Raw genomic sequence first — 461373 nt, forward strand, 5'->3', positions numbered from 1 at the left:
TGTGCCTACGGCGCTTTATTTCACTAGTGAAATAGTTGTAAACTAACCCACCATGAGCACCCCCACCATGGCCGACCGGGTCCGCGATCGCCAGAGCGCGCTGAGCATGGTGCTTCGGCCGACCGTGTGGCGATCGTCGCTGGTGCTGGACATGAACCGCGCCTCCGTCGCGGCGCCGATCCGGGTCGGCATCGCGGTGGGCCTCGTGTTGGTGGTCGGCGGGCTGACCGGTACCCGCGACATCGCCGGATTCGCCGCTCTCGGCGCGCTGATCTCCGCGTTCTGTCGCCCCGACCCATACCGGGTCCGGCTGGGACGGCTCGTCGTACTGGGCGTCGGCATCATCTCGTCGGTGGCTGTCGGCGCGATCCTCGGCATCTCCGGTGCCGCACCGGGCGTCGAGATCGTGACCATCGCCGTCCTCGGCTCGCTCGCGGCGCTGGTGATCGGCATGCTGCACATCGCGGGTCCGGGCGCGGTCGTCTTCGTGTTCGCCGCAACCGCCGCGATGGGATTCGCCCATGATCCCGGCGATCTCACCCGCGCCCTCGTCGCGACCGTCCTCGGCACCCTGTGCGGCGCCGTGGCGTCACTGGCTCCCTGGCTGTTCGGTGGCCTGGTCGGCGGCCTGCGCTCGCTCATCCGTCGTGTCTCCACACCCCCGGCGGCCGTGAACACATCGGTCGACCATGTGTCCCTGCGGACGGCCCTCCACCGCCGCCCGCGACCGGATCTGGTGGCCAACAGCTGCCGAATCCTCGTGGCGATGGTGGCCAGCGCCGCCCTCGCCGAGGCGATCGGTCTGTCGCATCCGATGTGGGCGGCGATGGGCGCGATGGCCGCCATGCAGGGCGTGGCCTACCACGTCACGGTGCAACGCGGGCTGCAACGCATGCTCGGCAACGTCGTGGGCGCGGTGATCGCCGCGGGACTGCTCGGGCTCGGGCTCGGGTATTGGGGTGCCGTGGTCGCGATCGTCATCTGCCAGGTCGTCGCGGAGATCTCGGCGCCGGTGAACTACGCGATCGCGTCGTCGGCGGTGACACCCATGGCGCTGATGATGACCGCGCTGGGTGCCGGCCTCACCCCGGCGGCGGCGATCGACCGGGTGGCCGACACACTCATCGGAGTCGTGGCCGGGATCGTGATCGCCGCCGTGACGATCACCGGCGGCGAGCTACGGGCACAGCGCACCGCGGCGGTCACCGTGACTGCGAATGGCGGGGCAGCGCGCGGCTGAGACCCCTACGCTCGGGACATGGTGCGCTCGATCCGAGCACAGGGACTGGTCCGTTTCGCGGCGGCCGCGATCTGCGGCCTCCTCGTCGTCTCCGCATGCGGGTCGTCCGACGACGCCGACCGCGGGTCCGGTACGTGCACGGAGATCGCCACAGGTCGCCAGATCGAGCCGGGCGCGACGGCCACCGGCACCGCCGACCTCGCCACCCGCCCTGAGGTCGCGACCGGATATCGCACCGGGATGCGACCGGTGCACACGGCGTCCTTTGCCGCCGCCACCGCCAACCCACTCGCCACCCGCGCCGCCTGCGAGGTCCTGCGCGACGGCGGCACCGCCGCCGACGCCCTCGTCGCCGCACAGATGGTGCTGGGCCTGGTGGAGCCTCAATCATCCGGCATCGGGGGCGGCGCGTTCGCGCTCTACTACGACGCGGCGTCCCACACGGTGCGGGCCTTCGACGGACGGGAGACCGCGCCGTCCGCGGCCACCGAGGACTACCTCCGCTTCATCAGCGCCGCCGACCGCCGGGCGCCGATTCCCGACGCCCGGGCATCCGGACGCTCGATCGGGGTTCCGGGGGCTCTACGGATGCTCGAGATGGTTCAGCAGGAGTACGGGAACCAACCGTGGCGATCGCTCTTCGACCCTGCGATAGAGCTGTCCGACAACGGTTTCGACATCTCTCCCCGCCTGGCCGCAGCGATCGCCGACGCGGCCGGACCGCTCTCCGTCGACGACGATGCCCGTGGCTACTTCCTCAACCCGGACCGCTCCCCGAAGGGCGCCGGCACACGCCTGACCAACCCTGCCTACGCCAAGACGTTGGGCGCCATCGCCACCGACGGGGCACAGGCCTTCTACACCGGCCCGCTGGCCGACGCCATCGTCGCGACGGCCGGTGCGAGCACCGGCGGCATGACTCCCAGCCTCATGACGGCGGAGGACCTGGCCGCCTACCGCGCGATCGAACGCGATCCGGTGTCGACGACGTACCGCGGCACTCGGATACTCGCGATGCCCGGACCATCGTCGGGCGGCATCACCGTCGCTGCGACGATGGGCATCCTCTCGAACTTCGATCTGCCCTCGATGGGCCCGACCGCACTCGACCTCGACGGCGGACGCCCGAATCCGGCTGCGGTCCACCTCGTCAACGAGGCCGAACGACTCGCCTACGCCGACCGCGACAAGTACATCGCCGACCCGGACTACGTGCCGCTGCCCGGCAAGGGTGTCGCGACTCTCCTGGACCCGGCGTATCTCGCCCAACGGGCAGCGCTCATCACACCGGACAGGTCGCTCGGCGAGGCGCAGGCGGGCAATCTGGGCGACGTCCCGCTCGGGAGCGACCCCGGGCGCGAGCACGGCACCAGCCACATCACCGTCGCCGACGAGTACGGCAATGTCGCCTCGATGACGACCACCGTGGAGTCCGCCTTCGGCAGTTACCACATGGTCGACGGGTTCATCCTCAACAACCAGCTGACCGATTTCTCCGCCGAACCGCGCGACGAATCGGGTGCCCTGCTCGCCAACCGCGTGTCCCCGGGCAAACGTCCCCGCTCGTCGATGGCGCCCACCCTCGTCATGCAGCCCGGAACCGCAGGACGGCCCGACACCGTGATCGGCGCGCTCGGCTCGCCCGGCGGCTCGGTGATCATCCAGTTCGTCGTCAAGACGCTGGTCGGCCTCCTCGACTGGGAACTCGACCCCCAGCAGGCGGTGTCGATGATCGACTTCGGATCGGCCAACACCCCGGTGTCCAACGTCGGCGGTGAACACCCTCTCGTGGACACCGCCGACGACGGCGCGCGCGATCCCCTGGTCACGGGCCTGCGATCACGCGGAGAGCAGGTCTCGGTGGATGACCAGTCGAGTGGCCTGAGCGCGCTCTGGCGCGACACCAGTGGGTGGATCGGCGGCGCCGACCCGCGCCGCGAAGGGGCTGTCATGGGAGACGACGCGACATTGCGTTGACCGACGTCCCGTCCGGCGCGGTGACCCCGGACACCCCCTCCGCATAGTGTTCACACCGGTGACACCTGTTTTCACGCCCGTCACACAGGGGAAACGGCCAGGGTACGTCGCGCTCATAGCGTCGTATCGCTCGCAACACCACGAACCGCCCTCGATGCACTCCCTGACGCCGAGGACGAGGTGACGATCCCAGGAGTGACAATGAGTGGCAGCATGTCCCGTCGGCAAGCCATCGAGGCCGTGACCAACTACGAGGTGAATACCGACGGTTTCCCGGAACCGCTGGCAGACACCTTCGGCCGTAACGTCTTCACTCTGTCGGCCATGAAGAACCGCCTGCCCAAGCATGTGTTCAAGGCGGTCTCGGCGACGATCGACAAGGGCGCCCCGCTCGACCCCACGCTCGCCGACTACGTCGCATCGGCGATGAAGGACTGGGCGATCGAGAAGGGCGCGTCGCATTACGCCCACGTCTTCTACCCGCTCACCGGCTTCACCGCGGAGAAGCACGACTCGTTCCTCGAGCCGGATTCCTCCGGCGCATCGCTGGCCGAGTTCCAGGGCAAGACCCTGCTGCAGGGCGAACCGGACGCGTCCAGCTTCCCCAACGGCGGCCTGCGCGGCACGTTCGAGGCCCGTGGCTACACCGGCTGGGATGTGACCAGCCCGGCGTACATCCTGGAGAACCCGAACGGCAACACCCTCTGCATCCCGACGATCTTCATCTCCTGGACCGGTGAGGCCCTGGACAAGAAGACCCCGCTCCTGCGCAGTCAGCAGGCGATGAGCAAGCAGGCCATGCGGGTGCTGAAACTCTTCGGCCACAGCGACGTCGACACGGTGGTCTCCTACGCCGGCGCCGAACAGGAGTACTTCCTGATCGACCGCCACTTCTACTTCGCGCGTCCCGACCTCATGACGACCAACCGGACCCTGTTCGGCGACAAGCCGTCCAAGGGTCAGGAGTTCGACGACCACTACTTCGGTGCCATCCCGGATCGCGTGCTCGCCTACATGATCGAGCTCGACCGCGAGCTCTTCAAACTGGGTATCCCCTCGAAGACCCGCCACAACGAGGTCGCCCCGGGACAGTTCGAACTCGCGCCCGTGTTCGAGAAGTCCAACCTGGCCCACGACCACCAGCAGCTGATGATGACCACCATGAAGAAGGTCGCCGAGAAGTACGGCATGGTGTGTCTCCTGCACGAGAAGCCCTTCGCAGGCGTCAACGGCTCGGGCAAGCACGTGAACTTCTCGCTGGGCAACAGCAATCAGGGCAACCTGCTCAATCCGGGCGACACCCCGCACGAGAACGAACAGTTCCTGGTGTTCTGCGCGGCCATCATCCGCGGTGTGCACAAGTTCGGCGGCCTGCTCCGTGCGTCGATCGCGTCGGCATCCAACGATCATCGCCTGGGCGCCAACGAAGCACCGCCGGCGATCATCTCGATCTTCCTCGGCGAGCAGCTGATGGACGTGTTCGATCAGATCGCCAAGGGCGGCGCGAAGGCCAGCAAGGAGAGCGGTCTCCTCGAACTGGGCGTCGACACCCTTCCGCCGCTCAAGGCCGACGCCGGTGATCGCAACCGGACCAGTCCGTTCGCCTTCACCGGCAACCGGTTCGAGTTCCGCGCGCCGGGCTCGAACCAGTCGATCTCCGACCCGATGGTGGCGATCAACGCGATGCTCGCCGATTCGCTGGATTACGTCGCCGACTTCCTCGAGAAGGAGATCGCCGACGGTGTCGCCTTCGACGCCGCCGTGCAGAAGGTACTCGAGGACATCATCGTCGAGCACGGCAAGGTCGTGTTCAACGGCAACGGTTACTCCGACGAGTGGCAGGAGGAGGCGGCCTCCCGAGGTCTGCTCAACCTGCGCACCACCGTCGACGCGATGTCGCAGTACGACGAGCCCGGCATCATGGACGTGCTCAGCAAGTACGGCATCCTCAGCAACCGTGAGCTCAAGGCCCGCAAGGAGGTCGTGCTCGAGCAGTACGCCCTCGCCCTGCTGGTCGAGGCCAAGGAGACGCTGGAGATCGCGAAGACGATGCTCCTGCCCGCCGCCAACCGGTACCAGGGCGAGCTGGCGGGAACCGCGGCGAGCCTCAAGGCCGCCGGCATCGAGACCGATCATCCGGTTCTGTTGTCGGTGACCAAGTGCACCAAGGATCTCTATTCGGCCATGCTGATCCTCGAGGAGGCGATCGACGGATTCCACGGCGACACCGTGGAATCGGAGGCCGAGTACGCACTGAAGTCGCTCATCCCCGCGATGACCGACGTCCGGACCGTGGCCGACAAGCTGGAGAGCAACGTCGCCGACGATCTCTGGCCGCTGCCGACCTACCACGAGATGCTGACCATTCTCTGACAGTTCGACCTCACGACCGACCGTGCCCGCCGGAATCCCACCGGCGGGCACGGTCGTCTCACCACCGTCGAGCGGGATGGCGTGCAGCGCAACCGACGCAGAGCCGGGCGGCCGGCAGCGCGTCCAGGCGCTCGGGTGCGATGGCGCCGCCGCAGATCTCGCACACTCCGTAGGTGCCGTGACGGAGTCTGTCGAATGCGGCGTCGAGTTCGTCGAGCCGCACCCGGGAGCGCTCGAGTTGCGCCACCAGGTGGCCGCGCTCGACGGCGAGTGTCGTTCCCTCCGGATCGTGTTCGTCGTCGGAACTGGAGTCGGCGGTGGCCTCGATGACCGATTCGAGCCGCGCCGACAATGATTCGACGAGGGACAGGGTCGATGCGCGTTCGGCGGTCAGTGCCGCTTCCGCATCGGTGCGATCATTGCTCATGTCAGTACCTCATCGTGCGGTCGGGTCGGCACGCAGGCTGAGCGCGACGACGAGTCGGGTCGCCGGGTCGTCGAGGTTCATCCCGGTCAGTGTCTGCAGTCGGCGTATCCGATAGCGGAGGGTGTTCGGATGCACGTGCAGTTCGCCTGCGGCCGAACGGACGTCGCCGAAGTGGTCGAGGTAGGCGCGCAACGACGCGACGAACTCGCTACCGCTCTGCCGGTCCATCTCCACGAGTCCGACGACCCGGCTGTCCACGAGTTCCGGATTCGCGGCCAGGTGAGCGACGATCTCCCCCAACAGAACTCCGGTCTGCGACTGGTCGACGGTGGTGACGTCGGCGATCAGTTCCCCCTCGCGCTCAGCGGCGTCGAGTACGCGGTCGACCTGTGACCGCAACGCGGGTACCGCGGCGAGGCCTGCCTCGGGACCGGCGACCACAGCGCGCAACCGCACGCCGAACTGGCGTTCCGCGGCGGCCAGCACCGTCCGGCCCCAGGCCACGGTGGCGTCAGAGACCACCTGCGGCAGAACCACATACGCCCGCGCCGCGATCGTCGTGGTGACCGACAGCGGACTGAACGCGCTCGCGTGCAAGGTCAGCGCCGAGACCTCACCTGCCCGACCGAGCGCATCCGTCGATGGGCTGTCGTCGGCGGGCGCGAAACCGACGAGCACCACCGGACCATCGGCGTCGATGCCGAGTTGCGCGCCGAGATAGTCGGCATCGATCACCTCGCCACGCCCGCCCAGCAGCCGCCGCACCACGTCGTCGTGTGCGGTCCCGGTTGCCCGGCGTCGCGAGATCATGCGAGCCGCCACGGCGGCAGCGCCGATCAGCACATCGTCGGCGTCCTCGGCGAGTGCGGACCCGCCTTGCTGCAGCCAGATCACGCCGAGGAACTCGCCCCGGCCGTCGGTTTGTGGCCGGCGGATGCCGATCGCCCGACGCGGACGTAGCGCGAGGTCGGCGCGCTCGTCGACGACGACGATCCCGGTGGTGGTGCGGACGGCATCGAGGACGCCCCACTGGCGCAACCAGGCGAGCATCTCCGGCGGACCCTCCCGGCCCAGGATCGACAATCGCCGGAGTTCGTCGGCCTCGTCGCCCGCGCTGCTGTACGCGAGCACATGGGATCGCTCGTCTTCGATGCTGACCAATCCCCCGGTCCGGCGGGCGACCTCGCCGGCCAATTCGAAGAGGTCCCCGATCGGACCGGACCGCATCGAGTCGCCGGCGAAACCGGCCTCGGGTCTCGGCGATGCGCCGTCGAGGACGCGGATGACCAGGTGATAGATCCGCTCCCACCGGGCGTGCGCATCGACCGCGATCACGGCGATGCCCGCGGACTCTGCCCGCTCGACGACACGTACGGACGGCGCCTTGGCCAGAATCCCGACAGGCTGGTGCGTGCCCAGACCGGACAACCAGGTGAGCATCGCGTCGTCCGGTACGCCGACGAAGAGGAAGAGCCCGGCACCTCGGGCGGCCCGACCCAGTCCCAGGTGGATGTCGTCGACGTCGAGTAGAGCCGCCGACGACACCCTCTGGTCCAAGCCGTTCGGAGCGGTCACCAGCGTCGCGACGGTGCGGTCGAGGGCCAACAGAAGGTGCCCAAGCGTCACACCGTTGTCCATACGAACGAACATTACGCCGTCAGCTTGTCCGATCGGCTATGGATTCGCCGGTCGAGCACGGGTGGACTGTGCTCATGGACGCCATCACCACACCCCCTCGCCCGTCGAATGAACCCGTCCACACCTATGCGCCCGGCGCTCCAGAGCGGGACCTAATCCGCGTCGAGTTGGAACGCCAGACCTCGGCGGGTTCGATCGATCTCCCCCACGTCATCGGCGGCAGCGAGCGACGGGGCTCCGGGGAGCGCGTCGACGTCGTCCAGCCGCACGCGCACCGCGAGGTGCTGGGCACCATCGCCAACGCGACCCACGACGATGCGCGCGCCGCCGTCGACGCGGCGCTGGCCGCCGCGCCCGGCTGGGCCGCCACCTCGTTCGATGAGCGTGCTGCCGTACTCCTGCGCGCCGCCGACCTGCTGAGCGGACCGTGGCGCGAGCGCATCGCCGCCGCGACCATGCTGGGTCAGTCGAAGTCGGTGCAGCAGGCGGAGATCGACGCACCCTGCGAGCTCGTCGACTTCTGGCGTTTCAACGTCGGCTTCGCCCGGGAGATCCTGGCCGAGCAGCCGGTGTCGTCGCCGGGCGTCTGGAACCGCCTCGACCACCGCCCACTGGACGGCTTCGTGTACGCGATCACCCCGTTCAACTTCACCGCGATCGCCGCGAATCTGCCCACGGCACCGATGCTGATGGGCAACACGGTGATCTGGAAACCGTCGCCCACCCAGGCCTACGCGGCACAGGTGACCATGCAGGTCCTGCGCGCGGCGGGCCTCCCCGACGGCGTGATCAACCTCGTCCACGGGGACGGCGCGGACCTGTCCGAGGTCGTCCTCGCCGACGAGCATCTCGCCGGCATCCACTTCACCGGATCGACGACGACCTTCCGGCATCTCTGGCGTGAGGTCGGTGCCGGCATCGACCGGTACCGGAACTATCCGCGGATCGTCGGCGAGACGGGCGGCAAGGATTTCGTCGTCGCGCATTCGTCGGCGGACCCCGACGTGCTGCGCACCGCGCTGATCCGTGGCGCCTTCGAGTACCAGGGCCAGAAGTGTTCGGCCGCCTCGCGGGCGTATGTGGCACGGTCGGTCTGGGAGCGGATGGGCGACGACTTCCTCACCGAGGCAAGTGCGTTGACCTACGGTGACATCCGCGACCTCGGCAACTTCGGTGGTGCACTGATCGACCGCCGAGCCTTCGACAAGAGCGTTGCGGCAATCGATCGCGCCAAGACGGTGCCGCACATGACCGTGGCGGTGGGCGGTGACTGTGATGACAGCGAGGGCTACTTCGTCCGGCCGACGGTGCTGCTGTCGGACGACCCGACCGACGAGGCGTTCTCCACCGAGTACTTCGGACCGATCCTGTCACTGCATGTGTACGAGGACAACGACTTCGAGCAGACCCTGCGACTCGTCGATTCGACCGCGAGATATGCGCTGACCGGCGCGGTGATCGCCACCGACCTCGGTGCGGTCACGACGGCCGCCGACCTCCTACGTCAGGCCGCCGGCAACTTCTACATCAATGACAAGCCGACCGGTGCCGTCGTCGGCCAGCAGCCGTTCGGCGGCGCACGGGCGTCGGGCACCAACGACAAGGCCGGGTCGAAGGCCAATCTGATGCGCTGGACGTCGACCCGCACCATCAAGGAGACCTTCGTTCCGCCCACCACCTCCGGCTACCCACACATGGCACAGGACTGAGGCGACGCCGATGAGCAGATTCTTCGACACCGCACTGCGACCGATGATCACCGCGGCGGCCGCGAGTGAGCGCATCAAGGAGACCTCGCAGCGCCTCGGTGTCACCAAACGGGTCGTCGAACGGTTCGTGCCCGGCGAGACTCAGGACGACGCGTTGACCGCGATCCGCGAATCACTGGACCGGGGGCTGTCGGTCACCATCGATCACCTCGGCGAGGACACCACCGACGAGAGCCAGGCCACGGCGACGGTGTCCGCATATCTCACACTCCTGCAACAGATGTCGCACATAGCGCAGCCTGATCCGGGCGCGCTGGAGGTGTCGCTGAAGCTGACCGCGCTCGGTCAGACGCTCCCCCGCCACGGCCGCAAGATCGCCGAGGAGAACGCGCACATCATCTGCGCCGCGGCGCGGTCGGCCGGAGTCCTGGTGACCGTCGACGCCGAGGATCATCGCACGGTCGACGAGAGACTCGACATCGTGCGTTCGCTGCGTCGGGAGTTCGACGACCTCGGGACAGTTCTGCAGGCATACCTGCGCCGCACCGAAGACGACTGTCGCGACGCGGCGGCATCCGGTGCCCGAATCCGATTGTGCAAGGGTGCGTATGCCGAGCCCGCCACCGTCGCGTTCACCGACCGGACCCAGGTCGACGAGGCCTATCTGCGTTGCCTGCGCATCCTCATGAAGGGGAACGGGTACCCGATGGTCGCGAGCCACGATCCGATGATGATCGGTGCCGCACAGGAATTGGCGATCGAATGCGATCGGCCGTCGGGTTCGTGGGAGCACCAGATGCTGTACGGCATCCGGACCGACGAACAGCTGCGGCTCGCCGCCGGGGGAAGCCATGTGCGCGTCTACATCCCGTACGGAACCGAGTGGTATGGCTACTTCGTCCGGCGGCTCGCCGAGAAGCCGGCGAACCTCACGTTCTTCCTTCGCGCGCTGGCGAGCCGTCGGCAGTCGGTCACAACGGCTGCGCCCGCCTGACCTGATCGGCCGCGCGGGCGGCGTCGAGGTCCGTCTCCGCCCGGATCACCGCAGGCCCCACCCTGAGCACGCCCGACGTCAACGGCTGCGCGCGCAATCCACCACGCCCAATGAGTGCCTTGCGGACACCGTCGCCGGCCATCGTGTCCATCCACGAGCACGGATGCGCGGGTCGGCCGCCGCGGAAGACGATGCCACCGTCGCCGGTGTCGATCTCGAACTCGCGCCCACGCAGAGGGTCGAGTTCGAGGCCGCGGACGACGACGTTGCGGCGCGCGACGGCAGGATCGACATCCCCGGCCGCGGCCTGCCAGGCCTCCAGCGCCAAGAAGGTCACCGCGGCCTCGGTGTGCGCCCGCACCCCGAAGAACCGGTCGCCGCGAATCCCCTTGTCCGCGACGATCTCGACGTGGTCCGGCGACGCCGTCTCCACCTCGTCGGCCGGTCCGTCCTTCGGCCGACCGAAGTACGCGTGCCGTGGTGAGACGAGCAGCGACACGACCTGAAAACCGAACTCCATACCGCCCACCGTAGGCGGAGGCCGTCGATGTCCGCATTGATAAAGGGTCCGCATGGATAAAGGGTCCGCATTGATAAAGGGGATGTCTCAGTCGGTGCACTTCGAGTATTGGTGCAAGTCAAATGCGCTCGATAGCCTGGGGTACTGGACGCCTATCCCGTTGGCAGCGTCGCTCGACGAAGGAACACCATGCTTGTCGCACCCACCGACCTGGTCGCGGCCACATCATCGGAAGATCTGGCTGCCGCCCGATCCCAGGCGCAGTCCTGGCGGTCGCCCGAGATCGGGATCGCCGACCGTGACCTCACCGACGCGGCGATCGCCGACCTGATCGCGACCGCCGAGGCGACCGAAGACACATCGTTCGCCCGAGCCGTATCCGCCATCCGATCCGCGCGTTCCGGGCGCTTCCCCGCGATCCCGCACATCGATGCGGGCGCCGAGATATTCCGGAGCTTCCTGCGCCACGATCTCATCGACGGTTGGCTCTACGTCCGCGAGTCGGACGGCTATCTGCACCCGTATCTCGTCATCGACATCACGCTGGAGCACGGCGACCGCACGCACGGACCGCGGATCAAGGTCACGATGGAGGCCGACAACGCCACAGTGAAGCGGCCGTCGCGGAAGCCACGGGTGCTCTACTTCGAGGAGACGGAGATCGTCGGCAAACCTCCCGCCGACGTGTTGACCGCCGGCGGGGCGTACAAGGAGACCCCCGAACTGAAGGCGGAGTACCAGGCCCGTCGGGACCGGTACCAGACGATCATCGACGACGGATTCGGTCAGCAGTTCACCTTCACCGGTCGCGTCATCCGGACCGACGACTACCGGTCACCGAACAAGCGGGAGAACCGGAAGGTCGTCCACGACGTCGCGCCCGGCGAGATCGCGGCCCTCCGGATGGTCGCGGCCTCGGTTCTCTTCGACGGTGGCGACTACGGCGCGGTACCCGTGATCACCGCCGTCCGGGTCTTCGATCTCGGCGCCCAGGACTTCCTCGATGTCAACACCGCTGACCTCGGCGAGTACGTCTACGACACACACCTCCAGGACAAACTGGTCCTCCCTGACGATCAACGTGAACTGCTGAACATTCTCACCACCGACATCTCCGTGTTCACCGGCGACATCATCGACGGGAAGTCGGCCGGCAACGTGATCCTGGCGATGGGCCGGCCGGGGGTCGGCAAGACCCTCACCGCCGAGGTCTACGCCGAGGTGACGAGGCGGCCGTTGTACTCGATCCACTCCGGATCCCTCGGCGTGACCGCCGAGTTGGTGCGCAAGAACCTCGAGGTGATCTTCGACCGTGCGAAACGGTGGGATGCCGTGCTCCTGCTCGACGAGGCCGACGTCTTCGTGATGGAACGTGGACTCGACCTCGCCCAGAATGCGATCGTGGCCGAGTTCCTGCGCACCCTCGAGTATTTCGACGGACTGCTGTTCCTGACCACCAATCGGATCGACGGCGTCGACGAGGCCATTCACGCGCGCTGTGCGGCGGTCATCGAGTACCGACCGCCCGGACCGAAGGACGCCCGCCAGGTCTGGCAGATCCTCGCGGCAGGCAACAACGTCACCCTGGACGAGGGCCTGCTCGACGATCTCGTCGGAGGCTTCCCCGACATCACCCCACGCGACATCAAGATGCTGCTGCGCCTTGCCCTGCGCATGGCCGCCCATCGCGGAGTGGAACTCGATGCATCCGTGTTCGCGAGCAGCGCGACATTCCGCGGGCTGCACTACGTCCCGCCTGCCGAGCGGTAGGGCACCACGGGTCCACACCTCGACCGGTGGGCTCGGCGGGAGTACGTTTCGGGAATGGAGTATGGCGCACATCTCCCACTGATCGATCTCGACGGTCGCAGCTGGGATGTGCATCGGCTCGCGTCATACGCGCGGACCGCGCAGCGGCTCGAATTCACCACACTCGCCGCAAATGATCACCTCGCGTTTCGCCGACCCTGGCTCGACGGGATCGTCGCGCTGGCATCGGTGATCGACGCGAGCGGCGACCTCGATCTCGCGACAACCGTTGCATTGCCGGTCATTCGCGGGCCGGCAGCACTCGCCAAGTCGGCGGCGGCGCTCGATGTCCTCTCCGGCGGGCGATTCGTGCTCGGCGTGGGGGCGGGTTCATCGGTCACCGACTATGCCCTCGCCGGCGTCGACATCGACGAGCGGTGGCCGCGATTCGACGAGGCGGTGCGGGTTCTCCGAAGCCAACTCGGCCGCGACGACGGTCCCGCGCCGCATGGCCGCTTCTACCCGGAGCCCACGCCGTTGGCACCGGCGCCCAGTCGTCCAGGGCGTCCGCCGCTGTGGATCGCGAGTTGGGGGTCGCCCGCCGGCCTTCGCCGCGTCGCCCGGCTGGGCGACGGCTGGCTCGCCTCGGCGTACAACACCACTCCGGACCGGTTCACTCGCAGCCGGGAGATGTTGCGCGCAGACAGATCCGGTGACCGTGATCTCACCTGCGTGATCGCCACGATGTGGACCCAGGTGACCGACGAGGCGCGCGACCGATCGCAGTGGCTCGCCCGGCTCGCGACTCTGCTCGGCCGGGACGAGCGGGACCTCGCGCGCGCCGTGCTCGTCGGCTCGCCGGAGCATTGCGCCGAACTGCTACGGGAATACGCCGAGGCCGGCGCGGACAAGGTGCTGATCTGGCCGCTCGCCGATCACGAGCGGCAGCTCGAACACTTTGTGCGGGAGGTGGTCCCGCTCGTGGCGGGCTAACGCTGATCCCTCCTGGCACGCGACCTCCTCAGGAACGGTGATCGTCCCTGAGGAGCCTCACATCATGGACTCAGTGTTCCGGATCGAGCACGAAATCGTAGTGGGTGACGAATCCGTTGCCGTCGGCACTGTCCTGCGGATCGAGGAGCAGCTCCGGCTTGACCGCCGAGGCGATGTCGTCCTCGTTGTGCGGATCACCCGGGAAGTAGAGCTGGGTGGTGATCAACTCGTGGCCCGGTGCGCTCACCTTGAAGTGCAGGTGGGCCGGACGCCACGCGTGCCAACCGGCCGCCTCGATGAGCTGACCGCACGCACCGTCGGTCGGGATCATGTACGGCGCCGGACGCAGGGTGTGGATCTCGAACCGCCCGTCCTCGTTGGCGGTCCAGGTTCCGCGCAGGTTCCACTCCGGCAGTCCCGGTGCGAACTGCGAGTAGAAACCGAGGTCGTCGGCGTGCCACAGTTCGAGCTTGGCGCCCGACAGCGGGGTGCCGTCCACCGCTCGCACCTGTCCCTCGAAGAGCAGCGGGGTGCCGGGCTCGTTGTCCCGCATCGGGATGGTGCCGTTCCACGACAGCTCCGGCGCACCCTCGATGTAGTAGGGCCCCTCGATCGTGCCCTTGCTGCCTTCGCGATGTTCGTTGGCGACCTCCTCGACCGAGTGCTCCAGCCACACATCCAGGAACAGGGGCCATTCGCCGGTCTCGCCGACCTTGATCAGCCACGCCTTGAGTGCGTTGTACTCCTCGTAGCTGACCTTGTCGTCGAGGATGATGTCGTTGAGCCCCTTGATCACCTTGGAGGCGAGGTAGTTGACGCGTTCGGTGTCGACCACGCCCGCACGGGTGCCGGAGGACGCGATGCGCTCCCGGAACCGTGCCGAGGCGTTGGCCCCGGACTCGGCGGCTTTTGCGGTGACCTCGGTGTCAAAGCTGGTGTCGGTCATGGGTAGAACTCCTTCTTGTGCAGGCCTGTGGCTGACGCTTCGGGTGAGGGCCTTCTCAGCCCGCAGCGATATCCGATGGATGGGTGGCCAAGGGGGTCACCTTGATGGTCATGTAGGCGAAGAGCGGCAACCCGGACAGGATGCCGTGCAGTTCGTCGTTGTCCTCGACGTCGAAGACCGAGAAGTTCGAGTACTCCCCGACGATCCGCCAGATGTGCGGCCACTTGCCGGATCGTTGGAGATCCTGCGAGTAGGCCTTCTCCCGGGCCACGATCTCGGCCCTGGTGTCCGGATCGAGATCGGTGGGGATGTCGACGTCCATGCGTACGTGGAACAGCATCTGGGTCAGCTCCGATCGAGTCGGTAGTGGGCGAGTTTGTCCGGGTCGATCTCGAAACCGATTCCGGCGGCCGACGACCGGTGCAGGTACCCGCCGCGGATCTGCAGCGGCTCGGCGAGCAGGTCGTCGGTCATGTCCAGGAAGTTGGAGAGCTCACCGGCGTTGCGCGATGTCGATTCGTAAGCCGCACCGAAGGCCAGGGCGCACGCGGTGCCGACCTGACCGTCGATCTGATTGCCGATCACCACTTCCAGGCCGAGCCCCTCCGCCAGGTGATGGACCCGCCGCGACGCGGTGAAGCCGGTACGCGCGGTCTTGATGCTGATCGCCGTCGCCGATCCGCCCAGCACCTCGCGGGTGACGTCCGCCGCCGTCGGGACGGATTCGTCGGCGATGAAGGGCACGTCGACCTGCCCGACCAGCCAGCGCCGGCTCATCACGTCATCGGCGGGGCACAGTTCCTCGGCGAACAGCAGTCCGAGATCCGCCATCTCCTTCATCGCGCGAGCCGACTCCGAGGCGGTCCACCCACGATTGCCGTCGACATACAGGTCGATCTCGTCACCGAAACGTTCACGCAGGGCACGGACGACGGCCGTGTCGAGGGTGACCGGGCGGCGGCCGACCTTCACCTTGAAGGTGGTGATGCCGTAGGTGTCACGCATCCTCTCGGCCTCGGCGACCATCGTCGCCGGATCGGCGAAGCCCAGCATGTGGCTGACGCGCATCCGGTCGGTGTACCCGCCCAACAGATCGGACACCGGGAGTTCCAGCGTTTTGCCGAGTGCATCCCAGATAGCCATGTCCAGAGCCGATTTCGCGGTCGGATTACCGATCGTCCGTGCCAGCCGGGAGACGACGATCTCGCGTTCGAGCACCGTCAGACCGATGACCTGCGGCGCGAACACCTTGGTCACGACGGCGATGATGCCGTCCTGCGTCTCGCCGTACGTGAACGGCCGCGGCGGAGCCTCGGCGACGCCGACGACTCCGTCATCGGTGTGCACACGGACCAGGACGTGCTCGGCCGCGTGTACCTCGCCGGACGCGAACTTGAGTGGTTTGCTGTACGGGATGGCGAACGGGATCGCCTCCACGGCAGTGATCTTCATGGATTCTCTCTCAGGTGTGCAGCAATGATCGGGCTGTGCAGATCGGGGACCGACGCGCGGCCGGCACTGGACTCGAGCGCGAATGCGTCCGCGATCACGTCGGCCACGGCCTCGACGACCGGGTTGTCCTGTCCTGCTCGCCAGGCGAGTGCGAGTTCGACGGTGCCCCCGTCGACAAGGTCGCGGATGATCAAGCCCTCCAACGGAAGTGAACGAACCGAAGCCGGTAGGACGGCGACGCCGAGGCCGGCCGCCACCAGGGCGAGCAGCACTGCGGTGCCGGGCGCCTCATGCGCTCGCTGCGGCACGAATCCGGCACGGTGGCAGCTGCGGATCGCGGCATCGTTGACTGCGGAATCGCGGCTGTCGTACATCACGAACGATTCGTTGCGCAGGTCCTCGATCGACACCACCGGTTCGACGGCGAGTCGGTGATCGACCGACACCGCCAGCACCATCTGCTCGATGTCGATCGTGCGCATCGAGATCGCCTCGCCGACCACCGGCGGACGCAGCACACCGAGGTCGAGGGCCATCGTCCGCAGGCTCTCGCACTGGACAGGCGTCAGCATGTCCGACTGGATGGCCAGATCGACGTCAGGGAGTTCACGCTTGATCACCCGGGCGATCCGCGGCAGGTGGGAGAACGCAGCGATACCGGTCAGTCCCAGCCGGACCAACCCACTGCGGCCCGCGGCGATCCGCCGCACGCCGTCGACCGCATCGTCGACCCCGGCGAGGATCCGTTCGGCCTCGATCTTCAGGTAGTCACCGGCGGGCGTGAGCGCGACCTGCCGGGTTGTGCGGGTGAACAACGTGACGTCGAGTTCCGATTCGAGCTGACGAATCGCGTACGAAAGAGCCGGCTGCGCCACGTGCAGCAGCGCCGCAGCCTGCCCGAAATGGCAGGTCTGCGCCACCGCCGAGAAGTAGCGAAGGTGCCGTAGCTCCATGTCAGCTGGTACTCCCTGTCGTGTCTCACCATGGGTGACCGCTGTGATCGGCACCACGTCTTCATCCACGGTAGGTGTCCTATACATACGAGACAAGGACATGAATTCCGTCGATTCATAAACAGTGACGATTAATAGGATGCTGGGTCAGGACTGGTCATTACCCTGGTGTGATCGGTGACACGTGGTGCGACAGTGCAAGGGACAGCCCACATCCCTGGAGGTAGAACTCATGACCGCGTCGATCACCGACAACATGCAGCACGTGCACTCTGTCCTGGCCGATGCGGTCGTCGACGACCGCGACGCCGGAATCTATCGGGCCAATCGCCGCATCTTCACCGACGAGGACATCTTCGAACTGGAGATGAAGCACATCTTCGAGGGCAACTGGATCTATCTCGCGCACGAGAGTCAGGTGCCCAACCCGGGCGACTACTTCACCACCTACATCGGCCGCCAGCCGGTGATGATCACCCGCGACAAGAATGGCGAGCTGCACTGCCTGATCAATGCGTGCGCCCATCGCGGCGCGATGATCTGCCGCCGCAAGACCGATAACAGGATGACCCTGACGTGCCCGTTCCACGGCTGGACGTTCCGCAACGACGGCACCCTGCTCAAGGTGAAGGATCCCGACGGCGCGGGCTACCCGGATACCTTCGACGTCGACGGATCGCACAATCTCACCAAGGTGGCGCGCTTCGACAACTACCGCGGCTTCCTGTTCGGCAGCCTGAACGCCGACGTGCAATCGCTCGACGCCCACCTCGGCGACACCCGCACCATCATCGACATGCTCGTCGACCAGTCCCCCGAGGGACTGGAGGTAGTGCGTGGTGCATCCACCTACACCTACGACGGCAACTGGAAGGTGCAGGCGGAGAACGGCGCGGACGGGTACCACGTGACCGCGACGCACTGGAACTACGCCGCCACGACGTCACGACGCAGCACCGGCGAGTCGAAGAACGACACCAAGGCACTCGACGCCGGCGGCTGGGGCAAGTCCGGTGGCGGATACTGGTCCTACCCGAACGGCCACCTCTGCCTGTGGACCTGGGCCGCGAATCCGCAGGATCGGCCGCTCTGGGACAAGATGGACGAACTCAAGGAGGCCTTCGGCGACGCCAAGGGCGAGTTCATGGTCAAGGGTTCCCGCAATCTCTGCCTGTACCCGAATGTCTATCTGATGGACCAGTTCTCGACGCAGATCCGCCACTTCCGTCCGATCGCACCGGACAAGACCGAGGTGACCATCTACTGCATCGCGCCGAAGGGCGAGAGCGACGCGGCACGATCGCACCGCATCCGGCAGTACGAGGACTTCTTCAATGCGTCGGGCATGGCCACCCCCGACGACCTCGAGGAGTTCCGGTCCTGCCAGCTCACCTTCCGGGCGCAGGCGGCGCCGTGGAACGACATGAGCCGCGGTGCCGAGCACTGGCTCACCGGCCCCGACCCGGTCGCCGAGACCCTGGGCATGACCGGCGTCATCTCCGCGGGCGTCAAGAACGAGGACGAGGGTCTCTACCCGGTCCAGCACGGCTACTGGCTGGAGACGATGCGCAAGGCCGCAGGCCTCTGACCGCCGCTCGAGCAGACACCGAGCCGCCCCACCGCCGCTCGAGTAGACACCGAGCCGCCCCACCGCCGCTCGAGCAGACACCGAGCCGCCCCACCGCTGGTCGAGTAGACACCGAGCCGCCCCACCGCTGGTCGAGTAGACACCGAGCCGCCAGGCGAGGCGTCGTATCGAGACCACCGAACCACTCAGACAGGACCACTCATGACCACCACGCCCACCGAGGCCACCCCCGCGACGTCCCCCGCGACGTCCCCCGACAAACTCATCACCCAGAACATGATCGAGCAGTTCCTCTATCGGGAGGCCCGCTACCTCGACGATCGCGAATTCGAGCGGTGGTTGGAGTGCTACGCCGACGACGTCGTCTACTGGATGCCGTCGTGGGACGACCGCGATCGCCTCGTCGAGAATCCGCAACGCGAGATCTCGTTGATCTACTACGGGAACAAGGGCGGCCTGGAGGACCGGGTGTTCCGCATCCGCACCGAGCGATCGTCGGCGACGTCGCTGCCCGAGCCGCGGACAAGTCACAACATCAGCAACGTCGAGGTGATCGAGCGCCGCGGCGATCTGGTCGACATCCGATTCAACTGGCACACCATGTATTTCCGGTACAACACCGTCGACCCGTATTACGGCACTTCCTTTTACACGATCGATTTCTCCGGTGAGCAGCCATTGATCCGGCGCAAGACGATCGTGCTCAAGAACGACTACATCCACCACGTGGTGGACATCTACCACTTCTAGGAACCCAGGGACATGACTGTCACGACCGATCGAGACCCGGCCGCCTCCACCGGAGCCGACGCGCGGACACATCAGGTTGCGTTGGCTTTCGAGGATGGTGTCACACGGTTCATCACCTGCCGTGAGGACCAGACCGTCGCCGACGCCTCCTACCGCCAACGCATCAACATCCCGCTCGACTGTCGCGACGGTGCCTGCGGAACCTGCAAGGCGCTGTGCGAGACGGGAGACTACGACGGCGGCAGCTACATCGAGGATGCGCTCACCGACGACGAATCCGACGCCGGCTACGCGCTACCCTGTTGCATGAAGCCGAAATCTGATCTGGTACTGCAGATCTCGGCAACATCCGACATCGCGAAAACGCAGGCGTCCTCGTTCTCCGGCACCGTCGTCGACCTGGATCGACTCTCCGAGTCGACCATCCGGGTCGGCATCGAGATCCCGAACAGGGGCGACCTCGCCTTCCTGCCCGGTCAATACGTGAACTTCGCGGTACCGGGCACGGACGACGGCGACGGCGGACTGCTCTCACGCTCGTACTCGTTCGCCAACGGACCGCACGAGGAGCGGCTGGTCTTCCTGGTCAAGCTGACGCCGGGCGGCGCGATGTCGACCTACCTCACGGAGCGGGCGACGCGAGGAGACACCATCACGTTCACCGGACCACATGGCTCCTTCTTCCTGCGGGAAGCGACCCGGCCGGTGCTCTTGCTCGCAGGCGGCACCGGCCTGGCCCCGATCCTGGCGATGCTGCGCAAGTTGCATGACGACAGCAGCCGCCGGAAGGTGCACCTGATCTACGGGGTATCGACCGACACCGACCTCGTCGCACTGGACGAGATCGAGTACTTCGCACAGGAACTGCCCGGATTCACCTGGGATCACTGCGTTTCCGACCCGGCGAGCGTCGCGGTCAACAAAGGCTACGTGATGAGCCTGATCGAGCCGGGCCACCTCTACGACGGCGACGTCGCGATCTATCTCTGCGGCCCGCCACCGATGGTCGAGTCGGTGCGCAAGCACGTTGCCGAGGCCGGCATCGAGCCGACCGGCTTCTACTACGAGAAGTTCGCGCTCGCGGTGCCCGCGGCGACAGGGGCGGTCACCACCGACGCACCACCCGCCGCAAACGAGCCCGCGATCAGCGTCTCCGACGAAGAGGTGATCCCGTCTGCCGACGCCCGTGCGATCGCCGGCCAGATCACGCTGCCGCGCATCGAAATCGACCCGTGGCCGGAGTCGCCTGCGACCACGCCCGACGACGACACGCGCTTGCGCATCGGAGGCCAGCAGATGTGGACCGGCAGTGGCGCCGGAGCGGACCTCGATCCCGACGAGGGCGTGTTGGCGCCGGTGCCGGCGCGCGGCATCGCGGGGCAGGAGGTGTTCGCCCCGGCCGACATCGTGGCGCTGCATGCGCCGGAGCCCACTGCCGCCGTCGTCGCGGGATCCACCACATCGACCGCTTCGCCGGCAGAACCATATTCTGCTGTGGCGCAACCTGTTACCGAGCCACCGACAGTGACACCGGAGGGCTATCAGATCGGCGAGGAGCATCCGGAGATCCATGAGTCGGACGCGCTGTTCGAGGCCCGCGCGGCCTTGGAACTCGGCGCCCTCGAACTCACCTTCGGACGATTGACCAGCCGACAGCTGGCCGGGTACCGATTGCTGGCCGAGACCACACTGCCGTTCGTCGAGGACGACCGGTTCGTCGATGCCGCCGAGTACACCGAGACCAACGCGAACTTCCACGACTATCTGTTCACGCTGACCCGGAACGATCATCTGCTCTCGGCCTATCAAGCGCTCGGCGTCAAGGGGCGTATGGGCGAGGTGTTGCGCAACGCGACGTGGTGTCACCCGCTGTGTGCGCGGGACCACGTCGACATCGTCGCCGCGTTCGAGTCAGGCGATCGCGATGGCGCACGAGCCCTGATCACCGCCCATGCGGACCGGTCCAAGCAGACGATGCGTCGGGCGATGGCGGACGAAATCGCCACGCAGCGGCCACGATTCATCACTCCCGGCCGATTCGCCGGCAAGGTGGTGGTGGTCACCGGCGCGGCACAGGGCATCGGTGCGCAGACCGCGCGGCGAATCGGAGCGGAAGGCGGCAAGCTCGTACTCGCCGACCGCTCGGAGCTCGTCGGCGAGTTGGCCGACGAGCTCGACGGCACCGGGGCGGGCGCGATCGCGGCGATCGCCGACCTGGAACGCTACGAGGGGGCCGCATCGGTGGTGCAGGCGGCGGTGGAGCGCTACGGGCGGATCGATGTGCTGATCAACAACGTTGGCGGCGCCATCAACTTCAAACCCTTCACCGAGTTCAGCGATCAGGAGATCCGCGCCGAGATCGACCGATCGTTGATGACCACCCTGTACGCGTGCCGAGCGGCCCTCCCGTCGATGACCGAACGCGGCGCAGGCGTCATCGTGAACGTCTCGTCGGCGGCCACCCGCGGCATCCACCGCATCCCCTATTCGGCGGCCAAGGGCGGCATCAACGCCATCACGGCATCGCTGGCGATGGAGTATGCCGACGCCGGCATCCGGGTGGTCGCGACCGCACCGGGCGGCACCGAGGCCCCCGCGCGGCGCATCTCCCGGGGTACGCCGGAGGCGACCACGGCACTCGAACAGGGCTGGTTCCAGGCACACATCGATCAGACCGTCTCGTCGGCGCTGCTGAAGCGCTACGGGACCCTCGACGAACAGGCCGCAGCGATCTGCTTCCTCGCATCGGACGAGGCGACCTACATCACCGGGACCGTACTCCCGGTGGCGGGCGGCGACCCGGGCTGAGACCGAACCCAGGGGGACGCGGTTCGGCAGCGGCACCGACACTTTCAGCGCCCAAAGCCTCCCGCCCGCGCGCGATGATACGGGCAACCGAGCCGCGAAAACCGAAATTCGCCGGTGCGCCAGTGAATTTCCGAGGCCTGCATTTGCTTCTGAGGGGCTTTTCTGCGATGCTTTTCCGGCGGCATTCGTACGGATGCTGCTCGTAAAAAAGAGAGAAGTACCAGCATTATGGCGCAAGGAACCGTGAAATGGTTCAACAGCGAAAAGGGCTTCGGCTTCATCGCTCCCGACGACAGCACCGATGGTGACGTTTTCGTCCACTACTCGGCCATTCAGGGTGGCGGATACCGCAGCCTGGAAGAGCAGCAGCGGGTCACCTTCGAGGTCGAGCAGGGTCCCAAGGGCCCGCAGGCGACGACGGTGACGGTGCTCTAAGCACTGCCGATCTGACTTCGAACGCCGCGCGAGATTCGTCTCGCGCGGCGTTTTGTCGTTTCTGAACCCGGACGGTGATCGACCTCGGGCCACCTAGGATGAGGTGGTGTTGATCGTGGCCGAATGTGTGGGACGAGATCGGGAGATCGACGAACTCCTCACCCGCGCCGACACCACCACCGGCCCCGAGTTCGTCGTGGTCCGGGGTGAAACCGGAATCGGCAAGACCGCGGTGCTCCGCCGACTCACCGAGCGTCATCGGGAACGGCAGGGGGCGCAACGTACCCTCTGGGCGCAGGCCGCAGCCTGGGAACAGCACACGGCCGGCGGGATTCTGCACCAGCTGTTGCAGTCGGCGGGCCCGACGGACCCGACCGTGGACGCCGCCACGCTGATCGATCGGCTCGATGACGACGATCCCTCGATCATCGTCATCGACGACGCCGAACATGCCGACCCCGAATCACTGCAATCGCTGTTGTCGGTCACGCGTACACACCGATCACGACGGGTGCTGGTCGTCGCCGCGATGACGGCCCCCGGGCCACCGATCTCGGGACTGATCACCGACGAGGTACGACTCGATGGGTTGTCCACGGCTGCGGTCGCCGATCTCGCCGCGAAGCGCGGCCTCGTCCTGCACCCCGGCATGGTGGACGCCCTCTGCCGACATACCGACGGCAACCCGCGCGACATCCTCGCCCTCCTCGACGAGGTGCCCACACGGGTCTGGTCGAGCAGCGGGCAAGCACTGCCCGCGCCCGCGCACATCGTCGATCACGTCCGCGGCCGGCTACAGGACTGTACGCCCGATGCTCGTGCCCTCATCGAGGCGCTCGCCGTGCTCGACGCGATCGAACCTCTCGACACCGCAGTGGGACTCGCCGGCCTCGACGACCCGCTGACCGCGATCGACGCCGCGGTCGACAGCGGTCTGGTCGCGGACCCGGCCGGGCTCGGTCCGGCGGAATCCCAACCCCGCCTTGCCTCGTCGCTGACGCGATCCGCGGTCCTCGAGGTGATGGGCATGCGCAGCGTCGGCGACGTGCACCGCCGCGCCGCCGAGATCGTCACCGACCCGGCGCGTCGGTTGCACCACCGGGTTGCGGCGACCCCGACCTCCGATCCCGCACTGGCCGACGACCTCGACGGATTGGCTCGTAGGCGCGGCGCCGACGGCGCATGGGCGGAGGCGGCCGGGCTGTTCCGCCAGTCCGGCCGACTGACCGCCGAGCCCCTCCTGCGGGACACCCGCGTCACCCTCGCCGTCGACGCGTTGCTCGCCGCAGGTGACTGTATCGGCGCCGGCGCCCTGGTTCCGCTGGTGGAAAGCCTGCGTGAAACACCATTGCGCAACGCCACTCTCGCGTATCTGGCCATCCTGCGGGGCCGCTCCGCGGAAGCCGCGGTCCGACTCGACCGGGCGTGGTCGATCGTCAACTTCGACCGTGATCCGGACATCGCGGCACTCATCGCGCAGCGCTTCGTCCTGCACAATCTGGTGCGTTGCCAGGGCACCGAACTGGTCGAGTGGGCCGATCGGGCGATCGCGATGGCGGGCAGTCACTCCCCTGCCGGCGTCGAGGCGGCGGTCATTCGCGGTCTGGGGCTCGCCTGGTCGGGCCGACCGACCGAGGCGACCGCGGAGTACGCCGCGCTTGCCGAGCGGATACGCTTCGGCGCGCAGGCACAGCGCGCGACGATGGGTCGCGGATGGCTGCAGCTCGGTCTCGACGACGTCGGGGCTGCGCGCAGCAACCTGGAGACGGCGGTCTCCATGGCGAATCTCGGTGGTTCGACCCGGATCACGTTGTGGGCGTTGGGCTGGTTGGCCCGGACGCAGTTCCTCACCGGCGACTGGGAACCCGCCCTACGTACAGTCGAGCAGGGGCGTGCGCTGGCGCGGGCAAGCGGCATCGAACTGGCCAGTCCGCTGCTGAACTGGACTGCGGCAGCGGTCCACTCGCTCCGCGGCGACTGGGATCAGGCCGAACTCGTCGTCCAGCAGGCCGCCACCACTGCCGGCGACTACGAGATCATGCGAATCCCCGAGATGCTGGCGCGCGCACAGATCGCCGAGGCCGCTGCCGACTACGGCAAGGTGCGGCGCACCCTGGAACCGTTGGTTCTCATGGCCGATGAGGTGCCCGCGCTGGCCGAGCCCGGCTGGTGGCCGTGGGTGGACGTACTGGCGAACGCACTGGTGATCGACGGTCAGCTCGATGCCGCCGACCAGCTGCTGCGACCATACGAGGAACGAGCCGCCGAACGCGGTCACCGATCCGCCTCCGCACGACTGAAATACTCCCGTGGCCGCTACCTCGGAGCGATCGGCGACATACACCAGGCCCGAAGGACTTTCGACGAGGCACTCGAGCTTCTCGATGGGCTGCCACTTCGCTACGACCTGGCCCGCGTGAACTTCGCCTATGGGCAGACGTTGCGCCGGGCCGGCAAACGCCGGGCCGCCGATGCGATTATCGGGACCGCGCGCGAGATCTATCTGTCCCTCGGTGCGACAACGTATGTCGAACGGTGCGAACGCGAACTCAAGGCCGGCGGTCTGAATGCCACCCGCGGCGACCGTGACACGGTCGGGTTGACGCCACAAGAGGAATCGGTGACGGCGCTCGTCGCCCGCGGTCTCTCGAACCGCGAGGTCGCCGCCGAACTGTTCATCTCACCGAAGACCGTGCAGTATCACCTGACCCGCATCTATGCGAAGCTGGGCATCCGGTCCCGCTCGGAGCTCGCCGCCGCCCGACGGTGAGCTGGGGGTCTCGATACGTCTCCTCGCTGCGCTCGTCGACTACTCGACCAGCGAACATGGCGACCCTCCGCTGGCGGACCACTCGACCAGCGGTCTCGGCGCACCTTCCGCTGGTCGAGTAGTCGCGAACGAAGTGAGTGACGAATCGAGACCACACCCGTGAAACGATCGCCGGCCACCATCGACAGCATCGCGCACCCACCGCTGGTCGAGTAGTCGCGAACGAAGTGAGTAACGAATCGAGACCACACCTGTGGATCGATTGTCAGCGGTCGTCGGCATGTGCGGGACAGTGGCCCGATGGCGGCATACCTTTACATTCTCGAGTGCGCCGACGGCAGCTTCTACGTCGGAAGCACCCGTGACATCGACAATCGACTCGAACAGCACAACCTGGGCCGCGGTGCTCGGTACACCAGCGGACGCCTACCGGTGCGGCTCGTCTACTGCCTCGAATGCGAATCCGTCGCAGAGGCATACGCACTCGAGAAGCGCGTTCAGGGGTGGTCGCGAGCCAAGCGCATCGCGCTCATCAGCGGACGGCTGGAGGCGTTGCCCGCGCTCTCGCGCAAGAGGTGGCCGAGTTGACGTCGCGTGAGTGGTCTCGATACGTCTCCTCGCTGCGCTCGTCGACTACTCGACCAGCGGTCTTGGCGGCGTCGACTACTCGACCAGCGGTCTTGGCGGCGTCGACTACTCGACCAGCGGTCTTGGCGGCGTATCGAGACCGCGGTCAGCGAGCGGGTGTCGGCGCAGACGTCCGATCCACCACCGGCGCACCGGTTTTCGCCTCGACGATGGAGAGATCAACGTCGGTGGCGAGTTCGAGCACATCGAAACCCGACCCGTTGACGTCGAAGACGCCGAGATCGGTGATGACGCGGCTGACGACGGACAGGCCGGTGAGTGGGAGCGAGCACTCGGCGACCAGTTTCGGATCACCCTTCTTGGTGGTGTGCTCCATGAGCACGATCACCTGCCCTGCTCCGTTGACCAGATCCATTGCGCCGCCGATGCCTTTGACCATCGCGCCGGGCACCATCCAATTGGCCAGATCGCCGTTGCCGGCCACCTGCATGCCGCCGAGCACCGCGACGTCGACGTGCCCGCCGCGGATCATGGCGAAGCTGGTCGCCGAATCGAAGTAGGACGCACCGGGTAGAACCGACACGGTCTGCTTTCCGGCGTTGATCAGATCGGGATCCACCTCGTCGTTGTACGGGAACGGACCCACACCGAGGATGCCGTTCTCCGCATGGAGCGTGATGCCCGAGTCGTCGGGCAGGTGATCGGGAATCAGGGTCGGCAGCCCGATACCGAGGTTGACGTAGTCGCCCCGTCGGAGTTCGAGTGATGCACGTGCGGCCATCTCAGTGCGTGTCCAGGTCATGTGATCTCTCCTAGGAATGGGCCGGCTCGGCGTCGAGCTGTCCGGGTCGCGGTCGGGTGGTGCGCTGTTCGATCTCCTTGCGCGCAGCCTGTTCCGGGGTCAGCTCGACGATCCGCTTGACGAAGATGCCGGGGAGATGAATGGCGTCCGGAGCGAGCTCGCCGACCTCGACGACACGCTCGGCCTCGACGATCGTGGTCCGTCCGGACATCGCGGCGGGCGGATTGAAGTTGCGCGCCGCGGCATGGAACATGCAGTTGCCGGCCTTGTCGACCACGGCGGCGCGGATGAGTGCGTAATCGGTGACGATTGCCTCCTCGAGCACCATCGGCGTGTCGTTGAAGGTGCGCACCTCCTTGGGCGGCGAGGCGAGAGCGACGCTGCCATCGGGGTGATACCGCCACGGCAGTCCACCGTCGGCGACGAGGGTGCCGACCCCGGTGGGCGTGAAGAACGCCCCGATGCCGCTGCCGCCGGCGCGCATCCGCTCGGCCAGCGTGCCCTGCGGAGTCAGTTCCACGGTGACCTCACCCGCGAGGAACTGGCGGCCGAACTCTTTGTTCTCGCCGATATAGGAGGCGATGACCTTGTCGATCTTGCGGGCCTCCAGCAACAGTCCGAGCCCGGCACCGTCGACGCCGCAGTTGTTCGACACGATGGTGAGGTTGCCGGCCCCCTGATCGAGGAGCGCTTCGATCAGGAACCAGGGGATGCCGGCGAGACCGAATCCGCCGACGGCCAGGCTCGCCCCGTCGGGAATGTCGGCGACGGCCTCGGCGGCCGATCCGGCCAGTTTGTCGATGCTCATGACTGCTCCAGGTGTTCGATCAGTGCGGGGGTGATGATCTCGGGCTGTTCGGCATTGGCCAGATGCGCGGAATGCGGAACAACCAGCAGGCGTGCGTCTTTGACGGCTTCGGCGATCTCCGCCAGCTTCGCGGGTGGCGTTGCGGGGTCGTCCGCCCCGGCGATCACCAGCGTCGGCGCGGTGATGGACGAGAGGTCGTCACGCTGATCCATGACAGCGATCGCCTCGCAGCACCCGGCGTAACCCTCCGCGGGTGTCGAGGCGACCATCTGCTCGTGATAGATACGCGAATCCTTCTCGGCGGCAAGGTGTTCTGCGGTGAACCAGCGTTGGACGACGGCCTCGGCGACCGCGGCGCTCCCGTCGGCCCGGACGGTTGCCGCACGGTCGGTCCACGCCGACGCCGGCGTCAGTTGCGCCCCTGTGCAGAGCAAGGCGAGTTTGTCGACCCGGCCGGGATCGCGGATGCCGAGGCGCATCGCGGTCATTCCGCCCAGGGAAAGGCCCACGATGTGCGCGCGCTCGACGCCGAGCCGGTCGAGCAGGGCGATCACGTCGTCGGCGAGGTCATCGATCGTGTACGGCCCCTGCGGGACCGGCGAGTCGCCGTGACCACGGGTGTTGTAGCGGATGACGCGAAAGCGGTCTTCCAGGGCCGGCAGCTGTGCATCCCACATCCGGTAGGTCGAGCCGAGCGAGTTCGACAGGACCACGGCGGCACCATCGGGCCGGCCCGTGACAACGGCTTCCACCTCGACGGCGCTCATCGGACGACCTCGAAGATCGCTGCGAGTCCCTGCCCGCCGCCGATACACATCGTCTCCAGGACGTGGCGCGCGTCGCGTCGTCGCGCCTCGTAAGCGGCAGTGGCCAGGATGCGGGCCCCGGTGGCGCCGATGGGGTGCCCGAGTGAGATGCCGGAACCGTTGGGGTTCAGGCGATCATCATCGGCGTCGACCTTCCATTCGGCCAGCACGGCGAGCGCCTGGGCGGCGAACGCCTCGTTGAGTTCGATGAGGTCGATCTCGTCGAGGGTGAGGCCCGCCCGGTCGAGGGCGGCCGCGGTCGCGCCGACCGGTCCGATCCCCATGACTTCGGGCTCGCAACCGGTGACGGCCCAGGACTTCAGCGCCAGCATCGGATCGAGTCCGCGGCGCACCGCCTCGTCGCGCGTGGTGACCACACACATCGCCGCGCCGTCGTTCTGGCCGGATGCGTTGCCCGCGGTGACCGTGGATTCGGGATCGACCTTCAGCCGGATCGGACGCAGCCCGGCCATCGACTCGAGCGTGGCGTCGGCGCGAGGATGCTCATCACGGTCGACGACCACGTCCGGCTTGCCCCGGCGACCCGGCACCGTGACCGACACCAACTCGTCGGCGAAGCGTCCGGCCTCGTGCGCGGCGATCGCGCGCTGATGTGAGCGCACTGCCAGTTCGTCCTGCTGGGCGCGACTGATCCCGTAGCGGGCGCGCAGGTTCTCCGCTGTCTCGATCATTCCGCCGGGCACCGGGTGACTGTCGCCGCCCGCGGTGAGACGACCGCGGTCGAGGCGGTCCATCAACTCGACGCCGCCCTGGCGCACACCGGTGCGCAACCCGAGGGCGTAGTGCTCGACATTCGACATCGACTCCGCGCCGCCCGCCACCACCAGGCGCGCACCGCCGGTGGCCACCTGCGATGCGCCGTTGAGGATGGCCTGCAGGCCGGATCCGCAGCGCCGGTCGACCTGCATCCCGGGGACGCCGACGCCCAGCCCGGAGTCCAGTGCCGCGATACGCCCGATGGCCGGCGACTCCCCGTTGGCGTAGCCCTGTCCGAGGATCACGTCATCGACGTCGCCGTCGCCGAGACCGGTGCGGGAGGCGAGCTCACGCAACAGACCGGTGGCGAGATCGGTGACGGTCAGCGACGCGAGGGCCCCTCCCATACGCCCGACCGGGGTGCGCAGCGGCGAACAGATGACGACGTCGGATCCGGAACTCATACATCCACGATAGGAACCCCTTCCGATATTGAGAAGTATCCATTTCACGTTCAGTGATATGCGTAGAGTCTCAATGATGGAATTGCGTCACCTCCGCTACTTCCGCGCCGTCGCCGAGGAACTGCACTTCGGACGGGCCGCAGAGCGCCTGCACATCGCACAGCCACCGCTCTCGCAGCAGATCCGCCACCTCGAGGAAGAACTCGGCGTCACGCTGTTCGTGCGGTCCACCCGGCGCGTCGAACTGACCCCTGCCGGTCAGGCCTATCTCGAACGGGTGGAGGCCATTCTCGACGCGGTCGACGTCGCGGGGCTACAGGCGCAACGTGTCGCGGAAGGCCGGCAGGGCACGCTCGCCATCGGCTGCGTCGGGTCGGCGACCTACTCGCTGTTGCCGAGACTCGTCCGCGCTCTCCGGCAGGACCTGCCCGAACTGGACGTGAGCGTCCGCGGCGAGATGCTCGCCCCGGCGCAGCTCTCCGCCCTGATCTCCGGGCAGATCGACCTGGCTCTGCTCCGGCCACCGGTCGGGGGCGCCGAGGTCGTCGTCGAGACGATTCGCCGCGACCGGCTGTTCGTGGCCCTCCCCGAGGGCGACCAGCGGTGCGCCGGGGAGTCCGTCGACATCGACGAGCTCCGTGACGCGGAGTTCGTCACCCATGCCGGCCAGGGCAGATCGGTGATGAACGGGATTCTGGCATCCATCTGCGCGGCCGCCGGCTTCGTCCCGCAGATCCGGCATGAGGTCGCCGAGACCTCGACGCTGGTCACGCTGGTGGCCGCCGGACTCGGCGTGGCGATCGTCCCGGAACCGACCGCGGCGCTCGGCGTCGCCGGGGTGCGGTACCTCCCGCTGATACCCGGCGCACCCACCGTCGAACTCGCGGTGGCGCGCCCGGCCGGCGTGCCGTCCCCGATGATCGAGCAGGTCCTCACTGTGTTGCGGCGGGTCGCCGCGGACGATCACTGACCGGGCCCGGCGCGGTCAATATCCCAGGAATGCGTCCGCGTGCACACGCCAGAAGGCACGGCGCGTACGCGGGTCAAACCGGCGGATGGCGTGCGCCGTCGTCTGGACGAAGCGCGGATTGCCCGAACAGTAGTAGTGTGCCGCCCCGCCCAGGACCACGGTGGAGTCCAGCGCGAGTCCGAGCGATCGAGGATCGAAACCGTCAGCGAGCGAAGATGATTCGATGACCTGCACGTCGGCACCGGCCGCTTCGGCGGCGTCGAGCACGTCCTGATAGACCATGCGGTCGGCGCTCCGCACGACATGGATGAGGGCGAACCGATCGAGCGTCCGCCCCTCGGCGAGCGCGGATCGCAGCATCGACCGGAACGGCGTGATGCCGATGCCGGACGCGAGTAGGACGATCGGTCGATCCGACCGGTGGCGCGGCAACACGAAGTCTCCCCCGGAGGAATCCAGGAACACCCGGCCGGTCGAGCCGGAGATGAGGCCCGCCTTGACCGGCGAGACCTCACCGGACACGGTGAACGCGAAGCGGCCGGGAACCACCCCGGGGGCCTCGGCAAAGGAGAACACCCGCCGCGAGCTCCGCCACAGGGGTCGCGACCACTCGGGAGCACTCAGCATCGCCCACTGTCCGGGCACGAAGTCGAGCGGCACGCGACCGTCGACCACCAGCTCGTAGGTGTTCGCGGCGATGGATTTCGCCCCTTCTGCTTTCACCCCCTCTGCTTTCACCCCCTCTGCTTTCACCCCCTCTGCTTTCACCCCCTCTGCGGGACTCGTGTCGCTCTCCGTGCCGGCGGGCGCGGGGCCGACGAGGTCGAGCCGGGGCCGACGATCCGCTGAGGTGCGGGTGAACAGCCGGACTGCGAAGGCGTATACCGACCCGACGAGTAGCGCGATCTCCGGGACGAACTCGAGGGTGAACGCGTCGGAGATCGGGATCGAGACCTGCCAGTACATGAGCACACCGACCAGCGCGCCGTAGATCGTCCGATGTACGCGGACCGTCGGCGACGTCAGCGGCTCGGGCAGCATCACCGCGGCCACGAAGAACGTCGGGCTCGAGGTGTACCAGAACTGCAGCGACTGCCCACCCTCGGTCAGTTCCAGCACGCCGACGGTCACCAGCGACGCCGCGAGGAACACCGCGACGAGTCGCCACTCGCGCAGGGCGGTCACCAGCAGGGCGCCGATCACGACCATCGGGTAGAGCAGCGGCTCGGCGGCGACCCACCACACCGGATAGGCGATCGAGCCGACCTCCGCGTAGGCCAACGCGTACACGACGACCGCGCCGGCGACCGCCGGGTTGATCACCAGGCGCCGCCGCCAGGCGAGCACATACTTGGAGCAGGCGGCGGCCGCGGCACCGACTGCGACGGTGACGGCCGCCGCCGAATCCGAGGCTCCGGGCAGGACGAAGAACAGGATCAATGCCGTGATGAGCCAGGAGTCCGAACCCGGCGGCACGCGCACCACCGCGGCGCACAGATAGGTCACCGCACCGGAGACCACCACCGAGATCAGCAGCGACAGCGCCAGCTCGTCAGGGCGATAGGCGAATTCGCTGTCACTGGCCGACACCACGAACGCAGCGATCGCCAGTGCGCCGAGCGCGAGGAGGACGGCGCGGTGGGCGGTCAGCCAGGGTGGGATCAGCCGGATCATGCGAACAGCTCCAGTCCGGGGACATCGGTGTGCTCGACCGTTCCGTTGCGGCGGATGGTCACGTGATGAAATCCCGCGTCGGCAAAGTCGAACGCGGGTCGCAGGATCGAGGCAGGAGTGAAGAACAGGGCGGTGGCGAGCCCGTCCGCGGTCATCGCATCGGGCGCGATCACCCAGGTGGCCAGCACTTCTCGCGCCGGTGACGCGGTGTGCGGGTTGACGATGTGGTGCCAGTCCGCCCACGCCCGACGATTGGCCGCCGACGCGCAGATCGCTCCCCCGTCGATGGTGATCACGCCGATCGCCCTGGTGGGATCGATCGGATGCTCCAGCGCGATCCGCAGCGGCCCGCCCGACGTCGCCATCCGCATGTCCCCGCTGCCGTCCACCACATAGCTGTCGGCGGCCTCGGCGACGATCGCAGCGATTCGATCGACTGCGAAACCCTTTCCGGCGGCGCCGACATCGAGCAGGGTGGGTGTCCGCACATCGAGCTCACCGTGATGACAACCGAGAACGTCGTCCCAGCGCGGGCTCGGCGCGACGACGTCCTGCGGCCTCAGCGTGTAGTGGGCGTCGTAACCCGCGTCGGACAACATCTGTCCGACCATCGGGGTCACCGCTCCCCCGGTCAGGTCATAGAGCCGCCGGTACCAGTCGACGAGTGGCTGATCGGAATGGGCGATCGGGTATCGACCTGCGCGACGGGCGATCTCGGCGACCGTCGAGTCGCTGCGAAATCTCGACCACACCCGATCGATCCGATCGAGTTCGGTGCGCACCGCACGGGTGACGGTGTGCGGCAACGGCTCCGGCGTGGAGATCTCCCATTCGGTGCCCAGCGCGTCGAAACGCCAGTCGTGGGCGAGTCGGCTCACCGCCGGGTCAGGCCTGCGCCTCGGTCTTGATCTGGTCGATGGCATCGTTGAAACCCGTTGACGTCAACGATGATCCGGAGACCTTGTGCACGTCGAGATCGTCGATGTTCTTGCCGACCACCAGGGCGTCGATACCACTGGCGAACTTGCCCTGGAACTCCTTGGACGTGCCCTTGGTCTGGCTGGTGTCGAGGGTCAGCGCGGTGATCACGTTGTTCGACAAGGTGACGGTGACGCCCACCTGCTGCGGTCCGCCGGGCGACACATAATCACCCGTCGCCGTGTACTCACCGTTTCTGTAGGATGCGCCGGTCGCCGCCTCGGAGACGTCGGCGGCCGCCGATTCGACGGCGGTCGAGGCATTGTCGACCGCGGTGTCCGCACTGTCACCCGAGCCGCACGCGCCTGCGACGAGCCCGATGGTGGCCAGGGCCGCGGCCGTTCCGGCCGCGCGGGGCAGTGGATCTTTCCGGCTCATGTGTCCGATTCTGCACCACGGTCCACGCGACGACCACCGGGAACAGTGAATCGAGAGGTAATCCTCAGGTAAACGACGGCGCTACTGTCGGTTCACCGGCCCGCGGCGGCCACCCGGGCCTGGATCGCGTCGACGAACACGGTCTTGATGTCGGCAGGGTTCTCGGCGACATACGTGGTGCCGCCGGTCGCGTCGGCGATCGCCGCCAGCGCATCGGTGTCGGCATCCTCGGAGATTCCGATCGTCAGCACCAGCACGGGTCGCGCCGGGTCCTCGAGACGCTTCAGCTGTGCGAGCAACTCGTCGAGGCTGATGCTGTTCGGGTCCTCGTTCTGACCGTCGGTCATGATGATGACCGAGTTCGAGTAGTTCGGGTCGTAGCTGTTCTGCACCTCTTTGAACGCCGCGAGCGTGGTGTCGTAGAGGCCCGTGCCGCCGCCGAGTTGTGATTTCGACAGACCCTGCCGGACAGCTCGGCCCAATTCCTCACGATGGGTACCGCCGTCCGCGGACGGCGCATCGAGTCGCCGAATCGGCGACATCCACTTCCAGTCCTGGCCGTCGCCGCCCTTGTCGATGCCGAACGACCAACCGCCGATCTGGGTGTTGTTCGGGAACAGCTTCAGACCGGTCATCGACGCGTCGGTCAGCAGGCCGGCTCGGGTGGTGTTGCCGGCCGCCGCATCCATCGACCCGGACGTGTCCTCGACGACCAGGGTGCGAATCGGCACGCCGAGCACCTGCCATTGCCGGATCGCCCGGTCGACCTGAGTGGGATCCTTCAGCTCGAGTTCCTTCACCGACCCGACGCCGACGCCATCGGGCAGCGGGGCCCCGGCCGGATTGCGGTAGCCGGCCTCGTTCAGCGCTGCCAGCCCCTCTGGCGACGCCATCTCGTCGGCGAGCGCTTTGCCTGCCTCCGCGGCGGTGTCGCTGCGTGCCGCACCCGCGGTGTTGACCAGCGGGTAGTCGAGCATGACCGTGCCGTCGGCCGGGACCGATGCCTTGAGCTCCGACCCCTTGTGTGTCCTGGTGAAGAGCAGATACTGCTGCTCGGTGGTGATCACCGGGACATCGGAGGTGTTGGCGAGGTTCAGTCGGGTGCCCTCGTTGTCGTTGGCCAGACGGGCGTTGTTCTGCTGCACCGCGAGCACCGTCATCGCTCCGGTCAGCTCTTTCTCGGTGAGATTGCCGTTGTCGACCTCGGCGAGCGCGCCGACGATCGGCGCGTCGCCGGTGCTGGTGTCGATCGGGCTGCCGGTACGCAGGTCGGTCAGCTTCATCACGTCGACCCAGCTGTTCAGCTGGGGAACGGACTTGCCGACGATAACCGTCGGCGACGTCGCGATGGACGGCGACACGAGGTTGAGTTCGCGCCGCACCTGGGTGGTGACACGACGGGCCTGGATCTGCGAATCGGCGACCCACAGGTCGGGCGCCTTGTCTCCGCTGGTGAGCTGTCCGGGCACATCCGCGCCCGCGACACCGCTGACCTGGAAGTCGAAGCAGGAGTTGTCCGAGGCCTGCTGGGCGACCGAACGCAGGGCTCCGGTCATGGCCTGGTCCGAGGCGACCGCGACCGATGTGCGGTCGGCGCAACCGACGGCACCGGTGCGCCACAGCACGAACCCGGTGACCAGCGCGACCACCACGATCAGTGCCGCCAACCCCCAGATCAGACCACCCCGACGGCCCGTCGTCGCCTTCCGGTGTTCGAACCCGAAGTCGTCGTCGGTGCCACGTCGCGCCGATCGTGTGTCGATCGGCCCGCTCGCGGGCATGTCGATCGGACCCGTTCGTGGCGTTCGCTGGGTCCCGCGGCCCTGCTGTGGCCCGCGAGCCGCCCCTTGTGCTCCCTGATCCGAGCGATCAGCGCCCGAATTACTGTGACGCCCCATCGCCGTCCGTCCCCCTGTTGTGTGTCAGCCGAAGACGGTGCGGAATGTCGACAACGACTTCCGCAGGTCCCCGGATACCGCCATGGCCGCCGCCTTGCCCGCCGGCCCGATCAACGGCAATCCGCCGAGATCAACTGTGAAGGTTACTGTCGAACCTGCGTCGTTGGGAACTATGCCCAACTCGAGCTTGGCCTTGACGCCGCCCTTGCCGCTGCCCTTCAGACGCACCTGCTCGAACGGGCGATACTTCTCGATCGTCCAGTCGAACCGGATACGGGTCCCCTTGACCTTGACGACCGAGGCCAGGGCCACGCCTTCGCCCAGTTCGTCGGACGTCGGCACCGCCGAGCGCCACCCGTCGTGCAGCACGAGCCACTCGGAGTAGCGCGACAGATCCGACGCGGCCGCCCAGGTATCTTCGACAGACAGGTCCACATCGATGGAGTCGCTTGTCTTGGCCATGGTCAGTCACAGTAGCGTCAGCGAATTCGCCCGTGCGCTGCTGGGCACCGTTCTGGTCGGTCACGGGGTCAGCGCCCGTATCACCGAGGTCGAGGCCTACGGCGGCCGCGACGACCCGGCGTCTCACGCATATACGCGAACACCGCGGTCGGAGATCATGTACGGCCCGGCCGGGCGACTCTACGTCTACCGCATCCATGGGCATTTCTGTGCGAACGTCGTGACCGGGCCGACCGAGCAGGGTTCGGCCGTGCTGGTGCGTGCCGGCGAGATCGTCGACGGCCTCGACCTCGCTCGCGCTCGTCGTCCGACCGCCAAGGACGACGATGCCCTGGCGCGGGGACCGGGCAACCTCACGCGTGCGCTCGGGATCACCATGGCGGATCTGGCCACGCGTCTCGACGACGGCCTCCCGGTCTGTCTGCTCGAGGCGGACACTGCCGCGACCGAGATCACCGCCGGTCCACGCGTCGGCGTCCGCCGGGCCGCGGACGTGGCATGGCGGTACTGGGTGACCGGCGATCCGACCGTGTCGTCCTACCGCCGGCACCCACGCGCCGGGGAGATGTGATTACTGCTGCGGGGGATTCGGCTGCGGGGGATTCGGCTGCGGCGGATTCGCCTGGGGCGGATCCTGCCGGGGCTGCTCGGGGGTCCGGGGAGCCTGGGGCGAATCCTGCGCGCCGACGGCCTTCTTGACCGCGTCCTGCGCCTTGTTGACGTGACCGGCGTACTTGCCTCCGGTCACCTTGTCGATCGTGTCGCCACCCTTGTCGATCAGACTCGGGTTGCCCTTCAGTGCGGCTTTGGCCTTGTCGACGAGTCCTTTGAGATCCATGAGCCGAGTCTAGACGGCCCGCACGCCCGCGGTCCCGTCCAACGAAGTCGACCCGTCGTGACGTGCCCCGCGGGCGGCAACGATCCGCGGCACGATCCGCGAAACCGCCTCGACGGCGGCGATGCCCACTGCCGCGGATATCGCCGCCACCGTCATCATCTGCGCGTTCGACGAATCGAGCTTGAACAGGTGCTGGGTCCACGGCCAACTGAAGATGATGACGTAGGCCCCGACCGAGATCGCCAGCAGCAGGACCTTCCACCACGTGTACGGCCGCGCCACGACGGCGAGCACATACAGTGCCACCGCGATCAGGGTGACCAGCGTCGCGGTCGCCGCCTGCGTCTGCGCCGGGGTGAGATCGACCGAGTCCTTCGAGCCGATCTCGATGCCCGCGCCACCCGGATTGACCATCACGTAGGTGACGAAGGTGCACAGGCCGACGATGATCCCGTTGGGCACCGCCTGACTGAGGACGCGGCGGACGAATCCGGATCGGGCGCGCTCGTTGTTCGGCGCCAACGACAATACGAACGCCGGTATACCGATGGTGAACCAGGCGGAGATGGTCACGTGGATCGGCTGGAACGGGTAGCTCAGCGACCCCGACCCGAACAGGTGGCCGACGACTCCGCCGATCCCGACGAAGAGTGCCAGCAGGACCGCGTACACGGTCTTGGTCAGGAAGAGGTTGGAGACGCGTTCGATGTTGCCGATCACCCGCCTGCCTTCGCCGACGACATACGGCAAGGTGGCGAATCGGTTGTCCAGCAACACGATCTGCGCGACCGCGCGAGCCGCCGAACTCCCCGATCCCATCGCCACGCCGATGTCGGCGTCCTTGAGCGCGAGCACGTCGTTGACGCCGTCGCCGGTCATCGCGACGGTGTCGCCGACCGATTGCAGCGCCTTCACCATCGCCCGCTTCTGGTCGGGACGCACCCGTCCGAAGGTGGTGCCGTTTGCGACGACCTGCGCCAGCTCACCCGTGCCGGTCGGCAGTGACCGGGCGTCGACCGAGGTCTCCACGGACCCGAGCCCGAGCGACGCAGCGACCGCACCCACCGAACGGGCGTTGTCCCCGGAGATGACCTTCACATCGACGTGCTGATCGGCGAAGTATTCCAGGGTGTCCCGCGCATCGGGTCGGACCCGCTGTTCGAGCACGACGAGGGCGACCGCGGTGACCACACCCGGGGTGACAGACCCGGCGGGCGGCTCGGTGTCGACCGCGACGTCGGTGTGGGCGAGCAGCAGGATCCGCAGCCCTGTCGATCCCAGTTCGTTTGCGAGGGCGGCAGTTTCGCTGTCCGGATCGAGCAGGACATCGGGCGCACCGATCAACCAGTTGCCCATGTCGGCACCGGATGCGACGTCCCGGAACGACATGCCGCTCCACTTCTTGGCCGACGTGAAGGGCTCGACTGCGTCCACCGACCAGTCGGGTGCTTCCGGGTAGGCTTCAGCGAGTGCCTGCATGCTGGCGTTCGGTCGTGGATCGTGGGCTGCCAGCGACGACAGCACCTGACCGAGGTCGGCGGTCTGCCTTCCGGTCACCGGACGCACCTCGGCCAGGCGCATCCCGTTCTCGGTGAGTGTGCCGGTCTTGTCGGCGCACACCACGTTGACGCGGGCCAGGCCCTCAATCGCCGGGAGTTCGTTGACCAGGCACTTGCGTTGGCCCAGCCGCACGACGCCGACCGCGAACGCGATCGATGTCATCAGGACCAGACCTTCGGGGACCATCGGAACCAGCGCCGCTACCATGCCCAGCAGGGATGCCTTGATCCCACTGCCACTGATGAACAACTGGTTGACGATGGTGAGGATGCCGGCGGGCACGAGCAGCCAGGTGATCACCTTGAGGATCTGGTCGATCCCCGAGCGCAACTCGGACGACACCAGGGTGAATTTGGACGCCTCGGCGGCCAATTGCGCCGCATATGCCTCGGCGCCCACCTTGGTGGCCCGATAGGCCCCGGATCCGGACACCACGAAACTGCCGGACAGGATCTTGTCGCCGGGCGTCTTGTCGACCGGATCGGCCTCTCCAGTCAGCAACGATTCGTCGACGTCGAGGACGAGGGCCTCGACCATCTCCCCGTCGACGACGACCTGGTCGCCCGCGCCGATCTCGATGATGTCGTCGAGGACCACCTGGTCGGGTGGCAGTGCGACGACCTGCCCGTCGCGACGCACCATCGGAGTCGTCTGCCCGACGATGGCCAGCTTGTCGAGCGTCTGTTTGGCCCGGATCTCCTGGATGATGCCGATGCCGCTGTTGGCGATGATCAGCAGTCCGAACAAGCCGTTGATGAGCGACCCGGTGGACGCGACGATGATGAACAGGACGCCCAGGATGGCATTGATCCGGGTGAACACGTTGGCGCGGACGATGTCGGCGACACTTCGTCCCGAGCGGTCCGGCAGGTCGTTGACGCGACCGTCGGCGACCCGCTGGGCGACCTCGGTCGCGTTCAGACCCCGGTTGCCGGTCGTGTCCGCCGACACCTGGGTCACGCGGAGGCCTCCCACCAGGACGGGTCGTCGAGCCCGCTCCCGGTCCGATGCACCAGATCGATCGCACCGCCGGGTGGCGGCACCATCACCGTGGCGGAGTTCGCGGCGGCCGCGGGCAGCAGGCGGGCGATCGGATCGCCCCAGGTATGACGCGCCAGGTTGAAGGTGCCCCAATGGATCGGGATCATCACCGCGTCCCGGTTGTGGTCCCGGGTGAGCATCCGATGGATGGCGACCGCCTCTTCCGGGTCGACGTGCACGTCCGGCCAGGCGACGTCGTAGGCCCCGACGGCGACGAGGGTGAGGTCCACCGAACCGAGTCGGCCGCCGACATCGTCGAACCGTTCGGAGAAGCCGGTGTCGCCGGAGAAGAACATCCGGCGCGACGGCCCCGCCACCACCCAGCTCGCCCACAGTGCCAGGTTGCGGGTCAGCGAGCGTCCGGAGAAATGCCGCGCGGGGCAGCAGGTGAACGTGAAGTCGGAGTCCCCGATGGTGACCGTGCACTCCCCCCACCAGTCGGCCTGCGCAATGCGATCCGGTGCGATCCCCCATGCCTCCAGATGCGCACCGACGCCGATCGGCGCGACGAAACGCACCTGCGGCTGCCGGATGGAGAGGGCGACGACGGTCTCCATGTCCAGATGGTCGTAGTGATCGTGGCTGATCAGCACCACGTCGATCGGGGGCAGGTCATCGACCGTGACCGGCGCGCGGTGCATGCGGGCCGGACCGACGAGCGTCGACGGCGAACACCGATTGCTGAAGACCGGATCGGTGAGGATGCGGGCGCCGTCGAGTTCGACGAGGACGGTCGCATGTCCGAGCCAGGTGACTCCCAGCTCACCGGCCTCCTCGCCGAACTCGGGCGTCAGAACGGGGATCGGACGCCGCGGCCGGCCGGGACGTCGGGCCATGTCGACGACCATCCGGAAGTCGGCGTCGACCGCGGTCGCGGCCGGCTCGACATTGCGGAACACACCGCCCGCGAGATTCGGGGAACCGGCTGTGTGCTGCCGGATCTCATCGCTGGAGGCACCCAGGGCGCGCGCCGCCGGGAATCCGCGGCGGGCCAGCCCGGCCGTCACCGAGTCGGCGGCCGAGAGTCCGGCCACCGAGAGCGTCGACGCGGCCCGCTGAGCCAGCTGTACACCCGTCCTGCCGATCGTCGAGGTCACGGATCACAGAGTAGTGCGGTCCGGCGACAGAGCGTGGGGCTTGGGGCCGTGTCGCCGCCCGCACCGGCCGCGCCGATCGGTTGCGGCGATCTCGCATACCGCGCCCGACATGCACTGATAGGCTTCGGCGAACATGTTTCACCGCACATGTGCAGGTCACGTGTGGGCACGGGGGTTTCTCGTTGGCAAGAATGTCTGTCGATCAGCGCCGTACGGCGCTGATCGAAGCTGCGTACCGCGTGATCGCCGATCACGGGGTCGAAGGCGCGACGACGCGGCGGATCTGCGCGCATGCGAACATGCCGCTCGCCAGTTTCCATTACGCGTTCGACAGCCGCACCGCACTGTTGTGCGCGGTGATGGAGACGGCGGTGCCGTCGGACATCAACCGCATGCTCGAGTCGATCCTGCCGATGATCGTCGACGAGGGTACGGGCCGCGAGGCGATGCAGAAGAACATGCGGTCGCAGATCGAGGCGTTCTACACACTGCTCAAGGCCGATCCGGGCCGTATGCAGGCGACCATTTCGCTGGGTATCTACGCGCACAACCACGCCGAGCTGCAGAAGGTCGGCAAGAAGATGTACGAACGCCTCTACGAGGTCGCGTCACTCGGCCTCTCCGTCGCCGCGGAGAAAACCGAGGTCGAGTGGCGGACACCTGTCGCCGAACTCGGCCCGGTCATCATCGCCGCGACGAACGCCATCACGTTGACGTATCTGAGCACGTCCGACGACATCGCGGTCGGCAAGATCATCGAAGCGTCGACGGCCGCCCTGATGTCCTATGTCATCGAGGACTGACCGGGGTCTCTGGGAGTACGATCCGGCGGCGTATTGGCAGGGCATCGACGACGCGGTGACCGCAGCGGGTCTCGACGCCCCGGTGCTGGCATTGGATCGCACTGCCCTGCGCCACAACATCGACGACCTGCGCACACGTGCCGCCGGTGTCCCGGTCCGGGTCGCCAGCAAATCATTGCGGGTGCGATCGGTGATCGAGGAGATCCTCTCCGAGGAGGGGTTCGCCGGGATCCTCGCCTACGATGTCGACGAGGCTCGTTGGCTGGCAACAGAATCCGGGTGTCGCGACGTCTTGCTCGGCTACCCCGGCGCACGGCGCAACGCGCTGGCCGGTCTCGTGGCCGACGCGGTGGCCGTCGAGCGCGTCACCCTGCTCGTGGACGACGACACGCAACTCGACGTCGTGGACGCGGTGGCCGGTCCGGCTCGCAGACCGACCGTGCGCGTCGCGATCGACCTGGACGCATCGACCCGCATGGCCGGTGGGCGAATCCATCTCGGCGTCCGACGGTCGCCGATCCACGATGTCGCCGACGCCGTCCGCCTCGCCCGACACATCGTGGAACGTCCCGGATTCCGGCTCGTCGGAGTCATGTCGTATGAGGCGCAGATCGCCGGCCTCGCCGACCATGTCGCCGGTAAACCATTGACGAACATGGCGATCCGCGCCATGCAGCGCCGGTCGATGGCGGAGGTGCGTGGGCGGCGCGCCGCGGCGATCACCGCGATCCGCGCGATCGCCGACCTGGAGTTCGTCAACGGCGGCGGCACCGGTTCCGTCGAGGAGACCGCACGCGACACATCGGTGACCGACATCGCGGCGGGCAGCGGCTTCTTCGGTGGTCACCTGTTCGACGGATACGCGCGGTTCCGACCGGCACCGGCGTTGGCGTTCGGGCTCGATGTGGTCCGGCGACCCGCCGCCGGGATCGTCACGTGCGCCGGCGGCGGCTGGATCGCATCCGGTCCGCCCCGCGACGATCGTCTGCCGAAACCGGTGTGGCCCTCCGGCTTGCGCTATGTCGGGTCGGAGGCGGCCGGCGAGGTACAGACCCCGTTACGCGGCGCCGTCGCCGACGACATGGACATCGGCGACCGGGTGTGGTTCCGCCACACCAAGTCCGGTGAGGTCTGCGAACGGGCGACGTCGGTCGCGGTGATCGAGCGGGACGAGTCCGGTGCGCGGGTGACCGACGTGGTGCCGACCTATCGGGGCGAGGGCCGGTGCTTCCTGTGACATGGCAGAACTGGGGCGGCACGGCGTCGTGTCTTCCGTCCGAGGTCGCGGTGCCGACGACCGTCGACGAGGTCGCCGCGCTGGTCGCTCGGGTACGGGCGCAGGGCACCACGGTGAAACCGGTGGGTGCCGGACACAGCTTCTCCGAGATCGCGGTGACCTCCGGCGTACAGATCGATCTGCGCGCGATGCGCGGGCTGGTGTCCGTGGACGACGGACGTGCCCGGGTGACCGTCGCCGCGGGCACGCATCTGCACGAGATCCCGTCGCTGCTCGCACCGCATCGGCTCGCGATGGCCAACCTGGGCGACATCGACCGCCAGACCATCGCCGGCGCCACGTCCACCGGGACCCATGGCACCGGCGCCGCCTTCGGTGGCATCAGCACGCAGATCGTCGCCGCGACGATCGTCACCGGGACCGGCGAGATCCTGCAACTCGGCGAGAACGATGCCGATCTCGCCGCCGTCGCACTGGGTCTGGGAGCGCTCGGCATCGTCACCGACCTCACCCTGCAGTGCGTTCCGGCCTTCAGCATCCGCGCCGAGGAACGTCCGAGCTCCGCCGATGACGCGATCGACGGATTCCTCGAGCGCACGGCCACCCACGATCATCACGAGTTCTACTGGTTCCCGCACACCGATCGCGCGCTGCAGAAGACCAATACGCGCCTCGGCGCCGACGTCCCACCATCCGGACCGGGCCGCGTCCGCCGCTACCTCGACGACGAGGTCCTGAGCAATCAGGTCTTCCGGTTGCTGTGCGCGGTCGGGGCACGCGCGCCGCGCACGGTGCCCGTCGTCGCCCAGATCGCCGGCCGGGCACTGTCGGGACGCACGATCACCGACACAGCGGCCCGGGTGTTCGTGTCGTCACGGACCGTGCGGTTCCGCGAGATGGAGTACGCCGTCCCGCTCGCCACCGTGCCCGACGCAGTCCGCGAGATCCGCGCGATGATCGATCGGAAGCGCTATCGCGTGAGCTTCCCGGTCGAGGTCCGCGCCGCGGCGGCCGACGATCTGATGCTGTCGACGGCCGGCGGGCGGGCCGGCGGCTACATCGCCGTGCACCGGTATCACGGTGACGACCCCGCCGACACCGACGCCTATTTCGGTGACGTCGAGACCATCATGACCGAACTCGGTGGCCGCCCACATTGGGGCAAGATGCACACCCGTGACGCCGGATACCTACGGTCGGTCTACCCGCGGTTCGACGAGTTCCGTTCCGTCCGGGACCGATTCGATCCGGACCGGTTGTTCGCCAACAGGTACCTCGACCGCGTTCTCGGCTGACCTGACGGTGGGTGGGTCGCCACCCCACTCAGCTGCCGGGAACCCGTCGGTGGATCGGACCTTCGACGTCTCGCAGCGGCTGGCCGGTACCGCCATTTCGCTCGGATATCAGTTGCGCCACAATCGATATCGCCACCTCGGCCGGAGTGTGCCCGCCGAGGTCGAGACCGAGCGGCGATCGCAGACGGTCGTCGATGCGGTCTCGGGGCACCCCGGCGACGGTCAGCCGCGCGATGCGGTCGTCGTGGGTCGCACGCGAGCCCAGCGCCCCGATGATGCCCACGCGGTCAGAGGCCAGGGCAGAGACCAGGGTCGGCACATCGACCTTCGCGTCATGGGTCATCACGCACACCGCCGTGGCGGAATCCGTTCGTCCCGAGTCCATCTCGTCCTCGAGATATCGTCCCGGCCAGGCCACGACGACCTCGTCGGCATCGGGGAACCGGGCCGGCGTCGTGAAGACGGGACGCGGGTCGACGACGGTGACGTGGTAGCCGACGTTCTTCGCCACCGTGCAGAGTGCGCGGACGAACTCGTTGGCACCGACCGCGATCAGACGGCGAGGGGGTGCGAACGTGTGCACGAATGTCCGCGGCCGGTCGGCCGCGCAAACCCGTGGCGCCTCCGTGTCGTCGACGCCGACGATCCCGCAGCGCCCGGCGTCGCGGAGGTCGGCGATGTCCTTGTCGAGGCCTCGCCATGATCCGGTGGCACCGGGATGATCCAACCGCCAGAGAGGGCGGGTGGTCAGTGTCGTCGCCAGTGCGACCGGCCGGCCGATGCCGACCGACGCGCGGAGGTCGGCGAGGTCGGCAACGCGTTCCGGGCCGATCCGCTCGACGAAGATCTCGATCTCTCCCCCACAGGTGAGACCGATCGCGATGTCGTCGAGGTCCGCGGGCCCGAACCGCTCGCCGACCGCACAACCCGTGTCCAGCACGTCCGTCGCGGCGTGCACGATCGCCGAGTCCACACACCCCGCGGACAGCGATCCGATCACCTCACCGGCCGCGGTCACGGCCATCGCGGCGCCGAGCTGTCGTGGCGCGGGGCCACTCGTCGCGACCACCCGCGCCAGCGCGACGGGACCGGCGGTGAGACGGTCCAGCAACACGGGTAGCAGTTCTCGCATGTCCTCAGTCTCCCAGAACCGCGTCGGCCGGGTTCGGGGGACGAACTCCCGAACCCGGCCGACGACGGATGATGCGTGGTGGCTACTCCTGCGCGGGTAGCACGTGCTCACCGGACTTGTCGCAGGACAGGGCCAGCGAGCTGATGTACTGCTTCTCCCCGTTCGGGCCCGGCACCGCGGAGGCGATCATGTCCGGACGCTCGAACTCGATGCCCGTGACGCAGCACATCAACTTGACGTCGGTCGGGTTACCGTGCTCGTCGTACATCGGGAGGTCGATGCCGTCGTCGGTGCGTCGAAGGTAGTACTTGCCCTTGGTGGCCAGTGCGATGATCGGCGGCAGCACCAACGCGAGGATCAGCGCGACGAGCGGCGAGTACGGCTGGATGGCATCACCGAAGACGTGGAAGTACACCATGATCGACGCTGCTCCGGCGACGATCACCGACACGAATCCGACCGGGTTGAAGTTGTAGAGCATGCCGCGTCGGAACTCGGGTTCCTTGGGCGAGATCTTCAGCAGGTACTTGTTGATGGCGATGTCCGACGCAACGGTCACGATCCACGCGATCGCGAGGTTGGCGTAGAAGTTCAGCAGCTCGTTGAGGAAGCTGAACATGTTGGCCTCCATCAGCACGATGGCGATGGCGACGTTGAAGACCAGGAACACCAGACGACCGGGGTAGGTCTTGGTGACGCGGGTGAAGCTGTTGGTCCAGGCCAACGATCCCGAGTAGGCGTTGGTGACGTTGATCTTCACCTGGCTGATGACGACGAGGATCACGGCGAGGGTGAGCGCCAGCCAGTGCGGCATGAACTCCTCGTAGATCGCCAGGAACTGGTGGACCGGCTCGTTCGCGACGCCGGCCTGTTCGGCGAAGTTCATGATCAGGTACACGGCGAGGAAGAGACCCACGATCTGCTTGATGGCACCGAAGATCACCCAGCCCGGGCCCGCGGTGAGGACCGCGGTCCACCACTTGCGGCTGTTCTCCGGTGTCTTCGGCGGCATGAACCGGAGGTAGTCGATCTGCTCGGCGATCTGCGCGATCAAGGACAGACAGACACCTGCCGCGAGCATCGTGCCGGCGAACGAGACACCGTGTCCCGCTTGGCCGTCGGTGCCACCACTGAACGACAGGAAGTCACCGATGGCATCGGGATGCTTGATGACGAGGTACAGGAACGGTGCGACCATCATGATCAGCCAGAGGGGCGTGGTCCACACCTGCAGCTTGGCGAGCGTGTTCATCCCGTAGATCACCAGCGGGATGATCAGCACCGACGACAGCAGATAGCCCAGCCACAGGGGGATGTTCAGGCCCAGCTTGAGGCCCTGGGCCATGATCGAGCCCTCGAGTGCGAAGAAGATGAAGGTGAACGACGCGAAGATGACGTTGGTCAGCACCGAGCCGTAGTAGCCGAATCCGCTTCCGCGGGTGATGAGGTCGAGGTCGATGTTGAACCTGGCGGCGTAGTACGAGAGCGGGTAGCCGGTCAGCATGATGACGACCGCGAAGAAGAGGATGCCCCACAACGCGTTACCGGTGCCGTTGGCGATGCCGATGTTGGCACCGATCGCGAAGTCGGCGAGGTAGGCGATACCACCGAGTGCCGAGATCGCCACGACCCCCGGGCCCCACTTGCGGTAGCTCCTGGGCGCGAACCGGAGGGTGTAGTCCTCCAACGACTCGCGGGCGGCCGCCGCCTGCGGTCCGGTGGCGATGATGCCGGCTTCGGCGCTCTCTATCTCACCTATATCCCTGTTCACGTGCTCGACTTCGTCGCGCATCGACTCTTTCGACATTCGTCTCCCTTGCCCGGGGCTTCTGACGGATTCTCCGGGTGGAGAACGCCTTCGCTGACGCTAGAAAGGGGTCGTTTCGGTCACTTGACCGGAATGTTTCGCCGATGAAAACTACGACGCCGCAAGGAATCGATGACGGTTATGTCCGATTTGGGATAGGTGTACCGAGCCCGGGGAGCGAGCTGACCGTTTGGGGACCGGTGAACTAGCGCCCGATGAACTCGGGGCGCCGCTTCTCCGCACGCGCGGCCCGGCCCTCCGCCAGGTCGTCGCTCTCCCACGCGCGCATCATCGCGTCGAGCCGTTCCGGTGCCGGTTCGTCGCGGGCGCCGTCGTTGTTCAGCACCATCTTGTAGTGCTGCAGCGTGAGCGGCGCCAGATCGGCGATGTTCGCGGCCCAGTGCTGGGCGTCGGCCAGGTCGCCGATGCGATTGGCGAAGCCGAGCGTGTGTGCCCGATCGGCGGAGAGGGGGTCGCAGCCGATCAGCATGCTGCGGGCGGGGCCCGAACCGACCAGCGACACGAGTCGCCGGATCGTCCACTCATCCACGGCCACACCGATTTTCGCGGCGGGTATGCCGATCAGGGCGTCCGGTGCCATCACCCGCAGGTCCGCGGCCATCGCCAGTTGCAGGCCCGCACCGAGCGCAGAACCGTTGAGCGCCGCGATGACCGGGATCGGCACCGCCTCGATCTGCTGCAGCGTCGCCACGAGTTTGTCGAGGAACGACGGATCGTAGACGGGACCGGACAGGTCGGCGCCGGCACAGAACACCGGACCCCGGCCGGTGACCACGACGGCACGTGCACCGCCGTCCACCGCGGACATGAACGCATCCGACAGTCCCGCGACCATCTCCTCGTCGAGCGCGTTCCGTTTGTCGACACGGTCGAGCTCGACGGTGACCACTGCACCTTCTGCAGACGAGTGAATCATGTGCCGAAGCCTACCGACTGTCGTGACAGACTGGCCCATTGTGGGTGACCTCGAGTCCGACCGTGTTGCGCCGAGCTGCGACGTCCTGGTGATCGGGGGCGGACAGGCGGGACTGTCCGCCGCGTATTTCCTCCAGCGGTTCTCTCTGCAGGATCGCTATCAACTGCTCGACCACGCACCCGGCCCGGGCGGCGCCTGGCAGTTCCGCTGGCCGACGCTCACCCTCGCCGCGGCCAACCGCGTCCACGACCTGCCCGGATACGGCCTGGTGGAAGCGCTCGGCCGCGACTGCGAGACATTTCCGGCGGCGTCGGCGGTGCCCGAGTACTTCGCGAAGTACGAGGAGAAGTTCGGTCTGCGCGTATTCCGTCCCGTCGACGTCCGAAGCGTCGAGCATGCCGGCGACGGTTTCGTCGCGACACTCGGTGACGGCACGACCATCGCCACCAGGACGATCATCAACTCCACCGGGACGTGGGAACGACCGTTCATCCCGCACGTCCCGGGGATCGGGGATTTCCGTGGGAGACAACTGCACACCCACGACTACATCGGGCCCGAGGCGTTCGCCGGGAAACGCGTCCTCGTCGTGGGAGCGGGGATCTCGGCCGTTCAGTTGTTGATCGAGATCGCGCGTTCCGCGCCCGGCGCCCAGACGTTCTGGTGTTCGCGGACCGAACCGGTCTTCGACGACACACCGTTCGATCCGGAGAAGGGTCGTCGCGCCGTGGCACGTGTGGAGGAGCGGGTCCGCGCGGGTCTGCCGCCGACGTCGGTCGTCTCGGTGACCGGTCTCGCGCTCACCCCGGCGATCAAGGCCGCCCGCGACGACGGCATCCTCGCCTGGCGCCCGATGTTCACCAGGATCACCGAGACCGGCGTCTGCTGGGACTGCGGCGGGTCCGGCCGCGACGGAACCGACAGCCTGGACGTCGACGTGATCTTCTGGAACACCGGGTTCCGCAGCGCACTCGATCATCTGGCACCGCTGCGCCTGCGGGGGCCGGGCGGCGGCATCACCATGACGGGCCGACTGGCCACCACGGTCGCTGCCGACCCGAGAGTGCAGCTTCTCGGCTATGGCCCGTCGGCGTCGACGATCGGCGCCAACCGCGCGGGCCGCGCGGCGGCGCGAAATGTCGCCGACCTGCTCGGCGCGTAGCCCAGCCTTGACAAGTTGTTGTGTTTTCCTAACACTTGATTAGGTGAGTCCTGTCCGGAGGGGCGAGAAGCTCCCGATCTTCAATCGCATCGGTGTGCTGCGCGCCGAGCGGAAGATGACCCGGGCACACCTCGCCGAGCTGGTCGGGATCAACGTGCAGTCGGTCGGCGCGTTGGAGCGCGGCGACAACTATCCGAGCCTCGACCTCGCCTTCCGAATCTGCGCGGTGTTCGACCTCCCGGTCGAGGCCGTGTTCAGTCGCACCGAGTTCCGCGCGATGTCCGCCGAGCTCTACGCCCGGACCAGCGGTGAGCGGCAATCCGACCTCGGAGGTGCACGATGAGGGATCCCCATTCGGCCATCCCGGAGGAGGCGACGCCCGCTCTCTGGCGGCGTTACGACAACTGGCGTGCCGAGCGTCATCTCCGTTTCAACGCCAGGCACGCCGGCAGACTTCGGTCCTGGCGGACGAGGCGCGGAGCGAGGCGGTTGGTGCTCCTACAGATCGTCTCGCTGCTCGTGGCCCTCGCGGGCGCCGTGATGGCATTCTCCACCTATTGGTTCGCGGTCCCGTTCGCAGTCGGACTGATCGGCTCGGTGGCCACCCAGTACGCGCTCCGCATCGTCACCGGGTCCGTCGCCGACACCCCGGTCCCGGCGCTCGACGAGATCCAACTGGCGCAACGCAATTCCGCGCGATCGATCGGCTTCGTCGCCGTCTACGTCCTCATGTTCATCCCGTACGCGATCCTCATCGTGCTGGGCTCGCGCGACGACGTGCCCGGACAGCTGGTCTACGGCACCGCCGTCCTGCTGATCACCCTCCTGGTCTGCGGGATCGTCCTGCCGACCATGCTCACCGCCTGGTGGATGAACGACCCCGATCCCGAGGATCTGATCGTCCCCGAGTCCGCAAGCAGCACACCGACCGACACCACCGACACGGAACGGAGCCAGCGATGAACCCCCCGCTGATCATCGACGGACTACACAAACGCTATGGCGACCTGGTCGCCTTGCAGGACATGACCTTTCACGTCGATCCCGGGGAGCTCTTCGGCTTCGTGGGCAGCAACGGTGCAGGAAAGTCGACCACCATGCGGATAATCCTCGGCGTCCTCGCCGCGGATGCCGGCCGCGTGACCCTCGGGGATCGCCCGATCGATCTGCAGACCCGACGGCAGATCGGCTACATGCCCGAGGAACGCGGCCTCTATCCGAAGATGAAGGTCGGCGAGCAGCTCGTTTTCCTCGCCCGTCTGCACGGCATGTCGGCCTCCGCCGCGCACGACAGCATGCAGCGGTGGACCACCCGGCTCGGCGTCGAGCAACGCGTGGACGACGACGTCGCCGACCTCAGCCTGGGCAACCAGCAGCGGGTGCAACTGGCGGCGGCGCTGATCCATGACCCACGTGTCCTCGTCCTGGACGAGCCGTTCTCCGGTCTCGACCCGGTCGCCGTCGACGTGATGAGCGACGTCCTCAAGGAGAAGGCCGCCGAGGGCATCCCGGTGATCTTCTCCTCGCACCAGCTCGATCTGGTCCAGCGTCTGTGCGACCGCGTCGGCATCGTCGTGCGCGGCCAGATGCGCGCGCTCGGCCGGGTCGAGGAACTGCGGGCCCGCGACGGCGTCACCCTCGACGTCGCCGGCCCGTCCACCGCCACGCGCTGGGCCGACGGTCTACCCGGCGTCGTCCGCGCCGACTATGACTCGAACACCGACGTGACGTCGCTGCGCATCGACCCGGACACCACCGACGATCAGGCGATCCTGGCCGCAGCACTGCGCGCCGGCCCGGTCCACCGGTTCGCGGCGTCGACACCGTCACTGACCGAACTCTTCCGAGAGGTGGTTTCCGCATGAGCTCCCCCACACCCCAACAACTCCCCGGCGGCCCGGCCGGCGCAGGTGCCGCGCAAGCGATCCGGCTGGTCGCCGAACGCGAGATCGTCACCCGCGCGAAGACGAAGTCGTTCCTGATCAGTACGGGCCTGTTGATGGTCGTGATCGTGGTGGGCGCGATTGTCCTCGCCGCACTCACCGGCGGCGACGACACCAAGAAGATCGGCCTCGTCGGATCGGATCAGACGCTGTCACAGACGATCGAAGAGGTCGGCACCGCAACCGGGACGTCGATCGACGTGGTCGACGTGGACTCCGCCGCGGACGCCCGCACACAGGTCGCCGACGGCGACCTCGAGGCGGCGTTGGTACCCGGTGCATCGAATGCGTTCGTGGTGTTGTCCAAGAGCGGAGTGGACGCCACCCTCGACGGCGTCATGCGCACGTCGGTCGAACAGGTCGGTCTGTCGCGGGCGCTCGCCGAGCGTGGCGTGGACGCGTCATCGGTGCCCCGCGCTTCGATCACCGTCGAGCAGACCACACCCGACAAGCCCGACGAGGGACAGCGCATCGTCATCGCCCTGGTCGGCACGATCCTGTTGATCACCGCCATCATGATGGGCGGATCCATGGTCGCGGTCGGCGTCGTCGAGGAGAAGACGTCGCGGGTGGTAGAGCTCCTCCTGGCCACCATCAAACCCCTGCATCTGTTGTGGGGCAAGATCATCGGCATCGGGGCGATAGCGCTGGCGCAGGTCCTGCTACTCGGTGCCACCGCGCTGATCGCCGGTCAGGTGACGGGCCTGCTGACCGTGCCGGGCGCGGCGATCGGCATGTTCGCCGCGGTCATCGCCTGGTTCATCCTGGGCTTCCTGTTCTTCGCCACCCTCTACGCCGCGACCGGCGCGCTGGTCTCCCGGCAGGAGGAGCTCAGCGCGAGCTCGGCCCCGCTGACGATCCTGGCGATGGCGGTCATGTACTCCGGCGTGTTCGGCATCCAGGCGCTCGACTCCACGTTCATCCAGATACTCAGCTGGATTCCGCCGTTCAGCGCCGCGCTGATGCCGATCCGGATCGCCACCGGTGACGCGACGATCATGCAGGTCATCGTCACGTTCGCGTTGATGGTGCTCGCCTGCGCTGCGGCCACCTGGTTCGCGGCACGCATCTACCAGCGGTCGATCCTGCGCACCGGTACGCGGGTCAAGTGGACCGAGGTGCTGTCGACGGTGCGATGAGTCCCGGAACGGTTCACGCCGGTGCGACGTCGGCGACCTCGTCGGCCAACCCCCAGGCCAGCGCCGTCTGTGCACCGATCGACGTCCCGCTCGTCGCCAGATGAAAGGTCCGCCAGCGGCCGATGCGGCGGGGAATGCCCACGGTGCCACCGGCTCCGGGGATGAGCCCCATGCCGACCTCGGGCAATCGGATCGCCACCCGGGGATCGACGACGATGCGACCCGCGAGGCCGGGCAGTTCGATACCCGCGCCCACGCACGCGCCGTGCAGGAAAGCCGTTGTCCGGTCGGCGATCTCCGCGAGTCGCACCCCGGCCCCGCCGGCCGTTCGGACGAAGTGCGCGATCACCGGGTCGGGAGTGGTGCCGAACTCGTCGAGGTCTCCGCCCGCGCAGAAGGCCGGACCGGCACCGCGCAGGTGGACCTCGGTGAGCGAATCGTCGAGGACCGCGACGTCGAGGGCCGCCACCATTGCGTCGCGGAGCGCAGCGCCGAACGCGTTGCGCCGTTCGGGCCGATTGAGGGTGATCGTCAGTCGTGTGCCGTCGCGGTCGACGAGCACCGGCGCGGCGGCGGACGTCGGCGGGAGCGGGCGCGGTCCGCGCCGGGCCAGCCACGCGGCGAACTCGGTGCCGCCGAGCAACGTCGAGTAGGCCCACGACTCGACGTCGAGGGCCTGCCGGACGGATACCTCTGTCCCGGTGCGGAGTACGCCGGCGAGGATCGTCGCGGACTGTGGGTTGCGCGCGACGTGATCGGCCAGTTCGTGGGCGGCGGATTCGGGGTCGTCGGCGCCGACGATGGCCGGGTGTGTGTTCTCGATCTCGGCCGGACCGTAGACGACGTCGCATCGATCGCCGACAGCAGGCCAGCCCGTCGCCGGTGCCGCACCGGTCGTGAATCCGATCCGGACGTGGCCGGAATGCTTGTCCGGCGACCAGGCGAGCCGGTCCCACAGCGCGTCGTCGCAGACGTCGGCGACGAACGGTGCGGCGATGAACGGTGCTGGGACGATCACGTGGTCAGCCTATCCGCGCACCTCGGCGTGCTGCGTGACGGGATCAGATCTCTCGAAACCGTCGCAGCGCCTCTTCGCGCTCGGCCTTGTGATCGACGATGGGTTCGGGATAGTCGTCGTCGATCTCCGGTATCCATCGGCGGACGTACTCGCCGTCCGGGTCGAACTTGTCGCCCTGGGTGGTGGGATTGAACACCCGAAAGTACGGTGCCGCATCGGTTCCGGTGCCTGCCGCCCACTGCCAGCCGTGCTGGTTGGAAGCCATGTCACCGTCGACGAGTTGGTCGAGGAACCAGCGGGCACCCCACCACCACGGCAGGTGCAGATCCTTCACCAGAAACGACGCCGTGATCATGCGCACGCGGTTGTGCATCCAGCCGGTCTCGCGCAGTTGTCGCATCCCGGCGTCGACGATCGGAAAGCCGGTCCGACCCTCTTTCCACGCGTCGAAGCGTCGATACGCGCTCTCATCGGTGTCCAGGGCGATGTCGTCGAACTGACTGTTCCAGTTCCGCCAGGCGCTGTGCGGCCAGTGGTACAGGACATCGGCGTAGAAGTCGCGGAACGCCAGCTCGCGGAGATATGCCTTCGCGCCGTTCGACCGGCCCAGGTCGGCAGCCATGGTGCGCGGATGGATGTTGCCGTACTTCAGATACGCCGACATGCGGCTGGTGACGTCGCGGTCGGGACGGTCACGGCCCTCGTCGTAGCCGTCGAGATCGTCGTCGACGAACTCGTTCCACCGCTCCCGGGCGGCCTTCTCCCCTGCCGGAAAGCTCAGCGCGGTGGGGGCCGCGGGCACCCGGATGCGTCCGGACCGACGTATGTCGGCGGGGTCGAGGAGTTGTCGCGTCGCGATCGAGGTGTCCGCCGGGGCACGCCACCCGTGCTCGGTCCAACGCCGGAAGTAGGGTGTGAAGACCTTGTACGGCTCGCCATCCGACTTGGTGATGCGGCCCGGCGCAACGAGATACGGCGACCCGACGGCCTCGAGCGGGATCTCGCCGAGCGCCTCGGCGACCGCATCGTCACGCCGGCGGCCGAAGGGCGAGTAGTCGGCGCTGATGTGCACCGACGTCGCGTCGACGGCTGCTGCCAGTCGCGGGATCTCTTCGTCGGGACGTCCACGCACCACCAGCAGGCGGCCGGACAGTTGGTCGTCCAGGTCGCGGAGCGAATCGAAGAGAAAGCTCAGCCGCCGCTCACCCGAGGATTTCTCCAGCCTCGGATCGACGACAAAGCAGACGAGCACGCGCGAACCCGCATCGATCGCCGCCGCGAGCGGCGGCAGGTCGTCGAGCCGAAGGTCGCGGCGCAGCCAGAGCAGGCTCGGCCGGGTCATCCCGGCCTGCCTGTGTCATCCCGGTCCGGGATGGTCTATCCCACGCCCAGCAGGTCGATGACGAAGACGAGCGTCTTGCCCGAGAGGCGATGGCCTGCCCCGGCCGGGCCGTAGGCGAGCTGCGGGGGGACGGTCAGCTGGCGGCGACCGCCGACCTGCATGCCCGGGATACCCTCCTGCCAACCGGGAATCAACCGGTCCAGCGGGAAGTTGGCGGACTGGCCACGGTCCCACGAGGAATCGAATTCCTCGCCGGACTCGTACTCGACGCCGACATAGTGCACGTCGACGACGCCGCCGCGCTGCGCCTCGGCACCGTCTCCGACGATGAGGTCTTTGATCTGGAGCTCGGCGGGGGCCGGGCCTTCGGGGAATTCGACTTCGGGCTTCTCAGCGCTGGTCAACGGGACTCTCCTTTGAGTCGTCGGATCAGTTATCTGGTCAGACCGGCTCATCGGCCGATCGGGTCTCCCGACGCGTCAGCGCTGGCCCATACCGATGTAGTCACGTTCGGTGTAGCCGGTGTAGAGCTGGCGCGGACGGCCGATCTTGCCGCTCGGGTCCTCGTGCATCTCGCGCCAGTGCGCGATCCAGCCGGGCAGCCGGCCGAGGGCGAACAGCACGGTGAACATCCGCGTCGGGAAGCCCATAGCACGGTAGATGACCCCGGTGTAGAAGTCGACGTTCGGGTACAGCTTGCGCTCGATGAAGTAGTCGTCGGACAGCGCGACCTCTTCGAGACCCTTCGCAATGTCGAGCAGATCATCTTGTACGCCAAGCGATTCCAGGATCTGGTCGGCGGTCTTCTTGACGATGGCCGCGCGCGGATCGTAGTTCTTGTACACGCGGTGACCGAAGCCCATCAGCTTCACGCCGTCTTCTTTGTTCTTGACCTTGTTCATGAAGGCCTGGGTGTCGCCGCCGGATGCACGGATCTCGTCGAGCATCTCGAGCACCGCCTGGTTGGCGCCGCCGTGCAGCGGACCCCAGAGTGCGTTGATGCCGCCGGAGATGGAGGTGAACAGGTTGGCCTGCGAGGAACCCACCAGGCGCACGGTCGAGGTGGAGCAGTTCTGCTCGTGATCGGCATGCAGGATGAACAGCATGTCGAGGGCCTTGGCGACCTCGGGATTGACCTCGTAGGGCTCGGCAGGGAAGCCGAACGTCATCCGCAGGAAGTTCTCGACGAGGCTCAGCGAGTTGTCCGGATAGAGGAACGGCTGGCCGACCGACTTCTTGTATGCGTAGGCCGCGATGGTCGGCAGCTTCGCGAGCAGGCGGATGGTGGAGAGTTCGACCTGCTCCGGGTCCTTCGGATCGAGCGAATCCTGGTAGTAGGCGCTCAGCGCGTTCACCGCACTGGACAGCACCGGCATCGGGTGCGCGTTACGCGGGAACCCGTCGAAGAAGCGCTTCAGATCCTCGTGGAGCAGCGTGTGCCGTTGGATCTTGTTGGTGAAGTCCTCGAGTTCCGACGGGGTCGGCAGCTCACCGTAGATCAGCAGGTAGCTGACCTCGATGAACGTCGACTTCTCCGCCAGCTGGTCGATCGGGATGCCCCGGTAGCGCAGGATGCCCGCGTCCCCGTCGATGTAGGTGATGGCGGATTTCGTCGAGGCCGTGTTGACGAATCCACCGTCGAATGTGGTCAGCCCGGTCTCGGCGAGGAACTTGCCCAGCGCGACGGAATCCGAGCCCTCGGTGGCCTTCAGGATCGGGAGCTCCAGCTGACCACCGGGGTAGGTGAACTTCGCTGAGGCCGTATCGGACGCCTGGTCAGCTGGGACTGTTTCAGCGGACACACGAACCCCTTTACTCAGGTGAGAGTCTTGTACTTCTGCAGATCCGGGTAAGGATCCTGTTGGGTATCAACCTAGTCGCTTCGCAGCTCGCTCGCCCACGGAGGGTCCGCGCCCGGACGCGAAACGGTGATGGCAGCCACCTGACCAGCATATTCGGCGGTCGCGAGCCACTGCTCGGCGGACAGTTCCGCGACCGCGCGGGAGGACAGCGCCCCGATCCGGTCGAGGTGACGGAGGATGCCGCCGACGACGCTGTCACCTGCACCTATCGTGTCCACGACCTGGACCTCGGGTGCCGCCGACGTGACGGTGAGGTCCGTGGTCGTCACGGTGATCCCGTCGGCGCCGGCGGTGGTGATGACAGCGGTCACACCGGCCGCGAGCCAATCGTCGGGGCCTGTCCCGACCGGACCGTCGCCCAGCCACCGGGCGTCCTCGTCGGAGAGCTTCACGATGTCCACAGCGTCCAGCCAGGATGCGAAGCGTCGCCGATAAGCGTCGGCGTCCTCGATGACGGCGGGCCGGATATTGGGGTCCACGACTATCAGACGTCCCTCGTCGTGGCATCGCCGTAACAGCGATTCATACACCGACGCACCGGGTTCCAGGACCATCGAGAGCGTGCCGAAGCACACGGCCGCCACCGTCGAGGCGAAGGTTCCCGGCGGATCGATCGAGCGGTCCGCGGTGCCCTCGACGTAGAACGAATACTGCGCCGCACCGTCGTGCCCGATCGTGGCCAGCGCGAGCGAGGTCGGTTCCGTCCGGCGCTGGATCAGCGCGGTGCCGACTCCGCCGGCCTGCAAGGCGGCGATGATCGCGTCGCCGTAGGTGTCGGTGGACACCGCCGAACACAGGGACACCGCGCTGCCGAGCCTGCCCAGCGTCACCGCGACGTTGAACGGGCCGCCGCCGAGCGCAGGCTGCAGGGGCGGCAGGCCGCCGGAGTTGACCGCTGCGGATGGCGACAGCGGCGAGCGAAGCGACGGGGAATGCGATGGGGAATGCACTTGCACGACGTCGACCAGGGCCTCACCACACACGACGATCTCGCGCATAGTCACCTCCGTTCCGTCGACCATCCTGCCACCGACGGCGCTGCGGTCCATCGGTTTCGACGTCTCCACCGGTAAGTTGGGCTCATGCGTGATCTGCCCGCCGGACCGGACGCGGTGCTGCTCGACTTCGCCGGCGAGCCGGAGCCACTCGACGCCGTCGGCACGGCGGTGGCGGCGCTGAGGGCCGCGATGGTGACCGGCGCGTTGCGCGTGACCGAAGTCGTGCCCAGCGCCCAGAGCGTGCTCGTCCAGGCCCGACGCGGCAGCGGCATCGACGTGCTGGGCATCCATCGGGCGCTGCGGGCGGCCCAGTCCGATTCCGGCGAGCACGATCTCGCGACCGGTGATGCCGTGCGCATCCCGGTCACCTACGACGGTCCCGACCTCGACGAGGTCGCCACGCTGCTCGGCATCACCGCCGACGAGGTGGCCGACATCCACCTGACCACCGAGTGGCAGGTCCAGTTCATGGGATTCGCGCCCGGGTTCGGTTATCTTGTCCCACAAGACGATCGGGATCACCCATTCCGGGATCTGGGGCGTCGCAGCGAATCACGGCCGCGGGTCCCGGCCGGCGCGGTCGCGATCGCGGCGGGTTACAGTGCCGTGTATCCCCGGGTCAGCCCGGGTGGGTGGCATCTGATCGGACACACCACCACCACGATGTGGGACGAGCAGGCCACTCCCCCAGCCCTTCTCGCACCTGGATCATCGGTGCGGTTCGACGCTGCCGGACCCGCATGACCACCGTCCTCGGAGCCGGACGATGAAGGCGATCACCGTCGTGGATCCCGGTCCGCTCGCCACACTGCAGGATCTCGGCCGCCCCGGCTTCGCCCATCTCGGTGTGCCGGGCTCCGGCGGTGCGGACCTGTCGTCGTTGACCCTCGCCAATCGACTGGTCGGCAACGACGAATCTGCCGCTGTCATCGAGGCCACGCTGGGCCGCTTGCACATTCGCGCACGGGGCGATCTGCTCGTCGCGGTGACCGGGGCCCGCGCGGTGGTCCGCATCGACGGTTCCCCGGTCGGCGGCGATGCCGCGAACCGCCTTCGGGATGGATCGGAACTGACCGTCGACACCCCCACCTGGGGCTGCCGCAACTACCTCGCCGTTCGGGGCGGCATCGACGTCGACCCGGTGCTGGGCTCCCGCTCCACCGACACACTGTCCGGTCTCGGCCCGGACCCGCTGATCGCCGACGTCGAGCTGCCGGTGGGGCACGCCGCCGACGCGTGGCCACCGGTCTTCTCCGCACCCGTCGCCGACGGCGAGCCCGGCGTGGTCACCCTGGAGGTCGCCGACGGGCCACGGCGCGGCCACGTGCGGGAGCCACGGGATCTGATGCGGGGCGTCTGGGAGGTCGACGTCGACAGCAACCGGGTCGGGGTGCGTCTCGACCGACCCGTGGACGCCGACGACCCGCTGGTGCTCCACCGATCCGATGTCGGCGACCTCGCGTCGGAGGGCATGCCGCACGGCGCTGTGCAGATCCCGCCGTCGGGGCGGCCGGTGATCTTCCTCGCCGACCATCCGGTGACCGGCGGCTACCCGGTGGTTGCCGTCCTCACCTCGGACGCCATCGACCGGGCGGCTCAGCTCGTGGCGGGGCGACAGGTTCGGTTCCGCACCCGATGACGGCCGGCCTCGTTGACAGCGGATTGAGACGATCCTAGACTTTCGTCTCATGACCGAGGTGCTGACGACTTCTTCGAGCGACGTGACGGTCGAACCTCAGGATCCCGCGGGACCGCGCCCCGACGACTATGCGCCGCTCGGCCCGGACTCGCTGACCTGGCAGATCTGGGGTACCTGGACGGGCATGTTCCAGGGACTCTGGGCCGGCTCGATGCAGAACATGCACCCCAAACTGGGCGCCGCGGTGTGGGAGCACTCCGATTTCTTCGGTGAACGATGGCAACGTCTGATGCGCTCGCTGTACCCGATCAGCGGTGTGGTGTTCGACGGTGGCACCGCGACCGGGCGCGAGGTGCGCGACTACCACCGCGACATCAAGGGGCAGATGGAGGACGGTTCCCGATATCACGCGCTGGACCCCGACGTCTTCTACTGGGCGCACGCGACGTTCTGGTACGGGAATGTCCGGTTGTGCGAACGTTTCGGGCCGTGGCTGAGCGAGGACCAGAAGCGACAACTCTTCGAGGAGTCCAAGGCGTGGTACGCGATGTACGGCGTCTCGATGCGACCGGTCCCGGACACCTACGAAGACTTTCTCGAGTACTGGGACTACATGTGCCGCAACGTTCTTCGGGACCATCCCGCAGTGCGCACCGTGCTCGACATCGGGCAGCTGCCGCCGCCCCCGTTCCTGAGGTTCATTCCGGAGGGCATCTGGTTCCGTTACATGGCCGAGCGCAACCAGCGCTTCTTCACCTGGCTCACCACCGGGTTCTACGACGAGCCGATCCGCGAGATGATGGGCCTGCCGTGGACCGAACGCGACGAGAAGCGATTCCGACTCCTGGGCCGCGGCATCAACCTGGTGATGCACCGACTGCTGCCGAAACGATTTCTGCGCCACCCGCGTCCGCGGGATGCCTGGGACCGCGTCAGCGGGCGGGTGTCCCCGGACGCCCCGCTCGTCGAGACGCCGACCCGCAACCTTCCGCCGGAAGCCGAGCGGGACAACCCGATGCACTACTGCCCCGTCCACGCGGCACGGCGCGCGACCTATCCCGGGCGGGTCTCGGAGAGCTGACCCGGATCGCTACTGCTGACCCAGCCCCCTGCGCATCGCCTGGCGAACCCGCTGCGCCTCGCGTCGTGCGTACGGATTCGACTGTCCGGCACGCGAACCCGCGAGCTTCGCACCGATGTGCTCGCCCACGGTGATCGGCGAATAGCGACTGCCGGCACCCACGCACGAGGGCAGCGTGGAGATGGTGGCGTCGATGTTCCCGTCGTGGAAGAACGCCGCCGACCGGCGCCGCTCGATGGTGCCGTCGACGATCGGCGGCTTCACCCGATGCAGCGTCGACATCCACCGCTCGTTGGTCCACCGTGCCATCAGGTCACCGAGGTTGATCAGCAGGGCACCGTCGGCGGGAGCCACGTCGTGCCAGGTGCCCTCGCGATCGAGCACCTGCAGTCCCCGGACCTGATCTGCCCACAGCACCGTCACGATGCCGTAGTCGGTGTGCTCGCCCATGCCGGTCAACTCGCCGTCGAGTTCGATCTCGCCGGGCGGCAGCGCATAGTTGTTCATCCGCAGCACGTCGAGGGAGTGATCGGTGTAGCCGTCGAAGAAGTCCGGCGGCAGGTCCAGCGCCTCGGCGAAGATCCGCGTCAGGGTGTGCGCCACCCGCGAGGCCTCGGCGAAATAGGCGGACACCGCGGCCTCGAAGTGGTCGACGGCCGGCCAGGTGTTGCTCGCGTACTGGTCCTCGGGTAGTTCGAGTTCGGGGTAGGCCGTGGCCTCGACACCGACGTTGTAGGCCTCGAAGAAATCGTTCATCCGGTCGGCAGGCTCGACGCCCAGACTCAGCGAGAGCGACTCCGACTTCGGTGGCGCGTAGCCACGATTGATCTCCGGCGGCGTGCGGTAGGCCTTCTTGGCCTCGAGCGGGAGTTCGAAGAAGTCGTCCATCACCGCGGTGAACTCGTCGATCACCGCGATCGGGATCTCGTGGCCGACGATCTGGATGAAGCCCACGCTCGAGGCGGCATCGTCGATCTGCGCGGCCACGACCGCCCGATCCGACGCACTGCCGCCACCGGTGTACGGGCTGATGTCGATGATCGGCACGGAGAAGGTCCCCGCGGGGTTGTCGATGACCGCGCTCATGCCACCCATAGTGGCACCGAATCCTCGATCGTGCTGATCAGCGGTCGCGGGACGTCGCCGTCCCGATCACGCGAGGTGCCCGGCCCGGTAACGGACGAAGGCCGGAATGGCCAGCGCCGCAACGATGGTCCCGATGATGACGCCGATCCCGCCGCCCGCGGTGGCCACGGCGGTGCCGACGACCGCCGCCGTCGCGCCGTGCGTGACGTCGGCGATTCGCGGCCCACCCGCCACGACCACGATGAAGACACCCTGCAGTCGACCACGCACGTCATCGGTCGCGGCCGCCTGCAGCATCGTCTGCCGGAAGGCCGCCGACGCCATGTCGGCCGCGCCGCCGATCATCAACGCGACGACGACGATCGGCAGGATCGGCAGCGCGGTGCCGTGCGCGAAGAACAACGCACACCCCGCGACCACGATCGCGGCACCCCAGATCAGGATGCAGACGATAACCGCGAAGCCCTGCCGCTGGACGCGTCCGACCCACCCGGAGAACACGCCGCCGATCACCGAACCGAGCGGGATGGCAGCGAACAGCAGCGCGAAGGCGACACCACCGCTCTCCGGTCCACCGAAACTCTCGTGCGCCATCTGTGGAAAGAGCGCACGGGGCATGCCGAAGATCATCGCGATGAGGTCGACGAGGAAGCTCGCCAACAGCACCCGATGGTGACGCAGGTAGACGAAACCGTCGAGGACCGAACGCAACCCGGCGACCGGACGCGACTCGCCAGGGGCGCGATCGGGTGCCAGCGACGGCAACCGGATCACCGCCCACAGTGTGGCGAACAGACTCAGGGTGTCCACCAGATAGAGCATCGAGTAGCCCAGGACCGGGATGAGGGCTCCGCCGGCCAGTGGCCCCGCGATCGCGCCCGCCTGCATCACCGTCATGTTGAGCGAGTTGGCCGCCGGCAGTTCGGCGAGTGGGAGCAGCCGAGGCAGCACCGCCGTGCGAGTCGGCTGATTGACCGCGAAGAAAGCTTGCTGAACGGCGAACGCGCACAGTAGAAGCCAGACATTTCCGACATCCATGGCGGCCTGCGCCCAGAACACCGCACTGCAGGCGATGAGGCCGAAAGTGGTGATGATCAGGATGAGTCGACGGTCGAAGGCATCGGCCAGGGCTCCACCCCAGAGGCCGAACACCACCAGCGGCACGAGGCCGAAGATCCCGGTGAGACCGACATAGGCCGAGCTGCCGGTGATCTGATAGATCTGCGCGGGCACGGCGACGACGGTGAGCTGTGCACCGATGACGGTGATGATGTTCGCCGTCCACAGCCGACGGAAGTACACGTTCCGCAATGGCGTGGTGTCGGCGAGCAGGCGTTGCACCAGAGAAGCTTAGTGGAGGTAACGATCGACGCGATCCGCGGTCAGGGTTGCAGGCGTTCCGCGTGCCACCCGGCGTCGTCTTTGGTGAGGCGCACACGGTTGTGCAGTCGATTCGCGCGTCCCTGCCAGAACTCGACGACCGACGGCACGAGCCGGAACCCGCCCCACGCCGAAGGCACGGGGACCTCGGCTCCGTCGTCGAAACCGCCGAACCCGTCGGCGACCCCGGCGGCCTTGGCCTCGAGGTCGATCCGACTGCCGATGGGTCGCGACTGTTCGGAGGCGAACGCGGACAGCTGCGACCCGCGCGGCCGCGAGTACCAATAGGCCTCGGTCTCCTCCATGCTCACGTGCGTCACCGCGCCACGGAAATGGACCTGCCGTTCCAACGCGATCCACGGGAAGGTCACCGACGCGTACGGGTTGGCGGCGAGCTCGCGACCCTTGTCCGAGTCGTAGCCGGTGAAGAACACGATGCCGGCGGCGTCGGCGCCCTTGCACAGAACGGTGCGGGTGGCGGGCCGACCGTCGGCGTCCGCGGTGCCGAGCACCATTGCGTTCGGCTCCGGAATCCGCGATTCGATCGCCTCCCGGAGCCAGACGGTGAACAGGTCGACCCAGGGCGGGTCGCCACGCAACCAGCTCGGATCCAGGTTCTCGCGAATCCCGTCGGCGCCCGCGGCACGATCGCCCTCACCGATGTTCGGCGGGATGCCCCCGCCGTAGCCGACCCGCATGTTCGGCAGGTCAATTGGTTCGTCCGCCACGTGCTGAGGCTACTCCCGGACACCGGAGTTACTCCCCGGTATGCCCCGGGATGTCGGCTGACCTAGAGTCCAAGTGGGTGCCCGGTCCGGTGCCCGCCCGGATGTCACCGACCAGCGATGTCCACAGTGCCGTGTCGAGATAGGTGGTCACCATGGCGAACAGCGTCCCCGACGATTTCGTGCCCGGGTTGGAAGGCGTCGTCGCCTTCACCACGGACATCGCCGAGCCGGACAAGGACGGCGGCAACCTGCGCTATCGCGGCGTCGACATCGAGGACCTGGTGGAGAATCACGTCACCTTCGCCGACGTGTGGGCGCTGCTGGTCGACGGCCGGTTCGGTGACGGTCTCCCGCCCGCCGAACCCTTCCCGTTGCCGATCCACACCGGTGACGTACGCGTCGACGTGCAGGCGGCGCTGGCGATGCTCGCACCGATCTGGGGCTACCAGCCGCTGCTCGACATCGACGACGAAACCGCCCGCGCCAACCTCGCACGCGCATCGGTGATGGCATTGTCCTACGTGGCACAGTCGGCCCGTGGTATCCACCAGCCCGCGGTGCCCCAGCGCGTCATCGACGAATGTGACACCGTCACCGCACGGTTCATGACCCGGTGGAAGGGCGACCCCGACCCCGACCACATCCGCGCCATCGACGCCTACTGGGTGAGCGCCGCCGAGCACGGATTGAACGCGTCGACGTTCACTGCGCGTGTCATCGCCTCGACCGGCGCAGACGTCGCGGCCGCCCTGTCGGGAGCGATCGGTGCGATGTCGGGGCCACTCCACGGCGGCGCACCCGCCCGCGTCCTGCCGATGATCGAAGAGGTCGAACGCACCGGCGACGCCCGGGCACTCGTCAAAGGTGTCCTCGACCGCAAAGAGAAGCTGATGGGCTTCGGCCACCGCGTCTACCGGGCCGAGGACCCCCGGGCCCGGGTCCTGCGCCGGACCGCGCAGGAACTGCGCGTGCCGCGTTACGAGATCGCCGCGGCGCTCGAGCAGGCGGCGCTGACCGAACTGCGCGAGCGACGTCCCGACCGGGCGATCGAGACCAACGTCGAGTTCTGGGCCGCGGTGATCCTCGACTTCGCCGAGGTGCCACCGCACATGATGCCGGCGATGTTCACCTGCGGACGTACCGCGGGCTGGTGTGCGCACATCCTGGAACAGAAGCGACTCGGCAAGCTGGTCCGTCCGGCGGCGATCTACACCGGACCCGCGCCCCGCCGTCCCGAGGACGTCGCCGGCTGGGGCGAGCTGACCAAGCCCGGCCTCTGATCCATCGGGGGAGGTTCTGGCCGCACCTCCGGCGTCCTGCCGCACCTGCAGCCTGAAGCCGGAACACCGAACTGCGGCCAGAGCGGCGCCGGGGCATGCCTAGCCGATGTCGCGACGCCGGAAGACCATCCACCCCGCGACGGTGAACACCACTGCGAGACAGAGCATCACCAGTACCGGCGGCCAACTCATCGGCTGCACCGGCACCAACGGCGTGTGCGTGAACGGCGAGAGGTCGCGCGCCCACCGCGGGAGATCGAACATCCCCGACAGCGGGCCCAGGAACAGGGCGGCGATCACGAGCAGCCAGCCGACCGGTACCAGTGCCGGCCGAATCGCGTAGAGCATCACCGCGATTCCCGACATCACCAGCGCTGCCGGTATCTGCACGACCGCCGACGACAACGTATCGCCCGCGGCGGAGGCCCAGTCGCCACCGGCGATCCCGTTGCCGAGCGTCAGCGCCGCCGCGGCCGCCAGCATGATCGCCACCACGCCTGCTGCCGCGAGCACGGCGTGGTCGAGTAGGTATCTCGTCCGCGATGTCGGTGTGGTGAGCAGGAGTTCGGTACGCGATCCGTTCTCCTCGCCGCGCATCCGCGTCGCCAAGTTGACGGCCCACGCGCTCGCCGCAACGGCGAAGAAGCCCATCATCGTCAGCCCGAAGAGGGTGCCCAGGTCGGCGTCGACCCCGGACTGCCGGACCACATCGCCGAATTGGGAGTTGCCCTTGGCCAGTTCGTCGACCGACGGCTGCATGAAACCGACGATGAGACCGTAGGCGACCAGGACGCCGACCCACGAGCCGAGCAACGGCAGGGTGAGCCGGGTGACCACCAACCCGACCGACGACAGACGGGCGCTCGACGCGGGACCCGGCCGCGGTGCGATCAGCCCGGCGTCCATGTCGCGGCGGGTGGCCAGCACACCGGCCAGCCCCACACCGGCGGCGAACACGGCCAGCGACGCCAGTGCGAACAGAAAGTTGTTGTCGCCGAACGGGTCGATCATCTCGGCCCAGCCCATGGGGGTCAGCCAGCGTAGCCATCCCCAGCCGCCGACGGCGTCGGCGGAACCGCGCAACAGGTAACCGGCGAGCACCACCGAAGCCGCGGTCAGATTGGCGATGTGCGAGGTCTTCGCGACCTGAGCGGTCACCAGCGCCACGCCCGCCGCGGCCATACCGGTGGTGGCGTACTGCGCGAACACCGCCAACACGTCCGGCCAACCCGCGCCCAGCGGGAACAGCATCACCGACATCCCCGCTGCGATGAGCACGCTGAACAGCGTCGCGACGATCGCGGCCGCGGCCGGCGGCGCCAGCGGGCCGGTGACCCCGGCACGGACGAGCTCCGCCCGACCGAGCTCCTCCTCTTTGCGGGTCTGACGGACGACCAGGAGGACCACACAGACCGCCAGTGCGGCGACCATGAACAGACCGGCCCGCCAGACCGTGAGAGCAGCAGCGGAATCGGTGTTGTCCAGCGGCCCCAGCAGGAAGCGGAACGCGGCGTTGCCGCCGAGCCCGGCCGCCGCGCCCGCCCGTTGCTGCGCCGTGGGATACATGCTGCTGATGGACGCCGCGGTGGACACGTTGAGCAGGACGAAGACGACGACGGAGATCGCCGCGACCAATCGTTCACGACGGACCATGAGCCGCAACAACAATCCGGTGCGGACGAAGCGTTCCGACGGAGTCCGCACCGTGGACGTCGGCCCACCCCGGTCGACGAGCGCCGCGGTCATCGCGATCCCCCCGCCCCATCGGCGTATGCGTGCAGGAAGAGCTCCTCGAGGCTGGGCGGCTGCACGGCGAGGGCCCGCACGTCGTGGCCGGCGAGCGCCTGCGTCACGGCGGAGAGTCCCGCATCGTCGACGGTGAACGTGACCGCATCCCCGTCGACGGCGAAATCATGCACGCCGTCCACGTGCGCGAGAGCACCGACGTCACCGGACACCGTTGCGGTGACCCTGGATCGACGAAGGTGGCGCAGTTCGGCGAGCGGGCCCGACTGGACCGTCCTGCCGGCGCGGATGATCGTCACCGTCTCACACAGTTCCTCCACCTCGGCGAGGATGTGACTGGACATCAGCACCGCGGATCCCGTTGCCGCACGGTCTCGTACACAGTCGGCGAACTCCCGCGTCATGAGCGGGTCGAGGCCGGAGGTCGGCTCGTCGAGGATCAGGAGTTCGCTGTCCGCGCAGAGCGCGGCGATCAGGGCGACCTTCTGCCGATTGCCCTTGGAATAGGTCGACGCCTTCTTGGTGGGGTCCAGCTCGAATCGGTCGATGAGTTCCGCCTTGCGCGAGGCGGACTCGATCCGGACCTCGCGCAGCGACAGCAGCAGATCGATGCACTCGCCGCCGGTCAGCTGAGGCCACAGATTGACGTCACCCGGGACGTAGGCGAGGCGACGATGAATCCGCACGGCATCGGCGAGCGGGTCCGCGCCGAACACGCGGACGTGCCCGTCGTCGTAGCGATACATCCCCAGCAGGACGCGGATGGTGGTCGATTTTCCGGCGCCGTTCGGTCCGAGGAAACCGGCCACCTCGCCGGCGCGCACCCGCAGGTCCAGGCCATCGAGCGCATGGAACGAGCCGAAGGACTTACGCAGGCCGGATACGTCGATCACAGCATCAGTTCCCAGAGTCATGATGGTCCTCTCGATCTCGGTTCCCCGTCGCTTCGCTCGCCCCGGTCCGATTCCCCGTCGCTTCGCTCGCCCCGTTCCGATTCCCCGTCGCTTCGCTCGCCCCGTTCCGATTCCCCGTCGCTTCGCTCGCCCGTGTAAGCGATCACCGTGTCCAGCAACGATTCATCGGCCATCACGCCGTGCACCGCCAACTCGGTCGCGGGCACCATGACGCGCTCGACATAGGACCGCAGGATGGCCCCTGCATCGGACCAGTCCGGCGGAGGATGCATGACGACGTCGACCAGCAGGGCACCCATCGACTGGGCGACCATGTAGCGCGCACGTGCCGCCTCGTCGCGCGACGGTCGGATGGTTCCGGCCATCACACCGCCACGGAACGTCGCCTCGGCATCCTCGGCGAGATGCTCGAGCAGTTCCCGCGCCATCTCACCGCCTGCCTGGAGGCTGCGGATGAGGTAGACGATGCGTGGCCCGTCGTCGTCGATCGACTCCAGCTTCGCCAGGAATCCGCCGAAAGCGTGTGCGCCTGCGGTTGTTTCGAGGCCGGCCTCGTTGGCCTCGCGGGTACGGCGCAACACCTGTGCATCGCATTCCGCCCGCAGCTTCTCCTTGCTGCCGAAATGGTGGATCACCAACCCGGGGCTCACGCCGGCCGCATCGGCGATCGTCCGGACGGTCGCGGCGAACCCGTCGCGCGCGAACACCTCGATCGCGGTGTCGCGCACACGCGCCCGGGTGGTGCGATCATCTGCGATTGAACGCATGTTTGAGATGCTAAACGTGTGTTCAGCCGAGGTCAAGAGACTGTCGACTCACGCGACAACGGCGAGCTTCTGATGCGATGGAGCCGTGAAGGTCCACTGGATCCCTCTCGGTGCCGGGAGCCGGGTCGTCCCGTGCTGCGGCCGCGCCTATGAGGCGATCTGCGCCCGCCGCGACCACCGACCCTCCGCGCCGCTCGTGCACGCCGCCCTCACGGTCGAGCACGCCGGGCAACTCTGGAGCATCGAGCAGGCGCCGGCCTGGGGCACAGGCTCCGCCGGCCCGGGCGTCGTCGTCCGCGGAGCGGTCGGTCTCGCATGGCTGGGACGCAGCCCCCTGTTCGGCTATGAGGTCCGTTGCCGACCCGGTGGCACCATCCCGGATCTCGCGCAGGCCGTCGCCCATCGAGTGATCCCGACCGATCCCACTCGCACCGCTCGTCTCATCGCGCTCGCGCCCGAGGTGCCCGCCCACACCTGGGGCCGCGACGAGATGGGCGCCGGCGACATGTGGAACTCCAACTCCGTGATCGCCTGGCTGCTGGCCCGCAGCGGCCACGATGTGGACGCGGCCGGGGCGCCGCCGGGCAGTCGGGCACCGGGCTGGCAGGCCGGGCTCGTCGCGGCCGGGCGGCCCGACGAGGGGCCACGACCAAGGTGGCAGAGGCCACAACCTTAGAATTGCCCACATGAGTGACACCGCCACCGCACCGATCACGATTCCCGCCGACCTCCTGCCGTCGGACGGCCGCTTCGGTTGCGGTCCGTCCAAGGTGCGACCCGAGCAGTTGCAGTCGCTGGTCGACACCGGGGCGTCGGTGTTCGGCACCAGCCACCGTCAGGCGCCGGTCAAGAATGTCGTGGGTTCCATCCGCGCCGGCCTGTCCGAACTGTTCGCGCTGCCCGAGGGCTACGAGGTGGTCATCTCCAACGGCGGCACCACCGCGTTCTGGGACGCTGCCGCGTTCGGCCTGATCAAGCAGCGTTCACTGCACCTGACCTATGGCGAGTTCTCGTCGAAGTTCGCGACCGTGGCCAAGAAGGCACCCTTCCTCGACTCGCCCGCCGTGATCTCCACCGATCCGGGCACCGCACCCGATCCGGCCGCGCTGACCTCCGACGACTTCGGTGGCATCGACCTCATCGGCTGGGCGCACAACGAGACCTCGACCGGTGTCGCCGTGCCGGTGACCCGTCCGGCCGGTTCGGATGACGCACTCGTCGCCATCGATGCGACGTCGGGTGCCGGCGGCCTCGCCGTGAACGTCGCCGATTCCGACGTCTATTACTTCGCCCCGCAGAAATGCTTCGCCTCCGACGGAGGGCTCTGGATCGCGCTGATGAGCCCGCGCGCCCTGGAGCGCGTCTCCCAGATCGCCGAGACCGACCGCTGGTGCCCCGAGTTCCTGTCGCTGCCCACCGCCGTGGACAACAGCAGCAAGAACCAGACCTACAACACCCCGGCCGTCGCGTCGCTGCTGCTGCTCGACAACCAGATCCAGTGGATGCTCGGCCAGGGCGGCCTGGACTGGTGTGTCTCGCGGACCGCGGACAGCAGCTCCCGGCTGTACCAGTGGGCCGACGCCAGCGAGTTCGCGACCCCGTTCGTCGCCGATCCCTCACAGCGCAGCCAGGTCGTCGGCACCATCGACTTCGACGACGATGTGGACGCCGCCGCGGTTGCCAAGACCCTGCGCGCCAACGGTGTCGTCGACACCGAGCCATACCGCAAGCTGGGCCGTAATCAGCTGCGCGTCGGCATGTTCCCGGCGATCGACCCGGATGATGTCACCAAGCTGACCCAGTGCATCGACTTCGTCGTCGAGAAGCTCTGAGGCGGAGAACCCACCCCGGCGCCCGACGAAGAGGGCGCGGGTAGCCTGGTCCCAGGGGCCACATCCGACCCTGTGGTCGCTCGGGCAACAACCTTGCTGATCTGCGGTTTTGCCGCGTGTCCCGCGGCTTTGCGGCATGCGCTTGGTCTAACCTGACCCCAATGCCCGCACTCGTGGTCACTGGAGGAGGAGCAGATGCGTGAACTTCGCGTCGTCGGCGTCGAGGCCGACGGCTCTCATGTCATCTGTCGTGATCCCGAGTCGGGTGAGAAGTACCGGATTGCGGCCGACGAGCGCCTGCGCGCGGCGGCCCGGGGTGACATCTCACGATTGGGGCAGATCGAGATCGAAATGGAAAGCTCACTACGACCACGAGAGATCCAGGCCCGCATCCGGGCCGGCGCGAGCGTGGCAGAAGTCGCGGCAGCGGCCGGGGTCCCGGTCGACAAGATCGAACGATTCGCACACCCGGTCCTGCTCGAGCGCACCCGTGCCACCGAGCTGGCGTCGCTGGCCCACCCGATCCGTGAGGACGGCCCCTCCGTGTCGACCCTCGGTGAGGTGGTGTCCGAGGCTCTCACCGCCATGGGACACAACCAGCAGGACGTCGAGTGGGACGCGTGGAAGGGCGACGACGGCCACTGGGTGGTCCAGATCGGGTGGCAGGTCGGTCGGACCGACAACCACGCACACTGGCGATTCCAGCCCGGCTCCCACGGCGGCACCGCAACTCCGCTCGACGACCTCGCCGACGAGTTGACCCACCCGGAGACCATCGCGCCCCGGCGACGGCTGACGCCGGTGGCCACGCCTGATCTCGCGCCGCAGACCGAACCCGCCCCGGTCACCGGGCGGGCCGTCGACGGCCACGAAGAGGTCACCGTCGACGCCGATCGGCTCATCACCGCGCAACGCACACGAAGTGGTGCATTGCCGCCGAGCCACGACGAACACGGCACCGTCGCGATCGATTTCGGATCGGCGGACGAGTCCGCGTGGACCGAGCCGAGCGACGATCCGACGCCCGAGGCGGGCGAGGAAGCGACACCGTCGACCACCACCGCTTCGGGTGAGGATGCCGACGAGCGGTCCGCCGCACCGTCTCCCAAGCCCCGACGTCGGTCCCGGAAGCCGGCCGTCCCCGCATGGGAAGACGTCCTGCTCGGCGTCCGTAGCAACGGCAACAGCTAGTCTGTCGACGTGTCGGCACGCGCAGTCAGCCTCTGGTTCATCGACAGCGACGATCCCGTCGCACTGCTGGGGTCCACTCCGGCCAACGACGTTGTCGCAGCACAGAAGTTGGCCGAGGCGATCTACGGCGACCGGGTGCTGGTGCCCATCGTCGACACCGACCTCGCGACCGCTGCGGCCGCACAGGATCCGCACGTGTACGCCGGGTGGTACGGGCGCCTGGCCGTGATCACGTGTTCGCTGTTCGCGGCGAACCAGCCGTCGACGCTGACCCGCACCATCGCGTCGATCCGGCAGAGCGCCGCGGCAACCCTGCTCTACACCGACCCCGAGACCTCCGTCGGCGCGTTCGCCCGCTGGGAGAACGGGGAACTACGACGGTCGTTCGCGGCCGATCCGGTGACCATCCTCGAGGACAACGGTCTGCCGTTTCCGCTGGAGCGACCGTTCTGGGGCGGCGAACATCCGCTGCGCTACGCGCCCGGCATCCCCGCCGAACCTCTCGCGCTGCCGTTCCATCCTCAGGAACTGGCCGAAGAGTCGAACCGGGCGTGGCTCGGATTCCGCTTCACCCGGCCGTTCGGCGAGAACGACCTCGATCCGGCTCGGATACCCGTCACCGCTTTCGCCATCCATCCCGCCGATTACATACCGGCGGAAGCGGATTGGGCACGATACCAGCACAGCAAGAACGTCGGCACGCCGGGCGCCGGGAGCGCCGCGCCGAATCCGGTCGACGCCGAGCCCTCCCCGGTGCGCCGACGCGGACGGATCGCCCGCTACTTCGGCTTCGGCTGACGTCACCGACCGAGCGCCAGCAGCGCGATCGACGATCCCAGGCCGGCGAGGAGCCCGATGATGCTGCCCCACACGATCCATCGCCAGACAGGGCGGTCGCGGAGATCCCACAGCGTCCAGCCGAGCCCGACGGCGACGACGAGCACCGCCGCCACACCGAGCCAGCGCACCACTCCCCCGATGAGTTCGTAGACCCCCACCAGCAGGCAGGTCGTGAACACGGCGAAACACACTGTCACCAGGAGCCCGAGGACCCACGGCGTCGGCTCGGCGACCGCCCGGTCGTCGTCGGTGGCGCGCGGGAACAGTTGTCGCCCTGCGCCTCGGCCCCCGGTGATCATGCGTCCATCGTGCCCGATCGGACCCGCTCATAGAACGCGATCGCCGCGGCAGTCGCGACGTTGAGCGAATCGGTACCCCGGCTCATCGGGATCCGGGCACGCACATCACTGGCGCGCATCGCCGTCTCCGACAGGCCCGGCCCCTCCGCACCGACCAGAAAGGCGACCTTCGCCGCGTCGACGGCCTGCGCCAGCGGCACCGAACCAGGCCCGGGGGTGAGAGATACGAGGCGGAAGTCGTTGTCGCGCAGCAAGGCCAGATCCCATGGCCAGTTGTCGAACCGGGCGGACGGGACCAACAGCGCGTGCCCCATCGACACCCGCACACATCGCCGGTACAGCGGGTCGGCGCATCCCGCGCCGAACAGCACCGCATCCACCCCGAGGCCGGCCGCGTTGCGGAAGATGCTGCCGATGTTCTCGTGGTCGTTGACCCCCTCGAGGATCGCGATGGTCCGCGCGTGGTCGATGACCTCCGCGACCGACAGCACCGACGGCCGTCGGGCCGCGCCCAGGACACCACGATTGAGGTGGAATCCGACGATCTCGGCCATGACCTCGGCGGATGCCCGGAAGAACGGCGCCCCCTGGATCGACGGGTCCATCAGGTCATCGGCCAGTTCGCGGAGACGTTTGTCGACACCCAGGAATGCATGCGGGGTGAAGCGGGAGGCGATCATGCGCTGCACGACCAGCACACCTTCGGCGATCACCAGGCCTTTGCCGACGCGCCCGCCGGGCAGCGCGGGAACGTCGGGGCGCCGGTCGACGGAATTCAGGTCACGGAAGTCGTCGACCCGGGGATCGCCGGGATCGTCGATGTCGATCACGTCGACGCGCATGCTGGCCACCTCGACAGTCTGCCAACCCGTAATCCGGGGCTGGTCACCGGCGGTGCTGGCGGATGTGAAACCGTGGACGGGTGAGTGATTCGCAGGCCACCCCGTCAGACCTCACCGTGGCCAGGGCCACCGATGCCGACTGGGACGAGATCTTCGCGACCGACGCTCGCGCATTCCTGATGACCAACCCGCTGTCGGCGGCCGAACAGGCCGACCTGCGAGGCAAGGTCGACGACGCCGACGTCGTCCTGGTGCGCGACCCGGACGGTCTCGTCGGAGAACCACTCGTCGGGGTCTCCATGTTCTACCGGATGACGATGACCGTCCCGGGTGGCTCGCCGCAGCCCGCGGCCGGCCTGTCCTGGGTCTCCGTGGCCGCCACCCATCGGCGGCGCGGCATCCTCCGGACGATGATCACCGAACTCTTCGACCAGTGGGAGGCCGAGGACCAGGTCTTCGCCATCCTCACGGCGAGCGAGGCGACGATCTACGAGCGATTCGGGTTCGGACCCACCTGCTTCGCGCAGGAGGTGTCCGTCGACCTGTCGGCGGCCAAGATGCGACATCGGGCAGATCGCACGTCATCGCCGGTCAACTACGCCGGCGCCGACGACGTAGCGCAGCGGATCCCCGAGCTTCACCAGCGGTGGACGGCCACCCGCCCCGGCGCCCTGGCCCGGCCGGCGTCGTGGTGGGATCCGATCCTGGCCGACCGCCCGTCGCAGCGGCCGAGTCACAGCAGCGGCCTGCACTATCTCGTGCACGAGGACGGGTATGCCGCGTATCGGATCGACCAGTCCGGCGAGCCGGCCCGTGGCGACATCACCGAGGTCGTCGCGATCACCGATGACGCCCACACCGATCTGTGGCGGGTACTCGTCGGGCTCGACCTGTTGCCGACGGTGACCGCGGCGATCCCGGTCGACGACCCGCTGCCGGCCAAGCTCACCAACCACCGGGCCGTGTCGGTCACCGGTGTGAGCGACAAGATGTGGCTACGGATTCTCGACGTCCCGCGGGCACTGGGCGCCCGCCACTATGGCGCGGATCTCGACATGGTGCTCGAGGTCGGCGATGACTTCCGTGGACGTGGCGGGGTCTTCGACGTGTCGATCCGCAACGGCGGCGCGATCGTCGCGCCGAGTGCCGCAACCCCGACCGTCCGCCTGGACATCTCCGTGCTGAGCGCGTTGTTCCTCGGGGGTACACCCGCCCGCACGTTCGCGGCCGCCGATCGGCTGTGGACCGATTCCGCGGAGACGCTCGCGGCCCTCGACCGCGCCTTCACCACCGATCGGGCACCCTTCGCGGGCACCTTCTTCTAATGGCTGTTCACTCCGCGATCGTCGTCTCCGGTGATGATCTTCTTGATGATCGGCACGACCGCTGACAGCGTGGCCCGCTCCTCGGGTGTCAGTTCCTCGATGCGCGCGCTGAGCCATTCCTCCCGCGCATCGAGCTCCGCGGTGATCACCTCGCTGCCGCGCTCGGCGAGCGTGACGATCGCCTGCCGCCCGTCGGTCGGATGCGGCTCACGCCGGACCATGCCGAGATCCGACAGGGATGCGATGACGCGGGTCATCGACGGCGGTTGGACACGTTCGGCCAGCGCAAGGGCACCCGGGGTCATCGGTCCTTCATGATGCAGGGTGGACATGGCGGACAATTGCGTCAGGGAGACCACCTTGCTCACCCGCCGACCGCGCAATCGCCTCGCCAGACGGACCACGGCCAGTGCGAGTTCCCCCGACAGCGTGGTATCCGTGCGCGGCATGTCCGCGAGTGCGACGTCCGTGAGTGCGATGTGCGAGATTGTCATGTCGCGATGTCCTGTCCGAGCGAGCCAAATCTGAGACCACAGAGTTCCCGTTGCTAAGGGTAATTCACTTCTGCGATCCTGCAATGCAATAGCATTATTTGCGTCGGCAACTTCTATTGCAATCGATCACGTTCGGCTTCACTGGTGTGGACTTTGGATCACCCGATGAGGTCGGAGATCGGCGCGCGCGCAAAGTAGGCGACGAACACCGCGGCGACGATCCAGAGCAGCGGATGGACCGTCCGGGCCTTGCCCGCGGCGGTCGCCATCACCACCCAACTGATGAACCCGACGCCGATACCGTTGGCGATCGAATAGGTGAACGGCATCGTGACGATGGTCAGGAATGCCGGCAGTGCGTACGAGAATTTGGTGAAGTCGATCGACGACACCTGCCCGATCATCAGGGCCCCCACCACCACGAGCGCCGGTGCTACTGCCTCCAGCGGGATCACCTCGTAGAGCGGTGTCAAAAACATCGCCACCAGGAAGAACACGCCCGTCACGATGTTAGCCAGACCGGTCCGCGCCCCCTCGGCGATACCCGAGGCGGACTCGACGAAGACGGTGTTGGACGACGACGACGCGACACCACCGGCGATGGCGCCGGAGCCCTCGACGACCAGCGCCCGGCCGATCCCCGGGAGGTTCCCCTGGGCGTCACTCAGGCCACCTTCCTTGCCGAGACCGGTCATCGTGCCCATGGCGTCGAAGAAGTTCGACAGCACGAGAGTGAACACGAGAACCGAGGCCGCGAGCACCCCGATCCGGGTGAAGGCGCCGAACAGGTCGACGTCGCCGACCAGACTCAGATCGGGCAGCCCACCCAACCCGTCCGGCAGTTCGGGGACCGACAAATTCCACCCGTTCGGATTACTGACGCTTGACCCCAGGTCGAGAGTCGCCTCCAGAATGATCGACACGATCGAGGTGATCACGATGCCGATCAAAAGACCGCCGGGCACCTTGCGGACCACCAGGACGCCCATCAGCAGGACGCCGAGCGCAAAGATCAGAGTGGGGACGGTGGTGATCGAGTTGTCGAAGCCGAGCTGCACCGGGACCGTCGTGCCGGCGGCGTCGGGGATGCGTCGTACGAAGCCGGCGTCGACGAAACCGATGAAGGCGATGAACGCACCGATACCGGCTGCGATGGCCGCCTTCAGCTCGGCCGGGACCGCGTTGAAGACGGCGGTGCGGAATCCGGTCACCGCAAGCAACACGATGATGATGCCGTCGATCACGACAAGACCCATGGCCTCCGGCCAGGTCATCTGCGGTGCGATCGTCACTGCGAGCAGACTGTTGATGCCGAGGCCCGCGGCGATCGCGAACGGGTAGTTGGCGACCAGTCCGAAGATGATCGACATGACACCCGCGACGAGCGCCGTGACCGCGGCGACCTGGGCGAGGGGCAGCACGTTGCCGAGCACGTCGGCGTTCTTCTCCCCGCCGGGGATACCGCCGATGATGATCGGGTTCAGCACCACGATGTAGGCCATCGTGAAGAAGGTGACGAGACCGCCGCGGATCTCCCTGCTCAGCGTCGAGCCGCGCTGACTGATCTTGAAGAAGCGGTCGAGTGCGCCGGTGGGCTCGGCCGTTGCAGGTCCGGTTGTCGTCGGCGTGTTTCCGCTTGCGGTCGGGGGGTCTGACGGTGGCGGCGTCTCGCTCGATGACGGGGTGGGCGCCGTCGACGACTCCGTGGACTCGATCGACGATTTCGTGGGCTCGCTCGACGGATCGGTGGGCACAGTCGAAAGTTACTCTGATGCCATGCCCGATGCATCCGACATCCCCGAACTCCCGCGTGCTCTGCGGGCCCCCGAGCCCGTCATCATCACCGGGATGGTCGCGTGGCTCGTCGCGACCGTGGTGGTGTGGGTGACGGGATGGGGTGGCGACCGTGCGGTCCAGGTCTGCCTCGTGGGACTGGCCGTCGGGGTACTCGGTACGACGATCTTCCTCGTGCAGCGGGCCGCGTCGCGGCGCGGCGATCGGACGGCGCAGGAGGGACTCGACTGAGCCCGGTCACTTCGACGGGAAGTCCACCACGTCGAGGTCCATCGGCATGGCGTCGGTGACCTGCTTGCCGACCGGTTCCGATGCATACTCCGGTGGCCCGCCGGTGGTGAGCAACGGCTCGAGCTGAGCCTCCGACTGCAACCGATGCGCGACCGTGAACTGCTTGTACTCGTACGGAATCCCGGACGCCCGCAACGGGTCCGGGCCGTTCATCGCATGGAAATGGAGATGTGGGGCGTCGGAGTTGCCGCTGTTGCCAAGTCTGCCGATGACCTGCCCGGGCGTCAGCGTGTCCCCTACCTCGACCTTCACGCTGCCCGGCTCGAGGTGGGCGTAGAACACGTAGACGCCGTCGGCGACCTTCGCCACCACATGGTTGCCGCCGTACTGATCGAGCGGCAGGCCGGTCGGACTCTTGCCGGGAATCTGGTCGGGAAGTCCGTCGACGACCCCGACGACGGTGCTGTCGGCGACCGAGTGGATGTCGGCGCCGTAGTACGGATAGGACGAGAGCTTCGTCGGGTCGCCGACGTACAACTTGCCCGCCTCATCGAGTTGCACCCAGTCGATCGCGAATCGTTCTGCGAGCCAGAATCTTCCGTTGATCGGGTTGGCGGCCATACGGTGCGCGCTGGTGCCACAGCAGCCGTCCCCGTTCAGCCAGCCGTCGCCGTACAGCGGCGTGTCGACGACCACCGCCTCCTGCTGGTCGACGGTCACCGTGATGGGCTCGGCGATCACCGCCGGGATCAGCGGCGGTTGCGGCTTCGACGGCGCGACGGTCAGCGTGTTCGACAGCGACGCCGGCGTCGGTGCCCCGTCGGGTAGCACCACGTCCAGGGTGAGCCGGGCATACTCGCCGCCGGCGAGGTCGAGTCCGGGCGCTCCGCTGCCCCGTCGCGTGAGCGCGGTCAGGGCGGCACCCTCCAGAGTGAGTAGCGACTGCCCCGACGCGCTGACCTCCAGTGAACGGACGCCGACCGGATCCGGGGTCACGTTGATCAGCAACAGTTCATAGGCGAGGTGGGTCTTGCCGTCGGACCCGACGACGGCCATCGGGTCGTCGATGGCGGTGGCGGTCACCGGCGTGATGACGTCGGCGACCGCCGGCGTCGGCCCGGCGACACTCGACGAGGCGGCGGTGGAAGACCCGCTCGACGAGGTGTCCGACGAACAGCCGGCGACGGTCAGTACCGCGACACAGCCGAGGGTGGCGGCCACGATGCCGCGGCGACGATTCCGATGGCGACGATTCCGATGGCGACGGATTCCGGTGGCGACGGATGCGATCATGCGGTCTCCTGATCCAGGCCCCGAACCGGTGGTGATTCTTCCATCGGGGGGTCGGGTCGGAGGGCGAAATGCGGAGACCGGGGATTCCGGCCTGCCGCTGATCGCCGTCACATGACCGCTGCCGATCTCACTTTCCGCTGAACACCGGGAATGCGCCGGCCTCGCCGTAGTCCTCGATCCGCATGCCGCGCAGCGTGTCCATGTCGCCGTCGCAGATCGTGAACTCGACGTCGGCGTTGTTGCGCATGTGGTCGGGGTTGACGGTCTTCGGTAGCGACACCGTGCCCAGCTGCAGCGTGTAGCGGATGCAGAGTTGCGGAACGCTCACGCCGTAGCGTTCGGCCATCGCCGCGATCTCCGGATTCTTGAGCACCTCTCCGTGCCCGATCGGCGAGTAGGCCTCGACGAGGATATTACGGCCGGCGCAGTAGTCGATGAGATCGGTCGGGGTGTTGCCGGCGTGTACGAGGATCTGATTCACATGCGGCGCAACAGTGCTCGTCGCGAGGATGTTGTCGAGGTCGTTCTGCTCGAAGTTGGAAACACCGATCGAGCGGAGCTTTCCTGCCTGGTATGCGTCCTCCAGCGCGCGCCACGCCTCGCGGTTGCCATCGGCGTAGTCGCCGCCGCGCCAGTCGGCCCACGGCTGCGGGCTGAGGATCAACATGAGATCGAGGTGGTCCATGCCCATCGTGCGCAGCGACTCGTCGATGGCCGCGGTCGCCTCCTGGTAGTTCTTGATCTCGGCGGCCAGTTTGGTCGACACGAACAACTTGTCTCGGGCCACACCGCTCGTGCGCACGCCCTCGCCGACACCTCGCTCGTTGCCGTAAGCCTGCGCGGTGTCGATGTTGCGGTATCCGACGTCGATCGCCTCAGCGACGGCACGCGCGGCCTTGTCGTCGTCGATGAACCAGGTGCCCAGGCCCAGCTTCGGGATCCAGACGTCGTTGGACAGTGTGTGGGTCTCATCGAGAATCATGGTGCTCTGCCTTCCACTCAAGCCTGGTACTCAGCGTCGGTGACGTGGTGGAGCCAGGTGACGACGTCACCACTCTCATCGGCCTCCTGCATGGCGACATGGGCCATGAAGCGGTCGGCGGTGGCACCGTGCCAGTGCTCCTCGCCGGGTTCGATGTAGACAACGTCGCCGGGTCGGATCTCCTGGACGCCACCCCCGCGCGTGGCGACGAGTCCGATGCCGTCGGTGACGTACAGGGTCTGCCCCTTCGGATGGTGATGCCACGCGGTGCGCGCCCCCGGCGAGAAGCGCACATGGGCGCAACCGATGGCCGACTGGTCGTCCGGGTTTCGGATGCCGTCGATCTGCACGGTGCCGGTGAACCACTCGCCCGGTCCGGGCGCGGTCCGTCCTCCACTCTGGGTGAACTTCATGCCAACCTCCTCAAGCTGAACGGATATCCCGTATCCGCTTACCCAGCGTAATCACATAAGCGGATATCGTCAATCCGCTTAGCCGGTAGAGTGAGAACATGGCCAAGGCACAACCAGCACGTCCGTTACGCAAGGACGCGTCAGTCAACCGCGAAAGGCTGCTGGACGCGGCTCGAGAATTGTTCGCCGAGAAGGGACTCGGCGTCACACTCAACGACATCGCGCACCATGCCGGAGTCGGCGTGGGCACCGCGTACCGACGTTTCGCCAACAAGGAAGAGATCATCGACACCCTCTTCGAAGAACGACTGCAGGCGGTCGAGGCGGTGGCACGTGAAGCACTGGCCGAACCCGACCCGTGGAAGGCACTGACCGACTACCTCCGTCGCGCACTGCAGATGCAGTTCGGCGATCGCGGCCTCCATCAGATCCTCGACGACCCGACTCTCGGCGATGACCGCATCGCCGATGTCCGCGTCCGGATCGCCCCCCTGATCGTCGAGCTCGTGCATCGGGCCAAGGATGCGGGGGTCGTCCGTGGCGATTTCGAACCGACCGATGTCACGTTCATGCAGTCGGCGATGGCGCCGATCATGGACAGCACCCGCGATGTCGCCCCCGAAGTCTACGAGCGATACCTCACCTTTTTTCTCGACGGAATTCGAAGTGACGACCGGGGATTCACGCCGCTACCGGCGGCTGCGCTCAGCTCGGTGTCGACGCATCGTGCAATGACGGTCCGGCGCCGTTCCACATCGCGCCGCGGCGTGTGAGTCTGCTTGCGCGGCGCGATCACCGGGCGAGCGAACAGATACCCAACATCGACTCCTCTACCGACAGCTCGATGACCGAGTTGGCGCCGGCCTCGATTCTCGGGCCGTCCCCGGCTACCCGGTGCGTCAAGGCGTGCCGGCGAGGACGAGCAGCGCCAGGCGTGCTTCGACTACCGAGATGGGTGGTGGGATCGTCTCGGTGAGCTGCAGCGTATTGCGGCCGGGTGGCGGTTCGGCCTTCGTTCCGGGTGGATGGATGCGTGCGCGTGTCTGGTCGAGGTGCCGGCCATAGAGCTGTGCGATGTCGGGGCGGCGATTGATCTGTTCGGGGTTCGGCGGTGCGTCGGGTTGGCTGTTGCGCCGCCACCAGGTGCGGCCGGCGTGGAGACCGTCACGGTAGACGCCTGTCGTGAACTGCCCGACCCGATGCCCGACCATCCGGTTATGTTTCGGGCAGGCAGGGGCCAGATCGACGATGTCGGTGAGCCCGCCCTCGGCGAAGTCCAGTGCGGCGTGATGCATCTCCACCTGAGTGGCGGGCTGATCGCAGCCGGGCGCTGAGCACACCTCCCCGTCCGGGCGGGCAAATGATGCCAACCGTTGTCCTTGCGACGCCAGCCGTTTGGCCTTGCCCAGATACAGCGGCACCGCGGTGTGGTCGGCGAAGACAGCCAAATACTGTTGGGCGTCGGCGGCCAGGCGGATGACATCGGCAATCGGCAGCAGCGAACCTGTTGCGGTGGTGGCCAACCCGGCCTCACGCTTGAGGTCGTTGAGGTCGGCCTTGACGATCAACTGCACCGGCAGGCCGCGGTGGGACTTACCGAGCAACCCGTCGGTGAACACCGCACGCAGCAGTGCGGCCAATGCATCATGATTGCGTTGAGCCGGTGTCCGGCGGTCACGTTCGACCGCCGCGGACAGCTGGTCGGGGTCGGCGTCCTCGATCGACCCACGTGGTGACTGCGGATCCGCGGGATTGTTCATGCCGGGTTGGGCCCACACAGCCTGCAGCATCTCCACCAGGGCGCGGGTTTCCGGGTCCAGATGTCCGGTCAGTTTCGACATCTGTTGCGCATTCTGCCGATTCAGCCACAGGTTGCGGTGCCGTTGACGATCGGCGTCGTCGGTCAACTCGCCGTCCGGATCCAGATGGGCCAGCAGACGTTGGCCGAGTTCGCCGATCTCGGCGGGCGTGTGTGTGGCGGCCAGCTCCCCCATGGTGACCTCGGCAGCGACCTTCCGGTCGTGCGGCAGGCGATGAGGCAAGGCGTCGAGAATCTCGATCGTCTTGTGCACGTGCGCCGCACCCACCGCACCGGCGGCGAACGCCACTGCCAAGGTCGAATACTGCGGGTCGCCGGTCTGCCCGTTGAGCTGCCGGAACCGGCCGGTGGCGGCGAGTTGCGCTCTGCGGCGTCCGGGATCAGAGATCCGCAGGTGGGCGTTCATGAAATTGGCCAGGGACCGAAATCCCATCGCCCGGGGCACATCCCGATCAGAGAGATCCAGGACCTGACGGTTGCCCTGAAACGTCATCCGATTGATCGCCCGCTCCGTCGCTTGCGCCACGTCAATCAGTTCGGCATCGCTGCAACGAGCCAGATCCGCCTCGCCGAGCCGATCCAGCAGCGAGTGCAGTTCGGTGAGCAGCGCAGGAACCTCCGACAAGGACTCACCCACGCCATCGGCACCTGTGGTCGGCTCGGCCATACTCACCCCCAATGAGTTTGCTTCGAATGTATGTTCGACTATAGGGCATTCAGGCGGCACTCGCAACTGTTATCTCTCAGGACATCGGTGACAGTTATGTATCAAGACATCGGTGACAGTGTGGGTAGTCTTGGTGGTGACACTTCTGCATCGATGCTCGGCCGGGGGCTGTTAACCCTGTAGTTCGGCTGGCGATCTCTCAGTGGCCTGACGACGCGCCGCGCGGAGCGGTCTCGACGTTCTGCGTCGAGCATGGCATCTCCCGAAAATCGTTCTACACGTTGCGTAAACACGCGAGGAACGACGCGCCCGCCGCGGTGCTCGAGCCGCGGTGCTCGAGCCGCGGACCCGCCGCCCGAGGTCGAGCACGCATCTTCCGCGAGGCCGGCTTGGCGGGCCGCGACGCGGTCGCCACTCGCGGCGGCGGTGTGTGAAAGCAATTCTCGCGCCGTTGGATCCAGTCGGATCTGTCGCAGCCTCCTGCTTTCGACGGAGTCAATCCGCCGCAATGTGTCGCCGAGAATCCGCAGTTAGAATCCGCAAGGACGACAGAATGTTTGCTTCTTGAGTCACATCCTCATCAACGATCCAGCGCGAGCCTCACCCGTGGTAGGCCACCTCGGAAGACCATGACGCCTCGTCCTGGTGTGCGGCATCCCAGATCGCCTCGGCCACCCGATCGGGAGTGAAGGGACCGTCTTCGCCGAGTGAGCCCTGCACCGTCACTGACACGGCGCGGATGCCCTCCGGCGCGAGAGTCGTGTCGATACTACGGACAAGATTCCGGATCCCGGCCTTCTGCACGCCCAGCGACGCTGCACGATTCCACGGCTTGTCCGCCGCCATGCTCCCGGTAACGGTGACGCGGCCACCCGCCGACATGAACTGCCGCGCGGCCTGCACCGCAGTGAGTAGGCCACCCACACCGAGCGCGACATCCTCGAGCAGTTCCTCGACGGTGAGTTCGAGCGGATCCTTTTCTCGGAAAGCACTGGGGTTGAAGTGAAGGACGTCAATTCGGTTCCACCACTGCCCCATTGATCGAATTTCTGACGTGGCCGCCGCCACGTCCGTGACGTCCAAGACCTCGGCGAGAGTCTGCGCGCCGTGGTCGGCAACCTGGCGATCCAACTCCGCCAACCGGTCCGCATCGGTGCCGAGCAGCCCGACGTCGTATCCCTTCGCCGCGAATCGCCGAGCGACCGAACCGCTGACGCCCGGACCTGCTCCCACCACGACGATGACCGGTTTGCTCATGGGTTTCGAGCATAGTCGGACCAAAGATATTCAGCAAAATCAGTTTACTTATTGACATGTATTGACTGATTCGTCTACCTTTCGTCCATCACCCTTCGGAGTGGTCTGCATCACAACGCAGCGAAAATGTGCCGAGGCTCGCGACGAGCCTCGCCGATCAAAGGAAGTCAGTATGCGTTTCGCGTCATCCCGCTCGCGTCGCCGCTATGCGACAGCGTGCCTCGGCGCCGTGGTCGTCATCGCCGGCGCCACGGCATGTACCGAGGATTCTTCCAGTGAGGGCGGCTCATCGTCGGCAGCCGCCGAGAGCGCGGTCGCGGCTGCACCCAGCGGTACATTTGCCGGCAATCAGGCCAGCGGGACACCGGTCAAGGTGGGGCTGATCAACCCCGAAGGCGGCCCGGCGATCTCGTTGCCCGAGGATCGAGAAACGGCCGAGGCCGTGGTCAAGTACGCCAACGAGAATCTCGCAGGCATCGGCGGTCGACCGATCGAACTTGTGGAATGCAAATCCAAGGAAGACCCGGCGTCTGCAACTGCGTGCGCAAACCAGATGGTCGAGGCGGGTGTGGTGGGCGTCGTGGTGACCAACACCGCCCAAGGCGACGTGATGGTACCCATCCTCACCGGCGCCAAGATCCCCTACACCTCGTACCAGGGCGCAGGACAGACCGAGCTGACGGCTCCGGATTACTCCTACTCATGGACAGGCGGCTTTCCCGCGGTTCTGAGCGGGATGGCCAAGTACACGGCGGGTAGCGGCATGAAGGACGTGACGCTCTACGTAACCGACTCCGCAGCCGCCATCAACGGCGCGAAGGCCATGGGTGTTCCGGCATTCCAGGCGGCCGGCATCAACTTGAACGTCGTTGCCATCCCCCTCGGGAATCCTGATGCCTCACCGCAGGTGTCCGCCGGCCTCAAGAACAACCCGCAGGCCGTGGGCATCGTCGGCGATCCGACGATGTGCACCTCCGTGCTCAAGGCTCTCGGCACCGTCGGCACGGACGCGGAGAAGATGGTGATCGGACCATGCCTCGATCCGAGCGTCATGGAGGCCGCCAGCGCAGAGCTGAACGGCTCCAAGGTGTTCAACACCGCCTTCGGCTCCGGAACCGATCCGGAATCGTTGACTTATCAGGCGATCATGGCCAAGTACGCACCCTCGGTCTCACCCGACGGAACCGCGGTGACCGCTTACCAGTCGATGCTCGGCTTCGTCCGCACCGCCGGAACTGTCAAGGGTGACGTCACTGCAGCGTCGGTGAACAGTGCCATCCGTGCCGCCGCGAATGTTCCACTGCCGGTCGGCGATGGGCTGGCGATGAGCTGCAACGGCAAGGCCGTCCCCGGCCTGCCCATGGCATGTAGCGCAGGCGCCCTGGTGGGCACCGTCGACAACGGCCAGATCACCGACGTCAAGCAGCTGAACTGACGTCGGGGCCCGGTTCCGTTGGATAACGCCTGAGCCAACGGAATCGGGCCAACCGCCCCGGCCCCATTCGTCTAGCAGAGAGCAACCTTCGCGTGTCTGACCATCTCGCCTTCCTGATCCTCGGCCTCGGTGCCGGTGCGGTGTTCGCTGCGCTGGGTATGTCCCTGGTGGTGACCTTCCGAAGTTCTGGGGTCGTCAATTTCGCCACGGGTGCGCTCGCTCTCTATATCGCCTACACATTCGCCTTCTTACGCAAGGGGGAACTCCTTGTCCCCATTCCCGGTTTCCCGCAGACCATCACGCTCTCGTCCCAGCCGCTGACGTTTGTCTCCGCCGCGGCCATTTCCCTGGTGATCGCAGCTGCCGTCGGTCTCATCCTCTATCTACTGGTCTTTCGTTGGTTGCGCACGTCGTCACCAGTGGCCAAGGCTGTCGCGAGCATCGGAGTGATGCTCGTCGTGCAGCTCGTACTCGCCATGCGGGTCGGTACCAGTCCGGTCTCGGTCGAACCCATTCTGTCGCAGGAGATCTACACGGTCTCCGGTGTCCGCATCCCGGCCGACCGGGTCTGGTTCGCGCTCATCATCATCGTGCTCGCGCTCGCCCTGGGCGCGCTGATCAAATACACGCGGTTCGGGCTGGCCACCCGGGCGGTCGCCGAAACCGAACGTGGAGCGATTGTCTCGGGCCTCTCGCCGAATCGTGTCGCGGCCATCAACTGGGCTCTGAGCGTCGTCGTCGCCGGCGTCAGTGGCATCCTGATCGCGCCGATCGTTCCGTTGGTGCCGCTGTCATACACACTGTTCATCGTCCCAGCGCTCGCCGCTGCAATGGTCGGCGGCTTCACGAAGGTTGGGCCGACCGTCGCGGCGGGACTGATCATCGGCATGGTCCAGGGTGAGCTGATCTACCTGCAGAACACCATCGACTGGTTCCCGGCAGGCGGCGTCGCGGAGCTGACCACGCTCGTGCTGATCCTGGTGTTGCTCGTCGTCCGACGCAATCAACTCCCTCAGCGCGGGACCCTCTCCTCCTTGTCGCTGGGACGTGCACCACGGCCGCGGAACCTTGTGACGCCAACGATAATTGCAGTCACGATCGGGCTCGTCGCGTTGTTCGCCACGAGTGGAGGCACTCGCGGCGCGGTCATCACCACCATCGTGCTGGCGATCATCGGACTCTCCCAGGTGGTGGTGACCGGATTCGCCGGCCAGGTGTCTCTCGCACAGTTGACCCTCGCGGGCACCTCGGCCTTCGTCGTGAGTCGCCTGACCACGGTCCTCGGCGTGCCGTTTCCGTTCGCTCCGATACTCGCGGCGCTCGTCGCCACCGTCATCGGAGTCGTGATCGGCCTACCCGCACTCCGACTCCGCGGGCTGCCCGTTGCGGTGCTCACCCTGGCCATGGCGGTCACGTTGGAGGCCTTCTGGTTCCGAAACACCGACTTCAACGGTGGTGCCGCGGGTGCCCCGGTGGAGAACCCCACCATGTTCGGTCTGGACTTCGGCATCGGCAGCGGCGACTCGTATCCCCGCATCACCTTCGGAATCCTCTGCCTCGTGGTGGCCGTATTCGTCGGCCTTGGCGTCGCGTTCCTGCGCCGTAGCAGGCTCGGCGCGTCGATGCTCGCCGTGCGCGCCAACGAGCGGTCTGCCGCGGCATCCGGCATCGCGGTGAACCGGGTCAAGATCATCGCATTCGCGATCGGTTCGTTCATCGCCGGCCTCGGCGGCGCCCTGATGGCCTATCAACAGAATGTCGCGTCGGCGGCCAGCTATTCTGCGCTGGCCGGAATCGCCCTGTTCGCAACCGCGTACCTGGCCGGCATCAGTTCAATCGGTGGCGGGGTTCTCTCCGGCGTCATCGGGGTGGGTGGCATCTTGTACTTTGCGCTCGACAAGTGGGTCAACCTCGGCGACTACTTCGCGGTCATCACCGGTGTGCTCCTGATCGTGTCCGTCATCGTGAACCCGGACGGCATCGTCGGCCCCGTCCACGCGCTGATCACCCGAATTCGCCACCGCCCCAACGGATCGGTCGATCTGGACCTCTCTGTCGACCCGACCTCGATATCCGAAGCTCCCGCTCTCGGCACCGAGGTGCTGTCCGCCGAGGCCGTCGGGATGCGTTATGGCGGCGTGATCGCCCTCGAAGACGTGAGCTTCTCAGTCCGCTCAGGCGAGATCCTGGGTCTGATCGGACCGAACGGGGCGGGCAAGACAACCCTCATCGACGCGCTCAGCGGGTTTGCCAACTCGACTGGATCGGTGGTTCTCGACGGCGAGCGTCTCGACGGACTGGCACCACACGAACGCAGCCGGCGCGGACTCGGACGCACCTTCCAGGGCATCGAACTCTACGACGACCTGACCGTGCGGGAGAACGTGCTCGTCGGCACCGAAGCCGCCAAGCATCGCGGCGAGGACGACCCGGATCTCGAGCGGCTGTTCGAAATCCTGCATTTGACCCCGGTCGCCGACCGGATGGTCGCCGAACTGTCCCAGGGACAACGACAGTTGGTGTCGATCGCTCGCGCGCTGGCCGGACGACCCAAGGCATTGATGCTCGACGAGCCCGCCGCCGGCCTCGACAGTTCGGAGAGCATGTGGCTCGGGCAGCGCCTGCGCGCAGTCCGAGGCGCCGGGACGACAGTGGTCATGGTCGATCACGACATGGGATTGGTGCTCGACCTGTGTGACCGCATCGTCGTCCTCGACCTCGGGCGTGTGATCGCCATCGGCACTCCCGACGAGATCAAGCAGAACCCCGAGGTCATCCGCGCATACCTCGGCAGCAGCGCACCCCCGGAGGAGGCCGCGTTGGAAGAACCCGCCCTCGCCCAGGCCCAGGAGGTCACCGCGTGAACACCACATCAAAGACCCCAGTGCTGTCATGTTCAGGACTGTCCGCGGGCTATGCGGGCGCACCGGTCATCCGAGACGTCGACCTGAGTGTTCACCGCGGCGAGATCCTCGCCTTGCTCGGCCCCAACGGTGCAGGCAAGACCACTACCCTGCTGGCGCTGGCCGGCTTGATCAACCGGGCGGACGGGTCGATCACCCTGGACGGCAACACATTACGGTCGGAGCACTCTCGCCAGGCCGCCGGTCACGGGCTCGTCCTGGTGCCCGACGATCGTGCGCTGTTCACCACCCTCACCACTTACGAGAACCTGAAACTCGCCGGCCGCAAGAAGGCAAAGATCGACGGGGTGTTCGATCTGTTCCCTCGTCTGCGCGAACGGACCTCGGTAGCCGCCGGCTCGCTGTCGGGCGGCGAACAGCAGATGCTCGCCATCGGGCGCGCGCTGGTCCAGGACCCCACGGTGCTGCTCATCGACGAACTCAGCATGGGTCTGGCGCCGGTCATCGTCGAACAACTCCTGCCGGTGATCCGTCAGGTCGCCGACGACACCGGAACAGCGGTGATTCTCGTGGAGCAGCATGTCCGACTCGCCCTGCAGGCCGCCGACCGCGCCGTTGTGCTCGCCCACGGCGCCGAGGTCCTCTCCGGCGATGCCAAGGAGCTGCTGACGCATCCGGAGCGGATCGAGGCGGCCTATCTCGGCGGCGACAGGGTTGCCGCCGAGTAGGACCCGGCTACGTCTGATCCGGCTTCTGCGTTCGCGTGGAGAACCGACGACGGATCTCCGCGCCGTTCGGCCGCCAGGTCGCCGCTGCCTCGGCCTCGAGACCGAGGGCGTGCGCAGTCGAGCTTCCGGCGCCGTCGTTGAGTAACCGGAGCAGTCGACGTGTCGCCTCGGGGTGAGCGGCCGCGATGGATTCTGCGATCTCAAGGGTTCGCGCCATGAGCCGATCGGCCGGCACGACTTCATTGGCGAGCCCGATACGCAACGCCGTCTGCGCGTCGATGGGGTTCCCGGTGAGCATGATCTGGGTGGCCATCGGCAGTCCGACAATTCGCGGCAGCATCGCACTGCCGCCCCATCCATCGATCAGACCGATCGACGTGTGCGTGTCGGCGAACACGGCCTCCTCGGAGGCGATGATGAACGAACAGCTGACCGCGAGCTCGAGCCCACCGGTGAAGCATGGACCGTTGACAGCTGCGATCACCGGCTTCGACAGCGATCGCATCACCTGTGTAGGTGTCGCACCTTCCGGGGCCGTCGCAGGCCCGGTCAACGCCTCCGACAGATCCACGCCTGAAGAGAATGCACTTCCCGCGCCCGTGACGACAATGACCCGCACATCGTCGTCGGCTTCAGCGGTGGCGAACTCCTTCCTGAGTGCACGGCGCAAGGCCCTGTCGAGTGCGTTGCGTCGGGCAGGGCGGTTCAACGTCAGGACGGTGACGCCGCCGCGACGATCCACGAACAACGACTGCCCGCCGTCGGTCTCTGCTTCGGTAGTCATGCTTGCCTTCCGCCATTACACCTCCGGACGCACCGGCTTTCAGCTCACCGGCAGCTTACGGCGGAGGATCTTTCCACTGGGCAGCCGCGGAAACTCGTCGAGGAAAGTCCACCCGCGGGGAACCTTGAAGCCCGCGAGGTGCTCGCGTGCGTATGTGGCGAGCGTTTCCTCGAGATCCGGTCCGGGAAGTGTCTCGTCGCTGGGCAATACGAACGCGTGCACGCGCTGGCCGAACTCGTCGTCGGCCAGGCCGATGACGGCGACGTCGGCAACTGCCGGGTGCAGGATGAGTACGTCCTCGATCTCGCGTGGATAGACGTTGACGCCACCGGACAGGATCAGATCGGTTCGCCGGTCGGACAGGTACAGATAGCCGTCGGCGTCGACATGACCGAGATCTCCGAGGGTGTTCCAGCCACGGTCATTCCACGCACCAGCGGTCTTGTCGGGATCACCGTGGTATTCGAACCGGCGGACGTCACCGAACCAGACCTGCCCGACCTCGCCGACCGGCAGTTCGTTTCCGTCGTCGTCGCAGATGTGCACAACTCCGAGCAGAGCCTTTCCGACCGTACCGGGCCGTTCGAGCCAGGCCTTCGAGTCGACCATGAAGAATCCGGTTCCCTCACTGCCTGCGTAGAACTCGACGAGAATCGGCCCGAGCCAATCGATCATCTGCCGTTTGATCTCGACGGGACATGGCGCACCGGCGTGGATCATGATGCGCAGCGAGCCGACGTCGTGGGATCGGCGCACCTCGTCGGGGAGCTTGAGCAGCCGAACGAACATGGTGGGTACGAATTGTGCTGCGGTCACACCATACTGCTCGATCAGGGCGAGCGAGCGTTCCGCATCGTACCGCTCCATCACGACTGCTGTACCGCCGTTGCGGATGGCCCCCATGGACCACCCCAACGGCGCCGCATGATAGAGCGGACCCGGGCTGAGGTATATGGTGTCGCGGCCGAGACCGAATGCGGTACCCATCATGTGGTCGATCGCGTATCCGGTTCCGAACGCATCACCGGTCAACTCGGGGAGTATCCCCTTGGGACGGCCCGTGGTGCCGGAGCTGTAGAACATGTAGCAGCCCTCCAGCTCATGCGCGATCGGGATGTCCGGAGCCACGGATGCCAGTTCCTCGAGATCCTCACCGACGGTCAGCCTGGTCACCTCGCGCGAAGCCGATCGCGCGCATTCATCGGCGAGCGCTGCGAGTTCGGACGATGAGATGAGCACCGTCGCCTCGCAGTTGTCGACGATGTATGCCGCCTCGGCGACGGTGAGATGCCAGTTGACCGGGGTGTAGAAGAGCCCTGAGCGTTGCGCAGCCCACGCCACCGGAAAAACGTCCAGACGATTCTCCATCAGGATCGCGATGTGGTCCCCCGGCCGCAATCCGAGGTCGGTCAACACGTGCGCGATCCGGTTCGACGCGCGCTCGAGTTCCGCATAGCTGATCGACTGGCCCGATTCACCCATGATCACAGCAGGTTTGCTTCCGAGCTCGGCAGCGAGCGCGGTGAGGTGCATCAGTGTTCCTCCGTGATTGTCAACGTCACCCGATTGTGCGATATCGGTGAGCGGATTCCACCATCGATCATCTGGCGAACTCAGGTCGGCGTTTCGCCAGAAACGCCCCGACCCCTTCTCTCGCGTCGGGATCACCGGCAGTGGTGCGAATGGCAAGCGCCTCCCGACGCAACGCGCTCTCGGGAGCCGCGTCCGCGGTCGCCCGCAAGAGCTGCTTGGTGGCGGCCTGTCCCCCGGCCGGGCCGGCGAGGACCTGATCGACGATCTTCTCGGCTACCCGATCGAGATCACCATCCGGAGCCACCCGGGCGACCAGGCCCGTCGCCAGTGCCTCGTTGGCGCTGATCGCATCGTTGAGAAGGGCCAGCCGCAGCGAGCGATGCAGACCCAGCGAGTGCACGAGCAGGCTGGTCCCACCATCGACGTTGAGCCCGACCTTCGTATAGCCCAGACTGAATGTCGCCGTCTGGGCCGCGATGATGATGTCCGCCGCGGCGGCGAGCGGAAAGCCCGCCCCGGCAGCAGGACCCTGCACCACCGAGACCACCACGGCGTCGGCGCGGACGAGTTCGCTCACCACACGATGCAAGGAGTCGGCGAGGTCGTCGATGTAGTTGGACATGTCCGCAGCCGAGGCGAATGCCGCCAGATCCCCGCCGACGGAGAAGAAGCGTCCCTGCGCGCTGAGCACGATCACTCGCGCCGAGTCAGCCGATGCCCGCCGCACCGCGGCAAACAGTTCCTCGACCATATCGGAGTGGACCGGGTTCCCCCGGTCACCATCGGTCAATGTGATGCGCGCACAACCTGACTCGAAGCGGTAGCTGACGAAGCTCACGTATCAGCCTTCCAGTAACGCCAGGCTGTTGTGAGCGTAGACCGCTCGTCGCCGATCGCTCACCAGGAACGCCGGCTGCCCCAGATATGTCAGATCCCGGGCCAGCGACCCCTCGGCCCTGCGCTCCGCCAGACGCGAACGCGCATCGGCCGTTGTGCCGCACACGGCAATCGTGTGGAGCATGTCGTCTGTGACGGCATTGGTGAAGGTGTCCATGTCCCCGGCCTTGAAGGCGGCGCGCAGCGCCACCACGGCGTCCGTCCAGCCATGCTGCTCGATGAACGCGTCGTAGGTCTTCACGGTGAGGTAGAAGGCGATCATGCGGCGGGCGTCGAGGATGGCCCGATCCGGGTTGTCGTCATCAACCGCAGTGATCAGCCAACCGTGTTCGATCGTGCTGCTCTTGCCGGCGTCGGCCAGTCCTTTGGCGGTCGCCGGCCGGACGACGTCGTTCCACCATTGCGCCGTGAACAAGCCGTGGCCGATGACCCCGTCGGCATGTCGGGCCGCAGCAGCGGCCATGCCTTTGTTGAAGCCGGCGAACAAAATCGGGACATCGAGTCGGCCCAGTACCGGCGCCTGGACCCGCGCGTCGACCCGATAGAACTCACCGTCGTAACGGACACGTTCGCCGTTCTCCGCATGCAGCCAGGCTCGTACCGCTCCGGCGAGATCGCTCATTCGCGCGACCGGGCGGTCGGCCTCTGCCCCGACCCAGTCCCGATTGATCGCGTAGGCACCCGAACCGAGCCCGAGGAACAATCGGCCCGCAGCGTGCTTGTGTAGCGTCCGAATCGCGGACGCGTGCGCGTACGGACTGCGGGAGAACGCATACGCGATACTGGTGCCGACCTGGGCTTTTGTCGTGTTTGCCGCCATGTCCGCCAGTACCGAATATGCGTCGTTGTCGACAAAATCACCGGTGCAGAACGCCGCGATGCCGGCCTTCTCCGCCTCCTGTGCGACCTCGGCTCCGGGCCAGGGTAATCCGAACTCCATCTCGACTCCTTTAATCATTTAGCTGATTGTACTATATGATGGACTGCAATAGCCGATAGATGAGGAGTCGCCGTGAGTGATGTGACCAACCCGCAATCCGCCGAGTACGGCATTCTGACCGACGAGTCATTCGAGCGTTCACGCCGGCGTATCGGCATTCCGGAACGCCCTCTGACCCCGCACAATCACGAGGTGACCGCCGACGGCACACGCCATTTCGCGTTCGGATATGGCGATGCCAATCCCCTCTGGTGCGATCCCGACTACGGCAAGAACACCCGCTGGGGAACCCTGATCGCGCCGCCCAATTTCATGTACACCATGGGCGAGAACGCCGCGCCGCCGGTGAGCCCCGAGCAGAAGGCCCTGTTGAAGGGTGACCCGTTCGCCGGACTCGGCTCGTACCAGGCTGTGATGGAGTTCGAGTGGTTTCGCCCGCTGACGCTCGGCGACCGGTGTCAGGTCGTCCGTGCGCAGGTCGGGGTCGAGGAGAAGCCCTCGAAGTTCGGTGGTCGCACTGCTCACGTCACCAACGACTTCTTGTTCGCCAACGGTGCCGGTGAGATCCACGCCATCCAACGCGGCACCTGGATCAACGCCGAGCGCCACACCTCGCGGGCCAATGCCAAGAAGGCCGATCCCATCGACTTCACCACCCCGTACACCGACGAGCAACTCGCCGAGATCGACGCGGCCTATGACGCCGAGACCAGGCGCGGCGCCGAGACCCGCTACTGGGAGGACGTCGAGATCGGCGACCAGATCGACAAGCGCGTCAAAGGCCCACTCACCGTCACCGATGTGATCGTGTGGCATGTCGGTTGGGGCATGCAGCTCACCCCGCCCGGGACATTCGGCATCTCACGGACGATCCGTCGCAAGGTCCCCGGCCTGTACCCGGCGAACTCACGGAACATCCCCGATACCGTGCAACGCCTGCACTGGGAATCCGAACGCGCCGCGGAACTCGGCATCCCGATGAACTACGACTATGGTGCGATGCGCGAGACCTGGTTGACCCATGCCCTCACCGATTGGATCGGCGACGACGGCTGGCTGTGGAAACTGTCGTGTCAGCACCGCAAGTTCAACTACATCGGCGACACCACCTGGATCACCGGCAAGGTCGTCGACAAGCGGCAGGTGACCGACGAGCAAGGCACCCGCAATGAGGTCCACCTGGAACTGGCATGCACCAACCAGCGTGGCGAGACCAACACCCCGGGAACCGCGGTCGTACTGCTGCCGACTCGCGAGGCGGCCGTCGAAATGCCGAAGCCACCCGCCGACGATCTCCAGTCGCTGTTGGCCCATGAGATCGAGCGCTTCGCCTGAGACGGGACCACACACATGACCGCACTCGCCGACTCCCTGACCTTCCGCCACGGTCCCGACTGGCAGAATCGAATCGCCCTCGCTCCGTTGACAAACATGCAGAGCAACGACGACGGGACACTCCACGACGACGAGTACCGATGGTTGACCCGACGAGCCGAAGGCGGGTTCGGGATGGTGATGACCTGTGCGGCACATGTGAGCCAGGCCGGCATGGCATTTCCCGGGCAGTTGGGTATCTGCGACGATGCCCAACTGCCGGGCCTCACGAGACTCGCCGACGGCCTGCGAGCGGCCGGGGCGGTGTCGTCGGTACAGCTGCAACACGGTGGGCGGCGGGCGAATGCCCAGATCTCGGGGCGTCCCGTTGTCGCCCCTTGGGACGACCCGAGTAAGGGAGCGACCGCACTGACCACAGGCGAGGTCGAACAGGTCGTGCACGACTTCGTCGACGCGGCGGTCCGGGCTGAGCGAGCGGGCTTCGACGGAGTCGAAGTCCACGGAGCCCACGGCTATCTGATCGCGCAGTTCCTTGATACCCGTAGCAATCACCGCACCGACCGTTACGGCGGATCGACCCGGAACCGGTTCCGCATCGTCCACGAGATCGTCGACGGCATCCGTGCGGCAGTGTCGCCGAATTTCCAACTCGGCCTACGACTCTCACCGGAGCGATACGGAATCGTCCTCGACGAGGCCCGCGCTCTCGCCTTCGAGGTCCTCGACCGCGGCAACCTCGACTATCTGGATCTGTCCCTGTGGGACGCGTTCAAGGAACCCTACGACGAGGCTCACCATGGTCGTCGGCTGATCGACTTCTTCACCGATCTGCCCCGCGGCAACACCCGTGTGGGCGTGGCCGGCAAGATCACCGACGCCCCCGGTGCTCGCGAATGTCTGGAGCGGGGCGCCGATTTCGTCCTCATCGGCACGGCAGCCATCCTCCATCACGATTTCGCGCGGAGCATCGTCGCCGACCCGACGTATCGCGCACTGCAACAGCCGGTTCCGGCCGATCACCTGGTCGGCGAATCCGTCGGCCCCGCGTTCCTCGACTACCTCTCCACGAATTGGGATGATTTCGTTGCCTGAGACCACCACTGCGAGTGTCGCCGCCCCCAAGGTGGTGCTGCCGATCGGCCCGCCGGGTCAGCAACTCGCCGACACTGCTGCGCTGGCCCGTCTCGCCGAAGACGCAGGCCTCGACGGGATCTCGTACGCCGAACTGTCGTCGGACCCACTGCTGCATCTGACTGTGGCTGCGGGTAGCACGTCGAGGGTGGACCTGATGACCAATATCCTGGTTGCGTTCGCCCGGTCACCCATGACGCTCGCCACCCAGGCCCGCGCGCTCCAGGACTACTCGGGCGGCAGGCTCATCCTCGGACTGGGCAGCCAGATCAAACCCCATGTCGAGCGTCGCTTCTCCATGCCGTGGAGTGCACCGGCCGCCCGCATGGCCGAGTTCGTCGCCGCGCTCCGTGCGATCTGGTTCGCATGGGCGACCGGGGAGAAGCTCGATTTCCGTGGCGATTTCTACACCCACACCCTGATGACCCCCATGTTCACTCCGCCGTCGCAGACACCGGCACCCAAGGTGTTCATCGCCGCGGTGGGACCCAAGATGTGCGAGACGGCGGGGGCCGTTGCCGACGGGCTGCTGGTGCACGGCTTCTCCACCGAGCGCTACCTGCGGGAGATGACCGTCCCCGCCCTCGAACGCGGAGCCGGTGGCCGACTGCGCGACGACTTCGAGATCGTCGATCTCAGCTTTGTGGTCACCGGCCGGTCCGACGAAGAGTTCGCGGCCTCGGCAAAGGCAGTCAAACAGCAACTGGCGTTCTACGCCTCCACCCCCGCATACCTACCCGTCCTGGAACTCCACGGCTGGCAGGATCTCGGTGCCGAGATGCACGCACTGTCGAAATCCGACGACCCGGATCGGTGGACAAAGATGGGTGAACGCCTCCCCGACGAGGTCCTCGAGGCCTTCGCCGTGGTGGGCACGCCCGCAGACATCCCGGGCAAACTCGCCGCACGGGGTCAAGGCGTGGTCAGTCGTTACTCGGTGAATACGCTCGGTATCGACGACCCCGATCTGGTCATGCAACTGGCCCGCGAGATCCAGAACGCGGTCCGATGACTCCGGTGGTGCTCACCGAGATCGATGGTGGGGTCGCGCTCGTGACACTCAACCGCCCAGAGGCTCGGAACTCCCTGAGCCCCGAGCTGATCAGTGAGCTCAGCGCGACACTACGCTCCCTGGACGCGGATACCGAGGTCGGCGCAATCGTCCTCACCGGCGCGGATCCGGCATTCTGCGCGGGACTCGACCTCCGTGCGCTGGCCGACGACGGTCCCGAATATTTGAAGCTGTTCGAGGACGATGACTGCATCAGGCTGGTCGGTGAACTCAGCACACCCGTGATCGGTGCCGTGAACGGTGCCGCCGTCACCGGGGGTCTCGAGATCGCTTTGGGATGCGACTTCTTGATCGCCGGGGATCGGGCGGTGTTCGCCGACACCCACGCGCGCGTTGGCGTGCTACCCGGCGGCGGCCTGACCGCCCGCCTCCCCGATCGGGTCGGCACGGCGTGGGCGCGTCGGATGTCGTTCACCAGTGAGCTCGTCGACGCCGAGTTGGCACTCCGGATCGGCTTGGTGACCGAGGTGGTGCCGCACGATCGGCTGATCCCGCACGCACTCGAGGTGGCCGGCCGGATCTGCGACGTAGGCGGCGACGTGATGGTCGCACTCAAGCACATGTACACCGCGGGCTGGCAGGCTGGTTCCGGGCAGGTCCTCGAAATCGAGTCCCGCCTGTCCGCGGCCCACCCGACCGCCTGGGACGCGCTCGAGGAGAACCGGCGAAACATCATGGAACGTAACCGATCACAGCTGACCTGAGTGGGTGGAGCACGTGATCTCGATACGGCTCCTCGCTACGCTCGTCACCTACTCGATCAACGGGGAGGGTCTCGATCAACGGGCGGGGTCTCGCTCAACGGGCCGGGGTCTCGATCAGCGCAGCGTCCATTTCGGTTTGACGAACCCGTCGCGCGAGACCTCCGCCGTACCGATCGGGTTGCCGATTCCCGGGTAGTTCCATGCCACGGCATAAGCGGCGTTGCGATCCATGTCCAGCGTTTCCCAGACGGCCTTCACCGTGCCCTGCACCGCAACGGCGGGTTTGGCCGCGATCCGCCGCGCCAGACCATCGACGTGCTCCCAGAGTTCTTCGCGCGGTTTGAGTTCGGACACGAGTCCGATGGTGAACGCCCGCTCCGCCGACATCCGTTCGTCCAGGCCGACCAACGCCCAGCGCATCGCTTCGCCCAGCGGAATCCGCCGAGCCAGACCGATCGGCTCCAGCGCGGACGTCAGCCCATAGGACACATGGGGATCGAAGAAGGTCGCGTCATCGGCCGAGACAATGAAATCGCAGTCGTTGAGCCAGTAGAAGGCACCGCCGGCGACCATACCGTGGACCGCGGCGATCACCGGCTTCCAGACCTTGTTGGCGCGCGGGGACAGCCCCTGACCGGGATCGTCCTGACTCCAGAAGTTCTCGTGGAGGTCGAGTCCCTCACGGACATCCACCCCGGTGCAGAACGCCTTGTCCCCGGCGGCACGAAGGACCACGACGTGCACATCGTCGTCCTCGCGGATATCTTTCCACAGCCGCCGGAACTCGTCGACCATCGTCGCGTTGAAAGAGTTGTGCGCCTCGGGGCGGTTGATCGTGATGGTGGCGACGTGGTCGGTGACGTCGTAGAGGATGGTGTCGAAACCCATGATCCAGGCTCGCTTTCAGATCAGACGTGTGTCAGGACGGGTCGCGTGGCAGGCCGAGGCCACGTTCGGCGATCACGTTCTTCAGTACTTCGTTCGCGCCGCCGGCGATGGTCCAGGCCCGGGCGTACAGGAACGCGTCCTGCCACCACCCGTCGGCGACCGCACCCTCGTCGCCCTCGACCGCGACGGCATCCGAACCCTGCAATGCCATCCCGAGCTCGGTCATCGCCAGATTGGTCTCGCTGAAGAAGATCTTCACCGACGGGGCGTCGGCGACGTCGGTGCGACCGGCCAGCATCCCCGATTGCACGCTCTTGCTCATCAGGTCGATCACTCGGGCATGCGTGGCGATACGTCCGACGTCGCGTCGCAGGCCGGCATCATCGCTTCGATCCTTGGCGAGCGTCACCAGCCGGTCGACGTTCTGCAGCAACTCGGTTGCCATCGACGCCACCCCGGTCCGCTCGTGCGCCAGGCTCGAATTGGCCACTCGCCAGCCATCATCGACCTTGCCGATCACCGCATCGACGGGCACCCGCACCCCATCGAGGAAGACCTCGTTGAAATCCTCGGTGCCGGTGATCTCGCGGAGCGGACGAACCTGTACTCCCGGCAACGTCATGTCGAGCGCGAAGGCGGTGATACCTCGGTGCTTCGGGGCGTCCGGATTGGTGCGCGCCAAGAGGTAGCCGACGTCGGCGTGCTGCCCGTTGGTGGTCCACACCTTCTGCCCGTCGATCACGTAATGGTCGCCGTCGAGCTGTGCGCGGGTACGCAGCGAGGCGAGGTCGCTGCCGGCCCCGGGCTCGCTGAACAACTGGCACCAGATGTCCTGCCCGCCCCGGATCCGCGGAAGGTAGTACTGCTCCTGGGCATCGGTGCCGAAGTCGATGAGCGCGGCCGATGCCAGCTGATAGGCCCCGATCGGTGCCCACACCCGCGCGCGAGCGATCTCTTCGGCGACGACGAACGCACGCTGCGGGTCGACACCCGGGGTACCGCCGAACCGCTCCGGCCACTCCGCGCCCAGGTAACCCGCCTCGAACAGCATGGCCGTCCACCGTCGGATCTCCGGGACCAGATCGGGGCCCGGGGCGCGCACACCCGTGTGATGCTTGATTCCGGGATTGTGCTCGGCGATGAATGCGCGCACCTCGGCCCGGAACTGTTCGAGATGAGCGTCGGTCTCGATCCGCATCTTCGGACCTCCTGTGTCGCATGTTGCCTAATTAGTTATATGATCTTACCGTATCTAATCATACGTAGCCGTCGAGAGACAGCCCCGCAACGGGAGGAATGCGCCATGGACTTCGAGCTCAGCGACGAGCAGGAGATGCTACGCGACGTATCGCGCAGCATGTTGTCGGCACATTGCACACCTGAGTTGGTCCGTGAGGTCTCGACCACCGGTCGGGACCTCGACGACAAGCTCTGGCAACGCGGCACAGAGATCGGCTGGACCGGCCTCGCCGTCCCGGAAAGTCACGGCGGTGCCGACGCGGGCCTCGTGGAACTCTGTCTCATCGCCGAGGAGATCGGCCGGGCGGCGGCGCCGGGCCCGTGGGTCGATACCGCTCTCGCGGCGTACGTCGCTCATCGCGGCGGCGCACCGGACGATGTGGTCGACGGACTGGCGTCGGGGGGACGACGCGCCGCAGTGGTCATCGATCATGCGCTCGTCCAGGCCGCCGCAGCCGTGGACTGGTTCCTGATCGTGGACGACGCGCAGGTGCGGCTCGTCGAGGCCGATTCGTCCACAACTCGGCGTCGCCGCACCCTCGACGAGAGCCGAGGCTTCTACGCGATCGGCGATATCGCGGACGGTGGTCACCTGCTCGACGTCGATGCCCAGTCGGTCCGCGATGCCGCTGCAGTGCTGGTTGCCGCGGATGCCCTCGGCGTCGGCGAACGACTCCTGCAGATGACCGTCGACTACGCCAAGGTGCGCGAGCAGTTCGGGCGGCCGATCGGCTCGTTCCAGGTCATCAAGCACAAGGCCGCAGACATGCTGATCGCGCTGCGCGGAGTCCGGGCAGCGACGTATTACGCGGCGATGACATTCGACGCCGGGCTGACCGAAGCATCGAGCGCAGCGAGTGTGGCCAAGGCATTTGCCGCGGAGAAGGTACCCGCGATCGCCGGTGAGGCCCTACAGACCCATGGTGGGATCGGCTTCACCTGGGAGCACGATCTGCACCTCTACCTCCGGCGCGCCAAGGTCGACGAGGTGCTCTGTGGGGATGCCGCGTTCCACCACGACCGGATGGCGCAGTTGCCCGGCTGACCGCCGACGGCAGCGGCCATCCTCGAGAACACACGGGCCCGAAGCCCGGGGTGGTCGATACGGGCGGGGTCGGGCCTGCGGGGCGAGACTGCCGGTCCCGGTCGGCTACACCGGCGTCTGGTTTCCGCGGATCGAACCGGTGACGCCCAGGCGTCGCGCGAGCACTGCCGATCCCCCACCGATGACCACCACCGCCGCGATTGCTGCGACAAAGGGCCAGGACAGCGGAGAGGTTCCATAGGCGCCGACCGCGCTGTAGGCGATCGCCCCCGGGACGATGCCGATCGCGGTACCGACCAGATAGTCGCGTTGCCGGACCGAACTCAGCCCGGCCGCATAGTTGACCAGGCCGAACGGGAACACCGGGATCAGTCGCACCACCATCATCGAACTCATACCGCGACGCTCGAGCACCGCGTTGAGCGCGACGATTCTCGACCAACTGATCTGGGCGAAGGATGCACGCCCGAGTGATCGGGCCAGCCAGTAGCCGGCCCAGGCGCCGAACGTCGCCGCGACGATCACGATCAGCGCACCGGGGACCAAACCGAACATCAGTCCGCCGGCCACGGTCAGCACACTCATGGGGAACGGGGTCAACGTCAGCGCGGCCAGAATGAGCATGAATGCCAGCACCCCCGACACGCCCGCGGCGGACACCGAGTCGCGGATCGACGTCGAATCGGGGATGTCGACGGTGGCGGCCACCACGACGCCCGCGACCATGACCGCCGCCAGAATCGCCAACTTCAAACGATGGCCCACCGTCATTCGCCGCCCATCGGCTGTGTCACAGTCCGTGTCATCCCCGACCTGGTCCCCGCCGGCACCCTCGCCGGCTCCTCGGTCCAGTCAATCAGGTCGCATCGGGAGATTCTCGACCGGGATGTTGGCGACAACCGGCCTGAGGTGAGCACGCGACGCCTGAAACGGCCGGGGTTCAGCGCGCCGGCATGGCCGGATCGCGGGGCAGACCGAGGACCTGCTCGGCGATCGTGTTTCGCTGGATCTCCGACGTTCCGGCACCGATCGTCGATGCCCGCGACCCGAGGAAACCGGTGAGCCACCGACCTCGCTGGATGGCGCGCTCGGAGTCGCGGGTGACGATTCCGTCGGCGCCGAGCATCTCGACGGCGAACTCGTGGAGTTCCTGTTCGAACATCGTGATGAACAGCCGGGACACCGATGACGCCGGACCGGGTTCGCCGTGCGCGATGATGTCGTTGATGATCCGGCTGGCGTTGTACTTCATCAGTCGCACCCGGATCTCGAAGTCGGCCAGGCGGTCCCGGGTCAGCGGGTCGGTCGTCAGCCCACGCTCGCGGGCGAGTGCGATCAGCTCGTCGAGAATTCGCCGATAGTTGGTCGCCTGATTCATCGCTCCCGCGGCACGTTCGTGCCCGAGCGAGGTCCGGACGAGCGGCCAGCCCTGGTTCTCCTCGCCGATACGATCGGCGATGGGTACCCGCACGTCATCGAAGAAGACCTCGGCGAAGTGCTCGCCGCCGGTGATGTCCTTCAGCGGGCGTACGGTCACCCCGGGAGCATGCGCATCGATGATCAGGTAAGTGATGCCCTTTTGCCGGGACTCCTGGGTCCCGGTGCGCACCAACGTGAAGAAGACGTCCGCGTCGGTGGCGTGTGTGGTCCACACCTTCTGGCCGTTGACCACATAGAAGTCGTCCTCACGGCGGGCGGTGGTGCGTAGAGCCGGGAGATCCGAACCCGCACCCGGCTCCGAATAACCCTGACACCAAATGAGGTCCTGGCGCAGCATCGGCCCGAGCCAGCGCTGCTTCTGCTCATCGGTGCCGTAGGTGATGATCGTCGGCGCGACGATCCCGAGACCGGTCCCGAGCGGCGAGGGCACACGCGCCTTGGCCAGTTCTTCCTGGTAGATCACCTGTTGCGCAAAGGACAGGCCCATGCCGCCGTATTCCAACGGCCAGGACGGCCCGGTCATCCGGGCGTCGTACATCCGGGCGTGGTAGGCCCGCACCCACGATTTGCGCTCAGCCGGATCCCTGGGGCGCTTAGCGGGGCGATTGTCGGCGAACCACTGGCGAATCCGTGCGCGGAACTCGTCGTCGCTCTCGATCGTCATCACTGTGCCTGTCTCGATCTGCTGTGTCATCTCACATCTCCACCAGCTCGGCGATCCGGGCGCGATGCGCCCGCGGAGCGCCGAGGACAATGTCGGAAACGGTGGCCCGGCGCAGGTAGAGGTGCGCGTCGCACTCCCACGTATAGCCGATTCCACCATGGAACTGGATGTTCTCCTTGCTCGCCTTGGTGTAGGCCGCTGAACACCACGCCTGAGCTGTCGACGCGGCGATCGCCGCCTCGGGATCACCGTCATCGAGCAGCGCGGCCGCGAAAAATGCTGCGGACCGACCGGATTCGATCTGCACCTTGAGGTCTGCACATCGATGCTTGATCGCCTGGAAGGAGCCGATCGGACGCTCGAACTGGACACGCATCTTCGCGTAGTCAACCGCCATGTCCAGTGCCGCAGCGGCACCACCGATCTGTTCGGCGGCCAGGGCGGCAGCGGCAAGGTCACCGGCGCGCGCGAGCGTCTGTGTGGCATCGTCACCGACCCGAACCGCCGGTACGGCATCCAACTCGACTCGCGCGAGCGCCCGGGTCTCGTCGACGGTGGGCACCGCTTCGCGATGCAATCCGGCGGCGTCACCCGCGAGGGCGAACAGGCCTAGATCGCCATCGGTACGAGCGGCCACCAGAATGAGGTCCGCGGTCATCCCGTCGATGACGAACGCCTTGGCGCCAGACACACTCCAGCCGTCACGCGATGCCGTGGCCGTGGCCGTGACCGCGGTGAGGTCGAACGACGGCGCGTCGTCGGCGATTGCCACGGTGGCGGTGAGTTCTCCCGCCGCGATGCGCGGTAGCCATCGGGCCTGTGCCGCCCGGTCACCCACCGCCGTCAAGGTCTGCACCGCCAGCGCGACCGTCGAGAAATACGGTCCCACATACAGTGCGCGGCCCATCTCCTCGAGGACCACGCCCAGTTCGACCGCACCCATCCCGGCGCCGCCGAACTCCTCAGGGATCACCAGGCCCTGCAGGTCCATCTGCTCGGCCATCTGCCGCCACACGGCCTGGTCGCCCACTGCGCCCGCGATGGCGAGCTCGCGAGCCTTCTCCGTCGACGACTTCTCGCTCAGGAAGCGTCGCACCACGGCTCGGAGCTCTTCGTGGTCGTCGGTCCATCCGGTGATCATGGTCATCCTCCGCTGCATGGTCGGCAGGAGCGTCACCGACGCTCGAACCCTTTCAGTAAAATAAGTTACCTGATTACGGTGCCGTTATGGAAGTGGTGACAGGCCCGAGTGAGGCACACGATTGTTCGGGGCCGACCAGGTGTCCCCGACGTCAGCGTCGGCGATAGCGGGGGGATCGCTTGCCGAGGAATGCCGCGACCGCCTCGGGCTGGTCTTCGGTGAATGAGGTGAAGACCTGCTGACGGTTCTCGAACTCGACCGCGGCATCGAATCCGGGCGTCTCCAGTGCCAGCCACATGCCTTGCTTCGTGAGTTCCACCGAGATCGGTGGGTTGAGCATTATCTCCGCTGCGAGTGCCATAGCGCGATCGAGAAGCTCTCCGGCGGGCACGACATCGGTCACCAGACCGATCTCGCGGGCGTACTCGGCGGAGAACCGACGGCCCGTCAGCATCAACTCATGGGCCCGGCCCGCGCCGATCAGGCGCGGGAGGAGCCAGGACACGCCGATGTCGCATGCCGAGAACCCTGCGCGGATGAACGAGACGGCGAACACGGCCTCCGGTGCGGCGATCCGGATGTCGCTGGCGGCGACCAGGGCGAGTCCGCCACCGGCCGCCGGGCCGTTCACCGCGGCGATCACCGGTTGACGCAGCGAGTGCAACCGCTGGGCCAGTCCGGCGATCTCGCGCTGGATGACCAGCTGAGCCTGTGCGCGCCCGAGTCGATCGAGCTCATCGGCCCACCCATCGGGCGGGAGGTAACCGTTCAGATCGAGTCCGGCGCAGAACGCCCGCCCCGCCCCGGTCACGATCACCACGCGGCAGTCGGTGTCCGCCTCGACCTCGTCGAGGGCTGTGATCAGATCGCCGGTCAGTCGACGGTCAAGTGTGTTCAGCGCCTCGGGCCGACTCAGCGTGATCTGCGTGATGCCCTCGGCGGGTCGGGTGACCGATACGGTCACGCGGTGACCCCTTCTGCCGAAAGTACCTTCTTGAGCACGTTGCGCCGCACCAGTTTTCCGGTCTCGGTCCGCGGTAGCTCGGGCCAGAACCAGAACCGGTCCGGGGTCTTGCTGGATCGCAGTGACGTCTGGGCGAATTCTCTGAGGTCCGCGTCGAGAAGTTCGGCGCCGACGCGCAGCACGACGGCGGCCTCGATCCGCTGGCCCCATTCCTCGTCGGGGACACCGACGACGGCGACATCGAGCACGTCGGGATGCCGCAGCAACACCTCTTCGATCTCGGCCGGAGCGATGTTCTCGGCGCCGCGGATGATCGTGTCATCGATGCGCCCACCGATGAACAGGTAACCGTCGTCGTCGAGGTAGCCGTTGTCGCGGGTGTCGAAGAACCCGTCGTCATCGACCGCGCGCCCGATGCCCGCATATTCGGCGGACACCTGGTCACCACGGACGCAGATACGACCAGGAGCCCCGGGCGGGAGCGCAGCACCGTTCTCGTCACGAATCTGGATCTCGACGGTGGGCAGTACCTTGCCGACCGATGCCAGGCGGGCCCGGATGTGCGGCTCATCCGAGGCATACGCGTCCCGGTGATCCTCGGGCCCGAGGACCGCGACGGTCGAGCTGGTCTCGGTCAGGCCGTAGGCGTTGACGAAACCCACCTCCGGCCAGGCGAGCAGCGCCTTCTCGATCACGGCCGCCGGCATCGGAGCGCCGCCGTAGGCAAGCGACCGCAGCGTGGGCACCGAACCGTCGACACCGTCGCCGATGGCCTCGATCACCCGCGACAACATGGTGGGCACGACCAGGGCGTTGGTGACACCCTCGGTCCGGACCGTGTCGAGCCACTGCGTCGGATCGAACTGCTCCAGGACTATCGTGCGGCGTCCGCCGTAGAGGTTGGAGATGACGTTGGCGACCGCGGCGATGTGGTAAGGCGGCACGCTCACCAGAGCGGCATCGTCCTCGTCAGCATTCATGAACTCCACCGACCCGAGCACATAGGACACCAGGTTCGAATGCCGGAGCAGAACACCCTTGGGCTCCGACGTCGTCCCGCTCGTGTAGATCACCACGGCCGGCCCGTCATCGAGGATGACGTCGGGCTCGGCAGGATCGCCGTCGGCAGCGGTGGACTGCAGCCACTCCCCCATGGTCTGCGCCGACAGTCCGGCCGCACGCAGATGGGCCACACCGGTCTCGTCGCCGATGCCGATGGCGCGTGGATGTTTGGCGAGCAACCCCGTCAGCTGGTCGTCGCCGAGGCGATAGTTCAGCGGAACCAGCGGCACCCCGGCAAAGGCGGCGGCAAACATCGCCACCGGGAACGCCGGCCCGTTCGGACCCAGGTAGACCACCGAATCCACGCCGGCGGCACGGATGGCCGCAGCCCCGGTCAGCGCCCGGGCGCGCAGATCGGACGCAGTGAATCCGGACGCTCGGCGGCCGACAACAACACGATCGCCGAATCCGTCGGCGGCCATGTCCAGCAGCATCGAAAGGCGCACGATTCCGATTCCCCTCAGTCCGACGCCGGGAGCGGTTTGGCCTGGGCGGTGACGAGGAGTTCCCCGTTGAGCGCCAACGAGCCCTCACCCGGTTTGGTGCATAGCACCTCGATCACATCGGCGGAATCGACATATCGCTTGCCGATCAGCGTTCCGTTCATCTGTGCCGGATCGGCCTTCGCCTCCGGTGCGGCTTGGCCCTTCTCGACCATCGGGGCGCCGCCACAGGTCAACTCGACGTCGCCGTCGGGCACTCGTGTGATGATCACGTTCGTTGTGTCGACGGCACTTGCCAGTGCCAGTCCCACTCGCAGCTTCACTTCGTCAACTCCTAGCCGTCGAAAGTCTGTCGGATGTCCTCCAGAGTGACGACGATAACACATTAATCCGTTAGATGAATAGACTGATTCGTCCCAGCGCGGAGCTGCTGCCGGAGTGGCGCCTTCTGCACCTTGCCGACCGCCGTCCGCGGCAGCGTGGACACCGTGCGGATCACCTCGGGTGTCTTCTGGCGCGCCACTCCCGCAAGCCGGAAGTGGTCGCCCACTTCGTCGATGGTCAGGCGCTCCGCGCCTTCGCGTAGCACTACGAAGACCGCGACCCGCTCCCCGTACACCGGGTCCGGCGCTCCCACCGCGGCGACCTCGCCGACCTTGGGATGCGTGGACACCACGTCCTCGACCTCACGCGATGAGATGTTCTCGCCGCCGCGGACGATGATGTCCTTCTTCCGGTCCGTCACCGTCAGATAACCGTCGCGGTCGACGTTGCCGACGTCCCCGGTGCGAAACCAGCCGTCATCGGTGAAAGCCTCGGCCGTCAGTTCCGATCTCAGGTAGCCGGCGAAGAGCTCGGTCCCCCGGCTCAGGATCTCGCCGTCGATTCCCGGTGCGACGTCGCGACCGAGGTCGTCGACGATCCTGACCTCGTTGCCCGGCTGGATACGGCCGTCGGTCTGGGTGCGTTTGCCGATCGGATCGTCGGGCGACCCGCCCGCGATGGTCGGATGCTCGCTCAAACCGTAGGCACGGAAAGCCGCGATGCCGGCTGCGTCGGCGCGCTCGACGAGTGCTGCCGGCACCGACGCGCCGCCCACGAGGTAGCCACGCAGGGTCGCAAGCACGACCTCGCCGCGCTCTTGCGCGTCCAGGAGCCCGGACAGATGGATCGGGGCCCCGGCCGTCGACGTCACCGCGTACTCGTCGATCAGCTCCGCCGCTTGAACGGGGTTCCAGACGTCCATCAGTACGGTGGGTGTCGCATGGATCAGTATCCGGAGCAGCCCATTGGCGGCCGCAACGTGTCCGGAGGGGAACACACTGAGGTGCGAGGAGTCCGGACCGGCCCCGTCGGCCACCACCGGCGACAGTGTGTCGGCGATGAGTGAGCGATGGGTGTGCTTGACCCCCTTGGGATCCGAGGTGGTTCCCGAGGTGTAGACGAGCAGGGCGATGTCGTCGGGCTCAGCGGGGTCCTCGCCCTCCCGCCAGTCGGCGGCGGTGTCCTCCCAGCCGATCGCACCGGATGGGATGTCGTCGCCGACGACCACTACTGTGCCGACCGACTTCACCGCACCGGCGTCGATGAGCGCGGATGCCACCAGACGGCCTTTGACCCGCGCCGCCAGGACCACCACCGTCGCTCCCGAGTCACGCAGGATGAACTCGACCTCACGGGGTCCGTAGATGGGCACGATCGGCAGGACAGTTGCGCCCACCAGGAACGTCGCGGCCTGGATGACGAGTCCTTCGTACCAGTTCGGCAGCTGCAGGGCCACGACGTCGCCGCGCCCGATCCCGATGGACTGCAGCCAGGCCGCCCGGGACACCGCGTCGCATCCCAGCATCCCGATGGTGCTGCGATACGGTCGTTCGTCGCTGACCACCACCACGTGTCCGCCAGGATGCCGAGCAGCAGCGTTCCGCGCCGCAGAGCCGATCGTGAGGACCGATGGCGATGGACCTGCGGTCGTCATGCCGAGATCGACGTAGCCATGTCGGCTGCGATGACGTCGAGCAGATCCATCCGGCTGACCTTGGACGAAGGAGTTCGGGGCAAGGCATCGACAACGGCGATGTGCACCGGCACCTCGTAGGGCAGCAGATGCTGGCGGCACAGCCCGTCGAGCTCTTTGGCCAGGGCTGCCCGATCGGTGCCGGCCTCGGCGGGCTCGAGCTCGACGCCCGCCACCGGCACCTGGCCGAGGCGGTCATCGGGCCTGGGCGCCACCGCCGCCTCATGCACTGAAGGGTGCTGCTCGAGCACCTTACGGACCGTGTCGGGATGGACCTTGAAACCACCGCGCACGATCGCGTCGTCGGCCCGGCCGCGTATCCACAGGAATCCGTCGGCATCCACCACCGCGAGGTCACTGGTCCGCAGCCAACTGTCGGCCCCGACCGGCGACTGAGCGGTTCGGATCTCGAGCCGTCCCTGCTCACCAGCCGGGATCTCGGCCCCGTTCTCATCGGTGACCCGCAGCGTCACCCCGGGCAGGGGGCGGCCCGCGCTGCCCGCCTTCGACTCCCACCACTTCTCGTGGAGTGCTTTTGTCCAGTACGCGACCGCACCGGCGAATTCCGTGGCGCCGTAGGTCGGGAGCACTCGAATCCCGTAGGTCTCCAGGAAGTCGTCGATCAGTTCAGGCGGACAGAAGGTCGTACCGGTGGTGACCACCTCGATTCCGTCGAGCTGGTCGGCCGTCACGCCTGCATTGAGAATGGAACGCAGCGCCGCCGGAACCAGACCGGTCGCCTTTGGCCGATGCCGCGTGATGACCCGCAGCCAGGGCTCCAGCGCGAATTTGGTCATGAGAACGATGCGCCTGCCGGCAAACAGCGGACCCAGCGCTCCCCAGAAGCCACCGATGTGCACCAGTGGGGTCGAGACGATGCTGACTCCGCGACGGAACAACGAATCCGTCGGCGGCGCCGGCACACTTGTGGAGATGGCGGTGTCGAACTGCTTCTCACGCAGCAACACCCGCTTGGGCGGGCCCGTGGTTCCAGAGGTCAGCATCTCGACGATCACGCCGGGCGAGATGTCGGATTGCCGCGCCGCGCGAACCTCGCGGTCGTCGAACACCTGCACCGCATCGGTGCCCAACGCCAGTACCAGCGCATCGCCGGCGGACTCCCGCACCCCGTCACCCGCGAGTGCGGTTGCCGTTCCGACCACGACCGGCACGTCAGCCCTGGCGATGTCGGCACTCAGCCGTTCCGGCGGCTGCAGGGAACTGAACGTCACGATGCATCGTCGTCGTGCGATGAGCGACAACAGGACCGCCACGCACTCGGGCCGGTTCTCCAGGATCAACCCGACCCGGGTGCCCTCACCGTGGCCGTACTCGCCCAGCACAGAGTCCAGTGAGCGGTCGATACCCTGCAGAGTTCCCCAGGTGGTCCATGACTCCTCGAACTCGATCGCCTCCGCGTCGGCCGGGGCGTTGTCGAGGAGCTCCGCGAATCGCGATCGGCTGTCCATGTCAGCGGCCCTTCCACACTGGCGCACGCTTCTCGGCGAACGCGGTGGCGCCCTCGCGGGCATCCTCGGAGGTCATCACCGGCCCGATGAGCTCCATCTGTTTGGCCCATCCCTCATCGATGGTCCAGTCCGAAGACGATCGGGCGATCTGCTTGGTCACCGCAACTGCAAGCGGGCCATTCGCGGCGATGGCCGACGCCAGCTCGACAGCACCGTCGAGCGCGCCGCCGGGAGGCGTGAGTCGGTTCACCAGGCCGAGGGCGGCAGCGCGCTCGGCACTGATCGGATCGCCCGTGAGCAGCAACTCGAGGGCGACGGCCTGTGGAATGCGCTGCGGGAGCAACATGGCGGCGCCTGCGCCGGCGACCAGAGCTCGTTTCACCTCGGGCACGCCGAGTTTCGCGTTCTCGGCAGCGACGACCATGTCGCAGGCGAGCAGCAGTTCGAAGCCACCGGCCACGGCCCAGCCCTCGACAGCTCCGATCAAAGGTTTACGCGGCGGCGCCTGAGTGATCCCGCCGAGCCCGCGACCTTCCACGACCGGGCTCTCCCCCCTCAGGAATGCCTTGAGATCCATCCCCGAACAGAAGGTGCCGCCCGCACCGGTGAGGACACCGACGCGGAGTTCGTCACTCTCCTCCAGTTCGTCGATCGCGGCGGCGATTCCCTCGGCGACCGCACCGTTGAGTGCGTTCTTGGCCTCGGGCCGGTTGATGGTGATCACCTGTACGCCGTCGCGGCGTTCGACAACAACCTCGTCTGACATCTCGTCCTCGTCTTCGGTCGGATCGGCCGGTCTTGCCGGCGCGGCGTCCCGGCGATGGGTCGCCATGGGGTCTCTTCGCATCAGCACACTAGCACATAATCAGTTTAATGATTAAGCTGTCTTGGTACCTGATCTTCGGAGAGGAAAACAAGCATGGCTGCACCCCGTTCGGTGTTCACACCCGAACATGAAGAGTTCCGCGGAGTGGTCCGCGACTTCCTGGCCCGCGATGTCGCGCCCTACCACGAACAATGGGAGCAGGCCGGTCAAGTCGACAAGACCGTTTACAAGGCCGCGGCACAGGCCGGCGTTCTGGGCTTCTCGGTTCCCGAGGAGTACGGGGGACTCGGCGTCGACGACTTTCGCTACAACGCGATCGTTGCCGAAGAGCTCGGTGCCTCTCACCTGAGCGGACCCGCCCTCACGTTGCACAACGACATCATCGCGCCCTACCTGCTGCGCCTGACCACCGAAGCGCAACGTCAGCGCTGGCTCACCGGATTGGCAAGCGGCGAACTGACATTCGCCATCGGGATGAGTGAGCCGACTGCCGGCTCCGATCTCGCCGGCATCAAGACGTCGGCGCGCCGCGACGGTGACGAGTGGGTGATCAACGGCCAGAAGACGTTCATCTCCAACGGAATTCTCTCCGACGTCGTGATCGTGGTGTGCCGCACCGACCCGGATGCGGGCCACAAGGGATTCAGCCTGATTCTCGTCGAGAAGGGCACTCCCGGCTTCGAACTCGGGCGCAAGCTCGCCAAGATCGGACACCATGCCCAGGACACGTCGGAACTCTTCTTCTCCGACTGCCGGGTTCCGGCGAGCAACCTGCTCGGCACCGAGGGCCGCGGCTTCTATCACCTCATGGAGAACCTGCCGTCCGAACGCCTGTCCATCGGCATCAGTGCCGTGGCCGGCGCGCGCAGCATCTTCACCCAGACAGTGCAGTACGCGCACGACCGCGAGGCGTTCGGCCAGTCGATCGGCTCATTCCAGGCCAACCGCTTCACCATCGCCGAGATGGCGACCGAGCTCGACATCGCGCAGATCTACATCGACAACTACATCCACCAGGTCCTCGACGGCACCCTCACCGCGGTCGATGCGGCCAAGGCCAAGTGGTGGTGCACGGAGTTGAACAAAAAGGTGGTCGACCAGTGCCTCCAGCTCCACGGCGGCTACGGATACATGCTCGAGTACCCGGTCGCCAAGGCGTACCAGGACGTGCGGATCAGCACCATCCTGGGCGGCACCACCGAGATCATGAAAGACATCATCGGGCGTGACCTGGGCTTCTGACCGTTTCGCACACAACACTATCCACTGAAAAGGAGACACATCACATGGAGATCAAAGGCAAACTCGCCGTCGTCGTCGGAGGCGCCTCGGGCATGGGCCGGGCCAGCGCCGAACTGCTCGCCGAACGTGGGGCCCAGGTGGCGATCATCGACCGCCCGGGCGGCGCCGGTGAGGAAGTCGCCACCGCGATCGGCGGAGCATTCATCGAAGGCGACATCACCGATCACGAGGGCATCGAGGCGCAGCTCGCGCAAGCCGTCACATCGTTGGGCGGCTTACACATTGCGGTCAACACCGCCGGCGGCGGCATCGTCGGTAAGACACTCGGCAAGGACGGGCCACATGCGCTCGACGCCTTCACCAGCGTCATCAATCTGAACCTCATCTCCACGTTCAACCTCAATCGACTGCAGGCCGCGCACATGGCCCAGTCCGATCCGAACGAAGACGGCGAGCGTGGCGTCATCATCAACACATCGTCCATCGCCGCGTTCGAAGGACAGATCGGGCAGGTCGCCTACAGTGCGGCCAAGGCCGGCATCGCGGGTATGGCGCTGACGATGGCTCGCGACCTCGGGTCGTACGGCATCCGGGTTCTGGCGATCGCGCCGAGCCTGTTCAACACCGGTGCGGTCGCCGGACTGCCTGAGGACATGGTCGGTCCACTCGTCGCCGGCAACGCCTTCCCCAAGCGGATGGGACAGCCAGAGGAGTACGCCAAGCTCGCCGCCGCGATCGCCGAGAACGCCATGCTCAACGGCCAGTGCCTGCGACTCGACGCCGGCATGCGCTTCGCCCCGCGCTGACTCGTAGCGCGAGAACACAGCAAAGCGCCTCGCCCTAATCGTTCCGGGCGAGGCGCTTTGCATCGGCGCCGATCCCCGCTGTCAGGCGATGACACCTCGTTTTCGAAAATCGCCGAGTTGCTCTGCGGAGTAACCGAATTCGCCGAGCACGGAATCGGTGTGCTGTCCGATGGTGCAGCCGGCATCGGCCTTGGTGGCCGACCGCGAGAAATGCAGCACCGGCGCGATCCGACGGTGTTCGTCGAAGATCGGGCTCACGGCGTCGACGCTGTAGCCCGCCTCATAGTACTCGTCACTCTGCAGCAGGCCCTCGGAGTTGCGCTCGGTGACCTCGACGCAGCCCACGTCCTGGGACTGCAACTCGTTCTCCCACTCGAGCTTTGCCCGTTTCCCGAAGATCCCGGCAAGTACCTCTGTCAGTTCGGCATCATGCTCGCGGCGCGCCTCGAAAGTGGCGAAGCGGGCATCGCCGCCGAGATCGACGTAGGGTTCGAGCGCCGTGACGAGCGGGGCCCACTCCGACTCCTTCGGAGCTGCCAGGAACACGAAGCCATCCTCGGCGGGATAGATGCGGTAGAGCGCATGAATCCCCCAGAAGCCCTCGTCCACGACCGGCAGACTGGTGGCGCCGTCGTACTCGTTGTTGAGGTGCATCAGCGCGCCCAGAGCCGAACCCAGCATGGTCGTCGTGATGCCGTCCATCGACGTGCCGCGATCGCGGGCGTAGAGGCCGAGCATGATCGTTGACGCCACCCCGAGCGCTGCGACGCCATCGGCCTGAGCTACCGGAACAGCGTTGGCCGCGTGCAAGGTGCGCGCTCCGTTGCGGATCTCCTCGTCGGAATGCGGCGTGTCGTTGCGCCCCCGGCCGTCGACCGACGCCAATCCCATTGCCGCACCGACCGAGGGTGCGTATGCCGGTCGTGCGCCGTACGGGCCGTCGACGCCATAACCCACTGCGCTGATGTAGACGAGGTCGGGTTTGATGGACTTCAGCGTCTCTTCATCGACACGGGTCCGCTTGGCGGCGCCGGCACGGAAACACTGGAGCACGACGTCGACGCCCTTGACGAGCTCGTGGACAATCGCCTGCCCCTCCTCCGAGCGGAGGTCCACCACGACGCTCTCCTTGCCCTGCAACACCTTCGCGCCACCTGCCTCGGGGAACGGCACCAGCACACGGATGTTGTCGCCACCGGCCTCCTCGATCTTGATCACCCGCGCACCGAGGTCGGTCAGCAGGGTCGCACCGTACGGCCCGGCGAACATCACGCCGAACTCGAGGATGGTGATTCCGTCCAGAGGAAGCCCGGATGAAGCGTCCGTAGAGCTACCGAGCGGGGTCGCCGCGGCAGCGAGCGCACGGAGCTCGGCGCTGTGGTCGCCGGGCATTGGCGCCGCGGTCGGCTCGGTGAGCGGGCGCCCGTTCACCTGTATCTGGGTGGACGGCTGCTTGACCGGCCCCAGTACCGGATGCTCGACGGTGATCGCCCGACCTTCGTGCACCACCTGCGGATGCTCGAACGCGCCTGTCGGCGTGCGGAAGACCTCGGCACTGACATCGGGGTTGCGCTCGAAGGCCTCCTGCCACTCGGCAAGGCTCCGCTGCCCCACACGCGAGATCATCTCCCACCAGAACTCCTGGCGCAGGTCCGGATCCTCGAGGACCGGGAAGCCCTTCCATTTCGGATCGGCCAGCCATTCGATGAGACCGAGTTCGGTGAGCCACGCCTGCATCAATCGTGGTGCGGTCTGGGCGAATTGGAGCCACGTGCCGTCGCTGCTCGGTGCGATGAGCAGGGCGAACAGCAGCGGAGCAGCGGGCCTGCCCTGATCGTCGTAGGCCACATCCTGAGGCGTGTATGCCCCTGGGTAGCGTTCCAAGACCATCTCGTAGAACCAGTTGTACGGGTCCATCGCGCCGATCCCGAGTACGAGATTGGACTCGACCACCTGCCCGTGGCCGCTGCGTTCGCGTTCATGCAGCGCGGCGAGCACTCCGTGCACAGCACACTGTGCCGCACCCCACGACGCATACGGCACGGACACATACGCGGGACCCGGCCGCGAGGTGAGTTGACGTTTGTTGTGCAACACGCCCGCTTTCGCCATGACCAGACCCTCGTAGCCCTTGTAGTGACTCCACGGACTGTTGGAGCCCCAGCCGGTGATGCTGGCGACCACGAGGCGCGGATAGTCGGCGGAGAGCCGCTCTGCGGTCATTCCGAGACGCTCGGCGGTCGAGGGCCGCATGGTGCTCACCATGACGTCGGCTTCCGCCAGCAAGCCACGAAGCACGTCACGGTCGGAGTCGTCGTGGACGTCGAGGGTGATGCTGCGGCGGCTGCGCAGCAGCCCCGGCCAACCCGGATAGTCACGCACGGGGCTGCCACCTGGAGGTTCCACCATGATCACGTCGGCTCCGGCATCGGCGAAGAACTGACTGAACTGAGCGCCGGGCAGCGTGCTCGACAGGTCGACGACGCGAAGTCCGGCAAGCGGTGCGACAGCAGGATCGGGGGTCACATTCATCGTGGAGCTCTCACTTCGGTCGTCGGACTGTGATCGGTGCCACTCATCCTGCCCAATCGGGCACGGATGGCGCAAGGATTTTCGACTAATTCATTAAACTATTTCGTGACCGGAGACGGCTACCGAGAGTCGTCCCATATACATTTAACTGATTATACTGGTTCCGTGGCAGTCGAGACTACGCACGACGCATTGAGCCGACCGATCCCGGAGCGGATCGCGCTCGTGGAGGTCGGACCTCTGCGATTCCGGGGTGGCGTCAGCCCGGGTCCGCCGACGCGCACCTACGGCGGTGAGGTCGCCGCCCAATCCGTGCTCGCCGCCTACCGAACGGTTTCGGCCGATCGCGACATCCATGCGGCACATATGCATTTCCTGCTCCCCGGCGACACCACCGTCCCGGTGGAGTTCGAGGTCGAGGAGAGCCGAGATGGCCGGTCGTTCAGCTCCCGACACGTCCGGGCGTCCCAGGCCGGTCGGGTCATCTTCACCATGACCGCGTCATTCCAGCGGCCGGAGAAAGGGTTGGAACACCAGGTACCACGGCTGGACGCACCTCGGCCCGAGACCCTTCCCACCCCCGAGGAGATGTTCGCCGACGATACCGAGAACCTGGAGTGGGTCCGCTGGCTGACCGACAGCATCGATGTGGACGCCCGGTTCCCGATGTTGCCGGCACGATCCTCGGCCGCGCGTGGCCATCGCGTGGACCCCCGACAGAGCGTCTGGCTGCGATCGCGGCGCCGTGTGGGCACGACGTCGGCCGACCGCAATGCCGCACTCGCCTACATCTCCGACCTCCTGCTGCTCTCCGCAGCACTCGGGCCGCACCAGCTGACGCTGCAGGGCGGCGAACTCCAGTTCGCGACCGTCAGTCACTCGATCTGGTTTCACGCGCCGCTGTCGGTTGAGGACTGGTTCCTGTACGAACAGGACTCGCGATGGGCGGGTTCGAGCCGCGCGCTGTGTCGCGGGGAGATGTTCGACGGGACCGGCCGACTGTGTGCGACGACGATGCAGGAGGGACTCATCCGGGTCCGGTCCTGACAATCATGCAGATCCCGTGACCGATGCCGGGCCGAGAATCCGCACCCGGACTCGTGGTGTGTGCGACATGGGAGACCGACCAAGGTGCGACGATTCACGACACCGGGCGGAGACCCGAATGTGTGACACCTATAAACGGTACATTTATCTACATGTCTGTCACAGCTACAGGATCGTCCGCCGAGGCCCCGCGGGTCGGCACGGTGATGCGCGCCCCCAAGACCGCCGAACTCATCGCCGGACATCTGCGTCGCCAGATCGTGAGAGGTGAGCTGACCCCCGGCGAGACTCTACCCCCGGAGATGCAGCTCATGGAGCAGTTCGGGGTGTCGCGGCCAACGCTGCGAGAAGCATTCCGGATTCTGGAAGCGGAGAGCCTCATCGGAGTACGCCGCGGTGCCCGCGGCGGAGCACAGGTTCTCGCGCCCGACCCGATGGTCGCCGCGCGACACGTCGCGTTGCTCCTACAACTTCAGGGCACCACGATCCAGGACGTCTATGAGGCGCGCATGGTGTCCGAGCCGGTCTGTGCCGGCATGCTGGCCAGGATCCGAACCGACGAGGATCTCGCTGACCTGCAAGAAGTGGTCGCCAAGCTCTCCTCATTGATCAAGTCCGCTCCGGAGCAGACACCGGACATGTCTCAGTGGAGCGCGACCACATACCGATTTCACGAATTACTCCTGCAGCGATGCGGCAACAAGACCCTCGCGGTGCAGGGCGCCGTGCTCGCCGACATCGTGGAAACCCACCTGGCCCGCACCATCTCTCAGGGGATGAGCCGGGAGCAACAGGCGCAACCGCCGAGCATCGACAAGACTCTGCGCTCCTACCGGAAAATGGTTCGCCTGATCGAAGCACGGGACGGCGACGGCGCCGAAAAGCATTGGCGGTCCCACATGCAGATCGCCGCCAAATACCTGTTCATGTTCGATCCGCAGAACATGCCGCTCGTCGATCTCTTCAGTTGAACCGGGCTCGCGGTCCGATCACGGCGATGTCGAGAGAAGGTCGACCGGCACCTCGACGAGCCGGGCCTGTACGTATTCGAAGACCGATTTGCCGATGCTGTCGACCAGGAGGTTGCTCGATCCACCGCGGCCCAACAGTTGCGGGAGTACGAGGTGTAGACATACCGGCTATGGCGCGATGTCGCGCTCGAGGCGCAGGGCTGTTCGCGCTTGTGGCGACCACCAATCCCCGATTCTCCCCGAGATGTGCTGCACGCGCTGCAGATCACGCTGTCAACGGCCGCCCCGTGGCGGAACCATGCAGACCGCACATCGCATCTCACGCAAGCGCAAGAGTGGTCAGTATGTCCGGTCCGAATGCCTCCTCGCCGATACTCCACGGTCCTGCGTGTATCGCGGTCAGCGCCTGGCCCAGTTCGGGCCGGCGCGCGAGCAGTTTGAGCACCCGTGCCCGGCGGGTATCCCGATCCGACATTCCGAATCCGCTGACGAGATCAGCCAGTGCGGTGCTGAAACGCAGTCGTCTCGTCCGCTCGGTCCGTTCCACTGCATAGGCCGCAAGCACCTCCGGACCCCACCGCTGATTGTCCAGCAGCACCTCCGACAACACACGCGCATCACGCAGACCGATACTCAGCCCCTGCGCGGTCACCGGGTTGCTCCACCCGGCAGCGTCGCCGACGAGGGCGGCGCCGGGCATCGCCGGTGTGCTGGTCCACGAATCGCACATCGGGAAAGTTGCACAAGGTCCGACAGGTGTCGACTCGGCGAGACGGTCCGAATCCGGGAAGATCGGGGTGCGGTACGCCTCCAGGAAGGCGGTGATCGCCTCACGTCCGGTCAGCGGTTCCGGATCGTCAACGTGCCGACCCACGTACAGACGCAAACGGTTGTCGGCTCGTGGAATCACGATGAACTGGTTGCGTCCGTCCACGGCGATCGTCGTCACACGCCGATCCCAGACTCCGGCGTCGTCGACGAGCATCCCGGTGAGTTTCACGCGCGCCTGAGTCGACGCCATCTCGACACCAAGCGCAGCGCGCGTCGTCGAGAACTTTCCGTCGGCCGCGATGATCAACCGGCATGAGATCTCTTCGGTGCGCCCATCGAGTTCGCACGTGACGACCGGACTGTCCCCGGCCCGAACCGTCGATCTGCGAACACCGCGGTAGAGGGTGGCACCTTCTTTCACCGCGGCATCGGCAAGGGCCTCGCGTAGTTCCGGATGACCGATCCCGATCACTCCCGGTGCGCCCGGTACCGCATCCGACAGGTCCGTAGCCAACTCCTGTGCGCCCGAAACGGTCAGCGCGGCGTCGTACGGGACCATGCGTGTGATGACGGAGACGCCGTCGGCGTCCATGATTGCGCCATCCACACCCAGTGCGGCCGCCTCGAGGAACCCCCACGGAACGATCGCTTCTCCCCGCACCATGTCGCGGTAGGACGACTCCCGCTCGAGGACCACGACACCCACGTCCGCGGCAGCAAGTCTGGCCGCGAGCGCGCTGCCGGCGACTCCTCCGCCGACGATGACGACATCAGTCTTCATGCTGACCCAATCCGTTGATTTACTGTCACTAAATGGATAGCATTTACCCATAATTAATGGAAGTCCCCCTTGAGATCAGGACATACGGGAGGTGCGATGCCAAGGCAGCGCGGCGGAGTCCAATCGGCACCGTTGGCAACCGCCGACATTCTCGATGCAGCGCTACGCGTGGTCGAGCGCTCGTCCCTGGACGCACTGACGGTGCGCGCCGTCGCCGACGAATGCGGAGTCACACCGCCGGCAATTCACTACCACCTCCGTGGCGAGCGCGATCTGGCAACACTCGTCGTCGAGGCGGTGGCACGCGAGATCACGGTACGGTTGGACCCGTCGACCTCGTGGCAGGATCAATACATCGAACTCGTCCTGGCCATGGACAGAACCTTCCTCCGTTACCCCGGAACCGGCGCCCGAGCGCTGACGGCGACTGGAAAGTCTCCGGCGGCAAGTAAACTCACCGAGACCGCACTCGACATCCTGCGAGGCGCCGGGTTCGGCGAGCAGGAATGCGTCGAGATCTTCGCCGCGACCTATTTTCTGTACGTGGGTTGGCTCTCAACGCGGCAGATGGCCCAGAGCGACGCCATCCACCCATCTCTGGCCGCGGCCGGGATCTCGGCGCCGGAGCGGGTGCAGACCGAGCCATTGATCGCATCATTGGACTGCATTTTCACTGGACATGTACCACGACAAGGGAGTTGACCGACGTGACCGACAAAACCACAAACTGGGTGACCGACTACTACGCCGCATGGGATTCGGCAGACGTCGATCAAATCGTGAACTGGTTCGCCGACGACATCGTGTTGGAGGATGTGCCGATGGCCCACGTCGCATCGGGACCGGAGCAGGCACGCGAATTCGTCGAACACGCAATCGCACTCACCCCGGGAACCACCTACGAAGTGGTGAACAGCGTGGTCACCGACGACGCCTTCGCCACGGAGTGGATCATGCGGCCCGCGGGCCTGCGTGGATCATCGGTCGGCGCGACTCGCGACGGCAAGATCGTGAACAATCGGGACTACTGGAATGCGGGCGGTCGCAGCCAGATGTGACGTGCGCTGATCGATACGCCAGTCGACAACCGGTGCGCTTGCCACGGCAACACTTACGATACGGGAGCCGTCCGTGATGGATGTCTCGGGTGCCGAGGTCTGACTGGGAGGATGGACGCATGACTGCGGTTGACAACACGCAAGGGCGGCCGCGCGACCCGGAGGTCACGCGACGAATCACCGAGGCGGCCCTGCTCGAGTACAGCCGCACCGGCTGGGCGGCGTTCACCATGGACGGCGTCGCGCGCCGTGCGGGAGTCGGGAAGGCGGCCCTTTACCGGCGCTGGAAGTCAAAGGAAGGTCTCTTGGTCGATGCGCTGGAGGCTCGGTCACAACCAGTGACGGAGACGGTCGATCAGGGCGACTTTCGGTCCGACACGATCGCGCTGGCAGCCGAATTGATGTGCCACTTTCTGGACCCGGCGGGATGGGCCACCTTGCGTATTGCCGTGGACGCCGCCGACAACACCGCGCCGCTCGCGCAGTTCTACGAGCGAATAGTGCTGGCGCACCGAGAAGCAGTGGCCCGCTTCTTCGAGCGCAATGTCGCACGCGGCGCGCTGTCACCCGGCGCCTCAGCCGCCGCACTCGCCGAATGCCTGTTCGGAGCCGTCTTCATGCACGTCCTCGCAATGGCCCCGGCCGACCGCACCGCGGCCCGTGACTCGGCCATCGAGCACGTGACGCCTCTGGTCGACCTGCTCCTCAACGGAGTATCCACAGAACACGCTCGAGACTGAGCGGCACCGCCGCGCGACACATCCACCTTCCATCACCGAACTCACGAAACGCGTTTCCGACGCGGGACACTGTCTACACAAAACACTTGCGGACGATTCCCGTTCCGTATATTGTGACTGTGATCCACACCATACAGATGACCTATTAATCTGTTTTTCGATCGACCGGAGGTCGAGAATGAGACTGTCGATCGAGCCGAGCGCGTGCCAGGGCCACGCGGTGTGCAGCGTGACGGCACCAGCACTCGTTGATTTCGACGACGAGGGCCACGCCGTACCCCACCACGAGACGCTCCCCGACCACCTCATCGACGCCGCGCGACGGATGCGGCTGTCCTGCCCGGAAAGAGCAGTCTCCCTTGTTGATTGATTCCTGATCACTCCAGAGAAGGTGTCCATGACGACCGACATCCCCGCCATCCCCAGCATCGACTTCGACCATCACTCCGAGCATTACGCGCGCCATTGGCGCGAGATCAATGAGCAGAACCGTGCTGCGTGCCCGGTTGCCCATACCGACGCGCACGGCGGATTCTGGGTTCTCTCCTCCTACGAGGACATCGCGACAGTCGCCAAGGACGACGCAGCATTCTCCTCGTACCAAGAACTCGACGACGGCACCCACACCGGCGCAACGATTCCAGCCGGCCCGATCCGGCAGGTACCCATCGAGATGGACCCCCCGGAGTTCACGGCATACCGCAGGCTGTTGAACCGGTCTTTCGCCCCCGCGGTGATCGCCGAATGGGAAGACTACATCCGCAGTGCGACCACCTACTGTATCGATCAGGTCATCGATAGCGGCACTTGCGATTTGGTTGCTGATGTCCTCAATCCCGTGCCGGCCATCACCACCCTGTCCGTGCTCGGTCTGCCGACCGAGGACTGGCGCAGCTTCTCCGACACGATTCACGAGATGGTCCACACCCCACCTGATCCCGATGGCAACTTCGCTGCCGACGACGCCGCGCAGAGGCTCATGGAGCTCTTCGTCACGGTCACCGAAACCATCTCGGCGCGCCGCCAGAATCCGACCGATGACCTCATCTCCACGTTGGTCCACGCAGAGATCGACGGCGAGCCGATGTCTGATCAGCGCCTGCTCGAGATCATCAGCCTGGTCATCTTCGGCGGCGTCGACACCACCGGCAGCCTGTTGAGCAGTGTGCTGCGATGGCTGGAGGCGAATCCACATGAGCGCGAACGGCTCGCCGCGGATCCTGGCTTGATTCCACAGGCCACCGAGGAGTTCTTGCGCTTCTTCTCTCCGGTGCAGGGACTCGCGCGCACGGCCACGCACGACTGCGTGATCGGCGACCAGCAGATCCGCAAGGGCGAACGGCTCTTCCTGTCCTGGGCGTCGGCGAACTTCGACCCGGCACTGTTCCCTGATGCCGACCAGGTCGAACTGGACCGATTCCCCAACCGGCATCAGTCCTTCGGCATCGGCGTGCACCGATGCCTCGGATCGAACTTGGCGCGACTGGAGTTCCGCGTGGTTCTCGAGGAGATCCTGCGTCGGATGCCCGATTTTCACATCTCCGATGATGCCGAACCATTCCGCTCCATCGGTGTGGTCAACGGCTGGGTCAACTTGCCCACCACCTTCACCGCCGGCGTCCGCGAGGGCTCCGACGTCGGTGGAAACCCCGCGCTCACCCTCTGATCGAACTCTGATCCACCGCAGAACAGGAGAACCACATGACCGATCGCACACCACCACCGGTACACCTACGCCTCAATGGCGAGAAGCTCCCCGAAGGCTCTGGCGGATTCTTCGACCACGTCGACCCCGTCACCGGAACGGTCAATGCCCGAATCCCCCTGGCCGACAAGGATGACGTCGATCGTGCCGTCGGGGCCGCCCACACCGCATACGACTCGTGGCGACGGACACCACCGGCCATCCGGCGCGGCATGCTCATGAAGCTGGCCGACCTGATCGATGCCAACGCCGACGAGTTCGCACGCCGCGGGGCGCTGGACAACGGGATGCCGATGTCCCTGGCGGCCGGCGGCATCGGGATCTCGGCGGAGTGGACCCGCTACTACGCCGGTTGGGCAGACAAGATCGCCGGTGAGGTGACCGGCCAACCGCTACAGGACTCCGAGCTGGGCTACACACTACGACAGCCGTACGGCGTGATCGGCATCGTGATCACCTGGAACGGACCGCTCATCTCGTTGGCGATGAAGGTGCCGGCCGCGCTCGCCGCCGGCAACACCGTGGTGGTCAAACCGTCCGAGATGACGCCCTTCGCACCCGAATTGTTCATGGACCTGGTGGAGGAGGCGGGGATCCCACCCGGCGTGGTCAACATCCTGCCGGGCACCGCCGAAGCCGGGCATCAGCTCGTCACCCATGACCTGGTGAAGAAGGTGTCCTTTACCGGTGGTCCCGTCACCGCCACCCGGATTCTCGAGGCCTGCGCACCGTCGATGAAGCCGGTCGTCCTCGAACTCGGTGGCAAGTCCGCGAATATCGTGCTCGAGGATGCCGATCTGGCAACGGCCTGCCAACACGCCGCATTCATGTCGGTCGGGCTGATGACCGGTCAGGGATGCGCGTTCCCCACCCGACTACTCGTCCAGGAGTCCGTCTACGACCAGGTGCTCGACGGCGTCCTCGCCACGGCGGCGTCCATCGCCCCCGGTGACCCTTTCGACCCCGCCACGCTGACCGGACCGGTCGTGAACGAGGCGGCCGTCGAGCGGATCATGGGCATGATCGAGCGAGCCCAGGCCGACGGTGCACGCCTGCTCCACGGCGGAAGGCGCATGGAGCGCGAGGGCTTCTTCATCGAGCCGACCGTGTTCGCCGACGTCGACCCGGCATCCGAACTGGCCCAGACCGAGGTCTTCGGTCCGGTGCTCGCCATCACGAAGTTCCGCACCGATGACGAGGCGATCGAGATCGCCAACTCCACCAAATACGGTCTGTCGGGTTACATCCAGACGCGGGACCTCACGCGCGCAACCAGGATCGCCGCCGAGCTGGAAACCGGCGAGGTACTCATCAACGGCGCGATGAATCTCGCGGTCCATCGTCCGTTCGGTGGGATCGGGATCAGCGGTGTCGGCAAGGAAGGCGGCCGCGCCGGAATCGAAGAGTTTCTCCGTGTCAAGAGTGTGGGAATGGGATTGGTCTGATGTTGAATCTCGAAGGACAGAAGCTACCGGTCGGCTCGCTGGAAGGCCGCGTCGCGTTCATCACCGGCGCCGGGCGCGGCCAGGGACGCGCGCATGCAGTTCGTCTCGCGCAGCTCGGCGTCGACATCATCGGCGTCGACATCTGTGCGGACATGGCGACTTTCGACTATCCGTGTGCGACGCTCGATGAGCTCGAGGAAACCAAGAAACTCGTGGAGAACGAGGGACGACGGATGCACGCCGGGGTGGCCGATGTGCGCGACTTCCGCGCACTCAAGGCCGCCTTCGACGCGGGATTCGCCGAGTTCGGCCGGGTCGACATCGTGATCGCCAACGCAGGCATGATCCGCTATGCCGACGAGGAGAACCCGCAGCAGGAGTGGCGGGACACCCTCGATGTCATCCTGACCGGCGCCTTCAACGCCGTCCGAGCCTCAATCGACGAGTTGCGTGCGGGTGGCCGGGGCGGCTCGATCGTGCTGACATCGTCATCGGCAGGATTGAAGGGCACCGCGTCACCGGATGCGAGCCCGCAGGCGTATACCGCCGCCAAGCGCGGCCTGGTCGGATACATGCAGGTGTTGGCGAATCAGTATGCACCAGAGATGATCCGCGTGAACACCGTCCATCCCACCGGGGTGATCTCGGGAATGACGATGAACGAGGCGATGGCCAAGAAGGCCGCCGAGATCGGCAGCAACATCTCGGCGATGCAGAACGCACTACCGATCTCGATCCTCGACGCCGAGGACATCGCCAACGCGGTCGCCTTCCTGGTCTCCGACGAGGCACAGTTCATCACCGGCACCGAATGGGCGCTCGACGCCGGATTCACCGTGCGCTGACGCATCGTCCCGCCTGGCTCCGTGGGCACTCGGCGGCCCACGAAGCCAGGCATTCGTCTTTCTAAGGACAACGATCACCAATGCCACGTCCCTCATCTGCCCGATCAACACGTCTGCGGACCAACACCCGGACCGATCGGTGGGACCACCGGCACCACCGATCGCGTCCGACTCGCGGTGGCGTGGAACGACACAGGGAAATCGGCGGGTCTGCCGGAGAACGTCTTCATCAAGAGCACGCCGTTATCGGCCAAGAACCGGGTCATGGTCGGCACCCTCGACATGGCCGTCAACGAGGTCCGCTTCTACGACGAGCTCGCACCAGCGCTCGGCGATGTGGCTCCGCGCGCCTGGTATGCGCGAGCCGGTTGCGGGGCCCGATTCCTGATGGTCCTGGAGCATCTGGTCGCCGAAGGCGGGCGGCCGTACGCCCTGGCCGACCCGTGTCCCATCGACCACGCGCGCGGACTGATCGACGCATTCGCCAGGCCGCATTCGACATTCTGGGACAGCTCGCGCTTCGCCACGGACCTCGACTGGGTACGCCCGTGGAGCACGCGGCCGGGCAGCCAGTTCCTGAATCGTTTCTACTCGCGCGGTCGCCACGCCGCCCTGAAGCTCGACCGCCCCGAAGCCGGACCCGCTGCGAAGGCCCTGGTCTCGGCTCTCGACGGCAATGCCGACGCCTTCTACCGCGCCTTCGAAACCGGGCCGCTTACGTTGTTGCACGGCGATTCTCACCTGGGCAACACCTTCTCCCGCGCCGACGGTCGCTCGGGACTGCTTGACTGGCAGGTCATCTGGCGTGGCCCTGGCATGCGTGAGGTCACCTACTGGATGGTGACCGGACTCGAGCCGGGGACACGCCGGGCCCACGAACGCGAACTGATCGACCGTTACCTGGACGGTCTTCGATCAGCCGGGACACCTGGTGTGCCAGATGCGGCGACTGCGTTCGATCAGTATCGCGTCTACGCCGCGGAGGCGTGGGATGCGACGGCGATGACGATTGCCTGGCCAGGACTGCAAGCACCCGACAACGCCGAAGCCGACTGGCGGCGTGCATGCATTGCGATCGAGGATCTCCACACCGCCGACGCGGTTTCCGGACTCCGCTGAGCTGGGTCCGTACCCGTCGTATCTGCCGTCGGCCGGAGGCGATGATGTGACGGACGCTCATGCGGGTCCCTCACAGTGGCAGGTAACATACTCGACTCCGCCCGAAGTTCAGCGAACGCAATCACAGCGCGCTCACACAACTGGACCCAACTCGTATCCACGTCGATCAGTGACTGCGTATTCCGAAGTCGATATCGTTGTAGGCCAATGGCTTCCAGTCAGGGCGGTCGTACCAGGACGGGCGCGCCACGTGACCGGGCTCCGGGCGCGCCCAGTCAACCCATGGCCCCCAGTCCTTCCGGCTGAGGCGCTCGTCAAGCGACTGGGGATGACGAAGCGCGGCCTCGGAGTATGTGCGTGCGAATGTCTTCATCTCACCCATCACCCAGATGTCCTCCTCGGACTTCCAGCGTCCGTCGCCGGCATACTGGATGACCTGCCACGAGGGGAAGTCGATCGGGGGTGCACCCGGCTCGGGATTGTCTGCCCGATTGACGATTTGGTAGACGACACGATCTCCGTCGACGTTGTACCAGACAAGCACGCTGTACACGTGCGGCGCCGCACCCATCGTGCCCTCGATGTAGCGCAGAATCTCGTCGTGCCCCGTGAACGTGCCGTAGAAGTGGTCGAAATAGGTGGCGTCCTCGGTGAACAGCTTCGTCCATGCTTCCCAGTCCTCACCGACCAGCCCGACCCTGACGTACTCCTTGAATGCTTCCTCGACTTCAGCTCGATCCGCCATCTGCGTTCCTACTTTCGATGTCAAGGTCCTGAACTCAGTGGTCGTCCGCTTCACCAACGGCACCGAACAGGCCAGGACCGGCTGCGTGCCGGCTTGTCACGAAAGTGACAAGCCGGCACGGCTCGTTCACGTGTTGCGTCGAGCCGTTCCGGGGTATCCGAAGAACGACTCGAAGTTCTCGTCGTTGATGGGCTGCCTACGGTTGCGCTCCTGCGCGTCTTCCAGCGCAGACAGACGCTGCCGGGCCCGCACTATCGCAGCCTCATCAGCGCCGGCGGCGATCATCTCGGCAAGCAGATCCTTCTGCTTGCCCACCTCTGCGAACACTCGCACACCGGCTTCGCCGTAGGTCAGCAGATCGTGGTCTTCGGCCTCCTCGCGTTGCGGTGCATCGGGACCGGAATCACTGTCACTCATGCCCATTCCCCTACGGTGCGTATCTCAGAGGACGATTGCCGGGTCGCGGACGTCGACGCGGGGGAAGTTCAGCATCCGCCGCGCGTTCTCCTCGACAATCAGCGAACACTCGTCGTCCGGGACATCTCGAAGCACCTCGGCAGCCCGCTTACGCGAGTTGGGCCAGTTCGAGTCGGAATGCGGGAAGTCGATCTCCAATGTGAGGCGATCGATGCCGATCTCGTGGCGGTTCTTGAGACCGTGCTCGTCGTCGATGAAGCAGCCCCAGAAGTGTTTGCGGAACAGATCCGAGGGGCGCGCGTCGAAGTCGATGTTCTGGTAGTAGCGGTGCCGATCCCAGACGAAGTCAGCGCGCTCGAGGATATACGGAATCCAGCCGACGCCGCCTTCGGCGAGCGAGATCTGCAGATCCGGAAACTGTTGCAGCTTTCCGGAGAAGAGCCAGTCAACAGTGGTCCACATCAGATTGGATGAGAACAACGTGATGGCAACCGCGAACGGAGCATCCGGCATCGCCATCTGCCCGGCCACGGGAGCCATCGACGAGAAGGAGAATCCGGGGACGAACGACCCGGAGCCGAAATGTTGCGACACCACGACACCGGATTCGCTGAGTACCGCCCACAGCGGATCCCAATGATCAGAGTGCAACGACGGCAGGCCCATCGGGATGGGATTGTCCGGGAAAGAGACCGTGCGTGAGCCCTTGGCGATCGTCCGCTTGGCTTCGGCAACCGTCGCCTCGATATCCCACACCGGCAGGATCGACATCGGCACATAGCGATCGGGCGCGGTCGCGCACCATTCATCGATGTAGAAGTCGTTCCACGCCTTCACACACAGCAACGCCAGCTCTTTGTCCTGCGCGCGCACAAACGTCCCACCACCGAATCCCGGGAACGATGGGAAACACAGGGCGGCCTGCACACCGTCGAGGTCCATGTCCTTGACCCTGGCGTTGGGCTCGTAGCACCCGGGAATCATGTCCTCGTAGCGAACCGGATCCATGCCCCATTCCTCTTTGGGTTTCCCGGCAACGGCGTTGAGACCGATGGTGGGGAACACGGCACCGTCATAGGACCAGAGATGCTTGTCGTCGACTTCGATGATCCGCGGCCCCTGCTCCCGATACTTGGCCGGCAGACGGTCCTGCCACACCTTCGGGTGTTCGACCAGATGGTCGTCGACCGAGACGATCTGGTGGTGATCTTGGAGTGGCATAGGGCCTCCTGCTCGTGAAAGTTCGTAAACGTCCGACGCACGGCTCACGCTGGTCCGCAAATCTCGGCGCGCAAGCGCCCGAGGTGGGAACCACCTACTGAGGCCGGTCCGGTTTCTGACACTGCGTCCAGATTAGGATAGACGTGATCTAGGCAACAATCCAGCACTACCGGGAAACAAGTCACCCCTTCCGGAGTCAACTTGGCCAGCAACGAGGAGCGACACGCATTGATCTGCATCATGGATTACTGCACGGTCGCGACGAACGAGGTCCATTCGACCAGAACTCAAGTGACTATTCTCCGTCACTTCTGACAGCAGTGAACGCTCCGCGCGCGTCCGTGATCAGAGACGGACGTCGACCCACCCCTCGCCCGTCGCCGAGCGATGCGCGGCGTCGATCACCGCCAGCGACAGGAGGCCGTCTGCGAATGTCGGCGCCGCACTTGGCGCGCCGTCGAACGCGGGCAACCAATCGTGCAGCATCAGCGCCAGTGCACGAGCAGCATGGCCGGCCAGGCCGCTCGGCAACACATCGGGGTTGGCCGGCTCGCGTTCGTCAACCGAGAGTGGCGCCAATCCGTCGTCGCCGGCGAGGCCGGCGCGATATCGGGCCGACCGTAGGCCTCCGTCTCCGATGATCGTCCCGTCAGAGCCGAACAACTCGAGTCGATAGTGGTCTGTGTGGGCACCCATCACCGAGACGCTGAGGATGGCGATCACACCGCACTCCATCCGCATCAGCAACGCGGCGGTGTCGTCGGCAGTGACCGCGAGGCGCCCACCGTCGGGCAGGTCGCGGACAGGCTCACTGGTGCGCACTTCGGCGCACACAGACTGCGGGCGGCCGAACGCGCTGCACAGAAAGTCGATGTCGTGCACCAGCATCCCGGCCAAGTAGCCACCGCCCTGATCCCGGTCGTACATCCACGCCGCCTGCGGCGGATGGTCCGGATGCCAGTAACTGGCGCTACGGCTGACACGCGCAAGGTAGGGCTTCCCCAGAAAGCCTGAGTGCACCTTGGCGGCGACCGCCAACCAGTCTGCATTCCAACGATTTTCGAAACCGCACGCGGTGGGCAACCCAGTCTGGGCGGCGGCGCGGACAAGATCCCGAGCCGAGTCGAGATCACCGGCCAGAGGCTTTTCACACAACACCGGCTTGCCCGCGTCCAGCGCGGCGAGCGCCATATCGTGGTGCAACGCCGTGGGGGTGGCGACCGAGATGACGTCGAGATCGTCACGGGCGACGAATGCCCGCCAGTCGGTGGAGGTGCTATCGATGTCGAGGCGCGCCGCGACACGTTCCAGTCGCTGAGGTGTGCGTGCACACAGCGCAACGGGCTCGAACCCCTGCGCCGCCCGGAACCCGGGTACCTGTACGTGGGCACCCCATCCCACACCGATGATGCCGACCCTCAACGCCATGCGCTCTCCTCAGTCCAGTGATGCATACGTCTTGTGACACTGATGTTAGATTTTGCGTGGTCCGCTGTCGATGACGCAGCTCATTCGCCTTTCTCGTGATACACCTTGTCAAATGAGCAAGGCAGAACAGCGGGTCGACGACCACGATCTGGAGACACCCGACAACATTCAGGTCCGATTCGGGATCTCGTACGACGAGGACGACCCGAACGCGGCCAGTGCCGTGATGTCCATGCCGATGGAGCGGTACCGCAATCCGATCACCGGCGCGCCGACCGTGGGCCCGCTGGCCATACTCGTCGACGCTGCCGCGGGAATCGTGAACCATCATCGCCGTGGACCACATCAGTGGACGGTCTCCAGTGAACTGTCGCTCGAACTCAACCTCTCCGCAGTCGAGGATCTCGACGGCCTGGTGTCTGCGAGCGCGCACGTCCTGGGTTCGACGGGCTCCACCTCGCTGGGCATCTGCACTTTGACCCATCGCGGAACCGTGATCGGCGGGGGTACGGTGCGCTCTTTCTTCATCGACGCAGGTGACACCCTGTCTCCGCGGCCACAGGAAACCCTGGAGCGGACCGCCGCGACGACGATCGCCGACCTCATGGCGGTAAGCCCGCGATCAGCGGATGGCGGTCAAGTCCTGGTACAGAAGTCCGACCCCTGCCTGAACAATGACATCGGCATCGTGCACGGCGGTGTGGCGTCAGCCGGCCTCGAACTCGCTGCGTCTGCAGCGATCAACCACGGCCATATGGGTGAGCTGCAGACCGCCTCGCTGCGGGTGAACTTCCTCCGCCCCTTCATGGCAGGAGAGAATTCCCGATACGAGGGCACGGCGATCCGGGTGGGACGCAGCACCGCTGTGGGCGACGCGCGCGCAATCGGCGACGACGGAAAGGTCGCACTCGTCGCTCGAGTCACCGCATATCGCTGACGCCCCGGGCGCCAGTTGACATGGAGTACAGATCACCGCCTAGCAGCTTCGATGATGTGGCGAGACGGGACGTTTCCACCGGTCACAGATGATCTGACACCAGTCTTCCCAGGAGCAATGAATCTGGCCAAAGCTGCAGTTGAGCATCAAAATCGGCCCTGCGGGCGCACCGGCGCGAAAGCGCATGGGCTTGCCATCGGACCTCGGCTGTAGTTATCTGACATAATCGTCAACTAATTATCACCGAACATGATTCTGGAGGACCACGATGGTCGCGGCATTCGAGGAAGCATCGGCAATAGTCAGCGGCGGCGCGGGAGGACTCGGCGAAGCCGCGGTGCGCCGACTCCACGCTGAGGGGATGGCCGTGGTCATCGCCGACCTCGCCGAGGAGAAGGGCGAGCAGCTCGCGAAGGAACTCGGGGAGCGAGCAGCGTTCGTCAAGACCGACGTCACCAGCGAAGCGAGCGTTCTCAGCGCCGTCGAGAAGGCGAACGAACTCGGGCAGCTGCGCTACGGCGTCGTCGCACACGGCGGTTTCGGGGTGGCCCAACGAATGGTGCAGCGCGACGGCTCACCCGCTGACCTCAGTGGGTTCACCAAGACGATCGATCTTTACCTCACCGGCACATACAATGTGGCCCGATTGGTGGCCGCGTCTGTCGCCACAGCACCCGAGCTTGCTTCCGGCGGGCGCGGAGCCCTGGTACTCACGGCGTCGATCGCAGGGTACGAAGGGCAGATCGGTCAGACGTCCTATGCGGCCGCGAAGGCGGGCGTGATCGGCCTGACCCTCGCCGCCGCGCGAGATCTGAGTTCGGTCGGGATCCGGGTCAACACCATTGCGCCCGGCACGATGAAGACTCCCATCATGGAGTCCGTCGGAGAAGAGGCCATTGCGAAGTTCTCCGCCAATGTGCCTTACCCGAAGCGGCTCGGCACACCCGAGGAGTTCGCCGATGCCGCGACGTTCCTCTTGACCAACGGGTACGTCAATGGCGAGGTACTGCGGCTCGACGGCGCTCAGAGGTTCCAACCCAAGTAGCGCGCGACATGACAAATGGCGATGATTCATCGGCCGCGACGGCCGTACTGTGTGTGGAGTGCCAGAACGGCGTGCTCGGACCCGACGCCGTGTTACCGGCACTCGGCGCCGACTCGACGATCTTGGTCGACACGCTCGCGCGTCTGCTCTGCACTGCGCGATCCAGTGGCATCCAGGTGATCCACGCGACGCACGAAGGCAACGTCGGCGCTCGAATACCCGGGACCGCACGCCTGTGGCGATCCCTGGGTCCCGCCACTGCCCACTGGGAGCATGGGACCCCCGAAACGCAGGTGGTGTCGGCGTTGTTCGACACGGTCGATCTCGTGGTCCCGCGCCATCACGGACTCTTTCCGACACTGGACACCGAACTGATCCCGGTGCTGCGTGGACACGGGATCGCGACGGTGGTTCTCGTCGGCGTATCCCTCAACGTCGCACTACCTTTCACTGCTGGGCACCTGTCGCAGTCAGGGTTCCGGGTGGTGGTGCCACGCGACGCGGTCGCCGGCACGCCACCTGAATACGCCGAGATGGCGCTGCGGCATTCGATCGCGATGGTTGCCGATCTGACCACAACCGACAAGCTGATCACCCGCTGGTCGTCTCGCTGATTGCCCCCCCCGGACCACCAGCGATCACCTGGCACCAGGAGCACCGAAATGACTCTCGACGTCTGTCTGGCAGACCTCGTCTCGGACAACGCCAGACGGTTCGGCGACCAACCCGCGTACCTGGCCGACGGTCAGGTAAGGACGCACCGAGAACTCTATGAACGCGCCAACCGATTGACTGCGGCACTCGAGGCGCGGGGCCTCTGCCGCCAGGACCGGGTCGCCGTGTTCGGCCGCAATTCGATCCAGTTCGGCGAGGTCCTGGCCATGGGGCAGCTCAGCGGCATAGTGGTGGCCACGGTCAACTTCCGGCTTGCACCCGCCGAGGTCGTCGCTATCCTCGCGGACGCAGCGCCACGCGTGTTGTTCGTCGACGCGGACTGCTATGCATCGGTGGCGGAGTTGCTGCCAACCCTCGGCTGCATCGAGGTCATCGTCGCGCTCGATCCGCTGGCGGGTACGACACCTGACGACTGCGAGGACTACGAGGACTTCCTGGCGTCCGCCGACGGCCGTTCGCGAACCCTTTGTGCGCGACCCGACGACATCGCCTGCCTGATCTACACGAGCGGCACGACAGGAAAACCCAAGGGCTGCATGCTTGGACAGCGCGGGTTGCATCGTGTTGCGTTCACGACGAACAACGAGATGAGGACGGGCTCGTCCGATCGCGTGCTGTTGGTGATGCCGATGTTCCACATCGGCGCCATGGCGATCGGGCTCGCCCTCCACGCGCGCGGCGGCTGCTGTGTGCTGCGCAGACAGTTCGAACCCGCTGACGCACTCCACGTCATCGCATCCGATGACATCACCGCCCTGCATCTCGCGCCGACGATGCTCCAGGCACTTCTGGAGGAAGCCGACAGCAGGACCGATCACCGCCTGACCGGGGTGCGCGTCGTGGTCTACTCCGCCGCGCCGATCACGAGTTCGACACTCGCCGCGGCCATGACGGCGATGCCTGACGCCGGTTTCACCAACATGTACGGCCAGACAGAGGTCATCACATCGGGACTACCGTTCGAGTTCCACACCAGGGACAACGGCGAACGGTCGGTCCGCCGACTGTCGTCGGTCGGCATACCCTTCCCGGGCAACAGGGTACGCATCGTCGACGACGACGGAGAAGACTTGCCGACCGGGACCGCCGGCGAGATCATCGTCCGCAGCGAGACCATGTTCCTCGGATACTGGAACAACTCGATCACCACCGCGGAGACGATCCGAGACGGCTGGTGTCATACGGGCGACATCGGGATCGTCGACCACGACGGTCTGCTGCACCTCGTCGACCGAAAGAAGGACGTCATCATCTCCGGCGGAGAAAACATCTACTCACTCGAGGTCGAGGATGCGATCAGCGCACATCCGGATGTGGCCGAGTGCGCCGTCGTCGGAGTTCAGGACAAGCGGTGGGGCGAAGCGGTTACGGCCGTGGTGGTCCTGCGATCGAACGCTCGGCTCACCCTCGAAGGACTGAGAGAATACCTTGCGCCGACCCTGGCCCGCTACAAATTGCCCAGGTCTCTCCGCTCCGTCGGTGAACTGCCCAAGCTTCCCACCGGAAAGCTGGACAAGAAGGCGCTGCGCGCGACTCTGACGTGAGCAGCGCGCATTCTGACGCAGCGCCCGAGTCCGCTGATCCGTATCCTCTCGACAAGTGCGAAATGATCTCCTGCGCCGGTAACCATCTCGGCGCACCGGCGCCATGCTCAGCGGGCAGCGAGCAACTCGGCCAGACGTTCCCGATGGTCCGCAGCGTCACCGAAGGTCACGGCCAGGGTGCGCGCCCGCCGGAGGAGCAGATGTGCGGGATGCTCCCACGTGTAGCCGGTGCCTCCGAGGATCTGGATCAGCAGTTCGGTTGCCAGAGGGCACTGTTCAGACGTCCATGCCTTGGCGATCGCGGCGGTGACGGCGAGCTCGTCCGGCCTGTCGTCGGCGGACGCTGCTGCGGCTGCGGTCGCGGCCCGTGAGCTCTCGACAATGGTGAGCATGTCCGCGCACAGGTGCTTGACGGCCTGGAAAGAACCGATCGGCCTCCCGAACTGCACTCGGGTTTGCGCGTACTCGACTGCCATGGTCATGGCTCGATCAGCCAACCCGGTCAGTTCAGCCGAAGCGGCCACCGCCCCGAGGTGTCCCAGACGCGCCACCAACTCGGTCTGGTCTCCACCAAGCCGGATCGCCGGGGCGGCGTCGAACCGCACGCGAGCGATGGTGCGGGTCAGGTCGATTCCCTCATACGGCTCGATCGTGACCTGGTCGGCGTCCACCAGGAGAAGTGCGGTCTCCCCGTCCAGCGCGACGCTCACCACAAACGACCCCGCCAGCGTCGCATCGAGCACAAGCTCCTTGGCGCCGTTGAGCTGCCAACAGGTATCGACGCGCGTGGCCGTCACCGGCATGTCCGGGTCATCGTCGAGACACAGCGTCGCGATCAGCGAACCCGACGCCAGCCGGGACAAGAACGCTGCGCCCTCACCTGATTCCTTGATCGCGATGGTCGCCAGCACGGAGCTACTCAGGAACGGCTGGGCGAACAAGACCCGTGCGGTCTCCTCGAGAACGACGGCGGCCTCGGTCACGCCGAGGTCTTGTCCGCCCTCCGACGCGGGTACGACCAGCCCGGGTAGACCGATCTCGCCCGACACCCGCGCCCACGTCGCGTCGTCGAGCTTGTCGCCGGCACCCACACGAGTCTCGGACGAGAGCGGCGGGTACACGGATTCGAGGAAATCGCGTACTGCCGAGCGCAGCTCGCGCCGTTCGGCCTGCGTTGTCACGGGCATCGACTCACTCCTTCGGCAAACCGAGCACGCGCTCGGCCATGATGTTCTTGAGGACCTGCGTGGTGCCACCGGCAATGGTCAACGCGCGCCCGGTCAGATACTGCTTCACGGGATCAGGGTCGCGACCGAGAACCCCGTTGACCCCCGCCAGCGCCAGACGGGTCTCGTCCACCCGTTGACCGGTCTCACTCCACAGCAGCTTGATCACTGTTTGTTCGGCTCCCGGTTGTTCCCCCTCAGCCACCCGGGCCAGCATCTGTTCGCCCATGTTGGCCGCGACGAAAGTCTCGATGTAGCGCCGCACGAGTTCGTCGCGCAACGACGGAGCAGTTGTCGTTGCCAGGCGATCGTGCACAAGCGCGACAACGTCGCCGTGTTGTCGACGGGCGAGAGCGGCGATCGCCGAGCGCTCGTGGCCCAGCGTGGTCATGGTGACACGCCACCCTTGATTCTCCGGGCCGAGCAGGTTCTCCACCGGCACAAGAACATCGGTGAAGAACACCTCGGCGAACCCCTCCTCGCCGTTGATCTGTCTGATCGGGCGGATGTCTATCCCGGGTGTCGACAGGTCAACCGTCAACGCCGAGATGCCCTTGTGCTTGGCCGCCTGCGGATCGGTCCGCACGAGCAACTCCATATGCGTGGCATGGGTGCCGTTCGAGGTCCAGATCTTCTGACCGTTCACCACGAAATGAGCGCCGTCGCGCACAGCCTTGGTGCGCAGCGATGCGAGATCCGAACCGGCGTTCGGCTCGCTGAACCCCTGACACCACATCTCATCTCCGCTGAGGATCGCCGGCAGGTGGCTCTGTTGCTCCTCGTTGCCCCATGCGATGAGCGTCGGGCCGACATTGTTGATGCCGAGGACACCGGCGATGATCGGGAACCCCTCCGCGGCGAGCATCTCCTCGACCACCACCACCTCATGCGGCTCGAGTCCCCGGCCACCGTGTTCCTCAGGCCAGGCGGGCGCCGCCCATCGACCGGTGTTCAGCGTGCGCTGCCAGTCGACACGGGCAGCCCATTCCGAGATGTCGTCCCATCGCTCCCGGAAACCTGGCACCTCCGACGCGAGGAATGCGCCGAACTCTTCTGCAACCGACATCATTGTTCCTCTCAGCTCGAGATCATTGATATCACCAAATTGGTGACAACACCGTTAGAACCTCGCTACGATGCTTCATGTAGAGCAGTTCCGGTGACAGAAGTCCGACGCTCGCAGAGTATGTGAACACTCCACCAAGCCGAGTGCGAGTGGCTCGAAGACCATGCGACACCGGCGTCAGATCTTCTGTCGGCATTCCACACCGCCAACCCCGTGAACAGATTGCTCGTCGAGACAGTAACCGAAAGGACATGTGGTGACCGGAGTAATGGACGGCGTCAAGGTCGTCGAATTGGCGGGCTGGACATTTGTGCCGACAGCGGGCGCGGTGCTCGCCGATTGGGGCGCCGACGTCATCAAGGTGGAAGATCCGGTGACCGGCGATCCGCAACGCGGACTGTCGGTCGGTGCGGTGGGCGCGAAGGGCGCCAATGGTGTCAGTTTCATCATCGAGCAGCCCAACCGCGGAAAGCGCAGTCTCGGACTGGATGTGACGACCGAACGGGGGCGCGAGTTGTTACTCGAGCTCGTCGCGAAATCGGATGTCTTCCTGACCAGCATGTTGGCGGAACGATTGGAGAAGCTGCGCCTCACCGTCGAGGACCTCCGCGCCGCGAATCCGCAGATCATCATCGCGCGCGGCACCGGTTTCGGCGTGAAGGGTGCCGAGGCCAACAAGCCGGGCTTCGATGGCACGGCATACCTGTCACGAGGCGGAGTCGCCCACATGATCAAGGAACCCGACGCACCGTGGCCCCCCATGCAACGCCCCGCCTTCGGCGACATCATGGGCGGGTTCATGATCGCCTCTGGTATTGCAGGCGCCTTGTTCAAACGTGAACGGACCGGCGAGACGTCGATCGTCGACGTCTCACTTCTCGGTGCGGCGGCCTGGCACATCTCCCCGGATCTGGTGGCCACCGGCCTCCTGGGCGAGGAGAACCTGCCACGCTTCACCACCGACGACATGCCGAACCCGATCGTCAACTACTACAAGACTTCCGACGGACGCTTCGTCCAGCTGATGATGCTGCAGGCCGACCGGTTCTGGCCGGAGGTGTGCGAGCTCATCGAACGCCCCGAACTGATTGCCGACGAGCGCTTTGCCGATGCGGGTGCCCGATTCCAGAACCGCGTCGAGTGTGTGAACGAACTGCGCAAGGCCTTCGAGGCCCGACCGCTGGCGGAGTGGCGCGAGCGGATGGACAAGCTCAAGGGCGCATGGGCCGTCGTACAGACGCCCGGTGAGGTCCTCGAGGATCCACAGGTGATCGCCAACGGCTACATCCGCCCGGTCACCACTGCCGATGGCTCGGCCACCTATGGTCTGGTCGCGAACCCCGTCCAGTACGACGAGACGCCTCCCGATCTCACCCGTGCGCCGTCGGCCGGCGAACACACCGACGCCATTCTGCAGGAGGAACTGGGCCTCGACTGGGACGCTGTCATCGCGTTGAAGGTCGATTCGATAGTCACCTGAGTCCGCGCACGATCCCGTCGCGTTTGTCACCGCCCAGGAGGTCTTGATGCCACACGCCTCACACACGACCAACGCTCCCCCGCTGTCAGGTGTGCGCGTACTCGAGGATTCGCACACCCCGCAGGCGCGTCTCGCAGGCCTCCTGCTCGCGGACCTGGGGGCCGATGTCGTACGGGTGGTGATTCACGACGATTCGGCGAGCCCGTGCACCTGTTGCGGTGGGAATCCGGTCCACCACCGCGGAAAGCGCCGGGTGAACGTATCCGCCACTGAGATACCGGGTCTGGCGGAGAGCGCGGACATTTATCTCACTGATCGGCCGCCTGGCGATCTGCACGACCATGGGTGCTCTGCGGCCGCGATCGCCGATCGGGCCCCGGGATGCACCCACGTGTGGATGCCCACCTACGGTACGACGGGCCGTTGGGTCGATCAGTTGCCGCCCGACAACTTCTTGCTGGCCGCGCTCGGCGGTGTGGCGACGCATGGACCGTCGGCCGACGGCAGTCCGGTGGCCACCACAATTGATCTGATCGCTCCCGTGCACGCCGCACTCGGTGCCACCGCCGCAGTCAGCGCGCTGGTCGGGCGGGCTCGCGGACGACACGGGGGCGCGGCTGTGGTGACCGGTCTGCACGCCGTATCCGTCTTGATGCTCACCATGATGGTCGATGGACTCGACAGCGAGGTGTTCAATCCCGGCAGTGCGCGCGGCCCGGTACCGAGTTGGCGCGGATACCAATGCGCCGACGGAGAATGGCTCTTCCTCGCCGCACTGACGTCACCCTTGTTCATCCGCGCCCTCGACGCGTTGGATCGCCTCGACATCCTCACTCTGCCGGGAGTGGATGGAGATCCGGATTCGATCCGGATCTCGCCCGCCGCCGCCACCGCTGCCGGCTCCGCCCTCGAACACCATTTCGCCACCGCCAGCCGCGATCAGTGGCTGCAGACTCTGCACGAGGCCGGCGTCCCGTGCGCACCGACGGGCACCCGACAGGAGTGGCGAGAGAGTGAGTTGGTCACCGAACTCGGATCGTTCACCACCGCCGAGCATCCGGTTGTCGGCCGGATCGAGATGCCTACCATCCCACTCACCATGGACGGGAATACCTGGATTGCAGGCGGTTTCGACGACGAGGCCGCCCTGGCAACGCTCGGCTGGGACAAGCGGGGGGCTCGCAGCGCTGAACACCGGGACGACCTGCCTCTCGACGGTCTGCGAGTCGTGGACCTGGCGTCGTACCTGGCCGGCCCGACGGCTACGGCCGTTCTCGCCGAGATGGGCGCCGACGTGGTCAAAGTGGAGCAGGAAACCGGAGATCCCTATCGCGCCTTTTCGATCGCTTACCTCGCCTTGAATCAGCGCAAGAGGTGCATGTCACTCGACCTGCACCAGTCCGACGACCACGACCACTTCATCGAGCTGCTCCGAAAGTCCGACGTCCTCCTCGACAACCTACGCCCCGCTTCGGGTGCCGCACTGGGACTCGAGCCACAGGACGTCGCGCGGGCCAACGCGACCATCACACATTGTTCGGTGACCGCATTCGGCACGACCCAGGCCGGCGCGCGTCTACCGGGGTTCGATCCGATAATCCAGTCGATGAGCGGGCTGGCGCTGGCGCAGGGTGGCGACGGGCCACCGGTCGTCAGCAACATCTCGGTGCACGACACCGCAACAGGCGTATTGAGCGCATTGGCGATCACCGCGGCCCTATACGCCCGGTTCAGCCGTACCGGACGCGGGTCGCGGATCGAGTCGTCACTCGCGCAGACAACAGGTTTCGCGCAGTTCGACGAGTTCACCAGTTATGCCGGCAGCCCCAACGCCGTGGTGGGCGGCGCGAACTTCGTCGGACCGTTCTTCGCTCGCAGTCTGCAGCGCTGCGCCGACGGCTGGGTGGCGTTCGCAGCGGCGGATCGCCGCAGCGATGCGCCCCTTGCCCATGCCCTCGGCATCGCCACGCCTTCCGACGCAGTGACTGCAGACATCTCCGACCGCACGGTGGACGACGCGATCCGCTGCGCCACCGACGCCGGCGTCGCCGCCTGCCCGGTGCTCGATCGCGAACGCGAGATGTTCGATGAGTTCCTGAGTGCCAACGATTTCACCCAGATCATCGACCACCACATCCACGGCCGGATGGCGGTGGTAGCCGGGTTCGTCAGGTGGGACTCCGGTACCCCGCGGCTCGCTGCATCGACCGAGCCCGGTACGCACACCGCGGAGGTTCTCGCGGAATTGGGGATCGTCGAACGCCTGCAGACATGAGCACGTCTGAATATCTCTGGCCTCGGCGAAGCCGGGGTGACGTCGGGTCCGGTCAGGCGAGGAACCGGCACACAAGTTCCACAATGGCCTCGACAACGCGCTCACGATCCGGTGACGGCAGACGCTGGTGATCGACGACGGACCAGGAGCGCTCCAGCATCGCCATCACCGCGGTGCCCACCGCCTGTGGGTCCGCCTCCGATGCAGTCGCCGACGCATCGAGAACCGCTTGTCCCAATGCGGTCACGACGCGGCGTTGCGAACGTGCAACCGATTGTCTGAACCCGGCGTCCGGCGGTAGATCCCCTTCCGCGCGTAGGACAAAAGCGCCGCTTCGATCGAGGTACGCGAAGTAGCGAAGCACCCAGGACCGGACTGCCTCGCGTGATGGCTGACCACCCTCGTCGCGAAATGCACTCACCACAGCCATCGCCTCGTGGCGGGTGGACGTGCCGAGTTCGATGAACAGCGCGGTCTTGTTCGCGAAATAGTAATAGAAATTCGCTCGCGTGACGTGCGCCTGCTCGGTGATGTCACCGATAGTTGTCCCGGAGAAGCCTTTTCGCGTGAAAACTGTTCGCGCCGCATCGAGGATGGCAAGTCTTGTTCGATCAGCTTTGGGGGTCTTCTCGGCCACGCCACCCTTCCTCGGTTCACCGCTGTCCCTCCCGACCACAGCGTCGGTACCCTCAGCCTACCGAGACGGCTCGGACCGGGATCTCGAGATCGCGTGGAACACACCCGCGGCCACGGAACGGCCGCTGACTTTCTCCGCAGGCTACAGGTCGAGAACGAGGCGTGAGGAACGCGAACGCGAAACGCACGGCATCATGGTGTCATTGAGGACTCGTTCCTCATCAGTGAGCAGGGAGTCGCGGTGTTCGGGCAGACCCCTGAGCACCGCGGTCTCGCACGTACCGCAGATGCCCTCCTCGCACGACGTGGGAACCGTAACGCCGGCCGCTTCCAATGCTGCGACGATGGTGCGATCCGCGGGCACGTTGATGGTACGGCCCGACCGCGCGAGTTCGAGCTCGAATGCCTCATCCTCCGAACCCTTCGGCGCGGCGCTCGGCATGAACCTCTCGACGTGGACGCCGATCCCCCGGGCGCCGCAGGCGACCGTCACGGCTTCCAGCAGCGGCGCCGGTCCGCAACAGTAGACGACCGATGCCTGCGGGTCATCGAGTTCGGCGAGAACCTCCCCGATGTCGATCGGGCCGAACTCGTCCTGGGGCCGAAGACGCACCCGGTCGCCGTGAACCGACACGAGTTCCTCACGGAATGCCATCGACGACCTGCTGCGGCCGCCATAGGTCAAACTCCACCGCGCACTCCCGAACCCGACGGAGCGGATCATCGCACGGATCGGGGTGATCCCGATGCCGCCGGCGATGAACACATACGATGGCGCCGCCACGAGTGCGAAGTGATTTCGCGGTCCCTTCACGCGCAGCCGTTCACCCACCTCCAGTCGGTCGTGAACGTAGGCGGAGCCACCGCGACCCTGGTGTTCCTTCAGCACCGCGATCTCATATGTCGTCCGATCGCCGGGATCGCCGCAGAGCGAGTATTGCCGGATCACATCGGTCCCCACGGTGACGTCGATGTGCGATCCCGGGGTCCACGACGGCAGATCGTGGCCGTCACACGCGCGAAGTTCCAGACGAACGATACCGTCCGCGATCGTCTCCTTGTCGGCCACGACCATCGGCAGATCGTGTTCGCTGGGCGAATGAGCATGCATGGCAATCCTTCTCACCGAGCCAATTTTTTTTGACAGTACCGTCAAAATATTGTTACGGTCAACTGCAACCGGACCGACGGGCGTTCGCCACCGAATGATGGCCACCAGCCCGCGGACTCGCCCGAAGGCACCACGCAGTGCTCGGTCGAATCGGCCGAGGCAAAGGAGGATTCCATGGAGTTACACGGACTGAGCCTGGACATCACCGGATGGTTTCAGGTTGCGTGGTCGGGGGATATCGGGCCCGAGCACGTGGTGCCGCTGAGATACTTCGGCCGAGACCTGGTCGCCTACCGTGGCCGTGATGGCGTTGTGCGCGTACATGACCGGCACTGCCGACACCTGGGAGGCAGCCTTGCCCATGGCGGCAAGGTGGTCGACGACGGGATACAGTGCCCATTTCACGGATGGGTGTGGAACGTCGACGGCGAGAATGCCTCGATCCCCTATCAGGATCGACCGAGTAGGGCTCGCCGGCTGGGCACCTGGCCGGTGATCGAACGAAACGAATCCATCTACGTCTGGAACGATCACGCGGGCCGTGAACCGTTTTTCGACGTTCCCGACGTCTTCTCCCTGGCAGATCACACCAAAGGCATGGACTTCCACCCCGCGTGGCCCGCCGGCCGCGCACACTATCCGAATCTGCGCGCACATCCACAGATGGTCACCGAGAACGCGGTGGACCCCCAGCACTTTCGTTTCGTACACAGCACCCCCGTCGCCCCGGTCGTCCTCGAGGAACGTGTCCAGGGACCCACCTGGTGGGCCCGGGTCGGTTTCGGCAACGGCTGGATAAAGCACCCCAACGATGCAGACGGCAATCTGCGCGACGACAGCCACAACACCCTGGTCCTGTATTGGGCCGGGATGGGCAGCAGCACCAACATCGAACAAACCGCGGCAGGCGTACGCATCATCACCATCAACCCCACTCCCGTCGAGGACGGGAAGACCGAACTGTTTGCCACGTACTGGATCGAGCGCAAAGACAACGACATCGAGGACGGCTCCTACCGACGCCGACTCGACGAGGCACAACGCGCATTACCCGATGACATCAACATCTGGGACAACCAGATCTTTCTGGACCCGCCCACCCTGGCCGGCGTAGAAGGGCGCGGTTTCCGGCGCATGCGCCGCTGGGCCAAGCAGTTCTACCCACCGTCGCAGGTCAGCAATCACCCAACGGGTACCGCTGACACACGCGCGCCGGGCGCGGAGATGACCGCGGCCGGCAGCGAGGCATGACGGCAGGCTCAGCCGATGCCGATGCCGATGCCGATGCCGATGCCGATGTGAAACATACCGGGAACACAGACACGACAGGTGGGCTGAACCCACAGACCCGGCCAGATGCAGCGTCCCGGGAAGCTCATCGCCCTGACGGCGATCCGCTTCCCGGGACGCTGCATCGGTCCCACACAGTGCCGGGATCACGCGTGGCGACTCACACGGCGGCAAATTCAGCTGGGTTACGAACCGGCAGGCCTAGGAAGCGACGCGCGTTGTCGCCCATGAAATCATACGTGCGCTTCTCGTCCATTCCCTCGGCGTACCGCCAGTAACCGGTGGGCTCTTGGAGCCCCTCGGGATGCGGGAAGTCCGAACCGAACATCACCCGATCCCAGCCGACGGTCTCGACCACGTCGGCGACAGAGCCCTCCCAGAACGGGCTCACCCAGATGTTGCGCCGGAACACATCGATTGGGTGCTCCGGGAACGCCTGCGGCATCTTCTTGTAGAAGTCCTCGTAATCGTGGAACAACGGGTGCAGCCAAGCAGATCCGTTCTCGATGCTGGCAACGCGCAACTTGGGAAATCGCGTGAATGTCCCGTGCGTGATCAGCGCGGTGATCATGTCGGTGATCTCGCGGTGACCGAGCGCAATCCACCGAAACGCACTCATCTCCGTGAACACCTGCGAGTTGGGCGGCTCCCACTTGTTGATGTAGTCGTCGAGCGGAGGCTGGCTCGCGTGCAGAACGACCGGCAGCCCGGCGGCCTCGACCTCACGCCAGAACGGGTCGAACTCGGGGAGCGAGGGACTGCGCCACTCCTTCCAGTTCCGGACGGGAGCCGGCTTGATCAAGATGGCCTTGGCGCCGTTCTCCAACACGTACTCGAGCTCACGCATGCCTTCGTCGAGGAGGCCGAGGTTGATGACCGGAGTCATGAAAAGGCGGTTCTCGTGGGTGAACCCCCATGTTTCGAGCATCCACCGATTGAGTGCGTGGATCATCGCGGAGCACAGCTCGGGATCCTCTGACGCCGAGTGCTCGACGAGGTTGGCCAACGTCGGGTAGATGAGCGCTTCTTGCACAGACTGGTTGTCCAGCGCCGCAATACGCGGCTCCGGTGCCCGGAACGCCGGGATCGACTCCATGACACGCTCCCTGGCCATCTGCGTCAGGGTCTTGCCTTCGTGATTCTCGGCCGCGAAGAAGGCTTCCCAGGCGCCCGGCGCCGCCACCTTGTCGAATGTCGGGTTCGGGATGTAATCACGGATCTTCCCGAGGATGGAGATCCGTGTCTGATGGCCGACCTGCACAAAACTCACTGCCGACTTGTACTTGTCAGGCAGGTACTTCGTGAGTGCGTCCGGCGTCTCGTACATGTGCTGATCCGCATCGAAGATCGGTGCGTCGGTGAACTGGGTCATGGGGTTCCCCTTTCAGAAGCGAGCGCAGAGTTGATGAGCTGCTGGACAGAACATAACGCTAGTTTGACGAAAGTGTCAACTATTGCGTGCTAGGGTCTCGGACTTGAGGGGAAAGTACCCGTTCAGGTACACATAACACGGGCATGAGATGGCCGGAACGAGATGTCAAGTAGCTGGCTACCATGGACTCGCGGCGCGACACTTGCGCGGACGGCGACGATCCCAAGACACAAGGAGGACCACCGATGACCTTGGAAACAAGCGCGAGCAACGAGTCGTCGACGCCCACTGCGGACGAGGAACTGGCCGACCTCGGCCCTCGCGCGTTGAAGGCGCGCGAGGCCATTCTCGATGCCGCCCGCAAACTGTTCCTCGAGCGGGGCTACGCCGGCACACGGATCAACAACATCACCGACGAGTGCGGTGCATCGCGGGCAGGGTTCTACACCTACTTCAAGAGCAAGATGGACGTGGTTGAGGTCCTCGGCCGCACCACCTATCGGGACTGTCTGGCAGTTGTCAGTGCACTGGATGAACTTCCCCGTCCCACCCGCTACGACGATGTCCGCGGATGGGTGCAGTCCTACTTCGATTTCATGGATCAACACGGCGCGTTCATGAACGCGCTCAGCGAGTCCGGCCCGACCGACGAAGAGTTCCGCGCCACTGCCAACAGATTGCAGATGCGCACAGCGTTCCTGGTGGGTATCGCGTTACGAAGCCGTCAGATGACACCGACCGACGCACCGGAGGCGCTCGGACTGAGCATCGTGTCGATGGTGGAGCGGACATGGAATCAGATCCATGTCCGCCACCTGCCCATCGACAGTCAGGAGGTCGTCGCGGCGATCGCCCACATGATCATGGGCACGATCACCGAACCTCAGAGCGCTTCGGTTGGTGTGTAGCGCAGCTTGAGCTCGGCCTTGGCGACCTTGGCGAGCCCGGTGCGAGGCAGTTGCGCCACGATCTCGACGCGCTCCGGGATCTTCTGCGGCATCAGGCCCCAGCCGAGTAGGTGGTCCCGCAATTGGGCGCGGGATGGAGCCTCGGCCCCCGCAGCGATGCTGATGACCGCACAGACGATTTCGCCACGTTCCGGGTCGGGCAAGCCGATGACCGCCACCTCTGCAACCGCCGGGTGCGTCATGAGCGCCGTCTCGACCTCGACCGGCGCAATGTTCTCGCCCTTGCGGATGATCATGTCCTTGAGCCGGCCGACGACCTCGATGTGGCCTGTCGGGTGCATCACGCCGATGTCGCCGGTGCGGAACCAACCATCGGCGGTGAATGCCTTCGCGGTCTCGTCGGCATCGGTGTAACCGTGGCAGACCCCCCGTCCCGACACCTGAACCTCACCCTGCGTGAGCGACGCGCACAGATTGCCCTCCAGGTCGACGATTCTGACCTCGTTGCCCGGGATCGGCCGTCCGTCGGTCCGGGCACGGATCTGCGGCAGATCCTGTGGGTCGGCGACGGCGAGCATGGGCACCTCGGTCATCCCGTAGTCGTGGGCCAGGGCCACACCGAGGATGTCGGTAACCTCGTCGAAGAGCTCGACCGAACAGGGCGCGCCTCCGCCCTTCAGGCTCCGTAGCGCCGGCAGCAGTTTCTCCGGCGCCGCGGCGCGGGCCTGTGCGACCAGCGCTTGGTAGAAGGGCGGCGCGCCGCCGGTGGTCGTCACGGAGTACTTTCCGAACAACTCGACCGCACGGTCGGGCACAAACGTCTCGAGCAGTAGCAAGGGGTATCCCCCGGCCAGCGAGGCGATGATGTATTCGATGCCACCGACATGCGCTATCGGGAAGCCCATCGCGGCGACCTCGCCGGGGCGCTCCCCGAGCCGACCCTGCCCGCCGAAGGCCAATCCGGTTGCCAACAGGGTCGCATCACTGTGCCGTGCCCCCTTCGGTGCGCCTGTCGATCCCGAGGTGAAGTAGACCCAGACGACATCGTCGGCGTCGCGGGAAGGCGCGACGTCGACCGGTTCCGCCTCCATCGGCACATGTCCGACTTCGATCAGCTCCGGAGCCGTGACGAGGTCCAGGCGACGGACCATCGCGCTGTAGTCATGGCCACCCCACGTGCCCGGCACCAGCACAACGTCCGCGCCGAACGTGCGCAGAGCCGCGGTGACCTCCTTGTCGCGATACTGAGTGATGATCGGCGCCTGAACGGCACCCAGGCGCCGCAGCGCGAGCATCGTGACCGCGGTCGAGATCCGGGTGGGCAGCTGCCACGCGACTCGTGTCCCGGAACCGATGCCCCGCGCGCTCAGGGCCGCCGCAGCCCTCCCGACGGCAACGTCGAGTTCGCCGAAGGTCAGCGACGCGCCGTGCTCATCGAGGAACGCCGCCGCCGCGGGAGTCGCCGCCGACCGTTGTGCGACCAACTCGTCGATCGAGTCGGTGTCGAGCATCCAAGGCCAACTGTGGTTCATTCGGCGTCCTCCCCGTGATACCGCGCGACCAGATCGGCCACACACACCGGCTTGGGCGCCCCCTCGGCCTCGACGACCGTCCGCGTGACGACCTGTACGATCCCCGGCCCCACCTCGTCGACCGTGATCGTCTCCGTCGTTGCCCGGATACGGCTCCCCGCGCGCAGGGGCGACGGGAACCGAACGCGATCGAGGCCGTAGTTGACACCCATCGCCACGCCCTCGACTCGTCGGAGCTGATTGATGAAATGGGGCACCAACGAAAGTGTCAAGAACCCGTGGGCGATGGTGCCCCCGAAAGGTCCGTCTGCTGCGCGGTCCGGGTCGACGTGGATCCACTGATGATCCTCGGTGTCATCGGCGAACGAGTCGATCCGCGACTGGTCGACGAGCAACCAGTCGGTCGGTCCCAGCTTCTGCCCCACTGACGCCTTGAGCGCGGATACGCCGCGGTAGACGACCGCATGCGCCGGTTCGTTCCCGGGATCGAGCAGATTGGACATGCGTTCTCCTTCACTCGGCGTGCGGGGGCACTCAGATCAGACGGTCCGAACCAGCCCACCATCGACTGCAGGAACGATAGGCATTTCTTGACAAGTTCGTCAACTAGCTGTCGAATGGAGCGACCACCGCCGTCTCACGCCGGCACCGACGTCCCAACGCAATGGGCAACCGAGGAGAGAACGATGCAGAATCCTGCTTGCTCCGAACTTCTGATCGAGTCACGGGGCGCCCTGCGCATCGTGACCCTGAACCGTCCGGAAGCGATGAACGCCACCAGCGAGACCCTGCACGACGCACTTGTCGCCGTATGGCAGTACCTGGCAGAAGATCCGGACGCTCGCGCAGTGGTGCTGACGGGTGCCGGAAAGGCGTTCAGCGCCGGCGGCGACTTCGATCACTTCGTCGAACTGTGGGACGACAAATCCATGCGGCGCAAAGAGATCGACAGTGCGGGCAAGCTGGTTCGGGAGATGTTGGAATGCCCCCTGCCGATCGTGGCGGCGATCAACGGCCCGGCGGTGGGTCTCGGCGCCAGTCTGGCGGCCTGCAGCGACATCGTCCTCATCGCCGAGTCGGCATACCTGTCCGACCCGCACGTCGGGGTGGGTCTCACGGCAGCCGACGGCGGTGCCCCGACATGGCCGTTGCTGATGAGTATGCTGCGCGCAAAAGAATACCTGTTGACCAGCGCACGAATCCCGGCACAGCAGGCAGTTGAGATCGGCCTCGCGAACCGGGTCGTGGCCGACGGCGACGTGCTGACCGAGGCCATCGCCCTCGCGGAGAGGATCGCGGCACAGCCGGCACATGCCGTCCAGAGCACAAAGCGCGCGCTGAACATCCACATGAAGCGGGCCGTCGCCGGGGTCATCGAATATGCACTCGCCGAGGAGTACGCCTCGTTCGATACACCCGAACATCACGAGATCGTCAACAAGTTCCTCGCGCGCAGCCGGTCGCGTGCGGCCGCATCCTCATGAACCCGTCGAACGTCGCGGGACAGGCTGCGGATCATCGCGAGTTCGCGAAGCAGTTGCACGCCGAGCTCGCAGTGCCCACATCACCCGACGAGTCCGACCGATATGCGCGATGGCGCAACACCCGCTACGCGACCGAAGAAGAACAGATCGCCGCCGACGCCCAGCTGATGGCAGAGCTCAACGGATCGGGCTGGAATCGTTTCGGCTGGCCCGCGGAGGTCGGCGGCCTCGGCGGCGACGTGCGTCATCGCGCGGTGCTCTACGAGGAGCTGGCAGCGGCCGGCCTCGCGATCCCGCAACCCACGCTGCTGCTCGAAACCCTCGGACCACCGTTGGTGAAGTTCGCACCGGCGCTCGCTGCCGATCTGCTCCCTCGCGCGCTCGCGGGTGCCGAATGGTGGGGCCAAGGGTTCTCCGAGCCCGAAGCGGGTAGCGACCTCGCGTCACTGCGCACCCGTGCCGTCCGCGACGGCGACCACTATGTCGTCTCGGGGCAGAAGCTCTGGACAAGTCACGGCGACACCGCCTCCCGATACGTCTGCCTGGTGCGGACCGGCACCCCCGAGTCTCGCCACCGCGGGTTGTCGATGATCGTGATCGACCGTGACCTCCCCGGCGTCACGGTCCGCCCGATCGCCATCGCGAGTGGTCGCAACAAACTGGCCGAGGTGTACTTCGACGAGGTACGCGTCGGCGTTGATCGCCTGGTGGGCACGGAGAACGGTGGTTGGGCTGTGGCAACCTACCTGCTGCAGTTCGAGAGGTCGGTCTACGCATGGCAGTCGGCCGCGACCGCTTTCGGACGGTTCCGCGCACTTGTCGACGCTGCCAAGCAGAACTCGCAGGCCGACGGCCTCGTCTCGCGGATCGGAGCCCTGTACGCCGACCTGGTCACGTTGCGTGCCCGCAGCGCAGCGACTCTGCGCAGGCTCGCCGACGGAGCTCCCGTCGGCCCGGAGGCGAGCATCGACAAGATCGCACTCGCGCGCGTGGAGATCGGACTGTACGACCTCGCCGCCGAGCTCCACGGCACCGACTTCCTGTTCGGCGATTCGGCCGAGATGAACGAATGGCGCGACGAATGGTGGTACAGCCGATCGGCCACGATTCTCGGTGGGTCGGCGGAGGTGCAGCGCACCATCCTCGCTGACCACGTGCTCGGACTACCGAAAGAGACTGTCAGATGAGTGTTCTCGACGCCGAGACCACGGCGACCATTCGCGCATCGTTGGAACAGGTCTTTGTCGGCGAACCCTCCGCCATCACCGACGCACTCGGCGAGCTGGGCTGGTCGGAGGTGGTCGAGGCCGACCCGGTAACCGCGCAGACACTGCTCTTCGGCGCACAGGGCCGGGCCCTGGCGGCCAGCAGGTTGCTCGATGAGGTCGCCCTCGCAGCCCTCGATGAGGGGTTCACCGTTGACAGAACCGCCGTGGCCTACGGTGACATCCTCCTCGGTGCCGTGGAAGACGTCGACACCATCGTGCTCCTCGACGTCGACCGCGCCGCTGTGGCGACCGCGGCCGACGCCGGCACGCACGTGCGGAGCTCGTCGGGATTCGACCCTGGTGGGAGCTGGCAGGTTCTCGATCGCGCCGAAGTCCCATCTGTACCCCTCGAACTCGACCCGGACGCTGTCGCAGCGGCTGTGGCCGCGGTGCGACTGGCGCTCACCGCAGAGATCATCGGCGCGTGTGAGACCGCGCTCGAGATGTGCGTCCGGCACACGACTGCGCGCGAACAGTACGGAAGGCCGCTCGCCACCTTCCAGGTCGTGCGACATGCACTCGCCGAATCGCATGCGGCAGTGGAACTCACCCGGGCCACTCTGACCGGGGCTCAAGACGCCGACCCCGCGCTCGCACCGCTGGCAGCGCGCGTCGCCAAACACCGGGCCGGCGCGACCCACGCACTCGTGATGCGGCACGCCATCCAAGTGCACGGCGCGATGGGTCTCACCCTCGAGAGCGACGTGCACCGCGCTGTCACACGTGCCGCCGCGCTCGACTCGCTGATGGGTTCCCATCACCATCTCGCCCGACAACTCGGCCACGACCTCGTGTCCGGTGCGCAGCCTCCGCTGCCGATCGTCGAAATCTGACCAGTGAACCGGGAGGACACATGACCACCATGAGCGCGCCTGCGGACGTGACACCCGAATCTCTCACCCAGTTCGTTGATGAGGCACGCACCTTCCTGGACCGTCACGCCGAACGACGCTCCCCCACCGCGCTGTCCTGGGGTGAGGGCGACGACCACACCGGCTACTTCTCCGACGATCCCCCGGAAGTAGAACGCATGAACGTCGACGCGGCCCGCCGGTGGCAACGAACGCGCTACGAGAACGGCTTCGGATGGATCACGGGGCCACTCACATACGGCGGCCGCGAGCTCACTCCCGTCCACGAACTCATCTATGACCAGATCGAAGCCGGATACGCGGTGGCCGACACCGGCGTGCTTTCGCTCATCGGCCTCGGCATGATCGGTCCGACCATCCTGACCCACGCCCGCGATGACATCAAGGAGCGCTACCTCCCGGCGATGTATCGCGGCGATGCGATCGCGTGCCAACTGTTCAGTGAGCCCGGCGCCGGTTCCGATCTGGCCGGCGTGCGCACCAGAGCCGAGCGCATCGACGACGGCTGGGTACTGCGGGGACAGAAAGTCTGGACGTCGGTCGCCCACCACGCCCAACTCGGGATGGCTCTGTGCCGCACCGATTCTGATGCTCCCAAACACAAAGGAATCACGGCGTTTCTGGTCGACATGTCGTCGCCGGGCGTCGAGGTGCGTCCGCTGCGCCAGATGAGTGGCGGCGCCGAGTTCAACGAGGTCTTCCTGACCGATGTCCGCGTCCCCGACAGTCATCGTCTCGGAGAGGTCAACGGCGGATGGCGGGTCGCGTTGACCACCCTGATGAACGAACGTGCCAGCGTCGGTGGCGAGAGTTCGTCGACCGGTGTGGCCAGGGTTCTGTCCGACGGCTTCCTGGCTTCCCTGCTCCGCGCGACCGGACACCGCACCGACGGCGCCGCACGCCGTCGGCTTGCGGAGATCACCGCCGATCTCACCGCTGCGGAGTATCTCAACCGCCAGACGCTTCGCAAGCTACGGGCAGGTGCCGAGCCAGGCCCGGAGGCATCCGTCTCCAAAATGCTGTGGGCCCAGAACCTCACGCGCGTAGCACATTTTGCTGCCGAACTCGTCGGACCGAAGCTGACCGCCGATACCGGTGAGTGGGGAACGTTCTCATGGAACGAACTCCTGCTCTCCACCCCGGCATTCCGCATCCTCGGCGGCACCGAGGAGATCATGAAGAACATCCTGGGCGAGCGGGTCCTGGGGCTACCGAAGGAACCGTCATGAGCGAGCACAGCATCAGTGCCGAGGAACTCCAGGATCTGCGTTCAACGGTGCGCGACATCCTCGCCGAACGCTGTGACGACTCCGCGGTCCGGGCTGCGGTGCAGACCGAGCGGGGCTTCGATGATTCGCTCTGGCGGCTGTTGGCGAGCGACATCGGAGTACACGCGTTGGCGATGCCGAAAGAGTTCGGCGGAGACGGTTTCGGGCTGACCGAACTCGGCGTGGTCCTGGCGGAGATGGGCGCCGCACTGATGCCCGGTCCCTTCCTGTCATCTGTCGTCGTCGCCGGTAGCGCTCTACTGGCATCGGGTGACAGCGCGGCCCAGGCCACGCACCTACCGCGCATCGCGGACGGATCCACCATCGCCACTCTGGCCGTGGTCGAGTGCGACGGCTTATGGCGCACAGAGGGTTTCGCTGTAGCCGGTGAGGCGGACGGTTCGGGTTGGGTCATCACCGGCCAGAAGGCCTTGGTGCCCGATGGCGACGCCGACCTCATCCTGGTCGCCGCGACGACGCCGGCCGGGCCGTCGCTGTTCGCCGTCGAGGCAGGGGCAGCCGGATTCTCGCAGACACCGCTTCGAACTCTCGACATCACCCGGCCGATCTCGCGATTGTCCTTCGACCGAACACCCGCGGTCCTCGTCGGTGCACAGGGCGATGCATCGCGAATCCTGGCCGCAGTACTCGACCGGTCCACTGCTGCCCTCGCCGCTGAGCAGGTCGGCGCCGCCAGGACGTGTCTGACGATGAGTGTGGCCTACGCCAAGGAGCGTGAGCAGTTCGGCCGCAAGATCGGTTCGTTCCAAGCGGTGAAACACAAACTCGCGGACATGTTCGCGCGGGTCGCTCTTGCCGACGCCGCCGCGACCGAGGCGCTACGTGCGGCCGATGGTCACGACGACGCGCCGCTACCGGCCGAGGCAGCTGCCGTGGCGCATTCGGTGTGTTCGGACGCGTTCATGTTCGTGGCCGCGGAGACCATTCAAGTGCACGGCGGGATCGGATTCACCTGGGAGCACCCGGCACACCTCTACTTCCGGCGAGCCAAGGCTGACCAGTTGATGTTCGGGGGCCCGTCGGTTTATCACGAGCGACTACTCGATCAGATCGGTGTGTAACATTCTTCGAAGGATCTCGCGGCCGTGACATTCTCACCGAACAATTATCGAACAGCGCGGTTGAATGCGATCACACATATCAATCGCGGACGCAGATCCATTTCCCGGTGAGAGTATTCACGTCCCATAAATAGCCAACAGTGTGCGGTTATTGATTTTCCCAAATCGACTCGACCCATTCTTTATCGAGAGGATCCGATCGGGTTGATTCGACGTGGCAATGTCGATTTCGCAATGAAGCTCGCTCGGTCACAGCGTTCTCATGGTGAGTCAGGGTGCCCGGGTCTCCCGATCGCGGATTCGCCGTGTCGCTGACCGCCGGTCGCCGCCAGCGAGAAACGACCACCGCACCAACTCCCACGCGTTGTGGAGATGATGCGGTGGTCGCCACGGCGTCCATGTGGGCCGGCCGGATTCGGTGTCAGGAAGCCGCACCGAGGATCGGCTCGAGCGGGTCGCGGCCCTCGTCGAAGACGAGGTCGGCCAGCCGCGCGACCTCGGCATCCATCCCGCCCGCCAGCAGCTGCGTGGCTTTCGCCCTCTTGAGGAAGAGCTGCGGCAACGCCTCCGCGGTGAACGCGACGCCGCCGTGGATCTGCATGGTCGAGGCCGCCGCGTCGAAGCCCGCTTGCAGACAGTAGGCCGTCGCCGCCTCGGCGATCAGCCCGCGTTGCTCGGGCTGCTCGTCCCACGCTGCGAAAGCCGCTGCCACCGAGGCGGAGGCGGCCTGAGCTGCCACGAACATGTCGGCGCAACGATGCTTGATCGCCTGGAAGCCGCCGATGGCACGGCCGAATTGCCTGCGGCTCTTGGCGTACTCCACCGAAAGGTCGAGGCAGGCGGCGATCTGCCCCGAAGCCTCCGCAGCCAGCGAGAGTCGGAGCAGCGCTCGGGCGTCGTCGAGCACCCGATCCACCTCGGCGATCTTCAGTGGTTCCCCCGACACGTGGTCGAACCGCATCTGCACCACCGGTCGCGTCTCATCGAGGCAAGGAAGTTCCTCGATCACCAGCCCCGGCGAATGAGCATCAACCAGGACGACGACCGACTCACCGCCTCGGGTGGCGGTGACGAGAAGATCTGTCGCGAGGTCCCCGTCGATGACGGCAGCCTTGCTTCCGGTCACGGTGGGACCCCCCGGACCGTTCTCGAGCTCGGTGCGTGCCGCGCCGCGCACGTCGACGTCGGCAAAGGCCACCCGACCGACTCCCGCGGCCACGCCGGCGAGGACATCGGCAGCCCGCCCGGAGTCGTCGTGCCCCAACAGAAACGGAGCGACTGTCGCCGACGACAGGTACGCAGCGGGCAACAGTACTCGCCCAGCCTCCTCCAGGAGGATTCCCAACGCCGTCGCACCGGCACCGGCCCCTCCGCGTTCCTCGGCGACCACGAGCCCCGGCAATCCCAATTCGACAAGCCGGTCGCGCAACTGCTCATCGCCACGACGACCTTCGGTCACCAGGTGTCGGGTGGTCTCGACCGGGGCGACGCGCGCGAGCCCATCGCGAATCATCGTGCGGAACTCCACCTGCTCTTGGTCCGACATCAGTTCCATTTATGGTCACCTCTTCTTATTTCTACAATAGACTTATATCATTGATTTCATCTGACTGACAGCGTGAAAAGATCAGCTCGAACCGCTAGGAGATAATCGATGACGACTACCCGTCCCGGGGAGACACCAGGCTTCCGTGATGAGGTGATCGAGTTCCTGCGTGACGAACTCCCCACCGATTGGCAGGGCGTCGGCGCTCTTCCGGCCGGCGAACGTGAAGGCTTTGTCGCTTCGTGGCGCAAACTCGCCGGGTCCCGCGGATACCTGGCAGTCACCTGGCCAGAGGAATACGGCGGTCGCGGGCTCGGCAAGGTCGACCATCTTGTCGTGGTCGAGGAGTTCTCCCGCGCGAAGGTTCCGGTCGGCACACCCGGCGACACGGTCTCGATCAAGATGCTGGGCAACACCATCAACAAGTGGGGCACCGACACGCAGAAGGCACAGATCCTCCCACGGATCATCTCCGGCGACGATGTCTGGTGCCAGGGATACTCCGAGCCGGAGTCCGGATCGGACCTCTCGAGTCTGCGCACCCGCGCGGCGCTGCGCGGCGACGAGTGGCATATCGACGGCCAGAAGATCTGGACGTCCAACGCCGCCAACGCCAACTGGATGTTCTTGCTCGCGCGTACGGATCCCGCTGCCGCGCGGACCAAGGGCATCACCATGCTCATCATGCCCATGACACAGCCGGGTGTAGAGGTGCGTCCGATCACCATGCTGTCCGGCGCCAGCGACTTCTGCGAGGTGTTCTTCACCGACGCGGTGACCCCTGCGGCGAACGTGGTCGGATCTGTCAACGATGGCTGGGCCGTGGCCAATTCCCTTCTGACACATGAGCGGGGCGAAGAGGCCGCGGTGAATCCGGTCCTGTTTGCGCACGAGTTCGCGCGTGTCCTGGCGCTGGTCCGCGAGCGCGGCGCCGATCGCGACCCGGCCATTCGCGCGCGGATCACCCGCTCGTACACCGAACTGAGCGCGATGAAGGCGATGGGTGACCGGATACTCGATGCCTACATCCGGGACGGATCCCTGGGGCCCGCGGCATCGGTCTCCAAGCTGTACTGGAGTGAATACCATCAACGGCTGTCCTCGATCGCGGTCGACGTTCTCGGACAGGACGCCCTGTACTGGGTTGGCGACCCGCCCATGCGCTGGTTCCGCGCCGACGATCCGGGAGCGCCGAACACCTCTGCGTCCTGGTTGTCGATTCACCTGCAGAATTCGTTGGCGGGCACCGTGTATGCGGGCACGTCGGAGATCCAACGCAACATCATCGCCGAACGTGCTCTCGGCCTCCCTCGCGAGTCGCGACAGTCCTGAGGCGGTTCGGCGGGCCGGCCTCCCCTCAGGGGTGGCCGGCCGGAGTCACTTGACCAGAGCCGCCCAGGCACCATCGCCTTCACCCGGGACGAGTTGGCAGACCCGTAGGTCCCAATCACGCGTTGTGCCGTAGTCGTTGCGCCACGACAGCACCGGTTGGGTCAATCCACGGAGCGGATGCTCGAGTGTCGTACCGATCGCACCATGTACCTGATGCGCATTACGAACAACGACGCCCGACGCTGTGCCGAGAACAGAGCGGGCGATCGCAACCGCACGCTCCAGTTCGTCCAGGCTCTCGCCCGATCGGCCGAGTGAGGCAAGTGAGGTGAGGGCGGCATCCGTGGCGATGTGGGCGAGGGCCGACTCTGCCGCAGCGTCGGCGACCAGATGTTGGACCGCCTGGAAACGCGCGAGCGGCCGGCCGAACTGGCGTCGCTCGGTGACGTGCCGGACGCACAGGTCGATGATCCGGTCCAACGCTCCGGTGGCCTGTACCGCGCGCATCAGCGCAGCACGAAGAAAGAACTCCCTGGCCAGATCGGCACCGATGAGCGTCCCCACGCCTGCCGATGCTGTCATCGTCAACCGATCCCGCGGCCGGCCGGCCAGATCGGCGGCGGCCTCGAGCCGACATGAGGACACCGGGATGTCGGCGATCTGCCAGGCATCGAAGGCCGTGTCACCCGAAGGCCTCAGCACCAGTATCCGATCCACCTGGCTCGCCCACGGTACGGCACGGTCGGTGCCGTAAACATCAAGGCGCGCTATGGTTCTTATCCCGGATCCGCAGCTGATTCCCGCCCTTGTGGCGAGCAGCCCAGCCAACGCGTCATGCTCTGCGATCGGCAGCGGCACCGCGTATCGAGCAGCCGCTCGCAGCAGTTCCGCGACTGTCCACACGTCTGCGTCGTCCGCCGAGGCGAGGTCGGTCAAGCCGAGCTCATCCAACCTCGCCCACAGGTCGCGGTCGAGTTCGAGAACCACGCCCGGCGCGGGACGCCTCGAGTGCCAGTCGGCGAACACGTTGTCGAAGAGGTCGGCCACATCCGGGTCGACCCGGCCGGTATGTCTCGACGTCGGATGAAGCGAGGTCATCAGCGCATCCCCCAACCGCGGGCAACCACGCCCCGCAGGATCTCGTTTGTGCCGCCCCGCAGAGTGAATCCCGGACGCTGGGCAAGGGCGTCGGCGGTCAGCTCACGCACCGGCTCGCCGAGTGGAGACGAACCAGCGTCAAGTCCGTACGACCCGGCCAGTTCAGCGATATCACCCTCGTGCGTGGTGCCAAGGATCTTCGTGATGGCCGCGGCGAGGTCCACCGACTCGCCGCGTGTGAGACCATCGGCGATGGCAGCGGAGAACTCGTGTAGAGCTGCCGTTCGTGCCAGTGAACGCCCCAGTTGCGCAGTCGTTTCCAACGTCCCGTCGGCGACGGCTCGCGCCATGGCGGCCAGCAACGGGAACGTACTCAGAAAGCGCTCCGGTCCACTGCGCTCGTAGCCCAGTTCCGATGTCACCTGCTCCCAACCGGCGCCGATGGTGCCGAACACCCACTCGTCGGGAACGTGAACCTCGTCGAGATAGACCTCGTTGAAGTGGTGCCTGCCGTCGAGGGAGAGAATCGGTCGGATCCGCACCCCCGGCGCGCGGAGATCAACGATGAATTGGCTGAGCCCGCCGTGTCGGTCCCCCGGGTCCACCGCAGCCGTGCGCGCGAGGACGATGAAGTAGTGCGCCCGGTGCGCGCCGGACGTCCAGACCTTCGCTCCTTGGAGCAGCCAACCATCATCGCAACGGGTGGCACGGGTCCGGACCGAGGCCAGGTCGGAACCGGAGTCGGGCTCACTCATTCCGATCGCGAAATAGGTTTCACCGGAAGCAATTCCGGGGAGCAACGCGTGTTTCTGGAACTCGGTGCCGTACTTGAGCAGCGACGGCGCGATCTGCCGGTCCGCGATCCAGTGGGCGGCGAGGGGGGCTCCGGCGGCGAGCAGTTCCTCGGTCACCACGAACCGCTCGAGGAAGCTCTGACCTCGGCCACCGTAGTGTACCGGGATGGTCATTCCCAACCAGCCACGCTCGGCGAGCGAACGACTGAAGTCCTCGTCCCAACCGGTGAGCCAACTGTCGACCTGGCCGACGAACCGCCCGGCCGCGGTCTCCTGCGAGATGAACTCGCGTACCTCTCGTCGGAGATCGCCCATCGCCTGGTCCTCGTCGACCGCCGACGGCATCGCGGGACGATTCATCCGACGACCCCCGCGGCCGCTACCGCCCAGGCTTCGCCGCCTCGGGTGTGCCAGGGGTCGGCCGACAGCTGCTGTCGCGCCGCCCTGACGCTGCACGCACCCATGTCAGGTCGACAGAATCGTCACGGCCGCGGTACCCGGGGCTCCGTACAGCTGGGCGTAAGCGACAGTCGCGCCGTCGACCTGCCGGTCCCCGCACCGTCCGCGCAGCTGGTTCGTGAGCTCCCAGATCTGGCGCAGACCCGAAGCCCCCACCGGTTCGCCGTTGGCGAGCAGGCCCCCGTCGGTGTTGATCGGCAGCGGACCGCCGATCTCGGTGGCGCCTTCCGCGATCAGCTTCTCCTGATCTCCGTCGACGCAGAAGCCGTTCTCCGCCATGTGAATGATCTCGGAAGCCGCATCGGTGTCCTGCAGCTGAATCACATCGACATCCCCCGGCTCTATCCCCGCTTGCTCGTAGGCGGCACGGGACGCGTACACCGTCGGAGAATCCTCGGATTCGAGCGGCAGCGATGGCATCAGCAGTTCGAACGCCCCGTCACGGCGCGAGAACAACGTGCTCGCACGCAAATACACCGGCGTATCGGTGTATTTGTGCGCATCCTCCGCGCGGCAGAGCACCGCTGCCGCCGCACCCTCGTCGGGCCCGCAGTACATGTATTGGCGCAGTGGATAGTTCAGTACCGGGCTGGCCAGTATTTCCTCGACGCCGAGCTTCTTGTTACGCCACGCGACCGGGTTGACCGAACCATTGGCGAACGCTTTCGCTGCCACCTTGGCCAGGGTTGTCTCCGAGATGTCGTGGTCGTGCATGTAGCGCGTGGCTTTCATACCGAAGAAGTGGGTGGTGAGGAACAGACCGAGTTCGCCGTACCATTCCGGAAGCCCGGATACCGAGGGGTGGTCGGAGAACGCGCCGCGCGGATGTTTGTCGAGCCCGACGGCCACAGCGAGGTTGGCATCGCCGAGACGGAGCGCATTCGCCGCCTGCGCGAGAGTGTTGCCGCCCGATGCACATCCGGTGAAGGTGGAACGTGCCGGTATTCCGGTCATTCCCAGCAGGCCGGTGATGGCCTCCGGGTTCTTGACCTCCATGCTCGATGCCCAGAGTACGTCGACGTCTTCCCATTTCGCACCCGCGTCGCCGAGCGCGTCGATGACGGCGTCCTCGCCCATCTCGAGTGCGGACTTCGACGGGTAACGGCCGAACGGATGGAGTCCGACGCCGATGATCGCGATATCTGATGGAGTGCTCATACGGAGGTTTCCTCACTTGTCACAGGGGCGAAGGCGTACATCATGGTCGGCGTGCCCTGGGCATTCCTGGCGAACGGGAGAATCACCAATTCCATCTCCTGCCCGATCATGAGTTTCTCCGGGTCCGGCTCGGTCAGCCGGGCTTGGACGCGCAGGGCGCCGGGCAGTTCGATGTAGCCAACGGTGAAGGGCTGGAAGGTCTTTGCGTCGTCATCGCCGGCGTACGGGGGTGAGGTGGGCCGGAATGCCTGAGTGGTGAACGTCCAGAGCGTTCCTCGACGCGGCAACTCCACACGCTCCTGCTCCTCGCGGACCCCGTTCACCAGTCGGTGACTCCGGTAGGGGAACGTCAGCTTTCCGTCCGATCCTTTCGCGGCGATGAGTGCGGGCCGCTCGGCCGGCCAGGTGAACAGATCGGGCGCCACCGGCACGGTCGCCTCGGCACTGGTCTGGGTCATCGGGGTCTCCTCTGGTCAAACGTGGAACAACAAGGGGGTCAGCATGGTTGGGTGGGTCTACGCACCTCGCTACGCGGACGGGAAACGAGCTCGACGACCGCGCCGTCGGGATCAGCCAGGAACAGCACGGTGAAGCCACCGGTCGGCGTATCGACCATCGGGATGAACACCGGTTCCGGGATGTCCGCGCCCAGATCCAGAAGGGCGTGGTGGGCCCGCACGACATCCTCGACCGCGAGCGCGATGCGATAGAGGCCGGCGGTGTTCGCATGCCAATCGGGCCTCACCGCGCCGGGATCATGACGGAATTCGATCGAGAATGTGGGATCCTCGGCCGCGACGAGACTCAGCGCCCCCGCCGGTGCATTCGGGACGGGTTCGAAACCGAGCTGCTGCCACCATGCGGCAGTGCGCTCGAGATCGCTGCTGACCAGCCGGACGTGAGAGAACTTGGCACCCTCGGGCTCATCGACGACCGCACTGGGATCGACCTGGATCAGCTCGACGGGGCCTCCGGCGGGATCCGACGCCATCCATGCGGTTACTCGTCGGCCCCGGACCACGACCTCGGTCATGTCGGTGACGCCCGGCGACAACGCTGCGGGCTGGGGCGTACGCAGACCGATGGCCTCGAACCCGAGTGTGTGGGACTTCGTTGCGACCTCCCGCGCGACCACGGGGGGCTCCCTCCAGCCGACGAGCTCGATTGCCGGCGCGGAGCGCGGCCCGCGACCGTCGTAGTGAAATGCGGTGGTGCTCGACGTGTGCTCGCCGAGTCCGAGGGGTCTGCCGTCCGTGTCGTCGGAGACCGACCGCATGCGCTCGACCAGGCCGAGGCGGGTCAGAAAGTCGGCGGATTCGGCCAGTACCGGAGTATTGACGTTGCAGTGCAGAACTGCATGCACACGTCGGTCGAGGGCAGTCGTCTCGAGTTCGTGGTCACTGACGGTCATCGCGGTCATCTCCTACTCGCGTCCAAACCTCGACGTCCTCGACGCCGCTGGTTCAGCAGCCTAGAATAACTTGACACTTGTGACAACTGTGTGCGACGCCATGCCGCTGCAGCGAGCCAGCCCCTTGACATAGCCCAGATTCGTCGAGAACGGTGCAGCACCCTCCCGGCGAAGCGGGTCGCTGATAGCTCCAATATGATGGCATTTGACACTTTAGTCAAGTACACTACAGCCAGGATTCGCCGCGCCCACGGAAGAGACTCATGCCCCTTGTACTCGTCGCCGACGACGGACCAGTCCGCACCATCACACTGAACGCACCCGAGCGACTCAACGCGCTCGACCTCGACGTCCTGGCCGAATTGCGAGAGGCGATCGACGACACGGCCAACACGTCGACGGTCGGCGCTGTCGTCGTGACCGGCGCCGGCCGCAGTTTCTGCTCCGGCGCAGACCTGACCGGCATGTTCGGTGATCTCACCCGGCCCACAGAGGAGATCCGCGACCACCTCAAAGGCGTCTACGCGTCCTTTCTCGGCCTCCGGGATCTGACCGTGCCCACGATGGCGGCAGTTCATGGGCCGGCGATCGGCGCAGGTCTGAACATCGCGCTCGCCTGCGACATCATCGTCGGCGGCCCGCGCGCTCGCTACGGACCCACCTTCGCCGAGATCGGCCTGCACCCCGGTGGAGGGTGCTCCTGGATGTTGGTCGAACGCATCGGCCGGTCCCGCGCGATGGCGGCCTTGCTCGAGGGAGCGATCATCGAGGCCGACCACGCGCACGAGATCGGACTGTCGGACCTCCGGGCCGACGACCCGCTCGCCGAAGCATTCCGGCTGGCCTCCCGATACGCGCGGCGCGCCGAACTCAGCAGTGTTATCAAGCGCTCGGTCGATACGGCAACCCACGCGGGATTCGCCGACTCCATCGACGTCGAGGCCTTGGCACAAGCCGAATCCACCACCAACGAGACCTTCCGCAACTTCCTCGTGGAGTTCGCCGCCCGAACCTGACCGCGCGCCGACCGTTCGGGGATCGCGCACCCATTGCTCTCACATCGCTACAACTGACCAACAGAAGAGGATCCGATCCGAATGCCCAGAGCGCTACTCATCGGTGCCACAGGAACTGTCGGGCGCGCCGTCGCTGAAGTCCTCTGTTCACGAAACTGGGACGTGATCCTCAGCGCCCGCACTGGGCAGCGTCTCGACGACTTGTCGGCCTCACTCCCGTCCGCGCAGGTCACCACGCAACCCTGCAGCGTTGAATCCATCACCGAGACAGACGCTCTCGCAGACCGGTGTAGTGCAGCGTCCCTGGACGCCGTGGTGGTGACCACCGCAGCCTCCTGGACGCCGCGACCAATCGCCGAGCTGGATTTCGACATCATCAGCGATGTCTTCGAACGTGACCTGCGACTGCATGTGAACGCGGCACGAACCTTCATCCCCCGACTCTCGCCCGGTGCCGTCTACCTCGCCACCGGCGGCGGCATGGCCGACTTCACGTTCCCCGGCATGGGGCCCATGTCGATGACGCAGGCGGCACAGCGAGCGTTGCTGCGGTCCTGGCACAAGGAGGGAAAGACGTCCGGTGTTCACATCCGCGAGTTGTTGATCGCCGCGATGGTGCGGGGACACGGCCCGGACGATGCACGCGAGGGCTCCCTGACCGCCACCGAGGTCGCCGAGCACCTCGCCCAGGTGGTCGAGAACCCGCTCGACACCCCCGGCGCGGTCGTCACCATCGACCCGTCGTCGCGCACCACCCACTCGTACACCGGAGGAATCTGATGGGACTACTCGACGACCGCGTGGCGATCGTGACCGGCGGCGGCCGCGGTCTGGGCCGCGCACATTCACTCGAGCTCGCCGCACAGGGAGCAACAGTCGTCATCGTCGACCCCGGTGTCGGACTCGATGGGGCACGAGACGCCGAGACACCCGCACACTCTGTTGTTCGTGAGATCGCCGAGATCGGCGGCAAGGCAGAGGTCGCCGAACTGTCGGTCACCGACTACGACGCCATCGGAGACCTCGTTCGAACGGTGGTCGCTGCCCACGGCGATGTGCACGCCGTGATCAACAACGCCGGCATCACCCGCGACAAGATGATCACCTCGATGGAAGAACGCGACTTCGACGATGTCATCGCCGTCCACCTGAAGGGCACCTTCAACCTCATGCGGCACGCCGCCGGTCACTGGCGCGAGCGTGCGAAAGCCGGCGACCGGGTCACCGGTCGAGTCATCAACACCACCAGCGGCTCGGGCATGCGCGGCAACATCGGGCAGCTTGCCTATGGCGCAGCCAAGTCCGCGATCGCCAGCGCCACCGTCGTCGCGGCCATGGAGCTGCAACGTTACGGCGTCTCGGTGAATGCAGTGTCGCCGGTGGCGCGCACAAGGATGACCGAAGCGGTCGGCGGGCTTCTCGCCGAGGTCGAGCCAGGGGCATTCGACACGTTCGCGCCCGAGAACTCCTCGCCGGTGGTCGCGTATCTGGCAAGTGAGCCGGCCGGCTGGATCACCGGCCAGATCATCCGCGTGGACGGCAACCGACTCCGCATCTACGAACGATGGAGCCTTGGTACACAAGCGTTCTCGCTGTCGGAGGAGCGCGCGCTGCGCACCGACGAGATGGATGTCGCGCTGCGGTCGCTGTATGGCGCGATCCCGCTCGGGCTCGGCGACCGACGCCTGCAGGACAACGAATAGGAGCACGCTGTGGCTACGCATTCTGCCGACCTGCTCACCGGCGTGCGCATCGTGGACTTGACGACCACGTTCATGGGCCCGTACTGCACCATGCAGCTCGCACGTCTGGGGGCCGATGTGGTCAAGGTGGAGGATCCCAAGGGGGATGTGGTTCGCGGCATCCTCGATCACGACGGGACGGGCCTCGGGCCGATCTTCCTGAGCGCCAACCATGGCAAACGCAGTCTTGCCGTGGATCTGAAGAACGAGCGCGGGTGTGACCTGTTGTTCGAACTCGTCGCGGCCGCCGACGTCTTCGTCTCCAACATGCGGCCCCGTGCGCTGGAACGCCTCGGGATCAGCACCGAGGCGATTCTCGACCGGAATCCGCGCTGTATCGTCGCCAATCTCGTCGGCTTCGGCGCGGGCGGGCGATATGACGGAACAGCCGCCTATGACGACGTCATCCAAGCGGTCAGCGGCATGGCCGCGGTGCAGGGCGGACCAGAGGGGCCGCCCACCTACGTGAAGTCGGCGATCGCCGACAAGACTGTCGGGTTGGTGGCGGCGAACTCGATTCTCGCCGCTCTGTTCAGTCGCGAACGCACGGGTCGCGGGTGTGCCATCACGGTACCGATGTTCGAGACGATGGCCGCGTTCAACCTTCTCGACCACCAGGGGGCCCGGACCTACGATCCACCCCGTGGCGACACGGGCTATCCGCGCCTCATGTCACCGTTCCGGCGCCCATACGCCACCAGCGACGGCTACCTCGGCGTGGTCGTCTACACCGACCGGATGTGGCTGTCCTTCTTCGATCTCATCGGCCGTCCAGAGCTCACCGACGACCCCCGCTACCGGACGATCACCGGCCGGACGCAGCACATCGACGAGCTCTACGCCCTCGTCGATCACGAACTGCGGAAACATCCATCGGCGTATTGGGAAAAGGCACTCGCCGGCGCCGACATCCCGGTCATCCCGGTCCGGTCCCTCGACGATCTGCTCGACGACCCGCACCTGACCGACGTCGACTTCTTCGAATCTGTCGACCATCCCGTGGCCGGGCCGCTGCGCCTCGCGCCGTACCCCGCCAACTTCTCAGCCGGCACCGGCGCCGGCGTGCGACCTGCGCCCACCCTCGGTCAGCACAGCCGCCAGGTGGCGGCCGAACTCTCCCTACCGCCCGAGACCATCCAATCGCTGATCGATGACGGCGTCCTGGTCGAGACGACGATCGGAGTCCACTCATGATCCCTTCACTCAACGGTTCGGCAGTCATCGTCGGCGCCTACGAGCATCCGGGTCGAAAGCTCCCCGACCACACCATCGCGCAGGTCCACCGCGAGGTGATCCTCGGTGCGCTCGCCGATGCGGGGCTGGCGCTCGCCGATGTCGATGGCTTCTTCTGCGATGCAACGACTCCCGGCCTGGGCCCGGTCGACATGATGGAGTACCTCGGCATCGAGTGTCGCGTGACCGCCTCCGGCGAACTCGGCGGCGCAACCTATGTCGCCTATATCGGACAGGCTGCCGCCGCCATCGCTGCCGGTCATTGCCGAGTCGCGGTGATCAGCCTGGCCGGACTGCCCAGCCAGGCGAGTACCAAGAGTGCAGCCCTGGCGTTGCCTCCGGGCCCCGTGGCGAGCTTCGAGAACAACGGATTTCGGGGCGGCTACGGTCCGGTCGCCGACTACGCACTGGTGGCGCGACGCCATATGCACGAGTTCGGCACCACGTCCGAACAACTCGCCTGGATCAAGGTGGCGGCGTCCGAGCACGCCAAACACAACCCGAATGCGAAACTCCAGGAGCCGGTCACCGTCGAGCAGGTGCTGGCCTCCCCCCTCGTGGCCGATCCACTGCACGTCATGGACTGCTGCGTGATGACTGACGGCGGTGGTGCGCTGGTCGTGGTCCACCCTGACATCGCACGGGACCTCGGAAGGCGCGGAGCCATCCTGCGGGGCTACGGTGAGGCGCACAAGGATTCGATGCTCGGGCAGATCGACCTGACCTACTCGGCCAACCGGCGCGCCGGGGAGCAGGCCTACGCGGAGTCCGGGCTCGGGCCACAAGACATCGGCTACCTGTCCCTGTACGACTCGTTCACCATCACCGTGCTGCTCGCGCTCGAAGATCTCGGCTTCGCCGAACGGGGCCGGGGCGGGCGATATGTCGAGAACCTCGGTCTCACCGCGGCGGGCGGGCGAGTGCCCGTGAACACCGACGGTGGCGGGTTGATGAACAACCACCCGGGAAATCGCGGCGGAATGACCAAGACGATCGAAGCGGTCCGGCAACTCCGCGGCGAGGCCACCCCTGCCGTACAGGTCCCCGACCTCGAGTTCGCACTCGTGGCGGGAACCGGATTCCGACTCTCTCAACGGCATTACAGTGCCGCAGCCGTATTGGAGCAATACCCATGACCACCTACTTCGAGCCCGGACTGCCCACCGATCAACCGGCCTTCGACCCCGAGACCGCACCGTATTGGGATGCCGCACGGGTGGGACACCTCGTGCTGCCGTTCTGCGAGGCCTGTCAGCAGTTCTTCTGGTACCCACGAGGATTCTGCCCCCGCTGCGCCGGCGATTCGCTTGCGTGGCCTGAGGCGACCGGCCGCGGCGAGGTGTACAGCTATTCGGTCGTCAGACGCGCCTTCGGAGAGTGGGCGGAGTACACGCCGTTCGTGATCGCCTGGGTTACCCTCGATGAGGGGGTCACGTTGCTGACCAACATCATTGGCTGCTCCGAAGACCAACTCGCCGTTGGCATGCCCGTCGAGGCAGTGTTCGAGTCGGGCTCTGACGCTGATCTACCGGCACTGCGCTTCACTCCTGCCTGAAGGGACCTGTCCGATGTCGCAACACACCGGTTCCGCGGTCGACGCGGCCACCGAGACTCCGATCGTCGACACCGGGCGGGTGCTTCCGCAACCGACCCTGACAAGTGCGGAGTTCTGGGCCTCCGGCGCCGACGGCATCCTCCGGATCGCCCAATGCAGCTCCTGCGGCCGGCGCACACATCCGAAGCCGCCCGTCTGCCGCCACTGCGGGCACGAAGATGTGCCGATGACTGGTACCAGCGGCCTCGCGACGGTTGTCGGATTCACTGTCAACACCCAGCAGTGGCTGCCACGGTTCCCTCCTCCGTATGTGGTCGCCATCGTTGCGCTGCAGGACGACCCGGATGTCCGCCTGACCACCAATATCGTCCACTGCGCGCCGGAGACGCTCCGCATCGGCATGCCGGTGCGGGTCACGTTCGAGCACGCCGCCGACGACATCTGGCTCCCGCTGTTCGAGCCCGACCCGGACCGCGACGACGCCGTCCTCGATGTCCCCGACCCCTCATCGACACACACCAACCTACGGCCGAGGGCATCCACGACGAAGTTCGAGGACAAGGTCGCAATCACCGGAGTGGGCCAGTCGCAGATCGGACGACGACTGATGGTTGACCCGCTCTCCCTGACCATCACCGCCTGCCGGCAGGCGGTACAGGACGCGGGACTGCGCTTCGCCGACATCGACGGTCTCTCCACGTACCCGGGCGCAGCACCGGCCGGCATGTCGGAGGGAGGCATCATGGCCCTGGAAGACGCCCTGGGCATCCATCCCACGTGGGTCAACGGTGGTGGAGAACTTCCCGGCCAGAACGGGTCCATCGTCGCAGCCATGCTCGCGGTCGCATCGGGATTGTGCCGGCATGTGCTGTGCTTCCGGACAGTCTGGGAGTCAACATATTCAGAGCTGTCACGAACCGGGCAATGGCACATCCCCGAGCAGCGCGCAACCGGAATGCTCGAAGAACGCGCACCCTACGGGGCGATGTCGCCGGCGAATTGGATCGCCTGCCATGCTTCGCAGTATCTGCATCGCTACCACGTCGACCGTGAGGTCCTCGGCTGGATCGCGGTCAATGGGCGAAACAACGCATCCGCGAACCCTGAAGCCGTCTATCGCGAGCCGATGACAATCGACGACTATCTCGGTGCCCGAATGGTGTCGTCACCATTCGGCCTGTACGACTGCGATGTTCCCTGTGATGGAGCGGTCGCGGTAGTCGTGTCCGCGATCGAGACCACCAAAGACCTCCCCGGCACTGCGGTCCGCGTCGAGGCGGTGGGCACCCAGATCACCGAGCGAATCTCCTGGGATCAAGGCACGCTCACGCACCTGCCCCAATCGCTGGGCCCGGCCGCCCACCTGTGGACTCGAACCGACCTCACCACCGACGACGTCGACATCGCGATGCTCTATGACGGATTCACCTTCAACGCCCTGTCCTGGCTCGAAGGACTCGGCTTCTGTGAGTTCGGGGGCGCCGAGGATTTCATCGATCGCGGACGAGGTATCGCCATCGACGGACCGCTACCGGTGAATCCGCATGGCGGGCAACTCTCCGCGGGACGTACGCATGGTTACGGGCACTTCAGGGAGGCGGTGCTGCAATTGCGAGGGCAGGCACCCGGCCGGCAGGTCGATGACGCACGCGTCGCGGTCGTCACCGCGGGTGGCGGAGTGCCATCCGGAGCCATCCTGCTCCGCGCCGAGTGACAAACCACTGTTGTGGAAACCGCGAACGTTCCGTACCAGACCGACAATCGTCGCGAATCGCTCTCGACGACGTGAGTCGATACAGTGAACCCGTGAATGACGAGTTCAGCCTGTTGCGCGAAACCGCTGACGAACTCGGTCTGGAAATCCCGGTTCCGACCGTCCGACGCATCGACACCACCGTTGAGGGCCATCAGGTCAGCGCTTTGGCATGGGGTGCATCGAGTCCGCGGGCGGTGTTTCTTCACGTGGGTGGGCAGAACGCACACACGTGGGACAGCGTCCTACTGACCCTGGGAATACCGGCGCTGGCGATCGACCTCCCCGGACACGGCCACTCGTCCTGGCGCGCCGACAGCGACTACTCGCCGGCACCCAATGCACAAGCCATCACCCCGGTGGTCGAGGAGCTGGCTCCCCAAGTCGAGCTGGTGGTGGGCATGTCACTCGGCGGACTCACCGCCATCCGCCTCGCGGCGACTGTTCCGAACCTCGTGCCGCGCGCCGTCATCGTCGACGTCACACCGGAATCACCCAACCGCGCAGCCGAACTGGAACGGCAGGCCCGTGGGACTGTCGCATTGATCGAGGGACCCCACGACTTCGCCGACCTCGCCGACCTCGCCGAGATCATCGACCTCACCCACGCTGCGGCACCACACCGATCGTTGACATCGATCCGCCGCGGCGTCATCCACAACACCCGCCGTCGCGCAGACGGCCGCTGGGAGTGGCGCTACGATAGGCTCCGCGAAGCGCCCCGGGCGCAACCGCTCTGGGACGATCTGCGAGCAGCCACGGCCCCGATGACCCTCGTCCGCGGTGGTCGATCCGCCTTCACTTCCGACGAGGACGTCGTGCGATTCCGCGACCGCGGGGCACACACCGACGTGTTGACGATCGACGGCGCCGGCCATTCGGTGCAGAGCGATGCCCCGCGCGAGCTCGCGTCGCTGATCGCGCATGTGCTGGGACAGAGCTGAATTCACATGACCAGCCCTGCAGCCTGAGGATGGGAGCTGCCTCCGAGTCCGAGATGGTCGGCGGTGGAACATCCAGCTCGGCTGGCATGATGATTCTGGTCGCGACAACTACCCGGCCACCGTATGTACGCCCTCGCGAGTATCCGCCACCCGGAAAGCCGACAGCCACCACGGGCCAATCGCCAAGAACCTCCGGCGCGATCGACGAGATGGCCATCTCGACGTCGGGTATGCCGACCGCTTCCGAGACATCAAAACATAGATCGCGCCTCTTCCATTCGCCCGACACAACCAGCTGCACTTGTTCATCCATGGACCTAGGCTTCGTCCGTCACCGACTCATCGGATTGACGAAATAGTTCAATGCGTCGAACAGCGCCGCTGTCGGCAGTTCGACGAACCATGAACTCTCGAAGCTGATCGCCGGCAACATGTATGACCCGACCGCTGAGATCACCTGCCGACGGACAGATGAGATACTCAACGACCTGAGCGACATGGTCCGGCGCAAGATCTGTTCGGGATGGATCCAGATAAGTGGCGTTCATCCGGGTCGCAGCGCCCGGCGATATGGCGTTGACGGTGATCCCCTCATCAACGAAATCGGACGACATCGACAGAGTCAGCGACCACAGCGCAGCTTTGGCCGCAGCGTAGGCGTAGGTGCCACCCCCGTACCTGGAATCTAGTGCAACCTCCGAGACCGTATTGATGATCCGACCAAACCTCTGGTTCTTCATCCAGGGGATCGCCGCACTTATCGTTCCCAGCGCAGCCTTGAAATGAATATCGAGTTGAGCGTCAACATCCGTCTCGATCGGTCTCTCAACATCTCCCGGTGCCGGCACAAAGCCGGCGTTGTTAATCAGGATATCGATACGCCCGAGCTCACTCACGGTCTTGCGCACAACTTCTTCGCCACCGGCCAACGATCCGACGTCGGTGTGATCGACGATCGCCCGCCCACCTTCTGCCTCAATCTGAGAAACTACACTCTGGGCCGGAGATGTATCCGTGCCGGTGCCGTCGACTGCAACACCCAGATCGTTCACGACAACGATTATTCCTCTGCGCGACAACCGTATTGCTTCGGCGCGTCCAATGCCGCGTCCAGCTCCGGTAATCAGAGCAACCTTACCGACCAATGAATCATTGTCTACGTTCGAATCACCAGAACCCATCACGATGCGATCGTACCGTCCCCCGGCTTTACGTGTACATGCCGCTTTGGCGAAGGTGCATGCGACTGGGAATCCCCGGATGTCTTTCCCGCCTAGGTTGTCGGTGCATCCGCAACGGATAACGAAAGCGCGCGCGGCGTCGAGTCCTCTCGCCGCCGCGCGCGCATCCATCCCCTTTTGTGAGTCCAGATCCGAGTCGGACCCGCGCATGGGGGTGCGCCTGGTGCCGGCCTCCGCGGGTGCTACCCCTGGGATTTCGAGAGCAATTCCAGACCGTTGTACAAGGTGTCCGACGCCGGCACGAGTTGCTTCGACGCAGCATCCCACTTGTTTGCGCGCACAGTTGTGTTGAACAGTCGATCCAGTCCGGGGATCGGTGTCTGTTGGGTGAAGTTCAGGGGAGGGACCACACCTAGATCGAGGTCGGTCGTCTTGTTCAGTTGGTCCAAAAGCGACGCACTGGTGACGTCACCGGAGATCTGCTCGGCCACCTTGTCCACAGCCTGTACTGCCAACCACGCGTTAAGGGATGTGGCCTTGCGTAATTCAGGTGCGGCAGCCTTGTCACCGGAAGCGAAGGCTGCATCCATCTCGGTAGTGAACTGCTGCAACTCCGGATACTCACTTGCCGCAGAGAAGGGCGGGAACGGGCCACTTTCGTAGAAGCCTGCCGCTGAGGGACCTGCGCTGGCAAGACTTGGTTCGGACAGAGCGCCTTGTGCATTGCAATATTTCAGCTTGTTCCCACCTGCTCGCATGAGTGCAACGCTGCCCTGCTCGGTCGAGACCATGGTCACGCCGTCCGCGCCGCCGTCGACGAGCTGAGCTGCCGCAGGAGCGTAGTCACTGGTGTTCAGCGGCAGCTTGATATTTGGATCGATCGGTTTACCTGCGGCCACACCGCCCGCCTGGACCAGAGCCGCAGTCCGTTGGGACGCGGCTACATCCGAACTGATTCCACCTATTTGCTTGACCCCGTCAGCTGCCAAAACAGAAGGACAAGCTACGAAGCCAAAGACAGGGTTGTAGTAGACAAAGCTCATCTTGCTGGTCAGCTCAGAACCATCGCCCGCAATCCCGACGCTACCGACCGCGGGAATCGAGGCCGATTCGAGAGGCGCCATCTCACCACCGGTCTGAGAGTACATCCCGACGACCGCGACCACCTTCTCGTCCACCGCTTGCTGTCCACACGCGGCAGCAGCGGTCGCGTCATTCTTGTTGTTGCACACAGTCAGCTCAACTTGCTGACCTTTGATACCGCCCCTGTCGTTGAGGGCGGTGACCGCAGCTTGCACCGCCGCGATCGACTCGGGCAGGTTCGCACCGCCGGTCGAGGTCTCGGTCGGTGCAACCGTCATCAGCTTGATCGTGCCACCTGACGATGACTCCGATGACCCACCGGAAGAGCCGTCACCGTCCGAGCACGCACCCATCGCAAGGACGAGTGCAGCCGCCGTCGAGCACACTCCAATTATCTTCTTATTGAACATTTTTGCCTCTCATTGGTTACGAATGGTCCGAACTCTTCCGGACTACGGGGTCGTGGCCGTGGATGTGTTGCCGCCAAGGTACGAAGATTCGATACGAGATTGATTTGCCAAGGCCTGGGCAGCTGTTCCAGACCAGTCGATGCGTCCCTGGCGTAATACGTAAACGCGGTCGGCAACCTGGAGCGCCTTCCTCACATGCTGTTCGACCAGCAGCACAGCCATACCGCTGTCGGCGGCCGATCTCACCGCGGTCAACAGTCGTGAGGTGATCTGAGGCGCAAGGCCGAGGGACAGTTCGTCAGCGAGCAGGGCGTCCGGTCGTCGGGCGAGTGCGCGAGCGAGGGTGAGAATCTGCTGCTGCCCACCCGAAAGTAGACCAGCCTTCCGATCGAGATGGTCAGCGAGCTCGGGATAGTCTACGACAACCGCTTCGGGATCTACTCTCGCCAGACGCAGATTCTGTCTCGCCGTCAGCGACATGACAACCGAACGTTCCTCGGTCACGATCGACAGGCCATGGCGAGTGCGTTGATACAGGGGAAGATGAGCTACCTCCCCCTTCCACCGTACCTCCCCGCGACTCGGGGACAGAGCACCTGCGAGGGCCATCAAGGTCGTGGTCTTCCCACTTCCATTCGGGCCGAGCAACGCCACGACTTCGCCCGCATTCACTTCAAGTTCGAGGCCGTGTAGCACCGGGATCGGCCCGTATCCAACCTCGAGATCGCAGGCGGCGATGATGCTGGTCATCAGTGACTCCCTACTGGTTCGGTGGTCGTGGCACCGAAGTACGCAACACGAACGCTGTCGTCTGCCTGGACCTCGTGCGGAGTGCCCTCGGCGATCTTTCGTCCGAAGTCCAAGACGATGACGTGGTCACTGATCTCCATCACAAAGTTCATGTCGTGTTCGATGAGCAGAACGCCCAGGTTCCACTCGTCGGCGAGCTTCCTTGTGAGAACCGCCAATTCAGCGCTCTCTTGCTCGTCGAGGCCGGCCGCCGGTTCGTCGAGGAGGAGAATCGACGGACGGGTAGCCACCGCACGCGCAATCGCGACGAGGCGTCGCCTACCGTACGGGAGGTCACGGACCGGACGATGTAGATCATCCAGCAGATCGAACTCTTTGATTGCCGCTATTGCGGTCGAACTGAGCGGTCGGTTTCCAGGGTGGACGAGATCAGTCGCATAGGCGGCCAGCCTCCGATCATCGCTCGCTGCCCTGATGTTCTCGAGCACGCTCAGGTCTTCGAATAGTTCGAGGTTCTGGAAGGAACGGCTGACACCCGCACGAGCACGTTTGTGGGCGGGAAGGTCGTGCAATGCTTGGTCGCCGAGCGTGACCTGCCCTGTAGCAGTGGGGCTGTACCCCGTGATGGCGTCTACAACTGACGTCTTGCCCGCACCGTTGGGTCCGATCAGCCCTACAACCTTGCCGGCCTCGACGGTGAACGAGACATCATCAACGGCCCGAACCGAACCAAACCGAACACCGAGGCCGGCGACCGTCAACGTGACTGAATCAGCGCGGATATGCGTGGACTGTGCAAGCTGGCCCACCATCTCGGCCCGGCCGACGTCGCGCCGCCGGAAACGCTTCGGCACCTTGGAAGACACCCACGAGATCTGATCCACTGTTGTCCCCGCGATCCCTCGACCACCCGGCTGCATCAGTACCAGGATCAGCACGATCCCGCCCACGAGTGGCAGGTACCTCTCGAGGTCACCCAGCCAGCCCTGGATGCGATCAGAGAAGACAACCCCCAGAACTGCGAACGTGCCAAGACCGACAACCGGCGCATATCGTGCCCATCTGCGGAATCTGACATTGTTCACAATTCTCTCTTGAACACTTTGTCCAACAACAAATCCCAACACCGCGGCAAGGACTGCACCGGCAACCCGCGCCAACGTGGCAGAACGGCTGAACAGGCCACTGAGGCCGTCAGAGATCCGTGACGCCAGCGCACCCGCAACCAGAGTCGCACCAGCGAAGGCACCAGTGATGTAGCCGACACCACCGGCGACAGCGAAGGCGATGATCAGGATGCCCTGGAATGGATCGAACATCCCACCGCCGTAGGTGATGTTTCTCTGCTGAAACGCCAACAGCACACCGCCCGCGCCTGCAATCGCAGCGGACAACGCGAACGCGTACATCTTGGCCCCGAAAATGCTGATGCCCAAAGATGCAGCCGCACGCTCATTGGTCCTGACCGCAATCAATCTGCGCCCAACCCGGCCACGGCGAATGTTGGCCACGAGCAAACCGATCACCACCGCGGCGACCAGAACGAGAGTGGCATATCGCTCGGGATGAAGAGTGTTGTCGATGTCGATACCGAATAGTGTCGGCTCACCCACCAGCGTTCCCTCAGGCCTACTGAGTGCTTCTCCAAAGACCGAGCGGCCCGTGCCGGCGGGAGCCGGAGAGAAGTATTGCCGCTGAAAAAAGAAGGCGTCCACGGCAACTGACATTCCCAAAGTCACAACTGCGAGTTGAATTCCACGCGTTCGAAGCGCTGGAATCGCGAACAACAAGCCGACGGGGACGACAACAACGATCCCAGCGACAAATGCCAGTTCGAGCGGCCAGCCGTACACGGCGACAAGGCGTCCTGCGACAAGAGCAGAGATGCCGGCGAATGTGACCTGCGCGAGTGACAGCTGTCCGGTGTAACCGACCAGGACCACTACCGAGAGGAGCAGTATCGCCCAAATGGAGTTGATTGTGAGCGCGTTGAGCCAGGTCGTCGGAAGGACCAACCAGATCATCGCCAACACAAGAAGACTGGCGATCAGCAGGGCGGGGACATTGATTCGTCCACTCCCAAGTCTGGGTAGCTTTTCGCTCAGGTGCCCTCGCTCAGGAATGCTTCGGCCACGAATCATCAGGAATACCGCGATCAGCAACACCGGCACAGCCTTATCCAGCCCCTTCAACGAGGAACCGTCGCCGCTGTGGACCTGGATCTGCAGCTCCAGGATCGAGATCGCCAGTCCCGCAAAGAAGGCGATGGGGAAGGAAGTAAATCCCGCGACCAGCGCAACGGCTAGTGTCGGAACGATCAGGAGCAGTAGGTTTCCCGAACTCAGCGGGTTCTGGAGAGGGGCCAACAGCACTCCCCCGAGACCCGCCAGTGCAGCCCCGGCGAACCACGACATCCCGGCAATAGCGTCCGGTGACCAGCCCAGCGAGGCGGCCGACTGCTCGTTCTCCGCGACCGCAGTAGCCGCGTGACCATATGTCGTATAGCGATAGAACAGCCAGAGGCAGAGCGTTATCGCGGCAATGACGCCCAGTCGGACCAGGATATCCCAGCCGATCAATTGACCGGCCAGTTCAATCTCGGCACGGGGGAGCACCGAGGGGGCCAACCGTGTCGCACTACCGAAGAGAAGCCCAACCGCTGCTTGGAGAATGATCAACAAGCCGAGTGTTGCGATGACCTTGTTCAGCTGACTGGTCTCGCGCAATGCACGCATCACCACCACGTGAAACGCAAGCCCGATGACGCCGGTGACGAACACTGTGATGATCCCAGCGAGCGCCCGTGGGATGTCCCAGGCTGTAGCGAGCTGGTCGAAGAAGTATGCAGCGAATAGCAAGAATCCGCTTTGGGCGAAGTTCAGGACACCTGTGCCGCGCCGAATGATGAGCACCCCACATGCGAGGAGCGCATAGAGAGCGCCCGTACCGAGGCTCAACAGCGTGTAGCCGAGGAAGCTTGTCATATTTCTCTCTATGTGGATGGACACAGAAGGCCGCAGATATCGTGAAATAGGCTGGCTGTCTGCGGATTCCGGCGCCGAACTGATCACCTGGAGATAGGTCCTTCGGCCCCAGTGAACCTGTTCACTGGGGCATCTTCACGTGATACGACTCACTATACATGTATAGCAACCCTTGGTCTACTGCCAGGGTCGCCGGCCGGTTCGCCCTTGTTGGTCGTGAAATTGCTCTGCAGATGGCTTGACGCCGAGAGGTCGATGGGGAGGAGTCTCTCGGCTGAAACGCAGCATGTGGCGCCGTCGTGCCTCTGATTCAAAAGGATTGTCCGCAGAATGGGCAGACTCGGATTCATGCCCTGGAAGGCTCCGGTCAGCGGCCGGGAGTTTGTATGACACCTCCTGGCGAAAGCAGCCGCGCGACCTCGATACATCAATCAATCGGTGATGAACTCGGTTGCACCCGAACCCAGCAAGACGTCGAGCACAGCCCAGTTCACGAGGACAAGGTCGACGCATCCTTGTTGATCTCCACCTAGATCAATCCGATTGTCGAGTGACCGATCGGCGCTGGTGGCAGCAACCCGCCTATGCTTCGGAATCGAGCGATGCCCGAAGATCTATCTTCCTGATTTTGCCCGATGGCGTCCTCGGAAAGCTCGAGACCACCCGAAGCTCCTCTGGCCATTTAGGTTTCGCGAGTCCGACCGCACCGAGGTGTAACCTCACATCGGCAAGTGTGGGCTCGTTGTCCGGATTCTCAGGCGTGACGAAAGCGATCGACCGTTCACCTGTGCGAGCGTCCGGCACTCCGACGATGGAGACATCGGCAACGCCGGGGCACGACAGCAGCGCGTTCTCGACCTCAGCCGGAGAGATGTTCACACCGTTACGAATGATCAGGTCCTTCGCGCGCCCTGTGACCGAAAGGTGCCCGGCTGAGTCCATGACGCCGAGGTCGCCGGTGGCGAACCAACCGACGTTGTCGAACGACTCCGCCGTGAGTGACGGATCTGTGTAGCCGGCACAAAGATCGGGACCGCGGCTGTGGATGTGCCCCTCGATCCCGGACGGCGCTATCGTGCCGTCCGGCAGTCGAACTTCGACTTCGACGCCTGGCAAGGGCTGTCCGTCCGTGGTGAGCAACGCGACACTGTCGTCGCCTATCAACCCGGCACTGATCGTGGGATGCTCCGTCAGGCCGTATGAGCGCAGAACCGTCACACCGCGATCCTCCGCCCGTCGTACCAGATCCTCGGGAACCGTTGAACCGCCGAGGATCACATATCCCATCCGCCGCGCTATCCGGTCTGTGAACCCAGGGTGGTCGATCAGGGCAGACAGGAACACCGATGCACCTCCGCCGGGAGCCAGGTCGTTTTTCCCGCAGATTGACAGGATGAAGTCGACATCGAATGAATCCACCACATTGATGGGTTCGCCCCGATACAGGGGCGCCAACAGGCCGAGGGTCATACCGGCGGCATGTGCTATCGGTGAGGCGGTGATCTGAGGCGTGGCATTCGCTGGGATCATGAGTGCCAGATGGTTTCGCACCTCAGCGACGATCGTACGATGCGTGTGGACAACACCCTTGGACTGACCCGATGTCCCTGAGGTGTACGCGAGCAACACCGGGTCGTCGGCAGATGTCGTCACTGCGGACTCGATGGGTCCGCCTGCGATGAGGTCGTCGAAGTCGAGTGCGCCGTCAACACCCGAGGTTCCGCACACCACCACCTCCTGCAGCATCGGCATGGCAGCACATGCGCCGACCGGAACATCGAGATTGCCGCCTTCGTCGAACGCCCCATGCTGGACGATCAGAACAGTCGCACCGGAACCGTTCACGATCTCGGTGAGCTCCTTGCGGCCGTAGTAGCCGGCAATCGGCACCAGCACCATGCCGGCAAGGCTACAACCGATGAAGGTGACCGCAGCTTCCAGGCAGTTCGGTAACTGAAACGCGACCCTCGTCCCCGGCCGCACGCCCCGTGCGACGAGTCCCTGTGCGAATCGTCTCGCGAGCGACTCCAGTTCGATGAAAGTCAGGGACGCCGGATCAGTTTTCGACCAGACTCGGAAGGTCTGATCGGGACTGTCGGTCAGTCCTGCCAACAACAGTGACCCGAGAGTCGTATCACTCCACAACCCTGTGTCCAGATAGTGTTGCCGCAATCGATCGGGAACAGCTCGGACATTCATCGCTGCCTCAGAACTCCATCACAGGCGCTCGTAAATGGTTGCGTTCGCAGTTCCGCCACCCTCACACATCGTCTGCAGGCCATATCTCCCGCCGGTATGGCGGAGGTGATAGATCAACGTCGTCGCGATTCGTGCGCCAGACGCGCCAAGCGGATGACCGAGGGCAATTGCACCGCCCAGTGGATTCAGGCGATCGAGCGCAGCACCAGTTTCGGCATGCCACGCCAACGGCACCGGCGCAAAGGCCTCGTTGACCTCAAAAGCGTCGATGTCATCGATGGACAAGCCAGATCTCTTCAGCGCGAGCGCTGTCGCGGGGATCGGTCCGGTCAGCATCTTGACGGGATCATCCCCGGTGACCACTGCGGTATGAATCCGCGCCAACGGCACCAGACCGTGTTTCTCTGCGAACTCTGTCGACGTCACCATGACTCCGGCAGCCCCGTCGGAGATCTGAGATGCGTTCCCCGCAGTGATCGTTCCGCCTTCGAGGAAGGGGGTCTTGAGACGGGCCAGCTTGTCGATCGTCGAACCTCGCCGTATACCTTCGTCACGGGCGAGGGACCCTGCGGATGTGTCCACCGCGACGAGCTCGTCGTCGAACGCACCCCCATCTTGAGCCTGGGTCGCCAGCTCATGCGAACGCAGCGCGTACTCGTCCAAATCGGTCCGGCTCAGGCCCCACAGCTCTGCGATGAGTTCGGCGCCGGCTCCCTGATTGAAATGACCCCGGAATCCAGGCTGGGTCAATGCTCCTGCGTACCTATCGACCGCAGAACCACCCATCGCGCCCGTACCCTCGACCACGGCAGCAGTCATGGGTACCCCCGACATCATCTCAACGCCGCCAGCAACGACCAGGTCCGATTGCCCCGAGATCACGGCGGCTGCTGCCGTCGAGATGGCCTGCTGGGACGACCCACACTGTCGATCGATGGTGAAGCCGGGGACGTGTTCGGGCCAACCAGCCGCGAGAACCGCCATCCGGGCGACATTCCCGGACTGCTGCCCGATACTGATGACATTTCCCCAGTGCACATCATCGATCAGGCCCGGGTCTACGCCCGTCCTGGCGACGAGCTCATTGAGAACCAGTGCGGAAAGGTCAACCGCGTGCACATTGGCCAGGCTTCCGTTGCGCGCTCCCACCGGTGTACGAACTGCTTCAACAACTACTGCGTCACGCATGGTGTCTACCCTCTCTCTTGCAATTGGTGGAATAGTCGCTATTTGGGGCCGAAGCGCTGTGCGCCATCGATACGGACCACTTCGCCGTTCATATACTTGTTACCCAGTAAGAAGAGCGCGAGATCCGCGTACTCGTCGGGATCTCCCAGCCTTTTCGGAAACGGCACAGTGGAAGCAAAGTGCTTGAGCGCATCGTCACCGACAGACTCCATGGTGGGGGTACGCATTGTCCCCGGAGCGATCGAATTGACCCGAACACCAATCGAACTCAAGTCACGAGCGCCCGCCAGGGTCAGACCGACGATCCCGGCCTTCGCCGCGGCGTACGGCGCCTGGCCGATCTGACCCTCGTAGGCGGCAATCGATGCCGTGCACACGATTGAACCACGTTCGCCGTGTTCGTCAGGGTCGAGTGTGGCCATGTGGGCTGCAGCCAACCGCAACACGTTGTAGGTGCCACCCAGGTAGATGTCGATGGTCTTGGAAAAGTTCTCCAGCGGCGCCGCGGCGCCATCACGGCTCACTATCCGCTCCGCGACCCCGAAACCGCCATGGGAAATCACCACGTGCCGGAGTTCGCCGAAATCGGCCGCGGCGGCAATACATGCCTCCACACTCGTGGAGTCTGTGACATCGGTCCGGACATAGCGAACCCTGGCACCCAGCTCATCTGAGAGCTGTGACGCGCGTTCATCGGCCAGATCCGCTACGACAACGAAATTCCCGGACGCATGCAGACGCCGACTCACCGCTTCGCCGAGCCCACCGGCACCCCCGGTAACGATGGCGACGCTATCTGAAGTAATCACTCTGTCCTACTTTCGATTTCAGTAATCAACGGCCCTGCCACACGGGCTGGCGCTTTTCAGCAAACGCGCGCGCGCCTTCCCCGGCGTCGTCCGACGCGAACACCGGCAACAAGATCTCGAGCTGTTTTGCGAATGCCTCGTGCGGCGACCACGCCTGCGCCCCGACGATGATCTCTTTTGTTGCCGCCACTGCCAGCGGACCGTTGGCAGCAATCTGGCCCGCCAGCTGCAACGCCATCGACAGCGCTTCGCCTGGTCGGGCGAGTCGATTGACCAGGCCGAACCGCAATGCGGCGTCCGCGGACATCGGTTCTCCCGTCAGGGCGTACTCCATAGCGACCTGATACGGAATCCGCCCCGGCAGACGCAACAGCCCGCCCCCGCCGGCGACGAGTCCACGCTTGACCTCCGGCAATCCGAACTGCGAGTCCCCAGCCGCAACGATCATGTCGCAAGCCAAGGCGAGTTCAGTTCCCCCTGCCAGGGCGTAACCCTCGACTGCCGCAATCAACGGCTTCCTGGGCGGCCGCTCGGTGAAGCCCAGTCCGCGGCCTGGCACCGCGATCGTCTCACCTCTGGCAAATGCCTTGAGATCCATACCTGCCGAGAACATACCGGCCGCACCGGTAACGATCCCGACCGAGACGTCGTCGCTGTCGTCGAGTTCGTCCATCGCTCGCGCGAGCGCAACGCTGGTCGCAGCGTCGATCGCGTTGCGCGCCTCCGGGCGCTGGATGGTGATCACCATCGTCGCGCCACGACGCTCACACAGCACTTCCTCTGCCATCTGCCACCAACCTTCACCTGCTGACCCGGAGACACCCATCTGCTATACATGTATAGTACACTTCGGTTGCCGTTGCAAAGAGGCTTGGCACCATATCGAATCGAGGAACATTGCGGCGTCACATCTTCGAACCCGAACACGATCAATTCCGCGCATCTGCCCGGACATTCTTTGAGCGTGAATGCGTTCCCCATGCCAAGAAGTGGGAGCAGAATGGGAAAGTCGACCGCGGCGCTTGGATAAAAGCCGGAAGTCAAGGGCTTCTCGGATGGGAGATGCCCACAGAATACGGCGGCCTCGATATAAAGGACTTCCGCTTCAACGCGATCATCACCGAGGAGTTCCACAACTCAGGTGCCGTCGGCATCGGACTCGGCGTCCAGAACGATATAGTGGCCGGCTACTTTCGGAACTTGACCACCGCCGAGCAAAAGGCCCGGTGGATACCCAAATATATTCTGGGCGAGTATATTACAGCAATTGCGATGTCCGAGCCAGGAACAGGATCGGACCTGGCACACATTGCGACGACAGCAGTACTCGACGGTGACCACTACGTGTTGAACGGCTCCAAGACATTCATCAGCAACGGCGCTCTGGCAGATTTGATCATCGTCGCGTGCCGGACGGACACATCGGCAGAGAAGCCACACCGCGGGATTTCGTTGCTCGTTGTCGAAGACGGCATGGCAGGTTTCAGCCGCGGGCGCAATCTCGACAAGATCGGGCAGAAGTCAGCGGACACCTCCGAGCTGTTCTTCGACAACGTTCGCGTACCGCTGAACAATCTCCTGGGTGAGGAAAATCGCGGCTTCTACCATTTGATGGAGAATCTGCCGGCCGAAAGGCTGGGCATCGCCGTGCACGCGCGAGCCCAAGCTTCTCGCGCACTCGACCTCAGCCTCGAATACGCCAAGGAACGCAAGGCATTCGGACAACCGATCGGCTCCTTCCAAGTCAACCGCCATGCGCTGGCGGAGATGCGGACAAAAGTCGATGTCATGACGGTGTATATCGACCAGTGCATACTCGCGGTCAACGCCGGGGAACTGACCGCCGAGGAAGCCGCGGAAGCCAAGTGGTGGGCCACGGAAACCCAGTGGGAGGTCCTCGACCGATGCCTTCAGTTGCACGGGGGGTACGGCTACATCAATGAGTACGAGATCGCCAGATTGTGGCGCGATGCACGCGTTCAGCGCCTGTACGGCGGCACGAACGAAATCATGAAAGACCTCATCGGCCGCTCGATGGGATTCTGAGCAGACGTCTCGCGCGTTGGGTCGGCGGGCCAGATCGGCGTCGACCCCACGATGCGAATGTCCGATTCGGAGGCGAAAACAGTCTCGATCAAACTAGACTGTACACGTATACCTCGGTTGCTTTTTGTGCAGCTAGAGCCATTTTCTGAAAGGACTTGCGATGACCAACTCGATCCTGGAGGGCATCCGCATCATCGACCTCGCGTCGGGACTCGCGGGGCCTATGGCCACCCGCCTCCTCGCCGAAGCCGGTGCGGACGTCATCAAAATCGAGCATCCGGAAGGCGACCCGATCCGGGAACACCACCCGGCAGCGTTCTCAAACTGGAATCGAAGTAAACGGAGCATCGTCCTCGACCTGAATACGCAGCAGGGCCGTGATCATCTCCTCGGCCTCCTCGCAGAAGCAGACATCCTCGTCCACGGATTCAGCCCAGCGCGGGCCGCAGCGCTAGGCCTCGACGATCAGACGCTTTCGCAGCACAATCAACACCTGATCGTGAGTGCGGTGACCGGGTATATGCGCACACACCCTGACGCCGAGAAGCCGGGTTACGAAGTACTCGTACAGGCTCAAACAGCGATGATGGACGAGCAGATGGGTCACGACGATGGCCCGACTCACTTGCGACTGCCGCTCGCGAGCTGGACCGCAGCTTATCTGGCGGCGTCCGGAATACTGGCGCGACTGATCCTTCGACAAAGAACAGGTAAGGCCGGACCTGCCCACACAAGCCTGCAGCAGGGCGCATACGCCGCAATGGGGTGCTTCTGGAACCGCGAAGAGCATCCGACCGAGTTCCTGATCGCCAAGATCCCACTCCCCAAACGTATGGCATTCCCGGCGATTACGCTCTTCAGATGTGCCGATGGCCGTTGGATACAAACACTCGGTGGTTTCATGGAGAACCCACTCGTCATCGAAACGATAGCGATGATGGGCGAAGAGTACGTATTCGTTCCGTTTCAGCAGATGCCTACGCCGGAGCAAAAGGATCTGTGGCAAAGGATGTTCGAGCAGCGAGACTCTGGCGAGTGGCTTCAAGCATTCTGGGACGGCGACGTACCGGCCGGCATGGTCTATAGCATCGGCGAGGTCCTCAAGGATCCACAAGTGATCGCCAACGGTCACGTCACGGAAGTCGATGACCCCGTGTGGGGGAAAGTACGCCAGAGCACCAACCCATTTCACCTGTCACCGGCAGGGATGGTTCAATCGGCGGCACCGACCCTGGGTCAACACCAGGGCGAATCATGGTCTGCCCGAAATGAACTCTCCGTATCACCGTCGGGTCCGTACCCCCGGCGCCCCCTTGAGGGGCTCAAAGTCCTCGATTTCGGAATGTTCCTGGCCGGCCCATTCGCTCCATCCCTCATGGCGGACATGGGAGCAGATGTCATCAAGGTCGAAGCAACAACCGGCGATCGGATGCGTATCTCGGAATTGATGTTCATCGGCTGTCAACGCGGAAAGCGTTCCTTGGCAATCGATCTCACCAAGGATGAGTCCCGCGACGTAATCGAACGCCTCGTCAAGTGGGCGGACGTCGTACATCACAACCTGCGCCGACCCGCAGCAGAGTCTCTCGGAATCGACGAGCCGACCTTGAGGAAGATCAAACCCGACCTCATCTACTGCCATGTGAGCTCGTACGGTTCGGAAGGCCCGAGAGCGGATTGGCCAGGATACGACCCCATTGCGCAGGCGTACTCAGGACACATGGACGCCGGAGCCGGAAAAGGCAATCCCCCGATGTGGATTCGCAGCGCACCCCTCGACTTCCAAACCGCCTTGTCGTCGCTTGTCGGAACACTCCTCGCTGTCTACCAGCGAGACAGGACCGGGAACGGAAACATGGTGACAGCCTCCTTGATGGGGATCGCCGCCACCCTGAACAGCGAAACCATGATACTTCCCGACGGCAGCTTTGCGCCGACACCCGAGCTCGACCACGATCAGAAGCTCGTCGGTGAGGGGTATGGCGTCTACCGGACCGGGGATGGATGGGTGGCAGTCGCGGCGGTCGGCAAAACCAAAGTCGGCCGGCTGCGGGAGGCGGTGGGAGCTACGAGTGAGACCACGCTGGCAGCAGCTTTCGCCGCATTGTCCGTCGACAAGGCACTCGCCTTACTCGGCGAAAGTGGCATACCGGCAGAATCTGTCCGTGTGGACTACCAGGACGAGTTCTTTGACGACCCGGATAATCAGAGAGTGAAGCTGGCAACTCACACCGAGCACAAGGTCTATGGGCGAGTCGACAACGCAGGAGCGTTCTGGGTCTTCGATGACCTCGACTTGACGCTGGATCGTCCTGTCCCCCTTCTCGGCGAACATTCGTCGGAAATACTGGCAGATCTCGGCTTCGAGGACGCCGCGATGTCGGCGATGACAGACAACGGAACCGTTGTGGTCACCGACGTTGCCTTCATTCCCCGATGACCGGCGACCACGACAGACAACAGGACAGTTGGAGCCATCTCGGACCAATGGCCAACCGCGGCGGTGCGGGCTACCCAGACCTGCTGACGCAGGTTCGTCGTCTTCAAGATGCGGTCGTGGGGGCCTCAGCCCCCAATGAGACGATTGTGGCTGTTGCCCGACATCTCTCCGAGATCGCAAGTGAGTTGGAACAATACGAGGTACCGGAAGCACAGGCGCCGGTCGGGACCCGGACCGACCTTCCTGGCCGAGGGCATCCGTTTCTGGTCCCCCACGTTGTGGACTCCTGGACCGACTCACGTGTCGAGGCCCATGTGACCTTCACACGCTTCTACCTTGGCGGCAACGGCGCTGCACACGGTGGCGCCCTACCCTTGTTATTCGATGAAGTCCTCGGGCGGCTCAGCAGTGGTGGCGGCCGAAAGGTCGCGCGCACTGCCTATCTCCACGTCAACTACCGCCACATCACCCCGATCGGTCGGCGACTGGAACTCGAGGCAACGTTCGATCGCGAGGAGGGGCGTAAGCGGTACATCTCTGCCCGCCTACGCGACGGGGATGTCGTAGTTGCTGATGCCGACGGTTTGTTCGTAGAACTTCGCCCCGGCCAGCCCTGATCAAGACTGCGCTCGAGACTGGTTCCGCGCAGCATCGACCGCATTTCGGTGCTCGGGTGAACTCATGCTCTCCAGCTCACCCGTGAAGGCGATGTCAAAGGCGTTGTCCAGGTGCATTTCGACGTATGAGTTCAAAGCCGACTTGGTGGACTGAAATGCAGCTTGGGGCACCGCTGCCAGCCGATGTGCCAAGGAAAGCGCCTCTCTCGCGAGATCTCCCGACGGCACGACCCGACTCGCAAGGCCCCATTGAACAGCATCAGCCGGCATGATCCGTTGCCCAAGGAAAAGATGCTCTCTTGCACGCGATAAGCTAGTCAGCAACGGCCAGACCAGCCCTCCATCACCAGGAACCAGTCCCATTCGTAGGTGCGGATCAGCGAGAAAACTCTGATCCGAGAGCAGGACCAGATCGGAGAGAACGGCAAGGCTGCACCCGAGGCCCACAGCGGGCCCGTTGACCGCGGCGATGACCGGTAGCTTGCAGCGCACGATCCCACCGACGATTGCGCGGGCTTCCTCGATCGTTTTCGCCCGCAGTTCCGGATCATCGAGATTCTCCTGCATGTATGCGAAATCCCCACCGGCGCTGAAGGCATCACCGGCACCGGTGATGATGACCGCGCGGGCATCCGCATCGTCGCCGATCTGTGCCCACACGCCCGCCAGCGCCTGGTGCAGCGCACGATTGACCCCGTTGAGGTCCTCGGGTCGATTGATGGTCAGAATCCGCACTGGACCATCACTCGTGACCTGCAATTCAGGGGGCAGGCTGTACGTAGACTTCTCGTTTGACATCGGAGTCATTCCTTACGCTCGGCTTCGCTGTGGGCACATGATCAGCGTCCCGGTCCGGGGATGCGCCACTGATCGGCGGGCTCATTCGTGAAGTGCTTCAAAATAATGCACACGTCACGTATCGTTCAATTGACCCTTTACATGTATAGCACTGGTGGTGTCGAGACGATGACAACGTGGCAAACCGTCGATCCGGAGACGGCGATCTCGGACGGGTACCGGCAGCAAGGGTGGTGGGACGGCAACACATTGCCGAGCCTGCTCGTTGATGCCTTGAGCCGGTCGGAGGCCCGCCTGTTCCGAGTCCACTCAAACGAACGCCCTTGGAATGGGACACTTCTCGACGTTGCACAGATGGCTCGACGCGTGGCGACAGGGTTGCGGCGTCGTGGCGTGCGGCCTGGGGATTCTGTTGCCTTCCAGCTACCGAACAGTGTCGAGGCCGCCGCCGTGTTCTACGGGCTCGTTCTCCTCGGTGCGGTCCTGGTGCCCGTGGCGAGTGCATCTGGCCTTCGTGAAGTCCGAATGGCCCTGCGGCAGTCCGGCGCACGAGTGGTCATAGTCGCGAATTGGCAGAAGGCCGCGTTCGACTTCGACAGTGTGCTCGACATGCGATCCGAGTATCCGGAACTCGAGCACGTGATCGCTGTCGGCGACCGGGCCACACCGACGGGCGTCCTCGACTTCCACGATCTGCTCGACACCGATCCGCTTTCGGAACCCGCCATCGTCGATCCCGCTGCGCCCGCCGTCATCGGCTGGACGTCCGGCACGACCGGTGTACCCAAAGGGGTTCTCCTCAGTCACCGAGCCCTCTGTGCCGACTCCCGACTGCACATGTCACCCTTGCTGGACCGACGCTCACACCCCCTGGTGAGTACTTCGCCGGTCAGCCACGTCACCGGCATGCTCATATCAGTTCTTGTCCCGCCCCTGCTGGGGCAAGACATTCACCTCTTGGACTACTGGGATCCCGGTCAGGTGCTCGCCCTCATGATCAGTGAGGACTTGTCGGCAGGTAGCGGTGCACCTCTGTTCCTGGCTTCCCTCCTCGATCATCCCGACTGCACCCCAGCCCACCATTCACTCATCGAGATGGCTCCCCTCGGGGGTGCCTCGGTGCCACCTGATTTGATCACGCGGGCAGATGATTTGGGAGTTCGAGCGTGGCGGGGATACGGATGCACCGAGCACCCGAGCATTTCCCTGGGTCGCCCCGATCAGCCCCTGCACATGCGTGCGAACACAGACGGGACCCTGTGCACCGGAGTAGAAGTTCGAATAGTCGACGACGCCGGCATAGATGTGACGACGGGGCATGCCGGTGAGATCCTCAGTCGGGGCCCCGACCTCTTTTCCGGTTACACCGATGCTTCTCTGAACGCCGAAGCGTTCGCCCACGGATGGTACCGAACCGGCGACATAGGTGCGATCGACGACGACGGCTGTCTTTCGGTACTGGACCGCAAGAAGGACATCATCATCAGGTCAGGATTGAACATCAGCGCTGCCGAAGTCGAGTCGGTACTCATCTCCATGCCACAGGTCTCTGATGTCGCGGTCGTCGCTGCCCCAGATCCGCGAACAGGTGAACACGCCTGTGCATTCATTCGCCCGGCACCGGGGTTCGACGCACCATCCGTTGCCGAGATCGCCGCGCACATGGCAGCTGCACAGATCTCCAAATACAAGTGGCCAGAAGAAGTACGGCATCACGCAGCGGACTTTCCGCGGACGCCTGCAGGTAAAGTCCGGAAATCCGATCTCCGGGCGAGTCTGCGAGTCCAGACTCCGCACTAGTGCGGGTCACATTCAGATCATTCCGACTCGGCCAAATCCTCACGGAGAACGCGTCGCAACAGTTTTCCTGACGCGGAGTACGGAAGCAAGTCGCGAAACTCGACGGTCTTGGGTACTTTGTACTTCGCAACCGAGTGAGCAAGTTCGCCGAGGATCTCAGAGGCGAGGTGATCATCGGGACGATGACCCGCAGCCGGCACCACCACCGCGTGCACTCGCTGCCCCCACTCCTCGTCGGGCAGACCCAGCACGGCGACGTCGTCCACAGCGGGATGGGTCCGCATCACGTCCTCGATCTCTGCGGGATAGATGTTCACCCCTCCGGAAAGGATCATGTCGGTGCGCCTGTCGACGAGATACAGCCATCCGCTGCCATCGATGTACGCCATGTCCCCAGTCGTGAAGTACTCTCCGCGCCGCGCTGACACGGTCTTTTCTGCATCGCCGAAGTATTCCGATGCCAGCCCCCCAGGATTCCGAATCCACAGCGTTCCGGTCACTCCTGCGCCGACGCCGTTGCCGTCCTCATCGAGGATCTGCATATCAGCGCCGTTGCCGTCAACACGTCCGACACTGCCCGGATGCTCGAGCCAGTCCTGGGGCGAGATGCTGGTGCCGAAACCTTCGGTCGACGCATAATATTCGTAGAGAACGGGGCCCAGCCACTCCATGATGTGCCGTTTGACAGTGACCGGGGTTGGTGCGCCCGAATGCGATACAACCTGCAGCGTGCTGGTATCGAACTGTGCCCGCTCATCGGCGGTGAGCTGCAACAGACGGTAGAAGTGGATAGGCGCCAGTTGAGCGGTGGTGACCCCATGACGCTGAACGAGCCTCAAGAACTCTCTGCTGTCCCACTTGTCCATGAGGACGAGACTGTGCCCGTGATGAAGCGCCTGTGTCCCCCAGCCGAGGGGCGCTCCATGGTATAGCGGTCCACTCACCAGACTGACCGCTGCGACGTCGTGCTGCATTCCACGCAGTGCCATCAACGGATCGAGCGCCCTGGCAGCTGACTCCGGATCCACCTCCCGCGAGGGCCAACTGACGCCTTTGGGCCTGCCAGTCGTGCCGGAGGTGTACATCATCACCGATCCGTGCACGCGGTCCAACGGTGGGTCCTCGCTGTACTGGTCGATGAGATCCGAGAACCTCCGACCGGAGGACGTGGACGGTCCCAGCAGGAGACACCGGTCAGACGGCAATGATGCTGTCGCCATCGCCAGTTGAGCGACCGACTCGTAGTTCGCGTGCACCAACAGCAGCCTGCTGTCACTATTCGTGACGATATATGCGATTTCGGGTGCGGTGAGGTGATAGTTCACTGGAACCACCTTGACGCCAACCTGTTCGGCACCCAGCAGGATTGCCAGGAAGTCCGCACAATTCGGCGACAACAGCGCAACGCGGTCACCGGCGACAATGTTTGCTGCGCGCAACGCGTGTGAGATTCGGTTGGCCAGTCGGTGTAGTTCGCCAAACGTGTGGGATGTCCCACCGGGTTCGACCACCGCGATGCGGTCGGGGTTGAGGTCCGCGTACTGGAAGAAGCTGTCGGGCCGAGCGACTGCAGGCACATCGTCCGCACGGACACCGCCGTCCTTATAGACCTGCACGAGCAACCCCTTCCACGATGCGTGGACAACTTCCACCTTCGCCACCGGACATTCCCGAAGTATCTCGCCGCAGAAAGCTGCCGGATTCGCAATGGTGAAACTTGTCCGCCCAGCGACGACGGTTGCCCACCCTCGTCGGCATCCACCACGCCGGGGCTTCGCTATGGCGTCGGCAGTGGCCAGTACCGCAACCAGAATCGGTGATCAAGCGCATGAGACCATACTAACAATGCCATCTATACATGTATAGTAGGCAAGAGCACTCCACCTCAGAGTCGTCACGCAACGGAACCGGAAGAGCCGGCGCGGCTCGGCTACGAAGGCGGATAATGATCCAACAGACCGGCGAGCGCATGATCGAAACTCTTGCGAGAACGGAGTTGCATCAGATACGCCGACATATCGGCATCCGGGTGGGAGGTCGGCGCGGTTTGAAAGTTGGCACTCTCGTGTACCAAAAGGTGACCGAGTACGAGTTGTTGCACGCCCGCGTACGCCTCTTGCGCACGATCGCGGTCCAGCCCCGCTCGTTCGAACTGTCGAATGCTGAAGAACAACAGACGTCGGGCGTTGGGGAGCAACTTGCTTGTCAAGACCACCGAGCTCAATCCAGGAAGGCTCAGCAAAGAGTCAATCGAGGCGTTCACGGTGTACGTGAACAGGTCCCGCCATTCACCAGACTCGGGATCAGGAAGGTCGATTTGACCGAGCAGCTCATCACCGACAAGTCGGAGGAGTTCATCCTTGTCCTCTACATGATGGTAGAGCGCCATTGCCGACACCCCCAGCTGAGCTGCTACAGCGCGCATCGTGAGCTTCTCGATCCCGCGTTCCCGGATCATCTCGGTCGCGGTTGCCGCGATAGCGACACGCCCCAAGGGGCTGCGCTCGCGAACAGATTTCTTGGTGGCCACCCTCGCCTGCCTTTCGTGACACGAACTTCATCCAAGGTACGAACTTTACTCGTACAACTCGATTCTTCGTGCGTCGGCACCCCAAGCCAGTACGTGAAACATGTATCACAACACAAAGGAGCATCCATTGCAGCCTCAACGAGTCGACCATCGACGACTCAACATCTTGCTAGACCGCATCCGACTTGAGATTGACAACGGCACACTGCCATCGGCGCAGGTCTCAGTCTCGGTCAACGACGAGGAATACGCTTTCGAAGCGTTTGGGCAAGCAACCACCGATACGCGGTACGTACTGCAGTCAGCCGGCAGGCCCGTTGTGGCCGGTGTGGTCTGGAAGCTGATTTCCGATGGACTGTTGGACATCTCGAGATCGGTCGCGTCGTACATTCCCGAATTCGGTAGTAATGGCAAAGACATCGTCACCGTTGAGCAGGTTCTCACCCACATGGGCGGATTCCCGCTGGCGCCTCTCGCATTTCCTCAGATGCTCGACCGCGACAAGCGCCTCGAGGCGTTCGCGAAGTGGCGCCTGACCTCGGCACCGGGTACCAAACTCGAGTTTCACTTGACCTCTGCCGCCTGGGTGATCGCCGAACTGTGCCAGCGTGTCACCGGCTCCCCGATCAGCGAGTACCTCCGCTCGACATTGACCGAGCCACTACACCTCGACAGCATCGAGATCGGACCACCACTCGCCGCCCAAGACAACGTGGCACCGTTCGTGCGGGTGGGCGCCGCCGACGACAACTCTGAGGTCTACCCGTGGGGGCCATGGTATCTCGCGAGACCAGAGATCCTCGCTGCCGGCGAACCAAGTCACTCGATGGTTGCAAACGCATCCGACCTTGCACGCTGGTACCAGGCCTTGATGCACTCACCGCTCTGGCGACGCGATGTCGTCGAAGACGCGTTGCGCATTCGGGTCAGATTGCCGATCGAAGGTGAACGCGGCGGCACCGCCAGCGTACCTGGCAATATTGCACTTTTCGTGGCAGTAGTCGGCGACGACGGCCTGTCGCGTGCGTTCCTGCCGACAGCGACGGGTCCGACGACCTTCGGCCACGGCGGTGCACCGTGCCAGATCGCCTTCGGCGACCCCAGCACCGGATTGTCGTTCGCATTTCTGACCAACGGATACCCGCCATCCGGCTACGATCAGTCCCGCGCCGGACTGAACCGGATCATCAACATCGCCAATCTTGCGGCAGACTGTCTCGCCTGACAATCGGTGACGATCAACGGGGTGGCGGCAGCTGCTCGCGCCGCCACCCCAACCTCCGATCAGATTCCCAAACGCTCCAGGAGCCGCTCGTGCGAGAGCGCGGGCCCTCCCAGCAGCATCTCTGAGGCTTTCGCGCGGCGGAAATAGAGGTGCGCCGGGTGATCCCAGGTAAATCCGATGCCACCGTGAACCTGAATTGTCTCCTTGGCGACGAACATTGCCGCAGCTGACGCCGTGATGTGCGCCGCTGCCGCAGTCACTGCCGACTCGGCAGTGTTCTGTTCCGACGCTCTGACAGCAACGGTAGTTGCAGCCCTGGCCATTTCGAGCTGCGCAAGCATCTCGGCACAGATGTGTTTCACTGCTTGAAAGGTACCGACCGGGCGGCCGAACTGGACCCTCGTCTTGGCGTACATCGTGCTCATCTCCAGACACCGCTGAGCGAGGCCCACCTGTTCGGATGCAAGCGCAAGTCCGGCAACGTCGAGCACTCGGGACAGGAGCCTTCCGCCCCCACCTTGCCTGCCGATCAGAACGGCCGGGGTGGCGTCGAGATCGACTGTCGCCAGTGGTCGAGTTCCGTCCAGCACTCGCATCGCCTCCACCTGAACGCTTTTGTCGCTGCGCTCGACCGCGAACAGCGTCGGTCCCGCTGTGGTGCGCGCAAAAACGAAGATCACGTCCGCGGTCTCCGCGTTGGGAACCCAGAACTTCTTACCCGTCAGCTCCCAGGTTTGGTCGGCCTTCAGTTCGGCCCGTGTTCGGATGACAGCGGCGTCCCACGAACCATCGCGCTCCGCCGCAGCGACCGTCGCGAGCTTCGATCCGTCGGTCAACGCGGGGAGGTACCGAGCACAGGCAGCATCGTCACCCGAATCCAGCAGGGTCTGCGCCGCAACGAATGCGGCGAAGTATGGTGTCGGCGCCAGTGTCCTGCCCATCTCCTCGAATACGACCGCCACTTCGCGCAATCCGTAGCCTTCACCGCCGAAGCGTTCGGGAATTGCCAGGCCCTGGAGCCCGAGACCGGAGCTCATCTCCATCCAGATCTCGGCATCAAAGGCTGTCGTTGTCTCGATCAGCTCACGAACCCTCGATTCGGGGAGCCTGGTCTCAAGAAACTTGCGGACGCTGGCTCGGAGTTCGGCCAGTTCTTGCAGTGTGGTAACAGTCATCGTGCTTCTCCCCCTGTCGTGGCGTGGCGCTGAGGCCGGAAAGGCGACTTCGAGTCGATTCCAGGGTCTTTCGGCAATCCCAGAACTTGCTCCGCGAGTATGTTCTTCATGATCTCTTCTGTCCCACCAAGAATTCGCAGCGCCGGGGATGCCAAGAGGAACTCTGACCACGAGTACGTGCCCCAATCGCCGTTGTCGGCTATGATTCGGGGTCCCAGTACGTCTGAAGCAAAATGCGCACTGCGAGTGAGGTTTCTGCCGTGCATGAGCTTGGCGATCGAGCGTTCCGGACCGGCTGCCTGGCCGGTTTCCATTGCCTGGGCCGCCATCTCGTTCAGACCGTCGACCGCCATTGCTTCTGCGATGAGCTGGCTCAGGTCTCGACGCAGCGCACGATCATCCCAGGTCCAGGTGGCTCGCATCAAAGCCGACAGATGCTTGGGCGTCAACGCACGGTCGATGTCCTCCGTGTCCGATCCCGCGACGACATCACGTTCCTTGGTCAGCGTGGTCAGGGCGACAGACCAACCGCCATTCACTTCGCCGAGGCGGTTACCGTCCGGCACCCGGACATCGGTCAGGAACACCTCGTTGAACTCCTCGCCACCGGTCATCTGGCGCAGTGGCCGCACCTCGACCCCGGGCGCCGTCATGTCGATGATGAAGGCTGTCATGCCACGGTGTTTCGGCAGCTCTGGATCTGTGCGACAGAGAATCTCGCCGATAGCGCTGTGCTGTGCAGCCGATGTCCAGACCTTCTGCCCATTCAGAATCCATTCATCGCCTTGCTGAACAGCCCTGGTCTCGACGGATGCCAGATCTGAACCCGCCCCCGGCTCGGAAAAGAGCTGACAGGCGATCTTGTCCCCGCTGTACATCGCCGGCAGCAGGCTCGCTCGCAGCTCATCATTGCCGTGTTCGAGAATGGTCGGTCCGATCATCCCCAGGCCTACCACCGAGAGCTGATTCGTATCTGGTACGTCGAAGTCGGCTTCGACTGAGTTGTAGATCATCTGATAGTTCACTGGCAGGTCGAGCCCACCGAACTCGGATGGACCAGTGATCCAGCCCCAACCGTTTTCGTATCGCGTTCTCTGCCATTTCTTTGCGGCGAGAACCGCATCTCGTTCTTGTTCCGCGGTGCCACTGGCGAAGTAGCTGACACTGTCTCTACCTTGGCCCCACTCCCTGGCCGAATCAGTCCGCGGCCGCGCGGTGGCCGACAAGAATCGTCGAGCCGATTGCTCAAAGGCGCTGGGATCTTCTGTGTCCGGTCGTAGACCGCCACCGTGTTCGGCCATAGCCATCCTCCTCAGGCAGTTCGTAATGATGCGGAGTACGGATTGTGATGCACACCATCCCCTACTATACATGTATAGTAGGGGATGCCGCCGCTGCGGCGTAGACGCGTGAACTGTGCGCGACCCCTAACCGCCACCGAGAAGAGGGACACATGACGAAGATTTGGGCCAACTCCGCCGATTCTCACGTGCTAGAGCCCGACGACCTCTGGACTCAGCGCCTGCCACAACGACTGGCCGACCGAGCGCCCCGCGCCGAACGCGGCGAAAAATTTGAGGTGCTGTACATCGACGGCAAACAGATCAACCGACAGTTGAACGATTTCATGGACGCAATCCGCCCCCCGGGCGCTCGCGATCTCGACATTCGACTGAAAGACCTTGACCAAGAGGGCGTGTGGGCACAGCTTGCCTTTCCTTCCATGGGCTTTTGGACCGTAGAGATCCAAGATCCCGAGCTCGCGCGCGAAGTCGTCCGCGCATGGAACGACTGGGCCTACGAGGAAGTTCTGCAGAAGAACGACCGCATCTTCACTCCCGCGATCGTTCCCATCGCGGATGTCTCTGACGCCGTCGCTGAGCTCGAGCGGGCAGTGGGAATGGGATTTCAGACGGTATTTCTGCCGTGCGGGACCAGGCCGGGTGAAGAGTGGGGCCTCGACAAATGGGAGCCGCTGTGGGCCGCCGCCGAGGAACACAACACGGTTTTGTCTTTCCACATCGGAACTGGCGGTGAGAACGTCGTGTACCGGGGCCCCGGTGGGGCTGTCGTGAACTACATGGAGACGACGTATCCAGGCATGAGGGTTGTGTCGCACATGGTTGCAGGTGGCGCCCTCGATCGGCATCCAGACCTCAAAATCCTCATCGCCGAGGGCGGCGCAGCATGGGTGCCCGCAATAGGCGACCGCATGGACGAGGCCTACCGTCAGCACGGGATGTTCGTGCGCCCAAAGCTTGATCGCCTACCCAGCGAGATCGTTCGCCATCAGGTGTATGCATCGTTCCAGCACGACATCAGCGGCGTTCAGATCATCGAGGGGACCAACTACCGCAACGTCTGCTGGGGTGATGACTATCCACACCTCGAGGGGACATACGGTCACACTCAGGAGACCCTGCGCACACTGTTTGACGGCGTCGATCCGGCAATCCAAGACAGGGTCTTACGCGGCACGTTCGCGGAACTGTTCCGCATCCCGGAACGAACCGCACAAGACGAGGCACGTTAGTAGATGCCTATCGCATTGATACTCGAGATGGCCGCGGACACCTATGGCGAACGCGTTGCGCTCACCGCTGACGGGCGCACCCTCACCTACGGTGGCGTCCGTCGGGCTGCAGCGGGCGGTGCGCGGTTGATCATTGAAAGTGGCGCACAATCTCTGGTTTTCGTAGGTCTCAACGGTCCGGTGGTGCCGTGCCTGCTGTTCAGCGCGGGACTGGCCGGGGTACCGCTGACCCCACTGAACTACCGACTGTCGCCCGACCAACTCGCCGATCAGATTGCCGAACTGCCCAACCCGTTGATCGTCGTGGATCACACCTACGTCGACACGGTCCGGCCGGTTCTGCCGAGCGTGATCACCACCGATGAATGGATCGCGAACTCCCTGGGTGCAGATCCGCTCGACGAGCACCCGGTCAATGATGACAAAGCCGCCGTCATCTTGTTCACCAGCGGAACCACCTCGAAGCCCAAAGGGGTGGTCCTCAAGCACGAACACCTGGTCAACTACGTCCTGCAGACTGTCGAATTCGCCTCGGCACCAGAAGATTCGGCAGCGCTGGTCAGCGTCCCGCCGTATCACATCGCCGGCATGGGCACGGTGCTCACAAACATATACGCCGGCCGGCGGATGGCCTATCTGCCCAACTTCACCGGCCGCGGTTGGCTGGATCTGGTGCGCTCGGAGAATGTGTCGAACGCCATGCTCGTACCCACGATGCTCGCGCGAATCCTCGATGAGCTTGGCGATACCATCGCCGACACCCCGTCGCTGCGCGCTCTCGCGTATGGCGGAGCCCGAATGCCTCGGCCTGTACTCGAACGGGCCCTGCGGCAGTTTCCAGATGTCGACTTCGTCAATGCCTACGGGCTCACCGAGACCAGTTCCACCGTGGCAGTCCTAGGTCCAGAAGATCATCGGCGGGCTTTCACCGGCGATCCGGTCGCCAGACGGCGTCTCGATTCGGTCGGGCGGCTCGTACCCGGGGTAGAGGGAATAATTCGAGGTCCGGGCGGCACCACGCTGGCAACGGGCGAGGTTGGCGAACTCTGGGTCCGCGGGCCACAGGTGTCCGGGACATACGTCGGTATTGGTTCTGTGCTCGATGTCGACGGATGGTTCCCGACCAAAGACCGCGCTTCGCTGGACCCGGACGGATATCTGTTCATTGAAGGGCGCTCAGACGACACCATCATCCGGGGTGGTGAGAACATCTCGCCGTCAGAGATCGAGGTTGTCCTTGTCGAACATCCCAGCGTGAGTGACGTCGCCGTCTTCGGCGCCGACGACGACGAATGGGGTGAACGCATCGTTGCTGTGGTTGTCGTCACCGGAGTCGGCGAATCCCCATCGGCGGAAGGTCTTCGTCAGTATGTCCGCCAACAGCTTCGCGGTTCCCGGACACCCGACGACGTCGTGTTTGCCGAGTCATTGCCGTACACCGCGACGGGAAAACTGTTGCGCAACAAGCTCAAGACTGGGTACACCGGTACTACGGTGTAGCCGAGCGACCCCAAAGCGGCGGCACACCCTGACGTGGTGTGCCGCCGCTCCGGCGAGAACTTGTCATGCAGCTGTTTCTATCCTTCGCCGTCAGTCGGCCTGATCGCGAAGCTCTTCCGGTATCGAGCCGGCGGTGATGTCGTTGTCTTCGCCGAGGTCAGTCGGGAAGATTATCGAGGAACGAGCGAATTGCCCGCCATCGGCTGACTGAATGGTCTGTCCGGTCATGTAGAGCGACTCGTCGGACGCCAGGAACAGAGCGAGACTAGAGTTGTCGCGCAGATTCGGCGGGCGATCGAGCCGAAGCGGCATCGCTCGATGGTCGGGATCCCAGGGTGACATCTCCTCGTACGACTTCCCGAGCACGTCAGCCTCTGCGGGGAGCGCGAAGTTGACCGACATACCGTGCGTTGGGCACAGCGCATTCGCGCGAATTCCGAACTTGCCCAACTCGATGGCTGCGGCGTGGACGAGACCGTTCGCGCCCGCTTTCGACGCCGTGTACATCGGAAACCCCGGGTATGCGACAAACGCCGCCGCAGAGGTGGTTGCAAGCAGGTTGCCGCTATGGTTGTTCGTCACCATCCACTTCGCTGCATGCTTCCATGCGAGATAGATCCCCGTGGTGTTCACTCTGAATATGTTGTCCCAGTCTTCGAGCGACGAGTCGATGAACGGTTGCGAACCAAACCCTGGCTCCGGGATCCCTGCGTTGGCCCACATGACGTCGATACGTCCGAAGTTGGCAACGGTCTGGGATACAAGATTCTTGATGTCTGCCTCTTTGCGGACGTCGGCATCAATGGCGACGGCAGTCCCACCGGCAGCCTCGACCTCCTTCGCCGCCGCCTCGGCACGGCCGGGCACGATGTCGCTTGTGACGATCGTCGCTCCTTCCGACGCGAACAACGATGCGGCGTCGCGTCCCAGACCTGAACCCGATCCGGTGATGACGACAATTTTGCCTTGCAACCTCATATTCAAAGCTCCTTTCAGGGATTGTTCGGGCTGGCAATTGTTTTGAGCTGCAGGTACTCACGGAAGCCCGCTTCGCCGTGCTCCACTCCATCACCACTGATCCCGTAGCCGCCGAAAGGTGAATCCGGCGAAAGGTAAAAGGAGTTGTTGATGTTGACAGTGCCCGCCTTGAGGCGGTTCGCGACGTTCCACGCTCGATCCTCGTCACGTGACTGGACGTACGCCGAAAGGCCGTAGCGGCTGTTGTTGGCGACCCGGACGGCTTCATCGTCGTCGCCGACATAGCGGATCACCGTGAGCACAGGACCGAAGACTTCTTCCTGCGCGATCTCGGCGTTCTCGTCGACATCTGCGACCACCGTCGGCAGGTACCAGAAGCCCTTCCCATTGACGTCGGCGCGCCGACCGCCGGTGACGACACGGGCGCCCGCCGCAACCGCCCGGTCGACGAGCCCTTCGATCCGCTGCAGTTGCTCTTCACGGATAATCGGTCCGACGACAGTGCCCAGATCGGTTGGATCTCCCCACGGCAACGCGCTCACGGCAGCTTCCAGCCGAGCGACGACTTCATCGTAGATGTCGGCATGTACGACCATGCGTGTCGCAAGCGCGCAGCCCTGCCCGCTGTTCGCCATGCACATGCCCACACCAAGTGCGGTAGCCATGTCCAAGTCCGCGTCCGGTAGGAGGACGTTGGCGGACTTACCACCGAGTTCGAGTACCACATGGCGGATACCGACGGCCGCGTTCTGCGCAATACGTTGTCCCACAGCGGGTGAGCCCGTGAAGTGGAACAGGTCGACGCGAGGATCAGTAGTAAGCGCCTCGCCTGCGATCGCCTTGTCCGACGAGCTGATCGTATTCAGAACGCCTGTGGGAATATCAGTTGACTCGGCGGCCACCTTGGCGATGAGCGCTGCGCTCAGGGGCGTGTCCGGCGCACTTTTCAGGACGACCGTGTTACCCGTCGCGAGGGCGTGCGCCACCTTCCAGAGGTTGGTCATGAACGGGGCATTCCATGGGGTGATGGCACCGACTACGCCGTACGGCTCGTACCGGATCCGCCGATTGCTCGACATACCCATCAGGTCGTATGCCGGCAGGTCTTCCTCCCAGTGCCACGTCCCGATCAGACCGTTGAAATAGTCCATGTCTTCGATCATGGCGTCGACGTGCGTCACCGTCGCTTGTTGAGGAGTTCCGGCCTCCGCTGTTGCGAGCTGACGGAATTGCGGTGCCGCTTCACGTAGGGCCGCCTGCAGCTGGGTGAGACAGCGTCGACGGAAGTCATGGTTGGTACTCCAGTCGGTGGTATCAGCGGCAATTCGCGCAGCCGAGACGGCCGCTGCCACATCCTCAGGCCCCGCATCGGCAACCGATGCGACCACTGATTGGTCCGCCGGGTTGATGACGGCATAACGAAGGCCAGACGACGCCTCCCTGAACTCGCCGCCGATGAACAGACGGCCCTCGTAATCCACACTTGTTGTCAACGTCGCTCCATTGCTCGATTTCACAGGCAATCGCCGTCAATGCGGATGCCTGTCGTGCGGCCAACTATACATGTATAGTTGGCCGGTGTGAACGGGTTCACACCGAATATTTCACCTACCGAACGGGTGTTGCCGCCGGACGGCGAGCCCGAGACCGCGCGATTGGAGCTGCCATGGCATTGAAGTCGATAGCCGAAAGACTGTTCGTAGAGGTCGACGACGGCGTTCAACTGATCGGAGGTCGCTGCGACGACTGCAACGAGGTCTTTTTTCCGACGCGAAGCACGTGTGGACGATGCCAGAGTGAGCATGTCACCGACGAGACTCTGCCCCGGCGCGGCAAGGTGTGGACCTGGACAAGCCAGTCATTCCTGCCGAAAGAGCCCTACAACGGCTCGGAAACCGAGGCAGACTTCGAGGCATTCGTAGTCGGGTATATCGATCTCCCCGGTGCGTGCATCGTCCAAGGCAGGATCGACGTCCCCGCTGACCGAGCCGTCGAGTTGGCGGACCTGGGAACCGAAGTCGAGTCCTTCGCCTACGAGTTCAGACGCCGGAGCGATGGAGAAATGGTCCATACCTACGCATTTCGTCCGGTTGTCACGAAGGCAGGGGAAACCAAATGAGCAACTCTGATTCGATCGCGATCATCGGAATCGGCATCCACCCTTTCGGGCGCTTTGATGCCAGTGCCCAGGACATGGCCCTGACCGCAATCCGGTTGGCACTCAAAGATGCCGGCGTCACGTGGCCAGACATCCAGATCGCTACCGGCGGTAGCTTGGACGGCGGGCAGGCAGATGTGATGGTCGGCCAACTCGGCCCCACCGGCCTACCTTTCATCAACGTCCTCAATGGCTGCGCCACAGGCGCCGCCAGTCTCATCACCGCACGCAACATGATCACCAGCGGTATGGGCGATCTCGGATTGGTGGTCGGGTTCGACAAACACCCACGTGGAGCGTTCACGGCGCCCGACGTGACCACGTGGGGCGTAGGCCACTGGTACGGGGAGACGGGGATGTTCGTCAACCCGCAGTTCTTCGGGATGAAGGCTCGCCGATACATGCACGACCACGACATTCCCCTCGAGAGTCTGACCGATGTCGCCGAGAAGGCATTCAGGAATGGCGAACTCAATCCCAATGCCTGGCGGCGCAAGCCCATCCCACGCGAGCAGATCGAAAACTCGCGCCTGATCAACGATCCACTTCGCCAATTCATGATCTGCTCGCCGAGCGAGGGAGCCGTCGCGCTCGTGGTCTGTCGCGCGGAGGTGGCCGACAAGTACACCGATTCACCGATCTACGTCCGAGCAGCGGAGTTGGTCAGTCGTAAGTACGGGTCATTCGAACTGTTCCAGACCTCGCTCCCGCACGACCTGCCGCCTACACCGTCCGAGATGTCGTCGCAAAAAGCTTATGCAGCAGCAGGACTGACCCCACAAGATATCGACGTGTGGCAGGTGCAAGACACCGAAAGCGGTGCCGAGATCATGCACATGGCCGAGGTCGGGCTCTGCGAACACGGAGCGCAACCAGAACTCATCCGCTCGGGTGCCACCTCCATCGGTGGTTCACATCCGGTCAACACCGATGGTGGCCTTCTCGCCAACGGGGAGCCGGTCGGGGCATCCGGTCTGCGAATGGTCTATGAAGCGAGCCTCCAGCTACGAGGGCAAGCCGGCGAACGTCAGGTAGACGATCCCCAGACGGCGTTGACCCACGTCTACGGTGCCCCTGGAATCAGTGCGGCCACAATCCTGAGCAAGGTGGCCTCGTCGTGACGGTGACCGACGAATCCCGGACCCTGCATGACTTCGAAGAGGCGCTTCACGAGTCCTCCGACGAACTCGCCCACCTACGGATGCCAGCCCACGCACTCGGGCAACAGCTTTCGAACTCTGCAGAATTGATGGACTGGCTCTATCGCGGAGGTTGGACTCGTTGGGGGTGGCCCGAGACCATCGGGGGGTTCGGCGGACCAGCAACCATCCGCTGTCAGATCTACGAGAAACTGGCACTGAGTGGCTACCGCATACCCGATCATCTCTTCGTTCTGGAGGTGGTCGGGCCGGCAGTGGTGTCTCACGCACCTTCGCTCGCCGCCGAAATGATGCCGAAAGCCCTCAGCGGCGTGGAGCTCTGGTGCCAGGGGTTCTCTGAGCCCGAGGCCGGTAGCGACCTCGCGTCGCTGCGGACGCGGGCCGTTGCCCGTGATGACGGGAGCTTCTCGGTCAGCGGGCAGAAGATCTGGACCTCCTACGGGGCTCGCGCGGATCGGATTGTCCTCCTCGCCAGAACTGGCTCCGCGGACAGTCGACATCGCGGGCTGAGCATGATGCTCGTCGACCTCGACCAAGACGGAATCGAACGCCGGCCGATTGCTCTGGCCAGCGGACGAGAGGAACTGTCCGAGATCTTCTTCACGGACGTGCGGGTCGATTCGTCGCGCCTCATCGGCGACATCGACGGAGGGTGGAAAGTGGCCATGGATTTGCTGCAGTACGAGCGAGGGGTCTACGCCTGGATGAGGATGGCGAGCACGACCGCTCATCTGGCACAGATTCTGCGCCAGATGAGTGACAAACCGGATGCGTTGGCAGCCGACGTCGTCGGCCGGGCGTATCTGGCGCTGGCGGGCTTGCGCGCCCGGACTGCATCGACCCTCCGTCGTCTGTCCGCGGATGAGGTCGTCGGTGCCCAGACAAGCGTGGACAAGCTGTTGCTGTCGACCGCTGAACAAAAGGTGCTGGATGCGTCGCTGACGCTCTTGGATGCCGAACTCCTCATCGGTGACCGCGCTGTTGACGCTGGTTGGCGTGACGAATGGTGGTACTCCCGTGCCGCATCCGTGTATGGCGGCGCTAGGGAGATCCAGCACAGCATCATCGCCGATCGTATTCTCGGCCTGCCCAAGGAGAGTTCCCGTGGACGCTGAAACACAAGACCTGTTGCGCGAGTCCGTACGCGCTCTGATGCTGTCCGAACCATCCGACCTCGTCGCTGAACTCGCCGAGCTCGGATGGGCAGAAGCAGTCGCCGATGACGAGCCCGCCACGATCGGCCTGTTGTTCGCAGAACAGGGAGCAACAGCAACCGCATCTGCCGTACTGGATGTCGTCATGACCGATGCCTGCGGCATCGGAGCCAACGGTGCCAACGCGCCACGGTTACCGGTCGTCCACCCGCTCGCTCGGACTGCCACATCAATCGACGGCGCCCACCTGGTGGTCGACGGTGTTTCACTGAGTTCGGCCGAGTTCTCCACCGACATGCTCGTGGCATCGCCTGACGACGAAACCGTGATTCTCCGTGTTCCGCGCCCGCAGCCACATGAGACGGCCGCGGTCTCGGGTTTCGACCCGTCCTCCAAGTTCCACCACATACAGTTCAGGGTTCCGATCGCCGAGGCCGAAGACATGGGAGCCGATTGGCGGATCGCGCGGGCCGCAGGGCGCCGTGCGCTCGCGGGCGAGCTCGTCGGCAACGGAAGGGCAATGCTCGGCATTGCCGTCGACCAAGTCAGCCATCGTGAACAATTCGGGCGTGCAATCGGGGCCAATCAGACACCACGTCACCGATTGGCCGATTCCTATGTCCATCTGGCGGCCGCGAACGAGTTGGTCGACGCGGCGTGGTCGAGCCAGAACGAGTGGGACGCGATCGTTGCAAAGACCTACGCCGGGTACGCCAATGAGCTGACTGCCAGTGCCTGCCTTCAGGTCTGCGGAGCAATCGGTCTCACGTCCGAGCATCGGTTGGGCGGGTACGTCAAACGAGCCCGGATGCTCGACGCGCTGTACGGCGGCTGGCACAGATCGATCCAGCGCATTGGAATGGACCTGACGGCCTCGGGCTCGCTGCCGCAGGGAGCGTCGGCGTGACCGAGCAAACGACAACTCCACATTGCCGATTCGACGTCGTCGAGGATCGCATCGCCCGGCTGACAATCAATCGCCCTGAGCGCCTGGGAGCGTATACGCCACAAATGTGTTCGGAGATGCTCGCCGCAGTCAAACGAGTACAACTCGATGATTCGATTCGCGTGCTGATCCTCACCGGCACAGGCCGAGGGTTCTGCACCGGTGGCGATGTTTCACCAGACGCCGGGTTCGGCGACGCGCTCTCTCACCAAATCGGGCGGGCACGAGAACTCCGCGAAGATTCTCACGCGCTTGTGACCGCGCTTCACAAGTTGGACAAACCAGTCGTCTGCGCAATCAACGGAATCACTGTCAACGGTGGCCTCGCGTTCGCTCTGGCCTGCGATATCCGGATTGTCGCGGCCAGTGCCCGACTCGGCGACACCAGCGGGCGAGCTGGGCTGCTGCCCGATGAGGGCGGTGCTTGGCTGTTCCCCCGGACGATGGGATACGACAAGGCGTTCAGAATGGTCACCCTATCGGAGATCTATGACGCCCAGACTGCGCTCGGGCTGGGGTTGGCGACCGAAGTCGTGCCCGACGAAGAGCTCGAAATGCGTGCCCTCACCCTCGCAAGACAGTTCGCACAGGGGGCGCCACTCGCAATCCGAGCGGTGAAGATGATGATGAGGAGAGCTATGGAAAGCACCCTGGAGTCGTCCCTGGGCGATTCTCAGCAGGCAGTATTGTGGGTGGGTCCGAGCAACGACGCACTGGAAGGCAAAACGGCCTTCCTCGAGCGACGGAGCCCGAACTTCACCGGCAACTGAGTGACCTGGATATCAATCCGACGCCGGAAGGCGCTTGGGATCCTTGACCGTCATCGGGACACCATCGACCGCTAGTGTCCCGGTGCCGGCCTTTGTCACCAACAATTCGAGACCGTGATCGATCGACTCGTAGCGCTTACCGATCACTGCTCCCCCGGCCTCGCTCGATGCAACCTTGGAAGGCGTCGCCGAACTCGCCATCGGGACGCCCCCACAGGTCACGGTCGCGTCGGTGGCGGATACCGCGATGACGATGACCTCCGCATCGCAGGTCGCGCTGTACAACCGGGACCCAATCTTCAGGGACATACTGGCATTCCTCATCTGGTTGGTGGCTCGAGCCACAGGACCGGGCTCGGTTCGTACATGTATAGCACGTCGTCAACGCGAGTTCAGCCAAATCCGAATACCTACTTGACCTGGCGGAGCAGGCGCTATGTTTTCACAACTATACGTGTATAGTTGTAGAAACCTGATGGCCTCCCGCGAAGCGGTGCGGCCGCCAATATGGATGCTGTCGACCTCAGCGGTTTCAGCACACCAGCGAAAGGAAGCGCGAATGGCGATCATCGAGAATTCCGTAGGTCAACTGCCTTACATGCTCACCGACTTCGACCAGCACTCGTACGAAGCCGAAGACTGCTTCACGCGATTCATGCCGAAGGCGAAGCTGGACACGTCGGTCCGGCCCATCCTCTCGGCAAGCGGGCGCAAGGTACTGCTGGCCAACGACCGCGTCGTCACCGCGCTGGAAAACGACCTGGACCAGGCCTACGTTCCCGGTTCGCTTGTCGAGATGCTCAAGCAGCGCGCATCCGGTGACGCGACCGACGCCGACCGGTTCTACGAGCCAATGCAGAAGGAATACCTGGATCGAGACGCTCGCCTAATCCAACTGACGGAACAGCAGATTGAGCGTTCGATCATGTACCCGGGCGGGTGGGCGCTCATGGCGGAGCAATACCTCAAGGGTATCGATCCGCTGTACGACAACATCGAGTCCTTCAACAAGTGGATCAACGAGGACTGGGGCTTCGCGTACAAGAACCGCATCTTCGCGCCGGCACTGATGTCGATGCGAGATCTCGATCGCGCCTGCGAGGAACTTGACCGCGTGCTCGCCGCCGGAGCTCGCTTCATCACGATGCCCGCCGGCCCCGCATACGGCAGGTCCCCCGGCGACCCATACTTCGATCCGTTCTGGGCCCGAATCAACGAGGCACGCGCGGTCGTCTGCTATCACATCGCCGAATTCCACTATCAGGACAATGTCGCCTCGCAATGGGGCTGGGGATTGGTACCACCCTTCCAGTTCTCCGCGTGGCAATGGCAAAACACTTACGGGGAACGTCCGATCACGGATACACTTTCCGCGCTGATTTTCGACAACGTCTTCGGCAAATTTCCAAATGTACGAGTTCTCGTCAGCGAGTTCGGTGCCGAGTGGGTTCCGCATTTCATCCGGCATATGGACAAGAGCCGAGGAATGGCCCGGAACGGACAGTGGCTCGGGGGGCAACTCAAGGAACGCCCGAGCACGATCTTCAAGAAGCACGTCCGAGTTGTGCCTTACCCCGAGGACGACACCGTCACGATGATCGAGAACCTCGGCTCTACTGAGACATTGCTGATGGGTTCGGATTGGCCACATGCCGAGGGACTACGTGAGCCGGCCGATTTCTACAACAGGGTCGAAGGCTTGGGCGATGACGTTCGACGTGAGTTCCTCAGGGAGAATGGCATGAGGCTCACGGAAGGTACGGCCTGACCACAGACGACCCCGCAGGAGTGATGCATGACCGACGAAATCTCGAACGAAGCTCTGGTGCAACGGTTTCCTGGGGAGCCGATCACCCACGACAACGCCGCACACTACCGCGGACGACTTCGTCGACAGCTCCTTGTCAACCGGTGCGATAGCTGCGGGGCGTGGCATGCTCCCGCAAAGCCGATCTGTCCGGATTGCTGGTCGTCGCGAGTGACTCCGACTTCGGTCAGTGGCAACGGCACCATATTCATGGCCATCTTTCTCCATCAGGGACCACCGGCAGAGGGCGTGGACTACTCCACGCCCTATCCGGTGGTCACCGTCGAGCTCCAAGAGCAAGCCGGCCTTCGAATCACTTCGACCGTCGTCGGTGCTAGTAACGCGGACATCACAATTGGGGCGCCTGTACGGCTCGAGTGGCAAGAGCGCGCGGGTTCACCGATGCCGGTATTCGCATTGAGGAGTGCTGCCAATGCCTGATTCACGGAACCCGATGAAGGACAGGGTCGCCATAGCCGGCGCCTCGACTACCGGGTTCATCGCAAAGAATCTTGAACGAAGCCAAACGTCATTGGCTGCAGAGGCGTGCGTCGACGTCATCCGTAAAAGCGGCATCGACCGGTCCGAGATCGACGGAATTTGCGGAAGCTACCCGACCGCAGCGGTAATGCAGTCGACGCTCGGAATACCCGAATTGACATGGTCCGGAAACCCTTTCATTCCACTCGTCGATCACATCGCCACCGCGGCCGCGGCCATCCATGCCGGACTATGCAACGTTGTGCTCGTCTATCACGCCGCGTACCGTGTATCCTGGAATACCGGTTCTGCGCTCAAGGATCCCTTCCGCAGAATTTCTACGCCGGGCTTGTCTGATCCCCATCCAGGCCCCGAGACGATGGCCTCCAGCGCCGGCTACACCGGATGGGCGTCGCGGTATATGCATGAATATGGTGTCAGCCGTGAGGATTTCGGACTTGTTGCGATGAATTCGCGTCGCAACGCTGCCCAGAATCCGGGGGCCGCCCTGCGCGAGCCCATGACGATGGACGACTACCTCGCAGCACGGATGATCCGGTGGCCTCTGTGCCTACTGGACATGGATGTGGCCGTCGACGGCGCCGACGCCTTCATCCTCACCACGGCCGACCGGGCACGTGATCTACCGTTACCTCCGGTCCTGATCAACGCGGCAGTCCTCGGTCAGGATCGGCACAACGAAGAAGATCAGACCGTCAGTCTTCGTCAACACGGCCAACAGGTGGTGATCGAGACGCTGAAAGCCAAGGGCGACTTCTGGCTTGACGATATCGATCTCTATTACCCTTACGATGGCTTCACCCCGATAACCTTGAACTGGATCGAGAATGCGGGCTGGTGCGAGCCAGGAATGGGTGGAAAGTTCTTGCGCGAACACTGGGATGATGCTTCCAGTCGCGTGCTCATCAACGGCCGGATCCCCATGAATACGCATGGCGGTTCGCTGTCCGAGGGCGGTACGCAAGGTTCTGGCCACATCCGCGAGGCCGTCCATCAATTGCAAGGACTGGCCGGTGACAGGCAAGTTGCCGGGGCGAGACGCGCTCTGCTGACCATCGGTGGATTCTTTTTCAACGCGCAAGGCTTGATGCTCCACACCGGTTGACACCCACAAATCGGACCACCTCGATTCGACAGACCTATGGGAAGGAATCATGATCGAGAGTCTCGACTCAGCGGACGACGACGAAACGGCCTTGGACATGTTCCGAGCTCTGGTGGCAGACTCCCCCGACTCGCCGCTGCTCGATTACTTCGACAACTCGTTATCGGTCGATGACATCGACCGGCTGTCCGATTCCCTGGCGGCTGGGCTGTCTGACGGCGGCTTTCACGAAGGCGACCGGTTGGCGCTCTACCTGCAGAATGTCCCGCAGTACGTGGTGACACTGTTGGCAGTCTGGAAGCTCAAGGGCATCGCGGTCGCGATCAATCCAATGCTCACCGGTCACGAGGTGTCGAAACTACTCGCCGATTCGACACCAAAAGTGCTGGTATGTCTCGACGAACTGTTCACCCTCGGTATTGCGACGGCAGTGGCGAACTCGACAGTCACCAGAGTCATCACCACCAGCCCGCTCGACTGGCGAGCAACGATTGCCGATAGCTCCATTGTCGCGAACACAGTAGACGGGCTTGACGGCTGCGAGGATCTGTCCGAGTTGATCAAACACAACGACAACCGGAAGCCACCCCACTTATCGCCGGTTCCCGACGATGTCGCGGTGATCACATATACCTCTGGAACTACCGGGGTACCCAAGGGCGCGATGAACTCTCACCGAAACGTGGCCACCGGCGGCCGAGCGTACCGCGACTGGTTCGGTCTCGGTCGGGATGACATCATCTTGGGAATCGCGCCCCTGTTCCATGTAACCGGATTGTCGGGCCACATCGCGAGCACTCTGGCGGCCGGTGCGCGCCTGATACTTCTGTACAGGTTCACCGTGGATGAAGTAGCGCGGGTTGTCCGCGACAAACGGCCGACGTTCACCGTCGGCGCCATCACAGCCTTCATCGCCCTGGCAAACTCCCCCGAGGTCAGGCACGCCGACCTCGCCAGCTTGACAAAGGTTGCATCCGGTGGCGCTCCAGTAGCGGCTGCGACGATCGACAATTTTGAAGATCTGTTCGGCTCGTATATCCACAATGTTTACGGGATGACCGAGACAACGTCGCCAGTGCTGGCGGTCCCCATGAACTCGAGGGCACCTGTCGGTACCCAGACCGAGGCGTTGTCCGTCGGAGTCCCCGTCATCACGGCCGATGTAGCCGTTGTCGGCGACGACGGGCTGCCCGTAGCTGTCGGCGAACTGGGCGAGGTTGCAGTTTCCGGCCCTCAGGTCATCACCGGCTATTGGAACAACCCGGCAGCCGACGCCGAGGCTTTTCGCAACGGCCGCCTCTTGACCGGTGACGTTGGTTACAGAGACGACGCCGGCTGGTTCTACTTGGTGGACCGGCGCAAGGACATGATCATCGCCAGCGGATACAAGGTATGGCCACGCGAAGTCGAAGACACTCTCTACAAGCACGAGGCCGTTCTGGAAGCAGGTGTGGTCGGTCAGCCTGATGACTATCGAGGTGAATCCGTCATGGCATTCGTCAGTCTCAGAGACGGATTCGAGACGACCCCTCAGGAACTGATCGATTTCTGCCGAAGCCGCATGGCGGCATACAAATACCCGCGTGAGGTCGTGATCGTGGATGCCATCCCGAAGACGGTCACCGGAAAGGTCCTTCGACGCGAGTTACGTCCAGGCATCCAACCCGAACTCCACCGTCCCGGATGACCGGGGCCGCTATCGCACAGTGAGCTGGATCGGGTTCAGACCGGAACGACTCGCCCAATTTTCTCGACCTTGTCAACCCGGCCACTCGGGAGTGCCGGAGCGAGTAGAACCAACACTCCGTTCCCCAGAGACCGATAGAGCCGTCGCTGCGCTCCTCAGGGAACGTGAAGATTCACCACCGTACGATCCCTGAGGAGCACCAAAGCGCTAGTGGGGCCCGTCACGGAGGGCCCGCTCAGATCTTTTGCTAGGGCTGATCGGGCCGCAACGCCACGAACAGGCCCTCGGCCTCCGCACACAATATGTCCCCGTCGTGCAGTGTCGCCTTGAGAATGCGCTTGCGGCCTTCTTCGCTGACCAGCCAGGCGCGCAACTGTAAGGTCCGAGCGATCGGTGTGATGGAACGAAAATCGGTGTGCAGGTACGCAGTCCGTTGGGGCGGCCGACCCCCAGAGTTCGCCAGGCGACCAAGTATCTCGTCGAACATCAGCGGGATGGTGCCGCCATGGGCGGCGTTGTTGCCACCGAGAAAGTAAGGGCCGAAACGGACCGTCCCGCTCACACTGTCGCCGTCGGATTCGGTGACGACTATGGTCGGCGACATCGTCTGACCGCGGCCCGGGATGTCGGTTCGTCGTCCGAAGACCCGATCGCGTTCGCGCACGCCGAGTGGCTCGAGTTTTCGCGCCCAGCTACCGAGAACGGCGGACAATGACTCCAGGAGCTCGGGGTCGGGCTTCGCCTCGGCGAGGCGGTCCAGGAAATCCCCGAGGTTCTCGATCATGTCGCCGTACACGGCGCTGTATTCCGCTCCGCCGGAGAGCTCCGAGGAACGCCACGGGCGTTCTCCGCCATCGGAGAACCCCGCGGCGCCGGGTGGATGTTGCCCACTCAAGCGGGCACACTCCCGGTGTGAATCCGGGCCGCACGCAGACCCTCCTCGGTGCTCGGCGCCTCGATCCGCCACTCACCACACGAGCACCAGCAGTCGTAGTGATCTCCGTCGGCCGACGGAATGATCGCCTGCCCGTCGCAGTATCCGCCGGTGTTGGCGATCGACTGCATGAACTCCAACGGCTTCTCGTACAGCGAATTGTCTTCGTCGTGATCGCTCATGTGTTCACTCCTCAATTCTCGTCGGGTGCCAGACGGAAGACCGGCAGCATCCAGCCGTCGGTGATCGGGTGAAAGTCCACGGTCAGGGCCTGACCGATCTCCACGTCCTCCGGATCAACGTCGACGATGTTGGAGACCAGCCGTGCCCCCGGGGCATCCGGAAGGTCCACGACCACCGGTACCAGGGTGACGTCGGGCAATCCCGGAAAACCGTGCACCACGGCGAAGCTGTACACAGTTGCCGCTCCCGACAATTCGACCCAGTCCACATCCGTGGACTGACACTCGGGACAGTAAGGCGTCGGCGGAAGCCGGAAGTGCCCGCACGCAGAGCATTTCGGCGCGACGAGCCGGCCTTCCCGGGCTGCGGTCCAGAAGGGCTCGGTCACCGGATTCGTGGTGATCTGAACATAATCGCTCGGTAGCGCGGTTGCGGTCGCCATCAGCTGGCCTTTCCCAAGATGAGTCCGGAGACCGGCAGCGACGCCGGTCCGCCGGTGATGAGAGCGTGTTCTGCGTCGGTGACCTGGTTGATCGCGGTCCCGCGCATCTGCTCCACACCTTCCACGATATGGGTCATACCGATGATGTACGCCTCGGACAACTGGCCGCCGTGGGTGTTCACCGAGATGTGACCGTCCTTGCGTTCCGGCGAGTAGCGGATGGCTCCGGACTCCACGAATGCACCACCCTCACCGCGATCACAGAACCCGTAGTCCTCCAACTGCATGAGAACCATGGGGCTGAAGTGGTCGTACAGCAGTGCGACATCGATGTCGGACGGACCGAGACCTGATTGCTTGTAGAGGCGATCGGCGATCGGCTTGTTCCCGGCCGACGCGAAGTACTCGTCGGGCATCCCCATCCACGCGAACGCGCGACCCCAGTCCTTGGAGCCCCCGTGTGCGGCCGCGACGACCGGCACCGGCTTCTGCTTCAGATCCCGCGCCCGATCCATGCTGGTCGTGATCACCGCCACCGCTCCGTCGGTCTCCTGACAGAAGTCGTAGAGACACAACGGCTCGGCGATCATCCGCGCGTTGAAATAGTCCTCCTTGGTGAGCGGCACGCCTTGGAAGCGAGCCTTGGGACGGTTCTGCGCGTTCTCTCGCTCGGTGAGCGCGATCTCGCAGAAAGCGTCGCGGCGCGTTCCGTAGAGGTGCATGTGACGCCGCGCCAGCACCGACATCAGATGCCCCGGTCCGGCCAGGCCGCTGGGCTGCAGGAAGGAGTTGATCGGGTCCGGAGCAACTGCGGAGAACACGGTGCCCAGACGTTGTTTGGCCTGCTGCAGCGCCATCACCGTCACGACGACGGTCGCGTCGCCGGCGACGATCGCGGCTCGGGCGAGACCGATCGAACCTGCCGAACCACCGCCACCCGAGGTGAGCGAGGCGGTGAAGGTCACCTCGGGGATCCCGAGCGTCTCCATGAAGTCGGCCGTGTCCATCTTGTCGCCGTAACCGGCCCCTGCGCCGGAGTAGTAGGCGAATCCGTCGATGTCCTTGACCGACAAGCCCGCGTCCTCGCAGGCGGCCAGGATGGCCTCGCAGGCCAGCTGGGTGGTGGTCTGCGGCCACGACTCGCCGCGTCGGTAGTAGGGCGTGGCCCCGATTCCGACGATCGCGACGTCGCGCAATCCGTTGGCGTCCGCCATCGCGCTCATCCCTGGATCGCGTCGGTGCTCTCCGGCACCGGCGGAACGTCGGGGAACAGCTCATAGAAGACACCCTGGGTGATCCGCTCGACCGTTTCCGGCTTGGCGTGAGCGAACAACCCCTCGAGGGTCTTCTGGGTGTGTCCGAACGTCCCCTCCATGTGTGGATAGTCCGAGCCGAACATGACGTTCTTGTAGCCCATCGCCTCGTTGGCCGCGACGGCGGTTTCGTCGTGCTGGAAGGACGCGTAGACCTGCGTCATCAGGATCTCCTTCGGATCCCGGGTGAGCTTGGGCCGCACGGCCATGTGGTGCTGGCGGTATCCCTCGAGCAGGCGGTCGCCGAGGAACGGAATCCATGTGGCTCCACCCTCGGAGATGAGGATCTTGAGGTCGGGGTGACGATCCAGCGCGCCCGACGCGACCAATTTCATCGCTGCACGCTGACCGGAGAAGGTCGTCTCGGTGTAGTTCATGACCGCGCCGCCCGGTCCGCGAAACACCTGCCCGGCCCCGCCGGAGGTCATGTCGACCGGGTCGGTACCGATGTGGAAGGCCGGGACGATGCCCGACTTCTCGCAGATCTCCCAGAAGGGCTCCCACTCCTTGCGGTGCCAATCCGGCGCCGACGGATGGGGGGTGGTCGGCAGGAACACCGACTTGAAGCCGTTCTCGGCCAGCCACTCGATCTCCGACACGGCGTCATCGACGTCGAGGGTGGAGACCTGTCCGGTGACCACGTAGCGCTTCGACACCGGTGCCAGTTCGTCGCGCGCATATTCGTTGCTCGCCCGCATGCAGGCCTTGAGAAGCTCCGGCGTACGGAACGTCGATGCCCACATGCCCAGACTCGGGAAGATCACCTCGCCCCAGACACCCTCCTTGTCGAGGTCGGCCAGGCGTGCCACCGGGTCACGCACGCCCTGCGGCTTGTGGCTCTCCTCGATGAACTGGACCGCTGCCGACGTCGGCAGCTTGCGCCGGAAGGTCTGGCCGTCCACCGAGACCGTCTCCCACTCGCCGTCGGGATCCTTCTGCGACTTCGGGGTCAGTTCGGCCAGCGCCTTCGGCAGGCGGGCATCCCACACGTCATCGGGTTCGAGGAAGTGGGAGTCACCGGAGTTGGTCCACATCTTGGGCATCGATCATCGCCTCCAACGATTGTCTGTGAGAACGCCGGGACCGACATCCTCAAGGGCTAATCAGAGTATTCATCTAAACAATTAGGCTGTCAAGCTTTTCTAAGAGTAGATCATTAGATATTCTCGTGGCACACTGTCCACGCCCTCAGCGGAGCTGTACGCAATCCCGAGACAAGGGGTAACCCATGGCCAAACGCCGACATGTCACCGGCGAGGCGACGCGTACCGCGCTGATGGTCGCCGCGGAGCGGCTCTTCGCCGAGCGCGGCGTCGAAGGCGTGACCATGCGGGAGATCCAGGAGCGCGCCGGCCAATCGAACGCTTCGGTTATCACCTACCACTTCGGCTCCAAGACGGGCCTGGTCCAGGCCTTGATCCGGTGGCGCAACACCGAACTCGACCGGCGTCGCGCCGAGTTGCTCGACGACGCGCGCGAAGACGGCCGGGAACAGGACCCCGGTGCCGTGGTATGGCTGGTGGTCCGCCCGCTGGCGGAGTCGATCGCCGCCGGCGAGATGTTCGTGCCGTTCCTCGCCCGACTCAGCGAGAATCCACGGGCGACCCAGGAGTACTGGCCGGCCGACATCGACGACTGGTCGACCGACCTCATGGAGAAGCTCGTCGGTGGGGCGATCGCGGACATGCCCGACCGGTTACGCCGGGGCCGGGCGTTTCAGCTCTACAACAGCGTGCTGAACCTGCTGGGCGAGCAGGCCCGGGCCGCGCATCCCATCAGTGAGGTGCAGTTGCACAACTACGTCGACGCCTGGGTCGGGATGCTCACCGCGCCGGCCTCCGAGGACACCCGCGCCCTACTCGCCGGGGGATAGGTCAGCGGATCTGGGACACGAGGTGCCCGACGTCGGCCAGGGCACGCAGTGCGTCGTTGAGGTGAGTGCAGCCGGCCACGCCCTGCAGCCGTTCGAGGACTGTCGTGCGCAAGTTCGCGATCGGCGAGCCGATCAATCCATCCACCCCGAACACGGCGAGGGGACACTCGGCATACGGCAGGACGTGCGGTTCGGGAGTGACCTCCACGAGGGTCATCGACTCGGCATCGATGCGTGCGGTCAGTCCGTACTCGTGCACCGCGATCCGACCCCCAACCGGTCGAGTCGAAGAGTCCTGGAACATCGAGTCGACCCACACGTCACGGCCATCCCGCCAGACGTCGATGCGCCTCGCGCGGCGCATCGACAGCTCGGAGATCTGCTCGATGTCGTGCCAGGCAAGGGGGTCGTCGTTGGCTTCGAGAGGCTCGACCTGGCGGGTCCGATGCGTCCACCGGGAGGTGCCGTCGGGCGCGAGACCACTCGATCCCGGCATGAATCCGGTACAAATGCCGGTCATGTCGCGCTGCCGAGCGGTCCCGGCCGCCCCCGGAGCGAGCAGACTCTCGATCGGGTACCACTGAGCAAACGCGAATCCCGAGATCAACGTGGCCCCCGGGATGTCGTCGAGCATCAGGTCGACCGGGTCGGCCCCCGTGACTCCGCCTACCTTCGCCGATAGTGCGCGGCGGAATCCACTGCCGGCACGCTCCCCGACCAGATCGCCGATGCCCGGCCGGTCCGGCGCCGTCGCAATCGTGATCGCCTCGACTCGACGATCGGTCGCCACAGTGACACGCATCGAACTGCGGGCGATTGCGACACCGTCACGTCCTGTGGTGACCAGGTCACGCCCACGTCCGTCGAGGGTCAGCCGACTTCCCCACCCGTCGGCCCAGCGCATATCGATCGTGGTGGTCCTTCGCACCGAACCCGGTCGGCGCGGAGGCGCCGATACGGCCGGCCCCCGCACTCTGGCGCGCGGATCTGCTGGGTCCAAGGGCCCGATGCCCTCGACGTCGATCAGACTCATCAGCTGTTCGCTCCTCACCCCTCGGTGTCGTCGGAGACGCGCATGGCGTTATTCCATTTTCAGTGCAATTATTTTACTATTATGGATGTTAGCGGCGCTGGAGTCCAGCGTCACCCCCGCCACCCTACGTGCCTCGGCATGCCGCCGCGGAAAGGCAGTTTGAGCGTTATGACCACCCACTCCCGATCGAATTCCGGCGCCGCTCGCGTGGGAACGGTCATGCGCGCACCGAAGACGGCCGAACTGATCGCCGGACACCTACGCCGCCAGATCGTGCAGGGTGAGTTGGAGCCCGGCGAGACCCTACCGCCGGAGATGACGCTGATGGATCAGTTCGGCGTGTCACGACCCACGCTCCGCGAGGCGTATCGGATTCTGGAGGCGGAGAGCCTGATCGGAGTGCGCCGTGGAGCACGCGGAGGCGCTCAGGTGCTCGAACCCGATCCGATTGTCGCAGCCCGACACGTCGGCCTGTTGCTACAGCTGCAAGGGACCACGATCCAGGACGTATACCAGGCCCGCATGGTCAACGAGCCGGTCTGCGCACGCATGCTCGCCGCGATCCGCACCGATCAGGATCTCGACGACCTGCGCCTGGTGGTTGCCGACCTCAGCGCGCTGGTCGAGTCGGGACCCAGCGCAGCGCCCGACATGTCCCAATGGAGCCACAACACCTACCGTTTTCACGAGTTGATCCTGCAGCGATGCGGCAACACGACGCTGGCCATCCAGGGCGCGGTATTGGCAGATATCGTGGAGACCCATTTGGTGCAGGCGATCTCCCAAGGCATGCTGGAAGAGGAGAATCTACAGCCTGCCCGCTTCGAGAAGACGCTCCGTTCGTACCGAAAGATGATCCGGTTACTCGAAACGCACGACGGTGCAGGCGCCGAGCTGCACTGGCGGTCACATATGGAGATCGCCGCCGGTTACATATTTCGGTTCGACCCCAGCAATCTCCCATTGGTCGACATCGTCAAGTGATGAGCTGCGCAGGGCCCGCGATCGACGTTGATCGCGGGCCCTGCGCATGTTCAGAGTGATTGCCGCAGAATCAGATCCGCTCGATAATCGTCGCGTTGGCCATGCCGCCACCCTCACACATCGTCTGCAGACCGTATCGTCCGCCGGTGGATTCCAGGTGGTTGAGCAGGGTGCCCAAGATACGGGTTCCCGAGCCGCCGAGCGGATGGCCGAGCGCGATCGCGCCGCCCCGCGGATTGAGCTTGTCCTGATCGGCATTGAACTCGCGCGCCCATGCCAGCGGCACCGGCGCGAACGCTTCGTTCACCTCGTAGGCATCGATCTCGTCGATCGAAAGCCCCGACTTGGCCAACGCCTTGTGCGTCGCGGGGATGACACCGTCGAGCATCACCAGCGGGTCCGAACCCGTGACGGCGAAGGTGTGGAAGCGGGCGCGGGGCTCGAGACCGAGTTCATCGGCCTTCTCGGCGCTCATGATCAACGCCGCGGATGCGCCATCGGTGAGCGGTGACGAGTTGCCCGGCGTGATCACCCAGTTGATCTCCGGGAAGCGCTGTGCGAACTTCTCGTCGGCGAAGGCCGACTTCAATTGCGCGAGTCCTTCGGCGGTGGTGGTGGCACGGACCGTTTCGTCGGCAACATGGGTCGATCCGTCCGGCAGTGCGACCGGGATCATCTCGTTGGCGAATCCGCCGTTCGCGGCGAACTCCGCGGCACGCGCGTGTGACCTCGCCGAGAAGGCGTCCAACTCTTCGCGATCCAGCTTCCACCGCGCCGCGATCAGCTCTGCGCCGATGCCCTGGTGCGCGAGGCCGGCAGGATACCGCTCGGCAAGCGGCCCATAAGGATTGGTTCCCGGCAGCGCCGCTGCGCCCATCGGAACACGGCTCATCGACTCCACGCCACAGGCGATGACGATGTCCTGAGCACCGGACAGGACGGCCTGCGCGGCGAAGTGTGCGGCCTGCTGGCTCGATCCGCACTGCCGGTCGATGCTCGTACCCGGCACCGCTTCCGGGAAACCGGCGTGCAGCAATGCGGTCCGGGCGATGTTGAGCGCCTGATCGCCGGCTTGGCCCACGCAGCCGGCGATCACGTCGTCGACGAGTACCGGATCGAGGTCATTGCGCTCGACCAGCGCGCGCAGTGTCTGTGAGAGCAGGACGACGGGATGTACGTCGGACAGCGCGCCGCCGGACTTGCCCTTGCCGGACCCGGTCCGGACGATGTCGACGATGACTGCTTCGGTCATGATTGTTCCTCACGCTTGCTTTACAGTTTATTTATTTAACCATTAGTGCCATGTTTGGGGCAACGCGCGGGCCGAACACGGCACCGGCGATGCGGGGGCCCACGTCTGCGGAAACAACCGATTCGCCGTCAGCTCACGAGCCTGCCCGTTCCATCCAGAAGTCGAGTTCGAGTTCTTCCTCTCTGGCGCATGACCGGTAGACCGACATATCGGTGACACCGGCTTCGGCAAGGACCTCGTCGTCGATGAGACATTGCCCGGTTCTCTCACCACTCGGCGTGGTGAGAATGACGTAGGCGGCATCGCGCACGATGTCGGTGGTGCGGCTACGCGAGACGAGGTCCGCGCCCAGGACATTGCGAACGGCTGCCGTGTCGATCGTCGTACGCGGCCAGAGAGAGTTGGCCGCGATCCCGTAGTCCGCCAACTCGCGGGCCAACCCGATGGTGACCAGTGACATCGAGAACTTCGAGATCGTATAGGCGAGATGAACCTGGTCGATCCATTTGGGGTCCAGAGAGATCGGCGGCGACAAGGTCAGGATGTGCGCATTGCCCGACTTCTTCAGATACGGGATCGCGCTGCGCGACAACGAGAAGGCACCACGGGCATTGATGTCCTGCATGAGGTCGTAAGCCTTCATGCTCATCTGCTCGGTGGGAGCCAGATTCAGCGCACTGGCGTTGTTCACGACGATGTCGATGCCCCCGAACTGTTCGGCGGCGGCCGCCACGGCGGCGTCGACGTTGTCGTCGTCCCGCACGTCACCGACGATGGGCAGCGCGTGCCCACCGGCCTCCTCGATGGCCTTGGCGGCCGTGTAGATGGTGCCGGGTAGCTTCGGGTGGGGTGCGGCGGTCTTGGCCAGCAGTGCGATGTTGGCGCCGTCTCGCGCTGCGCGAACGGCGATAGCTTCACCGATCCCGCGGCTACCGCCCGACATGATGATGGTTTTTCCGGCCAGTGACGGCACTATGTACTCCTTCGTTGCGAAATGTCCGGGCGGTCCTCGACCGTGACGGTGGGATCCGATGCCGCTGTCACGGCGCGCCGACGGGAAGGCGGCGCAGGTCTTTTCGTCGGATGGCCTGGGGCTCGAACGCCACATCCGCGCGACTGATCGTCTCGCCCGGAGCCACGATCTCGTCGATCCGGTCGAGGATGGCGTCGTCGAGGTGGACCTGTGCCGACGGCAGTTGGCTCTCGAGTTGTGCCAACGTGCGTGGACCGATGATCGTCGATGTCACGGCAGGATGAGCGAGAGTGAATGCGAGCGACAGCGTGATCAGGTCCAGTCCTGCATCTGCGGCGACTGAGTCGAGGCGGGTGAGCAGTTCATGCTTCGTGTCGGCACCCGGACCGTCGGCAGTCCACGTGCCGCGTCCCACGCGTGCGAACCGTGAATCCGATGCCATCGCGGTGTCGGCGCGATATTTGCCGGTCAGCCATCCACCGTTGAGCGGACTCCAGACGATCGCACCCATGCCGTAGCGCAGGCAGGTGGGAAAGACGTCGCGCTCGGCACCGCGTACGAAGATCGAGTACGGCGGCTGCTCGCACCGAAACCGGATGTGACCGCGACGCTCGGCCGTCCACTGCGCCTCGACGATCGTCTCCGCGGCGAACGTAGAGGTGCCGACCATCCGCACTTTGCCGTCCCGAACGAGGTCGGACAGGGCGCCCAGCGTTTCGTCGAGATCGGTGTACTCATCCTGACGATGGACCTGATACAGGTCGATGTAATCCGTCTTGAGCCGACGGAGGCTGTCCTCGCAGGCTTGGATTATCCACCGCCGCGACGCGCCACGATGATTGCGATCGCGGCTCATCGGGTTGAAGAACTTGGTCGCGAGGATGATCTTGTCGCGCCGCCCCTGCAGCGCCGTACCGACGATCTCCTCGGACTGCCCCGCCGAATACACGTCGGCCGTGTCCACGAAATTGATGCCGCCGTCCAACGCGGCATCGATGATCGTCCGGCATTGCTCGGCGTCCGTGTCACCGACTGCACCGAACGACATCGCACCCAAACACAGTCTGGATACCTGGATACCGGTCTGACCCAGGTGGCGCATCTGCATGATTTCGATTCCTTCGTGCCCCGCTGCCGCGGCGCCCATGGTGGCGGTCGTTCGCCCGCTGAGGCGACCGATATGGCGCAAAAACAGTGCATTTAGTTGTACGATAGTCGATCGTGGCCGACAATCAAGGCCAACCCGATCGGTGGCCCACCCACCACGACGAAGAGCCGAGACGATGAGCGTCTACGAATCCGTCCATGGCCGAACGCTGGTCGTGCACATGGACCGCCCAGCCAAACGCAACGCGATCGACCGCCAGATGGCGCAGGGCATCAGTGCCGCCCTCGACCGACTCGACGACGACGACCAGCTGTGGGTCGGCGTCATCACCGGCACCGACACCGTGTTCTCGGCAGGCACCGACCTGGCCGCCGGCCGGGATGCGAAAACCGATCGTGGTGACGAGTACGGTCTGATCCGACGTCGACGCACAAAACCGCTGATCGCGGCCGTGGAGGGGCCGGCTTTGGGCGGAGGGTTCGAGATCACGCTCGCGTGCGATCTCATCGTCGCATCCACCTCTGCACGGTTCGCGCTGCCCGAGACGCGCCGTGGCGTCATCGCGAGCTCCGGCGCCCTGTTCCGGGCGCCCCGTGCCCTGCCGCCGGCGATCGCCAAGCAACTCCTCATCACCGGTGCCGGCCTGTCCGCTGAGCGGGCCCACCATTTCGGTGTGATCAATACCCTCGCCGCGCCCGGCAAGGCCCTCACCGAAGCGCTCGCGCTCGCGGAGGACATCTGCCAGTCCTCTCCGATCGCGGTACGCCAAACCCTGGCCGCGATGGCCGAGCAGGACGAGGACGCCGACAAGATAGGTTGGGCCGCCACCGGTCGGGCGATCGACGTGGTCACGGCATCAGAGGACATACAGGAGGGGATTCGCGCCTTCTTCGAACGCCGGGCACCGGAATGGACTGGAAAGTGACGTCCTGCTGAGCGCTCGACCGTCGGGTCGAGGTCGCGATCGTGAGGAGAGGGGTGTCGGGATCATTCCGGTGCAAGGCCACCGTTCCCACCACTGCGCACTGCGGTACATTTACCCAAGAACCGTCAGCCGGTTGACGATTCACGTCGACCGAACTCCGGGAGGATCATCGTGAGGGTTGCACCTGGCCAGGTTGCTGTCGTCACCGGAGGGGCCAGTGGAATCGGGTACGGACTCGCGGCCGGGCTCGGATCCCGCGGAGTCAAGATCGTGCTCGCCGACATCCGCGAACCCGGACTGGCCCAGGCGAAAACAAGCCTGACGGACCGGGGGATCGACGTCCTCACCGTTGTGACCGATGTCGGCGATCCCGACTCGGTCCAGCAGCTCGCCGATGCCACGATCCGGCACTTCGGCCGGGTGGACATCGTCTGCAACAACGCCGGAGTCGTTGGCGCACAAGCACCGATGTGGGAGCAGCAACGTCAGACGTGGCAGTGGCTCATCAACATCAAGCTGATGGGTGTGGTGCATGGGGTCACGGCGTTCGCGCCGCTCCTACTCGAGCAGGGCACCGGCCACATCCTCAACACGGCGTCCGCCGGCGGTTTGATGCCACTGCCCACGATGACACCCTATAACGCGACGATGCACGCCGTGGTCGGTCTCACCGAAACCTTGAACATCGAATTACGCGGGGCTGCAGCTGGTGTCGGCGCTTCGGTGTTGTGCCCGGGCCGCGTGGCGACCGGGCTCGGCACCAACTCAGAAGCTCTCCAACCGGCGGCGGGTGTCGCGGCAATCGGCAATCCGCAGGATTCCGCAGAATCAGTCCTCGATCCGGCCGAGCTTGCGGAGCTGACCATCGCCGCTATCGAGGCGGGCACGGTGCACATCGTCGCCGGCGCGGGTGCGGCGGTGGGTGCGCGAACACGGCTCGACTCGGTTCTTCGTGATCTGACCCAACGTCCGTGACCTGAGGTCGTGCGTCGGCTGTCATTCGCGCAGGGCAGAGATGACATCCCGCCCGAACAGGTCGATCGTATCGGGATCGGCGCGGTCATGGAATCGGACGATCGCGAGCTTCACACCTCGATCCGCCTCGGACGCGAACCGTGCCGTCAGCTCGTCAGTCGTGCCGATCAGCGCAGGACCCCAACCTGATTCAGGCATTCTGCGAGCCGATCGTTCCGCGACCTTCGCCCGAGTCGCTTCGTCGGTCACAACGCCGACGGGATACTGCACCGAGATCTTCGCAGCTCCGCTCAGCGGCGCGAGTTCGTTGAATCTCGGCCGCGCGGATGCGACACAATTCCACCAGTCCGCATGCTTGGCGACCAGGGGCATCGTCAGTCGTTTTCCACCTCCACCGATATGGATGGGAATCGTCTCCTGTTGCGGAGTCGGCCGGCCGTAGGCGCCAGACAGCTGGAAGTGCTTCCCGGGGTAGTCGAACGGTTCACCGGAGAACATCAGCCGAAGTATGTCGATCGTCTCACCGAGTTGCTCGGCCCGTTCCTGCCGGGTGCCGACGTCGAAGCCGAACATCGCGAACTCGTCGTCCACCGAACCCCACCCGAGGCCCAATTCGAGTCGGCCGCCGGAGATCTGATCCAGCGTGGCTGCCATCTTGGCAATCAGTGACGGGTGGCGAAAGGGATTGCATCCCACCAGGTGCCCCAAGCGGATCGTCGTAGTCGACGAGGCGATCGCAGACAACAGCGTCCAGCTCTCCAGGGCATCGAACTGCGGTGCACCGGGGGCATAGAGGTGGTCCATGACCCAGAAGGAGTCGAATCCGGCAGCTTCCGCACTGCGCGCAGCGGCGATCATTGCTGCAGCGTCGATTCCCAGTTGCGGTAGGAACAGACCGAACCGGAGCCCAGGGCGACGATGTTCAGTCATGTGTCAGTCGAACCAACCCTTCTTGAGTCGAATCGGCGACGGCTCTCCCGGCCAGATCGTAGATCTGGCCCCGGCACAGTGCGCGGTCTGTCCACGATCGGACCGTGGTCGTCTCGTGCAGCAGCCACGTCTGCGCATCGGGTCGGGGCGAAAACCACAGGGAATGGTCGAGACTGACTGCACGCAGCCGTCGATCACCCATGACCACACCCAGTGGCCCAAGTGACGCGCTGAGCAAGAACATGTCGGAGAGGTAGGCAACCGCCGCCGCGTGCAGCAACGGCTCCTTCGGCAGTGGGTCAGCCGGCCGCACCAGAAACCGCTGCCGCGGTGGCGCCGAGCCGGTCCGCAGCACACGCGAGCGCGCCGGCTCTTCGAAGAATCGGACGTCGAGTCGAAGCATGCTCGTCAACGCCGCCAGCCACGACCGCAACTGGCGAGCGTGGTCGTCATCGGCGGGCTCAGGCGTCCATGACGCCTGACCCGCATCGACGGTCGGATGGTCGGCTTCGGGATGCGCGTCACTGACGGGACGTAGCGAGAGTTCCACGGTTGCCAGCAGATCGGCCCCCTGGACAGCCACAACGCGTCGCCTAGCACTGGATCGCCCATCACGCGTGGCGTCTACTCGGTAGTCGATCGGACGCGCCCAGTCACCTGGGCGCTCAAAATACGCGTGTAGTGAATGCGGGAGATACCCCGGGTTGACCGTGCGGCCGGCGGCCGTCACCGATTGACCGAGAAGCTGACCGCCGAAGACATTCCCGGGGAGCCCGAGACGTGGCGCGCCCCGAAACACCATGTCACCCAGCTGTGCCGGGTTCAAGATGTCAGCCAGATTGTCTGTCGTCATGCGAGCCCGTTCAGGTGGTCACGCACGAATCGGTCGACCAATTCGGCGTCGACGCGATCATCGGCACACAAGTGCGCCGTAGCGCACAGGAAGACGTGCAGGTCCTCCAGTGCAAAGTCGGCAGGAAGCGAATCCTCCTCGTGCGCCCGGTCGATGAGGCCCTGGCCACGTCGTCGAATCTCGCTACGGCGCTGCGCCAAACCTGGCGTGTCCTCCGGACTGCCCAGAACCACATCGACCAGCCCACGACCCCCCAGTCGCGTCAATGTCGATGAGTATCGTTGGACGGCATCAAACGCAGAACTCATGGACTCGACCTCGTCCAGTTCGCTCTCGACCTCGGTCAGGAGATCTGCCAACACGGCCTCTATCAGATCGTCGCGGGTGGCAAAGTGTCGGTACAGCGTCCCGATCCCCACACCGGCAGCTGTGGCGACCGCGGCGGCGGACAAGTCGAACCCCCTGTCCCAGAGTTGCTCCCGACCGATCTCCAGCAACCTCTCGCGATTGCGAAGTCCGTCGGTACGGGGCCGTCGCGCCGGCGCATGTGGGCGGCTCATCGCACCTTCAGTGTGCCGCCGTCGATCGATATCGTCTGCCCGGTGACGAATCCGGCACCTTCGGAAGCATAGAACGCCATCACGGGCACGAAGTCGTTGACGATGTCTCCTAGTCGGCCACCGATCGGGATGCGTTGAGCCATGATCGCGTCGTGCTGAGTCAATTGATCCTCGGTCATCTCCGACCGGGTCTTGTCGTACATCGGTGTCCAAATCGCCGGCGCGATCGCGTTGACCGTGATGCCGTATTGCCCCCATTCGGCGGCGACGGTGCGCGTCCAGGCGAGGACTGCGCCCTTACTCGCCGAATAGGCCGCCTTGCGCGGCAACCCGTCGAGACCTGCGGCGGAAGCAAAGTTGAGGATAGCTCCGCCGTGATCTCGCAGATGCCGGAATGCGGCTTGATTGGTCAGCATCGTGCCGGTGGCGTTGATCGCCATCACCGTGTTCCACAAGTCCAGCGGGGTCGATTCCGACGGGGCAGAAGGCGCAATACCCGCCGCATGGATCAAGACATCCAGTCCGCCAAGGGTTTCCACTGCCGCATCGATGGCTCGATCCACCGAGACCTGATCCGAGACATCAACCTGCTGGAACGTTGCGCCCACCTCGTCTGCGACAGTGCGTCCTACGCTCTCGACGAGGTCCAGCGACACCACCCGCGCTCCGAGTTCGGGAAACGCACGCACGAGGCCCTCCCCCATGCCGCTGGCACCACCGGTGACGATGACGCGACGGCCGTTGAGATCTTGTGCGCCCATCCAGTTGCCTTTCGCGTCACTTAAACGGAGCTATTGACTCCTGTTTGATCTCTCACCATAGAGCTCAGGCGCAACGCCACGCAAGGGTGCTGCCCTCTTCAGGGATGGGCGTTCACCAGCGCACGCGTGAGGAAATCAGCGAGACCAGTGGTGAAGACGTCGTTGTCGTCTCCCGCGACCATGTGCCCGGCCTCGCGCACATCGACCACCTCGATCTGCGGGATGAGCTCCCGCATCTCGGCGACTCCCTCGTCGGAGACGACGTCTGAGCGCAGACCTCGTATGAGCAGGAACGGACAACCGACAGTGCGCGCGGCCGCGAGGGATCGTTGGTATGCCGCTGCACTGTTCGGATGCTCCGGACTGTCCGACGCGTCATCGAGGTCGAGACTGCGCGGATCCCAGTGCCAGTGCCACCGCTCGTCTCGCAGCCGGAGATTCTTCTTCAAGCCCTCCAGCCCGCCGGTCCGACGTCGGTGCGGGTTGTAGGCCGCGATCGCCTCGGAGGCCTGCTCGAGACTCTCGAATCCATTGGGCGCACTCCGCATGAAATCGCGTACCCGCGAGCTACCGGACTCTTCGATTCTGGCCGCGACATCGACCAGAACCACGGCCTGCGCGAGTCCCTCGTTCTCGCCGGCGGCCATGAGCGAGATGATGCCGCCGAGAGAGGCCCCGACCAGCGCCAGCGGTAGTCCAGGATCACGACGCCGGACCTCGGCGATCAGTGCCAGTAGGTCATCGAGGTGTCCGGACAGGCCGTAATCGGCATCCTGTGCCCATCCGCTGTCACCGTGCCCACGCAGATCCACCGCGTAGGTGATCCAGCCAAGTGCCGCCAGTCGCTCGCCGGTCGTGCGCCAGGAATGCCGTGTCTGACCTCCACCGTGGAGCAGGACCACGATTCCGCCGGTCGCCAGGCCCATCCAACGGTCGGCAGCCAGCTCGAGTCCGGCGCCCGGAAGGGCGACGCGGGCATGTGAGGTGTCATCGGTGGCCATGAGCGCCCTTCAGGTTTCCAGAATCGTCTCCAGCGCGGTTCGCTGCTCCGCGGTCAGCGGGGTCGACCGCTTGCGGTCGGGAGCCAGTCGGGCCAGCACGATCGTGATGACCGCACAGACCACATCTTCTTGGTATAGCACCACCCGGAAACCCAAGCTGCTCACACCGAGCCGGATCAGACCGGTTTCCGCGCAGACATCGCCGACGAACAATTCCCGGTTGAACTGCGCGGTCACGTCGACGACACCCAGGTCGCGGGCGGGCAACAGAGCGCCACACGTATCGACGAGCAATGAGTTCCAGGCGTCGGACGAGTACTCCATCGCAAGATAGAACGGGACATGGGCGCTCGCGGGTACCGTGCCGTCACGCTCCGGGCGATGTGAGATGGGGGCCGCATACGACTTCACCGTCTGAGTATGTCCCGATATCCGGTCGATGTCTGCGCCGTTCGCACAACACAACTCAAATATCCATGCGTGACAAAAGGAATGCACCGGTGCGAGTCGAGGCCTGGCCGAACCGGCCCAGCTCATGAGATCGTGAGTGCAGGGCTCCTCGAGAGGTCGAAAGAGTCGGATTGAGCAGTCGGGACAGTTGGTCCACGCGCGAGCCGACGCGGCCCGCCCGACCATGTCAGGAGAGAGATGAACCAATCAGAACTGGTGATCGTCGAGCATTCAGGGTCCACGTGCACCATCACCCTCAATCGCCCGGAGGCCCGCAATGCACTGTCGCAGGCGCTGAACCATGAACTCGTGGCCGCCGTCGACGACGTGGACGCAGACCCGGCCGTGGCGGTCATCCTGTTGACCGGTGCCGGTGGGTCTTTCTGTTCCGGAGTGGATTTGAAGGAACTCGCGCAGAGGGGGTTCACCGGAAGCGAGAAGACCGAGAACTGCATCGATCGCGTCGCCGCCTGCACGACACCAGTTGTCGGACTCGTGGACGGGCCGGCCGTGACCGGCGGCTTCGAGCTTGCGCTGGCGTGCGATTTCCTCATCGCATCTGCGACAGCTCGGTTCGCCGACACCCACTCTCGGGTAGGTATCGTCCCGGGCGGTGGGCTCACCGCACGATTGGCGGAGGCGGTAGGGATTCGCCGGGCCCGGCAGCTCAGCGCCACCGGGCAGTACGTCGATGCAGCCACCGCCCTGCACTGGGGATTGGTGAACGAAGTAGTCGAGCCGGAACAGTTGCGCGACCGCGGCCTGGCCATCGCCGAATCATTCTGCGCCGCCGATCCGGCCACCCTGAACCAGGTGTGGGCTCTGTACGACTCGCAGTCCGACGATCGGCTCACCGTTCCCCTCGCCCGTGAGACCGAGATCAACCGGACCTGGACCGCACACGTGAGCTCGTTGGCCGAATCCACCGCAGCTGTTCTGGATCACGGCCGGGCTCAGAACGCCGACCGTCGATGAGGCCGCCACGCCAGGTGTCCGTCATACCACCCGATTGTCACTCGCCCGGCGCCGTGACCCGTCGTCGGTCTCGGCACCGGGCGGAGCTCGCCACAGCTGTCGCACTGGTGAACTAAGAGCCCGCCGGACCACCCGGCATCTTGAGAAGCGATCCCGCATCGACCCGCAGTTGTTGACCGGTGACGTAGCGGGAATCGTCTGAGGCGAAGAACAGCACCGCATTCGAGATGTCCACGGGTTCCACATACGGGATGGGCATCGCCTGGAACATGGTGAAGGCCGGCTCCACGTCTTCGCGCGTGGGATTCTCCAGGTCGGGACGGAACATCGAGTAGAGGCCGTCGTTGTGGAGGAGGTGCGTATTGACGTTGGTCGGATGGATCACATTGACCCTGATGAACTCTGGTGCCAGATGCAAGGCGAGCTGCTCGGCGTAACCCATCAACGTCTTCTTCGCCCAGCCGTATCCGGCAGAACCGGGACCCATCGCCGGATTGTCCGTCGTGTTCGGCAGCATCGCTGCCGTCGATCCGGTGATCACCACCGAAGCATGCTTACCCAGGTGCGGCATCGCCACAGCGACCGCGTTCATCACACCGACGAGATCGACGTCCACCGCATCGACGAAGTCCGATGCGTGCGGGTCGCCCATGGCCATCGGCAGGATGCCGGCGTTCGCCACGACGACGTCGAGACGGCCAAGCGCTGCCAGTCCCTCGTCGAGCGCCGACTTCAGCTGCTGCCGGTCACGCACGTCGGCCTTGACCGTGACGATCCGACGATCGAACTTCTCGACGAGCTTGGCGGTCTCGGCCAGATCCTCCTCGGTGGCAAGCGGATATGGGTTCGACTCGATCTGCTCGCAGATGTCGACCGCGATGATGTCCGCACCCTCTTCGGCAAGCCGTACCGCGTGGCTTCTCCCCTGCCCGCGTGCCGCACCGGTGATGAATGCGACTTTGCCTTCGACTCTTCCGGCCATGATTGATTCTCCTCGTTTGTGTTCGGTGTGGATGGTTGTCAGGCGATATCGAGCGGCAACGTGGTGGCGACCGCCTTGGTCTCGAGGTAGGTCTCGAGTCCCTCGATGCCGCCTTGCCTGCCCACGCCGCTGTGCTTGTACCCGCCGTAGGGCGAGTCAGACCCGTAGAACATGCCACCGTTGATCATGAAGGAACCCGTGCGGACGCCACGGGCAATCGTCAGTGCTCGTTCCGGGGATGTGGTGAAGACGGTGCCCGACAATCCATAGATGCTGTCGTTGGCGATCCTGATCGCGTCCGCATCGTCATCGAACGGCGTGACCGACAGTACCGGCCCAAAGATCTCGGCCTGCGAGATCGCAGCCGCATTGTCCACGTCGGCAAAGAGGGTCGGTTGCACGAAGTAGCCCTGGGGCCTGTCCTCGGGAATCCTGCCACCGACGATCAATCGGCCACCCTCGGCCTCGCCACGTCTGATCAGCTCAAGAATGTTGGTTCGCTGCTTCTCCGTGATCACCGGCCCACAGAAGACGCCGGGGTCGGCCGGATCGCCATAAGGGATTGCCGCGTAGATCTCTTCCAGCGCGGCTACCGCTTGGTCGTACTTGGACCGATGGACGAGCAGCCGGGTCGGCAACGCGCAGCCCTGTCCTGCGTGCATGCACGCCGACATCGCGGCGGGTAGCGCCGATGCGAGATCCGCATCGTCCAATACGATTCCAGCGCTCTTGCCGCCCAGTTCGAGGAGTAGTTTCTTGAACGTGGGGGCCGACTTCTCGGTGATCAGCCGACCCGTCCTGGTCGACCCGGTGAACGAGATCATGTCGACGCGCGGGTCCGTCACCAGTCGCTCGGCGACGGCGATGTCACTGGTGGTGATGATGTTGACGACGCCGGCCGGGATCTCGGTCTTCTCCGCGATCAGTCGCCCGACCCGGGTCGCATTCCACGGCGTCTCCGATGCCGCCTTGATGACCACGGTGTTTCCGGTCGCGAGAATCGGACCGAGCTTGTTGATCAAGATCTCAAAGGGAAAGTTCCACGGGATTATGCCGGCGACGACTCCGACAGGTTCCTTGAACACATGCCGCATGTTGGTGATACCGAGCAACGAGCTGTCGGAAAGGCGGCGGTGCCACGGCAGGCCCGCGACCGCTTCGGCCGGCCAGAGGAGACCGTCTGACAATGGCCAATCAAGCTGTGCCATATAGGTTGTCATCAGTGGCGCACCTGCTTCGATGACCAACTCCAGTCGAAGGACCTCTGCCTCGGCACTGATCGCCTCATGCAGTTGATGGAGGCAGCGTTGCCGGAACTCGAGGTCCGTGGCCCAGGACGTGTGGTCAAAGGCGCTCCGGGCGGCCGCAATAGCCGCGTCCATATCGGCGGCGGTGGCATCGGCGGCGACACCCACCTTCTCACCGGTCGCGGGATTCACGACGTCGAATGTCCCCCCTGCGCCCGCGTGTCGCAGAACTCCATCGAGGAGAATCCGCTCCTCGTGTGTGACCGAAACCGATTGTGGTGCTGACATTTGCGTCCTCCGATCCCGCACCTGCGTGTGCGGGCAAGCTGTGTTCCGTGTCACAGACGCTACCTTTTGGGCCTCAGAACCACAACCCATTGACGTAGTAGGGTTTCGTGCAGAGGGAGGGCATATGGCCGAGCTTCACAAGACGGAGACGAATCGCGGGGGACGGCCCCGTGTCACGGACAAGACCGCCATCGCGGCGGTCGGTTTGCGACTGTTCGCCGAACGCGGCTTCGACTCGGTCACCATGGCAGACATCGCCGACGCATGCGGCATCGGTCGCAGCACCCTCCTGCGGTACTTCGCCGCGAAGGCCGACATCCTCTGGGATCGCTCGGCCGACGAAGTGGCGGCGCTGGCCGAGAAGCTACGGGCAGCGCCGACGTCCGCGGATCCGGTTGGGGTGCTGTGCGTGGAGCTGCCGGCGATGCTCGGCTACCTCGATTCCGAATTGGATCTGCTGCGTACGCAAGTGCGAATCATTGCGGAGTCGTCGAACGGTTGGCCCCTCGGGTCGACCAGGTTCAGCTCCTGGGAATCCGTGGTGACCCTCTTCATCACGTCCCGCACCGATCACCGGCCTGGCGATCTGTTCACACAGCTCTTGACGCAAAGCCTCTTCAATGCCGGCTGGACGGCACTCACGGTCTGGGCCGAATCCGATGAGCAGCGGCCGGACCGGCTGCTGCAGGAGGCATTCGGCTTGGTGCGCGGCGGTTTCACCAGCACCTGATGTGAGCGACGAACGCGAGATCGTCGCGCTCAGTCCCACATCAGACCACCATCGATGAGCAGGGTGTGTCCGGTGACGAAACCCGCCTCGTCGGAGAGCAGGTACGCGACGGCCGCCGCAACCTCCTCCGGCCGACCCATCCGACCCACCGGGATCAGATCTGCCCACTGCTCCTGTTGGTCTGCGCCGAACGCGATGATTCCCTCGGTCAGAATCGTGCCGGGACCGACCGCGTTGATCTGTATGTTTCGCCGCGCGTACTGTAGCGCGGCATTCTTCGTCAGTCCCACGACACCGTGCTTGGCGGCGGTGTAGGCGGCCATGCCGGGCGCGTTCTTGGTTCCGGCATTCGACGCCATGTTCACGATCTTGCCGTGTCCGGCCTGGACCATGTGGGCCAGTTCTCCACGCATACAGAGGAACGTACCGCGCAGATCCACACCCATCACCGCATCCCACTCGGCGATCGACAGCTGATGGAGGTCTCCGGGGGTATGGGCGATTCCCGCGTTGTTCACGGCGAGATCGAGACCTCCGAGGTAGTCGATCGACTCGGCGATCAACGCCTCCACACCGTCGGCATCGGAGACGTCGGCCTGGATGAACGAGGCCTGGCCACCGGCGCCCACGATCGTATCGACTGTGGCTGCTCCCCCCTCGGCGCTCACATCCGAAACAACCACCCGCGCTCCGTCACTCGCGAGGCGGATGGCAATCGCCCGACCCAGGCCCGAGCCCGCGCCGGTGACCAGCGCGCCGGCATTCTCAAATGTCATCTTCGTCTCCGTTGACGTGCGTGCGATGTGTCGATCAGGGCTGGCCGGGCAACAGCCGGACGAAAAGCGCTTCTGCCTCGGCGCAGACGAGGTAACCATCGGAGATCGTTCCGGTCACGAAGGTCTTTCGACCCTCGATCTTCTCGATCCTCGCGTCGACGCGCAGTGCTCGCAGCACCGGGGTGACGCTGCGATAGTTCACATTCAGGAATGCCGTCCTCGAGTTGGGTTGGCCTCTGCGGCTGACGAACATACCGAGTAGATCGTCGAACAACATGGGGATGACTCCGCCATGGACGGCGCCTCCCCCACCCATGTGCGCGTGGTTGAACGTCACGGTTCCGGCCAGGGAGGTGTCGGATGTGTCGGTGGCCTCGTACTTGACCAGCATCGGGTGTACATCGCTGCCCATCTCCCGGTCCCGTGCCACGCGGTGACCCTCGGGCGCCTCGAACTCTTTGAGCCGCTTCGTCACATCCGCGACGGCCGCCGTCAGTTCCAGAGTGGCCGCCGGTGGCGGTGCCACCAAGCACAGGGTCTCCTGCAGATCCCGAAACGCATCTATCAGGTCGACAAAGGATGTGGTGTCGTACGCCGGCGCCTCGGTCATCGTCGCTCTCTCTGTGGGGTTCGGCGATCGATCACCGGATCAGGCCTTCGCTGATCACTGCCAGGTCCGCCTTGAGATCGGAGAAGCTTCGGCTCGTGGGTTCGATGGTGATCCAGGTGACCCCGGCGTCCTCGTAGGCGGCCAGCTTCGGTGCGACCCTGGCGACGAACTCAGTGGCGCCTCCCGATCGCAGCGCATCGCTTTCGAACGGGACAAACGAAACGTCGATGTCAGGTTTGCCCAGCTCGGCACGTCGTTTGTTCTGCGCGCTGATCTGGATGCCGAGTGATTCGATGTCCTCGAGCGGCGGGGTCTTGGTGATCGCCGCCATTTCGGCCTTCTGTGCGATCGGCATCCAACCGTCCGCCTTCCCGGTCACCCGCCGACGCGCGGCCTGGCTGTTGCCACCGATCCAGATCGGCGGACCGCCGTCGGTCAGTGGCAGTGGCAGCGCGATGTGCCCGGAGATTCCGAATGCCGGACCGTCGTGTTCCTCGCCTCGCCATGTGGCCCGCATGGCGTCGATGCCCTCGTCGAAAAGCTTCCCGCGGCGCGCATAGTCCGCGCCGAGCGCCGTGAACTCCGACTCGAGATATCCGGCACCGAGTCCGAGAGTGACCCGACCACCGGACAGAAGGTCGAGACTCGCAACGGCTTTGGCACCCAGATAAGGACTCCGATATCCGACCACCATCAGATAGGTGATCAACCTGATGTTCTTGGTGGCCTGGGCCGCCATCGACAACGAGACGAACGGATCAAAGGCATGGTGTCCGCCGTTGGCCAGCCATTCGCGGTCAGGATAGGGATGCTCACTCATGGAGAAGCCGTCGAACCCGGCGTCTTCGGCACAACGCGCGACTTCACCGAGACTGCCGTCGCCGATCCAGTCGCGGTAGTGTTTGACCGCTCGCATGGGAAACATCAGATTGAACTTCACAGCCATGATCACACCTTCACTTGAACAGTTCGCGGGCAATCACTACCCGCTGCACCTCGGTGGCGCCTTCTCCGAGGCGTTTCACCCTCAGATCGCGAAACCACCGTTCCAGCGGCAGCTCGTCGGAAAGTCCCAGGGCGCCGTGGATCTGGATGCACTTGTCGATTATCTTGTAGGCCACCTCAGTGCCATACATCTTGGCGATGGAGGCGTCGACCTTGACGTCCTTGCCGAGATCGGCGTTCCAGGCAGCCTGATACATCAGCAGCCGGGCCGCCCGGAGTTCCACCTCGGCATCGACCAACATCCAGGCGATGCCCTGCTTGTCGGAGAGCTTGCCGCCGAACACTTCGCGCTCTTTGGCCCATCGGCACGCGGCGTCGAGCGCCTCTTGTGCGATCCCGATCGGGCCGGCCGCGTAGATGATCCGACTGTAGATCAGGAAGTCACTGGCCAGCCTGAACCCGCCACCCTCGGCACCGATCAGATTGGAGGCCGGAAGCCGCACATCGTCGAAGTGCAGCTCGAAGGGTGAAAACGACGCCATCACACCGATGCGGTGCAAGGACATTCCGGGAGTGTCCTTTTCAACGATGAAGCAGGAGATCCCCGCTCGCCCCTCGCCGGTCCTGGCATACACCACTCCCCAGTCGGCGTTCTCTGCGTGTGAGGTCCACATCTTGCTGCCGTTGAGCACGTAGTGGTCGCCATCTCGGACTGCTCTGAGGCTGATCGCACGTGCCGGATCGGAACCGCCGTTCGCCTCGCTGATCGCGGTATAGGCCTTGGTCATCGTGCCGTCGAGAATCGGTTGCGCGAACTTCTCGAACTGTTCGGCCGAGGCTTTGAACATCACGTTGGGCGGATTGCCGCCGAAGGCGCCCAACGCCGGGAAGAACGCTCCCATCCGGCACTTGGCCGCCTCTTCGGCCACCACGACTTGCCCGAGGACGCTCAGACCGGCACCCCCGTACTCCTCTGGTGTCTGCAGCGCCCACAGGCCAAGGCCGCGGGCCTTCTCCTGCAGGGGAATCAGTTGATCGCGGGGCAGGCCCGCCGCATCGTGCGGAAGGGTCGCCTCGAGCGGATGGACCTCTCGCTCCATGAACCGACGCACCGTCTCGCGGAGCATCCGCAACTCTTCGGGCAACTCCCATGAGCCGAGCGGCGGGCCCTCGACGTCGGTGACGGTGTCCACGGTCATCTGTGCCTCAGACCTTCTGACCGAAACGGTGATCCTTGGCGCTCTGCAGTTGCGGCACGTGGTTGGCGTCGTACTGCGCTATCCACTCGTCGGGCAGCTTGCCCCAGGCCTCACCGATCTTGATGCGCGGCGCCTGACTGAACACCTCGGCGGCGACCACGTCACCGACGAAGATGGTGCTCTCCTGCACATCGAGCGAACCGATCACCTTGCATTCGACGTAGCTGTGCGCATCGAGAAGGATCGGAGCGCCGGTGACGCCGGTCTTCGCCCGGAGCTTGCCGATCTTGTCGCCGTCCCGTCCCGAGCTGCCACCGAGGGTCATCAGGATCTCGAGGGAGGCATCGACCTCGTCCTCACCCGCACTGAGCATGTGCATCGCGAAAACCCCTGAGTTCAAGAGCATGTCGTGGGTCATGTTGTACTTCGTCAGGCTCACAGTGGCACGCGGAGCCTCCGGGATGATGCTGGCGGCGCCGGCCGACAGCGACATCAAGCCGTTGGCGAATCCACCGTCGACCGTGGTGATGGCGACCGGGTACGGACGCAAACCGCCCAGAACCTTGTTGGCGGCGTCAGTGTCCACATTCATCGCTGTTCTCCTTTGTGTGTCGGGCAAATGTTGCGTATCGGGCAGATCGTCGTCATCTGGTCGCCGGTGGCGGGACGTCGATGACGACCGCACCTGCCTGGCCTCCACCTGCACACATCGCGGCGACACCGTATCCGCCTCCGCGACGGCGCAGTTCGCCGATCAGTGAGATGATCATGCGAGCCCCGGATGCCGCCACCGGATGCCCGATCGAGCATCCGCTGCCGAGCACGTTGACCACATCCTCGCTGATCCCGAGCTTCTTGCAGGCCGCGACGGGGACGGCGGCGAACGCCTCGTTGATCTCCCACAACGCCACGTCCGATATCCCGATTCCGGCCCGGTCCAAGACCTTCGGGATGACGTCGAGGACCGCAAGGCCGGTGTGCGACGGGTCGATACCAGTTGCCGCCCACGCCTTGACGGTCGCAAGGACGTCGAGTTCCCGGGCTTCGGCGAGATCGGAGCCGACCACCATCACCGCGGCAGCGGCGTCATTGATGCCACTGGAGTTGCCTGCGGTGATCGAGAAGTTCTCGATCTCCGGGTGTAGGGGCTTGAGACCTGCGAGACGTTCCGCGGTCGTGTCGCGGCGCGGATGCTCATCGGTGCTGAACTCCACCGTGCTGCCATCCTGCTGTCGTGCCGAGACCGGCACGATCTCGTCGACGAACGCTCCCGAGTCGATGGCCGCGACGGCCCGCAGATGCGACCGCAGCGCCCACGCATCCATCTCTTCACGGGTCAGGTCGAGTGCTGTCGCGGTGTTCCAGCCCACGGTGATCGACATGTCCTGGTTCGGCGCCTCCGGGCTGTCCGGATGGGTCGGCGGCATCCACCTCTCGGTGAACTCGTCGACGGTCCCCGGCGTCCGGAACGCCTGCAGTGGACCGGTCGAGACGGATTGGGTGCCGCCGGCGATGATGGCGTGTTCGGCGCCCGAGATAACCTGCGCTGCAGCATTTCCGACTGCAGTAAGGCTGCCCGCACAATGTCGGTTGACAGACTGGCCGGGCACCTGGGTCATTCCGGTCACCACTGCCGCATGCCGCGCGACATCGCCACCGCCGTAGTTCGATTCGGCGAGGATGATGTCATCGATCTGTGACGGCTCCAGGCCGGAACGCTGTTGCACCTCGGCGACGACGACTTCGGCGAGCTCCATGGCGGTGGTGTCGCGCAGGGTGCCTTTGAACGAGGTGCCGACCGGGGTACGCGCTCCGGCGACGATGACGGCTTCGATGGTTGACATGATTGAGTACCTTTCGTTCGGGTGCGCGGCTCAGCCGAGCGTGAAGGGGTCACGGGTGGCGCCGCTGAGTTCGACCCACACCGCCTTTGTTTCGGTGAAATCTTTGACCGCGTCAATGCCGTTCTCGCGGCCGATACCGCTGGCACCGACCCCTCCGAAGGGCACGTGCGGAGAGACCGTTCGATAGGAGTTGATCCAGACGGTGCCCGCGCGCAGTTTGCCCGCAACCCGGTGGGCCAGGTGAACGTCCTTGGTCCAGACCGAGCCGGCCAGGCCGAACTCGGTGGAATTCGCGGCCGTGATCGCCTCCTCCTCATCGGTGAACGTCGACACCGCGAGCACCGGACCGAAGATCTCTTCGGTGACCGCCCGCATGCCCGCGGTCACCCCGGTCAGCACCGTCGGCTTGACGAAGTATCCGCCGAGCTCGCCCGCGGGTTCCCCGCCATAGGCGATGGTGGCACCCTGTTCCCGCGCGGAATCGAAGTGTGACAACACTTTCTGGTACTGCGGCGCGTTCGACACCGGCCCCATCTCGGTGCGCGGGTCCTTGGGATCGCCGAGGACGATCGTCGAGGCCCGGGCGACGACCTTCTCGATCAACTCGTCGGCGACACTCTCGTGCACCAGCAACCGTGAGCCCGCGAGGCACGTCTGCCCGGTGGCGGCGAAGATGCCGGAGATGACTCCGTTCGCAGCAGCATCGAGATCCGCGTCGGGAAAGACCACCTGCGCCGATTTGCCACCGAGTTCCAGGGTGAACCGGGTCATGTTGGCGACCGCGGCTTGGCCGACCCGAATCCCAGTCCCGGTCGACCCGGTGAATGCGATCTTGTCGACATCTGGGTGCGAGGCCAGTGCGGCCCCCGTCTCCGGTCCCCAACCGGTGACCACATTGACCACTCCGGGCGGGAATCCCGCCTCCGCGAACAATCTGGCGAAGGCCAGGGTAGATGCCGGGGTGTGATCGCTCGGCTTGATCACAAACGTGCAGCCTGCGGCGAGACCTGCGGCGAGTTTCCAGGACAGCAACAGCAGCGGTGAGTTCCAGGGCGTGATGGCACCGACGACACCCACCGGCTCGTGCGTGGTGTAGACGAGAAAGTTGGGTTTGTCGGTGGGGATGACGGTGCCCTCGAGCTTGTCGGCCATTCCCGCGTAGTAGTAGAAGTACGCGGGCAGTCCGCGCATCTGGCCGGACATCTCGCGCAACAGCTTGCCGCCGTCGCGGACCTCGAGTTCCGCCAGTTCGTCGGCGTCTCGCTCGATCAGCTCTGCCAGACGCCAGATCAGCTTTCCACGCGCAGACGCGGTCAACTCTCCCCACGGACCGGACAGTGCCGCTCGGGCCGCCCGGACCGCACGATCGACATCCGCGGCGCCCGCGTCGGGTACTCGCACCCACGGCTCACCGGTGAATGGGTCGACACTCTCGTAAGTCTTGCCGGACTCGGCTTCCACCTCGTCACCGCCGATGAGCAACGGATAACTGGCGATCTGGTCGGTGAGGGTCTCTGTGCTCACAACAACTCCTTGGGTCAATCGCGGATGGGTCAGCGTAGACGCGGGCTGCGCTTGTTCTTTCGGGAATCGGTGCGCCCCGATCCGGGATTACCGATCTGGGTGTACGACAGCCCCGTGCGCAGCGCGATCGACGGTGTCATGTCCAGTGACTCCCAGATCGCCCGCACAGTCCCCTGAATCGCCTCCGGACGCCGGCCCGCGATCTCGGCCGCGAGTTGCTGGGCGCGCTCCCGAAGTTCGGCTCGCGCCACGACCTCGGTGACGATCCCCGTCCGCAGCGCGCTGTCGGCGGTCATCCTCTCATCGCTCCCGGTCAGCGCCCATCGCAACACCTCGCCGAGCGGAATCCCACGGGCGAGCATGCCCATCGGCTCGAGCGCCGACACGATCCCGGCGTTGGCGTGCGGATCGAAGAAGGTGGTGTCGTCGCTGCAGATGACGATGTCGGACTCGTTGACGAAATACATGGCGCCACCGGCGACCATTCCGTGCAGGGCGCACACCACCGGCTTCCAGACGCGATGCTGTTTGGGTCCCAGCAATACCCCGGGATCTTCCTGGTTGAACCGGTTGATGTGCGTCCACCACGCGCCCTCGCCCACGTCGACACCGGTGCAGAACGCACGGTCGCCGTTGGCCTGCAGAACCGCGACGTGGATGTCGTCCTCGTCGCGGACCCGCTTCCAGATGTCGGCCATCTCGTTCGCCATGGTTTCGTTGAAGCAGTTCAACCGATCTGGCCGGTTGAGCGTGATGGTCGCGACATGCGCGCTGACCACGAACTCAACTGTCTGATAGCTCGTTTCAGGCAATTGCTGCTCGGAAACCTGGGTGGACAACGGAACCTCCGTCGCAGGGGTGAGAAGATCGGAACGAAGCTGCGACTTGGCGATCTTCCCGAGCGAGTTCCGGGGAATGACCTCCACGATCTCCACCTGTTCGGGATACTTGCGCTTGTTCAGGGTCGTGGTCGCGAGGTGGTCGCGAATCGAATCGAGACTCGGGGGCTGGTCCGGATCGCTCGGCACCACCACTGCGCATACCCGCTCCCCCGAGGCGGGGTCGGGCATGCCGATCACGGTGAGATCCGCGATGGCGGGGTCACCGATCAGCGCCTCCTCGACCTCACGGGCCGAAATGTTCTCCATCTTGCGCACGATGATGTCCTTGATGCGTCCGGTGACACACAGTCGACCGGCCGCATTGACGAATCCCAGATCACCGGTACGGAAGAATCCCCGTTCGTCGAGGGCACCGTCATTGTGAGCCGAATCAACGTAGCCCTGGAACAACTGCGGTCCGTGCACACGGATCTCCCCGACCTCCCCGACGGGCAGTTCGGCGCCATCGGCTCCGACGATGCGGACTGCGCCCTGCGGACCCGGCGTCCCCTCGAAGGCCGAATGCTCGGCATCGGTGTCGTCGGGGCTGCCCCAGGTCAGGTAGGGGCACTCGGTCATCCCGTATCCGGAGATGATCCCCACGCCCCCGAGAACCTGCGCCGTCTGCAGGCTCAGCTCCGCCGGCCGGCCGGAACCACCACCGAGTGTGGCGCGCGCCTGTGGGAACAATGGCCGCACCCCGCGGTCGCGCGCAATCCGCAGGTACTCGGTGGTGAAGGGCAGACCGGAGCCGATCAGGGTTGCTCCCTCGGAGATCAATTGATCCGCGTTGTCCTCCGGAACGAACTTCGCCGCGGTGATCAGCGTGTGTCCGACCAGCAGGCTGCTCAGCACATGCGCGATACCACCGACATGTGTGATCGGTACGTATGCGGCGCACCGCTCGTCCTCGGTGACCTGCACGTTGGTGACAAAGGTCTTCGCCGCCGCGATCAGTCCGGCGTCACCGTGCTTGACGCCCTTGGGCGCCGCCGTGGTGCCGGACGTATAGAAGATCCACCTCACCTCGTTGTCGTCACGCTGCGGGCGCGCGGGCAACGTCTCGGGATCGCCCGACATCCAGTCCTGGTCGACGATCAGGGTCCGCAGGCCTTCGACCTGCTGCGCGACAGCGGTCGCCATGGCACCGTAGTCGAAGCCACGAAACTCGTCGGGCACGATGAGCAGTGATGCGCCGACCTGTCCGGCGATGAAGGCGACCTCGCTCTCCCTCAGCATCGGGATGATCGGGTTCTGCACCGCACCCAGCCGGGAGAGCGCCAGCGACAACGCCATCGCTTCGACACTGCTGGGCAGCTGCCACGACACCACGTCACCGGCGCGCACTCCGTGGCCGTGTAGGGCCGCCGCCGTGGTCATCGCGAGGTCGGCCAGCTCGGCAAAGGTGAACCGGCGGCCGTGCTCGTCGACGGCGAACTCTTTCGAGGGACTCAGCTCGACACGCTCAGTGAGCAGTTCCCAGAGATTCGTCGCCCGCGCCATCGTCGGTTGCCGCTGCGTGGACGTCACGACGAGACCCCGGACGCCGAGACCTTCTCCGGTGCAGTACGCAACGACTCCGCGATCTCACGCTTGAGGATCTTGCCGGCCGGGCCGAGCGGGAACTCGGTGCGGAACTCGAACCGCCGCGGCTGCTTGTAGCCGGCGAGCTCGGCACGGCACAGTGCCGTCAGCTCGCCCGCGACCGTATCGGTGTCGATGTCTCCCTTGGGAACCACCACGGCGACCGGCGTCTCACCCCATTCGGGATCCGGGATTCCCACCACCGCAACCATGTCCACGGCGGCATGATGTCCGATCACCCGCTCGATCTCGGCGGGGTAGACGTTGAAGCCCCCGGAGATAATCATGTCGGTCTTGCGGCCGGTGATGTGCAGGTACCGCTCGGCGTCGAGGTACCCGAGGTCACCCGACCATAATCCGGTACTCCGGAAGGTCTGTTTGGTCTGATCGGAGCGGTTCCAATACCCGATCGCATTGGCCTCGCTGACGATCACGACCTCGCCGATCTCTCCGGTCGGGAGCTCGTTGCCGTCGCCGTCCACGATACGGATGGAACACATCGGCGTTTCCTGCCCGCAGGAGGTCAGGATGCTCGTCTTTCCGTCGACCATGTCGCGATGATCCTGAGGCGTGAGAATCGTTGCCTGTCCACCGCATTCGGTGAGCCCATACCGCTGTTGCAGGTCACACCCGAGGAGATCCATCGCCTTCTTCGCCAGTCCGGGCGGAACCGGCGCCGAGCCGTAGCTGATCCGCCGTAGGCTCGACATGTCCCGGTGCGGGCCCTCTTCGAGAAGACGCAGGGTGCGCTGCAGCATCGTGGGGATGAAGGTGGTGAAAGTAATCCCGCTGCGTTCGATCTCGTCGATGACGGCTTCGGGGTCGAAGCGCTTGTGAATCACCATCGTCTGGCCGAGGTAGGTCCAGGACAAGGTCCGGACCATCCCACCCGCCGTGAAGAAGGGTGTCGTCGCGAGGAAAACGTCGCTGCGATTGGCCTCGGTGACCAGGCTCGTGTCCACGGCCTGGGCGAGCATCCCGCGGTGCGTGTTGATCACGCCCTTGGATCGACCCGTGGTCCCGCTGGTATACAGGATGAACTGAATGTCATCAGGCCGCAACGACGCCGGTGTCGGGTCGCTGTCATCGGCTGCCCGCAGTGCCGATTCGTAGTCGATACCGACTGCGTTCCCGCCGATCTCGACAACCGTCTGCAGATCGGCGAGTTCCGGACCGAACCGTTCCACCTGGTCGGTGTGGATCACCGCGGCAATCGCTCCGGAGTCGTCCCGGACATGTGCCAGCTCGTCCGGGGCGAGCCTGATGTTCACGGGAACGGTGACCAGCCCGGCCTTGGCCGCGGCGAAGGTGATCTCCGGCCATTCGATGCAGTTTCGGGCGATGACGGCCACCCGGTCGCCCTTCTTCAGGCCAGCGGCGAGGAGGTGATTGGCCAGTCGGCGCGCACGCTCGTCGACGTCACTCCAGGTGTGGGTCCGCCCGGACTCGATGACGGCGGGCTTGTCCGGGTATCGACGGGCGTTGTTGGTTGAGATGTCGCCTACAAGCACGTTGCCTCACAGGTACTTCAGCGCGAAGGCGCAGCCTTCGCGGATTCGGATGGTTGGTTCAGATCAGAAAAGCGAGGGTGTCCACGGGACCGCCGGCGCTGATCATGTGGACGGTCTTGCTCACGAGCTTGAACCCGCCGGGATGGCGGCGGACCTTGTGGATGACCCGGCCGGCCCAGATGCGCTGGTTGTGGCGGTATTCGAACAGGGCGAAGTTCGATCCAACCGTGACGGTGTCATCGGTGGAGTCGAGAACCTCCATGTTGGTGAGCTGCCGACGCATCACAGACGGCGGGGTCTGCGAGTGCCGGTTCCCTGTGTTGAGTTGCGCTACACGACTCTTGATACGTCGACGGTTGTCGTAGATGTACGACAGATTGACTGCCGGATCGTCGTCGGGATGCATCGGCACCCAGTAAAGTGCGTCGTCGTCCCAGAGCAGCTCCCATTCGGAATAGCGCGCCTCGTCGGCCAGACGAGCCTCGAGGAACAGGAACCCTGCCACCTCGGGGGACGGCGCGGGCAGCGGCTGCAGTGCCGAGGCGAGGACTTCGGTGTCGTCGAGTGTGCTCATTTGCTGATCTCCTGTCCCACAACGCTGGCCCACTGGCGGTAGAAACCACGCTGAGGTGTCTCGGCACTCTTGTCGCTGTTGACGATTCCGGTCTCGTCGGTGATGTCGGTCTCCAGCCCGCGGGACAACCGCAGCCATTCCGGATCCTTGGCGGCCAGTCCGGCCTGGTTGCGCATCCCGATCTCACCGTCGTCGGCGATCAGGAACCCGGCCGGACCCATCGCACCCTCGGAACGGCGCAGGGTCCTCAGATTGAGTTCGTCCTGTCCCGGGATCAGCGCCGCGGTGGTGTATGCGACCGTCTCGTCCGGCCCGATCGGTTCCACGTACATCACGTTCATCTCGGCCAGGAAGAGGTTGGGCCAGATCAGAGTGTGCGGTGGGCCGACGACCAATGAGTCGTGTGCCTTCTCCTCGCCGTACTTCTTCTCCAGTGCGGCAACATATTTGGGCAGCTTCGCCCGTGGCATGCGCCCGTACCAGATGAACTCCTCGTCGAGCTTGCGGTATTCGGCCGAGTAGTCGATCTCAGAGTGGCCGCCACCGATGTCACGCACCACGACGTCAGTCTTTGACGGAATATGGGAGACCTTGGCCGGGCGGATGGCGTCATAGACCGACGCGTGAGTGAACAGCGCGTGGTAACCGTCCACATTGTTCTCGACCACCATTTTCCAGTTGGCATGGTGGAGGTGCTTCATCCAGTTGGCCCGGAGATCGATCTGACCGGTCGGCGACAGGTTGAGAAGACGATCGAAGGCCGCGATCGAGCCACCGAGGTGCTCGGTGAGCGACGGACCGTCGGCGGCCAACGAGGCGAAGATGAAACCGCCGTAGCTGTCGACCCGAGGGGCTTCGGCCATACCGAGCTCGGACCGTACCGCGCGGAACGCCTCGCCGTAACCCTCACGCATCGGGACCGCGGTGAGCGAACCCGTGTTACTGAAGGTCCACCCGTGGTACGGGCAGCGGAACGAGCTCGCGTTTCCCTTCTCGGCGTTGCACAGCTTGTTGGCGCGATGCGAACACCGGTTGAGCAGGACCCGGATCTCTCCGTCCTTGCCGTGGGACACCACGACCGGCTCACTGCCGATACGGCGGGTCAGATAGTCACCGGGCTCGCTGACCTCGCTGTCGTGCGCGACATAGACCCAGCCGGTGCGGAAGATGGTGTCCATCTCACGCTGGAAGATCTCCGGAGACGTGTACACGGAGCCGTGCACACGATCTTCCTGGACGATCTTGGACACGTCGAAGTCACTCGGGGTGGCAGGATTCGAGGTGCCGGGATTCGCCTCAGTGGTTGTCATTGGTGGCCTCCGTATCGGTGGAAGTGATGGTCTGCGCGGCCGGGATCGCCACTCCGGCCAGATATCTGAAGGCGATGTCGACGGCGTCGCCGATCCGCGGTGTACCGGCCGCCGGCTCGACCGTCGTCATGATCAGCCGATGCCCACCGTCGAGTTCGACGTCGACGATCGGGTATGGACCGGTCGCGGTCACGAGTCCGGGCTCCAGTCTGTGCATCGTCGTCGACGAATGGACCACTCCCCTCGGCAGGGTTTCGAGCCAATCGATCTCATCTGATCCACAGTCGTCGCACACTCGTTGCTCGAGGTCGAGCGGCAGCGAACAACCCCCACAGAACGGCAGCACGAGTGCGCCGCGGGAGGCACCGGCATACAACGGTTCGAGGGGATCGCCTGCCACCACCGGAGCCAGCGAATCCGAGAGCAACCAATCGGTCGAGGTGATCATGCCGCACGCTCCAGGATCAACGCGGCGTGGTGATCGATCCGACCGCCGATGCCACCGACCAGTGCGGTCGACGCATGAGGCACCTGTCGCTCGCCGCCGGCTCCGCGCAACTGCACGAGCGCTTCGGCCAACGGGGTCATTCCCTGGAGATAGAACCCCGACAGCTGCCCTCCACCGGTGTTGGTCGGCAAACTGCCGCCGGCAGCGGTGTTCCCGTCGCGGACGAACTTTCCTGCGGGCGCCCCCCCGGTGAGCCCATATTCTTCGAGCAAGATCAGGGTGACGACCGAGAACGGGTCATAGAGCTGAGCGGTGTCCAGGTCGCCACGTGTCATCCCCGCTTCTGCCAGGGCGTCGTCCACGCATCGTCGGCCACCGCCGAACCATGACTCGGAGCCGGATCGCCGATGACGCACCGGATGATCCCGACCGGCTCCCCGAATGTCGACACGAATGTCGTGGCCGATCGACGGATCGGCGCTGACGAGGACGGCGACGGCACCGTTGACCGGGCGTGCACAGTCGAGCCGCCGCAGCGGATCGGAGATCATCGGACTGTCGAGGTAACCCTGGATGTCGAGGGGCGTGCGGATCACCGCATCGGGATTGCCGGTCGCCCAGGCACGCGTCGACGTGGCAACCGCGCAGAGATCGTCGGGCGAACCGTTGCTGACATGCATCCACCGCTGCGTCAGCAGGGCGTAGGTGGGGACCGAGCCCAGGACCCCGCTGGCCCGCTCCAGGCCGCGCGATCCGGACTGTCCGCCGCTCTGCGCATAGGTCGATCCGGCGGCTTTGCCCGCGACGAGGGGCGCGTCTGCGAAGACGCACATGACCGCGCGGGCTGCGCCGGCCTCCACGGCGTAGCGGGCCCGCTGGATCATCGCAACGGTCGTGGCGCCCTTGATCTCCACGTGTTCCAGCAGTCGCACATCGCCGAATCCTCCCGAGGATGCGAAGCCGACACCAAGCCGGTCCGGCCGAATCCCCTGCGAAGAACCGACCAGCAGTCCGTCGACGTCGGACAGTTCGATTCCGGCGTCTGCCACGGCCTCTCGGCAGGCGCGAGAAGCCAGTTCGTGCGGGCTGTGCCCGGGCTTCAGTGACATCGGGGTCATCCCGACGCCCACGATCGACGCGGTCATGAGGTTCTCCCCCGAACCGGCCCCAGGGAGCGGTCGCGCCGCTCGTCCCGGTAGTTACCGACGCGCAGCCAGTCCTCACGATCGTCCGGCGTCGCCAGGCACAGGCTGACGAGCTCGAGGGGTGAGAGAAAGATGTGATCGTCGCTCTCGAGGTCTTCGACGAGCAGCCTGTCCCCGTTGCCGGTCGAATCCAGCGACACACGCACTGCCGCGAACTCGTTGACGAGCGACGCCAGCACGCGTCGATGCACCCGGCGCAGATCCGCGTCGCCGTCTCCCGCGTCCGCACCTTCATGTTCGTGTGTGGTCATAGTCATCGACGACCTGTTCGCCCAACCTCGCTCTGGTGACTTCTCGAAAAGTTGTGACCAACCCTCAGAAGACACTTGCCCTTGCGTTGATCCCGCCTCATAGTCTTATCGTATACAGGTGTCAGAAACAATCCCCCAGTTCCGAGAACTCGGTGGCAGAAATCTGACACTCACCCAGCTCACGGCGCTAAAAGTGCTAAGACTGAACATGCACACAGTGGAAAATTTGGTTAGACAACGGAGGCCCCGACCATGACTGAGACAACGATTTCCGCCCCTGCGGCCGACACCGGCGAGTACCGCAGCATCTGGAGCCACCTCAAAGAACTGGAGTTCCGGCAGGGGTTCGTCGACATCGACGGCGTGCGGACCCGTTTCGCCGAGGCAGGCTCCGCCGACAAACCACACGCCATCCTGTTGCACGGCACCGGCGGCCACTGGGAGACCTTTGCGCCGAACCTGGGACCGCTCTCGGAGCACTACCACTGTGTGGCGATCGACATGGTCGGCAACGGGTTCTCCGACAAACCCGACTACGACTACGAGATCGCCGTCTACGTCCAGCAGGTTCTCGGTGTGATGGAGCACTTCGGGATGACTCGAGCACATCTCATCGGGATGTCACTCGGCGCATGGGTATCGGCCGCGATCGCGGTCGAGCATCCCGAGCGTGTCGACAAGGTGATCCTGATGTCGCCCGCCGGACTGATCGCCACCGCGTCGAACATGGCCCGCATCCGCGCCGAGCGCACCGAAGCCGTCAACAATCCCAGTTGGGAGTCGATGCACAAGGTGTTCGCACACCTGATCGCGGACGAATCCAATCGTCTACCCGACCTCATCGCGCTGCGGCAGGCCATCTACCGACGCGACGACACCCGGAACACGATCGATCACCTGCTGATCCTGCAGGATGCGCAAGCCCGCGACCGCAATCTCATCCCGGAAGACAAATGGGCGACCATCTCTGCGCCCACCATGGTGGTGGCGTCCGGCCAGGACCACGGCGAATACCAGAGCACTGCCCACATCGTCGCCGGGTTGATCCCGAACGCCGAGGTGTTCGAGATGGCCGCCGTCCGGCACTGGCCACACTTCGAGGACCCGGCGGCCTTCAACCCGGCCGCTCTGGAGTTCCTCGGGCGATGACGAACATCGCCCTGCCGGACACAGCGGTCGCCGAGCTCGCGCGCCGCCTGTATGAGGCCGAGAAATCCCGGACCCCGATCCGGCAGATATCGCTGCAGCATCCCGAGATGACCATCGAAGACGCCTATGCCGTACAGCGGGAGTTGGTGCGCCTGAAAGTCGCCGGTGGTGCCGTGGTTCGCGGACGCAAGATCGGACTCACCTCCAAGGTCATGCAACGCGCCGTGTCCATCACCGAACCGGACTACGGTGCACTGCTCGACGACATGTTCTTCGACGACGGCGGAACCGTGCCGGCCGGACGGTTCATCCGCCCCCGTATCGAGGTTGAACTCGCCTTCGTGCTCGGCGACCCGTTGTCCGGCCCCGGGGTGACGCTCTACGACGTGCTCCGGGCGGCGGAGTACGTGACGCCGGCCATCGAGATCCTCGATGCACGGGTACAGATGGCGGACCCGGAAACCGGGCATCTACGCACCATCGTCGACACGATCTGCGACAACGCCGCCGATGCCGGCATCGTTCTCGGCGGCCGGGTGGCACGACCGATGGACGTCGACCTGCGGTGGGTGGCCGCATTGCTGCTGCGCAACGGGTCGATCGAGGATTCGGGCGTTGCGGCGTCGGTGCTGGGCCATCCGGCGAACGGTGTCGCGTGGCTGGCGAACCGGCTTGCTCCGCATGGGGTGTCGTTGCAAGCCGGTGAGGTGATCCTCGCCGGCTCGTTCACCGCGCCGGTGTTCGCCGATCCCGGTGATACCTTCGTCGCGGATTACGGACCGATGGGGACCGTCTCGATCCATTTCGAGAACGAGGCACCACGTGACTAGCGCCGCGGGACCGAACACGTGGGTACAGCAGATCCACGGTGAACGCGCCCAGATCGGGATGTGGATAGCCTCGGGCAACGCATACAGCGCCGAGATCTGCGCGGGCGCCGGTCTCGACTGGCTGATGCTCGACCTCGAGCACGTCCCGAACGACGTCAGATCCACGTTGGCGCAACTACAGACGCTCGCCGCCTACCCGGTGCAGGTTCTCGTGCGTCCGGCATCCGCTGACCCGATCGCGATCAAGCAACTCCTCGACATCGGTGCGACGAATCTGATCATCCCGATGGTCGAATCCGCCGACGAGGCGAGGGCCATGGTCGCCGCGACCCGCTACCCGCCCGAGGGCATTCGCGGAGTCGGCAGCGCACTCGCCCGAGCCTCGCGATGGAACCGGATTTCTGACTATCTGGTCACCGCAGACGACAGCCTGTCACTCACGGTTCAGGTGGAATCCGCCGCCGCGCTCGCCCAACTCGACGAGATCGTCGCGGTCGACGGGATCGATGCCGTGTTCATCGGACCGGCCGATCTCGCAGCGTCGCTCGGCCACCTGGGCAAGCCCGAGCATCCCACGGTGGTGGCCGCGATCGAGCAAGCGTTATCGCAGATCAAGGCCGCAGGCAAGGCGGCAGGCGTCAACGCGTTCAATCCCGCCCTGGTGGACCGCTACATCGCGGCGGGAGCCTCGTTCGTCTTGGTCGGAGCCGATGTCACGGTGCTCGCGCGGGGCAGCGAGGCCCTGGCCGCACGCTTCATCCCGCAACCCGGCACAAGCTGATACTTGACTCTTCGCGGATTAAATCTGACAATAGTGTCACTACAGGAGCGGATCTCGCCCCGCACGACGATGGAAGGCCTCCACATGGATTTGGACTTCAGCCCCGAACAGGTGGAGTTCCGGGACGAGGTGCGCACATGGCTTGAGGAGAACAAGCCGTCCGAGCCCCGCCCGCGCGACGCCGACGGCATCCGGGAGTACGACACCGCCTGGCAACGCACCCAGTGGGACGGCGGCTGGGCGGGCATCGCCTGGCCGAAGGAATACGGCGGCGGCGGTTTGACCCTGGTTCAGCAACTGATCTGGTACGAGGAGTATGCAGCCCAGGGATTTCCGGGGATCGACGCGAACTTCGTCGGTCTGTCCCATGCCGGTCCGACCCTGATCACCCGGGCCGACGAGGCGCAGAAGGACTTCCACCTTCCCAAGATCCTGCGCGGTGAGGCGATCTGGTGCCAGGGATTCTCCGAACCCGAGGCCGGCTCCGACCTCGCCTCGCTACGCGCCAGGGCGGTCATCGACGGCGATGATCTGGTGGTCAACGGGCAGAAGATCTGGACCAGTTTCGCCACCATCGCCGACTACCAGGAGCTCCTGGTCCGGACCGACAACACCGGCTCCAAGCACCAGGGCATCACGTGGATCGTGTGCGACATGACCACACCTGGCATAGAGATCCGCCCGATCGAGACCATCGAGGGCGGCGCCGAGTTCTGCGAGGTGTTCTACGACGACGTCCGAATCCCGCTGTCCAACGTCGTAGGTGAGATCAACGACGGATGGAGCGTCGCGATGTCGACGCTGTCGTTCGAACGGGGCACCGCATTCACGGCCAATCAGGTCCGCCTGGCCAAGGTGGTCGAAGACCTGATCGACTTCTCGCGCGATCACGTCGGGCCGGACGGACGCCGCCCGGCGATCGCGGATGACGAAATCGCCCGGAGATTGGCCCGGGCCCGGGCCGCAGTGACGTCACTGCGCGCCATGACCTACGTCGGCGTCTGCCGCAGTATGCAGACCGACACCCCCGGACCCAAGGGATCGATGCTCAAGCTGTTCTATGCAGATCTGGCCAAACAGGTCGCGGAGCTGGCGATGGACATCATCGGGGTCGATGCCCTGCGCAGTACTTCCCGATGGGACAAGAACGGCTGGGTGGGCAACTATCTGTACGCATTCTCCCAGTCCATCGGCGGCGGTACCTCCGAGATCCAACGAAACATCGTCGGCGACCGGGTACTCGGACTCCCACGCTGAAGGAAAGAAGCACACCATGAACCTGCTCCCCTCTGACGATCAGCTCGAACTGGTCGCGGCAGCCGCGGACTTCATCAGTTCCCGACCACCCGTCACCGCGATCCGCGAACATCGCGATGAGAGCACACTGGTGGACAAGGACGTCTGGCGCGAAGGCGCCGAACTGGGCCTGCTCACGCTCGCCCTTGATGAGCGATTCGGCGGATCCGGACAGTCCATCGATGACGAGGTCATGCTCTTCATGGAACTCGCAAAGCATCTGGCCATCGGCCCGTTCCTCGCTTCCACACTGGCCGCACGCATCGCGGCCGGCGACGGCAAGAGCGAGCTCGTCGCTCAGATCGCGGCCGGCACCGCGATGGTCGGACTCGCCGAATTGCGCGGCGACGGCGAGATCGGTTCGGACGGCTTCAAGGGGTCCTTCGATCTGCTGGATTGCGCCGGCAGCAGTCACGCGCTGCTGGTGACCAGAGACGGTGCCGCACTGGCCGAGCTCGGAGAGTTCGGTGATATCACTGCAGTCGAATCCGTCGACCCCGCAACGCGCCTGGCCATCGCCACGGTGACGTCCGGACGGGTCGTCGCGTGGCTGCCGGCAGAGACCGAGTGGATCTGGGGCCGGGCACAGATTCTGGCGTCTGCGTATCTCGCCGGGCTGGCCGAGGCCATCACCCAGGTCTGCACCGAACACGCCAAGACACGCGAACAATTCGGACGGCCGATCGGCGTCCACCAGGCGATCAAGCACGCGGTCGTCGACATGGCCGTTCGTGCCGAATCTGCTTCGGCCCAAACACTTTTCGCGGCAGCGGCCCTGAAGGCCGATCGCCCCGACACCGAGTTCCAGATCCTGGCGGCCAAGACGGTTGCGGGTCAGGCTGCCCTGTCCAACGGCAGCGGCAGTATTCAGGTGCACGGAGGGATGGGTTATACCTACGAGCACGACGCCCACCTGTATCTCAAGCGGGCCATCGTCTACAAGAACCTGTTCGCCGGTGCGTCCGAGGTTCTCGCCGATCTTCTCGAGTTGGAGGCCGCCCAGTGAGTCGCAAGGTTGCCATCGCCGGGGTCGCGCTGTCCGATGTGGGCAAGGTGGACGACAAAAATGCCTATGAACTGATGGCGCAGGCCAGTCGGCGGGCCTTGGCTCAGACAGGACTGACGCCTTCCGACATCGACGGTCTCGCATCGACGAGTCAGGGCACGCTGCCCCCCACCGATGTCGGCGAGTACCTCGGCATCAAGCCGAGGTGGATCGACTCGACCTCTGTCGGTGGCGCCTCGTGGGAGGTGATGGTCTCCCATGCCACCGATGCGATCGCCGCGGGTCATGCCGACGTGGTCCTGCTCACGTACGGATCCACGGCACGCGCCGACATCCGAAAGGGATTGCGCGGCGCCAACATCAACTGGGGTGCACGTGGCCCCCTGCAGTGGGATGCCCCCTATGGGCACACCCTCATCTCGAAGTACGCCATGGCCGCCCGCCGACACATGCACCAGTATGGGACAACGATCGAGCAGTTGGCCGAGGTCGCGGTGTCGGCCAGATTCAATGCCGCAGACAATCCCGAAGCGATGTACCGGGATCCGATCACGATCGATGATGTCGTCTCCGGCCCGATGATCGCCGACCCATTCACCAAGTTGCACTGCTGCATCCGCTCGGACGGCGGGGCTGCGGTGATCCTCGTGGCCGAGGACCGAGTGCCCGATCTCAAGTCGCCGCCGGTATGGGTGCTCGGCTCGGCCGACGCCACCTCCCACATGCTGACCAGTCAGTGGGATGACATGACGGTGGGGCCCGCCGCGATCACCGGCCCTCTCGCGTTCGAGCGGGCCGGTCTGAAACCGTCCGATGTGGATGTAGCCGAGATCTACGACGCGTTCACCTACATGCTGCTGTTGACCATCGAGGACCTCGGTTTCTGCGAGAAAGGCGAGGGAGGGGCATTTGTCGCCAAGCAGAGTCTTCGGCTCGGAGGCGAGCTGCCGACCAATACCGACGGAGGCGGACTGTCGGCGTGTCACCCCGGCCAGCGTGGACTCTTCCTCCTCGTCGAAGCAGCGCGGCAACTGCGCGGTGAGTGCGGCCCGCGCCAGGTTTCGGATGCAAGGATCGCGTGTGTCAGCGGGACCGGCGGCTGGTTCTGCTCGAGCGGGACGGTGCTGCTCGGCTCGGAGAAGCCGTGACACCCCGGCCGCGGTCGGGCACGATCCGACCACCCTTGGCCGACACATTCGCGAACACGCGCGAACTACTGGACGCAGCCGCCCGCGTGCACGGTGACCGGGACGCGTACGTCGAACCCGGCTCGCGGATCTCGTTTGCTCAGTGGGTGTCACACGCCCGGTCCGTCGCCGGCCACTTCGCCGGCGCCGGAGTCGGCAAAGGCGATGTGGTGACGCTCCTGCTCCCCTCGGGAATCGACTACGCCATCTGTTACGCGGCCGCGGCCATGCTGGGCGCCGTCACGACCGGAGTGAACCCGCGACTCGGTCCGACCGAGACCACATCCATCCTGAACACTTCATCGCCCGCCCTGGTGGTGCACGGACCTTCCCAGCTCCCGCCGGAATCGACTGCGCAGCGCCTGACTGTGTGCATCGACGAGTTACGGTCCTCGTACCACGAGGTCAACGACCTTCCGACCGTCGACGTCGACCGTCGCGACCCCGTCGCGATCATCTTCAGCAGTGGCACCACCGGGCTACCCAAGGGCGCCTGGTTCGACGCCGACAATCTCGCCGCGTCTGCACAGGCCGCAGGCATAATGAGTGCGGCATACGACCGGCGGATGACCTCCACCCCCTTCTCGCACGCCGGCTACATGTCGAAGCTCTGGGACCAATTACTCTGGGGCACAGCGATCGTCATCCCGCCTGCGCCGTGGACAGCGACCGGGATGGCGCGCACGCTCATCGACGAGCGTGTCACCGTCGGCGGCGGGGTACCCACCCAGTGGGCCAAGCTGCTCGAACTGCCCGGCCTCGATCGCCATTCCTTCCCCGAACTCCGGGTCGGTGTGGTCGCCACCGCTCCGGCCTCACCCGACCTGGTTCGGCGCACCGCCGACCTGATCGGCGTACCACTGGTGGTCCGGTACGCGATGACCGAGTCGCCGACGGTCTGTGGAACCGAACCCGACGATCCGCCCGAGGTCCAGTTCCGCACGGTCGGTCGTCCTCAGTACGGAATGACCGTCGAGGTCGTCGACAGCAACGGGATCGTGCTCTCACCCGGGATGGTGGGACGGGTACGCATCAAGGGCGGTTGCGTGATGCGCGGGTACTGGCACGATCCCGACTTGACCTCCACCGCTTTTGATTCCGAGAGGTTCCTGGTCACCGGTGACCTCGGCCTGATCACCACGGACGGAAACCTCAAGCTGGTGGGGAGAGCTGGGGACATGTACATCCGCGGCGGCTTCAACGTGCATCCCGTCGAAGTCGAACAGGTCATCGCCGGCCACCCGGCGATTGCGGAAGCCGCGGTCGTCGGGCACGCCGCTCCTGTGATCGGAGAGATCGGAGTCGCCTTTGTGGTTCCCGTCGACCCCGCTGCGCCACCAACGCTCGCCGAAGTGCGGGACTGGACGCGATCACTGTTGGCCGACTACAAGGCTCCAGATCACCTGGTCGTGGTCGAGACGATCCCCCAGACAGCGATGGCGAAAACGGATCGCAAGCGGCTTCGTGAACTGGCCGAAACACTTCCCCCGTCACGACGCACATGACTGCGGCGGTCGATCACCTGGTCAACCTGCGCGACGTCGCCGGCCTCCCGCTGACCGGAGGCGGACTGACCGCATCCGGGGTCCTGTATCGCAGCGACGCGCCCCATGTCGGCGACAGTCTGCCCACTCACGTGGCGTCCTGGCCGCCATCCACGGTCGTGGACCTGCGCTCGAAGAAAGAGCGTGAGCGTACCGGATTCGATTGGGACAAAGGCACCGTCGTGCACGCACTACCCCTCCACGACGCGGCCGCACCCGGCGACGTCCGACCCCCGGACCTGACGGCACTGTACCTGACAACGCTCGAGACGAAGGCCAGTCGAGCCGCGCACGTTCTCCAGATCGCGGCAGCTGCCGCCGGACCGGTCCTCGTGCACTGCACTGCGGGCAAGGACCGCACCGGCGTGATGGTGGCAGCACTGCTGCTCGCTGCCGGCGTCGAGCCGGCGGCGGTCCGAGAAGACTATCTCGCCACCACCGCGAACATGGAACTGCTTCGGCGACGATGGAAGGCGAAGGGCCCCCGGCTCGCTCCCGCGATTCGATTGCCACGCAGCTGGCTGACCACCTCGCCGGAGGCCATCGACGAGGTGATCGGCCATCTCCTCTCCTGGCCCGGCGGTGTGCACGGATGGTTCACCGACGCCGGGGCAACCGAGACAGACCTACGCAGCTGGCGACGCCGACTCACCCGACCCGACGGGTCATGATCAGTCCATCACACCCTAGGAGATCACCATGCGGATTCACATCGCCCTCGACGAGTGCGAAGGACACGGAATGTGTGCGATGCACGAGCCCGATCTATACGACATCGACGACGATGGCTTTGCGGCCAAAGCGGATTTCGTTGTGCCCCAGGGCATGGAGCCTGCCGCCCGCAACGGCGCAACTCGATGCCCGATGAGCGCGATCAAGATCATAGAGGATTGACGCCGACGCGCGCAGCGGTGTGCGGTCACACGTGAACCTCCTTTTGGGAACCTCTTGACCTCCAAACTGGAGAACGCTATTCTCCAGTCATCGACATTTTCGATTGGAGGTTCTGCATGGAAAACCCTGAGGACAAGGCCGCGCTGGCCAGATGGCTCGATGACGTCGGGGCACCCGGCGACGGAGAGAAGCCAGAGATCGAGCGCCTGACCGGCGGCTCGCAGAACGAGCTCTTTCGGATAACCCGGAGCGGGATGACCGGCGTCTTGCGCATGCCGCCCGCCGGCGCGGACGATGCGCGACTCGACGGTTTACGGCGCGAGCTACGACTGTTGGCCGCCCTCAAGGGTTCTGAGGTTCCACATGCGGAACTCATCGGCGGCGAACCGACCGGTGACGTGCTGGGGTCGCCGTTCTACATGATGCAGTCGATCGACGGGTGGAGCCCGACCGGTTCGTGGGCGGCGCCGTTCGACACCGACCTCGACGCCCGCGGTGAGCTCGCATTCGAACTGGTCGGCGGCATCGCGCAACTGTCCAAGGTCGACTGGCAGGGCCGTGGTCTGACCGGATTCGGCCGGCCGGAGAACTTCCACGAACGCCAGGTCGACCGCTGGCTCGCATTTCTCGGCAACTACCGGTTCCGGGAACTTCCGGGTCTGGATGTCGCGGCGGATTGGTTGCGCGCCAACCGTCCCGCACGGTGGTCCCCGGGAATCATGCACGGCGACTACCAGTTCGCCAACGTCATGTTCCACAACGGCACACCGGCCAAACTCGCCGCGATCATCGACTGGGAGATGACCACCATCGGCGATCCGCTCCTCGACCTCGGCTGGGCTCTCCTCGGCTGGGACGGCGAATCGCCCAAGACCGACTTCTACGTCGATCTCGAGGGTATGCCGAAGCGCTCGGAGTTGATCGCACACTACGAGAAGATCAGTGGGCGCTCGACCGCCGACATCCACTATTACCTCGTGCTGGCCAACTGGAAGCTCGGCGTGGTCCTGGAGAAGAGTTACGCGGCACTGGTCAAAGGCGATCGCAAGGACGAGAAGATCGAGACCTTCGGACCGCTGGTGCTCGATCTGATCGCGACGGCCGCCGACCTCACGACCGAACGAACCGAAGGGGTGTGACATGGGTTATGCGGACACGCTTTTCGACCTGACCGGCAAGGTTGTCGTCGTCACCGGCGGCAGCCGCGGCCTCGGACGCCAGATGGCGTTCGGCGCCGCGCATTGCGGCGCAGATGTGGTCATCGCCAGCCGCGACTTCGAATCGTGCGCCACCACTGCGAAGGAAATAGCCGACGCCACCGGTCGAAGTGTCATGCCCTTCGCAGTCCACGTGGGCCGATGGGATCAACTCGACGGGCTCACCGATGCGGTCTACGAACGGTTCGGCCGTGCCGACGTCCTGATCAACAATGCGGGCATGTCACCTGTCTATGACTCGGCCTCCGACATCAACGAGAAGATGTTCGATGCGGTGGTGAACCTCAATCTGAAAGGTCCTTTCCGGCTGTCGATTCTGTTCGGCGAACGGATGCAGCAGGCCGGCGGAGGGGTCATAATCAATGTCAGCTCAACCGGTTCCATTCGGCCGGCGCCCTGGATCCTTCCCTACGCGGCGGCCAAGGCCGGCCTCAACGCATTGACGGAGGGCCTGGCACTCACGCTGGGACCGACCGTACGGGTCAACACCCTGATGTCCGGACCTTTCTACACCGACGTGAGCAAGCACTGGGACCTCGAGTCGACCAAGAAGGCGACCAAGGCCCACGCCCTGCAGCGAGCCGGGGATCCACCCGAAATCATCGGCGCCGCCCTCTATCTGATGTCGGACGCATCCAGCTACACGAGCGGCGCGACCCTCCGGGTCGACGGCGGCATTCCGTAAGACGATCAAGGAGCGCACCACCATGGCATGGGATTTTTCCACCGATCCGGATTTCCAGGAGAAGCTCGACTGGATAAGGACTTTCGTCCAGCAGGAGGTCGAGCCGCTCGACACCCTGTTCCCCGGATGTGAGTATCTGCCGCTCGACGACGAGCGGCGCAAGATCGTCGACCCGCTCAAGCAACGCGTCCGCGATCAGGGACTGTGGGCCGCACATCTGGGCCCGGAGCTCGGCGGACAAGGCTTCGGCGCGGTCAAACTGACCCTCATCAACGAGATACTGGGCCGAACCGACTGGGGACCGATCATTTTCGGCACTCAGGCACCCGACACCGGAAATGCCGAGATCTTGGCGCGGTTCGGGACCGAGGCCCAGCGAGACCGCTACTTGGCACCACTGTTGGCCGGGGAGGTGTTCTCCTGCTTCTCGATGACCGAACCGCAGGGCGGCGCCGACCCCGGAGTGTTCACCACACGAGCCAAACGCGACGGAGACGACTGGATCATCACCGGCAGCAAGTACTGGTCGTCGAACGCTGCGGTGGCATCCTTCTTCATCGTCGTCGCGATCACCAATCCCGACGTCCCGGTCCACCGCGGAGCCACCACGTTCCTGGTGCCCGCGGAAAGCGAGGGCGTGGTCATCGAGGCCAGCCACCACTTGTTCGGCGCCCATCGGCATGAACCTGGGCACTCCCTGGTCCGCTACGAGCGAGTGCGGGTTCCCGCCGACGCGATGCTCGGCACCGAGGGTGCCGGATTCGAAGTCGCACAGTCACGGCTGGCCGGCGGCCGGCTGCACCATGCGATGCGGTCGATCGGGGTTGCCCAGAAGGCCATCGACATGATGGCCGAGCGAGCGCTGAGCCGGGAGACCAAGGGATCATCACTCGCCGACAAACAGTTGGTGCAGGCTGCGATCGCGGACTCGTACACCGAACTGATGCCGTTCCGGCTGGCCGTGCTGCATGCCGCCTGGCTCATCGACGAACATGGAGAGCATGCCGCTCGCACCGACATCGGCGCCCTGAAGGTGCTCACGCCCAAGGTGCTCCAGTCGATCACCCTGCGCGCCATTCAGATCCACGGCGGGCTCGGCGCCACCGAGCAACTACCGCTGGTCGACATGCTGATGACCGGCATAGCATTGGGACTGGCCGACGGACCGACCGATGTCCACAAGATGAATCTCGCCAGGGGCCTGCTCAAGCGTTACAAGGCCGACGACCCGATGTGGCCGTCACAGTTCCTCGGACGCAAGATCGAGGCGGCGCGGATCAAGTACGGCGACCTGGTCGACGCGGTGCCGGCAGTGCCTGCCGGACCCCCGACCGGGCCGTGACGCCGAGCGATATCCTTGAAGCTCGCAGTCGTCGGCAGGAGCAGTATGAGTTCACGTGCAACCGCGGCGGTCGACCGGGCCCTGGACAAGCGGCAGCGCCAGGCCGCTGCCGATGTCGAGCGGATCCTGGTCGCCGCGGCCACCGTGATGGAACGAACCACTCCTGCCGACCCGCGGGTGTCCGACATCGTCGCCGAGGCAGGAACCTCGAACAAGACGTTCTACCGCTACTTCACGGGAAAGGACGATCTGATCCTGGCGGTGATGGAGCGCGGCGTGGGTATCGTCGCGTCGTATCTCGATCACCAGATGTCCAAGGAACCCGAACCTGCGGCACAGATCGACCGATGGATCAGAGGTGTCCTGGCCCAGGTCGGTGACCCGAAACTGGCGAACATGAGTCGCGCGGTGACCCGCCAGCTGAGCTTCACCGACGACTCGGGAAGGGCGGACGTCCGGGTCACCGAGCCACTGCGTGATCTGCTGTACCGTCCCATTTCCCAGCTGGTGATCGACGACCCCGTCCGCGCCACCGACACGGTGTTCACCGCTGCACTGGGAATGATGCGTAGGCAGTTGTCCCTGGACGAGCCCGCCCGCGCCGAGGACATCGACTTCTTCATCACTTTTTGCCTGAAAGGGCTCGGCACAGAACAGGCTTGATACCCGATGCGAGCAGCGATCTGTCGGCAGTATGGACCGCCGGAGGTGATCGAGGTCGGCGATTTCGCCGATCCAGAACCGGCGGCCGGCGAACTTGTGGTGGCAGTGCGGTCGGCAGCAGTCAACTTTCCCGACGTACTCACCATCGCCAACCGGTACCAGCGTTCGACGCCACTGCCTTTCGTCCCGGGAAGTGAATTCGGAGGAGTCATCGTCGAATCGAGCATCGACAGTGGTTTCGCGGCAGGGGATCGGGTCTATGGCACGGTTGCCACAGGTGCGTTCGCGGAGTATGTCACCGTTCCCGCCGCTCGGGTACAGCGTATCCCCGATGGGGTCGACGATGACACCGCCGCCGGTTTCGCCGTCGCGTACACGACTGCATACCACGCCCTGTGTACTGCCACAGCAATCCGCAAGGGCGAGTGGGTTGTCGTACTCGGCGCCGGCGGCGGAGTGGGATCGGCCGCCATCGATCTCGCCCATCATCTCGGAGGCCGAGTGATCGCCGCAGCGTCGGGTGACAACAAGCTCACACTGTGCCGCCGGCGCGGGGCCGAGGTGGCCCTCGACTACCACACCGAAGATCTCCGGAGCCGGATCAAGGAGATCACCGGCCAGGGCGCCCATGTCATCATCGATCCGGTCGGCGGCAGGTCATCAGAGTCGGCGTTACGCTCCCTGCGTCGTGGAGGTACATTCGTCACCGTCGGATACGCGTCCGGTGAGATACCGGCAATCCCATTGAATCTGGTACTCCTCAAGGGCATCACCATCACCGGTGTCGATGTGGGGACGATGCCTGTGCATCAGCCGATGGCCGAATCGCGGGGCCGGGCGGAGCTTCACCGGATGCTCTCCGACGGCGTACTGGCGCCATACGTCGACAGTGTCCACCCACTCGCCGAGACCACCAAGGCGCTGCGGCGCGTGGCCGACCGCCAGGCCCTCGGCAAGATCATCATCCGCCCCTGACGCTGCCCGCGACACAGTCAATGTTCTAGAGTCGGCCTTCGGTCCGCAGCGACGCGGGAACCCACCGCGGGTTGCGTCGCTCTTTGAACGCCGCGAATCCCTCGATGGCTTCAACACCGGCTTGGCTCTGCCGCATGGCTATCCGATCGAACAGGCCGAGGTAGTGGTCGAGGCTCTTCTTGATGTCGAGGCGGGCGGCGGGCGCGGTCCGACAGATCTCGGCCAGGAGCTCGGTCGCGCTGCCCATCAGCTCCTCGTGCGGAACCACCCGCGTCACCAGACCCCAGTCGAGCGCTTCCGCGGCGCTCAGCACACGTCCGGTGAACATCAGGTCGCGAGTACGGACCGGCCCGATCGTGCGTGCCAGGATCTGCGCGTAGTAGGTGTCACTGATGCCGCGGAACAGTTCGGGCACCCGGAATGTGGCACGCTCACTCACCACGGAGACGTCGCTGCAGAGCGTGATCATGAATCCGCCGCCCTGACAGATGCCGTTCACCGCAGCGATCACCGGTAGCGCGGTGACACGCAACGAATCGAACGGGGTGGCATCCATCCCCAGGTGCCCCATGTCCATCCAGTCATCGACACCGGTACGTCCCAGGTCGCCGCCAGGGATGAACACATCTCCGGTTCCCGTCAGGATGAGTCCGTGAATATCCGGATCCGACTCGCAATGCGCGATGGCATATCGCAGCCCGAAGTACATGGCCGGACTCAGCGCGTTCCGGGCATCGGGGCGATCCACCGTCACCACGGCGAAGGGTCCCGCACGGTCCAGCCTGAGGAACGGCGTACCCAGCCAGTCACCCGCAGGTGGACTCGGCGATGCCACGCGGGCTACCCGCCCAGCCGCAGACCCGAGGCGCGGGTACCGAACACGTCGACACCCATGATGGTGCCAAGTTTGTTTGCATCCCAACGCTTTCCACCGTTGGAGACAGCGCTGATGGGAGTCCAGCCCTTGAGCCACTGGATGTTCTCACCGAGCGCCTTGATCACCTGGCCGCTGACGTGACCCGCCTCCGGGCTGGCGAGCCAGGCGACGACCGGCGATCCCAGCGACGGATCCTTGGGGTCGAACTCGTCCTCGGATCGCTCGTCCGGTTCGATGGGCGCCGCGGCGCCGGCCATCGTGGCCGACATCCGGGTGCGCCCGCCGGGGCTGATCGCGTTCACCGTGGCACCGATCGAAGCCAGTTCGAGGCTCAGCGTTTGTGTCAGTCCGACGATCGCCGCCTTGGCCGCGCTGTAGTTTGTCTGCCCGAAGTGTCCCTGAAGACCGGCACCCGAGGTGGTATTGATGATCCGGCCGTAGACCTTATCGCCTGTCTCCTTGGATTCTTCACGCCACTTGCGGGCCACGGCACGGCTGGTCAGCCAGCTACCGCGCACATGCACTCGCATCACGAGATCGAAGTCGTCGACACCCATGTTCCAGATGGCCCGATCGCGGACAATACCTGCGTTGTTGACCACGATGTCCAGCCGGCCCAACTGGGAGTATGCGCGTTCGACCAGCAGGTCGACGGACTCTTCGTCACCGACGTCACTGAAGTCCGAGATCGCCTTGCCGCCACGGTCTTCAATGATCTGGACAACCTCGTCGGCGACCTTGCCGGTGCCCTGGCCATCGAGCGAGGTACCCAGATCGTTGACGATCACCGTGGCACCGTGTTTCGCGAGCTCCAACGCGTGACCTCGTCCGATGCCGTGCCCGGAACCGGTGACCAGCGCGACCTTGCCGTCCAGCAATCCGCTCATTAGTGGTGTACTCCCTCGTGAATTGTGTGAGTGGCCGGCAGTGTCAGGCCGGCCGGAAGATCGTGGCAGTGAGTTCGTCTGTGATGGGCCGGAATCCGACGGTCACCGGCATTCCGACGTGGAGGTCGGTGGGTTCACAATCCTCCATGTTCGTCATCAGCCTCGGACCCTCGTCGAGTTCGACGATGGCCGCGATGTAGGGCAACCGCTCCTTGAACGGATGCAGATCGTTCACGTACACCGTCGAATATGTGTACAACGTGCCACGACCGCTGGCTTCGATGCTCGTCACGTTCTCGCTCCAACACGACGGGCAGAAGGGCCGTGGGTAGTGATGCACCTTTCCGCAGTCATCGCAGCGGGCGATGAGCAGCGTGCCGTCGTTGGCGGCATCCCAGTACGCCGTGGTCGCAGTCTCGACCGTCGGGATGTCGGCGCGCGGTTTCGCCGGAGTGTTCGGCGTCGAGTCCGTTTGTGCCGCCATCGTCACCACCCCACAAACTCGGCGGGTCGCTTCTGAACGAAGGCCTGCACGCCCTCACGGGCATCGTGTGAGTACGACTGGATCTCCTGGGCCATCGCCTCGGTGACAAAGGAACCGGCCCGGTCGACGTCGGGCGACTCGTTGAAGAGCCGTTTGGTCAGACCGATAGCGCTGGTCGGCGCGGCAGCGAGGCGCCGAACGTACTCACCAACCGCCGCGTCGAGTTCGTCGGCGGCCACGACCTTGTTCACCAGACCGAGGCCGAACGCTTCGCTTGCCGGCAGCTTGTCTCCGAAGAAGGCCATCTCCTTGGCCTTCTGCATACCGATCCGACGTGGCAGCAGGTATGCGCCCCCGCCGTCGACCACCAACCCGCGCTTGACGAATGACTCTGCAAAGTAGGCGTTCTCGGTCGCAACAACCAGATCCGACGCGTACGCGAGATGAGCGCCGACACCGGCGGCCGCACCCTGGACGACCGTGACCACCGGCTTGCTGCAGTCGAGCACCGATGCGACAAGACGCTGCGCACCGCCCATGATGGTCTTCATCGGGCCGGTGGTCCGTTTCACGTTGTTGGCATGTCCGTCGGCGAGTTTCACCACATCGGCGCCGGCACAGAACTGCTTGCCACGGCCTCGGAGCACTACGACGCGCACCTCGTGGTCGGTGCTCGCCTCGAGGAATAGTTCGATGAGGGTGTCTCGGTCAGCGGGCCGAATGGCGTTGGCCGCCTGGGGACGATTCAAATGGATCGTCAGAACGCCCTCGGTCAGCTCGCTCTGCACGGCGTCCTCGTCGACCCGCATGTCCAGCTCTGTCATTTTGTCCCCGGGGTGTATTCAGCACGGAGATGTTTGATCCCGTTGAGGAAATTGGAGCGCAAAGGCACCGGCTCCCCGACCGAGCGGATATCCGGGTAACGCTCGAACAGCATCCGGAACGCGACGTCGAGTTCGAGCCGGGCGAGGTGGGCTCCCAGGCAGAAGTGCGCACCGGCCCCGCCGAAGGCCACATGCGGGTTGGGATCCCGAGCGATGTCGAACTCTTCGGGATTCTCGAAGATCGTGTCGTCGCGGTTGGCCGACGTGTACCACATCACGACCTTGTCGCCTTCGAACAGTTCGAGGTCGCCCAGCATCACACCGTCGCGGGTCACCGTACGCCGAAAGTGGATCACCGGAGTGGCCCAGCGCAGCATCTCCTCGATGGCCGTGCTCGCATATTCCTCATAGTCCGCCAACCAACGGTCACGCTGATCAGGATGCTGGGTCAGGACGTGCAAACCGTGGGAAATCACATTCCTGGTGGTCTCGTTGCCGGCTCCGACCAGCAAGATGAAGAACTTCGCCATCTCCTGCGGCGTCAGATTCTCATCGTCTGCCGCAACGAGTTTGGTGATCAGGTCGTCCTGCGGGTTGGCGATTCGATCTTCGGCGAGGTCGTTGAGCAACGCGATGAGTGCCTGGCTGGCGGCGGTGACGGCCTTCCCGATGCCACTCGCGGACTGGTCCGCGATGTACTCGGCATCGGACGCACCCAGGATGATGTTCGTCGCTTCGAGGATGAACTTCTCATGCTCACGAGGGATCCCGAGCAGATTGTCGATGATGCGCAGCGGCAGCAATGACGCGAACTCTTCGACGAAGTCACACTCGCCGGTGTCGGACATCTCATCGAGGATCTCACTGACCGTCTCCTCGATCTCGTCACGCAGTCCCGAGAGATTTCGCGCCGTGAAACCGCGCGAGACGATCTTGCGCAGTCTCGCATGCTCAGGGTTGTCCATGTCGATGATCGAGCCACGGTACTCGCGCAGTTCGGCCGGCTGATCAAAGATCTGTGTTCCACCGATTCCTGACGAGAAGTCCTCCGGCCTTCGGCTGACCTCGAGGATGTCCTCGTAGGTCGTCAGAGCCCAGAATCCCTTGGGTCGCCGTCCGTCCGTTGTCGATTCAAGCGGCACGAACATCCGCGGCCGATCACGGCGCAGCGCCGCAAAGGCCGCGTCTCGTTCGGCCGGCGACTGTTGCCACCAGGAAAGCTCGTGTAACGGGGTCGACGCGATCTCGTCGGTTTCGATCATGTGCACCGCCTCTGATAGATATGCTGGACCCATTCTGGCATTGGTGTCACTATTTGGCAACCACGCTGAACTGCATCTTTGTTGCTTCGGATGGCACGCTGTCAGAACATAACTGGCTCAAACGTCACTTGTAGTCGAGGAGGAACGATGACAGCCTACGAGGCGCCCGCGCTGGTGATCAGTGAATGTCAGCAAGGTCTTCTGGACCCGCCACCGGGGGCCTTCTCCGGACTTGCCGCACAGGCCGCGGGCCGCGGCCTGATCGAACGCACCGCTGAACTCGCCCGCGCCTTCCGGTCACGCTCGCTTCCGGTGGTGCACTGCACCATCGTTCATCGCGCGGACCAGAAGGGCATGCTGCCCAACTCGTATCTCGGCAAGATGGCGATCGAGGAACGCATGATGGTCGAGGGCACCCGCGATGTGCAGATCCCCGCCGAACTGGGCCCTGAACCCACTGATCTGGTGAGCTCTCGGGCGACCGGCCTGACCGCGTTCTACGGCACGGATCTGGACGCGATGCTGAGGCTGCAGCGCGTTCGGACTCTGGTCGTTGCCGGGATCTCCACCAACGTCGCGTTGCCCGGACTCGCACTCGAGGCTGTGAACAGGGGCTACGACGTGGTCCTCGCGGAGGATTGCACCGCAGGTACCACCGCCGAGGATCACCGGTACATGGTCGACAACCTCCTCGCGATGCTCACGCGAATCACCCCGGCAGCCGACGTCATCGGGCGGCTGCCGGGGTGATGTTTGCAGATCAGCTGATCGCGAGCGCCGCTTCCGCATCGGAGACGGCGTCTCCGTTGATCGAGAACCCGCCGTCGACCGTGACCATCGAACCTGTGGCGAACTCGGCCTCATCGGACGCGAGATAGGTCGCCGCATAAGCGATGTCCATCGGATTCCCGATCCGGGTGAGACGGCCACCACCGGTGTGATGACCGGAATCCCCACGCCCGGAGACCACACGGCCCACCAGGATGCAGTTGGCCCGGATACCGTCCGGGCCCCCCTCGACCGCCAGCGACCTTGTCAAACTCGCGACCGCCGACTTGGCGGCGCCGTATGCACCGAATCCTTTGAACCCCGCGATCGCCTGTCCCGAGGAGATGTTCACGATCGAGGCACCTTCTGCCGAAATCAGATGTGGCCAGGCATACTTCGATGCCCAGAACACATTTCCGGTCAGAGTTCCGGTCAGGATCGAATCCCACTCTGCGGTGGTGTACTCGTGCAGCGGTTTCACCGTCGTGGCGACCACGTCGGTAGGTGCCGCGTTGTTGACGAGGGTCGAGAGACCGCCGAACCGGGCCACCACCGCATCGATGGTCGATCGAACACTGTCCTCGGAAGTGACGTCGAGTGGAAAGAACTCGGCCTCACCGCCGGCATCGCGGATGAACTGGACGACCTTGTTGCCGCGTTCCACCGTCCGCCCGGTGACGGCAACCTGGGCACCCTCGGCGGCAAAGTGCTGAGCGATCGATCGGCCGATGCCCCGGGTCGAACCGGACACCAATGCGACCTTGCCCTGCAGGCGCGACCCCTGGCCGCTCACAGGGAATCCCTCAGGTTCTGCATTGCCACCAACCGTCTCCTCGCCATGGTGATCGAATCTGCACTTCCCGAATCAGATTCGAGCTTGTTCAGCTTGTTCCGCTCGAACTCGATCTCGTCATCGAGACGGTCACGGGACTCTTCGCGGGTGAGCAGGTCCTGGTCCACCCAGTCTGCTGCATCGATGTCCTTGTGCTCGGCCACGTCGACGGTCCTCACTGTGCCGAGGCCTCGACGCGCGGGAAGTTGTACAACGTGCGCGCATTGAGTTCCACGATCTTGTGAGCCTCGTCGTCCGGCACTTGCGCCAGCAACTTTTCGGTGTAGCGCCGACTGTTGGGCCAGTTGGAATCCGAATGGGGGTAATCGCATTCCCACGTGATGTTGTCGATGCCGACCTTGTGGCGCCGCGCCACACCTTCATGGTCGTCGATGAAGCAACCATAGATGTTGGAACGGAACAGATCAGAGGGGCGAACCTCCTTGTTGACGTTCTGGTACCAACGGTGCTTCTCCCACGTCAGGTCGATGCGCTCGAGCAGGTACGGCATCCAACCAATCCCTCCTTCGGACAACGCGACCTTCAGGTTCGGGAACTTGTAGAAGACCGGCGAGAAGAGCAGATCGGCGGTGGCGTACATCGAATTGGTACCGAAGAGTGCGATCATCACCGCCATCGGGGCCTCGGGCGAGGTGATCGGCGCCCGTCCCGACGACCCGAAGTGCATGCACAGCGGCATCTTGGTTTCTTCGGCCGCGCGGAACACCGGGTCCCAGAAGTCGGTGTAGAACGACGGAAGGCCCAGCGAAACCGTGTTTTCCGGAAAGGTGATGGCCTTCGCGCCCTTTGCGGCACAGCGGTAGATCTCGGCCGCGGCGGCCTCGGGGTCCCACAGTGGGAGGATGATCAGCGGGATGAACCGGTCCGGAGCGGTCGCCGCCCACTCGTCGAGGTGAAAATCATTCCAGGCCTGGACCGACAACAGAGCGAGCTCTTTGTCCTCGCCCTCGAGGAATACCGTGCCGGCGAAACGGGGAAACGACGGAAAGCACAGCGCCGCCTGCACACCATCGATGTCCATGTCGGCAACTCGGGCCTTGGCGTCATAACAGCCGGGCAACATATCCGAATAGCGAGTGGGATCCATGCCGTACTCCTGCGGCTTCTTGCCCGCAACCGCGTTCAGACCGATGTTCGGATAGATACGGCCCTCGTAGGTCCACACCTCAGCGAGCTTCTTCTGCGCGGCACGGCCACCCTCGCCGCGCGCGGCGTCGAGCAGAACTGCCGACAGGCCCTCGTCCCCGTGCTGTTGACTCATGTCCATCTCGATGATCCGCGGCCCCTGGTCGAGGAACTTCCGCGGCAGCCGATCGGACCAGACATTCGGTGGCTCGATCAAGTGATCATCGACGGAAATCAAGTGCATGTAATCCTGGAGCGGCACGACGCCTCCTGCTGCGTATGACGGGCTGAGGAAGAAACGGGGCACCGGTAATCTCGGCGCCGTTCCCGTATATCTGACAGTGCGTAACGCTAGTGACAGTGATCACAAGTGTCAAGCTCTACCAGGACCTTCTTCTGTATTTCGAGATCAGCACCGCCCAGAGGCCGGGTCTAGTACCGTTTGCGTCTGACATTAATGTCACTACGGAGGGTGATCGACTGTGGATCTGCGGATGCGCGACAAGCGCTATGTCCTGATAGGTGGAACAGCGGGAATGGGTTCGGCCACGGGCCAGGTGCTTGCCGGCGAGGGCGCCTCGATGGTCCTCATCGGTCGCGACGAGTCCAAGGCCCAGGACGCCGCGCGCGCCGCCGAAGAGTCGGGCGCCACGAAGGCGTACGGAATCGCCCGCGATGTGAGTGCGCCCGGTGGTGCGCGGGAAGCCGTCGACACCGCTGCCGAACTTCTCGGCGGGATCGACGGGTTGGCGGTCACCATGGGAACCGAGGGCATGGTTCCAGTGGAATCGTCCGACGATGTCTGGACGTCGGCCTTCCGCGACGTCCTCCTGGCCACGACACGCTCGGTCGAGGCAGCGCTTCCCCACCTCAAGAAGACTCGCGGCACCGTTGTCACCACCGCCGCGTATTCCATCCGCTCACCCGAAATCGCCAGACTCCCCTACGCATCTCTCAAAGGCGGCGTCGCGGTGTTCACCAAAGGAATCGCCAAGACGTACGGGAAGGACGGCATCCGGGCGAATTGTGTCTGCCCGGGCGCCGTCGAGACCGCTCCATTGGCAGCGCTCCGGGTCCAACTCGCCGAGCAACGCGGATACCCGGTGGAGACCGCACTCGAGCGGGTCATGGTCGAGGAATGGGGCTTCGACGCGGCACTTGGGCGCCCCGGCAAACCCGAGGAGATCGGCGAGCTGATCGCGTTCCTGCTTTCGCCACGCGCGGGCTATCTCACCGGATCACTCATCAACATCGACGGCGGCACGAACTTCTGAACGGAGGCCCTGCAATGAAATCGGCTCTTTCTCTGAGGCATTGGTTCTATCCCGCCGTAGCGGCGGCCATGATGATCGGATTGTCCACACCGGTTGCCGGGGCCACACCGCATGCTTCTGCCGGATGCGCCGAGATCTCGGTTCCCGTGGCTCTCGCACCTGGCGGCCCGGTCACCGCGAACATTGCGGGTGGCTATTGCGTCCCGGCCGCTGATCCGGGGACCACTCTGCAGATCCTGATCCCGGGCGCGACCTACGACCGCTCGTACTGGGACTTCCCTGGATTCGACGGCAAGTACTCCTACGTCCGTCACGCGTCGGGTTCCGGAAAAGCCACACTGGCAATCGATCCCATCGGTGTTGGCAAGAGTTCGAAGCCGTCCGGCGTTCAGGTTTCCGCATACACGGCTGCGCAGACCGTCCATGAGGTCATCGCGGCCGCCCGCAAAGGAGAACTGGGCCATCGCTGGGACAAAGTTGTCCTGGTCGGCCACTCATTCGGCTCACTGACCGCGATGATGGAAGCCGGAATGTACGACGACATCGACGGCCTCGTGATCAGCGGCGCCTCACATGCCCCGGGCCCCGGTGGCATCCTGCAGATCCAGAGGACCGTACGACCAGCGCTCCTCGATCCGGCCACCAGTGATTCCGTCCCGGCCGGCGACTACACCTACCTCAGCGTGCCGGGCGCCCGGGCGACGGCCTTCCACGCACCTGGGGACTCGGACCCGGCGGTCGTCGCCGCCGACGAAGCGACCCGGGTTGCGGGAACGATCGGCGTCCTGGCGACAATTCCGGTATTCATCCCCACGACGTTCGGCATCGACGTTCCCGTACTCATCGCAAACGGCCGGGCGGACAAGGTCTTCTGCGCCCAAGGGGGCGGCGGTTCGCTCACCGACTGCGCCTCTGCCGACAGTCTCCACCGTTCCGAACGCCCGTACTTCCCAAAGGCCGATGTGAGTACTTATGTTCTGCCCAGGGCGGGGCATTCGATCAACCTGGCACTCAACAATCGAGCGTTCTTCGAGCGTGCGTCGAGGTGGATCGACTCGATCTGATCGGCCAAGGTCACCAGCGGTTCTCCACGCCCGCCATCCGAGTTCGCAGTGTCGACCCGCAGCGGTGGGTCGACACTGCGAACTCGTTCGGACCGTCTCGTTCAGGCGTCGAGGGTCAAGAGCATCGACCCTGCCTCGGGTCCGCCACCGATCCCGACGGCAGCCACCGACACGTCCTTCTTGATCTGCCGGTCTCCGGCCTCACGCCATAGTTGCGTGCAGGCTTCATGGAGGAACCCGTACCCGTGGAGCCGACCGGCCGACAGCTGCCCCCCGTGCGGGTTGATCGGCAGCGTCCCGTCGAGCGCGTAATGGCCTTCCTCATCGAGGAACTGCCCCACCTTGCCATGGTCAGCGAATCCGAGTGCCTCGATCCACTGCGAACACAGGTAACTGAATCCGTCGTAGAGGGTCGCGAAGTCGACATCGGCAGGTGTGAGGTCGGTGCTGTCCCACATCGACGCGGCGGCGTCATGGGCTGCCATCGTGGTGAAGTCGGTCCGCTGATCCCAGGTGTGGCGTTCGTAGAGCGCTGCGCCTGCGGCCTCGATCGTGATCGGAGGGTGTGGAAGACCGGCGGTTTCCTCTCGCCGCGACAAGATGATGGCGGTGGCGCCGTCGCACGGCACATCGCAGTCATACAGCCCCATCGGAGTCGAGATCATCCGGGCGCTCAGATAGTCGTCCATCGTCATCGGAGTGCGGTAGATCGCATTCGGGTTCAGCCCGGCGTTGCGCCGGGCATTGATCACGAGCTTTCCGAGTTGCTCGCGCGTCAAACCGAATTCGTACATGTAGCGTTGCGCGTACATGCCGATCCAGTTGGCAGGTGACGCCGCGCCGAACGGCAGCCGGAACTCGGCATGACCCGAGGCCCGGGTAGCTTTCTGTGTCAACGCCGCCGCGCGTCCCGACGCCTGCGCAGTGGCCTCCCACACTGATCGGAAGCAGAGCACGTGCTTCGCCCGTCCGGACGCGATTGCTGCCGCAGCGTCGAGGAGCGTGCCGATCTGCCCGGAGGTCTCCACACCACTGACGTGCCACGTCGTCTTGAGGCCGAAGGCATCGCGAACGTCGTGGGTCGTCGCGCCGACGAACCCGCCCTCGGCCGCCACCGGACCCGGATAGCTGGCGACACCATCGATGTCGTCGAAAGACAAGCCGGCATGGGCAACGGCCCGTTCGGTTGCCTCGAGTGCGAGGTCGATACCCGAGCGGCCGATGCGCCTGCCGATCTGAGACTGACCGATCCCGGTGATGACTGCTTTGTCGTCGACGAATGTCATGCCGCCACCGGCCTGAAGAATGGCAGGGCCACGTCGTCATGTTCTTCGAACACGACCTCGACCGCCATACCGATCTCGACTGCGTCGACATCGATGCCGACGATGCAAGTGGTCAGGCGGACATCTGGTTGGTCGTCGAGTTCGACCACGGCGATCACGTACGGGGGCGGGAACGCCGGGAACCACGGGTGGTGATTGACGGTGAACGACGAGATCCGGGCGCGTCCAGATGCGGCCTCGGGACCGACGTTGCGGCTTCGACAGCGCCAGCACGCACCCACCGGTGGATGAATCCAGCCCCGGCACTCCTGGCATCGGTAGATGCGGAGCTCTCCTTCGAAACCGCCGGTCCAGAAGGCCTGCGATTCCGGCGTCACCTCCGGAAGCATCCGGCCCGTGTCAATCGACATCCTGTATTTCCTTCCGAGAACCACCGTTGCCGCGGTGGTGCAAACGTGGTGCCGGACGTGACGCCGGTCACGGCTACTGAGGCTACCACTTCGTGGGCATATCGTCAGATACCAATCTCGCGCAATCACACCCCTTGCATCTACGTCATCTGCATTAGCGGCCCTAACTGGGAATAGCTCCGTGTCAGCGGTCGTGATCCGCGCCACAAATTGCGATCCTTTTCATGTACACTCAGTCAGATATTGGTCGATGGGCCTAGGCGACACTCGCTCGCGGTCCGTCGAGATCTGGACCGAAAGGAACAATGCCGTGGTTGGTGTGATGAATGGAATTCGTGTCGTCGAGGTAGCGGCGTGGACGTACGTGCCCGTCGCGGGGGCGATCCTCGCCGAGTGGGGCGCCGACGTGCTCAAGATCGAGCACCCCGAATCGGGCGATCCTCAGCGTGGGCTGGTCACCTCTGGCCTGATCCCCGCCGGCGGCGTCAACCACATGTTCGAGCTCCCCAACCGTGGCAAGCGCAGTGTCGCACTGGACCTGAAGTCGGAGCAGGGTCGCGATCTGCTGATGAAGCTGGTTGCCACCGCGGACGTCTTCCTCACCAACTTTCGTCCGGACGCTCGGAAGAAGTTGCGCATCGACGTCGAGGACGTTCGCGCCGTGAACGACAAGATCGTGTACGTCCGCGGGTCTTCCACCGGCCAGCGCGGCGATGAAGCCAACCGCGGCGGGTACGACATGACATCCTTCTGGAGTCGCGGTGGCGCCGCCGACAATGTCAGCCCAGACGAGCTCGACTACCGACTCACCATGCCCGGCCCCGCATTCGGTGATGTGCTGGGCGGGCTCACCATCGCCGGCGCCGTCTCCACCGCATTGCTGCATCGCGAGCGAACGGGTGAGGCTCTCACGGTCGACAGCTCGTTGCTGGCAATGGGCGCCTGGGCGATGGGCGCAACCATTGCGGGCGCCAACGCTTTCGACATGGAGCGGTACCCCAAGCACACACCGTCGACGGCGGCGAATCCACTTGTCAACATCTACAAGACCTCGGACGACCGCTTCATCTCGTTGGTCATGCTCGAGTCCGACCGATTCTGGCCCGAGTTGGTCACCGCACTGGGCATTCCGGAGATGATCACCGATCCTCGATTCGAAAGTCACAAGAAGCGAGGCGAAAACCGTCTCGAAGCCATCGAGGTCCTCAACAACGCCTTCGGCAAGCGAACCCTCGAAGAATGGAAGAAGGAGCTCGCCCACATCGACGGGTCGTGGTGTGTCGTACAGACACCTCGGGAGGTGGTCACCGACCCGCAGGTCCTCGCCAACGGGTACATCTCCGACGTGACCGACTCGAACGGCGTGGACTTCAAGCTCGTCAATACCCCGATCCAGTTCAACGAAGTGCCCAACGAGCTGACCCGCGCTCCCGATCACGGTGAACATACCGACGCCGTCCTCGAAGAGTTGGGGCTGACGATGGACGAGATCATCGATTACAAGGTCAGCGGCGCGATCCTGTAGGCAGCGGACAATCTGAGAGCGGGAGTGCACCGAACGGTGCACTCCCGCTCTCAGATTCGGTTCCTGCTCGACGGGCGCCGTCGGCGATGGCCGTGCCCGGTGACGTTCACCGGGCACACTCGGGTGGATCAGACTCCTGCGGTAGCGCTTTCCAGCGCAGCCGCGCCGTCCGCGTCGGCCGCCGGGTACCGGAGGATGCCACGGACGTTCTTGCCGGCACGCATGTCGTCGTACCCGTCGTTGACACCCTCGAGCGGGTAGCTACGGGTGACCATCGCATCGAGGTCGACGAATCCACCGCTCCACAGCTCCAAGATCTTGGGGATGTCGGCGCGCGGGTTGGCCGAACCGTACAGGCTGCCCACGATCTGCTTTTCCTGCAGGGTCAGGTCCATCAGGTTCACCGACACCTCGCGTTCGAGCATCGGATGAATGTTGGTGACAACGAGACGTCCGCGTTTGGCAGTCATCGCCAAAGCCTTTGCGATCAAACGACCTTCGCCCACACCCATGGCGCAGATGAACTTGTCGGCGCCCCGGTGCCAGGTGGCCTCGGCAACCACCGCGGGTGCTTCGTCCCACGATTTCGCCACGTGAGTGGCGCCCATGGACAGGGCGATCTCTTGCTTGTGCTCCGACGGATCGATCACCGTGATCGTGCGGGCGCCCGACAGCTTCGCGCCCTGGACCGCCGCGGCGCCGATGCCGCCGACGCCCGCGACGACCACGTTCTCCCCGGGCTGAACGTCGGCGGTGTACACCGACGAACCCCACCCGGTGATGAACCCGCAACCGAGTAGACACGCACGATCAAGGGGATGGTGCGGTTCGATCTTGATGCAACTCGCCTCGTTGACCACGGTGTGGTGAGCGAAGGAGCCCACCCCACAGGCGAGCGCGAGGTCTTCTCCTGCAATGTGGTGGCGTGCCGTGTCGTCCTGGATCTGGTTGCCACTGTATATTTTTGCCCCCAGGTCACACAGGCTCTGATGGCCGTTGGAACAAGAGGGGCATCGCCCACACGACGGAATGAATCCGAAGACAACGTGATCACCGGGCTGGAGCCACGACACATGAGAGCCGACCTGCTTCACCACACCCGCGCCCTCGTGCCCGCCGATGCAGGGCAGCCTGAAAGGCATGTCGCCGGTAACGATGTGCTCGTCGGAATGACACATGCCCGAGGCATGCAGTTCGACCAGAACCTCTTGTTCTTTCGGCGCATCGAGTTCGATTGTCTCGATCTGCCATGCAGCATTGCGCTCCCACAGGACCGCCGCCTTGGTCTCCATAATCATCGTCCTTCCACACTGGTTCTGACGAGACGTCAGAGAATGATCGATTGCGACTCGAGATACGTCGCGATGCCTTCTGGCCCGCCCTCACGGCCGATCCCAGACTTCTTGAAGCCACCGAATGGACTCCCGAAGTCCAGGGGTGCAGGCGAATTCACCGATACTGAACCGGTCTGCATACGAGTGGCGACATCGGCCGCCCGGACGGGATCAGCCGACCAGACCGCCCCCGCCAGGCCGTACTCGGAATCGTTGGCCACAGCAACCGCTTCGTCGTCCCCGTCATAAGCGATGACGACGGCAACCGGGCCGAACAGCTCGTCACGGGCGATCGCCATGTCGTTGTCCACATCGGCGAGCACTGTTGGATTCACGTATGCCCCACCGTCGAGCCCGTCGGGCCGCGTGCCTCCTGCGACCACACGGGCGCCCGCCTCGATCGCGCCGGACACCGCCGCCTCGATCCGGTCTCGGGCCGCCTTATTGATGACGGGACCGACCTCGGTCTCCCGCTCGGTCGGATCTCCGACACGCATCGCCGCCACGGCCGCGGCAAATGGTTCAAGGATTTCGTCGTAGCGACTGCGCGGCAGAAGAATACGCGTCTGCGCTGCGCAGATCTGTCCGTTGTTCGCCATGACGCCGGTGACCAAACCCTTGATGAGTTTGGCATCGACGACAACGTCGTCGAGAACAATGGCGGCCGATTTTCCGCCGAGCTCGAGCGTCACACGGCGGATGTCTCGTGCACACGCCGCTCCGATCCGCTTTCCGGCGCCGGTGGATCCGGTGAAGCTGACCTTGTCGACACCAGGATGCTCGACCAAGGCCTCTCCGGTGGCGATGCCACCGGAGACGATGTTGACCACACCCGCCGGGATACCGGCTTCCTCGATGCACTCACTGAGCATCGACAGACCCAGCGGCGCCTCGGGGGATGGTTTGAGGACGATCGCACACCCCGCCGCCAGCGCCGGCGCCATCTTCAGTGCCGCGGTGAACAGCGGAGCGTTCCATGGCACGATCGCTGCGACAACGCCCACCGGAACACGTCGCACCAGCACCTCCCCACCGATCAGCGATGGACGCTTGGCCTCGAACTCGTAATCCGGCGCAATTGCGGCGCACGAACGGTATACACCGAGGGCAGTGGCCAACTGCCCGAACGGTGTCCACTTGCGCGGCGAGCCGACCTCGGCGGAGATGAGGTCGGCGAAGACCTCGGTCCTGGATTCGATTGCGTCGGCCAACGCGGAGATCGCCGCCGCACGCTCCGCCGGACTCCAATTCCGCCACGGCCCGTGATCAAGAGCCGCCCGAGCGGAGTCGACGGCGACACCGACGTCGGCCGTGCTCGCCTCACTGACGCGACCGAGCACCACGCCGGAGGCCGGCGAACGGACCTCGATGCGTGGCCCCGACGTCGGGCTCCATTTGCCGGCGACATACATGCCTTCGTATTCGTACACGGGCAACCTTTCATCCTTCTCCGCGAGCGTCGAAGCCAAGGTGCAGCGGCCGCCCATCGAAATCGACTCAATTCTGGCAGTAATGTCACTCTAGGGCAAGGTGCCGCCCCAGCGGTTCAGCCGAAGAGTGGGCCGAGCTGATCGGGCGTGCTGCCGTGGAGGACCAGTTCGTCGGCACCCGCGTCGCGGTAGCTCTCGAATGTCTTCCAGCAGTCGGCCGCCGACCCCACCGCCGCCGCCGAGCGAATCCATTCGACCGGCAGCGAGGATGCGACATCGGTGAGTTGTTCGCGGGTCCGAACCGAATCCGCTGCTCCGCGAAGGCCGACCAGATGGGGATGTGCACGCAGCGCGTCGAGGTCCTCGATCGACCACCCGTTGACCTTTGCGAGCTGTTCGCCGAACTTGGGGATCTGGTAATAGGTCACCGCACGCGCACCCACCACGGCCATCTCCTCGGCGGGGTCGAGGCCCGATGCGACCACGACCGTCGCATAGATGCGCACACTGCCGGCCTTTCGACCAGCTTCTTTCTCGGCTTCGCGGACCGCGGTCACCGATCGTGCCACCGCCTCGGGCGTCAGAAACGGGTGCAGCAACACGCCATCGAAATGTCGCCCGGCGATGCCGAGACCCTTGGGCCCGATTGCCGCGAAGACGAGGGGCGGAACAGGCTGATCGGGAAGGTCGGTGAGACGCAGGGATGGGTAATTGCCCGCGGGTCCATCGTATTTGACCTTCTCGCCCCGGCAGAGGCGGCGAAAGAGCTCAGCCGAGTCGATGATTGATGCGTTGGTGGAAGTCGGTAGCCCCACCGCCTTCCACATCGCGTCGACAGAGCGCCCGATCCCGATCACGATGCGACCGTTGGACATGGCCTGGGCGGTCATCGCCATCGACGCGAGCATCGCGGGATGTCGGGACTGGAAGTGCGTGATTCCGGAGGCGATCCTGATCGAGTCGGTGACCTGGCCGATGGCCCCGGCCAGGACCCCGAAATCCTTCGTGCCCCATCGCTCACTGAGCCACAGTGTGCTCAGCCCGAGCCGCTCCGCTTCCATCGCCTGGCCGATGGCCGGACGCGGATCAGGCACCCGTCCGGGAAGCGTGTACGCACCCAGGGCGGGAGAGGCCGGTTGCCCGGCCTTGCCGACCGGAGGCGGCACTTTTTCGGCATTGGTGGATTTTCCGTCGGTCATACCCCTATTCTGACAGTGTTGGTCACTTTAGGAAAGGGTCTTCGCCGCCGGGTTCTTCGGACGGCGAACCGGGCCCGGGGAAGGCAATCGCATGGTGTACACACCGACCCGCGGCGAACTCGGGGGCGGAGCCCGCGAGGTCCTCGACTCATGGCTACCCGAGCGCATCGCACCCGACGGCACCGACTTCGAGATCTCGGACTTCTCGGCTCCCGACGCCGGCTACTCGGGCAAGACCGTGTTCTTCGCCGCACGTTGGACAGACACGACGGGAACCCGGCAGCACACGGATCTGGTATTGCGCATGCAGGCGTCGGACCATCAGCTGTTCACCACCCCCGACGCGCCGAGACAGGCCGAGATCATGCAGCGACTCGGCCGTACCGCCGGGATCGCTGTTCCGGAGATCGTGTGGATCGAACACGACGAATCGGTCCTGGGCGCCCCGTTCTACTTGATGCGTCGCGTCGCGGGCCGCACCCCGTCCGACGTCCCGAGCTGGCACAAACGCGGGTGGACCGCAGAGCTGTCCGAGTCAGATCGAGAACTTCTGTGCGATAACGCCATACGATCCCTTGTTGCAGTCCACCAAGTCCAGGACCCGGATGTGCTCGACTACCTGTGCGCTGATCCCGCCACCGGTGACACCGCACTGGCGCGCTACCTCGACAACCTCCGTGGATGGTACGAGTGGGCACGTGCCGACCTGGTGGTCGGCTCGCAGATCCTCGCACGCGCATTCGACGTCATCATGACCCTGGCCCCTGACACCAACCGCGAGGGGGTGGTCTGGGGGGACGCGCGGGTGGGAAACATGTCCTTCGCCGACGACATGTCGGTCGCCGCACTCTTCGACTGGGAGACTGCCACCACTGGTCCTCCGGAAATCGACCTGGGGTGGTGGTTGATGTTCGAAGAGTTCCTTTGCGAGGCATTGGGTTTCACCCGAATGCCGGGAGTCCCGGACAGTGACGAGACCGTCCGCCGCTATCTCGAGTTCGGCGGACGGATCGACGGTGACATCACCTACTACCAACTGGTGGCGGCGTTTGTGTTGTCGCTCATCAATAATCGACTGGCCGTTCTCCTCGCCCGGGATGGCCTCGCCGTCGACATCGCACACAGCTACCCCACCACCGTCGTCGCACTCGTCGATAGATACCTCACCGAACTGAGCACCGGAGGAACCAGATGAGCAGTACCACAGATCCAGACGCATCCCCGGTCGGCACCACCGGCCTGCCCTGGGAAATGGTGATCGAACAGGGCAAGATCAGGGAGTTCGCCGCGGCAATGCAGTCGGACAATCCCGCATACCAGGGTGCGGAGGCCATCATCCCACCCACCTTCTTGGTGAATGCCGCACAGTGGGCGCCGGCCGGAGTGCGGGTCAATGTCGGTTTCGAGCGAAAGCGACTGCTACACGGCGAGCAGGAGTACGTGTTCAGCGGCCCTCCCCCGAAGGTCGGCGACGTCCTCGTTGCCCAAGAGCGCATCGTGGACAGATACGAAAAGCCCGGCAAACGCGGCGGGCAGATGAGATTTGCGGTGGTCGTCACGGACTACCGCCACCGCAATGGCGATCTCGTCGCCCAGGCCAAGGCAACCTTCATCGAACGCGCGGCGAAAGAGGCATCGAAATGACGAGCACCCAAACCGTGTTCGCGGTCGGCGATACCGCCCCTCCCCGCGATTTCGGACCATTGACCCGCCAGATGTTTGTCCGATACTCCGGGGCCTCGGGTGACCTCAACCCGATGCATTACGACGATGAGATGGCGCGCAGCGCGGGAAACCCGTCGGTGTTCTCCCAAGGAATGCATCAGTCGGCGCTCCTCGCGACATTCGCAACAGACTGGCTCGGCGCAGCGAATGTGCGACGATTCGGAGTGAGATTTCGAGAGCAGGTCTGGCCCGGAGACATCTTGACCTGCACCGGAACCATCACGGCGATCACTGATGGCGCCGATGGGGAGACCGTGGCCACAGTGGAGTTGATCTGTAGTCGGCAGACCGGTGCCATCGCGATCGCAGGATCAGCGGATTTCGTCATCACGCGGGCGCAGGCATGACAACCCGACGACAGCCACGCCGGGCCGGGAGTCGTCCATGCCTACAACAACAGTTAGACTGACCGCAGTGTCAGAAACAACGCCGATCACGCGCCGAGCCAGTTACGGCCCGTCCAGCCCAGAAGTGGGCAGCCGGGGCGCCAACACGCGTACCAAAATCGTTGACGTCTCGCTGGACCTGTTCGGGCGCGTCGGGTTCTTCAACACCTCGGTCGATGCGATCGCCAAGGAAGCCGACATCTCCAGGGCGACGCTCTACCAATACTTTCCCGGCAAGGACGAGATCTTCCTGGAACTGCTCGATGTCTGTGGACGGGCACTGTTCCGCGTGGCGCGGCGCATCGGACCGCTGGGTCCCACCAAAGTTGGATTCGACAATCTCAATTGGTGGCTGGGCGAGTGGAGTTGGGTCTTCGACCGCTATTCCACGATGTTCGTGCAGTGGACCAGCGTCGCGATGGCCGACACCTCTGTGCGACCGCAGATCGATTCGTTCATGTCCGGTTACACACGGATGGTCACCGCCCGGCTCGAGCAGTCGGAGCTACACGGCATCGAACCGCGGGTGGCCGCGATGGCGATGATCGCCATCGTGCACCGCATGAACCTGTTCCTCGCCACCGACCGAACCTACGGTCGCGACACCCAGGCCGTCGTCGACTCGTTGTCGGTCTACCTCCAATTGCTCCTGTTCCCCGACACGCCGTCGTCCGTGCTGAACAGCATTCCGTTGGAGACGCCGCCCGAGAACCCGGTGATCAACGTACCTCCGCTACCGTCGATCGCTGGTCTGTCGATGGACGACAGGACCGCGAATCTCAGCAAGCGCGCGGTCAACACAGTCCGAACGCTGGTGGACGCGGGCGCCAAACAGTTCCAGCTCAAGGGCTACCACCGGACCAGCGTCGACGACATCGTCGAAGAGGCGGGACTGGCCCGCGGCACCTTTTACAAATACTTCAGTGAGAAGCAGGATCTGCTGGTCACCGTCAGCATCGAGGGCATCCGGCACGCCCTCGAACACGCCGAGCGTTTGAGCAAGATCGATCTCACGGATCCCGACACCACCGAACTGCGCGCCTGGATCAGCAGCTTCACGGGCTTCATGACGCGATTCTCGGGCTCCATCGGCGCATGGACCGAAAAGACCACGGACAACGACATCGTGACCCAATTGGGCATCTGCGGACAGGCGGCCATGGATTCGGCGATGGTGGCCGATCTGGTCACCCGCAAACGTGACTACCATTTCGACCCGGTCATCGCCGCAATCATCTTCCGGTCGTTGGTGACCCGGGTTCCGCAAGCCGCACAGGAACTCTCACCACCATTGTCGGAAGACGAGATCGCCGACCTCGTGATCGACTGCGTCGGGCGAGGCTTCTTCAGCCATCTGACCTGATTTCACTGATCGATCTGACCTGTGCTTCAACGAGTTAGTTTCCATACCTAAAGCGCTGCTGTGTATCTGGACTCAGACCACCTTCGGAGGTGGATTTTTTCTGACAACTGTGTCATCTTTGATGGAGTTCTGTTCGCCCGGCGGTACCCCGATAGGTGCCGCGGCAGGAGAGGAAACTCCACATGGATATCACCCGCGCATCAGCGCTCGTCACCGGTGGCGCCGGAGGTCTCGGCGAGGCCACCGTTCGTACGCTGGCCGCCGCCGGCACCTCGGTGGTCATCGCCGACCTCAACGACGAGAAGGGCAAAGCCCTCGAAGTCGAACTCGGCGACCACGTCCGCTATGTCAGTACCGATGTGCTCGACGAGAGCAGCGTAAACGCGGCTCTCGCCGTAGCCAATGAGCTTGCCCCCCTTCGGATCGTCGTCAATGCCCACGGCGGCTCCGCGGGCGCGTCCCGCGTTGTCGGCCGTGACGGGGAGCCGGCGTCCTTCGAGCAATTCCAGTGGTACATCAACCTTTTCCTCAACGGGACCTTCAATGTGCTGCGTCTCGGCGCGGCGGCGATGGCGAAGAACGAGCCCGACGAAGCCGGCAATCGAGGTGTCATCGTCAACACCGCCAGCATCGCCGCATTCGAGGGCCAGATCGGCCAAACGGCGTACTCCGCCGCCAAGGGCGGTGTTGTGGGACTGACCTTGCCTGCCGCACGCGACCTGACGAAACAGGGCATCCGTGTGATGGCGATCGCGCCGGGTACCTTCTTCACCCCCGCATTCAAGATGGAGCGAGAAGAGGCCGAAAAGCACTGGGGATCAGGCGTCCCCTACCCGAACCGGATGGGTAGCCCCGCAGAGTACGCGGCGTTGGTCGAGCACATCGCCGAGAACGACTACCTCAACGGCGAGGTCATCCGTATCGACGGAGCCTTGCGTTTCGGACCGAAGTAGTCCGGGCAGAAGAGCATTCACGTCGAGCGGGTCGAAACATCAACCGATCTTTCGACCCGCTCGCCGTTGATTCAGGACTCGCCGTCCGCGTCGGGCACGATCTACCCGATCAACGGGTCAGACGACATGCACTTCGCGGAGCCGAGCGATCTCTGCGTCATCCCTGCCGAGCTCTCGCAGAATGGCGATGGTGTGTTCGCCCAGCGCCGGCACCGGATCCATTCTGGCCTGGACTCCACGCAGCACCGCCGGCGGTAGGAGCGCCCGGACCTGTCCGCCCGGCGTCTGGACGTCGCGCCAGCGCTCGCGTTCGGACAGGACCGGGTGATCCCAGAGTTGCTCCATCGTGTTCATCCTGGCATTTGCGATACCCGCGGCTTCGAGCTTCTTCTCCAGTTCGTCCGCGCTGAGTGGCTCGATCGCCGCAGTAACGATCGCCTCCAACTCTTCGCGGTTGAGCACGCGCACAGGGTTCTTTGCGAATCGCGGATCGTCGACCAGCCCGGGCAGGTCCAGGACCTGAGTGCAGAACCGTTCCCATTCGGGTTGATTCTGTATCGCCAGCAGCACGGTGCCGCCATCGCCGACGCTGAAAGGGCCGTACGGGGCGATCGTCGCGTGCCGTGCACCCGTCCGACGCGAAGGGGTTCCTCCGTACTGCGAGTAGTACATCGGTGAACCCATCCACTCGGCGAGTGCCTCGAACAGCGAGACCGTCACTGCCGGAGCATCGCCCGTTGTCGCCCGAGAATAGAGAGCGGCAAGGATGCCGGAATAGGCGAAGCTACCCGCCGCGATGTCGGCAACCGAGATTCCCGCCTTTGCGACCTCCTGCTCGGTTCCACTGACACTGAGCAATCCGGCCTCGGCCTGAACCAACAGATCGTAGGCCTTCCGCGACTGCCAAGGCCCTTCTCCGTACCCGGTGATGTCACAGACGATCAGTCGTGGGTGCGAGTCCTTGAGGTCGTCGGCCCCCAGCCCCATCCGGCGGGTCGCACCCGGTCCGAGGTTCTGCAGGAACACGTCCGCGTCGGTCAGAAGTTCTCGCAGCAACTGTTGCCCCACAGCGCTCTTGAGGTCCAACGTGAGCGATTCCTTGGAGCGGTTGAGCCAGACGAAGTAGCTCGATTCCCCATGGACCGTGTCATCGTATCCCCGCGCGAAGTCCCCGACCCCGGGCCGCTCGATCTTGATGACGCGCGCCCCGAGATCGGCCAGTTGGCGAGTGGCGTACGGAGCGGCCACCGCTTGCTCCAGACTGATCACCGTGATGCCGGCGAGCGGCAACGAGTTCATCATCGGGCCAGCGGATCGCGCGGCAGGCCGAGGAGCCGCTCGGCGATGGTGTTGCGCATGATCTCGGATGTGCCGCCGGCGATGGTCAGACAGCGCGCGAACAGATATGCGTACGTCAGCTCAGGAGTCTCACCGGTCACCGCTGCGGTGCCGGCCAGATCGATACCCAGCTCGGTGACACGTTGCGAATGCTCGGCTTTGATGAGCTTCGTCACGTTGGCTTCCGGGCCGGGACCGGCACCGATGACCGCGCGTGCGGCCTGCCTCAGGTTGAGTAGACGAAGGGTGTGTGCTTCGGCGATCACCTCACCGACGCGTCGCACACCGTCGGCACTCTCTGACTCGTCGAGCAGCTTTACCAGACCGGCGGCCCCGAACGCGATGGAACCGCTACCGCCGCCAATGGATACCCGTTCGTTGCCCAGGGTGGCACGGGCGACCTTCCAGCCCTCGCCCACTGCGCCGACGACGTCGGAGTCCGGCACGAAGACATCGTCGAAGAAGACCTCGTTGAACAACGCGTCGCCGGTGATTTCACGTAACGGACGGATCTCGACACCTTCGGCCGAAAGGTCGATCGCCATCATCGACACCCCGGCATGCTTGGCTGCGTCGGGGTCGGTCCGGACGGTCGCCAGACCCCATTGACAGTCGAGAGCGACACTGGTCCAGACCTTTTGGCCGGTCACGCGCCAACCGCCCTCCACCCTCTTGCCCACGGTTCGAACGGCAGCGGCATCCGAACCTGCACCGGGCTCGCTGAACAGCTGACACCACTGATCCCGGCCGCGCAGCACCGGTTCGACCCACCGATTGCGCTGATCGTCCGAACCCACCTGCGAGATGGTGAGATTGACCCAGCCGGTGATGCCAAGGTCTGGCAGATCGATGCCCTCGAACTCCTCCTCGATCACCAATTGCTCGATCGCCCCGGCCTCGCGCCCCCAGGGCTTGCGCCAGTGCGGGACAAGGTATCCGCTGTCGACGAGGTGATCGCGTCGCTGCGCCTCGGGCAGTGCTCTGACAGCCTCGGCCTCGGCACGGGCAGCCGTCCGGAACACCTCGGCCTCCTCGGGCAGCTCGAATATTGCGCCCTGGGCCTGACCCGACCGGTAGGCGGCGACGATGTCGACCAACGGATCGATGCCGTCGGACAGGATTGCGGCGACCGTGGTCGCACGTCGCAGGTAGAGGTGCGCATCGTGCTCCCAGGTGAACCCGATGCCACCATGAAGCTGGATGTTCATCCGGGCGTTCTTCAGCTGGGTCGGGCCCGCATAGGAGGCCGCGACAGCTGATGCGAACCAGGCGCTGTCGATGTCATTGGCGCGGGCCGCATCCCAGGTGGCCGCGACGGTCGCCTCCGCGGCGATGAGCATGTCGGCGCAGTGATGCTTGACAGCCTGGAACGAGCCGATGGTCCGTCCGAACTGTTCGCGAACCTTTGCGTAGTCCGTGGCCATCTCGAGACACGCCAGCGCCCCGCCAGTGGCCTCGGCGGATGCGAGGACACGCAGCAGGCTGCGACCCGAGCGTGCCGCACCCTCGAGAATTCGGTTGGCCGGGACAGCAACTCCCGTACATGAGACCGTCCCCAGCCCGCGAGTGGTGTCCAGTGAGGTGGCTGGGCTGATGCCTACCCCTGCCACGGTCGTGTCGAGCACCACGAGGTCATCGCCGATCGCGAGGACGAGCAGATCTGCCTCCGGAGCCGACAAGACCGCGCGCACCTGGCCGCTGACCAGGCCCTCGGTGTCGCGGGACAGCCCCGCGGCGAGGCCGACCGCACCAACTGTCGATCCGTCCGCGAGCCCGGGGAGCACTTCCGCCTTGAGGTCGGCATCCCCGGAGTGCGCGATGACTGCCGATGCGGCGACCGTCGCAAGGAACGGGCCGGGAGCCAGCTCATGCCCCATCGCCTCGAGGACGACGGTCAGCTCCGCGATACCGTAGCCCGACCCACCGTGTTCTTCCGGGAGATGCAAGCCGAGCCAACCGAGATCCGCTGTGCTCGACCAGAACTTGTCGGGAACGGGTGATCCGTCGAGGGAAGCGCGGGCGGCGTCGCGGACACCATGCCGCCGGAGATGGCCGGCAGCGGCATCGGCGAGTTCAATGTGTTCGGGGGATATGGCAAGTGCCATCTCGGCCACCTTTCGATTGCGAGCTGATTGGCCTTTCGGCACACGCAACTGACCCTAGATGTCAGATCAACGATATTCAAGGCTCGGTGCAGCGCGCATGCCGAACAAGCATCGCCACAACACCCAATGATTCCGCCCCCTTCTGAACTGCGCAAACAACCGCCCGAACCGGTGGACCGACATCTTTCCGACAATTCGTGGACAAGGTGTCAGATCATCCACTATGGTTTTGCCAAGGAGTGACCCACGTCATTCTTCCGGAGCACCCCTGCCGAGTCAGCACAGAACGGGGCATCGGGCCGACGATGGGGATCACATCACACGAGAGATTTGGAAGTCTTGCATGAGCATCTCGCTGATCCTGGACATGGCGGCATCTGGTCACCCGGACCGGACTGCCATCACGGTCGACGGCACCTCACTGACGTATGCGGAGTTCGGCGAACTGGTCGCCGGCGCAGCAAGTGTCATCGCGCGGGCGGACGCCAAGAACGTCGTCTTCCTCGGTAATTCCGGACTCGAGCTCCCCGTGCTGGTATTCGCCGCCGCCCATGCCGGTGTGCCGTTCGTACCGGTCAACTACCGCCTCGCCCGCGGGCAGCTCGAACAGCTGATTGCGCGTACAGAATCCCCGTTGGTCATCGCGGACCCCCGCTACGTCGCCGAACTGGCGTCGATCCGCGACGTCATGACGACCGACGCTTTTGCCTCCGCCGCCCGCGCGGCTGCATCAGATCCGCTGCCCGCCGCGAACGTCGACCCGGACGATCCGGCGATCATCTTGTTCACCAGTGGAACCACATCCGCACCCAAGGGTGTGATCCTGCGGCACAGCCATCTGCTCAGTTACGTCATGAGCACTGTGGAGTACGGGGCGGCCGCGGAGACCGACGGTGCGCTCATCAGTGTTCCGCCGTATCACGTCGCCGGGATGGGCACGATCCTGACGAACATCTATGCCGGTCGCCGCCTGATCTATCTGCCCAACTTCGATGCACGCGCCTGGGTGGAGCTCGTCCGTCGAGAAGGTGCGACGTCTGCCATGGTCGTGCCGACGATGCTGGATCGTATCGTCGATGTGCTGGCAGGTGAACGCGCCGATGTGCCCACGCTGCGATCGCTCTCCTACGGCGGAGCACGCATGCCTCGGCCCACTCTCGAAGCGGCGCTGCGGGCATTCCCCGAGGCAGGATTCGTCAACGCCTACGGTCTGACCGAGACAAGTTCCACGATCGCGCTGCTGGGCCCCGAAGATCACCGCGCGGCACTCGACAGTGACGATCCGGTTGTCCAGGCGCGTCTGGGCTCGATCGGCCGACCGGTTCCCGGCATCGAGATCCAACTGCGCAGCCCCGAGGGGCTCCCGGTCGCGTCAGGCGAGCAGGGCGAACTCTGGGTACGCGGGCCACAGGTGTCCGGGGAGTACATGGGTGCCGGCTCGGTGCTGGACGCCGAGGGCTGGTTCCCCACCAAGGATCTCGCGTACACCGACACCGAGGGTTTCCTCTACATCGTCGGGCGCAACGACGACACCATCATCCGCGGTGGCGAGAACATCGCCCCCGCCGAGATCGAGGACGTTCTCGTACACCACCCGATGGTCCGCTCGGTTGTGGTGGTCGGCATACCAGACGATCACTGGGGTGAGGCGATCGCTGCTGCGGTCGTCGTCGAGCCTGGCATGTCTGTTGATCCCGAGGAGTTGCGCACCTACGTACGTGAACGCCTACGCGGTTCGCGCACCCCGGATCGGGTCATCTTCCTCGACGACCTCCCGGCGACCGCAACCGGAAAGATTCTCCGCAAGAACGTGGTGTCGAGCATCGTCGAACCCACAGCGGAATCCCGCGCGTGAACGGCGCACAGAGCTCGACGTCGAACAGCACCAGAATCAAAGGAGAGATCGTGTTGAAAACCGGAAGTCGTCTGCAGAGCCAGGTATGCGGCACACAGGTGATCATCGTCAAGGCACCCGCAGGCGAATCGGAACTCGACTGCGGCGGCCAGCCGATGATCGACGTGACGAAGACACCGGCGACCGGGCTCACCCCGGCCGCGGGACTCGACAGCGGGACACAGCTCGGCAAACGCTACGTCGACCCCGAGGACACCGTCGAGGTCCTGGTGACCAAGCCCGGCACCGGAACCCTGTCGCTCGGCGGCACGCCACTGGACATCAAGAGCGCCAAACCCCTTCCCTCCAGTGACTGACCCGCACGTCGGGCCCCTCGCCGGTGTACGGGTACTCGAGCTCGCCGGCATGGGTCCCGGTCCTCACGCCGCGATGGTGTTGGCCGATCTGGGCGCCGATGTGGTCCGCGTACAGAGACGCGGCGGGTTGGCCACAGCCGGAACAGGATCGAGTGCCGGCCTGCGCGGACGAACCATCGTGGAAGCCGACCTCAGGAACCCCGATGACCTCCGCGATGTGATGCGACTCGTCGCGCGGGCAGACATCCTCATCGAGGGCTTTCGCCCGGGCGTCACCGAGCGCCTCGGTCTCGGCCCCGACGACGTCGCCGAGGTCAATCCACGGCTCATCTACGGCCGAATGACTGGATGGGGGCAGAATGGTCCACGGGCCATGGAGGCAGGCCACGACCTGAACTACATTTCACTGACGGGACTGCTGCACGCCGTTGGACGTCCGGGTGAGCGCCCGGTGCCACCCCTGAACCTCTTCGGCGACTTCGGCGGCGGTTCGATGTTCCTGGTGATCGGTCTCATCTCCGCTCTGGTCGAACGCCAGACCTCCGGACGCGGGCAGATCATCGATGCGGCAATCGTGAACGGCGCAGCGGCACTGGGGCACCTGTTGTGGGCCATGCGCGGGTCAGGACGGTGGTCAGATGACCGTGGCGAGAATGTCTTCGACGGCTCTGCTCCGTTCTATGACACCTACGAGTGCTCAGACGGCAAGTATGTCGCGGTCGGAGCCTTGGAGCCACAGTTCTTTGCGACGATGGTAAAAACCCTCGGCCTCGATCCCGCCGAGGTCGGCGCCCAACGCGAACCCGAGAACTACCCGCACATGCGTAAGCTCTTCGCCGAATGCTTTGCCTCTCGGTCACGGGACGAATGGGCAAGCGTCTTCGCCGGGGTCGACGCTTGCGTGACTCCGGTTTTGACCTTCGCCGAGGCCGAAGCCGATCCACAGATGGTCGCGCGCGGTGTCTTCACGACGATCGACGGGATCACCCAACCCGGGCCGGCGCCGTCGTTCTCGCGCACGTCCCCTGCGGTTCCCGCACCACCGCCAAGGCACGCAGTCGATGTCGCGGACGTCTGGCCGTGATCGCTGATTCGTGCACCACAACAATTTGGAGGAATCTTGACTGATACACCGGAGTCTCCCGCGCTGATCGAACGTCGCGGGCACGTCATGCTCATCACCATGAATCGTCCAGAGGCGCGTAACGCCGTCAATGCCGAGATGTGCATTGTCGTCGGCGATGCCCTGGCCGAAGCAGACAAGGACCCTGACGTTCGTGCCGTGGTCCTCACCGGCGCCGGCGACAAGGCGTTCTGCGCGGGAGCCGACCTCAAGGCCATCACCCGCGGCGAGGCGGTGATCCCACCCGGGCGCGAGCAGTGGGGCCTGGCGGGCTACGTCGGACATGCGATCAGCAAGCCGACCATCGCAGCAGTCAACGGACCCGCGCTCGGCGGTGGCACTGAACTCGTGTTGGCCAGCGATCTCGCGGTCTCCGCCGACACCGCGATCTTCGGGCTGCCGGAGGTGACACGGGGTCTGATCGCCGGTGCGGGCGGCGCATTTCGCCTCGCCGCGAAGCTACCTCAGGTCGTTGCGATGGAACTGCTGCTCACCGGCGAACCGATCACCGCTGCGCAGGCGCTCGAGCTGCACCTGATAAATCGGGTGGTCCCTGCGGGCGACGTGCTCGCCACTGCGCTGGCGCTGGCTGAGAAGATCGCGGCCAATGCACCACTCGCGGTAGCCGCTTCCAAACGAATCGCTCTCGCACAGAGCGAGTCCGGCGATCGACCGAACGAGACCATCGGCTGGGACATGACCAGCGCCGCCCTCCCGGCGATCGCCTACTCCGAAGATGCCAAGGAGGGACCCCGCGCCTTCGCCGAGAAGCGGCCACCCGTGTGGCAGGGCCGCTGAAACTGCGCGTCACCAACGGAGACGGACTGCCCCACAGCGATTGCTTCGGGCAGTCCGTTCTGACGCCGGCCAGTTCAACCGCACGTCGAAATCAGCTCCTTTCTCAACACTCGTGAAGCGCGGCACCGGGTTCGGGATTGTCCGTGCGATTGGGAACGTCGTCGACCACCCGATCCCTCCGGTGGCCTGATCAGATCAGCGGGTTCACCGCGACACCGCCAGCCCCATCCCGGTGATCCATTCCTCGACCGGCTGATAAACAAGCGCATCCAGCGGCGTGCCGCCTCCCGCGGCCCCGGCCGCCAGCCATGTGCGCACCTCGTTGGCGCCGACACCGGCCTGCGCGCGGGCATCATCGGTGAGCGAGACCAGTTCGGCACCGTCCCAGGTGGCCAACGCGTCCAGGAAGGCCTTGTCCCATTGCGGCTTGATCTTCGTACGCGCAGCTGCCGCGCCCTCGCTGATCACGCGGCGCCGCTCCTCGTCGCTGATGTCGTAGGCATCGAGCTCCAGACTCGGCGGCGAGTGAGACAGCCCGCCGGTCCCGATCACCAACACGCGGGCGTCCAGCGTGTCGAGAAAACGCCCGACCGCTTCCCCGAACTCCAGTACGCGCGCGGCCGCCGGCAACGGTCCGGTCGCGCAATTGATCGGCACCGGGATGACCGGGTAGCGTCCGAGGTCGCCGGTGAGGTCTCGTAGTGGTTGCGCGAAAGCGTGGTCGAGGGAGACGTCCCGGCAGACCGCGATATCGAACCGCGAGTCGAGTAGATGCACCGCGAGGTCCATGGCGACATCGGCCGGAACATTCAGTGTCCCTTCGTCATGGCCACCTTCGGGCAGGATGGTCGCGGACGTGGCCACGCCGAAGGTCGGGACCACGTGCCGAAAGGCACGGCGATGGTCGCCACCGAAGAGGATCGTGAAATCCGGGTCGAACGAGGTGATCAGTGCCCGCGCATCAGCCAGGCCGGCCCGGAACTCCGATCCGAACACATGCTCGGTGTCTCGCTCCATCCCCGGGCTGTGGCTCGCGCACACGACCAGTCGATTGCGTTCCGTCATGACCCTCCTCGTCGGTACGTTCGGTCGCCGCTGGAATGGCACCTGAACCATTAGTGACACTGACGTTAGATCAAATGTTCACTCCAGTCGAGCGCCACTTCGACGGGCCGTTGATCACGCCGTACGCTCGCAGCCGGCATAACGGCAGAAAGATGTATGGAAGGGTTCTTCTGCTACTTGACAGATCGAACCCTTGCCCCCAAAGTAGACGTAACTGTCAGATATTGGAGGACATCGCCGTGGCCTTTGTGATTTTGCAAGCGTGTTGCAACGACGCCTCATGCGTTGATGTATGCCCGGTCAACTGCATCCATCCGACGCCCGACGAGCCGGACTTCATGCGGACAGAGATGCTCCACATCGACCCGCAGACCTGCATCGACTGTGGCGCCTGTGTCGAGGCCTGCCCCGTGGAGGCGATCAAGGCCGAAGACGAGTTGGACGATCCCGAGCTCCCGTTCATCGAACTCAATGCCGAGTACTTCGACCTGCATCCGGTGCAGAGCGGTGAACTCGACGTGCCGAAACCGCTGTGGCGGAAGGCGGATTTCTCGCAGCTGAGGGTCGCCATCGTCGGGTCAGGACCTGCGGCATTCTATGCCGCGTCCGAGCTGATCGCACTCAAAGGCGTCCAGGTCGACATGTTTGAGCGCTTGCTGACACCGTATGGGCTCGTCCGCTCCGGAGTCGCTCCCGATCACCCGGGCACGAAGGCGGTGACCGACATCTTCCGGACCCTCGAGCGTCGCAAGAATTTCAGGTTGCACCTGGGGGTCGAGGTCGGTGTCGACCTGACGCATGAAGAATTGCTGGCACACAACCACGCTGTCATCTACGCAGTGGGCGCGTCGTCGGATCGTCGCCTCGGCATCGCCGGCGAGGACCTCCCGGGTAGCCACACCGCCACGGAATTCGTCGGCTGGTACAACGGCCACCCCGACTACGCAGATCGGACCTACGACCTCAGCGGTGAACGAGCCGTCATCGTCGGCAACGGCAACGTCGCTCTCGACGTCGCTCGCATCCTGCTCTCCGACCCGGACGACCTCGACCGCACCGACATCGCCGACCATGCATTGGAAGTACTGCGTGCGAGCAACATTCGCGAGGTGGTCGTGCTCGGCCGACGGGGTGTCGCACAAGCCGGATACACCAATCCCGAAATGATGGCCCTGCGCCATCTCCCCGGGGTCGACCTCGTGATCGATCCCGACGAGGTGCGCATCGATTCTGTGACGCAGGAGATCCTCGACGACCCCGAAACCGAGTCATCGGTCAAGGCCAAGGTCGCTTTGGCCCGCAAGGTTGCCGAGGAGGGCGGGGCCGGCTCATCGAAGCGTCTCGTCCTGAGATACCTCGCCTCCCCCACCGAGATCTCGGGCGAGGGTCACATCGAGTCCGTCAGCGTCATGCACAACAACCTCGACCGCAACGAGTCAGGAGCCGTCGTCGCGGTCGGAACGGATACCACCGAGGTGATCGACACGTCGCTCGTACTCCGGGCGGTCGGCTATCGTGGCGTGCCGGTACCAGGGGTGCCGTTCGACGACGCCCGTGGCGTCATCTCGAACGTCGATGGTCGGGTTGTCACACTGGACGGCGACGAACCAGTCCAGGGTGTCTACGCCACCGGATGGGTCAAGCGGGGGCCCTCAGGGGTCATCGGGACGAACAAGAAGTGCGCCGCCGATACCGTCGACCTGCTGCTGCAGGACTACGTCGCGGGCGCACTCGCCGCTCCCGCAGACGACTCGGAATCATTCGCGGACTTGGTGTCCCAGCGAGCGCCGCACGTCGTCGACTTCGCCGGCTGGTCCCTGATCGACAAGGCCGAGCGAGCCGCTGGAAAGCCCCGGAGGCGACCACGAGTGAAGTTCGTCGACACCGACTCGATGATGGAGGTCGTGCGCGGGGACTGACACGTCCTCAACCACGACACGAGGACCTCACCTATCAGACGACGGACATTTCCGCGGTGGAAGGACCGGCGGTGAAGGACCGGTGGTGCTCGACCACTGCCGCCCCAGGTGGACGATCAGCGTGTTGTCTTCTGCCACAATCCATCGACAGTCAACGGAGCGGAAGCCCTCCGGCGCCACCACCAGATCTCCTCAGGAGGTCTCAGCCCATCGCGACAGCACCTCGGGTGGCAGCGACCGAGCCCAAGCGCACCTTTCTGACATAACTGGGTATCTTCTCTCCACCTACACAAGCCTGACGCGCGCAGGGTCTTCGAGTCCATCAACCATCCCCGAATCACGGAATCACCAGCGCACACAGCACGCCTCTGAGGGCCGGGAGATAACAGTTGGATAACATTCCGAGAAAACGATAGGAGTGACCGCCGTCATAGTCCACGATTCAAGGGTCCGTATCTGACACCACGTCTCCCAGTGGATCCGATCTTCGCACCAACCCGAACGATTGGATACGAGACTCAATCCAACACCCATGTGCGGGCGCAATTCCGACGTCCCGATCTCAGGAGCACAGAATGAACAAGACAAGGACCGGCCGGCGGCTGTTGGCAACAACGTTGCTCTCTGCCGCCCTCACCGCAGGGATGGTCGCCTGTAGCAGTTCCGATGACGGCGGCGACTCGGCAGCCGAACCCTCGGCCAACGAATCCGTTCTGGGCACACCCAACAAGGCAACCGGAACTCCCGTGACAATCGGGTTCGTCAGCGAAGGCAAGTCGCCGACTATCGACACGAGCGACGAGATCCGTGGCGCCCAAGCCGCGGCCGCCTACGCCAACGACTACCTCGGCGGCATCGGCGGACGTCCGATCCAGTTCAAGCCGTGTGAGGCACTCGCGCAGCCTGCCGTGGCAACCGATTGTGCGAACCAGATGGTCCAGGCCGGCGCCGCAGCGGTGGTCGGACCGACCCCGGGCGAACTCGACAACCTCGTCGACGTCCTGTCGCCCGCCGGTGTCCCGCTCGTCGTCCACAGCGGCACCACGCCGAAGGGCCTCAGCACCCCCGGGGTCTTCTCCCTGTCGAACGGCACCGCGTACTTCGCGATCACGGCCACCTCAGCCAAAGACGAGGGGCTCAAGGACACTCTCGCCGTGTCCATCGGCGTGCCGGGCGCGGAGGGACCCACCCGTGCGGTAGGCGGTATGGTTTGGGGTAATGCAGGTGTCGGGTACGATGTCGTCGGCATTCCGCCGGGCACCGCGGACATGACCCCGCAGATCAGTGCCGCAGGAGCCGACGCGGACAACTTCTTCGTCCTCGGCAATGACAGCTTCTGCACCAGCGCCTTCAAAGCAATCAAGACCACCAAGCCCAATACCCCGATCTTCGCCATCGATCGATGCATCAGCATCGGTGGCGGCAGCTCGATCCCGAACGGTTACAAGGACATCAATGTCGCGGCCGCACTCAACCTCAGCCCCGACGCGGCCGATTCTCAGCTGTACTCGGCGATTCTGGCCAAGTACGGCGACGGCGCAAAGTTCGGCCAGCTCTCGTCTGCCGGATACGCCCCGATGCTCGGCATGATCAAGGCACTCAACGCCGCCAAGGTCACCGACCCCACGAAGGAAACGGTCATGGAGGGTATGAAGACCGCGCCTCCGACGGAGTACCCGCTGACCGACGGAATCATGTTCCAGTGCAACGGCAAGCAGATCCCGATCTCACCGAATATCTGCAGCGCAGACGGCATCCTTGCCAAGGCCAACGAGAACGGCGAACTCACCGACTACAAGAAGGTGACCATCGACCCATCGCTCTACGCCAAACCCACCTCCTGATCACTCGCTCGAACTGATTTGGCCGCCAGCCCGTTTCGGGCTGGCGGCCAAATCCATTTGGGACGGAACCAGCCTCGGAGCGAGTGCCACGTTCCGCTCTGGAAGTCGGTCCGCATGTCGTTGTCGGGGTCGGTCGTCGCGCAAGTCCGGTGGCCACTGCCGAATCGATCACTGCGCGCCCGATCGCCGTTTGACTGCTGGTTGCGTGTCCGCTTCGTACGGCACGATGACCGTCTTCCACGGCGCGGCGGCGTGGTCGCCCGTGTCAGATCGCGAGCCGTCGTACGGACCGTGGGATCCAACTGAGGATCGCGCGCACGTTTGACTCCCGAGTTTGGTTCTCTCGAAACCGCTTCGACTTCGTGAGCGTCGCCTTGGACCCTCCCGTCCGACATCGTTGGACGCTGCGGCGGCCCGAGAGGCTCCCGACCGGAGATTCACTCGACCCGCTCGGCTCATCGGCTTCCAGGAGTGAAATCCCGCAGCTGTCGATTGGGTGTGAACAGTCTCGGACAACAGGTCTTCCTCGCCATGAATGAGACATAGAGCCGGCCACCCCCGCGCGCGGGGGTGGCCGGCTCTGTCGGTGAACTGGCTCTGCCGATGAACTGTCAGACGGCTTCGCCCAGGTAAGCCTGCTCGAGCAACGCTGGGTCCTTTGCGAGGTCGTCGGCCGGCCCGCGTAATCGCACACCGCCGTGCACGAGGACGAGCGCCTCGTCGGCGACCTCCAGAGCCAACTGCACGTGCTGTTCCACCAGCACCACAACGGCTTTGGTCTCGTCGGCGATCCGACGCACGATTGGCAAAAGCTCCTCGACGATGACCGGGGCCAATCCCATGCTCATCTCATCGATGAGAAGGGCGCGGGGATTCTGGGTCAACGCTCGCGCCACGGCGAGCATCTGTTGCTCTCCACCCGACAGCGCCCCGGCATTGACTTTGATGCGCTTGGCAAGGGCTGGGAACATCTCCATGGCCGCATCAACATCGAGCCCGCCGGACCTCTTAGCGATCGTCAAGTTCTCACGAACCGTCAGCGATGTGAACAACGCTCGATCATCCGGAACCAGCACCAGTCCATGACGGTTGGCTTCTGCGGGACGACCGCTGCGCAATTGCTTGCCCTCGACGACGACGTCGCCTCCCTTGCGGGGCAGCAACCCGGCCAAGGTGTTCATCAGAGTGGACTTCCCCGCGCCGTTGGGCCCCAGGATCGCCAGGACATTGCCGGCATGGAGCGAGAAGCTCACGTCTCGAACCACTTTGACCGAACCGTAGCCGGCCGACACCTCTCGGCATTCGAGAATCGGGCTTCCGGTGTGCACAGGCTCTTCCGGTTTGCCCTTTCCGGCAAGTAGCACGTCAGCCATGAACCTGAGCCTCTCTTCCTAGATATGCTTCCGCAACTGTTCGATTTGACCGGATCTCCGCCGGGGACCCGGACGCTATGAGCTCACCGAAGTTCAGTACGTGAACCTCGTCGCAGATACTCAGGACCAGATCCATGTCGTGATCGACCATCAGAATCGTCACCCCACTCTCACAGATTCTTCGCAGTCGTTCTCCGAGCCAACGGCTCTCAGTGCTGTCGAGGCCACCTGCCGGCTCGTCCAGCAGCAACAGATTGGGTGAGCCGGCCAGAGCCCGTGCGATCGATACCAGCTGACGCTGTCCTTGTGACAGTTCGCCGGCTGGGCGCTCACTGATCTCAGTGATACCCAGGAGTTCGAATACCTCAGTGAGGTGGCCGATATCGGTGTGTTCGGTCTTGACGTCGGGACGATGCACTGCGGCCGTTCGGCCCACCTTGACGTTCTCTGTCACGCTGAGATCGTCGTACAGCTCGATCGCCTGAAAGGTACGGCCGAGGCCCGCACGAATCCGATTGTGCGGGGCGAGCCCGCCCATGGACGACCCCGACAGTGTGACGTCGCCGGTGTAGTCGGCAAATCCGGTGATGGCATCCATGAGTGTAGTCTTTCCGGCACCGTTCGGACCGATGAGGCCTACCAGCGCACCCTTCGGAACGTCTAGCGATACGTCCGACAGCGCAACCGCACCACCATACTTCACCGACACATCGGTGAGAATCAGCTCGGACTGCCCCGTCCGATCGAGAACCCGCGGCTGGGCCGGAAGCTCCTCGGTGGGTATGGCATCCGTGGCATGCGCATCCGGAGAGGCCTTGGCCTTGTCCCGCAGCGCTGCGGCCCGGCGGTTCGCCAACACACTGTGTGCCGGGCCCACGATGCCCTCGGGGTTGAGGATCACAGTGAAGATCAGCAGGACGCTGGATACCACGACATACCAACCACTCACCGACCACAGTTCGTCGACGAAGATGAATATCAGCCCGTTAGCAGCGGAGACCCCCGCCAGGATGCCGCCGGCAACCGAGGTGATACCGGCCAGGTAGACCGTGGCGAAGAGCGCAACGCCGGCCATCGCCGAGTACGAGTCGAATGTCACGGTCTGCTGTTGGTAGGCCAGCAATGAGCCGCCGATGCCGGCGATGAACGCACCAATCGCGAAAGCCAGAATCTTGACCCGGACGACACTCACACCGGCTGCGGCAGCGGATCTCTCGTTTGCCCGGACGGCCAGCATCTCGGTCCCGAGTCGACTGCGCCGTAGCAGCGCGACCGAGACAGCGACCGCAACCAACACCAGTAGCACCAGCACACCGAACGTCACCCGCGGATACTCCAGGCCCTGACCAATGCTCAGGTCCCATCCGAACAGGCTGGGTTTCGGCGCCTCGACGCCACTGGTGCCGACGATATCGCCGTTGCGGAACCAGATCGCTTCGACCGCAAACGCCATTGCCAGCGTCACCACCGCGACTGTGAGACCTCGAATCCTCAGGGCCGGAAGTCCAATCACAACGCCGAGCGCTGCCGCGCAGATCGCAGCCACAAGCGGAGCGATCGGGAACGGAAGATGGAAGGTGTTGGCGATGGGTCCGAGCAGGAAGCCCGCGACTCCGGCGATCGTCAACTGGGCCAGCGATACCTGACCGGCGTACCCGGTGACCACGACGGAAGACAACGCGATGATGGCCATGATGAAGCTGACGATCAGCCCCGTGCGCATGCGGTCGTCGAGCAGGAACAGAGCCACGATGCCGACGATCGTCATCACCACGGCGGTAGGAGCGACGTGAAGTGGCCGGGGGCACGTCCGAGGGTTTGCAGGATGATCTCGCCACGTGCAGGCAACGGCTTGGCACGGATGAGCAGCACCGCCAGGATCAAGATCAATGGCACCAGTTCGGGAAGACCGGCGGACGGCAAGAAGTCGTATTGGGATGCCAGGTACTGCGCCTCGGACTGCAGCATGCCCACGGCGAGACCGGCGAACACTGCGACCACGACGAGGTCGAAGCGTGCCAAGATCGCGGCGGCCAGCGCCGGCACGATGAACAGGGTGTAGGCAACCGGTACCAGCGGGACGATCGGCGCAATCAGGATTCCCGCCAGACCCGCGACTGCAGAACTGAGCATCCAGTTGTATGCAGCGATGCGGTCGGGCGAGATCCCGCTGACGTACGCGCCGCGTTCGGTCTCCGCGGATGCCCGAGTCGCTAGCCCGAACTTGGTGTAGCGGAAGACCAGTGCAAGCAGCACGGACAGCACCACGATGGTCAGCGCGAAGTAGAAGCGGTCGGCCGACAACTGCAGGTCACCGGCCTGCCAGACGTCCGTCGGGAAGATGGGGCTCACCTCGACCGGGTCCGTACCGAGTTTCTGGGCCACCAGGCCGGCGATCAGCAGCGAGATGCCGAGTGCGGCCACTGCTCGCGCCACCAGAGGTGATGTACGCAATGGCCTGAAGACCAGCAGATAGAGGACCAGGCCAAGCAACGCGGCGATCACGAGGGACAGGCCCATCGCAGGCCACATTCCCATCGGTGTGCCCAGATCGATCGAGTCCACGCCGGGGATCAGCACGAGCAGTTGCCCCTGCCGAAGAAAAGCGTATGTGTACGCGGTGTACAGCGCGATCGCTCCAGTCGCGAAGTTCACGACCCCGGAGCTGCGATACGTCAGGACGATCGCGAGCGCCAGGGCACCGAAAACTGCGCCGTTTCCCAGTCCGAGAAGCAAAAACACCAGATGCTGCATTGTGACGACATTCCTCACCGGAGACCACTTGAAAGGTGACACTGATGTTAGATCATGCTGCGACGTACGTCACCCCCTTGGCCCAGATTGATGTAGTTCACAGTGCGGTGCGCATCGGGTACGGGAACGCGCGCCCACTCCTCGGCCATCATCCGCTGCCGCATCTCACCCGCCCCTTTGACGCGCTCTGGCTGTGAATGTATGTTCATTCAACATGAACACTGACTTCACACCACACCGATCGAAGGAGTTGCGGACATGAACTACGAGGACATCGAGTACACCGTCGAGGGCTCGACCGCGATCATCACGATGAACCGGCCGCAGCGGTACAACGCTTTTCGCGCGAAGACCGTCGAGGAGATGATCAACGCGTTCCGCCGGGCGTGGGCCGACCGCGATGTGCAGGCCGTGATCCTCACGGGCGCCGGCGAGAAGGCGTTCTGCACCGGTGGCGACGTGAAGCAGCGCGCCGAGACCGGCGACTACGGCCCATCCGAGAGCGGCATGTTCGAGATCGGCAACCTACACAAGACCATCCGCGACATCCCGAAGCCGGTGATCGCGGCCGTCAACGGACTGGCCATCGGCGGCGGCCACGTTCTGCACGTCCTCTGCGACCTCACCATCGCCGCCGACACCGCCCGCTTCGGCCAGTCCGGACCCAAGGTCGGCTCCTTCGACGCCGGGTTCGGATCGGCATTCCTGGCCCGGATCGTCGGCGAGAAGCGTGCCCGCGAGATCTGGTACCTGTGCCGCCAATACGACGCGGAAACCGCCGAGCGATGGGGCCTGGTGAACTGGGTCGTCCCCGCCGCCGATCTGCTCGACGAAGCCAAGAAGGTCGCCGCCGAGATCGCGGAGAAGTCTCCGACCACCATCAAGTTCCTCAAGCAGAGCTTCAACGCCGACACCGACCACCAGGCCGGACTGTCGAACATGGCGATGAGTGCGCTCGACCTGTTCACCCACTCCCCCGAGGGTCTCGAGGGCGCCACGGCATTCGCCGAGAAGCGGGCCCCGGAGTTCAACAAGTACGTCGGCGTCTGAACCGCCAGACCCGACGAGCACAGAGGACACACCATGAACAGCAGCATCGCAGTCGTCACCGGCGCCGGTTCCGGCATCGGCAAGGCCATCGCACTGGCCTTCGCCGAGCAGGGCACCACCGTCGTCGCGGCCGACCTGAACCTCGACGCGGCCAAGCAGACCGCCGAGGCCGGCGAGACGATCATCCCGATGAGCGTCGACGTCGCCGACCGCGCCACGGTCGACACGCTCCGCGACGCGGTCACCGCGGAGGTCGGCGTCCCCGACATCCTGGTCAACGCGGCCGGCTGGGACCGCACCGATCAATTCCTCAACGCGACAACAGAGTTCGCCGAGAAGGTGGTGGCGATCAACTATCTCGGCCCCGTACACATGGCCAGCGCGTTCCTACCCGGGATGGTCGAGGCATCGAAACGTGACGATTGGCACGGAGGCCGGGTCATCAACCTCGCCTCCGATGCCGGTCGCGTCGGCAGTTCCGGCGAATCGATCTACGCAGGCGCCAAGGGCGGTGTCATCGCGTTGTCCAAGTCTTTGGCCCGCGAGATGGCACGGCACCAGATCACCGTCAACGCCGTCTGCCCCGGCCCCACCGACACACCGCTGTTCCAGGCGCAGTCCGACAAGCTCAAAGAGGCACTCGTCAAGGCGATCCCGTTCCGGCGGCTCGCCCGCCCCGACGAGGTCGCCGCGCCCGTCCTGTTCTTCGCCTCGCCCGCGGCATCGTTCATCACCGGCCAGGTGATCAGCGTCAGCGGCGGCCTCACCATGGCCGGCTGACCGGTCGGCACACCAGATCATCGGAGACCTGCCATGAGCCCCACCGACACCGCACGCCACGTGTATGACGCGCACCAGTACCGGACCTTCTTCGAGAACGAGTTCACCTATCTGAACGGCTTCCGGCGCAACGTCGCACGGTATGCCGAGGCGGTCGCCATGATCGACCCGGTCACCGACACCGAATGGACCTACGCCCAGCTGGGGCGCGCAGTCGACATGGTCGCTGCCGCGCTCCGAGAGCACGGGGCGGACGACGGCGATGTGGTGGCCTACCAGTTGCTGAACGGACCCGAGTTCGCCCAGCTCTACCTGGCCACCCAGGCCGCGGGGGTGGTGGGCTCTCCGGTGAACTTCCGCCTCGCGGTCGGCGAGACCGCAGTCATCCTCGATATCAGCCGGCCGAAGGTCTATGTCTACGACACCGATCTGACCGCGGTGGTATCCGGAGCGATCGCCCGCGCCGACCACACCCCGGATGTACTCGTCGGCGTCGGCGACGGCGAACTCGTCGATGGTCCGACATCCCTGCGCTTCGCTGATCTGCAGTCCGATACCGCGTTGCCCACTCCGCCACGGACCGTCTTCGACGAGACCACCCGTCTCTATACGTCGGGTACCACCGGGATGCCCAAGGCAGTGCCGATGAACAGCGCGATCGAGATCTTCTCGGCGCACGACGTGATCATGGCGTTCCCGCTCTCCCCGGAGGACCGGACACTGAACATGACGCCGTGGTTCCACCGTGGCGGACTGTATTGTGCGGGACCGAATCCGACCTTCTATCTGGGCTCGTCACTGGTGCCGATGCGGACGTTCGATGCCGACCTGACGCTGGACTGGGTGGAGAGGTACGGCCTGACCTTCCTGATCGGCGCACCCACCAACCTCGCGATGCTCGCCAACTCCCAGGAAGCGAACCGGCGGGACCTGTCCAGCCTGCGTGGCATCGTGACGATGGGCGCGCCGCTGGAGCGGGAGGCGACACTGCGCTATCAGAAGGTGCTGACTCCCCGAATCTTCAACGGCTACGGCAGCACCGAGGGGTTCTGGAACACCTTCCTGCGGCCGAGTGATCTACCCGACCACGCCGGCACCGCCGGGCGGGCCTGCGTCGACGACGATGTCCGGGTGGTCAAGGTACGTCACGACGGGGAGCTCGCGAGCCCCGACGATGTGGTGGCCCGCGACGGCAGCGAGGTCGGCGAGATCATCATCCGATCACCCAAATGCGCCGCCGCCTATCATGATTCCCCGCAACAGGAACAGGCCAAGTATCGGGGAAGCTGGTTGCACATCGGCGACCTCGCCACTTGGGATCGCGACGAGTTCGTCACCATCGTCGGCCGGAAGGACGACATGCTGATCTCCGGTGGCGAGAACGTGCACCCGGTTCAGGTCGAGGAGGCACTCAACAGCCATCCGGAGGTGGCCGATTCGCTCGTCGTCGGCGTTCCCGATGACCGTTGGGGCCAAGTGGTCGTCGCCTATATCCTCCCGGTCGACGGGACGTCGCCATCCGCCGAGGCACTCGACGAGTACTGCCGCACGCACCCGATGCTGTCGCAGTTCAAACGACCCCGCGCGTATCGGTTCGTCGACGCCCTGCCGGTCTCGGCGACCGGCAAGAAACTTCACTACAAGGCAACCGAATCCGCCGCAGCCGAGATGTCGGCCGGCGAGTTCATCGCACCACAACCCCCCCAAGGAGCCACCCGATGAGCACCTCGACCAGCACCCCGAAATTTTCCGCGCTCGACCCCCTCAATCTCGATCTCGGCTACTCCGACGACGAACTCGCAGTGCGGGATTCGGTGCGCGGATTCCTCGCCGAACACGTCACCCCGCACATCGGCGAATGGTTCGAGGACGGCGGCATCCCCATCGCACGCGACCTGTTCAAGCAGTTCGGTCAGCTCGGGGTTCTGGGCATGCACTTGGACGGATATGGTTGCGGTGGTGCGAGTTCCGTGCATTACGGCCTGGCAAGCCTAGAGCTGGAAGCCTGCGACTCGGGAATCCGGTCGATGGTGTCGGTACAGGGGTCGCTCGCCATGTACTCCATCTACAACAACGGCAGCGAAGAACAGAAACAACACTGGCTGCCGTCGATGGCCGAAGGCACCACAGTCGGCTGCTTCGGGCTGACCGAGCCCGACGCCGGCAGCGATCCGGCGTCGATGAAGACTCGCGCACGTCGCGACGGCGAGGACTGGATTCTCGACGGACGCAAGATGTGGATCACCAACTCTCCCATCGCCGACGTCGCCGTCGTGTGGGCCAAGACCGACACCGGCGTCCGCGGGTTCATCGTGCCCACCGACACCCCGGGCGTGAGCACTCCTGAGATCAAACACAAACTGTCCCTGCGTGCCTCGACGACCGGTGAGATCGTGTTGGACAACGTGCGGCTACCGGCGGACGCGCTGATGCCCGGCAACGACGACCTGCACAAGGGCAACGGGATCAAAGCCCCGCTGTCAAGTTTGACCGAGGCGCGCTACGGGATCATCTGGGGCTCGATCGGAGCCGCGCGCTCGGCCTGGGAGGCGGCCGTCGACTACGCCAAGCAGCGGACCCAATTCGGCAAACCCATCGGCGGGTTCCAGCTCACCCAGGCCAAGATCGCAGACATGGCGATCGAGCTGCAGAAAGGTCAATTGCTGGCCCAGCACCTCGGCCGCCTGAAGGACTCCGTCGGACTGCGACCCGACCAGGTGAGCTTCGGCAAACTGAACAACACCCGCGAGGCCATCAAGATCTGCCGAGCCGCCCGAACGATTCTGGGCGGCAACGGGATCTCGCTGGAATACCCGGTGATCCGGCACATGGTGAACCTGGAGTCGGTGCTCACCTACGAGGGCACACCGGAGATGCATCAACTCGTGCTGGGACAGGCGTTCACCGGGGAGAACGCCTTCCGCTGATTGTCCCCAATCCGCTGGTCGAGGAGCGACGAGCGAGCACAGCGAGCCCGACGCGCTTCGAAACCACCTTCACCACAAGCCATCAGGGAGAACTCCGTGACCTCACTCACGCACGACATCGAGCACAGACACTTCCGGGAGACGGTCGCAAAGTTCGTCGCCGACCAGATCACCCCGGCGCACGAGAGCTGGGAGGAGGCCGGGCTCTGGGATCGGAGCCTGTTCACCGAGGCGGGAAAGAATGGGCTGCTGGGCTTTCCGGTGGCCGAAGAGTTCGGCGGGCCCGGCGTCGATGACTTCCGCTACCACGCGATCGTCATCGAGGAGACCGCGCGGACCGGGGCGGCCGCGGAGGCCATCGCCTTCTCGCTGCAGAACGACGTGGTACTGCCCTACCTGGTCGAGATGACCACCGATGAGCAGAAGGCCAGATGGCTGCCGGGAGTGGTCTCCGGCGAGACGGTCCTCGGCATCGCGATGACCGAGCCGGGCGCGGGCAGCGACCTCACCGGTATCCGGACATCGGCGGTGCGCGACGGCGATCACTATGTCATCAACGGATCGAAGACCTTCATCTCCAATGGCCGTAACGGCGATCTCTTCGTCGTCGCCGCCCGCACCGGCCCGGACAGACACAAGGGCCTGACACTGTTCGTCGTCGAGGCCGACACCCCTGGATTCGAGCGCGGCCGCAAGCTCGACAAGATCGGGCTGCACGCCCAGGACACCAGCGAGCTGTCGTTCACCGACATGCGCGTACCAGTGGCAAACCGGTTGGGCGACGAAGGTGCGGGCTTCTACCAACTCGTTCACAACCTGCCGCAGGAACGCCTCTCGCTGGCCGTCGGGGCGGTCGCCGCGGCCGAGGGCACGTTTGCGCGCACACTGGACTATGTGAAGGAACGCACCGCGTTCGGGTCACCGATCGCGTCGTTCCAGAACACCCGGTTCGTCCTGGCCGAACTCGCGACCGAACTCGACATCGCCCGCACCTTTCTCGACGACTGCATCGCCGAACACGCGGCCGGCGAGCTGACGGCAGCACGGGCTGCCAAGCTGAAGTGGTGGGCCACCGAACTGCAGGTGCGCACCGCCGATCGCTGCCTGCAGCTACACGGCGGCTACGGCTACATGCGCGAGTACCCGGTGGCACGAGCCTTTGTGGACGCCCGCATCCAGACGATCTACGGCGGCACCACCGAGATCATGAAGACGATCGTCGCCAAGGATCTGGGCATCTGAGAGGATGACAACCGTGACGAGGAGTACCGGAGGTACGACGTCTGTGGACGTCGCCGAGGCAGTGCGTGCAGTACGCGCATCCTCGCGGCGCCGACAGTTGCTCGATGCCGCGGTGGCGGTGATGGGACGCACCGGTTTTCATCAGATGTCGATGCAGGCACTCGCCGACGAGGCGGACGTCAGCGTCGGATTGTTCTACAAGTACTTCGGCAGCAAAGAAGACATCCTGCTGGCCGCCATCATCGACATCCTGGAAGCCTTCCGCGACCAGCTGCAGCCCGCGATGGACCAGGCCGGCGACGACCCGGTCATGCGGTTGATCGCGGGCTTTCGCCAGTACACGACCATCGTCGACCAGAATCGCGACGCGGTGGTCCTCACCTACCGCGAGAGCCGCACGCTCGACGCCGACGGGCGCGAGCGCATCAAAGAACTCGAAGTGGAGACGTCTGCGCCGATGCGTGACGCGATCTCCGCAGGGATCGATGCCGGCCTGATGAACGAAGTCGATCCGGACCTGGTGGTGTTCGACCTGATGATGCTCGCTCACGGCTGGGCACTCAAGCACTGGCACTTCGCACCCCATCAGTTGGCCGGCTACATCGCCGCGCAACTGCGGTTCACGTTGCCCGCGTTGGTTGTCGGCGACAAGCTCGACGAATACCTCGCGACGATCTGATCACCGTCGAACGCCGGACCCGACCGAGGTCGCGTAGGCGGCCATCGCACGTCCCGCACTCCGCAACGGCTCCGCCGATCGCAGGGTGCGTGCCATCACGAACGCCCCCTCGAGCGCGGCGAGCAGCGCGATGCAGAGCGAACGGGCATCGTCTGCCGAATAGCCACGCAGCATGGCGAGTTGGGTCCCGCCGTCGATCCACGACGTGAAGACCTCGGCCGCCACGCTCCGGAGTTCCGGCTCGGCATCCGCGACCTCCCCGGCGACCGTGCCCACCGGACACATGTTGGCCCACCCGGTGGTCTCGATGTCGGTCGCGGCGGCGTCGAAGGCGCGCTCGATCGCTGCGGGCAGGTCGTCGCCCTCAGCCAGCAAACCGCCCACCAACTCGGCGTAGGCGGCTCCCATGGTGCGCAAGGACTTCTCGGCGATCTCGCGTTTGCCACCCGGGAAGTGGTGGTACAGCGACCCGTTCGGGACGCCGGCCGCATCGATCACCTTCTTGATCCCGGTGGCCGCATAACCCTGCCTGCGCAGTAGCTCGCCCATCGCCACCGTGATTCGTTCGTCGGTCTGCACGGTTTCCATCCTAGAACATTTGCTCTAGAGTGATCGTTCTAGAGAGAACGTTCCAGCAATCGGGAGGTCATCATGCAGCAGGTTCACGTGCCCGCGGGTCCGATCGAGTACACCGACGACGGCGAGGGGCCGCCCGTCGTCCTCCTCCACGGTCTGTTCATGGACGAGACGCTCTGGGACACCACACTTCCCCTTCTTCCCGACGGCTTCCGGTACATCCGACCGATCCTGCCGCTCGGCGGACACCGGGTGCCGATGAATCCGGATGCCGACCTCGCACTACCCGGAATGGTCGATCTGGTCGCCGACTTCCTCGACGCCCTCGACCTGCACGACGTGACGCTCGTCCACGCCGACTGGGGCGGTGGACTCTTCCTCACCGCGATCGGTCGGGACGACCGGGTGAGTGCGATGGTCGTCCTGCCTTGCGAGGCCTTCGAGAACTTCCCACCCGGGCTGCCCGGCCGGATGGCCACTCTGGCAACCAAACTCCCGGGCGGCATCACCCTCGCGGCCCGCCAGCTCCGCATAGGGTGGCTGCGTCGCACGCCGTTGCTGTTCGGTTGGATGGTGCGGCGTCCGATCCCCGACGACGTCGTCCAACGGTGGACCGACCCGTCCCTGACGAACCCGGGAGTCCGGCGAGACCTGGAGAAGTACGCCGCAACCCGGCACGATCACGCCGCCCTCATCCGCGACACCGAGGCACTGGCCGGCTTCCGCGGCGACGCCCTGGTGTTGTGGTCACCGGAGAACCGGGTGATGCCGCCGGAACACGGACGCCGTCTCGCCGAGCTGATCCCCAACGCCCGGTACGCCGAGGTCCACGACGCCTACGTGCTGTCGATGCTCGATCAGCCGGCCGAGGTGGCGCGGGAGATCGGGGCATTCCTGACCCGGGTTCCCGCCGCCGGCAGGTGAATCACCTCGCGATCAGCCGCGTGATCTCCTCGTCGATGAGGTGGACGGCACCTCCGAGCATCGCGAAGGCCTCGTTGGTGGTCTGACCGTGGTAGTAGCGGTAGTAGATCTGCTGGGCGATCACCGCGGAACGGAAGAAACCGAACACCTCGTACCAGCGCCAACGCTCCGGCGTCATCTCGAAACCCATGCGCTGACAATAGTATTCGACAAACTCCGCGCGGGTGATCATGCCGGGGAGGTTGGTCGGCACACGACGCATCATCTGTCGCCGATCGTCGTCGTCGGCCTGCACCCAGTAGGCGAGCGATCCGGCGACATCCATCAGCGGGTCGCCCAACGTGGCCATCTCCCAGTCGAGGATGCCGATCACGCGCGTCACGTCGTCAGGGGCCAACACGACGTTGTCGAGCTTGTAGTCGTTGTGGATGACGCAATTCGCGACATCGTCGGGCTGATTCTCGGCGAGCCACGCCATCACCGATTCGTAATCGGGCGCATCGTCGGTGCGCGCATTGCGGAACCGGGTCGACCAACCCTCGACCTGACGCCGGACATACCCGAGTCCCTTGCCGAGATCGGTGAGTCCGGCCGCCGCGACATCCACCGAGTGGAGCTCGACGAGCACATCGATGAAGGCGAAGCACAGCCGACGCGCTTGATCCTCCGACAGCGGGACGTCGGCGGGCCACTCCTTGCCGGGGATGACACCATCGATCTTGCCCATCACGTAGAAGTCGGCGCCCAGCACCGAGTCGTCGTCGCAGAACGCAACCATCGGCGCGACGTAGGGCAACACGCCAGAGAGCTTGGACTGGATCCGGAACTCGCGGCCCATGTCGTGCGCGCCCCGCGCCTTGGTGCCCTTCGGCGCCCGCCGGAGGATGACCTGCCGGTCCGGATAGGTCAGTTGAAACGTGAGATTCGAAGCGCCGCCGGAGAACTGACGGACCTCCGGCGTGCCGTCGAGCCCGGTCGCATCGTCCGCATTCGCGCGCAACCACTGCGCGACCCGCTCGACGTCGAACGCGTCCTCGTCCCGTACCGCCCTGGCACCCGCCACCTGACTGCTCATGTTGTCTCCCTCCGACTCCGACACGATCCATCGCGACTCATCCGCGATACTTCCCCAACTCGATCCGCGCGACGACACCGCGGTGCACTTCGTCCGGCCCGTCCGCCAGCCGCAGGGCGCGCGCGCCGACCCACGATGCCGCGAGCGGGAAGTCGTCGGTGAGGCCGGCACCGCCGTGCAACTGGATCGCGAGGTCGATGACGTCGAGCGCCATGTTCGGCACCTCCACCTTGATCTCGCTCACCGCCGACACCGCCTCTGCGGATATCCCCTCCGCTCGCCCCTGATCGAGGAGCCAGGCCGCGTGTAACACCAGGAGCCGTGATCGGTTGATGGCGATGCGCGCGTCGGCGATTCGTTCGCTGTTGCCGCCGAGCTTGGCCAGCGGCCGCCCGAATGCGGTGCGCTCCAACGAGCGACGGACGCCGAGCTCGAGCGCGCGCTCGGCGAGACCGATGGCCCGCATGCAGTGATGGACACGACCGGGACCCAGCCGCCCCTGCGCGATCTCGAACGCCCGGCCCGGACCGAGCAGGACATTCGACGCCGGCACCCGCACGTCATCGAACGAGACCTCGCCGTGCCCGAGCGGTTCGTCGAAGTAGCCCATGGTGGTGAGCATGCGGTCGACGGTCACCCCCGGGGTGTCGATGGGCACGAGCACCATCGTGTGTCGCGCGTGCCGGTCGGCGGTTGCGTCGGTGACACCCATGAAGATGAGGATCTTGCACTCGGGATTGCCGACGCCCGTGGAGAACCACTTGGTCCCGTTGATGATCACGTCGTCGCCGTCGGGGATCGCGGTGGCGGCCATGTTGGTCGCGTCCGACGACGCCACGTCGGGCTCGGTCATGCAGAAGGCACTGCGGATCTCACCCCTGAGCAGCGGCTCCAGCCACTGCTCTCGCTGCGGCTCGGAGCCGTAACGCAGCAGCACCTCCATGTTGCCGGTGTCGGGGGCATTGCAGTTGAACACGAGCGGGGCCAGCATCGACGAGCCCATGGCCTCCGCAATCGGCGCGTACTCGATGTTGGTGAGACCTTCGCCGCCGTCGGTGCCGAAGTCCGCCGCGTAGCGTCCCGCATGTTCCTTGGGCAGAAAGAGATTCCACAGGCCCGCGGCTCGGGCCCTGGCCTTGAGATCGCTCAGGATGGGAGGCGGCGTCCACCGGTCCTCGCCACTCTCCCGGCGTCGGGCGATGTCGCGATGCACCTCACCTTCGACGGGCGTGATCTCGTCGGCCATGAACGTGCGCACGCGTGCGGTCAACTCTGCCGACCGCGCGGAGGGAGCGAAATCCATACCCGCGACGCTAGTCGGTCGGAAACGATGGATGCGGCGAATCCCGCTCTCAGCGCTGTGCGCGGTCGGCCAGACGCTGTCGCCGTGGCATCGGCGCCCGGCGCGCACACAGCCAGGCACACCCGGCCACCCACACGGCACCGATCAACCATCCCGCCAGCACGTCGGTGGTCCAGTGCACACCCAGATACACCCGAGTGCACCCGATCGCAATGGCCCCGGCGGGCGCGAGCAGCAGCACGATCGGGTGGGCGCGCACCCACGCACTCAGCCGGAAGGCCGCCACGGCCAGCAACCCGAACACGATCGTGCTCATCATCGCGTGGCCCGACGGAAACGAGTAGGTGTCGATGTCGAGCAGGCGGTCGACCGTCGGCGGGCGCGGTCGTGCGAACAGGTGCTTGAGACCCACCATGAGCAGGTATCCGACCAGCGAGCCTGCCCCCACCAGAATCGCCTCGGGGTAGGCGCGGTACACGGCGAGTCCGATGCAGACCATCACCACGATCGTCGAGAGCACGAGCGTGTTGCCGGTTGCCGTGATGACCAGCGCGAGATCGGTGAGCAGACCCGTGCGGCCGTCGACCACGGTGTCGGTGATCGCGCGGTCGAAGCCGTTCGGACTCAGAAACATCTGTCCGCATCCGATCGGCCGGTCCGTGGGCGCGCCCTCAAGTCACCGCCAAGCGATCCGCAAGTCACGGATTCCACCCTAGCCGTGACATCCCGACCGGAAGGACGACTCATGCACACCACCCTGCTGTATCGGATCGGGCACGCCGCCGCGGCGCATCCGATCCGTGCTCTGCTCGGCTTCGCCGCCGCGCTGGCCGTCCTCCTGGCCGCTTCGTCGGCGTTCGGCGGCGAGACCCAGGAGAACTGGGACGTCACCGGCACGCCGTCGCAGGCCGGGATCGAACTCCTGCGCGAGCATGTGCCGGGTGCCGGAAACGCGTTCGCGCGCATCGTCGTGCACGCCGACGACGGCACCATCCCGGCATCGGCGATCAGCGGACTGCGCGACCGCCTCGGCGACATGGATCACGTGGCCACCGTCACCGACGCTCGGTTCAGCGCCGACCGCGACACCGCGGTCCTCACGGTCGGCTACGACGTCCCGGTCACCGATCGCTCCATCATGGGCAACGCGGACGGACTGACCGCGGCGATCACCCCCACCCGCGATGCCGGCCTGCGAGTCGAGATGAACGGATCGGTCCCCGAGACCGCTGCGGCGCCGATCAAGGGCCACGCCGAGGTCATCGGCATCGCGCTGGCCCTGTTGATCATGGTGTTCGCCTTCGGCTCGGTGATAGCCGCCGGTTTGCCGATCGCCACCGCGATCGCCGGACTGATCGCCGGCTCGGCCGGCATCACCCTGCTCGCCGGGATCATCAACGTCAGTCCGACGGCACCCATGGTCGCGAGCATGGTCGGCCTCGGCGTCGGGATCGACTACGCGCTGCTGGTGGTCAGCCGGCATGTCGAGTTCCTGCGGCGGGGTCACACCCCGGTCGAGGCGGCCGCCCGGGCCGTCGCCACCGCGGGACGCTCCGCGGTGTTCGCCGCGACCACCGTGCTGGTCTCACTGATGGGATTGCGACTCGCCGGACTACCCACCTACTCGTCGTTCGGCTTCGCGACCGCGATCGCGGTGATCGCGATGCTCGGCGCCACCCTCGTCGTGGTGCCCGCGCTGTGTCGGGTCTCCGGTCGCCGGATCGTGCCGCGCACGGCACGGCGCGCGATGATCACCGAGAACACCGATCGCATGCCCCTCACCGCACGGTGGGCCGGAAGGGTCGGCCGGCGACCGGTCGTCGCGGTCCTGCTCGCGCTGATCGTGATGGTCACCCTCGCCGCTCCGGCCGTCGCCATGCGGACCTGGCCGTCGGATTCGGGTGCACAGTCGAGCGAACTGACCACCCGCCGTGCGCACGACCTGCTGGCCGCCGAGTTCGGTGCGGGCACCAACGCCGACGTCGTCGTGGTCGCCCCGACGCAGGGTGTCGACCGGGACGAACTGTCGGCGGCCATGACCGCCGTCGCGCAGATTCCCGGGGTGACCGCGGTCGCACCGATCACCGAATCACCGGACCGCGCACTCGACATCGTGCCGATCACCATCGGTCACGACCCGGCGGACGCGGCCACCGGCGACGTCCTCGACGGCATTCGCGACCGCATCCCCGACGGCGCCATCCTCGCCGGTGAGACCGCGTACTACGACGACATCTCGCAGATGCTGCAACGCAGGCTGTGGCTGGTGATCGGCTTCGTCGTCGCCGCGTCGGTCGTCCTGCTCACCGTCCTGTTCCGATCGGTCGTCGTCCCGATCAAGGCCGCCGCCATGAACCTCCTGTCCGTCGCAGCCGCGTACGGGGTGATCACCGCGGTGTTCCAGTGGGGTTGGGGCCTGTCGCTGCTGGGTGTCGACCATCCGATCGCGGTGTCGAGTTGGGTACCGATCCTCGTCTTCGCGATCCTGTTCGGCCTGTCGATGGACTACGAGGTCTTCCTGCTGTCCCGCATCCGCGAGGACTGGCTGGCGTCCGGGGACGCGCGCGCCAGCGTGATCAGCGGACTCGCCAAGACGGGCCGGGTCATCACCACCGCCGCGGCGATCATGGTCGCCGTGTTCCTGAGCTTTGCCACCGAGACCGACATCCTGATGAAGATGCTGGGTCTGGGGATGGCGGTGGCGGTCTTCCTCGACGCCACGCTGGTGCGGATGGTCCTCGTACCGGCAACGATGTCGCTGCTCGGGCGTGCCAACTGGTGGCTCCCGACCTGGCTGGACCGCATGCTGCCGCACATCGGACTCGAGACGGCAGACGACGACTCCGGCATACCGGCCGCGCCCGGCGAAGACTCCCCCGACGTCGAGCCGGACAGAAAACTCACGCCCGCCTGACGCGCACAAGTGCGCTCCAAGTGAGGCCCAAGCGCCATGTCCGAATCTGTTGAGGCCCCGAACACGACGGGGACAGCCCACCCGAACCGAGGAATCCCGAGATGACCACCACGCACACCGCCGACACCGACCCCACCCCCGCGTCCGCCCTCCGTGGCTCGCACGCCCGCATCCCCGAGACCGGTGAACCGACCGTCGACCAGCTCCGGCTGCCCGGCCAGGCCGCGGCCCCCGACGGCCCGCTCGACCCGTTCATGATGTACCTCGCCCACCACGGTTTCCGGCGCGACCTCGCGGAGTTCGCCGAGGCGGTTCCGCACACGCCCGTCCCCGACCACACCACCTGGCGCGCGCTGCAGGCACGCTGGTCGGTGTTCCGGGAGATCCTCCACCACCATCATGCGGGTGAGGACGCGTGGATCTGGCCCATGCTGGAGAGCCGCTGCACCTCCGCCGAGCGGGCCGTACTCGACGCGATGGAAGCCGAGCACGGGATGATCGACCCGCTGCTCGAGGCCTGCGACGCGGGATTCGCGACGATGGCCGCCGGTGCCGACGCCGATGCGCGTGCCGAGCTGTCACGTGTGCTGGCCGAGACCCACGACCACCTCGCCGCACATCTCGCGCACGAGGAGAACGACGCGCTGACGCTGATCCAGCAGCACCTGACCGTCGACGAGTGGACGGAGCTGGAGGAGAAGTTCGGCGAGGACTCGTCCCTCAGAGATGCTCTGCGCCTGGCTCCCTGGATGCTCAAGGGACTCGACGACGACACCCTCGGCATTCTCCGGCCGCGCATTCCGCGGCCCCTGTGGCTGTTCGCAAAGCTCGGCTCACGGTCGTTCCGCCGAGCCGATCGTCGCGCATTCCGCTATCACCCCGACGCCACGCACTGAAGCACGGGCGTCAGCGCGTCGCCAGCGACCGCCCGATCACAAGTCGCTGGATCTGGTTGGTGCCCTCGAAGATCTGCGTGATCTTTGCCTCGCGCATGTAGCGCTCGACCCGGAAGTCCCGGGTGTAGCCGTAGCCGCCGAGCACCTGGACGGCGTCGGTGGTCACCTTCATCGCGGCATCGGTCGCAACGAGTTTGGCGGTCGCCGCGGCGCGGGAGTAGGGGCGCCCCGCGTCACGGCGGCGGGCCGCGTCGAGATAGGTCGCCCGCGCCGAATCCACCGCGGCCGCCATGTCGGCCAGCAGAAAACTCAGACCCTGATGATCGATGATCTTGCGGCCGAATGCCGTTCGCTCCTGCGCGTAGTCCACGGCGGCGTCCAGGGCGGCCTGCGCGAGGCCCGTCGCGACCGCGGCGATACCCAGACGCCCGGAGTCGAGTGCGGAGAACGCGATGGTCAGACCCTCCCCCTCGGCGCCGAGCAGACGTTCATCGGAGATGAGGGCGTCGTCGTAGGTGGCCGACGTGGTCGGCACCGCGTGCAGGCCCATCTTCTCCTCGGGCCTGCCGAAGGTCAGCCCGTCGGAATCCCGCGGCACGAGCAGGCAGCTGATGCCCTTCGAACCCTCACCGGTGCGGACGAAGACGTTGTAGACATCGGCGATGCCGCCGTGGGTGATCCAGGCCTTCGCGCCGTTGACGCGATACCCACCCTCGACGGCGGTGGCCTTGCACGTCAGGGCCGCGGCGTCCGACCCGGCCTGCGGTTCGGAGAGGCTGTACGCGCCGATGATTCTGCCGTTCAACAGATCCGGGAGCCACTGCTGCTTCTGCTCCTCGGTACCGAAGTTGAACAGCGGGTGACAGGCCAACCCGTGCACACTGACCGCGACGGCGACGGCCGCCCATCGGGCGCCGAGTTCCTCGAGCACCTGCAGATAGACCTCGTAGGGTTGGCCGCCGCCGTCCCACTCGACGGGATACGGGAGCCCGAGCAGGCCGGCCTCCCCCATCTCGGCGAACAGCCCCTCCGGGTACTTCTCCGCCTTCTCGTACTCGTCGGCGACCGGGGCCAGCCGTTTGTCGGCGAAGTCCCGGGTGAGCGCGATGAGGTCGTACGCCTCGTCGGTGGGCAGGAGTCGATCGACCGCCATCAGAACCTCCACAGGGAACAGAAACAGTACTCAGGTACCAACCATAGTACTATTGTGGCGACGAGCAGAACACCGCCGAGGGAGGAACCGCCGGATGACCCGCGCCGACCGCACCCGTTTCGCGACACGACGCCGCGGTGATCTCTTCGACTCCCTGCTCGGCCTGCTGCTCGACGAGGGCTTCGCCCACCTGGGAGTGGCCGATCTCGCGGCACGGCTGCGGTGCTCCAAGTCGACGCTGTACACCCTCGCGGACAGCAAGGAGCAGCTCGTCATCAAGACCGTCACACACTTCTTCCGCACCGCCACCGACCACGTCGAGGCGAGCGTCGCGCAGGAATCCGGGGCACGCGAGCGGGTGATCACCTATCTGGTCGCGGTCGGCGATGCACTCGCCCCGGCGTCGGAGAGGTTCATGGCCGATCTCCACGCATTCGGGCCGACCCGCGAACTCTACGAACGCAACACCGCAGCAGCCGCTCATCGCGTCCAGCAACTGATCTCCGAGGGCGTGGCCGCCGGCGACTTCCGCGACATCGACGCCGCCTTCGCCGCCGACCTCGCCGCGTCGATGATGAGTCGCATCCAGCGCCGCGAGGTCGCGACCGCGACCGGCCTCGACGACGCCAGCGCCTACCGCCAGCTCGCGTCGATCCTCACCACCGGCATCATCGCAGGCCCCGCCTGATCAGCCGACGGTCCGTCGTTCGAGGTGGGTGACCCCACGCTGGTCCACCCACCATGGAACGCGGACATCGTGGTCGGCCCCGTTGCGTCGCAGTCGAACCCAGAGTTCGGCGTGCAGTCGTACCTCCCCGTGCCCGACGTCGCGACCCCAGAGTGCGGAGAACAGCACCGCCTCGGTCGACGTCGAGGCGGCGGCGGCCCCCTCGTCGCGCACCACGGCCCGCAACTCCTCGCCCGCCGTCGCGATATCGAGGATCTCCGCGAGGATCTCGGTCGCCTCGTCATCCGGATGACCGCCGATCAGCACCAGCTGGTCGGGATCGAGCGCCTGGATCAGCCACGGGCTGTCGAGCACCACTGCGCGTTCCACCACGCTGCCGGTCGCGACGCGAACACCCTGCGGGACATTGAGATCCGCAGGATCGTAGGTGCCCCGGCGAGCGGCCGACACGATCGCGGCGTGCACGTCGGCGGCCACCCCGGGCGCGATCCGTCGTGCCGGGTCGGCCAGATGGTCGAGAAGCGTGTCGGCGTCGCGCGCCGACTCGACGTCGAGGCCGCCGAGGGCGGCGCGCAGCGCGTCGGCGTGCGGATGGTCGAGGACATCGCGTACACCCTCGACGGAGGCGTCCGACGGTGCCCGGTACCACCCCAGCGGGTGACCGTCGACGACCGCGTGATGCCGGAGCCACCATGCGGTGTAGCCGGAACGGTCGGCCAGGAGAGGCGCGATCGTGTCGTCGGCGGCCAGGAGGGTCAGCGCCTCGGACCACCGACGCTCGTCGACGAGGTCCAGGTCACGGACTGCAGCAAGGGTTTCCGGAGGTTGCTCGTGAAGGTTCCACCACTCGTCCTCGTCGGGCAGGTCGTGATCGGCGGCGACCGGGAGGTCGTCGATGACCGTGAGGAAGCCCCAGCCGACCCCGATGCGTCGCAGGGCGTCGGACCCGACCTGCGCGACCAGGTCGGCATCGACCACACCGAACGGGGCGTCGTCGATCAGCACCGCACCCAGCGGGCTGTCCGGGAGCAGGAGCTCGTCGGCGGGTCGCAACTCGCCGTCCTGATCGGGAATCGGCAGGGCCGACAACCATTCCGGCACGGCCGCAGCCGTATCCGCCGCGAGCAGCGCGAACACCTCGTGGGCGATCGGAGCGAGTTCGTCGTCGTCGGCATGCTCCGTCAGATGCGCGAGGGCAGGGTCGGCGAGTGCATCGGTGACCGAGATCGACTGTGCGCCCAATCGTTCCACGAGCGGATGGTAGGCGGCGGATGCGACGGTGGGAATCCAGCGGACGGCGGTGTCGATGGCGCCGGTCACGAACAGGCCTCGCGCACCGATGTTCATCCGTCCGTCGGAGCGCGGGATCGGCAGCGTGCCGAGTTCCTCGGCGTCGATCGAGGTGGTGACCAGTGGCGCCAACGCGGCGTAGAGGTCCCGCCACCAGGCCGGGTCGTGTTCGGTCCCGATGAGCCGCTCGGCGAGGTCGGCGAGTCCCATCTCGGTGACGCCGACGGACCGTAGCGCCGTGAGGTGGCGCCGCTCGGACACATCCGGGTGGGCGAGGTCGCCCATGATCGGCGCCAGCACACCGGCCAGCTCGTCGGTCAGATCCGCCAGCACCACCGCCCGGCTCGGGACGAGGTCGCCGTCATCGGCGGCGGGAAGCCAGACACTCTCCCGCAACTCATCGAGGACCGCCTCGATCAGGGTCGCGTCGTCGCGGTTGCGGACGCGCGTGGTGTCCGGGATGAGCAGTGGCCGCCACTGCCGCGCAAGTGCTCCGACCAGGTCACTGTAACCTGTTGCCGCCGTGGAGATATCGGCATCCGGGTGGAGATTTCGCCGATCGGGGGTGAGTGCCAGATCGGTGATGCAGCGGGCGGGCAACGACAACTCGATGTCGGTGGGCGTCGGTGCACGCAGGACGTCGCGTTCGGCGATGACCGGTCCGGCGCCCTCGATCTCGACCAGCCATCGGGTCCCGGCGTGCGACGACTCGATCCAGGTGCGCTCGCGGTGACCGTCTGGTGCGGTGGCCGAGACGGCGACGCGCACCGCACGCGTGTCCGGCTCCGCACCGTCCCGACGAATGGTCGTCACCGTCTCGGCGACTACGATCTCGGCAAGTGCGTCGAGTTCCAGGAGCAGGTCGGTGGCCTGCGCCGACGCCGTGGCCACAAGGGAATCCGCGGCGGTGGCATCACGCAGGTACAGGATGATCTCGGTGTCGAAGCCGGCGGCCGGTGGGGTCTCGTCGGGCCAGGCGAGCCGGAGCAGCGGCGCCGGGCCGGTCGTCGGTGCCCTCCGCGACCCCCCGGCGTCCCGCGCCTCAGGGGCCGATGCCCCCACGGCCTGCGAGGTCGAGGCACGGTCGAAGATCAGCGATCCCGTCGTCGAGCGGACCTCGACGCGGTCGGCGACGGCGGCGGTCGCGGTGAAGCCGACACCGAATCTGCCGACACCGGACGGGCCGGGCTCGTCCGGTTTTGCCGACACCCGCAGCGCCAGCAGTGAGCGCACGCCCCGAATGGTCAGGGGCGCACCGGTGTTGGCGACGTGCAGGGCGCTGCCGTCAACCCAGATGGCGAGGCGCCCCGTCGTCCCCGCGGCGGTGGCGGCGTCGGCAGCATTGGCCGCGAGTTCGGTGAACAGCCGATCGCGGTAGCCGACGGTGACCAGATCGTGTTCGGCGGCACTGTCTTCCGCGAATCGGGTCGGCGAGGCACGCCAGGCGTCCAGGGTGGCGGCGCGCAGCTCACCGAGCCCGAACGGGTCGGCAACCGCGTCCGGCGCCGTGTCGGTCAGGGCGTCGCATCCCCACCGGCGCCCGCGGCGACGCTGACGATCTCGAGTGCGCCGTCGTCATAGGCGTCGTATGCGGGCGATCCGTTGCCGGCCGGTGCCGCGACGTCGGAATGGGCACCGCAGCCGTAGTCGGCGGCGACCACGTGGCCGTCGGCCGCGTACTCGTTGGCGCAGACGCCGAACGCCGGTCGCAGTGCACCGGCGAGCGGGATGTAGAAGCCGCAGGTCGCGCAGGAGAAGGCGGCTGCAGCGGCCATGTCGGTGTGCGGCCCGAAATCGCCGTCGTACCACCGCTGCGCCGCATCGTCGCGTCCCTCGGGGCTCAGCAGCCGCCGGCGACCGAGACCGAGCTCACCGGCGATCTGGCCGATCTCGTCGGGATCGACCTCCTCGGAGTCGAAGCGGAACTCGTCACCGGTGTCGATCTGATTCGGAACCAGGCGCCGGTCATCCGGGTCGGCCGCCAGGACATCGCCCGGAGTGAGGTCGCCGGCCGCGACGCGCTCGTTCCACGGCACCCAATTCGGCGCGAGCAGTGATCCCTCGCCCGGCAGCAGCACCATCTCGCTGACGGTGATGTCGTCGGTTCCGGGCGAGCCCGCCAACACGACACACCACTGCCAGCCGCGGTAGCCCGCGAGGTCCGCCTCGAAATAGTGGGCCACCGCCCAGTCACCCTCGAGGGTGCTCTCCAGGTGCGCACCAGGTTGTTGCCCGTCGTCGACGAGCGCGGTGCGCGCCACGTCGACAGCGGCGAGCAGCCGGTCACCGTCGAATGCAAGAGTCACGGTACAAGTGTGCAACACCGCACGAGGTCGGCGGCACCGACCCGGCACTTTCGAACCGCGGACAACGCGCGGGAGACAGCCGTGCCGACACCGAGTCGGGGGGATGAGGAACAATTGGCGTTGTGAACCGACCCAGTCCCCGCTTCCCTCGAGGGGAGCGAAGTGAACCGGCGGGGCCAGACCCCCGCGGCGCGGGTCGCGATGTCGGCGCAGGTGACGATGACGACCGCCGCAGCCGTCGACAGCACCCGGGAACCGCGAATTACCCGGCCGACGAGGGTCGGACGACCCATCGCCCGGCCACCGGACGCGGTCGCGGCGACCACGCCTATCTCCCGCCGCGCACGCACAATCCCCATCTGCCACCGCTCGATGACCACGATGACGACGGCGCGACCGAACGGATCGGCACCACCAAGGCGATGCCCACCGCCGGCTCGGCGGGTACCGGGATTCCCAAGAAGATCACCGTCGCGCGGGTCGCCGCGATGCGCAGCCGCGAACTGACCGGTCGCGGCATCGGCAAGATCTATCGCGCCGCGACCGCCGACGGCGCGGATCGATCCGGCCTCACCGCGCTGACCCTGCCGGTGATCGCGAACTTCGCGGTCGACGCGGCGATGGCCGTCGCGCTGGCCAACACGTTGTTCTTCGCCGCGGCGACCGGCGAGTCCAAGACCAACGTCGGCCTGTACCTCGCACTGACCATCGCGCCGTTCGCACTGATCGCGCCGCTGATCGGACCCATGCTCGACCGCTTGCAGCATGGCCGGCGCATCGCCATGGCGACGACCTTCGGTCTGCGGGTGGTGCTGGCCCTGCTCATCCTGGCGAACTCGTCGTGGGACGCGACCACGCAGCAGTTGCAATACGACCCGTGGGTCCTCTATCCGTGTGCGCTGGGACTGCTGGTGCTGTCGAAGTCGTTCGGGGTGCTCAAATCCGCGGTCACGCCCCGCGTCGTCCCGCCGACGATCGACCTGCCACGGGTCAATTCGCGGCTCACCACCTTCGGCCTCATCGGCGGCACCATCATCGGTGGCGCGGTCGCGGCGTTCTTCGAGTTGTTGTTGGCCAAGGTCCTGCCCGTGCACATCCCTGGCGCGATGGCGTGGTTGGCGGTCATCGCCGCGGTGGGTGCGTGGCTGTGCATGCGCATCCCGTCGTGGGTGGAGGTGACCGAAGGTGAGATCCCGACGACGCTCACCTACCACGGCAACCACCACACGGCCTCGGCTCCGAAGCCCGGGTCCGGGGGACGCAAAGGCGCCCGCGAGACGGCTTCCGAGCTGGCCGCCAAGATGCGACAGCCGTTGGGTCGCAAGGTCGTCGCCGGACTGTGGGGCAACGCGACCATCCGCATCCTGACCGGGTTCCTGACCCTCTACATCGCGTTCTACGCGAAGGCCCAGCAGGACGTGCACTCCGACTGGACACAGCTGGTGCTGTTGGGCGCTGTCGGCGCCGCTGCCGGAGTCGGCAACATGATCGGCAACGGCCTGGGCACCCGGATGGAGCTGAAGAATCCCCCGAAGATCGTGCTGTGGTGCACCGCGGCATGTTTCGTCGTCGCCGCCCTGGCCGCCGTCTTCGGCAACATCGTCGTCGCCACGGTCGCCGCGTTCGTCGCATCGGGAACCAGTGCGATCGGCAAGGTGTGCCTGGACTCGTCCATCCAGGACGATCTGCCGGAGGAGTCCCGGGCATCGGCGTTCGGCCGGTCGGAGACCGTCCTGCAACTGGGCTGGGTGTTCGGCGCCACCCTCGGCGTACTGCTCCCGACCACGCTGTGGATCGGGTTCACCGTCGTCGCGGTGCTGCTCGGCATCGGACTGCTGCAGACGGTGCTGACCACCCGCGGATCGTCGCTGGTCCCCGGCATCGGCGGCGAGCGGCCCGACTATGCCGAGCCGACGGTCGCCATCCGCGTCTCGGGGACGCCCGACACCATCCGGCGCCCGAGTAGCCGGGTCTCCCCCGCCGACGCCCCCACCCGGGCGCACCAGGCCCCGCCGGATGGCCGCCGCGGACCGGCGGCCGACCCCACCCGAAAGATGCCGAGCCACACCGAACACCCAGGACGGCCGTAACCCGTGTATGTGAACAGTGCCGAGAAGAAGACGCTCGCGATCATCGCGGCGGTGATCCTCGCCTTCGTCGTGATCGTCGGTGGCGCCGTCGCGCTGCTGACCAAGGACACCTGGTCAGGTGACGCGGCCGACGACGATCACGCCTATCTCCAGCTCGCGGTCGGCGATCAGCTCGTCCGGGTGGAACCCACCCGCATGTGCGACGTCCTGCTGAAGAACTGCGAACCCGCGAACGTCTCCGACATCACGGTGCAGCGGGTGCCGGTACCGGTCGGTGAGTCGGTGATGTTGTCGGTGTCCGAGGACATCGCGAAGTGGCCGTGGAACCTGGTCATCCAGTACCTGACACCGCAGGGACTCGACGGCACGTCGGTGCCGATGCGGTCGAACTCCACCTACACCACGGTGCTGCATTCGACACGCGATCGCATCCTGGTCAACATCGAGGTCCAGGTGCCCTCGGCCATCTCCGATGCCGCCAACAACAACGTGATCGCCCGCGGCTACCTGGCCGCCGACACCACCCCCGACGACCTCGAGGTGCCCAACCCGGATCTGCGCTGACGCGTTCGGAGTCGGGTTCGTGGCCCTGGTTAGTGCTCGAGTTCGCGGGTGACCGCGCGCACGACCTCGGAGATCCGCTGCGACGTCTTGCGGTCGGGATACCGTCCCTTGCGCAGTTCCGGTTGCACCGCGCCCTCGAGCAGGGTGATCAGATCGGCGACCATGCCGTGCAGTTCGTCCGGCGTGTGCCGCTTGACCTCTTTACGGGCCGCCTCGCGTGCGGCCTCGCGGGTGTTTTTGGCCACGCTGGGCGCGGGCTCCAGAACGGTGACGGTCAGCGCCTGAGGTCCTCTGCGGCCCGCGGCCATGCCGAACTCGACCCGTTGCCCCGGCTTCAGCGCGGCAACGCCCTCGGGAAGCGCGGATGACCGGACGTAGACGTCCTCACCGCTGTCCTGCGCGAGGAAGCCGAAGCCCTTGTCCGCGTCGTACCACTTCACCTTGCCGGTCGGCACTGTGCTCACCCTCATCTGTACGTCGGAGTTCCATGACAAAAGCGCCCCACATCTGACTCAAAGCTGGCCTCGCGGATGCGAGGCCCGGCTCCAATCAGATGAGCAGAGGCGCCAATGACCCTTGAGTCTAGCCAACGTGACTCCGAACGGACACGTGGATTACCTCACCGCGGCCCGGTGCGCACCCGCCGCGGCCGCCGTACCACGAGAGTGTGATCTACCGTGGAAGACATGAAGAGCCAATCGTCCCCGCGTCTGTTGCAGGCGGCCGGGGTCGTGTTCGCGATCGGCCTCGCCGCGATCGTGGCGTTGTTCGTGACCCCGATGGTCACCGACGGGGGCACCGCGCCCACCTTCGTGTACGTGCTGACGATGTGCGCACCCCTCGGGTTCGTCCTCGGCCTCGTCTTCGCGCTGCGCTCGGGACGGCGGGCCAGATGAGCCTCGATTCCGCTCTGCCCGTCGCCGACGACCTCGCGCCGGCGACCGATTCCGCGGTGCTCAAGCGCGCCTACAGCTGCTTCCCGTCCGGTGTCGTCGCGGTCGCCTGTCGCATCGACGGCCCCGACGGCACCTCCGCGTTGGTCGGGATGGCGGCCAGCGCGTTCACCACCGTCTCCCTCGATCCGCCGCTGGTGTCGCTGTGTGTCCAGAACACGTCGACGACCTGGCCCCGACTGCGCTCGGCGCCGGCGATCGGCGTGAGTGTGTTCTCCCGCGATCAGTCCGACCTGTGCCGCCAACTGGCCGGCCCCAGCGATGCCAGGTTCACCGGCATCACCCCGTCGGGCACCGACGACGGTTCCGTGTTCATCCCCGATGCGGCCGCCGCCCTGTCGTGCTCGTTGCACAACGAGATCCCGGCCGGCGACCACACGCTCGTGCTCCTGCGGATAGAGGCGCTGCGCTGCGATCCCGGCGTCGAGCCACTCGTGTTCCACGCCAGCACCTTTCGTTCACTGGAAGCGCTGAGGGAACGCTCATGACCCTCGTTTCACTCGGCCTCCCGTCCACCCCGTCGTCGGATCCGGTGGCGGTCGCCGATGCGCCGACGACCGGCCCGCTGCGGGATCGGTTCGGTCGGGTCGTCAGCGACCTGCGCGTGTCGGTGACCGACCGGTGCAATCTGCGGTGTACGTACTGCATGCCCGCCGAGGGACTCGACTGGCTGCCCGCCGACGATGTGCTGACTACGCCCGAACTGATCCGCGTACTCACCGTCGCGGTCCGTGACCTGGGCATTCGCGCCATCCGATTCACCGGTGGCGAACCGTTGCTGCGCCGCGACCTGGAGGATCTGATCGGCGCGGTGTCGAGCCTGCCGGAGGCACCCGAGATCGCGATGACGACCAACGGCCTCGGCCTGACCCGCCGGATCGACGGCCTCGTCGCCGCCGGGTTGCACCGCGTCAACGTGTCGCTGGACACCGTCAATCCCGCCCGGTTCGCCGAGATCACCCGCCGCGACCGCCTGCACGACGTGCTCGACGGCCTCGCGGCGGCGCGTCGCAGCGACCTGCGGTCTGTGAAGGTGAACGCGGTGCTGGCCGGGCACGACGACCTCGACCGACTGCCCGATCTCCTCGCCTTCTGCCTCGAGCAGGGCTACCAGCTGCGCATCATCGAACAGATGCCGCTGGACGCCGATCATCGGTGGGACCGTTCGACGATGGTCACCGCAGACGAGATCCTCGCCGCGCTGCGGACGCGCTTCACCCTGCTGCCCGACCCACGGCCACGCGGAAGCGCTCCCGCGGCGACCTGGCTGGTCGACGGCCATGATCTCGACGGCGACCCGGCCCGGGTCGGGGTGATCGCATCGGTCACCCGACCGTTCTGCGGTGACTGTGACCGCACCAGGCTGACCGCCGACGGCGCCCTGCGCAATTGCCTGTTCGCCCGATCCGAGACCGATCTCCGCGCCCTGCTGCGCGGTGGCCTCGACGACGATCGCCTCGACGCCGCCATCGCCGATCTCTGGCGCGGCAACGCGTGGGTCAAGGCAGCGGGTCATGGTGTGAACGGTCCGGAGTTCCATCAACCCGACCGGCCGATGTCGGCCATCGGGGGCTGACACCCGATGCAGATCACCATCCGGTACTTCGCTGCCGCACGCGCCGCGGCAGGCACGGAATCGACGGTCGTCGACGTCGACGACGACGCGACCCTGGGGCAACTCGAGACGACGCTCGCCGGCACCAACCCGGACCTCGAGCGCGTGCTGGCACGGTCGTCGTATCTGCGGGACTCGATCGCCGTCTGCGATCGGGCCGTCCGATTGGGCCCGTGCAAGACCCTGGACGTGTTGCCCCCGTTTGCCGGTGGCTGACGCCACATCGCGCGTGTGAGCTTCCTCACATAACGGGACGATAACGAGATGGACACAAGTCGACTATCGCCCCGTGAGCAGGGATGACTCCGAATCTGGGTCGAAAGACCCATTCTGGTCCCGAAAATCGGCTTGCCAACAACGTGATTCGCGCACGCAGACGTCGTACTGTGACTGAACGACGCCCTCGGGGGTCACAAGCAAGTAACCAAATGCATAACGTCCCGTCGGCCGCGCCGAACCTCGCTCCGCTACGGGACGCACCTGAAACATCTAGGAGCGAGGACGGGGGACCCACCCTCCGTACAGAGACCGGGCATCGGATCACTGCGACACCGATTCGATGTCCTTGGGGTTAAGTCCCGGCGTGATTCACGTCAGGCCGAGACCGGGCACCTCTCGCCCGAACCCGACAGCTGACTTCGTAGGCGCGTGGAGAGAGGAACACCACCATGTCCGGACGTCATCGCAAACCGACGACAGCCACGACCACCAAGACCCTCGCCAAGGTCGCTCTCACCGGAGCCGTCCTGGGCGGCGGAGCTGCGATGCTGGGCACCGGTTCGGCCAACGCCGCCACCGACGCCGAGTGGAACCAGGTCGCCCAGTGCGAGTCGGGCGGCAACTGGGCCATCAACACCGGCAACGGCTACCAGGGCGGCCTGCAGTTCAGCCCGAGCACGTGGGCCGGACACGGCGGCACCGAGTTCGCCCCGAGCGCCGACCAGGCCTCGAAGCAGGAGCAGATCGTCGTCGCCGAGCGTGTCCTGGGCAGCCAGGGCAAGGGTGCATGGCCGGTGTGCGGCACGGGCCTGTCGGCCTCGACCCCGCGCAGCGCTCCCGAGCAGGCTCCGAAGCTGCAGCTCCCGCAGCTGCCCGCACCGTTCAACTGGGGCGCGACCCCGGAAGCCAAGAGCACCGGTGACGTGAAGAAGCAGCTCGACACCGCGGTGGACAAGGCGCACGAGAACGGCAAGATCTCGCCCGAGGTCAAGAACCTCTGGGAGATGGCTGCCAAGAGCGGTTACGAACTCACCCCGGATCAGATCAACCTGTTCAACCAGAACAAGGACAAGCTGCCGACTCCCTGAGTCGCAGCAGTCACCGTCGAGGTGACGCCGGCCGGTCACGGCCGGCGGACCGACGGGGAATATGGCTGATGGCCCCAGTTCGAAGGGTCCCGCACGATGTCAATCCGTGCGGGGCCCTTTTCCATTCTCCGAACGGTCCCGCGACGTCCTCCCGGGACGGCCTCCCGGGACGTTCACCCGTGACGTTCAGTCGCGGCGGGTGAGCACGTGGCGTTCGCGCAGTGGCAACGCCACCCACATGACCAGGAACACGATCAGCGCGGCGACGGCGGCCGCGATGGCTGCCCAGCCGCCGAACACGATGTCGAAGATCACGGTGACGACCCCGGTCAATGCGACGCCGAGCAGCCCGATGCCGATCAGCGTGAGCAGGTGAGCCCGATTCACCAGCCGGTCGACGGCGTGACGTCGGAACAGCATCCGATGCAGCGCCACCGGGGAGATCAGCGTGATGGTGGACAGCACGGCGAACACCAGGCTGATCACGAAGATGTGCTGCTGACGCGGGGTGAGCTCCTCGAAGCCCTCCTGGAACGGGATGGTCAGCATCAGACCGGTGAGGATCTGCCCGCCGGTCTGGACCACCCGCAGTTCCTGCAGGAGGCTGGCCCAGTTCCGATCCAGGCGCTCGGCCCGGGTCTCGTGCCGTTCCGGCTCCGCGCTGTCCCCGGGCGGCCCGCTCACGCCGAACCCACCCATTCATCGGTGCCGTCGCCGAAGAACTGATGTTTCCACACCGGTAATTGCGCCTTGACCTCGTCGACGAGTCGCGCGCAGGTCTCGAAGGCGGCCCGTCGATGATCGGCGGCGACGGCCACCACGAACGCCACGTCACCGATGGCCAGATCACCGACGCGGTGCGAGACCGCCACCGCCCGTACGCCGGTGGCCTCGGCGGCTATCGTCTCCACGACCTCGGCCAGCACGGTCGGCGCGGTGGGGTGGGCCGAGTAGACCAGCCGGGTGACGTCGCGTCCGCCATCGTGGTTGCGGACCGCGCCGACGAAGCCGACCACCGCCCCGGCGCTGCCGCCGGCGGCGTCCACGACCGACGCTTCGTGGTCGGCCAGGTCGATCGCCGACTCGGACAACGATGTTCGAACCACCCGCGCGACACGGTCGGGCATCAGTGGTCACCTCCGCGGATCTGGTCGAGTGCGTGGTCGAGGACGCCGTCGAGCACCGACAGCCCGTCGCGTACGCCGCCGGTCGAGCCCGGCAGGTTGATCACCAGGGTCGACGCCGCCACGCCGGCCACACCCCGCGACAGGATCGCCGTCGGCACCTTCGGGAGGCCGGCCGAACGGATTGCGTCGGCGAGGCCGGGGATCTCGACGTCGAGCAGGTCCCGGGTCTCCTCGGGTGTTCGGTCCGTCGGCGAGAGTCCCGTGCCGCCGGTGGTGACGACCAGATCGGCCTCGGCGTAGATGCCTGCCCGCACCGCGTCCCCGACGGGTGTGCCATCGGAGACGACGATCAGCTCCTCCACGACGAAGCCCCGCCCGGTCAGCCAGTCACTGATGATGGGCCCCGTGCGGTCGGTGTACTCACCGCGGCTGGCCCGGGTGGACGCCACGACGACACGGGCGACCCTCGGTCGGTCGGGGGTCGACGGGTCAGTCACGCCGCCACGTCCCCGACTTGCCGCCGGTTTTCTCGAGTAGTCGGATGTCCCCCATCGAGGCGCGGCGATCGACCGCCTTGACCATGTCGTGCAGGGTCAGGCCGGTGACGGCGACCGCGGTCAGCGCTTCCATCTCCACGCCGGTCTGTCCGCTGGTCGCCACAGTCGCGGTGACGTCGATGTGATCGTCGGCGACGGCGAAGTCGATCTCGACCGACGACAGGGCGAGCTGATGGCACAGCGGGATCAGCTCGTCGGTTCGTTTGGCGGCCATGATGCCCGCGATGCGGGCGGTGGCCAGCACATCACCCTTGGGTAGACGGCCGTCGCTGAGCAGGCCGATCACCTCAGCGGTTGTCCGGAAGGTACCGCCGGCCACCGCGCGACGATCGGTGCGGGTCTTGCCGCCGACGTCGACCATCCGAGCCGCGCCGGTCGAGTCGATATGACTCAACCCCGTCTCGGTCGGCCCGTTCGCCTCGGTACCGGACACCGGCAGCGTCAGCGGTTGATGACCGTCTTCGACTGCAGGAACGGCAGGTCGTCGAGCGGCAACGGGAACTCGGTGTCGCCGAACGGCGACAGTGCACCGGACAGTCCGGCGGCGAACTCCGAGACCGCGTGCGCGTGATCGCCGTCATCGGTCTTGGGCCAGCCGTTGTCCACGTACTTCTTCTTCTCAGCCACGCGCTCATTGTGCCATGTGGCCTCGACGGCCGTGCCGGGGAAACCACTCCGGTCGTGCCGCTCAGTAGAATCGACCGAATGACTGCAGATGACCAGGGCGGCAGCCTGGCCGACGACCTGGCGCTGCGCACCGACGACGAGCTGGTGGAGCTGCTCACCGCGCGCCCGGATCTCGCCTCGCCCCCGCCGGCCGGGACCGGGGTCCTGGCCTCGCGCGCCCTGTCGGCGGCGTCATCCGCGCTGGCCGGAGAGGATCTCGACCTCCCGGCGGTGGCCGTTCTGGAGCAGGCCATCGCGTTGGGCACCGAGCCGTCGGGCCGCATCCCCGCGCTGACGAGCGTCACCGCGATCGTCGAGAAGCTGTCCGGCCGTGCGGTGAAGAGCGACATCGTGGACCGGGTGCACCTGCTGCGCGACCGCGCCCTGCTCTGGGGTCCCGACGATGCGCTCCGATCCGGGGCGCACGCCCCGGGGGCACTGCCGTGGCGGGCACACCACCTCACCGGACCGATCGCCGACCGGAGTGCCGACGAGCTGCGCGCCACCCTGGACGCCCTCGACGACCGTGAGCGCGGCCTCCTCGAAACCCTGTCCCGCGGTCCCGCGCTCGGCCGCAGCCGCGACGCCGCACCCGACGCCGACCCCACCCAGCCGGTCGCCCGGCTGATCGCCGCCGGCCTGCTCGCCCGCATCGACGACCAGACCGTGGAACTGCCGCCGACGGTCGGTCAGCTGCTGCGTGGTGAGCCGCCGCTGCGCACCGACGATCTCGGCGCGCCGCAGCTGCACGATGACGCCCGGAGCCGGTTCAGCGCATCGTCGATCGACGCCGCCGCCGGCGGCGAGGCGCTCGAGCTGATCCGGCACGCCACCACACTGATCCGGGTCCTCGGGGCGACACCGGCCGCCGTACTGCGCTCGGGTGCGCTCGGGGTGCGCGAGCTGCGCCGACTGGCGAAGGTCACCGGACTCGACCAGCAGCGCATCGCCTTCATCGCCGAACTGCTCGCCTATCTGCGTCTGATCGACGCCGGGTTCCCGGATCCACCACCCGCATCGGACACCGGCGAGCAGGCGTTCGCGCCGACCACCGCCGCCGACACCTGGTTGCACCAGTCCCCGGACCGACAGTGGCTCGCGTTGCTCGGGGCGTGGCTGGAGATGCCACGCCGAGCATGGCAGGTCGGCGAACCCGATCGTGACGGCAACGCATTGGCGGCGCTGTCCGGCGAGCTGCACGACGCCTACGCACCCGTACAGCGTCACGCAATCCTCGAGACCCTCGCCGGGGGCACCCGGGCGGCACCGGTGGCGACCGATGCTCTCGTCGCCGCCCTGCACTGGCACCGTCCTCGGCAGATCCGTCGCTACTCCCGACATGTTGTCGACGAGACACTCAGGGAGGCAAGGGAACTCGGCGTGGTCGCGCACGGCGCGCTGACCACCGTGGGACGCGCGGTCCTCGACCGGACCGACGACGAGTCCGACGCGGCGGTTCTCGCCGCGATGCGCAAGGCACTACCCGAGCCGGTCGATCATTTCCTCACCCAGGCGGACCTGACCCTCACCGTCCCGGGGCCGATGACCCCGGAGCTCGCCGAACAGGTGGAACTCGTCGCCGACCTCGAATCCGGCGGTGCGGCATCGGTGTACCGGGTGTCGGAGAACAGCGTGCGCCGCGCCCTGGACGCCGGCCGCAGCAGCAGCGAGCTGCTCACCATGTTCACCGCGCACTCCCGGACGCCGGTCCCCCAGTCGCTCACGTATCTGATCGAGGACGTCGCCCGCAAGCACGGGCAGTTGCGGGTGGGCGTCGCCGCCGCGTTCGTCCGGTGCGAGGACGCCACCACCCTGGCCGCCGTGCTGCGCAGCGAGGCCGCCGAGAGCCTGGCACTACGCGCGCTCGCACCGACCGTCGCGGTGTCGCAGGCCGACGTCCGCGACGTCATCGATCGGCTGCGCGCCGCCGGTTTCGCACCGGCGGGCGAGGATTCGTCGGGCACCCTGGTCGATCTGCGGGAACGCGGGAGCCGGGTCACCGTCGCGCGTGCGCGTCGTCATGCACAGCCACGCCGGCCCGCACCGTCATCCGACCAGCTCCGTACCGTGATCGCCCGGCTGCGTTCCCAGGACCGGGCCGCCTCCGCACGCCCGGCCTCCCCCGCACAGTCCGCGTCCCCGGTCCGCGCATCCGGCGGCGGCGAGTCGGCGACCGCCCTGATCCAACTGGCGCTGCGGGTGAACCGTCGGCTGCGGGTGGACTATGTCGACGCCCACGGATCCGCCAGCCGACACGTCGTCTCACCCCGCACCCTCGGCGCCGGTCAACTGATCGCCGTCGACTCGGGAACCGAAGAGGAACAACACTTCTCGTTGCATCGGATCACCAGTGTCGAACTGTTGGAGACCTGACGGCACACGGCATGCCGGTCGTCGTGTCGAGATCACCGACGGCCCAGGATAATTCGTTCGCCAATACCCGCCGCGGGGCCGTACGGTTACCGGGGCCGTCGACCGACGGGCCGCACACCGAACAAGGAAAGATCATGAACACCCGCTTCCCCGTTCCCCTTTCGGGCGCTTCCGCCTCGACCCTGCTGTGGGCCGACGAGGAGTCGATCGAGCACGAGGCCCGCGATCAACTGCGGCGTGTCTCGACGCTGCCGTGGGTGCACGGGGTCCGCGTGATGCCGGATGTCCACGTGGGCAAGGGCGCGACGGTCGGATCGGTGATCGCGATGCGCGACGCGGTCTGCCCGGCCGCGGTCGGCGTGGACATCGGCTGCGGTATGGCCGCCGTCCGCACCGATCTCGTTGCCGCCGACCTGCCCGATGACCTGTCGGGCCTGCGGTCCGCGATCGAGGCGGCGGTGCCGGTCGGGTTCGCCGCGCACAAGCGCCCGGTGAACCTGCGGCCGATGCAGGTCGGCGGCGGATGGGGCGACTTCTGGGCCCGCTTCGGTGGCCTGCATCGCGGTGTCCGCCAGTTGGATACGCGTGCACACAAGCAGCTCGGCACCCTGGGCGGCGGCAACCACTTCATCGAGATCTGCCTCGACGACGACGGCGCCATGTGGATCATGCTGCACTCCGGATCCCGCAACATCGGCAAGGAGCTCGCCGACCGGCACATGTCCGTCGCCGCGTCACTGCCGCACAACGCCGATCTGCCCGATCGGGATCTGGCGGTGTTCCTGTCCGGCACCCCGGAGATGGACGCCTACCGTCACGATCTCGACTGGGCGCAGGAGTACGCCGCGCGTAACCGTCGGGTCATGCTCGCGCTGGTGTGCGCCGCGGTGCGGGAGACCTTCGCCGACCGCGTTGTGCGATTCGACGACCCGATCAGCTGTCACCACAACTACGTGGCCACCGAGCACATCGACGGCCTCGAGTTGCTGGTGACCCGTAAGGGCGCGATCCGCGCGGGCGACGGCGAGCTCGGCCTGATCCCGGGCTCGATGGGTACCGGCTCGTATGTGGTCCGCGGGCTCGGGTCGGCGGAGTCGTTCTACTCGGCGTCGCACGGCGCCGGCAGACGGATGAGCCGGTCCCGGGCACGCAGGATGTTCACCGCCGAGGACCTCGTCGAGCAGACCGTGGGCGTCGAGTCGCGCAAGGATGCCGGCGTGGTCGACGAGATCCCGGCGGCCTACAAGGACATCGATGCCGTGATCGAGGCCCAGACCGACCTGGTGGAGGTGGTCGCCCACCTGCGGCAGGTGGTCTGCGTGAAGGGTTGAGGGTGGGCCCGGCGGCGTCCCGGACGCGGCGCCGCCGGGCTCCTCGACCACCGGCTCGACGCAGGTGGCGCGCATCTGGACAATGGAGCGGGTGACCGACGGACCCCTGATCGTGCAATCCGACAAGACGCTGCTGCTCGAGGTCGACCACCCCGACGCGCCCGCCGCACGTGCGGCGATCGCACCGTTCGCCGAACTCGAACGCGCTCCCGAGCATGTGCACACCTATCGTGTGACGCCGCTCGCGTTGTGGAACGCGCGTGCTGCGGGGCATGACGCCGAACAGGTCGTCGATGCGCTCGTCACCTACTCCCGCTATGCCGTGCCGCAGCCCTTGCTCATGGACGTCGTCGACACCATGGGCCGGTTCGGGCGGTTGCAGCTGGTCAAGCACCCGGCACACGGCCTGACCCTGGTCAGTTTCGACCGCGCGGTGCTCGAGGAGATCCTGCGGAACAAGAAGGTCGCGCCGATGCTCGGCGCCCGCCTCGACGACGACACCGTGGTGGTGCACGCGTCCGAACGCGGTCGACTCAAGCAGGTCCTGCTCAAGGTCGGCTGGCCGGCCGAGGACCTGGCCGGCTACGTCGACGGCGAAGCCCACCCGATCGATCTGGACCAGGGCGATTGGCACCTACGTGACTACCAGGCGCTGGCCGCCGACTCGTTCTGGGCCGGCGGCTCGGGTGTGGTGGTGTTGCCGTGTGGTGCCGGCAAGACCATGGTCGGCGCGGCCGCGATGGCCAAGGCGCGCGCGACCACCCTGATCCTGGTCACCAACACGGTCGCCGGACGCCAGTGGAAGCGCGAGCTGGTGGCCCGCACGTCGTTGACCGAGGACGAGATCGGCGAGTACTCCGGCGAACGCAAGGAGATCCGTCCGGTCACCATCGCGACCTATCAGGTGATGACCCGCAAATCCAAGGGCGAGTACCGCAATCTCGACCTCTTCGACTCCCGCGACTGGGGACTGATCATCTACGACGAGGTGCACCTGTTGCCCGCGCCGGTGTTCCGGATGACCGCCGACCTGCAGTCCCGTCGTCGGCTCGGTCTGACCGCCACCCTGGTCCGCGAAGACGGCCGCGAGGGCGATGTGTTCAGCCTTATCGGACCCAAACGCTACGACGCGCCGTGGAAGGACATCGAGGCACAGGGCTGGATCGCGCCCGCCGAGTGCATCGAGGTCCGGGTGACCCTCACCGACGAGGAACGGTTGCAATACGCCGTCGCCGAGGCCGACGCGAAGTACAAGTTGTGCTCGACGGCCCACACCAAGGTCAACGTGGTGAAGTCGATCCTGGCGCGCCACCAGGACTCTCCCACCCTGGTGATCGGCGCCTACATCGACCAGCTCGAGGAGCTCGGCGCCGCGCTCGACGCCCCGGTGATCCAAGGGTCCACGAAGAACAAGGAACGCGAGGCCCTGTTCGATCGTTTCCGGTCCGGCGAACTGCAGACCCTGGTGGTCTCCAAGGTGGCCAACTTCTCCATCGACCTGCCCGAGGCGTCGGTCGCGGTGCAGGTCTCGGGCACCTTCGGTTCGCGGCAGGAGGAGGCCCAGCGACTGGGTCGGCTACTGCGTCCGAAACGTGATGGCGGACAAGCGCATTTCTACTCGGTGGTCTCTCGCGACACCTTGGATGCGGACTATGCCGCGCATCGCCAGCGATTCCTCGCCGAACAGGGTTACGCCTATCGGATCACCGACGCCGACGACCTGCTGGGGCCGACGATCGGCGAGGAGTCACCGAGCTGATCCTGCGCGGCACGGAGGGGGATTCCGCCGACAGGAAATTGGCAGGTGACCGTGAGGTCACCGCAAGCGTCGGCGAGAACAGTTGAGTTGTCGGGGATGACAGAGAACTCAACGAGAAAGCGATCGCGATGAATCCACGCAGGAACGCGAGTGTTGCCGCTCCGATCACGTCACCGGGCAGTCCCACCTACCGCCGTCGGCGCAGGTTCGATCCGGCGACCAAGCGCTGGGAATGGGTCTGGGCCCAGACCAGCTGACGCCACCCGCAATCGAGCCGACCCCGTGCCCGCGGTTCCGCGGGCATGGGGTCGGCGCCGTCACGACGTCGGTTCGGCCAGGCAGAAGCCGGTCGGCTTGGGCAGCGCGAAGTACACCGACAACTGCTCGCTGCTGCACGACGGCCGGCCGTCGGTGCGCTGATCCACCCGCACGACCTCGGTGCCGGTCGCCTTGGTGGCGCCGCACTCGACCTTCTTGTAGTCCGACAGGCTGGCGGTGGGCAGACCCCCCATCGGGATCTGATAGCACTCGCCCTGCACCAGGTTGGGGACGAGGCACAGCTGCTCGCCGGTCTGCTCGCCGCCCTTGGTCCAGTAGAGCCGGGAGTAGTCGTCGGATGGGCACTGGCCGCCGGAGGTGAGCTTCTGGGCGACGAAGAAGGTGAACTTGCTGCTGGACGAGCAATCCGTCTTGGTCGCGCTGATGTTGTCGTCGGTCTGGTTACCGGTGATCGAGACGCAGTCGCCGACCGCGACGTCGTCGGTGTCGGTCACCGCGTCACGGGTGATGAACGCGAACACGCCGATGATGGCGATCACCAGGACCACAACCACGCCGATGATCCACCAGAGTTTCTTGTTCGACTTCTTGCCCGCCGGCTGGCCGGGATACTGCCCGGCGGGGTACTGACCGGCCCCCGGATACGGCTGGGCACCCGGGTACTGCTGTCCACCCGGCTGAGCACCGGGGTACTGCTGGGCACCGGGGTACTGCTGGGCACCGGGATACGGCTGAGCCCCGGGATACTGCTGACCGCCCGGCTGAGCCCCGGGGTACTGCTGCGCACCGGGATATGGCTGAGCACCTGGGTACTGCTGAGCACCGGGATACTGCTGCGCACCCGGAAACGGCTGGGCCCCGGGTTGTTGCTGCGCATCGGGATACGGCTGGGCTCCGGGGTACTGCTGAGCACCGGGGTACTGCTGCGCACCCGGATACGGCTGAGCCCCGGGATACTGCTGAGCACCGGGGTATTGCTGCGCACCCGGATACTCCTGCCCGCCCGGAGGCTGTGGCGCCCCCTCGGGCGCGGGGCCATCACTCGACGAGTGGGGTGGCTGGGAGGGGTCCGGGCCGTTGCCCCCCTGCGGAGAATCCGGATGCGGTGGAACCGGCGGCGTCGTCATAGACGCAGATCGTACCGTCGGCAGCGGCCATCGGGGGCGTGATGCCGCCTGCCCGAATGACACCCGATGTGTCAGCCTGGACCCGTGCGCACCGTATCCCGCCTCCGCCCGTTCGGCACGACGATCTTCGCCGAGATGTCCGCCCTGGCCGTCGAACATTCGGCGGTCAATCTCGGCCAGGGGTTTCCCGACACCGACGGCCCCGCATCGATGCTCACGGCGGCGCAACGCGCGATCGCCGAGGGCCACAATCAATACCCGCCCGGTGCGGGAATCCCGCAGTTGCGTCACGCCGTCGCCCGACACCAGCGCCGCCACTATGAGCTCGACTACGACCCGGACACCGAGATCCTGATCACCGTCGGTGCGACCGAGGCGATCGCCGGTTCCATCGTGGGGCTGGTCGAGCCGGGCCGTGAGGTGGTGATGATCGAGCCGTACTACGACTCCTACGCCGCCACCGTCGCGATGGCCGGCGGAGTCCGCCGCACGGTACCGCTCGTCGCGGACGGCGACGGGTTCCGCCTGGACCGCGCACGGTTAGCGGAGGCATTCGGCCCGGCAACGGCGGTGATACTGGTGAATTCGCCGCACAATCCCACCGGCACCGTCCTCTCCGACGACGACCTCGCCGAGATCGCCCGCCTCTGCATCGAGCACGATGTGATCGCGGTGACCGACGAGGTCTACGAGCATCTCCTCTTCGACGGCCGGGTGCACACCCCCCTCGCCTGTTTCCCGGGCATGCGCGAGCGCACGCTCCGAATCTCGAGTGCCGCGAAGACTTTCAACTGCACCGGCTGGAAGGTCGGCTGGGTGAGCGGCCCGACCGACCTCGTCGGCGCCGCCCGTTCCGCGAAGCAGTTCATGTCGTATGTGGGGTCGGGGCCGTTCCAGCCGGCGGTCGCCGGTGCACTCGACGAGGAGATGGATTGGGTGCACACGTCGGCGGCGGACCTGGCCTCCAAACGCGACCTGCTGTCCACCGCATTGCGCGAGGCCGGGTTCGGTGTCCATCGCAGTGAGGCAACCTATTTCGTCTGCGCCGACCCACGACCACTCGGTTTCGACGACGGGGAGACCTTCTGCCGGACGCTGCCCGAGCGGATCGGGGTGGCAGCGGTGCCGGTCAGTGCGTTCGTCGACGATGTCGAGCCCTGGCGGCACATGGTGCGGTTCGCGTTCAGCAAGCGCGACGACGTGATCACCGAAGCGGCGCAACGTCTTCGGCTACTCTGACCACGACCACGGGGCAACCACGGGGCCGGGTGCCGCAGTGGCGGCGCGGCAACAGGCCTCAGCGCAGGGCGGGCATGACCTCGTTCACGAACAGGTCCAGCGAGCTGCTGTCGTGAGCGATGTCGGGGAAGTAGAAGATCCCGTAGGACATCCCGAGATCGGCGAGGGCGGTGAGATTGTCGATCACCTGCGATGGCGTGCCGACAGCCGGCATGCCGCGGAACGCACCGAGACTGGCCTTGGCCGCCTCGGCGGGCACGTGCCTCGCGAGACGCTCCTCGAGCGCGGCGAGCCGTTGTTCCACCTCGTCGGTGGTCTCGGCGAGGACGACGTTGTAGTTGGCCGACCGCACGATGGAGTCGTAGTCGCGTCCGAGGTCGGCGCAGTGTTGTTGCAGCACCGACGATTTGTGCGCGAAGCCATCGGGCGTCCCGTCGAAATTGGTGTAGTCGGCGTAGCGGGCGGCGATCCGCAACGTCTTGCGCTCGCCGCCACCGGCGATCCACAACGGCAGGCGGCCGGCGACCGGTTGCGGCGCACAGATCGCGTCGTCGACCTGGTAGTGCTTACCGGCGAAGGTGGCGCGACCACCTTCCCACGCCTGCTTCATGATCTGCACGCCCTCGTCGAGGCGGGCGAGTCGCTCACCTGCCGACGGGAAGCCGTAGCCGTAGGCGCGCCACTCCTGTTCGTACCATCCGGCACCGATGCCCATCTGCACACGCCCGCCCGAGATCAGGTCGGCCGTGGCCGCCACCTTGGCCAGGTACATCGGATTGCGATAGCTCATCGCCGTGCACATCTGACCGATGTCGACCCGAGAGGTCGTGGCGGCGAATGCCGACACCAGCGACCAGGCCTCGTGGGTCGCCTCGTCGGTCGGCATCGGCACGGTGTGGAAGTGGTCATAGACCCAGATCGAATCCCAGCCGCTCTCCTCGGCCGACGTCGCGAGCGACGACATCACCGACCATTGCTCGGCCGGCGCGATGCCGGTGAGGTCGAGCCGCCAACCCTGGGGAATGAAGAGTCCGAAGCGCATACGCACCACGCTACCCAACGCGCCGGCGCGCACCCCCCGACTCATCCATCTCGTCCACTCACGAGCCGGGGTCCGCTCCGGCGGATGTCCTACACTGATCTCCAGCCCGGCCGGTGTTGTGCCGGCGGCAGGTGGGGAGTGCGGCGACGATGGCGAGGGCTCGGAACGCGCAGGTCGAGACCACGCGCGCACGAATCCTGTCCACGGCGGAACGTCTGTTCGCCGAGCAGGGTGTCGCCGCGGTCTCCAACCGACAGATCTGCGAGGCCGCCGATCAGGGCAACAACTTCGCGGTCGGCTACCACTTCGGCGGCAAGAACGAGCTCCTGCTGGCCATCCTCGAACACCACAACACCCATATCGAACCGCTCCGCAGGCAGATGCTCGATGCCCTCGGCCCGGTGGTCGAGATCCGTGACTGGATCACCTGTCTCGTCCAGCCGCAGACCGACTACTTCGAATCCCTCGGAACACCAACGTATTTCGCACGGTTCTGCGCACACGTGACGACCGATCCGAAGTTTCAGGTCATGCTCTATCAGCAGGCGACCGTATCCGAGGCGTTGATGTCGGTCCTGGCCGGCCTCTACGGATCACTTCCGGCACTGCCGGACGAGGTGCTGGCGTGCCGAGACTCCATGGCACGCAACATGATCCTGCACACCCTCGCCGACTTCGAACGCTCGCTGGCCGACGCGGACCCGTCCGCCGGGAATGCGGCACACTCGTGGTCCGACATCCGCGACATCCTCGTCGATGCGCTTGTCGGGGTGTGGTTGGCTCCGGTCAGCGCTCGGTGACGGAGACCGCACGCCCACTCGGGTGAGTCAGTCGACTGCGACAAATCCTGCGAGACGGTTTCCACACGCGAGAAAAACGCTGGTTCTGGTCACCCCCGGGGCCCCCCGGACCCCGGGGTCGACAACAGTAAAGCACGGCTGAGTCACCTGACTCAAATCATCGGCGAAGCGTGACGTCCAGGATCGCGCCGCCCTCGGTTCCCGCGAGCAGGCGGTTCGGCATCCCCGGGCGCTGGACGATCGCCGTCACCGGTTGGCCGACGCCGGCGACACAGACGCGGCGGGTCGGAAGGTCGATCGTGGCGATCTGCCCGGTCGTCAGCGCCACGACCAGGGTGCGGGCGTCCAGCGCGGCGAGGTCGTCGAGCAGGCCGGGCGCGGGCGCGGTCACGTCGGCGGCGACGGTGGTGGCCGCCGGATCGTCGATCGGCACCCGCAGGACACGCCCGGTGAGGCTCGTGGTGAGAGTGACATACAGATCGTTCCCGACGACGACGATGCCATTGGTGCTCGTCCCGTTGACCGTCGCCGACGGCGCCAGGTTCTTCGGCGACATCCGGGACCACGGCTCATCGATCCGGCCAGCGCGATCGATGCGCACGACGCCGAGATTGCCGTCGGCCACGTAGAGTCGGCCGGCCGCATCGAACGCCATGCCGTTCGGCATGCCCAGCCCCGAGGCGAAGACCTCGGCCCGGGGGACGGCCGCGGTCGGGTCCATCCGCAGTACCTGGCCGGTCAACGGCGTCCCGGGGAACATGTTGGCGGTGGTGTCGCCGGACGCGACGTAGAGCAGCCCGTCCGGACCCTGCCGGACCGCACCGGGCGCGGTGACCGGCACCGATGCCGTGCGCCTGCCCGACTCGTCGAAGCGTTCGACGACGTTGCCAAAGGTGCGCGATACCCACAGGTTCCCTGCCGTCACACCCGGCCCGTCGGCTGCACTCCCGACGGAATCGTAGGTGAGATTCTCCGCCCAGCCGGTCGGCGACGGCGCGGGTTTCGCCACGGTCACCGACACCGCCGGGCACGCCGGTCTCGCATCCGCCGTCGCCGTGGCCCCCACCGCAATCGACGAGACGAGAGCCCCGAGTGCCCCGACGATCGCCCCGGCACGCCGCGCCGCTGCGCTGCCCGATATCCCCACGATGATCTCCCCGCCTCGACGATGTGCTTCTGTGCAGGTCAGACGGTATCCGACCGCACCCGCCCATGGGTAGGTTCACCGATCGAACAAACAAGCAGTCTGGACTGTTTGTTGATTTCTGGCTACTCTTCGCCCATGACCGACGACACCGCCGCGCCGGCGCCGCGCACCCAGGCGCAACGCACAGCCGCCACCCAGGCGAAAGTGCTCGACGCGACGGTCGACGCGCTCGTCGAACTCGGCTACTCGGGGACCACCACGCAGGAGGTCAACCGTCGGGCCGGGGTGTCGCGTGGGGCGCTCCTCCACCACTTCCCCACGCGCGAGTCACTCGTCGTCGCCGCGGTGTCCCATCTGGTCGACCGCCGTCTCGCCGAACTGCTGTCGCGGCCGCGGACCGGCGACGAGGATCTCGACATCCTCGTCGAGGCGTTCAGCGGTCCGCTGTTCGACGCCGCCCTCGAACTCTGGGTGGCCGCTCGGACCGACCGCGGGCTCCGCGAGGCGATGATCCCGTTGGAGCAGAAGGTCTCCGACGCGTTGGCAGCCGGCTCAGCCGAACTCTTCGGCGCCCGTTACAACGCCGCACAGATCGAACTCACCGTGGAACTCGCCCGGGGCCTTGCGGTCTCGCGCATCCTGCGAACTCCGGAATCCGACCGCGCCTTCGTCGGTCGGCTGCTCCCCGTGTGGAAGGAAATACTGCAAAGCCATGTCTGACTCCTCATCCCCCTCCCCCGAGGTCCCCACATCATTGCCCGATCGGGTCGACGTGCTCGTGGTCGGAACCGGATTCGGCGGTCTCGCGGCCATCCACCGCCTCCGCACCGACCATCCCCGACTCCACGTCGCCGTGATCGAACGCGCAGCCGGACCGGGTGGCGTCTGGCGCGACAACGACTATCCGGGCGCCGCGTGCGATGTCCCGACGTCGCTGTACTCCCTGTCCTTCGCCGACAATCCCGACTGGTCACACACCTACGGCCGCCAGCACGAGATCCGTCGCTATCTGGAATCCGTTGCGCACCAACACCGTGATGTGATCCGCTACGACTGTCCGCTCACCGGGGCGACCTGGGACGACGACGCCCGGGAATGGGTCGCGGACACCGGCCTGGGAACGGTCCGCGCCCGACACCTCGTCGCGGCACCCGGCGCACTGTCCGAACCCGGTGTCCCGGATCTGCCCGGTTCGTCCGACTTCGACGGCACCGTGTTCCACACTGCCCGGTGGCAGCACGACCAGGACCTCACCGGCCGCAGTGTCGCCATCGTGGGCAGCGGCGCGTCGGCGATCCAGGTGGTCCCGGAGATCGCCGACAAGGTCGCGCATCTGACCGTGTTCCAGCGCACCCCGGCATGGGTGGTCCCGCGGCTCGACCGGTCCATCGGGCCGGTAGAGCGCTCTGTGTACCGGACGCTTCCGTTGACCCACAAGATCATCCGCGGGCTGACCTACCTGTACCGGGAGGCGTACGTGGTGATGATGGCGCGGCAGCCGAGGCTCCTGCCACTCGCCACCGCGCTGGCCAAGACACAGCTGCGTGTACAGGTGCCCGACCGTCGACTGCGGCGCCGTCTGACACCCGACTACACCATCGGATGCAAGCGAATGCTGCTGACCAACAAGTGGTTCCCGGCCCTGCAACGCGACAATGTCACCGTAACGGGGGCGATCGCGGGCCTGACGGCCGGCGGTGCCGTCGACGCCGACGGCACCGAGCACCCCGTCGACACCGTCATCTTCGCCACCGGATTCACCCCGACGGCCCCACCGATCGCCCGGATCCTCACGGGTCGCGGCGGGCGCACCCTGGCCGAGACCTGGGCCGGCTCACCGAATGCGTACCGCGGTGTCTCGATCCACGGGTTCCCCAATCTGCATCTGATGTACGGCCCCAACACGAATCTGGGCCACAGCTCCATCGTCCTGATGCTCGAACCGCAGGCCGCGTACATCTCGACCGTGCTGCGCCATCTGGACGAGCGCGGCCAACTCACCGTCGAGGTGACCGCCGACGCGCAACGCCGCTACGCCGACGAGATGGATCGCGAATTGTCCGGGACCGTATGGAATTCCGGGGGATGCTCGAGTTGGTACATGGACTCGTCCGGCCGCAACTCGGTCATGTGGCCGACGTTCACCCGGACCTATCGCACGATGATGACGCACTTCGACGACGCCGACCACACCATGACCGCACGCGGCGACACTGCGGCCCCGACGCTGTCGGCGGAGGCCGGCGACGCGCTCGGAGCCGCCCGATGATCGGCCGCACAGCCAAGGTTCGCGACCCCGAGGCACATTTCGACGTCATCGTCGTCGGGTCCGGATTCGGCGGCTCGGTGGCCGCACTCCGGCTGTCCGAGAAGGGATATCGCGTCGGTGTACTCGAGGCGGGCCGACGGTTCGCCGACGACGAACTGCCCGCGACCAGCTGGCGCCTACGGGACTACCTGTGGGCTCCGGCGCTGGGCTGCTTCGGTGTCCAGCGGATGCATCTGTTGCGTGATGTCCTGGTGATGGCGGGTGCCGGGGTCGGCGGCGGCTCCCTCAACTACGCCAACACGCTCTACCGCCCACCGTCGGCGTTCTTCGACGATCCGCACTGGGGATCGATCACCGACTGGGCCGACGAACTCGCTCCCTACTACGACCAGGCGGAGCGGATGCTCGGCGCCACCACCTATCCGCATGTCACCCCGGCGGACGACGTGATGCGAGAGGTCGCCGCGGAGTTCGGCGTCGGCGACACCTTCGTGGCCACCCCGGTCGGGGTCTTCTTCGGCGAGCCCGGGGTGTCCGTGCCGGACCCGTTCTTCGGCGGGGCCGGTCCCGAGCGTACCGGGTGTACCGACTGCGGCGCCTGCATGACCGGGTGTCGGGTCGGCGCCAAGAACACGCTGGTGAAGAACTACCTGCATCTCGCCGAACAGGCCGGGGCACAGATCATCCCGATGACGTCTGTGCACGAGGTCCGGCCCGATCCCGGCGGCGGGTACACCGTCGGGGTGCATCGCACCGGACGACGTCGCCGGACGCGCATGTACACCGCCGACGAGATCGTCCTGGCCGCCGGCACCTACGGCACCAACAAACTGCTGCTGTCGATGCAGCAGTCGGGCGCACTCCCCCGCCTGTCCGACCGATTGGGCCGCGTTGTCCGGACGAACTCGGAGGCGGTGCTCGCCGCGACCGCACGCGACCGCACGGTCGACTACACCCAGGGTGTCGCCATCACCTCGTCGTTCCACCCGAACGACCACACCCACATCGAGCCCGTCCGATATGGCAAGGGCAGCAACCTGATCGGTCTGCTGCAGGCGGTCTTGGTGGACGGCGGGGGCCGCGTACCGCGCTGGATCAAGGCGGTGGTCGCGATGCTGACCCACCCGGCCGCGACGATGCGGTCGCTGTCGGTGCGCCATTGGTCGGAGCGCACGATCATCGCCCTGGTCATGCAGACCGCCGACAACTCGATCGAACTCTTCGCGCGGCGCGGCCGGATCGGCCCGCGGCTGGCCAGTCGCGCCGGCGACGGCGATCCGCCGCCACGCTGGATTCCCGAGGGCCACCGGGCCGTTCGGTCGGTCGCCGAGCGCATCGACGGCGATGCGGGCGGATCCGTCGTCGACCTGCTGAACATCCCGATGACCGCACACTTCCTCGGCGGCTGCGCGATCGGGTCGGATGCACGCTCCGGTGTCGTCGACGCCTATCACCGCGTGTTCGGCCATCCAGGGCTGCACGTCGTCGACGGCGCGACGGTGTCTGCCAATCTCGGCGTCAACCCGTCGCTCACCATCACGGCGCAAGCCGAACGTGCGCTGGCGATGTGGCCCAACCGTGGCGACGTCGACCAGCGTCCCGAGGAGGGCACCGGTTACCTACCGGTCGACGCGATCCCACCGGCACACCCCGCGGTACCCGCCGATGCGCCCGGTGCGCTGCGGCTGCCGATCACCCCGGTGCGACGACGCGCCTGACCGACGTCTTCTGCCGCGAGGCGCGGTCAGAAGTACTGCGCGCCACCGTCGATCGAGATGTGCTCGGCGGTGATGAACTTCGATTCGTCGGAGGCCAGGAAGGCGACAACGTTGGCGATCTCGTCGGCCTCGGCGACGAACTGGTTGAGGAAGGTCATCCCCATCCCGGCGAGACGGGGATTGGCCGCATTGGTCTGCTCGATCCGGGAGACCATCTGTCCGGAACCCATCGGGGTCGCGACGGCTCCGGGGTGGATGCTGTTGACCCGGATGTTGTGGTTGCCGAGCTCGGCGGCGAACGCGCGGGTCATGCCGACCAGCGCATGTTTGCTGGTGGTGTAGTGGACCATGAACGGCTGCAGCTTCTTGCCGGCCAGCGAACTCGTCGCGATGATCGATCCGCCGCCGCGCTCGATCAGGTGCGGCGCCGTCGCGGTCACGGTGTTCCACACACCGATCACGTTGATGTCGATCGTGTCGCGGAAGCTGGTCGGCGTCACCTCGTCCCAGGTCTCCGGGATGCAGATGCCGGCATTCGCGACCACCACGTCGAGACCACCGAAGATCGACACGCCCTCGTCCACAGCGGCTCTCAGCGCATCGAGGTCGCGGACATCGCACTGCACGAGGTGGGCCTTGGCGCCCTGCTCCTCGATGAGCCGGCCGGTCTCCTCGACGTCGGCCGCGGTCGCCGAGTCATACGGGACGCCGGGCAGCGGGCCCGCGAGGTCCACGCCGATGATCTGTGCGCCTTCGGCGGCCAGTCGGACAGCGTGCGCCCGGCCTTGGCCGCGGGCCAGACCGGTGATGAAGGCGACCTTGTTGTCGAGTCGTCCCATGATGGGGCTCCTTTCGGATGACGGTTTCTCGGGGTGGCGAGCCCTCGCGGGAACGAGGTCTCGGGTGAGCCGTTCCGGCTCCGGACGTCAGAGCGGGAGGCCCCGTTCGAGAAGATCGATGGCCTCGAGCAGGGTGGCGAGCAGATCGTCCCCGTCCAGGTCGTCGGACTCGGCGAAGTGGAACATCACACCGCCGGCCGCGGCGATGAACACACGCAGCCGCAGATCGTCGGACGATCGGCCGGTGTAGTCGGCAAAGAAGTCGGTCAGCTCGGAGATCGCCCGATCCGACTCGATCTGGTAGGCGGTGCGCAACGCGGGTTCGGCCTGGATGAGTCGCATCCGGTCGGCGTTGTCGACCCACTCGTCCGCCGCCCCGACCCGGAACAGGTCGGTGACCAGTCGGCGTAACAGGTCGAAATGCCCGAGTCCCGGCGGAATCGCGGCCAATGCCTCCTCCCGCGCTTGTTCGAGATCGTCGGCGAGGACCACCTGTTCCTTCGACGCGAAGTACCGGAAGAACGTCGTGTGCGAGACCTCGGCCTCGCGTGCGATCTGTTCGACGGTCGTCTGCGCATACCCCTGCTCGGCGAACAAGCGCATCGCCGCGTCACGGATCGCCTTGCGGGTACGCATCTTGTTCTTCTCCCGCAGACCGATCCGACGCCCCGGGCCTGCGCCCGGGGTCGTCGTCGGTGTGGCCATGCTCGCCGTCCTCCTCGATTCAGCTCGTCGAACCCACGGGCTCCCGCGGTGTCGACTCGTGGTCGGAGGCCGGCAGCCCGCGGTCGCGGACGGCGCCACCCTCGATGTCGAAGTTCACCACGACCCGATCCAACCACTTCGGCAGACCCCACGCGCGATCTCCGAGCAAGGCGATAATCGCCGGAACCACCAGCATGCGGATGATGAAGGCGTCGAACAGGATCGCGACCGCGAGGGAGAACCCGAGCATCTTGGCTGTCGTGTCCGGCGACAGCATGAACGCGGCGAACACGCTGATCATGATGATCGCCGCCGACGTCACCACCCGGGCGCCGTGCCGGTACCCGGCGACGATGGCGTCCTTCGCCGACATGCCGTGGATGTATTCCTCGCGCATTCGTGTCACCAGGAACACCTGGTAGTCCATCGCGAGCCCGAACACCACGCCGATCAGGAAGATCGGCAGGAACGACAGGATCGGCTTGGGGTTGTCGATGAGGCCGAACGTCCCTTCCTGGAAGATCGCGACGGTCACGCCGAACGTCGCCAGGACCGAGAAGATGAACCCGACCGTGCCGATCAACGGCACCCAGATGGACCGGAAGACCCCGATCATGATCAGGAACGCCAGCCCGACGACGACCACGAGGTACGGGATCAGCGCCTTGTCCAGCTTGGCCGAGAGATCCGACATGATCGCGGTCTGCCCGCCGACGTGGAGCTGGGCCCCAGCGGCCTCCGCCGTGGAGGTGTAGGCGCGGATCTCCTCCATCAGGTCATGCGTGGCCCCATCGGATGGTGCACTCGTGGGTGTCACCGAGATCAAGGCGGTGTCCGCCCCGACATTCGGTCGCGCCTGTCCGTTGCCGATCCACGTCAGTGTGGTGGTGTTCGCGACGTCATCGAGGGTCTTGATGTGCGCGACGGTCCGCTCCGCGACGCCGCTGATGTCACCACCGTCGTCGTCGTGCAGCACCACGAGCAACGGACCGTTGATGCCCTCACCGAAGCCGCGTTGCAGCAGCGATTGCGCAGGTGCCTCGTCGTCGCTGGTCAGCGACATCCCGAGTTCCAGCTTCGTCATCGGGATGGCGGCCATGACCAGAACGGCCAGTCCGGCGATGATGAACGGCAACGGCCGCTTGACGACCGTCCGACCGACCTTGACGCCCAGGGTGTCCGCGGTGTCCGACTCCTCGGCGTGTTTGATCCACGGAATCCGCGGCAGGAAGGCGAAACGTCCGACCGCGCCGAGCAACGCCGGAATGAGGGTCAGCGCGGCGAGGACGGCGACGGCGACGGCCACCGCCGCACCCATGCCCATCTGGGTGATGAGCGGGATGCCGATCACCATCAGGGCCGCCACGGCGATGATGACCGTCAGACCGGCGAACACGACCGCCGAACCAGCCGTTCCCACGGCACGTCCGATCGCATCCGCCGGACTACCACCCCGCCGTCGTTCGGTCCGGAAGCGCGAGACGATGAACAACGCGTAGTCGATCGAGACCGCGATGCCGAGCATGGTCACGATGCCGGTGGCCGTCTCGTTGATGCTGAGGAACTCCGCCGAGAGCGTGAGCAACATGATCGTGAGCATCACGCCGACCAGTCCGGTGACGAGCGGGATGAAGGCGGCCACGATCGCACCGAACGCGACGATCATCACCACGAACGCCACGGCGAAACCGATCAGCTCGGCCGTGCCGCCGGCCTCCATCACCTGCATCAGCGAACCGGTGGCCTCCACCTGGAGTCCGCCGGCGCGGTGATCGGCGAGCAACTCCGTCAGTTCCTCTTTCTGGTCGACGGTGAGGTCCATGATCTCGACGTTCTGGCGGATCTGGATCAGACCGACCTTCCCGTCGTCGCCGACCACCGAGGACGCGAGCGCCGGCTGCGCCCGAGCAACCGTCAGCGGGTTGACCACGGTTGCCGCGTCGGTCAGTTCGGGAAGTTTCTGCAGGTCGGAGACGAGTGCGTCGATCTGCGCCGAGTGCGCGGCCAGCCCGTCGTCGGCGGCCACCAGCACACTGGTCGACGCCTGCGACTGCTGCTTCATCACATCGGGGAAATACTCCTCGACCTGCGACGTCGCGGTTCCGGAATCGGTCCCGGGCAGACTGAAGTCCTTCGCGAACTTGGGGCTCAACGCGCCGACCAGGCCCGAAACCGTGAGAGCGGCCAGCAACCAGACCGCGATCACCCACCACTTGTGCCGGAAGGAGAACCTCCCGACCCGAAACAAGAACGACGCCATGGTCTTCCCTTCGAATCCGACGTGCGACGACGCGGTTCATCACAAAGTGTTAGTGACTACCACTTGTTACTGGATAACAAAACATTCCGGCCTTCGCCACCACGAGGTGCGGTTTTGTGGCCGACCACTCCCCCGTCCGACCGAGCGACGTGGATCATCGAACACACGTTCGCATCGTCCGGTAGGCTGGGCCGATGACCGCGGGCATACAGGGGTCGCTCTTCGATCAGCAGGAAGACGAGACCCGCATCAGGTCTCTCGACGCGATCACACGCCGACCGCTCGCCGATGGCGCATGGGTCGATCTGCGGCCGGGGTGGATCTCCGGATCAGACCTGCTGTTCGATCGCCTTCGCGCGCAAGCCGCCTGGCGGGCCGAACGCCGCCGCATGTACGACCGTGTCGTCGATGTTCCGCGGCTCGTCGCGACCTATCTGGACGCCGGCACCTTCCCGGATCCGCTCCTGGTGCAGGCACGCGATGCCCTGACGCGCCACTACCGGCCGGAGCTGCCCGAGGGCTTCGCCACGGCGGGCCTCTGTCTCTACCGCGACGGCGCCGACAGCGTGGCGTGGCACGGCGACCGGATCGGCCGTGGTTCCGCCGAGGACACCATGGTCGCGATCCTGTCGCTGGGTTCGCCGCGCCCCCTCGCGTTGCGCCCGCGCGGCGGCGGCGCTGCGCTGAAGTTCGTCGTCGGCCCCGGCGATCTGCTGGTGATGGGCGGCAGTTGCCAGCGGACATGGGAGCATTCGGTCCCCAAGACCGTCGGCGTCGGCCCTCGGATCAGCGTCCAGTTCCGGCCGCCCGGGGTCTGGTAGACCGTTCCCGGCACTCCGGACATCGACACAACCCACGATCCCGGCGTCGTCGCGGTGATGGTTGAATCGGGGAGTTGCCCCGGGGTCGAGCCGAAAGAGAACCATGATCCGAAAGTCCGCCGCCGCCACCATGCTGACCGCTGCCGCGATCGCCGCCGCCGCCGCACCTGCGGCCGCAGGTCCGCTCGACAGCCTGTTCGGGAGTTCCGGATCGGGGAGTTCGGATCTCCTCGACACGGGTAGCGCGGCGCTCGGATCGTCGGGAAACAAGCCGCAGCACTTCGGGAAACTGGGACGACCCGACGCACCCAACGGTGTGAAGTCCATCAACGTCTGGGTGTATGCACCCAAGGCGCAACCCATCTCCCCCGGTGTCTACCCAAGGAACTCACAGCTCGGGGTGCGGTGGAACTCGACCATCGACTCCGGTCCGGTGATCGACGGCAATGAGTGCGCAATGCAGATCGCGTTGTCGGGACCCAAGATCCCGGCCAAGGCCAAGCTGACCAAAACCGCCGACTGCACCGCCGTGAAGTCCTTCTCGCTGCGGGCGCCCGGCTCCTACGCGATCACCGTCACCGACGGGATCTCCGGTGCGTCGAACTCCATCAAGTTCGACGTCCAGTAGGTTCCGGGCTTCGGGCCGACGTCACACCCCGAACGTGATGTCGGTCAGCTTCTCCGACGCTGTCCACAGTCCGTCGCGGAACACCTTGTCGTCGGCGCGCTTGTTGTAGCCGGAGATCCCCGGGGCTCCGTGAGCGCCGAACATCTGGGTCGGACCGTAGAAGGTGCCGTTGGTCGCGTCGGGCGAGGTCGCCGCGTACAGCGTCGGCAGGGCGCCGGCGGCGGCCGACTGCGCGAACACCTTGTTCGCGACGTTCATGAACACGTCCTCGACCGTGCCGGACTTGCCCTGCAGTTCGGTCGCGGCATAGCCGGGATGGGCGATGAGCGACGACGTCGCCGAACTACTGGCGGCCAGCCGCTCGGCGAGTTCTTTGCCGAACATCAGATTGGCCATCTTGGAGTCACCATAGGCGCGCCAGCGGCGATAGCGCCGCTTCTCCCAATTCAGGTCGCCGAGGTCGATCCGGCCGAACTGATGCATCGACGACGACAACGTCACGACGCGATCGGTGATCTTCGGCAACACCAACGCGGTCAGTGCGAAGTGTCCCAAATGGTTTGTGCCCATTTGCATGTCGAATCCCTGCGTCGTGCGGCGCAGCGGGATGGCCATCACACCGGCGTTGTTGATGAGCACGTCGGCGCCGGTGAGGTCGTCGGCGAAGGCACGCACCGAGTCGAGGTCGGCGAGGTCCAACCGCGCGATCGTCGCGGACGATCCGATCTCCCGCGCCACCACCTCGGCCTTTTCCGTGTTCCGGCACGCGAGGACGACGTTCGCGCCGGCGGCCGCGAGCGCTTTCGCGGTCTCCGCGCCCAGACCGCTGTTGGCGCCCGTGATGACCACCGTTCGGCCCGATTGATCCGGGATGTCTGCTACCGACCACTCACCCATGCGCTCGCGCCCCCTGTTCATCGAATGATGTGACCCACGCTATTGACGGCACCCGGGGCCGTCAACGGCGGACCCGCATGAGTGGCAGCCGCAGCAGCCCGATCAGTCCCACCCGTCGGGCCGGCCGCAGCAGTCCCGAGATCACCCCGGCGACCGTCGGCGCCGACGGCTCGGCAACCATCGAATCGGGCACGAACACCTCGGTCGGTCGAGGTCGGCCGCGGAGCGTCCGCGTGCCCACCGAACGCCAGTGATCGGCTTCGTCACCCGCCGCGGCGATCGCGGCGTCACCCGCGAGGACCGGCACCGTCGCATGCTTGGCGAGCTCGGAGAGGCGAGCGCACTCGTTCACCGGGTCACCGATCACGGTGTACTCGTAGCGTTGCTCGGCTCCGACGTTGCCGGCGAACGACATGCCATAGGAGACCCCGATCCCCCACCGCACCGGTAGTTCCTCGAGCCGAGTCGCCAGATCGCGGGCGGCACGCAGCGCGGCGCCGGACGGGTCGTCGATGGCGACCGGCACCCCGAACACCGCCAGTGCCGCATCGCCCTCGAACTTGTTGACGAAGCCGGAGTGGGTGTCCACGACGTCGGCGACGATGGTGAAGAAGCTGTTCAGCAACTTCACGGTGGTCTGCGGATCCTGTTGGGCGGCAATCGACGTCGATCCGACGATGTCGACGAACAACACCCCGGCGAGGGCATTGGTGCCGTGCATCCCGACCCCTCGTTCCAAGGCCAGCTCCGCGACCGTGTCGCCGACGTGGCGGGCGAACAGTTCACGCATGCGTTCGCGCTCGTCGAGCCCGGCGACCATCTCGTTGAATCCGTGTTGCAGGACACCGAGTTCCGATGAGTCGTACACCGCGACCTGGGCCGTGAGGTCTCCGCCGTCGACGCGCTCGACCGCGCGCCGAAGATCGAGCAGCGGATCGGCGATCGCCCGGCCGACCAGCACCACGACGCGTGCGCCCGCGGCCAGTCCCACGAGCGCGAGGACCGCGGATGCCCAGTCGACGGGCCCTATCGCCGGCGGCAACATACCCGCCCATCGGCCCCCGTTGAGGATGAGCAGGCCGACCATCGGTACCGCCGAACTCACTGCCCACACCGCGAACATCCGCGAGCGCACACCGTGCACCACATGCTGAGCCGGATTGTCTTTGAGGGCGACCACCGCCAGCGGGCGGGCCGCGCGTTCGGCGAAGACATACGTGATGCAGGAACTGGAGAAGCCCGCCATCATGAACGCCACCGCCACCCCGACCACGGTCTGCGCGGTGAGTTCACTCGCGGCAACGACATACGCCAGGACGGCGACGGTCCATGCGACGAGGGTGGTGGATACCTGGAGTCCGGGGATGCGCTGCACCGCCCGCCGGCGGGCATGGTCGGCGGGACGCCCGCTGACGAACCAGCGCAGCTGCGGCTTGAACACCGCGAGGCCCAGGATCACGTTGATCAGCAGGCCGGTGATGATTGCGATGACCACGGCGGGAAAGTTGGGTGCACCGATCGTGGTGTCGAAGTTGAGCTGCCCGCCGTTGAAGGCGAGTTGCACCAGCAGAAATGTCTCGACGCCGACAAGGCAGTTCGCCGAACCGATGGTGACCGCCGCCGCGCCCGTGGCCCAGCGGGCCATCCGGGCGCGTTCGGCGATGGTGAGATCGGTCCAGCTGCGGTGTTGCGGCGCGCGCAGGTGACCCCAGAACATCGACGGCAGTACAAGCCCGCCCCACGACCCGACGGCGTCGGCCCGGGGGCCGCGTGGTCGCACCATACGGCCACCTCCCTGCCCAGCGGCTACCCGTCAGCCTACCCAACCCGCCGATGATGCAGGTCACACAAGAACGGGAGCCGATGCCGCGCACGTGTGGCGCGGCACCGACTCCCGTCGGAGAGGTCGAACGCGGAGCTCGGCTCCGGGCTCGGGATCAGGCAGGCTGGCCGGCCTCGATCTCGAGGGTGATGGTGACCTTGTCACCGACGACGACGCCGCCGCCCTCGAGCGGCATGTCGATGTCGATGCCGAAGTCCTTGCGGTTGAGAACGGTCTTGGCCTCGAAGCCGGCGACCGGTCCGTGGCCCATGCCCGGGTTCACACCGTTGAACTCGAGGTCGAGCTCGACGGCCTTGGTGACGCCCTTGAGGGTGAAGTCGCCGGTGAGGACGTAGTCGTCGCCCTTGGGCGCGACACCGGTGGAGACGAAGGTGGCCTTCGGGAACTTCTCGGCGTCGAAGAAGTCGGCGGACTTGATGTGGCCGTCACGCTGCTCGTTGCCGGTGGTGATCGAGGTGACGTCGATCTCGGCCTGGACGGCGGGGGTGCCGTCCTCGGCGATGGTGATGGTGCCGGTGAAGGACTCGAAGTTGCCGCGCACCTTGCTGACCATGAGGTGCTTGACGGAGAACGCGACGGCGGAGTGGGCCGGGTCGATGGTCCAGGTGCCGGCGGCGATGGGGGCGGTTACGGCTGTGGTCATGGTGACATTCCTTCGGAGTGGTCTCGTGGTGTGCTTCGATTGGTCCTCGTGGGCCTGTGCGGCCCAACACCAGTGCAAACGGACCGTGGTCCGATTCCATTCCCGATCTCGGAAGTTTTTTTCGGAGTCCTCAGCGCCAGGCGAAAACCGGCTGCTCGTAGCCGTCGACGCGGGTGTGCCGATCGCGCAGGACCACCTCGGCGAACTGATAGATGACCGCAGCGGTCGGTGCATGGACCAGCGCGCCGACGATCGGCAACTGGATCACCGGCCGCTCGGACTCGGGGATCGTCAGGAATCGCGGTTGCACCATCAGCTCGTCGAAGGTGACGAAGAACAGCTGGGCCACCTCGTCGGGGTTGGGGTCCGGGGTGTGGGTCTCATCCGTCCAACACACGACGGGCGTGATGACGAAGCCCGACCGGGTCGCATAGTCATCGAGCATGCCCAGCACGCTGTCGGCGGGCAGCTCGATGCCGATCTCCTCGTGGAGCTCGCGCAGCGCGGCGGTCGGCTCGTCCTCACCTGGATCGAGCCGCCCTCCCGGAAGCGCGTACTGCGCGGCGTGCCGCCGCATCGTCGCCGGCCGCTTGGTCAGCCAGATGCCCTGGCTGCCATCGCGCTCCGCGATGGTGATGGCGACAGCAGCGGCCCGTGAGTCGGGGACGTCGGCCGCACGGCGTTCGAAGCCCGAGATGCGGGCGGACACGGCGGCGCGGTCGAGATGCGTGCGCTGGGACTGCGCGCGATCGTGATCAGTCACACCCTCAGTTGATCACGTCCGGCGCCCTGCGCCGCAACCCGCTCACCCAGGTGGTAGGTGATGACCGCGAGCGCGAAGAGCCCGATGGCCAGGTTGAACACGGCACCGAAGCCCTCCAGAGCGAAGTCGACGAGGGCGTTGGTCAACGCGGAGACCAGCGCCGCCAAGCGGAGCGAGCGCAACGGCCAGACACGCGTCGTCCGGTTACGCGCGATCATCGCGGGGAGAGCGAGGGCCAGTGTGAGGACACCGCTGATGAACACGATCCAGCTCGCATTGCTGTTGCGACTGAGCTCGAAGTAGAGCTCGACGTCACCCATGTCGCGATCGTTGAAGTAGGAGCCCAGAATCCCGACGAACAGTGTGAGCGCCGAGCTCACCACCAGCAGCCAGCCGACCACGGGCACCCATCGCGGACTGCGGAACATCCCGGGGATCAGCGTGGTCGCGCGGTCGCGCAGGCGCATCAGTCGGTCCGGGGTGTCCTCGCTCGCGTCGAGCAGCGAGTGGATGTGGCCAATGACCGCCGGATCGGCTCCCCGGTCGGCGGCGAGTTCGAGGAACTCGACGGCCTGCCGGCGCCGGCGGCTCGGCAGCCCGTGCGAGACGCCGTCGGCAGCGATGGTCGCCGCGTTGGCCATCGCCTCGGCCGCGGTCGGCTTCTTGACGTCGCGGACCACTCGACTGATGAGCAGGAGTACGACCACCAGGACGTACATGATCTCGGCCGACGGGCCGTAGAAGTAGTCGTTGTCCTTGGTGACGAACTTGCCGACCTCGTCGAGGAACAGCCCGAACCCGATGCCACCCATCACGATTGCTGTAACGCGTGTCGCCGGCCCGAGGAACAGCCAGCCGACGACGAGAGCGAGCATCATCAGCGCACCGCCCCACAGGGCGTGTGCGATGTGCAATGTCCCGCCCCCGACCTGCGGGTAGCCGGTCAGCTGGAGGTACAGGCGAGTGATCAGGATCGTGGCGATCGCGATGATCAGGAACCATTCCACCGCGGCCGTCCCGTAAATGCTGCGGATCACCACCGCATTGCTGCGCGAACGCCGCGATTCGGTCATGGTCGAAGTATGGCGAGGGAACCCGTCCCCACGCACCTCAATCGTCGCAATTCGCCCGCGGCCATCCGATTGTCTCGGCAGTCACGATTCGCGGCACCGCCGGAAGTGTCGCGCACACGAGCCAGATCGTCACTCGTTGCGGGTCGGTTTCATCGGGATCGCTCGACCCGGAGAACCGTCGTGCGGCATGGTCGGTCGCCGCATCGAGTCGACTCATCGCCGTGGTCAGGTCGTCCAGTGCGGCTCGCCCGCCGTCGGGTATCCGCGTCGGCGACCGTCCGATGCACCCGTGTGCCCGGGGTCGCCACCACAAGACGATCGACCGGAGCGACGCGCGCATGTCGTCGCGCGACGGCGCGGTCTCGCATTCCGGCGTAGCGCTCGATGCGGGTTCGAACATGCCGGTCCGGTCATCCGCATGGGCGGAGATCTCATTGCCGAGTCCTGCCACCGCCGCGATGGTCGCCGCGACGACGACCCCGACGATCAGCGGAGATCGCGCGTCCCTCATGCCCGACAACTACCGTTCAGCTCCCCCATAGCGCCGCAGTTGCGCGAGCATGTGCGCCCGAACGTCCTCGATGATCTCGTCCCGCCGCCCGTCCGGTAGCCACCCGCCGCGCAGCCCGTCGATCTCGGCGTCGACCGCCTCGGCGACCCGACGCGCGAACTCGGCGTTGCGGGCATCCACGTCGACGGCCCACCGCCGGAGATCGGCCAGCTCGTCGCCGGTCCGACCCGGATCTGGTTGCCGCTGCACCTCTTCCGGGGTTCGGGTTTCGATGACGACGTCAGGGAACTCGATGTTCTGCGCTCGCCGGGTGGCCGTCCCGAGGTCACCCATCGCAGATTCGAGAGCCCGGTATGCGTCCTCGAATCCCGCCGGATAGCTCATTTCCTCACCATCCCAAGGCCTTCAGGACCTTCTCGGTTTGTGGGACCGCCTTCTCACAGAGGTTGGACTCCATATCATCGGACGGATTCACGTCGACGCTGAGTACGTAGCCTTCTGGAACGCGGGGCGTCTGCACCATCGCCTTGCAGGTTCCGTTGTCACCGGGCAACAGCTGGTATCCCATTCCGTCACCGACCGGATACTTGCGCGCAGCCGTGGCCAGAAGCCCGTTGGCGTCGACGGGCATGAAAACGCCCATCTTCAACCAGCCATAGCCGTTTTCCACGGGCCACTTGCATTCCGGGAGCCCGCGGAAGCTCGTCGGCGTCGGCGCATCTGTCACCTCACCATCCGTCAACGGTGCGACATCATCCGGCGTGAGGGTCTCGCACAGCTGCTCAGGCGAAAAGCCCGTCGGGTTCGGATCAGTTGCCGGCGTCTCGACGACAGGTGGCACCGGACTCGGCCCCAACGTTTCGCTCGACGTATCCGACGTGGTGGTACATGCCGACAGCGTGAACAGCACAAGCAGGCCAGCGATGATCGTGGAACTCCGTGATGTCACGGTGCATCCTCCCAGAGAGTCGGACCCGTTCCCGGGTCGTACGCGGACGACGGTCGGCGGTCGAGACGATCCCATTGGGCAACGGTTCCGATGTCATTCCCCAATTGCTCTGCATCACGCGCCTTGTCGAGCCTGTCGGTGAAGGGCTTGAGCTGCTCCTTGACCTCGGCCTCCGCTTTGCCTTTCGCGAAACCTACCGGATCCTTGCAGAATTCGATGAAGTCCTTCAGTGCCGCCATACCTCTCTCGACCTCGTCGAGGAGGACCTTGGTCGCGTCGTACACCTCGAGAATGAGTCGCCGGACTTGCTCGATCGCGGCGGCTGTACCCACGTAGGGCACCCACTTGGATGCCAACTTGAGAACGTCGGTCACCCCGTCGACCTTGATGAGACGTCCCAGTCCTTCTTTCACCAGCCGGATGATCTCCTTCGCGGCCTTCTGGAGCTCGTCGGCCGCGAGCGTGAGCCCACGTTCCAGCAGCCGACCGATCGAGCCTTCCCAGTTCAGACCGCGCACCATGTCGGTGCTGTACGAGGAGTAGGCCGTGGCCGCTTTCCCATCCCAGTGCACGTCGACTTCCTTGTGCCCACTGATGAGATCGCCCGCGATGATGTCGAACGCGCCGCCGGCTTTGCCATATGTCTTGCCGATTCGTTTGAGCTCCATCCAGTTCCCTGCGACCGGATCGAGCGCCTGTTCGATCGGACTCCAGCCGGTCAGCTTCCGGATCGCCGAGTCGGCGTCACCCAACCATCCCGCGGCTTCCTGGATCAGTGCGTTCCAGTCGACACCCTCAACAGGCGGGGCGGCCGCGTCGACCTCACGGGGGCTGGTGAAAGTCCTCGACCCGGGTACATCGTCGACCTCCTCCCACCGCACGACGGGGTCGGGAGCGAGCCCGAACTCAACGTCGCCGGGCGGTATGAACGGATTGGTGTTGAACGACTTCGTCTGCGTGTGCCTGATGCCCAGTCCGGACTCGTGATCGGTGCTGGTGTAGTCCCACGCGGCCTGTTTCAGGTTGGCTCCGGTCTGCGAAAGCACCGGCGGCATCTTGTCGAGCCGTGACGCGGTGGCCTCGTGAAGGGAATCGACCGGCCCCTTCAGAGTCGACATCAACCCCTTGAACTCACCCGTCGACTGCGCGTGGCCGTCGACGAGATTGACCGCCTTCCACGCATTTCCGTTCAACGCGATCAGATAGTTGCCCAGCCCGCTGATCCATTCGGGATCGGCCTTCAGCGATTCGCCCATTAGTCCCCCACGTCGCCCCGGAGCGCTGCTCCCCTGTCAACTCCCTCACGGAGTTGGACGCACCCGAGGCCTCGACGGTTCCATCCGATCCCGACAACACCAGAACTGGGGACAGGGTGATGTGAGGGCGCTCACATCGTCAGCGCGCGCTCCACCCGCCGTCCATCGGATACGAGGTCCCGGTGACCATGGCCGCGTCGTCGGAGGCCAACCATGCGACCAGTGAACCGACCTCCTCGGGACGAACCAGTCGCTTGATCGCACTTTCGGTGAGCATGACCTTCTCGACGACCTCGTCCTCGTCCATGTCGTGTACTCGCGCCTGGTCGGCGATCTGCTTGGCCACCAACTCCGTCGCCACGTAGCCGGGGTTGACACAGTTGCTCGTGACACCGCGTGAAGCACCCTCCAGTGCAGTCGTTTTCGACAGTCCTTCCAACGCGTGCTTCGCGGCGACATAAGAGGACTTGTATGGCGAGGCACGCAGACCGTGCACCGACGACACGTTCACGATGCGCCCGAATCCTCGTGCGTACATGTGCGGCAGCGAAGCTCGGATCAACAGGAACGGCGCCTCCACCATCAGTCGCTGCATGCGCCGGAACGTGTCCGGGGGCATCTCCTCGATCGGTGCCACCGACTGGATTCCGGCGTTGTTCACCAGAATGTCGACGTCGAGCGTGAGTGAGTCCAATTCGCTTGTGTCGCAGAGATCGATGTGCCACGCCTCGCCACCGAGGTCGGTGGCCACCTGCTTCGCCCCGACCTCATCGATGTCGGCGACGACCACCAGGGCGCCACGGTCGGCGAGGACGCGGGCGCAGGCCGCACCGATCCCGGAGGCGGCGCCGGTGACCAGCGCACGGCGGCCGCGCAACGCGTTGTCCTTCATGCCGGCACCTCGGCCTTCCGCGGCGCGACGTCGAGGTTCGCGGCGGCGTCGGCAGCGTCGATCGACTCGAGCGAAATTCCACGCGTCTCGCGGGCCGCAATGACGGCCACGAGAGTGACACAACAGGCGGCGGCGAGGTAGATGGCGATCGGCAGCGACGAATCGAACCGGTTGAGCAACGACGCCGCGATGATCGGCGCCAGTGAGCCCGCGACGATCGAGGTGACCTGGTAGCCCAGGGACACACCGGAATAGCGCATCCGGGTCGGGAACATCTCGGCCATGATCGCCGGCTGCGGCGCGTACATGAAGGCGTGGAACACGAGTCCGATGATGATCGCGAACAGGATGACGCCGTAGTGCCCGGTGTTCATCAGCGGGAAGGCGAAGAAACCCCACGTGGCCGTGGTGACCGCACCGATGAAGTACACCGGCCGCCGTCCGATGCGGTCCGCGAGTCGCCCGACCAACGGGATCGCGGCGAAGTGGACGGCGTGCGCGGCGAGCATCCACCACAGGATGTCGGCGGTGTCGGCCTTCACGACGACCTTCAGATAGGTGATCGAGAAGGTGACGACCAGGTAGTACATGATGTTCTCGGCAAACCGGAGGCCCATCGCGGTGAACACGCCCCGCGGGTAACGCTTGAGCACCTCGACGGCACTGAACGAGGATGTCTTGACCTGCTCGGCCTCCTGCTGGGCCGCGACGAAGATCGGCGCGTCGGTGACCTTGGTCCGCACGTAGTAGCCGACGAGCACGATCACCGCCGACAGCCAGAAGGCGACGCGCCAGCCCCAACTCAGGAACGCGGCGTCGGACAAGGTGGTGGTGAGAACCAGCAAGACGATGGTCGCGACCAGGTTGCCGACCGGCACACCCGCCTGCGGCCACGACGACCAGAACGCCCGCGACTTGTTGGGGCTGTGCTCGGCCACCAGCAGGACTGCGCCGCCCCACTCGCCGCCGACGGCGAATCCCTGGAGAAAGCGCAGTGCGACCAGCAGCGCCGGTGCGAGATAGCCGATCTGCCCGAACGTGGGCAGGCAGCCCATCAGGAACGTCGAGATGCCGACGAGGATCAGGCTGAACTGCAGGAGCTTCTTGCGTCCGTACTTGTCGCCGAAGTGACCGAAAACCAGTCCGCCCAGGGGTCGCGCGACGAAACCGACCGCGTAGGTGACGAACGCCGCGATGATCGCGTCGAGTTCGTCGCCACCGGCCGGGAAGAACACCTTGCTGAAGACGAGCGTTGCGGCGGTGCCGTAGAGGAAGAACTCGTACCACTCGACCACCGTGCCCGCCATCGACGCGGTGACGATGCGACGGAGGGCGGACCTGTCGTCGGCGGCCTTCTGCGGCGGGGGCGAACCCACGGATTGGGACATGATCTCTCCTCTGATTTACCGAACGATGTGATGCCGGTCACGCTTCGTTCGAGTATCGATAGCCAGGAGTGCGCATGCAATGGCCGAAAGGGCGACGCGCGTCTGCAAAAATGCAGATATGTTCCCTGACAGGCTCCAATCCGACGATCTGCTCGTCCTGCTCGCCGTCGGCCGGACGGGTCGATTCACCGCAGCCGCCGACATCCTGGGGCTCAACCACACGACGATCGCGCGCCGGATCGACGGCCTGGAAAAGGCCCTGGGCGGTCGGGCGCTCTCCCGGGGAGCCGCGGGCTGGGAGCTCACCGACCTCGGACGGCAGGCCTTCGTCGCGGGCGAGGAGGTCGAAGGCGCCCTGCGGCGCCTCACCACCGACGTCGAGGGGTCGCCGACGCTCAGCGGCGTGGTGCGGATGTCGGCGACCGACGGCTTTTCCGCCTACCTCGCAGCACCGGCGGCCGTGTCTGTGCGGAGACGGCACCCCGGGGTCAGTGTCGAGATCGTGACGGCCACCCGCCTCGCGTCGCAGAACCGCACGGGCCTCGACATCGAGATCGTCGTCGGCGAACCCCACGTCCACCGCGCCGAGGCGATCCGTCTCGCCGACTACCGGCTGGGGCTCTACGCCTCGCGGACCTATCTCACCGAGAACGCGACACCCGCGACCGCCGACGAGCTCACCGCGCACCCATTGATCTACTTCGTCGACGCGATGCTGCAGGTCGACGACCTCGACCTCGCGCGGACCCTCGTTCCACAGATGGCCGAATCGGTCACCTCCACCAATGTGTTCGTCCATGTGGAGGCCACCCGGTCGCATGCGGGTATCGGGTTGCTGCCCTGCTACATGGCCGACCGCCACCAGGACCTCGTCCGCGTCTTGCCCTCAGTGGGAGCACAATTGACCTATTGGCTGGTCACGCGCACGGAATCGGTGCGCCGCCCGGAGGTCGCCGCGGTTGTGGATGCGATTCGCGCGCTGGTGGATACGCGGCGTACCGAACTCCTGGGCCGGCCCGGCCCGGGGTGACCGGGAATCTTCTCGCGATCTCTACGGGTCGACGATCACCGAACGCTCTCGACCGCGGGCACGGTGATCTCTCGGCGCAGGATCTTGCCGGTCGCCCCCTTGGGCAGTTCGGGGAGGAACCAGATGTGGCGCGGGTACTTGTAGGCGGCGACGCGCTCCTTGACGAAGTCGACGAGCTCGCTCGGATCGGTGGCAGCGCCCGGCTTCAGTGCCACGGCGGCACCGACCTCCTCGCCGAGGGTTTCGTGCGCGATACCGACGACGGCGACCTCGGCGACCGCGGGGTGCTCGTAGAGCACCTCCTCGATCTCCCGCGGATAAACGTTGTAGCCGCCGCGGATGATCAGGTCCTTCTTGCGGTCGACGATGAAGTAGTAGCCGTCGGCGTCCACGGTCCCGATGTCGCCCGAGGAGAACCAACCATCGTCGTCGATCGCCGCGGCCGTCGCCTCCGGCAGGTTCCAGTAGCCGGTCATGATGTTCGGGCCGGCGATCTGGATCTCACCGGGTTCACCGGTGGCGACCTCATTGCCGTCGCCGTCGACGACCCGCATCCGAACGCCCTCGATCGGGGTGCCGATCGAGCCGGCCTTCCGCTCACGGTCGGGATGGTTGAACGAGGCGACCGGCGACGTCTCCGACAACCCGTAGCCCTCGAGGATCATGCAATTGAAGGTCTTCTCGAAGTCGTTGAGCACCTGGACGGGCAACGACGCACCGCCCGACGCACATGTCCGCAGGCTCGCCGTCGCCGAGGGACCGAACTCTCGCGCGACACTCAGCATCGCCGCATACATCGTCGGTACACCCAGGAACACGGTCACCTGGTCCCGCTCGATCACCTGCACGGCCGTGCGCGGATCGAAACGAGGGATGAGGGTCAGGGTCGCCCCGACCAGCACCGAGGTGTTCATCCCGCAGGTCAGCCCGAACACGTGGAACAGCGGCAGGCACCCCATGACGACGTCGCCGAACTCGATCTTCATGAGAGTCCGGGAGGCCACCTCACAGTTGTGTGCAAGGCCACCGTGGGTCAGTTCCGCACCCTTGGGCCGGCCGGTGGTGCCCGACGTGTGCAGAATCACCGCGGTGTCGGCGGCACCGCGCTCCACCGGACTCGGCTGCGCGGGCAGATCGGCGATCATCTCGGCCAGCCCGGCATCGTCGACCAGCCACAACCGGCCGCCCGCGACGTCGACGGCCGCGCGCGCCTCGTCGGCGAACAGCGGCGTCGCGAAGAGCGCCGACGCACCGGTGTTGGTCAGGTAGAACTCGATCTCCCGAGCCTTCAGCAACGGGTTCATCGGCACCGCGATCGCACCGCGACGGAGAATCCCGTAGAACGCCAGCGCAAAGGCCGGTGTGTTGCCCAGCATGATGCCGACCCGGTCGCCCGGTCCGATGCCCTCACGTTCCAGCAGTGTCGCGATTCGCGCTGCGGCGGAATCGAACTCGGCGAACGTGAGCTCCGCCTCGCCGCACCGCAGCGCGACGGTGTCGCCGTGATCGCGCGCCGTGGCAACGAGATTCAGAGAAAGGTTGGTCATCGCTCTACTCCTGGGCCGTGATGTCGTGATTGTCTCGTATTGTGCTGCACGCCCGGTCGGGCGTCGATGGTCGGGGGGACATGCAGGTGGTCCTCGTGTTTGTTCACCCGCACATTCGGCGGGCGCCTGGACCGGCTCCGCGCCGGGTGGTCACGATCGTGGATCACCGAGCAGACGGACCGCACGCAACGCGAGATACAACTCGGTGGCATCGACCGGCTTGTCCACGGATCGACCGGTGAGGTCGCGGATCTTGCGCAACCGGTACAGCACGGTGTTGCGATGGAAGTGCAGGCGTCCTGCGGTCGCGGCGGTGGACCCGTCACACTCGAACCACGCCTCGAGCGTCGCGAGCATCTCCTCGCGTTCGTCGTCGGGCAGGCACAGCAGCGGCCCCAGAGTGCGGGCTGCGACCTCACGCGCGGTATCCGGGCTGCGGACGAGAAGCAGTGCGAGCGTGAGGCTTTCGTACCGGCTCAGACTTGCGTCACCGGGCGGGGCGGAGCGTCGGGCGAGGCGCGCCTCATCCACGGCACGCGCGATCCCGATCGGCATCGAGAACGGTGCGCTCACACCCACGCGGTGCTCGAACACGGTGCCGAGTTCCGTCAGCGCGACCTCGACGTCGGAATCGCTTCGGCCACAGATCAATCCGAGATAGCCGTCCGGTTGCGCGTCCCAGACCGACGTGATGCCTCTGCTCTGCAGTCGACCGGCGGTGTCGCTCGCCGTGGCGGGGCGCGACTCCACACCTTCCGCACCCACCACGACGAAACTCGCCCGTTCCGGCAGACCCAACGCACGCATGGCGTCGATGATGGCCGTCGGGTTGTCCGAATGATCGTCGAACACGGTCCGCACGAGAAGCGCTCGCGCCTCGGCATCGGCATGGGTGAGCAGGATCTCCGCCTCGCGATAACCCTCCACCGCGGCATCGGAGTAGGTGTCGATCGCGGCCCAGAGCTCGCCCGGGACGTCGAGCAGCTCCACCGGCGAGACACCACGGGCACCGTGCAGCATCTGCTCCCAGATCAGCTGACCGCCGAGCCGATAGGCGCGCAGCAGTGCCGGCAACGGGATCGCCTGTTCGGCCTTGAGCCGACCGGTCGCGCGGGCGACGTCGATGCGCACCCGGCCACGGCCGGCGAGCACGGTGAGGATCGAACTCAGATTCTCGGTGCACGCAGCCGAGAGCTGCTCCAGTGTGAGCAGCTGGGACTCGAGGTAGCTCTCCTCCGCCTTCTGCAGTCGTTCGACGAGGATCTCGGTGAGCGCCGGGAGGTCGTCGAGCAGGTCGGCGGCGAGTGCAGCTGCGGTCGAGCTGCTGGTTGACATGGCCACGGCGGACATCGTAGCGCGTCGTGGTGAGCTGCACCACTTCGGCATTGTGCCCGTGCACAAGACCACACGCAGGACGACGTGGCCGTCGCCCATGGCGCAATCCATGCTCCACCGCGAAGAATCCTGGTATCGGGAACATCCCCACAACCACGAGCAGTAGCCACGAGACGACAGGAGTGATCTACGCACATGAGCGTCGACACGGAACAGGGCATCGACCATCAGGCGTCGGCCGAGGCCGCACTCACCGATCTATCCGCAGGTGAGAAGGCCTGGTCGGCCTTGTCGCTGCTCGACCGCGCCGAGCTTCTCGACCGCGTCCGTGCATTGACCGGCGCGAACGCCGCCGACTGGGTCGCGGCCGCGGCGAAGATCAAACGGCTCGGGCCGCATTCGGCCCTCCTCGGCGAGGAATGGATGTCCGGCCCCTACGCGTTCGCCACCGGGCTCGGTGCCGCTGCACAAACGCTTCGTGCACTGGCCGCCGGTCGCAGCCCCGTCGCCGACGCCGCATTCGGCACCGCCGCGGGCCGGACCACCGTCCGGGTCCTGCCGTCGTCGCCGTACGACTCGCTGCTGCTCGGCGGGTTCTCCGCCGACGTGTGGTTGCAGCCCGGGGCGGATGCCACGCAGGCCAAGGCGGCCGCAGGCCTCGCACAGCTCGATCCCACCGTCACCGGCGGCATTGGCGTCGTACTCGGCGCGGGCAACATCTCCTCGATCGCCCCGCTGGACGTGATCTACGAACTGCTCGCCCACAACCGCGTCGTCGCCCTCAAACTCAATCCGCTGACCGATCCCCTGCTGCCGGTTCTCGAACGGATCCTCGAACCGCTGATCTCACTCGGCGCGATCCGAATCCTCACCGGCGGCGCGGACATCGGCGAGTACCTCGTCTCGCACGACGCGGTCGCACACGTACACATGACCGGCAGCGCGAACACCCACGACGCGATCGTCTGGGGAACCGGCGAGGAGGCCGAGCGGCGCCGGGCGTCCGGCGAGCCGCGCCTCACCAAACCGATCACCAGCGAACTGGGCGGTGTGTCTCCGGCCATCGTGGTGCCCGGGCGCTGGAGCACCGCGGACCTGCGCTATCAGGCCGAGCACATCGCGACCCAGCGACTGCACAACGGCGGCTACAACTGTGTGGCCGCCCAAGTGGTCATCGTCTCCGCCGACTGGGACCAGAAGCAGGAGTTCCTCGACGCCCTGCGCGACGCGTTCGCCTCGGCGCCGGCACGCGTCTGCTACTACCCGGGCAGCGACGCCCGCGTCGGCAGCGCCCGATCGGCGTATCCGACGTCGGAGCCACTCGGCACGGCGGGTGAGCGACTGCTGGTCACCGGACTGTCCCTCGACGATGACGAGGACATCCTGCACACCGAGTACTTCGGGCCGGTCCTCGGCGTCCTGGAGCTTCCGGGGACCGGTGCCGAGTTCCTCACCACCGCAACCGATGCCGCGAACAACCATTTCCTCGGAACCCTCGGGATCAACGTGATCGCGCACCCGGCATCCATCGCCGGACTCGGCGCGGCCTTCGAGTCGATGATCGCCGACCTCCGTTACGGGACCATCGCCGTGAACGCGTGGACCGGGGTGGGGTTCCTCACCGCCGCGGCAACATGGGGCGCGTTCCCCGGACACACGATCGACGACGTCCAGTCGGGAACCGGCGTGGTACACAACGCGTTCCTGCTCGCGGACACCGAGCGCACAGTGGTTCGCGGGCCCTTCCGGCCCGCACCGCGGTCGATCCTGCATCGCGAGTGGTCGATCTCCCCGAAGCCACCGTGGTTCGTCACCAATCGGACGGCCGCCACCACCGGGCGCCTCCTCGCCGATTTCGCCAGTGCGCCGTCCCCCCGGAAACTGCCCGCCATCTTCGCCTCCGCGCTCCGCGGCTGAGTCCGCATACCAACGAAAGGCCATCATGCCCAGCACAGCACCACGCACCGTCGACTACGTCGTCGTCGGGACCGGGTCCGCCGGCGCAGTCGTCGCGAACCGCCTCAGTGCCGACTCCCACAACGAGGTATTGGTCCTCGAGGCCGGGACAAAGGACTCCGACAAGTTCATCCACATTCCCGCGGCCTTCTCGAAACTGTTCGGCAGCGCCTCGGACTGGGACTACTCCACCGAACCCCAGCAGGCGCTGGGCGATCGGCGTGTCTTCTACCCGCGCGGCAAGACCCTCGGCGGTTCATCGTCGATGAACGCCATGATGTGGGTACGCGGCTTTGCCGCCGACTACGACGACTGGGCAGAGCGCGCCGGCGATGACTGGTCGTTCGACCGTCTCGTCGACTACTTCCGGCGCATCGAGAACGTTGCCGGCGCCACCGAGAGCGACGAAGGCACCACCGGACCGCTGCGGGTGTCGCATCAGCGCTCCCCCCGCTCGTTGACCCGCGCCTTCCTCGACGCGGCCGCCGAGTGCGGGTACCCCGTCGAGCGAGCCAATCTGCCTGAGCCGAAAGGCTTTTCGCAGACGATGGTCACCCAGCACAAGGGCGCCCGGTTCAGCAGCGCCGACGCATACCTGCGCCCGGCCCTCAAGCGAAAGAACCTGAGCCTCATCACCGAGGCGCTCGCCACCAAGGTGCTCTTCGAGGGCACCCGCGCGGTCGGCGTCGAGTACACCCACGGCGGCCGGACGCAGACCGTACACGCGCGGCGTGAGGTTGTCCTGTGTGGCGGTGCCATCAACACCCCGCAGCTGCTCATGCTCTCCGGGGTCGGAGACAGCGGCGAGCTCGCGGGCCACGGCATCCGCACCGTTGCGGACAATCGCGGGGTCGGCCACAACCTGCTCGATCACCTGCTGGCGCCGATCGGCTGGGATGTCGATGCGGGCACGCTGCGTGACGCCGAGAGCCCGCGCCAGCTCGCCGATTACCTGCTGAGGCGGCGGGGCATGCTCACCTCGAATGTCGGCGAGGCCTACGGATTCATCCGCAGCCGCGACGACCTACGCCTGCCCGACCTCGAGCTGATCTTCGCCCCGGCCGCGTTCTACAACGAGGGTCTCGGCGAGGCGCACCCCCATCACGCCGTGGCGATGGGCCCGATCCTGGTCCAGCCGGAGAGCACCGGCACCGTGTCGCTGCGCTCGGCGGACCCGGGCGCCAAGCCGCTGATCGACCCGCAGTACCTCAGCGACCCCAACGGTGTCGACCGCGCGGCCATGATGCAGGGGCTGCGGGCGACCGTCGAGATCGCACAGGCACCGTCACTGCGTGGGCGCCTGGGTGTGGTCTCCCAGCCGCGAACCGACTCGCGCGTCCCCGACGAGGAGATCCTCACCGAGGTGCTGAACCGCCACTCGCACACGCTGTATCACCCGGTCGGCACCTGCCGGATGGGCACCGACGCCGACAGCGTCGTCACGCCCACTCTCGCCGTGCGCGGCGTCTCGGGCCTGCGTGTCGCCGACGCCTCGGTCATGCCCACCATCGTGCGCGGCCACACCCACGCACCGTCGGTGGTCATCGGCGAGAAGGCCGCCGACCTGATCCTCGCGTCACGCTGACCCGATCCCTGCCCACCCATCGACCCCGCAGCCGCGGTCGATGGGTTGGGGATGTTCAGCGGGTGGCGAAGGCCGCCAGCCGCGTCGACACCTGCTCGGGCCGGCCGTCGTTCTGCCGTTGAGCCGCGGTCAGCACGTCGATGTGGTTGTAGCCGTGCAGCTTCACCGGGACGTCCGTCGGATTGTCCGACGATCCGAGGTCGAGGCCTCCGCCGCCCTGGAGGGTCAGCACCGGATTCCGTCTGACGCCGTCGCGGTAGAGATAGTGCGCCGCGATCGCCGGCGCCGTCTCCTGGACGAGGTCGGTGTTGATCGCCGTCGGGAAGTACCACTCGGTGAAGTCCAGCGGCGGCTCACACAGGCTCCGCGCCAGCTGCGAGATCGAGGTCACCTCCTCCGACGGATCGGTGTAGGCGTTCGGGGTGACCTCGTCGTAGTCGGCCCACGAGTAGACGACCTTCGGGTTGCCGTACACCGCGGGTGCGGCCTTGCGGTCCGGCCCGAACACGCCGCCCAGCGCGGGCGCGGCAGCGACGACGTCGTTGGGGACCGGAAACGACTTGTCCTGCACCGGACCCCGCTTGATGAAGCCGACGCTCGCCTGCAGGAATCCGAGTGGCTGCGAGTTGTCGTCGAGCAACGCACCCACGACCGCCTCGTTCGTCGCGTACAGATCTCTGATACTCGGCGACCCGGTGGCCGCCATCACGGGATCCTTCGACAGGAGTACCCGCAGCGTCGCATCGATGTTGGCGTTTCGGGGCAGCCGCGAGACCAGGTCGTTGACGCCGTCGGGGCGCAGGCGTGCGGCCAGCCCGGCGATGGCGAGCAGGTTCGTCGTCTCCGGATTGATGACCGCGGGCAGGCGCAGGACCGGATAGACGTCGGTCAGGGCGCCCGAGGCGGCGGCCAGCGACGCGGCGAGCGCCGGGGGGATCTCCGGTGATGCCACCCCGCGGATCGGATTCGGGCCGCCGGCCTTGATGACCGTGTCCAGCGCGAAATAGCCTGAGCACTGGTTGAATCCGGCGTCGTCGGTCGTCGCGCGATTGCCGTCGAAGTCCCAGTTCGCGAAGTAACCGGTGATGAACCCGCCGAGCGAATGGCCGCCGCACAACACCTTCCGTTTGCGCGTCGCCTGGTCGGGGAATTCGTGACGGAGGACGTCGTACTCGTCGCGGAGGGTCTGTTCCAGCCCGACATCGCCCAGCCACGCGGTCGCCGCCCCATCCGCGTAGCCGGCGAATCTGCGACCGTTCACGGAGGCGCCGTGGAAGTAGTAGTCGGACGCGATGTCGAGGTTCTGGGCGTCGAGCGCCGCCCGGGTTCCCGTGTGGTCCTCGAGGCAGTTGGATCGGCGATCGAGCGCCCAGAACTCGATGTGCTGACCCCGGGCCGCCGCAGCGGCGACGGTGTTGCGGGCGACGGACTCGAATGCGCCGGCACCTTCGAAGATGCCCGGTTGGGCGACGAGAACGCGGTCGGCGTCGGCCGATCGCATCGGTCCGTCGACCGAACGGTAACGGAGATAGGACAGTCTGTCACACGCGGCGGGGTGAGCCTTTGCGGATGCGGGCAACGGCGCACGGATACTGACCACCGACGCCACCACATCGGTCACCGGAGACGACGACGCGACCGGATTCTCGATACGGCTCACCGCCGGCTGACCGGCCGCCACCGAGCCCGCGATCGACTGGACCACGATCACACTTGAGACGCCGATCGCCAGCGCCCACCGCACAGGTAGTCTCATCCGCCCCATCCCCCACCGAACGTCGACCCGGATGCGGCGGAGCGTAGCGCGATCTCGACGTGTTCGTGGGGGATTTGAGCGCGGGTACTGCCTCACCTCTGCGGACGACTGCTCACACGGCGGTTGCTCACACGGCGGTTGCTCACTGCGATCGCAACCACGGCGGCGTCGAGCAACGGAGTGCGAATCGAGTGCAGTCGTGCATATCCTGCCATTTCGCGGAGAACTTCCACCTCGGCCCGTCGACCCGCGACCAGGTCTCGATACATCGACGGAGCCCAGTCCCAGGACCGATCGCGCAATCGCGCACGGAGCGCTGTGGCGTCTGATGGCAGCCCGCTCGTCGCGGCGACAACCTCTTCGGTTTCGTCCACCACCTGGTCGGCAAGACCTGCACCGTTGTCGTCGGCTGCGATGTCGGCGATGGTGCCTCGTGCCAGACAGGTCAGCACCGCGGTGGAAGAGATGAAGAGAAACTTCCGCCAGACGGCCGTCAGCGCATCGTCGACAACAGTGACGTCGATGCCCTCGACATCGAGTTCAGCGACAAGGGAACCGATCCCGACCGACCCGTCCAACGCGCCGATGGTGAACCGAACTCCGGGCTGGGTGACGTCGACAACTCCGTCGGCCGCCACGGATGTCGCCATCTCGACGGCCGCTCCCACCACGCGATGATCACCAAAGGCCGTTCGCAACGCGGTCACGTGCGCCACGCCGTTGCCCACGGGCACGATCATGGTGTCGGCACCGACGGCCGGCGTGAAGTCAGCGATGGCAGTCTCGATGGTGTCGCTGCGCACGGCGACGATCACCACGTCGAACACGTCGCGGAGGTCGTCGCGAGTCACGCTCCGCACCGGCACGTTTCGAGTTGTGCCGCGATCACGGATCTGCAGTCCGTGGACTGCAAGCCGCTGCTGTGTGCGCTCGCGCACCAGAACAGTGACGTTGCGCCCACCCGCAGTGAGACGATCGGCGAGGTAGCCGCCGGTCGCACCCGCGCCCACGATCAAGATGCTCATCAGCCTGTGCGCCCGAACAGCGGGGCGTCAACGACGTCCGCGTGCGCTGCTGTTGCTCTTGCGTTCACTGCACCTCACCACCCAATCTTGGTTCGTTCACCGAACCTCCTTTCAGAGTATGGTTCGGTGACCGAACCCGCAAGTGGCATAATCCGGTCATGGCCCTGCCCCGCGAGTATCCAACTGAGAACTGCCCGATAGCGCGATCGCTGGAGATCATCGGAGAACGTTGGACACTGCTCATCGTTCGCGATGCCTTCTACGGCGTCCGGCGCTTCAGCGACTTCCAGAAACACCTGCGCATCCCGAAAGCCGTGCTTTCACAGCGTCTTTCCCGCCTCACCGAAGGCGGCGTGCTGGAGGCGGTCCCCTCCAGCGTCGGCGGCCACGATGAATACGCCCTCACTGACAGAGGCCTGGACCTGTGGCCGGTGATCGGCGCCCTGTCCGAATGGGGCGGAAATCACTACCAGACGACGCCCCAGCGACGCACGTTCTCGCACGCCGAGTGCGGCGGTCGACTTCATGCCGGAGTGTGCTCGCGTTGTGGCCAGGCACCACGGGTCGCCGACGTGGTGACGAACCCCCCTCGAGAACTGCTCGTCGAGCGCACCGATGACGTCAGCGCCGCGCTACGCCGGCCACATCGCATGCTGGGACCCGTCACGATCTGACACACGGGAAACCCGCAGGCGCCGCCGAGTGGTGGGGCAACTACCTGAACGGCAGGAAGAATCGACGGCCTGTCGTTGCGGACGATCGAGGACGTCGCACACGGCGACACGCTTCAACCTTCAAGAAGTAGCCGGCTGATGGAGATGACGAAACCGCACTTGCAGAAGCTCAGGCAGGAAACCTTCTGATCCCCTCGGCTCTGACCGTGATCTTCCGTCCGACGGCGGATGCTTCCGGAGGTTTTGCTTCGGGAACGCAAAAAATCCGGTCCTCGTTGGAGGACCGGATTGGAGTCAGGAAACTCTCTGACCTGGTCAAACGCTTGGTGGCCAGAGTCGGGATCGAACCGACGACCTTCCGCTTTTCAGGCGGACGCTCGTACCAACTGAGCTACCTGGCCGGACGGCACTCGAACCGAATGCCAATCGCAAACAAATTTGCGACCCTGACGGGACTCGAACCCGCGACCTCCGCCGTGACAGGGCGGCGCGCTAACCAACTGCGCCACAGGGCCTTGTTCTGTTGTGTTGCTCTTCCGTCCCCTCGTCACCTCGGGGCCGGGCAAGCGTACCCCCTACGGGATTCGAACCCGCGCTACCGCCTTGAAAGGGCGGCGTCCTAGGCCGCTAGACGAAGGGGGCCGGTTCTCCGTTGGGAGCCGACTTAGCTTAGGACACACGCTGAACAATTCACAAATCAGGTGGTCGGAGCCGGTTTTCGCCCACTTTGGCGCCCCCGCGCGAGCGTACGCGAACGCGCGACTCGCTACGCCACCTTCACCCGAGGCGATTCCGGCTTCATGATATGCAAGAGGGATGGGGGAGCAACTTTTCGTGTGTCCGGCCGACCCGATCGGCGAGCCGGGGCCGAGCGCCCCGTTCGACATGGCGGCGGTCGGTCGCTTCGCGGCGCGCCACCTGCTGCCGGTGCCGGCGGAGGATCTCGACACCGACGACGCAGCGTCCATGGACGATCGCGAATGCCCGACGGCGTATATCGATCCGTCCGGCATCCGCGTCGACATCGGACCCTCGGCGATCGTCTTCCACGAATCCGGCGCCGCGGTCGAGGAGACGGTTTTCGCCGCGCTCAACGAGGTGGGCGGGATCGCGGTCGACCCCGCCCAGGCTCTGGCCGTCAGCTGCGACGACACCTGGCTGGAGTCGGAACTGAGCCCTGTCGACACTCTCGTCGTCGTCGCGACGATCACCGAGATGCGATCCGCGATGCGCACGGGTCCCGACCGATCCGGCATCGTCGACGGCCGGCAGTGAGCACTGCGCACCGTGCGTGGTCCTCCCGAGACCGCGGACGAGGCCGTGCACGATGTCGTCGGACCAGCCTGTAAACTCGTCGTCGCCCTGCTCCGCGGGGCGCGCCCCTTTAGCTCAGTTGGTAGAGCTACGGACTTTTAATCCGCAGGTCCTCGGTTCGAGCCCGAGAGGGGGCACTGCATAAGTCCAGGTCAAGAGAGTTTCGGAACAACCGATAGCGTCCGCGACCCGGTGCCAGTCCGCAGTTGGTCCGCAGTAGATCTCAGAGCGTCCGCGCGAGCACGGTCGAGAGCGTCCGCCACAGTGCCTAGATCGTCGGGCATGAGATGCCCGTACAGGTCGAGTGTCATGGTCGCTGACTTGTGCCCCAGCATCCGCTGAATCACCTTCACGTTCGCACCGGCTGAGATGGCCAGGGACGCGGCAGTGTGGCGCAAACCGTGGGGCACCAACTTGTGCTGACCGATGGTCTTTCGAGCCTCCTGGAATGCGGAACGGAACTCTCCCGAGTTGCGCAGGAATCCACCGGACAGCGACGGGAAGACCAGTGCGTCGGGATCATCGGGCAGTGCCGCCATGAGCCGGTCGGACAGGAACGCAGGCACGGGTACGTCTCTCTCCTGGTGATTCTTCGGTTTGCCCTCCACGAGACCTAGGCCCGCGACCTCGGTCACCGATGACCTCACCCTGATCCGTCCTGGCGTTACGTACTTTGCTCTCAGCGCGACTGCCTCACCGAAACGAATCCCGGTGTAGGCCAGAGTGAGCACGAGTAGCTGATGCCTACCGCAGGCCAGCGCCAGTTGGTTCACGTCAGCATGGGAGAGGTAGACGCGTTCCTCTGACTCCTCGGTATCCCTGGCCAGTTCGATTCCGTCGGCAGGATTCACCGCGATCAGCTTGGAACGAATCGCGAACTTGAACACTGAACTCATGAGTTGGTGAGTCTGCGAGATCCGGGACTCGGACAGTCCCTTGTCTTTCCTTCGTTGGTTTACCCCGGCATCGGTGAGCGAAGAGAACCACTCCTGCAAGGTCAGGTGATCGATCTCCCCTATCGCCACGTCCCCCCACTTCGGCAGAACGACTACGTCGAGGATCGACTTGTACCCCGCATAGGTCTTTGGCTTCACGCTGTTCTTCTTCGCGGCGAGCCAAGAGTCAGCGACGGACCTAAACGAAGCCTTAGCCTTGTTCGGGTCGGTATACGTTCCGGTATTAACCTTCGTAACAACGGAATTGAGATGCTCTTGTGCATCTATCTTGCGCGCGAATGCTTTTGAGTACTCCCTGTTGCCCACTACCCAACGAGCAAGCCAACGCAGACCCGTCCCATGACGGGCGGAGGGCACACGGTTGCCAGTGTCGGGGTCGAGCTTGGTCCACCGGTCGTGCACGCCCTGACGATCGTTCCTCTTCGCGCCCATCGCTAAGCCTCTCACCTGCAACGACGCCGCTACGCAACGGCATCACCTGCACTAATCGTACGCCGAGCGGTGGAACTCCCCCACGCGTGTCACGCCACCCGCGCATAGTGGACGTTGGCCAGTGCGAAAGACGCACGGCAGCAGACGAAGAGAGCGCGTAGAACGTGGATTCAGTTGTTACACAGATGTTCATGAACACAAACCAAGTATCGGCATACACCGGTATACCCGTGGGGACACTCCGGTACTGGCGACATATCGGCGAGGGTCCACCGTCGTTTCACATCGGGCGCAGGGTGGTCTACCGGCGTACTGAGATAGAACATTGGCTGTCCAAGCAGGAGGCACGTGGATGACTCGATCAAAGTTCGGCACTGTGTGCCAACTGCCCTCGGACCGGTTCTCCAAGCGACGTAGAACGCCGCCCTCACCTACGACTTGGGCGTGATCGTGCAGGCTGTCCACCACAAGAGTCACCACAGGCATATGCACAGGCCATCGCGCATGTTCGCAAGCTGTCCCCATCCGACTCACAGGTTCCTGACAGGGTTGTGCACAGTCCGGTTTGATCACAGAGTCAGATCTGCGCAGTCTAATCGTGGGTAGCGGATCACCAGTACAACGAAGCTGGCGACTGGACACGAAGGGCATCGAACAATGGCCGTTGCACACCTGGCGCTTGCACTCGCGGGAATTGCGAGCGTGAGCATGGCTCTTGAGCGGGTCGTCTCAATCCACATAGCGTTACGCAAGGTCCCACCGGGCAAACGGGCAGAGGTGCTGCGCGCACTCGCGACCTGCCTAAGACGCGAACGGCTTCGATGACATTCGCCTACGCTTGTCAGCTACAGCCTGCTCGGATCTGCCAGTCTCATACGCTATTTCATAGTTGGCGAGATCCGTTGACAATAGGTCGATCTCCGCATCAGTCCACCAGTAACTGGGATTCGATGCGCGCGAGCCTCTTTTGGCGTCGTAGACCTTGCCATGCTCACGAGTGCATGCACGGCAGAATCTCTTGACATGACCGGTCTTCGAGGTCCACGTGTAGAGATTGTCACCAGAGTATGGGTGACCGTGTGGACAATGGGTTCTACTTGCGGGTCCGCGTCCGTTGCGGCGTGCATCCCGAATGTTCTCCAATTGCGCTGTCCACCTCAGGTTCTCGGCACGATAGTCAGTCTTCACATCGTTGTAGTGGGCGCACACTGCGCCGTCGAATGGCTACGGTCCGTGAAACGCTCGACACACGGCGTGATGAACCATTAGCTGATGCTTGCGACCATCGCCGTAAACCGGGACGCGCGGATAGCCCTGTCTGTCAATCCTCCGCTTTAGCAGCCTATTTGACTTTGTCGAGAAGACGTGACCGGCAGACGACACGATGTAGCTCGGATAGTCAGGGATGCAACGCCATTCGAGCAGAGATGGAGCCTTGTATTCTGTTGTCATATAGCCTATTTCGAGGATGGTAATGGGATCTACTTGCTATGGGGTTGAGGAGCCGGGGAAAAATGTCCGCAATGGGCGGAGTTGCAGCGGCCCTCGAAAGGGGACCATCCCCCCACCCTTCACTCTGGACCCTCACAGAGGCCTCTCATTGCCTCCCTGCCGGGACAGAACGGGTCCGTCGTCACTCACTACCCGCCACTCAAAACACACCGGGAGAATCGCACTCAGAGCCTCATCGTCTCAGAGCTACACCGCATGAATGTCATTGCGGCACACCGCACTACACGCCGCACAACCACGAATTCCATTGTCACGCACCGGTCCTCAGGCGAAAGAACGCAATTGTCGATGCTGGAGTGGGATTGGCCATCTTCTCTATCCCTTTCACTCCCCGTGCATCACAGACGAATTCATTCAGGTTGCCGTGCACCGGGCCACCTACCCAATCGGCCCACCTACTAGATCCACCATCGCCAATGTACGCGAGGAGTCTGTCGGTTGGCATGTCGACTGAGAACACTTCTCGACTCGTGCCGAACGATGCTGCACCGAAAACTGTTGCGGCATTCGATGACCACGAAAGTCCTTCCGATACAGACTCATCAGTGCTCGCTTGATAGAGCCGAATGGATTCTGTTGGCAATTCGCATGATTCAAAGTCAGATGTTAAACCATCACGTCGAAAGAGATCGATCCATTGTGTATTCGTCAGTGCATCACAGGCTTTGAGATAGAACGAAGGCACTAAGCCTGGGTAGCGCTCTACCTCGATGTGCAGTAGATGGATTGGACGATACGCAATTGGCGTGTCCCGTAGATACTCACGACATCCCGGGCAGCGAGGGCCACCACGGCTCGATGGGGCACACCTGTGTCCTGCAACCGATCCCATCGGTACGGCAGACTCGCAGCGGGTACACCAGGAGTAGTCACTGGGGTAGTGGGCGGACAGACACCATGCACATAGCCCGCGAGCCTGCACTGAATCCCCCTGGCACGACTGGCATTTGATCAGACTGAAATACATTTTGGTATCACCATTTTCCCCATGAACGACCACCGAGCGTGACAGCGGCTAGTGCGCGTAGCTCGACGGAGGGCTGGACGGGGCACACCTGGACATCCGTGAATCCAACTGGGTCACAGACGTACTCGGGGGTACCGATGTGAATCGCCCACCAACTATCGGCGCGTACTTCGGTGAGCCGTGAATGATGCACGCCAGCAATCGTTCTGGCGGCATGAATGCCTGAAACACTTTGCGCCCACCACCGGCTGATGCGGCGAGTACTGCGCTGTCGAGAGAGGGGGACCACGACAAACCCACTCCTACAGTCTCTTCGGTCGCACCTCGGTACAGCACGACCGGCTCTGTGGGTGGCCGGGCAGGCTCAAAGTCCACCGTGTGCCCAGCTCTACGGAACCACCCGATCCACTCAGCGGCATCTGTTGCATTGCAGTCTTTTTCATAGAAGGCGGCGACTAGCCCGGGGTAGTTCTCTATCTCGATGTGGCGCAGATGCAGTGGTCGGGTTTCCCTCGGCTCAACCCACGACATCGGGTAGTTACACCCGGGGCAGCGATCCGACCTACGCCTACCAGTCATGTTCTCTACGTGCATCATTCCCTCTCAAAACAGAAGTAGCGCCCGGTCTCCTCTGCGCTTCCCGGGCGCATGACATGACCAGGACCTGTACGACGACAGGAGGAACACAGAATGGTCGCGCTCAACGGAATTGAATTAGAGCAGAGGAGATCGGGCGTACCCCAGGCCTAGGAGATCAGAGGCGTGGGGAAGTTAGTTGCCCCGGTGCAGCTTTCACCACACCGGGGACTTGTGCTCGTACTGAGCGGGCAGACCTGATAGGGTCCCTAACCGATACCAAACGGTTGAATAACTAGTGCCTTGGCACATTCTACGGGTGCCAAGTACCGGAACGGGCTTGTAGCCCGACTCAATTGAGTCAACCCACTATCCGGCGAGTGGGAAGTGTTGGGAGGGCCACCCGGGGCAGAACGCTCGGGCTGATTCGAATGTAGCTGTCCCCGGGTGGATCTCCGTTGCCATGTGGACAGGTAGCTGTCCGTATCAGTTGCTCCACACTCAGGTTATTGATTTGTGTTTCTTTCTGACACTTCACCTATGGCGAGGTGAAGAACTTAGCTGCCCTGGTTAGACAGTCGCACAATCACATTCGGGTTGACGACTCCAAAGGCGATGCGGGCGCGAGCCTTAACAGCAACCTTGTCCGACACGAAGTAGACAGAGTCATCGCGCTCCACGGTCGTATCGACCCGCATCACTGCAACGAAACCATTCAGGTCAATCGCGTATGCGGTTCCCTGGGGCACACCGGTCGAAACGATCAGCGGCACGCCATTAATCGCGAAACGGGTCGGGACAGTCACGTCTGCCGTGAGGAGTCCTCGGTTGGACCCGGTAGCCTCTTTGAGCTTGGCAAGTGCAGTAGCGTCGGCAGCGTTGACGACGAAAGCTGTTGCCTGCCCCCCGTTTGCAGAGATCACGCCTAGCGCCTCCACGAAGGCATCAAGATTGAGATTTGAGTCAGCGTCCCAATCCACATCTTCGATGTCGGCGTCGAGGAGTCCGGCGGGCGCCGGGGCAGAGGCGGAGCCGAACGCAGCGAGGTCAACCTTGCGGGCGATGGAAGCTGCCAGACCGCGACCGATCACCTCACCGGCCTCAGGCGAAGAGTCTTCCGCGAGTTCTTTGGTGATCACGGAGATGCCCGCCACTTTGACGGGAGTCACTGAGACAGTGTCGAAGTCAGCATCGCTGATCTGAATGTCGTTTCCTTCGGCCACCCACGCGGCACCGGCGTCAGCGGCGACGACGGGAATATCCATCACGTGCGACGAGGTACGAACGAGGGTTGAAACCGGGGCACCAAGCGCTACGGCCTGATCACGCAAAGGCTGTTCAATAAGGTTCCCGAACTCGTGCGGGAGAAAGCCGCTGTTTCCAGCGGTAGTAGTCATGTTAGTCATTAGATGTCTCTCAAATGTGTTTTAGATCAATAGATTTGAGAAGACAGGTTCTGCCTGTGTTCAGTTGTGCCCGTCTAGGGCTTAAAGCGTTGCGACTCCCGTTGTGCGCCTGGCACTTACAGAGTCAGTTCTGCGGCCCGATGATGTCGGACCAATTCGGTTCGGTGCGAGCGGACTTCGTATCGCGCCCACTTGCACCACTCATCACGCGACCCTGGACCCGTGAGGGTAGGTCGGCTCTGATGGATGCTTCGAGGGCACTTAGCCTTTCAGCGTCCACAGATCCATCATCCGTGAACAGTGAATCGATGTCGTCAGTATTCGCCCTGATCGCCCATAGGGGCAGATCCGTTGATTCCCTGAGCCTTCGATCGCGGTCCTCCTGGGTCCGCTTCTGCTCGGCATCCTGAGTGGTCTGCTGAAGATCGGCTAGCTGTGTGTTCGCTGTCTCTAATTCGGCTTGCACAGAGCGCAATTCGGTGCGATACCGTGCCGCCTCTGCCCGTGCATCTTTGAGCGCGGATAGAGCGTCCTCGTGGGAAAGCTCAGGCATCCGAGCCTCCTCGGTTCAAATACCCTAGGCGTAGAACGGGATTCGCGACCCACTCAACAGACGTTGTCTCGTAGATCCCATCGTCGGTAATCTCCGTGACCGTGATCGGTTGTGGGCCAGTAGGAATGTCCACTGACTCGGGAGTGGGCTTCTGGCCATGCTCCCGGCGTTCGTTCACGCTGTCGATGAGATCTCGGAGGTTGTTGAGACCTGTTTCGGCATAGGGGTTGTCAATCATCGTGACTCCTGGTCATCGAATAGTGTTCTTACAGTTCTTCATCCGGCGTGTACTGGTCGACTTCACGGATGAACTGATCGGCTTGCTTGGCTTTGCGGGCGAGGTATGCGCGAGCCTCTTCGGACAGGTCGGGATCATCGAGCTGTTCGTGGGGACGCCGGTACTCTTCGTTGTTCACTGGCAATCGCCGCCTTTCATCCACTGCGCAGGCGTCACTGCACGCGGGCCGTGCTCGGTGAGGAACTGATCGAGCTCATCCCGAAGCTGTAGCGCGTTGGCAGGCGTGAGCATGACCAACCCACAGAGGATCAGGCGTCCATCCCGCTGTTCTAGGTATCTCATAGGGGTTTCCGTATTCTGTTGTGTGTTACTGGCTCTCAGATCGACGGAGAGACGATTACAGCGCGTCCCCGGTACTGAGTGACCGAAACGAGTTGCCGACGCTTAGAACGTCTCTCACGAGAGATGCCATACGCCTTTACTTTTGGTCATCTTCTCCATGACAGCCGGAACGCGACAGGACCGATAGTCTCGGTGCGCGAAGAAGGCACGCTCGTCGGCGAAGTCTTCGCAGCAGTAAACGCAGTGTCGAACAGCAGGATTGAACGGTGTACGGCAGCATGAGATCGGCTTAGTCTTCACCAGTGTGACTCTCTTGGTGTCGGGAACAGCAGGGACTCAACGTCTTCACGGAGTACCCAGATACGCTGTCCTACGCGAACGAACCGAATAGCCAATTGATCTAGTGACTTTCGTGCCGCTGCCGAAGACAGACCCATGATCAGGCTGTACTCAGTCAAAGTGATGTATGAGCGTTGCCACTCGTGGACACGAAGCCTACGCGGGGCGGGCGTGTCGTAAGTGAGGGGTTGGGAGATCATGGTTCACCTCTGGAGGTTTGTAGATGAATGATCAGAAGGATAGAGGGAGAATGTTTTACGACTCTTGTTCTCAAGAGTTGTGATGTCTCCAAGAGTAATTCGGGATGTCTTCAACTTGAATCATAGATTCAAGTCTCGACCCCCTCACCCTTAGCTCTGTTCAGCTTCGGGTGATCGGGAGACTAGGCGAGAGAGACTGGGAGAGATACGTTCTCACCCTCAGCTTCTGACGAGCCACGGTATGATCGGGAGGAAGACTAGTGAGAGTGGCTCTACCAGAGCATGTTTCACTGTTGCTTCTCTTTTAGGTTATCATACGGGTGCCCATACGATGGATTCTCGTAAAGATGCAGTCAGATCACGTCATCGATGCGAGGAGGCGCAGGGACTGAAGCCTGATCTCGGTGAGTTGGTTGAGACGCGCCTGGACCTGTTCGTCATCGTAATGTGAAGCTAGAACATGAATTACACTTCTCCTGAGAACGTCCACACTGCCCTTGGTGTCCGTGCCACGGATCTCCCCGTTGACACGGTAGGCGGAGCCGTCAGCGTCCATGCCGGTCCTGATGCCCCACCCGACGAGGTACCCAAACTCTTTGTCTGCCTGTTCGATCATGGTGAGGTTCATCGGCACTAGCGAGTGTCCGCGTGTATCGGTTCCCGAAGGCACCTTGTTCCGGTTCTTCTCGGATACCGCTGCAAGCCTTAGGGTGAGGATGATCTCGGGCGTCTCCCTGACGAGGTCTGCCAACTGACGGCGAGGGTCAACCTTCTCTGTCGTCTCCTCGGGAACGTTCTTAAGTCCCTTGCGCCTTGCCCTTTCGGACTGTTGCTTGGCATTGAGGAGATCGGCGTGTCGGTAGCGCTTGTGTCCGTCGTCATCGATTCGCGTTGAGACCTTGCCCTCTCGTACCCAACGCGCGATGGTCCTACGGTTGCGTTCGGTTAGGCTGCAAGCCCTTTCGAGTGTGACGAAGTCATCACCAGGTTGAATCAATCCGTCTCCTCAGGGAACAGTGTTCTGACGAGATCGGCTACGGGCCACTGTGAACTCAGGATGCCGTCGTACTGGATGATGACTCGTCGGCCTAGCCCGTTGTAATACTGGGGGTATGGTCGGCCCATCTCGTCTACGACCTCACCGTCTCGGGACACTTTGATCTGTGTGTAAGGCAGAGTGCGCCAGTATCCTCGATTCACGAGATCACCAACTCGAATCGACTGTCGGACAATCTTCGTCCTGTCTTTGTGGTCATGTATCGCTTACGTACCCATCCTTCCGAGATCAGTTCCTCAAGTTGGGATCTCGCGCTGTCGGCGTCTATACCGGCATGGCTGGCAAGCATCCCTAGGCTGGCGACGGTTCGCGTGTGCCTTTGGAACGCAACCCGGCTGTAAAGTGCTGCGGCGACTTCGTTTCCGGCATGCTTGGTCGAAAGGATCTGGCCTAACCAGGCTTCGGGATCGATCATTCTGTTTTTCAGTCCTCGTGTTGACTAGTTCAGTCATACGCCGCTCGCGGTCGGCTTTGGCGAGTTGTCGTGTTCGGCGAGTTGTGTTCGTGTGGGCGTGTCCCTTCCAGATTTCAAATGAATTGTCAATTCAGAGGATTCGGCTGTCAGCGAACACGGGAACAGTGCCCATCGTGCATGACGTTGTGTAGGCAGATCAACGAAACCCGTTGGCATGAAAGGAAAGACGATGCGTAAGACGCTGATTGGATTGTTGCTCTCAGCCCTCATCGGGGCGGTGGCCCTTACTGGGTGCCAGATCCAACCCAAAGATTCGCCTGCGGGCCAGCTAGGCACCACTACGGCCAAAGTCCCAGCAACACAGGAGGAGTCATCCGATGGTTCTCTGCCTGCATCGGGAGTTCTGAAGGTTGGAACGGACATCGATCCCGGAACCTACGGCTACACAATCGATCCCGATGAGCTTTCCGGCATGGGCTACTGGTCTACGTGTTCTGATCCGAACTGTTCCATCGGTGGGTCGTTGATCGAAAACGGAGTTGCCACGGGACCGGGCTACCTAGAGATCGGGTCCGGCGTGGCGTACGTCGAGGTGCGCGCGCTCGTGCTGGTGAAGTCGTGAGCGAGGCGATCAGTCCTCAAGAGGCAGAGTCGTTGGTGGCGGATCTACGCGAGTCACTTACTCGGTCGGTCGACGCGGTACGAGAGCTTGTACTGACGCACGGATACAAGCTCATGGGGTACTCGACGTTTCTCGCCTTCTGGACTGACAACCTGGCAGGGCCACCAAGCTCGGTCATCGTGTTGAGCATGGTCCCGGAAGCTCTGCGCCGGATGGTCGAGGAGGGAGCTACAGACGCGGAGATCGCAGCGGTAGCGGCACTGGACTTGGCGGGGGTTCGCGAGATCAGACAATCGGCTCTCAGAGGGGCGTAGAGCACCCAGAATCTTCGCGGGGTGCATGGGGGTACCCCGACGTGATCCGGTCGGCAGAGGGCAACTCAGGGCCAGTCCGCAGTCAGTCCGCAGTCAGTCCGCAGTAGTTTCGAAAGCCGCCAACACTGGCCAACGCCGACAAACCTCTGACCTGCATGTTTCCAACTTGGCCAACGCGGCCGTTCTGTACAAACTCCCTGGTCAGCGGACTTTTAATCCGCAGGTCCTCGGTTCGAGCCCGAGAGGGGGCACTCTCGACCGGGATCGGTCCGCGCGTCCCGATCGCGCGGGGTCTACACGCGGTCGATGGTCATTCGCCCTTGCGCCCATCGTGATTGAGCTCGGCCGGGCGGTCTGATCGCGACCCGATCACCGACAGCAACCGCAGCTTGTCGTAGCTGTCGCTCCCAGGCGTCGCCGTGTAGACGAGCAGTGCGTGAGACTGACCCGGGTCGAGAAGGGTCTGACAGGTGAGCTCGAGCGCGCCGACTTCGGGGTGGATGAAGTTCTTCACCTCTCGCGGCCGAATGCCGATCTCGTGGTCGTTCCACACCTCGCGGAACTCGTCGCTGCGAGCGAGGAGCAGCTCGGCGAGATCGGCTGCCCGCGAACCGGGCCCCCGCAAGGTGACGACCCCGCGCAGCCCCGAGGCGAACATGCGCGTGAGGAACGGGTGATCGTCGGGGGCGTAACGGTGACGCGTCTCGGGATCGGTGAACCACCGGTACCCGATGCTGCGGGACGGCCCGTCGTAGACGGTCAGATCTCCGGTGAGCGCGACGCCGAGCGGGGTCTGCCTGAGCGTCTCACCGAGTTCGGTGACGATCTCCGCAGGGGTGTCGTCGATGTGGTCGAAGATTCTCAGCATTCCCGGGCTGATGTGCTCGCTGTCCACGCCGCGCGTCGGTGGATTGTGCCCGGCGAGGCGGAACAGATGATCGCGCTCATCGAGCGACAGACGCAGGCCTTGCGCGATGGCGGCGACCATCTGCGGCGACGGCTGGGGTCCGGTCCCACGCTCGAGCCGCGCGTAGTAGTCGGTCGACATGTGACAGAGACCGGCCACCTCTTCTCGCCGCAATCCGCTTGTCCGGCGGCGACGTCCGCGGGGCAGGCCGACGTCTTCGGGTTGCAGCGACTCACGGCGGCGACGAAGGAACTCCGCCAACCCGGTCCGGTCGATGGCCATGACTCCCCTTTCGGTGCTCGTCCATTCATACCGCCGGCACGCGCACGTATCCACGCCCTGTCTGATCCCTGTATCAGTGGATCAGCAAGTCCTGGTTAGGGCCGCGGCCGTGCACGACAGTGGAGACAACCCGATCCCAGGAGCCCGAACATGCCACGCACGAACATCCAGATCGACGTACCCGACCTGCACGGTAAACGCGCCGTCGTCACGGGAGCGAGCGACGGAATCGGTTTGGGGGTTGCCACGAGACTTGCCGCCGCGGGCGCCGAAGTGATACTCCCCGTTCGAAATCCACGCAAGGGTGACGCTGCGGTCACCGCAATCCATCACGAGTCCCCCGACGCCGATGTGTCCCTTCGGCGACTCGACCTGTCCTCGCTCGCCTCGGTCGCCGCACTCGGTGAGACCCTCCTCGGGGAGGGGAAACCCATCCATATCCTCATCAACAATGCCGGCGTCATGACACCACCCGACCGGCAGACGACCATCGACGGATTCGAGCTGCAATTCGGCACCAACCACCTCGGCCATGTCGCCCTGGTCGCCCACCTCCTTCCGCTGATACGCGCCGCCGGCGGGCGAGTGACCTCACAGATCAGCGTCGCGGCGAACAGCGGCAGCATCAACTGGGACGACGTGAACTGGGAACGCTCGTACGACGGGATGGGCGCCTACAGCCAGTCCAAGATCGCGTTCGGCCTGTTCGGAGTGGAACTCGACCGGCGCAGCAGAGCCCACCGCTGGGGAATCACGAGCAACCTCGCACACCCCGGCGTCGCTCCCACCAGCTTGCTGGCCGCTCGTGCCGAACTCGGCCGCACGACCGGCACCCGCGGACGAAGGATGATTGGCGCACTGTCCAGACGGGGCATCCTCGTGGGCACCGTCGAGAGCGCCGGGCTGCCGGCCCTCTATGCCGCCACCATGCCGGGTGCCGAGGGCGGCGCGTTCTATGGACCACGCGGGATCGGACACCTCGGCGGTCCGCCGGGAGAACAGAAGCTCTACTCCAGGCTCCGCCCTGCCGACGATGCGCAGCGCATCTGGCGGGTCTCCGAAGAGATGGCCGGAGTCCGGTTTCCCTCCGAGTGAGGCTCCTGCGAAGCGACGCACGAAAACTCACGATTCTCGAAGCACGCTGTCGGCGCCGACCTTAGAGTTGCTGGATGCAACCGCGAATCGTCGGCACCACCATGCCTGTGCTGGAACTGTCGCTGGAGCCCGGAGAACACCTCATCGCCGAAGGTGGTGACGTGTCGTGGCTTTCGCCCGGCTTCGGCATGGAGACCTCCACCGCGTTCGGGTCCGGAGGCCGAGGCGGTTTCATGAGCGGACTCAAACGATTGATCGGCGGGGGCCAGCTCTTCCTGACCAAGTACACGGCTCCACGCACGGGCGGCTTCGTGGCATTCGCCGCTCAACTACCCGGCGTCATCCGGGAACTGCAGATCGACGCGGCCGACGTCTACATGGTCCAGCAGGGCTCGTTCATGGTGAGTACCAACGACGTCGAGGTCTCGGTGGGACTGCAGAAGAAGCTCGGCGGCGGCATCTTCGGGGGCGCGGGCGTGGTGTTCCAGAAGTTGTCCGGGAACGGTACCGCGTGGGTGCAGCTCGCCGGTGAGATCGTCGAATACGACCTCGCGGCCGGCGAGTCCCTCTTGGTACACCCGGGCCACCTGGCGTTGTTCCGCGCGGAGATGCCGCTCGAGTTCGCCACCGTCAAAGGCGTGAAGAACAAGTTCTTCGGCGATTCGATGTTCCTCGCGCAGATCCACGGTCCCGGGCATGTGTGGCTGCAATCGATGACGCCGTCGAAACTCGCCGCCGCCATCGAACCGTATCTGCCGCGCGATACTTCACCGCCGAGCAGCAGCACCTGACCTCAGACCTCGGACCCGTCCTCGCCTCCCGCCTCCGGTCCGTGCAATCCGGGCAACCGCGAGTACGAATCCCGGATGTGCTGCTCGGACAGCCGGGACGCGAGCTCGGCATCTCCCGCGTCGATCGCCGCCAGGATCCCGCGGTGCTCGTCCATCAGTTGGTCACGCAGTCGAGGCCAGTCGTCGACCTCCTGGAATGCCAAGAGGATTCGGGTGCGCAACGCGTTGCGGATCGCGACGGTCATCGCGGTGACCAACCGATTCCCGCCCGCCTCGGCGATTGCGGTGTGAAACGCGGTGTCGGCGTCGTTGAACGCCGTACGGTCGTCGCCGGCCCCCTCCATGAGCGTCATCGCCCGGAACACTTCGACCAGACGATCCGGGTCGGTCGCGCGGGCGGCCAGAGCCACACTCGACGACTCGAGCGTCACCCGCGCCTCGGTGATGTCGGTGAACGCGAAGTTGGCGAGCGCTATGTGCAGCCGCAGGAACCTGCTGAGCGCCTCGCCCGGCATCGACGCGACGAACGTGCCGGCGCCACTGCCACTCCCGACCGCCGACCGGACCACGCCCTGGGCCTCCAGCACCCGCAGCGCCTCGCGGACGGCGGGCCTGCTGACGGCGAGCTTGGCGGCGAGGTCGCGCTCGGGCGGTAGTGGATCACCGACGGACAGCGAGCCGGACAGGATCTGTTCCTCGATCGCGTCGATGACCAACTCGTAGGTGCGGGTGCGGGTCACCGGCTGCCAGTCCCCTGCCCCGCTGGTCAACCCACCGCGGACGGCCTCGGTCTCGCCAACAGACATGCCACGAACCCTTCCACGAGACCCTGCCGGGTTGACAGGTGACGATGGTCACCCTAGCGTACCGTCATGTGGTCCGACCACAAGAGGTAAGACCACAGAGCCGAGTTCAGCCCAACTTCTGGCGGAGTAGACATGACCACGCAGCCCCACACCTCACCGTGGGTGATCCCGACATGAGGGTCGCCCTGTTCGCCACCTGTTTCAACGACACGATGTGGCCCAACACCCCCAAGTCCACGGTGCTCCTGCTCGAGCGCCTCGGCGTCGAGGTGGAGTTCCCGTTCGAGCAGACATGCTGCGGCCAGATGTTCACCAACACCGGCTACGCCGAGGAGGCGATTCCCGGTGTCCGGCAGTTCGTCGACGTCTTCGGCGACTACGACGCGGTGGTCGCACCGTCGGGCTCCTGCGTCGGATCCGTCCGCCACCAACACGGCGCCATCGCCGACCGGGCCGGTGACCGCGCGCTGAGGTCCGCCGTCGACGCCCTGGTGCCCAAGGTGTACGAACTCAGCGAGTTCCTCGTCGACGTCCTCGGCGTCACCGACGTCGGCGCCTACTTCCCACATCGGGTGACCTACCACCCCACCTGCCACTCACTCCGCATGCTGCGCGTCGGCGACAAGCCACTCACCCTGCTGCGCAACGTGAAAGGCATCGAGCTCGTCGAACTGAACGGCGCCGATCAGTGCTGCGGCTTCGGCGGGACATTCGCCATGAAGAACTCCGACGTGTCGGTGGCGATGGGCTCGGACAAGTCCGCCAATGTCAAGGAGACCGGGGCCGAAGTACTTGTCGCCGGAGACAATTCGTGTCTCGCGCACATCGGCGGACTGCTCACCCGTGAGCGGGCGGGCGTGCGGATGATGCACCTGGCCGAGATCCTGGCCTCCACCGAGAAGGAGCCGGCATGACCCTCACGCACGCCGAACCCGCACCGTCCGGCAAGCCACCGGCAGGTCATCCGCACGTCGGTGTGACGTCGACCTTCGTCGGCATGCCGAAATTCCCGGACGCCGCCCGCATCGAGCTCGCGAACACCACCCAGCGTCGAAACCTGGCCCATGCCACCGGCATCATCCGGGACAAGCGTGCGAGCGTGGTCGGCGAACTCGACAACTGGGAGGAGCTGCGGCTGGCCGCGGAGGCGATCAAGAACCGGACGCTGCGGCATCTCGACGACTACCTCGTCCAGTTCGAGGAGAACGCCACCAAGGCAGGCGCCGTGGTGCACTGGGCCCGGGATGCCGAAGAGGCCAATCGGATCGTCGTCGACCTGGTCCGCGAGACGGGCTCCGACGAGGTGGTCAAGGTCAAATCCATGGCCACCCAGGAGATCGAACTCAACGAGGCACTGCAGGCGGCGGGTATCGACGCCTGGGAGACCGACCTCGCCGAACTCATCGTGCAACTCGGCGACGACTGGCCCAGCCATATCCTGGTGCCGGCGATCCATCGCAACCGCAGTGAGGTTCGCGAGATCTTCCTGCGACGGATGAAAGACGTCGGCCGCCCCGCCCCCGAAGATCTGACCGACGACCCGCGCCGACTTGCGGAAGCGGCGCGACTTCACCTGCGGGAGAAGTTCTTACGTGCCAAGGTCGGGATCAGCGGCGCGAACTTCGCGGTCGCGGACACCGGCAGTCTCGTCGTGGTGGAATCCGAGGGCAACGGTCGGATGTGCCTCACCCTGCCGGAGACGCTGATCTCGGTGGTGGGTATCGAGAAGGTCCTACCGTCATGGGCCGATCTCGAGGTGTTCCTGCAGGTGCTGCCGCGATCGAGCACCGGAGAGCGGGAGAACCCGTACACCTCGATCTGGACCGGCGTCACGCCGGGTGACGGCCCACAGAACGCGCACATCATCCTGCTCGACAACAACCGGACGAACGTTCTCGCCGACGAGGTGGGTCGGGCCGCGCTGCGGTGCATTCGCTGCTCGGCGTGCCTCAACGTGTGCCCGGTGTACGAGCGCGCCGGCGGCCACGCCTACGGCTCCGTCTATCCCGGACCGATCGGTGCGATCCTCACCCCGCAGCTGCGAGGCACATCGTCGAAGGTGGACCAGTCGCTGCCGTACGCGTCGAGCCTGTGCGGCGCCTGCTTCGACGTGTGCCCGGTGCGCATCGACATCCCGGAACTGCTGGTGCACTTGCGCACCCGGGTGGTCGACGAGCATCGCGGCGGCCGGCCGACCGCAGAAGCGGCCGCCTTCAAGGCGATGGCCTGGATGTTCGGCAGCCACAGGCGGCTCGAGGCCGCACAGAAGGCCGCGACCACGAGCAACCGATTCTTCGGGCGCCGCAAGACGATCGGCGCCATTCCCGGTCCGCTCGCCGGATGGAGCTCGGCGCGCGACATCCCGGTACCCCCCGCGGAATCGTTCCGCGACTGGTGGAAACGCGAACGTGGAGAACAGGAGCCGCGGTCATGAGTGCTCGCGAGGAGATACTGGATCGCGTCAGATCCGCGCTCGCCGATGTCGAGAGCTCGGATGTCACGGAGACGCCGATCGATTGGTCCTACGGCCGGCCGGTCGACACCGGCGATCTTCGACTGGTCGACCGCTTCGCCGAGCGAGTGGCGGACTACCGGGCGATCGTCGAGCGGGTCCCGGCAGGCGAACTCGGCGCGACGGTGGCCGCGGCCCTCGCCGAGGTCGACGGTCCGGTCGTCGCCGATCCGACCGTCCGGGGGCGACTCGGCGTGGACCTGAACTGGCGCGACGACGACGGCCTGTCCGCCGCGGACCTCGATTCCGTTGCGGCGGTGGTCACGACGGCCGCGGTCGGCATCGCCAACACCGGCACCATCGTGCTCGATCACGGAGTCGGACAAGAGCGGCGGGCCGCCTCGCTGGTCCCCGATGTCCACGTGTGCATCGTCGACGCCGAGCAGGTCGTCAGTGACGTTCCGGAAGCGGTCGCGCGGCTGATGTCGCAGGGGTCGAGTGTGCGCCCACAGACGTGGATCAGCGGTCCGAGCGCGACCAGCGACATCGAGCTCGATCGCGTCGAGGGTGTCCACGGCCCGCGGACCCTGCATGTGATCATCGTCGGGTGATCGGTGCCGGCGGTTCGTCGCCGGATGTGTGACCGTCACTCCGGACGAGCGAGCTCAGGCCTCGATCGACACCTCGGACGCCGCGTCGACGGCCTCGATGAACGGCGGGATGAACCACTGCGCACCGAGCACGCAGCACGCGTGTCCGCCGTCGACCTCGAAGCGACGCGCGCCCGCGATCCCGTCGACGAGTAGTTCCTGGCGTGCCGGCTCGACCACACGGTCGCGGGTCGACACGACCACCGAGGTCGGGACGTCGATCTCGGCCAACCATTCGCGCGAGTCGAAGACGCCGAGGCCGTCGCCGAAGTGACCCATGTGTGACAGCGGAGTCGACAGGAACTGACGCATCGCCCATACCGTGGTGTGCACCGAGGTGTCGTCGAGCCGGCCGACCCGCGGACGCGGCAGCAGCTTGTCGACGGCGGTGAGGACGCGCCCGGTCCGGCGGGATTGCGCGCGCAGGCGGGGGTCGCGGGTACTGAAGTAGGGGCCCGTCGAGCACAGCACCAACCCGGTGACGCGCTGCGGATGCCGGCGCCAGACCAGTTGGGCGATGCCACCACCCATGGAGAATCCGGCCGCGGTGAATCGGTCGATCCCCAGTTCGTCGGCCAGGGCGACCACATCGTCGGCGCAATCGTCGAGGGAGAACTCCGGTGACCGGATTCCCCGGCCATGCCACCGCTGATCGAGGGTGATCACCCGGTACCGCTTGTTCAGCTCGGGGATGACCGGGTACCAGCACAGCAGGCCGGTGGTGAGCACCGAATGCAGCAGGAAGACCACGGGCGCATCCCGTGGCCCCGAGTCGGTGACGAACAGCGGGCCACGGCCCGGCAGATCCACCATCGTCCCGGCCGGGATGTCGCGAGCCGGATACGGGCGCAGCACATGGCCGAACGCGCGGACCATGCCGCGGGCGAAGTCAGCTCTCACAATCACGACGGTACGCGGGTCTCGTTGAGAATTGCCTGTGCTCAGCAGGTCAGCGGTAGTCGATCACCATTCGGCCGTCGATCTTCCCCTCCTCCATGCGGCCGAAGGTGCCTCTCGCGTTTCGACGGATACCGACCACCCCAGTCTCGACCGACCGACGACGATGACATGCCGGATTCGCCGAAGCGGGTGGCCACCGGGCATGACCGGAGCGAGGGGGTCGGTGACGCGCACCACACGATCGTGGGATGCTCGAAGCATGATGGACATCGACCGTCCCAAGATCGAGGGCTCCGTCGCGGTGGGCGACGGACGACGACGCATCGGTTTCGCCGAGTTCGGGTCGGCGACCGGTCGCGCCGTGTTCTGGTTGCACGGTACTCCCGGGGCCCGGCGTCAGATCCCCACCGAGGCCCGCGCCTTCGCCGCGGAGAACGGCGTCCGCATCATCGGACTCGACCGGCCCGGCGTCGGGTCGTCGACGCCGTATCGCTATCGCGACGTCGCGCATTTCGCGACCGATCTGGAAATGGTCGCCGACTCGCTGGGCATCGCCGAGTTCGCCGTCATCGGCCTCTCCGGCGGCGGTCCCTACGCACTCGGCGTGGCGCACGCCTTTCCGCAGCGGGTCGTCGCCGCCGGCATCCTCGGCGGAGTGGCGCCCACCGTCGGACCCGACGCAGTGGCCGGCGGGGCGATGCGCATCGGGCAACTCGCGGCCCCGGTCCTCGGTGTGGCCGGCGCCCCGATCGGGAAGGTGGTGAGCACGGTGCTGAGCGTGGCCCGCCCGGTGGCCGATCCCGCGATCTCCCTCTACGGCCGCCTGTCACCCCAAGGGGACCGAGAGTTGTTGTCACGCCCAGAGTTCCGAGCCATGTTCCTCGACGACCTGCTGCACGGCGGATCGCGGCGCATGGCGGCCCCGTTCGCGGACATCGTGGTGTTCTCCAACGACTGGGGCTTCCGTGTACCGGAGGTGACCGTCCCGGTCCGGTGGTGGCACGGCGATCGCGACCACATCATTCCCTACGCGCACGGCGAGCAGATGGTGGCGATGCTTCCCGACGCCAAGCTGTTCACCATGCACGGCGAGAGTCACCTCGGTGCCCTCGGCATGTCGATCGACATCATCACCGAACTGCTCGCCGTCTGGGACCAACCGCGCTGATCAGGGAGCCGTGGTCGACAGCCCCACGGCGAGACCGAGCACCACGGCCATCACCACGAGCTCCGCGACGGCCAATCGGATCGATGTGGCTTCCGGTGCCCGATGCCGGGTCACGGCGGGCACCCATCGCGCACGGTGGCGCGCGCCGAGCGCGACCAGCGCAGCCATGCCGATCACCTTCGCCAACAGAATCCGTCCGTAACCGGAGTCGAGCAGGTTCGCCACCCCGCCGACCTCGATCAGACCCGCGATGACACCGGTCGCGGCGATCACCACCACCGCCCACAGCGCACGTGCCGAGAAGATCGGCAGCGCGGAGGCCCAACCGTTGCGGCCGCGGATGGTGACGACCATGGCGGCGAGGGTGCCGCACCACCAGGCGGCCGCCAGGGCATGCGCCCCGACGAGCACCGGCCCCATGGCCTGCTGGCTGGGGTGACCGGTGATGGACAGCGCGAGCAGACCGATCCCCGCGAGGATCGCGAAGATCGTGGCGGGTGGATCGATACGGCCGGTGAGTTGCGCCGCTACGACGCCGACCACCAGTGCGGCGGCGACCAGCGCGACGAGTTCCGGGGCGCCCGCCCCGACGGTGTCGGCGAACTGACCGACGGTGACCGACGTCGGTGACTCGCCCGCCTGATCGGCGGTCCGCAGCCACGCGGAGACGAGCGCCGCGACGAACCACAGACCGCCGGCCACACCCATCAGACGCACCGACGGCTCGAGCCCGAGTCCCGGCGATGCCCCCAGCCCGATCAGCAGCACCGTCGCGCCGACCGCGACCGTCGACGGGACGGCCAGGGCCTCGGGACCGTCGGGGGCGGCGAGCACCCAGCACAGCCCGAGACCGACGAACATCGCGAGCAGCGCGCCCGGGACGGCGACATCGCGAAGACGCGAATCCCCTTCCCGCGCACGACCGCCCGCGATGCTCATGTCAGCACGCGCCGATCACTGTCACGACGACCGCTTGTCGGTTCGCCGGGTCAGCCACAGCACCACGCCGAGGCCGCCCGCCAACACGACGATCGCGCCGACGATGAACGGCCACAACGGCAGGCCGTCGCCGCCACCGGACGCGGTGTTCTCCACGGCCGGTCCGGGCGTCCCGGTGCCCGCGGTCGCCAGCTCGAATGTACGTTTCCCCTCGACGGGATGGCCGTCGGCCGAGGTGACGCGGTAGTTGAGCGTGTAGGTGCCGGCCGGCCCGAGCTCGCGCAACGGCACGCTCAGCCGGGGTCCGGTCACCGTCGCCGTACCGTCCTGCCAGTAGTGGTCGTCGGGACCGACGACGGTCAGCACCGCGAACGACTCCTGCAACGGCTCGTTGAAGGTGATGGACACCTGCTGCGGACCTGTCTGGACGGTCGCACCGTCAGCCGGATCCGACGACTCAACCCGGGAATGAGCCGACGCGATGGGCGCCGCCACGGCACCGATCACGCCGGTCAGGAGCATCCCGACGACGACCGCGACAACGGTCCGCCACGACCGGCGGCCCCGCATCGTCCGGCCACAGTTCGTCCGACTACGCATCGTCCGACTTCGCATCATCACCGCGCGGGGTCGTATCGCCCGCGCCGCCCTGACCGCCGCGTCGCCCACTGCGCGTCAGTGCGGCGACGCCGAACACCGCGCCCAGCGCACCGATGAGGAGGCCGACGCCACCCAGCCACCGCGCCGCGGTGTCACTCGTCGAGTCCGATGCGGACGCCTCGGTCGTCTCGGTGCTGCCGCCGTGGGTCGCGCCGCCGCCGTGATGGTCGGCGCCTTCCTCGGCCGCCGGCAGGGTCAGCGTCGGTGCCGGGTGTTCGGGTTCCTCGCCGTCGGTGCCCATCGGTTGCGACCAGTCCACCTTCTCGCCGTCGGCGTAGGTCTGGGTGGCGGGCAACGACACACTCTCCTGCTCGGGGAACGGGCCGCCCGAGATGCGGAACTGGGCGAACTCGCCGATCGGCACGCCCGGGCTACCGGGCAGTGCGGTCCACGTGATGGACGTGACCTCTTCGGTGGCGGGGTCCTTGACCACCGTCGACTTCCAGCCGGACATCACCTCGGGGCGCGCCGACTTCAGCTTCGGCAACGTCACGGTCAGTTCGGTGGTGGCGGCGGTGTCGGATTCGTTGGGCACCACCAGGGTCACCACGCCGTAGCCACCCTGCGACAGGGTGGGTGCGTTGGCGGTGACGTGGGCGGATGCCGTGCCGACGCCGGTGAGGGTGGCTGTCGCCGCCATCGCCAGAGCTGCGGCGGGCACGGCTAGTCGCCGGATCATTGTCTTCTTCATGCTGGTCTTCCTGGTTCGGGTCACGCCTCACGGCGTGCGCTGAGTCGGCCGCGCCTGCCGATCATCCGATGCTCGATGGACGGACCGGCGGTGCGCGGGTGTCCACCGCACCGGCGTCTGAGGCAGGGGCGGCGGAGGAAACGGCATCAACTCAGGACAGGCGGACCGCGCACACCGGTGCCACCGACGACGGGACCGGCCGGCACCCACGGATCGGCCCAGCGGATCGGCAGCACAACGGGGGCCGGGGCGATCGGTGGCGGCGGGACAAGGCGCCAGATGGTCGAGGTGAGGATCGCCAGCAGACTCGACGCGACGACGATGAGCACGGCACCGAGCGGAACAGCGACCAGGTGGGTCAGCAGCATCGGCAGCACCGCGTCGTGGTGCATCGCCATCGGCGGTTGACCGACCGTGAATGCCAGGTGCGAGCCGATCTGGGCAGACGTCAGCAGGCCGGTGACGAAGACAGTGTCGGTGGTCGTGGTCCGGCGTCGGCCGCCGCCGAGGACAGCCGCGACGAGCGCACCGATGCCCGCGCTGAGCAACAGTCCGGACGGGCCGGGCATCGAACCCGAGCCCAGACCGTGCGCGGCGACCGCGACGACGGGGACGACGACCGCTGCCGCGACGCGCGTGAGCACGTCGGGCGAGCGATCGTGCGTCGCGGGACCCATGGCTGCTGATCCTAGTGCCGTCTGATCTCGATGCCGCCGCCGACCGTGCTTGCCCCGAGTCGGCACGCGCTCACCGTCCGCGGTGAAAGAATGGCGTCATGCCGCATACGTCGACGGGTGTCGAGATCCGCGAGCTCACCACTCCCGACGATCTCGAACAGCTGACGAGAGTCTTCGACGACGTGTGGCATCCCGATCCGGGCAATCGGCCGGTGAGCGTCGACATGTTGCGGGCCCTGTCGCACGCCGGCAACTATGTGGCGGGCGCGTACGTCAAGGACCGTCTCGCCGGTGGCAGCGTCGGCTTCTTCTCGGCACCCGTCGGCACCGCGCTGCACAGCCACATCACCGGTGTCTCACGGATCGGCCGGGGCCACAATGTCGGGCACGCCCTGAAGCTGCATCAACGTGACTGGGCGCTCGCGCGCGGCCTCACCGCGATCACCTGGACGTTCGATCCGCTGGTGGCGCGGAACGCGTACTTCAACATCGGAAAGCTCGGCGCGGTCCCGGTGGCCTACCACCGCGACTTCTACGGGGAGCTCGGCGACGAACTGGCGGGCGCCGACGAGAGCGACCGCCTGCTCGTGTCCTGGGCGCTCGACGCCGCCGCCCCGACCCCGCCCGCCCGGACCGCCGACGACCTGTTGGCTGCCGGTGCGCAGAGCGCGATACGGGTCGTCGACGACGAGCCGCAGGCGATCGCGGACATCGACCCCGACGCACTGGTGGTGATCCCGGTTCCCCGCGACATCGAGGCATTGCGCCGCACACAACCGGTGACCGCGTCGCATTGGCGAATCGCATTGCGGGACGTGCTGTCCCCGCTGTTCCCCACCGATGTCGCCGCATCCACTCGCGACACGGGATTCCTCCGCTCCGGCCACTATGTGGTCGCGCCGGCCCCGGACGCGCGCCAGGGCTCATGAAGGTCACCGGCGTCGAGCTCCGACGTGTCGAGTTGCCGCTGGTCGGCCGGTTCCAGACGTCCTTCGGGACGGAGACCGCCCGCAACGCCCTGCTGATCCGGGTCGTTTCGTCGTCGGCCGAGGGGTGGGGCGAATGCGTCGCGATAGACGATCCCATCTACTCCTCCGAGTACACCGACGGCGCCATCGACGTGATCCGTCGATTCCTCGTGCCGCCGATCGTCGCCCACGACGTCCGCGCCATCGACGTCGCACCGAGGCTGACCCACGTCAAAGGGCACCGGATGGCCAAGGCCGCATTGGAGACGGCGATCCTCGATGCCGAGTTGCGCTGTGCTCGAATGCCTCTGGCCGACCGCCTCGGCGGGACCGCGGCGACGGTCCCGGTCGGGGTGTCGGTGGGTATCGCGGCCTCGATCCCCGAACTGTTGGAGGAGGTCGGCGGGCACCTCGAATCCGGCTATCGCCGAATCAAACTGAAGATCGCACCCGGCTGGGATGTCATCCCGACCCGGGCTGTGCGAGAGCGTTTCGGCGACGAATTGTTGCTCCAGGTCGACGCGAACACCGCGTACGGCCCGGGCGACCTGCGGCACCTGGCCATGCTCGACGACTTCGATCTGCTGCTCATCGAGCAACCCTTCGACGAGGAGGACCTCACCAGTCACATCCGGCTGCGCGAGGTCTCGACCACACCCGTCTGTCTCGACGAATCGATCGTGTCGGCACGGGCCGCGGCAGATGCGATCCGGCTGGGCGCCTGCGACATCGTCAACATCAAACCCGGCCGGGTCGGCGGCTACCTCGAGGCGGCACGCATTCACGATGTGTGTGTCGCCCATGGCATTCCGGTCTGGTGTGGCGGCATGTTGGAAACCGGGATCGGCCGCGCCGCCAATCTCGCGCTGGCCGCGATGCCCGGTTTCACCCTGCCCGGTGACATCTCCGCGTCCGAGCGCTATTTCGCCCGCGACATCACCCGCCCGTTCACCGTCACCGACGGGCGGATGGCGGTGCCCACCGGACCGGGGATCGGCGTGGAGCCCCTCGACGACGTCCTGGCCGAGTTCACCACATGGAGCGAGTGGATCGTCGGCCCCTGATCCGGCCGGTCGGTGATCGGGTCGCGACGTCGGCGACCGGGTCCCGGCGGTCAGGTCGTACTACGTCGCAGGGTGACCCGGTAGGTGTAGTGCTCGGGTAGGAAATAGCTCACCGCGAGTTCGACGGCGTTGCCGTCGGCGTCGCTGTAGAGGCGGTCGACCCGCAGCATCGCATGCCCCTCCGGGCAATTCAGCTGGGCGGCGACCGACCCATCGGCCGACGACACGGTGATCGATTGCGCTGCTTCCGCGATCGGCACACGCAGGTGCGGCTCGAGCAGACCGATCATGGTGTACGCGCTCGTCGCCCCGGCCGCGACCTCGGGCTTGTCGATCACGAGCCGGGCCACGTGCTCCGGCCAGCACACCGTTGTCAGCACGAAGGGCACGCCATCATGAAAGCGTCGGAATGCCATGCGGTACACCAGATCCGTGTCCAGGCGGAGCCGCCCGGCGGCCTCCAGATCGACCTGACGTCGCGGTGCCGACACCACCTCCATCGTGGTGTCGTCCGACAGGTTCATCAGGTCTTCGATGGACCCCAGTTGCCGGAGGTAACGTCCACCGCTCTCGGTGGCGAACGTCCCGCGACCGGGCACGCGATACACGGCCCCCTCTGCGACGAGATCCTGGAAGGCACGGCGTACGGTCTGCCGGCTCAGTCCGAACTCGTCGGACAACTCGGACTCGGTGGGCAGACGTACGCCCCCGCGATAGAGGCCCTCGGCGATCTGCGCGCGCAGAGTCCCGGCAAGGGCCCGGTAGGCCGGCTCGGCGAGATCACGGTGAGTCATCGCGGAAATCCTATCCGGCGACCGCGGTCGCCGGTCAGATCCCGCCGCGGTTGACGAGTTGGGCGGCGATGACGTTGCGTTGGATTTCGTTGGTGCCTTCGCCGACGATCATCAGGGGGGCGTCGCGGAAGTAGCGTTCGACGTCGTACTCGGTGGAGTAGCCGTAGCCGCCGTGGATGCGCACGGCGTTGAGCGCGATCTCCATGGCGACCTCGGAGGCGAACAGTTTGGCCATCCCGGCTTCCATGTCGCAGCGTTGGCCCTTGTCGTATTGGTCGGCTGCATGCCAGGTCAACTGGCGGGCGGCGGTGAGTTTGGTGGCCATGTCGGCCAGGTAGTTGCCGATCGACTGATGTTTCCAGATCGGCTGCCCGAACGACTCGCGTTGTTGGGCGTAGGCCAGCGAATCCTCCAACGCGGCGGTGGCCACACCGAGTGCGCGACAGGCCACCTGGATACGCCCGGTCTCCAGGCCCTTCATCATCTGCGAGAATCCGCGCCCCGGGGTGGTGCCCAGGATCGCCGAGCGGGCGATGCGGTAGCCGTCGAAGGACAGTTCACACGTCTCGACCCCCTTGTAGCCGAGTTTGGGCAGGTCCCGCGACACGGTCAGGCCGCGACCGTGTTCGACCAACACGATGGAGATGCCCCGATGCTTGGGCTGTGCGGCCGGGTCGGTCTTGCACAGCAACGCGATCAACCCGGATCGGCGGGCGTTGGAGATCCACGTCTTGGAACCGCTGATCACCAGATCGTCCCCGTCGACCCTGGCCACGGTCGACATGTTCTGCAGGTCCGACCCGCCACCGGGTTCGGTCAACGCCATCGTCGCACGCATCTCACCGCTGGCCAGCCGCGGCAGATAGTGCTGCTTCTGCTCCTCGGTACCGAACAACGTCAGCAACTTGGCGACCACCGTGTGACCACCCATCGCGCCGGCCAGACTCATCCACCCCCGCGCCAACTCCTGGGTCACCCGCGCATAACACGGCATCGACACCGGCGAACCCCCGTACTCCTCAGGCACCGCCAACCCGTAGATCCCGATCTGCTTCATCTGCTCGATCCACTTCTCCGGGTACTCGTTGTCATGCTCGACGTCGCGAACCGTCGGCTTCACATCACGATCGACAAACGCGCGCACGGTGTCGACGAGGAACGACTCTTCGGCGTTCAGGGTGCTCATGAACCCACCTCACACAGGAAGCACTACATTTACTGGACATTTGTACGGCCATATTCCTGGGGACGATCGCGGTTGTCAACCCTCTTCGCACGAATTGTGGCACTTCACCCTCGCCCTTCCGTTGCCGTCGGCGGTCTGGTAGTAGTTCTTGGGGAACCGATTTGGCCACCGATTTGGCCGTACATGGATCGAGGAATCTCGTGCAGACACATCGACGGCGGGCCGCGCTCGTCGCGCCCGCTTCCGACGACCGCAAAGCCCGCAAGGCGCTCGCGTCCGCCGCTGACGAGGTCGTTCTCGACCTCGAGGATGCCGTGACGCCCGACCAGAAGGACACCGCCCGCGCCGCTGCCGCGGCACTGGTCGCCGAGTTCGGCGCGGATCGGCCGGTCTCGATCCGGATCAACGCCTTCGGCACCGAGTGGATCGAGGCGGATCTCGACGCATGCGCCGCGATGGGCGCGTCCTTGTCGTCCGTGGTGCTGCCGAAGGCCGAGACCGCAGAGCAGCTCGCCGACGTCGACCGTTCGCTGGGCGGCGCACCGGCCCGCCTGCAGATCCTCGTCGAGACACCGATCGGGATACGGGACATCGGCGCCGTGTGCACCGGGTCGGATCGTCTCGACGTCGTGGTCATCGGCTACGCGGATCTCGGTGCGACACTGGGCCGCCCGCCTTCGGCACCGCAATCGGTATGGCATCCGATCCAGGACGCCGTACTCGTGGCCGCTCGCGCCGCGGGGATCTCGGTGATCGACGGGCCCCACCTCACCATCGCCGACGACGACGGATTCCGATCAGCGAAGACGTGGGTGCGTGACCTGGGTTTCGACGGCACGTGGGTCATCCACCCCGCGCAGATCGACTCGGCAACCGCCATTTTCACGCCGGACGACGACGCCGTCGCCGATGCGCGACGAGTACTCGACGCGTTGGATGAGGCTGCCGCACGCGGTGACGGTGCCGCCAAACTCGACGGCCGCATGCTCGACGAGGCGCTCGCGGTGTCCGCGCGGCGTGTGCTGGCGAAGGCGGAGCCGGCATGAGCGCCGGCCGAATCCCTGTCGGCGGCCCGTATTTCGACGAGCTGGCCGTCGGTCAGACCTTCGACGACGCCCCGTCGGTGACCCTCACCTCGGGTCTGGCGGCGACCCATCAGGCCATCCTCGGGGACCGGATGCGCCTCCCGCTCGACGTCACGCTGACCGAGCGGGTCACCGGGCGCGACCGTCCGATCGCCCATCCCGGACTGGTGTGCGATCTCGCGATCGGGCAGTCGACGCTGGCCACGCACCACGTGAAGGCGAACCTCTTCTACCGGGGACTGCGGTTCCTGACCCATCCGCACCTCGGCGACACCCTCACCACCAGGACGGAAGTCGTGGGGCTGCGGGAGAACTCGGGGAGGCCCGGACGCGCGCCGACCGGACTTGCCGCCCTGCACATCATCACCTCGGATCAGGACGGGACGGTGGTCCTGGACTTCCATCGATGCGCGATGCTGCCGTTGAGTGCCTCGCCGGATCCCGACAGGGTCCGGCACTCCGACAATCTCGCGGCGATCGGCGCCGACACGTCGGGCGATCCGGTGGTGCCGGCCTGGGACCTGTCGGTCTACCGCGATGCGGTTCGTGGACAGCACTTCTCGGCCGATCTGACCGGCAACGTCTACGCATCGAGCGGTGATGTGGTGTCCAGCGCCCCGGAGCTGGCGCGACTCACCCTCAACGTCGCGGCGACGCACCACGATGAACGGGTCGGTGCCGCCGGGCGTCTGGTCTATGGCGGACATACGATCGGAGTGGCCCTCGCCCAGGCCAATCGGGCCCTGCCCAACCTGGTGACCGTCCTGGATTGGGCATCCTGCGATCACACCGGTCCGGTCCACGAGGGCGACACCCTGACGAGTGAACTGTTCGTCGAACAGGCGGTCGGGCTGGAATCCGGCGGGGTGCTCGATCTGCGGTCCGTGGTCAGCGCGCACGTCGCCGACAGCGACCCACGCCCCGTCCTCGACTGGCGTTTCCGCGCCCTCATGGCGTGATCCACCCGGTATGACGCGATCAGCGTGATCCACTCCGAAGACCGAACCACAAGGGAGCTCAACGTGACCACCCCGGACAAGCCACTCGCCGGTCTGACCATCATCGAGGTGTCGAGCTTCATCGCGTCGCCGCTGGCCGGGCTGACCCTGTCGCAACTCGGCGCCGACGTCACCCGCGTCGACCCGGTCGGGGGCGCCGCCGACGTCAACCGCTGGCCCGTCACCGACGACGGAGAGTCCATCTACTGGACGGGGCTGAACAAGGGCAAGCGATCTGTCACGGCCGACCTGCGTTCGCCCGAGGGCCAGTCACTGGTGCAGCGACTGGTCGCCGAGTCGGGCGAGGGCGGCGGCATCCTCCTGACCAACCAGGCCGGCCGGGCGTGGATGAGTCACGAGACCCTGTCCGGGGTCCGACCCGATGTCATCACCTGCGAGATCCTCGGCCGCACCGACGGCACACCCGGCGTCGACTACACCGTCAACGCCGGCCTCGGCTTCCCGATGATCACCGGTCCGGTCGACCACGCCGGTACGGTCAACCACGTGCTCCCGGCGTGGGACCTGGCCTGCGGGCTGTATGCGGCACTGGCCATCTCCGCCGCGGTCCGGCGGCGTGAGGCGACCGGGCTCGGTGCGCACATCACGTTGCCGCTCGAGGACACCGCGTTGTCGATCGCCAGCACGCTCGGCTACCTGACCGAACCGCAGGTCACCGGCCGGAGCCGACCGGGTACCGGCAACGACGTGTACGGCACGTACGGAACCGATTTCGTCACGCGCGACGGCGGACGGTTCATGATCGTGGCCCTCACCTCTCGCCACTTCCGGGACCTCGTGGAGATGACCGGCGTGGGCGAGGCCGTCGAGGCCGTGGCCACGGCACTCGGCGCCGACTTCGGCACCGAAGCCGACCGGTTCACACATCGAGGTGTCATCACCGCACTCGTCGAGCCCTGGTTCGCCCGCCACACCACGGCCGAAGTGGCAGCCGCACTGGAGAAGTCGTCGGTGCTGTCGGAGCAGTACCGCAGCTTCGAGGATGTCGTCGCATCCGGCACGCTCGCCGACAACCCGCTCTTCGCGGAACTGGACCAGCCGAAGATCGGGACGTTCCTCGCCGCCGGTCTACCCGCAGCCTTCGACGGCGTGCACTACTTCACCGGTCCCGCGCCGGAATTGGGCGCCGACAACCCCTGACAACCCTCCGGCTCCCGACGACCCGGATTCGGCGGGGTCGGATTCGCCGGGTTTGGATTCGGCGGGGTCGGGTCAGGCGGGTTCAGTGTGGATCGCCGTCGAGCTCCCGGAGAATGGTCTCCGTGTGCTCGCCGAGAGCGGGCACGGGACCCATGGGGAGTTCGACGTCGGCGAAGGTCATCGGCGGCAGCAACGCGCGGATCGGTCCGGCCTCGGTGTCGACATCGCGCCACCGATCGCGTTCGGACAGTTGAGGATGCGCGACCACACCGTCGAGTTCCCGGATCTCGGCCGCGGGAATTCCTGCGGCGGCGAGCTTCTCGTCGAGTTCGGCGGTGGTGAACCGTTTGGTCTCGACCGCGACGGCGGCGTCGACCTCCCCGCGCCGCTCGACCCTGTCGATGTTGGTGGCATAGCGCGGGTCGTCGGCCAGGTCGGGCCGCGACAGCACGTCCGCGATGAGAACCCGCCAGCCCCGGTCGTTCTGGACACCGATCAGGATCTCGCCGTCGCTGGTGGGATAACGGTCGTACGGGACGATCGCGGCGTGACCGACCCCCGACCGCGCGATCTGCCGATCGCCGTACAGCCGCATGTACATCGGATGCCCCATCCACTCCACCGTCGCGTCGAACATCGACACGGAGATCGAGGCACCCGCCCCGGTCGAACCGCGCCGCACGAGGGCACCGAGAATCGAGGTCAGCGCGTACATCCCGGCGGCGATGTCCGAGGTGGGGATGCCGGTCTTCGCGACCTCGTCGGCGCTACCGGTCACCGAGATCAAGCCGGCCTCGGCCTGCACCAGCATGTCGTAGGCCTTGCGCTCGCGATACGGACCGGCATCGCCGTAGCCGGACATGTCGACGACGATCAGGCCGTCGTGGTCGGCGCGCAGGTCGTCGGCGCCGAATCCGAGCCTGGCCGCTGCACCGGGCGCGAGATTCTGCAGGAAGACGTCCGACCGTGCGACCAGTCGGCGCAGCACGTCGCGCCCCGAGTCCGACTTCAGATCGAGGGACAACGACTCCTTGCCACGATTGAGCCAGACGAAGTGGGAGGCCAGACCGTGCACCACGTCGTCGTAGTTGCGGGCGAAGTCGCCCTCACCGACCCGCTCGACCTTGATGACCCGCGCACCCATGTCGGCGAGATGTCGGGTCGCCAGGGGCGCGGCGACGGCCTGCTCCAGCGCGACGACGGTGATCCCGGCCAGCGGGAGGGACAGGTGATCGGCATCCACCGGGCAACCATCGCCTTCCGGCCCCGGACCCGTCAACGTGATGCATCACCGGAGGCCATAGGCAGTTCCTCATCGTGTCTGAGTCGGACCCACTTTGAACATGAAGGCCGCCTCATGATCCGATGGAAGTTGATCGCCGCAACCGTCCGGCCCGTCGGCGGCATCATCTGGAGGTGAAATGACCACGATCGAGGTCACCGGCCATCGTCAACGCGAGGCCTGGGCGGAGAAGGTGCTTCCGCCGGTCGAGGAGGTCCGGCCCGGCCTGTGGTCCATCCCGGTCCCGATGCCGGGCAACCCGCTGCGATACGTCCTCATCTACGCCCTCGCCCTCCCCGAGGGTGTCGCCCTCATCGACACCGGGTGGAACACCGACGAATCCTGGCACGCCCTCGTCGACGGTCTGCACGCCACCGGACACGATGTGACCGATGTCCGGCACGTCTCCATCACCCACCTGCATCCCGATCACTTCGGCCTGGTCCCCCGACTGCTCGAACACACCGACCCGGTGCTCGCGATGCACCGCAACGATGCACGTCACCTGCACCACGTCACCGAGGCGGAGATCGAGCGACAGATCGACGGCGCGCAGCGGGAACTCGAGATCCACGGCGCGCCGACCGACGTCGTGGACACCGGATTCCGCGAGATCGCCCGCCTGCCGGACGGCCGCACCATGGATGTCGAACTCGACGACGGCGACCCCCTGGACCTTCCCGGCTGGAATGTCCGGGCGCTGTGGACGCCGGGACACACCGCGGGTCACCTCTGCTTTGTCGACGAGGATGCGGGTGTCATCTTCACCGGCGACCATCTCCTCCCCCGGATCAGCCCGAATGTGTCGACGAATCGTTTCCAGTCGCACAATCCGCTGTCGGAGTATCTGATCTCGTTGGCGAACACCGAGCATCTGCCCGACCTCGAGGCCCTGCCGTCACACGAGTACCGGTTCCGCGGGCTCGCCGACCGGGTGACCCACCTCCTCGCACATCATGAGGAACGACTCGACGAGATCACCGCGGCGGTCGTCGCCGAGCCGCAGAGCACGGCCTGGGACATCACCCGCTCGGTGACCTGGTCCCGTCCGTTCGAGCAACTGTCGGTCCCGCTCAGCCGGATGGCATTGGGCGAGACCAACGCACACCTCGTCGTCCTGCAGCAGCGGGGCATACTGACCCCCACCGAAGGCATACCGATCCGATGGACGGCGACACACGCCCCGTCCCCCACCGAAGTCAGGAGTCCCCGATGAGCGACGTGCTCACCGAGTTCGCCGACGGCGTCGCCGTCATCACGATCAACCGGCCCGAGGCGAAGAACGCAGTCAATCTGGCCGTCGCCGAGGGCATCGCGGCCGCGATCGACGAGCTCGAATCCCGCGACGACATCACCATCGGCATCCTCACCGGCGCCGGCAGCACGTTCTGCGCGGGGATGGACCTGAAGGCGTTCACCCGGGGCGAGAACGTCACGCTCCCGGGCCGCGGATTCGGCGGTCTCGCCGACTCCCCGCCGACCAAGCCGCTCATCGCCGCGGTCGAGGGCTGGGCGTTGGCCGGTGGCTGCGAACTCGCGTTGACCTCCGACCTCATCGTCGCCGCCCGGGACTCGAAGTTCGGCATCCCCGAGGTCAAGCGCGGACTGGCCGCGGCGGCCGGCGGTCTGCTGCGCCTGCCCAAGACTCTGCCCTATCAGCTGGCGATGGAGATGGCGCTCACGGGCGAACCGCTCAGCGCGGCACGCGCCCACGAGTTCGGCCTGGTCAACCGGCTGACCGAGCCCGGTGACGCGCTCGCCGGGGCCCGCGAGCTCGCCGCGACCATCGCGGCCAACGGCCCGCTGGCCGTGCGCGCGACCAAACAGGTCGTCTCGATGGCGATCCGCTACACCGACCCCGAGCTGATCAAGGCCCAGTGGGAGCACCTCGGTCCGGTCTTCGGCTCGGACGACGCGCAGGAGGGTGCGCGCGCCTTCGCCGAGAAGCGGGCACCCAACTGGACCGGCAAGTGACGGCGGGCCGGATTCACCCCGCACGATGACCCCTCGGGCCACCGACCATCCGTACGATCACTGAGGTGGACCTGCACCTCGTCACCTACTTCGTAGCGGTGGTGGATCATGGCGGGATCACCCGGGCGGCGCAGTCGCTCTACATCTCGCAGCCGTCGCTGTCGCAGGCGATCCGGACGCTCGAACGTCGCCTGGGGGTGACGCTGTTCGATCGGACGGGCCGTCGGCTGGAACTGACCGAGGCCGGCCGCAAACTCGACGTCGCGGCCCGGCGCATCCTGGCCGACGTCGACCGCGCGAAGGCCAAGGTGGAGGCGGTTCGTGAGCTCCGTGCCGGTCGGGTCGACATCGTCACGCACGCGGCGTTCAGCATCGATCCCCTGGTGGAGATGATCCGGGTGTTCCGCGAACGATTCCCGCGCCTCGCGGCGCGGGTCGTCGCGGCCGACGGGCCCAGTGGCGTGTTGGCGTCGTTGCGCAGTGGTGACGCCGAGGTCGGTCTGATGGATACCGAGGCCGAGCATGCGACATTCACCGCGATCTCACTCGGGACTCAGGAACTCGTGCTGACCGCCCCACCCGGGATCGGTGCGGATCTGGTCGATCCGGTGCCACGTCGGGCCGTGCGGTCCATCCCACTGGTGGTCGACAACGCCGACCCGGGCACCGCGGCCGTGCTCGGCGATCTCATCGACGACGATGCACGCAACGTGGTCGTCGACTGCGCACACCCCACGGCCACCTGGGATCTCGTCGAACGCGGCACCGGCGCCACGATCGCACCGCGTGTGGTCGCCGAGCAGCAGATGCCCGACGCACTCCGTCTGCGGCTCGACCCACCGTTGAGCCGGTCGTTCGGCCTGGTGCTGCGGTCGGGACGACCGTCGCCCGCGGCCATGGCGTTCATCGCGATCGCCAAGGGCCACGTCGGGATCAGCACGGACCCCACCGAGTTCGGCGCGTGGTAGACACATGGAACTCAGACAGGTCGAATATTTCCTCGCGGTGGTCGAGCACGAGGGCATCGGCGGCGCAGCAGGCGCCCTGGGTGTCGCACAACCCACTGTGTCACAGGCACTTCGGGCTCTCGAACGTGAGCTCGGCGTCCAGCTGTTCCACCGGATCGGTCGCGGGATGGTGCTGAGTTCGGCGGGCCGGACGATGGTCGGCCCGGCCCGGCAGATCGTGCGCGACGTCGGCGTGGTCGAGGATCTGTTGGCGGCATCGGAGGGGGAACTCACCGGGCGGCTGGAGATCCTGACGTTCCCGGCGATCGCGAGCGGCGCCATCGTCGAGTTGATCGCCGAGTTCCGTCGGCGCTATCCGCGGGTCGCGGTGCGATTCGGCGAGCTCCGCGACGAGACCCAGGCAGCGGCGGTCCTCGAGGACGGGCACTGCGAGTTCGTCGTCGCCCATCTCCCGATCGCCGGTGAGGGCCTCGAGGTGGTCGTGCTCGGCGAGCAGGAGTTCGTCCTGCTCTATCCGCCGGGGACCTCACTGCCGGACGGACCGATCGCGCTTCAGGATCTACCCACGTCCCCGATGGTGTTCGTGCCACGGGGTCAGTCGGTCGCCGACGAGATCGAGGAGCAGATCCGGGTCGGCGGCGTACGTCCACCGCTCGCGGTGCTCTCCGAACACCGGGAGGAACGACTTCCGATGGTGCTGGCCGGGATCGGCGGCACGATCGTCGAACGATCAGCCGCCGAGTCCGTCGCCGATCGGGCCGTCATGCGATCGGTCGAACCACGCATCGCGCGGCCGTTCGCGATCGCATACGACCCGGCCGCCCTGTCACCGGTGGGGCATGCGTTCGTGGAACTGCTCAGCGAGCAACCATCCGGTCCCTGAGGACCTGGTCGGCGGAACTCAGCCGACGTTCTCGAAGACGGCGGCGAGGCCCTGCCCGCCGCCGATGCACATGGTCTCCAGCCCGTATCGTGCGTCGCGGCGGCGCAATTCGCGGGCCAGCGAGGCCAGCATGCGAACGCCGGTGGCGCCGACGGGATGACCGAGCGAGATGCCCGAACCGTGCACGTTGGTCCGGTCGAAGTCGCCACCGGCACCGAATCGCCCGAAGCCCCATTCGCGGGTCACGGCGAGCGCCTGGGCCGCGAATGCCTCGTTCAGTTCGATGACGTCGATGTCGGTGAGCGTCAATCCCGCCTTCGCCAAGGCCTTCTCCGTCGCCGGCACCGGACCGATGCCCATCGTGCGTGGCGCGACCCCGGCCACGGCCCAGGACACCAGCCGCACCAGGGGACGCAGGCCGTGCTGCTGCGCCACGTCGGGTGTCGTCACGATGCACATCGCCGCCGCATCGTTCTGCCCGCTGGCGTTTCCCGCGGTCACCGTGGCGTCCGGGTCCGTTGTACCCATGATCGGCTTGAGCTTTGCCAGCGATTGCACCGAGACGTCGGGTCGCGGGTGTTCATCGGTGTCGATGATCTGGTCTCCGCCGCGGCCCCGGACAGTCACCGGGATGATCTCCTCGGCGAGGATGCCGTCCTTCTGCGCCCGGACGGCACGCAGATGTGATTCGACGGCGAGTTCGTCCTGCTCGGCGCGCGAGATCTCGTACTCCTTGCGGAGGTTCTCCGCGGTCTCGATCATGCCGCCGGGGACCGGGTAGTTCTTGCCACCGGCCGTCGACCGGGCGCGGACCAGGCTGTCGTGCATGGCGATTCCGGTTCGGGCGCCACCCCACCGCATGTCGACAGAGTAGAACGACGCGTTGCTCATCGACTCGGTACCGCCCGCGATCACCACGTCGTTGTCGCCGGCCGCGACCTGGAACGCCGCCTGGATGACGGCTTGCAGTCCCGAGCCGCATCGACGGTCGATGTGCATGCCGCCCACCGTGATCGGCAGCCCGGCGTCGAGCGCGACGACCCGACCGATGGCGGGCGCCTCGCTGTTGCCGTTGCAATGTCCGAGGACGACGTCGTCGACGAGTTCGGGTGCGAGTCCGGTGCGGTCGAGCAGGCCGCGCAAGGCGGTGACACCGAGATCGACCGCCGTCACGCCCTTGAACATCCCGCCGTAGCGCCCGATCGGGGTGCGGACCGGTTCGCAGATCACCACATCGCGCAGAACGGTGTCTTTCATTGCAGGCCTTTCTTGTTCGACGAGCCAGGAGATCGGCGGCGGGCAGGGGCGGTCACATGAACCGTCCGCCGGTCACCTCGAGCACGGTGCCGGTCATGTAGGAGGACATGTCGGACGCGAGGAACAGCGCGACCGAGGCGACCTCGTCGACTTCGCCCGCCCGCTTCATCGGGATCTCGGCCATCTTCTGATCCCACGCCTTCTGCGGCATCGCCTCGGTCATCGCCGATCGGATCAGTCCGGGCTGGATCGCGTTGACACGCACGCCATGATGCGCCATCTCCTTGGCCGCGGCCTTGGTCATGCCGACGATGCCCGCCTTGGCCGCGGAGTAGTTCGTCTGTCCCACCATGCCGACCTTCCCCGACAGCGACGAGATGTTCACGATCGCGCCGCGTTTGGCCTCGCGCATGATCGCGGCGGCCTTGCGGGTGCCGTTCCACGTCCCCTTGAGGTGTACCGCGATGACCAGATCGAAGTCGTCCTCGGTCATCGTGCGCATCGTCGCGTCCCGGGTGATGCCGGCGTTGTTGACCAGCACGTCGAGCGACCCGAAACCTTCGACCGCGTCGGCGAGCAGCGCATCGACCTGCTCGGCATCGACGACGTCGCAGCGCACGGCCCGCGCCACCCTGCCGCCGCCGAGCTTGTCGGCGGCGGCGGCCGCCGCGTCCAGGTCGAGGTCGCCGATCACCACCCGTGCGCCGGCCTCCACGAACGACCGCGCGATCTCGAAACCGATCCCCTGCGCGGCACCAGTGATCACCGCGGTGCGTCCGTCGAGCAGGGTCTGAGGTGCAGAAGGTGCCATGCGTCGGAATCTACCGGCCCGTGGCCGGATCCGACCCCGGCCGATCCATTCGTAACGCCTAACGGAGCGGTAGCGAGTTCGTAGTGGACTCGCCCACGAGTGGACGCCAGAGTGGGAGAATGACCAGCGTCATGAACACCTCAGCATCCACCTCCCAGGTCAGCGGCGAGGACTTCGCCGACATCCTCGCCGCGACACGTGAGTTCGTCCGCGAGAAGGTCGTGCCGCGCGAACAGGAGATCCTGGACAACGACGCCATCCCCGACGACATCCGGGCCACCGCCAAGGAGATGGGCCTCTTCGGGTATGCCATCCCGCAGGAATGGGGTGGCCTCGGACTCGACCTGACCCAGGACGTCGAACTGGCGATGGAACTCGGCTACACCTCGTTGGCGCTGCGGTCGATGTTCGGCACCAACAACGGCATCGCCGGGCAGGTCCTGGTCGGTTTCGGTACCGACGAGCAGAAGTCCGGCTGGCTGGAGAAGATCGCCTCCGGCGAGGTCGTCGCCTCGTTCGCACTCACCGAGCCGGGCGCCGGATCAGACCCGGCAGGGCTGCGGACCAAGGCCGTCCGCGACGGTTCCGACTGGGTGATCACCGGCGAGAAGCGGTTCATCACCAACGCGCCGCTCGCCGATCTGTTCGTCGTGTTCGCGCGGACCCGACCGGCGGACTCGGACGGCACCGGGATCGCCGTGTTCCTGGTTCCCGCCGAGACCCGGGGCATCACCGTGGGCGCGAAGGACCGCAAGATGGGGCAGGAAGGCGCGTGGACCTCGGATGTCCACTTCGACGATGTCCGCGTACCCGCCGCGGCGCTGGTCGGCGGCAGCGAAGACGTCGGGTACCGCGCGGCGATGACGTCGCTCGCGCGAGGCCGCGTGCACATCGCAGCCCTGTCGGTCGGTACCGCGCAACGCGCCCTCGACGAGTCGGTGGCCTGGGCGGCAAGCGCCACCCAGGGCGGCACCGCGATCGGCGAGTTCCAGCTGGTGCAGGCGATGCTGGCCGACCAGCAGACCGGTGTCATGGCCGGCCGCGCGATGGTCCGCGACGCAGCTCGGGCATGGGTCGACGAGACAGACCGGCGGATCGCCCCGTCTGCGGCGAAACTCTTCTGTACCGAGATGGTCGGCAAGGTCGCGGATCTCGCCGTGCAGGTACACGGCGGCAGCGGCTACATGCGTGACGTCCCCGTCGAACGGATCTACCGTGACGTGCGCCTGCTGCGTCTGTACGAGGGCACCAGCGAGATCCAACGGTTGATCATCGGCCGGAATCTGGTGAAGCGCGCGCAACGCTGATCGCCGTGCGGTCGGGCGTGGAGTAGTGCCGGGCTGTCGAGGTACCACATCCTGTTGGCCGTCGCGGCGAACCTGCGACGGCCCGGTGCGCTATCTGGGCGGGGCGAATTACGCGGATGGCAGCTGATGAACGCGCTGGCCATCTCCGATCACCAGGGATATCAGCGGTTCATCAGCAACCAGATCTATGACTCGCTGCAGAGTCGCGAGGCCGAGTACGAATTGTTGCCCCTGTCGGTGGATCAGGTTCTCGGCGTGATGGTCTGGAGTCCGCTCGCGGGTGGCCTGTTGACCGGCAAGTACCGACGCGACCGCAGCCCCGACAACGGCCGGCACATCGAGGCCCGGACCGAACCGCCGGTGCGTGACGTCGAGCAGCTGTACCGCACCGTCGACGTGATCGTCGAGATCGCCGAGGCCCGGGGATCGCGCAGGCTCACGTGGCGCTCGCGTATCTCCTGACCCGACCGGCGGTCAGCACGACGCCGGCCAAGTTCCGGGGTGAAGCCTATGCGGTGGTGCACGCGGCTCGGTGACGGATGCGCCGACGGCGTATCAGCCTTAGGCAGTTACGCTGCAGTGCAGGAGATTTCAAGTGCTTCGGTAGTCGACGGATCCGGATCTGTCGGTGGTTGACGGTACGCTGTTCGCACGCGATCGAAATGACGACGTACCCTGGTGATGACGCGAACGGACTTGTCGGCGCCCTGCGATATTCTGGTTCAGGAGATCGACGATGACAGCGAAACGGGCGACAGGACAGCGAGTTCTGTCGCCCGGAGTTCCGGTGGTGTTGCCCTGCAGATGGTTCCGAACCCTGTCGGTGGTTGCCGGTACTCTGCACACAGACGGTCGAGATGACGACGCGCACCGCGGGACCGAAGAGTTCCACACTTGTGCACACTCCTGACGACGCGATCAAACTTGTCGGTACCCACCGATATTCTGGTTCAGGAGATCGACGATGACAGCGAAACGGGCGACAGGACATCCAGATCTGTCGCCCGGAGATTCCGGTGGTGTTGCCCTGCAGATGATTCCGAGCCTGTCGGTGGTTGCCGGTACGCTCGTCCCCGACGGTCGAGATGACGACGCACACCGCGGGACCGAAGAGTTCCACACTGTGCACACCTTGTGACGACGCGAACGAACTTGTCGGTACCCACCGATAGGCTGGTTCCGAACAGATCGACGATGACAGCGAAACGGGCGACAGGACATCCAGCTCTGTCGCCCGGAGTTCCGGTGGTGTTGCCCTGCAGATGATTCCGAGCCTGTCGGTGGTTGCCGGTACGCTCGTCCCCGACGGTCGAGATGACGACGCACACCGCGGGACCGAGAAGTTCGACGATGTGCACACCTTGTGACGACGCGAACAAGCTTGTCGGTACCCACCGATACTCTGGTTCCCAACAGATGAATTGATGACAGCGAAGCCGGGCGACAGGACAGCCAGTTCTGTCACCCAGAGAAACGATGACGACGCCCGACAGCCGTAACCGTGTTCTCTGAAAGGCCCCGCCATGACCACCGTGTCAGACCTGCCCACCCTCACCGACACCCTGCGCGACCTCACCATCGACGACGACCTGTCCGGCCGGGACGCGTTCAACGCGATGCGCACCATCCTGACGCTACGCAACCTGATCGACCACCACGCCGCACACCTGGTCGCCACCCTCGACCGCCTGGGCGTCGCCACCACCCACGGTCGTAAGACACGGGAACTGTTGATCGTCATGGGCTACGCGCCCGCGGTCGCCGCACGCCTGATCCGCATCGCCGGCTCCACCACCACCCTGCCGACCCTGCACGCCCACGCCGCCGACGGCGCCATCCCCGCCGAACACATCGACGCCATCACCACCGGCATCACCCACATCGCGCAGCGATCACCCCAACCCGTCGACAGCGAGGCTCGCTACACCCAGGTCAGCGACCTGCTCGGCCACTACTTCTCCGGCGCCACCCCCGCCCAGATCGCACACCGCGCCAAACAACTCGGCAACGACCTGGCCGCCACCACCGCCGGCGGGTTACCCGCCGGAGAAGACCGCACCCTCAACACCCTCACCCACCACGAAGACCACGGACGCCTCCACATCCGCGCCGACCTCGACACCGAAGTCGGCGAAAAGTTTCAGGCCGCCCTCGAACACTTCGGCGCACCCCGCCCCGAACCCGACGGCTCCCCCGACGCCCGCTCCACCGCCCGCCGCCACGCCGACGCCCTCGAAACCGTTCTGGACCTCGCCGCCCGCGGCGACACGACCACCTCCACACCCCGACCCCAAGTGCTGATCACCGTGCCCGCCGAACGCCCCACCACCGCCACCCTGCAGTTCATGGGATCACTCACCGAAACCACCCTGCAGCAGTTGTCCTGTGACGCGACAGTCACCACCGTCATCATCGACGACCAACAGGTCCCCCTACAGCTCAGCAAAAACGACCGCTTTTTCACCGGACACCTCCGCACCGCGCTCTACATCCGCGACGAGTGCTGCATCAAATGCGGCGCACCCGCCGCCCGCTCCCACGGCCACCACATCCAACACTGGGCCCACAACGGCGCAACCGTCCTGGACAACGGCTGCCTACTCTGCCCGTCCTGCCACGCCGACATCCACCACAACGGCTGGGACGTGATCATCGGCACCGACAACCACCCCTGGCTCATCCCACCCACAGAGGTCGACCCGCAGAGGACACCCCTACCCGCCTACAACCGACGCACCCTGACCCTCGACAACCTACCCACCGCCGCCTGACACCCACCCCAGCAAACACCAACGCACCCGGCGAAAACCGGGACCCAACCGTCCCTTGACAACTCCATAGAGCGAACGTGCCACCCACACCGGTGTCACGCATCCGACGGCCCCGACTCATCAGGTCGGACGGTGCGCGATGTGCGACACCGAGGTGCACTCGCATCGTCAGGTCACGCCGTGGCGAGACGCTCCCGCAGCGCGACCTTCTGGACCTTGCCGGCCGCCGAGGTCGGCAGCTCTTCGACGATGACTACGTCGCGGACTTTCTTGTATGGCAGGACCTGTTCGGCGACAAAAGCACGGACGCCCTCGCCGTCGATGACGTGTCCGGGCTCCGGTACCAGAAAAGCGACCGGCTCCTGACCGACGCTGCCCGCATCGCGACCGACCACCGCGGCCGACGCGACGTCCGGGTGGGTTACCAGGATCTCCTCGAGTTCACGCGGGTACACGTTGTAGCCCTTGTAGATCAACATGTCCTTGGCCCGGTCACAGATGTAGAGGTAGCCATCCGCGTCCCGGAAGGCGATGTCGCCGGTGTCCAGCCAGCCGTCGACGAACTGGACGGCGGTGATCTCGGGATGCCCTAGGTAGCCCGCGGTAACCTGCGGTCCACGCACCCACAGTTCGCCGCGTTCACCCGCGCCGAGCACCACCGCCCGGTCGACGACCGAACGGATCTCGACCTCGGTGTCGTACGTGGGCAAACCGACGCTCCCCAGCCGGTACTCGCCGGCAGCAGTGAGCGGGGCGGACGAGACCAGACAGGTCGCCTCGGTCAATCCGTAGCCCTCCACGACGGCGCCCGACGGGAAGGCCGACCGAAGGTGTTCCAGCGTCACCCCATCAATTGGCGCCGCCCCCGACGAGACCACCTGCACCGAGGACAGATCGCGCGTGCCCACCTCGGGATGAGTGGCCAACGCGTGCCACATCGCCGGGCTGCCGGTGACATACGTCGCCCGATGACGCTCGATGAGCGCCAACATCTTCGACGGATCGAACCGACCGGCCAGCACGTGGGTCGCACCGCACAACAGCAGGAAGGACATGTTGATCAACGCGTGCGCATGGAACAGCGGCGAGACCACCACGGTCGCCGCATCGCCGGGCACCACACCCCGACGATCCTCTCCCCGCGGCGTCAGCTCGATCCCACCGTGACTCTCGACCACGGCATGTCCTGCCCGCCAGCCGATCATCTGGGTGACATTCCCGATCACGTTGCGGTGCAACACCTGCACTCCCTTGGAGACACCTGTGGTGCCGCCCGTGAAAGCGAGATGCGCGATGTCGTCGGAGACCACCTCGGTGACGGGTGCAGACATATGGCCGGCGGTGAAGTCGGTGAGCGTGACCACGCCATCGGGTGCCGTCCGGCCTTCGCCGTCGGCGAGCACCACGGCACGCAGAGACACGTCGAGTGCAGCGTCCAGCAGACGGTCGAGTTGTTCCACCCCGGTGAACGCGGCCACCGCACCCGTCTCGACGAGCTGTGCGCGTAGCCCGGGCACCGGCTGCAGCGGGTTCACCAGGGTGACGGTGGCGCCGGCTCGTAGCGACCCGTAGTAGGCGACGATGAACTCGATACTATTCGTCAGATGCAGCAGCACGACATCACGGTCGCCGATGTCGGAGGCACGCAATGCCGCTGCCACGCGTGCTGTTTCGATGTCGAGGTCGTCGAAGCTCAGCACCCGGTCGCCGTCGATGACCGCCGCACGCGAGCCGTACATTCTGGCCATGCTCGGTGGCAGAACTGCCATGGTGACGGCCGGATAGTGCAGTTCGGTACTCATCGCGCTGCCGCTCACCGGGGCGCCATGCGGATGGCCCCGTCGAGGCGGATCGTCTCACCGTTCAGATAGCTGTTCTCCAGGATCGAGACCGCGAGCTGACCGAACTCCGAGGGCTTACCCAACCGCGACGGATTCGGGATGCTCTCGGCCAGCGAAGTGCGGACGTCGTCGCGCAGGCGCGCCAACAGCGGCGTGTCCATGGTTCCGGGTGCGATGGTGTTGACGCGGATCAGCTTGCTCGCCAGATCTCGCGCGGCGACGATCGTCATGCCGACGATCCCGGCTTTCGATGCGCTGTAGTTGATCTGGCCGATCTGTCCTTCGAAGGCGGCGACGGATGCGGTCAGGACGATGCTGCCGCGCTCGCCGTCGAGTTCGTCGAGACGCGCCATCCGCTCGGCTCCCAGAGCCAGAGCGTTGAACGAGCCCACCAGATTCAGCCTGATGACGAACTCGAAATCGTCGACCGATCCGGCGTTGCCCGCCTTGTCCAGAATCCGCATCCGCCGACCCGCACCGGCGCAGTGGACGAGCCCACGCAGTCCGCCCCGATCGTCGGCGACGTCGAGGGCCGCGGCGAATTGTTCGCGATCGGTGATGTCGGCCGGCGCGAACGTCGCCGACGACCCAAGCTGCTCGACGACCGCCGCGCCGTCGGATGTCGGCAGGTCGATCACGGTGACCTGGCCGCCCGCGTCGACGATGCGACTCGCGGTGGCGAGCCCCAATCCGGATGCACCACCGGTGATGGCGAACGACTGACCTTTGAGTTCCATTGTATTCCTTCAGGTGAGTGGCCTCGATGGGCCTGGAGGGGCTCGCGACGCTCGCTCGCGACCAACTGTCTGTCGGCCGGGTGAGTGATCAGACGAGTTCGACGATGGTCGCGTTCGCCATGCCGCCGGCCTCGCACATGGACTGGAGTCCGTAGCGGATCTTGTTGTCGCGCATGTGATGGATCAGGCGTGTCATCAGGATCGCGCCGGATCCGCCGAGCGGGTGACCCACTGCTATGGCGCCGCCTAGCGGGTTCACCCGCGCCGGGTCGGCGCCGGTCTCGATCTGCCACGCGATCGGCACCGGGGCGAATGCCTCGTTGATCTCGAAGGCGCCGATGTCACCGATCGACAGACCTGACCTCTCGAGGGCCTTGGCGGTCGCGGCGATCGGACCGGCCAGCATCATGACCGGATCGTCTCCGGCGACGACGGCTGTGTGCACTCGAGCGATCGGCGTGAGACCACGCTGCACCGCGGTCTCGCTGCTCATCACCAGCAGCGCCGCCGCCCCGTCGGAGATCTGGGAGGCGTTGCCCGCGTGGATGACTCCGTCGTCCTTGAACGCCGGCTTCAGTTTGCCCATCGACTCCAGGGTGCCGCCGCGACGGATACCCTCATCGCCCTCGAGCACCCCGGTGATCGGTGCGAGCTGCCCGTCGAACGCGCCCGCATCGACCGCCTGCGCGGCGAGTTCATGTGAGCGCAGCGAGAATTCGTCGAGGACGGTGCGGCTCAAGGACCACTTCTCGGCCATCATCTCGGCACCGACGCCCTGACTGAACCGGTCGACGCCGTAGCGGTCCAGGACGGTGGCCGGCTGGCTCTCGCCGTTGGGGGCGGCGCTACCCATCGGCACCCGGCTCATCGACTCCACTCCCCCGGCGATGACGATGTCCTGCTGGCCGGAGATCACCGCGGCCGCAGCCATGCTGAGCGCCTGTTGGCTCGAGCCACACGCCCTCGTCACGGTGGTGCCGGGGACCGACTCCGGCCAACCCGCGGCCAGGACCGCGGTGCGCGCGACGTTGCCGGCCTGTTCGGACGCCTGACTCACACAGCCCCAGACGACGTCATCGACCGTCGCCGGATCGAGACCGGTGCGGTCCACCAGCGCCTCGAGCACGTGCGCCGACAGATCGGCGGGATGGATTCCGGCGAGGGCGCCACGCCGGCGTCCGATCGGGGTGCGGACGGCGTCGACGATCACTGCATCACGCATTGGACTTCCTTCTGGTGAGTACTGCTGACTTCTGGATCCTGCGGGCGACCGAGGTCATCGAGACCCACCTCGAATCGACCATGAAGTCGGTTTGATCACAAGTCGATTCACGCTCACGGTCGGATAGCCCGCGCCTATGAGACGTGCTGCGGGCCGTCGGAGGCGTCCGCCAGACCGCGACGGACCAGCACCTTGTCGCGTTCCGGATTGCACAGGACCAAGGCGATCACCGCGCACACCGAGGCGACTAGCCCGAGAATCTGGAACGCCGTCGCGTAGCCCTCCGCGGGGCTGGGGGCGGCGTCGACGACGACCCCGGTCGCGTACGGGGCGACGAGGCCACCGATGGCCATGATCGCGAGGAAGACGCCGAGGGTTCCGGCGGTCTGGCGAGGCGGGCAGATCTCCGAGATCGCGGCGTTGAGCAGTGGGAACACCGTTGTCGCGAACCCGTAACCGACCGAGACGACGAGCACCGCCATCGCCGGCGCGCTGATCGATGGCAGAAGGAACAGCAGAACACCGGAGATGAGCACGCCGACCGCAGGCACGATCACCCGCACCTTGCGCGACGTCGCGCCTCGGGAGATGAGTCGGTCGCCGATGACCGATGTGATGAGCATCAGCGCCAGGCCGACGATGGACGGGAAGGCGAACATCGACCCGGCCTGCAGCCGGCTGTAGCCCAGCCCGACCTCGAAGTACGACGGCAACCAGGTCAGTACCACGGTGACCAACGCGTAGACGCTCATCACCAGCAGCACCCCACCGATGAACGTGCGCGATGTGAAGATCCGCACCCACGGGACGGCCGGCTCGTCGGCGACGGGATCGGCGGTCGTCTCTCGCTCGGCATCGTCGACGTGCTTCGCACCGGCGATGTAGGGCCCGTCCTGCCAGGTGGCCAGCCAGACGACACACCACAGCACCCCGGCGACGGCAAGGGTCACCAGCGCAGCGCGCCACCCGAGGTTCACTGTCACCAGTGCCAGGATCGGGGCGACCGCGATCTTCGCGATCGATGCGGCACCGGCGAGCAGCGCACCGGGCAGCGCCCGGCGGGCGGGCGGATGCCATGAGTAGGCCGCGGTGTGCAACAACGCCGAACTGGGTCCCTCGGCCAGTCCGAGGAACAGGCGGCTGATGATCAGGACGGCGAACGCCGCGACCGCCACCAGCGGCAGCATGGCGAACGCCCAGCACAGCGCCAACAGCACCAACGCCCAGCGCAACGACAGCCACCTGTTGAGGGCGCCGGCGAAGAACCCGCCGATCGTGAAGGTCAGAAAGAACAGGCTGCCGACCAGACCGATCTGTGACGACCGCAGCCCCAGCTCGTCGGCGAGCGGCTGCGCGATGATGCCGAGCACCGCCTTGTCGGCGTAGTTGACGACATACAAGGCCACCAGCAGCGACGTCAAGCCCCAGGCCTTTCGTCGCGTTCCGGAGGAGTCCGCGGCGCGTTCCGGCGCGGGGAGGTTCGTGGTCGCCGCATCGGCGGCGTCGGTGGTGGGCATGTGCTCTCCTTCGAGATGGGGAAGGTGGGCGAGAGGTCACGATGAACGGAGGAACCCGCCGTGTGATGTAGGCGACGAATCCATCGATCTCGTGCTCTGGATCACACTGGTCCGATTGAACGTGCTGCCCCGTTCACGAGCAATGTCCGTTCCGTGAATCGACGAACTGTGAATGCCTATGGGTCCAGGTCAGGCAGGCCGCGACCGCGCATCATTGGTTGGCGCTAAGGCATCGATAGCCGAACGCATCGTTTTGCCGCGGGTGCGCGACAGGCATGCTGAGAGGGTCGACCAGTGTGGCCTCGGCCACCATCGGCTGCTGTTCGACACGAATCCGCCGACGAGAAGAAGAGGTCACGATGACCCGACTTGCGCAGACCCTGGGGTTGACCGACATCCAGTCCGAGATCGTGGCGAATGTTCGTCGGTTCGTGGACAAGCAGATCATCCCGAATGCGCAGGAACTCGAGCACGCCGACGCCTATCCGCAGGAGATCGTCGACGGGATGCGCGAGATGGGCCTGTTCGGGCTGATGATCCCCGAGGAGTATGGCGGGCTCGGCGAGTCGTTGTTGACCTATGCGCTGTGCGTGGAGGAACTCGCCCGCGGCTGGATGAGCGTGTCGGGGGTCATCAACACCCACTTCATCGTCGCCTACATGCTGCGCCAGCACGGCACCGACGAACAGAAGCGGCGACTCCTGCCGCGGATGGCCACCGGCGAGGTGCGCGGCGCATTCTCCATGTCCGAACCCGAACTCGGCTCCGACGTGGCCGCGATCAAGACCACCGCCAAACGCACGGGCGACGGCGACTATTCGATCAGCGGCCAGAAGATGTGGCTGACCAACGGTGCCAGTTCCACGCTCGTCGCCGCATTGGTCCGCACCGAGGAAGGCCACGAGAAACCGCACAAGAACCTGACCACCTTCCTCGTCGAGAAACCTGCCGGATTCGGCGAGGTGCTCCCGGGACTGACCATCCCGCGCAAGCTCGACAAGATGGGCTACAAGGGCATCGACACCACCGAACTCGTCTTCGACGGCTACCGCGCGTCCGCCGACGACATCCTGGGCGGCGAGCCCGGCAAGGGCTTTGCGCACATGATGGACGGGGTCGAGGTGGGGCGGGTGAACGTGTCCGCACGCGCCTGCGGTGTCGCCCAGCGCGCTTTCGAACTCGCGGTGCGTTACGCCCAGCAACGCTCCACCTTCGGCAAGCCGATCGCCGAACACCAGGCGATCGCGTTCTCGCTGGCGGAGATGGCGACCAAGGTCGAGGCCGCTCACCTGATGATGGTGAACGCCGCCCGGCTCAAGGACTCCGGTGAACGCAACGACGTCGCGGCCGGCATGGCCAAGTACCTCTGTAGCGAGTACTGCGCCGAGGTCACCCAGGCCGGCTTCCGCATTCACGGCGGCTACGGATACTCGAAAGAGTTCGAGATCGAACGCCTCATGCGCGAAGCCCCCTTCCTGCTCATCGGCGAAGGCACCAGCGAGATCCAGAAACAGATCATCAGCAAGGGACTTCTTCGCGAGTACCGCGAGAACTGAGGGGAGATCACATGCAGCGCACCGTGTTCAGCGAGGATCACGAAGCCTTCCGCAAAACCGTTCGAGATTTCATCGCCAAAGAGGTGGTGCCGCAGTATCCCGACTGGGAGAAGCAGGGACATCCGCCGCGCGAGTTCTACAACCGGCTCGGCGATCTCGGCGTGCTCGGCATCGAGGCACCCGAGGAGTACGGCGGCGGCGGTGTCACCGACTTCACCTATTCGATGGTGATTGCCGAGGAGACGTCGGCGGCCGGCGTGAGTTTCGGCAGCTACTCGGTCCACTCGAACCTGATCCTCCCCTACCTGCTGGAACACGCGACCGACGACCAGAAGCAGCGGTGGCTGCCCGGATTCTGTTCCGGTGACATCATGTTCGCAATCGCGATGACCGAGCCGGGCACGGGTTCGGATCTCGCGAACATCTCCACCACGGCAACGCTGACCGAGGACGGCACCCACTACATCCTCGACGGCGCGAAGACGTTCATCACCGGCGGCGCACTCGCGGACCGTGTGCTGGTGGTCTGCCGGACCGCGCCGTACGACGCGGGCAATCGCCGGGCGGGATTGTCGATCCTCGTCGTCGACACCACATCCGAGGGATACACCGTCGGACGCAAGTTGGAGAAGATCGGCCTCAAGGCCTCGGATACGGCAGAACTGTCGTTCAACGCCGTCAAGGTGCCCGTCGAGGATCGTCTCGGGGACGAGGGCGAGGGCTTCTCGTACCTCACTCACAATCTGGCGCAGGAACGCCTCACCATCGCGATCGGCGCATCGGCGACCGCGGCCGCTGCCGTGCAGCACGCGCTCGCCTACACCAAGGAGCGCGACGTCTTCGGCAAGCCGGTGGCCTCGTTCCAGAACACCAAGTTCGTTCTCGCGGAATGCTCTGCCGACGTCGAGGCGATCCGCCAGTTCGTCGACCGAGCCCTTGATCTGCACAACGCCGGTGAACTCTCGGTCCCCGACGCGGCCCGGGTGAAGCTGTTCGCGACCGAGACCGCCGGACGTGTCATCGACAAGTGCCTGCAGCTACACGGCGGATACGGCTACATCCTCGAGTACCCGATCGCGCGGCTCTACGCCGACACCCGGGTGTCGCGGATCTACGGCGGCACCAACGAGGTGATGAAGACGATCATCGCGAAGGATCTGGGCCTGTGACGGTCGGGCCACGCAGTCGCACAGTGCTTTGACCGCGTGGCCCGCAGGCTAGGCTCGGGGTGTGTCTGTCTACGAGCACGGATTCGCGCGGGTCGCCGGCGCGGTGCCGGTCGTGTCGATCGCCGACCCGGTGGTCAATGCCGAGCGCACCGTCGAGCTGCTGCGCACGGCCACCGACGAGGGTGCCGGCCTGGTGGTGTTCCCGGAACTCGGTTTGTGCGGCTACAGCATCGACGACCTCGTCCAGCAGGATGCGGTACTCGATGCCTGCCTGACGGGTCTGCAGACGGTGGTGGACGCGACCCGCGGCACACGTCCGCTCGTCGCCGTCGGGCTGCCGCTGGTCGTCGGCGACGGCCTGTACAACTGCGCCGCCGTGCTCCACGACGGCCAGATCCTGGGCGTGGTGCCGAAGTCGTATCTGCCGAACTATCGGGAGTTCTACGAACAGCGGTACTTCTCCGCGGCCCGGGACGCCGCGGTCACCACCGCGACCGTGCTCGGGCGGGAGGTGCCGTTCGGTGCCGACCTCATCTTCGAGGCCGTCGACCTCGAGGGCTTCGCGGTGCACGTCGAGATCTGCGAGGACGGCTGGGTACCCATCCCGCCGAGCACCTGGGCCGCACTCGCCGGCGCGACGGTGCTGGCGAACCTGTCCGGCAGCCCGGTGACCGTGGGCAAGGAGTCATACCGGAAGTCGCTGTGCACCAGCCACTCCGCGCGTTGCATCGCCGCCCACATCTATGTCGCGGCGGGTTTCGGCGAATCGACCACCGACCTCGCGTGGGATGGTGACGCCCTGATCACCGAGAACGGCACCCTGTTGGCCCGCACCGATCAGTTCGAGATGACCGAACAGATCATCAGCGCCGACATCGACCTCGACCGACTGCGTCAGGAACGCATGCGGATGATCAGCCTGCGCGACCAGGTGGGTGATTTCGCCACCGATCTGAAGCCCTTGCGCCGCATCCGCTTCCGGCTGGGTGCCACCGAGGAGATAGACGACACGCTGCGGCGCGAGGTCGCGCGGTTCCCGTTCGTGCCCGCGGACTCCGCCGACCGCGATGCCCGGTGCCGGGAGGTCGGCAACATCCAGGTGCAGGGACTCGCCGCACGTCTGCGGGCCACGGGCATCGACAAGATCGTCATCGGCGTGTCCGGCGGCCTCGACTCCACGCTCGCGCTTCTGGTCGCGGTCGACACCTTCGATCGGCTGGGACTGCCGCGGACGAACATCCTCGCGTACACCATGCCCGGATTCGCCACCGGCACAGCCACGTTACGGCGCGCCCACGTGCTGATGGACTCGCTCGGCGTCGCCGGAACGGAGCTCGACATCCGTCCGTCGTGCGAGCAGATGCTCGCCGATCTCGGGCATCCGTACGCGCGCGGTGAGAAGGTCTACGACGTCACCTTCGAGAACGTGCAGGCGGGCGAACGGACATCCCACCTGTTCCGGCTGGCCAACCACAACGGCGCGATCGTGCTCGGCACCGGCGACCTCTCCGAACTGGCCATCGGCTGGTGCACCTACGGCGTGGGCGACCAGATGTCGCACTACAACGTGAACTCGTCGGTGCCGAAAACCCTGATCCAGCATCTGATCCGGTGGATGATCACGACCAGCACGTACTCGCAGGAGACCACCGACACGCTCGCCGAGATCCTGGACGACGTGATCTCCCCCGAACTGGTCCCGGCGGACGACGACGGCGCCATCCAGAGCACCGAGGGGACGGTCGGGCCGTACGAACTGCACGACTTCTTCCTCTATCACCTGACCCGCTTCGGCTACCGTCCGGCGAAGATCGCCTACCTGGCGTCGCAGGCGTGGGGCGATCGCGGACGTGGCGCCTGGTCGGAACTGATTGTCGCGCAACGTCGCAACGAATACGACCCGTCGACCATCGAGCACTGGCTGTCGGTGTTCCTCAAACGGTTCATGAGCAGCCAGTTCAAGCGGACGGCCATGCCGAACGGCCCGAAGATCGGCTCCGGCGGTTCCCTGTCACCCCGGGGCGACTGGCGGTCGCCGTCCGACGCGAGCAGCCGCACCTGGCTCGACGCCCTCTGACCCGATCGGTTCGTGCAGCTCAGTCGCACGCCTCGAGCAGCTGCTTGAGCTCCTCGTCGAAGGCGTGGGCGATCGCCCAGACGTCGGGCGCATGGTCGGTGCAGGCGAGGATGCCGACGTTGATGTGACCGTCCGCGGAGAACACGGTGATGTTGAGGCCCAGGCCGTGGAAGATCGGGCCCAGCGGGTACACCCCGGTGACCCGCGACCCCAGGAAGTAGACCGGGAAGTCGGGACCCGCGACGTTGGAGACCAGGACGTTGAAGATCGGCGGATGCGACAGCGCCAGCCCACGGTCGCCGTAGAGCTTCATGAGCGTCGACATCGTGGTACCCGGGGCGAACTGGGCCCACGCGCGCAGGATGTTCGCATCGATGTCGGCGTGGTGGTCCTTGGAGGTGCGCGCGAAGGTCGCGGCCTGCTCGACGCGTTCCACCGGATCGTCGAGGTCGGTCGGCAACTGGGTGAACATGCCGGTCACCTTGTTGGTGCCACCGGTCACCAGGGAACTCTCGTCGGCGCCGTGCACCGACACCGGCACCATCGCGACCAGCGGCTGCTCGGGCAGTTCACCGTGTTCCTCGAGATAGCTGCGCATCGCACCACCGGTGATGGCCAGGATGACGTCGTTGATCTTCACGCCGAAACGATTCTTGACCCGCTTGATGTCGTCGAGGGACAGCTGGGTCAGCGCCAGAGATCGATGTGGCGTGATCGGCGCATTGAACCGGGTGCGCGGCGCACGGAACGGCGCGGGCATGGCGGTGTTCGATCGCGTCCGGCGAAGCCACCCGACCGGGACCCCGACGGTCCCCGGGATCAGTTTGGCCATCGCGATGGGCCGCTGCACGAAATAGTTGACCGCACCGGTCACCGCCATCGTGGTGCGCGACGATCCACCGGCGGTCTGGTGGATCTTCTCCACATCGAGATCCGGGGCCTCGGGCGTCATCGTGCACAGCTGGGCGAGCAGATCGGCACTGGTCACACCGTCCACGCCCGCGTGGTGCATCCGTAGCATCGCGGCGACCTTGCCGTCGGCGAGTCCCTCGATGACCCACAGCTCCCACAACGGCTTGCCCCGGTCGAGGGTCTGTCCGGCCAGATGCGCGCACAGTTCGGTCAACTCGAGCACGCTGCCGGGCGCCGGCACCCCGACCCGGTGGACGTGACGTTCGATGTCGAAGTCGTCGTCCTCGATCCACACCGGGTGATCGATGTTGAGGACCGAATTGTCCAGCTTGCGGCGGAAATTGGGCAGCGCACTGATCCGGCGTTCCAGTTCGTCGCGCAGTTTGGGAAAGCTGTACCCGCCGGGCATGGTGCTCGGATCGATCTCGATCAGCCCGATGACGTGCATGAGCTGAGATCGTGTCTCGAGATAGAGAAACGACGCATCGAGCCCGCTGAGACGCTGCATTGCACCACTACTTCCTCGTGATCGGAGACCACGCGACCCCGGCGTGACCATGATGCACCGGGGAATCGACCGCCGCACGGATATACCGCGGAGTTCACGTCAACCGAACATTTCTAGAACACGTTCTAGTACGATTCGTCCTCGATGACCACTTTCACCGCCACCGAACTCGACGAAGCATTCCGCGGGTTCCAGCAGACTGTCGCCGAGATCGCGATCAGCCGCGACTGGGACCGCTTCGCCGAGCTGTTCACCGAGGACGCCGACTACGTCGAACACGCACTGGGCACGATGTCGGGCCGCGAGGAGATCCGTAGCTGGATCTGGAAGACGATGACCGCGTTCCCCGGGAGCCACATGACGGGATACCCGTCGCTGTGGCATGTCGTCGACGCCCCGACCGGCCGGGTGATCTGCGAGGTCGACAACCCGATGCGCGATCCCGGCGACGGCACCCTGATCACCGCGACCAACATCACCATCCTCACCTACGCGGGCAACGGTCTGTGGAGTCGCGAGGAGGACGTCTACAACCCGATGGAGTTCGGACAGGCCGCCATGAGGTGGTGCGAGAAGTCGGCCGAACTCGGTACCCTTGACGAGGACGCGGCCCGATGGATGGAGACATTCGGGGTCATGTTCGCCCGGCGGCGGTAGCCGGGGCTGCGGGGGGATTCGGCGGCACCGCCTGGGGAGCGGCGGCCTGCGGATCGGCTGTGAATCCGCGTCGAACGACACACAACACGGGCTCGGTCGGCCATCATCGACCGGGCACGGGACATATGTCGCCGCCGAGGCCGGAGCGTGACCGAGAACACGCATCGCGCACGTAACGGCACATACGCGCGGTTACGATTCCGTAAGTACGGACTTGGGCCAGGTGGACAGGTGTCGTACCCTGGACCACTGATCACCACGCAGTCCCGCGCCGAGCAGACCACAGACAACAGGCATGACATGCGGACCACCACCGTTCGGAGGCAACAATGGCACGCGAGCTGACCCAGCTTGAGCTCCTCAAGGAGCTGGCACCGGTCGCCGAGGACAACGTCAACCGGCACCTCAAGATCGCCAAGGACTGGAACCCGCACGACTACATCCCGTGGGACGAGGGCAAGAACTACGCGGCGCTCGGCGGCGTCGACTACGACCCCGAGCAGTCCCAGCTCGGTGAGGTCGCCAAGGCGGCCATGATCACCAACCTGCTGACCGAGGACAATCTGCCGTCCTATCACCGGGTCATCGCCGAGAACTTCTCGATGGACTCGGCATGGGGCCACTGGGTCGGCCGTTGGACCGCCGAGGAGAACCGACACGGCATCGCGATGCGCGACTACCTCGTCGTGACCCGCGGCGTGGATCCCGTCGCCCTCGAAGAAGCCCGGATGATCCACATGACCAACGGCTACGACCCGATGCTGGCGGCCGCGGGACGCGCCGACGAGCTCGAGGAGTACGCCGACGAACTGGGCATCCTGCACTCCGTCGCCTACGTGACCTTCCAGGAGCTGGCCACCCGCGTGAGCCACCGCAACACCGGCAAGGCCTGCAACGACCCGATCGCCGACCGGATGCTGCAGCGCATCGCCGCCGACGAGAACCTGCACATGATCTTCTACCGCAACATCTGCGGTGCGGGCATGGACATCTCGCCCGATCAGACGCTGCGAGCGGTCACCGACATCGTCACCAACTTCCAGATGCCCGGCGCCGGCATGCCGAACTTCCGTCGTCACGGTGTGCTGATGGCCAAGCACGGCATCTACGACCTGCGCCAGCACCTCGAAGAGGTCATCATGCCGGTCCTGCGCAAGTGGAAGGTCTTCGAGCGGGAGGACTTCACCTCCGCCGGCGAGCAGACCCGCGAGGAGCTCTCCTCGTTCCTCGAGCAGCTCGAGAAGGACACCATCCGCTTCGAGGAGATGCGCGACCGGTCGCTCGCCCGCGAGGCCAAGAAGCGGGAGCAGCAGGCATCCTGAGCACCGCACCGATCTTGTCGACGCCGGCGCCCTCGATCTCCGAGGGCGCCGGTTCGGCGTCGGCTCCGCTGCGGATCGGGTCGATCGAGCTCTCCAGCCCGGTCGTACTCGCACCGATGGCCGGCGTCACCAACGTCGCGTTCCGCACGCTGTGCCGCGAACTCGAACTCGAACGCACCGGCACGGTGTCGGGGCTGTACGTGTGTGAGATGGTCACCGCCCGCGCCCTGGTCGAGCGGCACCCGGTGACCATGCACATGACCACGTTCGGGCCCGACGAGAACCCGCGGTCGATGCAGCTGTACACGGTCGACCCGGAGAACACCTACGCCGCGGCGAAGATGATCGTCGACGAGAATCTCGCCGACCACATCGACATGAACTTCGGATGCCCGGTCCCCAAGGTCACCCGACGCGGTGGCGGATCGGCGATCCCCTACAAACGCAAGCTGTTCCGTCGCATCGTCGCGGCCGCGGTGCGCGCCACCGAGGGCACGTCGATCCCGGTGACGGTGAAATTCCGCATCGGCATCGACGACGACCACCACACCCACCTCGACGCCGGCCGCATCGCCGCCGAAGAGGGCGCGCAGGCCGTGGCACTACACGCCCGCACCGCGTCGCAGCGATACTCGGGCACCGCGGACTGGGATGAGATCGCCCGCCTGAAAGAACATGTGACCGATGTGCCGGTGCTGGGCAACGGCGACATCTTCGAGCCTGCGGACGCCGTCGCCATGATGCGTCACACGGGCTGTGACGGTGTGGTCATCGGTCGCGGCTGCCTGGGTCGGCCGTGGTTGTTCGCCGAGCTCGCGGCCGAACTGAACGGTCTCGCAGCACCTGCCCAGCCCAATCTCGGCGAGGTGTCGAAGATCATCGTCCGCCACGGAGAGTTGCTTTCCGCACATCACGGCGAGGACAAGGGCATGCGCGAGATCCGCAAGCACGTCGCCTGGTACCTGCGTGGCTTCCCCGCCGGCTCCGACCTGCGCAGCCGCTTGTCGCTGGTCAGCACCCTCGATGAACTGAGCGAACTGGTCGCAACCCTGCCCGCCGACGCCGAATTCCCGGCGGACGGACACGGACCACGCGGCCGTCAGGGCTCGCCCGCCAAGGTCGCGCTGCCCGACGGATGGCTCGACAACCCCGACGAGGACGTCGTCCCGGAGGGTGCCGAGATCATGCATTCCGGCGGCTGAGCACCGAAAATCCTCGAGGATTCGGCCTCACCACAGTGGCTGAGACATGTTCTCAGGTGCAATCAGTACTATGACCCGAGGTCCTGCGCCTGTGCAGGGCCATGCAATGGTGCGCCGCGACAGCCCGCGGCCGGCACCAGGTGGCAGCAATCGGGGTTCAAGGGGAAAGTCAGTTGAGTCGTAGGAAATCGGGACCGGACGAGCCGGCCGACGACGGCAGCACGCCGCGTCGGAGCCGTCGCGCCGGACGCTCCGGTGGTGCCAACGACTTCACCGAGCGGTACGGGCAGGCCCCCACGAACGACATCCCCGCACACGGCGCACTGCACGAGCCGCGCGCCACGGACCGTTACGTCCGCGGCCGCACACGGCTCACCGTCCGCGAGCTGATGGAGCAGATGAACGCCGCGGGCGCGCCCACCCCCGAGCCGTCCGGGGCCGCCGATCGTCCCGCGCCACAGCCTCCCGCCGACGACCGCCCGACCACCGTCCACCGGTTCGACGACCTGCGCGGTTTTCCCAACGAGAACGACGTCACGCAGAAGATCCCGACCGTCCGGCCCGACGCCGGACCCGCCGACGTCGAGGTGGACCTCTCCGACGACGCGACCCGACAGCGGGTCACCGAGGAGTCACGCGGCCAGGGCAGTCGAGCCCGACCCCTGGAGCGGACCCCCGACCTCTCCGACACCATTCCGCCCCGGTCCCGGCCGCGGCGCCATCCCGGACCCGCGGAACGTCGGCGCAACCTCTCCCGCAACGTCACCGTCACCGGCCGCGTACTGGTCGCCGTCGCCTGCGTGATGGCGCTGGTCGGTACCGGTTTCGTGTGGGGCTACCTGCAGTCGTGGAACGGCAACTGGAAGACCATCAACGCGGTCGACCCCGACGACCAGAACATCCGCAACAAGGACGCCCAGTACGGCGACGAGACCTACCTGATCGTGGGTACCGACACCCGCAGCGGACAGAACGCCAAGGTCGGGGCGGGCACCACCGCAGACGCCGACGGCGCCCGCTCGGACACGGTGATCCTGGTCAACGTCCCGGCCAATCGCGAGCGCGTCGTCGCGGTGTCGTTCCCCCGTGACCTCGCGGTCGACCGGCCCGAATGCCAGTCCTGGGACAACGGTGCCGGCACCTACGGGGAGGCGTTGCCCGCCGGTTCCGGAGTGAAGCTCAACAGCGTGTACGCCGAGGGCGGACCGAAGTGTCTGGTCAAGGTCATCACCCAGATGAGCGGCCTGAACATCAACCACTTCATCGCGATGGACTTCTACGGCTTCGAGAAGGTCGTCAAGGCCGTCGGTGGGGTCGAGGTCTGTTCACCGACCCCGCTCTACGACTACGAGCTCGGTCAGATCCTGCGTAAGGCGGGCACCCAGAAGCTCACCGGCCGCCGCGCGCTCAACTACGTCCGTGCACGCACGATCGAGTCGGAGGGCAACGGCGACTACGGCCGGATCAAACGGCAGCAGCTGTTCATGTCGTCGCTGCTCCGATCGACGTTGTCGGGCAACGTGCTGTCGAATCCGAACAAGCTCAACAGCATCGTCAACACCTTCATCCAGTACAGCTTCGTCGACGGCGTCGACACCCAGTCGCTGCTCAATCTCGCCGAGTCGATGCAGGGCATCGAGGCCGGTCGGGTCACCTTCCTGACGATCCCGACGTCCGGGACGTCGACGGACGGGCAGAACAACGAGCTCCCCCGCACCGACGACGTCGACGCCATGTTCAACGCCATCATCGACGACGAGCCCCTGCCCGGCGAGAAGGCCAAGAAGCAGGCGTCCGGATCGACGAGCAAGAAGTCGTCGTCGAGCAGCGCCTCGAGCCCGAGCGCGGCACCGGCACCCACCCGGGTGTCGGCCACCGCGCAGAGTCCGGGCAACGTGGGTGTGCGCGTGCTGAACGGCACCGGGCGCACCGGCGCCGCAGCCGACGTCTCCGATCAGCTCGCTCCCCTGGGCTTCGATGTCCGCGGCGTCGCGGACGCGTCGGAGAACCGCGACGACACGGTCATCCGCTACGGCATCGGGGAACAGGATTCGGCGGCCACCCTCGCCGCGATGTTCCCGGGTTCCTCGATCCAGCTGGATCGGAACGTGAAGTCGGGTGTCGAGCTGATCGTCGGCAAGAACTTCGATGGTTCGCTGGACTCGACACCGGACACCGGTGCCACGATCTCGGTCAACCAGCTGCCGCCGTCGACCGGCGCGTCGAACCTGCCGAACGATCTCACGGTCACCAACGCGGGCGACACCACCTGCTCCTGACCAGCGCAGACACGGCCACACGGCCGTGGCACCGGCCGTTCATCGTGAGTTCACCCCGTCACGATCGGGAATGGGCCCGGCGCCAAGTATCCTGGTCCGTATGCGTACCGCCTACCATGAGCAGCTCGAAGGGCTCAACACGATCCTCGGTGAGATGTGTGATCTCGCCGGTGCGGCGATGGCGCGGGCCACCCAGGCATTGTTGCAGGCTGACCTCGCCGTCGCAGAAGAAGTGATCACCGACAACGACCGGATGAACGAACTGTCCGCGCGCGCCGAGGAGCAGGCCTTCGCACTGCTGGCGCTGCAGGCGCCGGTGGCCGGCGACCTGCGCGGCATCGTCAGCGGCTTCCAGATCGTCGCCGACGTCGACCGCATGGGCGCTCTCGCGTTGCACGTCGCCAAGGTCGCGCGACGTCGCCATCCGGCGAAGGCACTGCCGGAAGAGGTCAACGGTTACTTCGCCGAGATGGGCCGTCTGGCGGTACAGCTGGCCCAAACCGCGCGCGAGGTCCTGACCACGCAGAATCCGCAGGATGCGATCCGTCTGCAGGAGGACGACGACGCGATGGACGACCTGCACCGGCACCTCTTCACGGTCCTGATGGACCGTGAGTGGAGCCATGGTGTGGCTGCGGCCGTCGATGTCACCCTGCTCGGACGCTATTACGAGCGTTTCGCCGACCACGCCGTCCTGATCGGACGTCGCGTGGTGTTCCAGGCGACCGGCCAGACCCCCGAGCAGTACCTCGAGGTCTCCTGACCGTCTCCGTCCCATCAACGGGCGTGTGCCGCGACAGCGGTGCACGCCCGTTGTGGTCGGTGGACGTACGCGCGCGATGTGCGATGCGGACCACGTCCCGGAGCCGATGAGTTGGCTCTCACCGGATGTGGTGAAGGATTTCTCCGGCCGTGTGACGTCGCGTTAGGGTGAGCGGCATGGGTCAGCACTACTCTGCGGAACCAGATTTCAACGCCGTCACCGACGAGGAGCACGCCGCTGCGGCGCACCGTCGGCAGATCGTGGTCTACGGCGGGGTCACGCTGTCGCTGATCGCACTGCTGGTCATCCTGCTCATCAACATGTGAGCCTCGAGCACTCGCCGCTCGCTTGGCAGTGGACGGCGGGACCCGAGAACGACAATCGCCGGGAGTCGTGGAACGACCCCCGGCGCAGATGCCGTCGAGAACTCCCGATCAGCCGAAGCGGCCCGAGATGTAGTCCTCGGTCTCCTGCTTGAGCGGGTTGGAGAACATCGTCTCGGTGTCGTTGATCTCGACCAGCTGACCGGGCTGGCCGACACCCTCGAGGTTGAAGAACGCGGTCTGATCGCTGACGCGCGCCGCCTGCTGCATGTTGTGGGTGACGATGACGATGGTGTACTCCTTCTTGAGTTCACCCATCAGGTCCTCGATCGCCAGGGTCGAGATCGGGTCGAGCGCGGAGCAGGGCTCGTCCATCAGCAGCACGTCCGGTGAGACCGCGATGGCGCGCGCGATGCACAGACGCTGCTGCTGACCACCGGAGAGGCCGCCGCCGGGCTTGTCGAGACGGTCCTTGACCTCTTCCCACAGGTTCGCGCCCTTGAGGCTGCGCTCGGCGACGTCGTCGAGCTGTGCCTTGTTGCGCATGCCCTGCAACTTCAGGCCGGCCACCACGTTGTCGCGGATCGACATGGTGGGGAACGGATTCGGGCGCTGGAAGACCATGCCGATCGTCGAGCGGACGCTCACCGGGTCGATCCCCTTGGCGTAGATGTCCTCACCGTCGAGGAGCACCTTGCCCTGCGCATACGCGCCGGGAGTGACCTCGTGCATGCGGTTGAGGGTGCGCAGCACCGTGGACTTGCCGCAGCCCGATGGGCCGATGAAGGCGGTGATCGAGCGCGGCGAGACCTCGAGGGAAACGTCCTTGACCGCGTGGAAGGCGCCGTAATAGATGTTCAGATCTTTGATGTCGAGGCGCTTGGCCATGAGATGTCCATTCGTGTCGAGAATCGAGGGTGACTCGGGAAGCGGGGATCAGGAGGTCTTGGGCGCGAATGCCTTCGAGACGAACTTGGCGCCGAAGTAGATGATCGCGACGAGGATGACCAGTGTCAGCGCCGCGCCCCACACCTGATCGAACGCGCTGGGTCCGTTGTTGTACTGCTGCACCATCATCAGCGGCAGGGACTGCTGGTTGCCCTCGAAGGGATTCCAGTTCATCGCCCTCGTCGCACCGACGAGGATCAGCACCGGGGCCGATTCACCCATCACGCGGGCGATGGCCAGCATGACGCCGGTGATGATGCCCGACATCGCGGTCGGCAGGACCACGCGTGCGATGGTCTTCCACTTCGGGATGCCGAGTGCATAGGAGGCCTCACGCAGATCCTGCGGGACGATCTTGAGCATCTCCTCGGTGGCGCGCACCACCAGCGGCACCATCAACAGGACCAGGGCGATCGCGACCACGAAGCCGGATCGCGGCAGGCCCAGCGTCGTTCGCCAGACCGCGTAGACGAACAGCGCGGCGACGATCGACGGCACGCCGGACAGGATGTCGACCATGAAGGTCGTGATCCGGGCCAGCAGCGACTTCCGGTTGCTGTATTCCACCAGGTAGATCGCGACGAAGATGCCGAGCGGCACCGAGATCACGGCCGCCAGTGCGGTCTGCATCAGCGTGCCGACGATCGCGTTGGCGGCACCGCCGTAGCGCTCGGAGCTCATCCACCAGTCGGGGTCGAGAATCGTCCCGATGCCCCGGGCGACCAGCGTGATGACGAGCCAGAACAGCGGCACGAGCGCGATCAGCAGCGCAGCGGTGACCAGCGCTCCGGCGGCACGATTGCCGAACTTGCGGCGGCCGGAGAGCGGGACGAAGCCCGCCGGACGGGTCTTGACCGGGTCGGTCCCCGGATTCTCCACGGTGACGGTCATGTCGCTACTTCTTTCGGGTGACGACCGCGCGGGCCGCTGCGTTGACGACGAAGGTCAGCACGAACAGGGTGAGACCCGCCGAGATGTAGGCGCCGGTCTTGGCGGGCGAGTCGAACTCGGCCGCATTGTTGGCGATCTTGGTGGCGAACGTCTCGCCACTCTCCATCAGGTTGAAATCCATCGGTCCGGCGGTGGAGATGATCAGCAGCAGCGCCATGGTCTCGCCGAGCGCGCGGCCGAGGCCGAGCATCGACCCGCTGATGTAGCCGGAGAAGCCGAACGGGAGGACCGCCACCCGCACGACCTCCCATTTGGTGGCGCCGAGGGCGAGTGCGGCCTCACGGTGTCCCTTCGGGGTCTGGATGAAGACCTCGCGGGTGACCGCGGTGATGATCGGCAGGATCATCACCGCCAGCACGATGCCACCGGTCAGCAGCGTGCCACCGGTCGACATGTTCGCCACCTGGGTGGGTTGCTGGAAGAACGGAAGGAACCCGAGGTTGCCGACCAACCATTCGTTGACCGGGACCAACGCCGGCCCGAGGACCAGGATGCCCCACAGGCCGTAGACGATGGACGGCACCGCGGCGAGCAGGTCGACGGTGTAGGTGATCGGCCCGACGAGCCGCTTCGGGGCGTACTCGGTGAGGAAGATCGAGATGCCGAGCGAGATCGGCATGGCCAGGATGAGCGCGATCACCGAGACGACGACCGTCGCGTAGAACAGCTGTGGGATACCGAACTTCAGCTCGGTCCCGGTGGTGATCCACTCGCCCTGATAGGTGAAGAAGTTGGCCGTGTTCTTGGCGAGCGACGGAATCGCCTGCGCCAGGAGGAACACGGCGATCAACGCGATGATGACGGAGACCAGGACGCCGGCGCCCACCGACAGGCCGCGGAAGATCTGATCACCGAGTCTGCTGCTCTTACCGGCGCGCAGACCCTCGACATCGCCCTCCGGCTCGAAGGGGGTTCCTGGCAACGTCGGGTCGCCTTGCGGCTGCCCGCCCTGCTGCTCGTTGAGAGAGGTCATGCGTCCTTCTGGTTCGGCTCTGGTCATCCCGCCACTTCCGCGTGATCGTTCCGGTATCAGTGTGTCAACCGAAGTCGCGGGGCCGCAAAATCTCGCGGCCCCGCGACGTCGTCATCGGTTTACTGGTTGGAGCCGCCGGCAGCCTGGCCGAGCGAGTCGATGCTGCCCTGCAGAGTCGTCTTGAAGTTCTGCGGCAGTGCAACGTAGCCGATCTCGGCGAGACCGTCCTGGCCCTTGTTCAGGATCTCGGTGAACGCCGACTTGATCGTGTCGGTCGTCGCCTGCTCGGCGTAGCCGGCCGAGCACACGATCGAGTACGGGGTCAGCAGCAGCGGGTAGGCACCGGCGTCCTTCGACGCGTACAGCGCGTCGGTGTCGACGACCAGGTCCTTGCTGCCCGGGGTCTTGAACTTCACCGTGTCGAGCGCCTTGCCCGCGGTCTCGTTGGTGAGCTGGACCGGTCCGGCACCGAAGTCGACCGCCGCGACACCGAGATCGTTCTCGGTCGCGAAGCCCCACTCGACGTAGGTGATCGAGCCCGGGGTCTTCTTCACGGTGTCACCGACGCCGGTCGACTTGGCCGCGGCCGAACCGCCCTTGCCCTGGAATTCCTTGCTGTGCTCGTACGGCCAGGCCTGCGGAGCCGAGGCCTGCAGGAAGCGCTGGAAGTTGTCGGTGGTGCCCGAGCTGTCGCTGCGGTGGACCGGCACGATGTTGATGCTCGGCAGGGTCACGCCCGGATTCAGCGCGGCGATGGCCGGGTCGTTCCATGTGGTGATCTTCGAATCGAAGATGCCGGCCAGGACGGTCGGGTTCAGATTCAGCTTGTCGACGCCCTCGACGTTGTAGGCGACCGCGACGGGTCCGGCCACCATCGGGAGATGCCATGCGTCGTTGCCGTTGCAACGCTCCTTGGCCTGGGTGATCTCATCGCCCTTGAGCGCGGAGTCCGAGCCGGCGAAGTCGACGTCGCCGGCGATGAACTTCTTGATTCCGTCGCCGGAGCCGCTGCCCGTGTAATCGAGCACGATGTCCGAGTTGTCGGTGAGCACCTGACTGAAGTGCTCCATCGCCTTCTGCTGCGCGGTCGACCCCTCGCCGCTCACGGTCTGGCTCTCCCCACCACCACTGCACGCACTGAGCAGGGTCACCGCTGCAATGGTGGAGACTGCCGCCATTGCGCCATTCCGATTGATTTTCACCGCTACACGTAGCCTTTCGATTCGATTACCCCGCCGATCCGGGGTGTCCGAATTGACGCTAGGCGGGGCTGGTGGACGGTCTCTCGACACCAGGTGAACGGCGGGTGAATTGGCCCGGTCATCCGCCCTGCGGGACGCGCTCGACCACCGCGGCCACGGGTCGGAGTTAGGTTCACCTTTGTTACAGTGGTGACCGATTCTGATGCTCACCAACTCCGCGGGGCAGCGCCCCGGTCAGGTCCGCGTCGCGGCCCTCGACCTTCAGCACAGCCGCCGCCGCTCGGCTCTCGTCGTCGGGCCGGCCGAGTTCCCGTCGCGCGACGTCGCCGCGGCCCGACTGCGTGCACTCGCCGCCGTCGGTTCCGAGACCCGGATCGGCCTCGAACCGTCCAGCGAGACGACCCGGTGGCGGTTCTGTGCCGGCGACATCGGCGACGCGGTCGTCGAGGTCCCGATGCCCGCAGATCCGATCAATCTGTTCGACGTCGTCCGGTCGATGCCGGATCGCCAACTCCGCGTGGTGCTCGCCGGCGACCATCTCGCCATCGACTTCAGTCACGGCCTCGGCGATGTGTCTCTGCTGCAGACGATCGTCGACGTCATCGTCGGCGGCATCGATCCCGCCGACGATGAGCTGTGGCGCAGATACCGAGGCCGACGGTCCCCGCTCGGCATCGCCGCGCTTCGCACCTTCGGCAGCGACCCGCGACGTCTCGCCACGCTGCTCCGCTTTCACCGCCACCGGCCGGAATGGACGTCCGACCGGCCGGCGACCGGCGCATTCACCCCGCAGCGGCCGGCCCGGGTGCGGGCGACGAAGATCCCCGGGACGGTCGCCGGGTCACTGCGGGCGGCACGCGACCGCACCGCACCAGGGGTCGGGATGTTCGCGGTCTACACCTGCGCGCTGCGCCGGTCCCTGGTCACCGCGGGTATCCCGGTGAACCCGATGGTCACCCTGCCCGTCGACGTCCGGACCTACCTGCCCGATGACGTCGCGACCCTGGCGTCGTTCTCGGCAGGACTGGCCTTCGATGTCGGCGACGACGTGAGCCCTGCCGAACTGCAGCGATCGCTCACCGAGTCGATCCGCATGGGACGGCCGGTCGCGAATCTGCTCGTCGGCACGGCGAAACTGCGGATGGCGACGAAGAAGCGCCGCGCCACAGTGGATCACGACGCCCGCCTCCCCGATCACCCCGTCCGTGCGAACCTGCTGCACTCGAGCGTCGGACGCACTCCGCGCACCGATCACCTCCGCTGGCTCTCCCCCGACCACCGCCTGGTCCTGGGTCTCGCCGATCCGGTGGGACACACGGGGATCACGGTCACCAGCGCCATGGTGGACACGTCGATCTGGATGACCGCCACCTTCGACGACTCCGTCTTCGACGCGGACCGCGTGGCGTGCGCGCTCGAAGGTGTCGCGGCGGCGGCGCGCCAACTACTCGGCGGACCGTGATCCTTCACACAGGGCACCCCCTACGAGACCAGTAGGTTAGCCTCCCCTAATCCGATGGGATAGGCTGAGCCACTGACGCACCGCGTCGGGTCCGATCCGACCGTCGCGCATCTCACCTCGTAGTTTCCTGTTCCAGAAAGTCTTGCCGCCGTGCCTGAGTCGTCGCCCATGCCCACGAAGGCGTCGTCACCACAGACGGCTCCCGATCCCCTCGAGGCCGCTGTTGTCGACACCGGCCTCGACCTCGTCGTCTGCTGCTACACCCGCGCGCGTCTGCACACGATGCTGCCGGCGCTGTCCCGCGCCGTCGAACAACTCGACCCGACGGACGAGGTGCTCGTCGTCGTCGACCACAACGAGGACCTCCGCACCGAACTCCTCGACGTCGTGCCCGACCGCGTACGGGTGATCGCGAACGAGCGCGAGCGCGGATTGTCGGGCGCGCGCAACACCGGACTGCACGCCGCACGCGCCGGCATCGTGGTCTTCCTGGACGACGATGCCACTCTGCAGGGCGATGGCCTCGAGGTGATCCGCGAGCGTTTCACCGCCCCCGACATCGTCGCGGTCGGCGGTGGCGTGGAGCCCGCGTGGCACGCGGGCACGCAACCCGCCTGGTTTCCCGAGGAGTTCGGCTGGGTGGTCGGCTGCGACTATCGGGGTCTGCCCGCCGACGGCGCCGACATCCGCAACCCGATCGGTGCGGCGATGGCGGTGCGCCGCCGGCCGCTTGTGGACATCGGCGGCTTCTCCCGCCATCTCGGACGACGCGGCACCTTTCCCGCCGGGTGCGAGGAGACACTCATGGGAATCGCTCTGCGAGAGCGTCATCCCGGTGCCCGATTGATCCGCGACACGCGCTTCTCCGTCCGGCACGAGGTCACCCCGGAGCGGACCACCCTCCGATATTTCGTCCGCCGCTGCTATCAGGAGGGCCGGTCCAAGGCCACGTTGTCCGCGCTGACCTCCGCCGACCTCGCGCTGGCGAGTGAGCGCGACTACACGCGCCGCATCCTGACGAGCGCACTGTGGCGACATCGCCGCACACCGGCACGGGCGGCGATGGTGGTCGTCGGATTCGTCACGACGGTGGCCGGATTCGCCGTCGGGACGATCCAGAACCAGTTGGCCCCCAGGGCCCGAAGGGAACGTGAACGGTGACCAAGGCAACCGCATTCCTCCGTGATCCGCAGTCCACGCGGTGGATCGCGCTCCTGGTCCTGGTCTACTTCGCCGCCGAGTGGGTGGTGTCGGCGTCGTGGCGGGGCAACTACACCTACCGCGACGTCACCGTCGGACCACTGGGAGTCCCGTTCTGCGGTCCGCAGGGCACCTGGCCATGCAGCGCGACCTCTCCCGTGATGACCATCGCGCTCGTGGTCACCGGGATCGCGATCGTGCTCGTCGCCACCTCGTGGCTCCTCCAACACCGACTCTCCATCCCCCACGGGTCGATGCTCGCCATCTCCGGTCTCGCACTTGCGGTCACGGGCATCGTGTCGGTGAAGACCGACTACCCCGTCCACTCCGCCGCGCTCCACGTGTTCGTCGTCTTCGGCGCCCTGGGCAGCGTCCTCGTCGCGGTGTCCTCGACGACGGGTCTCGGCGCCGTTCCCCGCCTGGTCCTCGGGGTCGGCGGAATCACCGCCACCATCGGATACTTCTGCTACGCACCAGGTCTCACCGACTGGATGGGCGCGGGCGGCGCCGAGCGGCTGATGATCTACCCGGTGTTGATCGCGATCCTGGTGGCCGGTGTCATGCCACCTCCCGGCACCGCGGAGTCCGGCCGGTCCGATGGTAGACACCGGTGGGCCGACCCCGAGGTCACGCCGATGCCTCACCGCGCCGCCGACGACCGCGCCGCGACACCCGTTCCCGCCGACGGGGTCTGATGATGTCGAGACCCGTGACGCGTGGCACGCTGGCCGCGCTGAGCGCGATCGTGCTGGGCACCACCGCCTGCACGATCCCGTTCGGCGACGCATCGGCCGAGGACACCCGGCAACCCGCCTATTTCGTCGATGAATTCGACGGCCCGGCGCGTCCCCTCCGCGGCGCATGGATCGCCGAGACCGGCGGCGGCGGTTGGGGCAACAACGAGGCGCAGGTCTACTCCGACAGCACCGACAACGTGCGGATCGACGGTGCGGGCCACCTCGCGATCACCGCGCGACGTGTGGGCGACACGATCACGTCCGCACGACTGACCACCCAGGGGCGGTTCTCGATGACTTATGGACGCGTCGAGGCGCGGATCTCGTTGCCCGCGGGCGCGGGCCTGCACCCCGCGTTCTGGATGCTGGGCGACGGCATCGACCGGGTGGGCTGGCCGGAGGCCGGCGAGATCGACATCATCGAGACGATCAACCAGGCCACCGAATATCACACCGGAATCCATGCGCCGCAGACGTCGTCGCGCCGCGGCCAGACCGTCTCCGCGAGCGGTCGTCCCCCGAGTGCCCTACCCGGCACCTTCCACACGTACTGGATGGAGAAGTCCCCGGGACGCATCGAGACCGGGATCGACGACACGACGGTGTTCACCGCCACGCCGGCCGACCTCGCCGCGGATTCCCGATGGGTCTTCGATTCCCCGTTCCACCTGCTGTTCACCCTCGCCGTCGGCGGCAACTGGCCGGGCGACCCCGAGACCGCCGCGCTCCCGGCCACCATGCTCGTCGACTCCGTGCGGGTGAGCCGGTCATGACCGCACCACTTCGCCTCGTCCCGGCCATGCCTTCCGACGGCGAGCCGGAATGGCCCGGCGCCACCTGGGTCGGCGTCCTGGATCTCGCCGACGTCCACCGCGGGCAGCGGATCGCGGTGTGCGCGCCCGACGCGGCGGACGGATATGCCAAGGCACGCATCCTGATCCGCGACGGTTTCACGCCACTGTCCTTCGTGCACACCGAGCTGATCGACGGGCTGATCCATGTCGAGTTGCCGGACCGGGCGAGCGAAGCGACGGGAGATGCACGGGCGAGCGAAGCGACGGGGGATGCACCCGCGAGCGAAGCGACACCCGTCACGGACCCGGCGCTGCCACCGATCTCCGTGGTCATCTGTACGCGCGAACGCCCGGACCAGCTGATCGACGCACTCCGCTCCCTCCGGCGTCTCGATTATCCGGACTACGAGATCGTGGTGGTCGACAACGCCCCGACCGGCGACGCGACCGAGCGCGTGGTGGCCGAACTCGCCGATGATCGCATCCGGCGAATTGTGGAACCCGTTGCCGGACTGTCGAACGCCCGCAATGCCGGATTGCGCGGGGCCCGTCACGGCCTCGTCGCGTTCACCGACGACGACGTCGTCGCCGACCGGGGGTGGTTGCGCGGGCTCGCGGCGGGATTCGCCCGTGATCCCGACGTCGCCTGCGTCTGCGGAATGGTGCCCAGCGGGGAACTCCGTACGCGTCCGCAGGCCTATTTCGACTGGCGGGTCTCGTGGGCGGCAAGTCTCGTCCCGCGCGTCTACTCGCTGAACGATCCGCCGGAGGACGTGCCGCTCTTCCCGTTTCAGGTCGGCGTCTACGGGACGGGCGCCAACTTCGCGGTCGACCGGGCGCGCGCGCTGGAGCTCGGTGGCTTCGACGAGGCGTTGGGTGCCGGCACCCGGACCAAGGGCGGCGAGGACCTCGACATGTTCTTCCGGGTGTTGGCCGCCGGTCACGCGCTGGCCAACGAGCCGGCGTCCATCGTGTGGCACCGCCACCGCAGTGACACCGACGCGCTCCTCTCGCAGGCTCGCGGATACGGACTCGGGCTGGGCGCCTGGCTGACCAAGGTGGCCATCGACCGTGGTCATCGGCGACTGGCGTTCTCGGTGCTGCGCCGACGTTTCCGGGCCGTCACCCGCGCGGGGGTCGCCTACGGCGCGATCGCCGTCCCGCCTCCCGAGTTCGCCGCGGAGATGTCGAGATCGGTCGGCCGGGTGGAGGTCTTCTCGGTGTTGTCGGGTCCGGTGGCCCTGGGTCGCGAGCGTCTCCGCGGGCGCCGGTCCCGGCCGCTCTCCGCAACGACGGGCCATTCCCCTGCGCCGCGCCCACCCCGGCCCGCGGAACCGGCCCCAGCAGACACGCCACGATCAGGAACGCCGCGATGACGACGACCATCGACCGCCCCGAGAACGTCGGGACGATGCCCGTCGAGGTGCGCCCCACGCCCGGCCGCATACTGATCACGCTGCCCGACCTCGCGATGATGTCCGCGGTCGCGGGTCTGCTGGGTCTGCTGCCGTTGCCCGCCCCACTGAGCGCGCTGCTCGTCGCCGTCTTCGCGCTGATCGGTCCGGGTGCCGCACTCCTCACGTGGGTCGACTTCCCGCGCCGGGCCCGACCCGCGGCGGTCCTGACCCTGAGCATGGCGGTCACCACGCTGGTACCGATCGCCGCGATGTGGTCCTATCGATGGAACCCGGTGGGAATCCTCGTGTTTCCCGCGCTCGGCGTACTCGGCAGCAGCGCGCTGTTCTACTTCCGTTCCTCGACCCGACCCGCGCCGGCACAGTGGTGGTCGCACGTGGCCGATCGTGTGCGGACCTCCGGGCACGCGCTCCGCGGCCTGCCCGCAGCACTCATCGCCGTCGCGTTGATCTTGTGGCTCATCGCATTGCCATCGCTGCCCGGAGCAGACGCGAGCCTCTACGGCCTGACGTTCTCCGGCAGCGGGAGGTTGCTGATCCCGGCGATGGCGGCGGTGGTCGTGGCGTTCGTGGTCGCGGTGGTCGGGCGCAACTCGGCGGCCGCGGTCGCCGCCCTGGGTGCGGCGATCGTGGTGTCCCGCTTCACCGTCTGGCTCGGCACCGAGGTCCCCTTGTACGACTGGACCTACAAGCACGTCGCGGTGGTCCGGTACATCCTGGTCAACGATCTGATCCAGCCGGACGGGACCGACATCTACGCGCAGTGGCCGGCGTTCTTCGTGTCGTCGGCCTGGTTCTGCGATGTCACCGGGCTGAATCCGATGACGTTGGCGCATGTGTTCGCCCCCGTGGTCCACGTCCTGATCGCTGTCGTCGTCTACTCGGCGGCGAGAGTGATCGGGTCGAGCCGACGCGTGGCCCTCACCGCGGCATTCGTCGTGGAACTGGTCAACTGGGTGGGCCAGGACTACTTCTCACCACAGGCGTGGGCCGTGGTGCTCGCCTACGGATTCTTGACGATGTTGCTCGCTTCCCGCGACGCACCGCGGGCAGGGGTACTCGCCATCGTGCCGTTCGCGGCCATGGTGCCGACCCATCAGCTCACGCCGTTCTGGGCGCTCGGCGCCGCGGTGCTGCTGGTGGTGTTCCGTCAGGCGCGACCCTGGTGGGCGGTACTGATCATGATCGCGATCGCCGCCGCCTATCTCGCGCTGAACTTCTCCGCGGTCGCGCCGTACGGGATCTTCACCGGTGGCAATCCGGTGGAGAACGCCGCGGGTAATGTCACCGCCACCGGCGCCCCGGACGCGGCGAGGACGCTCACCTCCTGGGTGGTCCGCGGGTTGTCCGCGGGCGTGATGGGCGTTGCCGGACTGTGCTTCCTGGTCGGCTGGCGTCGCCACCGGCGGCGCGTGTGGGGGCTGGCGATCATCGCGTTCTCCGCACTCGGTCTCCTCCTCGCGCAGAGCTACGGCGGTGAGGCCATCTTCCGGATCTACCTGTACAGCCTTCTCGGCTGCGGTCTGCTCATCGCTCCGGTACTGGTCGCCGCCCTCGACGGGTTCCGGTCCGGCCGGCATCGGCGCGTCGTCGCGCTCGTGGCATCGGCCGGACTTCTCGGCGTGGGATCGGCGGGCCTGTATTCGTATCTCGCGCTGTGGCCACTCGTCGTCCAGACGTCGTCGCAGATCGCCGTCATGGACCGGATCACCGCCGCGGCCGAACCCGGCACCCGTTTCACCATGATGAAGCAGGGTGGCGTGCCGACCCGGTTGAACGACAACTACGCCCCTCTGACCCTGGCGGATCCGTACTTCGACGGCGCGCTGACGTTCGCCTTCCCGGATGCGACCCGTCCGGACTTCCCGACCGAGGAGCAGCTGGGCTACCTGAGGTGGAATGTCGAGCAGCACAACGGCCCGACGTACGTGATCTTCAGTGAACAGGCGCGCCGCGCCATGCAGTATTACGGCGAGTACGGTCCCGAGTCGATCGGACGATTCCAGTCGGCGCTGCAGAACACCTCGGGATGGAACCTCGTGTACGCCAACGGGGAGACCAAGATCTTCCGTTTCGATCCGCGCTGACACCGCTGGGCGGCGCCCGCACCCCGATCTACCGGTGGGTCACCGCGTCCACATCTGGACCGCGGTGTCGCCGAACGTCACACGTTCGCGCGGATGCCACCCGGCACGCAGCGCCCCGACAATGCCGCAACCGGTGTCGGCGACCGGCTCCCATATGGCGGCACCGGCATCGCAGGGATCGGCGTCCGTGCGGCCGACCAGGTAGACCGTCCGCAACCCGACGGTCGCCTCGGCCCAGCGACGTCGCGACTGAACGACCGCCTCGGTGTCGGGCCAGGTCGACGGCGTCCACAGCGAATCAGCCTGTACGGCAAGCTGTCCGACGGCCGGCACATCGGTCACCACCGGACCGCCCTCGACGCGAGCGGCGCCCAGCAGCGACACCCGGTGGTCCCGGTCGCCCGATCGAGGACCCTCCCACAGGTACCACCGCAGTCCCGGCTCGGCCCAGCGCGGCGCGAACGCCACCGCGGAGGAACCCGGACGTGCAGCAGCGGACTCGCCGATCCAGTCGGCGGCCGCCCGCAGGTCCTCCTTCTTGGTCTTGCTGACCGGACCGCCGGTCACCGCGACGACGCCGACGACCAGCACGACACCGGCCGAGACGGCCGCCACGGACAAGCGCCGATCCATCCGGCCGACTCCCTCCGGGCGCGGCCAAATGGTCGACACGGCCACTGCCATCACCACTCCGGCCAGCACAGCCCACGCGATCGTGCTCGGCAGCGCGTACCGGGCCAGGAGTGCAGGCCGCGCGATCAGCGAGTAGCAGAACAGGATCGCCACCGGGCCGACTGCCCAGACCACCAACACGACGAGATCGGTGCGTGCGCAGGTGATTGCTCGAGTGATCGACCCGGCGCGGGTCCGGACGACGGAGATCGCCACGAGCCCGACGATCAGGACGAACGCCGCGAGCGGAGAGCACAGGCTCGCCATGACGGCGAACCCGTCGCGAATACCGACCGGCGGCAACCAGTTCTGCAGAAAGGTCCGGGTCGCGAGGACCGCCATCATCGCCGCGACCCCGACCACCGGCACCACCACGACCGCGATCGACCCCACTTGCCGACGGCGTCGTGCACCGAGCAGCACCCAGAGGTAGAGCGGGAGGATCGACAGCACGGCGAAGAAGTGGAGTGCGACCGCTGCGGATGCGGCGATCGCGAACGCCGAGGCCGGCCGCGGACCCAGCCCTCCGCGCGAGATCGACAGCGCCGCATGCGCCGCGATCACCGTCGCCGCGGCCACCAGCGCGTACGGCCGGGCCTCGGTCGCGTAGACCCCCACCAACTGCGAGTGGACAGCGAGGATGACCGTCGCGGTCACCCCCGCGACCGGACCGGCCAGCCGGCGGCCCAACAATCCGCCGCCGACGATGGCGACGAGCACCGCGACGAGCGACGGTAGGCGTAAGGCGATCTCACTCGAGCCGGCCACGTGGGCCCATCCGTTCATCAGCACGAGATAGCCCGCGATACCACCGTCGGCAGCATCGAGCATCGCGACGGTCCTGGGTAGGGTCCGCTGCACGGCGGAGGCCGTCATCGCCTCGTCGCCCCAGAATCCTCGCCCCAGACCGATCGCCGCGGTCGCCGTCGCGAGCAGAGCGAGCGCGACGATCACGACGACGTCGAGCCGCCGACCGGTCGACGCACGATCAGCGGTCGCCGACGACACCCTCATTCTCGACACCACGGAAACACCTCGGCTCACGACATCGGCCACGTCACCGCGTGGCGGGAATGAGCGCGACATCCCGGGACAGCGGCCGCGCTGTTCTCAGGCGGTCGGCGAGACCGGTGCGGCGACGGCCTGCCTGCTGCTGCGGTGCAGTCGCCGCTCCTGACCGATCGTGCGGAGTACCCGGATTCCGTCGCTGAACGCGTTCAGATTGCTCCGGCCGTGGATTCGCTTGCTCTCATGACTGCCGACCTCGCGGATCTGCATGCCGCCGCGCGCCATTCGCACGTTGATGATGGTCTCGATCTCGAACCCGTCGCCCCACTGCGCCTCCGGAAGCCGGGTCGCGGGGAGGTCGAGGACGTGAAGATGCTTGCGCCAGAACGCGTTGTAGCCGTAACAGAGATCTGCGAATCCGGTACCGAACAGGCGGTTGACCAACCAGTTGAGTCCCTTGTTGCCGGCCCGGCGAAGCGCGGTGATGTCGTCGCTGCCGCCGCCCAGCGAGAACCGACTGCCCTTGGCGAGATCGGCTCCACCGACGAGCGCCTCGACGAACTGTGGGATCTCGGCGGGATCCGTCGAACCGTCGGCGTCGATCATGACGATCACGTCGCCGGTGGCCGCCTCGAACCCACACGCGAGGGCATTGCCCTTGCCTGCGCGGGTCTGATGCACGATGACCGCCTCCGGCCAGAGCGAGCGGGCGACGTCGACCGTGCCGTCCACGGAATTGCCGTCGACGACGATGATCTGATCGACGGCGGGCATGCGCTCGGCGACGTATGGCAGGTTGAGTGCCTCGTTACGGGTCGGGACGACGACCGAAACGGTCACTGCCGCCGGATCTCCCGCGAACTCGTCCTCGAAATCCACCATGGCGTCCAAATCGGTCGGGAGCACTTCGACGATGTCGGGCTCGACGCGCTGCGGCAGGGCGTCCCCGTGATCGGTACGACGGACGATCGCGTCGTCGGAGAGTTCGGTCACAGTAGTGCCCCCAGGGATCGCAAGCGAGGTGATCGACCGCCTGCCGAGAAACAGAGGGCCATCCGGAACCGGACATATTGGAAGGTACTATAGTCAGGTAAGGCTGTCATAACTTAGGCAGACCAAAGTGACCGTGTTCATACACCGAGAGCCGACGATGCCGCCATCCGGCGGCGGGGCACGCCGACATCTCGCTTCATCCCGGGGAGAACGACCATGACGGCGCGTTGTCAGGTGGCCATCATCGGCGCGGGTCCCGCGGGGCTCGCCCTCGCCCACATGCTGCACCTCCAGGGCATCGAATCGGTGGTGCTGGAATGCCGATCCGAGGAGTATGTCCGGGCACGCGTGCGCGCCGGCGTCCTCGAGCAGACGACGGTCGATCTGCTCACCGACATCGGCGTGGCCGACCGCCTGCACCGGGAGGCCCTGGTACACAACGGCTTCTACCTCCGATTCGACCGCGCCACCCACCATCTCGACTTCCACGCGCTCTCCGGACGCCACGCGTACGTCTATGGTCAGGCGGAGGTGGTCGCGGATCTGATCGACGCACGCCATGCCACCGGACGCCCGCTCGTGTTCGAGGCCGCCGATGTCTCGATCGACGGTACCGACACCGACCACCCCGTCGTGGAGTACACCGGTCCGGACGGCGCACGCCATCGGATCGATGCCGACGTCGTGGCCGGCTGCGACGGTTTCCACGGGGTGACCCGCACGATGATGCCGTCGTCCACCCGCACCCTGACCAGGTCGTATCCGTTCGCGTGGCTCGGCATCCTGGCGCGCACACGGCCGGTGACCGAAGAGGGGATGTACAGCGTGCATCCCGACGGTCTGTCGGTGCACAGCATGCGTGGGCCGAACCTGAGCCGGCAGTACCTGCAGGTCCCCGCCGACACACGGCTCGAGGACTGGCCCGACGCTCGCATCTGGGCCGAACTCCGTCGCCGCAGCGCTTGCGACGATCATCCCGAGTTGGAGACCGGCGAGATCATCGAACGCAGCCTCGCTCCCCTGCGGAGCGTCGTCACCGACCGCATGCAGTCCGGATCGTTGTACCTCCTCGGCGACGCCGCACACATCGTCCCCCCGACCGGCGCAAAGGGTCTCAACCTGGCCATCTCCGATGCCTGCGCCCTGTCGCGCGCCCTGGGCATCCGATACCGGACCGGCGACGACTCGGCGTTGCGGGCCTACACCGACACCGTCCTGCCGCGCATCTGGCAGGCCCAGAACTTCTCCTGGACCCTGACCTCAGTGCTGCACCGCTTCGGCGACGACCCGTACGACTGGGAACTGCGCCGCGCCACCCTGGTCCGTTGGACCGAGTCCGTCGCGCAGCAGCAGGCGCTCGGCGAGGTCTACCTGGGCCTTCCGTTCCCCACCTCCTGGCACTCCGACGACCCGACGTCTTCCCTGATGGCTCAACCGACGTTGTGACCGCCCCCACATCGCACCGATTGGTGGGTGTCAAAAGGATAGGCTACCCTCATAACTCAGGTAACACTCAGCAATCGGTGAGCAGTCGTCCCACCGCTGGGATACGACACATCGATCGGAGCGTACGGATGTTCGACAGCCGCGGTGTACGCCGACAGTCATTATCCGGCAAGCAACTTCGCCTTTCACGGCTCTTCGCCGCCTCGTCCCGGCGGTCTCTGGTGGTGCCGATCGACCATTCGGTGACGATCGGACCACTGGGCCGGTCGGACCACGCGGACAGCACCGCGGATCTCCTCGCCCGTGCCGGCGCCGACGCGTTGATCGTGCACAAGGGTCGCGCGCGCACGATCGACCCATGGCGATTCGGGTCGCTCGGCCTGATCGTGCATCTCTCTGCGGGCACCAACCTCAGCATCGACCGAACGGGCAAGGTCCTCGTCGGCTCCGTCGAGGAATGCCTGGGCCTGGGCGCCGACGCGGTGAGCGTGCATGTCAACGTCGGGTCCGCCTCCGAGCCACAGCAACTCATCGATCTCGGCGCGGTCTCCGGCGAATGCAGTCGTCTCGGGGTGCCGCTGCTCGCAATGATGTATGCGCGCGGCCCGGAGATCGGCGTCGACGCGACGTCGGTGCCGACGCTCTCCCATCTCGCCGCCATCGCCACCGACCTCGGCGCCGACGTGGTCAAGCTCGACTACGCGGGCTCGCCGGATCAGATGAACGAGGTCGTCGACTCCTGCCCGCTGCCGATCCTGGTCGCGGGTGGTCCCGCCGTGGAGAGCGACGCGGCGGCAATCGATTTCGGTATCGAGGTCGCATCCTCACGCGTCGCGGGACTCAGCTTCGGACGGCAGATCTTCGCCGCCGAGCAGCCGCAGCACGTCGCGGCCGCACTCGCCGACCACCTCCATGGCGCGGCACCCTCGTCGCGCGCACTGACACCCACACTCGAACTCGCCTGAAATCGCCCGTGCGGCAGATCGACCCGACGCCGCCTGCCGACAGCCCCGGCCACCGCCGAGAGACCATCCCGCTTCACACATAGGATCACCATGAGCAACCCGACCGACATCGTCACCGACGACATCGCTCCGCTGGCCCCGACCGCCGAGACACCCGCACCGCGGACCGGGCACTTCGCCTGGATCGACCTGCGGGCGGTGCCCGGCGCCCTCCGCGACGCGGTGGTGCAATCGGCCATCCACCATCGCATCGACGGCATCGTCTCCGACGACATCAATCTGCTCGGCGATCTTCCGCCCACCGTGCGCCGCGTCCTGGTGCGCTCCGGTGACGCCGACGAGATCATCGACACCGCTTCGGTCGACATCGTGCTCTCCGAGGGCGGCGACGGCGCTCCGGCGGTCGCGGCAACGGTCGAAACCGGTGTGCACGTGGTGGTGTCGGATGCAGACACCCTGCGCGACGCCTGCGAGGCCGTCCGTCGCACGCCATGGACGGTGCTGACGTTCACCGATCCGACCAAGATCCCGCTGGAGATCGTGATCGCCGCCGCGGAGAACTCCGGCGGCCACACCATCACCGTCGTCAACGACATCGAGGACGCCGAGATCGTCAAGCTGGTCCTCGAGCACGGGTCGGACGGATTGCTGCTGAGCCCGCGCAGTGCAGACGACGTCGCCACCCTCGCCGAGGTCATCACGCCCTCCACGGACCGGATGGAACTGACCGAACTCACCGTGACCAAGGTCGAGCACATCGGCATGGGCGAGCGGGCGTGCATCGACACCTGCTCGCTGTTGGAGAAGGACGAAGGCTGCCTCATCGGCTCGTTCTCCACCGGGATGTTCCTGTCGTGCAGTGAGACCCATCCCCTGCCGTATATGCCGACGCGACCGTTCCGTTGGAACGCCGGGGCGGTGCACTCCTACGTGCTGGTGCCCGGCAACCGCACCCGCTACGTCAGTGAACTCCAGGCCGGCCAGCCGATCCTGGCGGTCCGCAGCAACGGTTCGGTCCGCGAGGTCCGGATCGGCCGCGTGAAGATCGAACGGCGCCCGCTCATCTCGGTCACCGCGACCACCGACGACGGTCGCACCGTCAACGTCATCGCACAGGACGACTGGCACGTGCGCCTGCTGGGCCCGGGCGGCTCGGTCAACAACGTCACCGAACTGACACCCGGTGATCGACTGCTCGGGTACGCACCCACCGAGTCACGTCACGTGGGGCTCCCGATCACCGAGTTCTGCGACGAGCGGTGAGCGCCGACGTGGCCGAGACCATCGGCGGGGTAACTGATCCCGCTGGTTCGGCGACGACCGGGGCGAGCGAAGCGACGGGAGATGTCACCGGGGCGAGCGAAGCGACGGGTAACGCTACCGGGGCGAGCGAAGCGACGGGGAACGCTACCGGGGCGAGCGAAGCGACGGGAGGTGCTACCGCTCCGCGCGTGCTCTGGTACATCAATCCCACCGACGGGGACGTGCCATGGGAACCCACCGAGCGCGTACAGCCCACCTTCGACGTCATCCGCCACCAGGCGCGCACCCTCGATCGCCTGGGCTACTACGGCGCGCTGACCACTGCGCGGGAGGCGATCTCGCTGGTCGCCGACACCGAACGGCTCCGTTTCCTCGTCCCGGAGTACCCGGGGGTCAAGCCGCCGGTTCTGATGGCCGAGGAGGCGCAGGTCTTCGACCAGTACTCCGGCGGTCGCCTGATCTACAACCAGGTCAACGGTGCCGATCCGGTGCTGCACCGTTATGGCCGCTTCGGCTCCAAGCAGGAGCGGTACCGGGTCTCCTCGGAGTACTGGTCATTGGTGAAACGGCTGTACCTCGACGACGCCGAACCGTATGACGGCGAGTTCTTCTCGTACGGACCGCGATACAAGCCACCCATCCCGGGGCCGAGGCAGCCGGACGGAATCCAGGTGTGGGGCACCGGCGCATCCCCGGAGGGGATCGAGCATGCGGCCGACGTCCTCGATGTCTACCTCTCCTTCATGTCCGAGCCGACCGCGCTCGCCGGTCTGTTCGACCGCGTCCGCGCCGCCGCGGCCACCCGTGGACGCACCCTGCAGTTCGGCGTGCTGGCAAGCGTCATCGTGCGTGAGACCGACGAGGAGGCGTGGGAGCGTTTCGAGTCGCAACTCGCCAGGACGCGGCCGGAAACCGTACTGGCGACCGCGGATCGCAATCTGCGGAGTTTCGGCTATCCGGGTCTCGACGAACTCCGCAGCGACAATCCGCTCGTGCAGGGGCGCATCGACGCGTTGCGTGCCGGACGCATCCCCGGGCGTGAGGTCCTGGAGTTCGCACCGAACATGGCCGCCGGTCTGACGACCTGGACCGCGGCGGAACCACCGTTCGACATCGCCGGCAAGGGCACCGGCACCTATTTCGTCGGCAGTGCCGAGAACGTCGCGGCCGCGATGTCGTCGGTCGCCGAACGAGCCGGTGTGGACATCTGGATTCTGTCGGGTTGGCCGCTCGCCACCGAGGCCGAGATCACCGCCGAACTCCTGCTGCCCCTGCTCGCCGATCAGTCCTCGCGCGTGGCGGCGGTTCGCGGCCGGTGACCGCGACACGGTCGCAGCGATCGGCGGCGGGTGGTCTGTCCCGACTCCGCCGCGGCGGGCTCAGCGTGGACATCATGGCGATCATGACGTCGAGCCTGGCCACGGGCGCCCTCGGCTTTGTGTTCTGGACCGTCGCGGCCCGCGGTTACACCACCGCGGAGGTCGGTCGCGCATCCGCGATCATCACGTCGGCCACGCTGCTGGCGACGCTGTCCAATCTGAGCCTGGGCAGCCTGTACGAGCGTTTCCTCCCGGTCTCCGGTTCGCGGACAAGGCATTTCCTCGGGATCGGCCGCACGGTGATCATCGTCGTCGCGGTGCTCCTGGGTGTCGGCTTCGTGGTCCTCGGGCCGCGCGACAAACTCTTCGAGAGTTCCACCGAGGCCTGGGTGTTCCCGATGTTCGTCCTCGTGCTCGGTATCTTCGCGATCCAGGATCAGGCCCTGATCGGGCTGGGTATGTCGCGGACTGTCGCGACCAAGAACATCTCCCAGTCGGCCGCGAAGGTGGTACTCGTCGCCGCCCTCATTCCGATGGGCAGTGGGTCCGCGGTCGTCTGGTCGTGGGTGCTGCCCGCCGCGCTCATCTCGTGCTGGATCGGCGTCCGGGCGATCCGGCGGGCCGCGCTCCGGGCGTCCGGGCCCGCCGTTCTCCCGCCACGCGACGAGATCACCCAGTTCTATGTGGGTTCGCTCGCCATGACCGCTGTAGGCGTCATCGTCCCGCTCGTGGTGCCGTTGGTCATCGTCGCCCGCCTCGGCCCGGAGATGAACGCGTACTTCACCGTGTGCTGGCTGTTGATCAGCACCGCCTCGGTCCTCCTGTTCGCCACCGCCGCACCGTTCATCGCGACGGCCTCCGAACCTCATGCGGATCTGCGCCATGCGACGTTGCGCTTCATCGGCCTGTGCGGTGGCGCCGGGTTCCTGGGTGCCGTTGCACTGGTGGTGACGGCGCCCTGGATTCTGTCGGTCATGGGGCCGCAGTACGCCGCCGAGGGCACCACTCTGATCCGGTTGATGGCACTCACCCTCCCGACGGTCGCCTTCGTGACCATCTACACGGCGATCGCGAAAGTGGAACGGCGCCTGCGGTTGGCGGTGGCGGTGCAGGTCGTGTTCGGCATCGTCGTGGTGACCGGCATCGGCTTCGCCGTCGGCGAGTGGGGTATCAACGGCGTCGCCTACGTCTATCTGGCCGCCGATGCCGCTGCGCTCGCCGTCCTGCTGGTCCCGGGTGTCCGGATGATCCGTCGTGCTCTCGGGCCGCGGCCGGCCATCACTCCCCGGGATTCAGGGCCGGACGGTCGCGACCACACCGAAGTGATCCGATCCGGGTAGATCCACCCGGGTCAGGCTGGTCGGTGTACTCCCTCGCGCCAGAACACGATCGAGCGCCAGGAACGGCGGGTAGACGCGGTTCGCGGGGTAGGTGGCGACGATGCCTGCACCGAGATGCTCGGCGGCGTCGAGCAGAGGTGGCCCGCCCGGCACCGACGAGTGGGCGAGCAGACTACGGAACTGACGATGGTCGTAGGTCGAGTTGAAGTCCGCCCCGATGATGAGGGGCAACGGCTCGGCCAGGAGGACATCGCGTAGTCGCCGGAGTTCGCCGTCCCACCGCCACGACGGCTCCGGGTAGGGCGGGAGCGGGTGCAGTGCATAGAGTGCGCGACGGCCCGCCCCGGGAACCTCCAGTTGGGCACGAAGATTCGAGAGGGTGAAGCCGTCGAGCGCCCGACCGTCGGAGAGCGGGTACCGGGAGTAGATGCCGGCACCGGCACCACCGGCCCGGGGCCGGAGGTAGGAGTACGGCAGCTCCCGCGACAATTGTGAGGTCGCGAACGCCGACACCGCGGGCTGGGTCAGCTCGATGACCGTCAGCACGTCCACATCCCGATCGCGAACCTCGTCGACGATGTGCGTGACGTCGGCGCGGCCGAGGTAGATGTTGGCCTGCATCACCGTGAGATCGGTCTCCGAAACCTGTTCGTCCACACCACGATAGAGCGGAGCCTGGGTCGCGAGCCCGGCAATCACCACGACCGCGGCGACCACCGCGGCCACCCGGTGCCGGCCGATCAGCAGGATGACGAGGCCGACGACGCCCAGCCCGATCAGCACGGGAGTGAATGACGCGATGCGGGTGGCGGTGTTGCTCACGAGCCCCGAGAGGTGTGCCGCGATACCGACCACCGCCGCGACGACCGCGCCCCACCCCAGCACGTATCCGGCCGACCTCATGGTCTGATCCTGTCATGCTCGCGGTCAACGGCTTTCACCCCGGGGCGCCGTTCGTCACGGGACGGATCGTGGGGTCACCCGTAGGCGACGTCGATCGCGTACTGCCCGAAGCCGAGGCGTTCGTAGGTGTGCAGTGCGGCGGTGTTGTCACCCTCGACGTAGAGTTCCACCTCGTCGATCCCGCGATCGGCGAGGTGATGCAGACCGGCCAGGGTGAGCAGGCGTCCGAGTCCTCGACCCTGGGCCGCCGGGTCGACTCCGACGATGTAGACCTCGCCCAGGCTCGCGTCGTGCACCTTGGTCCAGTGAAATCCCAACAGCTGTCCCGGATTCTCCGCGTCGAAGGCGAGGAACAGCCCGGCCGGGTCGAACCAGTCGCTGCGCACCCGCTCGACGATCTGCCCGGTCGTCCACCCTCCCTGCTCGGGATGCCAGTCGAACGCCGCGTTGTTGACCCGGAGGATCTCCGCGTCATCGGTGTCGCCGGCGTAGGTACGCAGGGTGATACGGGGATCGACCTCGAGGGCCGGCAACTCGTCGGCCTCGGGACCGAGCGGTCGGCGCAGCTGCAGCAGTTCCCGGCGCCGCTCGAGTCCCAGGGCGGCGGCGAGTCCGACCGCGCCGGGCAGATCACCGTGCGCCCAGGCGCGTGGCGCGGGCTCGGCGACCAGACCGCGTGCGACGTCGAAGGCGGTGGCGAGCAGCGCCCGGCCGTATCCGCGACGTCGGACTTCCGGGTCGACGACGGCCTCGATCATCGCCGGCTCCCCGTCCCGGCCGGCGATCACATTGGCGTAGCCCGCCGCGGAGACCAGATGGCGCACTCCCGGCTCCGGGGTCGTGTCGATCGCGTGCACGGCTTGTTCGGAGAGTGGGGAGACGCCGTCGGTGGATCGACCGGCCTCGACCAGCCGCTGGGCGAACGTCGCGTCGTCGGGCGTCAGCCGGTCGACGACGGACGGCGCGACACCCGCGACATCAGGTCCCGTTGGCACTGGCGCTGAACTCCTCGTCGAACGGTCCGTCCAGGTCGTCCGCATCGAAATCGTCGGGACCTTCGGTGACGTCGGGACCGTCGGACGTGACGTCGAGCGAGGAATCGCCACCGCCCGTCCGGCCACGGTTCGGCCGCACCGCCTTGTACCCGACGTTGCGCACGGTGCCGATCAACGATTCGTGTTCGGCACCGAGCTTTGCCCGCAGACGCCGGACGTGCACATCCACCGTGCGGGTACCGCCGAAGAAGTCGTAACCCCAGACCTCTTGGAGCAGTTGAGCTCTGGTGAACACCCGACCGGCGTTCTGGGCGAGGTACTTGAGGAGTTCGAACTCCTTGTAGGTGAGGTCGAGCGGACGTCCGCGGAGCCGCGCGGTGTAGGTGCCCTCGTCGATGATCAGTTCACCGAGAGTCACCTTCCCGCTGGCCTCCTCCGAGGTCATCCCCCTGGTCCGCACCACCAGCAGCCGAAGTCGCGCATCGAGTTCCGCGGGTCCGGTGGCGGGCAGCAGGAACTCGTCGAGCCCCCAGTCCGCATTCACCGCGACCAGGCCACCCTCGGTGAGGACCGCGGCGACCGGTACCGATGATCCGGTGCTGCCCAGCAGGCGACAGAGTCCGCGGGCCGCGGCGAGATCGGTGCGCGCGTCCACGATCGCGACGTCGGCGTTCCCCGCCTCCATCAGTGACGAGACCTCGGTGGGCGCGACTCGGACGGTGTGGGCGAGCAGGGCCAGCGACGGCAGTACGGCTTCCGGGTTCGGATCAGCAGTCAACAGCAAGAGATCCATGAACCACTCCGATCTCGTCGTTCCCCAACCCGCTTGACATCCGCGCCGCCCGGCCCCTTCTGGGACTGTCCGACACTGCTCGCGCCCTGGCGGTTTGTTTACGCCGCCTTACCAACGTGTGCGCGATAGGTGACAGAATAGCGCCAATGTCGGGTTGTGCTGTTAACAAGGCGACCGGGGAGGGCCGAGCACCGATGTCCCGACCCGAACGCGGGCGACGCCATCGCGGACGCCGCGCTCTCGGCATCACGATCCTGGGAGTGATCGTCATCACAGTCGGTGCCCTCTTGGCCGACACCGTGATCGCGATGCGCACCGAACACGGATTCTCCCGCGCGCTGCGCGAATCGGACCGCGTCACCTATGACCCCGAGGTCACCATCAGCGGTTTTCCCTTCGTCACGCACGCTCGCGACGGTGCGTTCGACGGCGCGGTCATCACCGCCCGCGGGGTGTCGATCCCGTGCCCGCCGCCCGGTGACTGCCATGCCGAACTGGGCGCGAGCCTCGGCGCGTTCTCCGTACCCGACGGATTCCGGATCGGCCCGAGTGACATAGTGCACACCGCGTCCGTCGATGCCCACACCCGATTGGATTCGGTGAATCTCGGCCGGATGCTGGGCATTCTCGATCTCACGGTCAATACACCCGCGCCGGTCGACCGGGCGGGCGCCGGCGGGCCCGGCGACGGTCTCCTCACGCGCACGAGCGGAGTGTTGCTCACCGGGACGGTCCCCCTGCCCCCGTTCCAGCCGGACAACCCCGTGCCGCCGTCGGCGTCGACCTACACCGGCCCGAAGGTGAAGGTCAGTGTCGTCGTCGACCTGTCGGTGATCGCCGGTCGGCTCCGCCTGACGGCGACCGACTTCTACCGCGGACCCGAGGAGCACGTCGACGCCGAGGTCGCCGACGATCTCCGTTCCTATGTCCTGTCGCGCTTCACCGCCACGCTCCCGCCGCTCCCCATGCCGTGGGACATCCGCCCGACCGAGGCCAACAGTGAAGGTAGCGACGTCCTCGTCAAGGGCACAGAGGGTCCCGCCGACCTCATCCCACGCGACTTCTGACCCGGTCCGTCGCCGGCTTCCCCGATGCCGACGACCGGTATCTCTGACGACGGATCGGATGCAGGAGATGACGGGTCTCTGCGGAGATCAGGCGGGGTCCGGGCACAACCGAGGCAGGTTTGAGGGGCAACTTGCCCCTGTGTAGGGTGGTCGCATGCAACTGCGCCGTGAGTTCATGCTCACTCGCCGTCGTGCGATCGACTTCTGTCGCGTCGCCGACTGTTGCTGTCGTTAGACGATGAGCGCGGCGCCTGTTCGGCGCGTTCACCTCACGATGGCGGCCGGTGCGATTCCTTGCATATCTGACATCCCTCGCGTCTGATCCCGGACACCTCTCGGTGACCAGCAGCATCGCGATGAATCACTCCCGGTCGACATCATCTCGAATCCCATCTGAAGAAATCACTCTCCACACGCATCCGGGAAGGATCAACCATGGCACGTTCCGACGTCCTGGTCAGCGCCGATTGGGCTGAGCAGAACCTCAACACCGACAAGGTCGTGCTCGTCGAGGTCGACGAGGACACCAGCGCCTACGACGGCGGCCACATCGAGGGCGCGGTCAAGCTCGACTGGAAGACCGATCTGCAGGATCCGGTCCGTCGCGACTTCGTCGACGCCGAGCAGTTCTCCAAGCTGCTCTCCGAGCGTGGTATCGCCAACGACGACACCGTCGTCCTGTACGGCGGTAACAACAACTGGTTCGCGGCCTACGCGTACTGGTACTTCAAGCTGTACGGCCACAACGACGTCAAGCTCCTCGACGGCGGCCGCAAGAAGTGGGAGCTCGACGGGCGCCCGCTGAGCACCGACGCCGTGAGCCGTCCGGCCACCACCTACAAGGCCGGTGAGCCGGACCTGACCATCCGCGCGTTCCGTGACGAGGTCGTCGCCGACATCGGCGTGAAGAACCTCGTCGACGTGCGCAGCCCCGATGAGTTCTCCGGCAAGATCCTGGCGCCGGCCCACCTCCCGCAGGAGCAGAGCCAGCGTCCGGGCCACATCCCCGGTGCGATCAACGTGCCGTGGAGCAAGGCGGCCAACGAGGACGGCACCTTCAAGAGCGACGCGGACCTCAAGGAGCTCTACGACGAGGCCGGCCTCGACGGCTCCAAGGACACCATCGCGTACTGCCGCATCGGTGAGCGGTCGAGCCATACCTGGTTCGTGCTCAAGGAACTGCTCGGCCAGCAGAACGTGAAGAACTACGACGGCAGCTGGACCGAGTACGGCTCGCTGATCGGCGTCCCGATCGAGCTCGGAGAAGGAAAGTAATCAACATGTGTGCTGCACCCAAACAGGGACAGAAGCTGCCTGCGGGCGTCGACGTCGAGAAGGAGACCGTCCTGACCGGACAGGTCAACGACGCGGCGGGCACCCCGGTCGCCGGAGCCTTCGTCCGCCTGCTCGACTCGACCGGCGAGTTCACCGCCGAGGTCGTCGCCAGTCCGACCGGCGATTTCCGGTTCTTCGCCGCTCCCGGCACGTGGACGCTGCGTGCGTTGTCCTCGATCGGCAACGGCGACGTGACCATCACTCCGGAAGGCCCCGGGGTCCACGAGCACGACATCGTCGTCGCCAAGTGACTCCGGCCGTCTCGAGCTAGCCCGACACGTCCGACATCAGGGCCCGGCCACCACACGGTGGCCGGGCCCTGATGCGTCAATCGCGTTCGGCGACCTCGGCCAATCGGTCGATCGAGGCACGCAGCCGGTCAGCGGTCGTCGCGCGGGCTCTGGGCAGCCGCTGCTCGTCGTGCAGATCGGTCCAGTCGTAGGTGTGCGTGACGAGGGCGCCGTCGCCGTCGGGGGCGACCTCCCAGCGCCACCGGTGACCGATGGGTGCACCGCCCGGTTCCGCGGGACACCAGGCGATCACCCGCCCCTCGTCGAACTCCACCACGTGGTTCTCTCGGACGAAACCGTTGGTCAGGGTCATCGCGAACACATCCCCGACAGCGCGCACACGCTGCCCCGCCGATGCCTCCGCCAGGTTGTCGTTGCCGTCCCACTCGGGTTGTCGTGCAGGGTCGGCGATCAGCTCGAAGATCCGTGCGGCCGGGGCCCCGATCCGTCGCGATGCCGTCGAGATCCGCTGTTCATCGGTCATCACCCCATCAAAGCACCACCCGGGGCACCTCCGGTCGAAGGCGTCGCGGTCACACGGTAAACTCGCCGCGTGGTCATCTTCTTCGAGATCCTGCTGATCCTGGCATCGATTCTGATCGCCTGGTTCGGTGTCTACGTCCTTTACCGTCTGATCAACGACGAGTCGTGACCTCCGCAGACGCGGACGGCAGCGACGAGAACGACGGGCAATCCGTCACTCGTCGATCCGGCGACCAAGCGATCAACCAGGCGCTCGAGCGCGCCAAGGAGACCGCCGAGCGCAATCTCCCCGAGTGGGGTGACATACCGCTCCCGCACGACACCGCGAATCTGCGACAGGGCGCCGATCTGCATTCTGGCCTGCTGGCGCTGCTCCCGATGGTCGGTGTGTGGCAGGGCGAGGGTGAGGCCAACGATCCCGACACCGGCGAGGATTATCACTTCGCCCAGCAGATCATCGTCAGCCACGACGGCCAGAACTTCCTGAACTGGCAGGCGCGGTCGTGGGTGATCGACGACGACGCGCGATTCGTTCGGCCCGATCTGCGGGAGACCGGCTACTGGCGCATCGGTCCCGACGACAACATCGAGCTCCTGCTGGCCCACGCCGAGGGGTCGATCGAACTCTTCTACGGCCAACCGCTCACCCAGACCTCGTGGGAACTGGCCACCGACGTGGTCATCAAGGCCGACTCGGGCCGACGCACCGGCGGCGCCAAGCGGCTCTACGGTCTCGTCGACGACGGCGATCTGGCGTATGTCGAGGAACGAGTCGACGCGGACGGTGATCTCATCCCCCGACTCTCGGCCAAGCTCCGCCGTTACGCGGGCTGACGCACCCGGCCGGTCAGCGGGACTTGCGTAGCCACCGTCGCCGGTCCGACCATGCCAGGTAGAGGTTCTTCTTGGGGATCGCGCTGTAGACGACCGTGCCGAGCATGATCACCACCGAGCCGTAATTGGTTGCGGTACCAGGCTTTCCGGAGGTGCCCGGGATGACGGCACCCGACGTCGAGAACGTCGCCGACCGGCCCGGCAGACTGTCAACGCGCTCGCCGACGACGGAGAACACCTGACCGGTGTCGGCGTCCGCGCACACCGGGAAGGTCATCCGGCTGTGCGGCGCGACCTCGGCGACCGCACGTTCGTGCTCCCGGTTGTAGAGCACCGCGATCGCGTCGTCACCGGTGTTGCGGATCGTCATCGTCTCCGCGCCCGCGCGGTACTGATAGGTCACCCCGGCCGCCTCGGCGTCGAGATGGATCTGATCCGGATAGCCGCAGTCCCAGTCGGCACTCCACGGCGTCAGGTAGTGGTGGTCGAGGTGGTCACGCCGGGTCGGGACGGGCAGCACCGTGGGCATCGATTCGCCCGCCGAGAACCACATCACGCCCAGCAGAGTCGGGCTGTCATCGGTGCGCGGCGCCTGCACGTAGCAGACGGCGTCACCGGGCGGGACCGGGACCGATTCCCCGGGGTCCGCGACGACCAGGTCCAGCGGACCGTCGGCGCCGACGGTCAGGACCGCGATCGGTCCGTCGCCGCGATTGTGCACTGCCACCTCGCCGTCGATGCGGGTGTGATGCACGCCGTGCGCCATCGGATCGGCGAACACGAAGGACGGCGCGACGGGGACGCCGAAGTCGATGTCGCCCGGCTTCCAGAACAGATCGTCGGGATCGCGGTCGGACCAGTCGACCTCACCGGGTCCCGGTCCGTCGAGCATGAACTGCGGCTCGTCGGTCTGCGGATCCCGGCCCTCGACGATCTGTCCGACCAGGACGGGCCGGCCCTCGCTGCGCTCGGCCTGCAGGATGTGGAACTCCGCGGCCGGCAGGTCCATCGACGATCCGGCGGGCAGGTGGGTGAACTCGGTGCCGTCGGTGCCGGGCAGTTCCGGCGTGGAGAGCACCCCGAGGTCCCGACTCCCACGATTGTGCAGTACCAGGTGGTCCGATCCGGCCAGGTGGGAATAGGTGAGGCCGGAGATGTGGCCTGCGGTCCAGGTCGCCGCGCCGTCGTTGGTCCAGTCCGCGTCGTCCGGGGTGAGGAATCGGGCGCGGACGTGCTCGTCGACGTGGGCAGCGCGTTCGTGTGAGGTCCCGACCGGCACGGAGTGCATGATCACGGCGTCGTGATCGGACGCCACCTGAGCGTGTGTGGTGGTCATGGCGGTCTCCCTCGGCAGTGGATCGTTCATCTGTGGTTCGCGTCCCGAGCCTTTCGGGATGGGTCGACGTGATCGGCTCGTTTCATCGTCCGAAGCAAGTTCACGCCAGAAACGGGTCGCGAGCACGAGTAGTCGACTACTTGAATAACGGATCGCGGTCGCGGTGACCTGCGTTACACCGAGCGAAGAACTGTTACATGATGTCGCACTTCGTCCGGGCGCCCCCACCGGCGATCAGACTGCCCACAGACGGAAACGACCCCCGCACCGCCCGGTGACGGGCTGGATCGATCAGACAGGATCGAGGTGCGGGGGCCGGGTGACCATCTGGAATTCGCCAACACGAAGGTGCGAGTCCGCCGACCTCGACGGCCGACCGGCTGCACTCCCGTGGCAGTGAATGCCACGAATCCGCGCTAGCGGATGGTCACCTCACGTGTCCAATAGTCATACAACTTCGAACCACCTCCTTCCTCGTGTACAGCCGAAGATACGCTTGCCCGGCCGGAGGTCGCAACGGATTTCTCAGACCACCGCAACCGGCTCGACCTCGAGCACCCGACACTCCGGTTCGACAGCGGAAAGATCTTGCGCGGCACGGTGATGCGTGACCACGACCACCGTCCTCGAGCGATCGAAGAGACCGCCGTCGACCGCCACCAGCGCGCGCAGCAGCGTGGCCGCGTCGTCGTTGTCGAGGTGCTCGGTCGGTTCGTCGAGGAGCACCACCGGCGCGCGGTGCAGCAGCGCCCGTGCGATGAGCAGTCGACGCCGCTGGCCGCCGCTGACCGCTTCGCCACCACCGCCGAGATCGGTGTCGATCCCGTCGGGCAGGGAGCCCACCCAGCCGCCGAGGCCGACCGCGTCGAGCGCCGAGATCAGGTCGGCGTCGGTGGCATCGCCACGGGCCACCAGCAGGTTCTCCCGCAGCGAGGTGGAGAAGAGATGCCCTTCCTCGGCGAGGTAGACGACGGCCGACCGTGGGTCGATCTCGGCGCCGGCGTCGTCGCGACACGTGACGGTGCCGACATGCGGGGCGAGCAGCCCGGCGAGGGTCAGCATCAGGGTCGACTTGCCCGATCCGCTGGCCCCGACCACGACGAGGCGCCCGCCGGGCGCCATCCGCATCGTGAGACCGTCGGGCGGGCCCAGATCGGGCGCCGACGGCCAGCCCCACCGCAGTCCGTCGACCTCGACGGTCACCGGACCGGCATGGACCGGCCGGTCGAGCGGTCCATCGGATCGCGGCTCGACGTCGGGCGCACCGGCGCCGTCCACCAGTGCCATCACCCGGGCGGCGCTCTGGCGACTGCGTTCCAGCTGAATCCCGGCCTCGGTGAGCGGAGCCGTCGATTCGAAGGCGGACAGCGGCAGCAGGACGAGCACACCCAGGATCATCGGGGTGAGCCCCTCACCCGACGCCACCGCGGCGAGCGATCCCGGGACCGCGGAGGCCAGGTGGATACCGATGAGACACGCGGCGAACAACGAGACACCCAGCGAGAGCGGTGTCGCCGCGGCCGCCGACGCCTCGTACCGTAATCCGCGATCCGCCGCGGACAGTGCGGCGGCGTCCGCGGCCGACGCCGTGGCCAGGACATGGTCGCGACGGCGCGCGACGGTGAGTTCGGGTGCATGCCAGAGGGCGGCGAGGGTGGCCTCCGACGATCTCGTCGACGCGGTCGACGCATCGGCGATCGTCCGCGCGGAGCCGCGGGCGGCCATCGCGGGCGCGACCACGCCACTGACGGCCAGCGCCACCGCGAGGACCACGGCGGCCCACCACGACACCAGGGCCATGATGATCACCGCGGCCACGCTGGTCACCGCGCCGACCGCAATGGGGATGACGCCCCGGATGAGGGCATTGCCGATCTCGTCGATGTCGTCGCCGGTGCGCGCCAGCAGGTCGCCTCGGCGCAAGGTGACCGAGTAGGCCGGTGAACCTTCGGCCAGGGCCCGGTACACCCGTTCGCGGGCGGTCGCCATGGCGCCGAGCGCGAGGTCGTGGGTGGCCAGTCGTTCGAGGTAGCGGAACACACCGCGGGAGATGCCGAGTGCGCGGACCGCGGTGATCGCGACCGACAGATAGAGCACCGGCGGCATCTGCCACGCGCGGGTGATCAGCCACGCCGACAACGCAGCCAGGCCGAGCGCCGACAGTGCGCCGCCGACGCCGAGCAGGACCGACCTGGCCACCGGCCGTCCCCGGAGGCCGAGGAAGCCGAACGCACGCCGCAGCGGATCGGAACGGCCACCACGCTCAGTGGGCACGGGACACCCCGCCGAGGTCGACGACCTGATCGGCGACCGATCGCGCGGACAGGTGATGGGCGATCACCACCACGGTGTCACCCGCTCGCGCCCGCGCGACCAGGGCGGCCAGCACCGCGGCCGCGGACCGATCGTCGAGGTGTGCGGTCGGTTCGTCGAGCAGGACCAGTGGCGACGGCGACGCCAGCACCCGGGTGAGGGCGAGCCGTTGCCGCTGACCGGCCGACAGTCCGACGCCGCCCGCGCCGAGGAGGGTCTCGGCCCCCAGCGGCAGCGACGCCAGCACGACATCGAAACCGGTTGCCGCCGCGGCCCGGTGCAGGGCGGTCGGGTCCAGGACGCCGAAGAGCGCGAGATTCTCCGCGACGGTGCCGGGCACCACCACCGGTTGCTGGGGAAGCCAGGCGATCTGTTCGTGCAGCGCCGCCGGCTCGAGTTCGGCCACCGAGACCGGGCCGATCAGCACCGAGCCCTCATCGGGGTGGATCAATCCCATCATCGCGAGCAGCGTCGTCGACTTCCCGGCTCCGTTCGGGCCGGTCAGCACGGTCAGCGCGGCCGGCTCGATGACGGCGCCGAGCCGGTAGGGCGCCCATCCGTCGCGGCCGTGGACCCCGACGTCGAGCAGGGTGATCGGTTGGCCGGCAACCGAACAGGTCCGGGGCCCGGGCACGGCCACCGGCGATGCGTCGGCCGACTCGATGAGGTCGATGACCTCGCCGGCCGCTTCGACGCCGTCGGCGGAGTTGTGGAACTGGGCCCCGACCTGCCGGAGCGGATGATAGGCCTCGGGGGCCAGGATCAGGGCGAGAACACCTGCGTAGAGGCTCACCTCGCCATAGACCAGCCGGAGTCCGATACCGACGGCCACCAGGGCGACGCACAGGGTTGCCAGCAGTTCCAGCACGGCGCCCGACAGGAAGGCGATCCGCAGCGCCGACATCGTGCTGCGCTTGTGGGCGCGGCCGAGGGCGGCCACCTGGGCTGCGGGTCCGCGCGAGCGATTGAGGGCACGCAGTGTCGGCAGTCCCGCGATGAGGTCGAGCAGTTGGGCGTTCAGCCGGCTCATCGCCTCGAGTTTGCGGGCGGTCCGGTCTCGCGTGGTCAGCCCGATCAGCACCATGAACAGCGGGATGAGTGGCAGCGTGACGAGGATGATCAGCGCCGACGGCCAGTCGGTGAGGGCGATGACGACCAGCACCGTCGGGGTCACGGTGAACGAGACGATCAGCGCCGGAAGGTAACCCGAGAGGTACGGGCCGAGGCTGTCGAGGCCCTGCAGCAGGACGGTGCTCGCGTGTGCGCGCCGGGACGGCAGGTCGCGTGGCGAGGTGCGGGCGGGATCGGTCAGGACGTCGAGGGCGCGCGCACGCAGTTGCGCGATCACCCGCGCCGACGCCCGCTGTGCGTAGCGGTCGTGCAGATACGACATCACCGCCCGCGCGACAAGGGCGCAGGCCAGTACCAGCAGGTGAACCTGTTGCGCGGCAAGCGATCGTCGCGACGGGTCGACGATCAGTTCGGACAGGATCGAGGCAGCCATCGCCGCCGTCACGATGATCGCCACCACCGCCGCGCACGAGAAGCCTGCCGTGACGATCACGTAGCCGCGGGCAGCCGACGAGTACTTCAGCAACCGGGGATCGATCGGCCCGGTACGCCGTTGTTCACCGCGGACGCCCTCGACGTCGATGGCGTCCGCGGTCGGTGTCGGGGTCATTCAGTCGGCACGCGCAGCGACGACAGGCCGCTGGGCGCCGGGATCTGTTCCACCGAGATCCGCTTGCGGAAGACCCAGTAACTCCACGCCTGGTAGGCGATCACCACCGGGGTGATGAACACCGCCGCCCACGTCATGATGGTCAGCGTGTAGTGACTCGACGACGTGTTGGCGATGGTGAGGTTGTACGCCGGATCCGTGAGCGACGGAAGCACATTCGGGTAGAGCACCGAGAACAGCGTGGCCACGGTCCCGGCGATCGCGATGGATGTCGCGAAGAACGCGATCCCCTCGCGTTTCATCTGGGTGGCGAGGACCATCGCCACCGCCGCCAGCGCCGCGATCAGCACCGGGATCCAGGTCCAGCCGTTGCCGTAGGCGAACTGCGTCCAGAGCAGGAAGGCGGCCGCGACCACCAGCGTCGGAATGGCCAGCCGTGATGCCAGTTTCATCGAGTCCTGCTGCAGTACCCCACTCGTCTTGAGCGCCAGGAAGACCGCGCCGTGGGTCAGGAACGCCAGCAGGGTCGTGGCCCCGCCGAGCAACGCGTAGGGGTTGAGCAGGTTGAAGAAGCCGGCGGTGTACTGGGCATCGGCGTCGATCGGCAGGCCGCGGACCACATTGGCGAACGCGACGCCCCACAACAGTGCCGGGATCCACGAGCCGAGACCGATGCCGATGTCGCACCACGTGCGCCACTTCGGATCGTTGATCTTGCCGCGCCATTCGATGGCCACCACGCGCGTGATGAGCCCCACCAGGATCAGGAACAGCGGCAGGTAGAAGGCGGTGAACATCGTCGCGTACCACCCACCGAACGCCGCGAACAGGGCTCCGCCCGCGGTCAGCAGCCAGACCTCGTTGCCGTCCCACACCGGCCCGATCGTGTTGAGGATGGCCCGTCGTCGTTTGTCGGGGTCGGCGATGTCCTCCGATGGCGCGACGCGATCGTCGCCACCGGTGTGACTCCGGCCGAGGAACGGCATGAGCATGCCGACGCCGAAGTCGAAGCCCTCGAGTACGAAGTACCCGATGAACAGCACTGCGATGATCAGAAACCAGAACTCCTGCAGTCCCATCGTCGATCTCCTCAGTACGCGAACGAGAGTTGTTTGGGCTCATCGGAATCGGAATCATCCGAGGGCTCGTCCGGCGGTATCGCGTCGTAGGTGGCCGGCCCCTCGATGACGTAGCGGCGTTGCAGCATGAACCACACCACGCCGAGCGCGCCGTAGAGCAGGGTGAATCCGATGAGGGTGACCCAGACGGTCGCGGCGACGTGATTGGACACACCGTCCTGCACCAGCATGTTGATCTGGGTGGGGTCGAGATCGTCCTGCCAGTTGGGCGCGACGACCCACGGCTGGCGGCCCATCTCGGTGAAGATCCAGCCGGAACTGTTGGCCAGGAACGGCGTCGGGATCATCCACAGGGCCAGCAGGCCGAAGCGTCTGGATTCGACCACCCGCTTTCGCCGGGTCAACCACAACCCGCCGAGCGCCACTACCACCGAACCGAGCGCCCAGGTGATCATGGCGCGGAAACCCCAATAGGTCACGAACAGGTTGGGGGCGAAGTTCTGGTTCGGCATCTGCAGCGCCTCGGCGTACTGCTCCTGCAATTGGTTGACACCCTGCAGGGTCGCGTCGAACCGGTGGGTTGCCAGGAACGACAACATCCCGGGTATCTCGATGACGTGCTCGATGTTGTCGCAGTTGTTCTGCCTCCCGATGGACAGGACCGAGAATCCGGCCCCGGTCTCGGTGTCGCACAACGACTCGGCCGCCGCCATCTTCATCGGCTGCTGCTTGAACATGATCTGCGCCTGGGTGTCACCGGTGATGAACAGCGCGACACCCGCGACCAGGGTGAGCCACAGCGCGAACCGGGTGACCGGCCGCCAGAGCTGCCGCGCGTCGTGCTCCAGGTCTTCGGGGGTCGCGTCGATGTGGCTCGGCGAGGTGGTCTTCGGCATGTCCGACGTGTCGCCGGTCTCGATGGCCTCCCGGAGTTTCTTCGCGCGCCACATGTTCCGCGCCATCCACCAGCATCCGATCGCGGCGACAAAGGTGCTCGCCGTGAGGAAGGCGCCCGCGATGACGTGCGGGAACGCCGCCAGGGTCGTGCTGTTCGTGATCACCGCGAAGAAGTCGTTCATCGCGGGGCGATTCCGTTCGGCGTCCCATTCCACGCCGACCGGATGCTGCATCCACGAGTTCGCCGCGATGATGAAGTACGCGGAGGCGTTCACCCCGATCGCGGCCAGCCAGATGCAGGCCAGGTGCACCCGCCGGGGCAGCCTGCCCCATCCGAAGATCCAGAGTCCGATGAACGTGGACTCCAGGAAGAACGCGACGAGACCCTCGAGCGCCAGCGGCGCGCCGAAGACATCCGCGACGTATCGGCTGTACTCGCTCCAGTTCATGCCGAACTGGAACTCCTGCACGATGCCGGTCGCGACGCCAAGGGCGAAGTTGATCAGGAACAGCTTGCCGAAGAATTTCGTGGCGCGCAGCCACTGCTCATTCCCGGTGACGTGCCACACCGTCTGCATCACGGCGATCATCGGTGCCAGTCCGATGGTCAACGGGACGAGGATGAAGTGATAGACGGTGGTGATCCCGAATTGCCATCGGGAGACATCAAGAGCGTCCATGTCGCCTCTATCAAGAGTCGGTGTACCGGGCTGCGATACACGGGCCGGGTCGGTGTGCGCGACCGACTGGGTGCCGAACCACGTCCTACTACTGGCCGTAGTAGTGATGCCCGTTCGACGCTACGCTGCTGTGACGGGTCTGTTCAAGCGACCAAAGTCCTGATCGCAGCGCGATGGAATTGTGAGCTGCATCCCGTCCGTGTGACATCTGGTCGCCGATCACCGACCTGCGCGGGCGTTGTCACTCATTGTCAGTCAACACAAATCGCACGGTCCACCAATTCGGCGAATTCGTGCGCGTCCGTGCCATTCGGCGACACCGGCATGACGTACCGGTTGAGCGAGGTGACCCGCGCCGCGAGCGCGACGCTGCTGACCAGCCACACCGAATCGGCCGCGATGAGGTCGGCGCGGCGCAGGGTCGCCGTGCGTGTGGTCCACCCCTCGTGTTCGGCGGTCTCGAAGACCGCCCGCTGCGTCGTGCCGGGCAGGATGCCACTCTCCGCAGGCGGGGTGGCCAGTGTCTTTCCCGTCACCGTGATCACCGTCGACCTCGGTCCCTCCAGCACGAAACCCTCGCTGCTGAGGTAGATGACGTCGTCGAACCCCTCGTCGGCCGCATGACGCAGTGCGGCCATGTTGGTGGCGTAACTGAGCGTCTTGGCGCCCAGCAGCTGCCAGCGAGCCGAGCCCGCGAGGTCGGTCGAGAACCCGCGGTCGAGGGTCACCACCGAGATCCCGTCGGCGCGCGCACGGTTCACCCGGTCCGCCACCGCGCCGGCCATCACGTACGCGGTCGGATCGCCGTCGGGAGCGCTCTCCCGTCCGCGCGAGTACACCAGCCTCAGCCAGGCCTCGCCGTCCCCGCCGGTCTCCTGCCATTGCTTCTCCGCGACGTCGATCGCGCTCTGCCAGGTGTCGCGGTCGGGCTTGGGGAGATCCATCATCTCGGCGCTGCGTTCCAGCCGGTCGAGATGGGCGCCGACGCGGCGGGTGCGGCCGGACCTGATGAGCAGCGTCTCGAACACTCCGTCGCCCCGCAACGCCGCCAGATCGTCGGCATGCAGGAACGGGACGTCGGGGTCGTGCACCGTGCCGTCGAGGGTCACCAGAATCTGCGCCACCATGAGTCCGAGGCTAGGACGTGTCTCGTGATTCCGCCCGCAGGCACGCTGGCACCCCGGTGGCGGCCATCCACGCGCATCCCTTCGGCACCGCCGACCCGTAGAATCGACGTGTGACCGCGTCGCCGCTTCTGACCAGGTATTCCACCCAGGGCGCCGTCCCTGGGCCGACATCCGCCGACGGCGGCGAACCGGTCGAGGTGGCCTGGCATTACGGCGATCCGCTCGGCGAGCAACGCACGGCCGAACGCGGGGCGGTGATCGTCGACCGTTCGGACCGGGCCGTCATCGAGCTCCCCGGTCCCGAACGACTGACCTGGCTGCACACCATCTCCAGTCAGCACGTGGCGAATCTGGCAGACCGGACCAGCGCCGAGAACCTCTCACTCGACGCGAACGGTCGCATCGAGGAACACTTCGTGTTGACCGACATGGACGGTGTGACCTGGATCGACTGCGAAGGTGACCGCGGCCCGGCGCTGCTCGACTTCCTCACCAAGATGGTCTTCTGGGCCAAGGTCGAGCCCGGCGCACGCCCGGACATGACGGTCATCACCCTCATCGGCCCCGATGTCACCCGCGGTCGGATCGCCGAGTTGCTGGAACTCACCCCGGACGCCCCGGTGTATGCGGCAGGCGACCTGCCCGAACTGCATCACGAGGAGGAGCCGCTGGGTTTCTGGCGAGTGATGCCGTCCTTCGGCGAGGGTGCGGGCGTACCCGTGGTGGACCTCGTGATCCCCGAATCGGCCGTCGAGTCCTGGTGGACCCAGCTCACCGACGCGGGTGCCCGGATGGCGGGTTCCTGGGCCTACGACGCACTGCGCGTCGCGGCGTTGCGACCCCGCCACGGCGTCGACACCGACGACCGCACCATCCCGCACGAGGTGAACTGGATCGGCGGTCCCGACCAGCAGGGCGCCGTCCATCTGGACAAGGGGTGCTACCGGGGTCAGGAGACCGTCGCACGCGTGCACAACCTGGGCAAATCGCCCCGCCGACTGGTGTTGCTGCACCTCGACGGCAGCGCCGACGAGCGGCCCGTGACGGGCGACCCCGTCACGGCGGGCGGCCGCACGGTCGGCCGACTGGGTACGGTCATCGACCATCA

The 461373-nt window shown here is 65.8% G+C and carries 423 protein-coding genes, 4 tRNA genes, 1 pseudogene and 1 riboswitch (1 of these 429 only partly in view); of the genes and pseudogenes, 206 read left to right on the forward strand and 222 right to left on the reverse strand.

The window, feature by feature from the left end:
* The first annotated feature begins 52 nt into the window (after nt 1–52).
* The 3 genes from D7316_RS09340 to D7316_RS09350 all read left to right on the forward strand — a co-directional run bounded on the left by D7316_RS09340 (nt 53) and on the right by D7316_RS09350 (nt 5590).
* Nucleotides 53–1240: an FUSC family protein gene (locus tag D7316_RS09340; protein WP_124708037.1), complete on the forward strand. Its 1188-nt coding sequence runs from the start codon at nt 53–55 to the stop codon at nt 1238–1240.
* An 18-nt stretch (nt 1241–1258) separates the two neighbouring features.
* Nucleotides 1259–3217: a gamma-glutamyltransferase family protein gene (locus D7316_RS09345; RefSeq protein WP_124708038.1), complete on the forward strand. Its 1959-nt coding sequence runs from the start codon at nt 1259–1261 to the stop codon at nt 3215–3217.
* 201 nt (nt 3218–3418) lie between these two features.
* A complete protein-coding gene (locus tag D7316_RS09350; protein WP_124708039.1) occupies nt 3419–5590 on the forward strand; it encodes a glutamine synthetase III family protein in 2172 nt (723 codons plus the stop codon).
* 58 nt (nt 5591–5648) lie between these two features.
* Here the strand turns inward: D7316_RS09350 and D7316_RS09355 are convergent, their stop codons facing one another.
* Together D7316_RS09355 and D7316_RS09360 are read right to left on the reverse strand one after the other, a co-directional pair.
* Complete coding sequence (locus D7316_RS09355; RefSeq protein ID WP_124708040.1) at nt 5649–6017, reverse strand: TraR/DksA family transcriptional regulator; 369 nt, start codon at nt 6015–6017, stop codon at nt 5649–5651.
* Between the two features lie 9 nt (nt 6018–6026).
* Nucleotides 6027–7655 (reverse strand): PucR family transcriptional regulator, encoded by a 1629-nt coding sequence (locus D7316_RS09360; RefSeq protein WP_124708041.1) that lies wholly within the window; start codon nt 7653–7655, stop codon nt 6027–6029.
* Between the two features lie 74 nt (nt 7656–7729).
* On the opposite strand from D7316_RS09360, the gene pruA reads away from it, so the two are divergent.
* The gene (gene pruA, locus D7316_RS09365) at nt 7730–9364 is read left to right on the forward strand and encodes an L-glutamate gamma-semialdehyde dehydrogenase (RefSeq protein WP_124708042.1); all 1635 of its coding nucleotides are present in this window, start codon (nt 7730–7732) and stop codon (nt 9362–9364) included.
* A 10-nt stretch (nt 9365–9374) separates the two neighbouring features.
* Nucleotides 9375–10358 carry a proline dehydrogenase family protein gene (locus D7316_RS09370; RefSeq protein WP_124708043.1) on the forward strand — a complete coding sequence of 328 codons (984 nt, stop codon included), beginning with the start codon at nt 9375–9377 and terminating at the stop codon, nt 10356–10358.
* On the opposite strand, the gene D7316_RS09375 is transcribed toward D7316_RS09370, so the two are convergent.
* Nucleotides 10336–10878: an MOSC domain-containing protein gene (locus D7316_RS09375; RefSeq protein WP_124708044.1), complete on the reverse strand. Its 543-nt coding sequence runs from the start codon at nt 10876–10878 to the stop codon at nt 10336–10338. The genes D7316_RS09370 and D7316_RS09375 overlap by 23 nt on opposite strands.
* A 189-nt stretch (nt 10879–11067) precedes the next feature.
* Between D7316_RS09375 and D7316_RS09380 the strand changes: the two genes are divergently transcribed.
* Nucleotides 11068–12648 (forward strand): AAA family ATPase, encoded by a 1581-nt coding sequence (locus D7316_RS09380; RefSeq protein WP_124708045.1) that lies wholly within the window; start codon nt 11068–11070, stop codon nt 12646–12648.
* Nucleotides 12649–12702: 54 nt separating this feature from the next.
* On the forward strand, nt 12703–13620 hold the full coding sequence (locus D7316_RS09385; RefSeq protein WP_124708046.1) for an LLM class flavin-dependent oxidoreductase: 918 nt from the start codon (nt 12703–12705) through the stop codon (nt 13618–13620).
* Nucleotides 13621–13690: 70 nt separating this feature from the next.
* Here D7316_RS09385 and catA read toward each other — a convergent pair whose 3' ends face one another.
* The 4 genes from catA to D7316_RS09405 are packed head-to-tail and all read right to left on the reverse strand — an operon-like array spanning nt 13691 to nt 16971.
* Nucleotides 13691–14566: a catechol 1,2-dioxygenase gene (gene catA / locus D7316_RS09390; RefSeq protein WP_124708047.1), complete on the reverse strand. Its 876-nt coding sequence runs from the start codon at nt 14564–14566 to the stop codon at nt 13691–13693.
* A 55-nt stretch (nt 14567–14621) separates the two neighbouring features.
* Nucleotides 14622–14906: a muconolactone Delta-isomerase gene (catC, locus tag D7316_RS09395; protein WP_124708048.1), complete on the reverse strand. Its 285-nt coding sequence runs from the start codon at nt 14904–14906 to the stop codon at nt 14622–14624.
* Between the two features lie 5 nt (nt 14907–14911).
* The gene (locus tag D7316_RS09400; RefSeq protein WP_124708049.1) at nt 14912–16018 is read right to left on the reverse strand and encodes a mandelate racemase/muconate lactonizing enzyme family protein; all 1107 of its coding nucleotides are present in this window, start codon (nt 16016–16018) and stop codon (nt 14912–14914) included.
* A complete protein-coding gene (locus tag D7316_RS09405) occupies nt 16015–16971 on the reverse strand; it encodes a LysR substrate-binding domain-containing protein (RefSeq protein WP_124708050.1) in 957 nt (318 codons plus the stop codon). The genes D7316_RS09400 and D7316_RS09405 overlap by 4 nt, the downstream gene beginning before the upstream one ends.
* A 232-nt stretch (nt 16972–17203) precedes the next feature.
* Between D7316_RS09405 and benA the strand changes: the two genes are divergently transcribed.
* From benA to D7316_RS09435, 6 genes are all read left to right on the forward strand, one after another.
* Nucleotides 17204–18559 carry a benzoate 1,2-dioxygenase large subunit gene (gene benA / locus D7316_RS09410; RefSeq protein ID WP_124708051.1) on the forward strand — a complete coding sequence of 452 codons (1356 nt, stop codon included), beginning with the start codon at nt 17204–17206 and terminating at the stop codon, nt 18557–18559.
* 201 nt (nt 18560–18760) lie between these two features.
* Nucleotides 18761–19309, forward strand: coding sequence for a benzoate 1,2-dioxygenase small subunit (benB, locus tag D7316_RS09415; RefSeq protein ID WP_124708052.1), 549 nt, complete (start codon nt 18761–18763; stop codon nt 19307–19309).
* Nucleotides 19310–19321: 12 nt separating this feature from the next.
* Nucleotides 19322–22117: a benzoate 1,2-dioxygenase electron transfer component BenC gene (gene benC, locus D7316_RS09420; protein ID WP_124708053.1), complete on the forward strand. Its 2796-nt coding sequence runs from the start codon at nt 19322–19324 to the stop codon at nt 22115–22117.
* A 228-nt stretch (nt 22118–22345) separates the two neighbouring features.
* Nucleotides 22346–22552 (forward strand): cold-shock protein, encoded by a 207-nt coding sequence (locus D7316_RS09425; protein ID WP_124708054.1) that lies wholly within the window; start codon nt 22346–22348, stop codon nt 22550–22552.
* Between the two features lie 106 nt (nt 22553–22658).
* Complete coding sequence (locus D7316_RS09430; RefSeq protein WP_124708055.1) at nt 22659–25322, forward strand: helix-turn-helix transcriptional regulator; 2664 nt, start codon at nt 22659–22661, stop codon at nt 25320–25322.
* A 300-nt stretch (nt 25323–25622) separates the two neighbouring features.
* Nucleotides 25623–25910, forward strand: a complete 288-nt coding sequence (locus D7316_RS09435; RefSeq protein ID WP_124708056.1) for a GIY-YIG nuclease family protein — start codon at nt 25623–25625, stop codon at nt 25908–25910.
* A gap of 145 nt (nt 25911–26055) precedes the next feature.
* Here the strand turns inward: D7316_RS09435 and D7316_RS09440 are convergent, their stop codons facing one another.
* Genes D7316_RS09440 through D7316_RS09455 form a run of 4 tightly spaced genes read right to left on the reverse strand, consistent with a single transcriptional unit; the run spans nt 26056 to nt 29507 of the window.
* Nucleotides 26056–26712, reverse strand: coding sequence for a 3-oxoacid CoA-transferase subunit B (locus D7316_RS09440; RefSeq protein WP_124708057.1), 657 nt, complete (start codon nt 26710–26712; stop codon nt 26056–26058).
* Between the two features lie 10 nt (nt 26713–26722).
* Nucleotides 26723–27520, reverse strand: coding sequence for a CoA transferase subunit A (locus tag D7316_RS09445; RefSeq protein ID WP_124708058.1), 798 nt, complete (start codon nt 27518–27520; stop codon nt 26723–26725).
* Complete coding sequence (gene pcaD / locus D7316_RS09450; RefSeq protein WP_124708059.1) at nt 27517–28287, reverse strand: 3-oxoadipate enol-lactonase; 771 nt, start codon at nt 28285–28287, stop codon at nt 27517–27519. Before pcaD ends, D7316_RS09445 begins: the two co-directional genes overlap by 4 nt.
* Nucleotides 28284–29507, reverse strand: coding sequence for an acetyl-CoA C-acetyltransferase (locus tag D7316_RS09455; RefSeq protein ID WP_124708060.1), 1224 nt, complete (start codon nt 29505–29507; stop codon nt 28284–28286). Before D7316_RS09455 ends, pcaD begins: the two co-directional genes overlap by 4 nt.
* 76 nt (nt 29508–29583) lie before the next feature.
* Between D7316_RS09455 and D7316_RS09460 the strand changes: the two genes are divergently transcribed.
* A complete protein-coding gene (locus tag D7316_RS09460) occupies nt 29584–30477 on the forward strand; it encodes a LysR substrate-binding domain-containing protein (RefSeq protein WP_124708061.1) in 894 nt (297 codons plus the stop codon).
* A 15-nt stretch (nt 30478–30492) separates the two neighbouring features.
* Here the strand turns inward: D7316_RS09460 and D7316_RS09465 are convergent, their stop codons facing one another.
* The 5 genes from D7316_RS09465 to D7316_RS09485 all read right to left on the reverse strand — a co-directional run bounded on the left by D7316_RS09465 (nt 30493) and on the right by D7316_RS09485 (nt 35867).
* The gene (locus D7316_RS09465; protein ID WP_124708062.1) at nt 30493–32151 is read right to left on the reverse strand and encodes an oxidoreductase; all 1659 of its coding nucleotides are present in this window, start codon (nt 32149–32151) and stop codon (nt 30493–30495) included.
* A complete protein-coding gene (locus D7316_RS09470; RefSeq protein WP_124708063.1) occupies nt 32148–33074 on the reverse strand; it encodes an FAD:protein FMN transferase in 927 nt (308 codons plus the stop codon). The genes D7316_RS09465 and D7316_RS09470 overlap by 4 nt, the downstream gene beginning before the upstream one ends.
* Nucleotides 33037–33507 (reverse strand): FMN-binding protein, encoded by a 471-nt coding sequence (locus D7316_RS09475; RefSeq protein WP_124708064.1) that lies wholly within the window; start codon nt 33505–33507, stop codon nt 33037–33039. Before D7316_RS09475 ends, D7316_RS09470 begins: the two co-directional genes overlap by 38 nt.
* A 92-nt stretch (nt 33508–33599) precedes the next feature.
* Entirely contained in the window at nt 33600–35405 is a 1806-nt protein-coding gene (locus tag D7316_RS09480; protein ID WP_124708065.1) for a substrate-binding domain-containing protein, read from the reverse strand.
* 24 nt (nt 35406–35429) lie between these two features.
* A complete protein-coding gene (locus tag D7316_RS09485) occupies nt 35430–35867 on the reverse strand; it encodes a type II toxin-antitoxin system Rv0910 family toxin (protein ID WP_124708066.1) in 438 nt (145 codons plus the stop codon).
* Between D7316_RS09485 and D7316_RS09490 the strand changes: the two genes are divergently transcribed.
* Complete coding sequence (locus tag D7316_RS09490) at nt 35845–36438, forward strand: DNA-3-methyladenine glycosylase (RefSeq protein ID WP_124708067.1); 594 nt, start codon at nt 35845–35847, stop codon at nt 36436–36438. The genes D7316_RS09485 and D7316_RS09490 overlap by 23 nt on opposite strands.
* Here the strand turns inward: D7316_RS09490 and D7316_RS09495 are convergent, their stop codons facing one another.
* Genes D7316_RS09495 through D7316_RS09505 form a run of 3 tightly spaced genes read right to left on the reverse strand, consistent with a single transcriptional unit; the run spans nt 36439 to nt 40403 of the window.
* Nucleotides 36439–36705, reverse strand: coding sequence for an antitoxin (locus D7316_RS09495; RefSeq protein ID WP_124708068.1), 267 nt, complete (start codon nt 36703–36705; stop codon nt 36439–36441).
* Between the two features lie 9 nt (nt 36706–36714).
* A complete protein-coding gene (locus D7316_RS09500) occupies nt 36715–39225 on the reverse strand; it encodes an HAD-IC family P-type ATPase (protein ID WP_408609998.1) in 2511 nt (836 codons plus the stop codon).
* Entirely contained in the window at nt 39222–40403 is a 1182-nt protein-coding gene (locus tag D7316_RS09505; RefSeq protein WP_124708069.1) for an MBL fold metallo-hydrolase, read from the reverse strand. The genes D7316_RS09500 and D7316_RS09505 overlap by 4 nt, the downstream gene beginning before the upstream one ends.
* A 182-nt stretch (nt 40404–40585) precedes the next feature.
* Between D7316_RS09505 and D7316_RS09510 the strand changes: the two genes are divergently transcribed.
* From D7316_RS09510 to D7316_RS09520, 3 genes are read left to right on the forward strand one after another with little or no spacing between them, the layout of a single operon-like run.
* Nucleotides 40586–41206 carry a TetR/AcrR family transcriptional regulator gene (locus D7316_RS09510; protein ID WP_124708070.1) on the forward strand — a complete coding sequence of 207 codons (621 nt, stop codon included), beginning with the start codon at nt 40586–40588 and terminating at the stop codon, nt 41204–41206.
* The gene (locus D7316_RS09515) at nt 41190–42443 is read left to right on the forward strand and encodes an alanine racemase (RefSeq protein WP_124708071.1); all 1254 of its coding nucleotides are present in this window, start codon (nt 41190–41192) and stop codon (nt 42441–42443) included. Before D7316_RS09510 ends, D7316_RS09515 begins: the two co-directional genes overlap by 17 nt.
* The gene (locus D7316_RS09520; RefSeq protein WP_124708072.1) at nt 42431–43738 is read left to right on the forward strand and encodes a D-arabinono-1,4-lactone oxidase; all 1308 of its coding nucleotides are present in this window, start codon (nt 42431–42433) and stop codon (nt 43736–43738) included. The genes D7316_RS09515 and D7316_RS09520 overlap by 13 nt, the downstream gene beginning before the upstream one ends.
* A 28-nt stretch (nt 43739–43766) precedes the next feature.
* Here the strand turns inward: D7316_RS09520 and D7316_RS09525 are convergent, their stop codons facing one another.
* The 3 genes from D7316_RS09525 to D7316_RS09535 all read right to left on the reverse strand — a co-directional run bounded on the left by D7316_RS09525 (nt 43767) and on the right by D7316_RS09535 (nt 47614).
* Nucleotides 43767–44870 carry an XdhC family protein gene (locus D7316_RS09525; protein ID WP_124708073.1) on the reverse strand — a complete coding sequence of 368 codons (1104 nt, stop codon included), beginning with the start codon at nt 44868–44870 and terminating at the stop codon, nt 43767–43769.
* An 82-nt stretch (nt 44871–44952) separates the two neighbouring features.
* Nucleotides 44953–46677, reverse strand: a complete 1725-nt coding sequence (locus D7316_RS09530; RefSeq protein WP_197718208.1) for a purine-cytosine permease family protein — start codon at nt 46675–46677, stop codon at nt 44953–44955.
* A 205-nt stretch (nt 46678–46882) separates the two neighbouring features.
* Nucleotides 46883–47614, reverse strand: coding sequence for an enoyl-CoA hydratase (locus D7316_RS09535; RefSeq protein WP_124708074.1), 732 nt, complete (start codon nt 47612–47614; stop codon nt 46883–46885).
* A gap of 40 nt (nt 47615–47654) precedes the next feature.
* Here D7316_RS09535 and D7316_RS09540 point away from each other — a divergent pair, with 40 nt between their 5' ends.
* Genes D7316_RS09540 through D7316_RS09560 form a run of 5 tightly spaced genes read left to right on the forward strand, consistent with a single transcriptional unit; the run spans nt 47655 to nt 51858 of the window.
* The gene (locus D7316_RS09540) at nt 47655–48776 is read left to right on the forward strand and encodes an NAD(P)-binding domain-containing protein (RefSeq protein WP_232016842.1); all 1122 of its coding nucleotides are present in this window, start codon (nt 47655–47657) and stop codon (nt 48774–48776) included.
* Between the two features lie 43 nt (nt 48777–48819).
* Nucleotides 48820–49119: a helix-turn-helix transcriptional regulator gene (locus D7316_RS09545; RefSeq protein ID WP_124708076.1), complete on the forward strand. Its 300-nt coding sequence runs from the start codon at nt 48820–48822 to the stop codon at nt 49117–49119.
* The gene (locus D7316_RS09550) at nt 49116–49739 is read left to right on the forward strand and encodes a hypothetical protein (RefSeq protein WP_124708077.1); all 624 of its coding nucleotides are present in this window, start codon (nt 49116–49118) and stop codon (nt 49737–49739) included. The genes D7316_RS09545 and D7316_RS09550 overlap by 4 nt, the downstream gene beginning before the upstream one ends.
* Nucleotides 49736–50641 (forward strand): ABC transporter ATP-binding protein, encoded by a 906-nt coding sequence (locus D7316_RS09555; RefSeq protein WP_124708078.1) that lies wholly within the window; start codon nt 49736–49738, stop codon nt 50639–50641. The genes D7316_RS09550 and D7316_RS09555 overlap by 4 nt, the downstream gene beginning before the upstream one ends.
* On the forward strand, nt 50638–51858 hold the full coding sequence (locus D7316_RS09560) for an ABC transporter permease (RefSeq protein ID WP_124708079.1): 1221 nt from the start codon (nt 50638–50640) through the stop codon (nt 51856–51858). The genes D7316_RS09555 and D7316_RS09560 overlap by 4 nt, the downstream gene beginning before the upstream one ends.
* Nucleotides 51859–51871: 13 nt before the next feature.
* On the opposite strand, the gene D7316_RS09565 is transcribed toward D7316_RS09560, so the two are convergent.
* From D7316_RS09565 to D7316_RS09585, 5 genes are all read right to left on the reverse strand, one after another.
* The gene (locus tag D7316_RS09565) at nt 51872–52876 is read right to left on the reverse strand and encodes an enoyl-CoA hydratase/isomerase family protein (protein WP_124708080.1); all 1005 of its coding nucleotides are present in this window, start codon (nt 52874–52876) and stop codon (nt 51872–51874) included.
* Between the two features lie 43 nt (nt 52877–52919).
* Nucleotides 52920–54218, reverse strand: coding sequence for a cryptochrome/photolyase family protein (locus D7316_RS09570; protein WP_197718209.1), 1299 nt, complete (start codon nt 54216–54218; stop codon nt 52920–52922).
* A 35-nt stretch (nt 54219–54253) separates the two neighbouring features.
* Nucleotides 54254–54622, reverse strand: a complete 369-nt coding sequence (locus tag D7316_RS09575; protein ID WP_124708081.1) for an FKBP-type peptidyl-prolyl cis-trans isomerase — start codon at nt 54620–54622, stop codon at nt 54254–54256.
* 75 nt (nt 54623–54697) lie between these two features.
* Nucleotides 54698–56020, reverse strand: a complete 1323-nt coding sequence (locus tag D7316_RS09580; protein ID WP_124708082.1) for a citrate synthase — start codon at nt 56018–56020, stop codon at nt 54698–54700.
* Nucleotides 56021–56091: 71 nt separating this feature from the next.
* The gene (locus D7316_RS09585; RefSeq protein WP_124708083.1) at nt 56092–57078 is read right to left on the reverse strand and encodes a carbohydrate kinase family protein; all 987 of its coding nucleotides are present in this window, start codon (nt 57076–57078) and stop codon (nt 56092–56094) included.
* Nucleotides 57079–57162: 84 nt separating this feature from the next.
* Here D7316_RS09585 and D7316_RS09590 point away from each other — a divergent pair, with 84 nt between their 5' ends.
* Genes D7316_RS09590 through D7316_RS09600 form a run of 3 tightly spaced genes read left to right on the forward strand, consistent with a single transcriptional unit; the run spans nt 57163 to nt 59798 of the window.
* Complete coding sequence (locus D7316_RS09590) at nt 57163–57822, forward strand: 5-oxoprolinase subunit B family protein (RefSeq protein WP_124708084.1); 660 nt, start codon at nt 57163–57165, stop codon at nt 57820–57822.
* Between the two features lie 22 nt (nt 57823–57844).
* Nucleotides 57845–58717, forward strand: a complete 873-nt coding sequence (locus tag D7316_RS09595; RefSeq protein ID WP_124708085.1) for a 5-oxoprolinase subunit C family protein — start codon at nt 57845–57847, stop codon at nt 58715–58717.
* Nucleotides 58718–58766: 49 nt separating this feature from the next.
* On the forward strand, nt 58767–59798 hold the full coding sequence (locus D7316_RS09600) for an oxygenase MpaB family protein (protein WP_124708086.1): 1032 nt from the start codon (nt 58767–58769) through the stop codon (nt 59796–59798).
* A gap of 9 nt (nt 59799–59807) precedes the next feature.
* Here the strand turns inward: D7316_RS09600 and D7316_RS09605 are convergent, their stop codons facing one another.
* The 3 genes from D7316_RS09605 to pdxH form a co-directional block, all read right to left on the reverse strand.
* Nucleotides 59808–60884, reverse strand: coding sequence for an isopenicillin N synthase family dioxygenase (locus D7316_RS09605; RefSeq protein WP_124708087.1), 1077 nt, complete (start codon nt 60882–60884; stop codon nt 59808–59810).
* Nucleotides 60885–60950: 66 nt separating this feature from the next.
* Nucleotides 60951–62225, reverse strand: a complete 1275-nt coding sequence (locus D7316_RS09610) for an MFS transporter (protein ID WP_124708088.1) — start codon at nt 62223–62225, stop codon at nt 60951–60953.
* A 41-nt stretch (nt 62226–62266) separates the two neighbouring features.
* Nucleotides 62267–62962, reverse strand: a complete 696-nt coding sequence (gene pdxH, locus D7316_RS09615) for a pyridoxamine 5'-phosphate oxidase (RefSeq protein WP_124711230.1) — start codon at nt 62960–62962, stop codon at nt 62267–62269.
* A 182-nt stretch (nt 62963–63144) separates the two neighbouring features.
* On the opposite strand from pdxH, the gene D7316_RS09620 reads away from it, so the two are divergent.
* Nucleotides 63145–64272 carry a citrate synthase 2 gene (locus D7316_RS09620; protein ID WP_124708089.1) on the forward strand — a complete coding sequence of 376 codons (1128 nt, stop codon included), beginning with the start codon at nt 63145–63147 and terminating at the stop codon, nt 64270–64272.
* A 99-nt stretch (nt 64273–64371) separates the two neighbouring features.
* On the opposite strand, the gene D7316_RS09625 is transcribed toward D7316_RS09620, so the two are convergent.
* The 3 genes from D7316_RS09625 to D7316_RS09635 are packed head-to-tail and all read right to left on the reverse strand — an operon-like array spanning nt 64372 to nt 67699.
* On the reverse strand, nt 64372–66018 hold the full coding sequence (locus D7316_RS09625) for an ABC transporter permease (protein ID WP_232016844.1): 1647 nt from the start codon (nt 66016–66018) through the stop codon (nt 64372–64374).
* Nucleotides 66015–66932, reverse strand: coding sequence for an ABC transporter ATP-binding protein (locus D7316_RS09630; protein ID WP_124708090.1), 918 nt, complete (start codon nt 66930–66932; stop codon nt 66015–66017). Before D7316_RS09630 ends, D7316_RS09625 begins: the two co-directional genes overlap by 4 nt.
* Nucleotides 66929–67699 carry a TetR/AcrR family transcriptional regulator gene (locus D7316_RS09635; protein WP_124708091.1) on the reverse strand — a complete coding sequence of 257 codons (771 nt, stop codon included), beginning with the start codon at nt 67697–67699 and terminating at the stop codon, nt 66929–66931. Before D7316_RS09635 ends, D7316_RS09630 begins: the two co-directional genes overlap by 4 nt.
* 85 nt (nt 67700–67784) lie before the next feature.
* Between D7316_RS09635 and D7316_RS27100 the strand changes: the two genes are divergently transcribed.
* From D7316_RS27100 to D7316_RS09655, 4 genes are all read left to right on the forward strand, one after another.
* Nucleotides 67785–68375 (forward strand): hypothetical protein, encoded by a 591-nt coding sequence (locus D7316_RS27100; protein ID WP_164473756.1) that lies wholly within the window; start codon nt 67785–67787, stop codon nt 68373–68375.
* Between the two features lie 10 nt (nt 68376–68385).
* The gene (gene serC / locus D7316_RS09645; protein ID WP_124708093.1) at nt 68386–69531 is read left to right on the forward strand and encodes a phosphoserine transaminase; all 1146 of its coding nucleotides are present in this window, start codon (nt 68386–68388) and stop codon (nt 69529–69531) included.
* A gap of 195 nt (nt 69532–69726) precedes the next feature.
* Complete coding sequence (gene sepH / locus D7316_RS09650; protein ID WP_124708094.1) at nt 69727–70722, forward strand: septation protein SepH; 996 nt, start codon at nt 69727–69729, stop codon at nt 70720–70722.
* A gap of 9 nt (nt 70723–70731) precedes the next feature.
* Complete coding sequence (locus D7316_RS09655; protein WP_124708095.1) at nt 70732–71520, forward strand: DUF6928 family protein; 789 nt, start codon at nt 70732–70734, stop codon at nt 71518–71520.
* Nucleotides 71521–71522: 2 nt separating this feature from the next.
* Here D7316_RS09655 and D7316_RS09660 read toward each other — a convergent pair whose 3' ends face one another.
* Both D7316_RS09660 and D7316_RS09665 read right to left on the reverse strand, forming a co-directional pair.
* Complete coding sequence (locus tag D7316_RS09660; protein ID WP_124708096.1) at nt 71523–71861, reverse strand: DUF2537 domain-containing protein; 339 nt, start codon at nt 71859–71861, stop codon at nt 71523–71525.
* Nucleotides 71858–72703, reverse strand: coding sequence for a TrmH family RNA methyltransferase (locus D7316_RS09665; protein WP_408610071.1), 846 nt, complete (start codon nt 72701–72703; stop codon nt 71858–71860). Before D7316_RS09665 ends, D7316_RS09660 begins: the two co-directional genes overlap by 4 nt.
* 80 nt (nt 72704–72783) lie before the next feature.
* On the opposite strand from D7316_RS09665, the gene D7316_RS09670 reads away from it, so the two are divergent.
* On the forward strand, nt 72784–74028 hold the full coding sequence (locus tag D7316_RS09670) for a GNAT family N-acetyltransferase (protein WP_124708098.1): 1245 nt from the start codon (nt 72784–72786) through the stop codon (nt 74026–74028).
* Here the strand turns inward: D7316_RS09670 and D7316_RS09675 are convergent.
* Complete coding sequence (locus D7316_RS09675) at nt 74025–74477, reverse strand: MarR family transcriptional regulator (protein ID WP_124711232.1); 453 nt, start codon at nt 74475–74477, stop codon at nt 74025–74027. The genes D7316_RS09670 and D7316_RS09675 overlap by 4 nt on opposite strands.
* Before the next feature lie 203 nt (nt 74478–74680).
* Complete coding sequence (locus D7316_RS09680; RefSeq protein ID WP_124708099.1) at nt 74681–76276, reverse strand: NCS2 family permease; 1596 nt, start codon at nt 76274–76276, stop codon at nt 74681–74683.
* 22 nt (nt 76277–76298) lie between these two features.
* Here D7316_RS09680 and D7316_RS09685 point away from each other — a divergent pair, with 22 nt between their 5' ends.
* Entirely contained in the window at nt 76299–76547 is a 249-nt protein-coding gene (locus D7316_RS09685; protein WP_124708100.1) for a DUF2530 domain-containing protein, read from the forward strand.
* 6 nt (nt 76548–76553) lie between these two features.
* Here D7316_RS09685 and D7316_RS09690 read toward each other — a convergent pair whose 3' ends face one another.
* The 3 genes from D7316_RS09690 to D7316_RS09700 all read right to left on the reverse strand — a co-directional run bounded on the left by D7316_RS09690 (nt 76554) and on the right by D7316_RS09700 (nt 79235).
* The gene (locus D7316_RS09690; RefSeq protein WP_124708101.1) at nt 76554–77840 is read right to left on the reverse strand and encodes a M23 family metallopeptidase; all 1287 of its coding nucleotides are present in this window, start codon (nt 77838–77840) and stop codon (nt 76554–76556) included.
* Nucleotides 77841–77967: 127 nt separating this feature from the next.
* Nucleotides 77968–78822: an aldo/keto reductase gene (locus D7316_RS09695; RefSeq protein ID WP_124708102.1), complete on the reverse strand. Its 855-nt coding sequence runs from the start codon at nt 78820–78822 to the stop codon at nt 77968–77970.
* Between the two features lie 17 nt (nt 78823–78839).
* Nucleotides 78840–79235 (reverse strand): (R)-mandelonitrile lyase, encoded by a 396-nt coding sequence (locus tag D7316_RS09700; protein ID WP_124708103.1) that lies wholly within the window; start codon nt 79233–79235, stop codon nt 78840–78842.
* Between the two features lie 98 nt (nt 79236–79333).
* Between D7316_RS09700 and D7316_RS09705 the strand changes: the two genes are divergently transcribed.
* A complete protein-coding gene (locus tag D7316_RS09705; protein ID WP_124708104.1) occupies nt 79334–80008 on the forward strand; it encodes a TetR/AcrR family transcriptional regulator in 675 nt (224 codons plus the stop codon).
* Between the two features lie 126 nt (nt 80009–80134).
* On the opposite strand, the gene D7316_RS09710 is transcribed toward D7316_RS09705, so the two are convergent.
* Entirely contained in the window at nt 80135–81721 is a 1587-nt protein-coding gene (locus D7316_RS09710) for an HNH endonuclease signature motif containing protein (RefSeq protein ID WP_124708105.1), read from the reverse strand.
* A 600-nt stretch (nt 81722–82321) separates the two neighbouring features.
* Nucleotides 82322–82978: an SDR family oxidoreductase gene (locus tag D7316_RS09720; protein WP_124708106.1), complete on the reverse strand. Its 657-nt coding sequence runs from the start codon at nt 82976–82978 to the stop codon at nt 82322–82324.
* A gap of 172 nt (nt 82979–83150) precedes the next feature.
* Between D7316_RS09720 and D7316_RS09725 the strand changes: the two genes are divergently transcribed.
* From D7316_RS09725 to D7316_RS09735, 3 genes are all read left to right on the forward strand, one after another.
* The gene (locus D7316_RS09725; RefSeq protein WP_124708107.1) at nt 83151–84413 is read left to right on the forward strand and encodes an ABC transporter substrate-binding protein; all 1263 of its coding nucleotides are present in this window, start codon (nt 83151–83153) and stop codon (nt 84411–84413) included.
* Nucleotides 84414–84505: 92 nt separating this feature from the next.
* Complete coding sequence (locus D7316_RS09730; protein ID WP_124708108.1) at nt 84506–87277, forward strand: branched-chain amino acid ABC transporter permease/ATP-binding protein; 2772 nt, start codon at nt 84506–84508, stop codon at nt 87275–87277.
* The gene (locus tag D7316_RS09735) at nt 87274–88005 is read left to right on the forward strand and encodes an ABC transporter ATP-binding protein (RefSeq protein ID WP_124708109.1); all 732 of its coding nucleotides are present in this window, start codon (nt 87274–87276) and stop codon (nt 88003–88005) included. The genes D7316_RS09730 and D7316_RS09735 overlap by 4 nt, the downstream gene beginning before the upstream one ends.
* Nucleotides 88006–88012: 7 nt before the next feature.
* Here the strand turns inward: D7316_RS09735 and D7316_RS09740 are convergent, their stop codons facing one another.
* The 4 genes from D7316_RS09740 to D7316_RS09755 form a co-directional block, all read right to left on the reverse strand.
* Complete coding sequence (locus tag D7316_RS09740) at nt 88013–88789, reverse strand: enoyl-CoA hydratase (protein ID WP_124708110.1); 777 nt, start codon at nt 88787–88789, stop codon at nt 88013–88015.
* 39 nt (nt 88790–88828) lie between these two features.
* Nucleotides 88829–90322, reverse strand: coding sequence for an acyl-CoA synthetase (locus D7316_RS09745; protein WP_124708111.1), 1494 nt, complete (start codon nt 90320–90322; stop codon nt 88829–88831).
* Between the two features lie 67 nt (nt 90323–90389).
* Nucleotides 90390–91160 carry an enoyl-CoA hydratase/isomerase family protein gene (locus D7316_RS09750; protein WP_124708112.1) on the reverse strand — a complete coding sequence of 257 codons (771 nt, stop codon included), beginning with the start codon at nt 91158–91160 and terminating at the stop codon, nt 90390–90392.
* Nucleotides 91161–91163: 3 nt separating this feature from the next.
* Nucleotides 91164–92159: an LLM class flavin-dependent oxidoreductase gene (locus D7316_RS09755; RefSeq protein WP_124711233.1), complete on the reverse strand. Its 996-nt coding sequence runs from the start codon at nt 92157–92159 to the stop codon at nt 91164–91166.
* Nucleotides 92160–92231: 72 nt separating this feature from the next.
* On the opposite strand from D7316_RS09755, the gene D7316_RS09760 reads away from it, so the two are divergent.
* The 4 genes from D7316_RS09760 to D7316_RS09775 are packed head-to-tail and all read left to right on the forward strand — an operon-like array spanning nt 92232 to nt 96401.
* Nucleotides 92232–93494 carry an FAS1-like dehydratase domain-containing protein gene (locus D7316_RS09760; RefSeq protein WP_124708113.1) on the forward strand — a complete coding sequence of 421 codons (1263 nt, stop codon included), beginning with the start codon at nt 92232–92234 and terminating at the stop codon, nt 93492–93494.
* Nucleotides 93495–93509: 15 nt separating this feature from the next.
* Entirely contained in the window at nt 93510–94586 is a 1077-nt protein-coding gene (locus tag D7316_RS09765; protein WP_124708114.1) for an NADH:flavin oxidoreductase, read from the forward strand.
* A complete protein-coding gene (locus D7316_RS09770; RefSeq protein WP_124711234.1) occupies nt 94579–95637 on the forward strand; it encodes a TIGR03617 family F420-dependent LLM class oxidoreductase in 1059 nt (352 codons plus the stop codon). Before D7316_RS09765 ends, D7316_RS09770 begins: the two co-directional genes overlap by 8 nt.
* Nucleotides 95634–96401, forward strand: coding sequence for an enoyl-CoA hydratase (locus tag D7316_RS09775; protein ID WP_124708115.1), 768 nt, complete (start codon nt 95634–95636; stop codon nt 96399–96401). The genes D7316_RS09770 and D7316_RS09775 overlap by 4 nt, the downstream gene beginning before the upstream one ends.
* A 114-nt stretch (nt 96402–96515) precedes the next feature.
* On the opposite strand, the gene D7316_RS09780 is transcribed toward D7316_RS09775, so the two are convergent.
* Together D7316_RS09780 and D7316_RS09785 are read right to left on the reverse strand one after the other, a co-directional pair.
* Nucleotides 96516–97289 (reverse strand): enoyl-CoA hydratase/isomerase family protein, encoded by a 774-nt coding sequence (locus tag D7316_RS09780; RefSeq protein WP_124708116.1) that lies wholly within the window; start codon nt 97287–97289, stop codon nt 96516–96518.
* Between the two features lie 31 nt (nt 97290–97320).
* Nucleotides 97321–98487: an acyl-CoA dehydrogenase family protein gene (locus D7316_RS09785; RefSeq protein ID WP_124708117.1), complete on the reverse strand. Its 1167-nt coding sequence runs from the start codon at nt 98485–98487 to the stop codon at nt 97321–97323.
* 105 nt (nt 98488–98592) lie between these two features.
* On the opposite strand from D7316_RS09785, the gene D7316_RS09790 reads away from it, so the two are divergent.
* A complete protein-coding gene (locus tag D7316_RS09790) occupies nt 98593–99573 on the forward strand; it encodes an acyl-CoA dehydrogenase family protein (RefSeq protein ID WP_124708118.1) in 981 nt (326 codons plus the stop codon).
* 105 nt (nt 99574–99678) lie between these two features.
* Here the strand turns inward: D7316_RS09790 and D7316_RS09795 are convergent, their stop codons facing one another.
* The 9 genes from D7316_RS09795 to D7316_RS09835 all read right to left on the reverse strand — a co-directional run bounded on the left by D7316_RS09795 (nt 99679) and on the right by D7316_RS09835 (nt 109539).
* Nucleotides 99679–100320: a TVP38/TMEM64 family protein gene (locus tag D7316_RS09795; protein WP_232016847.1), complete on the reverse strand. Its 642-nt coding sequence runs from the start codon at nt 100318–100320 to the stop codon at nt 99679–99681.
* Nucleotides 100321–100513: 193 nt separating this feature from the next.
* On the reverse strand, nt 100514–101707 hold the full coding sequence (locus D7316_RS09800) for an acyl-CoA dehydrogenase family protein (RefSeq protein WP_124708120.1): 1194 nt from the start codon (nt 101705–101707) through the stop codon (nt 100514–100516).
* A 1-nt stretch (nt 101708) separates the two neighbouring features.
* A complete protein-coding gene (locus D7316_RS09805) occupies nt 101709–102818 on the reverse strand; it encodes an acyl-CoA dehydrogenase family protein (RefSeq protein WP_164473757.1) in 1110 nt (369 codons plus the stop codon).
* Nucleotides 102819–102969: 151 nt separating this feature from the next.
* The gene (locus D7316_RS09810; RefSeq protein WP_124708122.1) at nt 102970–103782 is read right to left on the reverse strand and encodes an enoyl-CoA hydratase/isomerase family protein; all 813 of its coding nucleotides are present in this window, start codon (nt 103780–103782) and stop codon (nt 102970–102972) included.
* Nucleotides 103779–105290: a class I adenylate-forming enzyme family protein gene (locus D7316_RS09815; protein WP_124708123.1), complete on the reverse strand. Its 1512-nt coding sequence runs from the start codon at nt 105288–105290 to the stop codon at nt 103779–103781. The genes D7316_RS09810 and D7316_RS09815 overlap by 4 nt, the downstream gene beginning before the upstream one ends.
* Before the next feature lie 14 nt (nt 105291–105304).
* Nucleotides 105305–105610, reverse strand: a complete 306-nt coding sequence (locus tag D7316_RS09820; RefSeq protein ID WP_005199164.1) for a hypothetical protein — start codon at nt 105608–105610, stop codon at nt 105305–105307.
* A gap of 62 nt (nt 105611–105672) precedes the next feature.
* Nucleotides 105673–107265, reverse strand: a complete 1593-nt coding sequence (locus D7316_RS09825; protein WP_124708124.1) for a class I adenylate-forming enzyme family protein — start codon at nt 107263–107265, stop codon at nt 105673–105675.
* Nucleotides 107262–108773, reverse strand: coding sequence for a class I adenylate-forming enzyme family protein (locus tag D7316_RS09830; protein WP_124708125.1), 1512 nt, complete (start codon nt 108771–108773; stop codon nt 107262–107264). The genes D7316_RS09825 and D7316_RS09830 overlap by 4 nt, the downstream gene beginning before the upstream one ends.
* A 1-nt stretch (nt 108774) precedes the next feature.
* On the reverse strand, nt 108775–109539 hold the full coding sequence (locus tag D7316_RS09835; protein WP_124711235.1) for a crotonase/enoyl-CoA hydratase family protein: 765 nt from the start codon (nt 109537–109539) through the stop codon (nt 108775–108777).
* Between the two features lie 153 nt (nt 109540–109692).
* Here D7316_RS09835 and D7316_RS09840 point away from each other — a divergent pair, with 153 nt between their 5' ends.
* Together D7316_RS09840 and D7316_RS09845 are read left to right on the forward strand one after the other, a co-directional pair.
* Nucleotides 109693–110841, forward strand: a complete 1149-nt coding sequence (locus tag D7316_RS09840) for an acyl-CoA dehydrogenase family protein (protein ID WP_124708126.1) — start codon at nt 109693–109695, stop codon at nt 110839–110841.
* Between the two features lie 44 nt (nt 110842–110885).
* Nucleotides 110886–111647, forward strand: a complete 762-nt coding sequence (locus tag D7316_RS09845) for an SDR family NAD(P)-dependent oxidoreductase (protein ID WP_124708127.1) — start codon at nt 110886–110888, stop codon at nt 111645–111647.
* A gap of 81 nt (nt 111648–111728) precedes the next feature.
* Here the strand turns inward: D7316_RS09845 and D7316_RS09850 are convergent, their stop codons facing one another.
* The gene (locus D7316_RS09850; RefSeq protein ID WP_124708128.1) at nt 111729–114179 is read right to left on the reverse strand and encodes a CaiB/BaiF CoA transferase family protein; all 2451 of its coding nucleotides are present in this window, start codon (nt 114177–114179) and stop codon (nt 111729–111731) included.
* Nucleotides 114180–114344: 165 nt separating this feature from the next.
* Between D7316_RS09850 and D7316_RS09855 the strand changes: the two genes are divergently transcribed.
* Both D7316_RS09855 and D7316_RS09860 read left to right on the forward strand, forming a co-directional pair.
* The gene (locus tag D7316_RS09855) at nt 114345–115226 is read left to right on the forward strand and encodes an acyl-CoA thioesterase (protein ID WP_124708129.1); all 882 of its coding nucleotides are present in this window, start codon (nt 114345–114347) and stop codon (nt 115224–115226) included.
* Nucleotides 115227–115378: 152 nt separating this feature from the next.
* Nucleotides 115379–116197 carry a FadR/GntR family transcriptional regulator gene (locus D7316_RS09860; RefSeq protein WP_232016849.1) on the forward strand — a complete coding sequence of 273 codons (819 nt, stop codon included), beginning with the start codon at nt 115379–115381 and terminating at the stop codon, nt 116195–116197.
* A gap of 319 nt (nt 116198–116516) precedes the next feature.
* On the opposite strand, the gene D7316_RS09865 is transcribed toward D7316_RS09860, so the two are convergent.
* Entirely contained in the window at nt 116517–117749 is a 1233-nt protein-coding gene (locus D7316_RS09865; RefSeq protein ID WP_124708131.1) for an FAD-dependent oxidoreductase, read from the reverse strand.
* 132 nt (nt 117750–117881) lie between these two features.
* On the opposite strand from D7316_RS09865, the gene D7316_RS09870 reads away from it, so the two are divergent.
* The 8 genes from D7316_RS09870 (at nt 117882) to D7316_RS09905 (ending at nt 124661) form a co-directional block, all read left to right on the forward strand.
* Nucleotides 117882–118451 carry a TetR/AcrR family transcriptional regulator gene (locus D7316_RS09870; RefSeq protein ID WP_232016850.1) on the forward strand — a complete coding sequence of 190 codons (570 nt, stop codon included), beginning with the start codon at nt 117882–117884 and terminating at the stop codon, nt 118449–118451.
* Nucleotides 118452–118456: 5 nt separating this feature from the next.
* Entirely contained in the window at nt 118457–118807 is a 351-nt protein-coding gene (locus D7316_RS09875) for a nuclear transport factor 2 family protein (RefSeq protein ID WP_124708133.1), read from the forward strand.
* 119 nt (nt 118808–118926) lie between these two features.
* Nucleotides 118927–119547 carry a TetR/AcrR family transcriptional regulator gene (locus D7316_RS09880; RefSeq protein WP_005199151.1) on the forward strand — a complete coding sequence of 207 codons (621 nt, stop codon included), beginning with the start codon at nt 118927–118929 and terminating at the stop codon, nt 119545–119547.
* 178 nt (nt 119548–119725) lie between these two features.
* Complete coding sequence (locus D7316_RS27715) at nt 119726–119917, forward strand: ferredoxin (protein WP_124708134.1); 192 nt, start codon at nt 119726–119728, stop codon at nt 119915–119917.
* A 27-nt stretch (nt 119918–119944) separates the two neighbouring features.
* On the forward strand, nt 119945–121213 hold the full coding sequence (locus D7316_RS09890) for a cytochrome P450 (protein WP_124708135.1): 1269 nt from the start codon (nt 119945–119947) through the stop codon (nt 121211–121213).
* 35 nt (nt 121214–121248) lie between these two features.
* On the forward strand, nt 121249–122697 hold the full coding sequence (locus tag D7316_RS09895; RefSeq protein WP_124708136.1) for an aldehyde dehydrogenase family protein: 1449 nt from the start codon (nt 121249–121251) through the stop codon (nt 122695–122697).
* Nucleotides 122697–123542 (forward strand): mycofactocin-coupled SDR family oxidoreductase, encoded by an 846-nt coding sequence (locus D7316_RS09900; RefSeq protein ID WP_124708137.1) that lies wholly within the window; start codon nt 122697–122699, stop codon nt 123540–123542. The genes D7316_RS09895 and D7316_RS09900 overlap by 1 nt, the downstream gene beginning before the upstream one ends.
* Before the next feature lie 177 nt (nt 123543–123719).
* Complete coding sequence (locus D7316_RS09905) at nt 123720–124661, forward strand: phosphotransferase (RefSeq protein WP_232016851.1); 942 nt, start codon at nt 123720–123722, stop codon at nt 124659–124661.
* 166 nt (nt 124662–124827) lie between these two features.
* On the opposite strand, the gene D7316_RS09910 is transcribed toward D7316_RS09905, so the two are convergent.
* The 4 genes from D7316_RS09910 to D7316_RS09925 form a co-directional block, all read right to left on the reverse strand.
* Nucleotides 124828–125406 carry a nuclear transport factor 2 family protein gene (locus D7316_RS09910; protein ID WP_124711236.1) on the reverse strand — a complete coding sequence of 193 codons (579 nt, stop codon included), beginning with the start codon at nt 125404–125406 and terminating at the stop codon, nt 124828–124830.
* A gap of 126 nt (nt 125407–125532) precedes the next feature.
* Entirely contained in the window at nt 125533–125823 is a 291-nt protein-coding gene (locus tag D7316_RS09915) for a hypothetical protein (protein ID WP_039880608.1), read from the reverse strand.
* Between the two features lie 24 nt (nt 125824–125847).
* Nucleotides 125848–127044, reverse strand: a complete 1197-nt coding sequence (locus D7316_RS09920) for an amidohydrolase family protein (RefSeq protein WP_124708139.1) — start codon at nt 127042–127044, stop codon at nt 125848–125850.
* Between the two features lie 345 nt (nt 127045–127389).
* The gene (locus D7316_RS09925) at nt 127390–128472 is read right to left on the reverse strand and encodes a Gfo/Idh/MocA family protein (protein WP_124708140.1); all 1083 of its coding nucleotides are present in this window, start codon (nt 128470–128472) and stop codon (nt 127390–127392) included.
* Between the two features lie 112 nt (nt 128473–128584).
* On the opposite strand from D7316_RS09925, the gene D7316_RS09930 reads away from it, so the two are divergent.
* From D7316_RS09930 to D7316_RS09945, 4 genes are all read left to right on the forward strand, one after another.
* Entirely contained in the window at nt 128585–129409 is an 825-nt protein-coding gene (locus tag D7316_RS09930) for a PaaI family thioesterase (protein ID WP_005199140.1), read from the forward strand.
* Between the two features lie 268 nt (nt 129410–129677).
* Nucleotides 129678–130454, forward strand: coding sequence for an SDR family oxidoreductase (locus D7316_RS09935; protein WP_005199139.1), 777 nt, complete (start codon nt 129678–129680; stop codon nt 130452–130454).
* 8 nt (nt 130455–130462) lie between these two features.
* Entirely contained in the window at nt 130463–131068 is a 606-nt protein-coding gene (locus tag D7316_RS09940; RefSeq protein ID WP_124708141.1) for a cysteine hydrolase, read from the forward strand.
* A gap of 48 nt (nt 131069–131116) precedes the next feature.
* Complete coding sequence (locus tag D7316_RS09945) at nt 131117–132673, forward strand: AMP-binding protein (protein WP_124708142.1); 1557 nt, start codon at nt 131117–131119, stop codon at nt 132671–132673.
* Nucleotides 132674–132780: 107 nt separating this feature from the next.
* Here the strand turns inward: D7316_RS09945 and D7316_RS09950 are convergent, their stop codons facing one another.
* Both D7316_RS09950 and D7316_RS09955 read right to left on the reverse strand, forming a co-directional pair.
* The gene (locus tag D7316_RS09950; protein ID WP_119032174.1) at nt 132781–133860 is read right to left on the reverse strand and encodes an acyl-CoA dehydrogenase family protein; all 1080 of its coding nucleotides are present in this window, start codon (nt 133858–133860) and stop codon (nt 132781–132783) included.
* A gap of 4 nt (nt 133861–133864) precedes the next feature.
* A complete protein-coding gene (locus D7316_RS09955) occupies nt 133865–134965 on the reverse strand; it encodes an acyl-CoA dehydrogenase family protein (protein WP_124708143.1) in 1101 nt (366 codons plus the stop codon).
* Nucleotides 134966–135221: 256 nt separating this feature from the next.
* On the opposite strand from D7316_RS09955, the gene D7316_RS09960 reads away from it, so the two are divergent.
* Together D7316_RS09960 and D7316_RS09965 are read left to right on the forward strand one after the other, a co-directional pair.
* Nucleotides 135222–136445 carry a CaiB/BaiF CoA transferase family protein gene (locus D7316_RS09960; RefSeq protein WP_039880741.1) on the forward strand — a complete coding sequence of 408 codons (1224 nt, stop codon included), beginning with the start codon at nt 135222–135224 and terminating at the stop codon, nt 136443–136445.
* A 46-nt stretch (nt 136446–136491) separates the two neighbouring features.
* Nucleotides 136492–138720 (forward strand): CoA transferase, encoded by a 2229-nt coding sequence (locus D7316_RS09965; RefSeq protein WP_124708144.1) that lies wholly within the window; start codon nt 136492–136494, stop codon nt 138718–138720.
* A gap of 52 nt (nt 138721–138772) precedes the next feature.
* On the opposite strand, the gene D7316_RS09970 is transcribed toward D7316_RS09965, so the two are convergent.
* Entirely contained in the window at nt 138773–139357 is a 585-nt protein-coding gene (locus tag D7316_RS09970; RefSeq protein ID WP_119033726.1) for a TetR/AcrR family transcriptional regulator, read from the reverse strand.
* Between the two features lie 141 nt (nt 139358–139498).
* A complete protein-coding gene (locus D7316_RS09975; protein ID WP_164473759.1) occupies nt 139499–140467 on the reverse strand; it encodes a PDR/VanB family oxidoreductase in 969 nt (322 codons plus the stop codon).
* A 174-nt stretch (nt 140468–140641) separates the two neighbouring features.
* Here D7316_RS09975 and D7316_RS09980 point away from each other — a divergent pair, with 174 nt between their 5' ends.
* Nucleotides 140642–141718 carry a Rieske 2Fe-2S domain-containing protein gene (locus tag D7316_RS09980; protein WP_119032176.1) on the forward strand — a complete coding sequence of 359 codons (1077 nt, stop codon included), beginning with the start codon at nt 140642–140644 and terminating at the stop codon, nt 141716–141718.
* Nucleotides 141719–141726: 8 nt separating this feature from the next.
* Here the strand turns inward: D7316_RS09980 and D7316_RS27105 are convergent, their stop codons facing one another.
* Nucleotides 141727–141882 carry a hypothetical protein gene (locus tag D7316_RS27105; protein WP_164473760.1) on the reverse strand — a complete coding sequence of 52 codons (156 nt, stop codon included), beginning with the start codon at nt 141880–141882 and terminating at the stop codon, nt 141727–141729.
* A gap of 35 nt (nt 141883–141917) precedes the next feature.
* Nucleotides 141918–143129 (reverse strand): amidohydrolase family protein, encoded by a 1212-nt coding sequence (locus D7316_RS09985; RefSeq protein WP_124708145.1) that lies wholly within the window; start codon nt 143127–143129, stop codon nt 141918–141920.
* 245 nt (nt 143130–143374) lie between these two features.
* Between D7316_RS09985 and D7316_RS09990 the strand changes: the two genes are divergently transcribed.
* On the forward strand, nt 143375–144037 hold the full coding sequence (locus D7316_RS09990) for a TetR/AcrR family transcriptional regulator (protein ID WP_005199466.1): 663 nt from the start codon (nt 143375–143377) through the stop codon (nt 144035–144037).
* On the opposite strand, the gene D7316_RS09995 is transcribed toward D7316_RS09990, so the two are convergent.
* Entirely contained in the window at nt 144013–145548 is a 1536-nt protein-coding gene (locus D7316_RS09995) for a class I adenylate-forming enzyme family protein (protein ID WP_232016852.1), read from the reverse strand. The genes D7316_RS09990 and D7316_RS09995 overlap by 25 nt on opposite strands.
* Before the next feature lie 17 nt (nt 145549–145565).
* Entirely contained in the window at nt 145566–146072 is a 507-nt protein-coding gene (locus tag D7316_RS10000; protein WP_197718210.1) for a MaoC family dehydratase, read from the reverse strand.
* Between the two features lie 183 nt (nt 146073–146255).
* Between D7316_RS10000 and D7316_RS10005 the strand changes: the two genes are divergently transcribed.
* From D7316_RS10005 to D7316_RS10025, 5 genes are read left to right on the forward strand one after another with little or no spacing between them, the layout of a single operon-like run.
* Nucleotides 146256–147053, forward strand: a complete 798-nt coding sequence (locus D7316_RS10005; RefSeq protein WP_119032179.1) for an enoyl-CoA hydratase/isomerase family protein — start codon at nt 146256–146258, stop codon at nt 147051–147053.
* Nucleotides 147050–148240 (forward strand): acyl-CoA dehydrogenase family protein, encoded by a 1191-nt coding sequence (locus D7316_RS10010; protein ID WP_124708146.1) that lies wholly within the window; start codon nt 147050–147052, stop codon nt 148238–148240. The genes D7316_RS10005 and D7316_RS10010 overlap by 4 nt, the downstream gene beginning before the upstream one ends.
* The gene (locus D7316_RS10015) at nt 148237–149154 is read left to right on the forward strand and encodes an acyl-CoA dehydrogenase family protein (RefSeq protein ID WP_124708147.1); all 918 of its coding nucleotides are present in this window, start codon (nt 148237–148239) and stop codon (nt 149152–149154) included. The genes D7316_RS10010 and D7316_RS10015 overlap by 4 nt, the downstream gene beginning before the upstream one ends.
* Before the next feature lie 20 nt (nt 149155–149174).
* Entirely contained in the window at nt 149175–150422 is a 1248-nt protein-coding gene (locus D7316_RS10020) for an acyl-CoA dehydrogenase family protein (protein ID WP_119032182.1), read from the forward strand.
* A complete protein-coding gene (locus tag D7316_RS10025) occupies nt 150419–151543 on the forward strand; it encodes an acyl-CoA dehydrogenase family protein (protein ID WP_005199473.1) in 1125 nt (374 codons plus the stop codon). The genes D7316_RS10020 and D7316_RS10025 overlap by 4 nt, the downstream gene beginning before the upstream one ends.
* Before the next feature lie 421 nt (nt 151544–151964).
* Here D7316_RS10025 and D7316_RS10030 read toward each other — a convergent pair whose 3' ends face one another.
* Entirely contained in the window at nt 151965–153098 is a 1134-nt protein-coding gene (locus tag D7316_RS10030) for an acyl-CoA dehydrogenase family protein (RefSeq protein WP_124708148.1), read from the reverse strand.
* A gap of 99 nt (nt 153099–153197) precedes the next feature.
* On the opposite strand from D7316_RS10030, the gene D7316_RS10035 reads away from it, so the two are divergent.
* Complete coding sequence (locus D7316_RS10035; protein WP_005199475.1) at nt 153198–154421, forward strand: acyl-CoA dehydrogenase family protein; 1224 nt, start codon at nt 153198–153200, stop codon at nt 154419–154421.
* Nucleotides 154422–154466: 45 nt separating this feature from the next.
* Here D7316_RS10035 and D7316_RS10040 read toward each other — a convergent pair whose 3' ends face one another.
* The 5 genes from D7316_RS10040 to D7316_RS10060 form a co-directional block, all read right to left on the reverse strand.
* A complete protein-coding gene (locus D7316_RS10040) occupies nt 154467–155519 on the reverse strand; it encodes an acyl-CoA dehydrogenase family protein (protein ID WP_124708149.1) in 1053 nt (350 codons plus the stop codon).
* Nucleotides 155519–156673 (reverse strand): acyl-CoA dehydrogenase family protein, encoded by a 1155-nt coding sequence (locus tag D7316_RS10045; RefSeq protein ID WP_124708150.1) that lies wholly within the window; start codon nt 156671–156673, stop codon nt 155519–155521. Before D7316_RS10045 ends, D7316_RS10040 begins: the two co-directional genes overlap by 1 nt.
* 105 nt (nt 156674–156778) lie before the next feature.
* On the reverse strand, nt 156779–157930 hold the full coding sequence (locus D7316_RS10050) for a thiolase family protein (RefSeq protein ID WP_124708151.1): 1152 nt from the start codon (nt 157928–157930) through the stop codon (nt 156779–156781).
* Nucleotides 157927–158388, reverse strand: a complete 462-nt coding sequence (locus D7316_RS10055; protein ID WP_005199479.1) for a Zn-ribbon domain-containing OB-fold protein — start codon at nt 158386–158388, stop codon at nt 157927–157929. Before D7316_RS10055 ends, D7316_RS10050 begins: the two co-directional genes overlap by 4 nt.
* Nucleotides 158389–158426: 38 nt before the next feature.
* Nucleotides 158427–159341 (reverse strand): VOC family protein, encoded by a 915-nt coding sequence (locus D7316_RS10060; protein ID WP_124708152.1) that lies wholly within the window; start codon nt 159339–159341, stop codon nt 158427–158429.
* 263 nt (nt 159342–159604) lie between these two features.
* On the opposite strand from D7316_RS10060, the gene D7316_RS10065 reads away from it, so the two are divergent.
* From D7316_RS10065 to D7316_RS10100, 8 genes are all read left to right on the forward strand, one after another.
* Nucleotides 159605–160357 (forward strand): enoyl-CoA hydratase-related protein, encoded by a 753-nt coding sequence (locus D7316_RS10065; protein ID WP_124708153.1) that lies wholly within the window; start codon nt 159605–159607, stop codon nt 160355–160357.
* Nucleotides 160358–160438: 81 nt separating this feature from the next.
* Complete coding sequence (locus tag D7316_RS10070) at nt 160439–161137, forward strand: SDR family NAD(P)-dependent oxidoreductase (RefSeq protein ID WP_124708154.1); 699 nt, start codon at nt 160439–160441, stop codon at nt 161135–161137.
* The gene (locus D7316_RS10075; RefSeq protein ID WP_124708155.1) at nt 161137–162060 is read left to right on the forward strand and encodes an SDR family NAD(P)-dependent oxidoreductase; all 924 of its coding nucleotides are present in this window, start codon (nt 161137–161139) and stop codon (nt 162058–162060) included. Before D7316_RS10070 ends, D7316_RS10075 begins: the two co-directional genes overlap by 1 nt.
* 9 nt (nt 162061–162069) lie before the next feature.
* Entirely contained in the window at nt 162070–163293 is a 1224-nt protein-coding gene (locus D7316_RS10080) for a CaiB/BaiF CoA transferase family protein (RefSeq protein ID WP_124708156.1), read from the forward strand.
* Complete coding sequence (locus D7316_RS10085; RefSeq protein ID WP_124708157.1) at nt 163290–164468, forward strand: thiolase domain-containing protein; 1179 nt, start codon at nt 163290–163292, stop codon at nt 164466–164468. Before D7316_RS10080 ends, D7316_RS10085 begins: the two co-directional genes overlap by 4 nt.
* A complete protein-coding gene (locus D7316_RS10090) occupies nt 164465–164887 on the forward strand; it encodes a Zn-ribbon domain-containing OB-fold protein (RefSeq protein WP_124708158.1) in 423 nt (140 codons plus the stop codon). Before D7316_RS10085 ends, D7316_RS10090 begins: the two co-directional genes overlap by 4 nt.
* Before the next feature lie 13 nt (nt 164888–164900).
* A complete protein-coding gene (locus D7316_RS10095) occupies nt 164901–166601 on the forward strand; it encodes a thiolase C-terminal domain-containing protein (protein ID WP_124708159.1) in 1701 nt (566 codons plus the stop codon).
* A gap of 92 nt (nt 166602–166693) precedes the next feature.
* Complete coding sequence (locus tag D7316_RS10100) at nt 166694–167584, forward strand: alpha/beta fold hydrolase (protein WP_124708160.1); 891 nt, start codon at nt 166694–166696, stop codon at nt 167582–167584.
* A 317-nt stretch (nt 167585–167901) separates the two neighbouring features.
* Here the strand turns inward: D7316_RS10100 and D7316_RS10105 are convergent, their stop codons facing one another.
* From D7316_RS10105 to D7316_RS10140, 8 genes are all read right to left on the reverse strand, one after another.
* On the reverse strand, nt 167902–168765 hold the full coding sequence (locus D7316_RS10105) for an SDR family NAD(P)-dependent oxidoreductase (protein ID WP_232017165.1): 864 nt from the start codon (nt 168763–168765) through the stop codon (nt 167902–167904).
* A 242-nt stretch (nt 168766–169007) separates the two neighbouring features.
* On the reverse strand, nt 169008–170126 hold the full coding sequence (locus D7316_RS10110) for an ABC transporter substrate-binding protein (RefSeq protein ID WP_164473762.1): 1119 nt from the start codon (nt 170124–170126) through the stop codon (nt 169008–169010).
* Nucleotides 170127–170300: 174 nt separating this feature from the next.
* Nucleotides 170301–171008: an ABC transporter ATP-binding protein gene (locus D7316_RS10115; RefSeq protein WP_124708163.1), complete on the reverse strand. Its 708-nt coding sequence runs from the start codon at nt 171006–171008 to the stop codon at nt 170301–170303.
* Nucleotides 171008–173992, reverse strand: coding sequence for a branched-chain amino acid ABC transporter permease/ATP-binding protein (locus D7316_RS10120; protein ID WP_124708164.1), 2985 nt, complete (start codon nt 173990–173992; stop codon nt 171008–171010). Before D7316_RS10120 ends, D7316_RS10115 begins: the two co-directional genes overlap by 1 nt.
* A 582-nt stretch (nt 173993–174574) precedes the next feature.
* Nucleotides 174575–176191, reverse strand: a complete 1617-nt coding sequence (locus D7316_RS10125) for an AMP-binding protein (RefSeq protein WP_124708165.1) — start codon at nt 176189–176191, stop codon at nt 174575–174577.
* An 18-nt stretch (nt 176192–176209) separates the two neighbouring features.
* Nucleotides 176210–177379, reverse strand: coding sequence for a thiolase family protein (locus D7316_RS10130; RefSeq protein WP_124708166.1), 1170 nt, complete (start codon nt 177377–177379; stop codon nt 176210–176212).
* A gap of 38 nt (nt 177380–177417) precedes the next feature.
* Nucleotides 177418–178188 (reverse strand): SDR family oxidoreductase, encoded by a 771-nt coding sequence (locus tag D7316_RS10135; RefSeq protein WP_124708167.1) that lies wholly within the window; start codon nt 178186–178188, stop codon nt 177418–177420.
* 25 nt (nt 178189–178213) lie between these two features.
* Entirely contained in the window at nt 178214–178975 is a 762-nt protein-coding gene (locus tag D7316_RS10140) for a crotonase/enoyl-CoA hydratase family protein (RefSeq protein ID WP_124708168.1), read from the reverse strand.
* 110 nt (nt 178976–179085) lie between these two features.
* Here D7316_RS10140 and D7316_RS10145 point away from each other — a divergent pair, with 110 nt between their 5' ends.
* From D7316_RS10145 to D7316_RS10155, 3 genes are all read left to right on the forward strand, one after another.
* Nucleotides 179086–180234, forward strand: a complete 1149-nt coding sequence (locus D7316_RS10145) for an acyl-CoA dehydrogenase family protein (RefSeq protein ID WP_124708169.1) — start codon at nt 179086–179088, stop codon at nt 180232–180234.
* 160 nt (nt 180235–180394) lie between these two features.
* A complete protein-coding gene (locus tag D7316_RS10150; protein WP_124708170.1) occupies nt 180395–182674 on the forward strand; it encodes a CoA transferase in 2280 nt (759 codons plus the stop codon).
* The gene (locus D7316_RS10155; protein ID WP_197718211.1) at nt 182671–183291 is read left to right on the forward strand and encodes a hotdog domain-containing protein; all 621 of its coding nucleotides are present in this window, start codon (nt 182671–182673) and stop codon (nt 183289–183291) included. Before D7316_RS10150 ends, D7316_RS10155 begins: the two co-directional genes overlap by 4 nt.
* Here the strand turns inward: D7316_RS10155 and D7316_RS10160 are convergent, their stop codons facing one another.
* Nucleotides 183292–184089, reverse strand: a complete 798-nt coding sequence (locus D7316_RS10160) for an enoyl-CoA hydratase/isomerase family protein (RefSeq protein WP_124708171.1) — start codon at nt 184087–184089, stop codon at nt 183292–183294.
* A 129-nt stretch (nt 184090–184218) separates the two neighbouring features.
* Between D7316_RS10160 and D7316_RS10165 the strand changes: the two genes are divergently transcribed.
* Entirely contained in the window at nt 184219–185889 is a 1671-nt protein-coding gene (locus D7316_RS10165; RefSeq protein WP_232016853.1) for an AMP-binding protein, read from the forward strand.
* A gap of 17 nt (nt 185890–185906) precedes the next feature.
* Here the strand turns inward: D7316_RS10165 and D7316_RS10170 are convergent, their stop codons facing one another.
* Together D7316_RS10170 and D7316_RS10175 are read right to left on the reverse strand one after the other, a co-directional pair.
* A complete protein-coding gene (locus tag D7316_RS10170; protein WP_124708172.1) occupies nt 185907–187550 on the reverse strand; it encodes an AMP-binding protein in 1644 nt (547 codons plus the stop codon).
* Between the two features lie 269 nt (nt 187551–187819).
* A complete protein-coding gene (locus tag D7316_RS10175) occupies nt 187820–188419 on the reverse strand; it encodes a TetR/AcrR family transcriptional regulator (protein ID WP_124708173.1) in 600 nt (199 codons plus the stop codon).
* A gap of 100 nt (nt 188420–188519) precedes the next feature.
* Between D7316_RS10175 and D7316_RS10180 the strand changes: the two genes are divergently transcribed.
* The gene (locus D7316_RS10180) at nt 188520–189644 is read left to right on the forward strand and encodes a serine hydrolase domain-containing protein (protein ID WP_124708174.1); all 1125 of its coding nucleotides are present in this window, start codon (nt 188520–188522) and stop codon (nt 189642–189644) included.
* Between the two features lie 59 nt (nt 189645–189703).
* Here D7316_RS10180 and D7316_RS10185 read toward each other — a convergent pair whose 3' ends face one another.
* On the reverse strand, nt 189704–190819 hold the full coding sequence (locus tag D7316_RS10185) for an acyl-CoA dehydrogenase family protein (protein ID WP_124708175.1): 1116 nt from the start codon (nt 190817–190819) through the stop codon (nt 189704–189706).
* Nucleotides 190816–192120, reverse strand: coding sequence for an acyl-CoA dehydrogenase family protein (locus tag D7316_RS10190; protein WP_124708176.1), 1305 nt, complete (start codon nt 192118–192120; stop codon nt 190816–190818). Before D7316_RS10190 ends, D7316_RS10185 begins: the two co-directional genes overlap by 4 nt.
* Nucleotides 192121–192272: 152 nt before the next feature.
* Between D7316_RS10190 and D7316_RS10195 the strand changes: the two genes are divergently transcribed.
* Together D7316_RS10195 and D7316_RS10200 are read left to right on the forward strand one after the other, a co-directional pair.
* Nucleotides 192273–193352, forward strand: a complete 1080-nt coding sequence (locus D7316_RS10195; protein ID WP_124708177.1) for an amidohydrolase family protein — start codon at nt 192273–192275, stop codon at nt 193350–193352.
* A 3-nt stretch (nt 193353–193355) separates the two neighbouring features.
* Nucleotides 193356–194852, forward strand: coding sequence for a class I adenylate-forming enzyme family protein (locus D7316_RS10200; RefSeq protein WP_124708178.1), 1497 nt, complete (start codon nt 193356–193358; stop codon nt 194850–194852).
* A 90-nt stretch (nt 194853–194942) separates the two neighbouring features.
* Here D7316_RS10200 and D7316_RS10205 read toward each other — a convergent pair whose 3' ends face one another.
* Both D7316_RS10205 and D7316_RS10210 read right to left on the reverse strand, forming a co-directional pair.
* Complete coding sequence (locus D7316_RS10205) at nt 194943–195830, reverse strand: SDR family NAD(P)-dependent oxidoreductase (protein ID WP_124708179.1); 888 nt, start codon at nt 195828–195830, stop codon at nt 194943–194945.
* Nucleotides 195831–195844: 14 nt separating this feature from the next.
* Entirely contained in the window at nt 195845–197323 is a 1479-nt protein-coding gene (locus tag D7316_RS10210; RefSeq protein WP_232016854.1) for an aldehyde dehydrogenase family protein, read from the reverse strand.
* Nucleotides 197324–197496: 173 nt separating this feature from the next.
* Between D7316_RS10210 and D7316_RS10215 the strand changes: the two genes are divergently transcribed.
* The 5 genes from D7316_RS10215 (at nt 197497) to D7316_RS10235 (ending at nt 202018) form a co-directional block, all read left to right on the forward strand.
* Entirely contained in the window at nt 197497–197949 is a 453-nt protein-coding gene (locus D7316_RS10215) for a Zn-ribbon domain-containing OB-fold protein (protein WP_124708180.1), read from the forward strand.
* Nucleotides 197946–199109, forward strand: coding sequence for a thiolase family protein (locus tag D7316_RS10220; protein ID WP_124708181.1), 1164 nt, complete (start codon nt 197946–197948; stop codon nt 199107–199109). The genes D7316_RS10215 and D7316_RS10220 overlap by 4 nt, the downstream gene beginning before the upstream one ends.
* A complete protein-coding gene (locus tag D7316_RS10225) occupies nt 199106–200263 on the forward strand; it encodes an acyl-CoA dehydrogenase family protein (RefSeq protein WP_232016855.1) in 1158 nt (385 codons plus the stop codon). The genes D7316_RS10220 and D7316_RS10225 overlap by 4 nt, the downstream gene beginning before the upstream one ends.
* A gap of 130 nt (nt 200264–200393) precedes the next feature.
* Nucleotides 200394–201209, forward strand: coding sequence for an acyl-CoA dehydrogenase family protein (locus D7316_RS10230; protein WP_232016856.1), 816 nt, complete (start codon nt 200394–200396; stop codon nt 201207–201209).
* Nucleotides 201206–202018, forward strand: coding sequence for an enoyl-CoA hydratase/isomerase family protein (locus tag D7316_RS10235; RefSeq protein WP_124708182.1), 813 nt, complete (start codon nt 201206–201208; stop codon nt 202016–202018). The genes D7316_RS10230 and D7316_RS10235 overlap by 4 nt, the downstream gene beginning before the upstream one ends.
* Before the next feature lie 12 nt (nt 202019–202030).
* Here D7316_RS10235 and D7316_RS10240 read toward each other — a convergent pair whose 3' ends face one another.
* On the reverse strand, nt 202031–202327 hold the full coding sequence (locus tag D7316_RS10240) for a hypothetical protein (RefSeq protein ID WP_124708183.1): 297 nt from the start codon (nt 202325–202327) through the stop codon (nt 202031–202033).
* A gap of 250 nt (nt 202328–202577) precedes the next feature.
* Between D7316_RS10240 and D7316_RS10245 the strand changes: the two genes are divergently transcribed.
* The 4 genes from D7316_RS10245 to D7316_RS10260 are packed head-to-tail and all read left to right on the forward strand — an operon-like array spanning nt 202578 to nt 207118.
* Nucleotides 202578–203786 (forward strand): amidohydrolase family protein, encoded by a 1209-nt coding sequence (locus D7316_RS10245; protein ID WP_124708184.1) that lies wholly within the window; start codon nt 202578–202580, stop codon nt 203784–203786.
* 27 nt (nt 203787–203813) lie between these two features.
* Nucleotides 203814–204266, forward strand: a complete 453-nt coding sequence (locus D7316_RS10250) for a Zn-ribbon domain-containing OB-fold protein (protein WP_124708185.1) — start codon at nt 203814–203816, stop codon at nt 204264–204266.
* Nucleotides 204259–205431, forward strand: a complete 1173-nt coding sequence (locus D7316_RS10255) for a thiolase family protein (RefSeq protein WP_232016857.1) — start codon at nt 204259–204261, stop codon at nt 205429–205431. Before D7316_RS10250 ends, D7316_RS10255 begins: the two co-directional genes overlap by 8 nt.
* Nucleotides 205432–205480: 49 nt before the next feature.
* A complete protein-coding gene (locus tag D7316_RS10260; protein WP_232016858.1) occupies nt 205481–207118 on the forward strand; it encodes a class I adenylate-forming enzyme family protein in 1638 nt (545 codons plus the stop codon).
* A gap of 247 nt (nt 207119–207365) precedes the next feature.
* Here the strand turns inward: D7316_RS10260 and D7316_RS10265 are convergent, their stop codons facing one another.
* The 5 genes from D7316_RS10265 to D7316_RS10285 are packed head-to-tail and all read right to left on the reverse strand — an operon-like array spanning nt 207366 to nt 211033.
* A complete protein-coding gene (locus D7316_RS10265) occupies nt 207366–208013 on the reverse strand; it encodes a PaaI family thioesterase (protein ID WP_232016859.1) in 648 nt (215 codons plus the stop codon).
* Nucleotides 208010–208234: a hypothetical protein gene (locus tag D7316_RS10270; RefSeq protein WP_005199491.1), complete on the reverse strand. Its 225-nt coding sequence runs from the start codon at nt 208232–208234 to the stop codon at nt 208010–208012. Before D7316_RS10270 ends, D7316_RS10265 begins: the two co-directional genes overlap by 4 nt.
* 11 nt (nt 208235–208245) lie before the next feature.
* Nucleotides 208246–208677, reverse strand: coding sequence for a Zn-ribbon domain-containing OB-fold protein (locus D7316_RS10275; protein WP_005199492.1), 432 nt, complete (start codon nt 208675–208677; stop codon nt 208246–208248).
* Nucleotides 208677–209891, reverse strand: coding sequence for a thiolase C-terminal domain-containing protein (locus D7316_RS10280; protein WP_124708186.1), 1215 nt, complete (start codon nt 209889–209891; stop codon nt 208677–208679). The genes D7316_RS10275 and D7316_RS10280 overlap by 1 nt, the downstream gene beginning before the upstream one ends.
* A 5-nt stretch (nt 209892–209896) precedes the next feature.
* Nucleotides 209897–211033: an amidohydrolase family protein gene (locus tag D7316_RS10285; protein WP_124708187.1), complete on the reverse strand. Its 1137-nt coding sequence runs from the start codon at nt 211031–211033 to the stop codon at nt 209897–209899.
* Nucleotides 211034–211218: 185 nt separating this feature from the next.
* Here D7316_RS10285 and D7316_RS10290 point away from each other — a divergent pair, with 185 nt between their 5' ends.
* Nucleotides 211219–211863 carry a TetR/AcrR family transcriptional regulator gene (locus D7316_RS10290; protein ID WP_124708188.1) on the forward strand — a complete coding sequence of 215 codons (645 nt, stop codon included), beginning with the start codon at nt 211219–211221 and terminating at the stop codon, nt 211861–211863.
* A 1-nt stretch (nt 211864) separates the two neighbouring features.
* Here the strand turns inward: D7316_RS10290 and D7316_RS10295 are convergent, their stop codons facing one another.
* Nucleotides 211865–212767 (reverse strand): DUF2889 domain-containing protein, encoded by a 903-nt coding sequence (locus D7316_RS10295; protein ID WP_119032194.1) that lies wholly within the window; start codon nt 212765–212767, stop codon nt 211865–211867.
* Nucleotides 212768–212938: 171 nt separating this feature from the next.
* Here D7316_RS10295 and D7316_RS10300 point away from each other — a divergent pair, with 171 nt between their 5' ends.
* Nucleotides 212939–213880: a FadR/GntR family transcriptional regulator gene (locus D7316_RS10300; protein ID WP_197718212.1), complete on the forward strand. Its 942-nt coding sequence runs from the start codon at nt 212939–212941 to the stop codon at nt 213878–213880.
* 70 nt (nt 213881–213950) lie between these two features.
* Here D7316_RS10300 and D7316_RS10305 read toward each other — a convergent pair whose 3' ends face one another.
* The 3 genes from D7316_RS10305 to D7316_RS10315 form a co-directional block, all read right to left on the reverse strand.
* Entirely contained in the window at nt 213951–215132 is a 1182-nt protein-coding gene (locus tag D7316_RS10305) for a thiolase family protein (protein WP_124708189.1), read from the reverse strand.
* Nucleotides 215133–215265: 133 nt separating this feature from the next.
* Entirely contained in the window at nt 215266–216105 is an 840-nt protein-coding gene (locus tag D7316_RS10310) for an SDR family oxidoreductase (RefSeq protein WP_124708190.1), read from the reverse strand.
* 67 nt (nt 216106–216172) lie between these two features.
* Nucleotides 216173–217213: an aldo/keto reductase gene (locus D7316_RS10315; RefSeq protein ID WP_124708191.1), complete on the reverse strand. Its 1041-nt coding sequence runs from the start codon at nt 217211–217213 to the stop codon at nt 216173–216175.
* A gap of 175 nt (nt 217214–217388) precedes the next feature.
* On the opposite strand from D7316_RS10315, the gene D7316_RS10320 reads away from it, so the two are divergent.
* Both D7316_RS10320 and D7316_RS10325 read left to right on the forward strand, forming a co-directional pair.
* Nucleotides 217389–218138: an enoyl-CoA hydratase-related protein gene (locus tag D7316_RS10320; RefSeq protein ID WP_124708192.1), complete on the forward strand. Its 750-nt coding sequence runs from the start codon at nt 217389–217391 to the stop codon at nt 218136–218138.
* 171 nt (nt 218139–218309) lie between these two features.
* Nucleotides 218310–219113 carry an SDR family NAD(P)-dependent oxidoreductase gene (locus D7316_RS10325; RefSeq protein WP_124708193.1) on the forward strand — a complete coding sequence of 268 codons (804 nt, stop codon included), beginning with the start codon at nt 218310–218312 and terminating at the stop codon, nt 219111–219113.
* A 21-nt stretch (nt 219114–219134) separates the two neighbouring features.
* Here the strand turns inward: D7316_RS10325 and D7316_RS10330 are convergent, their stop codons facing one another.
* From D7316_RS10330 to D7316_RS27110, 6 genes are all read right to left on the reverse strand, one after another.
* Nucleotides 219135–220043 (reverse strand): LLM class flavin-dependent oxidoreductase, encoded by a 909-nt coding sequence (locus D7316_RS10330; RefSeq protein ID WP_124708194.1) that lies wholly within the window; start codon nt 220041–220043, stop codon nt 219135–219137.
* Nucleotides 220036–220896: an acyl-CoA thioesterase gene (locus tag D7316_RS10335; protein WP_124708195.1), complete on the reverse strand. Its 861-nt coding sequence runs from the start codon at nt 220894–220896 to the stop codon at nt 220036–220038. Before D7316_RS10335 ends, D7316_RS10330 begins: the two co-directional genes overlap by 8 nt.
* Nucleotides 220893–221456 (reverse strand): TetR/AcrR family transcriptional regulator, encoded by a 564-nt coding sequence (locus D7316_RS10340; RefSeq protein ID WP_124708196.1) that lies wholly within the window; start codon nt 221454–221456, stop codon nt 220893–220895. Before D7316_RS10340 ends, D7316_RS10335 begins: the two co-directional genes overlap by 4 nt.
* Nucleotides 221453–222217 carry an SDR family NAD(P)-dependent oxidoreductase gene (locus tag D7316_RS10345; protein WP_124708197.1) on the reverse strand — a complete coding sequence of 255 codons (765 nt, stop codon included), beginning with the start codon at nt 222215–222217 and terminating at the stop codon, nt 221453–221455. Before D7316_RS10345 ends, D7316_RS10340 begins: the two co-directional genes overlap by 4 nt.
* 98 nt (nt 222218–222315) lie before the next feature.
* On the reverse strand, nt 222316–223218 hold the full coding sequence (locus D7316_RS10350) for an alpha/beta fold hydrolase (protein ID WP_124708198.1): 903 nt from the start codon (nt 223216–223218) through the stop codon (nt 222316–222318).
* Nucleotides 223219–223227: 9 nt separating this feature from the next.
* Nucleotides 223228–223629 (reverse strand): acyl-CoA thioesterase, encoded by a 402-nt coding sequence (locus tag D7316_RS27110; protein WP_119032201.1) that lies wholly within the window; start codon nt 223627–223629, stop codon nt 223228–223230.
* 237 nt (nt 223630–223866) lie between these two features.
* Between D7316_RS27110 and D7316_RS10360 the strand changes: the two genes are divergently transcribed.
* On the forward strand, nt 223867–224643 hold the full coding sequence (locus D7316_RS10360; protein ID WP_124708200.1) for an enoyl-CoA hydratase: 777 nt from the start codon (nt 223867–223869) through the stop codon (nt 224641–224643).
* Between the two features lie 112 nt (nt 224644–224755).
* Here the strand turns inward: D7316_RS10360 and D7316_RS10365 are convergent, their stop codons facing one another.
* Entirely contained in the window at nt 224756–225625 is an 870-nt protein-coding gene (locus D7316_RS10365; protein ID WP_124708201.1) for a mycofactocin-coupled SDR family oxidoreductase, read from the reverse strand.
* Nucleotides 225626–225663: 38 nt separating this feature from the next.
* A complete protein-coding gene (locus tag D7316_RS10370; RefSeq protein WP_124708202.1) occupies nt 225664–227160 on the reverse strand; it encodes an aldehyde dehydrogenase family protein in 1497 nt (498 codons plus the stop codon).
* 124 nt (nt 227161–227284) lie between these two features.
* Between D7316_RS10370 and D7316_RS10375 the strand changes: the two genes are divergently transcribed.
* Nucleotides 227285–227890 carry a TetR family transcriptional regulator gene (locus D7316_RS10375; RefSeq protein ID WP_051989316.1) on the forward strand — a complete coding sequence of 202 codons (606 nt, stop codon included), beginning with the start codon at nt 227285–227287 and terminating at the stop codon, nt 227888–227890.
* 29 nt (nt 227891–227919) lie between these two features.
* Here D7316_RS10375 and D7316_RS10380 read toward each other — a convergent pair whose 3' ends face one another.
* The 15 genes and pseudogenes from D7316_RS10380 to D7316_RS10445 form a co-directional block, all read right to left on the reverse strand.
* A complete protein-coding gene (locus D7316_RS10380) occupies nt 227920–228666 on the reverse strand; it encodes an SDR family NAD(P)-dependent oxidoreductase (protein ID WP_124708203.1) in 747 nt (248 codons plus the stop codon).
* Between the two features lie 34 nt (nt 228667–228700).
* Nucleotides 228701–229276, reverse strand: a complete 576-nt coding sequence (locus D7316_RS10385; protein ID WP_124708204.1) for a hotdog domain-containing protein — start codon at nt 229274–229276, stop codon at nt 228701–228703.
* Nucleotides 229277–229307: 31 nt separating this feature from the next.
* Nucleotides 229308–230222 carry an LLM class F420-dependent oxidoreductase gene (locus tag D7316_RS10390; protein WP_124708205.1) on the reverse strand — a complete coding sequence of 305 codons (915 nt, stop codon included), beginning with the start codon at nt 230220–230222 and terminating at the stop codon, nt 229308–229310.
* Between the two features lie 10 nt (nt 230223–230232).
* Nucleotides 230233–231420, reverse strand: a complete 1188-nt coding sequence (locus D7316_RS10395; RefSeq protein WP_005199516.1) for an acyl-CoA dehydrogenase family protein — start codon at nt 231418–231420, stop codon at nt 230233–230235.
* Between the two features lie 7 nt (nt 231421–231427).
* Entirely contained in the window at nt 231428–232012 is a 585-nt protein-coding gene (locus D7316_RS10400; protein WP_124708206.1) for a flavin reductase family protein, read from the reverse strand.
* Between the two features lie 52 nt (nt 232013–232064).
* The gene (locus tag D7316_RS10405) at nt 232065–233264 is read right to left on the reverse strand and encodes a thiolase family protein (RefSeq protein WP_124708207.1); all 1200 of its coding nucleotides are present in this window, start codon (nt 233262–233264) and stop codon (nt 232065–232067) included.
* Between the two features lie 30 nt (nt 233265–233294).
* Nucleotides 233295–234761, reverse strand: a complete 1467-nt coding sequence (locus tag D7316_RS10410) for an aldehyde dehydrogenase (protein WP_085950799.1) — start codon at nt 234759–234761, stop codon at nt 233295–233297.
* Nucleotides 234762–234817: 56 nt separating this feature from the next.
* Entirely contained in the window at nt 234818–235600 is a 783-nt protein-coding gene (locus D7316_RS27425; protein WP_232017167.1) for an enoyl-CoA hydratase/isomerase family protein, read from the reverse strand.
* Nucleotides 235601–235693: 93 nt separating this feature from the next.
* A pseudogene (locus D7316_RS27430) lies at nt 235694–237172 on the reverse strand (class I adenylate-forming enzyme family protein); the annotation flags it as partial.
* Nucleotides 237173–237195: 23 nt separating this feature from the next.
* Complete coding sequence (locus D7316_RS10420) at nt 237196–238764, reverse strand: class I adenylate-forming enzyme family protein (protein WP_124708208.1); 1569 nt, start codon at nt 238762–238764, stop codon at nt 237196–237198.
* 58 nt (nt 238765–238822) lie between these two features.
* The gene (locus tag D7316_RS10425) at nt 238823–239338 is read right to left on the reverse strand and encodes an aromatic-ring-hydroxylating dioxygenase subunit beta (protein WP_119032204.1); all 516 of its coding nucleotides are present in this window, start codon (nt 239336–239338) and stop codon (nt 238823–238825) included.
* Nucleotides 239335–240648 (reverse strand): aromatic ring-hydroxylating oxygenase subunit alpha, encoded by a 1314-nt coding sequence (locus tag D7316_RS10430; RefSeq protein ID WP_197718213.1) that lies wholly within the window; start codon nt 240646–240648, stop codon nt 239335–239337. The genes D7316_RS10425 and D7316_RS10430 overlap by 4 nt, the downstream gene beginning before the upstream one ends.
* Nucleotides 240635–241096, reverse strand: coding sequence for a Zn-ribbon domain-containing OB-fold protein (locus D7316_RS10435; protein WP_005199524.1), 462 nt, complete (start codon nt 241094–241096; stop codon nt 240635–240637). The genes D7316_RS10430 and D7316_RS10435 overlap by 14 nt, the downstream gene beginning before the upstream one ends.
* Entirely contained in the window at nt 241093–242241 is a 1149-nt protein-coding gene (locus D7316_RS10440; RefSeq protein WP_005199525.1) for a thiolase family protein, read from the reverse strand. Before D7316_RS10440 ends, D7316_RS10435 begins: the two co-directional genes overlap by 4 nt.
* Nucleotides 242238–242552 (reverse strand): hypothetical protein, encoded by a 315-nt coding sequence (locus tag D7316_RS10445; protein ID WP_005199527.1) that lies wholly within the window; start codon nt 242550–242552, stop codon nt 242238–242240. Before D7316_RS10445 ends, D7316_RS10440 begins: the two co-directional genes overlap by 4 nt.
* 252 nt (nt 242553–242804) lie before the next feature.
* Between D7316_RS10445 and D7316_RS10450 the strand changes: the two genes are divergently transcribed.
* From D7316_RS10450 to D7316_RS10515, 14 genes are all read left to right on the forward strand, one after another.
* Nucleotides 242805–243701 (forward strand): alpha/beta fold hydrolase, encoded by an 897-nt coding sequence (locus tag D7316_RS10450; RefSeq protein WP_005199528.1) that lies wholly within the window; start codon nt 242805–242807, stop codon nt 243699–243701.
* Complete coding sequence (gene hpaH, locus D7316_RS10455) at nt 243698–244531, forward strand: 2-oxo-hept-4-ene-1,7-dioate hydratase (protein WP_005199529.1); 834 nt, start codon at nt 243698–243700, stop codon at nt 244529–244531. The genes D7316_RS10450 and hpaH overlap by 4 nt, the downstream gene beginning before the upstream one ends.
* Before the next feature lie 58 nt (nt 244532–244589).
* Complete coding sequence (locus D7316_RS10460; RefSeq protein WP_119033734.1) at nt 244590–245312, forward strand: aldolase/citrate lyase family protein; 723 nt, start codon at nt 244590–244592, stop codon at nt 245310–245312.
* An 84-nt stretch (nt 245313–245396) separates the two neighbouring features.
* Nucleotides 245397–246569 (forward strand): acyl-CoA dehydrogenase family protein, encoded by a 1173-nt coding sequence (locus tag D7316_RS10465; protein WP_124708209.1) that lies wholly within the window; start codon nt 245397–245399, stop codon nt 246567–246569.
* A gap of 16 nt (nt 246570–246585) precedes the next feature.
* Complete coding sequence (locus D7316_RS10470) at nt 246586–247614, forward strand: acyl-CoA dehydrogenase family protein (protein WP_124708210.1); 1029 nt, start codon at nt 246586–246588, stop codon at nt 247612–247614.
* A complete protein-coding gene (locus D7316_RS10475) occupies nt 247611–248762 on the forward strand; it encodes an acetyl-CoA acetyltransferase (protein ID WP_005199533.1) in 1152 nt (383 codons plus the stop codon). The genes D7316_RS10470 and D7316_RS10475 overlap by 4 nt, the downstream gene beginning before the upstream one ends.
* 35 nt (nt 248763–248797) lie before the next feature.
* Nucleotides 248798–250306 carry a class I adenylate-forming enzyme family protein gene (locus tag D7316_RS10480; protein WP_174718269.1) on the forward strand — a complete coding sequence of 503 codons (1509 nt, stop codon included), beginning with the start codon at nt 248798–248800 and terminating at the stop codon, nt 250304–250306.
* The gene (locus D7316_RS10485) at nt 250303–251016 is read left to right on the forward strand and encodes a tyrosine-protein phosphatase (RefSeq protein WP_119032208.1); all 714 of its coding nucleotides are present in this window, start codon (nt 250303–250305) and stop codon (nt 251014–251016) included. The genes D7316_RS10480 and D7316_RS10485 overlap by 4 nt, the downstream gene beginning before the upstream one ends.
* 28 nt (nt 251017–251044) lie before the next feature.
* Nucleotides 251045–251239 (forward strand): ferredoxin, encoded by a 195-nt coding sequence (locus D7316_RS10490; protein ID WP_119032209.1) that lies wholly within the window; start codon nt 251045–251047, stop codon nt 251237–251239.
* A gap of 116 nt (nt 251240–251355) precedes the next feature.
* Nucleotides 251356–252378: a phosphotransferase family protein gene (locus tag D7316_RS10495; protein WP_119032210.1), complete on the forward strand. Its 1023-nt coding sequence runs from the start codon at nt 251356–251358 to the stop codon at nt 252376–252378.
* A gap of 1 nt (nt 252379) precedes the next feature.
* A complete protein-coding gene (locus tag D7316_RS10500) occupies nt 252380–253141 on the forward strand; it encodes an SDR family NAD(P)-dependent oxidoreductase (RefSeq protein ID WP_005199538.1) in 762 nt (253 codons plus the stop codon).
* Nucleotides 253142–253163: 22 nt separating this feature from the next.
* Nucleotides 253164–254483: an acyl-CoA dehydrogenase family protein gene (locus tag D7316_RS10505; RefSeq protein ID WP_124708211.1), complete on the forward strand. Its 1320-nt coding sequence runs from the start codon at nt 253164–253166 to the stop codon at nt 254481–254483.
* 45 nt (nt 254484–254528) lie between these two features.
* Entirely contained in the window at nt 254529–255146 is a 618-nt protein-coding gene (locus D7316_RS10510; RefSeq protein ID WP_005199540.1) for a TetR/AcrR family transcriptional regulator, read from the forward strand.
* A gap of 6 nt (nt 255147–255152) precedes the next feature.
* On the forward strand, nt 255153–256121 hold the full coding sequence (locus tag D7316_RS10515) for an NADPH:quinone oxidoreductase family protein (RefSeq protein ID WP_164473763.1): 969 nt from the start codon (nt 255153–255155) through the stop codon (nt 256119–256121).
* A 25-nt stretch (nt 256122–256146) separates the two neighbouring features.
* Here D7316_RS10515 and D7316_RS10520 read toward each other — a convergent pair whose 3' ends face one another.
* The 5 genes from D7316_RS10520 to D7316_RS10540 are packed head-to-tail and all read right to left on the reverse strand — an operon-like array spanning nt 256147 to nt 260455.
* Nucleotides 256147–256956 carry an enoyl-CoA hydratase/isomerase family protein gene (locus D7316_RS10520; protein WP_005199542.1) on the reverse strand — a complete coding sequence of 270 codons (810 nt, stop codon included), beginning with the start codon at nt 256954–256956 and terminating at the stop codon, nt 256147–256149.
* A 5-nt stretch (nt 256957–256961) separates the two neighbouring features.
* Complete coding sequence (locus D7316_RS10525; RefSeq protein ID WP_005199543.1) at nt 256962–257885, reverse strand: SDR family NAD(P)-dependent oxidoreductase; 924 nt, start codon at nt 257883–257885, stop codon at nt 256962–256964.
* Nucleotides 257886–257928: 43 nt separating this feature from the next.
* Nucleotides 257929–258369: a Zn-ribbon domain-containing OB-fold protein gene (locus tag D7316_RS10530; protein WP_005199544.1), complete on the reverse strand. Its 441-nt coding sequence runs from the start codon at nt 258367–258369 to the stop codon at nt 257929–257931.
* A gap of 2 nt (nt 258370–258371) precedes the next feature.
* A complete protein-coding gene (locus D7316_RS10535; protein ID WP_039880734.1) occupies nt 258372–259193 on the reverse strand; it encodes an enoyl-CoA hydratase/isomerase family protein in 822 nt (273 codons plus the stop codon).
* The gene (locus tag D7316_RS10540) at nt 259190–260455 is read right to left on the reverse strand and encodes a cytochrome P450 (protein ID WP_005199546.1); all 1266 of its coding nucleotides are present in this window, start codon (nt 260453–260455) and stop codon (nt 259190–259192) included. Before D7316_RS10540 ends, D7316_RS10535 begins: the two co-directional genes overlap by 4 nt.
* A 147-nt stretch (nt 260456–260602) precedes the next feature.
* Between D7316_RS10540 and D7316_RS10545 the strand changes: the two genes are divergently transcribed.
* Nucleotides 260603–261205, forward strand: coding sequence for a cysteine hydrolase family protein (locus tag D7316_RS10545; RefSeq protein WP_005199547.1), 603 nt, complete (start codon nt 260603–260605; stop codon nt 261203–261205).
* Nucleotides 261206–261215: 10 nt separating this feature from the next.
* Here the strand turns inward: D7316_RS10545 and D7316_RS10550 are convergent, their stop codons facing one another.
* Genes D7316_RS10550 through D7316_RS10560 form a run of 3 tightly spaced genes read right to left on the reverse strand, consistent with a single transcriptional unit; the run spans nt 261216 to nt 263463 of the window.
* Nucleotides 261216–262016, reverse strand: a complete 801-nt coding sequence (locus tag D7316_RS10550; protein ID WP_005199548.1) for an SDR family NAD(P)-dependent oxidoreductase — start codon at nt 262014–262016, stop codon at nt 261216–261218.
* On the reverse strand, nt 262013–262219 hold the full coding sequence (locus D7316_RS10555; RefSeq protein ID WP_124708212.1) for a hypothetical protein: 207 nt from the start codon (nt 262217–262219) through the stop codon (nt 262013–262015). The genes D7316_RS10550 and D7316_RS10555 overlap by 4 nt, the downstream gene beginning before the upstream one ends.
* A gap of 11 nt (nt 262220–262230) precedes the next feature.
* Nucleotides 262231–263463, reverse strand: coding sequence for an amidohydrolase family protein (locus tag D7316_RS10560; RefSeq protein ID WP_164473764.1), 1233 nt, complete (start codon nt 263461–263463; stop codon nt 262231–262233).
* A 232-nt stretch (nt 263464–263695) separates the two neighbouring features.
* Here D7316_RS10560 and D7316_RS10565 point away from each other — a divergent pair, with 232 nt between their 5' ends.
* Nucleotides 263696–264475, forward strand: a complete 780-nt coding sequence (locus D7316_RS10565; protein WP_039880774.1) for an SDR family oxidoreductase — start codon at nt 263696–263698, stop codon at nt 264473–264475.
* 146 nt (nt 264476–264621) lie between these two features.
* Nucleotides 264622–265539 (forward strand): alpha/beta hydrolase, encoded by a 918-nt coding sequence (locus D7316_RS10570; protein ID WP_164473765.1) that lies wholly within the window; start codon nt 264622–264624, stop codon nt 265537–265539.
* Between the two features lie 101 nt (nt 265540–265640).
* Here the strand turns inward: D7316_RS10570 and D7316_RS10575 are convergent, their stop codons facing one another.
* A complete protein-coding gene (locus tag D7316_RS10575) occupies nt 265641–266825 on the reverse strand; it encodes a thiolase family protein (protein WP_005199554.1) in 1185 nt (394 codons plus the stop codon).
* On the reverse strand, nt 266822–267235 hold the full coding sequence (locus tag D7316_RS10580) for a Zn-ribbon domain-containing OB-fold protein (RefSeq protein WP_005199555.1): 414 nt from the start codon (nt 267233–267235) through the stop codon (nt 266822–266824). The genes D7316_RS10575 and D7316_RS10580 overlap by 4 nt, the downstream gene beginning before the upstream one ends.
* Nucleotides 267236–267557: 322 nt before the next feature.
* Between D7316_RS10580 and D7316_RS10585 the strand changes: the two genes are divergently transcribed.
* On the forward strand, nt 267558–268760 hold the full coding sequence (locus D7316_RS10585; RefSeq protein WP_039880777.1) for a CaiB/BaiF CoA transferase family protein: 1203 nt from the start codon (nt 267558–267560) through the stop codon (nt 268758–268760).
* Between the two features lie 128 nt (nt 268761–268888).
* Here the strand turns inward: D7316_RS10585 and D7316_RS10590 are convergent, their stop codons facing one another.
* From D7316_RS10590 to D7316_RS10600, 3 genes are all read right to left on the reverse strand, one after another.
* Nucleotides 268889–270052 (reverse strand): NDMA-dependent alcohol dehydrogenase, encoded by a 1164-nt coding sequence (locus D7316_RS10590; protein ID WP_119032214.1) that lies wholly within the window; start codon nt 270050–270052, stop codon nt 268889–268891.
* Nucleotides 270053–270087: 35 nt separating this feature from the next.
* Entirely contained in the window at nt 270088–271524 is a 1437-nt protein-coding gene (locus D7316_RS10595) for an aldehyde dehydrogenase (protein WP_124708215.1), read from the reverse strand.
* Between the two features lie 116 nt (nt 271525–271640).
* On the reverse strand, nt 271641–272723 hold the full coding sequence (locus tag D7316_RS10600) for a TIGR03857 family LLM class F420-dependent oxidoreductase (RefSeq protein ID WP_269462495.1): 1083 nt from the start codon (nt 272721–272723) through the stop codon (nt 271641–271643).
* 91 nt (nt 272724–272814) lie between these two features.
* On the opposite strand from D7316_RS10600, the gene D7316_RS10605 reads away from it, so the two are divergent.
* The 5 genes from D7316_RS10605 (at nt 272815) to D7316_RS10625 (ending at nt 277150) form a co-directional block, all read left to right on the forward strand.
* The gene (locus D7316_RS10605; RefSeq protein ID WP_124708216.1) at nt 272815–273918 is read left to right on the forward strand and encodes a phosphotransferase family protein; all 1104 of its coding nucleotides are present in this window, start codon (nt 272815–272817) and stop codon (nt 273916–273918) included.
* Entirely contained in the window at nt 273915–274367 is a 453-nt protein-coding gene (locus D7316_RS10610; RefSeq protein WP_005199561.1) for an FAS1-like dehydratase domain-containing protein, read from the forward strand. Before D7316_RS10605 ends, D7316_RS10610 begins: the two co-directional genes overlap by 4 nt.
* Nucleotides 274364–274795 carry a MaoC/PaaZ C-terminal domain-containing protein gene (locus D7316_RS10615; protein ID WP_124708217.1) on the forward strand — a complete coding sequence of 144 codons (432 nt, stop codon included), beginning with the start codon at nt 274364–274366 and terminating at the stop codon, nt 274793–274795. The genes D7316_RS10610 and D7316_RS10615 overlap by 4 nt, the downstream gene beginning before the upstream one ends.
* A gap of 67 nt (nt 274796–274862) precedes the next feature.
* The gene (locus tag D7316_RS10620; RefSeq protein WP_124708218.1) at nt 274863–276197 is read left to right on the forward strand and encodes a TetR/AcrR family transcriptional regulator; all 1335 of its coding nucleotides are present in this window, start codon (nt 274863–274865) and stop codon (nt 276195–276197) included.
* A 182-nt stretch (nt 276198–276379) separates the two neighbouring features.
* Nucleotides 276380–277150, forward strand: coding sequence for an SDR family NAD(P)-dependent oxidoreductase (locus D7316_RS10625; RefSeq protein ID WP_119032216.1), 771 nt, complete (start codon nt 276380–276382; stop codon nt 277148–277150).
* 117 nt (nt 277151–277267) lie between these two features.
* Here the strand turns inward: D7316_RS10625 and D7316_RS10630 are convergent, their stop codons facing one another.
* Complete coding sequence (locus D7316_RS10630) at nt 277268–278449, reverse strand: CaiB/BaiF CoA transferase family protein (RefSeq protein ID WP_124711251.1); 1182 nt, start codon at nt 278447–278449, stop codon at nt 277268–277270.
* Nucleotides 278449–280593: an acyl-CoA dehydrogenase gene (locus D7316_RS10635; RefSeq protein WP_124708219.1), complete on the reverse strand. Its 2145-nt coding sequence runs from the start codon at nt 280591–280593 to the stop codon at nt 278449–278451. Before D7316_RS10635 ends, D7316_RS10630 begins: the two co-directional genes overlap by 1 nt.
* Before the next feature lie 343 nt (nt 280594–280936).
* Between D7316_RS10635 and D7316_RS10640 the strand changes: the two genes are divergently transcribed.
* From D7316_RS10640 to D7316_RS10655, 4 genes are read left to right on the forward strand one after another with little or no spacing between them, the layout of a single operon-like run.
* Nucleotides 280937–282448, forward strand: coding sequence for a class I adenylate-forming enzyme family protein (locus D7316_RS10640; RefSeq protein WP_124708220.1), 1512 nt, complete (start codon nt 280937–280939; stop codon nt 282446–282448).
* Nucleotides 282449–282498: 50 nt separating this feature from the next.
* Nucleotides 282499–282804 (forward strand): hypothetical protein, encoded by a 306-nt coding sequence (locus tag D7316_RS10645; protein WP_005199568.1) that lies wholly within the window; start codon nt 282499–282501, stop codon nt 282802–282804.
* Nucleotides 282797–283888 (forward strand): CaiB/BaiF CoA transferase family protein, encoded by a 1092-nt coding sequence (locus D7316_RS10650; protein ID WP_124708221.1) that lies wholly within the window; start codon nt 282797–282799, stop codon nt 283886–283888. Before D7316_RS10645 ends, D7316_RS10650 begins: the two co-directional genes overlap by 8 nt.
* A gap of 36 nt (nt 283889–283924) precedes the next feature.
* The gene (locus tag D7316_RS10655; protein ID WP_124708222.1) at nt 283925–284725 is read left to right on the forward strand and encodes a crotonase/enoyl-CoA hydratase family protein; all 801 of its coding nucleotides are present in this window, start codon (nt 283925–283927) and stop codon (nt 284723–284725) included.
* A 204-nt stretch (nt 284726–284929) separates the two neighbouring features.
* Here the strand turns inward: D7316_RS10655 and D7316_RS10660 are convergent, their stop codons facing one another.
* Nucleotides 284930–285790, reverse strand: coding sequence for a 3-carboxyethylcatechol 2,3-dioxygenase (locus D7316_RS10660; protein WP_197718214.1), 861 nt, complete (start codon nt 285788–285790; stop codon nt 284930–284932).
* Nucleotides 285791–286029: 239 nt separating this feature from the next.
* Here D7316_RS10660 and D7316_RS10665 point away from each other — a divergent pair, with 239 nt between their 5' ends.
* Complete coding sequence (locus tag D7316_RS10665) at nt 286030–287709, forward strand: FAD-dependent oxidoreductase (protein WP_124708223.1); 1680 nt, start codon at nt 286030–286032, stop codon at nt 287707–287709.
* Nucleotides 287710–288284: 575 nt separating this feature from the next.
* A complete protein-coding gene (locus D7316_RS10670; RefSeq protein ID WP_124708224.1) occupies nt 288285–289553 on the forward strand; it encodes an ABC transporter substrate-binding protein in 1269 nt (422 codons plus the stop codon).
* 611 nt (nt 289554–290164) lie between these two features.
* Here the strand turns inward: D7316_RS10670 and D7316_RS10675 are convergent.
* The 3 genes from D7316_RS10675 to D7316_RS27440 are packed head-to-tail and all read right to left on the reverse strand — an operon-like array spanning nt 290165 to nt 293668.
* Nucleotides 290165–290926: an ABC transporter ATP-binding protein gene (locus D7316_RS10675; RefSeq protein WP_124708225.1), complete on the reverse strand. Its 762-nt coding sequence runs from the start codon at nt 290924–290926 to the stop codon at nt 290165–290167.
* Nucleotides 290919–292694, reverse strand: a complete 1776-nt coding sequence (locus D7316_RS27435) for a branched-chain amino acid ABC transporter ATP-binding protein/permease (RefSeq protein ID WP_232016862.1) — start codon at nt 292692–292694, stop codon at nt 290919–290921. Before D7316_RS27435 ends, D7316_RS10675 begins: the two co-directional genes overlap by 8 nt.
* Nucleotides 292694–293668, reverse strand: a complete 975-nt coding sequence (locus D7316_RS27440) for a branched-chain amino acid ABC transporter permease (RefSeq protein WP_232016863.1) — start codon at nt 293666–293668, stop codon at nt 292694–292696. The genes D7316_RS27435 and D7316_RS27440 overlap by 1 nt, the downstream gene beginning before the upstream one ends.
* Before the next feature lie 270 nt (nt 293669–293938).
* Between D7316_RS27440 and D7316_RS10685 the strand changes: the two genes are divergently transcribed.
* The 6 genes from D7316_RS10685 (at nt 293939) to D7316_RS10710 (ending at nt 300358) form a co-directional block, all read left to right on the forward strand.
* A complete protein-coding gene (locus D7316_RS10685; protein WP_124708226.1) occupies nt 293939–294730 on the forward strand; it encodes an enoyl-CoA hydratase-related protein in 792 nt (263 codons plus the stop codon).
* A gap of 33 nt (nt 294731–294763) precedes the next feature.
* Nucleotides 294764–295510 (forward strand): SDR family NAD(P)-dependent oxidoreductase, encoded by a 747-nt coding sequence (locus D7316_RS10690; protein WP_124708227.1) that lies wholly within the window; start codon nt 294764–294766, stop codon nt 295508–295510.
* A 33-nt stretch (nt 295511–295543) separates the two neighbouring features.
* Nucleotides 295544–297232, forward strand: a complete 1689-nt coding sequence (locus D7316_RS10695) for a class I adenylate-forming enzyme family protein (RefSeq protein WP_124708228.1) — start codon at nt 295544–295546, stop codon at nt 297230–297232.
* Nucleotides 297229–298437, forward strand: coding sequence for an acyl-CoA dehydrogenase family protein (locus tag D7316_RS10700; protein ID WP_124708229.1), 1209 nt, complete (start codon nt 297229–297231; stop codon nt 298435–298437). The genes D7316_RS10695 and D7316_RS10700 overlap by 4 nt, the downstream gene beginning before the upstream one ends.
* A gap of 96 nt (nt 298438–298533) precedes the next feature.
* A complete protein-coding gene (locus D7316_RS10705; protein ID WP_124708230.1) occupies nt 298534–299679 on the forward strand; it encodes an acyl-CoA dehydrogenase family protein in 1146 nt (381 codons plus the stop codon).
* Nucleotides 299680–299683: 4 nt separating this feature from the next.
* Nucleotides 299684–300358, forward strand: coding sequence for a TetR/AcrR family transcriptional regulator (locus D7316_RS10710; RefSeq protein WP_124708231.1), 675 nt, complete (start codon nt 299684–299686; stop codon nt 300356–300358).
* Here D7316_RS10710 and D7316_RS10715 read toward each other — a convergent pair whose 3' ends face one another.
* Nucleotides 300359–300946: a TetR/AcrR family transcriptional regulator gene (locus D7316_RS10715; protein ID WP_124708232.1), complete on the reverse strand. Its 588-nt coding sequence runs from the start codon at nt 300944–300946 to the stop codon at nt 300359–300361.
* A 63-nt stretch (nt 300947–301009) separates the two neighbouring features.
* On the opposite strand from D7316_RS10715, the gene D7316_RS10720 reads away from it, so the two are divergent.
* Entirely contained in the window at nt 301010–301858 is an 849-nt protein-coding gene (locus tag D7316_RS10720; protein ID WP_124708233.1) for an alpha/beta fold hydrolase, read from the forward strand.
* Between the two features lies 1 nt (nt 301859).
* Here D7316_RS10720 and D7316_RS10725 read toward each other — a convergent pair whose 3' ends face one another.
* From D7316_RS10725 to D7316_RS10735, 3 genes are read right to left on the reverse strand one after another with little or no spacing between them, the layout of a single operon-like run.
* Nucleotides 301860–302933 (reverse strand): phosphotransferase family protein, encoded by a 1074-nt coding sequence (locus tag D7316_RS10725; RefSeq protein ID WP_124708234.1) that lies wholly within the window; start codon nt 302931–302933, stop codon nt 301860–301862.
* Between the two features lie 37 nt (nt 302934–302970).
* Nucleotides 302971–304236 carry an acyl-CoA dehydrogenase family protein gene (locus D7316_RS10730; protein WP_124708235.1) on the reverse strand — a complete coding sequence of 422 codons (1266 nt, stop codon included), beginning with the start codon at nt 304234–304236 and terminating at the stop codon, nt 302971–302973.
* A gap of 49 nt (nt 304237–304285) precedes the next feature.
* Nucleotides 304286–304870 carry a phosphatase PAP2 family protein gene (locus tag D7316_RS10735; RefSeq protein ID WP_124708236.1) on the reverse strand — a complete coding sequence of 195 codons (585 nt, stop codon included), beginning with the start codon at nt 304868–304870 and terminating at the stop codon, nt 304286–304288.
* A gap of 111 nt (nt 304871–304981) precedes the next feature.
* Here D7316_RS10735 and D7316_RS10740 point away from each other — a divergent pair, with 111 nt between their 5' ends.
* Both D7316_RS10740 and D7316_RS10745 read left to right on the forward strand, forming a co-directional pair.
* On the forward strand, nt 304982–307150 hold the full coding sequence (locus D7316_RS10740) for an MMPL family transporter (protein WP_124708237.1): 2169 nt from the start codon (nt 304982–304984) through the stop codon (nt 307148–307150).
* 101 nt (nt 307151–307251) lie between these two features.
* The gene (locus D7316_RS10745; RefSeq protein WP_124708238.1) at nt 307252–308046 is read left to right on the forward strand and encodes a hemerythrin domain-containing protein; all 795 of its coding nucleotides are present in this window, start codon (nt 307252–307254) and stop codon (nt 308044–308046) included.
* A gap of 10 nt (nt 308047–308056) precedes the next feature.
* On the opposite strand, the gene D7316_RS10750 is transcribed toward D7316_RS10745, so the two are convergent.
* Nucleotides 308057–309199, reverse strand: coding sequence for an acyl-CoA dehydrogenase family protein (locus D7316_RS10750; RefSeq protein ID WP_124708239.1), 1143 nt, complete (start codon nt 309197–309199; stop codon nt 308057–308059).
* Nucleotides 309200–309293: 94 nt separating this feature from the next.
* Between D7316_RS10750 and D7316_RS10755 the strand changes: the two genes are divergently transcribed.
* Complete coding sequence (locus D7316_RS10755; RefSeq protein WP_124708240.1) at nt 309294–309887, forward strand: TetR/AcrR family transcriptional regulator; 594 nt, start codon at nt 309294–309296, stop codon at nt 309885–309887.
* On the opposite strand, the gene D7316_RS10760 is transcribed toward D7316_RS10755, so the two are convergent.
* Both D7316_RS10760 and D7316_RS10765 read right to left on the reverse strand, forming a co-directional pair.
* Entirely contained in the window at nt 309888–312695 is a 2808-nt protein-coding gene (locus tag D7316_RS10760) for a sacsin N-terminal ATP-binding-like domain-containing protein (RefSeq protein WP_197718347.1), read from the reverse strand.
* Entirely contained in the window at nt 312692–313483 is a 792-nt protein-coding gene (locus D7316_RS10765) for a DUF3027 domain-containing protein (protein WP_124708242.1), read from the reverse strand. The genes D7316_RS10760 and D7316_RS10765 overlap by 4 nt, the downstream gene beginning before the upstream one ends.
* Nucleotides 313484–313605: 122 nt before the next feature.
* Between D7316_RS10765 and D7316_RS10770 the strand changes: the two genes are divergently transcribed.
* Nucleotides 313606–315573 carry an MFS transporter gene (locus D7316_RS10770; RefSeq protein WP_124708243.1) on the forward strand — a complete coding sequence of 656 codons (1968 nt, stop codon included), beginning with the start codon at nt 313606–313608 and terminating at the stop codon, nt 315571–315573.
* Nucleotides 315574–315576: 3 nt separating this feature from the next.
* Nucleotides 315577–316137: a DUF2771 family protein gene (locus D7316_RS10775; RefSeq protein WP_124708244.1), complete on the forward strand. Its 561-nt coding sequence runs from the start codon at nt 315577–315579 to the stop codon at nt 316135–316137.
* Between the two features lie 29 nt (nt 316138–316166).
* Here D7316_RS10775 and D7316_RS10780 read toward each other — a convergent pair whose 3' ends face one another.
* On the reverse strand, nt 316167–316592 hold the full coding sequence (locus tag D7316_RS10780; RefSeq protein ID WP_124711253.1) for a cold-shock protein: 426 nt from the start codon (nt 316590–316592) through the stop codon (nt 316167–316169).
* 231 nt (nt 316593–316823) lie between these two features.
* On the opposite strand from D7316_RS10780, the gene D7316_RS10785 reads away from it, so the two are divergent.
* The 5 genes from D7316_RS10785 (at nt 316824) to D7316_RS10805 (ending at nt 320012) form a co-directional block, all read left to right on the forward strand.
* Nucleotides 316824–317033: a hypothetical protein gene (locus D7316_RS10785; protein WP_124708245.1), complete on the forward strand. Its 210-nt coding sequence runs from the start codon at nt 316824–316826 to the stop codon at nt 317031–317033.
* The gene (locus tag D7316_RS10790) at nt 317030–317578 is read left to right on the forward strand and encodes a flavin reductase family protein (RefSeq protein WP_124708246.1); all 549 of its coding nucleotides are present in this window, start codon (nt 317030–317032) and stop codon (nt 317576–317578) included. Before D7316_RS10785 ends, D7316_RS10790 begins: the two co-directional genes overlap by 4 nt.
* On the forward strand, nt 317575–318666 hold the full coding sequence (moaA, locus tag D7316_RS10795) for a GTP 3',8-cyclase MoaA (protein ID WP_124708247.1): 1092 nt from the start codon (nt 317575–317577) through the stop codon (nt 318664–318666). Before D7316_RS10790 ends, moaA begins: the two co-directional genes overlap by 4 nt.
* A 6-nt stretch (nt 318667–318672) precedes the next feature.
* Nucleotides 318673–318921, forward strand: coding sequence for a MoaD/ThiS family protein (locus tag D7316_RS10800; RefSeq protein WP_124708248.1), 249 nt, complete (start codon nt 318673–318675; stop codon nt 318919–318921).
* Nucleotides 318922–319172: 251 nt separating this feature from the next.
* Nucleotides 319173–319368, forward strand: a riboswitch (cyclic di-AMP (ydaO/yuaA leader).
* 5 nt (nt 319369–319373) lie between these two features.
* The gene (locus tag D7316_RS10805; RefSeq protein WP_124708249.1) at nt 319374–320012 is read left to right on the forward strand and encodes a transglycosylase family protein; all 639 of its coding nucleotides are present in this window, start codon (nt 319374–319376) and stop codon (nt 320010–320012) included.
* A 186-nt stretch (nt 320013–320198) separates the two neighbouring features.
* Here D7316_RS10805 and D7316_RS10810 read toward each other — a convergent pair whose 3' ends face one another.
* Genes D7316_RS10810 through D7316_RS10830 form a run of 5 tightly spaced genes read right to left on the reverse strand, consistent with a single transcriptional unit; the run spans nt 320199 to nt 322323 of the window.
* Entirely contained in the window at nt 320199–320696 is a 498-nt protein-coding gene (locus D7316_RS10810) for a DUF6328 family protein (protein WP_232016864.1), read from the reverse strand.
* Complete coding sequence (locus D7316_RS10815; RefSeq protein ID WP_124708251.1) at nt 320693–321139, reverse strand: molybdenum cofactor biosynthesis protein MoaE; 447 nt, start codon at nt 321137–321139, stop codon at nt 320693–320695. Before D7316_RS10815 ends, D7316_RS10810 begins: the two co-directional genes overlap by 4 nt.
* A complete protein-coding gene (locus tag D7316_RS10820; protein ID WP_124708252.1) occupies nt 321139–321636 on the reverse strand; it encodes a MogA/MoaB family molybdenum cofactor biosynthesis protein in 498 nt (165 codons plus the stop codon). Before D7316_RS10820 ends, D7316_RS10815 begins: the two co-directional genes overlap by 1 nt.
* Nucleotides 321629–322135: a cyclic pyranopterin monophosphate synthase MoaC gene (moaC, locus tag D7316_RS10825; protein ID WP_124708253.1), complete on the reverse strand. Its 507-nt coding sequence runs from the start codon at nt 322133–322135 to the stop codon at nt 321629–321631. Before moaC ends, D7316_RS10820 begins: the two co-directional genes overlap by 8 nt.
* A gap of 2 nt (nt 322136–322137) precedes the next feature.
* Complete coding sequence (locus tag D7316_RS10830) at nt 322138–322323, reverse strand: hypothetical protein (RefSeq protein ID WP_124708254.1); 186 nt, start codon at nt 322321–322323, stop codon at nt 322138–322140.
* 78 nt (nt 322324–322401) lie between these two features.
* On the opposite strand from D7316_RS10830, the gene D7316_RS10835 reads away from it, so the two are divergent.
* The 3 genes from D7316_RS10835 (at nt 322402) to D7316_RS10845 (ending at nt 327825) form a co-directional block, all read left to right on the forward strand.
* Complete coding sequence (locus tag D7316_RS10835) at nt 322402–324735, forward strand: helicase-associated domain-containing protein (RefSeq protein ID WP_124708255.1); 2334 nt, start codon at nt 322402–322404, stop codon at nt 324733–324735.
* A gap of 134 nt (nt 324736–324869) precedes the next feature.
* Nucleotides 324870–326066, forward strand: coding sequence for an RtcB family protein (locus tag D7316_RS10840; protein WP_124708256.1), 1197 nt, complete (start codon nt 324870–324872; stop codon nt 326064–326066).
* A gap of 91 nt (nt 326067–326157) precedes the next feature.
* Nucleotides 326158–327825, forward strand: coding sequence for a DNA repair helicase XPB (locus D7316_RS10845; protein WP_331852565.1), 1668 nt, complete (start codon nt 326158–326160; stop codon nt 327823–327825).
* A gap of 317 nt (nt 327826–328142) precedes the next feature.
* Here the strand turns inward: D7316_RS10845 and D7316_RS10850 are convergent, their stop codons facing one another.
* On the reverse strand, nt 328143–329231 hold the full coding sequence (locus tag D7316_RS10850; protein WP_124708258.1) for an LppU/SCO3897 family protein: 1089 nt from the start codon (nt 329229–329231) through the stop codon (nt 328143–328145).
* A gap of 66 nt (nt 329232–329297) precedes the next feature.
* On the opposite strand from D7316_RS10850, the gene D7316_RS10855 reads away from it, so the two are divergent.
* Nucleotides 329298–330470, forward strand: a complete 1173-nt coding sequence (locus D7316_RS10855) for a pyridoxal phosphate-dependent aminotransferase (RefSeq protein WP_124708259.1) — start codon at nt 329298–329300, stop codon at nt 330468–330470.
* A gap of 58 nt (nt 330471–330528) precedes the next feature.
* On the opposite strand, the gene D7316_RS10860 is transcribed toward D7316_RS10855, so the two are convergent.
* Nucleotides 330529–331512 (reverse strand): LLM class F420-dependent oxidoreductase, encoded by a 984-nt coding sequence (locus D7316_RS10860; RefSeq protein WP_124711254.1) that lies wholly within the window; start codon nt 331510–331512, stop codon nt 330529–330531.
* A gap of 149 nt (nt 331513–331661) precedes the next feature.
* On the opposite strand from D7316_RS10860, the gene D7316_RS10865 reads away from it, so the two are divergent.
* On the forward strand, nt 331662–332312 hold the full coding sequence (locus D7316_RS10865; RefSeq protein ID WP_124708260.1) for a TetR/AcrR family transcriptional regulator: 651 nt from the start codon (nt 331662–331664) through the stop codon (nt 332310–332312).
* A 157-nt stretch (nt 332313–332469) separates the two neighbouring features.
* Here the strand turns inward: D7316_RS10865 and D7316_RS10870 are convergent, their stop codons facing one another.
* Nucleotides 332470–333459 (reverse strand): NHL repeat-containing protein, encoded by a 990-nt coding sequence (locus tag D7316_RS10870; protein WP_232016865.1) that lies wholly within the window; start codon nt 333457–333459, stop codon nt 332470–332472.
* Between the two features lie 135 nt (nt 333460–333594).
* On the opposite strand from D7316_RS10870, the gene D7316_RS10875 reads away from it, so the two are divergent.
* From D7316_RS10875 to D7316_RS10885, 3 genes are read left to right on the forward strand one after another with little or no spacing between them, the layout of a single operon-like run.
* A complete protein-coding gene (locus tag D7316_RS10875) occupies nt 333595–334179 on the forward strand; it encodes a TetR/AcrR family transcriptional regulator (protein ID WP_124708261.1) in 585 nt (194 codons plus the stop codon).
* Nucleotides 334172–335728, forward strand: coding sequence for a flavin-containing monooxygenase (locus D7316_RS10880; RefSeq protein WP_124708262.1), 1557 nt, complete (start codon nt 334172–334174; stop codon nt 335726–335728). Before D7316_RS10875 ends, D7316_RS10880 begins: the two co-directional genes overlap by 8 nt.
* The gene (locus D7316_RS10885; protein ID WP_124708263.1) at nt 335725–337446 is read left to right on the forward strand and encodes a GMC family oxidoreductase N-terminal domain-containing protein; all 1722 of its coding nucleotides are present in this window, start codon (nt 335725–335727) and stop codon (nt 337444–337446) included. Before D7316_RS10880 ends, D7316_RS10885 begins: the two co-directional genes overlap by 4 nt.
* 26 nt (nt 337447–337472) lie before the next feature.
* Here the strand turns inward: D7316_RS10885 and D7316_RS10890 are convergent, their stop codons facing one another.
* The 3 genes from D7316_RS10890 to D7316_RS10900 all read right to left on the reverse strand — a co-directional run bounded on the left by D7316_RS10890 (nt 337473) and on the right by D7316_RS10900 (nt 341250).
* Nucleotides 337473–338285: a mycofactocin-coupled SDR family oxidoreductase gene (locus D7316_RS10890; protein ID WP_124708264.1), complete on the reverse strand. Its 813-nt coding sequence runs from the start codon at nt 338283–338285 to the stop codon at nt 337473–337475.
* 87 nt (nt 338286–338372) lie between these two features.
* Complete coding sequence (locus tag D7316_RS10895; RefSeq protein WP_124708265.1) at nt 338373–338990, reverse strand: TetR family transcriptional regulator; 618 nt, start codon at nt 338988–338990, stop codon at nt 338373–338375.
* A 19-nt stretch (nt 338991–339009) separates the two neighbouring features.
* The gene (locus D7316_RS10900; protein WP_124708266.1) at nt 339010–341250 is read right to left on the reverse strand and encodes an MMPL family transporter; all 2241 of its coding nucleotides are present in this window, start codon (nt 341248–341250) and stop codon (nt 339010–339012) included.
* Between the two features lie 194 nt (nt 341251–341444).
* Here D7316_RS10900 and D7316_RS10905 point away from each other — a divergent pair, with 194 nt between their 5' ends.
* Nucleotides 341445–342071, forward strand: a complete 627-nt coding sequence (locus tag D7316_RS10905; protein WP_124708267.1) for an alpha-ketoglutarate-dependent dioxygenase AlkB — start codon at nt 341445–341447, stop codon at nt 342069–342071.
* 103 nt (nt 342072–342174) lie between these two features.
* Nucleotides 342175–342699, forward strand: coding sequence for a hypothetical protein (locus tag D7316_RS10910; RefSeq protein ID WP_124708268.1), 525 nt, complete (start codon nt 342175–342177; stop codon nt 342697–342699).
* 21 nt (nt 342700–342720) lie between these two features.
* Here D7316_RS10910 and D7316_RS10915 read toward each other — a convergent pair whose 3' ends face one another.
* From D7316_RS10915 to D7316_RS10965, 11 genes are all read right to left on the reverse strand, one after another.
* Nucleotides 342721–343596 (reverse strand): oxidoreductase, encoded by an 876-nt coding sequence (locus D7316_RS10915; RefSeq protein WP_124711256.1) that lies wholly within the window; start codon nt 343594–343596, stop codon nt 342721–342723.
* Nucleotides 343597–343657: 61 nt separating this feature from the next.
* Complete coding sequence (locus tag D7316_RS10920) at nt 343658–345313, reverse strand: adenylate/guanylate cyclase domain-containing protein (RefSeq protein WP_124711257.1); 1656 nt, start codon at nt 345311–345313, stop codon at nt 343658–343660.
* Nucleotides 345314–345533: 220 nt separating this feature from the next.
* The gene (locus D7316_RS10925) at nt 345534–346082 is read right to left on the reverse strand and encodes a YceI family protein (RefSeq protein WP_124708269.1); all 549 of its coding nucleotides are present in this window, start codon (nt 346080–346082) and stop codon (nt 345534–345536) included.
* A gap of 130 nt (nt 346083–346212) precedes the next feature.
* On the reverse strand, nt 346213–346845 hold the full coding sequence (locus D7316_RS10930) for an NUDIX hydrolase (RefSeq protein WP_124708270.1): 633 nt from the start codon (nt 346843–346845) through the stop codon (nt 346213–346215).
* A complete protein-coding gene (locus D7316_RS10935) occupies nt 346842–347885 on the reverse strand; it encodes a hypothetical protein (protein ID WP_124711258.1) in 1044 nt (347 codons plus the stop codon). Before D7316_RS10935 ends, D7316_RS10930 begins: the two co-directional genes overlap by 4 nt.
* Nucleotides 347886–347955: 70 nt before the next feature.
* Nucleotides 347956–348429 carry a hypothetical protein gene (locus tag D7316_RS10940; RefSeq protein WP_124708271.1) on the reverse strand — a complete coding sequence of 158 codons (474 nt, stop codon included), beginning with the start codon at nt 348427–348429 and terminating at the stop codon, nt 347956–347958.
* 9 nt (nt 348430–348438) lie between these two features.
* On the reverse strand, nt 348439–348813 hold the full coding sequence (locus tag D7316_RS10945; protein WP_124708272.1) for a hypothetical protein: 375 nt from the start codon (nt 348811–348813) through the stop codon (nt 348439–348441).
* Nucleotides 348814–348817: 4 nt separating this feature from the next.
* On the reverse strand, nt 348818–349378 hold the full coding sequence (locus D7316_RS10950; RefSeq protein ID WP_164473768.1) for a DUF3558 family protein: 561 nt from the start codon (nt 349376–349378) through the stop codon (nt 348818–348820).
* Complete coding sequence (locus tag D7316_RS10955; protein WP_124708274.1) at nt 349375–350634, reverse strand: hypothetical protein; 1260 nt, start codon at nt 350632–350634, stop codon at nt 349375–349377. The genes D7316_RS10950 and D7316_RS10955 overlap by 4 nt, the downstream gene beginning before the upstream one ends.
* 139 nt (nt 350635–350773) lie before the next feature.
* Nucleotides 350774–351526 (reverse strand): 3-hydroxybutyrate dehydrogenase, encoded by a 753-nt coding sequence (locus tag D7316_RS10960; RefSeq protein WP_124708275.1) that lies wholly within the window; start codon nt 351524–351526, stop codon nt 350774–350776.
* On the reverse strand, nt 351523–352914 hold the full coding sequence (locus D7316_RS10965) for an MFS transporter (RefSeq protein WP_124708276.1): 1392 nt from the start codon (nt 352912–352914) through the stop codon (nt 351523–351525). Before D7316_RS10965 ends, D7316_RS10960 begins: the two co-directional genes overlap by 4 nt.
* 118 nt (nt 352915–353032) lie before the next feature.
* Here D7316_RS10965 and D7316_RS10970 point away from each other — a divergent pair, with 118 nt between their 5' ends.
* On the forward strand, nt 353033–353944 hold the full coding sequence (locus D7316_RS10970; RefSeq protein ID WP_232016866.1) for a LysR family transcriptional regulator: 912 nt from the start codon (nt 353033–353035) through the stop codon (nt 353942–353944).
* A gap of 35 nt (nt 353945–353979) precedes the next feature.
* On the opposite strand, the gene D7316_RS10975 is transcribed toward D7316_RS10970, so the two are convergent.
* A complete protein-coding gene (locus D7316_RS10975) occupies nt 353980–355491 on the reverse strand; it encodes a long-chain-fatty-acid--CoA ligase (protein ID WP_124708278.1) in 1512 nt (503 codons plus the stop codon).
* 150 nt (nt 355492–355641) lie between these two features.
* The gene (locus D7316_RS10980; protein ID WP_232017171.1) at nt 355642–356826 is read right to left on the reverse strand and encodes a PucR family transcriptional regulator; all 1185 of its coding nucleotides are present in this window, start codon (nt 356824–356826) and stop codon (nt 355642–355644) included.
* Nucleotides 356827–357021: 195 nt separating this feature from the next.
* Between D7316_RS10980 and D7316_RS10985 the strand changes: the two genes are divergently transcribed.
* Entirely contained in the window at nt 357022–358743 is a 1722-nt protein-coding gene (locus D7316_RS10985; RefSeq protein WP_124708280.1) for an aldehyde dehydrogenase family protein, read from the forward strand.
* A gap of 25 nt (nt 358744–358768) precedes the next feature.
* A complete protein-coding gene (locus D7316_RS10990; protein ID WP_124708281.1) occupies nt 358769–360367 on the forward strand; it encodes a GMC family oxidoreductase in 1599 nt (532 codons plus the stop codon).
* A 55-nt stretch (nt 360368–360422) separates the two neighbouring features.
* Here D7316_RS10990 and D7316_RS10995 read toward each other — a convergent pair whose 3' ends face one another.
* Complete coding sequence (locus tag D7316_RS10995) at nt 360423–362123, reverse strand: hypothetical protein (RefSeq protein WP_232016867.1); 1701 nt, start codon at nt 362121–362123, stop codon at nt 360423–360425.
* Between the two features lie 92 nt (nt 362124–362215).
* Nucleotides 362216–363148: a ketopantoate reductase family protein gene (locus D7316_RS11000; protein WP_124708282.1), complete on the reverse strand. Its 933-nt coding sequence runs from the start codon at nt 363146–363148 to the stop codon at nt 362216–362218.
* Between the two features lie 158 nt (nt 363149–363306).
* Between D7316_RS11000 and D7316_RS11005 the strand changes: the two genes are divergently transcribed.
* Complete coding sequence (locus tag D7316_RS11005; protein WP_124708283.1) at nt 363307–363822, forward strand: winged helix-turn-helix transcriptional regulator; 516 nt, start codon at nt 363307–363309, stop codon at nt 363820–363822.
* A 324-nt stretch (nt 363823–364146) separates the two neighbouring features.
* On the opposite strand, the gene D7316_RS11010 is transcribed toward D7316_RS11005, so the two are convergent.
* From D7316_RS11010 to D7316_RS11020, 3 genes are all read right to left on the reverse strand, one after another.
* A tRNA-Phe gene (locus D7316_RS11010) sits at nt 364147–364223 on the reverse strand.
* Nucleotides 364224–364263: 40 nt separating this feature from the next.
* Nucleotides 364264–364337: transfer RNA gene (locus D7316_RS11015), tRNA-Asp, on the reverse strand.
* Between the two features lie 54 nt (nt 364338–364391).
* A tRNA-Glu gene (locus tag D7316_RS11020) sits at nt 364392–364464 on the reverse strand.
* Nucleotides 364465–364638: 174 nt separating this feature from the next.
* On the opposite strand from D7316_RS11020, the gene D7316_RS11025 reads away from it, so the two are divergent.
* Both D7316_RS11025 and D7316_RS11030 read left to right on the forward strand, forming a co-directional pair.
* A complete protein-coding gene (locus D7316_RS11025) occupies nt 364639–365097 on the forward strand; it encodes a hypothetical protein (RefSeq protein WP_124708284.1) in 459 nt (152 codons plus the stop codon).
* Nucleotides 365098–365200: 103 nt separating this feature from the next.
* A tRNA-Lys gene (locus D7316_RS11030) sits at nt 365201–365273 on the forward strand.
* A 15-nt stretch (nt 365274–365288) separates the two neighbouring features.
* Here the strand turns inward: D7316_RS11030 and D7316_RS11035 are convergent.
* On the reverse strand, nt 365289–366524 hold the full coding sequence (locus tag D7316_RS11035) for a tyrosine-type recombinase/integrase (protein ID WP_124708285.1): 1236 nt from the start codon (nt 366522–366524) through the stop codon (nt 365289–365291).
* Between the two features lie 191 nt (nt 366525–366715).
* Between D7316_RS11035 and D7316_RS11040 the strand changes: the two genes are divergently transcribed.
* A complete protein-coding gene (locus tag D7316_RS11040) occupies nt 366716–366880 on the forward strand; it encodes a helix-turn-helix transcriptional regulator (protein ID WP_124708286.1) in 165 nt (54 codons plus the stop codon).
* 868 nt (nt 366881–367748) lie between these two features.
* Here D7316_RS11040 and D7316_RS27720 read toward each other — a convergent pair.
* The 7 genes from D7316_RS27720 to D7316_RS11065 all read right to left on the reverse strand — a co-directional run bounded on the left by D7316_RS27720 (nt 367749) and on the right by D7316_RS11065 (nt 374129).
* Nucleotides 367749–367976 (reverse strand): NUMOD4 domain-containing protein, encoded by a 228-nt coding sequence (locus D7316_RS27720; RefSeq protein ID WP_124708287.1) that lies wholly within the window; start codon nt 367974–367976, stop codon nt 367749–367751.
* A gap of 310 nt (nt 367977–368286) precedes the next feature.
* The gene (locus D7316_RS11050) at nt 368287–368721 is read right to left on the reverse strand and encodes a hypothetical protein (RefSeq protein ID WP_124708288.1); all 435 of its coding nucleotides are present in this window, start codon (nt 368719–368721) and stop codon (nt 368287–368289) included.
* 1415 nt (nt 368722–370136) lie between these two features.
* A complete protein-coding gene (locus D7316_RS11055; protein WP_164473771.1) occupies nt 370137–370976 on the reverse strand; it encodes a phage major capsid protein in 840 nt (279 codons plus the stop codon).
* Between the two features lie 828 nt (nt 370977–371804).
* Nucleotides 371805–371954 (reverse strand): hypothetical protein, encoded by a 150-nt coding sequence (locus tag D7316_RS27115; protein WP_164473772.1) that lies wholly within the window; start codon nt 371952–371954, stop codon nt 371805–371807.
* 278 nt (nt 371955–372232) lie between these two features.
* Nucleotides 372233–372418 carry an FDXHR family putative zinc-binding protein gene (locus D7316_RS27765; protein WP_456298020.1) on the reverse strand — a complete coding sequence of 62 codons (186 nt, stop codon included), beginning with the start codon at nt 372416–372418 and terminating at the stop codon, nt 372233–372235.
* A gap of 597 nt (nt 372419–373015) precedes the next feature.
* Complete coding sequence (locus D7316_RS11060) at nt 373016–373654, reverse strand: MerR family transcriptional regulator (RefSeq protein WP_124708290.1); 639 nt, start codon at nt 373652–373654, stop codon at nt 373016–373018.
* 199 nt (nt 373655–373853) lie between these two features.
* Nucleotides 373854–374129 carry a hypothetical protein gene (locus D7316_RS11065; RefSeq protein ID WP_124708291.1) on the reverse strand — a complete coding sequence of 92 codons (276 nt, stop codon included), beginning with the start codon at nt 374127–374129 and terminating at the stop codon, nt 373854–373856.
* A 229-nt stretch (nt 374130–374358) separates the two neighbouring features.
* Here D7316_RS11065 and D7316_RS11070 point away from each other — a divergent pair, with 229 nt between their 5' ends.
* Complete coding sequence (locus D7316_RS11070; protein WP_124708292.1) at nt 374359–374751, forward strand: hypothetical protein; 393 nt, start codon at nt 374359–374361, stop codon at nt 374749–374751.
* A complete protein-coding gene (locus tag D7316_RS11075; RefSeq protein WP_124708293.1) occupies nt 374748–375065 on the forward strand; it encodes a hypothetical protein in 318 nt (105 codons plus the stop codon). The genes D7316_RS11070 and D7316_RS11075 overlap by 4 nt, the downstream gene beginning before the upstream one ends.
* Nucleotides 375066–375375: 310 nt before the next feature.
* Here D7316_RS11075 and D7316_RS11080 read toward each other — a convergent pair whose 3' ends face one another.
* Nucleotides 375376–376254, reverse strand: a complete 879-nt coding sequence (locus tag D7316_RS11080; protein WP_124708294.1) for a helix-turn-helix transcriptional regulator — start codon at nt 376252–376254, stop codon at nt 375376–375378.
* Nucleotides 376255–376404: 150 nt separating this feature from the next.
* Between D7316_RS11080 and D7316_RS11085 the strand changes: the two genes are divergently transcribed.
* Together D7316_RS11085 and D7316_RS11090 are read left to right on the forward strand one after the other, a co-directional pair.
* Nucleotides 376405–377349 (forward strand): SDR family oxidoreductase, encoded by a 945-nt coding sequence (locus tag D7316_RS11085; RefSeq protein ID WP_124708295.1) that lies wholly within the window; start codon nt 376405–376407, stop codon nt 377347–377349.
* 74 nt (nt 377350–377423) lie between these two features.
* Complete coding sequence (locus D7316_RS11090) at nt 377424–378140, forward strand: AIM24 family protein (protein WP_124708296.1); 717 nt, start codon at nt 377424–377426, stop codon at nt 378138–378140.
* A gap of 2 nt (nt 378141–378142) precedes the next feature.
* On the opposite strand, the gene D7316_RS11095 is transcribed toward D7316_RS11090, so the two are convergent.
* The gene (locus D7316_RS11095) at nt 378143–378946 is read right to left on the reverse strand and encodes a FadR/GntR family transcriptional regulator (protein WP_124708297.1); all 804 of its coding nucleotides are present in this window, start codon (nt 378944–378946) and stop codon (nt 378143–378145) included.
* A 173-nt stretch (nt 378947–379119) separates the two neighbouring features.
* Here D7316_RS11095 and D7316_RS11100 point away from each other — a divergent pair, with 173 nt between their 5' ends.
* From D7316_RS11100 to D7316_RS11110, 3 genes are read left to right on the forward strand one after another with little or no spacing between them, the layout of a single operon-like run.
* Nucleotides 379120–379860 (forward strand): (Fe-S)-binding protein, encoded by a 741-nt coding sequence (locus D7316_RS11100; RefSeq protein WP_124708298.1) that lies wholly within the window; start codon nt 379120–379122, stop codon nt 379858–379860.
* Nucleotides 379857–381380, forward strand: a complete 1524-nt coding sequence (locus D7316_RS11105; RefSeq protein ID WP_124708299.1) for a LutB/LldF family L-lactate oxidation iron-sulfur protein — start codon at nt 379857–379859, stop codon at nt 381378–381380. The genes D7316_RS11100 and D7316_RS11105 overlap by 4 nt, the downstream gene beginning before the upstream one ends.
* Nucleotides 381377–382009 (forward strand): LutC/YkgG family protein, encoded by a 633-nt coding sequence (locus tag D7316_RS11110; protein ID WP_124708300.1) that lies wholly within the window; start codon nt 381377–381379, stop codon nt 382007–382009. Before D7316_RS11105 ends, D7316_RS11110 begins: the two co-directional genes overlap by 4 nt.
* A 54-nt stretch (nt 382010–382063) precedes the next feature.
* Here the strand turns inward: D7316_RS11110 and D7316_RS11115 are convergent, their stop codons facing one another.
* Nucleotides 382064–382924, reverse strand: a complete 861-nt coding sequence (locus tag D7316_RS11115) for an alpha/beta fold hydrolase (protein ID WP_124711260.1) — start codon at nt 382922–382924, stop codon at nt 382064–382066.
* Nucleotides 382925–383207: 283 nt separating this feature from the next.
* Here D7316_RS11115 and D7316_RS11120 point away from each other — a divergent pair, with 283 nt between their 5' ends.
* Nucleotides 383208–384116, forward strand: coding sequence for an alpha/beta fold hydrolase (locus D7316_RS11120; RefSeq protein WP_124708301.1), 909 nt, complete (start codon nt 383208–383210; stop codon nt 384114–384116).
* On the opposite strand, the gene D7316_RS11125 is transcribed toward D7316_RS11120, so the two are convergent.
* The 4 genes from D7316_RS11125 to D7316_RS11140 form a co-directional block, all read right to left on the reverse strand.
* On the reverse strand, nt 384117–385055 hold the full coding sequence (locus tag D7316_RS11125; RefSeq protein WP_331852566.1) for a copper resistance D family protein: 939 nt from the start codon (nt 385053–385055) through the stop codon (nt 384117–384119). It lies immediately after the preceding gene.
* Nucleotides 385056–385076: 21 nt separating this feature from the next.
* Nucleotides 385077–385655, reverse strand: coding sequence for a copper resistance CopC family protein (locus tag D7316_RS11130; protein ID WP_408610000.1), 579 nt, complete (start codon nt 385653–385655; stop codon nt 385077–385079).
* Nucleotides 385648–386406 (reverse strand): YcnI family protein, encoded by a 759-nt coding sequence (locus tag D7316_RS11135; protein WP_124708302.1) that lies wholly within the window; start codon nt 386404–386406, stop codon nt 385648–385650. The genes D7316_RS11130 and D7316_RS11135 overlap by 8 nt, the downstream gene beginning before the upstream one ends.
* A gap of 146 nt (nt 386407–386552) precedes the next feature.
* Nucleotides 386553–387083 (reverse strand): YtxH domain-containing protein, encoded by a 531-nt coding sequence (locus D7316_RS11140; RefSeq protein WP_124708303.1) that lies wholly within the window; start codon nt 387081–387083, stop codon nt 386553–386555.
* Nucleotides 387084–387181: 98 nt separating this feature from the next.
* Between D7316_RS11140 and D7316_RS11145 the strand changes: the two genes are divergently transcribed.
* On the forward strand, nt 387182–388012 hold the full coding sequence (locus D7316_RS11145) for a GNAT family N-acetyltransferase (RefSeq protein ID WP_124708304.1): 831 nt from the start codon (nt 387182–387184) through the stop codon (nt 388010–388012).
* Complete coding sequence (gene menC, locus D7316_RS11150) at nt 388009–389115, forward strand: o-succinylbenzoate synthase (RefSeq protein ID WP_124708305.1); 1107 nt, start codon at nt 388009–388011, stop codon at nt 389113–389115. The genes D7316_RS11145 and menC overlap by 4 nt, the downstream gene beginning before the upstream one ends.
* A 50-nt stretch (nt 389116–389165) precedes the next feature.
* Here menC and D7316_RS11155 read toward each other — a convergent pair whose 3' ends face one another.
* Together D7316_RS11155 and D7316_RS11160 are read right to left on the reverse strand one after the other, a co-directional pair.
* Entirely contained in the window at nt 389166–389909 is a 744-nt protein-coding gene (locus tag D7316_RS11155; protein ID WP_124708306.1) for a GntR family transcriptional regulator, read from the reverse strand.
* A 34-nt stretch (nt 389910–389943) separates the two neighbouring features.
* Nucleotides 389944–391095, reverse strand: a complete 1152-nt coding sequence (locus D7316_RS11160; RefSeq protein ID WP_124708307.1) for an acyl-CoA dehydrogenase family protein — start codon at nt 391093–391095, stop codon at nt 389944–389946.
* A 200-nt stretch (nt 391096–391295) separates the two neighbouring features.
* Here D7316_RS11160 and D7316_RS11165 point away from each other — a divergent pair, with 200 nt between their 5' ends.
* From D7316_RS11165 to D7316_RS11175, 3 genes are all read left to right on the forward strand, one after another.
* The gene (locus D7316_RS11165) at nt 391296–392141 is read left to right on the forward strand and encodes an HpcH/HpaI aldolase/citrate lyase family protein (RefSeq protein ID WP_124708308.1); all 846 of its coding nucleotides are present in this window, start codon (nt 391296–391298) and stop codon (nt 392139–392141) included.
* Complete coding sequence (locus D7316_RS11170; RefSeq protein WP_124708309.1) at nt 392138–393139, forward strand: MaoC family dehydratase; 1002 nt, start codon at nt 392138–392140, stop codon at nt 393137–393139. The genes D7316_RS11165 and D7316_RS11170 overlap by 4 nt, the downstream gene beginning before the upstream one ends.
* Before the next feature lie 63 nt (nt 393140–393202).
* A complete protein-coding gene (locus tag D7316_RS11175; RefSeq protein WP_124708310.1) occupies nt 393203–394339 on the forward strand; it encodes a CoA transferase in 1137 nt (378 codons plus the stop codon).
* 82 nt (nt 394340–394421) lie between these two features.
* Here the strand turns inward: D7316_RS11175 and D7316_RS11180 are convergent, their stop codons facing one another.
* Nucleotides 394422–395582 carry a CaiB/BaiF CoA transferase family protein gene (locus D7316_RS11180; RefSeq protein WP_124708311.1) on the reverse strand — a complete coding sequence of 387 codons (1161 nt, stop codon included), beginning with the start codon at nt 395580–395582 and terminating at the stop codon, nt 394422–394424.
* Between the two features lie 178 nt (nt 395583–395760).
* Between D7316_RS11180 and D7316_RS11185 the strand changes: the two genes are divergently transcribed.
* The 4 genes from D7316_RS11185 (at nt 395761) to D7316_RS11200 (ending at nt 399446) form a co-directional block, all read left to right on the forward strand.
* On the forward strand, nt 395761–396837 hold the full coding sequence (locus D7316_RS11185) for an MBL fold metallo-hydrolase (protein WP_124708312.1): 1077 nt from the start codon (nt 395761–395763) through the stop codon (nt 396835–396837).
* A complete protein-coding gene (locus D7316_RS11190) occupies nt 396834–397595 on the forward strand; it encodes a crotonase/enoyl-CoA hydratase family protein (RefSeq protein WP_124708313.1) in 762 nt (253 codons plus the stop codon). The genes D7316_RS11185 and D7316_RS11190 overlap by 4 nt, the downstream gene beginning before the upstream one ends.
* Before the next feature lie 65 nt (nt 397596–397660).
* Nucleotides 397661–398563 carry a LysR family transcriptional regulator gene (locus tag D7316_RS11195; protein ID WP_124708314.1) on the forward strand — a complete coding sequence of 301 codons (903 nt, stop codon included), beginning with the start codon at nt 397661–397663 and terminating at the stop codon, nt 398561–398563.
* A gap of 4 nt (nt 398564–398567) precedes the next feature.
* Nucleotides 398568–399446: a LysR family transcriptional regulator gene (locus D7316_RS11200; protein WP_124708315.1), complete on the forward strand. Its 879-nt coding sequence runs from the start codon at nt 398568–398570 to the stop codon at nt 399444–399446.
* 18 nt (nt 399447–399464) lie between these two features.
* On the opposite strand, the gene D7316_RS11205 is transcribed toward D7316_RS11200, so the two are convergent.
* Together D7316_RS11205 and fabG are read right to left on the reverse strand one after the other, a co-directional pair.
* A complete protein-coding gene (locus D7316_RS11205) occupies nt 399465–400688 on the reverse strand; it encodes an acetyl-CoA C-acetyltransferase (protein WP_124711263.1) in 1224 nt (407 codons plus the stop codon).
* 67 nt (nt 400689–400755) lie between these two features.
* Nucleotides 400756–401514 (reverse strand): 3-oxoacyl-ACP reductase FabG, encoded by a 759-nt coding sequence (fabG, locus tag D7316_RS11210; RefSeq protein ID WP_124708316.1) that lies wholly within the window; start codon nt 401512–401514, stop codon nt 400756–400758.
* A 119-nt stretch (nt 401515–401633) separates the two neighbouring features.
* On the opposite strand from fabG, the gene D7316_RS11215 reads away from it, so the two are divergent.
* The 3 genes from D7316_RS11215 (at nt 401634) to D7316_RS11225 (ending at nt 405592) form a co-directional block, all read left to right on the forward strand.
* Complete coding sequence (locus tag D7316_RS11215) at nt 401634–402821, forward strand: acyl-CoA dehydrogenase family protein (protein ID WP_124708317.1); 1188 nt, start codon at nt 401634–401636, stop codon at nt 402819–402821.
* Nucleotides 402822–402947: 126 nt separating this feature from the next.
* Nucleotides 402948–403283 (forward strand): aldo/keto reductase, encoded by a 336-nt coding sequence (locus D7316_RS11220; protein WP_197718216.1) that lies wholly within the window; start codon nt 402948–402950, stop codon nt 403281–403283.
* A 1061-nt stretch (nt 403284–404344) separates the two neighbouring features.
* Nucleotides 404345–405592, forward strand: coding sequence for an HNH endonuclease signature motif containing protein (locus tag D7316_RS11225; RefSeq protein WP_124708318.1), 1248 nt, complete (start codon nt 404345–404347; stop codon nt 405590–405592).
* Nucleotides 405593–405765: 173 nt separating this feature from the next.
* Here the strand turns inward: D7316_RS11225 and D7316_RS11230 are convergent, their stop codons facing one another.
* The 4 genes from D7316_RS11230 to D7316_RS11245 all read right to left on the reverse strand — a co-directional run bounded on the left by D7316_RS11230 (nt 405766) and on the right by D7316_RS11245 (nt 410909).
* The gene (locus tag D7316_RS11230) at nt 405766–407394 is read right to left on the reverse strand and encodes a class I adenylate-forming enzyme family protein (protein WP_232016868.1); all 1629 of its coding nucleotides are present in this window, start codon (nt 407392–407394) and stop codon (nt 405766–405768) included.
* Nucleotides 407395–407405: 11 nt separating this feature from the next.
* A complete protein-coding gene (locus D7316_RS11235; protein ID WP_124708319.1) occupies nt 407406–408170 on the reverse strand; it encodes an SDR family NAD(P)-dependent oxidoreductase in 765 nt (254 codons plus the stop codon).
* Between the two features lie 88 nt (nt 408171–408258).
* Nucleotides 408259–409392 carry a thiolase family protein gene (locus D7316_RS11240; protein ID WP_124708320.1) on the reverse strand — a complete coding sequence of 378 codons (1134 nt, stop codon included), beginning with the start codon at nt 409390–409392 and terminating at the stop codon, nt 408259–408261.
* Between the two features lie 134 nt (nt 409393–409526).
* A complete protein-coding gene (locus D7316_RS11245) occupies nt 409527–410909 on the reverse strand; it encodes an MFS transporter (RefSeq protein WP_124708321.1) in 1383 nt (460 codons plus the stop codon).
* Between the two features lie 359 nt (nt 410910–411268).
* On the opposite strand from D7316_RS11245, the gene D7316_RS11250 reads away from it, so the two are divergent.
* The 3 genes from D7316_RS11250 (at nt 411269) to D7316_RS11260 (ending at nt 415711) form a co-directional block, all read left to right on the forward strand.
* On the forward strand, nt 411269–412465 hold the full coding sequence (locus D7316_RS11250; RefSeq protein WP_124708322.1) for an acyl-CoA dehydrogenase family protein: 1197 nt from the start codon (nt 411269–411271) through the stop codon (nt 412463–412465).
* 11 nt (nt 412466–412476) lie between these two features.
* Complete coding sequence (locus tag D7316_RS11255) at nt 412477–413634, forward strand: acyl-CoA dehydrogenase family protein (protein ID WP_124708323.1); 1158 nt, start codon at nt 412477–412479, stop codon at nt 413632–413634.
* Between the two features lie 61 nt (nt 413635–413695).
* Nucleotides 413696–415711 (forward strand): NAD(+) synthase, encoded by a 2016-nt coding sequence (locus tag D7316_RS11260; protein WP_124708324.1) that lies wholly within the window; start codon nt 413696–413698, stop codon nt 415709–415711.
* A 19-nt stretch (nt 415712–415730) separates the two neighbouring features.
* Here D7316_RS11260 and D7316_RS11265 read toward each other — a convergent pair whose 3' ends face one another.
* Complete coding sequence (locus D7316_RS11265; RefSeq protein WP_124708325.1) at nt 415731–417131, reverse strand: WS/DGAT/MGAT family O-acyltransferase; 1401 nt, start codon at nt 417129–417131, stop codon at nt 415731–415733.
* Between the two features lie 144 nt (nt 417132–417275).
* Here D7316_RS11265 and D7316_RS11270 point away from each other — a divergent pair, with 144 nt between their 5' ends.
* From D7316_RS11270 to D7316_RS27120, 6 genes are all read left to right on the forward strand, one after another.
* Complete coding sequence (locus tag D7316_RS11270) at nt 417276–417788, forward strand: nuclear transport factor 2 family protein (RefSeq protein ID WP_124708326.1); 513 nt, start codon at nt 417276–417278, stop codon at nt 417786–417788.
* A 329-nt stretch (nt 417789–418117) separates the two neighbouring features.
* The gene (locus tag D7316_RS11275; protein WP_124708327.1) at nt 418118–419110 is read left to right on the forward strand and encodes an acyl-ACP desaturase; all 993 of its coding nucleotides are present in this window, start codon (nt 418118–418120) and stop codon (nt 419108–419110) included.
* A 14-nt stretch (nt 419111–419124) separates the two neighbouring features.
* Entirely contained in the window at nt 419125–420312 is a 1188-nt protein-coding gene (gene dusB, locus D7316_RS11280; RefSeq protein WP_197718217.1) for a tRNA dihydrouridine synthase DusB, read from the forward strand.
* Between the two features lie 173 nt (nt 420313–420485).
* On the forward strand, nt 420486–422591 hold the full coding sequence (locus D7316_RS11290) for an LCP family protein (RefSeq protein WP_124708328.1): 2106 nt from the start codon (nt 420486–420488) through the stop codon (nt 422589–422591).
* Nucleotides 422592–422691: 100 nt separating this feature from the next.
* Nucleotides 422692–423354: a phosphate signaling complex protein PhoU gene (gene phoU, locus D7316_RS11295; RefSeq protein ID WP_124708329.1), complete on the forward strand. Its 663-nt coding sequence runs from the start codon at nt 422692–422694 to the stop codon at nt 423352–423354.
* 176 nt (nt 423355–423530) lie between these two features.
* On the forward strand, nt 423531–423680 hold the full coding sequence (locus tag D7316_RS27120; protein WP_164473773.1) for a hypothetical protein: 150 nt from the start codon (nt 423531–423533) through the stop codon (nt 423678–423680).
* Nucleotides 423681–423788: 108 nt separating this feature from the next.
* Here the strand turns inward: D7316_RS27120 and pstB are convergent, their stop codons facing one another.
* From pstB to pstS, 4 genes are all read right to left on the reverse strand, one after another.
* Nucleotides 423789–424565 carry a phosphate ABC transporter ATP-binding protein PstB gene (gene pstB, locus D7316_RS11300; RefSeq protein ID WP_124708330.1) on the reverse strand — a complete coding sequence of 259 codons (777 nt, stop codon included), beginning with the start codon at nt 424563–424565 and terminating at the stop codon, nt 423789–423791.
* A 48-nt stretch (nt 424566–424613) separates the two neighbouring features.
* On the reverse strand, nt 424614–425516 hold the full coding sequence (gene pstA, locus D7316_RS11305; protein WP_124708331.1) for a phosphate ABC transporter permease PstA: 903 nt from the start codon (nt 425514–425516) through the stop codon (nt 424614–424616).
* 4 nt (nt 425517–425520) lie between these two features.
* Nucleotides 425521–426549, reverse strand: coding sequence for a phosphate ABC transporter permease subunit PstC (pstC, locus tag D7316_RS11310; protein WP_124708332.1), 1029 nt, complete (start codon nt 426547–426549; stop codon nt 425521–425523).
* A gap of 119 nt (nt 426550–426668) precedes the next feature.
* Complete coding sequence (gene pstS, locus D7316_RS11315) at nt 426669–427751, reverse strand: phosphate ABC transporter substrate-binding protein PstS (RefSeq protein ID WP_124708333.1); 1083 nt, start codon at nt 427749–427751, stop codon at nt 426669–426671.
* 202 nt (nt 427752–427953) lie between these two features.
* On the opposite strand from pstS, the gene D7316_RS11320 reads away from it, so the two are divergent.
* The 6 genes from D7316_RS11320 (at nt 427954) to D7316_RS11345 (ending at nt 435446) form a co-directional block, all read left to right on the forward strand.
* A complete protein-coding gene (locus D7316_RS11320) occupies nt 427954–429213 on the forward strand; it encodes a hypothetical protein (protein ID WP_124708334.1) in 1260 nt (419 codons plus the stop codon).
* A 150-nt stretch (nt 429214–429363) separates the two neighbouring features.
* Nucleotides 429364–430374, forward strand: a complete 1011-nt coding sequence (locus D7316_RS11325) for a glycosyltransferase family 2 protein (RefSeq protein WP_232016869.1) — start codon at nt 429364–429366, stop codon at nt 430372–430374.
* Complete coding sequence (locus D7316_RS11330) at nt 430371–431108, forward strand: hypothetical protein (RefSeq protein WP_124708335.1); 738 nt, start codon at nt 430371–430373, stop codon at nt 431106–431108. The genes D7316_RS11325 and D7316_RS11330 overlap by 4 nt, the downstream gene beginning before the upstream one ends.
* A gap of 14 nt (nt 431109–431122) precedes the next feature.
* Complete coding sequence (locus D7316_RS11335) at nt 431123–431923, forward strand: glycoside hydrolase family 16 protein (protein ID WP_408610001.1); 801 nt, start codon at nt 431123–431125, stop codon at nt 431921–431923.
* Nucleotides 431920–433320 carry a glycosyltransferase family 2 protein gene (locus D7316_RS11340; protein ID WP_232016870.1) on the forward strand — a complete coding sequence of 467 codons (1401 nt, stop codon included), beginning with the start codon at nt 431920–431922 and terminating at the stop codon, nt 433318–433320. The genes D7316_RS11335 and D7316_RS11340 overlap by 4 nt, the downstream gene beginning before the upstream one ends.
* On the forward strand, nt 433317–435446 hold the full coding sequence (locus tag D7316_RS11345; protein WP_232016871.1) for a hypothetical protein: 2130 nt from the start codon (nt 433317–433319) through the stop codon (nt 435444–435446). Before D7316_RS11340 ends, D7316_RS11345 begins: the two co-directional genes overlap by 4 nt.
* Nucleotides 435447–435485: 39 nt before the next feature.
* On the opposite strand, the gene D7316_RS11350 is transcribed toward D7316_RS11345, so the two are convergent.
* Nucleotides 435486–437132, reverse strand: coding sequence for a glycosyltransferase family 39 protein (locus D7316_RS11350; protein WP_164473774.1), 1647 nt, complete (start codon nt 437130–437132; stop codon nt 435486–435488).
* A gap of 96 nt (nt 437133–437228) precedes the next feature.
* On the reverse strand, nt 437229–438008 hold the full coding sequence (locus D7316_RS11355; protein WP_124711271.1) for a glycosyltransferase family 2 protein: 780 nt from the start codon (nt 438006–438008) through the stop codon (nt 437229–437231).
* Between the two features lie 327 nt (nt 438009–438335).
* Between D7316_RS11355 and D7316_RS11360 the strand changes: the two genes are divergently transcribed.
* The 5 genes from D7316_RS11360 (at nt 438336) to D7316_RS11385 (ending at nt 444452) form a co-directional block, all read left to right on the forward strand.
* Nucleotides 438336–439565: a 4-hydroxybenzoate 3-monooxygenase gene (locus D7316_RS11360; RefSeq protein WP_124708337.1), complete on the forward strand. Its 1230-nt coding sequence runs from the start codon at nt 438336–438338 to the stop codon at nt 439563–439565.
* A gap of 128 nt (nt 439566–439693) precedes the next feature.
* A complete protein-coding gene (locus D7316_RS11365) occupies nt 439694–440530 on the forward strand; it encodes a 2-amino-3,7-dideoxy-D-threo-hept-6-ulosonate synthase (RefSeq protein ID WP_124708338.1) in 837 nt (278 codons plus the stop codon).
* Between the two features lie 90 nt (nt 440531–440620).
* On the forward strand, nt 440621–441793 hold the full coding sequence (locus tag D7316_RS11370; RefSeq protein ID WP_124708339.1) for a 3-dehydroquinate synthase II family protein: 1173 nt from the start codon (nt 440621–440623) through the stop codon (nt 441791–441793).
* A gap of 188 nt (nt 441794–441981) precedes the next feature.
* Nucleotides 441982–443112, forward strand: a complete 1131-nt coding sequence (locus D7316_RS11380; RefSeq protein ID WP_124708341.1) for an LLM class flavin-dependent oxidoreductase — start codon at nt 441982–441984, stop codon at nt 443110–443112.
* Nucleotides 443109–444452 (forward strand): lipopolysaccharide biosynthesis protein, encoded by a 1344-nt coding sequence (locus D7316_RS11385; protein WP_197718218.1) that lies wholly within the window; start codon nt 443109–443111, stop codon nt 444450–444452. The genes D7316_RS11380 and D7316_RS11385 overlap by 4 nt, the downstream gene beginning before the upstream one ends.
* Here D7316_RS11385 and D7316_RS11390 read toward each other — a convergent pair.
* The 3 genes from D7316_RS11390 to D7316_RS11400 form a co-directional block, all read right to left on the reverse strand.
* Nucleotides 444405–445355, reverse strand: coding sequence for an endonuclease/exonuclease/phosphatase family protein (locus tag D7316_RS11390; RefSeq protein WP_124708342.1), 951 nt, complete (start codon nt 445353–445355; stop codon nt 444405–444407). The genes D7316_RS11385 and D7316_RS11390 overlap by 48 nt on opposite strands.
* Nucleotides 445356–445429: 74 nt before the next feature.
* A complete protein-coding gene (mshD, locus tag D7316_RS11395; RefSeq protein ID WP_232016872.1) occupies nt 445430–446350 on the reverse strand; it encodes a mycothiol synthase in 921 nt (306 codons plus the stop codon).
* Nucleotides 446334–447143 carry a winged helix-turn-helix transcriptional regulator gene (locus D7316_RS11400; RefSeq protein WP_124708344.1) on the reverse strand — a complete coding sequence of 270 codons (810 nt, stop codon included), beginning with the start codon at nt 447141–447143 and terminating at the stop codon, nt 446334–446336. The genes mshD and D7316_RS11400 overlap by 17 nt, the downstream gene beginning before the upstream one ends.
* Before the next feature lie 146 nt (nt 447144–447289).
* Between D7316_RS11400 and D7316_RS11405 the strand changes: the two genes are divergently transcribed.
* The 3 genes from D7316_RS11405 to D7316_RS11415 all read left to right on the forward strand — a co-directional run bounded on the left by D7316_RS11405 (nt 447290) and on the right by D7316_RS11415 (nt 449796).
* A complete protein-coding gene (locus tag D7316_RS11405) occupies nt 447290–448210 on the forward strand; it encodes an LmeA family phospholipid-binding protein (protein WP_124708345.1) in 921 nt (306 codons plus the stop codon).
* Nucleotides 448211–448645: 435 nt separating this feature from the next.
* On the forward strand, nt 448646–449485 hold the full coding sequence (locus D7316_RS11410) for a sulfurtransferase (RefSeq protein ID WP_124708346.1): 840 nt from the start codon (nt 448646–448648) through the stop codon (nt 449483–449485).
* 5 nt (nt 449486–449490) lie between these two features.
* Nucleotides 449491–449796 carry a DUF1416 domain-containing protein gene (locus D7316_RS11415; RefSeq protein WP_124708347.1) on the forward strand — a complete coding sequence of 102 codons (306 nt, stop codon included), beginning with the start codon at nt 449491–449493 and terminating at the stop codon, nt 449794–449796.
* A gap of 76 nt (nt 449797–449872) precedes the next feature.
* On the opposite strand, the gene D7316_RS11420 is transcribed toward D7316_RS11415, so the two are convergent.
* On the reverse strand, nt 449873–450319 hold the full coding sequence (locus tag D7316_RS11420) for an SRPBCC family protein (RefSeq protein WP_124708348.1): 447 nt from the start codon (nt 450317–450319) through the stop codon (nt 449873–449875).
* Between the two features lie 164 nt (nt 450320–450483).
* Here D7316_RS11420 and D7316_RS11425 point away from each other — a divergent pair, with 164 nt between their 5' ends.
* The gene (locus D7316_RS11425; RefSeq protein WP_124708349.1) at nt 450484–451152 is read left to right on the forward strand and encodes an FABP family protein; all 669 of its coding nucleotides are present in this window, start codon (nt 450484–450486) and stop codon (nt 451150–451152) included.
* A gap of 13 nt (nt 451153–451165) precedes the next feature.
* Here D7316_RS11425 and D7316_RS11430 read toward each other — a convergent pair whose 3' ends face one another.
* From D7316_RS11430 to D7316_RS11455, 6 genes are all read right to left on the reverse strand, one after another.
* Entirely contained in the window at nt 451166–452488 is a 1323-nt protein-coding gene (locus tag D7316_RS11430) for a hypothetical protein (protein ID WP_232016873.1), read from the reverse strand.
* Nucleotides 452489–453013: 525 nt separating this feature from the next.
* The gene (gene cydC / locus D7316_RS11435; RefSeq protein ID WP_232016874.1) at nt 453014–454762 is read right to left on the reverse strand and encodes a thiol reductant ABC exporter subunit CydC; all 1749 of its coding nucleotides are present in this window, start codon (nt 454760–454762) and stop codon (nt 453014–453016) included.
* Nucleotides 454752–456482 (reverse strand): thiol reductant ABC exporter subunit CydD, encoded by a 1731-nt coding sequence (gene cydD / locus D7316_RS11440; protein ID WP_197718219.1) that lies wholly within the window; start codon nt 456480–456482, stop codon nt 454752–454754. Before cydD ends, cydC begins: the two co-directional genes overlap by 11 nt.
* Nucleotides 456479–457561 (reverse strand): cytochrome d ubiquinol oxidase subunit II, encoded by a 1083-nt coding sequence (cydB, locus tag D7316_RS11445; protein WP_124708350.1) that lies wholly within the window; start codon nt 457559–457561, stop codon nt 456479–456481. The genes cydD and cydB overlap by 4 nt, the downstream gene beginning before the upstream one ends.
* A gap of 11 nt (nt 457562–457572) precedes the next feature.
* Nucleotides 457573–459138: a cytochrome ubiquinol oxidase subunit I gene (locus tag D7316_RS11450; RefSeq protein ID WP_124708351.1), complete on the reverse strand. Its 1566-nt coding sequence runs from the start codon at nt 459136–459138 to the stop codon at nt 457573–457575.
* A gap of 251 nt (nt 459139–459389) precedes the next feature.
* Nucleotides 459390–460265, reverse strand: coding sequence for an aminodeoxychorismate lyase (locus tag D7316_RS11455; RefSeq protein WP_124708352.1), 876 nt, complete (start codon nt 460263–460265; stop codon nt 459390–459392).
* A 110-nt stretch (nt 460266–460375) separates the two neighbouring features.
* Between D7316_RS11455 and ygfZ the strand changes: the two genes are divergently transcribed.
* Nucleotides 460376–461373, forward strand: partial view of a CAF17-like 4Fe-4S cluster assembly/insertion protein YgfZ gene (gene ygfZ / locus D7316_RS11460; RefSeq protein WP_124708353.1) — the 5' portion only. The gene runs 187 nt beyond the window's last position; 998 of the gene's 1185 nt are visible here — the first part of the coding sequence; the start codon lies at nt 460376–460378; its stop codon lies off the right edge, out of view.

Source organism: Gordonia insulae (assembly GCF_003855095.1).
In the GTDB taxonomy this organism is placed as follows: domain Bacteria; phylum Actinomycetota; class Actinomycetes; order Mycobacteriales; family Mycobacteriaceae; genus Gordonia; species Gordonia insulae.

What these genes read in the sequence shown, in the direction of transcription:
- D7316_RS10615 (WP_124708217.1), top strand. Translation starts at nt 274,364, where the DNA reads ATGACGAGCACCCAAACCGTGTTCGCGGTCGGCGATACCGCCCCTCCC.
- D7316_RS09470 (WP_124708063.1), bottom strand. Translation starts at nt 33,074, where the DNA reads ATGCCATCGACCAGATCAAGACCGAGGCGCAGGCCTGACCCGGCGGTG.
- D7316_RS10890 (WP_124708264.1), bottom strand. Translation starts at nt 338,285, where the DNA reads ATGGGACGACTCGACAACAAGGTCGCCTTCATCACCGGTCTGGCCCGC.
- D7316_RS10260 (WP_232016858.1), top strand. Translation starts at nt 205,481, where the DNA reads ATGATCGAGAGTCTCGACTCAGCGGACGACGACGAAACGGCCTTGGAC.
- D7316_RS10835 (WP_124708255.1), top strand. Translation starts at nt 322,402, where the DNA reads ATGACTGCAGATGACCAGGGCGGCAGCCTGGCCGACGACCTGGCGCTG.
- D7316_RS09945 (WP_124708142.1), top strand. Translation starts at nt 131,117, where the DNA reads ATGACTCTCGACGTCTGTCTGGCAGACCTCGTCTCGGACAACGCCAGA.
- D7316_RS09785 (WP_124708117.1), bottom strand. Translation starts at nt 98,487, where the DNA reads ATGCGGATCGAGACCGACGCTCATCTCGAACAGTTCCGGGCCGAGGTG.
- D7316_RS10575 (WP_005199554.1), bottom strand. Translation starts at nt 266,825, where the DNA reads ATGACATTCGTCGACGACAAAGCAGTCATCACCGGGATCGGTCAGTCT.
- D7316_RS10975 (WP_124708278.1), bottom strand. Translation starts at nt 355,491, where the DNA reads ATGACCAACCTTTCTCTGAATCTCGTTGCCACGGCGCGCGATCACGGC.
- D7316_RS11340 (WP_232016870.1), top strand. Translation starts at nt 431,920, where the DNA reads ATGACCGCACCACTTCGCCTCGTCCCGGCCATGCCTTCCGACGGCGAG.
- D7316_RS10540 (WP_005199546.1), bottom strand. Translation starts at nt 260,455, where the DNA reads ATGATCGAAACCGACGAGATCGCGTCGACCCCGTTACACGAGCTTTCC.
- pstA (WP_124708331.1), bottom strand. Translation starts at nt 425,516, where the DNA reads ATGACCGTCACCGTGGAGAATCCGGGGACCGACCCGGTCAAGACCCGT.
- D7316_RS11320 (WP_124708334.1), top strand. Translation starts at nt 427,954, where the DNA reads ATGCTCACCAACTCCGCGGGGCAGCGCCCCGGTCAGGTCCGCGTCGCG.
- D7316_RS10350 (WP_124708198.1), bottom strand. Translation starts at nt 223,218, where the DNA reads ATGGCCACCGATGACACCTCACATGCCCGCGTCGCCCTTCCGGGCGCC.
- D7316_RS10525 (WP_005199543.1), bottom strand. Translation starts at nt 257,885, where the DNA reads ATGAGCGGATTGCTGGACGGCAAGGTCGCGCTGGTCACCGGTTCCGGG.
- D7316_RS09525 (WP_124708073.1), bottom strand. Translation starts at nt 44,870, where the DNA reads ATGCGAGAACTGCTACCCGTGTTGCTGGACCGTCTCACCGCCGGTCCC.
- D7316_RS10240 (WP_124708183.1), bottom strand. Translation starts at nt 202,327, where the DNA reads ATGTCCCTGAAGATTGGGTCCCGGTTGTACAGCGCGACCTGCGATGCG.
- D7316_RS11000 (WP_124708282.1), bottom strand. Translation starts at nt 363,148, where the DNA reads ATGAGCATCTTGATCGTGGGCGCGGGTGCGACCGGCGGCTACCTCGCC.
- D7316_RS09890 (WP_124708135.1), top strand. Translation starts at nt 119,945, where the DNA reads ATGACGACCGACATCCCCGCCATCCCCAGCATCGACTTCGACCATCAC.
- phoU (WP_124708329.1), top strand. Translation starts at nt 422,692, where the DNA reads ATGCGTACCGCCTACCATGAGCAGCTCGAAGGGCTCAACACGATCCTC.
- D7316_RS10530 (WP_005199544.1), bottom strand. Translation starts at nt 258,369, where the DNA reads ATGGCGGCACAAACGGACTCGACGCCGAACACTCCGGCGAAACCGCGC.
- D7316_RS10640 (WP_124708220.1), top strand. Translation starts at nt 280,937, where the DNA reads ATGAGCATCTCGCTGATCCTGGACATGGCGGCATCTGGTCACCCGGAC.
- D7316_RS10675 (WP_124708225.1), bottom strand. Translation starts at nt 290,926, where the DNA reads ATGGCTGACGTGCTACTTGCCGGAAAGGGCAAACCGGAAGAGCCTGTG.
- D7316_RS11370 (WP_124708339.1), top strand. Translation starts at nt 440,621, where the DNA reads ATGAGCAACCCGACCGACATCGTCACCGACGACATCGCTCCGCTGGCC.
- D7316_RS09710 (WP_124708105.1), bottom strand. Translation starts at nt 81,721, where the DNA reads ATGGCCGAGCCGACCACAGGTGCCGATGGCGTGGGTGAGTCCTTGTCG.
- D7316_RS11350 (WP_164473774.1), bottom strand. Translation starts at nt 437,132, where the DNA reads ATGAGGGTGTCGTCGGCGACCGCTGATCGTGCGTCGACCGGTCGGCGG.
- D7316_RS09840 (WP_124708126.1), top strand. Translation starts at nt 109,693, where the DNA reads ATGGCTGCACCCCGTTCGGTGTTCACACCCGAACATGAAGAGTTCCGC.
- D7316_RS10365 (WP_124708201.1), bottom strand. Translation starts at nt 225,625, where the DNA reads ATGGCCGGAAGAGTCGAAGGCAAAGTCGCATTCATCACCGGTGCGGCA.
- D7316_RS10005 (WP_119032179.1), top strand. Translation starts at nt 146,256, where the DNA reads ATGCAGAATCCTGCTTGCTCCGAACTTCTGATCGAGTCACGGGGCGCC.
- D7316_RS10160 (WP_124708171.1), bottom strand. Translation starts at nt 184,089, where the DNA reads ATGTCAAACGAGAAGTCTACGTACAGCCTGCCCCCTGAATTGCAGGTC.
- D7316_RS09560 (WP_124708079.1), top strand. Translation starts at nt 50,638, where the DNA reads ATGAGCTCCCCCACACCCCAACAACTCCCCGGCGGCCCGGCCGGCGCA.
- D7316_RS11090 (WP_124708296.1), top strand. Translation starts at nt 377,424, where the DNA reads ATGCAACCGCGAATCGTCGGCACCACCATGCCTGTGCTGGAACTGTCG.
- D7316_RS10740 (WP_124708237.1), top strand. Translation starts at nt 304,982, where the DNA reads ATGCACACCACCCTGCTGTATCGGATCGGGCACGCCGCCGCGGCGCAT.
- D7316_RS10980 (WP_232017171.1), bottom strand. Translation starts at nt 356,826, where the DNA reads ATGTCAACCAGCAGCTCGACCGCAGCTGCACTCGCCGCCGACCTGCTC.
- D7316_RS10050 (WP_124708151.1), bottom strand. Translation starts at nt 157,930, where the DNA reads ATGAGCACTCCATCAGATATCGCGATCATCGGCGTCGGACTCCATCCG.
- D7316_RS09485 (WP_124708066.1), bottom strand. Translation starts at nt 35,867, where the DNA reads ATGGCCAAGACAAGCGACTCCATCGATGTGGACCTGTCTGTCGAAGAT.
- D7316_RS10500 (WP_005199538.1), top strand. Translation starts at nt 252,380, where the DNA reads ATGGGTTATGCGGACACGCTTTTCGACCTGACCGGCAAGGTTGTCGTC.
- D7316_RS09380 (WP_124708045.1), top strand. Translation starts at nt 11,068, where the DNA reads ATGCTTGTCGCACCCACCGACCTGGTCGCGGCCACATCATCGGAAGAT.
- pstB (WP_124708330.1), bottom strand. Translation starts at nt 424,565, where the DNA reads ATGGCCAAGCGCCTCGACATCAAAGATCTGAACATCTATTACGGCGCC.
- D7316_RS11125 (WP_331852566.1), bottom strand. Translation starts at nt 385,055, where the DNA reads ATGAGCATCGCGGGCGGTCGTGCGCGGGAAGGGGATTCGCGTCTTCGC.
- D7316_RS10105 (WP_232017165.1), bottom strand. Translation starts at nt 168,765, where the DNA reads ATGGGTTCTGGTGATTCGAACGTAGACAATGATTCATTGGTCGGTAAG.
- D7316_RS11135 (WP_124708302.1), bottom strand. Translation starts at nt 386,406, where the DNA reads ATGAAGAAGACAATGATCCGGCGACTAGCCGTGCCCGCCGCAGCTCTG.
- D7316_RS09555 (WP_124708078.1), top strand. Translation starts at nt 49,736, where the DNA reads ATGAACCCCCCGCTGATCATCGACGGACTACACAAACGCTATGGCGAC.
- D7316_RS10470 (WP_124708210.1), top strand. Translation starts at nt 246,586, where the DNA reads ATGAACCTGCTCCCCTCTGACGATCAGCTCGAACTGGTCGCGGCAGCC.
- D7316_RS11240 (WP_124708320.1), bottom strand. Translation starts at nt 409,392, where the DNA reads ATGCGTGATGCAGTGATCGTCGACGCCGTCCGCACCCCGATCGGACGC.
- D7316_RS10885 (WP_124708263.1), top strand. Translation starts at nt 335,725, where the DNA reads ATGATCGGCCGCACAGCCAAGGTTCGCGACCCCGAGGCACATTTCGAC.
- D7316_RS09535 (WP_124708074.1), bottom strand. Translation starts at nt 47,614, where the DNA reads ATGATTCACTCGTCTGCAGAAGGTGCAGTGGTCACCGTCGAGCTCGAC.
- D7316_RS10065 (WP_124708153.1), top strand. Translation starts at nt 159,605, where the DNA reads ATGCCCCTTGTACTCGTCGCCGACGACGGACCAGTCCGCACCATCACA.
- D7316_RS10515 (WP_164473763.1), top strand. Translation starts at nt 255,153, where the DNA reads ATGCGAGCAGCGATCTGTCGGCAGTATGGACCGCCGGAGGTGATCGAG.
- D7316_RS11130 (WP_408610000.1), bottom strand. Translation starts at nt 385,655, where the DNA reads ATGCGTAGTCGGACGAACTGTGGCCGGACGATGCGGGGCCGCCGGTCG.
- D7316_RS10070 (WP_124708154.1), top strand. Translation starts at nt 160,439, where the DNA reads ATGCCCAGAGCGCTACTCATCGGTGCCACAGGAACTGTCGGGCGCGCC.
- D7316_RS09515 (WP_124708071.1), top strand. Translation starts at nt 41,190, where the DNA reads ATGTCATCGAGGACTGACCGGGGTCTCTGGGAGTACGATCCGGCGGCG.
- D7316_RS10045 (WP_124708150.1), bottom strand. Translation starts at nt 156,673, where the DNA reads ATGAATCGTCCCGCGATGCCGTCGGCGGTCGACGAGGACCAGGCGATG.
- D7316_RS11155 (WP_124708306.1), bottom strand. Translation starts at nt 389,909, where the DNA reads ATGACTCACCGTGATCTCGCCGAGCCGGCCTACCGGGCCCTTGCCGGG.
- D7316_RS10840 (WP_124708256.1), top strand. Translation starts at nt 324,870, where the DNA reads ATGAACACCCGCTTCCCCGTTCCCCTTTCGGGCGCTTCCGCCTCGACC.
- D7316_RS27435 (WP_232016862.1), bottom strand. Translation starts at nt 292,694, where the DNA reads ATGACGATCGTCGGCATCGTGGCTCTGTTCCTGCTCGACGACCGCATG.
- D7316_RS10585 (WP_039880777.1), top strand. Translation starts at nt 267,558, where the DNA reads ATGAATGGAATTCGTGTCGTCGAGGTAGCGGCGTGGACGTACGTGCCC.
- D7316_RS11160 (WP_124708307.1), bottom strand. Translation starts at nt 391,095, where the DNA reads ATGAGCACCCTGAACGCCGAAGAGTCGTTCCTCGTCGACACCGTGCGC.
- D7316_RS09345 (WP_124708038.1), top strand. Translation starts at nt 1,259, where the DNA reads ATGGTGCGCTCGATCCGAGCACAGGGACTGGTCCGTTTCGCGGCGGCC.
- D7316_RS10120 (WP_124708164.1), bottom strand. Translation starts at nt 173,992, where the DNA reads ATGACAAGCTTCCTCGGCTACACGCTGTTGAGCCTCGGTACGGGCGCT.
- D7316_RS11410 (WP_124708346.1), top strand. Translation starts at nt 448,646, where the DNA reads ATGGCACGTTCCGACGTCCTGGTCAGCGCCGATTGGGCTGAGCAGAAC.
- D7316_RS10865 (WP_124708260.1), top strand. Translation starts at nt 331,662, where the DNA reads ATGGCGAGGGCTCGGAACGCGCAGGTCGAGACCACGCGCGCACGAATC.
- D7316_RS09630 (WP_124708090.1), bottom strand. Translation starts at nt 66,932, where the DNA reads ATGACTCTGGGAACTGATGCTGTGATCGACGTATCCGGCCTGCGTAAG.
- D7316_RS10205 (WP_124708179.1), bottom strand. Translation starts at nt 195,830, where the DNA reads ATGAGGTTGCAAGGCAAAATTGTCGTCATCACCGGATCGGGTTCAGGT.
- D7316_RS10685 (WP_124708226.1), top strand. Translation starts at nt 293,939, where the DNA reads ATGAACTACGAGGACATCGAGTACACCGTCGAGGGCTCGACCGCGATC.
- D7316_RS10385 (WP_124708204.1), bottom strand. Translation starts at nt 229,276, where the DNA reads ATGACCGAGGCGCCGGCGTACGACACCACATCCTTTGTCGACCTGATA.
- D7316_RS11270 (WP_124708326.1), top strand. Translation starts at nt 417,276, where the DNA reads ATGACCACTTTCACCGCCACCGAACTCGACGAAGCATTCCGCGGGTTC.
- D7316_RS11040 (WP_124708286.1), top strand. Translation starts at nt 366,716, where the DNA reads ATGAACACAAACCAAGTATCGGCATACACCGGTATACCCGTGGGGACA.
- D7316_RS11190 (WP_124708313.1), top strand. Translation starts at nt 396,834, where the DNA reads ATGAGCGACGTGCTCACCGAGTTCGCCGACGGCGTCGCCGTCATCACG.
- D7316_RS09825 (WP_124708124.1), bottom strand. Translation starts at nt 107,265, where the DNA reads ATGACGACCGCAGGTCCATCGCCATCGGTCCTCACGATCGGCTCTGCG.
- D7316_RS11405 (WP_124708345.1), top strand. Translation starts at nt 447,290, where the DNA reads ATGTCGGGTTGTGCTGTTAACAAGGCGACCGGGGAGGGCCGAGCACCG.
- D7316_RS09550 (WP_124708077.1), top strand. Translation starts at nt 49,116, where the DNA reads ATGAGGGATCCCCATTCGGCCATCCCGGAGGAGGCGACGCCCGCTCTC.
- D7316_RS10955 (WP_124708274.1), bottom strand. Translation starts at nt 350,634, where the DNA reads ATGGGCGAATCGCTGAAGGCCGATCCCGAATGGATCAGCGGGCTGGGC.
- D7316_RS09980 (WP_119032176.1), top strand. Translation starts at nt 140,642, where the DNA reads ATGGAGTTACACGGACTGAGCCTGGACATCACCGGATGGTTTCAGGTT.
- D7316_RS11365 (WP_124708338.1), top strand. Translation starts at nt 439,694, where the DNA reads ATGTTCGACAGCCGCGGTGTACGCCGACAGTCATTATCCGGCAAGCAA.
- D7316_RS10590 (WP_119032214.1), bottom strand. Translation starts at nt 270,052, where the DNA reads ATGGAGACCAAGGCGGCGGTCCTGTGGGAGCGCAATGCTGCATGGCAG.
- D7316_RS10790 (WP_124708246.1), top strand. Translation starts at nt 317,030, where the DNA reads ATGAGCCTCGATTCCGCTCTGCCCGTCGCCGACGACCTCGCGCCGGCG.
- D7316_RS09360 (WP_124708041.1), bottom strand. Translation starts at nt 7,655, where the DNA reads ATGGACAACGGTGTGACGCTTGGGCACCTTCTGTTGGCCCTCGACCGC.
- D7316_RS10025 (WP_005199473.1), top strand. Translation starts at nt 150,419, where the DNA reads ATGAGCGAGCACAGCATCAGTGCCGAGGAACTCCAGGATCTGCGTTCA.
- D7316_RS09955 (WP_124708143.1), bottom strand. Translation starts at nt 134,965, where the DNA reads ATGTCGGTTGCAGAAGAGTTCGGCGCATTCCTCGCGTCGGAGGTGCCA.
- D7316_RS11025 (WP_124708284.1), top strand. Translation starts at nt 364,639, where the DNA reads ATGGGGGAGCAACTTTTCGTGTGTCCGGCCGACCCGATCGGCGAGCCG.
- D7316_RS10875 (WP_124708261.1), top strand. Translation starts at nt 333,595, where the DNA reads ATGACCGACGACACCGCCGCGCCGGCGCCGCGCACCCAGGCGCAACGC.
- D7316_RS10630 (WP_124711251.1), bottom strand. Translation starts at nt 278,449, where the DNA reads ATGAACTCGTTGCCGCTCGCCGGCATCACGGTGATCAGTCTGGAGCAA.
- D7316_RS10040 (WP_124708149.1), bottom strand. Translation starts at nt 155,519, where the DNA reads ATGACCTCGCTTCATCCGACGTCGAGACATACCGGCCGGGTCGACCCG.
- D7316_RS09695 (WP_124708102.1), bottom strand. Translation starts at nt 78,822, where the DNA reads ATGATTCTCGATGAGACCCACACACTGTCCAACGACGTCTGGATCCCG.
- D7316_RS09625 (WP_232016844.1), bottom strand. Translation starts at nt 66,018, where the DNA reads ATGACCGCGGCGCTCGTCGACCGGGGTGGGCCGACGTCCACGGTGCGG.
- D7316_RS09765 (WP_124708114.1), top strand. Translation starts at nt 93,510, where the DNA reads ATGACCGCACTCGCCGACTCCCTGACCTTCCGCCACGGTCCCGACTGG.
- sepH (WP_124708094.1), top strand. Translation starts at nt 69,727, where the DNA reads ATGCGTGAACTTCGCGTCGTCGGCGTCGAGGCCGACGGCTCTCATGTC.
- benA (WP_124708051.1), top strand. Translation starts at nt 17,204, where the DNA reads ATGACCGCGTCGATCACCGACAACATGCAGCACGTGCACTCTGTCCTG.
- D7316_RS10725 (WP_124708234.1), bottom strand. Translation starts at nt 302,933, where the DNA reads ATGAGCAGTCAGGTGGCGGGTGCCAGGGCGGTACGGGACGAGGACGCG.
- D7316_RS11070 (WP_124708292.1), top strand. Translation starts at nt 374,359, where the DNA reads ATGCGTAAGACGCTGATTGGATTGTTGCTCTCAGCCCTCATCGGGGCG.
- D7316_RS11080 (WP_124708294.1), bottom strand. Translation starts at nt 376,254, where the DNA reads ATGGCCATCGACCGGACCGGGTTGGCGGAGTTCCTTCGTCGCCGCCGT.
- D7316_RS11170 (WP_124708309.1), top strand. Translation starts at nt 392,138, where the DNA reads ATGAGCGCCGGCCGAATCCCTGTCGGCGGCCCGTATTTCGACGAGCTG.
- D7316_RS11450 (WP_124708351.1), bottom strand. Translation starts at nt 459,138, where the DNA reads ATGGACGCTCTTGATGTCTCCCGATGGCAATTCGGGATCACCACCGTC.
- benB (WP_124708052.1), top strand. Translation starts at nt 18,761, where the DNA reads ATGACCACCACGCCCACCGAGGCCACCCCCGCGACGTCCCCCGCGACG.
- D7316_RS09685 (WP_124708100.1), top strand. Translation starts at nt 76,299, where the DNA reads ATGCCCGATGCATCCGACATCCCCGAACTCCCGCGTGCTCTGCGGGCC.
- D7316_RS10735 (WP_124708236.1), bottom strand. Translation starts at nt 304,870, where the DNA reads ATGTTTCTGAGTCCGAACGGCTTCGACCGCGCGATCACCGACACCGTG.
- D7316_RS10195 (WP_124708177.1), top strand. Translation starts at nt 192,273, where the DNA reads ATGACGAAGATTTGGGCCAACTCCGCCGATTCTCACGTGCTAGAGCCC.
- D7316_RS09675 (WP_124711232.1), bottom strand. Translation starts at nt 74,477, where the DNA reads ATGCCGCGCACGGATACCACGCTGTCGGGGGAACTCGCACTGGCCGTG.
- D7316_RS09900 (WP_124708137.1), top strand. Translation starts at nt 122,697, where the DNA reads ATGTTGAATCTCGAAGGACAGAAGCTACCGGTCGGCTCGCTGGAAGGC.
- D7316_RS10565 (WP_039880774.1), top strand. Translation starts at nt 263,696, where the DNA reads ATGCGCGACAAGCGCTATGTCCTGATAGGTGGAACAGCGGGAATGGGT.
- D7316_RS11255 (WP_124708323.1), top strand. Translation starts at nt 412,477, where the DNA reads ATGCAGCGCACCGTGTTCAGCGAGGATCACGAAGCCTTCCGCAAAACC.
- D7316_RS10440 (WP_005199525.1), bottom strand. Translation starts at nt 242,241, where the DNA reads ATGACCGCGTCGATCGTGGGCGTCGGGATGACCCCGATGTCACTGAAG.
- D7316_RS09830 (WP_124708125.1), bottom strand. Translation starts at nt 108,773, where the DNA reads ATGGACAGCCGATCGCGATTCGCGGAGCTCCTCGACAACGCCCCGGCC.
- D7316_RS09590 (WP_124708084.1), top strand. Translation starts at nt 57,163, where the DNA reads ATGCGTGATCTGCCCGCCGGACCGGACGCGGTGCTGCTCGACTTCGCC.
- D7316_RS09370 (WP_124708043.1), top strand. Translation starts at nt 9,375, where the DNA reads ATGAGCAGATTCTTCGACACCGCACTGCGACCGATGATCACCGCGGCG.
- D7316_RS09605 (WP_124708087.1), bottom strand. Translation starts at nt 60,884, where the DNA reads ATGAGCGCGGTCATCGACAACCCCGCGGGGACCTTCTCCGTGCCGATC.
- D7316_RS10900 (WP_124708266.1), bottom strand. Translation starts at nt 341,250, where the DNA reads ATGGCGTCGTTCTTGTTTCGGGTCGGGAGGTTCTCCTTCCGGCACAAG.
- D7316_RS09355 (WP_124708040.1), bottom strand. Translation starts at nt 6,017, where the DNA reads ATGAGCAATGATCGCACCGATGCGGAAGCGGCACTGACCGCCGAACGC.
- D7316_RS09985 (WP_124708145.1), bottom strand. Translation starts at nt 143,129, where the DNA reads ATGACCCAGTTCACCGACGCACCGATCTTCGATGCGGATCAGCACATG.
- D7316_RS10390 (WP_124708205.1), bottom strand. Translation starts at nt 230,222, where the DNA reads ATGGCTGTGAAGTTCAATCTGATGTTTCCCATGCGAGCGGTCAAACAC.
- D7316_RS09930 (WP_005199140.1), top strand. Translation starts at nt 128,585, where the DNA reads ATGAGCAAGGCAGAACAGCGGGTCGACGACCACGATCTGGAGACACCC.
- D7316_RS10295 (WP_119032194.1), bottom strand. Translation starts at nt 212,767, where the DNA reads ATGCGCTGGGCCGACGGGTGGGGAAGTCGGCTGACCCTCGACGGACGT.
- serC (WP_124708093.1), top strand. Translation starts at nt 68,386, where the DNA reads ATGAGTGACACCGCCACCGCACCGATCACGATTCCCGCCGACCTCCTG.
- D7316_RS10460 (WP_119033734.1), top strand. Translation starts at nt 244,590, where the DNA reads ATGTGGATAGCCTCGGGCAACGCATACAGCGCCGAGATCTGCGCGGGC.
- D7316_RS11455 (WP_124708352.1), bottom strand. Translation starts at nt 460,265, where the DNA reads ATGGTGGCGCAGATTCTGGTGACCCTCGACGGCACGGTGCACGACCCC.
- D7316_RS11215 (WP_124708317.1), top strand. Translation starts at nt 401,634, where the DNA reads ATGACCAGCGTCATGAACACCTCAGCATCCACCTCCCAGGTCAGCGGC.
- D7316_RS11115 (WP_124711260.1), bottom strand. Translation starts at nt 382,924, where the DNA reads ATGGTCCGCGCGTTCGGCCATGTGCTGCGCCCGTATCCGGCTCGCGAC.
- D7316_RS10220 (WP_124708181.1), top strand. Translation starts at nt 197,946, where the DNA reads ATGAGCAACTCTGATTCGATCGCGATCATCGGAATCGGCATCCACCCT.
- D7316_RS10970 (WP_232016866.1), top strand. Translation starts at nt 353,033, where the DNA reads ATGTTCCCTGACAGGCTCCAATCCGACGATCTGCTCGTCCTGCTCGCC.
- D7316_RS10495 (WP_119032210.1), top strand. Translation starts at nt 251,356, where the DNA reads ATGGAAAACCCTGAGGACAAGGCCGCGCTGGCCAGATGGCTCGATGAC.
- D7316_RS09800 (WP_124708120.1), bottom strand. Translation starts at nt 101,707, where the DNA reads ATGACACAGCAGATCGAGACAGGCACAGTGATGACGATCGAGAGCGAC.
- D7316_RS09720 (WP_124708106.1), bottom strand. Translation starts at nt 82,978, where the DNA reads ATGAGCAAACCGGTCATCGTCGTGGTGGGAGCAGGTCCGGGCGTCAGC.
- D7316_RS10505 (WP_124708211.1), top strand. Translation starts at nt 253,164, where the DNA reads ATGGCATGGGATTTTTCCACCGATCCGGATTTCCAGGAGAAGCTCGAC.
- D7316_RS10800 (WP_124708248.1), top strand. Translation starts at nt 318,673, where the DNA reads ATGCAGATCACCATCCGGTACTTCGCTGCCGCACGCGCCGCGGCAGGC.
- cydB (WP_124708350.1), bottom strand. Translation starts at nt 457,561, where the DNA reads ATGGGACTGCAGGAGTTCTGGTTTCTGATCATCGCAGTGCTGTTCATC.
- D7316_RS09400 (WP_124708049.1), bottom strand. Translation starts at nt 16,018, where the DNA reads ATGAAGATCACTGCCGTGGAGGCGATCCCGTTCGCCATCCCGTACAGC.
- D7316_RS09480 (WP_124708065.1), bottom strand. Translation starts at nt 35,405, where the DNA reads ATGGGGCGTCACAGTAATTCGGGCGCTGATCGCTCGGATCAGGGAGCA.
- pdxH (WP_124711230.1), bottom strand. Translation starts at nt 62,962, where the DNA reads ATGCGGGTCGGCTACGGCGGGGGCATCCCGCCGAACATCGGTGAGGGC.
- D7316_RS11105 (WP_124708299.1), top strand. Translation starts at nt 379,857, where the DNA reads ATGACCCTCACGCACGCCGAACCCGCACCGTCCGGCAAGCCACCGGCA.
- D7316_RS10155 (WP_197718211.1), top strand. Translation starts at nt 182,671, where the DNA reads ATGACCGGCGACCACGACAGACAACAGGACAGTTGGAGCCATCTCGGA.
- D7316_RS09725 (WP_124708107.1), top strand. Translation starts at nt 83,151, where the DNA reads ATGCGTTTCGCGTCATCCCGCTCGCGTCGCCGCTATGCGACAGCGTGC.
- D7316_RS10610 (WP_005199561.1), top strand. Translation starts at nt 273,915, where the DNA reads ATGAGCAGTACCACAGATCCAGACGCATCCCCGGTCGGCACCACCGGC.
- hpaH (WP_005199529.1), top strand. Translation starts at nt 243,698, where the DNA reads ATGACGAACATCGCCCTGCCGGACACAGCGGTCGCCGAGCTCGCGCGC.
- D7316_RS11110 (WP_124708300.1), top strand. Translation starts at nt 381,377, where the DNA reads ATGAGTGCTCGCGAGGAGATACTGGATCGCGTCAGATCCGCGCTCGCC.
- D7316_RS10895 (WP_124708265.1), bottom strand. Translation starts at nt 338,990, where the DNA reads ATGGCCACACCGACGACGACCCCGGGCGCAGGCCCGGGGCGTCGGATC.
- D7316_RS10715 (WP_124708232.1), bottom strand. Translation starts at nt 300,946, where the DNA reads ATGGAAACCGTGCAGACCGACGAACGAATCACGGTGGCGATGGGCGAG.
- D7316_RS09895 (WP_124708136.1), top strand. Translation starts at nt 121,249, where the DNA reads ATGACCGATCGCACACCACCACCGGTACACCTACGCCTCAATGGCGAG.
- D7316_RS09425 (WP_124708054.1), top strand. Translation starts at nt 22,346, where the DNA reads ATGGCGCAAGGAACCGTGAAATGGTTCAACAGCGAAAAGGGCTTCGGC.
- D7316_RS10320 (WP_124708192.1), top strand. Translation starts at nt 217,389, where the DNA reads ATGAGCGTCTACGAATCCGTCCATGGCCGAACGCTGGTCGTGCACATG.
- D7316_RS10855 (WP_124708259.1), top strand. Translation starts at nt 329,298, where the DNA reads ATGTGTCAGCCTGGACCCGTGCGCACCGTATCCCGCCTCCGCCCGTTC.
- D7316_RS09660 (WP_124708096.1), bottom strand. Translation starts at nt 71,861, where the DNA reads ATGATCACCGGGGGCCGAGGCGCAGGGCGACAACTGTTCCCGCGCGCC.
- D7316_RS11415 (WP_124708347.1), top strand. Translation starts at nt 449,491, where the DNA reads ATGTGTGCTGCACCCAAACAGGGACAGAAGCTGCCTGCGGGCGTCGAC.
- D7316_RS10405 (WP_124708207.1), bottom strand. Translation starts at nt 233,264, where the DNA reads ATGTCAACCATCGAAGCCGTCATCGTCGCCGGAGCGCGTACCCCGGTC.
- D7316_RS09850 (WP_124708128.1), bottom strand. Translation starts at nt 114,179, where the DNA reads ATGAATGTGACCCCCGATCCTGCTGTCGCACCGCTTGCCGGACTTCGC.
- D7316_RS09920 (WP_124708139.1), bottom strand. Translation starts at nt 127,044, where the DNA reads ATGCCACTCCAAGATCACCACCAGATCGTCTCGGTCGACGACCATCTG.
- D7316_RS10965 (WP_124708276.1), bottom strand. Translation starts at nt 352,914, where the DNA reads ATGTCCCAATCCGTGGGTTCGCCCCCGCCGCAGAAGGCCGCCGACGAC.
- D7316_RS11005 (WP_124708283.1), top strand. Translation starts at nt 363,307, where the DNA reads ATGGCCCTGCCCCGCGAGTATCCAACTGAGAACTGCCCGATAGCGCGA.
- D7316_RS11390 (WP_124708342.1), bottom strand. Translation starts at nt 445,355, where the DNA reads ATGAGGTCGGCCGGATACGTGCTGGGGTGGGGCGCGGTCGTCGCGGCG.
- D7316_RS09995 (WP_232016852.1), bottom strand. Translation starts at nt 145,548, where the DNA reads ATGCTCGACACCGACTCGATCGACGAGTTGGTCGCACAACGGTCGGCG.
- D7316_RS10925 (WP_124708269.1), bottom strand. Translation starts at nt 346,082, where the DNA reads ATGACCACAGCCGTAACCGCCCCCATCGCCGCCGGCACCTGGACCATC.
- fabG (WP_124708316.1), bottom strand. Translation starts at nt 401,514, where the DNA reads ATGGCACCTTCTGCACCTCAGACCCTGCTCGACGGACGCACCGCGGTG.
- D7316_RS09340 (WP_124708037.1), top strand. Translation starts at nt 53, where the DNA reads ATGAGCACCCCCACCATGGCCGACCGGGTCCGCGATCGCCAGAGCGCG.
- D7316_RS10425 (WP_119032204.1), bottom strand. Translation starts at nt 239,338, where the DNA reads ATGAGCACACTCGACGACACCGAAGTCCTCGCCTCGGCACTGCAGCCG.
- D7316_RS10335 (WP_124708195.1), bottom strand. Translation starts at nt 220,896, where the DNA reads ATGACGACAGACAATCTGGCTGACATCTTGAACCCGGCACAGCTGGGT.
- D7316_RS11400 (WP_124708344.1), bottom strand. Translation starts at nt 447,143, where the DNA reads ATGGATCTCTTGCTGTTGACTGCTGATCCGAACCCGGAAGCCGTACTG.
- D7316_RS09745 (WP_124708111.1), bottom strand. Translation starts at nt 90,322, where the DNA reads ATGCACCTCACCGCGCTCGCTGCCGAGCTCGGAAGCAAACCTGCTGTG.
- D7316_RS10255 (WP_232016857.1), top strand. Translation starts at nt 204,259, where the DNA reads ATGCCTGATTCACGGAACCCGATGAAGGACAGGGTCGCCATAGCCGGC.
- D7316_RS10690 (WP_124708227.1), top strand. Translation starts at nt 294,764, where the DNA reads ATGAACAGCAGCATCGCAGTCGTCACCGGCGCCGGTTCCGGCATCGGC.
- D7316_RS10215 (WP_124708180.1), top strand. Translation starts at nt 197,497, where the DNA reads ATGGCATTGAAGTCGATAGCCGAAAGACTGTTCGTAGAGGTCGACGAC.
- D7316_RS10245 (WP_124708184.1), top strand. Translation starts at nt 202,578, where the DNA reads ATGGCGATCATCGAGAATTCCGTAGGTCAACTGCCTTACATGCTCACC.
- D7316_RS11360 (WP_124708337.1), top strand. Translation starts at nt 438,336, where the DNA reads ATGACGGCGCGTTGTCAGGTGGCCATCATCGGCGCGGGTCCCGCGGGG.
- D7316_RS11235 (WP_124708319.1), bottom strand. Translation starts at nt 408,170, where the DNA reads ATGGAACTCAAAGGTCAGTCGTTCGCCATCACCGGTGGTGCATCCGGA.
- D7316_RS09865 (WP_124708131.1), bottom strand. Translation starts at nt 117,749, where the DNA reads ATGAAGACTGATGTCGTCATCGTCGGCGGAGGAGTCGCCGGCAGCGCG.
- D7316_RS10275 (WP_005199492.1), bottom strand. Translation starts at nt 208,677, where the DNA reads ATGGCGACCGCAACCGCGCTACCGAGCGATTATGTTCAGATCACCACG.
- D7316_RS11250 (WP_124708322.1), top strand. Translation starts at nt 411,269, where the DNA reads ATGACCCGACTTGCGCAGACCCTGGGGTTGACCGACATCCAGTCCGAG.
- D7316_RS10465 (WP_124708209.1), top strand. Translation starts at nt 245,397, where the DNA reads ATGGATTTGGACTTCAGCCCCGAACAGGTGGAGTTCCGGGACGAGGTG.
- D7316_RS10545 (WP_005199547.1), top strand. Translation starts at nt 260,603, where the DNA reads ATGACAGCCTACGAGGCGCCCGCGCTGGTGATCAGTGAATGTCAGCAA.
- D7316_RS09915 (WP_039880608.1), bottom strand. Translation starts at nt 125,823, where the DNA reads ATGAGTGACAGTGATTCCGGTCCCGATGCACCGCAACGCGAGGAGGCC.
- D7316_RS10660 (WP_197718214.1), bottom strand. Translation starts at nt 285,790, where the DNA reads ATGACGGAACGCAATCGACTGGTCGTGTGCGCGAGCCACAGCCCGGGG.
- D7316_RS10510 (WP_005199540.1), top strand. Translation starts at nt 254,529, where the DNA reads ATGAGTTCACGTGCAACCGCGGCGGTCGACCGGGCCCTGGACAAGCGG.
- D7316_RS09700 (WP_124708103.1), bottom strand. Translation starts at nt 79,235, where the DNA reads ATGAAGTTCACCCAGAGTGGAGGACGGACCGCGCCCGGACCGGGCGAG.
- moaA (WP_124708247.1), top strand. Translation starts at nt 317,575, where the DNA reads ATGACCCTCGTTTCACTCGGCCTCCCGTCCACCCCGTCGTCGGATCCG.
- D7316_RS10850 (WP_124708258.1), bottom strand. Translation starts at nt 329,231, where the DNA reads ATGACGACGCCGCCGGTTCCACCGCATCCGGATTCTCCGCAGGGGGGC.
- D7316_RS10785 (WP_124708245.1), top strand. Translation starts at nt 316,824, where the DNA reads ATGAAGAGCCAATCGTCCCCGCGTCTGTTGCAGGCGGCCGGGGTCGTG.
- D7316_RS10140 (WP_124708168.1), bottom strand. Translation starts at nt 178,975, where the DNA reads ATGGCAGAGGAAGTGCTGTGTGAGCGTCGTGGCGCGACGATGGTGATC.
- D7316_RS09465 (WP_124708062.1), bottom strand. Translation starts at nt 32,151, where the DNA reads ATGATCCGGCTGATCCCACCCTGGCTGACCGCCCACCGCGCCGTCCTC.
- D7316_RS09495 (WP_124708068.1), bottom strand. Translation starts at nt 36,705, where the DNA reads ATGGATCTCAAAGGACTCGTCGACAAGGCCAAAGCCGCACTGAAGGGC.
- pcaD (WP_124708059.1), bottom strand. Translation starts at nt 28,287, where the DNA reads ATGAGCGCCGTCGAGGTGGAAGCCGTTGTCACGGGCCGGCCCGATGGT.
- D7316_RS10150 (WP_124708170.1), top strand. Translation starts at nt 180,395, where the DNA reads ATGACCAACTCGATCCTGGAGGGCATCCGCATCATCGACCTCGCGTCG.
- D7316_RS09455 (WP_124708060.1), bottom strand. Translation starts at nt 29,507, where the DNA reads ATGAGTTCCGGATCCGACGTCGTCATCTGTTCGCCGCTGCGCACCCCG.
- D7316_RS09845 (WP_124708127.1), top strand. Translation starts at nt 110,886, where the DNA reads ATGGAGATCAAAGGCAAACTCGCCGTCGTCGTCGGAGGCGCCTCGGGC.
- D7316_RS09705 (WP_124708104.1), top strand. Translation starts at nt 79,334, where the DNA reads ATGGCCAAGGCACAACCAGCACGTCCGTTACGCAAGGACGCGTCAGTC.
- D7316_RS10185 (WP_124708175.1), bottom strand. Translation starts at nt 190,819, where the DNA reads ATGACTGTTACCACACTGCAAGAACTGGCCGAACTCCGAGCCAGCGTC.
- D7316_RS10095 (WP_124708159.1), top strand. Translation starts at nt 164,901, where the DNA reads ATGTCGCAACACACCGGTTCCGCGGTCGACGCGGCCACCGAGACTCCG.
- D7316_RS10880 (WP_124708262.1), top strand. Translation starts at nt 334,172, where the DNA reads ATGTCTGACTCCTCATCCCCCTCCCCCGAGGTCCCCACATCATTGCCC.
- D7316_RS10730 (WP_124708235.1), bottom strand. Translation starts at nt 304,236, where the DNA reads ATGGATTTCGCTCCCTCCGCGCGGTCGGCAGAGTTGACCGCACGCGTG.
- D7316_RS10280 (WP_124708186.1), bottom strand. Translation starts at nt 209,891, where the DNA reads ATGGCGGACGCCAACGGATTGCGCGACGTCGCGATCGTCGGAATCGGG.
- D7316_RS09635 (WP_124708091.1), bottom strand. Translation starts at nt 67,699, where the DNA reads ATGCGTTCAATCGCAGATGATCGCACCACCCGGGCGCGTGTGCGCGAC.
- D7316_RS10055 (WP_005199479.1), bottom strand. Translation starts at nt 158,388, where the DNA reads ATGACCCAGACCAGTGCCGAGGCGACCGTGCCGGTGGCGCCCGATCTG.
- D7316_RS10815 (WP_124708251.1), bottom strand. Translation starts at nt 321,139, where the DNA reads ATGCCCGACCGTGTCGCGCGGGTGGTTCGAACATCGTTGTCCGAGTCG.
- D7316_RS10370 (WP_124708202.1), bottom strand. Translation starts at nt 227,160, where the DNA reads ATGTCAGCACCACAATCGGTTTCGGTCACACACGAGGAGCGGATTCTC.
- D7316_RS11035 (WP_124708285.1), bottom strand. Translation starts at nt 366,524, where the DNA reads ATGGGCGCGAAGAGGAACGATCGTCAGGGCGTGCACGACCGGTGGACC.
- D7316_RS09755 (WP_124711233.1), bottom strand. Translation starts at nt 92,159, where the DNA reads ATGGAGTTCGGATTACCCTGGCCCGGAGCCGAGGTCGCACAGGAGGCG.
- D7316_RS09475 (WP_124708064.1), bottom strand. Translation starts at nt 33,507, where the DNA reads ATGAGCCGGAAAGATCCACTGCCCCGCGCGGCCGGAACGGCCGCGGCC.
- D7316_RS09835 (WP_124711235.1), bottom strand. Translation starts at nt 109,539, where the DNA reads ATGTCAGACGAGGTTGTTGTCGAACGCCGCGACGGCGTACAGGTGATC.
- D7316_RS11230 (WP_232016868.1), bottom strand. Translation starts at nt 407,394, where the DNA reads ATGAGTACCGAACTGCACTATCCGGCCGTCACCATGGCAGTTCTGCCA.
- D7316_RS09440 (WP_124708057.1), bottom strand. Translation starts at nt 26,712, where the DNA reads ATGACCTGGACACGCACTGAGATGGCCGCACGTGCATCACTCGAACTC.
- D7316_RS10750 (WP_124708239.1), bottom strand. Translation starts at nt 309,199, where the DNA reads ATGGCGGTCGATCGACTCCTGCCCACCGACGAGGCGTACGACCTCATC.
- D7316_RS11200 (WP_124708315.1), top strand. Translation starts at nt 398,568, where the DNA reads ATGGAACTCAGACAGGTCGAATATTTCCTCGCGGTGGTCGAGCACGAG.
- D7316_RS09595 (WP_124708085.1), top strand. Translation starts at nt 57,845, where the DNA reads ATGAAGGCGATCACCGTCGTGGATCCCGGTCCGCTCGCCACACTGCAG.
- D7316_RS11225 (WP_124708318.1), top strand. Translation starts at nt 404,345, where the DNA reads ATGACCACCGTGTCAGACCTGCCCACCCTCACCGACACCCTGCGCGAC.
- D7316_RS10720 (WP_124708233.1), top strand. Translation starts at nt 301,010, where the DNA reads ATGCAGCAGGTTCACGTGCCCGCGGGTCCGATCGAGTACACCGACGAC.
- catA (WP_124708047.1), bottom strand. Translation starts at nt 14,566, where the DNA reads ATGACCGACACCAGCTTTGACACCGAGGTCACCGCAAAAGCCGCCGAG.
- D7316_RS10905 (WP_124708267.1), top strand. Translation starts at nt 341,445, where the DNA reads ATGACCGCGGGCATACAGGGGTCGCTCTTCGATCAGCAGGAAGACGAG.
- D7316_RS09690 (WP_124708101.1), bottom strand. Translation starts at nt 77,840, where the DNA reads ATGATCGCATCCGTCGCCACCGGAATCCGTCGCCATCGGAATCGTCGC.
- D7316_RS10035 (WP_005199475.1), top strand. Translation starts at nt 153,198, where the DNA reads ATGACGACTACCCGTCCCGGGGAGACACCAGGCTTCCGTGATGAGGTG.
- D7316_RS10860 (WP_124711254.1), bottom strand. Translation starts at nt 331,512, where the DNA reads ATGCGCTTCGGACTCTTCATTCCCCAGGGTTGGCGGCTCGACCTCACC.
- D7316_RS09620 (WP_124708089.1), top strand. Translation starts at nt 63,145, where the DNA reads ATGGCGAACAGCGTCCCCGACGATTTCGTGCCCGGGTTGGAAGGCGTC.
- D7316_RS09790 (WP_124708118.1), top strand. Translation starts at nt 98,593, where the DNA reads ATGGACTTCGAGCTCAGCGACGAGCAGGAGATGCTACGCGACGTATCG.
- D7316_RS10090 (WP_124708158.1), top strand. Translation starts at nt 164,465, where the DNA reads ATGACCACCTACTTCGAGCCCGGACTGCCCACCGATCAACCGGCCTTC.
- D7316_RS10580 (WP_005199555.1), bottom strand. Translation starts at nt 267,235, where the DNA reads ATGTCGATTGACACGGGCCGGATGCTTCCGGAGGTGACGCCGGAATCG.
- D7316_RS09940 (WP_124708141.1), top strand. Translation starts at nt 130,463, where the DNA reads ATGACAAATGGCGATGATTCATCGGCCGCGACGGCCGTACTGTGTGTG.
- D7316_RS10340 (WP_124708196.1), bottom strand. Translation starts at nt 221,456, where the DNA reads ATGAGCCGCCCACATGCGCCGGCGCGACGGCCCCGTACCGACGGACTT.
- D7316_RS09530 (WP_197718208.1), bottom strand. Translation starts at nt 46,677, where the DNA reads ATGTCGAAAGAGTCGATGCGCGACGAAGTCGAGCACGTGAACAGGGAT.
- D7316_RS10805 (WP_124708249.1), top strand. Translation starts at nt 319,374, where the DNA reads ATGTCCGGACGTCATCGCAAACCGACGACAGCCACGACCACCAAGACC.
- D7316_RS09570 (WP_197718209.1), bottom strand. Translation starts at nt 54,218, where the DNA reads ATGACCCGGCCGAGCCTGCTCTGGCTGCGCCGCGACCTTCGGCTCGAC.
- D7316_RS10060 (WP_124708152.1), bottom strand. Translation starts at nt 159,341, where the DNA reads ATGACCGTCAGTGACCACGAACTCGAGACGACTGCCCTCGACCGACGT.
- D7316_RS10485 (WP_119032208.1), top strand. Translation starts at nt 250,303, where the DNA reads ATGACTGCGGCGGTCGATCACCTGGTCAACCTGCGCGACGTCGCCGGC.
- D7316_RS10345 (WP_124708197.1), bottom strand. Translation starts at nt 222,217, where the DNA reads ATGGGCGCACAAGATCTCAACGGCCGTCGCGTCATCGTCACCGGTGGT.
- D7316_RS10130 (WP_124708166.1), bottom strand. Translation starts at nt 177,379, where the DNA reads ATGCGTGACGCAGTAGTTGTTGAAGCAGTTCGTACACCGGTGGGAGCG.
- D7316_RS10695 (WP_124708228.1), top strand. Translation starts at nt 295,544, where the DNA reads ATGAGCCCCACCGACACCGCACGCCACGTGTATGACGCGCACCAGTAC.
- pruA (WP_124708042.1), top strand. Translation starts at nt 7,730, where the DNA reads ATGGACGCCATCACCACACCCCCTCGCCCGTCGAATGAACCCGTCCAC.
- D7316_RS10300 (WP_197718212.1), top strand. Translation starts at nt 212,939, where the DNA reads ATGGCGTTATTCCATTTTCAGTGCAATTATTTTACTATTATGGATGTT.
- D7316_RS10945 (WP_124708272.1), bottom strand. Translation starts at nt 348,813, where the DNA reads ATGAGCTATCCGGCGGGATTCGAGGACGCATACCGGGCTCTCGAATCT.
- D7316_RS09585 (WP_124708083.1), bottom strand. Translation starts at nt 57,078, where the DNA reads ATGCGCGAGATCGTCGTGTGTGGTGAGGCCCTGGTCGACGTCGTGCAA.
- D7316_RS09805 (WP_164473757.1), bottom strand. Translation starts at nt 102,818, where the DNA reads ATGATCACCGGATGGACCGACGACCACGAAGAGCTCCGAGCCGTGGTG.
- D7316_RS09965 (WP_124708144.1), top strand. Translation starts at nt 136,492, where the DNA reads ATGCCACACGCCTCACACACGACCAACGCTCCCCCGCTGTCAGGTGTG.
- D7316_RS10000 (WP_197718210.1), bottom strand. Translation starts at nt 146,072, where the DNA reads ATGTCCAATCTGCTCGATCCCGGGAACGAACCGGCGCATGCGGTCGTC.
- D7316_RS10380 (WP_124708203.1), bottom strand. Translation starts at nt 228,666, where the DNA reads ATGACATTTGAGAATGCCGGCGCGCTGGTCACCGGCGCGGGCTCGGGC.
- D7316_RS11140 (WP_124708303.1), bottom strand. Translation starts at nt 387,083, where the DNA reads ATGGGTCCCGCGACGCACGATCGCTCGCCCGACGTGCTCACGCGCGTC.
- D7316_RS10125 (WP_124708165.1), bottom strand. Translation starts at nt 176,191, where the DNA reads ATGAATGTCCGAGCTGTTCCCGATCGATTGCGGCAACACTATCTGGAC.
- D7316_RS10960 (WP_124708275.1), bottom strand. Translation starts at nt 351,526, where the DNA reads ATGAAGGACAACGCGTTGCGCGGCCGCCGTGCGCTGGTCACCGGCGCC.
- pstC (WP_124708332.1), bottom strand. Translation starts at nt 426,549, where the DNA reads ATGACCTCTCTCAACGAGCAGCAGGGCGGGCAGCCGCAAGGCGACCCG.
- D7316_RS09880 (WP_005199151.1), top strand. Translation starts at nt 118,927, where the DNA reads ATGACTGCGGTTGACAACACGCAAGGGCGGCCGCGCGACCCGGAGGTC.
- D7316_RS11245 (WP_124708321.1), bottom strand. Translation starts at nt 410,909, where the DNA reads ATGCCCACCACCGACGCCGCCGATGCGGCGACCACGAACCTCCCCGCG.
- D7316_RS09860 (WP_232016849.1), top strand. Translation starts at nt 115,379, where the DNA reads ATGTCTGTCACAGCTACAGGATCGTCCGCCGAGGCCCCGCGGGTCGGC.
- D7316_RS10910 (WP_124708268.1), top strand. Translation starts at nt 342,175, where the DNA reads ATGATCCGAAAGTCCGCCGCCGCCACCATGCTGACCGCTGCCGCGATC.
- D7316_RS10020 (WP_119032182.1), top strand. Translation starts at nt 149,175, where the DNA reads ATGACCACCATGAGCGCGCCTGCGGACGTGACACCCGAATCTCTCACC.
- D7316_RS11220 (WP_197718216.1), top strand. Translation starts at nt 402,948, where the DNA reads ATGAACGCGCTGGCCATCTCCGATCACCAGGGATATCAGCGGTTCATC.
- D7316_RS11355 (WP_124711271.1), bottom strand. Translation starts at nt 438,008, where the DNA reads ATGGTGGATTTCGAGGACGAGTTCGCGGGAGATCCGGCGGCAGTGACC.
- D7316_RS27105 (WP_164473760.1), bottom strand. Translation starts at nt 141,882, where the DNA reads ATGCAGCGTCCCGGGAAGCGGATCGCCGTCAGGGCGATGAGCTTCCCG.
- D7316_RS11055 (WP_164473771.1), bottom strand. Translation starts at nt 370,976, where the DNA reads ATGACTACTACCGCTGGAAACAGCGGCTTTCTCCCGCACGAGTTCGGG.
- D7316_RS09435 (WP_124708056.1), top strand. Translation starts at nt 25,623, where the DNA reads ATGGCGGCATACCTTTACATTCTCGAGTGCGCCGACGGCAGCTTCTAC.
- D7316_RS10430 (WP_197718213.1), bottom strand. Translation starts at nt 240,648, where the DNA reads ATGACAACCACTGAGGCGAATCCCGGCACCTCGAATCCTGCCACCCCG.
- D7316_RS09975 (WP_164473759.1), bottom strand. Translation starts at nt 140,467, where the DNA reads ATGCATGCTCATTCGCCCAGCGAACACGATCTGCCGATGGTCGTGGCC.
- D7316_RS09780 (WP_124708116.1), bottom strand. Translation starts at nt 97,289, where the DNA reads ATGGGTTTCGACACCATCCTCTACGACGTCACCGACCACGTCGCCACC.
- D7316_RS10360 (WP_124708200.1), top strand. Translation starts at nt 223,867, where the DNA reads ATGAACCAATCAGAACTGGTGATCGTCGAGCATTCAGGGTCCACGTGC.
- D7316_RS10200 (WP_124708178.1), top strand. Translation starts at nt 193,356, where the DNA reads ATGCCTATCGCATTGATACTCGAGATGGCCGCGGACACCTATGGCGAA.
- D7316_RS09950 (WP_119032174.1), bottom strand. Translation starts at nt 133,860, where the DNA reads ATGCCCGTGACAACGCAGGCCGAACGGCGCGAGCTGCGCTCGGCAGTA.
- D7316_RS10250 (WP_124708185.1), top strand. Translation starts at nt 203,814, where the DNA reads ATGACCGACGAAATCTCGAACGAAGCTCTGGTGCAACGGTTTCCTGGG.
- D7316_RS09740 (WP_124708110.1), bottom strand. Translation starts at nt 88,789, where the DNA reads ATGACTACCGAAGCAGAGACCGACGGCGGGCAGTCGTTGTTCGTGGAT.
- D7316_RS11185 (WP_124708312.1), top strand. Translation starts at nt 395,761, where the DNA reads ATGACCACGATCGAGGTCACCGGCCATCGTCAACGCGAGGCCTGGGCG.
- D7316_RS11265 (WP_124708325.1), bottom strand. Translation starts at nt 417,131, where the DNA reads ATGCAGCGTCTCAGCGGGCTCGATGCGTCGTTTCTCTATCTCGAGACA.
- D7316_RS10745 (WP_124708238.1), top strand. Translation starts at nt 307,252, where the DNA reads ATGACCACCACGCACACCGCCGACACCGACCCCACCCCCGCGTCCGCC.
- D7316_RS09935 (WP_005199139.1), top strand. Translation starts at nt 129,678, where the DNA reads ATGGTCGCGGCATTCGAGGAAGCATCGGCAATAGTCAGCGGCGGCGCG.
- D7316_RS09445 (WP_124708058.1), bottom strand. Translation starts at nt 27,520, where the DNA reads ATGAGCATCGACAAACTGGCCGGATCGGCCGCCGAGGCCGTCGCCGAC.
- D7316_RS11430 (WP_232016873.1), bottom strand. Translation starts at nt 452,488, where the DNA reads ATGACCACCACACACGCTCAGGTGGCGTCCGATCACGACGCCGTGATC.
- D7316_RS10015 (WP_124708147.1), top strand. Translation starts at nt 148,237, where the DNA reads ATGAGTGTTCTCGACGCCGAGACCACGGCGACCATTCGCGCATCGTTG.
- D7316_RS09385 (WP_124708046.1), top strand. Translation starts at nt 12,703, where the DNA reads ATGGAGTATGGCGCACATCTCCCACTGATCGATCTCGACGGTCGCAGC.
- D7316_RS10315 (WP_124708191.1), bottom strand. Translation starts at nt 217,213, where the DNA reads ATGCAGATGCGCCACCTGGGTCAGACCGGTATCCAGGTATCCAGACTG.
- D7316_RS10285 (WP_124708187.1), bottom strand. Translation starts at nt 211,033, where the DNA reads ATGCCCAAGATGTGGACCAACTCCGGTGACTCCCACTTCCTCGAACCC.
- benC (WP_124708053.1), top strand. Translation starts at nt 19,322, where the DNA reads ATGACTGTCACGACCGATCGAGACCCGGCCGCCTCCACCGGAGCCGAC.
- D7316_RS10290 (WP_124708188.1), top strand. Translation starts at nt 211,219, where the DNA reads ATGGCCAAACGCCGACATGTCACCGGCGAGGCGACGCGTACCGCGCTG.
- D7316_RS10395 (WP_005199516.1), bottom strand. Translation starts at nt 231,420, where the DNA reads ATGACCGTGGACACCGTCACCGACGTCGAGGGCCCGCCGCTCGGCTCA.
- D7316_RS10450 (WP_005199528.1), top strand. Translation starts at nt 242,805, where the DNA reads ATGACTGAGACAACGATTTCCGCCCCTGCGGCCGACACCGGCGAGTAC.
- D7316_RS10535 (WP_039880734.1), bottom strand. Translation starts at nt 259,193, where the DNA reads ATGACAGAGCTGGACATGCGGGTCGACGAGGACGCCGTGCAGAGCGAG.
- D7316_RS10755 (WP_124708240.1), top strand. Translation starts at nt 309,294, where the DNA reads ATGACCCGCGCCGACCGCACCCGTTTCGCGACACGACGCCGCGGTGAT.
- D7316_RS11275 (WP_124708327.1), top strand. Translation starts at nt 418,118, where the DNA reads ATGGCACGCGAGCTGACCCAGCTTGAGCTCCTCAAGGAGCTGGCACCG.
- D7316_RS10330 (WP_124708194.1), bottom strand. Translation starts at nt 220,043, where the DNA reads ATGACTGAACATCGTCGCCCTGGGCTCCGGTTCGGTCTGTTCCTACCG.
- D7316_RS10445 (WP_005199527.1), bottom strand. Translation starts at nt 242,552, where the DNA reads ATGACCACACACGAACATGAAGGTGCGGACGCGGGAGACGGCGACGCG.
- D7316_RS09775 (WP_124708115.1), top strand. Translation starts at nt 95,634, where the DNA reads ATGACTCCGGTGGTGCTCACCGAGATCGATGGTGGGGTCGCGCTCGTG.
- D7316_RS10400 (WP_124708206.1), bottom strand. Translation starts at nt 232,012, where the DNA reads ATGAATGTGGACACTGACGCCGCCAACAAGGTTCTGGGCGGTTTGCGT.
- D7316_RS10110 (WP_164473762.1), bottom strand. Translation starts at nt 170,126, where the DNA reads ATGACGGTTGCACCGACCGAGACCTCGACCGGCGGTGCGAACCTGCCC.
- D7316_RS11065 (WP_124708291.1), bottom strand. Translation starts at nt 374,129, where the DNA reads ATGATCGATCCCGAAGCCTGGTTAGGCCAGATCCTTTCGACCAAGCAT.
- D7316_RS10995 (WP_232016867.1), bottom strand. Translation starts at nt 362,123, where the DNA reads ATGAGACTACCTGTGCGGTGGGCGCTGGCGATCGGCGTCTCAAGTGTG.
- D7316_RS27120 (WP_164473773.1), top strand. Translation starts at nt 423,531, where the DNA reads ATGGGTCAGCACTACTCTGCGGAACCAGATTTCAACGCCGTCACCGAC.
- D7316_RS27715 (WP_124708134.1), top strand. Translation starts at nt 119,726, where the DNA reads ATGAGACTGTCGATCGAGCCGAGCGCGTGCCAGGGCCACGCGGTGTGC.
- D7316_RS11345 (WP_232016871.1), top strand. Translation starts at nt 433,317, where the DNA reads ATGACGACGACCATCGACCGCCCCGAGAACGTCGGGACGATGCCCGTC.
- menC (WP_124708305.1), top strand. Translation starts at nt 388,009, where the DNA reads ATGAAGGTCACCGGCGTCGAGCTCCGACGTGTCGAGTTGCCGCTGGTC.
- D7316_RS09665 (WP_408610071.1), bottom strand. Translation starts at nt 72,703, where the DNA reads ATGCGCGTCGACGTGATCGACATCGACGATCCCGGCGATCCCCGGGTC.
- D7316_RS10180 (WP_124708174.1), top strand. Translation starts at nt 188,520, where the DNA reads ATGTATCACAACACAAAGGAGCATCCATTGCAGCCTCAACGAGTCGAC.
- D7316_RS09990 (WP_005199466.1), top strand. Translation starts at nt 143,375, where the DNA reads ATGACCTTGGAAACAAGCGCGAGCAACGAGTCGTCGACGCCCACTGCG.
- D7316_RS10915 (WP_124711256.1), bottom strand. Translation starts at nt 343,596, where the DNA reads ATGGGTGAGTGGTCGGTAGCAGACATCCCGGATCAATCGGGCCGAACG.
- D7316_RS10990 (WP_124708281.1), top strand. Translation starts at nt 358,769, where the DNA reads ATGCCCAGCACAGCACCACGCACCGTCGACTACGTCGTCGTCGGGACC.
- D7316_RS09490 (WP_124708067.1), top strand. Translation starts at nt 35,845, where the DNA reads ATGGAGTCGCTTGTCTTGGCCATGGTCAGTCACAGTAGCGTCAGCGAA.
- D7316_RS11100 (WP_124708298.1), top strand. Translation starts at nt 379,120, where the DNA reads ATGAGGGTCGCCCTGTTCGCCACCTGTTTCAACGACACGATGTGGCCC.
- D7316_RS09405 (WP_124708050.1), bottom strand. Translation starts at nt 16,971, where the DNA reads ATGGAGCTACGGCACCTTCGCTACTTCTCGGCGGTGGCGCAGACCTGC.
- D7316_RS09350 (WP_124708039.1), top strand. Translation starts at nt 3,419, where the DNA reads ATGAGTGGCAGCATGTCCCGTCGGCAAGCCATCGAGGCCGTGACCAAC.
- cydD (WP_197718219.1), bottom strand. Translation starts at nt 456,482, where the DNA reads ATGACCCCGACACCGACCGCGGACGCCATCGACGTCGAGGGCGTCCGC.
- D7316_RS10490 (WP_119032209.1), top strand. Translation starts at nt 251,045, where the DNA reads ATGCGGATTCACATCGCCCTCGACGAGTGCGAAGGACACGGAATGTGT.
- D7316_RS10670 (WP_124708224.1), top strand. Translation starts at nt 288,285, where the DNA reads ATGAACAAGACAAGGACCGGCCGGCGGCTGTTGGCAACAACGTTGCTC.
- D7316_RS11420 (WP_124708348.1), bottom strand. Translation starts at nt 450,319, where the DNA reads ATGACCGATGAACAGCGGATCTCGACGGCATCGCGACGGATCGGGGCC.
- D7316_RS09600 (WP_124708086.1), top strand. Translation starts at nt 58,767, where the DNA reads ATGACCGAGGTGCTGACGACTTCTTCGAGCGACGTGACGGTCGAACCT.
- D7316_RS10115 (WP_124708163.1), bottom strand. Translation starts at nt 171,008, where the DNA reads ATGACCAGCATCATCGCCGCCTGCGATCTCGAGGTTGGATACGGGCCG.
- D7316_RS11145 (WP_124708304.1), top strand. Translation starts at nt 387,182, where the DNA reads ATGCCGCATACGTCGACGGGTGTCGAGATCCGCGAGCTCACCACTCCC.
- D7316_RS27720 (WP_124708287.1), bottom strand. Translation starts at nt 367,976, where the DNA reads ATGACAACAGAATACAAGGCTCCATCTCTGCTCGAATGGCGTTGCATC.
- D7316_RS11120 (WP_124708301.1), top strand. Translation starts at nt 383,208, where the DNA reads ATGATGGACATCGACCGTCCCAAGATCGAGGGCTCCGTCGCGGTGGGC.
- D7316_RS10010 (WP_124708146.1), top strand. Translation starts at nt 147,050, where the DNA reads ATGAACCCGTCGAACGTCGCGGGACAGGCTGCGGATCATCGCGAGTTC.
- D7316_RS09925 (WP_124708140.1), bottom strand. Translation starts at nt 128,472, where the DNA reads ATGGCGTTGAGGGTCGGCATCATCGGTGTGGGATGGGGTGCCCACGTA.
- D7316_RS09460 (WP_124708061.1), top strand. Translation starts at nt 29,584, where the DNA reads ATGGAATTGCGTCACCTCCGCTACTTCCGCGCCGTCGCCGAGGAACTG.
- D7316_RS10085 (WP_124708157.1), top strand. Translation starts at nt 163,290, where the DNA reads ATGATCCCTTCACTCAACGGTTCGGCAGTCATCGTCGGCGCCTACGAG.
- D7316_RS10270 (WP_005199491.1), bottom strand. Translation starts at nt 208,234, where the DNA reads ATGAGCGATCACGACGAAGACAATTCGCTGTACGAGAAGCCGTTGGAG.
- D7316_RS11095 (WP_124708297.1), bottom strand. Translation starts at nt 378,946, where the DNA reads ATGTCTGTTGGCGAGACCGAGGCCGTCCGCGGTGGGTTGACCAGCGGG.
- D7316_RS10625 (WP_119032216.1), top strand. Translation starts at nt 276,380, where the DNA reads ATGGATATCACCCGCGCATCAGCGCTCGTCACCGGTGGCGCCGGAGGT.
- D7316_RS09375 (WP_124708044.1), bottom strand. Translation starts at nt 10,878, where the DNA reads ATGGAGTTCGGTTTTCAGGTCGTGTCGCTGCTCGTCTCACCACGGCAC.
- D7316_RS10920 (WP_124711257.1), bottom strand. Translation starts at nt 345,313, where the DNA reads ATGTTCTGGGGTCACCTGCGCGCGCCGCAACACCGCAGCTGGACCGAT.
- D7316_RS10375 (WP_051989316.1), top strand. Translation starts at nt 227,285, where the DNA reads ATGGCCGAGCTTCACAAGACGGAGACGAATCGCGGGGGACGGCCCCGT.
- D7316_RS10985 (WP_124708280.1), top strand. Translation starts at nt 357,022, where the DNA reads ATGAGCGTCGACACGGAACAGGGCATCGACCATCAGGCGTCGGCCGAG.
- D7316_RS10435 (WP_005199524.1), bottom strand. Translation starts at nt 241,096, where the DNA reads ATGATCACCTCGACCGATTGGTTGCTCTCGGATTCGCTGGCTCCGGTG.
- D7316_RS10635 (WP_124708219.1), bottom strand. Translation starts at nt 280,593, where the DNA reads ATGGCACTTGCCATATCCCCCGAACACATTGAACTCGCCGATGCCGCT.
- D7316_RS10030 (WP_124708148.1), bottom strand. Translation starts at nt 153,098, where the DNA reads ATGGAACTGATGTCGGACCAAGAGCAGGTGGAGTTCCGCACGATGATT.
- D7316_RS10710 (WP_124708231.1), top strand. Translation starts at nt 299,684, where the DNA reads ATGACAACCGTGACGAGGAGTACCGGAGGTACGACGTCTGTGGACGTC.
- D7316_RS09910 (WP_124711236.1), bottom strand. Translation starts at nt 125,406, where the DNA reads ATGGCGGATCGAGCTGAAGTCGAGGAAGCATTCAAGGAGTACGTCAGG.
- D7316_RS10075 (WP_124708155.1), top strand. Translation starts at nt 161,137, where the DNA reads ATGGGACTACTCGACGACCGCGTGGCGATCGTGACCGGCGGCGGCCGC.
- D7316_RS10190 (WP_124708176.1), bottom strand. Translation starts at nt 192,120, where the DNA reads ATGGCCGAACACGGTGGCGGTCTACGACCGGACACAGAAGATCCCAGC.
- catC (WP_124708048.1), bottom strand. Translation starts at nt 14,906, where the DNA reads ATGCTGTTCCACGTACGCATGGACGTCGACATCCCCACCGATCTCGAT.
- D7316_RS10605 (WP_124708216.1), top strand. Translation starts at nt 272,815, where the DNA reads ATGGTGTACACACCGACCCGCGGCGAACTCGGGGGCGGAGCCCGCGAG.
- D7316_RS10700 (WP_124708229.1), top strand. Translation starts at nt 297,229, where the DNA reads ATGAGCACCTCGACCAGCACCCCGAAATTTTCCGCGCTCGACCCCCTC.
- D7316_RS10940 (WP_124708271.1), bottom strand. Translation starts at nt 348,429, where the DNA reads ATGAGGGACGCGCGATCTCCGCTGATCGTCGGGGTCGTCGTCGCGGCG.
- D7316_RS10600 (WP_269462495.1), bottom strand. Translation starts at nt 272,723, where the DNA reads ATGACCGACGGAAAATCCACCAATGCCGAAAAAGTGCCGCCTCCGGTC.
- D7316_RS10305 (WP_124708189.1), bottom strand. Translation starts at nt 215,132, where the DNA reads ATGACCGAAGCAGTCATCGTCGACATCGTCCGGACCGGGTCCGGCAAG.
- D7316_RS11085 (WP_124708295.1), top strand. Translation starts at nt 376,405, where the DNA reads ATGCCACGCACGAACATCCAGATCGACGTACCCGACCTGCACGGTAAA.